This is a genomic window from Cellvibrionales bacterium, from assembly GCA_016713115.1.
Taxonomy (GTDB): Bacteria; Pseudomonadota; Gammaproteobacteria; order Pseudomonadales; family UBA7239; genus UBA7239.
In genome coordinates this window covers 1,150,229-1,611,601 of the sequence record JADJPU010000001.1, presented here as the reverse complement: position 1 = coordinate 1,611,601, position 461,373 = coordinate 1,150,229, and the positions used below count along the sequence as shown (strand labels likewise).

Here is a 461,373-nt window from a genome sequence, read left to right as displayed (position 1 = left end):
ATCCTCGGCGGGCGCATTGGCTATGTGTTTTTTTATCAGTTCAACACGCTGCTGCACGACCCATTATTCCTGTTCAAAATCACGCAAGGTGGCATGTCGTTTCACGGCGGCTTGGTCGGCGTGTTGATCGCGCTCGCGCTGTTTGCACGCAAAATTCAACAACCATTTTTTGCCGTGATGGATACCGTTGCCCCGCTCACACCTATCGGTTTGGGCTTGGGCAGATTGGGTAATTTCATCAACCAAGAATTGTGGGGGCGCGCCACCGATGTGCCGTGGGCAATGGTGTTTCCCGCTGACCCATCGCAATTAACTCGCCATCCCTCGCAGCTCTATCAATTCGCACTAGAAGGCGTGTTGTTGTTTATCGTGCTGTATTGGTTTTCCAGCAAGCCGAGGCCACAAGCGTTAATTTCAGGATTATTTTTGGTGTTATACGCCGTGTTCCGTTTTTTTGTAGAGTTTTTCCGCGAGCCGGATGCCTTTCTCGGTTTTGATGCACTGGGCTGGATGACGCGCGGCCAAGAGCTGTGTATTCCCATGTTTATCGCCGGTATCATCATTTGCGTGTGGAGTATTAAACGCAACAAAGTAGGTATGCACTGATGCAACAATATCTGGATTTAATGCGCCATGTGCGCGATCACGGCACGGTAAAAACTGACCGCACCGGCACCGGCACTGTCAGCGTTTTTGGCTACCAAATGCGTTTTGATCTCGCCGAAGGTTTTCCGTTGCTCACCACCAAAAAACTGCATGTCAAATCCATCATCCACGAACTGCTGTGGTTTCTCGCCGGCGACACCAACATTAAGTATCTCAATGACAACGGCGTAAAAATCTGGGATGAATGGGCCGATAAAGACGGCAATCTCGGCCCCGTGTACGGCCACCAATGGCGTTCTTGGCCCGATGGCAGCGGCGGCACCATTGATCAAATCACACAGCTGATTGAAATGATCAAAAAAAATCCCGATTCACGCCGCCTATTAGTCAGCGCGTGGAATGTGGCCGAAGTTAACAATATGGCACTGCCACCCTGCCACACGCTGTTTCAGTTTTATGTCGCCAATGAAAAATTATCGTGTCAGTTGTATCAACGCAGCGCCGATATTTTTCTTGGCGTGCCATTTAACATCGCTTCCTATGCCTTGCTCACCATGATGATTGCGCAAGTCTGCAATCTCAAACTCGGCGAGTTTGTGCACACCTTTGGCGATGCACATATTTACAGCAATCACTTGGAGCAAGTGGAATTGCAACTGCAGCGCACGCCAGAAAAATTACCGCGCATGCACATCAATCCCTCAGTAAAAAATATTTTTGATTTCACTTTCGATGATTTCGAACTGTTGGATTATCACGCACAGCCGCATATTGCCGCACCGGTAGCTGTGTGATGCCTATCGTTTCTCTCATTGTTGCGCGCGCCCGCAACGGCGTGATTGGACGCGATAACCAAATGCCTTGGCACCTGCCAGAAGACCTGCGTTACTTCAAACGCGTCACGATGGGAAAACCCGTCATCATGGGGCGCAACACATGGGAATCTCTCGGCAAGCCGCTGCCTGGACGCGACAACATCGTCGTCACACGCAATGCCAACTATCACGCCGCAGGTGCTCTTGTTGTAGACAGTGTAGAAACAGCCATACAGCGCGCCAAGCAGTTGGCCACTGAAAAAAATTGCGAAGAAATTATGATTATCGGTGGCGCGCAGATTTATCGTGAAGCACTGCCGCTGGTACAGCGCGCTTACATCACCGAAATTGATGCTGATATCGACGGCGATGCTTTTTTCCCCACACTGGAAGGCAACTGGCAAGAAACAGCCAGGGAGTCGCACGCGCCGTGTGAGAAAAATCCGTATGCCTACAGTTTCGCTGTATTAGAAAGAGCATCGGCATAACCCGCTCGAAAATCAGGGTATAAAAATTGGAAGCCTGTTTGCTGTAACAGTGCGCTGCTGCACTGCTTACCAGAGGCAGGCTGCTGGAGTGTATCTGCAGCCATAGGCAGGGCTACTCCCATCTGCTCCGCCAACCAGCACCACACTTCACCGGCTGGCACCGGCTGTGTATCGCTGGCGATATAGCAAGGTGCTGGCACACTGCCCGCCTGCCAACGGCGCAGAAGGTGTTCCAGCGCACGCGCTGCGTCGTCAGCGTGGATGCGGTTGGTCCACTGTGCCGCCTGTGCAACACCCACTCGACCTTCACGCACTTGGATCAACAGACGATTGCGGCCGGCACCATAAACGCCAGAGAGCCGCAGCACCGTGGCGGCAAATCCGCTTTCCGCTACCAAGCGCTCGGCCTCCAATAGGCAGCGGCCAGAGAAGCCTTTGCCCAGTGCAGGCGATTGCTCGTCGACACGCTCGCCCTTGTCCTGCGCGTAGACCGAAGTACTGGACACAAACAGCAGCCGTGGGCTGCCCTGCAGCGCAGCCAATACATTGCGTGTGCCATCGACATACACCTGCCGATAGCGATCTTCACTGCGTTCACCCGGCGTGAGCGTGATCACCACATAATCAAACACCGTGTGCTGCAGTGCTGCACGCACGGCATCGTCATCGCAGACATCAGCAGCGAGTGGCGCAATAAAACTGGGCAGGCTTTCTGGACGACGGCGCAAGCCCGTCAACTGAAAATCATTGCGCAATAAAGCCGCCAGCCGCTGCGCTATATCGCCGCAGCCGACCAACAAAACCGAGGGGAGTGCATGTGTGATCAACGGTGCGCCAATTGCGTGGGCGCTCGACCCGACTCCAACCAGTCTTTCAAGCGATTCGCATCACCCACGGGCGACAACTTGCCGTCGGAATCCAGCATGATCATCACCGCATTGCGATTGGCAACCGTTGCCATCATTACCAAGCAACGCCCAGCTTCCTGTGTGTAGCCTGTTTTGCTGACTTGGATATTCCAATCGCTAGATGGATCACGCAGCAGCGCATTGGTATTGCGGTATTGCAAGGCTGAACCACTGGCCAGTACCACTTCGCGTCCTGGCGTGGTGGAAAACTGGTGAATCAGATCGTAGCGACCGGCCGCGCGCACCATTTTTGCCAAATCTTCTGCTGTAGAAATATTGCTGGGCGTTAAACCGGTTGAGTCATAAAAGCGCGTGTGAGACATCCCCAAATTGGCGGCCTTGCTATTCATTGCGCGAATAAACGCCTGCCGCCCACCAGGGTAGTAACGCGCCAAGCTGGAGGCTGCGCGATTCTCCGATGACATCAACGCCAAACGCAGCATGTCGTAGCGCGACAAGCGTGTACCTATCCCCAAACGCGAACTGGTGTGCTTTAAGTAATCAATATCTTCATTACTGATAGCCAGCGTCTCACTCATCGGCTGACTGGCATCCAACACCACCATAGCTGTCATCAGTTTAGTGATGGAAGCAATCGAACGCGTCTGTTCCGCATTTTTGGCAAACAGTGTTTGCCCTGTCTCCGCATCAATCACCAAGGCGCTGCCGGAGGCCAATTGTGGATATCCTCCCGTAGTTTTTTCACGCACAGGCGCACGATCACTAACCGTTGATGATCTGGGTTGATTGCGTATCTTGGCAATGACTTTGGTATTGGTGACACCACTCTCGGATGCACTATTTTTGCGTGCAGGTTTTTGCGTCACTCGTGTATACAAATGCAGCGTCTGCCCTGGCTTGATCTGTGCATTGCGGCCCAACTTATTAACGGCGCGCAGCTGCTCAACCGTCATGTTGTTTGCGGTTGCAATGCGATACAGCGTTTCACCATTTTTGACGGTGTGCGTCACTGCGGTTCCAGCAACAACAGACACGGCGCAGCTCGCACCCGCCATGAGCAGTGCAACACGAACCATATTTTTTGCGATTGAACTGATTTTTTTGATCATCATGAGCCACCCCTTCGCCATGAGGTCATTCTGGAAAAATACAACGACATCAGATATTTAGCAAGATTTTATAATGTATTTTATTTGCTGTTGCACAATATTCAGCGCTATTCTCACGCTTATTGCTCAACCAAGCACAAAACGCGTGACTATCACCGCCACTCCCATCACTCAGGTTCACGGCATCGGCAGCAAATTGGCCGAAAAATTGCTGCGGCTGGATATCCAATATCAAGAGGATGTGCTGTGGCATTTGCCGCTGCGCTACCGCGATTTGACGCGCATTACCGCCATCGGCGCGTTGACCCTGCACGGCGAAGCTCTAGTGGAAGGCACCGTGCGCGCCAGCAGCGTGGTGTTTGGCAAACGCCGCAGCCTGTTGTGTTTGATACAAGACGGCACCGGCACGCTGGCACTGCGCTTCTACCATTTTTCTAAAGCTCAACAAGAGCAGCTAAAAACAGGCAGTAAAATTCGTGCGTGGGGAGAAGTGCGGCGCGGCACCAGCGGCTTGGAAATATATCACCCAGAGTACCGCTTGTTGGATGAACACAGCAGTCCAGAACTCGCTGATCGTTTAACACCGATTTATCCCACCACCGAAGGTTTGCAACAGACTAGCGTACGCAAGTTAGTTGAGCGCGTGTTGCACAACACAGCGGCAGATCAACTGCCGGACTGGTTGCCGCCCGCACTGCTGCCAGCGCGTCTGACCATGCCGCTGCACGCAGCACTGCACTATTTGCACCAACCGCCTACTGACGCGCCCGTTGCGCAATTGCTAGAAGGAAAACATCCTGCACAACAACGCTTAGCTTTTGAAGAAATGGTGGCGCACCACCTCAGCTTGCTGCGTTTGCGGCAGCAGCAAAAAAAAATGCCTGGGATATCTCTGCCAAAAAACAACGCGCTGCTCACACGCTTTCTCAACAACCTATCCTTCCAACTCACCACAGCACAACAACGCGTTGCAGAAGAAATTTGCTGTGATTTACAAAAAAGTGAACCGATGTTGCGCTTGGTGCAAGGCGATGTGGGCTCAGGAAAAACAGTAGTTGCTGCGCTCGCCTGTTTGCAAGCAGCGGCAAATCAAAAACAATCGGTATTGATGGCACCAACAGAACTACTAGCCACACAACATTACGCACAATTTACGCAGTGGCTGGAGCCACTCGGCATCCACTGTGTATTGCTCACAGGCAGCTTGAAAACCAAAGCGCGCCGTGAAGCCTTGGAACAATTAGCCGATGACCGCGCACATATCGCCATCGGCACACATGCGCTATTTCAAGATGCAGTGCAATTTGCGCAACTCGCGCTGGTGGTTACCGATGAGCAACACCGCTTCGGCGTGCGCCAGCGTTTAGCGCTGCAACAAAAAGGATTGCAACATGCGCTACCACATCAATTGATCATGACGGCCACGCCGATTCCACGCACACTAGCCATGAGCACTTACGCAGATTTGGATTGCTCGGTGATTGATGAACGACCACCGGGGCGCACACCAATACAAACCGTGGCGATAGACAACCAACGCCGCGATGTCGTTATCGAGCGCCTGCGCGCAGCTTGCTTAGAAAAAAAACAAGCGTACTGGGTGTGTACGCTGATCGAAGAATCCGATGTCCTGCAATGCCAAGCGGCAGAATCCACAGCCGCATCGCTACAACAAGCACTGCCAGAACTTCGCATCAGCTTAGTACACGGCAAACAAAAACCAGCCGAAAAAAATGCCGTAATGGCGGAATTTAAAGCAGGACAGGTCGATATTCTGGTTGCCACCACGGTGATTGAAGTCGGTGTCGATGTTCCCAATGCCAGCTTGATGATTATTGAAAACCCCGAACGCTTAGGGCTAGCGCAACTGCATCAACTGCGCGGTCGCGTAGGGCGCGGCAGCACGGCGAGTCACTGCGTATTGCTGTATAGCACGCCGTTATCGCAGCACGCCAAGCAGCGCATTGCCGTACTGCGCGACAGTGACGACGGCTTTGTGATCGCGGAAAAAGATTTGGAACTGCGCGGCCCCGGCGAATTGCTCGGCACCAAACAAACCGGCGACATTAACTTCCGCATCGCCAACTTAGCGCGCGATGCGCACTGGCTGCCACAAGTAAAAAACTGCGCCGAAATTCTGTTGCGCGATTACCCCACGCATGTTGCGCCGTTAATTCAACGCTGGCTGCGTCAAGGTGAACGCTATGCCAGAACCTAAGCAAAACTAATCTTTCTTACTTAGTTACACTTCTGGCAAATTTCTGCCGTAGAAAATTTCGTGCATTTCTCGATCTAAGCGGTCTGTGATACGGCGAATATCATTGCCAGTCAAATTGTCCGTCGTTGTACCGAACAAATAATGGTTCAGATCAAAATCATTCAGCATCATTTTGGTGTGGAAAATATTTTCCTGATACACATTCACATCGATCATTTTGTACAACTTTTCAGTGTCATCCGTGAAATAGTTCTGGATAGAACTGATTTCGTGATCAATATAATGTTTCTTGCCGCTGACATCGCGCGTGAAACCACGCACGCGATAATCCACAGTCACGATATCTGAATCCAACTGGTGGATGAGATAGTTGAGTGCTTTCAGCGGCGAAATAATGCCGCAAGTCGATACCTCAATATCCGCACGGAAAGTACAAATCCCATCATTGGGATGAGTTTCCGGATAGGTGTGCACACAGATATGGCTTTTATCGAGGTGCGCCGCAATGATTTCCACCGGCCCCGGTGACTCCGTGGTATCCACTTCGTCTTTCACCGGCTCCTCGGCCACCAACATGGTGACCGACGCGCCTTGCGGGTCGTAATCTTGGCGGGCGATATTCAGGATGTTCGCGCCGATGATCTGGCAGACCTCGGTGAGAATCTCGGTAAAACGCTCGGCGTTGTACTTTTCGTCGATGTACTGGATGTACTCGGCCTGCTGCTCCGGTGTCTCGGCATAACAGATATCGTAGATGCAGAAACTCAGCGATTTGGTCAGGTTGTTGAACCCTTGCAGCTTGATCTTCTGTGGCATGACGACCTCCGGCAGGATGAGGGTGTGGCGTTCTCTGAGGCGCGGCATAATGCGCTATTCTGGCTCACAGTCAAGACCAAAAGGCACCCCCTTGTCCATGTCCCTCAATACACGCATCCTGCTGGGTTCTGTCGCCGGCATTCTGCTCGGCTGGCTCTTCAGCGCTCCAGAGCCGAATGCGCTCAGCCACTACGGACTACTGACGCTGGGCGTCATCAGCACCGTGTTCGTCGGCCTGCTAAAAATGGTGATGGTTCCCTTGGTGTTCACCTCCATCGTTGTCGGCGTAGCGCAATTACAGGCTCACCACAGCATGCGACGGGTGTGGCTCACCGCCCTGCTATTTTTTACGCTAACAGCCACATTGGCGGTCATGCTGGGTATCAGCGCTATGCATTGGTTTGCTCCTGCGTCTGATCTAAAACTGGATATGTTTCAAGACGCCATGGCTGCCTACAAAAACAGTACCAGCCTCTCACCGTCCGAATTTATCAGTCACTTTGCCTCCAGCTTATTTGTAAATCCTGTGCGCGCAATGGCCGAAGGCAATTTAATGGGCGTATTGTTATTTGCACTGTTGATGGGAATCGCCTTAGTGGCTGGCGGTGAACGCTACGCTAATATCAAAAATCTGCTGACCGAATTGTTCGATTTAATGATGCGCCTGCTCGACTGGATTGTGCAGCTCGCTCCCTTCGGCATCTGCGCCCTGCTCGCCAAATTGGTGGCGACACAAAACGCCGAAGTGTTCGCCAGCTTGGGCAAGTTTATTGTGGTTATCACCGGCACCACGCTTTTTCATGGCCTCGTTGTATTGCCGTTGCTGCTGTGGCTGCTGACTCGCTATTCGCCACTCACTTTTTTGCGCAAAGCGCGCCCCGCCCTGCTCACCGCTTTTGCTACTAGCTCCAGTTCAGCCACCCTGCCCATCACACTCAACTGCTTAGAGCGCGATATGGGTGTGCGAAAAGATATTGCTAACTTTATTGCACCGCTCGGCGCGCAGATGAATATGGATGGCACCGCGCTGTACGAAGCGGGAGCAGCATTATTTGTCGCACAACTGTGCGGCATCGAGCTCAACTTGTTACAACAGGTGATTGTTTGCCTCACGGCCATGTTGGTGTCTGTCGGCGCGCCAGGTATCCCTAGTGCCGGCATGGTGACGCTGGTGATGGTGTTGCAATCTGTGGGTTTACCCGTAGAAGCGATCGCTATTCTGCTGCCAATAGATCGCATCCTTGATACAACACGCACTGCAATCAATGTGGAAGGGGATTTGGTCGGCAGCCTCGTAGTACAGCACTTTGCAAGCAATGAAATTATTGCGCAATAAAATCTCTACCAAGCTCTAGCATCTTACTGAGCGCACCCTCTGTATAAGCTTGCGCTGGCGCCTTACCCCACACCGGTGCCGGCCAAGCCGCATCCACCTCGAAGCGCGCAATCACATGCACATGTAACTGCGGCACCATATTGCCCAGCGCGCCGATATTCATTTTTTTTGCGTCGGTTTTTTGCTGCACAAATTTTGCTAACGCATTGGCTTCTTGCAGAAGTTGCCTCTGATCCACCTCTGATAGCTCATACCACTCCCGCACTTGCTCGCGACGCGGGACCAACACAAACCATGGATAGTTGGCATCGTTCATCAGCAGCAATGTACTCAACGGCAAATTACCAATCACGGTGCAATCTTTTTGAAGTTGGTCGTGCAGTGCAAACATGGGCATTCCTTCAGGCTTACGCTATGATCGCCAGCATTCTGGCACAACAAGGACAAAAAAATGGAACTGACCACTTATAACTTTTTGCTGCTGTGCGTATTTGGCGCTTCGCTACTGACTTTCGTCATCCTGATGTTTATTTCTGCACCTTACGGCAAACAAGAGCGCGATGGCTGGGGGCCTGGGGTCAATATGCGCTTCGGTTGGTTTATTTTGGAACTGCCCGCCTTTGCTGGCATGCTGTATTTCTACTGGAAGGGCAGTCAAACACTTTTGACCGCGCCCTTGGTGTTATTTGCACTATTCCAAATTCACTATTTTCACCGCACATTTATTTACCCTTTTACACTACGCATCAAACCCGATGCGCGCTACAAAATTATTCTGCTTTCCTTTGGCATGACCTTCAATGCTGTTAATGGCGCACTCAATGGTTGGTTTTTATCGACACTCGCTACTCACTTACACAGCAGCGACTGGCTACTGGATCCGCGTTTTATCGCAGGTTTGCTGTTATTTTGTGCAGGCTTTGCGCTGGCGAAACAATCCGACGCCATTTTGCGCAATCTGCGCAAACCTGGAGAAACTGGCTACAAGATCCCCCACGGCGGTGCGTATCGCTGGGTGTCCTGTCCTAACTATTTCGGTGAAATTCTGCAATGGACCGGCTTTGCACTAGCGGGATGGTCACTACCTGCCTTAGCTTTTGTTTGTTTCACAGCCGCCAATCTAGTGCCAAAAGCGCTGTCATCGCATCGCTGGTATCGGGAAAAATTTTCAGATTACCCTGCAGAGCGCAAAGCTATTTTTCCTTTTTGCTATGAAAAAAGCATGTCAGTCATCCATGCCGAGTTTTTTTAAACGGTAACGCAGCTGACGAAAAGAGATTCCCAACTTCTGCGCCGTTGCCGTCTTATTCCAACGGTTAGCTTCCAAAGCGCGGGTGATAATACCGCGCTCTATATTTTCCAAATAGGTATCGAGTTCCTCAATGCCTTCCGGCACCTCCATCTGACTCACTGCCGGCAGTGCCAAGCTCTCATTATTTTTTGCACCCAGATGCAAATCAGCGGCATAAATTACATCGTTATCACACAGGGTAAACGCTCGCTCAAGAATATTTTCCAACTCTCGCACATTGCCAGGAAATGCGTAGTGTCGTAACGCGGACACTGCATCATCAGACAAACGCGCTGCTGGCAATTGCATCTCTTTAGAAAACTGATCGAGAAACCGGCGAGCAAGCAGCAAAATGTCATCCCCACGATCACGCAAGGGCGGCACAGCCAACTCAATGACATTAATGCGATAAAACAAATCCTGCCTAAATCGACCCGACTTGGTTTCTTCCGCCAAGTCTTTGTGCGTGGCACTCAGCACACGCACATCCACCGGCACTTCTTTTTCTGCGCCGACTGGACGCACACATTTTTCCTGAATAGCACGCAACAATTTCACCTGCATATCCAAAGGCAGGTCGGCCACTTCATCCAAAAACAAAGTGCCACCGTGTGCTGCTTGAAATAAACCTTGTTTATCAGCCGTTGCGCCCGTAAAACTGCCCTTTTTATGACCAAAAAACTCACTTTCCATCAATTCAGAAGGGATGGCGCCGCAGTTAACCGCAATAAAAGGCGCAATCGATCTAGAACCCTTGGCGTGAATAGAGCGCGCAACCAACTCTTTACCACTGCCCGATTCACCATGAATATAAATAGGTGCCTGGCTGCGCGCGAGCTTGGCTATTTGCGTGCGCAAGCGTTGCATCACATCGCTGTCACCCAACAAATTGTCGCCGTCATTCTCGTTGCTGACTTCAGACTTTTGCAGCTTCAGTGCGGCATCCACCAAACCGCGTAACTGTTCCAAATTTACCGGCTTGGATACAAAATCAAACGCGCCAGCTTTTAACGCACTAATTGCCGTATCCATACTGCCAAAGGCAGTAATTACCGCTACTGGAATATTTGAGTATTTATTCTGAATATGCTGCACCAACTCAAGACCATTACCATCTGGCAATTGCATATCCGTCAAACACAATGATATTTTTTCATCATGCAACAATTGTTTTGCCGTGGTTACATCACCTGCACTCACAGTGCGCAAATTCATTCTGCCCAGAGTAATTTCCAACAACTCACGAATATCTGGCTCGTCATCCACAATCAACGCAGTAACATTTTTACTCATGATCTACACTATCATCCGATTCGAATGTGAAAAACCAATCTGAAAACAACTCAGGCCTTCTGGTGTTCGCCGATACTCCAAGGTGGCCTGATTAGCCAAGCACAGCTCTCTAGCAATATACAGCCCCAACCCCGTTCCTTTTGCTTCAGTGGTAAAAAATGGCTCAAAAACCTGCTGGCTTTGTTGCACAGTCAAGCCGTCACCGTAATCAATAACATCTAGACAGGGAATGTCCAGAACTTTGTGTACATACGCGCGCAAGGTAAGCTTCATCTCACCCATAAGCTTTTCGCTATAACGCAAACCGTTCGCACACAAGTTGGCCAAAACCTGTTCCAACTGACTCAGGTCAAAATAAATAGGCACTGCATTATCAGGAAGGTCCAAAATGATACTGACAGGTTTTCCGTAGGTCTGCTCATGTTGCTTAACAAAACTGCGCAACAATTCACATAAATCCGTCTTTTCAGGGCTGGAAGCATCGCGCCGCGAAAGTCGCAACACATTCTAGATGATGCAGTTCACGCGCACAGAGTGGTTCTGAATAATGTTGGACAAACGATGGTCAGCATCCGACAACGATGGCGATTCATTCAGCAATTGTGCCGCATGGCTAATCGCCCCTAAAGGGTTACGCACTTCATGAGCAATACTGGCTGTGAGATGCCCTAACGATGCCAACTTTAATTGCTGCGCCTGTTGCGACACTTTTCTGGTGTCTTCTACAAACACTAAAATCAAATCATTGTCGCTATTTTCCATGCGCGCAAAGTTGAGCTGCACCTCCAAGCCGCCGTCTTCAATCGGCAGCGTAGGAGGTCTTTTCAGTGGATTCTCCAACCAATGATCCAGTATTTTCTGCGCGGCAGTATTGCGACTGAAATGGATCTGATCGCGCATATCAAACTTCACGGGGAACGATAACAAACGCGCCGCTGATTCGTTGTACAGCAGTATCAAACCATCTCTGTCTAACACCACAATACCTGTATTCATGCGCTGCACAATCATTTCATTTAACTTCTGCATCGTTGCAGCTTGTTCTGCCTGCTCGATTGCGGAGCGCTGAGTAGTCTGAATACGGCGCGCTAAGTATTGGAACAACAGAGAAGTAACAAACAACAATAAACCGAGCAGCGCCACTGCCATCGAGTTAATTTTCACGCCACCAAAATATCCACTCGCCAAACTTTCCAGCAAAATAGCGATGCAAGACAACGCCGCCAGCAGAGTAGCTATTTGTCCTTGTAAAAAAATACTACTCGCAGCGACGGTAATAAAAATCAGCGAGCCTAAACCGGTAACCACGCCACCACTGCAGTACATAATGATGGTGAGAAAGATAATATCGACCAAACAGACCGCGAAAATATGCCCAGAAACCGGCTCTTTTTTCACCAGTAGCACACTGATCAACAGCACAGCGCTGATCAAGGCATAAATAGAAATGGTGTAGCCGTATAAATTTGGGTAGGAACGCCCCAAAACACTAGCCGTTGCATCTATAACAAACAGCGCCAATAACATACTGGCCAACACAGCTCTGTACCACGCATAGACACGCAATAAGCGGTAGTTATCCTGTGCCGGATGACGCAGAAAGAACTCTTCGTACTGCGTTGCCATAGACTCCCTTTTTCTCATCAGCTATTTATTAGCGCCTGATTGTAGCGACTGCACAGGTCAAAGCACCAGTAACCTGCTACATTGCCGAGATAAACACGCCACTCATCACCTACCAATAACCACATGACCAGTAATATAGACATCACCCAACGCGATGCAGGGCTGAGGGCGTTTTCCAGAAATGACTTTGAAAATGCCTTCGCGCTGCTATTACCCTGCGCTGAGGCGGGTGACGCACACGCGCAAATGCTGCTGGCAAGAATGTGCTACGCCGGCAATGGCACAGTACAAAATCATACGCAGTACTTGTATTGGTTAGAACAGGCGGCTGCCAATGGTGAAAAATCAGCTCGCGCGCGCTTGAAACGCACCAAGCAGGACAGCAAGAAATAACCGAAATCTCACCTACAAAAACAACTCTCTGCTGCGCAGTTTTTTTCCGCCCAAACAACTAGCCAGCGCGGCGCGCATGGTTATTTTTGCCAATCTTCTGGCCTCAGCAGTAGAAAAATCTTTATTGCCGATTGCAATAAAATCACTGCCTTTACCGACATTCACTGATCCTGTTGCAGTAACACAAAGCAAGCCCTGCTCTGGCACAAAGCGATAAAATCGCTCTGGATCCAGCACTACACCTGAAGCGTCCCGAAAAAAATCAATGCCGTAGCCCAACTTTTCTAGCAGCGTCACTTCAAATATACGCAGAATTGGCTCCAGAGGGTTTTGCTCAGATAACTGCCACAACGCCTCAGAATACGCACGCATCAACACAAGGTCGGCCTCTAAGGCTGGCAACAAGTGATACAGCAACTCATTAAGATAAAGCCCGCAGAATAGTTGCTGCCCCTGCAGCGCAATCGGAGCGGCAATGGTTTCATAACTCTGCAGATTCTTTAAATCACCGCCCCCCACCCAAGACATGTCATACAAACAAAACGGTAGTAGCGGTTTATTTTTCTTTCCCTGCTTGCCGCGTGCCGAGCGCACAATTAGATCAATTCTGCCGTCGGTATCTGTCATGAATGCAGCAATAACAGAGGATTCCCTGAAAGGACGGCTGTGCAAAAGAAAACCGTGCGGCATACCTATCTATTACTACCTTTATTCAATGCCCAAGCTGTTCAGCGCCCTTTCATTGTCAGCCCAGCCGCGCCGCACTTTTACCCACAGCTTTAACATCACCTTGGCATCAAACATCTTTTCCATATCCAAGCGCGCCTGCTGGCCAATTTTCTTCAGGCGCTCACCGCCATCGCCAATCACAATTTTTTTCTGCCCTTCCTTTTCAACAATAATTAGCGCAGAAATACGCAACAAGCCCGCATCGTCAACAAACTGCTCTATTTCTACTGCCGTTTGATAAGGCAATTCCTCTCCCAACTGACGAATAATTTTTTCACGCACAATTTCGGCCGCGAAAAAGCGTTCGCTTTTATCTGTCAACTGATCTTCAGGGTAAATAAAATCCGACACAGGTAATTGCTTGATGATAGCGTCTTCTAGCACATCCAAACCCGTTCCATGTAGCGCCGAAACAGGAATCACCGCTAAGAAGTTTCGCAGGTCCGAATAGCGCGCAATAACTGGCAGCAACGCAGCCTTTTCTTCCACTTTGTCGGTTTTATTGATAACGACAATCACAGGACTCTCTATAGATTCCAGTCGCTTTAACACCTGCTCATCTTCTTCCGTCCACACGGCGCGATCGACAACCCACAACACAAGGTCTACATCATGCAACACTGCACTAGCCGATTTGTTCATGCGCTGATTCATGGTGTGCTTGCCGTGCTTATGTATACCCGGCGTATCCACAAAAATCATCTGGCAAGTATCGGTTGATTTAATACCTAGAATGAGATGGCGCGTTGTCTGTGGCTTGCGTGATGTGATACATAACTTCTGTCCGACCAGATGGTTTAGCAGCGTAGACTTTCCCACATTGGGTCTTCCTACCACAGCCACCATGCCACAGCGTTTTTCCTGTATTTGCAAACCATCAGTGTCGTTCATTGCACTACCCCAGTTCACAAACTCAAACGAGCCAGAATTTTTTTTGCGGCTAACTGCTCTGCCTGTTTGCGGCTAGATGCTTCGCCTTCAGCGCGTTCCTGCAATGCGGCCACCACACAGGCCATAGTGAAACGAGCGTTATGATCGCTGCCGTGGCGTGCAACCAACTCATAAACGGGCAACGGCAAATGGCGCGATTGCAAATACTCTTGCAGCGTTGTCTTCGCATCTTTGCCGACAGTCGGCGTCAAACTGTCCAAAATCGGCGCAAACAGTTGGCCGACAACTTCTCGGCATTTTTCCAAACCACCATCTAAATACACTGCTGCAATTACAGCTTCTACTGCATTTGCAATCAGCGATGGACGCTGTCTACCACCCGCATTTTCTTCACCAACTCCTAGCAGCAATAGATCGCCGAGTTGCAGCACTTCACCGACTTTCGTTAGCTGCTCACCACGCACAACATGGGCTCGCATATTCGATAACTCGCCTTCACTGGCTGCAGGATTAGTGCGATAAATAATATCCGTTATCAGAAAATCGAGAATCGCATCACCAAGAAATTCCAAGCGCTCATTATGCTGAGCGCCATAACTGCGATGCGTTAGCGCCTGAATACAAAGATTGGGCTCTGTAAAAACATAGCCTAGATGTTTCTGTAGAAAGACAACAGCCTCTTTCACTAGCGAGCAGATGTTAGATCGACAGAATGCTTAAAGCGCAACACAACATCGACATTAGCCACAAAAGGTGCTCGCACTTCGTAATTCAATGTCACCACCGGCGTTGCACCAGTAGTATCAACTTCCAAATCACTCAAAAACTTTTCATCGATCATGCTCACCTGAAATGTTCTGGACAGCCGAGTCTTTATTGCTGCAGCAGTGACCTCGCCTTGAATACTTTCATTTAGAGCATTCAATGCCGATCCAATATTACGATCTTGGATATATAAAGGACCTAATTTCAGCGCCGTCGTCACTATTGTTAGAAAAACAAAAATATACAGGCACATCTCCCACATAGTGGCACCACGCTGTTTTTCTAGACTACGCATAGCAACTCCTTCTTCCTAATGTTCAACTGTTATTCGATTACACCATTGCGCGTGAATGAGGGCAAGCCTGGCAACCCCTCCCAACGCATCCATACATAAACCGCTTTGCCGACGATATTAGCCTCTGGCACCACACCCCAGAAACGGCTATCGCTACTGTTGTCGCGATTATCGCCCATCATAAAGTACGAACCAGCAGGAACCACCGTCTCATAATTACTCTGTGGCGTTACTAGGGAAACCTTCTGCATCAGATGTTCTTTCGGCTGTAAGTTCTCCTGCATGATCAGCATATAAGGGAACCCAGAATCGTCTATCCTCAGCTGCTGCTGCCGCATCTGCACACCATTAATAGAAAGCACATTGTCTTTTAGTTGGATGTGATCGCCAGGCAAGCCGATAACACGCTTAATGAAATAGCGTTTGTCATTGGGCGGATAAAACACCATCACATCGCCGCGCTGCGGCTCGCCGATCGGAAGAATTTTGGTGCCAATAACCGGTAAACGCACGCCATAGGCAAACTTATTCACGAGAATAAAGTCGTGCACCAATAAAGTCGGCACCATGGAAGCAGAAGGAATTTTAAACGGCTCAAACAGAAAAGAACGCAGCACCAAAACCACCAACAGCACGGGGAAAAAAGATTTTGCGTACTCTGCTACGACAAAATCTTTCTCCGCCCAATCCACCAGCTGCTGCTTATCCTCTGCACCTTTTACCTGTGAGAGAACGCGCTGCACATCCACTGCGCCCATCAAGCAAACGCGCCGCTGATTAAAAAACACTTTATCGGCCGCCACGACAACGCCTGCCGCCAACACCAACAACACTAAAATCAACGAGAAGTCACCAATGTCACCCATGCCTGATCGACTTACCGCCAAAAACAAAACTGCAGCCACGCCCAACCATGCCAGCACAACAATAAGCGATAACCCCTGAAACCATGCTGGCATAGCACTTTGTATAGCCGCCCCGAGACTGCCATGACTTTTAGCCACGGCCTGCACACGAATAGGCCGACCGGCGTTTTCCTGAATCAGCCAAATAACAACACTAACAGTTAGTGCGCCAAGTAATACTTCAACAAACATCGTCAATCTGCCTTTAACACAGCAAGAAATGCTTCTTGTGGAATTTCAACATGACCAATTTGCTTCATCCGCTTCTTGCCGGCCTTTTGTTTCTCCAGCAATTTTTTCTTACGCGATGCATCGCCACCATAACACTTCGCCAAAACATTTTTGCGCATGGCTTTAACCGTTGTACGCGCGATGATCTGTCCACCCAAAGCCGCTTGTATTGCCACATCGTACATTTGGCGTGGAATTAGCTCCTGCATCTTTTCACACAGCACACGACCGCGCGTCGCGGCATTATCTCTGTGTACAATGATAGCCAGTGCATCCACTTTATCGCCGTTGATCAATACATCCAATTTCGCCAGTTTTGCGGAATCAAATCGTAAGAACGAATAATCCAACGAAGCAAAACCTCGGCTCACAGACTTCAAACGATCAAAAAAATCCATCACCACTTCGCTCATCGGCAGCTCATAACGCAGAGACACTTGGTTGCCGATAAATAACATGTCTTTTTGTACGCCGCGCTTCTCTACACACAGGCCAATCACATTGCCCAAATAGGTCTGTGGCACCAAAATACTGGCCTCTACGATGGGCTCGCGCATTTCTTGAATTTTCCCTGCGTCTGGCAATTTCGAGGGGTTGTCCACCAACATCACCTCGCCGCCGTTCAGCACCACTTAATACACCACCGTAGGTGCAGTAGTAATTAGGTCAAGATCGTACTCACGCTCCAAACGCTCCTGCACAATTTCCATGTGCAACATACCGAGAAAACCGCAGCGAAAACCAAAACCGAGCGCATCCGAAGTTTCGGGCTCATAAAACAAAGCGGCATCATTGAGCGTCAGCTTCGCCAAAGCCTCACGAAAATCTTCGTAATCATCTGCGTTGACAGGGAATACGCCGGCATAAACTTGCGGCTTCACTTTTTGAAAGCCTGGCAGCGAAGATGTATCAGGAAAAGCTGCGTTGATTAATGTATCGCCAACGGGTGCGCCGTGAATATCTTTGATACCAGCAACCACAAAGCCAACTTCACCTGCTTTCAATTCATCCGTTTCTTTGCGTTTGGGCGTAAAAATACCCACCGCATCGACCAGATGCGCTTTGCCAATACTCTTAGCCAAAATTTTATCTTTTTTACGCAAGGTGCCGTGCTTAACGCGCACCAACGACACCACGCCGAGATAATTATCAAACCAAGAATCGATGATCAGCGCTTGCAACGGCGCTTCAAGATCACCTTCTGGCGGCGGTATCTTTATCACCAGTTGTTCGAGCACATCTTCAATGCCCAAGCCCGATTTCGCGCTGCAGCGACAGGCGTCACTGGCATCAATACCAATAATTTCTTCCACTTCCTTTTGCACACGCTCGGGCTCTGCTTGCGGCAAATCCATTTTATTTAATATCGGCACGACTTCTAAGCCCTGCTCAATCGCGGTGTAACAGTTGGCCACCGATTGCGCTTCCACGCCTTGCGCAGCATCTACCACCAACAGCGCGCCTTCGCAGGCAGCCAGTGAACGCGACACTTCGTAGCTGAAGTCCACATGCCCTGGCGTATCAATAAAATTGAGCTGGTAGGTTTTGCCATCGCGCGCTTGATAGCCGAGCGTCACGCTCTGCGCTTTGATGGTAATGCCGCGCTCGCGTTCGATATCCATGGAATCCAATACTTGCGCTTCCATTTCGCGCGCAGACAAACCGCCGCACACTTGGATAAAGCGATCCGCCAGCGTCGACTTGCCGTGATCAATGTGTGCAATGATGGAAAAGTTGCGGATATGACTCAGGTCGGACACGGGGATTTCCGGCGCAGAAAAAAGTGCTGCATTCTACCTGATTCAATCCATACTCGCGCCCGGTCACCTACCTATGGCATCACGATAGAACGAAAGATCGGCTGCCCCGCGCGAAAAAAACGAATAGGCTGGATACTGCCCGCCGCCAAGCTACTGATAATCTGCTGCAGCGCCGCTGGATTCTCTACATTGGCAAAACCCAACTGCACAATTACATCGCCCGGCTGCAGCCCCGCCTTTTCTGCCGCGCTCCCTCTACGAATGGCTCGCACAAGCACGCCACCAGTCGTTGTATTCAACTGCGCTGCCTGCTGTGCATCCAATGGGCTGACCTGTATGCCGAGCGCACCTTGAATGTCGTCGCGTCGCGCTTTGTGAACAGCACGACGACTGGTATCGGCATGCCGATCTGACAACTCTCCCACATCAACACGCATGGTTTGCTGCTGGCCGTGCCTCACCAGCACCAGCTCGGCTTTGCTATGGGGAGTCACTTGTCCCACCAAGTGTGATAAATCCTCCGCAAATAGAACAGGCTTGCCCTCAAAAGCCATGATGATATCTCCCTCAGTAACCCCTGCCTTATCTGCTGGGCCACCTGCAACCACCTGTGCCACCAAAGCCCCCTCAGGCTTACTTAAGCCAAATGAAGCTGCCAATGAGCGATCCACTTCTTGAATAGAAACCACCAACCAACCGCGCGTGACATAACCTTTGTCTTTCAGCTGTGCGACCACATTGCGTACTACGCTGGCAGGGATGGCAAATGACAGCCCCATAGAACCACCGGTACGCGAGAATATTTGTGAGTTGATGCCTACGACATCACCCACCAAATTGAACAACGGACCACCTGAATTGCCAGGGTTAATCGCAACATCCGTTTGAATAAACGGCACATAATTTTCGTTTTCACCGTTTGGCAAACTGCGTCCGATAGCACTCACGATGCCTTGCGATACAGAGTAATCCAATCCAAACGGTGAGCCTATCGCCAATACCCACTCTCCCACTTTGAGCTTGTCACTGGCATCCAACTTCAACACCGGCAAATCACTTGCATTCACTTTTAGCAATGCAATATCTGAACGCGAATCGCTACCGACCACTTCTGCATCAAATTCGCGCCGATCATTCATGCGCACAACAATTTTGTCTGCATCCTTGATAACGTGATAGTTCGTCAAGATGTAGCCATCTGATTCAATGATAAACCCAGACCCTAAACCCAGCACTTCTGCACGATTTTTACCCGCTGTCATTTCTCGCTGTGACAGGTGATACCCCGACAGGGTTTCGATTTGAATTTTAACGACTGCCGGTGAGCTTTTTTCTACCAAGGCCGTGAAATCTGGCAACTCTGCCGAAAAAGCTGCTGCGGAAAACAAATATGCCACTATGAAAAAAAAGAGTGATGCGATGAATTTGCATTGATGTGCAATAAAAAACTTTTCACTGGACATGCAGCTCCCCCATTGCAATATCTGTCCACACTTCTACATTAATAATCTGCAGACTACTTTCTGGGAAAACTCTGCTCCGCAGTGTTAATTAAAGGCACTTTGCTTCTGTCTGTTTTTAGCGCTGCATTTTCAAATCCTTGTGGATTATTCATTCGCATACCCTGTGCACCACCAGACTGTGCAAAAATATTTTCCACGCCCAGCGTCCCTACCAAAGTTTTTTGCGCAGGTACGGAAATGCTGTGCTTAATGCGCTGCCCAGTTGGAGTCATGCCTGCCACTTGCTGCACTGCTTCAGGACTAGTCTGCTGCCACTGCGCACCTATCACCACCACCATCGCCACAGAAGCCGCCACGGCGACCCTCGCTACCACCTTTCGGCTAGCATGCAATGCCGAAAGACCACGCACTGCATCATTGCCGCGAGCACTCTCTCCTTCTGCATCAATAGCGCGGCGCACAGAGTCTGCGAAAGTGAGCGAATCACTTAACGCAAGTGGCTGCTTGTGTAGCGCAGCCGACGCGAGCTGATACCGCGCCCAATGCTTGCGCAACGCCTCATCACCTGAACACTCTGTCAACAGTCGGTGCAGCTCCAACTCATGGCCAGCACCGTCCATGACGGCAGACAGAGACTCAAACTTATCAAAAGGAGACTGGGAGTTGGATGGCATGCAGCACCTCGAAATCTGGCTGGCAGATTCATGTGTCATTATTGGTATTCGCTGCCGTTGTGACTGAGAGGGTAGTAATTAGTTCCACGCAAAAGCGTGGTAATGCTAAGAACGCTATGTTTCCAGCAGAGGACGGATAGCCTCATCAATGGCCTCACGCGCACGAAAAATGCGCGAGCGCACCGTACCAATGGGGCAGGCCATCACCGCGGCAATCTCTTCGTAGGCTAGACCGTCGAACTCACGCAGTTCCAACGCTCGGCGCAACTCCTCTGGCAAGTTTGCCAACACTTCCTGCACCACACGATGCACATCTTGTGTCGCTAGCAAATTTTCAGGGTTTTCCTCAACGCGCAGAGCATCACTGAACGCATAGTCTTCCACTTCATCGATATCAACATCGGATGCAGGGCGGCGCTTACGCGCATCCAGCGCATTTTTTGCGGTGTTTACAGCAATACGATAAAGCCAAGTGTAGAAAGCACTATCACCACGAAAACTACCGATGGCACGATACGCTTTAACAAACGACTCCTGCGCCACATCCTCCGCTTCGGCGTGATCTTTTACATAGCGACGCACCAAGGCCAACACTTTGTGTTGATACTTGAGTACGAGCAAATCAAAGCTGCGCTTGTCGCCTTTTTGCACTCTAGCGACGAGTTGCTCGTCCGAATCGCGAACGGCAGGCTCTACCATGCGCTATTTGACCACCCGTAATGTTGGGCGCGCAGGTGTTGTTTTGTTGGCATCACCACCACCGCCACCTGAAGGATCAGGCTCTGGAATATCTTCAGGCGGAAACATCATCCCTTGTCCATTCTCTCGCGCGTAAATACCGAGCACGGAATAAATCGGCACACAGATATTTCTCGCCACACCACCAAAACGCGCATTAAAAGAAATCTCTTCCAACCCTAACGACAAACCAACAACGGCCGAAGGCGAAACATTCAACACAATCTGACCATCCTTGATGTGCTCCGTTGGCACCACAACGCCGTGCAACAATGCATCAACTACGATGTGTGGCGTGCAGTGATTATCAAGTATCCATTCGTGCAGTGCCCGCAACAGATACGGTTTACTGGATAACATAACCGGCGCTTTTATTTGTGCTCTACGCGATCTGGACGCATTTCTTTTTCTTGCTCAGAAAGACTGTCTCGAAATGCGCGGCGTTTGAACATGCGCTCCATGTAATCATGAAGCGGTTTAGTCTGCTTGTTGTTAGGCAAATCGATACCCAAAGCCGGCAAGCGCCACAAAATAGGCACCAAACAACAATCAACCAGCGTCAATTCATCATTCATGAAATACGGCTTTTCGTTGAAAATAGGTGCAATGGCAGTCAGAGTATCTTTCAGTTCTTTGGCCGCTTTATTCGCTGTTGCTTTATCACCCTGCTCAATAGCGGCAATCAAAGCACCCCAATCTTTATCCATGCGTTTGTGCAGCAGGCGTGTTTGCGCACGCGTAACGGGATACACAGGCAATAGTGGTGGATGCGGGAAGCGCTCATCAAGATATTCCATCATTACCCATGCGTCATACAACGCCAGCTCGCGATCCACCAAAGTAGGCAGACTGTTGTATGGATTGTGTTCAGAAACTTCTTCCGGAATATCTGATGGATGCGTATCGATAATTTCAACGGTAATGTCTTTTTCTGCCAGCACAATCCGCACGCAGTGGCTGAGGTGGCTAGCACCGTCCGAAAACAAAGCCATCGTAGAACGACGAGTAATTACTGACATAAAAAAACACTCCCAGATAAATAAACAGGGCGACTCACGGTCGCCCTTCGATCATGGTTCACTGCGTTACCAGAGGACAAAATCACTGCGTTGCTATTAACAACTCAATGGATATCCTTCCAGTATTCACGGTTTAACAACCAAGCAAAAATGAAAAACAACGACACAAAAAACAAGGCATAAACACCCATGCGCTGACGCTTTAAAGCCGAAGGCTCACCTGCGTAGGCGAGAAAGCTGGTGAGATCACCAACAGCTTGATCAAACTCGGCCAGCTTCATTTTGCCTGCTTTCTCCACTACTAATCGTCCGCATGGATTCAGCGCTTCGCCCGTTTTGGCATCGACCAAAATTTCTTCACGCGTCAAAGGATCACGCTTGATACCGCCGTTTTCTGCGTGCACAGGGCCTGGCGCGCATTTTGGCATGCCTTGCAACTCCAACATTACATGCGGCATACCGACATCTTTGAACACACGATTATTCACACCGTAAGGGCGTTTATCATCTTGGTAGAAATTGCGCAGATAGGTGTACAGCCATTCCACACCGCGCGCGCGCGCTACCAGCGTCAAGTCTGGCGGTGTCGCGCCGAACCATTTCTTTTGCTCTTTGGCCGGTGCTGCAATTTTCATCAAATCGCCAATATTCCCTTCGGAAAAATTGAGATTTTTCTGCGCCAATTCATGTGGAATATCTAAGTCATCTGCCATACGCTCGTAGCGCATGTATTCCATGGAATGACACCCCATGCAATAGTTGACGAAGTATTTTGCGCCGCGCTGCAGAGCTTCTTTATCATGCAAAGCCGGCTCAAATTTATCGCAATCAATTGTGCCACAAGCCTTCTCTCCTTCGCTGGCAACAGCAAAGAAAGGCAGCATCCCGAGCGTTAACAAAATAAGTAGTTTTTTCATCGCATCATTCCTTATTTCATCGTAACGCGGTCTGGCTCAGGTTTTGTCTTCTCAATTGATGTATAGATCGGCATCAATATAAAGAAAGCAAAGTAAACCACCGTCAGATATTGCGACATATCATTGTTTTCCAACCACGAAATTTTGTGGTGGATTAAATTTCCCATGAAATAACCGCCCGCAGGAATGGCTCCCAAGTAGCCCAACACCAAGAAAGAAATCGCTAAAGAATAGAGCGCAATAGCAGTCAAACGCCCCTTGTAACGCCACGATTTCACCTTGCTGCGATCCAGCCAAGGCAATACAAACATAATGGCAATTGCTGCGGCCATAATAACAAAGCCCCAGAATTTCGATGACAAGCCAAACCACTCCAGTGTTGTGGCACGCAACATGGCATAGAACGGGGTGTAGTACCACACAGGCGCGATATGTGCAGGTGTTTTCAGATTATTAGCCTGTTCAAAGTTGGCGTATTCAAGGAAGTAACCACCCATTTCTGGCATAAAGAAAAGGATGAAGCAGAACACAAACAGAAATACCGCAATACCTACCAAGTCGTGCACGGTGTAATACGGGTGGAAAGGAATACCATCCAACGGCTTGCCGTTAGCACCTTTCTTCTTCTTGATCTCAATACCGTCTGGATTGTTTGAGCCCACTTCGTGCAATGCCAACAGGTGTAGCACCACCAGCATTACCAAAATTAAGGGAATTGCCACAACATGCAAAGCAAAGAAACGGTTAAGTGTGATGCCGGAAATCAAGAAATCACCACGCACCCACTGCACGATACTCTCACCCACGACAGGAATAGCACCAAACAGAGAAACAATTACCTGCGCACCCCAGTAAGACATCTGCCCCCAAGGCAACACATAACCCATGAAGCCTTCCGCCATCAGGCAGAGGTAAATCAACATGCCAAACAACCACACCAACTCACGCGGTTTTTTATACGATCCGTACAATAGACCGCGGAACATGTGCAAATAAACGACGGCGAAAAATGCAGAGGCACCGGTGGAGTGCATATAGCGAATTATCCAACCGTAATCGACATCGCGCATAATGTATTCCACAGAAGCGAAAGCACCTTCTGCGGTCGGCGTGTAAGACATCGTCAACCAAATGCCCGTCAACAACTGATTGACCAAAACCAGCAACGACAGCACACCAAAAAAATACCAGAAATTAAAGTTCTTCGGCGCGTAGTACTGACCCATGTGGGTATTCCACGCACGCATAATGGGCAGACGCGCATCCACCCAATCTCGCAAACCTATCAGCCAAGATGTCATGCTGCCCCCTTCTGATCTTCACCAATCACAATCACGCTATCGCTATCAAAACGATAAGCTGGGACGGATAGATTTGTCGGCGCTGGAACATTCTGTAGAACGCGTCCAGCTAAATCGAATTTAGAACCATGACAAGGGCAAAAAAATCCGCCCACCCAATCTTTACCCAAATCTTCTGGGGCAACTTCCGGGCGAAACTTCGGCGCACAACCCAAGTGTGTGCAGAGCCCCACCACTACAAAAATATTGTCCTTGATGGAACGGTGCTCGTTTTTGCAATAAGCAGGCTGCTCAGACTTCAAAGATTCTGGATCTTTCAGCTGACTAACTAGCTTCGCTAAATCAGACACCATGGTTGATGTTCGGCGCACGACATAGACCGGCTTACCCTGCCACTCAAATGCGGCCATCTGCCCATCTTCTAATTTGCTGATATTTGCCTTTACTGGTGCGCCAGCCGATTTGGCCTTAGCACTGGGATTCCAAGATCCGACAAAAGGGGTAACGACAAAGCCAGCTCCAGCAACGCCGACACCTGTGGTGGCAACGGTAAGGAAGCGGCGTCGCGCGTGGTTTACACCGTCATTACTCATGACGCTTTTCTCCCATCACTACTAGACGCGTCTCTGCAAAGCACAGAGCTCTCACAATTCAAAATGACCTTAAAAAGTCGGGCGACATTATGCCAGACTGACCGTTCAAGGCAAGAAAACATCACTAGCTGAATAACCGCGAAATACTTTGCCCGGATACAAAAACGCCCGAACCGCTGACGAGATTCGGGCGCAATAACAACGCAAAAAATATTAACGCTTGGAGTACTGTGGACGCTTACGCGCTTTGCGTAGACCCACTTTCTTACGCTCCACTTCACGCGAATCACGAGTAACATACCCTGCTTCACGCAATGCGCCGCGCAAGCTCTCGTCGTATTCCATCAACGCGCGCGTAATGCCGTGGCGGATCGCGCCCGCCTGACCAAAGCTACCACCGCCAGTGACGGTGATTTTTAGATCTAACTTCTGATCCAAACCAGTCAACACCAGAGGCTGACGCACGATCATGCGCGCCACTTCGCGACCAAAGTAATTTTCCAAAGTGCGGTCGTTGATAACGATATTGCCGCTGCCCGCTTTAATAAAAACACGCGCTGTTGCGGTCTTACGACGACCTGTTCCGTAGTTTTGCTTTACTGCCTGCTGCACAGCCATAACCGCCTCTTACAGTGAAAGTGCTTGTGGCTGTTGCGCACCATGTGGGTGCTCAGTGCCAGCATAAACTTTGAGTTTTTTGAACATTGCGCGACCCAGCGGCCCGCGCGGCAACATACCCTTCACAGCCAACTCAATAGCACGCTCTGGCGCACGATCGATCAGCTTTTCAAAAGTAATTTCTTTCAAGCCACCCGGGAAGTTACTGTGGCTGTAGTAAACCTTGTCTTTGCTCTTGGCGCCGGTCACACGCACTTTTTCTGCGTTGACCACAACAATGTAGTCGCCCGTATCGCAATGTGGAGTGAACTCAGGCTTGTGCTTGCCACGCAAGCGGCGCGCCAGCTCTGCCGCCAAGCGACCGAGTACCAAATTGTTGGCATCTACTACATACCAGTCGTGTTGTGCTGTCTGCGCATTGGCGCTGATCGTCTTCATTTCTCTACCGCTCTTGGTCAGGGGCTGGAATTGGGTGGCGAATTGTAGTGAGCAGCTTCCCTGTTTTCAAGCACTAAATCAGTATTTTCTGCCACCCAATACCAACACTGGGTGTTGAATGCTTGCTGCTCAAAATCTCCTCCGCGTCGCGCTCGCCCCTCTTTATCTAACTTCAACAAATGCGCCCACAAGGATATTTCGGCCAACCAATGCAGACTGGCATCTACATTGTCATACACCGCCGGCGTGATCTCGCCTATCGTGCCCTTCCCCAGTGCACGCAATACGGCAATTACCTTCTGCTCACGCTGCAAACGGTGTGCAATCAACCCGTCAATCACTGCCCAAGGCTCGTGCATCACATCACCGTGCCCAGGCAACAAACTATGCACCGGATACTGCTTCAGCAATGCCAAAGAGTGCAGATAGTCCGCCATATCGCCACCGGGCGGCACGATAACCACAGTTGACCCCTCCATGATGTGATCGCCAGTGAACAGAGCGCCCTCTTCTTGCAGCAGATAACAGAAATGGTTGGCAACATGGCCAGGGGTGGCGATCGCCTCTAAGGTGAACCCTTCACCCAGCACGCGATCGCCGTGGCGAATATTGCGCTGCACCGTGAAACTGACATCTTGATGAGGATCTTGCTCCAACACCGCGCCAACCAATTCAGCACCCGTCTGCTGCGCCAGGTAAGCAGCTGCAGGAGAGTGATCGGGATGCGTGTGGGTGACGACGATCCAGCGCACTTTAGCCGCACCCACTGCCGCCAAAATCGCCTCGATATGCACGGGATCGGCAGGGCCCGGATCCAAAATCGCCAGTTCATCCGTGCCGATCAGATAGCAATTGGTACCGGCACCCGTCATGGCACTCGGGTTATTGGCCGTCAACCGCCGCACCAGCGGCGACAACTGCACCAGTTCGCCAGACCTGAGCTCGGCCATGTGTTAAACCAGCGGCAGCTCCACCACGGAGCTAACGTCCTCATCGTAATTTACCTCGGCAAAACCGAAGCCAAACAGCTTGAGGAACTCATCTTTGTAGCCTTGGAAATCTGTCAATTGATACAGGTTTTCAGTGGTCACCACTGGCCATAATGCTGCAACGGCATCCTGTACTTCCGGGCGCAATTCTTTGTCATCCACACGCAGACGCCCTTCGGCATCTAACTGGCGCGCAGAGCTAAACAATTCATCGTGAAACAAACGATAAATCTGTTCGATACAACCTTCATGGCCGCCTTTTTCTTTCATCACCTTGTAGAGCAGAGACAAATACAGCGGCATGATGGGAATCGCCGCACTCGCCTGCGTCACCAGCGCTTTGAGTACCGACACATACGATTTGCCGTGAACGACAGACAGCTTTTCATCAATCACCGTGCGCGTGCGATCCAAATCTTTTTTCGCCGCACCAATCGTGCCATTCCAATAAATATCCCAAGTCAATTTTTCACCCAGATAGGTGTAAGCCGTGGTCTGCGCGCCTTCCGCCAACACATCCGCAGCAAGCAGCGCTTCTATCCACATCTGCCAATCTTCGCCGCCCATTACCGCCACGGTGTTGGCAATTTCTTCTTCGCTGGCTGCGGGCAGGGTCACCTCTTCCACAATTTGCTTGTCGGTATTAACACCGCGCTGCGTCACAGACTGACCAATCGGCTTCAACACCGAGCCATGCACCACACCTGTTTTGGGGTGCTGACGACGCGGCGATGCCAAGCTGTAAATCACCAAATCGACCTTGCCCATATCGGCTTTGATGGTGTCGATAGTTTTTTGTTTGATTTCATCGGAAAACGCATCGCCATTGATGTGTTTGGCGTACAAACCCGCTTGCGTTGCAGCTTGATGAAAAGCTGCGGCGTTATACCAACCAGCTGTGCCGGTGCGCTTTTCATCCGGTTCTTTTTCAAAAAACACACCCAGCGTTTTTGCACCGCAAGCAAACGCGGCTGTAATGCGCGATGCCAAGCCATAACCGGTTGACGCACCGATCACCAAAACATTTTTGGGGCCAGTGGCAATGCTGCCTTGCTGACGCACATAGTCAATTTGTTGACGCACATTGGCAGCACAACCCTTCGGATGCGCATTGGTGCAGATAAAACCACGGACTTTAGGATGAATGATCATGCGCGTTTTCCTGTTGAGCCAGAGCGAAAGGTCGGCATTATACCGGCAAAAAAACTGCACCTACTGCTAGAATGACGACCTTGCTGTATCGCTTGCACCGGAGTTTGCCATGACTGCTATTCGCCAAGAAGATTTGATTGCCAGCGTCGCCGATGCTCTGCAGTTCATCTCCTACTACCACCCAGTCGATTTTGTGCAGGCGATGCACAAAGCCTATGAGCGCGAACAAAACCCTGCTGCCAAAGATGCTATCGCGCAAATTCTGATCAACTCGCGCATGTGCGCGACAGGACATCGCCCGATCTGCCAAGACACCGGCATCGTCACGGTATTTGTCAAAATTGGCATGAGCGTCCGCTGGGATGACGCCACCATGAGCGTAGACGACATGATCAACGAGGGCGTGCGCCGCGCCTATTTGCAACCGGACAACATCCTGCGCGCCTCTATCCTTGCCGACCCCGCCGGCAAGCGGCAAAACACCAAAGACAACACTCCCGCCGTCATTCACTACCAGTTTGTACCCGGCAACACCGTCGAAGTAGATATCGCAGCCAAAGGCGGTGGCTCGGAAAACAAATCCAAAATGGCAATGTTGAATCCCTCCGACTCCATCGTGGATTGGGTGCTGAAAACAGTGCCGACCATGGGCGCCGGCTGGTGCCCGCCGGGCATGCTGGGTATCGGCATCGGCGGCACCGCAGAAAAAGCGGCTGTACTGGCCAAAGAAGTGTTGATGGAAGACATCGACATTTACGACTTGATGGCGCGCGGCCCACAAAACCGCATCGAAGAATTGCGTTTGGAACTGTTTGAAAAAGTGAACCAACTGGGCATTGGCGCGCAGGGTCTAGGCGGCTTGACGACCGTGTTGGATGTAAAAATCAAAGACTACCCCACGCACGCCGCCTCTCTGCCGGTATGCATGATTCCCAACTGCGCCGCCACGCGCCACACCCATTTTGTGCTCGACGGCTCTGGCCCTGCACTGCAAACGCCACCCTCCATCGACGCGTGGCCAGAAATTTCTTGGAATACCGACAGCTCGCGCCGCGTCAACTTGGACGCACTCACCAAGGCCGACATCGCCGATTGGAAATCCGGTGAAACGCTGCTGCTCTCCGGCAAGATGCTCACCGGCCGCGATGCTGCGCACAAGAAAATGGTGGATATGATCGCCAAAGGTGAGGAGCTGCCAGTCGATCTCACCAACCGCTTCATCTACTATGTTGGTCCCGTGGATCCCGTGCGCGACGAAGTTGTAGGTCCCGCCGGCCCCACCACTGCCACGCGCATGGACAAATTCACACGCACCATGCTGGAAAAAACTGGCTTGATTGGCATGATCGGCAAATCCGAGCGCGGCCCCATCGCCATCGAAGCCATCAAAGACAACCAAGCCGTGTATTTAATGGCTGTCGGCGGTGCCGCTTATCTCGTTTCCAAAGCCATTACCGCCGCCAAAGTGTTGGCGTTTCCAGAACTGGGCATGGAGGCGATTTACGAATTTGAAGTGAAAGACATGCCAGTCACGGTAGCGGTGGATATGAACGGTGTTTCGATACACACCACCGGCCCGCAAATATGGGAACAAAAAATCCGCACGGAACACTTGCAAGTAGTCTGACGCTGCATGCTGTTTAACTCCTACCCATTTATTTGGTTATTCCTGCCAGTGGCACTGGCAGGTCTTTTCTTGGCGGCGCGCTTTCGCCACGAAGCCGCCGCCGCATGGCTAGCGCTGTGCTCGCTGTTTTTTTACGGCTACTGGGATGTGCACTATGTGCCGCTGCTATTGCTGTCGATCACAGTGAATTACCGAATCGGCAAACAAATCAGCAACCATGTCGAAAAACAATCCGCACAGCGCGCCAAGCTGTGGCTGATCATCGGCTTAGTGTTTGATCTCGGCTTGCTGGCGCACTACAAATACACCAACTTTTTTCTCGACAACTGGGTGACGCTCACCGGCTCTGCCATCGACCTCCCCAACATTATTTTGCCGCTGGGCATTTCTTTTTTTACTTTCACACAAATTGCTTATTTAGCAGATTGCCACAAAGGCATTGTGAAAGAGCGCAACCCTGTGCACTATTTACTGTTTATCACTTATTTTCCGCACTTAATCGCCGGCCCCATCCTGCACCACAAACAGATGATGCCGCAGTTCGCGCACGCAAAAACCTATCGCATCAGCCAAGAAAATATCGCTATTGGCCTCACCATTTTTGCCATCGGCATGTTCAAAAAAATGGCGATTGCCGATCCACTTTCCACATTTGTGGGGCCAGTCTTTGCCGTAAGCAAACACCCAGGGCTGTTATCAACCGAAGAAGCATGGTTAGGCGCTCTGGCTTACTGTCTGCAACTGTATTTTGATTTTTCCGGCTATTCCGATATGGCGATTGGCCTGTCGCGTTTATTTGGCATCAAGATGCCACTCAACTTTAATTCGCCATACAAATCCACCAGCATTATCGATTTCTGGCGGCGCTGGCATATGACGCTGTCACAATTTTTGCGCGACTATTTATACATTGCTCTCGGCGGCAACCGCAAAGGTAAAACGCGTCGCCACATCAACTTGCTGTTGACCATGTTGCTCGGCGGACTGTGGCATGGCGCCGGCTGGACCTTCATTATTTGGGGCGGATTGCACGGCATTTACCTCACCGCCAATCATGTATTCCGTGAATTTTTTCCACCCTCCAACGATAAAACAGTTGCCGCACGCGCGCGCGCAATCACGGGATGGCTACTCACCACACTCGGCGTTATTTTTGCTTTCGTGGTTTTTCGCGCCACCTCGGTGAACGATGCGATGATAGTTTTACAAGCCATGATCGGTGCACAGTCTGCAATCGAAGGCGATGCCGTCATCAAGATTCTTGAACACGCCGATGAAGGCTGGGATTATGTGCTACTCGCCGGTCTGATAGCTTTATTTGCGCCTAACACGCAGGAAATAATGTCGCGTTTTCAACCGGCTTCCGATGCTGTTGACAGCCAGACGCGTTGGCAATGGCAGCCCAGTATCCTGCTGGCCTTACTCACTGCTGTGGTACTGAGTTACAGCATTGTGAATATCGGCCAAGTCAGTGAATTTCTCTACTTCCAGTTTTGATCATGAAAACCTATAACCGCATCGTGATTATCGCCACCTGCCTCATGGTAGGTTTTTGTGCGGGTTTAATTATCTGGGCGCAACCACTAAATGGGGATCTCACACGCATTGGGGCGCACCCTGAACGCTGGTACGGCTGGAATGCGCCGCAACAAAAAATTCCCGATCTAGCCAATACACCGCGTACAACCGCCAAAAAACACCTGCTTGTACTCGGCGATTCTTTTTCTGAAATTGGCTATTGGCAAGCGTATCTCGACGACCGCTACAGCTTCACACTGGTGCCCACTCGCAACACCAGCTTCCACAAAATTATCGAAAAAATTCGCCATGAAAAACCCGATGGCGTGGTGATAGAAAGTGTTGAACGCTTCACCTACGCCATGTTCGGCAGCGAGTCGGAATTCATGGGCAACACAACCAAGCGCTGCGACCCTCTCGGCAGTGCTACCGCACCAATAACCTCTACAGCTTCCGCAAGCCTTGTGTCATACCCTCAGTACGCGAGAAAAACCTTTCCCACGAACGCCAAGGATATTTCGCAAGGTTTTTATCTGTTGAAACAACAATCTTTTTTCGCCATCAAGCCTAAAAAACGACAGGCCAAAATTTTGCAGCTCTCCACGCCGTTGCTGCAGAGCAGCCAACGCAGCGAGCAACTGCTCGTCATCAAGAGTGATTTATTGTTCTTGCCTGCATTTGATGATGCCGCCATTTCCACCATGCAGTGTTCCATGCGCACACTGGCACACACACTGACTGACTTGCAGCTGCCTTTCGTTTTTTTGATCGTGCCAGATAAAACAACGGCCTATCAGCCTTATCTCACACAAACGGATCTGCGCAGTAAACCGCCAGTGATCACCCGTTTGTTATCCGCACTGGGTATTCCTCACACTATTGATATGCTGCCCGCTGTGCGCGACGCATTGGCACACAATGCCGTAGATTTTTATTTACCGAACGACACCCATTGGGGCTACAAAGGCTTTCAGCTAGCGGCGCAACGCATTGACGCCACACTGCAGTCACAGTGGCCAAAGGACAAGGAACAGCAGTAATGCTTTTTAACTCCTATCCATTTATTTGGTTATTCCTGCCGGTAGCACTGGCAGGTTTTTTCTTGGCGGCGCGCTTTCGTCACGAAGCCGCCGCTGCATGGTTAGCACTCTGCTCGCTGTTTTTTTACGGCTACTGGGATGTGCACTATGTGCCGCTGCTATTGCTGTCGATCACGGTGAATTACCAGATCGGCAAACAAATCAGCAATCACATTGAAAAACAAGCCGCGCAGCGTGCAAAAATGTGGCTGATAATCGGCTTGGTATTCGATCTCGGTTTGCTCGCACACTACAAATACACCAACTTTTTTCTCGACAACTGGGTGACGCTCACCGGCTCCACCATCGACTTCCCCAACATTATTTTGCCGTTAGGTATTTCTTTTTTTACTTTCACACAAATTGCTTATTTGGCGGATTGCCACAAAGGTATCGTGAAAGAACGCAATCCCGTGCACTACCTGTTGTTCATCACCTATTTTCCGCACTTAATCGCCGGCCCCATCCTGCACCACAAACAGATGATGCCGCAATTTGCCCACGCAAAAACCTATCGCATCAGCCAAGAAAACATTGCCATCGGCCTCACTATTTTTGCCATCGGCATGTTCAAGAAAGTCATCATCGCCGACTCTTTTCCTGAATATGCCAACCCTGTATTTGCCGTGAGCAAACACACCGGCGCACTCTCGTTTCAGGATGCTTGGCTAGGCTGCTTGGCTTATACCTTACAGCTGTATTTTGATTTTTCCGCTTACTCGGACATGGCTATCGGCCTGTCGCGTTTATTTGGCATCAAGATGCCGCTCAACTTTAATTCACCGTACAAATCCACCAGCATCATTGATTTTTGGAATCGCTGGCACATCACCCTGTCACAGTTTTTACGCCAGTATTTGTATTTTGCACTCGGCGGCAATCGCAAAGGCAAAGCTCGGCGCTACATCAACATGATGCTCACGATGCTGCTCGGTGGCTTGTGGCACGGCGCAGGTTGGACTTTCGTCATCTGGGGCGGACTGCACGGCCTCTTTCTGGTAATCAACCATTTATTCCGCGAGATTTTTCCGCTGGCGCGCACAGAAGGCAAACGCATACCCATGGCTGTGCGCGCAACGCTCGGTTGGTTTTTTACCATGCTTGCAGTTGTCGTAACCATGGTAATTTTTCGCGCCGCTTCCATACACGATGCCATCGTGATTCTGCAAGCGATGGTGGGTATTGCCGCTAGTAGCCAGCAGCCCCTGACAGATATTGTGAGTCACGCGGACGACGGCTGGACTCTTGTGCTGTGGGTTTCGTTATTTGCTTTATTTGCACCCAACACGCAAGAAATTATGAATAAGTTTCAACCCACTTCCGACACCATTGATAGTCACACGCGCTGGCAGTGGCGCCCAAGCCCAATATTGGCCGTTATTGGCGGGCTTGCGCTCGCTGTGAGCATTGTCAATATTGGTCAAGTCAGCGAATTTCTCTACTTCCAGTTCTGACGATGAAAACTTACAACACTATTTTTCTTGCGCTCGTTTTATTCATCGTCTGCATGAGTGCTGCCATCATGTTGTGGTCACAGCCCATCAGCGGCGACCTGACAAGAATCAGCGCCTATCCAGAGCGCTGGTTTGGTTGGAATGAGCCACAGCAAGACATTCCATCGGTGATCAATACACCGCGCCAAGCCGGCAAAAAACACATTCTGGTTATCGGCGATTCTTTTTCCGAAGCTGGGCGCTGGCAATCTCTTTTGAGCGATAAATACACATTTTCTTTTATCCACAGTGGAAAAATCACACTGGCGGATGTGCTCGCTCGCCAAGGCGATAAAAAACCGGATGCCTTAGTGATTGAAACCGGCGAGCGAGCGCTGCCCGATATGTACGGTCAAGCCAGCACCTTTCTCAAACCTGTAACACAGTGTCAGCTGCCAGTAGAAACAAAAGAGAACACTGTTTCCATTGAGGCACTGCAAGAACAAATCGCCAAACTACCAACATTTCCACTCATCGAACGAAAAGTATTGCCCAACAATGGCAATAACATTTCTGAAGGCTTCCATATTTTCAAACTCTATACGAGTGCATTGATCAAACCGAAAAAACGCAAAGCCCGTGTATTGGCACTGACCTCCAATCAATTGTTTAGCAATACAAAGAGCGATCACATTCTGCTGTTAAGCAAAGATTTTTTACTCTACGACACCATAGACGCCAATAACCTAAAAACCGTGCACTGCACCATGCAAGCAGTCAACCAAGCCTTATCCAACGCAAAACTTCCGCATATTATTTTGACGCTGCCCGACAAAGCCTCTGCCTATCAGCCGTATTTGGCGGATCTCGAAATCAAACAGCGACCAGCATTAATCGACCAGCTTCGCATTGATGCGCTCATCGGATACGGCGTCAACATGCTGCAACCGATACGCACTATGATTGCCGCCGGCAACAAAGATGTTTACCTGCCTAACGACACCCACTGGGGTTATAAAGGCTTCCAACTGGCAGCAGCTCTCATCGATGAAAAACTATCGACACAGCTCTCAGAAAAAACTTCCACTGCGGTGACACAACCATGATTCCATGCGGCGTTTATCGTCATTACAAAGGCAAAGACTATCTGGTTACTGGTATTGCACATCATTCAGAAACACGCGAAGCCTTGGTGGTATATCGCTGTCTGTATGACGACTACAGTTTGTGGGTAAGACCGCTGGCGATGTTTTGTGAATCAATCACCGTTGATGGCATCACCCAACCGCGTTTTGCGTTCTTACACGAGGCCTGAGTGACCAGCGCGGAGCATATTTTCAGCGTTACCGAGATTAATCGGCGCGCGCGCCAACTGCTCGAAACGCACTTAGCCACTGTGTGGGTTAGCGGCGAAATTTCCAATCTTTCCACACCTTCATCCGGCCACTGGTACTTCACTCTCAAAGACGAAAAAGCGCAAATTCGCTGCGCGATGTTTCGCGGCCATAACGCTCTGCTGCGTTTCAAGCCTGAGCACGGCATGCAAGTGATTGCGCGCGGACGGGTGAGCTTGTATGAAGGTCGCGGCGACTATCAATTGATTGTAGAAAACTTGCAAGTCGCCGGCGCTGGCAATCTGCAAGTGGCTTTCGAGCAACTCAAAAACAAGTTAGCGGCGGAAGGTTTGTTTGATGAAGATTTCAAACAAGCACTGCCCGACATGCCGCGCCATGTCGGCATCATCACCTCTCCCACCGGCGCAGCCGTGCGCGATATTGTTTCTGTTTTTAAGCGCCGCTTCCCCGCCACAAAACTGAGTATTTTTCCTGTACCCGTGCAAGGTGCAGATGCAGCGCCTGCCATTATCCGCGCGCTACAACTGGCAAACACGCAACCAGATATTGAGGCACTTATCATCGCCAGAGGCGGCGGCTCGCTGGAAGATTTATGGGCGTTCAATGAAGAAAGTGTGGCGCGCGCGGTGTTTGCCAGTGAAATACCTATCGTCAGCGCTGTGGGACATGAAACCGATTTCACCATCTGCGATTTTGTTGCCGATGTGCGCGCACCCACACCTTCTGCCGCTGCTGAAATTTTATCACCCGAACTGAGCGACCTGATCGCATTATTTAATTACTACGCCGATCTGTTTCAAAAACAGTTACAACAAAAAATTGCGCTGCATCGCCAGCAACTGCTGCATTTGAGTAAACGCTTACGCCACCCTGGGCACACACTGCGCGAACAGCAGCAAAAACTCGATCACCTCGAATGGCGACTGCAACAAGCGGCGCTGTCTCGCCTGCGCCAGCCGCAACAAAAACTAGCGCAGCTTGCCGCCTCGCTCAACAATTTAAGCCCGCTCAACACCTTACAGCGCGGCTACGCGATTGCCACTACCGATGCTGGTACCGTGCTAACACACATAGAACAAGCGCACATCGGTATGACATTTGATGTACAACTATTTCGCGGCAAATTGCGCGGGCGCATCGAAACTATTTATCCTGATGTTATTGATCACAATCAATAAATCCGTCTCCTCTCCGGCGTAATGTGAAGCTCCTTTCTTACCGATTTTATAGGAGCCCGCCATGGTCGAACCTAATGGATACTGGCAAGCTGACGATAAATCTGCAGCGACAAGAGTCATCATGGTGATGGTCATCATTGCTGTTGTTATGACTGGCGTGGCTATCGGTATCGGCCTCGTCCTATAGGATTCTGTAATTATCTGAACCGCGCTAATATCGGAAGCATGACTCTCAGTGGAGTGCTTGCACCTTGATCACCGTTAGCAATGTTTCTCTCTCAACAGGCATAGTAATTGCGGTTTTGGCTGCCGTTGTTTGCCTGACATTTCGACGCACACAGCACAAAGAGCTATTTTCCGTCCCTGTGACTCAGGAGCTTAAGGGCTTGGGCATACTCACGATTGTGTTTGCTCATATCAGTTACATGCTAGTGACCGATAATGCTTTCCTCTCTCCACTCTCGTTAGCCGCCGGTGTCGGCGTAGATCTTTTTCTATTTATGTCCGGTTATGGACTCACGGTGGGCATGCTAAAAAAACCGCTGCCTGCAATGAATTTTTATCGCCGCCGACTGATAAAAGTTTTTATTCCTTTCTGGATCGCGCTCGCAATTTTATTTTTTTCTGATCGTGTATTTCTCAATATTCAGCATCCGGCCAGCTATATGCTGCAATCCTTTTTAGGGTGGTTTCCACGGGCCGATGCCTACAAAGATGTAAATTCACCTTTTTGGTACATCAGCTGGATGTTGATGTTCTACGCACTTTTTCCTTGGTTGTTTATGCGCAATCGCCCTTGGCTCACCGCCATATTGCTATCTATCCTTGCCAATGCCTTTGTTTTACTCGACCCGTTAAAACTGCAGGTTAATTGGCTACACCGCCTGCACACCAACGCGTTCTCACTCGGTATTTTGCTAGCGTGGTGGCTAAACGCTCATCCAGAAAAAACCCAAAAACTACAGCAATTCCGCAATCAACCAACAAATGCTTTTCGGATAACTCTCGTCCTTACATCACTATTACTTGCCGCCTACATGGCCAGCCATAACAACATGGAGCAATGGCCAGCTACCGCAGTCGCATTGGAATACTTGGGCTTCAATGCCAAATTTTTTATCGGTCAAGCGACCAGCCTGCTCGCCATGCTGGCACTGATTGTGTGCTTTTCACTGAAACAGTGGGATAACCGATTCCTGCATATTCAGGGAGTTTATTCCTATGAAACCTACCTGCTGCACTGGCCTTTGATGTACCGCTACGACATTTTCTTTCACTACCTGCCCGCTTGGGCCGCCACCATTGCATGGATAGCCGCCTTTATTGGCATAGGTTGGTGCCTACAAAAAATTACTGCGCCCATTGGCGCATGGGTTGATCGCTCGCGCTAGGCATTTACAATCGGGAACCTCTGTCAGCACGATCAGTCTTGTGCTTCTCCCTACCAGCGAACCCGAACCCACCATGTCCAGACGCGAAGACGATATTTTTGACAACGCCACCATCATCCCCGATACCGAGGATCGCCTAACGCGCGCTACCCCTCCGAAGCCAGCCACCCCAGCGCGACGCACTGAGAAAAAAAACACACCTGCCACCAGTCACGGAAAATCTGTGTTGGCATTACTGGCATTTGCCGTAATGCTGATAATCGCCGGCTTCCTGCACTACCGTATCACGCAACAAATCGACGCAAACAACAAACTACAAGCTCGCACAGAAGCACTGGAATCTCAGCTTGGAATTAGCATCAGCGACAGCAAAAAATCTGGCGACACCATGGAAGATAAAATTAAAAAACTGGATGCTCGCCTGAGTGCCGTAAGCGATGACATCGCCAAACTCAACTCCGCTATCAATGACAAAACCAAAAAAACACTGGACGCTCACGACAAATCTCTCGCCAGCCTACAAACCAATATCTCTGACATTAAAAAATTAGTAGCGCAAATTGAAAAGCTAGGAAGCGATGGCAAACAAAGTGCAGAGCGCGCAAACACGGCCGTCACTGAGGTAAATAATGCGCTGTCCGCACTGCAACAACGCGTTGCACAAGGCGACCCCGCTGCGCGCGATGCCGGCCGACAAGCGACCATGGCTTTAGAGCAAAACGATCAACTGCAAAAAAAGCTGGACGCACTCAACAAGCGCACGGCTGATCAAGAAGAAACTTTACGCAGTATCGACAGCTTTCGTCGCAGTGTGAACAGCGACCTCAATAAACTGAAACAAGATCGTGCGCAGAGCAATGCCATCCCGATGCAATAACTTTCCACTTATCGAAATCCGCACAACGGATAAACACCAACCACCAGAGGGCTACATCATGAAAATTCGTCAACTCGTTGCAGCATCAATCGTCATGCTTTTTTCATCTGCCGTTTTGGCTGATGAAGAATGCACAGCCACTTGTGAAACCGAATACCAAGAATGCAAAACCGTTGCTGAATCTCCCACTGCCAAACAAGCCTGTGAAGATGATGTGCAACAGTGCAAAACCGACTGCCAATAACAGCCCCGCTTACGCTGCCCCTCGGTTTACCCATCACGGGGGCAGCTCTATAATTCGCAGCCTCCCCTTCTGCCCAGCACTGGATTCCTATGTTGCGAATTGATCACGAAGCTTTGACATTTGACGATGTGCTGTTGCTACCGGATTACTCGGAAGTGGTCGCCAAGGATGTCTGCATCAAAACCGCGTTGACGCGCTCGATCACCCTCAACATGCCTCTGGTATCTGCCGCTATGGATACCGTCACCGGAGCGCGTGGGGCCATTGCCAGGGCGCAGAAAGGTGGTATAGGCATCATGCATAAAAATATGACTGTAGCGGAACAAGCCGCACAGGTGCTGCAGGTCAAGCGCTTTGAAAGCGGCGTTGTTAAAAACCCCATCACCATTGAGTCCACCGCCAGCGTGCGAGAACTCATCGCACTGACCAAAGAAAAGCGCATCTCTGGTGTACCCGTGATGCAAAACGGCAAGTTAGTCGGCATCGTCACTAGCCGCGATGTGCGCTTTGAACCGCAATTGGAAGCCCCTGTTTCTAGCATCATGACGCCGAAAGAGCGCTTGGTAACTGTCAAAGAAGGCGCATCCGCAGACACCGTGAAGGAATTACTGCACCGCCACCGCATCGAAAAAATTCTGGTCGTCAACGATAACTTTGATCTGCGCGGCATGATCACCGTAAAAGACTTCAACAAATCGGAAACCTTCCCCTACGCCTGCAAAGACGACCAAGGTCGCCTGCGCGTAGGCGCATCTGTCGGCGTAGGCGGCGATACCGATCAACGCGTTGATGCGCTAATTGCGGCAGGTGTAGATGTTTTAGTTGTCGACACTGCGCACGGCCACTCCAAAAATGTGCTGGGTCGCGTACAGTGGATCAAGCAGCACTACCCACAGGTGCAAGTGATCGGTGGCAACATCGCCACTGGCGAGGCGGCACTAGCGCTGGTGAAAGCAGGCGCAGACGGTGTGAAAGTTGGCATCGGCCCTGGCTCCATCTGTACCACGCGCATCGTCACCGGTATCGGCGTGCCACAAATTAGCGCTATCGCCAATGTCGCTGCCGCGCTGAAAGAGACTGACGTTCCTCTTATCGCTGACGGCGGTATTCGTTTTTCAGGCGATGTCGCCAAGGCTGTCGCTGCGGGCGCGCACTCCATCATGATGGGCAGCATGTTTGCTGGCACCGAAGAAGCACCCGGTGAAATTGAGTTGTACCAAGGGCGCTCCTACAAGTCTTATCGCGGCATGGGTTCACTCGGTGCGATGGCCCAGTCACAAGGCTCTTCTGATCGCTATTTCCAAGATGCCAGTCAAGGCGCGGAAAAACTCGTGCCAGAAGGCATTGAGGGACGCGTGCCATATAAGGGCACAGTTTCAGCCATCATCCATCAAATGATGGGCGGCTTGCGCTCTGCCATGGGTTACACCGGCAGCATCAACATCCCAGCCATGCGCACAAAAACGCGTTTTGTGCGCGTGACGAGTGCCGGTATGAATGAATCACATGTGCACGACGTATCCATCACCAAAGAAGCGCCCAACTATCCCGTTCGCTAATCAGATTTTTGCCACATGAAAAACATTCACGCCCATAAAATTCTAATTTTGGATTTTGGCTCGCAATACACACAATTAATTGCGCGACGCATTCGTGAAGCTGGCGTTTACTGCGAAATCTACGCATGGGATTGCCCTCCCGACGCTATCAAAGAATTTACACCGCGCGGCATTATTTTGTCTGGCGGCCCTGAATCGGTTACTGACAATCAAGGCCCGAGAGCTGCGTCGATTATTTTTGAATTAGGTGTTCCTGTACTCGGTATCTGTTACGGCATGCAAACCATGGCCGAGCAATTTGGCGGCAAAGTGGAAAGCTCTTCATTGCGCGAGTTCGGTTACGCGCAAGTTCAAGTACATGGCGATTCTTTGTTACTGCGCAATATTGCTGATATCGAAAATGAACAAGGCCGCTTTCTCGATGTTTGGATGAGTCACGGTGACAAAGTGACAGCAATACCAGACGGATTTCAACTCATGGCATCAACGCCGAGCTGCCCTGTCGCCGGTATATACTCCAACGAAAAGCGTTTTTACGCGCTGCAATTTCACCCAGAAGTCACGCACACCAAACAAGGTCAGCAGATTTTTTCTAGATTTGCTCTGGATATTTGTCAGTGTGAACCCCTATGGAATGCGAGCAACATCGTCAATGACGCAATAGAAACCGTGCGCAAGAAAGTGGGCAGCGACAAAGTGCTGTTAGGGCTTTCTGGCGGCGTAGATTCTTCAGTCGTAGCTGCTTTGTTACACCGCGCCATCGGCGAGCAACTCACCTGCGTTTTCGTGGACAACGGTTTGCTGCGCAAGAGCGAAGGCGATCAAGTGATGGCGATGTTTGCCCAACACATGGGTATCAAAGTTATTCGCGCCAATGCAGAAAAAATCTTTCTCGACAAACTCGCCGGCGTTCAAGACCCAGAACAAAAGCGCAAAATTATCGGCAATACTTTTATCGAGATTTTTGACGCAGAAGCAACCAAACTCGACGGCGTTAAATGGCTGGCGCAAGGCACCATTTACCCCGATGTGATTGAATCCGCCGCCAGCAAACACGGCAAAGCCCATGTTATTAAGTCGCACCACAATGTCGGCGGATTGCCAGAAGACATGGCCTTTTCTCTCATCGAACCTCTGCGAGAATTATTCAAAGACGAAGTGCGCAAAATTGGTTTAGAGCTCGACCTGCCTTACGACATGGTTTACCGCCATCCCTTCCCAGGCCCCGGCCTAGGCGTGCGAATCTTGGGTGAAGTTAAAAAGAGCTACGCAGATATTTTGCGCGAGGCAGATGCCATTTTTATCGAAGAATTACACAAAGCTAATTGGTACCACAAAGTCAGCCAAGCATTTGCTGTATTTTTGCCAGTGAAATCTGTGGGCGTTGTGGGTGATGGGCGACGCTATGAATATGTCGTGGCACTGCGCGCCGTGGAAACCATCGATTTCATGACGGCGCGTTGGGCGCATCTTCCCTACGAATTACTGGAAACTGTTTCGAGTCGCATCATCAACGAAATTAGCGGCATCTCGCGCGTTGTCTACGATGTTTCCTCCAAGCCTCCTGCCACTATTGAGTGGGAATAATCCTCCCTTTGATTTTCCCAATCACATTTTCTTCATCTTTTTTCTAAACAAAACGACAAAATCGATGCCCACAAAAAAAGGAGACCGAAGTCTCCTTTTTTAGCTATCCATTTCAAATTTAGAATGTGTACTTAACATTCAAAGAAATGTTATCGCGGTCTACCCACAAATTGTTAGGCCCGGTGAAATCACTGTAGTAACCAGAGAACTTCCAGTGCTCCAAGTAAGTAAACTCTGCGCCCACACTCCACCACAAGTTTTGCTCATTGTAATTGAATGTAGAGAAGCTACCTTCAATGCCGTAGTTCACAAAGAATGGAATAGTAAGATCCACGCCCTCAAACACATTTTTGTACTCCGGCATAAACTGCATGCTCATGCCATAACCATTCCTAGTAAATGCTCCCAAATGCGCAAACTGCAATTCATCGTCTTGATAGCTGCCCACAGCCCAGCCACCTAACTCACCCACCAAGGTAGCTGTATCCCACAAGGCATTTGGCTGGAGCATGTAAGTGCCGCCCACATTGAAACTATGGATTTCTGCACGATTAGGCCAGCTAAATGTAGTTGTATTGGCCATTGTTTGAGCGGTAGCGATATCAGTAGGCCAAACGCCAAAGCCATTAACTGCATAGTAGCTCGAATCTCGACATTTCTGCTTCATCAAATCCTTTGCCTCACACACCGGCACAATGGGAGCATTTGCGCGATACGCATACTCTGCACCCACCTGAACACCACCAATAACAGTGTTCATTGATAAGCCATACATGCGAATATTGTCAAAATAGTTAATGCCGTACGAGCCGTTAGGGTATACCGAGTTTTCAGGTAGGGCGCCTAACTCCGCAACAGATTTGAGATCTGCACTACCATTCGCCGCCCAAAACATTGGGTATTTATCTGTGTAGTTAACAATATAGGCTCCAAGCTCGGTACCATTATCCAAAGCATGTCTCACAGCCAAACCCCATTGATTGTCCTTACTGCCATTGTGTTCAACACGACCAAAACCTATACCACCCACTTGTGGCAACGCAATAAATCTATCGCCATCAATAAAATCTTGCATGGAAAAGAAAGACCCCGTTGGAAACAGCGTGGATTTGATCCACTCATACTGCCAATATGCTTCAACAGTTGTGGTATCAGTGATTGCTATAGAGCCGTAGACCGCGCCTGTCGGCAAAAATACCTCTTTCAGTTCAACACCAGGCAGAGTAGCTGCCGATGAATCAACTCGGTTTTGAGCAAACGCAATACCGCCCTGCAGCATCAACGCTTCACCCCAAGTAATTACCTGACGACCAACGCGCAGGTTTAATTCGCGACCACCGATATCGAAAGAGCCGTAAGCATATGCGTCTAAGAAGCGCGCTTTGTAACCCATCGTATGCTTGTATTCGTCATCCCACCAACTGTCAGGTGAACCAATCTCACCGGCAGCCAATTGGTTATTACTACCATTAGCTGCGACGAAAGGAGACAAATACTTGTTTGACCAACTAGGTGTGCTAAAAGGCACAGAATCGTAAAAAATTTGTGGTCGCAAAAAGAGACCTACATTTTTATAAGAGATATTGATGTCCGACAGAATGGCAACACGACTAGAGACAGTGTCCCATTTATCATAGTTGCGCGTACCGTCATCCGAGTTCATGCGCTGAACATAATCTTTGAAATCCTTGCCATTCGGATTTGCCATCGCTCCCTGTCTATCGATGTGCCCACCCAACAGATTTTTATCACGCCCCTCTACGCGCCACTGGCGACCGTAGGTGATCGTTGTATCAACATTGACTTTTAGATCATCAGAAACTTCGAACTCCAATGCCTGCACTTGCAGTGAAAGAGGCAATAGTCCTGTTATCACAGCAGCTTTAACAATCCCGCCCAATCGACTTTTTATTTTCATCATTGCTCCGCCCATATAGGTGTTTTTCATATTCCAATGCAAGCCGCGCCAACTTTCACGGCACATAGAAGGACTCACGGTGCGGGATTAGGCCAGAAAAAACTGTAAAATGCAAAACAAAATTTAATAAGTTTTGTAATGTAATCAACAACTAACTGTCGCCACCTAACGAAAACTCACACATGCCTAAAGATCAGCCTTAGAGTTGTTACCATCGGTAACGGTTTGCATTATTGCTTTCGTGACACAACACGAAACAAACACATCTACCACGCCGCCAGTGCGGTTTTTTGTTTATGATAGCGCCCTCAAAATTCTGCTGTGTATGCCATGAGCACGCGAATCATCATTGCTGACGATCACCCTTTGTTTCGAAATGCTCTTTGCCATGCCGTCAAGCAAGTGGTGACCGATGCAGATATTTTGGAATGCGACAGCATCAGCACGCTCGAGAGCCTACTGGCGGCACAAAGCGACATAGATCTCATTCTCCTCGACTTGCGTATGCCTGGCGCCAACGGCTTTTCCGGTCTCGTGCTGATTCGCGGGCAGTATCCAGATATCCCTGTGGTTGTTATTTCTGCTAGCGATGACCACAACATTATGCAGCGCGCCATGGAATACGGCGTTTCCGGCTTTATCCCCAAAGCATCGGATCTAAGTCAAATCGCCGCTGCCCTCCAGACTATTTTAAATGGGGCACTGTGGCTGCCAACATCACTATCACAAACACCGGACAACAACGAAAAAGAATTTGCTCAACGCCTAAAAACTCTAACACCGCAACAACTGCGTGTTTTTATGATGTTGACCAAGGGGTTGCTCAACAAGCAAATCGCCGGAGAAGTAAATGTTTCCGAAGCCACTGTACGCACACACATGACAGCGATTTTTCGCAAAATTGGGTGTACGAAACCGCACACAGGCAGTATTGGCCGCGGGTTATCTCAATATTGAAGAGCCCAGCTAACCGATACGCTACCGCTTTTGTAACGATGACATAAGCGCGCGCAGTTTGGCCGGTTTGACAGGCTTTGCCATAAACAAGTAACCACAATCTTCCACCAACCGCCGAATATCTTCTGTGTTGTTTGCTGTAATGATTAACACAGGTAGTGATTTTCCGGCTCTCTCTCGCAAACTAGCGGCGACATCTAAGCCTGTTATACCGTTATCCAATTGATAATCTGCAATCACCAAATCCGGCGTTGCTTGTTGCAGCGCATGTAAAGATTCCTTCTCATCCTTCGCTGTTGCAACATCACAACCCCAACCTTCCAGCAATGCTCGCATGCCCGCGAGAACATTGGGTTCGTTATCAACACATAGCACCGATAACTCAAGACTGCCGCTAACACTCGTCATCACAACCGGCGATGCCGGCAACACAACGGGCTGCACTTCCGCGACCGGAACATCCACCGAAAAAACAGAACCGCGCTGCGGCCAAGAGCGTAAGTTAATTGGATGATTGAGCAAGCGAGAAATACGATCGGCAATTGCCAAACCTAAGCCTAGACCGCGCTCGCCTTTGTCATGCTCAGGTGTTTGAAGACGATGAAACTCTAAAAAAATTTCACTGCATTTATCTGGTGGAATACCTGGGCCGGTATCCCACACTTCTATACGCAAAACTTTCCCTAAACGGCGACACCCCAATAACACGCGACCACTACAAGCATAACGCAGTGCGTTAGACAGAAAGTTTTGCAGAATACGACGCAATAAATGCGGATCACTCCACACCGCAAGACGCGTTGGCACCACATGAAAACCCAATCCACGCGTTTGTGCCAACGCAGTAAAATCTCGCCCCAGTGGATCCAACAAATCTTTCAAATAAAACACTTCGCGTTTTGGTTCTACTACGCCAGCATCTAAACGCGAAGCTTCCAACATACTGTTGATCAAGGCGTCTGCCGCCTGCAGTGACAGCACAACATTCTCAGACAAGGTTTGCAATTCACTGTCATGCGTTTTTTGCGCCAAAGCCGAGGCAAACAATGACGCGGCATTGAGCGGCTGCATCAAATCATGGCTCGCCGCCGCAAGAAACCGTGTCTTAGATAAGTTAGCTTGCTCAGCGTCCGACTTAGCCAGCTCCAACTCCTGTGTACGCTGCTGAACCCGCAACTCCAAAGTTTCATTGGATGCGCGCAGTTGGCGCTCTAACTCTTTGTGTGCCGTAATATCGGTGTAGCTGGTAACGAATCCACCGCCCGGCATGGGATTTCCACTCACCTCCAACACGCGCCCTTCTGGACGATAGCGTTCAAAGTTGTGCGGATTTCCTTCTTTTAAATAGCGGATGCGCTTTTGCACTTCCGCATCTAACTCATCGGGATGGCAGCCAATTTTTTCAAGACTAAAGCGGATGAGGTCAGCTACAGGCCTTCCTGTTCTCACATAATCATCAGGATATTCAAAAAACTCCAAATAACGCTTATTCCATGCCACCATGCGCATCTGTTGATCGACAACACTGATGCCTTGAGAAATATGCTCAATCGATGACTGAACCAACTCCTGCATGAATTCAAAAAAGAAACGCGCGCCACTGATAATGCTGAGCACATCAGCAATTTGAACAGCACCGCGCCCAACAAAGGCGCGCACCATATTGCCAATTGCTGTAGATTCTGTGTTCCCTACAGAATGGCAAATAATTTCTTCAGCAATTTCAATATCAAATACTGAAACTGTATTCTCTGGATCGAGGTTTTTTTTTGCCTCCGTATACGCAAGCCGAAACTTCAGCATCGCTTCGTCAGGCGGCATAAACCCCTGTGCAAAATCAATCAGTTCTTTTAACGCAACTGGTGATTTATTGTCAGAAGTTTCCACCGTGACGCAACCCTGCCCTTACACTTCAGCAGGCAACTTGCGACCGAGAATCAAATCCGCACACTTTTCACCAATCATGATGCTTGGCGCGTTGGTGTTACCGCCTATTAGTGTCGGCATAATCGATGCATCAGCCACACGCAACCCTTCAATGCCGTGAACGCGTAACTCACTATCAACGACAGCTAGTTCGTCATTACCCATTTTGCAGGTGCCAACGGGGTGATAAACAGTCTCACACACTTGGCGCAAAAACTCTCGAATGCGCCCTTCATCCGTCAAATGCTTATCCGGGCGCGAGGGCTCACCCATCAGGCCATCCCAAGCTTTTGCCTGTGCAATATTGCGCACAATTTCATAACTGCGCTGTATCACTTTCCAATCATGCTCGTTGTCTAGAAAATTAAAATCCACTAATGGCGAGGCAAACGGATCTGCACTACCTGGCAACACCGAACCTCGGCTTTGCGGACGCAGCTGACAAGCATGAATAGACATACCGTGTTGCTTTGGAATCGGATCAATCAAACCGTGCATTAAAATAGGAATAAAGTGTAGCTGGATATCAGGAATCGCCAAGTCATCAGATGATTTCACAAAACCACCCGCTTCAATCATGTTGCAGGTTGCAATTCCTTTATTTAACACAAAATATTCAAAAGCCGTTTTAATTTGCAAAGGAATTTGCGTCGCCGCTGCATTAAGCGTGACAGGTTTTGTGCAAGTAAAATTAACTAAAATATCCAAATGCTCTTGCAGGTTATGACCAACACCAGGCAGATCTTTCAATACTTTGATACCGACTCGCTCTAAGTCTTCTTTCCTTCCAATACCAGATGTTTGCAAAACATGCGGGGACTTAATTGCACCGGCAGACAACACCACTTCGCGTTTTGCTTCTACCAAGCACGATGTACGACCCTGCTTGTATTCCACACCCGTCGCACGATTTCCGTCCAACAAAATGCGCGTAACATGCGCACCCGTAACTATCGTCAAATTAGGACGCTTGCGAACTTCTGGCGTAAGAAACGCGGCGGCAGAACTGGAGCGTTTCCCGTTGCGCAATGTTGCTTGATAGCGTGCAAAACCTTCTTGCTGTGCGCCATTAAAATCATCCGTAGCAGAGTAGCCAAGCTCCAAACCCGCTGCGAGAAACTTGTCGTACAAAATATTGTCACAGGGTGCGTCAGAAACTTTTAAGCCGCCGCCAACACCGTGGTAGTGCGATTCACCGCGAACATTATCTTCCGAGCGTTTGAAATACGGCAACACTTCGTTGTATGACCAGCCTGCATTACCCAGCTCACTCCAGTGGTCGTAATCCCATTTGTGTCCACGGATATACACCATGCCGTTCAAACTGCTCGAACCGCCCAACAACTTTCCACGCGGCACATAAATTTTTCGATTGTTCAATGCTGGCTGCGGCACGGTATACATTTGCCAATTCATTTTGTTGCTTTTCAATATTTCAGCGGCACCGCCTGGCATATGCACCATAGGGTTATTGTCTTTAGGGCCAGCCTCCAGCAATAGCACTTTATGTTGCGCATTCTCAGATAAGCGCGCGGCCAGTACACAGCCGGCGGATCCTGCACCAACAACGATAAAATCAAACATAACGACTCCTTTTACTCTCTAACTGTTAAAAACCTTTACAAACAAAAAACCCGTGTTGACCACGGGCTTCTCTCATTTCCTACACGCACAACCTTTTATTTACCCGCTGTGCCGCCTTTAGGCAGGAGGAAATGCGCCAGCGCAGGAAGCAATGTCAATGCACCCACCATGTTCCAGAGGAACATAAACACCAACAGTATGCCCATATCTTTTTGGAACTGGATGGCAGACCAATACCAAGTTGCCACACCAATTGCCAAGGTCATACCAGTGAAACTCACTGCTTTACCTGTAGTTTTTAATGTCAACAGATACGAATCACGCAGCGACTTGCCTTCTTTAAAGTAGCTTTCCATACGGCTGTAAATATAGATCCCGTAATCCACACCTACGCCCACACCGAGAGTAATAACCGGCAGCGTTGCTACTTTTACACCGATACCCAATTTCGCCATTAAAGCCTCACACAAAATAGATGTCAGCGCCAAAGGCCCCAAAATACAGAGCATCGCCTTAATAGATGGGAAGGTGAAAAACACCAATGCAGCAACAACTGCGTAAACCAGAAACAGCATCGTATTCTGTGCTGAGTGAATTTCCTGATTCACCGCTGCTGCAATGCCTGCATTGCCTGTTGCCAATCGGAATTGAACATCTGCAGTATTGTTTTTATCAGCAAAATCTTTCACTACTTTTGCTACTCGATCTAGAGTTTCTGCCTTGTGATCTTTGAGGAAGGCCACAACCGGCGCAAAACTACATTTTTCATTAGCCAAACCCATTTCTGCAGTGATATTGAAAGAACCGTCAATAGCTTCCTGGTTACGCCCTAACGCCATCCACTTGATATGGCCTTCCGTTAAACCTGCCGTGAAATTTTTTGCAACAAATGCAGCAGAAGCTGTAGCCTGAACACCATCAGTATTGTTCAGCGTCCATTCCAAATCATCCATCGCCTCCATGTTTTTCTGCTTGAAACACTCACCTGGAGCGCTTGTCACCATTACAACGAACAAATCGGAACTAGTAGCGTAGTTAGAAGTAATGAACTTCACATCCTGATTGTAAGTTGAATCTGGACGCAACTCTGGCGAACCTTCGGCGATATCGCCAATCTTAAGAAACTGTCTTTCGTATACACTGTACACCGCTAGCGCCCCTGCAAACACCAACGCCACAACAGCCCAACGCGCTTCTGTAAATTTCGCCAAGAACAGCCAGATTGGCGCATCCTTCTCTTCACTGAGCTGCATGTGTTTAACGCCAGACGGCGCAATACCGGAATAAGACAGCAATATAGGTAACAACATCAGTTTGAGAACAATCAAAACAGCTGTGCCAATACATGCGGTATAAGCCAACTCTTTAATCGCTGAAATTGGAATCAAAATCATTGTCAAAAAGCTGAAAGCATTCGTCAGCAGCGCAGTTATACCTGGCAAATAGTTGGTTCTAAAAGCGCGTTTGCTGGCTTGTAGTTTGTTGTGGCCGTGCGCCATTTCTACAGCCATCGCATTTACATACTGCACACTGTGGCTCACACCAATTGCCACTAATAAGAAAGGCACCAGCATGGAAAACATGCCTATACCTGAAAAAATTTCAATGTTTTCAGAAATGCCGTTTACGGTGACGAGCACACTGCCATAAGGCACGCTGAATTCTGACATCACACTCAAAATACCCAGCATCCATACAACAGCAATAACCGATGTAAACAAAGGCATCAATGCTGCACGCCAGCAGCGCGCATACATGTATAACAAAACGATAGTAATCAACAGAGCGATACCACCAAAAAACACAATACCGCTGGAACCGATGATAAAGTCGCCGATCATTTTCGGCTCACCAATAATGTAAACTCGATACTTACCGCCGTACTGCTTATTTATCTCGGTGCGAGTTTCTTCCAAAATGTTGCCAAGATCTTGGAAATCAATTGCGCTGCCTGCCTCATGCCCTCTATCTAAATCTTCATTGGGATAGGTGGAGTACACATACGCTTCAACGATAGATGACTTAAAATTATCTGAAATCAAACGCCCAATTTCAGTTGAGCGGAACACATTCAACTTAACGCGCTCTAAACTTTCTGCACTGCCATCGTATTCACCAGGAATCAAACGATCGCCATCAAAACCTTGTGGCGTCACCGCCTGCCAGCGCACGGAAGGCGCCCACATGGAGCGCAAAGAAGTGCGATCTACGCCGTTAATATTGAATACCTTATCGTGCACATTTTGCACAACCTGCAGATATTCTTTATCGAAAATATCACCTTGTGTATTTTCGATAGCAATCTTAAAAGACAGACCTTTTTGCGTAAGATCATCCAACCTACTGAACATATTCTGTAAATATTCATGCTGCATTGGCAGCATTTTTTCGAAGCGGGCATCGATCTTAATTCGAGTCATTTCGAAGCCAAAGTAAAGCGTCAATACCGCAATAATCACCAGCCACATCGGACGGCGATTAAAGATCAACCGTTCCATGCGTTTTTCTTCATCACCGTAACGGTACGGCTCTCCGTATTGACGCGCTGCTCCAGCCATACTGCTCAACCTCTAGCTTTAAAAGTTATTGTTCTGATAAGTTAAAAATGCAATGCTTTACAGACTGGCAGGAGACACGATCTCCACACCACCCGCACCGACAAGGATATAGTCGCCGTTGGCCGCCGCCGCCGCAGATGCGATAGTCAGCCTGTTTTTGCGGATATTTTCTTAGAAAGTACGACCGCCATCGCGACTGCGGAGAAATGCACCGTCATTACCGACAGCAAGCACGGTGTCTTTGTCGACAAAATAAGCAGCATTGATATTTTTATGCAGTGTTTCCGCGATTTGTTTCCAGCTATCGCCGCGATCCACAGAGCGATACATCACACCGCGCAAACCCGCGATAAACACTTCGTTGCCTGAGATAATATTGATAGCAAAGAACGAACCATTTTCTGGATCGGGTGATTCCAGCTGCACCCAACTCTTACCACCGTCTGTGCTGCGGAAAACATGTCCCGCTTCACCAGCGATATACATCAGATCACCCTGCCCAACGATAGCATTGAGATGGTTGCGATCTGGGTTGTTCAAACGCTCGGCAACATTGGTCCAAGTGGCACCGCCATCTTGCGTAGTAATCATTTCACCAAAAGCACCAACCGCAAAGCCGGTTTGTGCATCGCGAAACCAAACATCCATTAATGGATTTGCTACCGTGTTAACCAATGCAGCTTTTGCATCTGACAATTCAGATTCGATATCGGCAATTTTGTCATCCAATTCTGACACCATCGCCTCTACTTGCTCGTGTGCGCTATCTGCCGCATCCACATCCGATTCCGCAATATCGCTCTCAGTTTCACCACTGTCTTCCGCTGCGCTGTTTGCATTGTCCGCACTGTTAGTAGCAGCTGCTTCTGACGCGTCCATCCCATCCAGTTGGTCTTCAGCGGCTTTTTTATTAACTTCCAACTCTTTCAGCTTCGCCTCTAACACGGGGATGCTGTCTGCTTTTAATTTTCGTGTGAATTTCAAACCATCCAATTGGATAGTCCATGCTTTACCACCATCAGTGGTGTGCAATACCAAACCATCGTGACCAACAGCCCAGCCTTCTGACTCTGAAACGAAGAAAACCGCATTCATCATGGCTCGCGTTGGCACTTCTGCCTGTTGCCAAGTTTTCCCATTATCTTCGGAGATTGCGATATGCCCGCGCTCACCCACCACCACCAATTTATCACCCACACGAGCAATATCCTGTAAAAGCGATTGCGCAATTTTCTCACTTTTAATTGCTGGCTTTTGGCTGCTCACCGCCGCGTCTTGTGCGTACGCTGTAACGGCTGTCGCCATCAACAAAACAACGGAGCTCGCGTGGCGGAGTTTGCTAGCGAATGCGAAGTAAGACGCGGGTTTCTTATTCATTCTGATGTGCCCTGAATCATCTTTGTAATACATGCACACGCCCACTCAATCACAAGAACTGAGAAACGCGACATACCATGAAGCCGTGCCAGCAGAGGCGGGTTCCGCAAAGTCAGTTAAACAGACTTTTTATTTGCGAGACTTTCTACTTGCGGGGAATTAAAAAATTCGCAGCTTACTACTAGGGTGATGCTACCTCGGTTTCGGCCTTCCTCCTGCGCCGAGGTATGGGCAATCTTACCCGCACACTTCCTGTAGGTAAACCGAGGTTGCGCTATCACAGACTAGCTAAACCTCTCATTGCCTCGAACGCTTACTTTGCCAATGCAATATCAACCAAGCGACCAACAACAACAATGCAACCAACACAAAAGGGGAGCGTGGATGCCACTCGTACAGCATGCCCGCGCCAAAAGGACCAATGACATAGCCCAGTGCTGGGCAGGCAGCAAGAAATCCCGCAACAGCTCCCTGTTCGTGGCTTTCAACGCTGAGCGAAACAGCAGCGGAAAAACCAGGGCCGGTGATACCCAGACCTAAACCCAATAACACAACACCAGCACACAGCGGAACCAAGCCCGCAGCGGTGGCGATCAATCCAAAACCGACAGCCATCGTTGGAATACCAGCTCGCAAAAGACGCGCAGGCGACCAACTCAAACGCTGCACCAATACCAGCTGACCAAATACCGTTGCTCCAGCCATCAATGCCTGCGCTGTACCCAAGGCTGTGGCGGAACCCAAGGCATCGCGCTGAATCACATACGGCAAATAAAAGCCCATCATTTGCGTCGATACCGCCATCCCCAAATACACGACCACTCCCACTAACAACAAATATCGGTAGCGCGGGTCGAAGTAGCTCAGTTTTTTTGCACCCATAGATGTGTTCTGTGCACTGTCTGCACGCTTGCTGGGTTCAACTAAAAATTTTGCCACTAGCACCGCAATCAGCAGCGCCAAACCTACTGCTGCATACAGCGGCAGCAACAGAGACCACGCGGCCAGCATGACCAAAGAGGGGCCGACGATGGCACCTACGCCGTGCGCCGCACCGGTTTGACTCAAACCCACCGCGCGTTCATCCGGTGCGGTAATGTCAATTACATAAGCCGTGATTGCTGGCAACATGGCCGCGATCAGAAACGCCTGCAATAAGCGGCTAGCAAACACACCGTAATACAGGGTTTCTACGCTGATGCGCTGCAACTGACTCAGCGTAAAAAACAACACCAGCAACAACGCGGAAAAACAGTAGCCACAAACACCAATCAAAATTGAAGTCCGCCGCCCCCACTGATCACTTTTTCTGCCCCACCAAGGGCTCACCAAAAACACCAGCAGTGCAGCACAACTGCCGATTAAAGTGATCTGACGCGTGGTGAGACCAAGGCTGGTGCCAATCAGCGGCAGTAAACTGAACACTACATTATTGACTACACCGTACGCAGTCACAGTGAGCAGCAGCACCCAATAAGAAAGCGGGTTAGGGCAGCGCGATGTAGGTGATTTTAGGGATAAAACCATGAAATTTACAATGACAAATACAGAAACAACAAAGGCCGCCAGCAGGCGACCTTTGTTGGGTTGGTGATACGATCTAGACGGCCGATGGGAAGCGTCTAACCGCCAATCTTAGGCAACTTGCACCATTTCGAAATCATATTTACTCACGCCGCACTCTGGGCATTCCCAGTCTTCTGGCACATCTTCCCATTTTGTGCCAGGCGCGATGCCCTCCTCAGGCAAACCCTTCTCTTCGTCGTAGATAAACCCACAAATTACGCACTCAAACTTTCTGTAAGCCATATAGCCTCCACACAAAAATACGAAACCGGCAACGCGGCGCATTATAAACAGATTGTCACCAGATAACCCATTGCGACAATCCCCTGCACTTCTGCACCCACGCCATTCTACGCAGCGCGACACGCCAAACCCTGACCTCTGTCAAAGCTTCGTTCACCTCCACGGCATTCGGCTTTACACTGCTCCTCTGTTATCCACCCATCAAGAATCGCCCACATGCGCAATACTCTCACCGCTCTCGCTATTTTTTTGATCAGCATCACCGCGCTCGCCAACGGGCCGCGCTACCAAGTGTTCCCGCAGTTGAAAGGACTGGTGGTGAACTACAATGTTTCTAGCAGCACTGTGGAAACCACGCTGTATGTCACCAACCACGAACGACGCTCCGTGATTTGCGATGCGAATATGATCACGAACCGCCAAGAGACTTCCAACGGTCGCGACACGGTGATTGCCCCTGGCAAAACCGCTTTGTTTTCTTTTCGTCACGGAAAATCCATCACCGATGTGCGTCTGTATTTGATGTGTGAAGCTGATAAAACTGCAGCCCCAGAAGACAGCACTACTACTGCAGCGGAAGTCGCAAAACCTGCAACAAAAAAAACCCTTCCCCCAGCACCGGCCATTCCCGTTGTAGAAGAAAACCTCGATCGCTATTGAACACAGGCCGTACGCAATGTATATCCAAGACACTTACTACCGCAGTATCTGGCATGACGAACGCACAGACTGCACCACAATTTTTGATCAAACATTACTGCCGCATCAGATCAAACAACTTTCACTGAACAGCTTGGGCGATGTCTGCCACGCCATCAGCAGTATGCAAGTGCGCGGCGCACCGTTGATCGGTGCCTGTGCTGCTTTTGGTTTGTATTTTGCGCTACGCGCCGATGATTCACCGGAACACGAAGAATCCTCTGCACTACAACTCATCGCCACACGACCAACTGCCATCAATTTACGCTGGGCGGTGGAGCGCGTGAGAGCAAGCATTGCATCAACAGCGCGGGGCGAAAAAGCAAACGCCGCATTAGCCGAAGCAAAAAAAATCTGTGATGAAGATGCCGAAGTCTGTTCTGCCATTGGCGATCATGGCTTGACGTTGATTGAAGCAATCTATCAAAAAAAAGAAAAACACACCGTCAATATCCTCACACATTGCAACGCCGGTTGGATTGCTACAGTTGACTGGGGAACGGCCTTAGCGCCTATTTATAAAGCGCATCTCGCCGGCATCCCTGTGCATGTATGGGTGGATGAAACGCGTCCGCGTTTGCAGGGAGCACTCACCGCTTGGGAATTACAACAAGCAGGCGTTCCGCACACCTACATCACCGACAACACCGGCGGCCACCTCATGCAACACGGCTTGGTAGATTTGTGCATTGTCGGCACGGATCGCACCACCTCACAAGGTGATGTTTGCAACAAAATTGGCACTTATCTCAAAGCGCTGGCTGCCAAAGACAACAATGTGCCGTTTTATGTAGCTCTCCCCACATCCACCATCGACTGGACGGTGCGCGATGGCTTACATGAAATCCCTATCGAAGAACGCGACAGTTTTGAGTTAACGCATGTATTGGGCGTACACCCCACCGATAACTTTGTGCAGCATGTGCGTGTGACACCCGAACAAGTACACGCTGCCAACTATGCATTTGATGTCACACCAGCGCGTTTAGTCAGCGGCCTGATCACCGAATACGGTGTTTTTCCCGCATCAAGCGAGGGTTTACAAAACCTGCGCGACAGCGGAGCTTATCGCCGCGGCAAATAAAGCAGTGGATCTACCGGCTTGCCCGATTTGCGAATCTCAAAGTGCAGTTTGTTTTTGTCGGTGCCACTCGAGCCAACTTCTGCAATCACTTGCCCTTTTTTCACCGCATCCCCTTCGGCAACTAACAATTTATTGTTGTGTGCATAAGCGCTGAGAAATTGCTCGTCGTGCTTGACGATAATCAACTGTCCGTAACCAGCAAGACCACTACCCGCGTAGACCACAGAACCCGCACCAGCCGCTTTCACAGGGTCACCTTGCTTTCCTTCCAAATCAATACCTTTACGCAGCGGATCATTGGCTGAGTACAGCGTAATCAAACGGCCATTTGTCGGCCACAACCAACGACTATTACTGCTCGCAGCAGCAGGCGCGGCAACAGTAGGTGTCTCAGCTTGCGCAACGGACTGCGAATTCGCCACTACAGTAGGTGCAGTTTTTGCAGCGCTACTTGTTGCGACAGATGGTGCGGTAGATGCCACTTCTACAACTGACTGATCATCGGCAATCGCCGTTACTTGCACGCCTCGCGGTGTAGCCACCGTACGCGATGCAGCTAAACGCGTAGCGGTATCACTATCTGCCAACATGATTTTTTGCCCTGCATGCAAGCGATACGGTGCTGCAATACGATTGCGCTGCGCCAATTCACGAAAATCAACACCGTAACGCCATGCAATCGTGTACAGCGAATCATCGCGCGAAGCGATGTGATAATTCAAACGAATACTCGGCGGCTGCGCCATTTGTTCAATAGGTGGCAAGCGTGCTGTGTTTTTACAGCCCGCTAAAACTACTGCCGCCAAGGTCAATATAAACATTACTGTGATTGCGCTAGATTTCACCGCTATTCACTCCATTTATTTATTCAATATTTTTACGCACAACGCCGCGCACAAAAGGCACAAAACGCGCAGGCTCTACAGGAATATGTTCGTACTCGCCCGTTTCCGCATCGCGATACACCATCACCAAATGTTGTTCGTCACCACCAACTGGCGACACCAACACGCCGCCCGGTGCCAACTGCTGTAGTAACCGCTCTGGAATTTCCAAGGGGGCGGCCGCTGATAAAATACCATCAAAAGGGCCAGCCTCTTCCCAGCCAATAGCACCATCGGCATGCCGCAAAAAAACATTGTCGTGCTTGAGCAAACGCATGCGCTGTTTGGCTTTTTCCAACAGTGGCTCAATGCGCTCCATGCTGTAAACCTTTTTTGCCAACTGCGCCAAAATCGCTGTTTGATAACCCGATCCCGAACCAATTTCCAACACGCGCGTGAGCGGCCCGCGCGACAGCAACAACTCCGACATACGCGCCACGGTATAGGGCTGCGACAGCGTTTGGTTGTAGCCAATCGGCAGCGCGTCATCTTCATAAGCGCGATGCTCTAAGGCGGGATCTACAAAAATATGGCGTGGCGTTTCTCGAATGGCGTTGATGACTTCAAAATTACTGATGCCTTGATCCATCAAACGCTCAATCAAACGATCGCGTGTGCGACGCGATGTCATCCCTCGGCCATCAAAATTCAAATCACTCACACAAAACCACCAAACAGTAACGACCTGAACTATAGCACAGGGACTTGGCTGTCAAATGCCTGCGCATTCTCCAGCTGTAAACACTCGCGTAATACTGCAGTTGCATATGTACCGACGGGCAATACAAAACGCAATATCACATCATTTTCATCGCGTTGAAATTGCGGATCGGCAACCGGCAGCAGCAACGCGCGCCGCTCTTGTTGCAAACCCACATGCTCCAACTTTTCACAATATTGCGCGTAAGGTTCCAGCAAATTTTGTTCGCGCTGCGCCAACACATCTTGGCTCTTGCTGCGGCCGCGCCCCCACAGAGGGCCGGTAGAAACTGCTTCCGGATCACCCGCCACACATTCACGCCAATCACCCTGAACAACACGATCTGCCAGCACACGATTAAATAACCATGCACGCAATGCTGAAACGGCAAATTGGTATTTACGCTCGCGCCACTGTTTCGCATGTATTGCCAACATTGCTTCTACTTGCTGTAGATTGCTACCGCCGCGCCCAAAGCGCTGCTCACCAAAATAATTTGGCACACCTTGTTTCACAATCGCTTGCCAGCGCTGTTCCAGTGCATCTATGGAACCTTGCACATTGCGCAGACGAATCACAAACGCATTGCCCGCGTGCATGCCGCGACGCAGCTTGCAGTCATGTTTGGATACCGCCAATACGGTGCAGCCTGCAATTTGCAAAGCAGAGATATCCAGTTCGCGTTTACCTAAATACAAACTGAACCACTGACGCGTTACTGCGTGGCGATCTTTCAAACCGCAATAACCAACATCCATCTGCTTGATGCCAGCCCATTCTGCTAATTGCTTGGCAACAAACACCGTATTCTGATTCGTTTTTTCGATATGCAAACACAAATGTTCTCCCTGACCGGAGAGTGGAAAACCCAACTGCTCGCCCACAAAAAAATCTTCAGGCCTTTGACGAAAAACCGCACTGGCAGCCAGTGATTGATATGCAAAAGGGAAATTCAGATCAAAAGACATCGTGCTTATACAGATAAAGATTCGAGCAGAACAACCGCCTGCGCCGCAATGCCTTCTTTGCGCCCTGCAAAGCCTAATTTTTCCGTGGTAGTAGCTTTTACACTAATTTTATCCGGTGCCACATTCATAACCTGCGCGATGCGTTGTTGCATCTGTTCACGATACGGCAATATTTTCGGCACTTGCGCAACAATCGTGATATCAGCATTGCACAATTGCCAACCTTTTGCAGTGATCAGTTGGTACACGCGCTGCAATAACACACAACTGTCTGCGCCTTTATAGGCCGCATCGGTATCGGGGAAATGCTGACCGATGTCACCCAAGGCCAACGCACCGAGCAGTGCATCACACAACGCATGCAAAGCCACATCGCCGTCAGAATGCGCAATCACACCTTGCTCATGCGGCACAGCGACACCGCACAACATCACGCGATCACCTTTGCCAAAACGATGCACATCGTAGCCCTGCCCAATGCGAAAACTCATGCTTGTTGCTCCTGCTGCAAATAAAACGCCGCCAAGGCTAAATCTCCTGGATAAGTAATTTTGATATTGCTGCGTGCGCCTTCTACCACTTTTACAGCATGACCAGCTGCTTCCATTGCTGAGGCTTCATCTGTGACTGCTAATTGTTTGTCGCGCGATGATTGCAAGGCTGCCAACAACAAACCAAAACGAAACATCTGCGGCGTTTGTGCTTGCCAAATTTCGCGACGATCCAATGTGTTTTTTACGGCACCACCTGTCACTTGTTTCAGCGTGTCTGTCGCCGGCACAGCCAAAATACCACCAACCGTATCTTGCGATAGCTCACTCAACAAACGCTGCAATTCTTTCTCTGCCAAACAAGGGCGCGCTGCATCGTGCACCAACACCCAATCATTTTCTGTTGCTACATCTTGCAATGCATGCAAAGCAGCTAACACAGAATCGGAGCGTTCATTACCACCCACAACAAAACGCACGCGTACATCTTGCAGCTGCGGCAACAAAGCAGCACGCGTATCTTCAGAGTGAATCGCAATCACTAACTGTTGTAAGTTTTTTAATTGCAACAAGGTGGCTGCGCCACACTCCAACACCGTGGATGACAACAGAGGCATGTATTGTTTGGCTTCTTGCGTGGAAAAACGACTACCCGTTCCCGCCGCAGGAATCACCGCAAAAAAACGCGACTCATCGCTGCTTGTCATTCCTAGCCTTTTCCTGCTCGTCAACAATCAACACAAAGGTTTCATCTTTGCGAATCATACCCATATCACGACGAGCGCGATCTTCCACACTACTTCCCTTTTTCAGCGCATCAATTTCTGCAGCCAATGCCTGATTGCGCGACAACAAATGCGCGTTCTCTAACTTTTGTTGTTGAATATCGCGTTTAAGCTCAGCGATTTGCGCCAAGCTTCCTTCGCCCACCCACAAACGGTATTGCAAAAAACCGAGTAGCAACACCAAAACAAAAACGACCCATTTCATCGTGGGTCACTCCGCTCTTAGGCGCGAAACTCAGCGCGACCGCGATACGGCGCTTTGCCGCCCAATTCCGCCTCAATGCGCAACAGACGATTGTATTTCGCGACGCGATCTGAACGGCACAATGAACCGGTTTTGATTTGCCCTGCGGCAGTGGCCACCGCGAGATCAGCAATGGTGCTGTCTTCGGTTTCGCCTGAGCGATGCGAAATTACGGCGGTGTAGCCCGCTTTTTTGGCCATCGCAATCGCGTCCAAGGTTTCACTCAACGAACCGATTTGGTTGAATTTAATCAAAATGGAATTGGCAATACCTTTTTCGATACCTTCTTTCAAAATCTTGGTGTTCGTCACGAACAAATCATCGCCCACCAACTGCACTTTCGCGCCCAGTTTTTCTGTTTGCAGTTTCCAGCCCGCCCAGTCGCTTTCGTCTTGACCGTCTTCGATGGAAATAATCGGATACTCACTACATAAACCAGCGAGATAATCCGCAAAGCCTGCGGAATCGAATGATTTATTTTCGCCAGCGAGTACATATTTACCGTCTTTGTAAAACTCGGACGATGCGCAATCCAGCGCCAAGGTCACATCTGTACCCAGCTTGTAACCGGCATTCGCTACCGCTTCTTTGATAACCGCTAAAGCCTCAGCATTGGAGGACAAATTCGGCGCAAAACCACCTTCATCGCCCACGGCTGTATTCAAACCTTTAGCCTGCAAAACTTTTTTTAGCGCATGAAAAATTTCTGCGCCCCAACGCAAAGCTTCGGCAAAATTTGGCGCACCGACAGGCTGCACCATGAACTCTTGAATATCCACATTGTTATCAGCGTGTTCACCGCCGTTGATAATATTCATCATCGGCACCGGCATGCTGTATTGGTTCGGCGTGCCATTAATTTCTGCAATGTGCTGATACAGCGGAATATTTTTTGCCGCTGCCGCCGCTTTCGCCGCCGCTAAAGACACCGCGAGAATGGCGTTGGCACCCAAATTGGCTTTGTTATCCGTGCCGTCTGCGTCGATCATAATTTTATCGATGGCGCGTTGTTCTGCCGCATTTTTTCCCAGCAATAAATCGCGAATTGTTGTATTCACATTGTTGACCGCCTTCAATACACCTTTGCCGAGATAGCGCGCTTTATCGCCATCACGCAATTCCAGTGCTTCACGCGAGCCGGTTGATGCACCCGACGGCGCGCATGCGCTGCCGACAAAACCACCTTCCACAACAACTTCTGCCATCACCGTGGGATTGCCGCGCGAATCCAATACTTCAAAGGCTTTGATATCGATAATCTTACTCATTGGGGGATCTCCTCAATTTTGGTTTTCAGTTTTTAACTTTGTTTAAAGAATGGTGAGCGCGGGTAGGCTTTTCACCACATCATCCACGGCTTTCATTTGACCGAGAAAAGCCTCCAATTTATTTAATGGCAGCGCGCATGGGCCGTCGCATTTGGCGTTATCGGGATCAGGATGCGCTTCCAGAAACAAACCAGCAATGCCTTGCGACACACCAGCACGACCCAACTCCACCACTTGCTGACGGCGACCGCCCGCAGAATCCGTGCGACCGCCCGGCATTTGTAGGCTGTGCGTGACATCAAAAATCACCGGATAGCCTATCTGCTTCATGATGCCAAAGCCAAGCATATCCACGACAAGATTGTTATAACCAAAACACGAACCGCGTTCGCACAACATCAAACGATCATTGCCCGCTTCATTACATTTTTTCAAAATATGCTGCATTTCATGCGGCGCGAGAAATTGCGCTTTTTTGATATTGATCGCCGCTTTGGTTTTCGCCATTGCCACCACCAAATCGGTTTGGCGCGACAAAAACGCAGGCAGCTGAATCACATCACACACTTCCGCTGCAGGCGCACACTGCTCAGGCGTGTGTACATCAGTAATCACCGGCACCTGAAAGGTTTTTTTGATCTCTTCAAAAATCTTTAAGCCTTCATCCAAACCAGGACCGCGAAAAGAAAACATCGACGAGCGATTGGCTTTATCAAAAGACGCTTTGAACACATAGGGAATTCCCAGCTTCTGCGTCACTGTCACATAGGCTTCTGCTACCTGCAGCGCCAGATCGCGCGACTCCAATACATTCATGCCGCCGAACAACACAAACGGTTTATCGTTGGCGACCTCTATACCCGACAAGCTGACCGCTTTCTGCTCTGTCATTACTGTTTTCCTTGGCGATGCACCAACGCTGCTTCAATGTAGTGCCGGAATAATGGATGGCCGTCGCGCGGTGTAGAAGTGAACTCAGGGTGGAACTGACAAGCGACAAACCATGGGTGATCGGGAATTTCGATCATCTCTACCAGCGTGCGATCTTCTGACAGACCACCAAAACGCAAACCGGCTTGCTTTAATTTTTCTACATAATTGTTGTTGACTTCATAGCGGTGACGGTGGCGTTCGCGAATTTGTCCTGCGCCGTAAATCGTGCGCGCTAGTGAGCCTTCGATCAAATGGCAAATTTGCGCACCAAGACGCATCGTGCCACCGAGATCGGATTCTTCGTTGCGCTGCTCTACCGCACCGGAAGCATCTTTCCATTCGGTGATTAAACCAATCACAGGGTCTGGCGAGTGACTATCAAATTCAGTGCTGTTGGCTTTGCTCAAACCTAAAACATTGCGTGCGTATTCAATCACCGCCACCTGCATGCCGAGACAAATACCGAGGTAGGGAATTTTGCGCGTGCGCGCAAAATTCACCGTCAAAATTTTGCCTTCTACGCCGCGAATACCAAATCCGCCTGGCACCAGAATGGCATCAACATCGCCTAATAATTTTTCCACTGTTTCAGGCGTAACTGTTTCGGAATCGATATAGCGCACCGTCACTTTAGTCGCCGTGTGAATACCGGCGTGCATCAGCGATTCGTTCAGTGATTTGTAAGCATCCAGCAATTCCATGTACTTGCCGACCATCGCCACGGTGACGGCATGTTGCGGATTCATCAAACCCTCGACCACGCGATCCCACTCACCAAGATCACAATCTTTAGCATTGAGATGCAGTTTTTCCACCACGATAGCGTCGAGACTACGCTCGTGCAGCAAACGCGGAATGGCGTAAATAGTGTTGGCATCTGGCAGCGCCACCACGGCGCGAAATTCCACATTGGTGAACAGTGCAATTTTGCGGCGCGAATCTTCGTCTACATCAATTTCCGAACGGCACAGCAGAATATCTGGCTGTAAACCGATAGAGCGCAATTCTTTCACCGAATGCTGCGTGGGCTTGGTTTTTACTTCGCCGGCGGTGGCGATGTAAGGCACCAAGGTAAGATGCATCAACAGCGAACGGTTGCTGCCCAATTCCACGCGTAATTGGCGCACAGCTTCTAAAAACGGTTGCGATTCGATATCGCCCACAGTGCCACCAATTTCTACCAGCGCGATGTCGGCATCACCTGCGCCTTCCAGCACGCGGCGTTTGATTTCGTCCGTCACATGCGGAATGACTTGCACCGTGCCGCCGAGGTAATCACCGCGGCGCTCTTTGCGCAAAATGGTTTCGTAAACACGACCCGTGGTGAAGTTGTTGCGCTGGCTCATACGCGTGCGCAGAAAGCGTTCGTAGTGACCTAAATCGAGATCGGTTTCGGCGCCATCTTCGGTGACATACACCTCGCCGTGCTGAAACGGGCTCATGGTGCCCGGATCCACATTCAAGTATGGATCCAACTTCATGATCGTCACCTTGAAGCCGCGCGCCTCAAGGATGGCACCCAGCGATGCGGAAGCGATCCCCTTGCCGAGAGAAGACACCACACCACCAGTGACAAAAATAAAACGCGTCATAAAAAACCCTTACACGCCAATCACTTACAGAAGGATTGGGCGCGCTATGTAATGTTCAATTGTTTTGGCTGGGTGCTGCGCGATAAGAGAAAAACAACGGCGCAAATCACCCTAAAAGACGGGGTGTCAGCCTACCAGAAAGGGGCTTTTCGGACAATGAAGCAGCAGCCTATGGCCGGTGTTCGCGCGCCAGATACTCGTGCGATTGCATCTCCAGCAAGCGGCTCTGCGTGCGCTGGAACTCGAATGTTAGGCGGCCGCCGCTGTAGAGCGACTCCAACGGTTTTTCCGCGGAAATAATCATTTTCACTTGGCGATCATAGAATTCGTCTACCAAATTGATGAAGCGTCGCACTTGGTCGTCGATGCCGGCGTGCAGGGCAGGAATATTGGATAGCAGCACCGTGTGGTATTCGCAGGCGAGTTCGATGTAATCGTTCTGCGAGCGCGGCCCATCGCACAGGGCAGCAAAATCAAACCACGCTACACCATCGGCCACTTTGCGCGCGGTGATCGTGCGCCCTTCTATATCCAACGCCACATTGTCGCTGGCGGGCATCGGTGTCAGTGCCGCAAAACTACTCGTCAGGATTTCATCAGCGGCGGCATCCAAGGGCCAGTGATACAACTCGGCTTGTTCCAAGGTGCGCAGACGGTAATCCGTACCGCTGTCCACATTCACCACATCCACATTGGCTTGCAACACGGCAATCGCCGGCAAAAAACGCTCGCGCTGCAAGCCGTTTTCATACAGACGATCCGGCACGATATTGGAAGTCGCCACCAAACTCACACCGCGAGCAAACAGTTTTTCCATCAAGCTGCCGAGAATCATGGCGTCGGCAATATCGGAGACAAAAAACTCGTCAAAGCACAACACGCGCGCTTCTTTTGCCAAGCGATCCGCCACAATTTCCAACGGGTTTTCCTGATCTTTCAAGCTGCGAATTTCTTGATGCACGCGCCGCATAAAACGATGGAAATGCAGGCGCATTTTTTTCTCAAACGGCAGTGACTCAAAGAAGGTGTCCATCAAATAGGTTTTGCCGCGCCCCACGCCACCCCAGAAATACAAACCTCGACAAGGTTTGTGATGACGGCGCAACAGCCGGCTGAACACGCGATTGTCTTTGCGGCTGGCCATCAACTCGTCGTGCAGGCGCTGCAAATGCTCGACCGCCTTTTTCTGGGCGGCATCGGCGACAAAATCCGGTCGCAATAAATCCTGTTGATAGCGCTGCAAAGGGGTCATAGACACACGGGCAAAAACCAAAGCGGCGCTACTCTAGCCAGCCGTTTTAGGTTTCGCAATCAAAAAACCATCAAATACCGAACTCGCGGCGCGGCTGATAAAACTTGCGCAAGCGATCAAATGCTAGCGCGCCATCCACCGGGAATTGCTCACGCAGCGCAGCATCGTCGGCAAAGATGTCATAGGGCTCGACAACGCCCGTCAACGCCACGGGGGCAACACGCTGCGGCTGCTGTAAAAAAGCACACAGCGCCTCATACACCATTTCTGTGCCGCGCAATTTTCCTTCCGCGCTGTAACCGGCGATATGCGGCGTGCCGATAGCCACTTGCGCCAGCAAATTGCCGTCAATAGCTGGCTCGTTTTCCCACACATCCAGCACCACCTGTAAATCTTGCTGCTGCTCCAAACGCTGCAATAACGCTGCGTTATCAATCACTGCGCCGCGCCCCGCATTCAGCAGCACCGCGCCTGCTTTTAATTGATTAATGCGCGATTGATCGAACAAATGAAATGTAGGATGCGTGCCAGTTTTCGTGAGTGGCGTGTGCAGGCAAATCACATCGCACTGCATGACGACATCCAAATCCACCAGAGGAAAATCGGCGGGCGATAAAAACGGATCATTGCCAACCGCGTTCACTTTTTTATTGTGCAAAGCACGCAACAAGCGACCACCGACATTGCCGCAGCCCACCACACCCACGCGCGCAGCAGTTACATCAACAGCCAAACCTTGCAGTGCTGCCCACACATATTCCACCACGGCCTGCGCATTGCAGCCGGGCGCAAACGCAAAATGAATGCCGGCTTCGGTTAAATAATTTTGGTCGACATGATCTGTGCCTATCGTGCAACTGCCGACAAACTTTACCGCGCTGCCTGCTAGCAAAGCGCGGTTAACTAGCGTTACCGAACGCACCAGCAACACATCGGCATCGCGCACATCTGCCGTTGTAATACTGCGCCCCGCCATCAATACCAATTCGCCCAACTCGGCAAAAAAATGTTTGGCGTAGGCAATGTTTTCATCCGCGACAATTTTCATCACACCATCCCAATAGGATTAATCCAAATCCGCGCGCGATAAAACCAAATCTTGCAGCGCACCTGCACCAGAAAAAGTTTCCGCCAATGCTTGATAAAAACACTGCATGCGCTCATGCACGCCGTTGCGTATGCAGTGACACGCCTGTTCGTAGACGCGATCTTTGAATGCGCTACCATCACCCGCACCGTCGCTCAAATTATCCAAACTCACACGAAAGCGTAGCCCGCACGCCGCGTGCAGCAGCCACTCCAAAGCCTGCGGTTTTACTTCCATTTGCTCAAACACTTGTTGCTGTGCCGCATCGCGGCCATCGGGCGCATACCAGTAGCCCCAGTCTGGCAATAATCGGCGCGCTTCACCGGCCACCATCCAATGCGCCACTTCATGCAAGCTGCTGGACACAAAATCTTCGCGATAAAAAATGCGGTGGCGCGCATCTTCATCATCAGCCGGACGATAAAAAGGCTCGGCTGCCCCGCCGATCAGCACCGTATTCAACCGCTCGGCAAACAGCGCATTGAAAACACGCTCAACAACTGCTGAGGTAGGGCTTGAAGTTTGCGCAAAAGACAACATGAAGTGGTTTGTACGACTCAGTAGCAGCAAGTATTGTGGTTTTCGGCAAGAACCAGTACTGTGAAACCAGTGGAACACAGTTTACAGGGCTGCATCTGGTTACGCAGTCACCCAAATGTTTATCCACCCGGAGGCAGTCATGAACGAACACGACCGACCTGATACCGGCACCGCCAGTAACGTCATCGACTTCCTCGCCCGCAAAGCGCGCCGCCAATCCGCGCAATCTACCTTTATCCGCCTCGCACCCGAATTGGACGGGTTGGAAATGCTCTACAGCAACAGCTCTCATCCGGGGAAATATTTTTCCTTGCGCATCCTGTGTTGGGCGCTGCGCGAAAACGGCGATGTGGTGGGCTTAGTGCCGTGGATGAAAGGCATCGTGCCCTGCCCCGAAATTGAAGATCCGCTGGAAGGGCATTTTGAGGGCTATTACGATCCGGGCATCGACGAAATTTTTTTTGATGCGCCGGAACACAAAATTATTGAACTGGAAACCAGCGCCAGCTATTACCAATTTCACTGCCAACACGAGCGCGAAGTGGTGCAAGAAATTCCCGACAACATCGGCACGCACGCTGTACTCGCCTCACAACAACCCAACACGTTGTTGCTCACCGAAGTCATCAGTTGGCAGTTGCAATGCAACGGCGAAATTCACGCCATGTTGGTGGATGGCAGCAAACCGTATCAAACACCGGTTTTACCCGGCGCAGACAACTTGTACAGCGCGCAAGAAAGTCCAGACTTTCGCTATTTTTTTCAGCACGCCATCGCCAGCAAACTGAAAGAGCAAGACCCAGAAGCGCTGGCCGCCATTGCGGCACTGGTGGACGAAAGCTGATTAGCGCAGCTTGCGTCCTTTCAGCGCCTGAATACGCATACGCAATGCATTCAGTTTGATAAAACCTTCGGCATCTTTTTGGTTGTACGCGCCGCCGTCATCTTCAAAGGTGGCGATAGTCGCATCGAAAATGGAATCATCCGATTGACGGCCAGCCACAATCACATTGCCTTTGTACAATTTGATGCGCACCACGCCGTTCACGAATTGTTGTGATTCGTCGATCATGGTTTGCAACATCAAACGCTCGGGGCTCCACCAATAACCGTTGTACACCAACGAGGCATAGCGCGGCATCAATTCATCTTTTAGATGCGCCACTTCGCGATCTAAGGTGATGGATTCAATTGCGCGGTGTGCGCGCAACATAATCGTGCCGCCCGGTGTTTCGTACGCGCCGCGCGATTTCATGCCCACATAGCGGTTTTCTACCAAATCCAAACGACCCACGCCGTGTTTGCCACCCAACGCGTTCAACTGCGCCAACACTTTGGCGGGCGATAATTTTTTGCCATTGATGGCGACGATGTCACCTTTTTTGTAAGTGAGATCAATATATTCCGGCTGATCGGGCGCTTTTTCTGGCGACACCGTCCAGCGCCACATGTCTTCTTCCGGCTCCCACCACGGGTCTTCCAAACCGCCGCCCTCGTAAGAAATGTGCAGCAAGTTTGCATCCATGGAGTACGGCGATTTTTTGCCCGCTTTGGCAAAATCGACAGGAATTTTGTGCTTCTTGGCATAAGCCATCAGCGTTTCGCGCGAGTTCAAACTCCACTCGCGCCACGGCGCAATCACTTTCACGCCCGGTTTCAAAGCATAAGCACCCAGCTCAAAGCGCACTTGATCATTGCCTTTGCCTGTGGCGCCGTGCGAGATGGCATCCGCACCCGTTTCGTTGGCGATTTCGATCAAGCGTTTAGCAATTAACGGGCGGGCAATCGACGTGCCGAGCAGGTATTCGCCTTCATAAATGGCGTTGGCGCGAAACATCGGAAACACGAAATCGCGCACAAATTCTTCGCGTAAATCGTCGATATAAATTTGCTTGATGCCCATGGCTTTGGCTTTGGCGCGCGCCGGCTCCAACTCCTCGCCTTGGCCGATGTCGGCGGTGAATGTCACCACTTCACAGCCGTATTCCTGCTGCAACCATTTGAGGATGATGGAGGTGTCCAAGCCGCCGGAATAGGCCAGCACCACCTTGTTGATGCCGGATTTACTGGCCTTTTTAGCCGGAGTTTTTACTGCTTTACTGCTCTTTGCCGCCGCCATGATGCCACCTGTGGATTGCGTGAAACGGCGCGCATTGTAAACCCGAACGCAGGAGCCTACAGCAGCTTTTCAATGTCCTTGGCGATGGCCGCAGGCGTGGTGGCCGGCGCGTAGCGAGCTACGGTGCGCCCTTCTCTATCCACCAAAAACTTGGTGAAGTTCCACTTGATGCCTTCACTGCCCAGTATCCCTGGGGCTGCCGCTTTCAAATGTGCAAACAGGGGATGTGCGTCTTTGCCATTGACTTCAATCTTGGCAAACATCGGAAAAGAGACGCCAAAGTTCAGCTCACAAAAACTGTTGATCTCCGCTTCCGCACCCGGCTCTTGATGCCCGAATTGATCGCAGGGGAAACCCAGCACCACCAAACCGCGCTCGGTGTACTGCTCAAATAATGTTTGCAGACCTTTGTACTGCGGCGTGAAACCACATTTACTCGCGGTGTTCACAATCAACAATACCTTGCCACGATAGATAGACAAATCCACAAGCGCACCATCAATTGCCGTAGCACAAAAATCAAATACATCGCTCATACACTTGTCCTGTTTTATTTTTTTAATTTATTTTATTTTTGTTGTTAGCGCATCTGCAATTGCAGTGACGCCGAGTTGATACAGTAACGCAAGCCTGTTGGCGCAGGGCCATCAGGAAACACATGCCCCAAATGCGCCGCGCAAGCACTGCATACCACTTCGGTACGCAGCATGCCATGCGTGGTATCGCGGTGTTAAGCGATAGCATTTTCTAATAACGGCTGCCAAAAACTCGGCCAACCACTGCCAGAATCGTATTTAGTATTGCTATCGAATAACGGTTGTTCGCAACATACACAGCAATAAATGCCATCGTCTTTGCAATCCCAATACTTGCCTGTGAAAGCACGCTCGGTACCTTTTTCACGACAAATGTGAAATTGCTCCTGCGTTAGATGTTCGTCGCCCATAGAAAAATCTCCTGCCTAGCAAAGCCCACAGCGATAACGCCACAAAGACAAATCCTGCCACAGTCGACGCAAAAATACCGTAACGCAACGCGGGTGGGTCGTAATAGAAACGCACTTGATGCTCGCCTACCGGCAACACAATACCGCGAAACGCTTCATTCACAAGCCCAATATATACCGGCTGATTGTTTATAGTAGCTCGCCAACCGGGGTGCCAAGTATCCGACAACACCAACACAGCAGGTTGCGACACCACAGCGCGCGCTACCACTTCCGCATTCTTTACCGAAACTGTATCTACCTTGCCCAACACACCACGCGTTACATTCAAAACATCTATAGAAACTCCTGCCGCTTTTGCGTCTGCTAACAGCGTTTGATCCTCTGTTATTACTGTACGGTGCGGATCTAAGTTTTTCGCGCCGAACAAAGAATTCATCAATGATAACGACGGCAAATAATCTGCGTTTTCAAAAACCAACGCATCGCTATCACTGTAAACCAGTGGATAATCCGCATCGTGCAACTGTTTCGAGTAACTCGCTTCCGCTGTTTTCGATATCACAATGTACTTGATACTGGCTGCATCCAATGCTGCTGCATCTAGCGTAAATTCTTTGCGTGAAGTTTTTTTACGCTTTTTACTAGATGAGCCATCCAAAGCCAGAAAGAAAAATGTCATTACCAAAATGCTTTTCGAAAAACCGCTCATACCACGGCAATAAACCTGCACTCATCGTCCCCGCCTGACGAATGCCAAACAATGCACCGTATTCCGGATACAACACGCCCTGTTGCCCAATATTCAGTATCCGGCCATCGCCGATATTTTTCTTCAGAAACTGCACTACAGGCGGCTCAGTATCGGCCATCCCATAACGCATTGGTCTTACGGTATTCATGTAACTAAACAGCTCCAGCAACATGAATACCGAAACCAACACAGCCAATAATTTCGTGCTGCACAAACGAAACTGTAACAGCAAAAGCCACAACGCAGTAAAACACCACAGACCAACAGCCACCCACACATGCGCCACCTGTTTAGCCGATGTAGGCATTCCTAGCTTGTTATACAGATACAAAAAACCTAACGCCTGCAACAGCAAAACAAAACAAACAGCTAACGCCGAAATTTTTCCTTCTGCAATGTTTTGAACACCCAATACAACCAACAACGGCAATACGACAGCAGCCGCGCAGCCCCAATATTGATTGCCAATGGAATGCAGCACCGGAATATAGTCAACAAAACCCGCCAAGCCAAAAACTCGTGCATATGAAAAAACAGCTATTGCAAGCCCTGCAAATGCCAGCCATTTTTTGGGAGGCTTACTTCCACTTACAGCACATACAGCAACCACAGAAGCCAGCATGCCGAGGTAAGAAAAGCGCAGTGTTTTTGTCTCTAGATTCATATTAGGGTACAAATCCGTTCTGTGTTGATGGCCAAAAAAATCCCAAAAATGCTGCGGCGTAAAAACGGAAAATAAATTCTCTACACCAACAGGTCTTGGCAATTTTCTTGCTTCAAAATCTGTCGCTATATCGCTAACAAAAAAAGAATGAACGACAGGGAACCACAAGAAGCCAAGCAATACAAAAGCGGATGCAACCGCCAATGTAATTAGAAAAAAATAGCTATATAGTTTTTTCACGCCATAGCCAAATCCACCGGCACTACCAAAATAAAACGCCAAGCCCAATGCGTGCACAGCCAGCAGTGTCAACATCATGGTTGTCATGATATTGGCCAACATAATGATCACATGTGCCAACACCACCAATAACCATGACGATAAATCACGATGCTGACCAAATCTAAGCAGCGAAAATAACACGATGGGAAATAAAAAATACGGCTGCCCAATGCCTGTATTTAGGTTTGGCACAGCGAATCCATTCAACAAATATACAGCAGCCCCCAGCAACCCAACCCATAGATTTGTCTGCAACACATCCAGACAAATCCGCAACATAAAATAAAAACCAAGGCAGTAAATAGCCAACAAGCCAAAATCAAAACTCATTGGCGAGGCGTCAAACAACCCCGCAGTGATTAAGGTATGAGGGGAAAACTTCACATCAACCAGTGTTTCTGGCCCCAAAGTTCCAGAAGCAGAATAGGGATTCCACCACGGCGACTGCTCACTGCGAAAATTACGCGCCATAAAGTAGTGCGCTGGCTCAAATTGATTCAATGCAGAGTTCAAATCACCGTAGCCATCGGAGGGCAGTACATTCTGATCCCAAACAGGCAGCAAGGCCGAGCTGGCACGCCAGTCTGCAGGCTTGCTGATAAAAGAGAGAATATTAGATGGCTGCAGCGTGCGATTAAAAAAAACAATATCGGGAAAGATAACGCCGCAAACAACCAGCACTGCGCAGACGGCCATCCATAGCTTTCTGCGCATAATTTTCACCAAGGATTACAGCGCCGCAGTGCCATTGATAACAGACACCGAACCTGCGCCTTTTAGCACTTTGGGTTTGCCTGCTGTGCCACCCACAGCACTGTGCATACGCGCACCGATGATGAAATCACCTTTGCCATCGCCATTGACATCGCCACTGGCCACTGCTGAACCAAAATTGTCTTTTGCTGCCGCGCCATCTTCAGACCACATTTCATCGCCTGAACCACCTGAGAACAATTGCGCACGACCGGATGCTTTACCTGACGCAGTGCTCACGCCAGGTGATCCCACTAAAATATCGTCGTAATTGTCGCTATTCACATCGCTCACTATCGCCAGAGAAGATCCCATCAGACCATTCGCCTCGATACCTGACACCTGAAATCCAGTACTCACTGAGGCTATGCTGCCAATACCTCTAAAAACCACGAACCCTCCCTTTTTCTTATCCGCAAATGGCACACCCACCACAAAATCGGCAATGCCGTCACCAGAAATATCGCCGCCGCCAGCTACGCTTGCACCGAAGCGCCCGCCTTTTTCTATGCCCGCAAGGAAAAAGCTGAACCAACCATCATTGATAGGCGTCATGAGGTAGACACTACCGGCATCTTTGAGATTGTCGTCGTCATACAACGGTGCGCCGGCTACCAAATCGCCTTTGCCATCTCCAGTGATATCACCAATACCGGCTATGGCTGCACCAAAACTATCCTTCGTACCACCGCCGTAATAATCAGCAATCTGCGCACCACTCCACGCTTGATACGCGTATACCGCGCCGGCACCTTTAAAGGTTTTGATGCCATCTGTTGTCGCAGTACCTGGTGCACCCACTGCGATTACACCGTAACCATTGCCATACAGATCGCCGACACCCGTCACTGAATACCCAAACTGCACGCCAGCGCTGCTGCCCTGCTCTTCAAAAATAGCCGTAGGCCAGCCATTAACATCCATATCAAATGCGTTGTAAGCAGCAACACGCCCGCCTTTTTTTACCAATCGATAGGCATTCCAATCAATCACCGTGCCCGGCGCACCCACAACCAAATCATCTATACCATCGCTATCCAGATCGCCTGCATTCGCTACAGACCAGCCATACAACTGTCCTTTAACCTCACCAATGTTGAACCAAATGGCTTTACCGGTTTGCCCAGAAACCACTACGACCAGCCCAATATCAGGATAGCGGCTCTTACCGTAACGATAGTCGTAGTACGGTGCGCCAATAATGGTGTCAGCAAAACCATCACCATCAAAATCACCCGCGGCCACAGAAAAACCAGCTTGTGCACCTTTGGCATCATCCTTCGCCATCATTGCGCTTTTCGAAATAAAATTGAGCCAATCGCCATCGGTCGGCAATGGGTCGTATAAATCGACCATGCCATCGCTGTCTGTATCAGCCGATTGCGGATTAGTGCCTGCCAAAAACTCCTGCAGGTTGGTCATGCTATCGCCATCGCTATCGCCCGCAGAATCATTCACACCGACACTCAAACCATGTGCCGTTTCCCACGCATCATCCATGTGATCACCATCGGTATCGACAACTGGCGCAGGGCAATTTACGCCAACCGTTTGAAATGCAGTATTCACTTCCGCAGTATTGAAAGATAAATCGTCCGCAGCACTAATCACACCACAGGCAGCATCAACATAATTCGACAACGGTGTCCAATAATTGACATTGGCGAAATAAAAAACTTTAAACGCTTTATCAACTGTCCAGCCTGGTGTATTGGCTAACAGAAAAAATGCCCGGTTAAATACACCACTGGAATAATGCACATTTAAACCATCGTAATAATCAGCCGCACTACGAATAGATTTCTTATCTTTTCTTGGATCTTCAAAATAGCGCAGCGCCTTGGTTTTTCCTTTCATGACATCCGCGCCGACCAACCAATCAACCTGTCCTTTTATAAAGTATTCAGCCGTTTCTCCAGCAATATCAGCATACGCTTCATTGATACCGCCACTCTGATCCACATATTCCAAGCCAGAGTTTTGCTCCACATTGCCGTGAGAAGCTTCATGCGCCACAACATTTAATGAAGTAGACATTGGGAGAAAAAAATCTTTGCCGTCACCAAAACTCGTGAAAGTTCCATCCCAAAAAGCATTTTCATAATCCACGCCGTAGTGCACGCGCACAATAAACATGCCGCTCAATGGAGAAGCGCCCACATAACTCTCATACATCGCATTGGTTTTTACCGCATAAAAATGGGCATCATTCAACGGCGCGTATCCGCCATTGATAGACTGAAAAGTATTGCGTGGGCATGCATAACTGTACGCCGTTTGATAGGAGTCACTTGTGCTTCCGCCAAGATTTACCGTTCTAACCTTGGGTGTTTGCATGGTGCAAGTACCGCCTGCTTGCGCCACATCCAAAAAGGGAACACCACTAGAGCCGTATTCAATCTGCCCCGTTTTTTCGTTGCCGCCAGGTCCTGTACCAACTTCGACATGCGCCATTCCATTCCATGTTTTTAAAATACGACCGTCATCAGCATCCAAAATAAAATACGGGCGCACCGGCGAAACACCGTCTGCTTCTGCCACATAGCTGATGTACCAAGCGTCGTGTGCTACATCTTTTGCGTCGAGATAAATCACTAATTTTATTTTCTCTCCACGAAATGACGGCACGACACCATCACGGACTTTCAAGTAACGATGCAAATTGTTTTTTGCTTTCAACATAGCCTCATGACTAGAGAACTGCTGTGCAGCGGCATCGTTGTCTGAAATATCATTTTCAATGCCGCCAATCGCCACACCAGTCAGCGACTGCACATTGCCCTGTGCATCACCATGCACAATCACCTGCTCGCCATACACGGGAATGCCGTGAAATTTCTGCTCATAGCGCGTATGGGTTTTGCCAGATGGGTCGCTATTTTTGCGCAACACCTGAAAATTATTGCGCGGATCCAGCGCCAACATCTGCTGCAATGAAGGCACGGATGCTCCCCCACCGTTCACTGCGCTTGATGCCGACCGCAGCGCCGCGTGATCAACACCTCGTACATTGACGCGCTCGGCAGCAACAACTTGCTGTGCCGTCATTGCCCCAACCGCAAGCAACAAAGATGTCCGCACAAAAGAACCGAGACACTGGAATGTTTTTTTACGCATAACTCTCCCCTTTTTGTAGGCTTGGAACACCGACTCAATGACAATCTACCAACCGGCGTATAATGACCGGCGAAGCTCATTAACTGTCTTACGATACTGCAATACACGCAGGATATCTTTATGAAACCCATCAGCAAATCAAAAAAATTAGAAGGCGTTTGCTACGACATTCGCGGCCCTGTGTTGGAAGAAGCCTACCGCATGGAGGAGGCCGGCCAGCGTATCTTGAAGCTGAACATCGGCAACCCGGCACCGTTTGGCCTCATGGCTCCCGACGAGATCCTGAGAGATGTGGTGTACAACTTGCCTCAGGCCGAAGGCTACAGCGAGTCCAAAGGCATGTTTGCTGCCCGCAAAGCCGTCATGCACGAAACCCAGCGACAGGGCATTCCCGGCGTACAGATCAACGATATTTATCTCGGCAATGGCGTCAGCGAATTGATCACCATGGCGTTACAAGGCCTGTGTGATAGCGGAGATGAAATTCTGATCCCTGCGCCGGACTATCCTTTGTGGACAGCATCCACCTCGTTGGCGGGCGGCACACCCGTGCATTATTTGTGCGACGAAAACAATGATTGGAATCCAGATATTGCCGATATCCGCAGCAAGATCACACCTAAAACACGCGCCATTGTAGTCATCAACCCGAACAACCCTACCGGTGCGGTTTACGACCCAAAAATTCTGCAACAAATTGTTGACCTTGCCAAAGAACACGGCTTAATTATTTTTGCCGATGAAATTTACGACAAAATTTTGTATGACGATGTCAAACATACGCCGATTGCAACACTCGCCACGGATGTATTGTGCGTTACATTTAACGGCCTATCGAAAACTTATCGTTTAGCAGGTTTTCGCTCCGGATGGATGATACTTAGCGGTAACAAAGCAATTGCTCGCGATTACATCGAAGGCTTAGACATGCTGTCGTCGATGCGCCTGTGCGCCAATGTGCCCGCACAATTTGCTATTCAAACGGCACTGGGTGGCTATCAAAGCATTAACGAATACACACAAGACGGTGGACGCTTACGCGAACAACGCGACACTGCTTGGAAAATGCTGAACGACATTCCGGGCGTGAGCTGCGTTAAACCTTTGGGGGCGTTATATATGTTCCCGCGCCTCGATCCTAATGTTTACCCCATAAAAACGACCAGCAACTCGCGCTAGATTTATTGCGCCAGAAAAAAATTCTGATTGTGCAGGGATCAGGCTTTAATTGGATTGATCAACAGCATTTCAGAATTGTAATACTGCCGCGCAAAGACGATTTGCAATATGCCATCGAACAATTTTCTGATTTTATTCAAAACTATAAGCAATAACGCACAGGAAACAGAAGCGTGAGCGATATTCATATCGACGATTTTTACAAAGACGCTGGCCGCATTCTGTCTGTGCTGTATCAATTCTTTCCACGCCCCTACACGGTGTATGTCGCCGACATTTCCGGCCCCGACGAACCCGACGAATACGGATTGCATAGCAACCGGCACAACGCCTGCTTCAGCACCATGATCTGGCTTGCGGATGCCGGCTGGTTGAAATTTGTAGACACCATCAATAAAGACGCTATTGACCAAGCTGTACTAACCAATAAAGCACTCAGCTTGCTCACCACACGCAGCGCAATCCGTTTTCACATAGAAGAAAATGACGCGCCGCCGTCTGTGGCGGACACTAGAGCCAGTCACATCCACCAACTGCGTTTAGCGTTGCGCAGCGAAGAATCTTTCTCCATTCGCCGCATCATGATGCACCTGTTAAATACCACAACGCACTAAGGAATTCTTAGCAGCACCTTCACCGAGTTATTTACCGCCGCCGCATCCACATAGCCAATGACATTCGGATTGGCACGCACTAAAGCCAACACAACCGCATCATCTGCAACTTTTTTTGGCGGCTGCCCTTCACCAGAAAATACTTTGCGCGACCAATACGCATTTAATTGCGCCGCACCTTTTTTGATCACTTTGGCATAAAACATCGAGCGCGTTTCTTGATCATCTTTTTGATCAACAGGAATCAATTGTGTGCCATCTTCCAATACATCCAACTGGCTGAGAAAAATAGCCGCCGCCTGCGCCTCAGTAATTGAAACAATCGAAACGCTTTTGTTCGCAATAATCGCTATCTCTGCCTGTGTATTAGCCGCACATACCGCCATTATCAGCAAAAGAAAAATTGACCTAATTATTTTCATCAATCTTTTATTTCCACATGTCATTAATATTGTCTTATATGTTTTGCAAAACTGCATGCGCCTGTTGATCTGCATGATATGACGAACGCACCATCGGACCACTGGCTACCTGCAAAAAACCCATACTGTGAGCCAGCGCTGCCAGTTCATCAAACTCCTCAGGCGTGACAAATCGCTGCACAGGCAAATGCGCTTTACTCGGTTGCAGATACTGACCGAGCGTCAACATCGACACATTGTGTGCGCGCAAATCCAGTAGTACCTGTTCAACTTCCTCTGTGGTTTCACCCAAACCCAACATTAAACCCGATTTAGTAGGAATCGCTGGCTGCTTTTCTCTAAATTGCTGTAACAACTGCAAGGAGTGTTGATAAATAGCGCCAGGGCGCACAGCCTTATACAGACGCGGAACAGTTTCTAAATTGTGATTCAGCACATCGGGAGGGTACTGCGCCAATACAGGCAACGCCAATGCCAGCTGATTGCGGAAATCTGGCACTAAAATTTCTATCGTAATTGACGGACTGCGCAGGCGCACTTCACGAATACACCCCGCAAAATGTGCAGCACCACCGTCTGGTAAGTCATCGCGATCCACTGAAGTGATCACCACATACCGCAAGCCCAACTCTGCTACAGCTTCTGCCAAGTGCAGAGGCTCTTGCGCATCCAAAGGCAGTGGGCGACCGTGCGCCACATCGCAAAACGGGCAACGACGCGTGCAGATTTCGCCCATGATCATGAAAGTTGCCGTGCCACTGTGAAAACACTCACCGAGATTGGGACACGCCGCTTCTTCACACACCGTCGCTAGCTTTCTGTCGCGCAAAATACTGCGTACGCGCTGCACAGCGGCACCGGAAGGAATACGCGCGCGAATCCACGGCGGCTTGCGCTGGAGGTTGTCGCTAGCAATTAGATTCACTTCCGCATGACGCACCTTCTCAGCATCGCGCAGCTTTTTTCCAACAGGTACATGACGAGGAGATTCCGTCATACGCCATTCGTTTCCCATGTAACGGATGAACTGTGCAACACATCGGCGAACTGTTTTACCAAACTTTGCTCAATAACCAGCCGAGTTGGCAATGGTGAGAGCCACTGATCCAAGCGCGTGACACGCTGTCCCGCCACGCCACAGGGGTTAATCGCAGAAAAAGGCGCAAGATCATTAGAAACATTGATTGCCATCCCGTGATAACAACCTTTTTTCGTGATACGCAGACCCAGTGCAGCAATTTTTGCTGCGGTATTGTCTTTACCGCACAGATAAACGCCAGGCGCATTGCGTTGCGCAAAAGCCGTCAAACCTTGTGCATACAACCAACCAATCAGCATATTTTCTAAAGCACTCACTAGCGTTCGTGCGCCCCATTGCAAGCGACGCACATCTAACAACGCATACACCATTAACTGACCTGGGCCGTGCCAGGTAACTTGTCCACCGCGATCCGTCTGCACTACGGGTACATCGCCCGCACACAATACATGTTCAGCTTTACCAGCTAAGCCTTGCGTATACACAGGATGATGTTCTAACAACCACAATTCATCCGCCGTCTTTTCATCGCGCGTTGCGGTGAACTGCTGCATACGATGCCAAATATCAGCGTAATGCTGTCGCTCAGCAAACTGTCGCACAATCAACTTTGCCACAGCATGCACATCCCTTCACAACACCATACGCACCAAAGGATGCTCTTTCAGATCCGCAAAAATAGCTTGCAGCTGTTCTACACCTTGCGCCGTAATGGTGATGGTCAATGCTTCGTAATTACCGCCATTGCTGGTGCGAATACTGATATCAGTTTCCGTAATTACACCAGCATGTTTTTCAAAAATACTCACTGTTGCGCCGCGAAACTCATCGCCCGCCACACCCATCACCTTGATGGGATAGCGGCAGGGAAACTCAATTTTTGGTGGCTCTTGTGTTGTCACGACTCACACCGGCTTGCCAAACAAACCACTAAAGAATCGCACCAACTGATCCCACAATGCGCCAAAGAAGCCTGCACGCTGCACTTCCTCTTTTGCCACAACATCCACAGTTTTCACAACTTCTTCGCCATTTTTTACGATGATCTGACCAATTTTTTTCCCAGCGGTCAGCGGAGCAATCAACGGACTATCCAGCTTGACTTCATGTGTCAAATTCGCCGCCACATTGCGCGGCAAAATCATCGCCACTTCCACGGCAGGAACGGCCGTCACTTGATCGCTCACGCCTTCCCACACGCGTGGCGTGCCGAGCACGGCATCTGCTGCATACAAACTAACCGATTGAAAAAAACGGAAACCATAGTTGAGAAGCGCGGCGGAATCCCCCTCACGCTCTTTGATACTTGGCGCACCGATGACAACAGAAATCAATCGTGTATCGTCGCGTTTTGCTGAAGCCACCAAACAAAAACCACAACCATCGGTGTGACCCGTTTTCAAGCCATCAACCGACGCATCTTTCCATAACAAACCGTTGCGATTTTGTTGCTTAATGCCGTTATAAGTGAATTCTTTTTCTTTGTGCAGTGGGTAATCTTTAGTTTGGACGATGTGACGGGAAAGCGTTGCCAAATCACGCGCAGAAGAGTAATGGTCTTGTGCGTCCAAACCGTGCGTATTGACATAGTGTGTGTTGCTCAGCCCCAATTTTTTTGCATATTGATTCATCAAATCAACAAACGCCGCTTCTGTGCCAGCCAAATATTCCGCCACGGCAACCGTGGCATCATTACCCGATGAAATAATAATGCCGCGATGCAATTCCAATAGCGTGACGGGTTTATTCGGTTCGATAAACATCAGCGAGGAACCATTTTTCTTGGCATCAAACTCCGGGCTTTGCGCCCATGCGCGCGGACTCACTGGCACAATATCTTCATTGCGCACACGACCAGAATCCACCTCGGCAGACAAAACATAGCTCGTCATCAACTTGGTGAGACTCGCCGGCGGAATGCGTTCATCAGCATTGCGCTCCAACAACACTTGACCACTGGCTGCATCCATCAACAACCACGCTTTTGCATTGAATTCCGGCGCCGCCGGTACAGGCTCTGCTGCCATTGCCGTATGCGCTGCTGCACAAACAACCGCGAGAGAAAAATACTGGAGCAATTGCCGAGAGTGTTTAATAAAATTCATAGTGCATCCGTCGTTAGCAAACAAAGTGCTATTGTAGCCACGCACCCCTACTCACACCATCACGCATGATCACAACGCACGAACAACAACTCTCCAATGGCTTTGCAATTGGCTGGCTGACACTCGCCCTACCTCGCACCCTGAATGCGCTGACGCTTGACATGGCGCGCACTGCACTGCTGCAACTGGAGCAGTGGGTAGAGCGGCGCGACATTGCCTGCGTGGTGTTGCGCGGCGAAGGGCGCGCTTTTGTGCGGGTGGCGATGTGCGACAGATGCGCCAAGGCATTCTGGACGGTGACGACTATTGCGAGCGTTTTTTCGAACAGGAATACCGTCTCGACTACGCCCTACACTGCTACCCTAAGCCCGTCTTAGTTTGGGGACACGGCATCGTGATGGGGGGCGGGTTGGGGCTATTCATGGGCGGCTCGCACCGCGTAGTCACCGCATCCACCCGTATGGCCATGCCAGAAATCAATATCGGCCTCTACCCCGATGTCGGTGCCAGCTATTTTCTCAACCAGTTACCTGCCGGATTGGGGCTGTTCTTGGGTATCACCGGCTGCGAGTGGAATGCCGCCGATGCCATGGCCTTAAGCATGGCGAACTTTCTCCTAGACGACTCTGCAGCAGAGCAACTACCGACACTGCTCAGCACAGCCGCTTGGTCAGAGGATGCTGCCAATAACCACACCCAACTCACCGCCACCCTGCGTGCCCTGCCTAGCACTCATATTGAACCCGTGCTGACACCGCACAGCGAGCGCATCCGCACTGTCTGCGGCAACCTACCCGCAGCCGTCGCCGCATTGCCCGCTCTCGATATTGCCGAGCCGTGGTTTCACACCGCGCTGCACAATCTCGCCCACGGCTGCCCAGTCACCGCTCGCCTAGTAGAGCAGCAACTGCAGCGCGGGCGCGAGCTCCCGCTGGTGGATATCTTCCGGATGGAGTGGTGTATGTCCGTGCAATGCAGCCGGCACGCCGACTTTCCCGAGGGCGTACGCGCGCATCTGGTGGATAAAGACAAACAACCGCGCTGGCAGTTTTCTGCTATTGCAGATGTGCCGAACGCCTACATTGAAGCGCATTTTCAGTTGCCCATCGCGAGCCACCCGCTCAACGATCTGGCTTGAACCAGCCAATTTCATGGGATATGTGCTCGACGCGATTCAAAAACTGCGGCGCTGGTGTACACTGGAACGCGCAACAGTTTCAGCAGCGGTAACGATACTTCCATCATGCAAATCAAACCCATCAACAGCCTACCGCGCGACAAAGTAGACAAACTGCTGGCCAGCATTCCGTTCTATCGCGATGTCTCCAAATCCGAACCTTGGCAGTACGACATCCTGTTGCGCCACTCGCGCATCGTGGAGTTGGAGCCGGGCGAAATCGTGATGAAAAAAGGCAGCATCGACACTTGGATGTATTTCGTACTGAAAGGAAAACTGGCTGTCTATGCCGATGATGCCAGCGAAAACGCACTGGCTATCAACTACATCACGCCTGGAGAATTGTTTGGTGATTTAGCCATTTTGGCTGATGGCAAACGCAATGCCACCGTGGCTGCCGACCGTGCCAGCAAAGAGATCTCACTGTTCGGCACAGACTTTTCCGTTTTTGGGAAATTGGATGAGATCAGCGGCATCAGCCTCAACACAAAACTGATTTTCTACCGCAGCATGGTGCATGGCGTGCGCTGGAAATTAGAAGTCTACAAAATGCAGCACCCTAACCATGCATTGGTGGCAAAAGGTCGCGCTATCAAAATGTACATGGGGGTCAAAGGCGGCAAAGAAGAGTTAGTCGCCTTGCACGAGCAGGCCGTTGCACTGGCCGAAGTGCTCAAGGATTGGAACGGCGAGTTTGGCGCCCTCTCACTCGGCAACACAGAGACAGAGTTCAACCCATCCTTGGCGAAAGAGCTCTAGCCTCCTCCGCCAGTTCCAAAGAACCCTTACTGGTTGCTCTCAGTCGGGCCATCGATGGGTAATACCGGCTCGCCTGACACCCGCCGCTCAATGTGCGCCACCAGCAAGCGCAGCTGCTTGAGATCCTCATTAAAGCTATCCAGCGTTTGGTAATTGAGCCACAGCAATACGGCGATAATCGTCAACAATACGCAGATAAAGAAAGTACCCACAACGGCCTCCTATGACCTGTAGTGTGATGCACATCACACACCATAACTTTACATTTCATCACTAGCGCAATATCGCAAGACCAGTGCGGCAATTGCAGATAGTGGCACGAAAACAAACAGCCAATAATAACCATGAATAACTACACGATTCCACCTGCGCAACATACCGCAAGACAGACGGAGCACTACTCTTGAAAAAAACTTACCTCATCGCCAGCTTGATCGTTGTGCTTGTGTCTCTATGGATGTTCACCGGTGTTTTCAAAACAAGCACCCCGCACGAAACAACCAATGAAACTGTCTCCGAAACAGACAGCAACCCGCAACACGAAGTAGCGCGCGTACGCGTATCTCATCTCACTGCAGAAAAGCAACGCGTGGAAATTGTGTTGCGTGGTCGCACCGAAGCTAAACGCATCGTTGAAATAAAAGCTGAAACAGGTGGCCGCGTTATCGCTGTTCCCGTTGAGAAGGGACAGCGTGTCAAAAAAGGCGATATCTTGTGTGAATTGGCAAACGATGGTCGCAATGAGCGCCTAACACAAGCACGCGCTGCGCAAGCAAAAGCCAATATCGACTACGAGGGCGCGCAGCGTTTGCAAAAAGACGGCCTACTCTCTGCCACATCACTCGCCGCTAGCAAATCCGCAATGGAAAGCGCACACGCTGCACTGCGCACAGCAGAGCTGGATGTGGAATATGTCCAAATGCGCGCACCTTTTGATGGCTTTGTGGAAGATCGCCCCGCAGAAATCGGCGCGTTACTAGAGCGTGGCTCTATTTGTGCGCGCCTGTTTGATGAAACATCACTGCTGGCAACTGGACAGGCATCCGAGCGCGAAGTCGCAACACTGACCCTGAATCAACCTGTCGTAGTACATACAACCGGTGGCGATACCGTCAACGGAAAAATCAACTTCATTGGTCGCACCGCAGACCCACAAACACGCACCTATCGCGTGGAAGCCACTTTAGAAGCCGGTACGCATTTGCGTGATGGCATCACAGCGCAAATTACTATTCCGCAACAAGAAGTGATGGCACACCGCATCACGCCTGCTGTTCTTGCGTTAGATGACGCAGGAAAAGTTGGCGTGCGAATTATCAACACTGAACAGCGTGTTGAATTTCACCATGTCAGCGTTGTGCGTGAAAGCAAAGACGGCATTTGGATTACCGGCTTGCCAAACGAAATTGAACTTATTACGGTCGGCCAAGAAATGGTTGCCGATGGCGACAAAGTAGAAACAACACCAGATAGCGAAACCAAGGCGAAATAATGAATACTTTTCTTAATTTCATTATTGATAGAAGCCGAACAACTCTCAGCTTGCTCGTACTGCTGATGATTGTGGGAATTTATTCCTACCGTCATTTACCGGTTGAAGTCACCCCCAATATTGCCACGCCGTATGTTTCAACTACCGTGGTATTAGAAGGTGTCTCACCGCAAGACGGCGTACGCCTATTAATAAAACCTATGGAAGTGGAATTGCGCAGCATAGACGGTGTAAAAGAAATCACCGCGCGCGCCATGGAAAACATGGTCAATGTAGTGATTGAATTTAATAACGACATCAACACAGACGCAGCCATAGCTGATGTGCGTGCCGCGGTTGATCGTGCGCGCGGTGAATTTCCTGATGATGCAAAGGAACCCATCATCAAAGAAATCACCTCCGATGAGTTTCCCGCCATCGTCTTGAGCTTGGTTGGAAAAAATGCACAAGAGCGTGTGCTCTACAACAATGCGCAATCACTAAAAAGAAAAATTCAAACTATTCCCAATGTATTGGAGGCAAAATTAGTTGGCCACCGGGAAGAAGTATTAGAGGCCGTAATCGATCGCAACAAATTAGAAACTTACGGCATCAGTGGCTCAGAGTTAATTAATGCAGTCAACGCCAACAACCTATTAGTGCCTGCCGGCGAAGTGGACACCGGACTCGGGCGCTTTTCTGTAAAACTACCGGGCCTAATTGAAAACTATCAAGATCTTTATAACCTGCCGCTACGCGCCACATCCGATGGCGTAATCAAATTGGGTGATGTGGCTGATGTACGCCGCACTTTTAAAGATGCCTCCACCATCACACGCGTAGATGGCAAACCAGCCATTTCGATTGAGGTTAACAAACGCGCTGGCGCCAACATGATAGAAGTCGCCAATGCAGTACGCGCACTAATTGCTGCCGAACAAAAACATTTACCCGCCGGCATTGAGTTAGTTACCACATTCGATCAAACGCCGTTCTCACTGCAAATGGTGTCTGAACTGCAGGGCAATATTCTTGCGGCATTAGTGTTGGTGTTAGTCGTCGTGGTAGCGGCTCTCGGCACACGCTCCGCCCTGCTGGTGAGCTTGGGTGTACCCGTTGCTTCGTTAGGCGGCATCGCCGTTATTTATTTTCTTGGTTATTCATTTAACTTCATGGTGCTGTTTGGACTATTGCTTGCCATCGGCATGATTGTCGATGGCGCCATCGTGATCGCGGAATACGCCGACTGCAAAATGGCTGACGGTCTATCACCACGCGAGGCTTATATCGCCGCTTCAGTACGCATGTTCGCGCCCGCTACAGCCTCGATGTTGACGACACTGTGCGCTTTTTTGCCACTGATGTTTTGGCCCGGTATCGACGGGGCCTTTATGCGTATTTTGCCCGTCACCGTATTTGCCGTATTGGCGTGGTCTATTACTTTCGCGTTGGTCTTTCTACCCGTTCTAGGCGCACTGTTTGGCAAAGCTGAGCTTGACGAAAAAAGCATTCAAGAACTGCGCACACTAGAACACGATGACCCGCGCAAACTCGGCGGAGTCACTGGCCTGTATGCCAGATTAATTGAGCAAGTATTGCGCCGCCCAATCCTTTCTATTGTGTTTTCCTTGTTTAGCTTGTTTGCAATCTTTGTGGCCTACGAACATTTGAGCGTAGGAACCGTTTACTTCACCGAATCAGAAACTGAGCACGGTGAAGTGAATGTTAGTGCACGTGGCAATTTATCCGCACAAGAATCAGCCGCATTAGTGACGGAAGTTGAAAATATCGTCAGAAATATTGGCGGCGTTGTTTCAGTTTATACCAGCGCATACCCACCGGGCACTGCACAAGGTCGACGCAATGCATCGGAAGATGAAATTGGTCATATGCTAGTGACGCTAGAATCCACACATACGCGCAAGCGTTCTGCCGATGAAATTTTCTGGGAGGTGCGCGAAAAAACAGCACATCTTTCTGGCATTCGTATTTTCGCTGACAAGCTCAAAGGCGGACCACCTGTCGCTAAAGACATCCAAATCGAAATGCGATCAGATAATCAAGAAATTTTGCAGGTAGAAGCAGCACGCATACGCGAGCATCTAGAGAAAAACATCAAAGATTTAGTTGATATTGACGACACCATGCCGCTACCCGGCATCGAATGGGAAATTCAGGTGGATCGCCAACAAGCTGCACTCTACGGCGCCAGTGTCGGCTTGGCCGGATTATCTGTACAGCTAATTACTAACGGCGTGTTAGTTGGAAAGTATCGCCCAGATGACGCAGAAAACGAGGTGGATATTCGTGTGCGCTACCCTGTTAAAGAACGCAATATTGAAGCATTGGATGCACTGACAGTGACTACACAGCAAGGCGCTGTGCCGCTTAGCAATTTTGTAGATCGCGTCGCCAAACCGCGTGTCAACAAACTGCAAAGGCTTAATGGTTCCGGTGTGGTATCCGTGTATGCCAATGCAGCACTCGGCGTTTTACCTAACGATAAAATTTCTGAAATTCGCCACTGGTTAGAAACCGATGCCAAGCTTAATCCACAAGTAACTTGGCGCTTCCGCGGTGCAAAAGAAAACGAAGAAAAATCCGTTCAATTTCTTGGCATCGCTTTTTTACTGGCCATGCTGCTGATGCTGGCCATGATGGTGGCGCAGTTCAACAGTTTCTATCAAACTTTCTTGGTGCTGTCGTCGGTTGTGATGTCTACGGCCGGTGTGCTGCTAGGGCATATGATCTTTCGGCAACCATTCAGCATTATTCTCGGCGGCGTTGGCATCGTGGCTTTAGCGGGCGTTATCGTGCACAACAACATTATTCTGCTCGACACTTACAACCATTTGCGCCGCAGTCAGCCAGAACTCTCTTTGATCGAACTCGCTGTGCGCACCGGTGCGCAGCGTCTGCGTCCTGTTTGTCTTACCGTCATCACTGCGGGTTTGGGGTTGGTGCCGTTGGCTTTGGGCATCAGTATCGACTTGGTCAGCCGCGACATCACCACACGCGGCATGGTTGCTAATTATTGGAAGCCATTGGCAGCATCCTTGGTGTACGGTCTCACTTTCGCCACCGTTTTGACGCTCGTCATCACGCCAATGTTGATGATTATTCCTGAGCGTTTGAAGCAGTGGTGGCAGGAGCGGAAATCGCCGTAGCAGCGTTTTGATTGCTGATGTTGTCTGCCGTAATAGCAAATGCAGCTAGCAACATCAGCGATACCGCAACCCATACACGCGACAAACTGGCTTCAGCAATACCTGACACAGCCAACATGGCTACTGCAGAAAAAATACCCGCGGACAAACCGCGCAATGCCGATGTGTGGTGTGATTGACTCCACGCACGCCATGCGTAAAACAAGGATGCACACAGCAAACTCAGCAAACTCAGCAATCCGCCGACACCACGCTCCGCCAACTGTTCCAAATACAAATTGTGCGCCCAGAGCATAGGTCTTCTATCCGGCATTGCATCTAATACATACCCCGCCTTAGCAAGAAATGCAAAATAAACATCGCCAAACAGCCCAGGGCCTTGCCCTACCCACGGCCGATCAAGAAACATAACCCAAGCGGCATGCCACACATACGACCGAGAAAATAAAAATATTTTTTTAGCCAACCACCAGCCAGACAAACCGTCCAGCACAATACCGACTATCAACAATAACAACGCAGCAGGCACAAACCAACGCCGACCTAACATCGCGACAACCAGTAATTGCCCTGCCAATAGCAATACAACAGCTTGCCGGCTCTGCAACTTTTCACTAACGATTAATGCCGCAAGAAAACAACATACAAACAACACGCGCAACCAACGCGCACCCATCCATGCCATGCCCAGCAGCAACGGCATTACCACTGACAACACCAAAATATCGTTGGGGACGATTAACAAAAAACTATCCATAGCCTTAACAGCTTTTAATGGCTCTCCATCCACCACCAATAACAAAGCGCGCCAAGATGCCGCCACCTGTGCAAACATGATCAGCACAAACACCAACACGACGACGCCTATTTTTTTCGAGGTATTAATCGTGTCGACCGACAAGACATACAGAAACAACCCACCCAACAGCGGCAACTGAATATTGACACTCTGCCGCATGTCTTTTGAGATAAGCGTCGTGATAGCTGCAATAAGCAGAAAAAAAAATAGCGCCCAATGGCGCAAAAATATAGTTTGCCAATAAGAATATTCCCGCTGGCTAACAAGACGGGGCATTAAGAAGCCCCTCCCCAACGCGGCAACAAATCATGTGCAATATCCAATTGATCAAGTATGCGCGCCACAACAAAATCGATGATGTCGTCCAACGAGCGGGGATTCTGATAAAAACCTGGGCTAGCTGGCATGATCGTCGCGCCCAAATGCGCCAACTTGAGCTGGTTTTCCAAATGGATAGCCGAAGCGGGCATTTCTCGTGGCACGATAATTAAGGGGCGTTTTTCTTTAATTGCGACATCCGCCGCGCGCTGCACCAAATTAGTACTGGCACCGGTGGCGATTGCTGAAATTACTCCACCAGACGCAGGGCAAATAATCATCGGTATTTTGCCACCCGTACCCGATGCCGGTGGTGCCAACCAATCCATATTGCCAAATACTTTGAGCTGGTTGGGTTGCGCTGAAAAGCGATTCAGTAAAAAATTTTCCAGCGTCGATATTTCGGCCGGCAATTCCAAACCCATTTCCATTTTAACAACTGTGCGTGCTGCATCAGAAATCATGAAATAAACACGGCGTTGCGCTTTCAATAAACATTCGAGCAAACGCAAGCCGTAAGCAGCACCCGATGCACCTGTCATAGCCAATGTAATCGGTGTCAGCGTATCTACCATGGTGCAGCTTCCGCGAAGAAAATCACTGTTAAGTGCTTACCGCTTTTTTTCAGAATACGCGGTGTATTACGAACCAGCAAGAACAGGCTTGATATACGAAATAGGCGCCGATGCATCATCGTCTTCAAAGGTCACCACTTCCCACGCATCGCGCTGCTCGATCAGTTTTCGCAGCAGCTGATTGTTCAGTGCGTGGCCCGATTTGTGCGCTTTGAACTCACCAATCAAACTGTTGCCCAATAAATACAAATCGCCGATGGCATCGAGCACTTTGTGCTTCACAAATTCATCGTCGTAGCGCAATCCGTCTTCGTTCAACACGCCGCTCTCATCAATGACGATAGCGTTATCCACACTACCGCCTTGCGCCAAACCTTGTCCGCGCAAGTATTCAATTTCATGCATAAAACCGAAGGTGCGCGCACGACTGACATCTTTTACAAAAGACGTACTAGAAAAATCAATTTCAGCCGTTAAATCGCGGCCATCAAAAGCAGGGTGGTTAAATTCAATGGAAAAAGAAACTTTGAAACCTTCAAATGGTTCAAAACTTGCCTGTTTATCTCCCGCACTGACTTCCACTTTTTTCTTAATGCGAATAAAGCGCTTCGGTGCATCCTGCTCATCAATGCCCGCAGACTGCAGCAAAAAAACAAAAGGGCCTGCGCTGCCATCCATGATAGGCACCTCAGGTGCGCTCAACTCCACATAGGCATTGTCGATACCCAAGCCCGCCATGGCTGACAACAAATGCTCGACTGTTGATACCCGCACATCACCTTTCATCAAAGTAGTAGACAGCGTGGTATCACCGACATTTTCTGCACGCGCGGCAATTTCAACGGGAGGATTCAAATCCACACGACGAAACACAATACCGGTATCAATTGGCGCTGGCTTGAGCGTCAGATAAATTTTGTCGCCAGTGTGTAAACCGACGCCGGTAGCTCGAATGGTATTCTTGAGAGTGCGTTGACGAATCATTGAAACGGGTACCACTGCAAACTGCTGGATTTCAAGGGTTAAAAATGCTGCCGCATGTTACCAGAGGGCTGGCGAGGGGCAAACCCCAAGCAGAACAGTAATATTGGCTATCTATTTGTATTTGTTAACTTATTCTCATTTTTTTATTTCAATAATCAGTAGAAATGGGCCTTTCCTTCTGGGCGGCGCTTGAAACGCTTGTACTCCCACTGGTACTGCTCGGGTATCTCACGCACAGCCTCTTCTATCACAGCATTCATGGCTGTTAGCGAGGCGCGAGCATCTTCTGTGTTAACTGCATTGGCATCGCGAAACACCACATCAAAACCTTCACCGTTGGGAAGGCGCTTGGCGTTCACCTCGAGCAACTGTGCGCCAGTTTTTATTGCTAAGCCATGCACCAAGGTCATGGTGAGTGTTTCAACGCCAAAAAATGGCGCAAAAGTGCCGCTTTCACGCTCAGGTTCTTGATCGGGCAAGACCACAATACAGCCGCCCGCCTTCAGTGTTTTCATTAACTCGCTCACGCCTTTGCGATTCGCCGGCACCATGGTGGCGCTGGCGCGGTTGCGCACCGCCTGCATCCAGCTATCCAATGGGCGAATTTTTGGCGGTTTGTACATGGCCGTGAAATGTGTGTGTGCAGTCAAAATGGGGTGCAGCATTTCCCAAGTACTTAAATGCGGCATCAATAAAATTAACCCACGCTCACTTTTACAGCGCTCCGCAAATAAAGTTTCTCCTTCGATACTGAGGATCACCGAACGACATTTCTCTAAGCTCCAGTTCCAACACGCGCCAGTTTCAACAATCGTCTTACCTGTTTCGATTAAACTTTTTTGCGCTAACGAATCAATCTCTGTTGCGGAAAGCTCAGGAAAACACAATCGTAAATTTGTCACAGTTGTTTTTGTCATGCGGGAACGACTAACCCACAACAACCTCCCCAGTACAGTGCCTATGCGCTGAATAGAGCGTAAAGACAGTAGTGACAATAGTTGATAGAACCATATTATCGCGCGCGCCTTGATATGCTCAGCAGCTGGAATCAGATCGGCAACTGTACTTTCTATTTTCATTTACCCAATCCTAATTCTTGTGTTTTTTCTCAAAAAAAAACCCTGCCACTTCTGACAGGGTTTTTTATCATCAGTAGAAAATCACTCAATGATTTTTGCAACAACACCCGCGCCGACGGTACGACCGCCCTCACGAATCGCGAAGCGCAAACCTTCTTCCATGGCGATCGGATGGATCAGCGTCACCGTCATGGAAATGTTATCGCCAGGCATAACCATTTCTACACCGTCAGCCAACTGGATTTCACCCGTTACATCGGTAGTACGGAAGTAGAACTGTGGGCGATAGCCTTTGAAAAATGGCGTGTGACGACCACCTTCATCTTTTGACAGCACATAAATTTCAGATTCAAATTTGGTGTGCGGCTTGATGCTGCCAGGCTTGGCCAATACTTGACCACGCTCAACATCTTCACGCTTGGTACCACGCAACAACGCACCAACGTTTTCACCCGCGCGACCTTCATCGAGCAGTTTACGGAACATCTCAACACCGGTAACGGTGGTTTTGGTGGTGGCACGCAGACCCACGATCTCAACTTCGTCGCCCGTCTTGACGATACCACGCTCTACACGACCGGTAACAACCGTACCGCGACCCGCGATAGAAAACACATCTTCAATCGGCATCAAGAATGGCTTGTCGATAGCGCGCTCTGGCATTGGGATATAGGTATCCAATGTCTCTACCAGTTTCTTCACCGCAGAAGTGCCGTAGCCGTTGTCGTCTTTACCTTCTACCGCCATCAATGCAGAGCCGATGATGATTGGGGTGTCGTCGCCCGGGAAGTTGTACTGACTCAACAGTTCACGCACTTCCATTTCTACCAATTCCAGCAGCTCAGCATCGTCAACCATGTCCGCTTTGTTCAGGAACACCACGATGTAAGGCACGCCTACCTGACGCGACAACAAGATGTGCTCGCGGGTTTGTGGCATTGGGCCGTCAGCAGCAGAACACACCAGAATCGCGCCGTCCATCTGGGCAGCACCGGTGATCATGTTTTTTACATAGTCAGCGTGTCCTGGGCAGTCCACATGCGCGTAGTGACGCTCAGCAGACTCGTATTCCACGTGCGCTGTGTTGATGGTGATGCCGCGTGCTTTTTCTTCAGGCGCCGCATCGATCTGGTCATACGCTTTTCTCTCGCCACCCCAAACTTCCGCACACAATTGTCAACGCTGCGGTCAACGTGGTTTTGCCGTGGTCAACGTGGCCAATCGTGCCAACGTTTACGTGCGGTTTCTTACGCTCAAATGCTGCCTTTGCCATGATGAAATACCTCTAGTAATTTTGAAAATGTGCTGAAAAAAATTAGCGTTTGTTTTTCTCAATAATACCCTGAGCAATATTGTTCGGCGCTTCAGAATATTTCAAGAATTCCATCGAGTAGCTAGCGCGACCTTGTGACATAGAACGCACATCTGTTGCGTAGCCAAACATTTCTGCCAATGGTACTTCAGCATTGATTACCTTGCCTGATGGATTTTCATCCATGCCAAGAATCATACCGCGGCGACGATTCAAGTCGCCAACCACATCACCCATGTAATCTTCTGGCGTTACCACTTCGACTTTCATAATCGGTTCTAGCAACGCGGCACCGCCCTTGAATGACAGTTCTTTGGTCGCCATTGATGCAGCAACTTTAAACGCCATCTCGTTAGAGTCGACATCGTGATAAGAACCGTCAAACACTGTCGCTTTTAAACCCAACAGAGGATAGCCGGCCAAAATACCGTTTTTCATCTGCTCAGCAATACCTTTCTGAATTGCTGGAATGTATTCCTTCGGAACAACACCGCCAACGACTTCATTGACAAATTCCAGCTGCTCTGCGTTTTGATCTTCAGCAGGCTCAAAACGAATCCAGCAGTGACCGTATTGACCGCGACCACCGGACTGGCGCACAAATTTACCTTCAATCTCTACTTTCTTGCTGATGCGTTCGCGATAAGCCACCTGCGGCTTACCAACGCTACACTCAACTTTAAACTCGCGGCGCATACGATCGACGATGATATCGAGGTGCAATTCGCCCATGCCCGCGATGATAGTTTGGCCTGTTTCTTCGTCGGTGCGCACACGGAAAGATGGATCTTCTTGTGCCAATTTTGACAAAGCCATACCCATTTTTTCTTGGTCGGGTTTTGCCTTTGGCTCTACCGCCACAGAAATTACAGGCTCAGGAAAATCCATGCGTTCCAGCACAATAGGCTGATCTTCGCTGCACAGTGTATCGCCAGTGGTTACATCTTTCATACCGATCAAGGCAGCGATGTCGCCAGCGCGCACTTCTTTAATTTCTTCGCGCTGGTTGGCATGCATTTGCACCATCCGACCCACGCGTTCTTTTTTGCCTTTTACCGAGTTGATCACGCTGTCGCCAGATGTCAAAACACCGGAATAAACACGCGCAAAAGTCAGCGTACCAACAAAAGGATCCGTTGCAATTTTGAACGCCAATGCCGCAAACGGCGCTTCATCCGACGCAGCGCGCTCGTCCAGCTTCTCTTCGTCATCTGGATGTGAGCCTTTGATGGCAGGAATATCTGTCGGTGCTGGCAAATAATCGATAACAGCGTCCAACACCAAAGGCACGCCCTTGTTCTTGAACGAAGAACCGCATACTGCCGGTATTATTTCGCAAGCGATAGTACGCAAGCGCAAACCTAACTTGATATCTTCAACACTCAAGTCACCTTCTTCGAGGTACTTGTTCATCAATTCTTCGTTGGCTTCCGCCGCGGCTTCCACCATGAAGTTGCGATATTCTTCCGCTTGCGCGCGCAAATCCGCTGGAATTTCTTCTTCGCGCGGTACAGTGCCTTTATCGTCATCATTCCAATAAATAGCTTTCATCGACATCAAGTCGATTTGACCTTGGAAATTTTCTTCCGCGCCGATAGCCAACTGTAAAGGCACAGGCGTGTGACCAAGGCGTTTTTTAATCTGCTCAACAACGCGCAAGAAATTCGCACCTTGACGATCCATTTTGTTCACATAAACAATGCGCGGCACGCCGTATTTATTAGCTTGACGCCAAACAGTTTCTGATTGCGGCTCAACACCAGAAGTGCCACAGAAAACCACCACCGCACCATCAAGCACACGCAGCGAACGCTCTACTTCAATAGTGAAGTCAACGTGCCCTGGGGTATCGATAACATTAACACGGTGATTTTGATATTGCTTTTTGGTACCAGACCAAAATGCAGTGACCGCAGCAGATGTAATGGTGATGCCACGCTCTTGCTCTTGCACCATCCAGTCTGTAGTTGCGGCACCGTCATGCACTTCACCAATCTTGTGTGACAAACCGGTGTAAAACAAAACGCGCTCAGTGGTCGTGGTTTTACCCGCATCAACATGCGCGCAAATACCGATATTGCGATAAAGATTGATAGGAGTGGTGCGTGCCACGTGTGTATCCTCGAAATAAATAAGAGGCTGTTAAAACAGCCTCTAGGAAATTAAAAGCGGTAGTGCGAGAACGCTTTGTTCGCTTCGGCCATACGATGAACATCTTCACGCTTCTTCACCGCGGCACCTTTGCCTTGCGCAGCATCCATCATCTCGCCAGCCAAACGTTGACGCATAGATTTTTCGCCGCGCTTACGTGAATACTCCACCATCCAACGCATTGCTAAAGCGTTGCGGCGAGAAGGGCGAACTTCAACAGGCACTTGATAAGTAGCACCACCGACGCGGCGGGCTTTTACTTCGACCATCGGTGCGATGTTTTCCATCGCCTGTTCAAAGATTTCAACCGGCTCTTTGCCGAGCTTTTCTTTGACGATATCCAATGCGCCGTAAACGATTCTTTCAGCGACGGATTTTTTGCCGCTTTCCATAACGTGGTTAACGAACTTGGCAAGCAAAGTGCTTCCGAATTTTGGATCTGGCAGCACTTCGCGTTTGGCCGCCACTCTTCTTCTTGGCATAACAATTTCCTCTGGTTTCAGGGTATCCGAGACGATGTTACCGCTCGGCCTTACTGGTGTTACTAAAAAACAGGCTCAGCTTACTTAGGACGCTTCGCACCGTATTTCGAACGGCGCTGCTTACGATCTTTCACGCCAGAAGTATCCAAGCTGCCGCGCACGGTGTGGTAACGCACACCCGGCAAGTCTTTTACACGACCGCCGCGAATCAGCACCACGCTGTGCTCCTGCAAGTTGTGGCCTTCACCACCAATGTAGGACGACACTTCGAAGCCGTTGGTCAAGCGAACACGGCACACTTTCCGCAAAGCCGAGTTAGGCTTTTTAGGCGTGGTGGTGTAAACGCGCGTGCAAACGCCACGACGCTGTGGGCACTGTTGCAAGGCTGGAACGTCACTTTTGGCAGCTTTACGCTGTCTGGGCTGACGCACCAACTGATTGATTGTTGCCATGTAAAACTCCGCAATGCGATCTATAAAGTATCTAGTTACAGCCCAAACCACCAAGCGCCACAAGGCGCTCCTACGGCAGAGCCGAAAAAGAGGCGGCATGATATAGAAGCGCCTCCGTAGCGTCAAGAATACTTGATCGCCTCAACGAAACTGCCCCGGTAGCTTCATGCCTCCGCCGAGGCCGGCGGGCATCTGACCTGCCACACCGCGCATCATATTGGCTAACCCTTTGCCACCTTTGAATTTCTTCATCATTTTAGCCATCTGCTTGTGCTGCTTGAGCAGACGGTTCAAGTCCTGCAAATCCGTGCCTGACCCCTGCGTAATACGACGCTTGCGCGAGCCGTTCAGAATGTCTGGGTTGCGGCGCTCTACGGGTGTCATGGAGTTGATTACCGCTTCCATGCGCTTGAATTGCTTGACGGTTTCATCCTGCTGCGCGATCTGTGCCATTTGACCCATGCCCGGCAACTTATCCAATAATCCAGCCATACCGCCCATGTTTTGCATTTGCTGCAACTGGTCGCGCAGATCTTCCAAATCAAAGCGCTGCCCTTTCTGCACTTTGAGCGCCAGCTTCTCTGCTTTCTTGTGATCAATTTTCTGCTGCGCTTCTTCGATAAGAGAAAGCACATCACCCATACCCAAAATACGCGAGGCAATACGATCTGGATGGAAAGGCTCCAAGGCATCGGTTTTTTCGCCGACACCAATAAACTTGACCGGCTTACCCGTCACCTGACGCACCGACAGCGCCGCACCACCGCGCGCATCACCGTCCATTTTGGTCAGCACCACGCCGGTCAGCGGCAGCGCTGCGTTAAATGCACTCGCCGTATTGACAGCATCCTGACCAATCATCGCATCGATAACGAACAGCGTTTCCACAGGATTTAGCGTCGCGTGCAACGCTTTGATTTCATCCATCAACGCATCGTCAACATGTAAACGACCCGCTGTATCGACTATCAACACATCAGCGAGCTGGCGTTTAGCCGCTTCCACAGCCTCTTTTGCGATTTCAACTGGCTTCTGCGACTCACCCATAAAAAATCGCACACCGACTTCACTGGCGAGTGTTTCTAACTGCTTGATGGCTGCGGGACGATACACATCCACACTCACAACCATCACATTTTTTTTCAAACGGCTTTTTAAGTGTTTTGCCAATTTGGCAACGCTGGTCGTTTTACCCGCCCCCTGCAAACCCGCCATCAAAATAATGGCCGGTGGTTTTACAGCAAGATTTAATTCTTCGTTTGCCGTTCCCATCACAGCAATCAATTCATCCTGCACAATTTTGACGAACTGCTGCCCCGGACTAAGACTGCGGCTCACTTCCTGTCCAATTGCACGTTTTCTTACAGCTTCGACAAAATCTTTCGCGACAGGCAGCGCAACATCTGCCTCCAGCAAGGCTTTGCGCACTTCTCGCAACGCATCTTGAATATTGTCATCCGTCAAACGCGCTTTACCGCTGATATTGCGCAAAGTACCGGATAAACGATCTGTTAAATTCTCAAACATAAACCATCACTCACTTCAAAATTTTTCTGGAAAATTCATTTAGCGCACAGAAATTCTGGGCAATCTTTTTTCTCATAACGCCAGCGATGATGCGACCACATCCAACACTCTGGCTGTCGACGGATATGCGCCTCCACTGCACTCATATACAGCTGCGACACCTCGCCATCACCACTGTACGGCGGCTGCGCCAAGGGCTCTATGCGACAGCGATATCGGCCGCATCCCAACTTTTCTGTTGCCACATAAAACAATGGGTAGCTCGTCATTTTTGCAATGCGCTCCGGACCGATCACCACTGGCGTATCCACACCCATAAATGTCGTCCAGTACTTACTATCGCGACGGCGCGGATTTTGATCACCCAAAATACCGAAAGCTCTCGTTTGCTTGCGCAACTTCAAAATAATCTTTGCCGCCCTTTCAGCGGGAATCATATGCGAACGAAAGCGCGTTCGGAGATCCATAAAAAAACGATCCGCCGCCTCATTATGCAGAGGCCTGTACAACGCATCGAGCGGGTGCGGCAGAGCAACAGCAACAGCAGCCAACATCCACTCCCAATTACCTTGATGGGCCGACAATAAAATTACCGACTGCCCCTCATGCATTACACTCTTTACTTCTTCTAGCCCCTGAATTTCAAATCGACGCAGCAACTCTTCGTGACGCATACGCGACAGCATGATGATTTCGACAACCACATCTGCCAGATACTGATAAAACTTATGCGCTATTACACCCCTTTCTTCAGCACTCTTTTCAGGAAATGCCATCGCCAAATTTTTTGCCACCACTTTGTGGCGGTAGCGTGCCACGCGCTCCAAAACAAATGCCAACACATTTGAAAAAAGAAACAACGCACTCGGCGGCAAAAAAGCAAGGCACCTTGCTAGAAAAACAAGCAACATAAACAATCAAGCATTCAAATTAAATTTTCAGGCGTTCAGTTGTTAGATTCGGGCAGTTTTTCAACAAACAACAGATGATCCATTTGTAATGACAGCACCTTCACACGCGTACCCACTGGAAGATCTTCTGCTGCCACCACTCCCCAAACACTATCGTCCACCCTAGCTCTACCGCGTCCATTCTCAACTGCTTCGGTCAATACCAAAATGCGCCCGATATACTGGGCTGTGCGTTTATTGAGCAGTGGTTCATCGGCTATTTTGGGGCAGCGTTGTTGGTATTGCCACCACCCGAGCGCACACAACACACTCGAAGTTGAAAACATCAGTAGCTGTGCTTGCCACGCTAAATTAGGAAGAAAAAAAACTAAGCTCCCCGTCAAGCCTGCCGCCATGCCCAACCACAACAAATAGCCGCCTGCACCGACCATTTCAACGATCAACAACACCAGTGCCAACGCAAACCAGAGCCAATGGTCGAGCAGTCCTGCAATCATCGCCTTACTAACCTTTAGGTAATTGTGGTGGAGCTACTGTTTTGGGCTGTTCGCCGGCCGCTTTAAACAACTCCGCAATCCCTCCCACAGAGCCAATGACTTGCGACGCTTCCAACGGCATCAAAATCACCTTGCTATTGTTCGCCGACGCCACGCTACTCAATGCCTCAATATATTTCTGCGCCACAAAGTAGTTGACCGCCTGAATATCACCCTTGGCGATGGCTTGTGACACCATGTGCGTCGCCTTGGCCTCTGCTTCAGCAGCACGCTCACGCGCCTCTGCTTGCAAAAAGGCCGCTTGACGATCACCTTCCGCCTTCAGAATTTGCGCCTGTTTCAAACCATCCGCCTCGAGGATTTCCGCCTGCTTGCGCCCTTCGGCTTCCAACACTGCAGCCCGCTTCTCCCTTTCAGCTTTCATCTGGTTTGCCATGGCATCCACCAGATCGCGCGGCGGAGTGATGTCCTTGATCTCTATACGGGTGACCTTGATCCCCCACGGGTGCGTGGCTTGATCCACAATGCGAAGTAAGCGCTCATTTATCTCATCGCGCTTAGATAGCATTTCATCCAACTCTAAAGCCCCTAGTACAGTGCGGATATTGGTCATGGTCAAATTGCGTACAGCATTCTGCAAATCGGCCACTTCATAAGACGCTTGCGCGGCATTGACGACTTGATAGAAGCAGATGGCATCAATTCTCACCATGGCGTTATCCGCGCTGATGACCTCTTGCGGTGGAATGTCCAACACCTGCTCCATCACGCTCACTTGCTGGCCGATGCGATCAATAAAAGGAATGATGAAGTTCAAGCCAGGACTCAAAGTATGCGTATAGCGGCCAAAGCGCTCTACCGTCCACTCAAAGCCCTGCGGCACAAAGCGCACGCCCAGCTTGACGATATATACGGCAAAACCGCCCAATAACCACGGTACCAGTTGAGCGAATGACATAACTTTCTCCTTGTAAGATTTACCAAACGAGTGATCAATACAGGGGCGAGATACTACCAGTTTTCCACAGGAGATTGCCCCAGCAAACGGTTGTCAGGGGTGTTCCATACGACGAGCATCTGACATACAATGCCCGCCCCTCGGCACCTTGGGCGTCCGATGGAGTTAACCGACACCCTAGAGCCAGACCCTATTTAGAGCAGGAAAAAGAACATGGTAACTATTCGTCTGTCACGCGGCGGCGCAAAAAAACGCCCCTTCTATCATCTGACAGTAACCGATTCACGCAACGCGCGTGACGGCAGCTTCATTGAGCATGTTGGCTTCTTCAACCCCGTTGCTAAAGGCCAAGAAGAGCGCGTGCGCGTCGATCAAGAACGCGTTGCTTATTGGGTGAGCAAAGGCGCGCAATTGTCTGAGCGCGTTGCCAGCTTACTGAAACAAAAAGCGGCCTAATTTTCTGCAAAAACGAACCATTGTAGGCAAAATTACTTCTGCCTACGGCGTGAAAGGTTGGGTGAAAATTCACTCCTATACCGATCCCGCTGAAAAAATTTTTCAGTTTGATCGCTGGTCGTTAGAGAGCAATGCAACATCGCGAGCCGCCACTGAAATTACTGTTGCTGAACATCGGCAACACGGCAAAGGGTTTGTTGCACGCATCAAAGGTATAGACGATCGCACGGCGGCTGAAGCTATTTGCCAGCGTGCGATTGCAGTCAGTGCAGACACTTTGCCGGAGTTACCGGAAGGCGAGTACTACTGGCAACAACTGATTGGTTTGCATGTTGTTAGCAACCAAGAAGGTGCTCAAAAAATTTTGCTGGGAGAAATTTCCAGCATGCTGGAAACAGGAGCAAACGATGTCATGGTTGTTTCTCCTTGTGATGGCAGCATAGATCAGCGCGAACGCTTGCTGCCCTATGTGGATGTTTACATTTTGCAAGTGGATCTTGAAAACAAGCAAATGCTGGTTGACTGGGATCCTGAATTTTAAAGAGGAATAACCCGTGAAGCTGGGTGTAGTGACACTGTTTCCAGACATGTTCACTGCGATAAGCGGATACGGCATCAGCGGTAGAGCATTTGATAATAATTTGCTCTCGCTAGAATGCTGGAACCCGCGCAGCTTCACGACAGATGTACACCAAACAGTGGACAGCCGACCTTACGGCGGCGGCCCCGGTATGGTGATGATGGCCGAGCCATTGCGAGATGCGTTGCACGCTGCACGCGCTGCACTGCCGAAGGCAAAAGTGATTTACCTGTCACCGCAAGGCAGGACGCTGGATCAGCGCGCTGTAGAAAGTTTTGCAGCACGAGAAGAACTGATTCTGCTCTGCGGTCGATATGAAGGTGTTGATGAGCGCCTGCTGGCGTTAGAAGTCGATGAGGAATGCTCCATCGGCGACTATATTTTATCCGGCGGCGAATTACCTGCGATGGTGCTCATCGACGCAATGATTCGGATTCTGCCCAACGCACTCGGCCATGCCGAGTCCGCCAAGCAGGATTCCTTCAGTTCGGGCTTGCTGGATTTTCCACAATATGCGCGACCTGAAGTGTACGATGGAGTACCGGTGCCGCGCGTTTTATTAAGCGGCCACCACGAACAGATACGCCGCTGGCGTTTGCAACAAGCGTTGCACCGCACGCGAGAAAGAAGGCCGGAATTGTTAGAAAGAAAGCCGTTGAATAAAGAAGAAAATACTTTGCTCAACACACCGATTAACAATGATTAGTTTTTACTACGGAAAGATTTTTGCACTAGGAGAAGAACATGAGCAACATCACTATCATCGCGCAAATCGAAGCTGAACAAGCAACCCGCGCACTGCCAGCTTTTGCACAAGGCGACACCGTGATCGTCAATGTAAAAGTAAAAGAAGGCAACCGTGAGCGCGTACAGGCGTTTGAAGGCGTAGTGATTGCTAAACGCAACCGCGGTCTGCACTCAGCTTTTACCGTGCGCAAAATTTCTCACGGTGTAGGCGTAGAAAGAACTTTCCAATCACACAGCCCACTGATTGCCAGCGTAGAGCTGAAACGCCGTGGCGCTGTACGCCAAGCCAAACTGTACTACTTGCGCGACCTGAGTGGCAAAGCAGCGCGCATCAAAGAAAAATTGAACTGAGTTATCACTCCGTTCTGTATAAAGGCGACTTCGGTCGCCTTTATCTTTTTAACGACGCGCATATAGGCGATGAACACACCACGCACAACGCCACCGATGATCCAAACCTATCTCGACAGCGTGTGGCTGGAGAAGGGCTTGAGCAAACACTCTTTGTCCGCATACCGCAGTGATCTCACACTGTTTGCCGCGCACTTAGATCAACAACACGCTGCGCTGACTACAGTTTCTACTGCCGATATCCAAGCGTATCTCGCACACTTGCTGGCCACGGGTACAACAGCGCGCACTGCAGCGCGTTTCCTCTCTTGTGTTCGCGGCTTCTATCGTTTTTTATTGCGTGAAAAGTTGATCGATAAAGATCCAACGCTCGATATCCAAAGCCCAAAGCTTGGTCGCCCACTGCCCAAATTTATTACCGAAACAGAAGTGGACGCGCTATTGAATGCGCCTGATATCAACGACGCCATTGGATTGCGCGACAAAGCCATGCTGGAAATTCTGTACGCCTGCGGGCTGCGGGTATCGGAGTTGACGGGTCTTACCGTGGGCTCCGTGAATCTGCGCCAAGGCGTGGTGCGCGTGACAGGCAAAGGCAACAAAGAGCGCTTGGTGCCGATTGGTGAAGAGGCTACACACTGGCTAGAACGCTATATGCGTGAAGCAAGGCCGATACTGCTCGACAATCAACCGCTAGAGATTCTGTTCCCTAGCAATCGTGCGCAGGCCATGACACGCCAGACTTTCTGGCACCGCATCAAGCAACACGCTATGCAAGCGGGTATTCGTACTGCACTGTCTCCTCACACCCTGCGTCACGCATTTGCCACACACCTACTCAATCACGGTGCCGATTTACGCGTAGTGCAACTTTTGCTCGGACACAGTGACTTGTCCACCACGCAAATCTATACTCACATCGCAAGAGCACGCATGCAGGACTTGCATGCCCAACATCATCCTCGCGGCTGAACAAACCCATTCAAGGTGACACATGAAAAAAGTACTGGCATTTCTCTTGGCTTCCACTGTTCTAACACCTTTTGCTTACGCTGGGGCACCGGTTTCTCCCGAACAAGCAAATGTTTTAAAAACAGCTGTGCAAAAAGCGCGCCCTGGAATGTCCATCGGCGAAATTCGCAGCTCTACTGTCTCTGGACTATTTGAAGTGGATCTTGGTGGCAAAGACACGGTATATATGTCGGCGGATGGAAAATATCTGATCACCGGCACCATGTACCGCGTAGAAAATAAAAAGTTTGTAAACATTGCTGATGAACGCATGCAACCGATGCGTGTGCAAAAACTCGCCGCTGTCAAAAGAGAAGATATGGTGATTTTTTCACCGCAGGGAAAACCAAAATCTTATGTCACTGTTTTCACCGATATTGATTGCGGCTTCTGCAGAAAACTACATCAAGAAGTTCCCAAATTAAATGCCATGGGTATTGAAGTGCGCTACCTCGCATATCCACGCAGCGGCGTCCCTCACCATCCTCCGAAAAACTTAGTACCGTTTGGTGTTCAAAAGACCCTCAAGCAGCGCTGACAAAAATGAAAAGTGGCTCTACATTGCCCACACAAACTTGCGCCAGCAATGCTGTTGCCGCCCAATACCAATTGGGTAACGAACTGGGTATCAGCGGAACACCTGCGTTGTTCACACCTAACGGTGAATTACTCCCAGGCTATATGCCTGCAGAAGAATTGGCGGCCACATTGGGCGTAGCTGCACAATAAAATTTACTTCAACACTATCCACCATGCCGAGCACCTTTCAATTCTCGGAAGCTGTGCTAGCTTGGTTTGATCGCGCAGGACGCAAGCACCTCCCTTGGCAGCAAGACATCACACCGTATCGCGTGTGGCTCTCCGAAATCATGCTGCAACAGACACAAGTCAGCACAGTTATCCCTTATTTTGAAAAGTTTGTCGCGCGCTTTCCTGATGTTGATGCGCTCGCCGCCGCCAAACAAGACGAGGTATTAGCGCTGTGGACAGGTTTGGGCTACTACTCACGCGCACGCAATCTACATCGCACGGCACAAATTATTTGCGCGCAGTACAACCGTGTTTTCCCAAACGCAGTTGAAGCACTCAGCCAATTACCCGGCATTGGTCGCTCCACTGCCGGTGCTATTGTCTCGATCGCTTACAAAAAACACGCAGCCATTCTCGACGGCAATGTCAAACGCGTCTTGGCGCGTTTTTACGCAATTAGCGGATGGAGCGGTGCTTCCTCCACACAAAAAACACTCTGGCACTACGCAGAAGAAAATACACCGAAACAGCGCACGGGTGATTACACACAGGCGATGATGGATCTCGGCGCAACAGTCTGCACGCGCAGCAAACCGCGTTGCACACAGTGCCCATTACAGACTCATTGTGTTGCCTACCGCGACAACAGCGTCACGAAATATCCAGAAAAAAACCCAAAAAAAGCCTTACCAACAAGAACAGTTAATATGCTGATAATTCGCAATTGCGCCGGCGAAGTTTTATTACAACAACGCGCGCCCACCGGTTTGTGGGGCAGCCTGTGGTGTCTGCCAGAAATATCACCAGAAAAAAATATCGGTGATAGCTGTAAAGATTTGTGTGAACAACAGCCAAAAAAAATAGAAATTTGGCCGAGCTGGAAACACAGCTTCAGTCATTTCCATCTCGACATCACACCTGTTTTGATCGATGTAAATACGCGCACCCAAAAAATCACTGAACCGAATCAGCAGTGGATCAAACCCAACCAAGCATCAACGCTCGGCATGCCTGCCCCCGCCGTCAAACTGCTCGCGCAACTGGCAGCGTGCTAAAATTTGGCACCTTTTCAAGGAATATCCGCCGTGTCACGCACTGTTTTCTGTCGCAAATATCAACAAGAAATGGAGGGTTTGGATAAACCTCCCTTCCCTGGCGCTAAAGGGCAAGAGCTTTTTGCATCCGTCTCCAAACAGGCCTGGCAGGAGTGGATTGCGCACCAAACTATGCTGATCAACGAAAAAAAATTGAACATGATGGACATGACAGCACGCACTTATCTCTCTGAGCAGCGCGATTTATTTCTCAGCGGCGATGCCTTCGACAAAGCTGACGGTTATGTGCCGCCCAACGCGTAAGTTTGCTTGACCTCCCTGCGCACAGCGGGTCTAATACGCGCCTCCGAAATGGCCAGATAGCTCAGTCGGTAGAGCAAGGGACTGAAAATCCCTGTGTCGACAGTTCGATTCTGTCTCTGGCCACCATCTTCCACGCCCAGCTTTCGCTGGGCGTTTTTATTTGCTCACACCAAGCCCAACGCGCGCAGGCCGCTGTACCCCATATATAAGCCAACGCCACAAATCAACGCGCCGGAAAAATACGGCGCTTTACGGGCAATTTCACCGAAGCCGCTCCAGCGCTTTGCAGCGTGTTTCGCACCCAGCGCAGCCATCACGCCCGATGCCGTCAACATCAAGGCCAACCCCACGCTAAAGCACAGCACCAGCGCGGCTCCCAGAGCGAACTGTTTTAACTGTAAACACAGTAACAGCACCGTGATGGAAGCAGGACAGGGGATCAAACCGCCCGTTAATCCAAACAACACAATCTGCCCTGTAGTGACTTCACGGTTAGTGAAGCGGCGGCGAATGTCTTCCGCGTGCATACGCTCGTGCGGATCTTGGTACTCCTGATCCACATCATCCACCGCTGCAGCTGCAGGCGGGCGCTCATGATCGTGATGACTATGACAATGCTCGTGTTGCTGCGCCAATTTTTGATACTTGCGCGTCCGCCACACCATCCATACCCCCATGCCGATCACCAACACCGAGGAAACCAGATGAATGTACGGCTCCGTAGTCTCTGCACTCCAATGGCTGCCAAAATACATCCCTGCTAACGCAATTACCCATACCACGGCTGTGTGTGACAGGGTTGCTGACAGCCCCAGCAGCACTGCCTGCCCCACCGTGCCGCGCACTGCCACGATGAATGCGGCCATCATGGTCTTGGAGTGCCCAGGCTCCAAACCATGTAGAGCACCTAGAAAAATAGCGCTGGGGATAAACAGCCATGCATTACCTTGCTGTAACAGTGTTAAAAATTCATTCATACATCATCTCCAGCCGAGGCTGCTTTACAAATACTTGGTAATTGCTTTGAACTCGCGGATGGTATCCGCTGCGCTCTGCGTACGATCGCGCACGACCTGCTCCAGACAGTGGTCGATGTGATCGTGCACCAGCACTTTTTTGGCATTGCCAATCGCGCTCTCCACCGCCTGCAACTGCTGCGCGATATCTAAGCAGTGACGGTCTTCCTCCAGCATCACGATGATGCTCTGCAAATGCCCCGCCGCGCGTTTCAGCCGCTTGATGACATCGGGATGCTCAGTGTGTGCGCTCATGGCTACGACCTCATTAACCTATCCTAGGGGATAGGATATAGCTGAATACACAAGAACGACAAGTGGCGTATCAGACGGTTTTACTTGATGCGTGTCGCCCGCACTCTATTTCTATCCATTTAGAATAGTTCGCTGTGACCATTAGGTGTTGTTATGCAAATAACTAATAAGCGCAAAGCTCTGGCCATTCCACCCATTTTTCGTTTGGGCTTTCGCCCATTTTTTCTACTCGGTGCGCTGCTGGCGTTAATCGCTGCGCCGCTGTGGGTAGGTGCGTTGCTCGGCGCTTGGTCGCTGCCCACGCCTCTCGGTGGCTGGTTGGCGTGGCATCGTCACGAAATGGTGTTTGGTTTTGCAGGCGCAGTAATTGCCGGTTTTTTATTAACCGCCGTGCAAACATGGACGGGGCAGCCGAGTTTATCGGGCAAACCGCTCGCGGTATTAGTCGTGCTGTGGCTGCTTGCGCGCGGCAGTTGGTGGCAACCTTTTCCAATTATTTTATTGTTGCTAAATGCCATTTTTTTATTAGCAGTCACCGCTGCAATGACACGCTTATTGTGGGCGGCTCGCCAAAATCGTAATTACCCAATTGCCGCGGTCTTGCTACTACTTACGGCAACCAACGCATTAACACTGTGCGGCGTTTTGCAAAACAACGATGCGTGGCAACGCCAAGGTAGCTTGGCAGCCGTGTGGTTGGTATTAGCGATGATTACGCTGATCGGCGGGCGTGTGATTCCCTTTTTTACTTTTCGCGGTTTGCTACGCACGGCACAAGTTACTGCATGGCCGTGGCTGGATTGGTCACTGCTTGCTGGAGCGGTTATTGTTGCTGTGCTTACAGCAAGTGGATTACTCACACAAAATCCCAATACATTTGGCGGCATTTTGCTCGTACTACTTGGTGCAGGGCATGCTGTTCGTTTAGTGCGCTGGTTTGATGCAGGCTTATTGCGTGTGCCACTACTGTGGTCACTGCATCTCGCCTATGCGTGGCTAGTCGTCGGCTGCATAGGCTTGGCGCTGTGGTCTTTTGATTTAGGTGTACTGGAAGGGCAAGCGCTGCATGCATTAACTGTCGGTGCCATTGGTGGTTTAATTTTGGCGATGATGGCGCGCGTTTCACTCGGTCACACCGGCAGACCACTAGAATTACCGAAAGGTTTTTTTATTGCGTTTGTGTTGATAAACATTGTCACGCTATTGCGTGTTGTCGGTCCATCCATCAGCTATACAACAGCGATGTATTTAGCCGCAGCAGGATGGAGTTTAGCGTTTCTGCAATTTGCCGTGGTGTATGGACCTATGCTGTGCAAGGCTCGCACAGATGGTCATTCGGGCTAGTCGCGTTTCAAGGGTAACATTCTCAACAAAGTGTTATCACGCATAAAGTGGTGATGGTAAATCGCTGCTGCTGCATGTAGTCCAATCAGAAAATATCCCAAGCGACCTATTGTTTCGTGAATTTCTTTGATATTTCTCGCCAACTCTGGGTTAGGCTCCAATATTGCCGGCAAAATCAATCCAAAAAATGGAATCGGTTTTCCTGCAGCACTAAGCGTCATCCATCCAATTAATGGCATAGCCAGTAAAAAACATATAACGCGGCTTGAACCAATTTGGCGATATTTAATTGCCAAACGGGTGGCGCGGGCGATATGGTCGGCGTATCGAAAAGCATTCGTGCCGCCAAGCGCATCACAGTAACAAGCAACACCGACAAACCCAGCATAAAGTGCCATGTCTTCATCAATTCGCGCGGCGCACTACCCTTTTCATAGATTCCTTTGAATTCCATCAGCGCATAGACAGCAACCAACAAAAACAAAGTCAGCCAATGCAGCGCGATGATTGTCATGTGATATCGACAGTTATGTCGTGCCTCGCTCATCATGTCTCTCCAATAGCAAGAAGTAAGTAAGAAAGCTGCTCGCCAGTCCAGCCTGCAAGACTGCCCGAGAATTATAGGCTGTCTACTCTATATCTACCGCCCATTTCCTAAGTTGTCAGACCCCTCCCTAGGCTATAGGATTGCACCCTGTTTGGTGGATCAGGCAGCGCGAGCTGCCTGTTTGCGTTTCTGGCTTCCCACTTTTTCACTACCTGAGAGGTACACAGTAAGATCATGTCCCACGCACTAATGAACACTTACGGCACACGCGCACTCACTTTTGTGCGCGGCGAAGGCAGTTGGTTGATTGCAGACGATGGCAAACGCTATCTCGATGCCATCAGCGGTATCGCTGTGTGTGGTTTGGGGCATGCGCATGCCGGCGTGGCAGCAGCGATAGCACAACAAGCAGCAACGCTGGTGCACACATCCAACTTGTACAACATTCCGCAGCAGCAAAAACTCGGCGCACAACTGTGCCAACTCGCCGGTATGGACAAAGTTTTTTTCGGCAACTCCGGCGCCGAAGCGAACGAATGTGCGATCAAACTCGCGCGTTTGTACGGCCACAAAAAAGGCATCGACAGCCCCGTGATTGTGGTGATGGAAAAATCTTTTCACGGTCGCACGCTCGCCACCTTAACGGCTACGGGCAATCGCAAAGTGCAAGCGGGTTTTGAACCGCTAGTGCAAGGTTTTGTGCGCGCGCCTTACGGTGATGTAGAAGCCGTAAAAACCATTGCTGCGAACAACCCCAATGTTGTCGCTGTGCTCGCAGAGCCCGTGCAGGGCGAAGGCGGCGTAAACATTCCTGCAGCAGATTATCTCAATCAATTGCGCAGCATTTGTGACGCGCATCAATGGTTGCTGATGCTGGACGAAGTGCAAACCGGCAATGGCCGCACTGGGAAATATTTTGCTTATCAGCACAACAATATTCTTCCCGATGTTGTTACCACCGCTAAAGGTTTGGGCAATGGCTTTCCTATCGGTGCCTGTCTTGCACAAGGCGCGGCGGCAGAATTGTTTCAAGCGGGCAACCACGGCTCAACCTTCGGCGGCAGTGCCTTGGCCTGCACCACCGCGCAGGCGGTAGTCGATACGCTGCTGAACGAAAAGTTGATTGAGCGCGCAGAAACGCTGGGCAAAAAATTGTTGGCTGATCTGCAAACCACACTAGCGGATTGCTCGCAAGTGGTAACAGTGCGCGGCTTGGGCTTGATGCTCGGCATCGAGCTGCAAAATGATGCGCCCGATTTAGTCGCGCGCGCCGCCGAAAAAGGCGTACTCATCAACGTCACTGCTGGCAAAGTAATTCGTTTGCTGCCGACTTTTGTGATGACAGACGAAGAAACTGCGCTGTTAGTGACAACACTGCACGATTTGCTGCGCGATCCTGCCTAAGAGATTTTTTACATGAGCACTCGCCACTTTCTGACGCTGCTGGATTTTTCACCCGCTGAATTGCGCGCAGTAATTGATCGCTCTATTGCCATGAAAGCGGAGCACGAAGCAGGCAATGACCCACAAATTTTTCGCAATAAAGTACTGGGGATGATTTTTGAAAAATCGTCCACCCGCACGCGCGTTTCTTTTGAAGCGGGCATGGCACAGCTCGGCGGACATGCTATGTTTTTGTCGCCGCGCGACACGCAATTAGGACGCGGTGAGCCGGTGGAAGATTCTGCACGCATTCTGTCGCGCATGGTGGACATCATCATGATTCGCACCTTTGCACACGACATCGTGGAAAAGTTTTCGCAGTATTCGTGTGTGCCAGTCATCAATGCTTTGACGGATGATTTTCACCCCTGCCAAGTGTTGGCCGACGTGCAAACATGGATAGAACATCGCGGCGAAATCGCCGGAAAAACGGTGGCGTGGATAGGCGACGGCAACAATATGTGTCAAACATGGATACAAGCCGCCGCGCAATTTGGTTTCAAACTGCGCATCGCCTGCCCACCCGGTTTTGAACCCAATAATATTTTGCTGCAACAACACGAAAACTGTGTTTCTCTCGGACACGACATTGAAGACGCCGTGCGCGACGCTGATTTAGTGACCACCGATGTGTGGGCATCCATGGGGCAAGAAGACGAACAGCGCGAACGCGTGCAGCGTTTTCGCGGCTACCAAGTCAATCCAAAATTGATGGATTTAGCCAAACCTGATGCGCTGTTTATGCACTGCCTACCAGCCCATCGCGGCGAGGAAGTCAGTGAAGACATGCTGGATGATCCGCGCTCCGTGGTGTGGGACGAAGCAGAAAACCGCCTGCATGTGCAAAAAGCGCTGATGGTATTTTTGATGGAGCAGAGCAAAAAATAATTCGCTCTATTAATCAAAATCACCCAAAAAACGATTTTTGTATTCCAATACCAATTCCGCAGTACGCGCTGTAGTTTCCTCGTACACACGACGATAGCCTATCGCGGCAATTTTCCAGCCCTCTACTGTTTTGACATAACGCTCATCGTAAAACGCTGTGCCTGCAATGCAGAAATGTTTGGTGGGATCGCGACTCACCGTGTTAATAACTGCATCGGTGAGATACCACACCCCTTGTGCCGCAGTGAAATCATCGTTGAGCGTGATTTCCGGATGATGCACTTGGTGTTTGGTCACAATGCGTTTGTGACTCAATAACTGCGACAAAAACGCCATCACCGCATCGCGCCCTTGATAACTGTGTTTGCCGTCTGAATAAGTGCTCACCACATCCGGCGTAAATAGCGCAGTTACTGCATCCCAATCTTTTAAATCCAAGTGGCGCAAATACGCATATTTCAGTTGTTTAATTGCCTCTATTTCTAGCAAAGATTGAATAGCACGATCATTCTTTGGCATGCACAGCTCCCGGCAGCATCACAAAGCCCATCCGCGTCACACCTGCTTCACGCACAAAAGCCATCACTTGTGCCACGCGCTCGTAACGCACATCTTTATCGGCCAGCAAATGCAATTCCGGCTGCGGCTGTTTGGCAGCAACTTGCACCAACTGTTGTTGCAACAGCGCATCATCAGCCAAAACCGTTTCGTTCCAACTTACCTTGCCCTGTGCATCAACAGACACTTTAACGGCTTCTGGTTTTTCTGCCGTGCTTGCACCAGCCGCCTTGGGTAAATTGACGGTGATGGACTGCGTCATCAAAGGCGCACAAATCATAAAAATAATCAGCAACACCAACATCACATCCACCAAAGGCGTGGTGTTGATTTCTGACATCGGCTGCGCTGAGCCGGACTCAAAGCCACCGAAAGCCATTACAGTTTTCCTTTGGGTTTATTGGGCGTACCCATGGTGAAATACATCAGCAGGTCATGCGCAAAACCGTCGAGATCCGCAATAATTAAACGCTGTACACGGTTGAATGCGTTGTAAGCCAGTACCGCAGGAATTGCAGCGAACAAACCGATGGCCGTCATAATCAGCGCCTCACCCACGGGGCCAGCCACTTTATCTAAGCTCGCCTGCCCTGTAGTGCCAATCACCGCCATGGCGTGATAAATCCCCCACACGGTGCCGAACAAACCCACAAACGGCGCCACTGAACCTATCGACGCTAAAAATACTTGGCCGCGCTCAAGATCAGCCGTTGCGCGATTGAGCGCCTGCCGCAGTGCGCGCGTTACCAATTCCGTGAGCGACAACTGTGCATCGAGATGACTGTGGCCACCTTGTTGATGGCTTTGATAATGCGCCGCCGCTCGGCTGCCACTTTCCACCAGAACGCGGAACGGCATCATGCGCGCCAAAGATTCCATGCCTACGGCAAGGTTTTCTGCCTGCCAGAAATTTTCCAATGCATGATGACTGGCATGCTGCCACCAAGCTAGCTGTACGCTTTTGCTGATAATAATGGCCCAACTGGTAATCGACATGCCCAGTAACAAAAACAACACCGCGTGCGATACCGAATCACCTTGCTGCCAAAAACTCACTAAATCCAAATTAAATGTCATTACCTATCCTCACTGCGTTTTTTCAATTTAAATAAAATAGGAACATCTACCCTGCTGGCAACTGCGCGGCCATTTTGCTGCGCCGGCTTAAATTGCCAACGCGTCACCGCCTTAATAGCCGCCTCATCCAGACGAACGAAGCCCGACGAGGTTTTCAAAGCAACCGTGAAAGGTCGACCGTCAGCTGACACCTCCACCCGCAGCAACACTCGCCCTTCTTCCCCCAAACGCTGCGACAACGATGGATAAGTAGCAGGAGCGCTGAGGTAATTTGCATCAAAGCGCGCTTCTGTCGTCGAACTCTGCTGCGCCTGCGCAGCGGCCGCTACCGGCGGTGCTGCTGCTTGCTGTTGCACCGGCTGTGGCGGTTGAGCCTGCGGTACAGGCGAAGACTCAACTTTAGGCTTGGGTTTTTTCTTCACAATCTTGCGCTGCACTGCCATCTCGTCGTCTTTCAACACCTCGGGCTCTGGTTGCTGAACTGGCGGCGGGGGCGGTGTTACCGGCTGCACCGGCGGAGCAATAGGCAAAGGGTTAGGCGTGACTAAATCTACTGTTACAGCCGCCGCGCCCACCGCAACAGGCACCACCACGGGCCGGTTAAACCACCAGATAACTGCAGCCAGATGCAAGAAAACAGACACCACCATGCCTGCTGTAAAAGCTACTGTATGCTCAATTTTCATGGTTTATGATAATAATTCTCATTAACATAAAAATCAATATGATCACCACCAAGCAGAAATCCCCGCAACACCCCAAGCACCCACCGCCGCCGCCTGTGACAAATGCTCATCGCTCACGCCGCCCAAGGCAAACACCGGCAGCGGGCATTCAGACAGCAACCGCCCCAGCTCAGCCCAGCCCAAAGCCATCTGCCCTGGGTGGCTGGCAGTAGGTAATACGGGGGACAGCGTAATGTAATCCGCACCCACAGCCACTGCCTGCTGAACCTCCTGCGCGGTATGACAGGACGCCCCCAAATACTTTTCATAAGGAATGAGGCGCTCGGCACAAGCCATCAAGCGCTGTGCAGACAAGTGCAGGCCATCGGCGGCACCCAATGCGCAATCGACCGCTGCATTCAGCAACAATTTTGCCTGGTATGCGTGACACAGCTGCGCCATTTCATCCGCCAACACTGAGAAATCCGCCGACGAAAGATGATGTGCACGCAACATTACCGCACGAATTTTTTTCTGCTCCAGCGCCCGCTGTGTGCGCTGTAAACAGTCATCAGGCGTTTGAAACGCACCTGTGATCAACAAACGCTGCGGCAAGTGCAGAGCCGTCAAAATGGCGCGATTGGCGGGTGGAAAAGTGAAATGTAACAAATGATTGTGCGATACCCATTGCACTACCTGCCCTTCACAACCGCAGGCCACACCGGAGAAATCTGTCACCCGCCAAACATCCAACAACACTTTTTTATCCGGGTAGCTGAAAGGGATTTTCAGCATGGGCTGTGCACTTTTTATTTCTAGTGCCACTTCTTCGCGAATTTCTCGCTGCAGCGCCGCAAAAACAGACTCACCAGCTTCAACTTTTCCGCCTGGAAACTCCCAACATCCTCCCATGTGTTGATGATTAGCACGCTGTGCAATCAAAAAATCACCAACACTATTTTCAATCACCGCAACGGCGACATGGACAGTTTTCATGCAAGGTTTTAGGTGCGATATTCCGCGTTGATGGTGACATAGTCGTGCGAAAAGTCGCAGGTCCATACCGTTTCACTGACTGCACCGCGCTGCAATTCCACGCGAATCACAATCTCTTCCGGCGCCATGGCTGCTACGCCCTGCGCTTCTGTGTACGCCGGTGCGCGCCCGCCGTTTTCAACAATCTGTACGCCATTCAGAAAAATATTGATGCGCGAGGTATCTAAATCAGCAATACCGCTGCGACCGATCGCCGCCAAAATGCGTCCCCAGTTTGGATCCGAGGCAAACAGCGCCGTTTTTACTAACGGTGATTCTGCAATCGCATACGCTGCACGCAAACACTCGTCACTATTGTTACCACCGTTGATCACGACGGAAATAAATTTGGTAGCGCCTTCGCCATCACGCACAATTGCTTGCGCCAATTCAACAAACACCGCTTCTATCGCGCTGGCAAATTCCACCCAAGCAATAGACTGCGGTATTAACACAACACCTGAACAGCCAGTTGCCGCCAACATACAAGCATCATTGGTAGATGTATCGCCATCAATGGTGATGCGATTAAATGATTTATCTGCAACGACTTGCAGCAGCGTTTGCAAATCTTTTTGCGCCACTTGTGCATCGGTTGCGACAAAGCCCAGCATGGTGGCCATATTGGGTTTGATCATACCCGCACCTTTACTGATGCCGGTGACAGTGACTTCTTTTCCATCCAAAACAATTTTGCGTGACACAATTTTTGGGCGCGTGTCAGTCGTCATGATCCCTTCTGCAGCACGCAACCAATGTTCACTAGACAAATTATTTAGCGCCGGCGCCAACCCCGCTGCCAATTTTTCCATCGGCAGCAGCTCGCCGATTACGCCAGTGGAAAAAGGCAGAATATTTTCTGCAGCCACACCAGTAATTTTTGCTAAAGCTGCGCAGCTGTTTCGCGCATCCAGCATACCCTGTTCGCCCGTACCGGCATTGGCGCAGCCGGTATTGATCAGCCAGTAACGACAAGCCTGTTCTGCAAGATGTTTTTTTGCTACATGCACAGGCGCAGCACAAAACGCATTTTTTGTGAACACGGCAGCCACGCTCGTGTTTTCTGCCAACTCAAATACCACGAGGTCTTTGCGGTTTTGCTTGCGAATACCTGCTTCTGCCACACCAATGCGCACGCCGGCCACAGGAAAAATTTCAGGGATGGTACCGCTGCCAACTGCCATTGCTTTTTCCTCTCAAACAATCATTACGCCAAGCTGCCGTGGCACTGCTTGTATTTTTTGCCAGAGCCACAAGGGCAAGGATCATTGCGCCCAACTTTTTCATTGCTGCGCACAAATGGCGTAGTCGCTGCTTTTTGTGGCGCATTATCGACAGCGCTTTCTTCACCTTGCAAAGCAGAAGACTGCGCGTGCTGCAGCTGCAGATTTTCTTGCTCACGACGACGCTGCTCTTCCATCTCTTCGATTTCTTCGCGCGAAGCAATACGCACATGGAACAACACACGCACCACTTCAGCTTTGATGTTATCCAATAACATACGAAACAACTCAAACGATTCGCGTTTGAATTCCTGCTTGGGATCTTTCTGAGCATAGGCGCGCAAATTAATACCTTGGCGCAAATGATCCATACTCGCCAGATGATCTTTCCACAAATTATCCAGCACTTGCAGCATGATTTGCTTTTCTACCTGCCGCATGATTTGCTCGGAGCCTTCGCATTTCTTGCCATAAAAATCGGCAGCAATTTGCTGGGCGCGCTCACGAATAGCATCGTCCATTAAATTAACATCTTGCTTCACCCACTCACTGATTGGCACTTGCAAACCAAAATCTGTTTCAAAGGCCTGCTCTAAGCCCGGCAAATCCCACTGCTCAGGAAAACTTTGTGCTGGAATATATTGCGTCACCACATCGCCGATTACATCATTGCGAATTGCGGTAATAATCTCGGAAACATCTTCTGCTTCCAAAATATCATTGCGCTGCTGATAAATCACTTTGCGTTGATCGCTTGCCACATTGTCGTATTCCAGCAGCTGTTTGCGAACATCAAAGTTGCGTCCTTCTACTTTGCGCTGCGCTTTTTCTATTGAGCCTGTCACCATTTTGTGCTCGATAGCTTCGCCACGCTGCATACCCAGCGCCTGCATGATGCTTTTCACACGATCAGACGCAAAAATGCGCATCAAATCGTCTTCCAGCGACAGATAAAAACGCGACAAACCCTGATCACCCTGGCGACCGGCGCGACCGCGCAACTGGTTGTCGATACGGCGCGATTCGTGACGCTCGGTGCCGAGAATATGCAGACCGCCAGACGCCAACACCTGCTCGTGGCGCTGCTGCCACGCTGCTTTTGCCGCCTCAATATCTGCAGGTGATGGATTTTCCAACGCCGCTAAATCAGCTTCCCACTTACCACCCAACACAATATCTGTACCGCGACCTGCCATATTGGTAGCAATTGTCACCGTCGATGGACGACCTGCTTGCGCAATAATTTCCGCTTCTTGTGCGTGAAACTTGGCGTTCAATACACGATGCGGAATATTTGCCTCCTGCAAACGCCTCGACATTTCTTCTGAAGTTTCCACCGAAGCCGTGCCCACCAACACCGGCGCACCTTGCTCAACAAAGCGTTTTACATCTTCGATGATGGCTTCGTACTTTTCTTCTTTGCTGATATACACCAGATCATTGAGATCTTTGCGCAACAGTGGGCGATTGGTGGGAATCACCACCACATCCAAACCGTAAATTTGCATAAATTCCGGCGCTTCCGTATCCGCCGTTCCTGTCATGCCGCCCAGTTTTTTATACATGCGGAAATAATTCTGGAAGGTGGTGGAAGCCATGGTCTGGCTTTCACTTTGTATCGCCACACCTTCTTTCGCTTCCAAGGCTTGATGCAGACCTTCCGACAAACGGCGACCGTGCATGGTGCGACCTGTGTGTTCGTCAATTAGCACCACTTGGTTTTCCTGCACGATGTACTGCACATCGCGGTGAAACAGGGTGTGTGCGCGCAGCGCAGCGTGAATGTGGTGCAACAAACTTAAATTGGTGACGGCGTACAAACTGTCATTGGCATCCAAAATACCATCGCGAATCAACAATTGTTCAACTAACTGGTGACCCTCTTCTGTCAAATCTGCCTGCCGCAATTTTTCATCCAACACATAGTGGCCGGGTGCGTCTTCTGTCTGTGCCTGCAAACGCGGCATCAACGCATTGATGCGTTTATACAATTCAGAACTGTTTTCAGCGGCACCGGAAATAATCAGCGGCGTGCGCGCCTCGTCGATCAAAATGGAATCCACTTCATCCACGATGGCGAAGGTCAAACCGCGCTGTACTTTGTCTTCCAAACTCAGCGCCATGTTGTCGCGCAAATAATCAAATCCGTATTCGTTATTGGTGCCGTAAGTAATATCAGCGGCATAGGCTGCGCGTTTTTCTTCTTGGCTTTGCCCAGAGAGAATAATGCCTACCGTCATGCCCAATTTTTCATACACGACGCGCATCCAGTTGCCGTCGCGATTGGCAAGATAATCGTTGACCGTCACCACATGCACGCCCTTGCCTGGCAACGCATTGAGGTACACCGGCAGCGTTGCCACCAATGTTTTTCCTTCACCGGTGCGCATCTCGGCGATCTTACCGCTGTGCAATACCATGCCGCCGATCATCTGCACATCAAAATGGCGCAGCCCTAATGTGCGGCGCGCCGCTTCGCGCACACAGGCGAAAGCTTCTGGCAATAATTGATCCAGCGTTTCGCCTTTTTGTAAACGCTCGCGAAACTCGGCGGTCTTGTTTTGCAATTCGCTATCGGAGAGTTTTTCCAGTGCGGGCTCGAATGCATTGACTTTGGCAACGACTTTGCGCAAACGCTTCAATGTGCGTTCGTTTTTGCTGCCAAAAACCTTCTTGAGAACTGTGCCAATCATGATGAAACCACACTGCGTAGGGGGCGCAAAATATCGCACAAATCAGCCACTTACGCCACCAAAACACTCAGCGCAACATCGCTACACACACGGGATTATCGCCTTTCATCACTAGCAGCTTTGCCGCCTCATTGCTGCGCGCAACACCATACGCATTGCCGCCGCTGTAGCGCGCACCATTGGCTCTTGGCAGCGCGCTGGCACGCACTGGATGCAACAAACCGCGCACCGTACCTGCGCTGTCAGCAAGCAGGCCGTATTCCCAAGCCGTTTCATCCAACTGGGCGAACCAAACTTGGCCGACCACTTGCTCGGGTGCAGCCGCAACTACCACATAGCGCTCTGCGCGGGGATACGCGGCCACATCCAGCAGATCGGAGGCGTGCAGCAAATCCGTGCGCAGCACTTGCCAATGGCAGGCGGGCGCATCCGCAACAGGCAGCTGTTTATCCAACCAAGCAGCTGCGCCATCAGAAAATATATTGCGCTGTGCAACACGCAAATTTTCCAACACGGGAAACAAATGCGGCAGCTTGCCCTGCCAATTCCAATGCAAGGCTTTTTCGGCATCTGCCGTCACCGGCAAATACACTTGATAGGCCAGCAGCGCGTTATCCACACGCACACGATACTCTGCCAAGCGCGCCCCCCAATCCAACTGCGATGGCAGCGCCAACACAGGAAACAGCAAGAAAAAAACCTGCCAATATTTCCGGTTGTCGCTGCTAACGCGGCGACACAACAACACACTCGCGCCCAACCACACCAACAGCGCCCAAATTTGAAAGCGATCAACGGTTGGATCCAACACACCTTCTACACGCGTCAACAGCAACAACGCTACCGTGCCAAATCCAATCAGTATGCAGGTGGCACACACAAGATCCAGCGCATCATTTTTTTCGCGTCGCCCCCAAACACGCACCAATGCCAACGCAGCCAAAAAACAAATCGCCAGCCCAACACCCATTGCAACGCCACGCAACACATCTTCTGGCAACACATGCCAAGCACGCAGTAAGTGATAGGCGGGGCCGCCCATCAGCGCAATAGGAAATGTTAAGGATTTCCAGCCGTTGAGATGCAGTGCACTGCCCACCGCATTCCCACCTGGCAACAAAAGATACAACGCAAAAAACAGCACTGCTGCCACAGAAAAAATATACAAATCCCTGCGTGGCGCACGACAACACCACAGCAGAAACCACGCGATAGGCCAAACCAAAATACCATTGCCAAAACTGAATGTTGCGAGACCCGCCAATAACAGTGCAGCCAACAACACACGATATTTTTTTTCCTGTTGTTGCAGAGCGTGATACAGCAACACAACTGCCAAAACCGTATTGAGTATCGACAAATAATTGTTGATGCCGTTAAACCCCCAACCTAACAAAGCAATATTGATTAGCCAGCACAGCAACAACACCGCCCAACCCAATAAATACTTGCGCAATACAACATCAGCAATGCATTTTTTGATTTGCCAACACAGCACAGCAATCAGACTGACATTCAATAGCCAATCAACAACAATCAAAAAATTGTTTCTGCCATCAAACACCTTGAGATCAATGTCATACAGCAAAAAGGCAAGAATATGGCGATGGCCAGAAACCGTAGCAATGGATGTCTGCCACAAGCCTTGCTGGAACAGTGCGTCATACATGTGCCACTGATCGCGTGACAGTGGTGCGACATGATGAAAAACGATGTAGTACGCCGTAATAGAAAGAAAAACGGCTAGCAGACCGAGCCAAAAAATTGATAGGAGGCGCTGCGCACTCATCACTCAGGGCTTCGCGCTTTACAACTGCAGCCGCAAATGGTGAGGGCGCATACCTGTCAGCAGCAGCATGACAAAATACACCGCGACACCAGTGCTACACATGATTACCAAATATAGCGAGCGGTATTGCCATGTGTAATTAGACCAATCCGGCCACACGCGCAACAGTGCACACAACAACAGCACCATTGCAGCATTTGCCAGCAACACTTGCACAACAAAACGCCCCCAACCACGGGCGTAGCGATAAATTCCTTGTTTACGCAAAGCGCGGAACAGCAACCCCGAATTAATGTACGCCGCCAAGGCTGTCGCTAACGCCAAACCTAAATGCCCCATGCTCCACACTTTATGAAACACCAACATAAAACTGACATTCATCACCTGCGCCGCCACCACAGAAATCACGGCTATGCGCACCGGCGTTTTCATGTCTTGGCGCGAATAAAACCCAGGCGCAAGAATTTTGATCATCATGAAACCGATCAAGCCCAGCGCGTAGGCACGCATTGCCCAAGCGGACATTGCAATATCGCGCGCAGTTGTTTCGCCGTGCTCAAATAAAGTGCTGAGGATGGGTGTTGCCAACACGATCAGCGCCAAGGCTGCAGGCAAACCAATCAATACATTCAAGCGGATCGCCCAATCTAATGTGGCTGAAAATTCTCGCGGTGATTGCGCGATATGGCTGCGCGACAAACTTGGCAATATCACCGTCGCAATGGCAACACCAAAAATTCCGAGTGGCAGTTCAGCAACGCGCTCAGAGTAATACAACCATGCCACGCTGCCTGTCGGTAAAAACGAAGCGAGGATAGAGTCCATCATCAAATTGATTTGACTGACTGAAACGCCGAATAACGCCGGCACCATCAGTTTCATAATGCGCTGCACACCTTCGTGATGCCAATTCCAACGCGGAATCGGCATCAAGTGCAAACGCTGCATGGATGGTAATTGAAAAACCAGTTGCACCACGCCGCAGATCAACACACCCCATGCCATGGCAAAAACCGGTTGCTCAAACCATGGCACCGCCACCACAGCGGCCAATATCAAAGTAACATTCATCAAAATCGGCGTTGCGGCTGCCACAGCAAAACGGTCGTACGCGTTGAGCACCGAACTGGCAAAACCTGTCATCGTGATTAAAAACAAATACGGAAAGGTGATGCGCAACAATTCGCTGGTCAAACCAAAGCGTTCAGGATCATGCAACCAAAATCCTGGCGCAAATAACACGGTAAACCACGGCGAAGCGATCACCACCAACATGCTGACCATCAAGGAAGTGCCGCCGAGCACACCGGCCACATGATTGATGAGATCGCGTACGGCGCGTTGATCACCGCGCGCGCGGTATTCTGCTAACACCGGCACAAACGCCTGTTGAAATGCACCTTCAGCAAACAAACGGCGCAAAAATTGGGGAATGCGAAACGCGAGGAAAAAAGCATCCGCGCCCGGCGTGTGACCAGCACCAATAGCATTTGCCAATACGATGTCGCGCGCCATGCCCAGCACGCGCGAGATCTGCGTCATAAAGCTGACCATAAAACTGGAGCGAAACAAGTGCCGTGTGGACACCGGTTTCTCCGGCTGTGAGCTGTTGTGTTGTTCTTGACTCACCGTGGCTTCCAAGCAGAAAAAAATTGGTCAATATCCAAAGCAGGTATTTGTTTGACAGTGCCTGATGGCGTGCCCAAATAGAGAAAGCCGAGCAAGCGTTCGTTTTCAGCCAAACCTAAACTTTTTGCCAGCAAAGGCTCGTAAGTCACCAAACCGCTGCGCCACATGGCACCCACGCCCAAGGCATGGGCTGCGCTCAACATATTTTGCACAGCGGCAGCGGTTGACATGATTTGTTCGATTTCCGGCACTTTGGCGTGCGCTGTGATACGCGCCACCACCAACAATACCAAGGGGGCGCGCATTAGGCGGTTCGCCGATTTTTGTCTTTGCGCTGCGCTCAACTCGCCGTAACACTGCGCCTCCACATCAGCGATGATATTGCCCACATACTGACGCGTTTCGCCTTCCACCCACAAAAAACGCCAAGGACGCAACTGCGCGTGGTCGGGTGCGCGCAGCGCGGCGCGAAAAATTTTCTCGCGTTGTATTGGTGATGGAGCCGGCTCTATCAGCTCACCCACAGATACCCGGCTGCACAAACTGGCAATGGCATCAGTCGCCTTGTTCTGTTCGCTCATACGAAACACGCCTTTATCGAATACGGCGCACTGTAGCCTATCGGACAGAGTCGAGAAATGAAAAACTGCAGTTACGCCAAACTAGCGTGTAGTAGCCACAAACAATTGTTGCCACTGCCGGATTTTTTCAAGTTCTCGGGCAATGCGCGGTTCACCAGACAACCGCTGCAACAAACCATCATGCTGCATGGAAACCAATATTTTTGACAAAGATTCCTTGCTAGCAGCCACTTGGTTGCTGTCTGTAGCTGCCACTGAAAACTGCACCACGAGCGCCCACTGTTCTGCGGTATAAATCAAGGATTGCAGGTAGGCGACTTCCGCCTCAAACACAGCCGATGGATTGCCCGCCCGTGCTACCTCCAAAGATTTCTGCAACAAGGGGATACGGTCAGCCAACATGCGGGCACGGGCATCTGCCATTTTTGCAGCACGGCGCCAAGCATCACGCGCCCGCTCTGGCTTTCCAGCCGCTTGCCAAGCAGCGGCTGTTTCATTGCGCAGGCCCTGCGCTTTCAAATCCGATTCAATCGCTTTATCGCCAAACAAGCGCGCATTAGAGAAATCGCCCTCTGCCTCTGCACGCAAGGCTTTGTTGACGGATTCATTGGTGTACCACTCCACGGCTTGCAACGCATTTTCTAAAGATTGCGCTTGCGCCGCAGCGTTCGAGTTGGCATCGCGCTGAATAAACCACCACACGCCGCCTACAACGACCACAGCCAAACACAGAAAGGACAGAAAGATACGCATCGACAGACAAACAGAGCAGAGATAACGAGCGCGCATCATTACAGAACGCACAAGCAAAACTACCCGCAAAAACCGTTAGCCCCTTGGGTAAAAACCGCTAGGCGATAGCACTCAGTTAACGCTGATCGTGCTTGCTGCCACCCAAGCACTGCGGTGAGGCAGGTGCCACACCCTGTGCCTGCCATTCCTCTGGTGTGTAGGTGTGCAGTGCCAAGGCGTGAATTTGCTGCATCACTTCGCCCAGCGCGGCGTAGATTTTTTGGTGTCGCGCCACCGAGCGCAACTCAGAAAACTGCGCAGAGACCAACACCAACTTGAAGTGTGATTCACTGCCCGGCGGCACGCTGTGCATATAGCTTTCATTGACGAGCTCTAAATATTCCGGCGATAACTTTTCACGCACAATGTTTTCAATCAGCTGCTGCTTTTTGCATATGCCACCCCATTAAAACGGTTTAACCGCCGCAAGAAAGCCCATCCCCATAAAGCACAATAAGGCCACCAACACGCCGCCAGCACGAGCAGTATTGTTTCTACTCCACTTCATGACATATAAACCGCTGGCGATATAAGCCACTAATAGCACCAACTTTGCCAACAGCCAGTGCTGTATCAGCGGATTGATTCCTGCAATTACCGCCAATGCGACACCGCAAACCAACAGCAAACTGTCATTGATATGTGGCAAGACTTTAACTGGCTTTTTGTTCAGCAACGACGAACCGGCAAATTTCAAACCGCTGCGCGCTAAAAAAGAAACCAATGAAACCGCCGCAAACAGCATATGTGCTTGTTTGATTATCAAGTACAACTCAGCCATGCAAATACTCCTCAATCACTTCAATCATTTTTAGGATTAGTGTGTTCAAACGCGCATTGTCAATTATGTACGGAGGCATGATATAGATCAGCTTGCCAAACGGGCGAATCCATACGCCTTTTTCTACAAACATCGGCTGTATTTTTTTCATGTCGACAGCCTCATCCAACTCTACTACACCAATAGCACCCAAGACGCGCACATCCGCCACACCATGCTTTCCACGCAAAACAGACAAACCACCCTGCAACTGCTTTTCAATGCGCGTAACTTCCGCATGCCAATCTTGCGCCAGTAACAAACCGATGCTGGCATTGGCAACGCTGCACGCCAATGGATTCGCCATAAAAGTGGGGCCGTGCATCAGCACACCACTTTCACTGGCACAAATCTGTTTTGCGACTGCATCCGTCGTGAGGGTTGCTGCGAGCGTCATGTAGCCGCCTGTCAGCGCTTTGCCAACACATAAAATATCCGGCGCAATGTCTGCATACTCACAAGCAAATAGCTTTCCGGTGCGACCAAACCCCGTGGCGATTTCATCAGCAATCAACAGCACGCCATGCTCATCACACAGCGCACGCACGCGCCGCAGATAATCTGCCGAGTAAAACCACATCCCACCTGCACCTTGCGCGATAGGTTCCAAAATCACCGCAGCAATATTCTTTCCTTCCTGCTGCAATAGTTTTTTTAGTAACACTGTATCGGCTTCAGCACATGGCTCACCAAACCGACAAGCAGGCCTTGGTACAAAATACTGCTGCCCTAGCACATTTGAAAACAAATGGTGCATGCCAGTAACAGGATCACACACACTCATGGCGGCAAAAGTGTCGCCGTGGTAACCGCCAGACAAGCTAACAAACTTAGTTCGCTTACCCTGCCAATATTGCAGCGCCATTTTCAGCGCCACTTCGACTGCAACCGAACCAGAATCAGAAAAAAATACACGCTGCAAAGGTGTTGGCGAAATATCTGCCAATGTTTTCGCCAGCGTCACCGCCGGTTCATGTGTTAATCCGCCAAACATCACATGCGCCATTATCTGTGTTTGTTCGACAAGCGCCGCATTCAATACGGGATGGTTGTAGCCGTGAATTGCACTCCACCAAGATGACATGCCGTCAAGCAATTCACGGCCATCTGTCAAACACAATACACAGCCTTGCGCAGATTGCACTGCGTATACTGGATGCTTGTTATCAATACCCGCATAAGGATGCCAGACATGTTTTTCATCCAGCTCCAATATTGTCGCAATATCTTTCACAACTACTCGCTCAATAGCGACAACAAAATAGGGCGCACTGTCGCCATAATATCTGGCTGCGCTTGCGCGGTTGGATGCAACTGATCCGGCTGAAAATGTGCAATATCACCGGAGATATCTTGCAGAAAAAATGGAATCACCTTAATTCTATTTTTCTGCGCCAAGCGCGGATATATCTCCGCAAACTCACGGCCATAGCGCACACCGTAATTGGGCGGCAACTGCACACCCAACAACAAAATACGGCAACCCGCTTGCTTACCCATATTGATCATCAACTGCAAATTACTCTGCAGTGCAGACAAAGGCATGCCGCGCAAGCCATCGTTGGCACCCAACTCCAAAACCAGCACATCGGGCTTATGTTTTTTCAAGGCATCCGGCAATCGTTTCAAACCGTTAGCACTGATTTCACCACTGATCGACTCATTCACAAAACGATGTTCGGATAAGTTGTTTTGTAGCAGAGCGACCCAGCCCTCTTCTTGCCGCATACCGTAAGCCGCGCTGAGACTATCGCCGAACACCAACACAGTTGCGGCGCGCGCCGGCATCGACAAAAAAATAAAACTTAAAAAATAAAACAATAGCAGCCCGCACAAGGGGAGTTTCTTCAACACGACAATTACCTAATGGACACGCAATCGAGCGCGCCTATAGTACCCTACTGTTTTCTATAAGCAGATATTGATTCTCATGTCGCAACCTATTTTGCAAGTTCGCCAGCTCGGCAAAACTGTCACCATGCCCGATGAAGATTTGGTGTTGCTGAGTGACATCAATCTCACCGTGCAAGCGGGCGAGAGCGTTGCAATCGTCGGCACTTCCGGCTCTGGCAAATCCACCTTACTGGGCTTGTTGGCAGGCTTGGATGCGCCGAGCAGCGGCGAGATTCGTTTGGCTGGTCGCCCGCTGCTCTCGCTCAATGAAGAAGAAAAAGCAGTATTGCGCGCAGAAAAAGTAGGCTTTGTGTTTCAGAACTTTCAATTGCTGCCATCACTGACCGCGCTGGAAAATGTGATGTTGCCCTTGGAGCTGCGCCAAATCGACACGCAGACCCGCTGTGAGCAACTGGCAAAGGACTTCCTCGCACGCGTTGGGCTGTCGCAGCGCCTGCATCATTACCCGCGCACGCTGTCGGGTGGTGAACAACAGCGAGTAGCGCTGGCGCGCGCCTTCGCCGGTCAACCTGCCATCTTGTTTGCCGATGAACCCACCGGCAACCTCGATAGCAAAACCGCTCATCAAATCGCTGATTTGCTGTTTAGCCTCAACCAAGACAGCGGTACCACGCTGATCCTTGTCACCCATGACGAGCGACTCGCCGCACGCTGCCAACAACAATGGCGCATGGAAGGCGGGCAGTTATCCACGGCCGTACAGCCATGAGAACGAACAGCTCGCTAGCGTGGCGCACAATACGGCGTGAATGGCGCGGCGGGGAACTGGGCTTGTTGTTTGCAGCGCTGGTACTCGGTGTAAGTATCGTAACGGGCATCGACTTGTTCGCCGACCGCCTGCAAAAAGCACTGGCAGGAGAAGCCAGCGCCTATTTAGGGGCTGATCGCGTCGTCCAACTCAGCGACCCTCTGCCTGCACAGGTGTTGGACAATGCACGCCCCCATGCGCTGCAAGTGGCTGAAACCATTATGTTTCCCACCATGGCATACGCCAGCACTGGCGATAGATCCGCCTTGGTTTCACTCAAAGCCGTATCGCCCAATTACCCCTTGCGCGGCTCCTTAGAAGTGCGCGATACGCAAGGCAATACAGCCACGCTGCGGCACGGCCCTGCCCTTGGCACCGCATGGGTGGATGCCAATATTCTCAACCAATTGGATGTGACCATTGGCTCCTCCATAGATATCGGCAACAGTCAGCTGGTGATCAGTGGTGTGCTCACGCGCGAAGGCGATGCGGGCAGCAGCTTCTACGGCATGGGGATGCGGGTAATGATTGCTGCCGCCGACCTACCCGCTACTGGCCTGCTCATTCCCGGCAGTCGCGCTGAATATCGCTACCTGTTTGCCGGCAGCTCGCAACAGCTAGATGCTTACTTCGCGCCACTCAAGCCGCAGCTTCCGCAAAACGCGCGCGTGGTAACCCTGCAAGACAACCAACCGGGCATCGCCAGCGCGCTCGATAAAGCCACCCTATTTTTGCGACTCGCGGGCAGTTTGGGCGTACTCTTGGCCGCACTAGCCACCGCGTTCTCAGCACAGCGCTACTGTCACCGCCACGCCGATGCCGTGGCCGTCCTCAAAACCCTTGGCGCTACGCGTGGACAAATATTGGCACTGCAGCGCTGGCAATTGGGTGCACTGTGGCTACTCGCCACGGCTATTGGCTTTGTTCCTGCGTGGCTACTACAACAAGCTTTTTTTATCGCGATGGGCGACTGGATACCCGTCGATTTACCACCGTCAGGCTGGCAGCCTTTTGCGATGGGCGCCGCGACCAGCTTCATCTGTCTACTGACCTTTACCTACCCATCATTCTTACGCCTAGTAAATACTCCGCCTTGGCGCGCCCTGCGCAGCGACTCAGACAGCAACACCCACTTTCACACCCTCTGGCCCGCCATCCCTGGTATTGCCCTGCTGCTTTTGCTTTACAGCCGTAGCGTTTCATTGGCCGCACTATTGGCGGGTGGCACGCTGATTCTGATGGTCATGGTCGGACTCATTAGCGGGTTGCTGCTCCACACCAGCCGCTACTTCAGCCACTATGCCGGCAGCATTTGGCGTTTGGGTATCGCCAATATCCTGCGCCAGCGCTGGCTATCGCTGCTACAAATCAGTGTGTTTAGCATCGGCTTTATGCTGCTGTCCGTCATGGTGTTGATACGCAGCTCCTTGCTCAACGAATGGAAAATGCAGGTGCCAGCGGATGCACCCAATGTTTTTTTGATCAACATCGCTCCCGATGAAGTCAAACCTTTGCGCACAGCCTTGGACAGTATTGCGCTAGCACCGTCTGAATTATTTCCCATGGTGCGCGGTCGGCTGACCACCATCAACGGTCAACGCGCCACAGACTTGTTTGATGAAAGCGTCAATGCGGTGTATCGCGATTTGAACCTCAGCTGGAGCAACACACTGCCCGCCAATAACGCCATCATTAGCGGCACTTGGCCCAGCACGATAAATCTCGATCAAGCCGCACCCGTTTCTGTTGAACAAGGACTCGCCAAAAAACTGCACCTGCAATTAGGCGACAAAGTGAACTTCACTATCGGCGATAAAACGCTGCCAGCCTTCGTCGCCAGTATTCGCTCTGTGGACTGGGATCGCATGACGCCCAATTTCTACTTTCTCTTTCCACCGCATATTTTGGACGACGCAACGCAGTACAACGCCACTTGGATGACCAGCCTTTACCGCAACGAAACTCAAGAAGCAGCACTCGCACGGGTGCTGCGCCAGTACCCTGCCATCACAGCTTATCCCGTTGACGATTTGCTGGCGCGCGTGCAAACCATCGTGCAACGAGTCAGCCTCGCCGTTGAAATCATCCTATTGCTCGTTTTGGGTGCTGGCTTTCTTGTGTTGATCGCCTGCTTGCGTGCTGGCATCGATCAAAAATTACACGAAAGCGCCCTATTACGCACACTGGGCGCAAAACAAAAACTGATTTTGGGCAGCCTAATCGTGGAGTTTACTGTGGTCGGCGCTATTGCCGGACTACTTGCCGCCGCTGGCGCAGAACTCACCGCATGGGCACTGCAAACCTACTTATTCAAAATGGAGTTTATTGCACACCCATGGCTGTGGCTCATCACTCCGATGATAGCGACACTACTTATCGGTTGCGTCGGCACGCTGTTCTGCTATCGCGCCGTCAACACACCACCAATACTGGTTTTGCGCGAGTCCATGCAACAATCTTGATTGCAGTGTTCGTCATGCGCTTTGCTCGCAGCGCATGATTCCATTATCCTCACGCGCACAGTCGCTATTTTTAATCACGCATTATTTTGGAGTTACTTCATGGATACTCAAATGACCGACACCGTTTTAATCGCACTGTGTAGCGGCGCTCTCGGCATTGCGATTGGCGTATTAGCGACGCGCTTGTTTCGCCCCAGCAGTCAGCGCAATATGGAAACCCAACTACAAGAAGCCGAGCAGAAGCTGCAACAAAAAAATACGCAAGTTGCAGAACACTTCACACACACCGCTGCACTTGTCAGTAACTTGACGCGCAACTATCGCGACTTGCACGACTATCTCGCTTCCAGCGCACAGCAGTTGGGCAATATTGATATCCAACCCGTTTTGCTCAACGACAACAAATCTGCACCTATTCTTGGGCAGGGCATTGTTATTAATCCGCCTTTAGATTATTCACCCAAAATAAATCACACCCTGAGTGAAGCTTACGGCCTTAAAGATGATTCCGCTGAAAACACATCCGCTCCCAATCCTTACGGTAACAATTGAAAGTTACCGGACACAAAAAAGGCACCTCTCGGTGCCTTTCATATTGCTGCCAGCAAACTTTCTTTACTGATTTTTTATATCTTAGGCGTACGCCGCCATAGCTGCGGCAACTGCTTTTCCTGAATTGATCGGCGCATTCATTGAGGATAAAACCGCATCCAACGCCCCTAAAACTGACAACACATTTTTTTGGTTACAGCCAAAGCCCATCAAACCAACACGCCAGACTTTACCAGCCAAATCACCTAAGCCAGCACCAATTTCCATACTGTATGCATCAAGCAGCGCCTTACGCACAGCTGCTTCATCTATACCTTCAGGCACAGTAATCACATTCAATTGCGGCAAGCGCTCGCCGATAGGGACGATCAACTGCAGACCCATTGCTTCAGCACCAGCCACCAAAGCCTTGTGATGCAACGAATGACGCTCCCACGCCTTCTCAAGACCTTCTTCCTTCAGAATAACCAAGGACTCGTGCAGTGCGTACAAAGCGTTGATTGGTGCCGTGTGATGGTAAGCGCGCTTGACGCCAGCACCCCAATAGCCCATTACCAAATTCATATCCAAGAACCAGCTCTGTACCTTGCTGTTGCGCTTGCCAATCACTTCAACAGCACGATCACTAAAGCTAGCTGGTGAAATGCCTGGCGTGCAAGACAAACACTTTTGTGAACCTGAATAAAGTGCATCAATACCCCAATCATCTACACGCAATTCACTACCACCCAGTGAAGTCACCGCATCAACGATTGTTAAGCAGCCATATTTTTGAGCAATCTCGCATAATGTTTTGGCATCTGACATTACGCCTGTAGATGTTTCGGCATGTACAAACGCTACAACTTTTGTATCTGGATTGGCTTTCAATGCATCTTCTAATTTCTGAGGATCGACAGCGCGTCCCCATGTATCCATGACCATTACAGCAATGCCGCCGCAACGCTCTACATTTTCTTTCATGCGACCGCCAAACACACCGTTTTGGCATACGATAACTTTATCGCCCGGCGGAACAAGATTCACAAACGCCGCTTCCATACCCGCAGAACCCGGAGCAGAAATTGGCAAAGTCAGACGATTTTTTGTCTGCATCGCGTATTGCATTAGCTGCTTGATTTCATCCATCAAATGAATGAAAGCAGGATCTAAATGGCCGATGGTAGGTCTAGCCAAAGCCTCGAGCACACGAGGATTAACATCAGAAGGTCCGGGGCCTAAGAGTGTTCTTACCGGTGGATGAAAAGATTTCATGGCAAGCACCTCCCAGGCGACTTCAAAAAAAACCGGAGTTTGAGGAAGATAAAACGCAAAAACTATTCAGCAGCGTTTTCAGTATTTATGATTTCGCTAGCCTTTACTTTCTCAGGGCGATTTACCAGCTCAACATATGCCATTGGCGCTTTGTCACCCGTACGAAAACCACATTTCACGATGCGCAAATAGCCACCTGGACGCGCGCTATAACGCGGGCCAATTTCAGTAAACAATTTGCCGACAACAACTTTGCTGCGCAGACGACTAAACGCCAAACGACGATTAGCAACGCTATCTTGTTTGCCCAGCGTGATCAAAGGCTCAGCCACACGGCGCAGCTCTTTTGCTTTTGGCAAAGTAGTTTTGATGATTTCGTGTTCCAACAACGACGCCGCCATATTACGAAACATCGCTGAACGATGAGAGCTCGTGCGATTAAGTTGTCTGCCGCTAAGTCTGTGACGCATGATGATTACCTTTTATTGCGCGGTACTTCTAATTCAAATAAATTTAGGCACTTGCTCTGTCTTCACCACGAAGACCTGCTGGCGGCCAATTTTCAAGACGCATGCCCAAAGACAAGCCACGAGAAGCCAAAATATCTTTAATTTCAGTCAGCGATTTTTTGCCTAGATTTGGTGTTTTGAGCAGCTCAACTTCGGTGCGTTGAATCAAGTCGCCAATGTAATAAATATTTTCTGCTTTTAGGCAGTTTGCCGAGCGAACAGTCAACTCCAAGTCATCAACAGGACGCAACAATACAGGATCAACATCATCTTGTTGCTTTGCTGGTCGCGCTTTTCTTTCACTTTCCAAATCAACAAAAACTACCAACTGCTGCTGCAGAATAGTGGCAGCACGGCGAATAGCTTCCTCTGGGTTAATTGTCCCATTGGTTTCCATGTCGATAATCAATTTATCAAGGTCGGTACGCTGCTCAACACGCGCACTCTCGACCGTGTAAGAAATTCTCACTACCGGACTGAATGAGGCGTCCAGTTGAAGACGACCAATAGTACGGTTTTCATCTTCACCTACAGCATGGCTATCTGCAGGCTGATAACCTATACCGCGCGCCACAATCAAGCGCATGCTCACCGCCGCAGAAGCATTATTTATATGACAAATAACATGCTCTGGGTTTTTGATCTCAACATCAGCATCTACTTGGATATCTGCTGCAGTTACTGCTCCTGCTCCTTTTTTGTTGATCGTGATAACTGCACGATCCTTGTTGCCGTGCATTACAACCGCAACGCCTTTCAGATTGAGCAAAATTTCAATGACATCTTCCTGAATGCCAGCAATAGTGCTGAACTCGTGAAGTACGCCATCCATCTCCACTTCAACAATAGCGCAACCCGGCATAGAGGAAAGCAAAATGCGACGCAGCGCATTACCCAGCGTATGACCAAAGCCACGCTCCAATGGCTCGAGCACCACTTTTGCACGGGTAGAAGAAATTTGTTGGACATCGATGTGTCTGGGCGTCAACAGTTCTGTAGTTGAGCTTTGCATGCAGTAATCCTGGAAATTATTTCGAATAAAGTTCGATGATCAAGCTTTCATTGATTTCTGAAGAAAGATCACTACGATCAGGCACGCGCTTAAATTGGCCTTCCATTTTTCCGGCATTCAATTCAATCCACTCCGATTGCCCGCGTTGCGCAGCAATATTCATAGAGGACTGAATGCGAAGCTGATTTTTACTCTTTTCACGCACAGCAACCACACTACCAGGCTGAACTTGAAAAGAAGGGATATTGACAGTGCCGCCATTAACAACGATTGCCTTGTGCGAAACCAGCTGACGCGCTTCTGCTCTTGTGGAACCGAAGCCCATACGGTAAACAACATTGTCCAACCTGCACTCTAAGAGGCGGAGCAAATTTTCACCTGTATTACCTTTACGGCGCGCTGCTTCTGCGTAATAACTACGGAATTGTTTCTCAAGCACACCATAAATGCGGCGTACTTTTTGTTTTTCACGCAACTGCACACCGTAATCAGAAAGGCGACCGCGGCGTTGGCCGTGTTGACCAGGCGCTGTCTCTACCTTGCACTTTGCATCAAGCGGCTTTACACCACTTTTCAGCATCAAATCCGTTCCCTCACGGCGGGAGAGTTTACACTTAGGTCCGATATATCTTGCCATTCAAACAGCCTCTCAAATTCTCTTACAAGCTCAACAGTTAAACGCGGCGTCTTTTTGGTGGACGGCAGCCGTTATGCGGAATTGGCGTGACATCAACGATGTTGCCGATTTTGTATCCGCAATTATTCAACGCCCGAACTGCTGACTCTCTACCGGGACCGGGACCCTTCACTTCGACATCTAGATTTTTCAAGCCATATTCTTGCGCAGCTATACCAGCACGCTCGGCTGCAACCTGCGCGGCAAATGGCGTGCTCTTACGCGAACCACGAAACCCAGAGCCACCAGAAGTTGCCCAACTCAAAGCATTGCCTTGACGGTCCGTGATTGTCACGATGGTGTTGTTGAACGACGCATAAATATGAGCAATACCATCTACGACGGTTTTCTTAATTTTTTTACGCGTTTTTGCTGCTGCTGATGGCTTTGCCATATCTCTCTCGTCTAACTTGGTTACGCTTTAATTTCAATTATTTTTTAATTGCCTTACGAGGGCCTTTCCTAGTGCGAGCATTTGTTTTAGTACGCTGACCACGAACAGGGAGCCCTTACGGTGACGCAAGCCACGATAGCAGCCTAAATCCATGAGGCGTTTGATACTCATATTCACTTCACGACGCAAATCACCTTCTACGGTAAGTTTGGCAACTTCAGCTCTCAGGCTATCTACCTGAGCCTCACTCAAACTACCCATTTTTGCCGACTCTGCAATGCCTGAAGCTGCGCAGATATCTTGTGCACGAGTACGCCCGACACCATAGATATAGGTCAGTGCAATTACTGTGTGTTTGTTATCGGGTATGTTGACACCAGCAATACGCGCCATTACTAGAAAACTCCAATAAATTCAATCAGTTAAAAGTTATTTTGCTCGAACAGACAACGACCCAGCCCGAAAGGGGCGCTAGGGTACTCTCGGTGAGCGACTAAATCAACCTTGTCTTTGCTTATGACGCGGTTCGACACTACAAATTACGCGAATAACGCCTTTCCGCCGCACTAATTTACAGCCGCGACAAACTTTTTTCACAGATGCTCTAACTTTCACAACTTATCTCCACTCAAAATCAGCTCTGGATATAACAAGAACTAACTATTACCGTAATTTTTTAGATTGGCTTTTTTCAACAAAGAATCGTACTGCGCCGACATCAGATGAGATTGTACCTGCGCCATAAAATCCATAACCACTACAACCACGATTAGCAGCGATGTTCCACCTAAATAAAAGGGGACATTGAATGCCATTACCAACCCTTGTGGAATAAGGCAAACAACCGTCATATAAACTGCGCCAACAATTGTCAATCGCGTGAGCACATTGTCTATATATTTAGCAGTGTATTCACCAGGTCTAATGCCTGGAACATAAGCACCGCCTTTTTCAGGTTGTCCGCTACTTCTCTTAGGGTTAAACATTAATGCCGTATAAAAAAAACAGAAAAACACAATCAAGGCAGTAAACAACAAAATATTTAATGGCTGACCAGGGCCAATCCATAGTGCAACATCCTGCAGCCACTCCATGCCAACACGCTGACCAAACATCTGAGCAATTGTTGCAGGAAACAACAATAAACTGCTGGCAAAAATAGCCGGTATTACACCAGACATATTCACTTTTAATGGCAGATGCGTACTCTGTCCTTGATAAACCTTACGCCCAACTTGACGACGCGCATAATTCACCGTCAATCTTCGCTGGCCTCTTTCAATAAATACAATGGCATATATCAGAGCTGGCACGCCGACCGCTATACCCAGCAGCAATACAACATTCAAATCACCCTGGCGCGCTTGTTCTAATGCTTGCCCAATGGCCGCGGGAAGGCCTGCGACAATACCTGCAAAAATCAACATGGATACGCCGTTACCAATTCCTCTTTCGGTAATTTGCTCACCCAGCCACATCATAAACATTGATCCAGTGATCAATGAAACGACGGCTAAAATATAAACACTAAGACCGGTTGCATATAAAGCATCCTGTCCCGACAAACTACTAACCATACCGAAGGCCTGAACCGTCGCAAGAATAACCGTGCCATAACGCGTATATTGGCTAATCTTTCTGCGGCCTTGCTCGCCTTCCTTTTTTAACTGCTCTAAATGCGGCACTACTGATGAAAGCAATTGAATAATGATAGAAGCCGAAATGTATGGCATGACACCCAATGCCAGCACACTCATACGCTCCAAAGCGCCACCAGAAAACATATTTGCCATGCCAAAAATTGTATTTTGGGTTTGGTTAAAAATACTTTCTAGTCTTGCAGGGTCAATCCCCGGAACAGGTATATGACTGCCAACCCGATAGACAATAATTGCCAACAAAAGAAACTTCAGGCGAGTCCATAACTCACCCAAGCCTTTTTGATTAGCCATTGCTGCTGGAGTCGTCGCCACTACGATTATTCCTCGACTTTTCCACCAGCCGCTTCGATTGCCTGACGCGCACCTTTAGTTACAGTCAAACCCTTAATTACAAAAGATTTTGTGATTTCACCTGACAGAAAAATTTTTGCTCGTTTAATGCTCTCATTAAGAACATTTGCAGCTTTTAATGTCTCCAGCGTTACCAAATCGCCGTCTACTTTGCTCAATTCAGCCGAACGAACTTGCGCAGTTGTCAGGCTGATACGCGAAACAAAACCGTATTTAGGTAGGCGTTTCTGCAATGGCATTTGACCACCCTCAAAACCCGGGCGAACATTGCCGCTCTTGCGCGCCTTCTGACCCTTATGGCCACGACCGCAAGTTTTACCTAAACCGGAACCGATTCCGCGACCTACACGTAGCTTCGGTGTTTTATGCCCAGGAGCTGGACTCAAACTGTTCAGATGCATCTCAGCACTCCACTTTCAGCATATAGCTAACTTTATTAATCATTCCGCGCACTGAAGGGGAATCCTGCACTTCTACAGTGTGTCCAATTCGACGCAAGCCCAAGCCTTTAACACAGCACTGATGCGACTTCAGTCTACCGGCCGTGCTGCGTACTTGCGTTACTTTGATCGTATTTGCCATAATTAAAAACCTTGGTTATCGATTGGCCAGCTAGTCGAATTAGCCACGAATCTCTTCTACAGTTTTACCGCGCTTTGCCGCAATTTCTTCGGGCGAACGCATTTCTTTCAAGCCGCGAATTGTTGCGCGAACCACATTCACAGGATTGGTCGAGCCATAGCACTTCGCCAATACGTTCTGCACACCAGCAAGTTCAAGCACAGAGCGCATTGCGCCCCCTGCAATAACGCCTGTACCTTCAGAAGCGGGCTGCATATAGATATTTGCCGCACCGTGACGCGCTTTCACTGGATAAAAAATCGTGTTGCCGTTCAGATCAACAGTAATCATATTGCGACGCGCAGCTTCCATTGCTTTTTGAATCGCAACAGGCACTTCACGCGCTTTTCCACGACCAAAACCCACTTTACCGTTACCATCACCAACGACAGTTAGTGCAGTAAATGAAAATGTACGACCGCCTTTTACTACCTTGGCAACACGGTTAACTTGAACCAGTTTTTCCAACAGGCCATCTGAATTTTTATCTTTTTCTTTCTGCTCTTGAAGCGCCATTTTTACACCTAATTAGAACTCGAGGCCAGCTGAACGCGCTGCATCTGCCAATGCTTTAACGCGACCATGGTATTTAAATCCGCTACGATCAAATGCAACTTTTACAACGCCTGCCGCTTTGGCCCTTTCAGCAACCAGTGCGCCAACACTCTCAGCAGCCTTAGCATTACCCGTTGCACCAGAGGAGAGAGCGGATTCCAGCGTAGAAGCCTGCGCCATAACTTTTGCACCATCTGGCGAGGTGACCTGAGCATAAATATGCTTAGGCGTACGATGCACGCTCAAACGGTAAGCGCCCTGCTCACGAATTTTCATTCGTGTTGATTTTGCTCTACGCAAACGTCCTGCTTTTTTAGAATTCATACACCTATACCTTACTTTTTCTTCGCTTCTTTACGGCGAACAACTTCATCTGAATAACGAACACCTTTACCCTTATAAGGCTCTGGCTCACGATAAGAACGAATTACAGCAGCCACCTGCCCTAGCAATTGCTTATCGATACTTTTCAAAATAATTTCTGTCTGACTAGGTGTTTCAGCAGTTATACCTGCCGGCAACTGATACTCAATCGGATGTGAGTAACCCAGTGTCAAATTCAACACATCACCGTTTGCTTTTGCGCGATAACCGACGCCAACCAACTCAAGCTTGCGCTCAAAACCCGCGCTTACCCCTTTTACCATATTGGCAACCAGCGCGCGCGTTGTACCCGCCATCATCCAAGCTTCACGGGCACCATTACGCGCGCCAAATGTAACTTGACCTGCATCCTGCGAAACTTCCACCGCAGAACTCAATGACATGGAAAGCTCACCTTTTCCACCTTTTACGCTAATTGCCGTAGGAGCGATGGTAATGGTCACACCTGCAGGCAATATAACGGGATTCTTGGCAACTCTGGACATTGTTTAAATTCCTAGAATACGGTACACAAGATCTCGCCGCCGATATTGGCTTTGCGAGCAGCACGATCTGTCATCACGCCCTGACTGGTAGAGACGATGGCAACACCCAAGTTATTGGCAACTGTTGGCAACTCGTCTTTACCGCGATAGTTACGCAGACCTGGGCGGCTTATACGCTTAATGCCATCAATAACTGGTTTGCCCTGATAGTACTTCAGCACCAGGGTGAGTTCCGGTTTACTTCCGGCACTTACCGACAAGCTCTCAATGTAACCTTCTGATTTTAATACTTCAGCAACGGCAACTTTGATTTTGGATGAAGGCATAGAGGTTGTTGCAAGTTGCGCTAACTGCGCATTCTTAATTCTTGCAATCATGTCTGCCAAAGGGTCTTGCATACTCATACTAATAACTCCAGAAACTTACCAGCTAGCCTTAACCAAGCCAGGCACATCACCTTTCATAGCATGCTCTCTAAGCTTGATACGAGAAAGGCCAAACTTACGGTACACCGCGTGTGGACGGCCAGTCAGCTGACATCTAGTTTGCATACGCACAGGATTAGCATTACGCGGCAACTTTTGTAGCTGCACCTGAGCCTCCCAGCGTTCTTCGTCCGAAACCTTAGGATTGGCTATCACAGCCTTTAGACGAGCACGCTTTTCCGCATATTTTGCGACTGTTTTTGCGCGCTTTTTTTCACGCTCAATCATCGAAAGTTTTGCCATGTGAAGGGCTATCCTCGTAGATAAATAATCAGGCTTTAAATGGGAAGTTAAAAGCCTTGAGCAATGCTCTGCCTTCTTCGTCCGTTTTTGCCGTTGTCGTTATTGCGATATCAAGACCGCGCAATGCATCAATTTTATCGTAATCAATCTCAGGAAAGATGATCTGTTCGGACACACCCATAGAGAAATTGCCGCGCCCATCAAATTGCTTAGGGCTAATGCCACGAAAATCACGAATACGCGGAATCGCCACTGTAATTAAACGATCTAGAAACTCATACATACGATCATTGCGCAGAGTTACCTTACAGCCAATAGGCCAGCCTTCACGCACTTTGAATGCAGCAATAGACTTTCTTGCCTTGGTAATAACTGCTTTTTGGCCTGTAATTTGTTCGAGATCACGCACAGCGTTTTCAAGAATTTTCTTATCGGCCAACGCCTCACCGACACCCATATTGACGGTAATTTTAGTGATCTTTGGCACTTCCATTACGCTCTTTACGCCCAACTCATCTTTCAACTTGGGCAATATTTCGCTTTTATAAACCTGTTGCAGTCTGGCCCTTACAATTTCACCTTTAACTTAAGCGCCAATCACTTCGCCGCTAGACTTATAGATCCGCACTTTTTTGCCATCCACATCCTTGAAACCAACACGGTCTTTCTTGTTAGTTTTAGGGTTGTAGATTGCGATGTTAGAAATATCAATAGAAGCTTCTCGCTCCACAATTCCGCCTTGAACACCGAGTTGAGGGTTAGGCTTAGTATGCTTTTTCAAAAGGTTTACACCGGCCACGACTACGCGACCGTTATCCAGCACTTTTTGGACGGAGCCACGCTTACCCTTATCTTTGCCCGTAGTTACAAGCACCTGATCATCTTTCTTAATCTTATTCATACCTAAACCTCACTCCAGCCTAGATCAAAGCACTTCTGGTGCCAGAGAAATAATTTTCATGAACTTTTCACCGCGCAGCTCGCGAGTAACCGGTCCAAATATACGCGTCCCGATAGGAGCCTGCTGGTTGTTCAACAAAACAGCCGCATTGTCATCAAATTTGATCAAAGAGCCATCTGGGCGACGCACACCTTTTTTAGTACGCACAACCACAGCTGTCATCACTTGGCCTTTTTTTTACCTTGCCGCGCGGAATAGCATCTTTAACGCTGACCTTGATAATATCGCCTACACCAGCGTAGCGGCGATGTGAACCGCCCAACACTTTGATACACATAACTCTGCGGGCGCCGCTATTATCTGCCACATCCAAAAAAGTTTGAGTTTGTATCATTTACTACACTCCAAAAACATACGCTATCAAAGTCAACTATCAAACGACAGTTGCTTTTTCCTCAACCTTAACCAATGTCCAAGTTTTAGCCTTGGAGAGAGGACGAGTCTCTTTTACCGTTACGATATCGCCGATTGCACATTCATTATTTTCATCATGCGCTTTTAATTTTGACGATTTTACCAAATATTTGCCGTACAGCTCATGCTTAACGCGACGCTCGATTAGCACCGTAATCGTTTTATCCATTTTATTACTGACAACGCGACCCGTTTTGGTGCGAGCTGTTTGCTCTTTGTTCGTCATGTCATTCACCAGCCTTTTCTTTCAACAGCGTTTTAATTTGCGCAACACGGCGTCTTACCGTCTTAAGCAAATGTGTCTGCGACAACTGTCCAGTACTTAGCTGCATTTTTTGCTTGAACTGATCCTTGAGTTGCTTATCCAACTCAACCTGCAATTCAGCAGTGGATTTACTGCGAAGATCTGCCGATTTCATTACATGATCTGCCGTTTAACAAATGTTGTAGTCAAAGGAAGTTTAGCTGCGGCAAGCGTCAAAGCCTCACGCGCCAATTCTTCCGATACGCCTTCTACTTCGTACAAAACCTTACCTGGTTGAATTTGGGCAACCCAGTATTCAACACTACCCTTACCTTTACCTTGACGCACCTCAAGCGGCTTTTGCGTAATCGGCTTATCAGGAAAAATTCTGATAAACACACGACCGCCACGCTTTAAACGACGCGTCAACGCCCTTCTTGCAGCTTCAATTTGCCTGGCTGTAATGCGACCACGCATGGTTGCTTTCAGGCCAAATTCACCAAAACTAACTTTACTACCACGCTGAGCAAGTCCGCGGTTTCGCCCTTTGAACTGCTTGCGAAATTTTGTGCGCTTAGGTTGTAACATGGCGCGTCTTACCCCTGATTAGATGACTTCTTTCTGCCGGTTACTGCTTCAGCTTGCTCTACAGCATCAAGAATCTCGCCTTTGAAGATCCAAACCTTCACGCCGATAATTCCGTAGGTTGTCAAAGCTTCTGCCGTCGCATAATCAATATCTGCACGCAGGGTATGCAAAGGAACACGACCTTCACGATACCACTCGGTACGAGCAATATCCGTACCACCCAAGCGACCAGACACCATAATCTTGATACCTAATGCACCTTGGCGCATTGCGTTTTGAACCGCACGCTTCATAGCGCGTCGAAACATTACGCGACGCTCTAACTGTTGAGCCACGCCTTGCGCCACTAAAACCGCATCGATGTCCGGTTTACGAATTTCTTCAATGTTGATATGCACAGGCACGCCCAAAATCTGAGCGACTTCACCGCGCAACTTCTCAACATCCTCACCCTTCTTGCCAATTACAATGCCAGGGCGTGCAGAATGAATCGTCACGCGCGCCGATTGAGATGGACGCTCTATATCAACACGACTTACTGACGCACTAGCCAATTTCTTTTGGATAAAAGTACGCGCTTTGATATCTGCCAACAATTTGTCCGCATAGGTAGCACTGCTAGCATACCAAACAGATGTATGCTTTTTGATGATACCTAGACGAATGCCTGTTGGATGTACTTTTTGACCCATTGCGATCTCCTAATTTACCGCTGTTATTTAGCGGCAACTTTGACAGTGATGTGACATGTGCGCTTCAGAATTCTATCCGCACGCCCTTTGGCGCGAGGCTTGATGCGCTTCATCACCATACCTTCATCAACAAATGCTGTAGACACATGCAGCTCATCTACATCAAGACCTTGATTGTGCTCTGCATTTGCAATTGCAGACTCAAGGACTTTTTTAACCAATACAGCCGCTTTTTTGTTGCTGAACGACAAAATATCCAATGCTTTTTCGACATGCTGACCGCGAATTTGATCAACCACCAGTCGCACTTTCTGCGCAGAACCACGAGCGCCACACAATGTTGCTGAAACTTCTTGCATCACCCTCACCTCTTACTTTTTACCGGGCTTGGCTTTTTTATCTGCCGCATGCCCTTTATAAGTACGCGTAACAGAAAACTCTCCGAGTTTGTGTCCAACCATTTCCTCAGTCACAAACACCGGAACATGTGCACGACCGTTGTGTACCGCAATGGTCAAACCAACCATTTCTGGCATAATCATGGAGCGACGCGACCATGTTTTGATTGGACGCTTGTCATTCTTTTCCAGCGCCGTCTCCACCTTTTTAACAAGATGCAAATCTATGAACGGGCCTTTTTTTAATGAACGCGGCACAAATCTATCCTCTTAAATTCTTACTTCTTGTTACGACGACGAACAATTAAGTCGTCAGTACGCTTATTTTTACGAGTCTTATAACCCTTAGTTGGTGTACCCCATGGAGAAACAGGGTGACGACCACCAGAAGTTCTACCTTCACCACCACCATGCGGGTGATCAACGGGGTTCATTACCACGCCGCGAACGGTTGGACGAACACCGCGCCAGCGGCTTGCACCAGCCTTACCCAATGACCGCAAGTTGTGCTCACTGTTTGAAACTTCTCCCAGCGTTGCTTTGCAATCCGCCAAGATTTTGCGCATTTCACCACTACGCAAGCGCAATGTAGCGTAAGCACCTTCGCGAGCAACCAGCTGTGCAGAGGCGCCAGCAGAACGCGCAACCTGCGCACCTTTGCCTGGCTTCATTTCGATGCAATGAACATTGGAACCAATAGGAATATTGCGCAACGGCAGAGAATTACCAACTGCAATTGGAGACGCAGATCCAGATTGAACTTTATCACCAACTTTTAAGCCTTTAGGCGCAACGATGTAGCGGCGCTCGCCATCCGCATAGCAAACCAACGCAATATTTGCACTGCGATTTGGATCGTATTCTAAACGCTCAACCGAAGCCACGATGCCATCTTTATTGCGCTTGAAATCAACGATGCGGTAATGCTGTTTGTGACCACCACCTTGATGGCGCACTGTGATGCGGCCATTATTGTTACGACCACCACGCTTGCTTTTCTTTTCTACCAAAGCTGCATGCGGCGCACCTTTGTGTAAATCAGGATTAACAACACTGACTACGAAACGACGACCAGGCGAGGTAGGCTTTCTTTTTACTATTGGCATAAAAATTTACTCCCCGCCGTTACATGCTGGCAAAGTCAATATCATGACCCTGCTCCAAGCGGATATAGGCTTTTTTCCAATCACTGCGACGAACATCACCAAAGCGATTGCGCTTAACTTTACCCTTCATGCGCAACACACGCACCGCTGCAACCTTCACATTAAACAGCTTCTCTATTGCATGCTTAATTTCCAGCTTGTTTGCATCGAGAGCAACTTTAAAAACCACCTGATTGCTGTCACCAGACACCATGGTGGATTTCTCAGAAATCTGCGGCCCAACAAGAACTTTATAAATACGCTCCTGATTCATGCCAACACCTCATCAAACTTCTTCACGGCGGGGACAGTGATCAACACCTTATCAAAACGCACCAAGCTCACAGGATCCGCCGCATTCACATCGCGCACATCCACATTAGGTAAATTGCGGGCTGACAAGTACAAGTTCTCACTAACATCATCAGAAACAATCAAAACATTGCTGAGTTTCAGCGCATCAAGTTTCTGTTGTAGCAATTTTGTTTTTGGTTGATCCAACTCAATCTTTTCAACCACCACCAAACGATCCTGACGCGCCAACTCAGACAAAATACTCTGCAACGCCGCACGATACATTTTGCGGTTCAGTTTTTGACTGTGATCTTGTGGTCGCGCAGCGAAAGTCACACCACCTGTGCGCCAAATTGGACTGCGAGTGCTACCAGCACGCGCACGACCAGAACCCTTTTGTTTCCAAGGTTTTTTTCCGCCGCCACTCACTTCTGAGCGATTTTTTTGCGCGCGCGAACCTTGACGACCACCAGACAAATACGCAGTAACTGCCTGATGAACCAAATCCTCGTTGTATGCGCGCCCAAAAGCAGTGTCAGAAACCTGAACCTTGCCGGCGCTACCACCTTCGAGTGTTGCTATATTCAATTCCACAACATTCCCCTCTTAGGAAGCCTTGACCGCAGGACGAACAATCAGATCACCACCCGGCGCACCAGGCACCGCACCGCGAACCAATAACAGATTGCGCTCCACATCCACGCGAACCACTTGCAAGTTCTGCACTGTGACCTGCTCGTCACCCATATGGCCTGCCATTTTTTTACCTTTAAATACACGACCTGGAGATTGGTTCTGACCAATCGAGCCTGGCGCGCGGTGAGACAAGGAGTTACCGTGGGTTGCATCTTGCGCACTAAAATTCCAACGCTTGATAACACCCTGAAAACCTTTACCGCGAGATTGGCCAGTCACATCAACCAGCTGACCATCAGAAAAAGTAGAAACCGTCAATTCAGATCCAACAGCAGGCACATCAGCACCATCGCTTGCCAATTCCCACAATCCACGACCAGCACCAACGCCGGCTTTCGCAAAATGGCCGGCAGCCGCTTTAGTCACACGCGATTGACGACGCGTGCCGACAGTTACCTGCACCGCAGCGTAACCATCACGATCAAGAGATTTGATTTGAGTAACGCGATTCGGCTCAATCTCGATGACCGTTACAGGAATCGAGATGCCGTCTTCTGTAAATACACGCGTCATGCCGCACTTGCGACCGACTAGACCACTAACCATTTTTCACCTCTCGTGTACGGGGCTTTACCCGCTATGGCCGCCTAAGTAGGCGTTACACCAAGGAGTTGCATATGTACTGCGTATGCGACTTCTTAACTTATTACTTACTGATTTTTATCAGCCGAGGCTGATTTGAACTTCTACACCTGCCGCCAAATCCAGCTTCATCAGCGCATCGACCGTTTTATCGGTTGGCTCAACAATATCGAGCATTCTTTTATGCGTGCGAATTTCGTACTGATCTCGCGCATCTTTGTTGGCATGCGGAGAAATCAACACCGTGAAGCGCTCTTTACGAGTTGGCAAAGGGATTGGCCCCCTCACTTGAGCACCAGTTCTTTTAGCCGTTTCTACAATTTCTTGCGTCGAAGTATCGATCAAACGATGATCAAATGCCTTCAAGCGAATTCGAATTCTTTGGTTCTGCATGAACAGAAAGCCTCAACAAATCAATTACTTACTTCTGGTTTTGCAGCCAGACCCCAGTGAAGATTTTGGAGCTAGGCGAAAAAGAGGCGCAATTCTATAGGCGAGAAAAAGGCAAGTCAACAAGGAACTGCATTTATTTTAATAACTGGCTCAATAACTACAGCATTCGCCTATCCCAATCCAAGCCAGATCTCACCACTACCGCTGGATTTCCTGCAATTGCAGACCCCGGCTGGTCAAATTGCCTAGTAACCACGGCATGCGCACCGACAATACTGCTCTCAGGAATATTGGCGCCCTTGAGAATACAGGCTGCTCGGCCAACCCAAACACGATCTCCAAGGGTGATGTCTCTGGCGCGATTGATGCGCTTACCCGTAGCTACATCTAGCACGGAATGCCCATCGCCAGCCCGCAAATGGACAAACTTGGAAAACATGCAATCACGACCAATGGTGATGCTAGCATCTTCATCTGTCAGCAAATAAGCATCTTCGATCGTCGTTTTATCACCAATTTTGATGCGCTGATTGCTGTTATAACGCAGATAGATTTTGCCGGCATGGTAGAGACAATCCTCACCAATTTCGACCCTCTGATTACTGCCATCAATGCGGATCTTGCATTTGGCCACCATGCTACCGCGGCCAATCGAGAGGCTGTTATTACTCCCTTTGATCAGAATATCGACCTTCTTCATGCGCAGTCTTTCTGCAAATGCAATGTCGATGCTGTTGCTCGACTTGACGCGTATGCGATTGCCGTAAATCCAGTCATGCACAAGCAACTGGCAGCGCTGTAGCAGGGTAAAAGTCACAGTGCTTTTGCGCCCAACTTACACTCGCCCGCTTGGAGCGTTTGCAGAATTAGGGTATTGATCGTCATAGGGCCCACGCCGCCCGGCACAGGCGTATAGGCACTGGCGCGATCAATTACTGAAGTCAACTCAACATCGCCCAGACCACCTTCGTGGTAACCAGCATCCACCACCACAGCACCATCTTTAATCCACTCTCCAGGAATAAAGGCAGGGCGACCCACAGCCGCCACCACAATATCTGCTTGCCCCACCAAAGCCTGCAAGCCTTGCGTGCGTGAATGACAGATCGTTACCGTGCAATCGGCATTGAGCAACATCGCCGCCATGGGTTTACCTAAAATTGGGCTGCGCCCGAGCACCACTGCATGTTTGCCTGCCAAAGGAATGTTATATGCCGCCAGCAAGCGCATCACACCCGCCGGCGTGGCAGAGCCATACGCAAGCTCACCCATCGCCATACGGCCGAAGCCTAGGCAAGTCACTCCATCGACATCTTTATCAAGGGCAATTGCGTCAAAACACGCTCTTTCGTCAATTTGTGCTGGCACAGGATGCTGTAGCAAAACCCCGTGCACGGCGGGATTGGCATTCAACTCGTGAATTTTAGCCAGCAGCTGTTCAGTCGTCGTGGACTGCGGCATTTCAATGGCCATGGAATCCATACCGACGCGGCGACAGGCATTGCCCTTCATGCGCACATAAGTGGCCGAGGATGGATCATCGCCGACGAGGATAGTTGCCAAAATGGGCGTGATACCAGACAGCGCTTTGAGCTTTTCTACGCGCTCACGGATATGCGCTTCCGTTTCCTGCGCTACTTTCGCGCCATCCAACACCACTGCCGATTTCGAGCCCACTGCCATACAGAACCTGTCACACGCCGCACATCAAAATGAAGGGCGACATTGTGCCTGATTTAACCACTACGCCAAAGCAATTCGTTTATCCCTTTGCGGTCGGCTGCTACAATGCCGCCCCTTTCCTTGCTGAACATCGCGGTCTACACATGCAGCCCATGCTGAATATTGCCTTGCGTGCTGCGCGCCAGGCTGGTGAACACATCGTACGCGCCTCAGATCGTCTTGACCTGATTCCTGTTTCTGAAAAAGGCACAAACGATTATGTAACGGAAGTGGATCGCGCTGCCGAAGACATCATCATTCGCCTGCTGCAAAAAACCTATCCCGATCACGGCTTTCTCGCTGAAGAAAGTGGTAGCACGAATCCCGATGCCGATTACATTTGGATCATTGACCCTCTGGATGGCACTACCAATTTTGTGCGCGGCATTCCGCACTACGCGGTTTCCATTGCCTGCCAATACCAAGGAAAAATTGAACACGCCGTGGTGTACAACCCCGTGACGCGCGAAGAATTCACTGCTAGTCGCGGGCGCGGCGCGCAATTGAATGGGCGCAGAATTCGCGTTACTTCACGCACCACGCTCGACGGCGCACTGCTCGGCACCGGCATCCCTTTTCGCAGCCATCAAAGCGAAAAACTGCCCGCCTATGTCAAAGTATTGGAAACACTAGCACCGCAAACCGCCGGCATACGCCGCGCCGGCTCTGCTGCACTGGACTTAGCCTATATCGCCGCCGGTCGTTTCGATGCGTTTTGGGAGATGGGTTTAAAACCGTGGGATATTGCAGCGGGCATTTTATTGATTCAAGAAGCAGGCGGTTTGATCAGCGATTTTCAGGGCGGCAATCAATATATGGAAAACGGCAATATCGTTTGCGGCAACCCTAAATGCTTCAAGCATGTGTTGCAAGTGATCAACCAGCATCTTGCTTAACGATTTATTTCACGCAATTCCAGCACATCGGTAGAAGCGGCAATCGCACCAAACTGCATATAGTTTTCACTGTTGCGGTCTATGGTGTCTGGGTTGTACAGATAATTCACCATCATACCGCAAGACTGACGAATCCCTTTGGGTGAAACATCCGCCATCCAATTGACTTGTTGCAGTGTTGCGCCGTTGCCCAAATGAAAGTGCGCCACGCCGTCGCGCGCACGCTGTTTGCCCTCCTGCAATCCGGTTAAGTATTCCGCACACAGACGCAACAACATCGGCTTCAGCACATCGCAAATCATTTGATTTTGATGCCACGCCAATACAGCCAAAATATCTTTCAGTTCAACACCAACACCCAGTTGCTCCGCCAAATTTTTCAACGCTGTTTTTTCCTGCAGACCGAGAAGTGCACTTCCCTTTTGCTCCATCTGCTCAGATAGCCATTTCATAAAACCAGGCACCGGTGACAGCGTGGCAAAACGCTTCAGCTGTGGAAATTCTTTCTTTAAATTGGTCACGACGCGTTTGATCAAAAAATTGCCAAAGCTAATCCCAGACAACCCTTTTTGCGCATTGGAAATGGAATAAAAAATGGCCGTATTCGCACCCTCAACATCATAGGTGCGTGTGTGTGTATCCAATAGCGCCTGCACATTCGCCGCTAAACCATTGCAGAGTGCAACCTGCACGAAAATCAATGGCTCGTCTTCCATATTGGGATGAATAAACGCAAACAGCCGCCTATCGGCAGCCATACGATTTTTCAAATCCACCCAACTGGTAATTTCATGTACTGCTTCATATTCAATCAACTTTTCTAACAATGCAGCCGGGGAATCCCAAGTCAGCTGTTGCAACTGCAGAAAACCAATATCAAACCAAGTAGTCAGCAAATGTTTTAAATCTTTTTCTACTTCGCGCAACTCTGCATCTTTGCTGGCTTCCATCTCCAGCAACTCACTGCGCATATCAACAAGAAATTTAATGCCGCTAGGCATTGCATTGAACAAGGTCAGCAACTGCACGCGTGGCGCAATCAAGGCCTTGCTCAATTTGTGGCGCAATTTAGGCTTTCATCTGCACATAGCGCTTGCACATAGGCATCAATGGCGCGCTGAACGCCCTGTTCATCGACATCAAAATCGCTGGCCAGCAAACGCAAAAAACGCAGGCGTCCCTGTTTATTGAGGGCCATATATGCATGGCCGATATATGCCGCTTGTGCGCGTTTTGCCCACTCACCACCGGGCGCGGCAAGACAGTTTTTAATTTGTTGCCGAAAGTAATCGACATCGCGATCACTTAACGCGGGATCAACGCGATATTGGTCTTCGCCGCGCAGCGTTGTATTGAGATCAGACCACACGCGCCGCACATGGCGCAGTGTTCGATTCAACAACGAGTTTTGCGACATAACGACCTACACCAAACAAAGCCGCTGCGCTTCAGCGAGATCCAGCGTGCCTTCGTATATAGCGCGCCCCGTAATTGCGCCCAACACGCCGCGTGCTGCCACGGCTTTCAAGGCACGAATATCATCCATATTGGTGACGCCGCCCGACGCAATCACGGGGATGCCGCAGGCCTCTGCCAACTGTGCCGTTGCTTCAACATTGACACCTTGCATCATGCCGTCGCGTGCAATATCGGTGTAGACGATAGAAGACACACCGTCATCGGCAAATTGTTTGGCCAAATCGACTGCTTTCACTGCGCTGATTTCCGCCCAGCCATCGGTGGCGACCATACCGTCTTGCGCGTCAATGCCGACAATAATTTTTCTTGCAAATTGTTTGCACATTTCTGTCACAAACTGCGGCTCTTTCACCGCTTTGGTGCCGATGATGACATAGCTCACGCCGGCCGACAGATACGCTTCAATAATATCGGCGTTGCGAATACCGCCACCAATTTGTATCGGCAGCGAGGGATTGGCGCGCGCAATGGCTTTCACCGCTTCGCCATTGACCGGCTCGCCAGCAAAGGCACCGTTCAAATCCACCAGATGTAAACGACGCGCACCGGCATCCACCCAGCGCTTTGCCATCGCCACTGGATCAGAACCGAACACGGTCGAATCATCCATGCGACCTTGTTTCAGGCGCACGCATTGCCCATCTTTCAAATCAATGGCAGGAATAATCAACATGACTAACAACACCCATCCCAAGACATAAAGTTTTTTAATAATTGCAAACCGGCGGTGTGACTTTTTTCTGGATGGAACTGCACCGCAAACAGATTTTTGGTGAGCAGCGCCGCATCAAACGACACACCATAATCACCACTGGCCGCTACCAGCGCGCGATTTTGCGCAGCCACATAGTAGCTGTGCACGAAATAAAACCGGCTATTTTGAGGAATCTCTGCCCACAGCGCATGAGACTTGGTTTGCGACACTTCGTTCCAACCCATATGCGGCACTTTCAAGCGTTGGTCATCGCTATCCCGTAAATCGTTGCCAAAAAAGCGCACTGCACCTTGCAAAATATTCAAGCAATCGACACCGCTGTTTTCTTCGCTGTGCGTCATCAGCGCCTGCATACCCACACAAATTGCCAACACCGGTTTTTGCGCTATCGCTTCTTTGACCAAAACATCCGCACCCACTTGACGAATACCTGCCATGCAGTCGCGCATGGCGCCAACACCAGGAAACACCACACGATCGGCGGCGCGAATCTCTGCGGGATTATTGGTGACTATCACGCGCGCATTGGGCGCAACATGCTCTAACGCTTTAGCGACGGAGTGCAAATTGCCCATGCCGTAATCAATTACGGCAACAGAAGATGACATGGTTACAGCGTGCCTTTGGTAGACGGCATTTGCCCAACCATGCGCGGGTCTGGCGTGAGTGCCATGCGCAACGCACGGCCAAAGGCTTTAAAAATGGTTTCGATTTGGTGATGCGTATTCGCACCGCGCAAATTGTCGATGTGCAGCGTCACACCCGCGTGATTGACGAAGCCTTGGAAAAATTCGTAAAACAAATCGACATCAAAATCGCCCACGCGACTGCGCGTAAAATTGACATGCATTTCCAAACCGGGGCGACCGGAAAAATCGATCACCACACGCGACAGCGCTTCATCGAGCGGCACATAGGCATGGCCGTAACGGCAAATACCTTTTTTATCGCCCACCGCCTGCGCAAACGCCTGCCCCAGTGTGATGCCAACATCTTCTACTGTGTGGTGATCATCGATATGCACATCGCCCTGCGCTCTCACATCGAGATCAATCAGGCCGTGGCGCGCAATTTGGTCCAGCATATGCTCCAGAAATGGCACTGGCGTTTCAAAGTGGGTTTTGCCGGTGCCATCGAGATTGATAGCAACTTGAATCTGCGTTTCCAGCGTGTCGCGTTGGACACTGGCTTTGCGTTCAGTCATGGGAACCTCGCACAGAATAAACCGCCATTATACCGGCCCGCCCCGCGTTTATCCCCCGTTCAGTGCAGCAATGTCTGCAAGAAGCGCCCCGTGTGCGACGCTTGATTGCGTGCCACATCTTCCGGCGTCCCTACAGCTATGATTTGCCCACCGCCAGAACCGCCTTCCGGCCCAAGATCGACAATCCAGTCCGCCGTTTTGATCACATCCAAATTGTGCTCGATCACCACCACGGTGTTGCCTTGATCGCGCAAGCGCATCAACACCGTCAACAACTGCGCAATATCGTGAAAGTGCAGACCGGTAGTTGGTTCATCCAAAATATAGATCGTCTGCCCTGTGCTGCGTTTAGACAATTCTTTCGCCAATTTCACACGCTGCGCTTCACCGCCAGAGAGCGTAGTCGCATTTTGCCCCAAGCGAATATAGGAGAGCCCCACATCCAATAATGTTTGCAATTTATTGGCGATTGCCGGCACGGCTTTGAAAAATTCAAAGGCGGCTTCCACGGTCATATCCAATACATCGTGGATATTTTTGCCTTTGTACAACACTTCCAGCGTTTCGCGGTTGTAGCGTTTGCCGTGGCAGACATCACAAGCCACATACACATCCGGCAAAAAATGCATTTCTACTTTGGTTACGCCATCGCCTTCACAGGCTTCGCAACGCCCACCTTTCACATTAAAACTAAAACGCCCAGGCTGATAACCGCGTGAGCGCGCTTCCTGTGTGCCGGCAAACAAATCACGAATTGCGGTAAACATGCCCGTGTATGTCGCTGGATTTGAACGCGGTGTGCGGCCGATAGGGCTTTGGTCGATGTCGATACATTTATCTACCAACGCCAAACCATGAATAGCCTCATACGGCGCCGGCTTTAAAGCGCTCGCGCCGTTTAACTGCTCCGCCAAAATGGGATACAGCGTGTGATTGATCAGGGTCGATTTCCCAGAACCAGAAACACCCGTCACACAGGTGAATAAACCGAGCGGAATTTGCAACGAAACATTTTGCAAGTTATTACCCGTTGCACCTTCTAACACCAACAGTTTTTCTGGATTAAGCATTAAGCGTTTTGATGGCACAGCAATACTTTTTCTGCCCGACAAATAATCGCCTGTCAGCGATTTTTTATTGCCGACAATATCTGGTAGCAAACCACTAGCGACAATTTCACCGCCGTGCACGCCAGCGCCAGGACCAATGTCCACAATAAAATCGGCAGCTTTGATAGCATCTTCATCGTGCTCCACCACGATCACAGTATTGCCGAGATCCCGCAGGCGGATCAAGGTAGACAACAATCTCTCGTTATCGCGCTGATGCAAGCCTATCGACGGCTCATCCAAAATATACATCACACCCACCAAGCCGGCGCCGATTTGCGAGGCCAAGCGAATGCGCTGCGCCTCACCACCAGATAGCGTTTCTGCACTGCGGTTGAGTGTCAAATAATTCAAGCCAACATCTACCAAAAAGCGCAGGCGCTCTTGAATTTCTTTCAGGATTTTTTCAGCAATCTTTCCTTGCCTACCTTTCAATTCTAATTGGGAAAAATAGCGAGAACCTTCGCCAACAGGAAACTCCGTCAGCTGCGACAACGTATGGTTATCCACGTACACATGGCGAGACTCTTTGCGCAGGCGCGTTCCGCCACAATCGGGGCATGATTGATTGCTGATATATTTCGCCAAATCTTCCCGCACACTGTTCGATTCTGTTTCGCGGTAACGGCGCTCCATATTGTTGACGATACCCTCAAACGGATGCTGGCGCTGATAGACATCGCCGCGATCATTGGAATAGGTGAAAACAATATCCTCATCATCTGAGCCGCACAGCAAGATATTTTTCTGTGCTTTTTTCAGCTTTTCCCACGGCGTGTCTACATCAAAGCCGTAGTGATCGGCCAACGAAGTCAACATTTGAAAGTAATAAAAGTTTCTTCTATCCCAACCACGAATTGCTCCTTCACTGATCGACGCTTCTGGAAACTGCACGATGCGATCAGGGTCAAAAAATTGTTTAACACCCAAACCGTCGCAGCCGGGACAAGCGCCGGCCGGATTATTAAAAGAGAACATACGCGGCTCCAGCTCATTGATGCTGTAGTCGCAGAGTGGGCAAGAAAACTTGGCAGAAAAAATCTGTTCTGGCTGCTTGCTGTTATCCATGTGCGCGATTTGCGCAATGCCTTCTGACAATTTCAGTGCGGTTTCAAAAGATTCCGCCAAACGCAGTTGTATATCGGCGCGCACACTAAAACGATCCACCACCACTTCTATGGTGTGTTTGATATTTTTTGCCAGCTTGGGTGTATCGTCCAAATCACACACCACGCCGTCGATGCGCGCACGCACAAAACCTTGGCTTTTTAATTTTTCAATCACATGCGCGTGTTCGCCTTTGCGATCGCGTATCACTGGCGCCAACAGCATCAACTTGGTGTTTTCTGGCATTGCCAGCACGGCATCGACCATTTGGCTTACGGTTTGCGCCGCTAACGGTTTATTGTGCTCTGGGCAGCGCGGCTCGCCGGCGCGTGCAAACAACAAGCGCAAATAATCGTAAATTTCCGTGATGGTGCCGACTGTGGAGCGCGGGTTATGCGAGGTGGATTTCTGTTCAATCGAAATGGCAGGTGATAAACCTTCGATGTGATCGACATCCGGTTTATCCATCATCGACAAAAATTGTCGCGCATAAGTGGACAGCGATTCCACATAGCGGCGCTGGCCTTCGGCATACAAAGTATCAAACGCCAACGAAGATTTGCCAGAACCGGAGAGTCCAGTCAGCACAACCAATTTGTCGCGCGGAATATCGAGATTAATATTTTTTAAGTTGTGGGTGCGTGCACCGCGAATTTGAATACTTTTCATTGCACTGCCAAGCGTTAGACGATCGGCCATTATAGCGTCTGTCGCTTATACTGCTCAGCATTCCACACACGAGATGCCGCACCCATGCTGCCGAATGCACCTCTATGGCGCCGCCTCGGCGCACTCATTTACGACAGTTTTTTATTATTTGGCCTGCTGATGTTGTTTGGCGGCATCGCAGTCGGCATTGAAAGCTGGTTATTTGGGAAAACCTATGTGGAAACATCCAGCACAGCTGGCGGCAATCCGCTGTTGTTTGTTGGCATGTTGCTTGTTGTTTGTGCGTTCTATTGTGTTTTTGGTTACTGAACAAGCAGACATTGGGCATGCAAGCGTGGCGCTTACAATTAGAAACCATCGACGGCACCCCGCTAACACTCAAACACTGCCTCAAACGCTGGTGCGCGGGCATCCTGTCTCTCGCCTGCGCCGGTCTGGGCTTTTTTTGGTGCCTATTACCTAAACATGAAACCTGGCACGACAAACTATCTGGCACGCGGGTGGTGGTTCATGAAAAAAGAAAATAACTTCTGATTTTTTTCTGTATTTTATTTAACCCGCGACAACAGAAAAAACCCCAAGCCCCAGCAAATCACAATGGGCAATGCAATTGCGACCCACGGCGCAAAGCCGTAGACAATACTGGTTGGCCCTAAGATGCTTTGACTAAACCGAAAGGCCATACCCAGCATCACACCAAAAAACAAGCGATAGCCCATGGTAGTTTCGCGCAGCGAGCCGAAAATAAAGGACACGGCGATCAACACCAAACCAATCATCGCCAAGGGCTGCAGTGCGCGCTTCCAGAATGACAACTTAGCAATGCGCGCATCCTGATGCTGTTCATCCAAATAACGGATATAGGAACGCAGCTCACGCAAACTCAATTCGTCGGAATCTATAGCCACAACCGATAACAAATTAGGCACAAGCTCACTTTGCCAAAAGTCTTCTTGCGCGCCGGCTACAACCTGATTATCACCAAACACAGTCGTCTTGGGTTTTTCTAATTGCCAACCGCGTTGAGCCGTATCGCTAACATGCACAGCATGCGGTGCATACTGGGCAAACTGCAGTTCACCTTTAGCATCAAAAGCAAAGCGCGCGAAACCAAAAATCTCACCTTTTCCGCTCACATAATTGAGATGAATAAATTGATTATTTTCGCGCAGCCACAAGCCTCGATCACTGCGTATCAAGTTAAAAGCAGGGTCTGCTTCAATTTTTTGCGCGCGAAAGGTGTTGGCGTAACGATCAGAAACCGGCACGATGTATTCACGGACCAGTCCAATCACGACCACAATGATCAATGCCGGCTTCACCACCATCCACACGATACGCAACACGGAAACACCGCTGGCGCGCATAACGGTCAATTCGCTCTGACTCGCTAAAACTCCCAAGCCCAGCAAGCTGCCAATCAACATCGCAAAGGTAGAGTTTTCTGCCACCATACTTGGCACGCTAAACAGCACATAAATCAACACATTGACCAAACTGTAATGCTTCGGAGCCTCTGACATCTCCTCCGCAAAAAGAGAAACCGAAAACAAGCCCACCAACATGACAATAACCAGCAAGATCGCTGCCACGACATGTTTTGCGATATAACGATTCAACTGCTTCATGCGCGTTTTCTCCACTGCAACAGTCGATCGCTGAATAACAACAGCAAGGCCAACACTAAAAACAAGATATGCGCGGTCAGCATTCCAGGCATTACCCCAACATCGCCTTCGCCTATTTTTAGCCGCAATGTATCCAATGCGGTCATGTACGCGAAGTACAACAGCATCGCCGGCAATAACTTAATGTAACGACCTTGCCGCGGTGTAGTGCGGCTCATTGCCACAGCCAGCACCGCCACCAACAACACCAAGACGATCAAAGAAAAACGCCACTGCACTGTGGCAATCAGCGTCCAGCGCCAAGCAGGTGCTTCTAGTGATGGGCTTTCAATCTCTTTCATCAAATACGATAGCGATAATGAATCCTCTTTCAACTTGCGCGCACCGTGCTCAACATCAGATGAACTCATATGCTGCTTTAAAGCAGAAAACCGCAGGCGCTCTCCGCCCACTTCGCCGGGACGCAAAGAATAGCGCACGCCATCATTTAATGTGGTGTAACGCGCATCCTGCGTTTCATCGTAATGTTGCGAGCCATAAGCCGCACGAAATATTGTCCACGCGCCGTCATTGTGCTGCTCAACAGCAAACACATCTTCCATCGTCTTACGACCATCGCTGATGTTGCCGGTGTACAACACGCCTCGCCTCGCGCGCAAGTCTAAAAACTTTCCTGGCTCGATCAAATCCAAATCACTGCGCTTTCTCTCGCCGTTTAATAGCTGCTCTGCGCGCTGAAAACCTTCTGGACTTACATAGATTGCCAGCCAACCTGTAAGCGCCGCCACCGGAACTACCGCCAAGCTGATCAACAACAACAATCGCGCCACACCGATGCCCGCAGAATGCAAGGCTGTAATTTCATTTTCGACATACATGCGTCCAAATACCAACAAGATGCCGAGAAACAAACCTAACGGAAGAATGCGCTGCAAAATGCTAGGTGCACGATACAGTAATAAGTAAGCAATAATTTCGGCGGAAATTTTTCCACTGGCAGCATCTGCCAAATACCCAGCAAATCGACCCGACAAAAAGATCAACAACAAAATCAGCGTGACAGCGAAGGTGGTTTGCAAAATCTCTCGTGCAAAATATCGCGCCAAAATAAAGCGGGGCAGCATCACGGCAAGGGTCCATTAACAAAGAAGTTGTATTTGGTGCGCTGGTGAAGGTTGAAGGCGCTACCACTGAAGGTAGACTATACCAGCACGGCTTTATTCGAGCCAAGAATCTAAACCCCACTGGAGCGTCCACACCATGCTGACCATCAGCAACCAAGCCACCAAGCCACTTACCTGCAAAACTGATTGTTTGGTCTTACCCGTCTTTAGTGGCAAAGCAAACTCGGCACACGCCAGTGGCGCATTGGATGCACTCATCGCACAGCTAAAAAAACGGGGCGACATCACCGGCAAAGCGGGTGAATCGCTTCTGCTACCTCACATTGACGCTATTGCGGCAGAGCGATTGTTGCTAGTAGGGGCTGGTGACGGCAAGCCGCTGACGCGTCCGCAATTTCTCACTCTACTCGGGCAGATCGCCGACACCCTGCATAAAGCAAACGCGAAAGACGCAACCCTGTTACTGGACGAGATCAGCGTTGAAGACCGAGATGCCGCTTGGTGTGCGGAATTGGCAGCCCAACGCTTAAGCAATAGCACCTACCATTTCAGCGCGATGAAAAAAGATAAGAAGCTCGCGGCATTGAAAAAAGCAGTCTGGCACAGCGCTCAGCAGCAAAAGATTATCAATCAAGCGCTGGCAACCGGCACCGCGATAGCAGAAGGCATGGCATTGGCACGCGAGTTGGGCAATCTGCCCGGTAATGTTTGTACGCCAACTTATTTAGCGGAGCAGGCACAAAAACTAGCGAAGCAACAGAAAAATTTTTCTGTCAGCGTGCTGGATGAAAAACAAATGCGCGCGTTAAAAATGGGTTCCTTATTGTCTGTCTCTGCCGGCAGCGATCAACCCGCTAAATTGGTAGTGATGGAATATCGCGGCAGCAAAAAAAATGAGCCGCCGGTTGTTCTGGTTGGCAAAGGCATCACTTTTGATACCGGCGGCATCAGTTTGAAACCTGGCGCCGGCATGGAAGAAATGAAATTTGACATGTGCGGCGCAGCGAGTGTACTCGGCACCATGCAGGCTATCAGCGCACTGCAACTGCCGATGAATGTAATTGGCGTTTTAGCCTGCGCAGAAAACATGCCTAGCGGTCACGCCACCAAGCCCGGCGACATCGTGACCAGTATGAGCGGAAAAACCATCGAAGTAATAAACACGGATGCCGAAGGCAGATTGGTACTGTGCGATGCGCTAACTTATGTTGAACGCTTTAAACCTGCAGCCGTGATCGATATCGCCACACTCACTGGCGCCTGCGTGGTTGCTCTTGGCAATCACGCCAGCGGCCTGTACAGCAACGATGAAAAACTGGGCGAACAATTATTCGCCGCCAGCATGCGCGCAGAAGACAAAGCATGGCGCATGCCTCTGTGGGAAGAATATCAGCAACAATTAAAAAGCCCATACGCCGATGTGGCGAATGTTGGCGGACGCAATGCTGGATCAGTCACGGCTGCCTGTTTTCTCGCACGCTTTACCGAAAACTATGCGTGGGCGCATCTGGATATTGCCGGCACAGCATGGAACAGTTCCGGCAGTAACAAAGGCGCGACGGGCAGACCCGTTCCGCTGCTGGTGCGTTTTTTGATCGATTACAACAAGAACCAAAAATCTTAAACATGACGCGTATTGATTTTTATTTATTGCCACAACGCGATGAACAATCTCGTCAGTTGTTCGCATGTCGTTTGGCAGAGAAAGCATGGCAGCTAGACAATCGCATCCTTATCCAAACTGACAACAATGAAGCTGGCAGCGCACTCAACGCGCTGTTATGGTCATTCAAGACGGAAAGCTTTCTGCCGCATGCCACCCTTCCTGCCAGTCAACAAACACCCGTGTATATCGGCTGGCAGGAAGAACCGTCATCACACCATGACTTACTGATCAACCTAAGCACTAATATCCCCCCATTTTTTAGTCGTTTTGCGCGGGTTGCTGAAATTGTTACGCAGGACGAGATACAGCTAGACATTAGCCGCAAACGGTTTCGTTTTTACCAGGAACGCGGCTATGACATCAAAATCAACGACATGAAAAAAAGCGCATGAATACGGATGACAACAAGACCATGGGAAATGCGGAAGCCAAGCATCAGCGGCGCGACGATCTCCTGAGTGAATTAGAATCAATACGCAATCTACTGACTGAAAATTCTGCAAAATCTGAAGAAAACCACAGCAATCATGTGGCATCGGGCCATATTCCCGTACTTCTCCCAGACGACAGCATTCCCACGCTGGGGATGGAGCACCGCCATCAAGACGGTCTAACGCGACGCAGCAAAAAACCCAAGCTAAATAATGACGAAAACAATTTCCCTGTCGCCACGCACACCTTGCTATCCACCACACGGAGCCGAGAAAAATTAGTAGACGATGTGGTGCGCAGCGCGCTACCGCGCCTCGAAGCCATACTGCGTGAATTGGTACAAGAAGCGCTGCTACAAGATAAATTGCGCGGCGGAAAACGCTAATTTTTTGCGCTGTTCATTCAGAAAACAACGCGGACTGCACAGCATCCGCCACCAGTGCATTACCTTTTGCTGTTGCATGCCCGTCATGGAACAATAAACTCTCACACAAATTTGATTCTTCTCCACAACGCGCAATAAATAATGGAGTAATATCAATCAGCGGATATTTCTGTTGTTGCGCCACTTCCCTAATGCGTTTGTTAGCGCCAGGATAAAACCCTCCATTTGATGGATAAGTCATCAAATAAATTTTTTTTTCGCGCTTGCTCACTATCTCAACCATTGTCTGAAGATTTTTTACTAATTCATAGCGATGGCGTGATGGATCTCCGGGCAAGGTACCAAGAAAAAACTCCGTGCCATCTTTAGTTTTCACTAGATGAGTATCGCGCTTACTTAAGTCCAACTGCGTAATATCGCGCGGCGAACCAAAAGTCATATCTTGCTGTGTAATAAAGCTGCGCGACCAAATGGCATACAAACGATACAAACGACTGTGATTTTTTAGCCAATGCCACGCCGCGATAATCTCAGATGTTTTTTCCATTGACGGCAATGTTTCTACTGGGGTCCAAAAATCGTTAAACCCCACCATAATGAGCACGATATCCGGCGACAACTTATCCATCAGTGTCGGCAAATTATCCAGCACGCGGAAAGAATTGGTTGCAGGAAAACCTAAATTCAACACTTCAATCGCCGATTGCGGATGCGTCCTATTCCAAGATTGCTCAAATTGTGCCGGCCACGACTCCTCTGCGTTTAAATACAAGCCATAAGTGTTGGAATCACCCAATGCCAAAATGCGTGTGCGGTTCATCTGCCGCCACTGCTCCGGCACCAGCCGTGATTGCTCGTGCACTAGCAGCGCCCCAAGTTGCAGCAATAATTCACAGACCAAAACCATAGCCAATAGCGTCAGCGGCACATACCACAAACATCGCAATCGACAACGCACCTCAATACCCCTTAAATAAGTCTTGGCTAAACCCTAGCCAATCTACGACATTTATCTGATAATTACGCGTTCACCCTCACGGATAGACAGGCACACCAATGAAGCAGTTAAGCGTACTCGATTCCGCCTTTATCAACCTTGAACACCCTAACACGCCGCAGCATATCGGCGGTCTTGGTATTTATGACCAGTCCACCGCACCGGATGGCCCTGTTCGCTTTAAAGAAGTCATCGCCAGCTTCGAGCGTAAGCTAAAAAAACTGCCGATTTTCCGCACGCGCCTTGTGCAGGTGCCTGGTGGTTACGATCGTCCGTACTGGATCAAAGACGACAACTTCGACATGGAGTTTCACCTGCGTCACATCGCCCTGCCTAAGCCTGGCGACTGGCGGCAGCTGTGCATCCAAATTGCACGCTTGCACGCACGCCCTATCGATATGTCGCGTCCACTGTGGGAGGCGTACATCATCGAAGGCTTGGACAATATTCCGCATCTTCCTAAAAACTGCTTTGCGGTCTACACCAAAATGCACCACTCGCTGGTGGACGGCGCGGGCGGCTCCTCTTTCATGGCCGCCTTACACGACCTAGAACCCAATCCTTCCGGCATGGAAGAAGACGAAGCACCCAACTATTTGGCCGAAGTGCCACCTACTGCAATCAATATGCTGTCACGCGGCGCATTCAACACCGCGCGCAACAGTATCGACCTCGTGAAAGGCTTATATAAAACCGGCTTTGCAATTGGCAAAAATTTGCTTGATGTGCGTCGCGGCAACATCCCTATGCCGGAGATTCGCGCACCCAAGACACGATTCAATAATCCCGTGGGGCCCTACCGCGTCTTTGAGGCGGCGTTGTTTGATTTAGAAGATTTCAAAGTGATAAAAAATGCCACCGATGTCAAAGTGAACGATGTGGCATTGGCTGTGGTTTCTGGCGGCATCCGCCGTTACCTGCAACACCACAATGAACTGCCTCAAGATGCGCTGTGCGTCACCATGCCAGTGGACATGCGCAGTCGCCGTGGCGACACCGACGAACACAATCAAATTGGCTCTATTTTTGCCAACATTCACTCCGATATCGAAGATCCGGTAGAACGCTTGCACGCTATTCACAAAAGCACCTGCGAAGCCAAAGAGTTTGGCGAACAAACACCGCTGGTGGATGCGTTGAAACTAGCCGGCGTTTTCTCACCGCGCCTCACCAAGAGCTTGGTGCATCTCTATATCGACAACCAATTGACCGGCAACTTACCGATCAACTTTTGCTCTGTGGTATCCAATGTTCCAGGCCCTCCATTTCCACTGTACTGCTGCGGTGCAAAATTGGTGCAGTACCACGGTGTAGGCTTACTGACACCCGGTGTTGGTCTTTTCCATTTGGTAATGAGTTATTGCGGCACGGTAACGATCAGTATTCTCGGAGATCGCGAGAGCATGCCTGACCCAGGCTTCTACCGTGAATGCCTAGAAAAATCGCTAGCAGATTTAAAAGCCGCGGCGCTTAAGAAAGGCAAACTGATCAAACACAAAACTAAAGCAGAAGTGACTGCTGCTCGCAAAAAGAAAGACGCGGCGGAACATGCTGACGCCGAAGTACGCACAAAAGAAAATACGGCATCAACTTGATGCCTCTCTCAGTATGGGGCTGCCAATTGGCAGCCTTTTTTATAAGTAATTGCCACTTCGCATAAACAATGGCTCCCCTTTAAAATACGCCGCCCCATAGGTAGCCATTTCTAAAGTTTGACGGCATAAAGCTGCGCATATTCCCTTCTTTCTACATAGCTTGAGGTAACCAGTTCGTGGATTACAAAGCCTTTCGTCAGGAAATCAGAACATGGCTGGATGCCAACTGTCCCGCTTCTCTACGCACACCAGCCAAGCAAGAAGAACAAGTGTGGGGCGCACGCAATATTCATTTTCCCACCCCCGACGCAAAACTCTGGTTCGATCGCTGTGTTGAGAAAGGCTACTGCGTCCCCGATTGGCCGACACAGTACGGCGGCGCTGGTTTTGATGCCGAACAAACGCGCATTTTCAAATCTGAAATGCGCAAACTGGGGTGCCGTGCGCCACAAGTGAATCTCGGTATTTGGATGGCGGGACCTGCTATTTTGGAATTCGGCACCGAAGAACAAAAGCTGGAGCACTTGCCAAAAATTGCACGCGGTGAAATTCGCTGGTGCCAAGGCTATTCCGAGCCTGGCGCGGGTTCCGATCTCGCCGGCTTGCAAACGCGTGCCGTTGCAGATGGCGATGACTTCATTATCAATGGATCCAAAATTTGGACCTCATACGCCGATGAATCCGATTGGATTTATTGCTTGGTGCGCACCGATCCCGATGCCCCTAAACGCGACGGCATCACTTTCTTGTTGTTTGATATGGCTTCTGCGGGCGTGGAAGCCAAGCCGATTGAATTAATTACAGGCGATCGCCATTTCTGCCAAACCTTTTTCGACAATGTACGCGTACCCAAGAAAAATGTGCTCGGCGAAATCAACAAGGGCTGGACCGTTGCCAAGCGCGTACTCGAATTTGAACGCAATATGATGTCTGATTTAGGTGGCGAAACCGGCAGCGGCATCGAACCGCGTGAAGCGGCGCTGGATTACATCGGCAAGAATGCGCGCAATGAAATTGACGACCCGATTGTGCGCGAAGCCATCGCTCGCCACGAAATACAGAAACGCGCTTTTGATGTCACGCAGCAACGCATGATTGATGAGTTCACTAACGGTGCTGGCAACATGAACACGGCGCTGATTTTCAAATACTGCGGCACGGAAGAAGAAAAACGCAAATTTGAATTACTGCTGAAGATCATGGGCGAGCAGGCTCTTGGCTGGCGCGACACTGCACATTTCAGTGAAAAAGAATTGAATACCACGCTGGAATGGATGGGAGCAAAAACTCACACCATCGCCGGTGGCACGACAGAAATCCAGCTCAACATCATTGCCAAACGCGCGCTGAGCTTGCCCGGCGTACTGAGCTGATCGCATTCGAGGAAACCACACCATGTCTCTCGCTTTTAATGAAGAACAGCGCGCACTGAAAGACAGCGTGCGCAATTTTGCTAAAGACCAATCACCGATTGAAGCATTTCGCGTACTGCGCAGCCAAACCGATGGCGCTGGTTTTGATAACGCTGTCTGGCAAGCCATGATCGAGCTCGGTTTGTCGGGAGCATTATTTCCCGAAGCCTACGGCGGTTTTGAATTTGGCAGCACCGGCTTAGCGGGCTGCATGGAAGAACTGGGGCGCAACTTGGTTGTTTCCCCGTTGCTGGCATCCGTACTCTCTGGCTCTGTCATTCTGCACGCCGGCAGTGAAGAACAAAAACAAACGCTATTACCGCAAATTATCGCTGGCGAAAAATTAGTAGCGCTCGCCTGTGATGAAGGTCATCACCATCAGCCTAAAAACATTACGGCTACCGCTGTGCGCGAAGGCAACACATTTATTCTCAACGGCAGTAAAACGCGCGTTATCAGTGGCATTGCTGCTGATTTATATGTGGTGGCAGCTCGCACCAGTGGCACTGCCGGTGCAACGCAAGGCATTAGTCTTTTTCTAGTTGACGCCAATACCAACGGCCTGCGGCGCGAAGCCGTCACACTCGTTGATTCACAACGCTATGCGCGGCTGATGCTCAATAATGTTTGCATTCCTGATTCCCATTTGATCGGTGAAATCGACAACGGCTTTCCAGCACTCGATAAAGCGCTGGACTACGGCCGCATTTATCTTGCCGCAGAAATGTTTGGCGGCATGCAAGAAATCTTTGAACGCACCGTACAGTATTTGAAAGAGCGCAAACAATTCGGCGTATTAATCGGCACTTTCCAAGCACTGCAACACCGCACTGCACATATGTTCACTGAAATTGAAATGTGCAAATCCATCTTGATGCTCGCACTCGACGCATTGGAAAAAAATGCAGACAACGCGGCGCAACTCATCAGTGGCGCTAAAGCCAAAATCAGCGACACCTACGAACTGATCAGCAACGAGGCCACGCAAATGCACGGTGGTATCGGCGTGACGGATGAATTGGATGTGGGCTTATTTCTCAAGCGTGCACGCGTTTCTGCCGAACTCTTGGGCAGTGCGCGTTTTCATTACGATCGTTATGCCACTTTAGAAAGCTTCTAACTGTATCTATCACGACTAACGGCATGATCAGCGACAATCATGCCAATTTCCTTACGCTAAAATTTTAGTCAACGCAGCAAGCAACGCCTGATTCTGCGTCTCCGAGCCCACAGTAATCCGCAAATAATCATTGGTGCGCTCACCTTTGAAATGACGCACTAACACCGCTCGCTCACGCAAGGCTTGCGCCAATTTTTCGCCAGCCCATTGGAGGTGACGCACAAAAATAAAATTGGCAGCCGAGGGCAACACTTCAAACCCTAAAACCAGCAACTGCGCCACGAGTTGCTCGCGACTGCTGATCACCTGCCGTGTGGTTTGCTCAAAGTACTCGCGGTCATCAAAAGCCGCTGCTGCGCCAGCAATCGCAATGCGACTCAGCGGGTAGGAATTAAAACTGTTTTTGATGCGTTCTAAACCGGCGATCAAATCTGCATGACCCAGCGCCAAGCCCACGCGCAAGCCAGCCAATGAGCGCGACTTGGACAGTGTTTGTGTCACCAACAAATTGGGGTGTTTTTTAATCAACGAAACTGCGCTATCGCCGCCAAAATCAATGTAGGCCTCATCTACTACGACTACCGATTCCGTATTGCGTTGCAGCAGCGACTCTATCGCTACCAAAGGCAATAACACGCCTGTCGGCGCATTGGGGTTGGGGAAAATAATACCGCCGTTTGGCTGTGCATAATCGTCCACATGGATGGAAAAATCTTCACGCAATGGAATTTGGCGAAACGCGATATTGTACAAACCGCAATACACCGGATAAAAACTGTAGGTGATATCCGGAAATAAAATTGGCGCATTTTGTTGAAGCAACCCGTGAAAAATATGCGCCAACACTTCATCGGAGCCGTTGCCGACAAACACATTGTCCACATTCACATCGTAGTAACGCGCGATTGCCTGTTTCAGTTTTGTCGAATCCGGATCGGGATATAAGCGCAGATCTTCGCCCACTTCTGCCTGCATCGCCGCGATAGCCTTAGGTGATGGGCCGTAAGGATTTTCATTGGTATTCAGCTTCACCAAATTGGCAATCTTTGGCTGTTCACCTGGCGTATACGGCACCAAAGTGTGGACAAAACGACTCCAATAGCGACTCATTTCAATCTCATTTTTCAATCTGGTTTTTTAGGCGATATTCTGCAGAGCGTGCGTGCGCGGTTAATCCCTCGCCGCGCGCCAGAACTGAAGCGATGCGCCCCAAGGTATCCGCGCCTTGCACTGAGACATTGATTATCGATGTGCGTTTTTGAAAATCATACACGCCAAGCGGCGACGAAAACCGTGCTGTGCCAGATGTTGGCAACACATGGTTTGGGCCTGCACAGTAATCACCCAGTGCTTCCGGTGTATGACGACCCAAAAATATGGCGCCGGCGTGGCGAATTTTTTCCGCCAATAACTCCGGCTCTGCTGCCGACAACTCCAAGTGCTCGGGCGCAATAAAATTGCACAGCTCTGCCGCCTCATCCAAATTAGCCACTTGAATAAACAAGCTGCGCTTTTCCATCGCCGTGCGAATAATTTCTTTGCGTTCCAAAGTGGGCAACAGCCTCTCACAGCTCGCTTGCACGGCATCTAAAAAATCTTTATCGGGCGAAATTAAAATCGACTGCGCATCTTCGTCGTGCTCGGCTTGCGAAAACAAATCCAGCGCAATCCAATCAGGATCTGTTTTGCCATCGCAAACCACCAAAATTTCGGAGGGCCCTGCAATCATGTCGATGCCCACTTGCCCGAATACTTCGCGCTTGGCAGTGGCCACATAAATATTGCCGGGGCCGACAATTTTATCCACGCTCGGCACGGTTTCTGTGCCGTATGCCAATGCCGCAATCGCCTGTGCGCCGCCGATCGTGAATACTTTGTCCACGCCAGCAATAGCAGCTGCCGCCAACACCATTTCGTTGAGTTCGCCGCGCGGCGCAGGCACCACCATCACCACTTCCGCCACACCCGCCACTTTTGCTGGAATGGCGTTCATCAACACCGACGATGGATAAGACGCTTTTCCGCCCGGCACATACAAACCCACGCGATCCAGCGGCGTGACGCGCTGCCCTAACACCGTGCCATCCGCTTCCGTGTAGCGCCAAGATTCTGCGCGCTGCCACTGGTGAAACGCGCGTATGCGCTGGGCCGCCGTTTCCAAGGCCGCGCGCTGCTCGGCGCTAATAGTTTGCAGTGCTTGCTGTAAGCGTTCTTGGCCAATACACAATTCAGAAATTGCTGCGACATTGCGTTGATCGAATTGATTGGTCAGCCTTAATAGCGCGGCATCTTGTTCATGCCGAACTGCAACAATAATGTCCAACACTGTGCTGCGTACATTCTTGTCGAGCTCCAACTCGCTGCCCGATACTTTTTTCCAATCAGCACGAAAGTTTTTTAGCTCGGTATAAACAATGCGCTGAATATTCACGCAGCACCTTTTGCAGCAACTGCAGCGGCCACCGCATCAATAATCGCTTGCACAACTGCATGTTTGGTTTTCATCGACGCTTTATTCACAATCAAACGCGAAGTGATGTGTGCGATGGTGGCGCGCGCTTCTAGGCCATTGGCGCGCAAAGTATTACCGGTATCTACAATATCAACAATTTCATCAGCCAAGCCCATCAATGGCGCCAATTCCATTGCACCGTACAATTTCACCACATCCACTTGTTGCCCTTGTTCGGCGTAATGGCGGCGCGCGATATTGACAAATTTTGTTGCCACACGAATACGCCCTCCTTTCAGCGGCGCACCGACAACACCGGCTGTCATTAAACGACAACGCGCAATACCCAAATCCAGCGGCTCATAAAAGCCTTCGCCACCGTGTTCAAGAATGACATCTTTGCCAGACACACCGATATCGGCAATGCCAAACTGCACATAAGTCGGCACATCGGAACCGCGCAATACCACCAACTGCACATCGTTATGCGTAGTATCAAAAATCAATTTGCGCGATGCCTGTAAATCTTCCAAAGGCTCAATGCCTGCCTGCGCCAACAACGGCAGTGTTTCTTTCAACAATCTTCCCTTCGTCAACGCGATAGTGATTTTTTGTGACATGCAATCAATCCGGCACACGGCGAATATTGGCGCCGAGCTGCATCATTTTTTCTTCAATACATTCGTAGCCGCGATCTATGTGATAAATGCGATCTATCACGGTTTGACCGTCCGCCACCAAACCCGCAATCACCAAACTGGCAGAAGCACGCAGATCCGTTGCCATCACCGGTGCACCTTTTAATCGCTCCACACCGGTCACCACAGCGTGGTTGCCATCAATGACAATTTTTGCGCCCATACGATTCATTTCATGCGCTTGAATTAAACGATTTTCAAATATGGTTTCTGTTACCGTACCCACGCCTTCTGCCACCGCATTCATCGCCGTAATTTGCGCCTGCATATCAGTAGGAAATGCCGGATACGGCGCGGTGCGCACGCTAACTGCCTTGGGGCGCTTGCCCTTCATATCCAGCGTGATGGTGTTGGCTTCCACTGTAATTTCTGCACCAGCTTCGCGCAGTTTGGCAAGCACAGCCTCCAGAGAGTCCGCTTGCGTATTTTTTAATTTGACGCGGCCAGCCGTCGCCGCTGCCGCCACTAAATAAGTGCCTGTTTCGATGCGATCCGCCATCACTTCGTAGGAACAACCGTGCAGTTTTTCTACGCCGTTAATCACAATCGTGTCTGTGCCATGACCCGTGATATCTGCGCCCATCGCAATCAAACAATTGGCGAGATCGACAATTTCCGGCTCCAACGCTGCATTCTGAATAACGGTTTGCCCTTCTGCCAACACAGCCGCCATCAAAATATTTTCCGTGCCGCCAACAGTGACGGTTTCCAAAAATATTTTTGCGCCTTTTAAACGCCCATCGCAGCTTGCGTTGATGTAACCGCCATCCACTTCAATCGTTGCGCCCAGTGCCTCCATACCGCGCAAATGCAAATCCACCGGACGCGAGCCAATGGCACAGCCACCAGGGAATGACACTTGTGCGCGACCAAAACGACCCAACATCGGCCCCAACACCAAAATGGATGCACGCATGGTTTTCACCAATTCGTACGGCGCAGTAAATGCCTGCACTTGGCCGGCATCCACCTCCACGCGCATTTTTTCGTCAACCACCACATTCACGCCCATGCAGCCGAGCAGTTCGATCATGGTGGTGATGTCGTGCAAGTGTGGCAAATTGCCGAGTACCACCGGCTCCTCGCACAGCAGCGTTGCTGCCAATATCGGCAGCGCTGAGTTTTTGGAACCGGAGATGTAGATTTCTCCAGACAGCGGCTTGCCGCCGGTGATAATCAGTTTATCCATTAGAAAACCTTAAACAGAGAATTATTGTTCAGTAAGTGGCTGCGTTTCTTGAGAAACTAGCGCGCCTGCCATTCAGCAGGTGTTAGGGTTTGCATCATCACAGCATGAATAGTGCCGTCGGCAATTTTTTCATTCAGCGCGGCATAAACCATCTGCTGTTTTTTCACTGGGCGCTGCCCTTCAAACTGCGCGCTAACCACGGTAATTTCATAATGCCGACCATCGCCACCCACCAACACCTGCTCGGCAGATAACGCTTCTTTCAACACTTGTTCTATCCACTGGTCGATCTGGCCATTCATGCGACAAAGCTCTCTTTTCACCATGACTTTTGAGTGCCGGCACTATACCATTTGCGCACGCAACGCGGCATGACAAGCCGCACCGGACGCATCCACGGATTCACTTTTTACACACGATGAACGCCAGTCACAGCTCACAGGATTTTCTTGCCTCCGGCCTGCGCACCGTGCGCGTAGAAGGCGCGGCAGTGCAAAGATTACAACAGGCCATCAACGCCGATTTCGTGCGCGCCTGTGAGCTGCTCTTGCATTGCGAAGGCCGCATCATTGTCACCGGCATGGGTAAATCTGGACACATCGGCCGCAAGATTGCCGCCACCCTCGCCAGCACCGGCAGCCCTGCTTTTTTTGTGCACCCCGGTGAAGCCAGCCACGGCGATATGGGCATGATTACCAAGCGCGACATCGTGATCGCGCTCTCCAACTCCGGCTCCACCGCCGAAGTCATCACTCTGCTGCCGCTGATCAAACGCATGGGCGTATCCCTGATCAGTATGACCGGCAACGCCGAGTCCACCTTGGCGCAAGCTGCTGATGTGCATTTAGACGCCAGCGTAGAGTCTGAAGCTTGCCCTCTCGACCTAGCCCCCACCGCCAGTACTACCGCAGCTCTCGTAATGGGCGACGCACTGGCTATCGCACTGCTAGAGGCGCGCGGTTTCACCGCCGAAGATTTTGCCTTCTCGCATCCAGGTGGCGCACTGGGACGCAAACTGCTGCTCAAGGTGGAAGACATCATGCACAGCGGCGAGCGTGTGCCGGTTGTGTCTCCTGACACAACGCTGACCGAAGCACTGCTAGTAATGAACGCCAAGGGGCTCGGATTAACCACCATCTGCGATACTGAACAGCGCTTGCTCGGCATATTTACCGATGGCGATTTGCGTCGCACGCTGCAAGGCAACATTACTGACCTTTTACACGCCCGCATCGAAGGTGTGATGACACGCAATGGGAAAACGGTAAGTAAGCACATGCTCGCTGCAGAAGCAGTCGCCATCATGGAACAAAAGAACATCACCGCACTGGTTGTGACCGACAGCGCACAACGGGTGGAAGGCATCGTGCACCTACACGACATCCTCAAAGCAGGTGTCGCATGAGCGCGACTAACACTCATGCACAACAGCGCGCACGCGCCATCCGTTTGTTGTTGCTGGATGTAGACGGCGTGCTGTCCGACGGCAGCATCGTCTACGACAGCGAAGGACGCGAACTGAAGCGCTTCCACATTCACGACGGCTTAGGTATCAAACTGTTACAGCAACACGGCATTCAAGTAGGCATCATCACTGGTCGCGTCAGTCCGATGGTAGAAAGACGCGCCCATGAGCTAGGCATTAAAATGCTGGTTCAAGGGCGTGAAGACAAGGCGACTGCAATGTACGAAGCCATTCAACAACTGTCTCTCTCCGTGGATGCTGTGGCCTACATGGGTGATGATCTGCCGGATCTTGCTGCAATTTCTCAAGCTGGCTTAGGAATCGCGCCCGCTAATGCCGTTACCATAGTGCGCCAACACGCTGACCTTGTAACTGCGGCAGGTGGTGGACACGGCGCTGTCAGAGAAGCAGCCGAATTTATCTTGGCAGCTCAAGGGCAACTGGATGCTATACACACGCGTTACACCCAACATTGATTCTCATGCCTAGTCTTTCGCAAATACAAGAAAAATTTCTCACTGGCACAATGCGTCAACTGCTTGCTGCAGCTGCGCTGATTTTGCTCGCTGTCCTTGGTTTAAGCTGGGATAGCAGCGATGACGCTCTAACAAAAAAATCTGCGGCAACGGTATCCGCAAGTTCAGCACAGCAACCATCCACCATCATCGACGACGCGCAATTGGATTCTTTTGATGAAACTGGCCGCAAAGTGCGACAACTGAATGGTAAGCGCATCACTTATTTTGATGCTGACAAACGCAGTTTGATTGAAACACCACACCTGTATGTTCTTCATCTGAATGACGATAAAAAAGGTGAAACACCGTGGGAAGTCACTGCCGATAAAGCTACCGCTTATCAAACCAGCAGCATTATTGATTTGTACGGCAATGTAACTTTATTTAGCAATGCAACACTCGGCGGCCCTACGCGCATTATGAGTGAGTATCTGCATGTCAACACTGAGCGCAAACTAGCCCACACAGACAAAGCTGTTACCATACATGCACGCAACAGTGTGTCGCAGGCCGTGGGCATGCAAGCTGATTTAGAACACGACTACTTGCAACTACCTTCACGCGTCAAGGAGATCCATGAAGCACCTCGCTAGACTTACCATCCTCGGAATAGCATTTATTGGCAACAGCGTTCTTGCACTGCCTGATGACCGCAGTAAGCCAATAGAAATTCAGGCCGACAGCGCAGAACGCGATGCCAAAACTGGCGTGACGACTTACACCGGCAATGTGGATGTACAGCAGGGCAGTATTCATATTGTCGCCAGCAAGGTAGTGCTCAACAGCGCGAACGATAAGCTGACCAAAATTCACGCCATCGGCAGCCCAGCGACTTATCACCAACAATTAACTGGACCTAGTGATGTTGTCGACGCACAGGCGCTCAATATTTATTTTGATGTCTCTAAAAATTTAATCACTCTACAAGACGGCGCCAGCCTCAAACAAAACAGCGGCAGTATCAAAGGCGATCGCATCGAATATGACACCAAATCCGAACGCGTCAAAGCACAAGCTTCACGCGCAGGTGGCAATGACAACAGCCGCCGAGTCACTGTTATCATTCCGCCATCAACCAGCGATGAAACTGCGCCATCTATCAACAAAACAAAAAAATAAATTCGAGTAATGTATTGTGGGAATTAACAGCACACTCCGAGCGGCCAATCTCGGAAAATCGTACAAAAAACGCGCCGTGGTGAATGATGTTTCACTGCAAGTATCTAGCGGTGAAATTGTCGGACTGCTCGGCCCCAATGGCGCGGGCAAAACCACTTGTTTCTATATGATGGTAGGCTTAATCCCAGCCGGCAAAGGTGAAATTTTTCTGGATGAAGAAAACATCACCCATCTGCCGATGCACAGCCGTGCACGGCGCGGTTTAGGTTATCTGCCGCAAGAAGCTTCTGTGTTTCGCAAATTGAGTGTACGCAACAACATTCTCGCCATTCTCGAAACACGCAAGGAATTGTCTTCCGAGCAACGCCATGCAAAAGCGGATGAACTGATGAGCGAACTGCACATCACGCACATCGCTGACTCTTTGGGGATGAGTTTATCTGGCGGTGAAAGACGCCGTGTGGAAATTGCACGCGCACTGGCTAGTGAACCGCGTTTTATTTTGTTGGATGAGCCGTTTGCTGGCGTAGATCCTATTTCCGTGGCCGACATCAAACACATCGTACACCACCTGCAATCCAAAAATATTGGCGTACTAATTACTGATCACAATGTGCGCGAAACCTTGTCCATTTGCCAGCGCGCCTACATCGTCGGCGAAGGGCAAATCATCGCCGAAGGCGCCACGCATGAAGTGCTAAACAACGCCCGTGTCAGAGATGTATACTTAGGGCAGGACTTCTCCCTTTAACACCACTTTTTTTTGCACGCCAAAGCTTTATTTTTTATTGCACCGCACACAAAAAAGCCCAGCAATTGCTGGGCTTTTTTGTGTGCTCATGGTGCCTCGTTATCAAGAAGCGCTGGTTTGCAGCGCTTCCGTCAATGCGGCTTCCACATCTTCTGCCGACACACCCACTTCTTCTTGCAGGCGTTTTCTGCGGCGCTCGCTGTGATAGGCCAAACCTTTGATTTCTTGGATACCACTAAACTCAGCCTGTTCGCCTTTGACATAAGAGGAATCACCCATTTCTTGGATTTCCACTTTACGCAACATTTGACGCACGATGACTTCGATGTGTTTGTCGTTAATTTTTACGCCTTGCAAGCGATACACTTCTTGCACTTCGTTAACAACATAACGCGCCAATTCCTCGATGCCTTTCAAACGCAAAATGTCGTGCGGATTTGGCGGGCCTTCTGCCACCACTTCGCCGCGCTCAACGCTTTCACCTTCGAACACCGACAATTGACGCTGCTTCGGAATCAACAACTCCCAGCTCGTGCTGCCGTCGGCCAACACTTGCCCATTTGTCGGCGTAATCACCAAGCGGCGCTTGCCTTTGGTTTCTTTGCCGAAGCTGACAATGCCGGATACTTCAGCAAGAATCGCCGGTTCTTTCGGTTTACGCGCCTCGAACAAATCCGCAACGCGTGGCAGACCGCCCGTGATATCGCGCGTTTTTTGCCCTTCCTGAGGAATACGCGCTACCACTTCACCTACCCCAGCCATGGCGCCATCAGTCAATGCAACAATGGCGTTAGAAGGCAGCATGTAGTGTGCAGGCGTGGTGGTATTGGGCAAGCAAACTTCTTTGCCTTTGGCATCCATCAGAGCCACCGCCGGCTTCAAATCTTTACCTGCGGCTGGGCGCTCGTTCGGGTCGAGAACCTGAATGTTCGACAAGCCCGTGAGTTCATCCGTCTGGCGGCGAATGCTGAGATTGTCTTCCATGTCCGAGAAGCGCACTTTACCCGCCACTTCGGTAATGATCGGATGCGTGTGTGGCTCCCACTTGGCAACCACTGTGCCCGCTTCAACGGTAGCGCCATCTTTCACAGAAATCACTGCACCGTAAGGCAGTTTGTAACGCTCACGCTCACGGCCATTTTCATCGGCAACCGCCAACTGACCAGAACGCGATACCGCAACCAATTCACCCGAAGCGCGCTCAACTACTTTGATGTTGTGCAAACGCACCACGCCACCTTTCTTCACTTGCACGCTATCGACAGCAGAAGCACGCGAAGCTGCACCACCGATGTGGAAGGTACGCATCGTCAACTGCGTACCCGGTTCACCGATAGACTGCGCCGCCATAACACCGGCTGCTTCGCCGACATTCACCAAATGTCCGCGTGCGAGATCGCGACCGTAGCAGGTTGAGCAAATGCCGAAGCGTGTTTTACAGGTAATTGGCGAGCGCACCAACACTTCGTCGATACCCATGCGCTCAATTTCGATAACCATTTTTTCGTCGATCATCGTGCCAGCGGCAATCGCTGTTTCTTTTTTGCCCGGCACCAACACATCAACCGCCGCCACACGACCCAAAATGCGATCGCCGAGAGATTCAATGATGTCGCCGCCTTCGATAACCGGCGTCATGGTCAGACCTTCGTCTGTGCCGCAATCCACTTCAGTGACCACCAAATCCTGCGCCACATCTACCAAACGGCGCGTGAGGTAACCGGAGTTGGCTGTTTTCAACGCGGTATCCGCCAAACCTTTGCGCGCACCGTGTGTAGAAATGAAGTACTGCAATACATTCAAACCTTCGCGGAAATTTGCCGTGATCGGCGTTTCGATGATCGAGCCATCAGGACGCGCCATCAAACCACGCATACCGGCAAGCTGACGAATCTGTGCGGCAGAACCCCGCGCACCGGAATCCGCCATGATGTAAACCGAGTTGAACGAATCTTGCTGAACCTGTTCACCTTTGCGGTTGACCACGGCTTCTTTCGATAAGTTCTCCATCATGCATTTCGCTACTTGATCGTTAGCGCGCGACCAAATATCGATGACTTTGTTGTACTTCTCGCCGTGTGTAACCAAACCGGAAGCGAACTGCTGTTCAATCTCGGTCACTTCGGCATCGGCTTTTTCAATGATGGCTGCTTTTTCTTGCGGAATCGCAAAATCATTCACACCGATAGACGCACCAGACTTGGTAGAGAAGTCATAACCGGTGTACATCAGTTTGTCGGCGAAAATAACGGTGGCCTTCAGACCCACGCTGCGATAGCACTGGTTAATCACGCGCGAAATAGCTTTTTTCACCATCGGACGGTTGATTAAATCAAATGCCAAACCTTCAGGCACCACATCCCACAACAGCGCACGACCGGCTGTCGTGTCGTACAGTTTTACCGTTTCTGTGCGCGCACCGGTGTCTTCATCAAACAACACTTCACGAATACGCACTTTGATTTTGGCTTGCAGATCCAACTGTTTGCCGTAGTAAGCACGGCTCACTTCTTTGATGTCGGCAAACGCACGGCCTTCACCTTTGGCATTCACACGCTCGCGCGTCATCCAATACAGACCCAACACCACGTCTTGCGATGGCACGATGATTGGCTCACCGTTTGCTGGCGACAAAATGTTATTAGTCGACATCATCAGTGCGCGTGCTTCCAACTGTGCTTCCAGCGTCAGCGGCACATGCACCGCCATTTGGTCGCCGTCAAAGTCAGCGTTAAAAGCAGAACACACCAACGGATGTAATTGAATGGCTTTACCTTCGATCAACACTGGCTCAAACGCTTGAATGCCTAAACGGTGCAATGTTGGCGCACGGTTCAATAACACAGGGTGTTCACGAATGACTTCCGCGAGAATATCCCACACTTCTGCAGTTTCGCGTTCTACCATTTTCTTGGCAGCTTTGATGGTTGTTGCCAAACCGCGCAACTCCAACTTGCCAAAAATAAACGGCTTGAACAATTCCAATGCCATTTTTTTCGGCAGACCGCACTGATGTAATTTCAATGTTGGGCCTACAACAATTACAGAACGACCAGAGTAATCAACGCGCTTACCAAGCAAGTTTTGACGGAAGCGACCTTGCTTACCTTTGATCATATCCGCCAAAGATTTCAATGGTCGTTTGTTGCTGCCAGTAATGGCACGACCGCGACGACCGTTATCCAATAACGCATCTACCGATTCTTGCAGCATGCGCTTTTCGTTGCGCACAATGATATCTGGCGCATTGAGGTCCAACAAACGCTTCAAACGGTTATTACGGTTGATGACGCGGCGATACAAATCGTTGAGATCGGAAGTAGCAAAACGACCACCATCCAAGGGCACCAATGGACGCAGATCCGGCGGCAGCACAGGCAGCGCCTCCAACACCATCCACTCAGGTTTATTTTTAGATGCTTGGAAACCTTCCAACAACTTCAAGCGCTTGGATTGTTTCTTGAGTTTGGTTTCTGCTGTCGTTTGGTGAATTTCTTCACGCAGGCGAATGACTTCACTATCGATATCAATATCGCGCAACAGAGCTTGAATCGCTTCCGCACCCATTTTAGCTTCGAAGTCGTCGCCAAACTCTTCCATGCACTGGTAGTACTCTTCGTCGCCCAGCAACTGACCTTTTTCCAGTGTGGTCATGCCCGGATCAATGACAACGAATGATTCAAAATACAACACGCGCTCAATGTCGCGCAGCGTCATATCCAACAGCATGCCGATACGGCTAGGCAGCGATTTCAAAAACCAGATGTGCGCAACGGGTGAGGCCAGCTCAATGTGGCCCATGCGCTCGCGACGCACTTTAGCCAACGCCACTTCTACGCCGCATTTTTCACAAATAACGCCGCGATGTTTCAGGCGTTTGTACTTGCCGCACAAGCATTCGTAATCTTTGATAGGACCAAAAATCTTGGCACAAAACAAACCATCTCGTTCCGGCTTGAAGGTACGGTAGTTGATAGTTTCTGGTTTTTTCACTTCACCAAATGACCATGAACGAATCATTTCGGGTGAAGCAAGACCGATGCGGATGCTATCAAATTCAACCGCATGTTCTTGTGAGGACTTCAACAAACTCATTAAGTCTTTCATGTTCCAATCCTCCGCTCTCAGTTATCTGACTCAAGCTCGATATCAATACCGAGTGAGCGAATTTCTTTAACCAATACATTGAATGATTCCGGCATGCCTGGCTCCATGCGATAGTCACCATCCACAATGTTTTTATACATTTTGGTACGGCCGGCAACATCATCCGATTTCACGGTCAACATTTCTTGCAAGGTGTAAGCAGCACCGTATGCTTCCAGCGCCCACACTTCCATCTCACCAAAACGCTGACCACCAAACTGCGCTTTACCACCCAATGGTTGTTGCGTAACCAACGAGTAGGAACCGGTAGAACGCGCATGCATTTTGTCGTCTACCAAGTGGTTGAGTTTAAGCATGTACATGTAGCCCACAGTGACTGGACGCTCAAACGCATCACCAGTACGACCGTCGTATAAAGTCATCTGTCCAGACTCTGGCATATCCGCCAATTTCAACAGCGCTTTGATTTCGGATTCATGTGCACCGTTGAAAACAGGCGTTGCCATCGGCACGCCGGCGCGCAAATTACCCGCCAATGTCAGCACTTCGGCATCGGTCAGTGACGCAATATTTTCCGTGCGACCTTCGCCCGATGAATAAATGCTGTCGAGGAATTTGCGCACTTCTGCGGTTTTGCGCTGTTCTTTCAACATAGCATCGATTTTTTCACCGAGGCCTTTTGCCGCAAGACCCAAATGTGTTTCCAAAATCTGACCGACATTCATACGCGATGGCACGCCCAATGGATTCAATACCACATCCACTGGTTCTCCGTTTTGATCGTACGGCATATCTTCAACCGGCATGATGACCGACACCACACCTTTGTTCCCGTGACGACCGGCCATTTTGTCACCGGGTTGCACGCGGCGTTTTACCGCCAAATATACTTTGACGACTTTCAATACGCCCGGTGCGAGGTTATCACCGCCTTGGATTTTTCTACGCTTGTCTTCGAACATGTCTTCGTGCAACTTCTTGCGTTCCGCAAGACCCTGTTCAGCTTTTTCGATTTGATCATTCAGCGCGCTGTCATCCATACGCAATTTGAACCAATCCGCACGCTCCAAACCAGCCAACAATTCCTGCGTCAACACCGTGCCTTTTTTCAGGCCGGCACCGCCGCTGACTTTGCTAGACAACAAGGCCGCATGCAGACGCTCGAGCACCGCGTCTTCCATGATGCGATATTCTTCGTTAAGATCTTTGCGGTATTGATCCAGCTGATTTTTTTCAATATCCAGCGCGCGTTGATCTTTTTTCAAGCCGTCGCGCGTGAACACCTGCACATCAATAACGGTACCTTTGGTGCTGGAAGGAACGCGCAGTGAAGTATCTTTCACATCAGACGCTTTCTCACCAAAAATAGCGCGTAACAATTTTTCTTCTGGCGTTAGCTGTGTTTCACCTTTTGGCGTCACTTTGCCAACCAGAATGTCGCCCGCTTTAACCTCTGCGCCAACATAGACAATACCGGAATCATCCAGTTTGCCTAATGCGCCTTCGCCAACATTAGGGATATCAGCCGTGATTTCTTCCGAGCCCAACTTGGTATCACGCGCAATACAAGTCAACTCTTGGATGTGGATAGAAGTAAAACGATCTTCTTTCACCACACGCTCAGAAATCAAGATGGAGTCTTCGAAATTGTAGCCATTCCACGGCATGAACGCGATGCGCATGTTTTGTCCCAAGGCCAAATCGCCGAGGTCAACAGAGACGCCATCGGCCAATACATCACCGCAAGCAACCACATCACCAGGACGCACGATAGGGCGTTGATTGATGCAAGTGTTTTGATTAGAACGCGTATATTTGATCAGGTTGTAAATATCTACGCCTGCATCACCTTTCGCCACTTCGTCTTCATTAACGCGCACCACAATTCTGCCCGCATCAATGCTATCAATCACACCGCCACGGCGCGCTACCACGCACACACCAGAATCAGTAGCCACCACGCGCTCCATGCCCGTACCTACCAGCGGCTTTTGCGCGCGTAAAGTCGGTACCGCTTGGCGCTGCATGTTGGAACCCATCAACGCACGGTTAGCGTCGTCGTGCTCCAAAAATGGGATCAGCGATGCAGCAACAGAAACTACCTGGCGCGGAGAGACATCCATGTACTGCACATCTTGCGGTGGCTTAACGGTAAATTCATTCAGGTGACGCACCGCCACCAACTCTTCAACCAATTTACCTTTTTCAATTTTTGCTGAAGCCTGCGCAATGACGCACTCTGCCTCATTGATCGCTGACAAGTATTCGATTTGATCGGTCACCTTGCCATCAATCACTTTGCGATACGGCGTTTCGATAAAACCGTAATCATTGGTGCGCGCATATGTTGCCAAAGAATTGATCAAACCGATGTTTGGACCTTCCGGCGTCTCAATTGGACACACACGACCGTAGTGCGTTGGATGCACATCGCGCACTTCAAAGCCCGCGCGCTCGCGCGTCAAACCACCGGGACCCAGGGCAGAAACACGGCGCTTATGCGTGATTTCAGACAGCGGGTTGTTTTGATCCATAAACTGAGACAACTGCGAAGAGCCAAAAAACTCTTTCACAGCCGCAGCAACAGGCTTGGCGTTAATCAAATCCTGTGGCATCAAGCCTTCGCTTTCCGCAACTGACAAACGCTCTTTTACCGCACGCTCAACACGCACCAAACCAATACGGAATTGGTTTTCTGCCATCTCACCCACAGAGCGCACACGGCGGTTGCCCAAGTGGTCAATATCATCCACCACGCCCTTGCCGTTACGGATGTCGATCAAGCAGCGCAATACATCAACGATATCTTCACGCGACAGAGTGCCTTCGCCTTTAATTTCTTCGCGCCCTAAACGGCGGTTGAACTTCATGCGACCTACCGCAGACAACTCATACCGCTCTTGCGAGAAGAACAAGTTTTGGAACAGGTTTTCTGCAGCTTCTTTGGTTGGCGGCTCGCCTGGGCGCATCATGCGGTAGATTTCTACCAGTGCTTCCAATTGCGTGCGACTAGGATCCACGCGCAGCGTTTCAGAAATAAACGCACCACAATCCAAATCGTTGGTATAAATTGTTTCAAATTCTTTGATGCCCGCATCTTTCAGTTTTTTCAGTACATCCGCTGCAATAACGGTGTTGCACTCAAACAACACTTCGCCCGTCTTTGGATTCACAATGTCTTTGGCCAGCGAATGACCGTGCAAGTAAGTGTCTGGCACTTGCAACTTATCCACATTGGCTTTTTCTAACTGCTTGATGTGTCTAGCAGTAATACGACGACCTTCTTCAACAATGACATTGCCTTTGTTATCGACAATATCAAATGCTGCGATATCGCCGCGCAATCGCGAAGGCACTAGACTCAACTGATAACCACCACCTTCCAACACATGGAATTGATCGTTCTCAAAGAACATGGCTAACATTTCTTCGGTGCTATATCCAATAGCACGCAATAAAATCGTCGCTGCCAATTTACGGCGGCGGTCGATACGCACGAACACCAAATCCTTAGGATCAAACTCAAAGTCCAACCACGAGCCGCGGTAAGGAATAATTCTGGCGTTATACAACAGCTTACCGGAGCTGTGTGTTTTGCCTTTGTCGTGATCAAAGAAAACGCCCGGCGAACGGTGCAATTGCGACACCACGACACGCTCAGTGCCGTTAACGATAAAAGTTCCGTATTCGGTCATGAGCGGAATTTCGCCCATGTAAACTTCTTGCTCTTTAATGTCTTTAATTGCTTTGTTGCTTGACTCGCGGTCGTAAATTACCAAACGCACTTTGACGCGCAACGGTGCCGCATAAGTCACACCGCGCAATTTGGATTCACTGACATCAAACAGCGGCTTGCCGAGCGAGTAATCCACATACTCCAGCGCAGCATTGCCGTTATAGCTCGTAATAGGGAATACGGAATTAAATGCGGCCTGCAAGCCGACATCCGTGCGAGCATTCACCGCATGCTCTTGCGTGAAACTCTGGTAAGACTCAAGCTGAATCGCTAACAACGATGGAATATCCATCACCTGCGGCAACTTGCCGAAATCCTTCCGAATACGCTTCTTCTCTGTGTATGAGTAAGCCATCTGTATTCCCCAATATGATCGTTTGTTTACCAATCGCAAACATCTTTATTTGCGATACTTTCCGTACCTTTTTCTTCTTACTTGAAACGCAAAACAACCAGAAGCGCAAAAAGGCCAGCGAGAACAATCTCGCCAGCCTCTTCGTGCTAGGCAGAATACCGTTTATTACGCAAGCATAACCCCAAGGTGTTATTACTTGAGTTCAACAGCAGCGCCAGCTTCCTCCAGTTTTTTCTTGGCATCTTCGGCTTCCGCCTTAGACGCTCCTTCTTTAACAGTAGATGGCGCGCCGTCCACCAAGTCTTTCGCTTCTTTCAAGCCCAAACCAGTCAGTTCGCGAACTACTTTGATAACGTTAACTTTCTTCTCACCAGCGCTGGTCAGCACGATATTGAATTCAGTTTGCTCTTCAGCAGCAGCAGCAGGACCCGCCGCAACAGCAACTGCAGCAACAGCAGCAGTAACACCAAATTTTTCTTCCATTGCAGAAATCAATTCAACCACATCTTTAACAGACATTTCTGAAATTGCATTGATGATGTCTTCTTTAGTCAGTGCCATTTTTATTTCCTCAGTAACTTTGAATTAAGCTCAATTAGGTAAACAACATTCGACAATTATGCCGCTTGCTGCTCTTTTTGATCGCGAACAGCTGCAATCGTACGAACCAGCTTGCCAGCTGACGCCTCTTTCAGAACGCTCATCAGCTTAGAAATTGCCTCGTCGTAAGTTGGCAAGGTTGCCAACATGCCGATATCTACCAAAGTACCCTCAAAGCATGCCGCTTTGAGTTCAAACTTATCGTTCTCTTTGGCGAAGTCGCGCAGGATGCGCGCGCCAGCACCTGGGTGCTCATTAGAGAAAGCGATAATACTTGGGCCAACCAAACTGTCAGCTAAACATTCGTAATCAGTGCCTTGGAAAGCGCGCTTAGCTAAAGTGTTGCGAACAACTCTCAGCCATACGCCATTTTCACGAGCCTGCTTACGCAGCGCATCCATTTTATCTACCGTAACGCCTCTGGAATCGGCGATCACGGCAGACAACGCGCCTTTAGCTGCATTCTGGACTTCGGCAACAATCGCCTTTTTGTCTTCGAGTGCTAATGCCACAGCATTTCTCCTGGACTTGATCGATACATCGATCGTTTATTTACCGCGTTCCTACTACACACTTGAAACGCGAACCTTTCGGCGCACAAATCCAGACTGCTTACGCAAAAAACCTGAATTGGGCTAACCGTCTACGCGGGCTTCACATCAAGACACCAAATATCCGTATCTTTTGCTCTTTTAAGTCGATATATCAAAAGAAAATATCAACACCTGCGATTTTTGACAATTCAAGTGAGGCGACAACTAACAGCCCCACCCAAACCCCAAATGCAAAACTTTAAATATTCAATGATGCCTGATCGATAACAAGACCCGGACCCATCGTTGTCGACAGCGTAATCTTCTTCAGGTAAATACCTTTTGCCGTGCTTGGTTTGGCTTTTTTCAAGTCGTTGATCACGGCTTCAAGGTTTTCTTTTAATGCCGTTACATCAAAACCAATCTTGCCAATGCCACCATGAATAATGCCGTTTTTGTCAGCGCGGAAGCGCACCTGACCGGCTTTGGCATTTTTAACCGCATTGACAACATCTGGCGTTACCGTGCCGGTCTTAGGATTTGGCATCAAACCGCGTGGACCCAACACCTGACCGAGAGCACCAACGACACGCATGGCATCGGGTGACGCAATCACGACATCAAAATCCATCAAACCACCTTTGATTTGCTCAGCCAAATCTTCCATACCTACCAATTCTGCACCAGCAGCTTTAGCCGCCTCAGCCGCAGCGCCTTGAGTGAATACCGCAACACGCACGGATTTTCCTGAACCATGCGGCAAAGTAGTTGCACCGCGCACAGACTGGTCTGATTTGCGCGCATCAATACCCAAGTTGACTGACACATCAACTGTTTCACTGAATTTTACTGTCGACAACTCTTTCAACAGCGCGACAGCATCTGCAATGGCGTATTGTTTTCCAGACTGAACTTTGGCGCTGATTGCTTGGGCGCGTTTACTTATCTTGGCCATCACACACCCTCCACTTCAATACCAGCACTACGAGCACTGCCCGCAATCGTACGCACAGCGGCTTCCATATTGGCAGCCGTTAAATCTGGCATTTTTGTTTTGCAATTTCTTCTACTTGCGCGCGAGTGACTTTTCCAACTTTGTTTTTGTTGGGAACGCCGCTGCCACCTTTCAGACCGGCAGCCTTCATCAGCAACACGGAAGCTGGAGGAGTTTTAGTAATGAAAGTAAAACTGCGGTCCGAGTAAACGGTGATTACAACCGGCGTAGGCAAGCCCGGTTCTAAGCCCTGAGTGGCCGCGTTAAACGCCTTACAGAATTCCATAATATTGACACCGTGCTGACCCAATGCTGGACCAACCGGTGGACTGGGATTTGCCTGACCAGCTTTCACTTGCAGCTTGATATAGGCTTGTACTTTCTTAGCCATAAATAAACCCTCTGTTGGGTATTAGCGCCTCCAAAATATCGAATGATATCGACATCTCTTCTTCGGCTCCCCGCAGCTACAACACCATGTTGCAACTGCACCTAATGCGGCTTGCGCCGCATATCTTGTTATATCAAGCCTTCTCGACTTGACTAAAATCCAACTCAACCGGCGTCGAACGGCCAAAAATCAACACGGCAACACGCAGACGGTTTTTATCGTAATTCACTTCTTCTACAACGCCATTGAAATCATTAAATGGCCCATCGACCACTCGCACCATTTCACCTGGCTCAAAAATTGTTTTCGGACGCGGCTTCTCACTGCCCGCCTCAACACGACGCAGAATCAAGGCAGCCTCGGCATCAGTAATCGGCGCAGGATTGTCCGCTTTACCACCAATAAAACCCATCACTCTCGGCGTTTCTTTCACCAAATGCCACGAGTCATCATTCAACTCCATATGCACCAATACATAGCCAGGAAAGAATTTTCTTTCGCTTTTACGCTTTTGGCCCGCGCGCATTTCAACCACTTCCTCAGTTGGCACAAGAATGTCACCAAACATCTCCTGCACACCTGCACGCTCAACACGCTCTTTCAAAGCAGCTGCTACTTTTTCTCAAATCCTGAATAGGCATGAACAACGTACCAGCGTTTGGCCACAATCCATTCCCTCTGTTAACCGATTACCACGGAAACAAGTTTTGCAAATCCAGCATCCAATCCCCAAAGAACCAATGCCATCAACACAACAAAACCCATAACCACCAAAGTCGTCTGCACCGCTTCTTGACGCGTAGGCCACACAACGCGACGCACCTCAACAGCCGCCTCACGCAACAAAGTAAAAAATGCTCGCCCTTGCGTAGTCAACACAGCGATGCACACCGCAACAGCAGCAACGGGCACCAAAGCCAATGCACGGAAAGCAACCGCATAACTACCCGCAAAGTGGTAGTAACCATAAACACCGCCTGCGACTATTAAGCCGACGGCGATCCACTTCACTACATCCAAGTGATTCGTCTGCTCTTTTGCACCGCGCTCTTCAGTTTTGTTACTCATTTCACGCCTTTGCTTCAACAAAAAACAGACCATCAATAATTTTGGCAGGCCAGGAGGGACTCGAACCCCCAACACCCGGTTTTGGAGACCGGTGCTCTACCAATTGAACTACTGGCCTATAAACCCGATCCAAACAACAAAAAATAGAACGCCGATAAAAGCGCTCTATTTTCAACAACTCAAACCAACCTTATTCAATGATTTTTGCAACAACACCCGCGCCGACGGTACGACCGCCCTCACGAATCGCGAAGCGCAAACCTTCTTCCATGGCGATCGGATGGATCAGCGTCACCGTCATGGAAATGTTATCGCCAGGCATAACCATTTCTACACCGTCAGCCAACTGGATTTCACCCGTTACATCGGTAGTACGGAAGTAGAACTGTGGGCGATAGCCTTTGAAAAATGGCGTGTGACGACCACCTTCATCTTTTGACAGCACATAAATTTCAGATTCAAATTTGGTGTGTGGCTTGATGCTGCCAGGCTTGGCCAATACTTGACCACGCTCAACATCTTCACGCTTGGTACCACGCAACAACGCACCAACGTTTTCACCCGCACGACCTTCATCGAGCAATTTACGGAACATCTCAACACCAGTAACGGTGGTTTTGGTGGTGGCACGCAGACCCACGATCTCAACTTCGTCGCCCGTCTTGACGATACCGCGCTCTACACGACCGGTAACAACCGTACCGCGACCCGCGATAGAAAACACATCTTCAATCGGCATCAAGAATGGCTTGTCGATGGCGCGCTCTGGCATTGGGATATAGGTATCCAATGTCTCTACCAGCTTTTTCACCGCAGAAGTGCCGTAGCCGTTGTCGTCTTTACCTTCTACCGCCATCAATGCAGAGCCGATGATGATTGGGGTGTCGTCGCCCGGGAAGTTGTACTGACTCAACAGTTCACGCACTTCCATTTCTACCAATTCCAGCAGCTCAGCATCGTCAACCATGTCCGCTTTGTTCAGGAACACCACGATGTAAGGCACGCCTACCTGACGCGACAACAAGATGTGCTCGCGGGTTTGTGGCATTGGGCCGTCAGCAGCAGAACACACCAGAATCGCGCCGTCCATCTGGGCAGCACCGGTGATCATGTTTTTGACATAGTCAGCGTGTCCGGGGCAGTCCACGTGCGCGTAGTGACGCTCAGCAGACTCGTATTCCACGTGCGCTGTGTTGATGGTGATGCCGCGCGCTTTTTCTTCTGGCGCCGCGTCGATCTGGTCATACGCTTTTCTCTCGCCACCCCAAACTTCCGCACACACAATTGTCAACGCTGCGGTCAACGTGGTTTTGCCGTGGTCAACGTGGCCAATCGTGCCAACGTTTACGTGCGGTTTCTTACGTTCAAATGCTGCCTTTGCCATTGCCGTTTTCCTCGTTTAAACACTTACCTTAAATACAAAAAACCAATCTAACCATTATGTAGAAATGGAGCTCATAACCGGATTTGAACCGGTGACCTCTTCCTTACCAAGGAAGTGCTCTACCAACTGAGCTATATGAGCCGCAACCCCTAAGCCCATTTAATTCAACTATCTGGAGCGGGCAGCGGGAATCGAACCCGCATCATCAGCTTGGAAGGCTGAGGTTCTACCACTGAACTATGCCCGCCAAACCATTTGCCCCTAAAAACCTTAAAGCGGCTTAATCTTGGTGGAGAGGGCTGGATTCGAACCAGCGAAGCTTTCGCGTCAGATTTACAGTCTGATCCCTTTGGCCGCTCGGGAACCTCTCCGAAAAAGGGTCGGGTATTTTCCTGACGCCCCTAATACTTGTCAACGAATACCTGCTTAATAAATTTGGAGCTGGCGAGAGGAGTCGAACCCCCGACCGGCTGATTACAAGTCAGCTGCTCTACCGACTGAGCTACGCCAGCATTTTCTGTAAACTTCTCGGCACCTAATTACAGAGCGCGGCATTCTATTGAATGTCGATGGTGGAAGCAACCTTGCGACACTCATCCTTACGCAAATCCAGCTTAGAATTTTCTGCGTGCAGCTGACTGTAGAGTTCTTGGCTGAACCCAGCCACTTGATCAGGGTAAATCGCAATCCAGCTCTCAAGGTAACTACGGGGATTGGTCTTGAGCTGTGCGTCGTAGCCCATTTGTACAACTGCCTCTTTGTGCTTCTCTGCATTTTCTTGGCTATCAAAAATCCCCAAAGAAATCCCATTGGCTAGCTCGCCTTGCGGAATCAAAAAACTATCAATTTTTTTGCCCTGCAACTCTCGCAATTTGGCGATTGCCAAATCTTTGGTCGGCTCTGGGCGCAGATAGACCCAGTAATCCGGATTGCCATCTACCTGCAACGCCACATATTTGGCTTGAATCTGTAGCGCACCTAGCCTTGCAAGCAGCGCTTTAGCATCCTCCGGCCTCATTACCGGTCCCAGCAGAGTACACAACTGCACCGTCGTATCGGGCTGCTGCACCACATCTACTGCCGACTGCACAGCTACCGCTGTTGACGCAGAATCGGCAGCGCCCACACTAGAAGCAACGAGCTGCTCACGCAGCAGGACCAGCCTCGTACCCGGCATACTTTCTGCGCTGGCTACTGACTCTCCTCCTCCCAACGACCCCACATTGCGCGTGTAGCTATAGCCCAGCCACCCCCAAACTGCAAATACAATATTCAGTAAAAACAAACCAATTACAGTCCAGCGCACAATGAATCCTCAACTCTATATTTCATTTTGTTTGGCACACTATCACAGGCTATGGCAGCGCAATAGCCAGTCCATCTAACACCAACTCAGGATAGTAGGCCTCCGTCATGCCAATGGCTTGCGCCAGCGCCATACCCGTACCTCCTGTAAAACAAATATGGCCAGCGGGCCACTGCTGCAAAAATATACGAACAGCGCGCTCAACAACAGCCAGCACTGCCAAACAGGCGCCACCTTGTACCGCCTCTTGTGTATTAGTGGGCAGCCTATCACCAGCATAAAATCTCGCATCAATATCGCAGTCAATCTTTCCCGTATTCCCCACCAAAGCTTTCTGCATCATTTCCAAGCCTGGAATGATAAAGCCACCAAGAAATTCTGATTGATCGTTAATTGTATCAATAGTGATCGCACTGCCGGCATCGATAATAAGAACCGCTTTTCTATTCGACACATTCCACGCAGAAAGACAGGCCAACCAGCGGTCAACACCTAAAAATTTCGGATTTTCATAATTATTATGCAGGCCGCTGCAGAAACTCTTAGAGATAGCAATCTCTGGCTTACACAAATATTTTTCCGCTAGAAAGCTTACAACTTGTTTTTGGATTTTTTCATTGGACACACAGGAAACTCTAATTCTATCCAACACACCAAAATCATTTTCAAAAAACTTACCCAACGCATCGTTTCTGCTTACACCGGATTGTCCTGTAGACAGCCTCCATTTAATCCTAGAATTACCCATATCCAAATCAAGAATTTTATTAGGCACGACGCAAACTCACTTCTCCAGAACGAACTATTCTCTGCACGCCATCCACTTCGACAATTAATCCGCCCCCCTTTGAAATGCCTTTCTGAATCCCCCCAAAAAAACCATTTTCACCGGCACTCACTATAACCTGCCTACCAACAAAAGCATCGTATTTTTGCCACTCCACATCGGACAGCTCGAATCCATTTCGCTCGTGCGCCTGTGATTTACCTATAACCCTTTCGATGAGCGCGGCGGCAAGTTTATTTCTCAATACAGCTTCCTCCGCATTTGAGGATAGATCCGTCCATGGCTGATCAACTCCACGCATTGACAATTCCATTCCACAGACATTTAAACCAATTCCGATAATAGCCCAACAAGGTCCGCCTGCTTCACCCATTACATCTATCAATATTCCACCTAATTTTTTTTCGTCTAGAAAAATATCATTAGGCCATTTGATTTTAAGATTATTTATGAAAAATTTTTGCTCTAAAACCTCAATCACCGCCATCGCCATTGATAGGCTCAAGCCCTCCAGTGACTCTGCGCCCCGCTCAAAACGATACGCAATTGAGAAATACAGCCCGCCCCCTAATGGACTCACCCAAGCCTTTCCACGCCTGCCGCGCCCAGAACGCTGGTGTTCTGCTAAGCATACGCACCCCGATTCTGTTATTCGTCCATCTTTAATATTCGCAATAAGATAATCGTTGGTTGAATCCAATGACCAAAAGACTTCAACTTTCGGCGTAACACAAAGACGGCTATCGAAAAAATAACTACTGATTACAGATACATTCAAACGCTCGAAAGGCATGCATAAGCGATAACCAGCGCCTTTTACGCTGTCTACTTGAAACCCCATTTCTTTGAGTTTTGTTATCTGTTTGCCAATAGCGGATCGGGTGACACCTAACGCCTTCCCCAGCGCAACGCCGGAGTGGCTTTGTCCATCAGCAAGAAGATCGATTAGTTTTTGCGGCATAACGGAGGGTATCAATTGCGAAAATATTTAAGCCAAAAAAAACCCTTACCAGTGTTTACTGGTAAGGGTTTGGTTTAGATGCCTGACGATGACCTACTCTCACATGGCGAAGCGCCACACTACCATTGGCGATGATCTGTTTCACTTCTGAGTTCGGCATGGGGTCAGGTGGTTCCAGATCTCTATTGTCATCAGGCAATTCGTTTGGGTATCGTGGGCTTATCTCCCTGGGGAGCGCCACGAGTGACCCGAATAAAGCGATAGATACTGTAGTGTTTGTATGCCGATCAAGCAACGCAATCCGCGTATTTCCAGTCATTTCTATTATATGGTTAAGCCTCACGGGTAATTAGTATGGGTTAGCTCAACGCCTCGCAGCGCTTACACACCCCACCTATCAACGTCGTAGTCTTCGACGACCCTTCAGGGGGATTGACTCCCCAGGGAGATCTCATCTTGAAGGAGGCTTCCCGCTTAGATGCTTTCAGCGGTTATCCCGTCCGCACATAGCTACCGGGCAATGCCACTGGCGTGACAACCCGAACACCAGAGGTTCGTTCACTCCGGTCCTCTCGTACTAGGAGCAACTCTTCTCAAATCTCCAACGCCCACGACAGATAGGGACCGAACTGTCTCACGACGTTCTGAACCCAGCTCGCGTACCACTTTAAATGGCGAACAGCCATACCCTTGGGACCGGCTTCAGCCCCAGGATGTGATGAGCCGACATCGAGGTGCCAAACTCCGCCGTCGATGTGAACTCTTGGGCGGAATCAGCCTGTTATCCCCGGAGTACCTTTTATCCGTTGAGCGATGGCCCTTCCATACAGAGCCACCGGATCACTATGACCTACTTTCGTACCTGCTCGACTTGTGGGTCTCGCAGTTAAGCACCCTTCTACCATTGCGCTCATTGCATGATTTCCGACCATGCTGAGGGTACCTTCGTGCTCCTCCGTTACTCTTTGGGAGGAGACCGCCCCAGTCAAACTACCCACCAGACACTGTCCGCAACCCGGATAACGGGTCAGCGTTAGAACCCCAACACCACCAGGGTGGTATTTCAAGGTCGACTCCACGCAGTCTAGCGACCACGCTTCAAAGTCTCCCACCTATCCTACACAGATAGTGTCAGAGTCCAGTGCCAAGCTATAGTAAAGGTTCACGGGGTCTTTCCGTCTTGCCGCGGGTACACTGCATCTTCACAGCGATTTCAATTTCACTGAGTCTCGGGTGGAGACAGTGCCGCCATCATTACGCCATTCGTGCAGGTCGGAACTTACCCGACAAGGAATTTCGCTACCTTAGGACCGTTATAGTTACGGCCGCCGTTTACCGGGGCTTCGATCAAGAGCTTCGCTTGCGCTAACCCCATCAATTAACCTTCCGGCACCGGGCAGGCGTCACACCCTATACGTCCACTTTCGTGTTTGCAGAGTGCTGTGTTTTTTGATAAACAGTTGCAGCGGCCTGGTCACTTCGACTCCCCAACGCTTACGGAGCAAGTCCTTCACGTCAAAGAGCGCACCTTCTCCCGAAGTTACGGTGTCAATTTGCCTAGTTCCTTCACCCGAGTTCTCTCAAGCGCCTTGGTATTCTCTACCTGACCACCTGTGTCGGTTTCGAGTACGGTTTCTTGATACCTGAAGCTTAGAGGCTTTTCCTGGAAGCATGGCATCAACCACTTCGCGCCACATGGGCACTCGTCATCAGTTCTCGGCCTTAAGATCCCGGATTTGCCTAAGATCTCAGCCTACCACCTTAAACGCGGACAACCAACGCCGCGCTGGCCTAGCCTTCTCCGTCCCCTCATCGCAGTACCAAAAAGTACAGGAATATTAACCTGTTTCCCATCGACTACGGCTTTCGCCCTCGCCTTAGGGGCCGACTAACCCTGTCCCGATTAGCGTTGGACAGGAACCCTTGGTCTTCCGGCGGGGGAGTTTTTCACTCCCCTTGTCGTTACTTATGTCAGCATTCGCACTTCTGATACCTCCACCCGACTTCTCAATCGAGCTTCACAGGCGTACAGAACGCTCCTCTACCACGCATCATAAGATGCATCCGCAGCTTCGGTTCATGGCTTGAGCCCCGTTGGATCTTCCGCGCAGGCCGACTCGACTAGTGAGCTATTACGCTTTCTTTAAAGGATGGCTGCTTCTAAGCCAACCTCCTAGCTGTCTATGCCTTCCCACATCGTTTCCCACTTAGCCATGATTGGGGACCTTAGCTGGCGGTCTGGGTTGTTTCCCTTTTCACGACGGACGTTAGCACCCGCCGTGTGCCTCCCGGATAGTACTCACTGGTATTCGGAGTTTGCAAAGGGTTGGTAAGTCGCGATGACCCCCTAGCCTTAACAGTGCTCTACCCCCAGTGGTATTCGTCCGAGGCGCTACCTAAATAGCTTTCGAGGAGAACCAGCTATCTCCGAGCTTGATTAGCCTTTCACTCCTAACCACAGGTCATCCGAATCTTTTTCAACAGATCCCGGTTCGGGCCTCCAGTCAGTGTTACCTAACCTTCACCCTGCCCATGGCTAGATCGCCCGGTTTCGGGTCTACTCCCAGCGACTAAAACGCCCTATTAAGACTCGCTTTCGCTACGCCTCCCCTATACGGTTAAGCTTGCCACTGACAGTAAGTCGCTGACCCATTATACAAAAGGTACGCAGTCACCCCGAAGGGCTCCTACTGCTTGTACGCATACGGTTTCAGGATCTATTTCACTCCGCTCACCGCGGTTCTTTTCGCCTTTCCCTCACGGTACTGGTTCACTATCGGTCAACGAGGAGTATTTAGCCTTGGAGGATGGTCCCCCCATATTCAGACAGGATAACACGTGTCCCGTCCTACTCGATTTCACACAATGAGCCCTTTCGTGTACAAGGCTATCACTTTCTACGGCTGCACTTTCCAGAGCATTCCACTAGAACTCACTGTGCTTAAGGGCTGGTCCCCGTTCGCTCGCCGCTACTAAGGGAATCTCGGTTGATTTCTTTTCCTCAGGGTACTTAGATGTTTCAGTTCCCCTGGTTCGCCTCCTGCACCTATGGATTCAGTGCAGGATACCTGCCTTATGACAGGTGGGTTTCCCCATTCAGAGATCTCCGGATCAAAGGTCGGTTGCCACCTCCCCGAAGCTTATCGCAGGCTCCAACGTCTTTCTTCGCCTCTCGTTGCCAAGGCATCCACCGTATGCGCTTAGTCGCTTGACCATATAAGACAAACGACTGGAACAGAAACAATCGACTGGCTGTCTCTGCTTTTTTCGCCGGATTGCAGCCGTTGCGTCTAGGCGACACAACAGCATGCGCTTGATTCAGCATACTTATTACTACAGTTTCTATCTTTTTAAAGAACATCTGGCGCAAAAACCAGAAAACAGTGATGACACTCATCACTCCGTTCTGATTTCTCTCAGATCACACAGCAACAATGGTGGAGCTAAGCGGGATCGAACCGCTGACCTCCTGCGTGCAAAGCAGGCGCTCTCCCAGCTGAGCTATAGCCCCTTGTCTCCTCACAAAGAGTGGTAGGCCAGGGCAGACTCGAACTGCCGACCTCACCCTTATCAGGGGTGCGCTCTAACCAACTGAGCTACAGGCCTGTATCCATTGCCTGCGCCCAAGCGGCGATAATCTGCCGACTCTTCACCCGCGGGCATGTTCGCTGTGTGCGTTCACTATCAGACAATGAGTGTGAGTACTCGTTTGGGCAGCGTTCGTTTAAGGAGGTGATCCAGCCGCAGGTTCCCCTACGGCTACCTTGTTACGACTTCACCCCAGTCATCGACCACACCGTGGACGGCGCCCTCCTTGCGGTTAGGCTACCGGCTTCTGGTGCAGTAAACTCCCATGGTGTGACGGGCGGTGTGTACAAGGCCCGGGAACGTATTCACCGCGACATGCTGATTCGCGATTACTAGCGATTCCGACTTCACGGAGTCGAGTTGCAGACTCCGATCCGGACTACGAAACGTTTTATGGGATTAGCTCCACCTCGCGGTATTGCAACCCTCTGTGCGTTCCATTGTAGTACGTGTGTAGCCCCCGGTCGTAAGGGGCATGATGACTTGACGTCATCCCCACCTTCCTCCGGTTTGTCACCGGCAGTCTCGCCAGAGTCCCCAACTAAATGATGGCAACTGGCAACGGGGGTTGCGCTCGTTGCGGGACTTAACCCAACATCTCACGACACGAGCTGACGACAGCCATGCAGCACCTGTCTCTGGGCTCCTTGCGGCACCCTCTATCTCTAAAGGGTTCCCAGGATGTCAAGACCGGGTAAGGTTTTCGCGTTGCGTCGAATTAAACCACATACTCCACCGCTTGTGCGGGCCCCGTCAATTCATTTGAGTTTTAACCTTGCGGCCGTACTCCCCAGGCGGTCTGCTTATCGCGTTAGCTCCGCCACTGAAGGGACAAGCCCCCAACGGCTAGCAGACATCGTTTACGGCGTGGACTACCAGGGTATCTAATCCTGTTCGCTACCCACGCTTTCGCGCCTCAGTGTGTGTTCCTTCCTATATCTACGCATTTCACCGCTACACAGGAAATTCCACTACCCTCTACCGTACTCTAGCCAAGCAGTTCGACCTGCAGTTCCCAGGTTAAGCCCAGGGCTTTCACAGATCGCTTACTTAACCACCTACGCGCGCTTTACGCCCAGTAATTCCGATTAACGCTTGCACCCTTCGTATTACCGCGGCTGCTGGCACGAAGTTAGCCGGTGCTTATTCTGTTGGTAACGTCAATCCCGATGGATATTAGCCATCAGGCCTTCCTCCCCGCTTAAAGTGCTTTACAACCCGAAGGCCTTCTTCACACACGCGGCATGGCTGGATCAGGGTTGCCCCCATTGTCCAATATTCCCCACTGCTGCCTCCCGTAGGAGTCTGGACCGTGTCTCAGTTCCAGTGTGACTGATCATCCTCTCAGACCAGTTACCGATCGTCGCCTTGGTAGGCCTTTACCCCACCAACTAGCTAATCGGACGCAAGCTCATCTCATAGCGCAAGGCCCGAAGGTCCCCTGCTTTCTTCCTCAGAACGTATGCGGTATTAGCGCCCCTTTCGAGACGTTATCCCCCACTACGAGGTAGATTCCTGCGCATTACTCACCCGTCCGCCGCTGAATCCAGGAGCAAGCCCCCTTCATCCGCTCGACTTGCATGTGTTAGGCCTGCCGCCAGCGTTCAATCTGAGCCATGATCAAACTCTTCAGTTCAATCTTTTAACTCTGTCAAAAGACAAGAGCGGATGATTTCGCAGTTACCCGCTAACCATCCAAAACTCGGCTCAATACTTCAACTTTCACAATATGAATTGTCAGGTCTTGTATTGATAATACTGCTTCCAATACAAGTACCCACACGCATTGTCTGATATCTTGTTAACCAACCCGCCTGAGGCTCGCTCAGTGCGGACGCGCATTATAGGCAACTAAAAAATCGTTGCAACAGAAATCTTCAGAAACTTTGCAATTACTGCCAAACCAACAAATGAAATTGTTTTTTACCGCGACGAAGCAAATGGTATTTGCCGTGAATCGCCGTTTCCATGCTTAGCAATGCAGATAAATCATTCTGCTTGATGCCGTTTACCTGCACCGCGCCCTCCTGCACAAATTTGCGCGCCTGTCCGAGTGTTACTTCTCCGCGCGGCGTCACCGCCAAGCCCGATTCCACTAATACATCAGCCAGAGCGCGCTCACCGCCGGAAACCACCAGTGTTGGCAGCCCGTCCTGTGCCAACTGCGCAAAATCATCGCCAGATAACTGACTGACATCGCCTGAAAACAGCGCGTGACTGATGCGTTCTGCCGCCGCCATCCCCTCATCACCGTGAACGAGGGTTGTGATCTCACGCGCCAAAATACCCTGTGCGGAGCGCCGACCCTGTGCTTGCGCGTCAGTCCGCTCAATTTCTTCGATAGCTGCCACCTCCAAAAAGGTGAAGTAGCGCAGAAATTGGTACACATCCGCGTCTGCAGTATTCATCCAGAATTGATAAAACGCGTAGGGCGATGTTCTGTTCGCATCCAACCACACCGTACCGCTTTCCGTTTTGCCAAACTTAGTGCCGTCGGCTTTGGTCACCAAAGGCAAAGTCAAGCCGTACACTTGCTGACGGTGGAGCCGCCGCGTTAAATCAATGCCGCCGGTGATGTTACCCCACTGGTCAGAGCCGCCAATCTGTACCGTGCATTCCATCCTCTTATATAGCTCAGCGAAATCCATGGACTGCAACAGCATGTAGCTGAATTCGGTAAACGAAATTCCCTCTCCTTCTCTTTCTATACGCTGACGCACAGACTCTTTATTAATCATCGCGTTGACAGAAAAATGCTTGCCGGTGTCACGCAGAAAATCGAGCACACTCAGGTTCGCCGTCCAATCGTAGTTGTTGACGACTTCAGCCGCACAAGCGCCCTCAAAATCCACGAAGCGCGACACCTGCGCCCGTATGCGATCCGCCCAGCCCGCAACAATATCTGGCGTATTGAGTTTGCGCTCCTCCGACTTAAAGCTGGGGTCGCCAATCATCCCTGTCGCGCCACCCACCAGAGCCACGGGCTTGTGTCCAGCCAGCTGAAAGCGGCGCAACGCCAGCAAAGGCACCAAACTGCCGATATGAAGACTGTCTGCCGTGGGATCGAAACCGCAGTAAACCGTGCGACTGCCCGTCATGAGGTGCTCAACCAACTCATCACCACCGGCCATTTGGCTGACCAAGCCTCTGTCCTGCAAATCCGAAATCAAATCTTTTACCGCCACCACGCCACCACCTTATAAATAAGCAACAGAAGAACCCAGCCTCATGAAGGCGCACACCTTACCGAAACAACCCCAAAACACCAAGACAATCACACCACCCACCTCTGTTAACGAAACCGCTTGGGTTGCCTCCGAGGGGAAAGCATGTCTAAAATCAGCCTCTTTACTCAGTAATAGCCCTATAGAAACTATGTTATTTAAAGAAAAGCACAACACCAGCAGCGTTTGGACACACCATTTTCCTCGCCATCATTTGATGGCTGCCTGCGGTATTTCTCTGCTCATTATTATCACGCTGGCAATTCTTCCTGACAGCGTTGTTGCTTATCGCGCGCAAGAAGAAGGCTTGTTGCCAGATGTTGTTAAACAAACCAACACCGCACCCGAAATTTCTGTCACACCCATTACAGAAGAAGTCAGTGCCGCGCCAATTATTGAAACCGATCCGTGGCTGCACTTGACTGTACGCAAAGGCGACACACTGTCCAGTTTGTTACAAAAAGCTGGCTTGTCTTCCGATGACATTCACGACATCACCAACAGCAGTAAAGATGCAAAAAAATTGGCGTCGTTGAATTTGGATGATCAGCTCGATGTATTGATGAAGGACGGCAAGGCGCAAGAACTGCGTCTACATCAGAGCAAGCTGGAAAGCGTAGCTATTAAACGCGTCGGCGACTCATATCAAAGCGAGCGCGTAACTTTAGTGCCAGAAGTGCGCCACAGCTACGCGCATGGCGTGATCGACAGCTCACTTTTTATGGCTGGGCAAAAAGCTGGCTTGAATGACAGAATGACGCTGAAACTGGCTGATATTTTTGCTTACGACATCGACTTTCTTCAAGAAATTCAGGAAGGCGACAGCTTTTCTGTGATGTATGAAGAATTGTTCTTGGATGGAAAATCTATCGGCCACGGCAACATCATCGCCGCCGAATTTACCAACCAAGGCAAAACCTATCGCGCCATGCAATACACCGATAAAAATGGTTCAACCAGCTACTACACGCCGGATGGCAACATCATGCGCAAACAGTTTTTGCGCACGCCGATTGATTTTGCACGCGTATCCTCTTACTTCAGCTCAGGCCGTTACCACCCGATTTTGCATAAAATTCGCGCACACAAAGGCATTGATTACTCTGCGCCCACCGGCACACCCATCAAGGCTGCAGGTAACGGCAAAGTCACTTTTGCCGGTGTTCGCAACGGTTTTGGCAAAGTAGTTATGATCCAACACGGCGGTGTTTACACCACGCTATATGGTCACATGAGCAAAATCGGCGTCAAAACTGGCGACAAAATCTCGCAGGGACAAGTTATTGGCGCGGTTGGTCAAACAGGCTTGGCAACAGGTCCACACTTGCATTATGAGTTCCATGTTAACGGCACTGCAGTCAATCCATTGGCCAATATGAATGTCGCCATGGCAGAGCCTTTGTCAAAAGCAGAAAAAGCAGATTTCAATAGCAAATTTTCTGCAACGATGGTGCAAATGAAGCAATTGGCTGCTGGCAACAACCAGCCTTCACAAAATCTCGCCATGAATAGCTCTGGCACTGCTCGTCAGTGAGCTCAAAAACGCCCGACATCTACATCGGTTTGATGTCGGGCACCAGCCTTGATGCTATTGATGTCGCGCTGGTCAGTTTCTCTGACTCGCAAGCCCCCCAACTCATACACGCGCGCAACTGGAATATTCCCAGTGCGTTGCGTGTACAAATTGAAAATCTTTGTCAGCCCGGCAGCGATGAAATCAATCGCATGGGCGAACTCGATGTGCAAATCGGCGAATTATTTACTGAAGCAGTTTTAAGTGCGCTGCAAGAAACTGGCATTTCTGCTACGCAAGTTCGTGCCATTGGCAGCCACGGCCAAACCGTTCGCCATCACCCTTTTCGCAACTCGCCATTCACGCTACAGATTGGCGATCCAAATACGATTGCTTTTCGCACAGGCATCACAACTGTTGCCGATTTTCGGCGCATGGATATTGCCGCTGGCGGCCAAGGTGCGCCCTTAGTGCCTGCATTTCACGATGCCGTGTTGCGCAGTGAAAAAGAAAATCGCGCAATCGTGAATATCGGCGGCATGGCCAATATCACTGTGTTGGCGCGAGATTTTCCCGTGAGCGGTTTTGATACCGGTCCAGGTAATGTGTTGATGGATGCGTGGATACAAAAATATCTCCAGCAAGCGCACGATGCCGGAGGGCGCTGGGCGCGCTCAGGACAAGGTCACGAAACACTGCTGAATAAATTACTCAGTCACCCCTACTTTTCTCTACCCGCTCCCAAAAGCACGGGGCGCGAAATGTTTCATCTCGCATGGCTGGAATCGCAGCTAACGGAGATCGGCGAAATCAAGGCGGAAGATGTGCAGCGCACGCTGCTGGAATTGACGGCTCGCAGTATTTGCGATGCCATTGTTCAGCTTCCCGCCGCAATTGATCGTGTGTTGCTCTGTGGCGGCGGCAGTCACAACACCCTGTTGTGTGAACGCATCGCCGAGCTAGTGCCGCAATCGACATTGGGCAGCACCAGCGATTTCGGCGTTTCCGCAGATTGGTTGGAGGCGATGGCCTTTGCCTGGCTGGCCAAGCAACGACTGGAATACAAAGCAGGCAACGCACCGACAGTCAGCGGTGCCAGCCGCCCCTGTGTGTTGGGCGGCGTGTATTTGCCGAGCTAACCCTTCCTCAACAAAAGTCTCAAATAGAAAACGACGAACCGCAACCGCAGGTGGTTTGTGCGTTCGGGTTATTGATCACAAATTTTGAACCCTGCAATCCTTCTTCATAATCCACTTGTGCGCCAGCGAGATATTGGTAGCTGAGTGGGTCAACCAACACCGTGATGCCATCTTTTTCGATGGCTGCATCATCTTCCGCCGCGATTTCATCGAAGGTGAAGCCGTACTGGAACCCAGAGCAGCCGCCGCCCGTCACGAACACGCGCAGTTTCAAATCGGGGTTGGCCTCTTCATCCACCAAACGGCGCACTTTGTTAGCCGCGCTGGCGGTGACGCTGATTTCTTCTGCTACTGCTTCTTCACTCATGGTTCAAACTCCTCGGCGCACCTTGTGTTTATGGGGGCAACCGTTATGGGATCAATGCCAAATTTTCCAAGCCGGTCTGCTCCGGAAGGCCGTGCATGATGTTCATGATTTGCACACCCTGACCGGACGCACCTTTGGTGAGATTGTCGATCACCGCCATCACCACCACACGCTTGCGCCCTTGCGGACGCGCCACCGCGATACGGCAAGTGTTGGCGCCTTTCACACTGCGCGTTTCTGGGTGTGAGCCTACAGGCAGCACATCGACAAAATACTCGTCGGCGTAGCGCTGTTCGTACAGTTGTTGTAGGTCTACCGAGTCATCCAACAAATCTGCATAAATAGTCGCGTGCATACCGCGCACCATGGGCACCAGATGCGGTACGAAGGTCAGCGCGTACGGCTGTTCACCGGCTTTTTGCAGGGCGTGGATGCCCTGCTCGATCTCCGGCAAATGCCGATGCCCCGTACTGGCGTAAGCCTTGAAGCTGCCGCTCAGTTCCGAAAACAGCATATCGACCTTCGCCTGCCGCCCCGCGCCGGAAACGCCCGACACGGCGTTGGCAATCAGGCTATCTGGCTGCACCAACTTCGCTTCCAACAGCGGTAGCAAACCCAACTGAATCGCCGTGGGGTAACAACCCGCGCAGGCGACTAAACGCGCCTTGCGGATCGCCTCACGGTTCACCTCGGCCAAGCCATACACCGCTTCCGCTACCAGCTCTGGGCAGGCGTGTTTTTGCCCGTACCACTTTTCCCACACTGCAATATCGCGGATACGAAAATCTGCTGACAGATCAATCACGCGCGTACCCGTGGCCAGCAGCTCCGCCATCATCGCCTGCGCCACACCATGCGGCGTGGCAAAAAACACCACATCGCAAGCGCCCAGTTGCGCAATATCCGGCGCAGAAAAAGCCAAATCAAAGCGACCGCGCAAATTGGGAAACAGCGCCGACACCGGCATGCCCGCTTCACCGCGCGAAGTAATCACTTGCACATCCGCCTGCGGGTGCTGCGCCAATAAACGCAACAGCTCCACACCGGTATACCCTGTGCCGCCGACTATGCCTACTTTGATCACACCAACACCTGCATTTCATTCGAATCCGTTATCATTTTAGCGGTTCCCACTTCAGGTTGCAGATTTATCATGCTGTTTTTATGGCTAAAAGCCTTTCACTTGATGGCCGTGGTGAGCTGGTTTGCCGGCTTGTTTTATCTGCCGCGCTTATTCGTGTATCACGCCATGAGCGAGGATCAAATCAGTCGCGAGCGTTTCAAAATCATGGAGCGCAAACTGTATCGCGGCATCATGACCCCCGCCGCCATTGCCACGCTGGTTTTTGGTCTGTGGATGCTGCATCTCAACAGCGCGCTACTGGCAATGGGCTGGATAAAAGCCAAACTGGTTTTGATCGCGCTGCTCATCGTTTATCACGGTTTTTGCGGGTATTTTGTGCGTCAATTTACCACCGACCGCAACACACGCAGCCATGTTTTTTTTAGAGTATTTAACGAGCTGCCCGTGCTGGCCTTGATCGCCATTATTTTGCTCGCGGTTTTGAAACCTTTTTGACGCCGAAGCCCTTCGGTTAGCCTGTGCTTGCGCCTATAATTGCGCGCTTTTTTCTTGAGGAACGCCCCGTGAATATCAACCAAGCCTCCCGCGAGCAATTGGAAAACTGGCGCAGTGAATTGCGCGCGCAGTACGCAGATTTTCAGCAGCGCAAACTGGCGTTGGATCTCACACGCGGCAAACCCTCTGCGGAACAATTGGCACTGTCAGACGCGCTGGACGGCAACTTGCACGGCAACTACACGCTGGACAACACCGATCTGCGCAACTACGGCGGCTTGGAAGGCCTGCCCTCCGCGCGCAAACTGGGCGCAGACTTGCTCGGCCTTGCGCCCAATGAAGTGATCGCCGGCGGCAACAGCAGCCTCACCATGATGTACCAAGCCATGCACTACGCATGGATGTTGGGGCCAGACGGCAAAAGCGCGTGGCGTAACGAATCCTCAGTAAAATTTTTATGCCCCTCCCCTGGCTACGACCGCCACTTTGCTATTTGCGAACAATTTGGCATTGAGATGATTCCGGTGCGCCTGACCGACAACGGCCCCGACATGGCGCAAGTGGAAGCCTTGATCAAAGCCGATGCCTCCATCAAAGGCATGTGGTGTGTGCCGAAATACAGCAACCCCACCGGTTGCGTTTACAGCGCAGAAACCGTGGATCGCATTGCCGCGCTCGGCAAAATTGCCGCGCCCAACTTCCGCGTGTTTTGGGATAACGCCTACGTCGTGCATGATTTAACAAACAGCGCGCCTGCACTCGCCAATATCATGGAACGCTGCCGCGCACATGGCACCGAACACAGCGTGCTGCAATTTACTTCCACCTCCAAAATTACGCACGCCGGCGCTGGCGTAGCTTTTATGGGTGCATCGAAAGAAAACCTCGCCGTGTTTTGCAAACAACTCGGCATTTGCACCATCGGCCCCGACAAAGTGAATCAAGCGCGCCATCTCGCTTTTTTACCGGATGCCGCTGCTGTGCAGCAACACATGCAAAAACACGCCGCAATTTTAAAGCCGCGTTTTGATTGCGTGTTGCAACATTTGCAAAACGCTTTTGCCGACAGCGATCTCGGTGAATGGACAGCGCCCGTCGGCGGTTATTTTGTGTCTTTCAACACTCGCCCTAACTTGGCGACAACTGTTGTCAAACTCGCTGCCGAAGCCGGCGTAAAACTCACCCCTGCTGGCGCCACATTCCCTTACGGCAAAGATCCAGACAACAAAAACATTCGCCTCGCACCCAGCTTCCCTAAATTGGAAGAAGTAGATTTGTGCATGGCAATTTTTACTACCTGTGTGAAACTGGCATCGGTGGAACAGGCGTTAGGCAGCTAACCACGCTACGGCAAATCTCGACAATAAAAAAACCACCAACTCTGGTGGTTTTTTTATTTCTGTAGCAGATAGTGGTGGGCCCAGTAGGACTTGAACCTACGACCAATCGATTATGAGTCGACTGCTCTGACCAACTGAGCTATAGGCCCGAAACTTTCCTGTTTTATTCGTCGAGGAAGCCGCGCAGGTGATCGGAGCGTGTGGGGTGGCGCAATTTGCGCAACGCCTTGGCTTCGATTTGACGAATGCGTTCACGCGTTACATCAAATTGTTTGCCCACTTCTTCCAGCGTGTGGTCGGTGTTCATGTCGATACCGAAACGCATACGCAACACTTTCGCTTCGCGCGCAGTGAGGCTAGACAACACTTCGCGCGTGGCTTCGCTCAAGCCTTCTGTTGTGGCCGCCTCCACAGGTGACTGAATAGTGGTGTCTTCAATGAAATCACCCAAATGTGAATCTTCATCGTCGCCCACAGGAGTTTCCATGGAGATCGGTTCTTTGGCGATTTTTAGTACTTTACGCACTTTGTCTTCTGGCATTTCCATGCGCACACCCAATTCTTCCGGCGTAGGTTCGCGCCCCATCTCCTGCAACATTTGACGCGAAATGCGATTCAATTTGTTGATGGTTTCGATCATGTGCACGGGGATACGAATGGTGCGCGCCTGATCAGCAATCGAACGCGTAATCGCCTGACGAATCCACCAAGTGGCATAAGTAGAAAATTTGTAACCGCGACGGTATTCAAATTTGTCTACCGCTTTCATCAAGCCGATATTGCCTTCTTGAATCAAATCGAGAAATTGCAAACCGCGATTGGTATATTTTTTGGCAATCGAAATAACCAGACGCAAGTTGGCTTCCACCATTTCGCGTTTGGCTCGACGCATACGCGCTTCACCAAGCGAAAGACGACGATTGATTTCTTTCAGCGTAGCCAACGGCATATCCATACGCACTTCAAGCTGCGCCAGTTTTCTTTGGCTGCGCTGTACATCAGGTTTGATGCCTTCCAAGCGCTCTGTAATGACCTGGTTTTTCTTCAAGCGCTGTTGTGCAGACAACCACTTTTCATTGATTTCATTGCCAGGGAAAGCTTCAATAAAATGTTTGCGATCCATGCCGCCGCGACGCACACACAGCGCCATAATCGCGCGCTCTTCTGCGCGAATTTGCGTCAACACATCGCGTGAGTTTTTCAAAATAGGGTCAAACTGACGCGGTGTGAGTTTGAAAAACTTAAACACTTCCGCCAGTGCATCCATTTCTTTGCCGGCCTGCTTGCTGTCACGGCCGTGTTTAGCTAAAGTTTTCTGTGTTTTATCAAATTGCTTTTTCAATTCACCAAAACGCAGCTTGGCTTCTTCTGGATCAGGGCCGGTATCGACTTCGGCATCGTCATCGCTGCTGTCGTCATCGTCATCGTCTTCTTTATCATTTTTGCCATTGGCTTTGGCGCCTTTGGCCGCTGGTTCTGGCAGCTCTTCATCGTTATTGCTATTTGCCGCATTGTTGTTTGCGGCGCCCGGCGCAACTGGCATGGTTTCCATTGGAACCAAATAGCCACTGATAATGTCACTGAGTTTGCGCTCTTCTGTGGCAACCAAAGCATATTCTTTCAGAATCGCTTCTACCGAACCTGGCACGAATGACAGCGCCGCCATCATTTCGCGAATGCCTTCTTCGATGCGTTTGGCGATCACAATTTCGCCTTCGCGCGTGAGCAATTCCACCGTGCCCATTTCGCGCATATACATACGCACAGGATCGGTCGTACGACCCACCTCACTTTCAACCGCAGCCAATGCCGCTGCCGCTTCTGCGGCTGCCGCTTCGTCGATTGCCGCATCACCATCTGCCATCAGCAGTGTTTCAGCATCAGGCACCGCTTCAAATACACGGATGCCCATGTCGTTGATCATGTGAATGATGTCTTCAATCTGATCCTGATCCGAAATATCTTCTGGCAGGTGATCGTTGACCTCGGCATAGGTCAAATACCCCTGCTCTTTACCGCGAGCAATCAGGTCTTTCAGGCGGGATTGTTGTTTGACGATCTCGGACATGTGGCGATCCAATCTGGGGTTTTCGAGGCGTTAAAGGGCGCGGATTATACCGGATGGTGGGGACATATCGCCAGATTGCAAGGCGATCTCACGCTCAAGTGACGGTGTGTTTTTCGCGCAGCAAACGCTGCAGCTCATGTTTTTCCAGCTCAGTTAATGCACCGTTGCGCGATTTGTCGATCAGGCGTTGCAGCGGATCGTCTTTCTCAATCAGCGCCAACAAACGCGCCAGTGCATCCTGCAACTGACCAACTGCCGACAACTCGCTCTCCACCAGTTTTTCGCGGTTTGCCAATTCATACAATTTGGCACTGCCATCGCTGCCGTATTGGCCGTGCCATAGCCCTAGCAGGCGACTACAACTGGCTTCGGGGTGATCACGCAACAGGGCGATCAAGCGCACCAAGTACAGCAATTCGCCAGTTTGTTGCCCCTGCAACAAGCGCGGCAGCAGCGGCAGTGCGTGCTGGTGTAAATGCGGGTAGTGCAAGAGCAGGTGCAAGATGGATTCCTGCAGGCTGAGTACGATACGCCGACCAACCACTCGCTCGACTGCCGGCGACCTTGCTGCCTCACCACTATCATTTTGATTCGTATGGCTTTTCTGCGCATCGCTGCGCGTCGACGCCACCTGCGGCTGCGCTACCACTGCACCGCCCATCTGCTGCAAATAGGCAACATCTAGCTGGGAGCGCAGCGAGAGATCAATAAACAGCTGTTGCTTGAATGGCCCTTCCGGCAGGCGCTGCAATTGTGGCACGGCGCGACTGGCAAGCGCCGCACGGCCTTCGGCCGTCTCCAATTGCAAACCCACACTGGTCTGTTCAAACAGATATTCCGACAGCGGTAGTGCCTTTTCCAGCAGCGCAGTGAACGCCTCCAACCCGCGCCGACGCACATAACTATCTGGATCTTCGCCATCGCCCAAAAACAAAAAACGCACTTGACGCTGTTCGCGCAGTGCGGGCAGTGAGACTTCCAGTGCACGCGCAGCGGCGCGACGGCCAGCTTCATCACCGTCAAAACAAAACACCACTTCGCTGGCGTAGCGAAATGCTTTTTCCAAATGCGCTGTTCCCGCCGCCGTACCTAGTGTCGCCACCGCGCCGACCAAGCCAAACTGCGCCAGCGCCACCACATCCATGTAGCCCTCTACCACCACGAGACGCGATGCAGGATTCTTGCTGCGGTTGGCTTCGTATAAACCGTATAACTCGCGCCCTTTGGAAAATACCGGTGTTTCCGGCGAGTTTAAGTATTTGGGTTTTTCGTCAGTCAGTACACGACCGCCGAAGGCAATGACGCGCCCACGCAGATCTCGAATGGGGAACATCACGCGGTCACGAAAGCGGTCGTAGCGTTTGCCCGTCTCCTCGCGATCCACCAGCATGCCGCTGTCCAGTAACTGTGCTTCCTGCCAACCCGCTTGCAGCAAGTGCTGCATGAGGTTGTCCCAACCCGGTGGCGCGTAGCCAATCTCAAATTGCTCGATGATGGCTTCCGACAGCCCGCGCTGCTGCAAGTACGCACGCGCTTTGGCGGCTTGCGGATGCTGTTGTAACTGGCGGCGATACCAAGCCGCCGCCTGCTCCAGCAGGGCGCACAGATCTTGCTGCGTGCGCTGGTTTTTTTGCTCTTGCTCTGACACCTGCTCGCGCGGCACTTCCACGCCCTGCAACTGCGCCAAGCTCTCCACAGCGCGCGGAAAATCGAGATTTTCAAATGCCATTAAAAAGCCGATGGCGTTGCCGCTCGCGCCACAGCCAAAGCAGTGGTAGAACTGTTTTTCTTGATTGACGCTGAACGAGGGGGTTTTTTCTTCGTGAAACGGGCAACAAGCCATGTAGTTGCGGCCGCTTTTTTTCAGGCGCACGCGGCGGTCGACCACTTCCACAATGTCTGCGCGATCGAGTAAATCATCAATGAAGGATTGGGGGATCAGTCCTGCCATGCGTTCCGTTTTTTACCCCGCAAAAAGTCGCTGCATGATACTGCAAACGCAAAAAACCACGCATGGCGGCATGCGTGGTTTCTCAATAACTGGTTACAAAATGCCCAGCGAACTGGGCGAGGCCATCAATACAGACGCTGTTGACGGCGATTTTCGCGCGACAGTTTCTTCAGGTGACGCTTCACAGCTGCAGCAGCTTTACGCTTACGCACAGAGGTAGGCTTCTCGTAGAACTCGCGGCGACGCACTTCAGCCAAAAGACCGGCTTTTTCGCAAGAGCGCTTGAAACGGCGCAGGGCAACATCAAATGGCTCGTTTTCTTTCAAACGTACAGATGGCATGTGTTCTTCCAAAATTAGATATTTCGATTAACAACCCCAGCCACAGGCGGGGGCGCGAATTCTAGCCCTTGTGACCCAGCGCTGTAAACCTGCCAAGAACAGGCATTCAGGCTTCTGCCGCAATTTCGTAGCTGTGGCTGACAGCAACGCCCGCCTTGCTGAACATAATGGAGGCCGAACAGTACTTCTCAGCAGACAGATCCACTGCCCGCTTGACCTGCGCCTCCTTTAAATCTTTACCGCTCACCACGAAGTGGATATGAATGCGGGTAAACACCGCTGGAATTTCATCGGCGCGTTCCGCCTCCAGCTGTGCCACGCAATCAGTGACCGCTTGGCGCGATTTTTTCAGGATGCTCACCACATCAAACGAGGCGCAGCCACCCATGCCCATCAACAACATCTCCATCGGGCGCGGGCCGAGGTTGCGACCGCCGTGATCGGGTGGCCCATCCATCAACACGCAATGCCCGCTGCCCGCTTCTGCAAGGAACATCGCCTCACCCACCCATTTCACTGTTGATTTCATCGTTTCCAATTACCCGCGCTTTTGTTTACAGTCGCATTATCACAAACCCACCGTTGCAACGCACGACATCAACAAGAAAAAGGAGATGTTGCCTTGGTTTCTGTTTCACTCACACCCAAAATTCACAATGTCGACGCGTTTCTCGCGCACTGCCATCGCCGTCGCTATCCCGCGAAAAGCACCATCATCTATGCCGGCGACACCAGCGACGCGCTCTACTACATCATCAGCGGCTCCGTCACCGTTTTAATTGAAGATGCCGACGGCAGAGAAATGATCGTTGCCTATCTCAACGCGGGCGATTTTTTTGGCGAGATGGGTTTATTTGAAGATGGCGACAGCCCGCGCAGCGCGTGGGTGCGCGCAAAAAATCCCTGCGAAGTTGGTGAAATCAGCTACACCAAATTTCACGAAATCAGCGACAAGCACCCAGATATTTTGCTGGCGATGGGCAAGCAACTCGCGCATCGTTTGCGCACCACTACACGCAAAGTGGGCGATTTGGCATTTATGGATGTAACCGGTCGCGTTGCGCGCACCCTGCTCGACTTGTGCAAAGAACCCGATGCGGTGACGCACCCCAAAGGCATGCAAATTCGCGTGACACGCCAAGAAATCGGTCGCATTGTCGGCTGCTCGCGCGAGATGGTCGGTCGCGTACTAAAAACACTGGAAGAACAAAATTTAATTTCTGCCAGTGGAAAAACCATAGTGATATTTGATGCGCGCTAAACAGCACGCAGTCACCATTTAGCTGCGATAACCCTGCGGATTGTTGGACTGCCAGCGCCAGCTATCGGCCAACATCGCATCCAGATTTTTTTCTGCCACCCAACTCAATTCTTGCTGCGCACGCTGTGCATTGGCCCAGCATGCTGCCACATCACCATCGCGGCGCGGCATGATGCGATACCGTACGGATTTGCCGCTGATGCGCTCAAACGCCTGCACCATTTCTAATACGCTATAGCCGTTACCAGTACCCAAATTGTACGGACGGCAAAACGCCTGCTGTTTATCTTTCGTCAATAACAAACGCAGTGCCGCTAAGTGTCCTGCGACTAAATCTTGTACATGAATAAAATCACGCACACCGGTGCCATCTGGCGTGTTGTAATCATTGCCGAACACCGGCAGCACTTCGCGCACCCCTGCGGCAACTTGCGCCACATACGGCAGCAAATTATTGGGAATGCCAGCGGGATCTTCGCCAATTAATCCACTTTCATGCGCACCGACGGGATTGAAGTAGCGCAGCAGTGCCACTTGCCATGGCGCAGAAGCACAACAATCCATCAGCATTTGCTCAATCATCTGCTTGGTTTGTCCGTAGGGATTTGTCGCACCTAGCGCTGCATTTTCATCCAATGGCATCACGGCGCTGGGACGATATACCGTGGCTGACGAACTAAAAATCAAGCGCTGCACCGCGTGCGCTTGCATCACTTGTAATAGGTGGATTGTGCCCACCACATTGTTGTCGTAATAAGCCAAGGGATTGCTACAAGACTCGCCCACCGCTTTCAGGCCAGCAAAGTGCATCACTGCGCTGATCCTATGCGCGTGGAAAAGTTGATCCAACATAGTGTGATCGCGCAAATCACCTTGCTGAAAAACAAGTGTTCTGCCGGTGATTTTTTGCACCCGTTCTAAAGCAAGCGGATGGCTGTTACTGAAGTTGTCCAATACCACAACTTCAAAACCTGCAATCAATAGCGCCACACACGCATGGCTGCCGATATAACCCGCCCCACCTGTAACCAAAATTGTCTCTGTCACCGCAATATCCACCCATTAAATTTCAGAGGCGAGTATAAAGAGCCCCGTCTGTTTTCGGCAGTAAAAACCGGTATTCTGTGAACACACCCCACCCAAATGGCGCTCCCCATGAAAATCTCATTGCTGCCTTTATTGGTTATTTGTCTCGGCCTTGCCGTTGGCGCTAACGAAGCATCTGCTGACACATATTCGCGCCAAGAAACAGGTTATGCCGCCACCATGCAGTACGGCACGGTAGACACCGTGCGCCTCGTCGCCATTGAAGGCGAAAAAAACATGATTGGCCAAGGCAGCGGCGCAGTGATTGGCGGTGTCGCCGCTCATGCGGTTACAGGTGAACACGGACGCGCAATTGCTACCTTTGTGGGGTCAGTGGTGGGCGCGGTGGTAGGTGGCATGGCGCAAGAAAAATTCACGCAGTCGCAGGGTATGGAAATTACAGTCGTGCTAGATGATGGATCGGGGATTTCCGTTGTGCAAGCCGTCAAAGATACTAACGAATTTGTTCCTGGACAGCGTGTACGCGTTACTTACGCCAATGGCAGAGCACGGGTAACGCCCATAGATTCCCGCAGCTACCGCAACTAAATTATTGTCAGTCACGCACAACGCGATGGAAACTTATTTGGTTGGCGGTGCGGTGCGCGATCAGCTGCTCGGCCTGTCCATACACGAGCGCGACTGGGTAGTCACGAACGCAACGCCCGAGCAAATGCTTACACAAGGCTACACACCAGTCGGCAAAGATTTTCCTGTGTTTTTGCACCCAGAAACGCATGAAGAATACGCACTGGCGCGCACGGAACGAAAAACTGCACCCGGCTATCACGGCTTTATTTTTCATGCAGATCCTTCAGTTACGCTCGAACAAGATTTGTATCGACGCGATTTGACGATCAATGCCATTGCGCAGGATAGCAATGGAAAACTGTTTGATCCTTACGGCGGCCAAAAGGATTTACAGCAAAAAATCCTGCGTCATGTCTCACCCGCATTCACAGAAGATCCGGTGCGTATCTTGCGGCTGGCGCGCTTCGCCGCTCGGTTTCATCATTTAGGTTTTAGCATCGCCGATGAAACACTGGCACTAATGCGAAATATGGTGACAAGCGGTGAAGTTTCCGCACTCACAGCAGAGCGCGTATGGCGTGAATGTGAACGGGCACTGGGCGAAAGAAATCCACAAGTTTTTTTTGCTGTATTACGGCAATGCGGAGCGCTAGCAGTTATTTTTCCAGAAGTAGATGCGCTGTTTGGCGTACCACAATCACCGCAACACCATCCAGAAATTGACACTGGCATACATACGCTGATGGCATTGGAGCAATGCGCAAAATTGACCGACAACACACAGGCGCGCTTCGCAACACTCTGTCACGACTTAGGCAAAGCGCTCACGCCAACCGATGTATTGCCGCGTCATATTGGCCATGAAGGCAAAAGCAAACCACTGGTTCTTGCCCTGTGTGAACGCTTAGGCGCACCGACAGAATATCGTGACCTCGCCGTATTAACGGCCGTGTATCACACGCATTGCCATCGCGCATTAACACTGCGTGCAACAACCCTACTTGAACTGTTTGAAAACTTGGATTTATTTCGTCGTCCACAACGACTAGAGCCATTCTTGATGGCTTGTGAAGCTGACGCACGCGGTCGCACAGGCTTTGAGCAATGCGATTACAAACCCACTGCTTTTTTGCGCAAAGCGTTTGCACTGTGCTGTGTCGTCACAGGGAAATCCGTTGATCCAGAAAAATTCACCGGAAAACAATTTGGCGCAGAGTTGCGGCGTTTGCGCATTGCGGCATTAAAAACCATTGCGCAACCAGAAACGGCATCCACATGAACACAGAAACCTCCAATCCTGTAGCTTTAATTACCGGCGCAGCACAACGCATCGGCGCTGTGATTGCCGAATTGCTACACAGTGCTGGCTACAATATCGTTATTCACTATCGACACTCCGCAGAAAAAGCTCACGCACTGACAAGCACACTTAACCAACAACGCACGGCATCTGCCGTGTGTTTTGCTGCGGATTTGCAAGATACACCCACACTGCAACACCTAGCACAACAAGCTGAAGCGCGCTGGGGACGCCTAGATGCACTGATCAACAACGCCTCTGCGTTTCATCCAACGCCTATCGGAAAAACCACAGAACAGGATTGGGATGCGCTGATCGACAGCAATATGAAAGCGCCCTTTTTTCTCGCACAGTCACTGGCACCCACACTCAAAAAACATGCTGGCTGCATTATCAATATCGCCGACATCTATGCAGAAAAGCCACTGAGCAGCCACACGGTTTACTGCATGGCAAAAGCGGGCAATGTGATGCTCACGCAATCGTTAGCAGTGGAATTGGCGCCGCAAGTGCGCGTCAACGGCATCGCCCCTGGCGCGATACTCTGGCCAGAAATCCACAGCGACTCTCACAAAGCCACACAAGAAAAAATACTCGCCAGCATTCCATTACAGCGCACCGGCAACGCAGACGATATTGCGCGCACTGTATTATTTTTATTGCGCGACGCACCTTATATCACCGGACAAATACTGCGCGTTGATGGTGGGCGCAGCTTGCAGTTTTAGGCGTGATGCTTACCACCACAAACAGCGCAGGCCTGATCTTTTTTCAAGGTGAGTGTGCGCCATTGCATTGTGCGCGCATCCAGTAATAACACGCGACCATCCAGCGGATCGCCGTAATGCGCAATGATTTTTATGGCTTCTGCTGCCTGCGTTGCACCGATAATACCCACCAAAGGCGACAACACGCCGCTATCACTGCACGATAAATTTTCCTGCATGTCCCGCTCGCCGTATAAACAGGCATAGCAAGGACTTGTTGCGCGACAATTAAATACGGAAATCTGGCCTTCGCTGCGAATCGCCGCACCAGAAACCAAAGGCTTCTTGTGTTGCACACAGGCATGATTGATTGCCAAGCGCGTGGTGAAATTATCCGAACAATCCAGCACCACATCGGCTTTGGCAATTTGCTGCAACAAAGCCTCACCCTGCAAGCGCAGAGGCAGCATCTCAATCACCACCGTAGGATTAATTTCTCGCAGTGTTTCTGCTAGCGAATCCACTTTTGCTTTTCCAATATCTGCATGACTGTGCGCAATTTGGCGCTGCAAATTACTCAACTCCACCGCATCATCATCTGCAATAACTAAGTGGCCCACACCACTGGCGGCGAGATACATGGCAGCAGGGCAACCCAAGCCGCCAGCACCAATCAGTAACACCCGCGCACGATTGACGCGCTCCTGCCCCTCCACATCAAAACCATCCAACATGATGTGGCGACTGTAGCGCAGCAATTGCTGATCATCCACGATACACCTCACCCCGCCACACAGCCCATGTCACGCGCTCATTGCCGCCGTAATCGTGTTCTGTTTGCACGCTGCCGTAACCGCACTGTTGCAAATAAGCGCGCAATTTTTCTCCCTGCGCAAAACCGTGTTCCAACAACAACACGCCTCGATCACACAAAAAATTTCTCGCTTCACGCGCAATCAAAAACAAACCAGCATAGCCATCATCTGCAGCAACCAAAGCACTGTACGGCTCAAACCGCACATCACCTTCCAGCAAATGCGGATCATCGTTTGCGATATACGGCGGATTGCTAATAATCAAATCAAAACGCCGATCAACCGGAACCGCAGAAAACCAGTCACTTTCATAAATCCGCACATTCTTTAGCTCGAGTGTTTCTGCATTTTTCTGTGCAAGTTGCACGGCATTTGATTGTCTATCCACAGCATCAATACGCCACGCTGGCTTTTCTTTTGCCAATGCCAAGGCGATAGCACCAGTGCCGGTTCCCAAATCAATGACACGCGCCTGCTCTTTTTGACAAAGCGCCAATGCTTTTTCAACTAACAGTTCGGTATCGGGGCGTGGAATCAGCGTACTGCTATTAACCAACAAAGGCAGTGACCAAAATTCACGGCTGCCAGTGATATGTGCCACAGGCTCGCCAGATTTCCTACGCGCTATTTGCTGAAAAAACGCAGCATCTATTGCTGCATCGAGCACTGAATCACCGTAAGCATACAAATAAGCTCTACTGCGTTTTAGCAAAGTGGATAGCAAAACTTCAGCATCTAAGCGCGGGCTATCACTGGTGTTTTGCAACACAATCGCAGCCCGTGCAAGGCAATGTTCGATAGTTTGCAACGCCGCCATTTTTACTCGTTACCCAATGCTGCCAACAAATCCGCTTGATGCTCGTTGACCAGCGGCTGAATCACGGCATCTAACTTTCCTTGCATGATTTCATCCAAGGCGTACAGCGTGAGATTAATGCGGTGATCGGTCATGCGACCTTGCGGAAAATTGTAGGTGCGAATGCGCTCCGAACGATCGCCGCTGCCCACCAAATTTCTGCGCTCATCTGCTTGCTGTTGTTGCCGCTGACTCACTGCACTGCTATGCAATTTCGCCACCAACAACGCCATCGCACGCGCGCGGTTTTTATGTTGACTGCGTTCGTCCTGACATTCCACCACTATGCCACTGGGAAGATGCGTGATACGAATGGCAGAATCGGTTTTATTGACATGTTGACCGCCAGCGCCAGACGAGCGAAAAGTATCAATACGCAATTCATTTTTATCGATGTTCACGGCTTCCACTTCATCCAGCTCAGGAAGAATGGCAACCGTACAAGCAGATGTATGAATACGCCCTTGCGCCTCCGTTGCCGGCACGCGCTGCACACGGTGTGCGCCCGATTCAAACTTCAAACGCGAATACACATCAGCACCCGACACACGGGTAATGATTTCTTTGTAACCGCCGTGCTCACCCGGGCGCTCGCTGATAATTTCCACACGCCAACCGCGCTCATCCGCATAACGGCTATACATGCGAAACAAATCGCCGGAAAAAATAGCAGCCTCATCGCCACCGGTGCCAGCGCGGATTTCTAAAAACACATTGCGCCCATCATCAGGATCTTTCGGCAACAACAGCGTCTGCAATTCTTCCTCAACTGTTTGTAGACGAGTGTCCGCATCGCGCAGCTCGTCTTCCGCCATCGCTTTGAGTTCCGCATCGCCGTCTTGCAGTAATTCTTTGGCTGTTTGGATATCGTCTATCACCGTTTGGTAACTGCGGTATGCGGCAACCACCGGCTCCAGCTCGGCAAACTCGCGCGAATACAGGCGAAATTTCTCTTGATTCGCAATCACCTCTGCATCACTCAGCAGAGCCGCTAACTCTTCGTGGCGCTCTAGCAATCGTTGCAATTTGGCGAGGATAGAAGGCTTCATCAGGCACGCTCATTAATAGTTTTGCATTGTATCGTTGTTTGTCGTCTGACAGGTATGATGGCGCCGATTGCACACCTCGACGGAACTCATCGTGTCCAAAATCACCTATATCGCCGCATGGATTTGCGCAGCGCTTGCCGCCAGCGCTGCGCTGACCTGTCTGTGGCTCGCTCGCTACCAACCCATAGAAATGGATTTGGCGATGCTGCACTACAGCGCCTATCTGATTAACGAAAAACATTTCCTGCTGTATCGCGATATTTTTGAAAACAATTTGCCAGGGCCATTCTTCTTTCACGCAATGATTGGAAAGCTGTTTGGCTATAGCGCCCTACCTGTTCGCCTGCTTGATGCATGCATTCTTGCCACAATTACTTTCTGCAGCTGGAAAATCCTCGCGCCCATTTCAAAAACCAGCGCGGTGTTTGCGCCGGCGCTGTTTGCACTCGTTTATTTCGCCGGCGGCACAACCGCTGCTTTCCAGCGCGACTATATCGCCACACTCCCGCTTGTCGCCGCCTTGGCACTGACATGCAACATCAAAACAAATCCTGTGCGTGATGCTGTATGGATAGGCGCACTGTGCGGCGCTGCTTGTGCACTCAAGCCCAACTTCGCTGTTGTAGCACCTGCCTTGTTTGGGGTTTTGCTATCAAAAATGCAGGGGAACTATTTTCAGCGCATCAAAACAACACTTCCCCCAATTGCACTCGCATTTCTTGCCGTCTTTGCTGCACCGCTGCTGTGGGGCATACAACACGCTGACTTCAAAGAGCTAATTGCGCTGTACAAAACTTATACGCCACTTTATGTCTCTACACGCCCCGATTTATATCACTACGACAACTCACAACAACAGCTGATTGAGCTGGCACGCATGCAAGGAGAACATTTGTTAAAAATGAGCTTGCTCTCGCTCCCAGGCTTGCTGTGGGCATGGCGACAACATCGTAGCAACCCAGAAATATTGACGCGCCTTTGTTACATCGCTGCCATAACTTTTGCCATCAGTTGGCATGAAATTATTGCGGGGAAATTTTGGGTGGCGCACCTGCTTCCACCCTATTTCTTTGCAATTCTATGTTTCTCCCTGCTGCTTACTCCAACCACCACCCATGCACACCCTGTAGAAAAATTTATCGCCACCCTTCCTGCTCTGCTATTTCTTGCCATCACTTATACAATTGGGAAATATGACATCACAAATTTATATGCCAAACATTACACAGTAGAAAATCGCGATATTCGCTCACAGAAAATTGCGCGCTATTTAAGCGCCAATTTAAAACCAAACGATAGGGTACAGAGCTTAGACGGCTCCGGTGACGGTCAAGGCGCACTGCTGTTAGCGCGCGCTACCAGCGCCACACGCTTTGTCGAAGACATTCCACTCTACCTACAGCCTAACTCACCCGTAACGCAGGCTTTTCGTCGTGAGTTTCTGGATACCATGACGAGAAATCCACCTGCATTTTTTGTTTATATTCACAATTTCTTTCACCCAGCCGGCGGCAATCGACTGAAAGAATTTCGCGAACTCTTTATTTTTCTTGAAACAAACTACGAGGTGGCGGAAGAAGTCGATGGCGAATACACCATTTACCGCCACAAAAAGCCTAGCGCTTTTCCGGCAGACGCTTCAGCATCTCCGTAGGGTGATGCAATAACTTATTGGTTAAGTTGCGCGCCAAGGCTTTTACCGCATCATCCAATGATTGCCCTTGCGCCACCGCTTTGAGCGCGCGCTCCACTTCAGCATCACGCCATGTTTCTGCCTTGCGGCGATATTCCACGATACTTGACGCCGCTTCCTGCTCAAACTTTCCTTGTCGATACGCAGCAACGCCTTCTTCAACAATGATGCGCGCATCTTCTGCCGCTTGCTCACGCGCGCGTAAATTTTCATCAATCACATCGCGCAAATCATCGACGGTATACAAATACACATCATCCAATTCAGCCACTTGCGCCTCGATATCACGCGGCACGGCGATATCCACCATCAACATTGGCCGGTGTCGCCGTTGTTTTAAGGCTTGCTCAACCGCACCCTTACCCAATACGGGCAACTGGCTGGCGGTGGATGAAATGACGATATCTGCCTCATGTAAACGCAGAGGAATATCACCCAATAAAATCGCTTCTGCTTGAATGGATTCCGCTAACTCTTGCGCGCGTTCCAGTGTGCGATTGGCAATAACAATGCGATCTATACCCTGCTCGCGCAAATGGCGCGCCACCAACTCAATGGTTTTTCCTGCGCCAATTAACAAAGCGGTGTTGTTGCGCAAATCAGAAAATATTTGCTGCGCCAAACGCACCGCTGCATACGCTACCGATACTGGATTGTGTCCAATTGCCGTCTCAGAACGCACGCGCTTGGAAACGGCAAATACTTGTTGGAAAGTTTGATGCAGCGAACCATTCAAAGTGCCCGCTTCTACGGCTTGTGCAACCGCCGATTTCATCTGACCAAAAATCTGTGGCTCGCCCAACACCAAGGAGTCCAAACCGCAGGACACCAACATCAAGTGCCGTACCGCTATTTCGCTATCGTGACTGTAATAACAGTGCCGCAATTCATCAGCAGATAATTGGTGAAATCCTGCCAACCAATCCAACACGGCATGCGCGTGCAGGCCTGCCTCGGCAGCTAAATACAGTTCCGTGCGATTGCAAGTGGACAGAATGACCGCATCCGCCCCTCCCATTGCCGCCGAGAGCGAGCCCAGCGCCTCGGTCATCTGCGCAGGCGCAATGCTGACGCGCTCGCGCAACGCCACCGAAGCAGAATTGTGATTAATGCCAACAACCAAGACAGACATGCAGTAACCCGCAAGAATCGGCGGCATTATAGCGTCCACCTCGTGTTGGGTAATCCGCAGTCTCTCTATATCATGACCGCCGCAATTTCGAACAAGGTGTCTCATACATGGTCACACAACAGGCTTTTGTGCGCGGGCTAGCAGTCAGCCTCATTTTGACGCTCGGCAGCTGTGGCTACCAATCACCTAGCGCACCAGACAGCAGCAAAACACCATCAGCAACTACCGACGACACCCGCCCCTTTCCTGACGGTTCTCTCTATTCACTGCTGGTGGCTGAAGTGGCGATTAATCGTGGGCAATTGGATGTCGCACTCGCCAATTACTATCAACAAGCCTACAAAACACGCGATGCGGGTGTTGCTCGACGCGCCACCATGCTCGCCGGCTATTTGCAGGCCGATCAAGCAGCTTTGGATCTTGCGCAGCTATGGTCAAGCATTGAGCCAGAAAATCCAGAGCCTATTTATATTGCAGGACAATATTTTCTTGATAGCAGCAGCCTGCAATCTGCGTTGCAACAATCCAAGCGCCTTCTATCGCTGCGCGCCAGTTCGCTGTTCCTCGCCATTGCAACCAACCCTCTGGCAACCGACGACAAACACCTGTCGCAACTCACGCATGAATATGGCGAGCTGTTAGAAGATCACCCTGAAAACACGGATCTTTTGCTCGGCAACGCCGCATTGTTATCTGCCGGCACACACTACGAAGAAAGTTTGTCACTGATTGAAAAAGTGTTGGCTGCTGACAAAAACAATCTGGCCGCACGCTTATTGGAGGTCGATGTACTTTACAAAAACGGGCGGCCGGACACAGCCATCAAACGCATGAGCGATGTCGTCAACGATCAACCAGATAACGACAAGTTACGCATGGAATACGCGCGCATGCTGAGCGAAAAGACCTCAAAAAAGCGCGCGAACAATTTGATTACCTAGCACAACGCAACTCGTTGGAATCCAGCTTGCTATTGTCGCGTGCCATGGTCAATTTCCAGTTAAAAGATTACGCACTAGCACGGGAGTTTTTTGAACAACTGTTATTCCTGAAAAAAAATACCGACACCGCGCATTTCTATCTCGGTGAAATCGCTCAAATTGACCAGAAGCCCAACAAAGCGCTAGAACACTATCGGCGCGTAGAAAGTGGCAGCGAGTATCTGCCTGCCGTCACTAAAGCTTTTAGCATGATGATCCAACAAAACCACCGACTAGAAGGACAGCAATGGCTGGCTGAACAACGCCAAGCGCATCCGGAGCAAGCGTATGCTTTGTACTTAATCGAAGCAGACACTTTATTTAGAAACGCTGATTTGCCACGCAGCCTTGCTGCGCTCAATGAAGCTATCAGCAAATACCCCCAACAGACCAGTCTAAACATGGCGCGTTCGCTGGTGTATCAAAAATCCGGCGACATCAAAACAGCAGAAGCCGATTTGCGCGTGGTGCTCGCCCGTGAGCCGGACAATGTCGACGCACTCAACGCGCTGGGATATCTACTCGCAGACGACAATCGCCAATTGGACGAAGCCAAAAAATTACTGGAACACGCGCTGGCCTTGCGCCCTGACGATCCCGCCATTCTCGACAGCATCGGCTGGCTGTTATTCCGTAGCGGAAATAATGAAGAAGCCGTGCTGCGGCTGAAAAGATCCTACACCCTACAACCCGACGATGAAGTTGCCGCCCACCTCGGTGAAGTGCTATGGCTCACCGGACAACAAGCCGAAGCCAAAAAAATCTGGGAGCAGGGATTAAAACTTGCGCCAGAGAGCGAGGCCATCAGTGCCACGCGTCAACGCCTGCACGCACAATAGCTCATGCAGAACGCCGCTAGTCTTGGAGCACTGTTGGGCTTGCGCTATGATTGCCGGCCCTACTAACCGCACTGGAGAACACCATGAGCGATGCCATTATCCATGTTACCGATGCCAGCTTTGATGCTGATGTTTTGAAATCTGGTACGCCCGTATTGGTAGATTTCTGGGCAGCGTGGTGCGGCCCCTGCAAAATGATTGCCCCCATCCTGGACGAACTGGCGAAAGAATTCGCCGGCAAAGTAAAGATTTGCAAGATGGATGTCGATGCCAATAAAGAAACACCAGCCAAATTCAGCATTCGCGGCATCCCCACGCTGATGATTTTTAAGAACGGCAACTTAGAAGGCACCAAAGTTGGCGCACTGTCCAAAGTACAGCTGATTGAGTTCATCAACAGCAATCTATAAAGACGGACACAAGAGAGGAGACAGTGAAGTTTCCTCTCTTTGCCCTCTGGACAAGGTCAAGCCAAGAGTCATATAGTTAGCCCATCCATAGCAGCCCCTATAAGTCGCCCCTAACAAACCGACAGCGCTGCACAAAAATCTTACCTAATCCTTCAAATACTCTCGGTAGCACCTCTGTCTGCCGCCTGTAAATCCTACCCCTCTCCTCCATCCATCGTGAAGCTCGCACAAAACCTATGAACCTGACGGATCTGAAAGCCAAACCCATTGAAGAATTACTGCAAATTGCCGAAAGCATCGGCTTGGAAAACATGGCGCGCAATCGCAAACAAGATGTGATTTTCACCATCCTCAAGCGCCACGCTAAAAGCGGTGAAGAAATTAGCGGCGAAGGTGTGTTGGAAATTCTGCAAGACGGCTTCGGTTTTCTGCGCTCCGCCAGCTCCTCTTATTTGGCAGGCCCCGATGACATCTATGTGTCTCCTAGCCAAATTCGTCGATTTAACCTGCGCACTGGCGATGAAGTTATCGGCAAAATTCGCCCACCCAAAGAAGGCGAGCGCTATTTCGCCTTGCTGAAAGTCGACACCATCAACGGCGATCGACCTGAAGGCACCAAGAATAAAGCACTGTTTGAAAACCTGACGCCACTGTTCCCCAACCAACGCTTGAAGCTGGAGTCCGGCAACGGCTCACGGGAAGATTTGACTGGCCGCATCATCGACTTGATCTCCCCCATCGGCAAAGGCCAACGCGGCTTGATCGTCGCGCCGCCCAAGGCGGGCAAAACCATCATGATGCAGAACATTGCACAGGCCATCTCGCGCAATAACCCTGAATGCCACCTGATCGTGCTGCTAATCGACGAGCGCCCCGAGGAAGTAACCGAAATGCAACGCTCGGTGCGCGGTGAAGTAATTGCCTCCACCTTTGACGAGCCGCCCACGCGCCATGTGCAAGTGGCCGAGATGGTGATCGAACGCGCCAAGCGCCTGGTGGAGCACAAACAAGATGTCATCATCCTGCTGGACTCCATTACCCGTCTCGCTCGCGCTTACAACACCGTGGTGCCCTCATCGGGCAAATTGTTGACCGGCGGTGTCGATGCCAATGCCTTGGAGCGCCCTAAGCGTTTCTTTGGTGCAGCGCGTAATATCGAGCACGGCGGCAGCCTTACCATCATCGCCACCTCTTTGATCGACACCGGCTCAAAAATGGACGAGGTGATCTACGAAGAATTCAAAGGCACCGGCAACATGGAATTGCATTTGGATCGCAAGATCGCGGAAAAACGCGTCTACCCTGCGATCAATATCCGCCGCTCCGGCACCCGTCGCGAAGAATTGCTGATGGCGGAAGATGAAATGCAGAAAGCATGGATTCTGCGCAAACTGCTGCACGACATGGAAGACACGCCAGCGACAGAGTTCTTGGTCGACCGATTGAAAGATTGCAAAACCAACGAAGAATTCTTTGCTTCAATGAAACGGAAATAATGTTTTTTAGGAAGGAAACCGTACGCGATGAAATACAAAGATTTGCGCGAATTCATTGCCTTCCTGGAAAAACACGGCGAGCTGAAGCGGATTTCTGTCGAAGTCGACCCTAATCTGGAAATGACAGAAATCTGCGACCGCGTGTTGCGCGCTGGCGGCCCTGCGCTGCTGTTCGAAAAAGTCAAAGGCCACACCATCCCCGTACTCGCCAATTTATTCGGCACTGAAAAACGCGTCGCACTCGGCATGGGGCGCGAATCGGTAGACGACTTGCGCGATGTCGGCAAATTGCTCGCCTACTTAAAAGAACCCGAGCCACCTAAAGGTTTTCGTGACTTAATCGGCCAATTGCCCACACTCAAACAAGTGCTGAACATGGCACCCAAAGTGTTGCGCAGCGCACCTTGCCAAGAAAACATTTTAGAAGGCGATGCTGTCAACCTGTATCAATTGCCCATACAAACTTGCTGGCCAGAAGATGCTGCGCCCTTAGTTACTTGGCCGCTGGTGATTACACGCGGACCCAATAAAGAGCGTCAAGATCTCGGCATCTATCGCATGCAATTGATCGGAAAATATCGTTTGATTATGCGCTGGCTGTCGCACCGCGGTGGCGCACTCGATTTTCGCGAGTGGCAACAAGAAAACCCAGGAAAACCCTATCCTGTTTCCGTGGCCTTAGGTGCTGATCCGGCGACCATTTTAGGCGCAGTGACACCTGTGCCAGACACACTATCCGAATACGCTTTTGCCGGCTTATTGCGCGGTGAAAAAACAGAAGTAGTCAAAAGCATCGGCAATGATTTGCAAGTACCGGCCTCTGCTGAAATTATTTTGGAAGGTGTAATTCACCCCGACGACATGGCCGATGAAGGGCCGTTTGGTGATCACACCGGCTACTACAACGAAGTGGATCGCTTTCCCGTATTTACAGTGGAGCGCATCACGCACCGCAACAAACCGATTTATCACAGCACTTACACCGGCAGACCGCCGGATGAGCCCGCTATTTTGGGTGTTGCCTTAAACGAAGTTTTTGTGCCGCTGCTGCAAAAACAATTCCCAGAAATTGCCGATTTTTATTTGCCGCCAGAAGGCTGCTCGTATCGCCTCGCTGTAGTGACAATAAAAAAACAATACCCGGGTCACGCCAAGCGCGTGATGATGGGCGTGTGGTCTTTCTTGCGTCAATTCATGTACACAAAGTTTGTCATTGTTACCGATAATGATGTGAATGCGCGCGATTGGAAAGATGTGGTGTGGGCGATCACCACGCGCATGGATCCCATACGCGACACCGTACTAATCGATAACACGCCCATCGATTATTTAGATTTTGCATCTCCTGTTTCTGGCCTCGGCTCCAAAATGGGACTAGATGCCACACACAAGTGGCCAGGCGAAACGCAGCGCGAATGGGGCAAACCGATCGCGATGGATGATCAGGTAAAACGACGCGTCGACGCACTGTGGTCATCACTAAAACTGGATTAGTTTTTTCAATTTCTCTCATTTAATTTTTAGAGCATTGCGCATGAACACAAACACCGAACACCTTGCAATCAAAGCCAATATGCAATCCGTTGCACTCGCCGCACAGGGCGACCGTGAAGGCTGGCTGGCACTTTATGCCGATGATGCGGTAGTACAAGATCCTGTTGGCATTTCACCGTTCGATACAACGGGAGAAGGGCATCGCGGCAAAGCGGCGATTGCCAAGTTTTGGGACATGGTCATTGGCCCGTCAAAATTAACGATTCATGTTCACAAACGCATTCCCAGCGGTGATCGCACCTGCGCTGTTTTGCAAACAGCAGTAAACGATCTAGGAAAGGGAAAAACAGAAGTTGAGATGGTTGCCGTCTACGAAGTAAACGACGAAGGAAAAATCACACGCATGAGCGCATTTTGGAGTTGGGCAGAAATGGAAGTCCAACTCAAAAAATTGGGCTTCATGTAACACACTTTATTCGCCAAAGTCTCTTTCATACTGCGCTCGCACCGAGTTAAAAGCCATGTGCAAATTCTGTGCATCAAAGGGCGGCTTGAAAAAGCCATGGTAGTGCCCGCGCGGATTGATCACAGCAATATTACCGCTGTGCTCCATTAAATAACCGCCACCATCTATCGGTGCTTTGGTAAAGCCTGCATTCAAATCCGTCGCGAAACGCACCAAACTCAAGTGCTCACCTGTCACCCCGTAAAATGCGGGATTAAAATAAGCCGCGTATGCCTTTAATTTTTGTGGCGTATCTCTGGCAGGATCAACAGAGAGCAACACCACTTGCACCCCATCTGCCTCATGTTTTTCTTGTAATGCGCGATAAAACTTATCCAGCACAGCCAGCGTGGTCGGACAAATATCTGGGCACGAGGTAAAACCAAAAAAAACGAGTGTCCACCGGCCTTGGAAAAATTTAGGATCAAACGCCTTTCCCTCTTGATCCACTAAAACAGGATCACGAAAGATACGCGGCTTATCAAAAAAATAGCCGCCGTAAGTTTCCATTTTTTCTTTACTGAAAATATTGGGTTGCATCATGCGATGCACAAACCCTGCCACCAAGCTGGCCATAAAAAGCACCAGGGCTAAAACCGTCAGGCGTATTTTTAATTTCTCACTCATGCAACACCTTAATTACAAATAATGATCCAACAGCATGACCACAAACAACGCCATCAAATAAATAATGGAATATTTGAATGTCTCCATGCCTGCCTTAGGTTTTTCACAGTACAGCTGAATAGACCAATATAAAAATCCCGCACCTAACACTACGGCACTCACCAAATACAGCCAACCAAACATACCCGTTGCAAACGGCAACAGCGTAATGATGATCAACATCACGGTATACAAAATCACATGCAAAGCCGTGAGCTTGATGCCGTGTGTCACGGGCATCATTGGAATACCGGCTTTCGCGTATTCATCGCGGCGATGAATAGCCAGAGCCCAAAAATGCGGCGGTGTCCACGCAAAAATCACCAGCACCAATAACAAGGCATCGTGATGAATATGGTTCGTGACAGCTGTCCAACCCAACAATGGCGGCACAGCACCCGCCAAACCACCGATAACAATATTTTGTGGCGTTGCGCGCTTCAGAAATCGTGTGTAAACAAAGGCATAACCAATCAAAGCTGCGAAAGTCAGCCACATGGTGAGGTTGTTAGTAAAAAATTTCAGCACCAACATACCGACAACACCCAATACCGCAGCGAACATCATCGCCTGACGGCTATTGATGCGCCCCTGTGCCACGGGACGATTAAGCGTGCGCGCCATTTTCAAATCAATATGCTGATCGACAATATGATTCACCGCCGCGGCCGCGGCCGCACACAGCGCAATACCGAGATTGCCAAAAATAAGCACCTGCCACGGCACAGCACCTGGCACTGACAACAACATGCCAATCACGGAAGTTAGAATCATCAAAGCCACAACATTGGGCTTACACAACTCCAAATAATCACGCCACAACGCGCGTTCTCGCACTACAGATTTGCTCATGTTATTTTTCTTCAGCCGATGTACGGCATTGCACAGTCAACAAACGATGATTCAAGGTCACCATCACCAATAACAACAATGCGCCTACCGCATTATGTGAAACAGCCACCATCAAAGGCAAACCAAACCACACATTGCCAATCCCCAGCGCCAACTGCATCAACAAAACCGACAAAACAACAGCAGCCATTCTGCGACTTTCTGCAACCCCCGTTCGCCACAACAACGCAACCACCGACAACAGCAATACAGTAACCAACATTGCACCCACACGATGCGCAAAATGAATTGCAGTACGCGCAGTGTTATCCAACTGGCCGCCCAAATAATTAGGACCAATATGCTGCAATACATTAAATCCCGCAGAAAAATCCATTTCTGGCAACCACTCACCATGACAAGTTGGCAGATCAGGGCATGCCAAAGCGGCGTAATTAGATGTTGTCCATCCGCCCAGTGCAATTTGCAGAATCACAACCAATAAACTCACTGCCGCCAAGCCGCGCAAACGCGCCACTTTTTGCCGCGCCGCCTTTGGTAATTTCCACACAAAGCCGCCTAAGCGCTGCACCAACAACCACAATAGCGATAGTGTGGTGAAACCGCCCAACAAATGCGCGGTCACCACTTGCGGCCACAGCAGCAGCGTGACCGTCCACATACCGAACAGCCCCTGCAGAATAATAAAGCCCAAAGTAAATGCCGTCAGTTTGAGTGGTTGATTGCCCGCTTTGCGATTCTTAAACACCACTACCAGCAAACTGATAATCAACAAACCCAAACTGGAAGCAAAAATGCGGTGGATTTGCTCCGGCCAAGTTTTATCTGCTTCCACAGGCGTATTTGAAAAGTTTTGGTTCGCTGTATGAATTTCTTCCGGCGTATTGGGCACCCAATAATGACCGTAGCATGTCGGCCAGTCGGGGCATCCTAAACCGGCGTGCACCAAGCGAGTGTACGCACCAAGTACAATCACAACCACAGCCACACAAAATGCAAAACTCGCTAGATAAAACCCCAAAGAACGACGCATCACTCAATCCACATCCTTAATTAGAAATTTCATATCGGCCATGATGTCTTTGTAAGTATTCTGCGTGCTGTAGTACATCATCACAAATCCATCTGGATCCACTAAGAAAAAGTTGGTTTGGCTTTCATCAGCCACACGATAATTGGACTGACTCAACAATTGCTGCCATTTAGCGTCATCACCCTGAAGCACAACAACATCAGCATGCTCCTTCTGCAGCCACTGCTCGGTTTCTCCATCCAGCTTTCCTTCTGTCACCAACCACACACGGCGCACTTTTTCTTGATATTGCCCCAAAGCGATGCGCGTTTGGCGCTTCATCCAAAAAAGCTGTTTACATTCATCATTGCATGTCGCGCTGTGTGCCGTTAAGAATGTCCATCTAGACTCTTCTTTCTTTCTCTCAAATACAAAAGGTTTACCATCCATATCAAGTGGAAGAATATCGTTGATTTGTTGAGGAGGAGTAATCAACACGCCTTTGTTGCGTGTATCTTTTGGCATTCCTATACCTGTATAAAAAACAAAGGAAGCAGCTAAAACAACCACAATTGGAATCAACACTAACACCAATAACATGTATGGTTTTTGGTTCGCACTTATATTTGCATGCTCAGTCATGAAACATTACTCACTATTTAATAGATTCTGTTCTGTAAGAATAAAAACCGTAACAAACCAACAATGCAAACGCCATAGCAAACCACTGCACTGCATACGCAGTATTTTTTTCAGGCTGGATATTCACGATGGGCCACTGTGCCGCCAATGCCGAAGGAGAGCCTTCTCTCAATCGCACCACTATAGGTAACAGCTTCGCTTGCAACTCTTTTTCCGCGCCAGGCACACTCATTCTGCCTATGCGTTTCGGCCAGCCCTGTTCAGCAAACAAGGGTTTATCTTCTGTCAGCAATGGAGATACATAGATTTCACCCATTTCTTCACCTCCAGCAACTGCCGGCACGCTAGGCAACTCGCTGCGTAAAGCAGGAGCTGGGATCCAACCACGATTTACCAACACCGAACCGGCATCGCCATCAAGTTGCATCACGCCAAATACATAATAGCCATTGCGCTCTTGATAAATCTGATTTTCCAATAAAAACACTTTCTGCAACCAACGACCTCGTAACATCACTGGCTGCAAATGCCATACGGCAATTTGTTTTTGATCCGCAACTCCAACCATCTTTTGCAATAATTCTGCGAAAGGAATCGGCAGTTCTAATCTTTTCTGCTCCGCTTGCGACAACAAAAACTTATTGTGCTCCGCGCGATACAGCTGCCAAAAGCCCAAACCAACCATCAGCGGCAGCAACAACAAAACCAGCGCAGTTATGCGCCAATCAAAGATAAACTTGCGAGCCATACTCACCACAAACACTGTCATTACGAGCGCTATAATAGGCGCGAAAGGCGTCATTCCTGCACGAGGCAAATATGTCCACACAACAACTACAGATACTCATACTGGTTCTTTTGTTACTCATGGTGCTCAGCCTCTCACAAAGCCTGTATGTACTGTTCAAAGATAACGGCAGCCCAAAATCAAAACGCACATTTCACAGCTTAATAGTGCGCGTCACACTGGCCACCGCACTGCTCTCGACGATGATTTACGGATTCTACAGCGGCAAGCTGCGCTCAAATGCGCCTTGGAACAACCCCGCCATTCTTCAGCAACCAACGCAAAAATAAATATCCAATATCTCATCCCGCATAAAAAAGGCCCGCTAAGCGGGCCTTTTCCTTGACCGGGCGTATTCCTCAGAATACATAAACCACAGCGACTAAGAACAACCAAACCACATCCACAAAGTGCCAATACCAACTGGCCGCCTCAAAACCAAAATGGTCGTCTTTATTAAAGTGGCCTTTCAACGCGCGCAAGAACATGACCAACAACATGAAAGCACCCAAGCACACATGGAAGCCGTGGAAGCCGGTCAACATGAAAAAGGTAGTGCCATAAATACCAGTCTTCAGTGTCAAACCGTATTCGGTATACGCTTCGTGATATTCAACCGCTTGTAAATACACAAAAGCAAAGGCCAATACCAAGGTGACAAACAGCCATAATTTAAACGCGCCGCGTTTTTCCGCTTTTAATGCGTGATGCGCCAACTCACAAGTAACCGAAGAAGTCACCAGAAAAAGCGTGTTCCACAGTGGCAACCAATGTGCCGCTTCGGCCACGCCCGGCCATGACATGCTTTTATGTGCACCAATGAAAGTGCCCGTATTTGCAACAACCTGGTTAGCAACACCACCAATTGCTTGTTGCGGCGTTTCCAACAGAGGCCAACTATAAGTAAACCCTTTCCACAACAACTCGTTGGTAAAAGCGCCTACACCTTCACCCGACAACCACGGGCCAACTAACGCGCGCACATAGAACAAGCCACCAAAAAATGTAGCGAAGAACATCACCTCAGAAAAAATAAACCACTGCATGCCGATGCGGTAAGAGCGTTTCAACTGGGGACTGTTCAACCCTTGAATGTTCTCTTTGATTGCTGCACCAAACCAACGAAACAGAACTGCGCAGAGAACCAATGCACCCAATATCAACAGTGTTGGGCTACCTTCTTTGGCCGCGCGAATATCGTTCAGCCAAGTTGAGACGCCCACCAGCATCATGCCGATGCCCACCGATGCAAACAGTGGGTATTTGCTCTGTTCTGGAACATAGTAGGTCTGCTGACCGTGTTCACTTGCCATAATGTTCTCCAGCTATGACTTCATTATTTTCACGGGTTTTGCCAAAAGCTCATCACCCACTTTTCTTCCAAAACTAATTTGCTTTTGCTGCTTCCGCTGTCTGCGCCATTGTCGCCGTGACATCAAATAGCGTGTAACTCAATGTTATCGTGTGTATCGCCGCTGGCAGTGCCTGATCAACAATAAATACGACAGGCATTTCTATATCTTTACCTGCTTCCAGCGCTTGTTGCGTAAAACAAAAACACTCAGTTTTATGAAAAAACTCAACCGCACGCTCAGGCACAATACTGGGCACTGCCTGCGCAGTCATTTTACGATCCGTGGTATTACGCGCATAAAATACCGCACGCGTCGCCTCCCCCGGATGCACATCTACCGATACCACCTTAGGCTGAAATTCCCAAGGCATGCCCGCGTTGTTGATCGTGACAAATTGCACTTTCACCAAACGAGACTTATCTACTTTTACTTCTTCTGCAATGTAGGGCTGCTTTGCATTCAAGCGTGGAGAATTAATATCCAACCAACTACACAGCAGGTTATAAAACGGCGGCAAGACAAACAGGGCGAACGCAAACATACCTACTGCGCCGACGAACAACTTGGCGACAATGTATTTGTCGCCTTTCTTGTCAATTTGCCCCATTTATCCTGTTCGCGTTCTACGGTTTATTTAAACTCAGGCGGCACACTAAAGGTGTGATACGGCGCCGGCGAAGGAACCGTCCACTCCAAACCTTGTGCACCATCCCATGTTTTTGCTTCTGTTGTTGGCTTGCCTGCAACAATTGTGCGTACAACATTGAACAAGAACAGCACTTGAGATGCGCCGTAAATCATCGCACCAATAGACGACACCATGTTCCAATCGGCAAAGATGAGGTTGTAGTCAGGAATACGGCGCGGCATACCAGCCAAGCCAACAAAATGTTGCGGGAAGAAGGTCAGGTTGAAACCGATAAACGAAATCCAGAAATGCGTTTTACCCATCGTTTCGGAATACATACGACCCGACCATTTAGGCAGCCAGTAGTAAACCGCAGCGGACATAGAAAACAGCGCACCCGCCACCATGACATAGTGGAAGTGAGCAACAACGAAATAACTGTCGTGGTATTGGAAATCAACCGGCGCCAATGACAACATCAATCCTGAGAAGCCGCCCACAGTAAACAGAATCAGAAACGCAATACAAAACAGCATCGGCGTTTCAAAACTGATAGAACCACGGAACATAGTGGCTACCCAGTTGAACACTTTTACGCCCGTTGGCACTGCAATCAGCATAGTAGCGATCATGAAGTACATTTCACCAGCCAATGGAATACCAACCACGAACATGTGGTGAGCCCAGACGATGAAAGACAAGAAAGCAATGGCGGCAGTGGCATACACCATGGAGCTGTAACCGAACAAAGGTTTGCGCGCAAAAGTAGGAATAATTTGCGATACCACGCCAAATGCCGGCAGGATGATGATGTAAACCTCAGGATGGCCGAAGAACCAGAACACATGCTGGAACAACACAGGATCACCACCACCAGCAGCACTAAAGAACGAAGTGCCAAAGTGAATATCCATCAACATCATGGTGACTGCGCCTGCCAATACAGGCATTACCGCGATCAACAAAAATGCAGTGATCAACCAAGTCCAACAGAACATCGGCATTTTCATCAGCGTCATGCCTGGTGCGCGCATGTTAAGCACTGTGGCAACGATATTGACTGAACCCATAATGGAAGACGCACCCATAATGTGCACAGCAAAGATAAAGAAAGTGACTGATGGCGGCGCATAGGTGGTCGACAACGGCGCATAGAAAGTCCAACCAAAGTTGGGCGCACCACCCTGCATAAACAAAGTAGATGCCAGCGTCAAAAACGCGAACGGCAACAACCAGAATGAAAAGTTATTCATTCTAGGCAACGCCATATCGGGCGCACCGATCATCATTGGGATCATCCAGTTCGCCAAGCCCACGAAGGAAGGCATAATGGCACCGAACACCATCACCAAACCGTGCATGGTGATCATCTGGTTGAAAAACTCAGGCTCCACCAACTGCAGGCCCGGCTTAAATAACTCAGCGCGGATCACCAACGCAAAGGCGCCACCCAATAAAAACATTGCAAAGCTGAACCACAGGTACATGGTACCGATATCTTTGTGGTTGGTGGTAAACAACCACCGGCTCAAACCTTTCGCTGGACCGTGTGCCATTGTTGTCTACTCCTCACTTCTTGCTCTTAAACTTATACACATCGACAGCCTGCAAACTGTCTCCCATGTTGTTGCCGAAAGCATTGCGCTGATATGTCACAACTGCGGCCATATCCAGATCGTTCAGGATGCCGCCAAAGCTTGCATCGCTGTGCCGGGCACGCCATTCACTGCAGCCTTCAAATGCTCATCCACGGGACCAGTTGCAATTTTGCTGCCCGCAATAGGCTTACCAACACCACCTTCACCTTTCATGCCATGGCAAGCCGCGCAATTGGTGTCGTACACTTTTTGACCGCGCTCGATTTGTTGTTCCAGCGTAAAGGTTTGCGCCATCAACTCACGCACTTTTTTGGCTTCAGCTTTTTTGCTCGCCAGCCACTTTTCATAGTCTTCTTTGGTATCTACCACAACCACTACCGGCATAAAACCGTGATCTTTACCGCACAACTCGGCGCACTGGCCGCGGAAGATGCCTACTTTTTCTGCCTTGGTCCACGCTTCATTCACAATGCCGGGGATTGCATCCTTTTTAACAGCCAATTCAGGCACCCACCACGAGTGAATAACATCATTACCCGTAATTAAAAAACGAATTTTTGTGTTAACTGGAATATGGATAGGCTCATCCACTTCCAACAGGTAGTACTCGCTTTTTTCTGCTTTGCCATGAATTTCATCTTTCGGTGTCGACAAGTTTGAAAAAAAGCTTACACCTTCTTCACCGCGGTAATCGTATTTCCATTTCCACTGATAACCGGTGACGACGATATTGATCTCTGGCTCATCAGTATCGTAGACCTTGAGGAGCGCGTGAATAGCAGGCCAAGCCAAAAAACCCAGGATAAAAAAGGGAATAATTGTCCACGCCAACTCAGCGCCCAAATGCTCATGCCAATGTTCAGCCTGATGTCCTTGCGATTTGCGGTGTGCAATGATGGAGTAGAACATCACCGCAAAAACACCAACACCAATCGCTGTACAGATCCAGATGGACAACATGTGCAGGTCATAGATGTCCTGACCCAATAAGGTGACGCCTGGCGGCATATTGATTCTGCTACGGTCAGCGAGATCAGCCCACGCGCCTGCGGCAGTGGCCAATAAAACAGGGCCTAGCAAGAGCGTCAGCAGCCTTTTGGTTCTGGAATGCATGCTCTCATTCTCCATTTATTATGAATATGGTCTGCTCAAATAATGAACAGTCAAGGGTGACAAAGCGCGCGAATTATAGACACCACGCTAGGCAGGGTAAATATCTACCACGGAAAAAATACCAGAGACGGTACACCATCTTCATTCCATCTAATTTACGCAGGATCAAACAAATTTGATTGGGCTGACATCACGCGTTTTGTCCTCATCGGTGCGATTAACCCTTGTCTCCAACTCACGGAAATTCTGCTCGAACGCCATTTCTGCGTGGTAGCCACAACTGACGCATTCCTGATGCTGAACCCCATCCCTGCGAAACATCACGATTTTGTCGAGCGCCTGACACTGCGGGCATTTGGCGCCTGCAACAAAGCGTTTGCGGGTGTCGGGCAATAGTTGGTCGTCGCTTGAAGTCATTGTGGGTGCCACCGCGTCAAATCCGGCTCTATTATAGCCAGTCGCATCACCCGTCCTAGGAATCCGCATGAGCCACAGCCTCCGCCCACATCAAGGTCAAACCCCGCAACTGGGCGCACGCGTCTACATCGACCCCATGGCTTGCGTGATCGGCGATGTACAGTTGGGCGACGATTGTTCCGTTTGGCCGCACACCGTGATTCGCGGCGACATGCACCGCATCCGCATCGGTGCGCGTTGCAGCATCCAAGATAACTCCGTGCTGCACATCACCCATGCAGGCCCCTATGAGGCAGATGGTTTTCCGCTGACCTTGGGTGACGATGTGACCGTCGGCCATCGCGTGGTGCTACACGGCTGCACCATCGGCAACCGTGTGTTGATTGGCATCGGCGCGATTGTGATGGATGGCGTAGTCATTAAAGATGAGGTTGTGCTGGGTGCAGGCAGCCTCGTGCCGCCTGGGAAAAAATTAGAGAGTGGGTTTCTCTATGTCGGCAGCCCTGCCAAACAAGTGCGCGCACTGACCGACAGAGAAAAATCATTTTTTACTTACAGCGCGAACAATTATCGGAAATTAAAAGATCAGTATTTGGATGAAGCTACATCCAAATAAAAATCATACGCGCTTAGGTAATTTTTGTACGTTATCGCGCAAATGCACAGGATTGATGGTGCCGACGATAGCAGAACTCGCGCCCGCGTGTGAAAAAATCATTGCTAGTGCTTCGGTCACTGCATCACCATCACAGCGATGCCCACTGGCAAACGCTTTTTTAATTAGCGCGCCTTTATTGTGCTCGCGGCAATAATCCAGCACAGCCACATCCGCTTGCTCATTCAAATTATAAGTGACCATCACCACATCGGATTGTTCAGCCGCCAATAAACCGCCTGCCACTGTTTTGGTAGACATACCAAACGCGCGTATCCAACCGCGCTGTTTTAACTCCGCCAGCGTTTGCAGTGCTTCACTGTTTTGGATGATGTCCAGATCGTTGCCGTCAGAATGCACCAATACCATGTCGATGTAATCGGTTTGCAAGCGCCGCAAACTGCGTTCCACACTCATGCGCGTATGTTCTGCTGAAAAATCGAACGAGGATTGCCCCTCAGAAAACTCTTCGCCCACTTTGCTACAGATCAACCACTGTTTGCGATCCGCTTTCAGCAATTTCCCCAAACGCTCCTCGCTATTGCCGTAAGCGGGCGCGGTGTCGATGAGATTGATACCGAGATCGCGCGATAAATCCAGCAGCGCGCGCGCTTCTTTATCATCCGGCACAGTAAATGCTTGCGGATATTTTACGCCTTCGGTGCGCCCAAGTTTTACGGTACCGAAACCGAGCGCACTCACCTGCATACCGGTACCGCCTAAAGCACGATAAAACATGTTACACCGGCTGCCATTGTGTAGATTGCCACGGTGCAGCGGCGATTTGCGTCATGCGCGGCCAACTCACCGGCATGACATCTTTTTGTTGCGGCACAATATTTTGCGCGCGCAAATAATTCATCATCTGCACGCCGAGATGCGGCACCAAGGTCAACTTAGTTGGCCATGCCGCTACGCAGCGCGTCAATTCATCGCAGGGCGACAGCCAAGCATTATCCGGCCGCAACAAACCCGGCTGCTGCGGCTCTGCGCGCTCGACAAAAAAAGTGCTCCACTGTGCTTCGTGCCAATTTATCCACGCAAACAAAGATTCCATTTCTTTTCGTGCTTTTTCAATCAACGCTTCACTAGACAAAGCAGCGCCGTCTTCTGCTAACTGTCCGCCGAGATACCACACCACACCCTGCTCAGTGGCGTGCGAAGAAATGGTTAGCCGCGGCTTGCTGTCTTTGCCGACGCAGTGCGCATACAAATGCGTCAACTGCGGATGGCGCACCATCACTTGTTGCAGTGGTCGTAATTGCATCACCGGATTTTTTATCGCAAGTTGCTGCAATAATTCACCATTGCCTTTACCAGCCGCCAACACACACAACTGACTGCTCACACACAGCTCTACATTGTTGTGCTGCAAAAAAATATCTGCACCCTTGTCTTTGCTCTGCACAGCGATCGCTTGATCACCCACCGAAAAAACAGTCTCTGCATTTTGTGCGCGCAGCGTTTCCAACAGCGAAGGTGCATCAATCACCATATCCAACAAGCGATACACGCTGCCATGAAATTTTTCATGGCGCAACGCAGCGGGATAATCTTTTGGCTTTACTGCATCCACGCGACCGCGCAAGGCTTTGCTGGCAAAAAATGCCGTCACTTTCGACAGCGCATTTTCTGGCGACCACATATAAAACGCTTCGCTCAGTACGCGCGTGCCGCGCAAATCCACATCGCCCTCGCCCTTGATACAGCGCCGCCAGTGCGCCGGCATATCGGCAATCGCTTCCGATGCGCCCGACAACGCGCCGCTCAAGGTGTACTTCACCCCGCCGTGGATCATGCCCTGCGAAGCCACGGTTTGGCCGCTGCCCAAAGCCGCGCGCTCAAACAACACCGCGTTGTAGCCCGCGCGGCGCGCGCAGGCGAGCAACCACAAGCCCGCGATGCCGCCGCCGATGATGGCAATATCCACTTGTAGGGTTTGCACCGATGTCTCCTGCACGGGAAGCCGCACATTATAATGCCGCGCATGACGCGACCGCTCTACACCCTGCTCTACGCCCTGCTGCTGCCCGTGATTTTGCTGCGCCTGCTGTGGCGTTCACGGCAGGCACCGGCCTACCGGCAGCGTTGGCGCGAGCGCTTTGGCTATTTTCCCGCGCCCGTTTTTGATTGCAGTAAGCCCGTGCTGTGGCTGCATGCAGTTTCGGTGGGCGAAACTTTAGCGGCCGTACCGCTGATTCAAACCCTGCAAAACCAACATCCCGATTGGCAGTGGGTTGTCACCACCACCACACCCACCGGCTCCGAGCGCGTGCGCGCCGTGTTGGGCAGCAGCGTTTTTCATGTCTACGCGCCTTATGATTTGCCCATTTTTCTCTCGCATTTTTTGCAGCGTATAAAACCGGCAATGTTGATCGTGATGGAAACCGAACTGTGGCCGAACATGGTGCACTGTTGCTATCAAAATCAAATTCCCGTGTTGATCGCCAATGCGCGGCTGTCTGCAAAATCCGCGCGCGGTTATGGGAAATTTTCCGCACTCACGCGCTCGATGTTGCGCGAAATCACGCGAGTCGCCGCACAACAACACGCCGACGGCGAGCGCTTTGTACAACTGGGCTTGCCGCGCGAAAACCTAACCGTAACCGGCTCTATCAAATTTGATTTAACGATTGATGCAGCCACACAACAAAAAGCTGCCGCCCTGCGCATGCAGTGGTCAAACAATAACCGCCGAAAAGTGTGGCTGGCTGCCAGTACGCATCAAGGCGAAGACGGCATTCTGCTCGCTGCGTTTGCACAACTGAAAAAAACTTTTCCTGATTTATTACTGGTGTTAGTGCCGCGCCACCCAGAGCGTTTTGCCAGCGTAACGCAACAATGCACCGCCGCAGGCTTTACTGTACTGCGCCACAGCGAACAAAAAATACCTGCGCCAGAAACCGATATTGTGGTCGGCGACACCATGGGCGAGCTGCTTGCGTTTTACGGCGCAGCGGATATCGCGTTTGTCGGCGGCAGCTTAGTGCCTGTCGGCGGCCATAACTTGATTGAACCCGCCGCGTGGGCCTGTCCCACTCTCAGCGGCCCGCAGTTATTTAATTTTTCCGAAGTGGAAACACTGTTGCGCGACAACAACGCACTGGCAATTGCCGACAGCGCTGAGCAAATTGCCACGCAAATTACACAATGGCTGCGCGATGACACATTGCGTTACGGGTTTGGCGAAAGAGCCAAAGCAGTGGCCGATAGCAATCGCGGCGCGTTAGAAAGCCTTTGCTCTTTGATTGATCCAACATAATCTCATCGCGACAGACTGATCGCGGCAAAGTGCCGCTCCTACAAAAATTGCACCTCTGTAGGAGCGCCTCCTAGGCGCGACTCTTAAGCTCTATCCAATAGCAGGTTACAACACCATCGCAGCGCGCAATTTTTTCATCGCGCTCTGTTCGAGCTGGCGAATGCGTTCTGCCGACACGCCGTACTCAGCAGCGAGATCGTGCAGGGTGGATTTGCTGTCTTCGTCCAACCAGCGTTTTTGCAAAATGTCGCGGCTGCGCGCATCCAGTGTGGTCATGGCTTGCGCTAATTGCTGCGTAGACACTTTGTCCCAATTGTCGTTTTCCAACTGCAACAACGGATCGCTGTCTTCCTTTTCCAGATAATTGGCAGGCACGGCGTAGGCTTTGTCTTCGTCATCATCCACGCCCACATCAAACGAGGCATCGTGACCAGACAAACGACTCTCCATTTCGCGCACATCGCTCACCGACACGCCCAAATCTTTGGCTACGGCATGCGCTTCGTCGTTAGATAACCATGCCAAAGTTTTTTTCGCGCCGCGCAGATTAAAAAACAATTTGCGCTGCGGTTTGGTGGTGGCAATTTTGACAATGCGCCAGTTGCGCAAAATGTATTCGTGAATTTCGGCTTTGATCCAATGCACAGCGAAAGAAATCAAACGCACGCCTTTTTCTGGATTAAAGCGCTTCACCGCTTTCATCAAACCGATATTGCCTTCTTGCACCAAATCCGCCTGCGGCAAGCCGTAGCCGTTGTAGCTGCGCGCAATGTGCATCACGAAACGCAGGTGCGACATAACCAACTGACGCGCTGCGTCTAAATCTTCGCGGTAGTACAAATCTTCAGCCAAACGGCGCTCTTCGTCTGCCGTCAAAATGGGGATGCCGCTAATTGCCTGCGCGTAGCTGGTCAGACCCATGTTAGGGCTCAGTACGGCGGCGGGAATTAATTCTCTACTCATGGCGCTTCCTCCAAGGGAAACAAAGTCTATCACCGCTGTTGGAGGGCGGCGCTACTGCGAAGTTCCACTATAACGCTGGCTTATTCGTCGTCTTGCTCGGCGGCGACTGCGGCGCAATAACCTGTAGCATCCAGCAGTTGCTCCCACTCGGCGGCAGCATTATTGGGCTGGATGCGGAACAACCAGCCTTTATCGTAAGGCGAGTCATTCACGGTTTCCGGCGCGTCTTCCAAGGCAGGATTGTGAGCGATCACTGCGCCGGATACCGGTGCAAATAAATCCGAGGCGGTTTTGACGGACTCGATCACGCCCGCTTCGCCCGCCTGCGCTAACTGCGCGCCAATGGCTGGCAAATCGACAAACACCACATCGCCCAACTGCTCTTGTGCGTAGTCGGTGATGCCGACCGTCACCGTGCCATCAGCCTCCAAACGCCCCCACTGGTGGGAGGCGAGGTAGCGAATATCGTCGGGCGTGTTCATAAGCGGGAATCTGGCAGCCAAAAAAGGCTGCACAGGATATTAGCCCTGCGGTGGCGGGGCAACTGGTGCAGGCTCAGACTGCGGCGTTGGAGTGACTGGAGGCTGTTCCGCGTTGGGACGCACACGACCAGGACGCGGCGGCATGTTCGGACGCATCGCGCCGCCCTGCTCCATGCGTCGCTCCATCATCTGTCTATCCATCATCGGGCGCATCGCAGGCCCACCCAAACCGGTGCGGCAGTTGGTGAATGTCACGGTTTTGTTTTCCACCGGCTTGCCATCGCGGTACTGACTAAACGAGCACGCGCGCGTGGCAGGGTCAAAGCTCTCCACCCACAACTGACCGCCCACCCACTGTGAGCCGAGGTGCAACTGTCCTTCCGGCAATTCAATAGTTTGTGATTTTCCGCCTTCTTTTTCGCAGCCAGCTATGACCAACGCGCCCAGCAAGACCGCAGACAGACAGATGATTCTCTTTTTCATGATGCAACTCCCTCGGTTGTGATGGCTACTGTGATTACAGCAAGCCGCAAAAGGTTCCCGCTCACGCCATCGGTACATTAAAACGCTCAATATAAAACGCGAAGCGATCGCGAATTTGTTGCTCCGTCAGCCCATACTCCTCTAAGCGGTAATCATGTTTGCCGTGCTTGCCCATCGGGTGTGCATCGGCATAGTTCTGAAAACACTGCTCCACCTCGCCGCTCATCGGCAAATGGAAGTGGCTGTAAATCTTCCGCGCCGTGCCTACGCCATCGGCGATGAAATCATTGAATTGCAAATCCAGTATGCGCGCTGGGTCAATTTGTTCGCGCTGACGCAAACTCGCTTCCACTTTGCGCGCGAGATATTCCATCACCACCGCGCCGAATTGTTGGCGATCAAAATCGCATCCTATCAGCATAGATTCCATCATGCTCGCGTAAGAGGTGACGCACTCCAGCGGATTGCGGTGCGTAATCACAATCGAACAATCGGGAAACAATTGCACCAAACAATCCAGCGCCCACAAATGCGCCGGCGTTTTTAACAACCAACGCTCACCCGGTCGCTGCCACTGCAACATGCGCAAAATATCCGCGTAGTAGCGATAACTCGGTAGATGATCTTGCTGCTGAAACCAAGCGCCGTAAGGCTCCATCATGGTTTCCACACCGAACTGCACGTCTTGAAAAGTGTGATTCAATAAATGAATGCACTCTTCTGGCGTATCGGCATTGGTGAAATGAATTTTGTCGAAATTTGGATTTTTCTTGTGCGCTTCTTCGTAAAACGCTTTTAATTGCACATAGCGCGGATCTTCTGCCTCTGGCGGATTACTGGGCAGCGGATCTGGGCTCATGCCCTCCCACAACTTCAGCGGGCGCGCCGCCATATCTTGCGACAGCAAGTTCAGCAACGCGGATGTTCCGGTGCGCGGCAAGCCGGTGAGAAACATCGGCGCTTTGATTTTCACATCGCGTATTTCTGGATGCTGTTGCCACGCCGCTTCGATTTTCAAACGCACTTGCAGCAATTTCAGCAGACGCTTGCGATTGCGTTTGATGCCGCGTTCGTCAAAGCCGTTGCTGGTGTAGGTCTCGATCAGTTTTTGCAAACCTTCCTTGAAATCCTCTGCGCCAAAATTGGATAAACCTGTCGCTGCCGAGGCCTCTGCCAATAGGGTTTGCACATCAAATGCTGCTTCGCTCATTCTGCAATCCTCACAAATCTTTTAATTTAACAACGCGCGCTTGCGGCTGCGGATGCTCGGCCGCACGCACCCAACGCAAACACAGGGTTCCTTCATTTCTACCGCAAGTATCCAGCCAATTTTCTGTTTCTGCTTTTTGCTTGCTGATGGGTTTTTCTTTACTGATGATGGCGCGCACCGAACCGTCTGTGCGGTACTGCGCCGTGCCTTTGTTGATATGCACAGGGAAGTAGCGGTAATCCAAACTCTCCAGCCAATAATTTGCCAACTGCAAATTCCAAAAATCACACGCCGGCGGCGTGAACTCCACCAGCAGAGCTTCATCGTCTTCCAATTGAAAATAGCCGTGATAGTAGGCGATGTTTGGATCACCGCCTGCCGCCAGCGCCACTTCAGGATTAAAACGCGGCAGCGTGTTCGGATGCGCGCGAAAATCTTCTGTCCACTTAGCAAACAAACCCGCTGTGCCAGACACAAAAAAAGCAGCGCCTTGCAGCGCTTTATCCACGCGCTCGGCAGACAAATGGCGCGGCTGGTTATCGCCGTCAATTCTTTCGATGCGCACTTGCGCAGGAATTTCTGTTTTGTGCTGCATGCGCGTTTGCCGCACTTGCAGCAAGCGCGTTTCTGGTGTCATGCGCAACCAGTTGCCTGTTTGGGGCGCACTCGACGCAATAATTTCAAATGAACCATCTGCATGGATGTGCATATCTTTCGCTTCAAGATAGCCAGAAGTATCCAAAGAAGCCGTTTTTCCGTAACCGCCCGCCTGCGCACCAAAACCTAAATAATGCACAGTGCCGCGCGTGCCGCTGATGCGATAGGTGTAATTGCCATTCACCGGCGCGGTGAGGTAAATATTGTCTGGATTATCCAAACCCATTTTGATGGTTTCATGCACGCCGCGCGTAAACGCTGGCGCTTGTGTATCCGCCGCTTCCAAAAAAGATTCCAGCGCACCGCGCGTCAAGCGCGCGAGATAACGCCAACCTTCGGCGCGATCCAGCGCGTTCTTTGGTGCCGTTTCCGCCAGCACAATATCGTGACCGGCTTTTTTCAGCGCATCGCAAAAATCATCCCAACTGCGCCCATCCATCACGCGCGCAATGGATGCCTCACGCGCTGCATTTTTTTCATCTGCCATGCTCAAACTCCCACCAAACAAATATCGTGCCAGCATAGCAAAGCCTCTGCGCCGAAAGACTGCGATGAGCCACAGTGGGCACGGAAATAAAACTTCTATACACCGTTCCAATCTACCGCACGAGGAGTATGCTGAAACTGTGCTAACACTCGTTGGAGGTTCGCCATGAAACGCCACTACTATGTCACCAATGACTGGGAAGATTTAGAAATCGCCAGTACAGAACTTTCGCGGCAAGGCATACACGCCTCTCATCAGCGCGTACTCACGGAAGATATTGCCGGCGCGAAAGCCCATCACCTGCAGCCTGTAAACGAGCTCAAGCGGCGCGATGTTTTTCACACCGCTGCGCTCGGCGCTTCCTGCGGCGTGTTGCTGGTCGCTGTTCTGCTCACGCTGGCTTCCACTTACGGCTGGGCGGCGCAAATGGGTTGGGCGCCTTTCATCTTGCTGAGCATCGCGCTGTTTGTGTTCAGCACTTGGGAGGGCGGGCTGATTGGCATTCAGATGCCCAGCCCGATGCTGCTGCGTTTTTTAGGTGTGATTAAAAAAGGTCGCCATGTGCTGCTGGTTGATGTCTCGCCACGGCAGGAAAAAACGCTGGCCGAGGTGGTGGCACTGCACCCGTCCATGCATGCCGCCCGCGATGGCGCGCCCAACCCTGAAGCGCTCGCGCAGTGGAAGCATAAATGGCATGAGGCTTAGTGTTTAGCAAGGGCTGAGGCGCCGGCGGAGTGCTACCATGCACCCCCGTTTTTCTACCGCCGGAACCTCACCATGACCCTCGCCAAACGCATCATCCCCTGCCTCGATGTCGACAACGGCCGCGTGGTGAAAGGCGTGCAGTTTGTGGACATTCGCGATGCGGGTGATCCGGTGGAAATTGCGCGCCGCTACAACGAGCAGGGCGCGGACGAGATCACTTTTCTCGACATCACCGCCAGCAGCGACAATCGCGCCACTACCTATGACACGGTGGAGCGCATGGCCAGCCAAGTGTTCATCCCGCTCACGGTGGGCGGCGGCGTACGCACGGTGGATGACATTCGCCGCCTGCTCAACGCCGGTGCCGATAAAGTCAGCATCAACACCGCTGCTATCACCAACCCCGAATTTGTACGCGAAGCGGCCGAGCGCTTTGGCTCGCAATGCATCGTAGTGGCGCTGGATGCCAAACGCGTGAGCACCGAGGGCGAACCCAACCACTGGGAAATTTTCACCCACGGTGGTCGCAAAGCCACCGGCATCAATGCCGTGGCGTGGGCGCAGAAAATGGCGGACTACGGCGCGGGAGAAATTCTGCTCACTAGCATGGATAGAGACGGCACCAAAAACGGTTTTGACTTGGGCGTGACGCGCGCGATTGCCGATGCGGTGAACATCCCCGTGATCGCCTCCGGCGGCGTGGGCAACTTGCAGCACTTGGTGGACGGCGTGAAACAGGGCGGCGCCGATGCCGTGCTCGCCGCCAGCATTTTTCACTTCGGCGAATACACTATTCCGCAAGCCAAGCAGTTCATGGCGGAACAAGGCGTGGTGGTCAGAATTTGAAAATTAAGGCAGTTTTTATTGTTATCTTATTGATAAACACTGCCACGATGCGCCACTTTCACAACACAAACAACGAGTTTATCTTCAAAGATTTCGTAAATGATGCGGTAAATTCCTTGGCGTACTCGATAACACTCTTGCCCTGAAAGTTTAATGCAGCCCTCCCCTCTGGGATTCATAGCCAGCGCATCAATTCTCGCGAAAATGCGTGCAACATCTTTATTTGGAATACTACGAAAATCTTTTGCCACAGATTTTTTGAAAGTGATTTTATAGCCTGCCATGCTTCTTCAAATCATTGAGCAAAACTTCATAACTTATTTCCGGTTCTTTGATTCTTTCCGAAAATGCACTGATGTCTTCTTGATCTTCACGCATCAGCAGACGCACTGCTTCATCGACCAATTCAGAGAGTGAAACCTGCGTAGAAGCCGCCTTTAGCCGGAGGGCTTGGTGAATAGATGGATCAAAGTAGACTGTTGACCGCTTGGATAATGCACTCATAGGAAAACACCTCTGTAACGCTTTAGCATTTTGATGTTATAGCGTTATAGTGTCAAAGCAATTACGAAACGACTCGTATTGAAACAGTCAAGCCGCTTGCCTATTGTTGGTCATCTCCACAATCTGCCATCACTTAAATAGAGGAAGCCCACATGAAATTCTCACTCACCCTGACCTTCAACCCCGCCGATGACCAAGTGCCGCTGGCGGTAGCCGCCGACGAGCTGGGCTTCCACTCGGTGAACTTGGGCGACGGCCTGTTCTTCTACGACGAAACCTCGGTCAACTACCCCTACTCCGATTCTGGCGCACGCTACTGGAATGCCAACACCGCCTTCCTCGACCCCTTCTGCGCCATCGCCCACATGGGCGCGCTGACCAAAAACATTCGCTTCTTAATCAGCGTGTTGAAATTGCCGGTGCGCCAGCCGATGTTGGTGGCAAAACAAGCTGGCACGGCTTCTTATTTTTGTCAGGATCGCATGACGCTGGGCGTGGGTCTGTCACCGTGGCCGGAAGATTTTTCCATCAACGGCACGAATTGGGAAGATCGCGGTGCGCGCTCGGAAGAAATGATCGAGATTTTGCGCAAAGCACTCAGCGGCGAAATGTTTGAACACAAAGGCAAGTTCTACAACTATCCGAATATGTCGATCAATCCCGTGCCGAAAACACCGATGCCGATCGTGATTGGCGGCACGGCCGATATCGTCTTAAAACGCGCCGCGCGCATCGCCGACGGTTTTGCTTCGCCCAACACCAAGGCCGATCACATCATTGAGATGGCGCAAAAAATTGCGCAGTACCGCAAAGAGTACGGCACCGATAACAAACCGTTTGAATTTATTTCGGTAGCGACTGATGTATTTGATCTCGCCGGCAACCAAAAACTGGCCGATAACGGCGTGACCGAAGCCTGCGTGATGCCGTGGTTTATGTACGGCGGTAAATTCAAATCCGATCTGCAATTCAAAATTGATTGCATGAAGCGCTTCAAAGAAGATGTGATGGATAAAATTAAATAATTGGAGATACCAAAATGAAAACACGCGCCGCTGTCGCTTGGGGCCCCAACCAACCGCTCACGATTGAAGAAGTGGATTTACAAGACGCGCAAGCGGGCGAGGTGATGGTAAAACTCACCGCCACCGGCGTGTGTCACACCGATGCTTACACCTTGAGCGGTGAAGATTCCGAAGGTGTGTTTCCCTGCATACTCGGTCACGAAGGTGCGGGCGTGGTGGTGCAAGTGGGCGCGGGTGTAACCAGTGTGGCGGTGGGCGATCATGTGATTCCGCTGTACACACCAGAATGCGGCAAATGTAAATTTTGTTTATCCGGCAAAACCAATTTATGCCAAGCCATACGCGCCACGCAGGGCAACTGGCTGATGCCAGACGGCACCACGCGCTTCAGCAAAGATGGCAAACCCATTTATCACTACATGGGCACTTCCACATTTTCTGAATACACGGTGTTGCCAGAAATTGCGGTGGCAAAAATTAATAAAACCGCACCGTTGGATAAAGTGTGCCTGCTCGGTTGCGGCATCACCACCGGCATCGGCGCGGTGCTCAATACTGCAAAAGCAGAAGCTGGCTCTACTGTTGCTGTGTTTGGTTTGGGCGGGATCGGGCTCTCGGTAATTCAAGGCGCGGTGATGGCAAAAGCCGCGCGCATCATTGCGGTCGACATCAATGAAAGCAAATTCGAAATGGCGAAAATGCTCGGCGCCACCGATTGCGTGAATCCCAAAAATTACGACAAACCGATACAAGAAGTGATCGTCGATTTAACCGATGGCGGCGTGGATTATTCCTTTGAATGCGTGGGCAATGTGAACTTGATGCGCTCCGCTTTGGAATGCTGTCACAAAGGCTGGGGGGAATCCGTCATCATCGGCGTGGCTGGCGCTGGGCAAGAAATTGCCACGCGCCCTTTTCAATTAGTGACAGGACGCGTGTGGCGCGGCAGCGCGTTTGGCGGCGTAAAAGGCCGCACGCAACTGCCCGATTATGTTGAACGCTACATGAAAGGCGAAATCAAAATTGATGAAATGGTGACTTACACCATGCCGCTGGATGAGATCAACAAAGCCTTTGATTTGATGCACGATGGCAAAGCCATTCGTTCGGTTGTGATTTATTGATATGGACATCATCGAAAAAAACATTTGTTTTGATGGTGAACAACTGCGCATCAAACACTACTCGTCTGTTTTGTCTTGCGAGATGATTTTTTCAATTTATCTGCCACCACAAGCCAATACGCAAAAAGTACCGCTGCTGTGGTGGTTGTCGGGCTTAACCTGCAACGATCAAAACTTTGTCACCAAAGCGGGTTCTCAGCGCATTGCGGCAGAATTGGGCATTGCCATCATCGCACCTGACACCAGCCCGCGCGGCGATGAAGTGCCAGACGATGGCGAAAATGCATGGGATTTTGGTTTAGGCGCAAGCTTTTATATCAACGCCACACAATGGCCGTGGGCTAAACACTATCGCATGTACGATTACATACAGAGCGAATTGCCGGCGCTGATTGCCAAATTCTTTGCTGAAAAAATTGATGTGGCGCGGCAGAGTATTTCCGGTCACTCCATGGGCGGTCACGGCGCCTTGACGCTCGCCATTCGCCACCCAGAGCAATATCTATCCGTTTCTGCGTTTGCACCGATAGTCGCGCCCACGCAATGTCCGTGGGGCGAAAAAGCGTTTTCGCATTATTTAGGTCACGATAAAGCGGCATGGGCAGAACACGACACCTGCTCACTGATCGCCACGCGCGGTTACAACAAACCGATACTGGTTGAGCAGGGCTTGGCCGATAATTTTCTCGCCACGCAACTCAAACCGGAATTATTGGAAGATGCCTGCCAGCAGGCCGATGTTGCGCTCACGCTGAATCGTCGCGATGGTTACGATCACAGCTATTATTTCATCAGCACATTTTTTGAAAATCATTTGCGCTACCACGCGCAGTATTTGCAGGAGAAATAATCACCATGACTGCACTCACACATTTGTTTCAACCGATCAAAATTGGCTCGCTGGAGTTGCCCAACCGCATCGTGATGGCGCCGATGACAGTGGATTACGCCAACGATGACGAAACACCGTCTGAGCGCCATATCGCTTACTACGCCGAGCGCGCCAAAGGCGGCGTGGGTTTGATTACCATGGAAGTGTGCACAGTGGATGCAGAACACCGCTACCAAGCACACTCGCTCGGTTTGTATGCGGATCATTTGATAGAGCCGCACAAAAAATTGGTGGATGCCGTACACGCGCACGGCGCAAAAATATTTCCGCAAATTTCACACACCGGACCAGAGTCGCTGTCGATTTTTTATCGCGGCATTCCCGCTGTTGGCCCTTCGGTAGTGCGCACACCCACCACCATGCAAGTGTGTCGTGAACTCGCTATTGAAGAAATTCCCCAATATGTCGCCATGTATGGCGATGCCTGTTTGCGTGCACAGAAAGCCGGCTACGACGGTGTGGAATTGCACGCTGCGCACAGCTACATGCTGCTCGGTTCATTTTTATCGCCGCTGCGCAATCACCGCACAGATGCTTACACTGGCCGCAAACTCGAAGGCCGCATGAAATTTTTATTGGAAGTGTTGGCGGATATTCGTGCGAAGTGCGGCGCTGATTTTCCTATCGTACTGCGCCTCTCTGGTTTTGAACGCGATGGCGGCGGTCGTGAAATTAATGACACACAACGCATGGCGCCGATCTTGGTTGCAGCAGGCGTGAATGCTTTTCATATCAGCGGCGGCGTGAGCGACAGCAACATCACGCAAATTATTGCTGGCAGTGAATACCGCCAAGGCTACAACGCAGCGATGGCGGCGGCATTAAAACAAGTGGTCGATGTGCCGGTGATGGTGGTGGGTCGCAGCGGCGATCCACAATTTGCCGAACAATTAGTGCGCGAAGAAAAAGCAGATATGGTGGCTATCGGTCGCGCACTATTTACGGATCCAGAATTGCCGAAAAAAGCGCAAGCAGGGCGTTTATCTGAAATTCGTCCGTGCAACAGTTGCGAAGATTGCGTGGACACGATCGGCAAAGGCACAGGCTCTTTCTGTGCAGTGAATCCACTGTCTGGTCGAGAAAATATTTTGCAGTTTTCAACACCCAAACAGAAAAAAAATATCTTGGTGATCGGCGGTGGCCCTGCGGGCATGGAAGCAGCGCGTACCGCCGCCGAACAAGGACACAAAGTCACGCTGTGTGAAAAATCGTCGCAACTCGGTGGGCGTTTATCGCTCGCCGCCAATATGCACCGCGAGCAGCGCGCGTTTCTGAATTATTTGCGCGCCGAAGTGCAGCGTTTGCCGATCAATATTCAACTCAACACCCATGTCACGCCGGATTTTGTGTGCGGGCAACAACCCGACACCGTGATTGTTGCTACCGGCGCTATCGCCGCACCTGTTGCCTTCGACATCCACAGCGATGCAAAAGTGATTCAAGGTAGCGACTTGGATCAGCACCTCGCAGACAACACACCGCAAAACATCGCCGGCAACACCGTGGCCGTAATCGGCTCTGGCTTGCTCTCCACCATCATTGCCGAATGGTTGGCGCTCGCCGGTAAAACCGTGAAATTGGTGGGCAGCGATCACCGTATTGCCAGCGAAGTGGGCAGAAAACGCCGCGCCGAAGAATGCAGGCGCTTGGATGCGGCGGGCGTAATTCTCACCACCGGCGCGCAGATCGACAGCATCGCCGCCGACGGCGTACACATCACTATCGACGGCGTGCAGCGCGTGGTGAAAGCGGACAGCGTAGTGATCGCCCCCAGTTTTGAGCCAGATACCGCCTTGGCAGACACACTGGACGGTTGCGGCCCCACTATCGTCACCATCGGCGATTGCACCGGTTTTGGTCTGCTGAAAAAAGCACTGGGCGATGCGGTAAAAGCGGTGCACGCTTTAGGCTGATTGCGCAGCGGAATTATTTGCCATGCGAGCGGTCTGACGCCTATAAGTTTTTTGCGAGAGGATCGCCATGCAACTGTCCGACGACGACCGCATCATCATGCAACCCCAACGCCGCTCATCCACCGTCACTTATGTGTTGCTGGCACTCGTGGCAGCCGGTATCGGTGCGGCGGGCTATTACTTCACGCAGGGTGCCGGCAAAGCGGAGCCGCTGGCTGCCATCAAGCAAGTGATCAACCCGCAGGCCGATCAACCCACACAGGCGGTCATTACTGGGCAAGTTGCTGAAGCGCCCGCGCCGGAAGCAGACCCCGCCGTTGCTGCCAGTGAACCGGCCACAGAGCAAGCGCCCGAAGCCGCGCCGCTGCCCATACTCGACAACTCAGATGAGGGTCTGCGCCAAGCACTCGGTCAACTGGGCGGCTGGCAGGCTCAGGCGCTCACCCTGCTCGCTAAAGATCAATTACTGCGCCGCTTCGTCACTTTCGTTAACAGCTTGGCGGGGGGCAAAGTCGATCACAAAACAGGTTTATTCACGCCGCTCAAAGGACGCTTTGCCGTCAGCAGCAGCATGCCGTTGACCGAAACGCCGGAGAGCCAAACACGCTACAACCTCTATGTGGAATTGATTACCGCGCTGGATCCACAACAGTGCGCCGAGCTGTATCGCCGCTACTATCCGCTGCTGAATAAGGCCTATGCCGAACTCGGCGAAAAAGGCAATTTTCACGCGCTGGTGATCAAAGCCCTGCAACAACTGGAAGCCACGCCAGAATTATCACAAGCCCCGGTTTTAGTGCCGAACGACAAAGGCCTGTTTGTGTACGCACAGCCGCAACTGGAAGCACTGCCTGCCGCGCAAAAACAATTGCTGCGCAGCGGTTGGGAAAATGTGTCGCGCTTGAAAGTGTGGTTGCGCCAGTTGCACGCCGCCCTGCTGCAAGCACCGGCTAATCCGGCATAAACGCCGTCAGCACATCGTTCAAAAATAAAAAACCTTTTTCTGTTGCGACCAAGCGGTTTTCATTTTTTTCTAACAAACCTTGGTCGCACAGTTTTTGCCACTGCGCGTCAATCGCCGCTAAAGGCAAGCCTGTGCGCTCAGCAAATAACGCAGCCGGCACACCTTCACGCAAACGCAACGCATTCAACATAAATTCAAACGGCAAATCTTTTTCCAACAGTGTTTGCTGTTCTGCCAATGCAGCGGCGTGATGTTGTAAATAATGTTTGGGGATGCGCGTTTTGTGATAGCGCACAATTTTATTTTCTTCCGGCAGGGTAATTTTTCCGTGCGCACCCGCGCCTATGCCCAAGTAATCGCCAAACTGCCAGTAATTGAGGTTATGACGACAGGCGTGTAATTCATCATTCACTTCGCGCGCAAAAGCCGACACTTCGTATTGCTGAAAGCCGTGATTTTGCAACAGCGCCAAGCCCGCCTGCTGAATGTCCCACAACACTTCATCCACTGGCAGCGGCGGCGGTTGGCGATAAAACACGGTGTTCGGCTCGATGGTGAGTTGATACCAAGAAATATGCGTAACACCCAAATCTATTGCGCATTGCAAATCCGCCAAAGCTTCATCCACCGTTTGCTTGGGCAGGCCGTGCATTAAATCAATATTGATGCGCGCAAACCCCGCTGCTTTTGCCATCGCCACTGCACGCGCCGCTTCAGCGCCGTTGTGGATGCGCCCCAAGGCCCGCAAATGATTTTCAGAAAAACTTTGCACGCCAATGGATAAGCGATTCACGCCTGCAGTACGAAAACCGACAAACTTTTCCGCCTCAGCGGTTCCGGGATTGGCTTCCAGCGTGATTTCAATATCTTCAGCAAAAGGAATGCGCTGTTGCACACCCTGCAAAATAGCGGCGATAGCCTGTGCGGAAAAAATAGACGGGGTGCCTCCGCCAAAAAAAATACTGCGCAGCGCTCTGCCTTGCACAAAAGGTAAGTCATGTTCCAAATCCGCCAACAACTGCTGCACATACGCCGCCTCTTGAAATCCGTCTTCTGTGTGCGAATTGAAATCACAGTACGGACATTTGCGCACACACCAAGGAATGTGGATATATAAAGACAGCGGCGGAAGCAGCAGCATTTTTAAATTGCAGAGCGCAGCGCGTGCAGCAACATTTGCATGGCCTGCCCGCGATGGCTGATGCGGTTTTTTTCTGCCGCCGACAATTCCGCCGAGCTGCGCTGGTGCGTTGGCACCCAAAACAGCGGGTCGTAGCCAAAACCGTTTTCGCCGCGCGGCGCAAACAAAATGCGCCCGTGCCACACACCGTGACACACCACCGGCACCGGATCTTGCGCGTGGCGCATCAACACCAGCACGCAGTGAAATTGCGCTGTGCGTTTTTCTTCTGGCACCTCTAGCAACACATCCAACAATTTTTGATTGTTGGCGGCATCATTGCCGTGTTCGCCGGCAAAACGCGCGGAATAAATACCGGGGTTTCCACTCAGTGCATCCACAGCCAAGCCTGAATCATCCGCCAGCGCAGGCAGACCAGAAATTTGTGCCGCGTGACGCGCCTTGATGATGGCGTTTTCAATAAAAGATGCGCCGTCTTCCACGGCATCGGGAATATTGAACGCGGATTGCGGCAGCACTTCCCAACTCAAATCATTCAGAAGACTTTGCAACTCTGCCAGCTTTTTTTTATTGCTGGATGCCAGCACCATGGTTTGCATTGTGCGATACCTGTGGCTCAACGCGCCAAGCGGTAAACCGCCGTTTCTGCCAACATATTGGGCCAGCGCACTGACAGCGCATTGTCATCGCGCCCGGCAGTGACATAGCGACGATTCAGAATGCGGATATTTCGCTCACGACAAAAATCTTCAAAGTCATCCACCGTGCAAAAATGGATGTTGGGCGTGTCGTACCAAGTGTAGGGCATGAACTCCGACACCGGCATGTGGCCGCGCAAAGCTAAATAAAAACGCGAACGCCAGTGCCCAAAATTGGGGAAGGACACAATGCACTCACGCCCTACGCGCAGCATTTCATCTAACACCACATGCGGGTAGCGCACGGCTTGCAGCGTTTGCGACATCACCACGGTATCAAAACTGCCGTCGGCAAAGTTTTTCAAACCGGCATCCAAATCTTGCTCAATGACATTCACGCGCTTTTCAATGCAGCGCGTAATTTTTTCTTGATCAATCTCTATGCCGTAACCAGTGATGTTTTTCTCCACCACCAATTTCGACAACAAAGAACCGCTACCGCAGCCGAGATCCAACACACGCGACGAGGGTGCAATCCAACTCTGCAAAATATCGAGGTCTATGCGCATCTCACACCTCAATGCTCTGCATGTAAGCAGCAAACACTTTTTTGTAGCGCTCAATCGGAATCAAGAACGCATCATGGCCGTACTCCGATTCAATCTCGACATAGCTCACCGCTTTATTGGCATTAATTAAGGCGTCCGCCAACTCGCGCGAGCGCTCCGGCGGGAAACGCCAATCCGTCGTAAAAGAAATCACTAAAAACTTGCACTGGGTATCAGCAAACGCTTGCGTAGGGTCTTCGCCAAACTCGCGCGCGAGATCAAAATAATCCAATGCCTGCGTCATCAACAAATAAGTGTTGGCATCAAAGCGATCGGAAAAATTTTCGCCTTGGTAGCGCAAATAACTGCCGACCTGAAACTCCACGCCGTCATCACTGCTGATATCAAAAGTGCCACTGCGCAAATCGCGGCCAAACTTTTGCCCCATCGCATCGCCAGACAAATAGGTGACATGCCCCACCATGCGCGCAATCGCCAAACCACGACGCGGCGCAGTGTTGTGCTCTAAATAGTGGCCATCGTGAAAATCAGGGTCCGAAGTAATCGCGTGGCGCGCAATTTCATTGAAGGCAATATTTTGTGCCGTGAGTTTCATCGCCGAAGCAATCACCACGCAGTGGCGCAGACGATCGGGGTATTTCGTGCACCAGCGCATCGCCTGCATGCCGCCAAGACTGCCGCCGACCACCGCCGCCCACACATCAATCCCCAACGCTTCCATCAACATTTTTTGCGTGACGACCCAATCGCGCACGCGCAGACGCGGAAAATCTGCACCCCACGCTTTGCCCGTCTCGGGGTTGATGGAGGTGGGACCCGTGCTGCCGTTGCAGCCGCCGATGTTGTTCAGGCTCACCACGAAAAAGCGGTTGGTATCGATGGGTTTACCGGGGCCGATGTAGTAATCCCACCAGCCCGGTTTGTCGTCTTCGGCACTGTGATAGCCCGCCGCGTGATGATGGCCAGACAGCGCGTGGCAGATCAACACCGCATTGCTGCGCGCCGCGTTCAGCGTGCCATAGGTTTCGTACATCAACCGAACGCTAGGCAGCGTGCGCCCCGACAGCAGAGCTATCGGGCCGGGAAAATCGATCTGTTGAGGGCTGACGAGACCAACCGAGTCAGCGGGTATGGATGCGGGCATGACACGACGAAACAGAAAAAAGAATGAAGACGCAGTCTACGGACAGCGTTCGCTGGGAGCAATACAGCAACGAAATCACACCAACTGCACAATAAAATCCCACTGTGCTTTTGTCACCGGCGTGATGGACAAACGACTGCCGCGCGCCAGCACGGCCATGCCATCTAGCTGTGGGTGCTGCTTGAGGGTAGCAAGAGAAACGGTATGCGCAAATTGTTTTTCAAACTTCACATCGACGCGATACCAGCGCGGATTTTCCGGCGTGGCTTTGGGGTCGTAGTAATCACTTTCAGGATCCAGCGCGGTGACATCGGGGTAACCGGCTTTCACAATTTCCACAATACCGACAATGCCAGGCTCCGCGCAATTGGAGTGATAAAAAAACGCTTTGTCGCCCACCTGCATGTCGTCGCGCATCATATTGCGCGCTTGATAGTTGCGCACGCCATCCCATGGCTCAATTTTTTTTGGGCGCTGCTTTAAATGTTCGATGCCGAAAGTTTCCGGCTCGGATTTCATCAACCAATAATTCATTTTTTTCTCGCAATTAAGGCGGCCAAGCCGCTGACGCTTCTTTACCTGAAATCACTTCAGCAATTCCGGCTTTCGATAATTTGTTGAAGAGGGCATACGGCGAGCCGATCAACACATCGTCATTGGCATCATTATTAAAATCTTCGCCACCTGCGACAGAAAAACCGGCTTGCCCGCCGGCAATTTTTCCATCCACCGCAAACACAGTACTGCCGACGGCCGCTGTGTTGCGCACTGACACTTGACCGGCATCTTTCAGTTTTTTACTCGCCAACATGACATCGGTTTTTGGAGCGCCGACCACAAAAGATTCATTGCCGGAGGCGTTGACATCGCCAGCCACCGCTACCGCTGCACCAAACAAAGCGCCGCTCTGCGGTGCGGCCGCTTGCGCGTTGTACAGCGCCGTTCCGCCATCCGATGCGAACAACTGCACACGACCCGCATCTTTTAATTTTTTTCCGCTCATGGTGATATCAGCACGCGGCGATCCAACCAACAAATCGCGGAAAGCATCTTGCCCTTCATTCACCGCCGCGAGTGCATAACCAAATTGATCGCCCGCTTTCTCGCCATCCAATTGTTTGATCAAGGTGTAAGGCGCTGCGCTACTGTAAACAAACACACTGCCTGCATCTTTTTTCGGTTTGTTAGTAATGCTGTCGAGCGGATCGTGGCGATACGCGCCGATGGCGATATCCGCTATGCCATCGTGATTGAGATCAGCACCCACGGCGAGGCTGCTGCCCACATAATTACTTTTTACCGTTGTTACAACATCCATAAATTTGTGTTGCTGCACGCCATTCGCACCGCTGTATAAATACGCGGCACCTGCATCCTTAATCGGCTTTAAGGTGACGGGATCTACGCCATCGGCTTTCGGTGCGCCGACAATAAAATCTGCGCGGCCATCGCCGCCCACCACATCACCTGCCGCCGCAATCACAGCACCAAAACTATCGCCCGCTGCTTCGCCATGTAACGAAGGAAATATTTCTGAGAAATCAGCGCCAGAATAAATTGTCACACTGCCGCGATCTTTCTTCACAATTTTCCCAGTCAACAAATCTACTTCATCCGTTTTGGGTGCACCGATAGCAAAATCCGGTACGGCGTCACCATTCACATCACCCAAGGCTGCAACAGCAGAACCAAACATATCGCCTTTGGCTGTGCCAGAAAATGTGTGTAGTGGAGTTAAAAAATCCTGCCCTGATAACAAAACCGCAGTGCCAACATCCAGCGATTTTTTTGTCAGCGGCGGCAATACCACATCCGCTTTGGGAGCGCCCACTAAAATATCGGCAAAGCCATCGCCGTTAACATCACCCACCATCGCCACGCTGTAACCGGCCATGTCACCTTTTGCACCGACAGCGCGCGCCAATAAAAACGGATCCAACGGAAACGGGTCATCCACATCGAGTACACCGTCATTGTCATCATCAGTATCGGCGTTGTTGCCGATACCATCGCCATCGGTATCAACCGATTCGGTTGGATCAAATGGAAAAGCATCGTTCACATCGAGCACGCCATCGTTATCATCGTCATCATCACAGACATCACCAAACTCATCGGTGTCGTGATTTTCTTGATCCGTATTAGCAATGAATTGACAGTTATCCGCCGAATCCAAAATGCCATCATTGTCATCATCATCAAACAAGTAGCGCACCGTCGCCATAATTTCACGACCCGCAGAAAAACTATGGCCAGCAACAACCACTTGTCCGTCACCCTGCAAAGCCATGCCATTGACAACCAAACCGCCAGACAAACTCGTGATTAAAATACCGCCCACACCAAAACTGGTATCCAGCGCACCATTGGTGTTGTAACGCACTAATACGCCATCACCATTGCTAGTGCCTGCGACCAATAATTTTCCATCCCATTGTTGGATAACGCCGGTTGCTACATCAACACCACCGTCGATATCGGTCAACACGCGGCCATCACCACCAAAACTGTTATCCAAGGAACCGTTCGCCAGAAAACGCGCGACGGCAAAATCGCGATTGCCACCGCCTGTCGATGGCGCACTGGAGCCAACAACCACTAACCTGCCATCTTTTTGCTGCATACCAGCGCGCGCCACCGCATCATCATTGGTGCGAAACTCAGTGCTGGCTTTGGCATCACCTGAAAAACTTTTATCCAGCGCGCCATTGCTTTGATAACGCACCACACCAAAATCGCGACTAGCGATTCCGTTGCGCAAAATATCCGCTTCACCCAACAGAACAATTCTTCCATCTTTCTGTTTGATAGTGCCGTACGCACAATCTGTGCCGCCGCCGATATCAGTAATCGTGCTGCCACCGTCGCCGAAATTGAGATCCAACACGCCAACGCTATTGACATTCGCCAGCAAAAAATCATCGCTGGTTGCGCCACCTAGATCGGTGCAGCCTGCTGCCAACACGGAGCCATCGGCACGCGCCGTCATGGCATAGCCCCGCACACTGGCATTGCCCGCCGTGATAACGGCTACACCATCACTACTAAAACTGGTATCTAAGGTGCCATTACTATTCGTGCGCACAATGGCCATCGCATCGCTGCTACCCATTTCTCGCACCCAACCAACAGTCACCAATTTGCCACTGCTCAGTTGATTCACTGCCGCTGCGAGTATGCCGTCGGCCATATTCACTTGCATCACACCGTCGCCACTGAACGAAGTATCCAGTGCGCCATTGGTGTTGTAACGCGCTAACACCAAAGTTGAATCAGGTGAGCCCACCGGAGCCGAATATCCAGCGCTGACAATTTTTCCATCCGTTTGCTGCAGTACCGCCAAAGCACTGGCATCCAAGGGATTAAAATCGGCTAACGCTACTCCGTTACCACTAAAGTTTGGATCCAATGTTCCTGGAGGTGCGGCCAGTGCGTTGTTAGTGGTTAGCAACACCGTCATGCACACGGCTACTGAAAGTTTTTTGTACAAATTCATGTGGGCGTCTCCACGAAGCAGTGCAAAGAAAGTAACAGAGAACCGATACGCTTACTATCGCGCTACCGTTTCTGCAGCAATAAAGCCAAACACCATCGCCGGCCCCAAAGTAGAACCTGCGCCAGCATAAGAGCGCCCCATCACGGCGGCGGAACAATTGCCGCAGGCAAATAAACCACCGATAACTGAACCGTCATTGCGCAGCACACGCGCATCAGCATCAGTCAGCAAACCGCCCTTGGTACCGATGTCGCCCGCCACCACGGGCACCGCATAAAAAGGCCCTTCCACCATCGCACCAAGGTTCGGGTTCATCTGGCAGGCAGGATCAGAATAGTAGCGATCCGAAGCGTTGCCGCCACGCAAAAAATCGTCATCGATACCGGTTTGGGCAAAACGATTAAAACGCAAAATAGTTTGCTGCAAACGCTGTGAATCCACACCGATAGCGCGCGCCAATTCCGGCAGGGTGTCGCCTTTATATAACAATTGATTCCAGTAGCGCTTTGGCACGCGGCTATCAGGCATCATGGTCGCTGGATATATCGTACCGGCCACTGCAGTTTTGCGACGGTAGTGTGCATCAAAAATCATCCAACACGGCACGCTGCTGTGTTCGTCATCTTTGTGGTGATCGTTATACATCTCGTTCACCACATCGATATACGGCGCAGATTCATTCGTAAAACGCTCACCGCGACTGTTGATAAACAGGCTGTGCGGCATACTTTTTTCAAACACCAAAGCATGCGCGGGTGCAGAACCGGGCACCACGGCAGCGGGCGACCACCATGCGTCGTCCATTAAATGCAAAGCGGGCTGCAGCGATGCTGTCATCGCCAGTGCATCGCCCGTGTTGTGTTTATTGGCTGCGGACCAATCCGTCGATGTGGGCTTGGGTAGATGCTGTTGCCGCAACAGCGGGTTGTGTTCAAAACCGCCACTCGCCAAAAGCACGCCTTTTGCCGCACGCACCGTGACGCGCTTGCCTTCGCGCTCGACGATAGCGCCAACCACGCGCCCGTCCTCCACCAACAAGTCTTTCGCCGGACTGTTCAACCACAGCGGCACACCGCGCCGTTTTACTCCTAGGCGCAGCGCACCAACTAACGCATTACCCAGCGTCACCCGCGTGCTGCGCGGCGCGATCAGACGCAAGGGCAAGCCAAGCAAGTACAAAGCCATGTTTTTAACAATTTGCAGGGTGGCGCTCCAATGGCCATACACCGCACGCTGTGCTTCTTTCGCTGACATGTGCAGCAAGCCGAAAGTGGTGCAGGCCGGATGCGGCGGGCGCAGTTGGCGCAAATCCAAGCCCAATTTCAGGGTGCTAAAGCGCTTGGCTTCTAGGGTGCGTGCACCGGGTTTAGCGCCCTGCACATTCGGGTAGTAATCACAGTAGGCAGGCAGCGCCTCGCAGTGCAGATCATCGCGCATCTCCAAATACGCCAGCATCTCCCGTCCTTTGCTGATATAGGCCTGCAGGCGAGACTCCTCCACCTCGCCTTCTGTCAGCGCTTTCAAGTAAGTGAGCGCTTCTTCATCGCTATCTGGCACGCCCACGGCAGGCATCAAATGGTTATTGGGAATCCAGATACTGCCGCCCGACATCGCCGAGGTGCCGCCGTAGTAACTGCTCTTTTCCACGATTAAGGTCTTCAAACCAAGATCGTGCGCACGGATAGCACTGGTCAGCGCGCCCGCCCCGCTGCCCACCACCAAGTAATCGACTTCTACCGCCTCAGACTGACTCACGGCTCTGCTCCCTAAAAAATGATGCGCGCATCATAGCCAGCGCCGCCGCCAGCTCACAGACGCAAATCAACCTAGGCGGAATGTGAGGTTACAAGCCCACTTTCTCCCGCAGGGCGCGCACAGCCGCTTGACGCTCTTCTGCCGTCATCGGGTGGTGTTCCGGCTCTGGCAGCTCCAACACTTCAGGCAAGTGCAGTGTTTCACCGGCGGCCACGCGCTCGCACAACGCGCGGTAGTGGCGCTCGTACACGGGGCGTGAAATTTTTTCAGTTTGTGTAGCGAGAAAATACCAACCCGTTTCTTGGCCGGCGAGATACACCGCCGCATGCGACCAACGCTGCTCCACCTTCGGCGACGGTGCGAGGCAGGCTTCGCGGTAGGCATCGTAGGCATCGGGCAAACCGCTGCTGCTCTCTAAATATTTCAACACGCCGCGCACGGTGGGCAGGTATTCCGATTCATGCGTGGCACGGCGCGCAGCAGCCAAAATTTGTTCCGGCGAATACGCCGCCAAATGTGACAACCACAAACGCTTCGCCAGCGACAATTTTTCTTTATCAGAAAACGCTTTTTGATATTGATTGTGATAAACCAGCGCAAACTCGGCGAACATTTGATTCACAGCGTCGATCACCGCCTCACGCGGCGCAGCGGACGGCGTAGCTGTATTTTGTGTGGTGAGATCAGAGGCCATCGGCCCAACTCCTATCGGTGTGCGTGGCGATGAAACCATCGTTTTCTCCTTGCCAATTTTGCTCGTGGCGACGCGCCCAACGGTATTTCACATGATGCAAAAATTTGCTGTTCCAACTGCTGTGTACTTGTTTGCTGTCCAGCCAATACAACACAAACTCACTCACTTGTTGCCGCGCAAAATCGGCATCTATCGCTGCCATCTGCAAAATATCATACACATCGGCTGATGGCTGCCAGTCGTGACTGATCGGGCGCGGCGTGGGATCGTTGACCAACTTCGCGGTAAAAATTGCCCACTGCCGGCGCACATGCTGCAAAAATTTGCTGTCCCATGTGGTTGATAATTCGCCGCGCTCGCGCCAATACAACACAAACTCCGGCACACTGTCGTGAATAAAATCTTGCTCTACACCGGCGCGCAATAAAATTTCCAGCACATCGCTGCCAGGCTGCCAACCATCCACCATGGCGGTGTTCTGGCGCAATTTCGCTGCGTGCAATTCGTGATCGCGCCACAAGCGCTGCACTTGCTTTTGAAAGCGACTGTTCCAAGCATGATGCGCTTCGCCGCGCTCGTGCCAATAGCGCACAAATTCCGGCACTTGTTGCAGAATAAAATCTTGCGCCACACCGAGCTGCATCAACTGGCGCTGCACTTCAGCGTCCGGCTGCCAGTTTGGCGCTATCAAGGCAGCGCGACCTGTTGTCGCCACGGTTTTTGGTTTGCTTTGCGGCAGAATTTTTACCGGTGCAGGCTCTTCGTCGCCGAGATGAAAATCCAACACGCCGCTGCTGAGATACGGCGCAGAGCGCAGATGCAGCACACCTTTATCACACAAACTTGCGGCTACGCGCTGCACGTCTTGCGGCTGCCAAAACGGCAAAAAATGCGACAACAGCGACTCTTCCGCTTTCAACCAGCCATTCTGCGCGCGATGCAAAAACAATTCGTGCAATACCGCCAACAACACCGCCTCCTCCAAACCGAGTGTGGCGGCGAGCGAAGGTGAAATCACCAGCGGTTTTTCGGGGAGCAGAGAGGCGGCCATGCAGCAATTCGTCAAAAACAATAGAGCGCATTGTAAGGGCTGACAGCCTCTATAATGACCAGCTCGATTCACGAATCCTATGAGGTTGCCGCATGCCTACTTATCACGCCCCTTTACGCGACATCCAGTTTGTCCTCAATGACTTGCTCGACATCAGCCACTACCAAAGCCTCGAAGGTTGCAGTGCGCTGGGCGAAGACGAAGTGGGCATGATTCTGGAAAACGCCGGCAAATTTGCCGAGGAAGTTCTGGCGCCGCTCAACAAAGTGGGCGACGAAGAAGGCTGCCATTTCGACAACGGCAAAGTGACCGTGCCGCGCGGCTTTGGCGAGGCCTACCACCAATACTGCGACGACGGCTGGCAGGGTTTTGGTCTGCCCACCGAGTTTGGCGGTCAGGGCTTGCCCAGCTCACTGGGCACGGCCATCGGCGAAATGATGGGCGCGGCCAACTGGGCGTGGACCATGTACCCAGGCCTCGCACACGCGCCTACCACTTGCCTGTTGCACGGCGGCACACCGGAGCAGCAACAGCTCTACATCCCGAAAATCATCGCTGGCGAATGGGCCGGCACCATGTGTTTGACCGAAGCCCACTGCGGCTCGGATGTCGGCCTGCTGCGCACCAAGGCAGTGAAACAAGCCGATGGCACTTACAAAATCTCCGGCACCAAAATTTTTATTTCTGCCGGTGAACACGACATGACATCCAACATCATTCACGCGGTGTTGGCACGCATTGAAGGCGCACCGAAAGGCACTAAAGGTATCTCGCTATTTATCGTGCCAAAAATTTTAGTGAACGCCGACGGCTCACTCGGTGCAGCCAATGCGGTGAGCTGCGGCTCTATCGAAAAGAAAATGGGCTTGAAAGGCTCCGCCACTTGCGTGATGAATTTTGACGGCGCGACCGGCTTTATTCTCGGCGAAGAAAACAAAGGCTTGGAAATCATGTTCAACATGATGAACACCGCGCGTCTCGGCACAGCACAGCAGGGCTTGGCGCTCAGCGAAGCCTCCTTCCAAGGCGCGTTGAAATACGCGCGCGAGCGTTTGCAAATGCGTTCACTCACCGGCAAGAAAAATCCGGATGGCGAAGCAGACCCGATCATCGTGCATCCCGATGTGCGCCGCATGTTGATGACACAAAAAGCGATTACCGAAGGTCAGCGCGCCTTCTTGTACTGGTGCGGACAGCTGGTGGATCGCACGCATTACGGCAGCGAAGAAAGTAAAAAAGAAGCCGACGATTTACTGGGCTTGCTCACACCGATTGCGAAAGCGTTTTGCACTGAAAGCGCAATTGAAGTGTGCAACCTCGGCGTGCAAGTGTTTGGCGGTCACGGCTACATCCACGAACACGGCATGGAACAAATTGTGCGCGATGTGCGCATCTCCACTATTTATGAAGGCACTACCGGCATTCAAGCGCTGGATTTAATCGGCAGAAAAGTGATGGGCTCTGGCGGCGCATTGCTGCGCAATGTCACCAAACTGATACACAAATTCTGCGAAGCCAACAAAGCCAATACTGATATGGAACCGCTGTGTATCGCATTGGCCGCGGTCAATACGCAGTGGGGCGACATCACCATGAAAATTGGTGAACGCGCCATGCAAAACGCGGAAGAAGTCGGCGCAGCTTCGGTCGATTTCACCATGTTCTCCGGCTACGCCGTGCTCGGTTTTATGTGGGCGCAAATGGCGAAAGTGGCGCTGGACAATATCGCCGCTGGCAAAGACAGCGACGGTTTTTACGCCAGCAAATTGGCCACCGCGCGCTTCTACTTTGATCGCCTGTTGCCGCGCACCGGCATGCACGCCACCGCAGCCCTTGCGGGCGCAGACAGCGTGATGGCGCTCGCTGAAGATAAGTTTGCGTTTTAACAACTAGCGCGTTTTTTCAAACGCGCAAAGAAAAACCCATCGTGCGCAGCGGCCGGCAGTAATTGTCGGCCGCTTTGCGTTGCAAGTCCCCAATCTACTTCTATGGTATCGATTTCAGCATCCGTGTGTTGTGCAAGAAAATCGGCAATCACTTGTTCATTTTCCTGCGGCAGTATCGAGCAAGTGGTGTAGAGCAACACGCCGCCCACTGCCAACAAATGCCACATCGCTTCCAACAATTCGCGCTGACGCACTGCAAGTGCGGCAATATCGCTTTCACGCCGCAAATGTTTGATGTCAGGATGGCGACGAATGACGCCGGTGCCGGAACAGGGCGCATCCAACAAAATGCGATCAAACAATTTTTCTCTGTGCCATTGCGCGGCATCGGCACACAGCACGGTTGCCATTAATTGCAAACGCGCTAAATTGTCGCGCACGCGCTGCAAGCGTTTTTCGTCGCTGTCGATTGCCACCAGTTCAGCCAACTGCGGCTCTATTTCTAAAATATGTCCTGTTTTTCCGCCAGGCGCGCAACAGGCATCCAACACGCGCTGCCCTGCCTGCAAGCGCAGCAAGGGCGCACACAACTGCGCGGCCACATCTTGTACCGAACAATCGCCATCAAAAAAACCAGGCAACGCATTCACATTTACTGCCTGCTCTAGCAGCACGGCATCGAGCGCCATTGCACTGCGCGCGCCAACAACACCTGCATCATTCAACGCAGCGCAATAATTATCGACATTATTTCTCTGCCGATTAACGCGCAGCGTCATACCACCGCGCGCACTATTCGCTGCGAAAACTACGGCCGATTGTTCAGGCCAAGCCTGCGTAATTTTTCGCGCCAACCAATCGGGATGGTTGTGATGCTGCGCCACAGAAATATCCAACGCCTCACGCTGACGCAAATAACTGCGCAGCACGCCGTTCAACAGTTTCCCCGCCCACTCTTTTTTTAATGCGCGACAGGCATCAACCGCCAAATTCACTGCCGCATGTTCAGCGATGCGCATACAACGCAACTGGTAAAAGCTGAGCAGCAAGAGTGCGTGAATATCAGCATCTTTATCGCGCGGCGGTTTTTGCAACAACTGCGTCGCTAGGGTATCCAATTCAAAGTAGCAGCGCAGCGTGCCGTAGCACAGTTCCGCCAATAGCGCCGCATCCTGCTCTGCAATATTTTTTTGTGCAGCAGGCAAGACCTCAGCCAATGAACGCCCATGTTTGGTGACATCCACCACCACTTGCGCCGCTGCCACGCGCACATTTTTTACGGTATTTTTTTTGCTCACGCGAGTTGATCACCCACTTGCAAGTGCAGCAAGTGGCCGTTGACGAGTTCGCGCACCGTCATGCGATTGCGATTGGGCAGTTGCAACTCCGTCAGCAGCAATACACCCGCACCGCAAGCCACGCGCAAGCCACTGGCATCTAAAGCGAACACCGTGCCAGCAGGTATTTTTTTATCGCTCTGCTCAACACCCGCCGCCCACACACGCAAACGCTCACCGTTGGGCAGTGCACACCAACTCACAGGAAAAGGATTAAACGCACGAATTTGGCAATCCAATTCGATTGCTGCGTGTGAAAAATCTAAATGCGCTTCTTCCTTGTTCAATTTGCTCGCATATGTTGCCAGTGCATTATTTTGTGTTTCTGGCGTTAATGTACCTGCCGCCAAATCGTCCAATGCTCGCACCAGTGTTTTTGCGCCCAATACCGCCAAACGATCATGCAGGCTGCCGCCGGTATCTTCTGCAACAATCGGGCACACAGCGCGCGCCAACACCGGCCCCGTGTCTAAGCCGGCTTCCATTTGCATGATGCAAATGCCGGTTTCGCTATCACCCGCTTCAATGGCGCGCTGTATTGGCGCGGCACCACGCCAGCGCGGCAACAAAGACGCGTGCACATTGATGCAACCCAAACGCGGAATGTCGAGCACCGTTTGCGGCAACAACAAACCGTAAGCGACCACGAGCATCACATCCGGTTTTAACGCAGCCAGCGCAGCGCGATCATGTTCATCGCGAAAATTGTCTGGCTGATACACAGCAATGCCGTGCTGTTCGGCCAATTGTTTGACGGGGGCTAGCTGCGAGTTTTTTTCCGCGACCGGATGGACGATCTGGCTGCGTGTACACCGCCACCACCTCGTGCGCGCCGCTTTGCAAAACAGCCGCCAAATGGGTGGCGGCAAAATCCGGCGTACCGGCAAATACAATCCGCAAGTTATTCACCCTCGCGGTGTTTTTTTTCTAATTTTTTGCGGATGCGATCGCGCTTTAAATTGGAAATGTGATCGACAAACAATTTGCCATTCAAATGATCAACTTCGTGTTGAATACACACAGCCAGCAAACCCGACGGCGTGATTTCAAACGGTTTACCTTCGCGATCCAAAGCTTGGACGCGAATGTGTTCAGGGCGCACCACCGTTTCATAAAAACCAGGCACGGACAAACAACCTTCATCGTAGCCACACTGCGCTTCATCCAAAACAGTAATTTCTGGATTGATAAACACCAGCGGCTGCGATTGATCTTCCGACACATCAATTACCACCACGCGCTGATGTACATTGACCTGCGTAGCGGCCAGACCCACACCAGGCGCGTGGTACATGGTTTCCAGCATGTCACCAATCAAACGGCGAACAGCATCGTCCACCACCGCGACTGGCTTGGCGCGCTGGCGGAGACGGGGATCTGGGAACTCAAGAATTTCCAATCGGGCCATAAGATTTGGGGGCTTAACGAGAATAATCAGCGGTTTTGTGATGAACTTCTAGTATTACAGCAGGTTACAGCTCTAACATGATGATAGTTAAGATAATATCCTGCTTGAGATATTGAGTTGCCACAATTCACGGCGTAGTATACACGAGGCTACATCACGGGCGCCGGACGCGGCACCTCTAATCATGGGATGACAACAATGCTAAAAACTAACACTCTGAAGTGGAATGTTATCGGCCTAATCGGCGCGCTCCTGCTGAGTTTCACCGCTACAGCAGAGGATGTGAAACTGGCTCCCAACCACCCCAATAGCTATGTGGTGCAGAAGGGCGACACCTTGTGGGATATCTCCGGCAAGTTCTTACAGCAGCCTTGGGAATGGCCAAAAATTTGGCATGTCAATCCTGAAATCTGCAACCCAAACCTGATTTACCCCGGCGATACCGTCAACCTCAACATGGTGGATGGCAAACCACAGCTGGATGTCACACGCGCTAACCCTTGCGGTGGCACGGTGAAAATGTCACCCAACAGCGACAACCGCTTGTCGCCGCATATCCGTGTAGAGGAGCTGGGATCGGCAATTCCCGCTATTCCGCTAGACATCATCAACCCCTTTCTCAGTGGCAGCCGCATTGTGGACGGTGGCGTCTTAGACGCAGCGCCGTATGTCTTGGCTGGAACAGAGCGGCATCTCGTCACGGGTGCAGGTGATGTCATCAACGCGCGCGGTGAATTTGATTCTAAAGTTCCTACCTACGGCATCTACCGCAAAGGCAAAATTTACACTGATGAAGCAACTGGCGAGATATTAGGCGTAGAAGCTGTTGATATTGGCACCGCCAAAATCACGCACACGGAAGGTGATATTGCAAAAATGAGCATTCTACGCAGCACGCGCGAAGTGCTGGGCAAGGATCGTTTATTACCCAGCGAAGAGCGTGCCATTGATGCTATTTTCTACCCCAGCTCACCCAAAAATGACATCCAAGGCAAAGTCATTGATGTGGCTGGCGGCGTGAGTGAATACGGTGCGATGAATGTTGTGTTAATTGACAAAGGTAAACGCGACAACCTAGAAGTAGGCAATGTGTTGGCTATTTTTGCACAGGGTGAAACCATGAAAGACCCAGTGACAGGCGAAAAAGTTAAATTGATCAACGAACGCGCCGGCTTAGCGATGGTGTTCAATGTCTTTGAGAAAACCAGCTATGCGTTGGTACTCGAATCTGATCGTCCGCTGACTCTGGGTGCTGAAGTAAAAAATCCATAATTCACCACCGCACACACAAAACCCGCTACGGCGGGTTTTTTTATTTCCGCAGTACCAGCACTTTGTACGAGCCGCTATTCACCAGCAACTCTACAACTGAAAAATATGCTGCCGCTTTTTTCTCTAAAGGGATAAACGCATTCACCACAAATACTGCAACCCCTTGCGCACTCAATAGACGCGCAGCCTGACGCAAGAAATGCTCGGTTAGATCACCAGCCACTGCCGTGCCGCGATGGAATGGCGGATTACACACTACGCAATCGAAAACACCCTGCACGGCATTGCCCGCATCACTCGCCATCACATCCACTGCCAATGCGTAATACTCTGCATTGGCACGCATAGCTAGCAATGCTGCCGCACAGTTATCGGTAGCCACACGGTGTTGCAGCGACAGGTGTCGTGTCATCAGGGTGAGATAGCCATAGCCACAACCCAAATCTAACAACGACTGTGGCTGGCATTTTTCTTGTTCTAAAAAATCATCCAACACTGAAATCAACAATGCGCTACCGTCGTCTACACACTCCCAACCAAACACACCGGGTTTGCTCAAAAAGCTCAACCCTTCTGCGTTGATTAACCGTAGCTCCGTATAATTTCTATCATCAAGCGCAGCAGCAAGCTCTTGCGATGTTTTCTGAAAAACACCCAAATATGCCACACCGCATTTCTGCGCACCGCCATTGCCAAATATTTTCTTGCATTTATCGAGATAAGTTTTTGCGCCATCTGTTTTAAAACCGGCGCACACCAACTCTCCTTGTTGCGCCAGTAACTCGACTGCACAATTAATCACATGATGCACAACCGCTTTTTCTTTCGACAAACGATAAACAATGCGCGCATAACTGTTCTGCTCAAAAGACAGAAAATCGAAATCAGAAAAAACAGCTTGATGGCCGACAGATTGCGCAGCCATAACCACATCATAGCGATTGCTGATAATAGTCAACTGCGACACAGGCTGAACGGCTGTAACCGCATCCAGCGCCGCCTCATCTGCTATCCACAATGTTTTACCCACACTGCGATGCAAATGCGGCAACAAAACATCCAAAGCCATATCGCTTGCCACGATTAAATACCTGCCACTTCTTCTGGCGTTAACGCGCGGTATTCGCCCACAGCCAGTGCCGCATCTAATACCACATTGCCAATACTTTCTCGATACAAGCCGACAACACGATTACCAACGGCAGCAAACATGCGCTTCACTTGATGGTATTTACCTTCGTTAATCACCAAACGCACTTGTAAGCGCTCGTTATCTAACAAAAATAATTGCGCAGGCTTGGTCAATTTTTTCTCGCCATCCAACTGCACGCCATCGCACAGCTGTTTTTCAGCACCCACTGGCAATGGCTCTGCCAATTGCACGCAATAACTTTTTTTACAGTGGCTAGTCGGCGCGGTGACGCGATGATTCCACTGCCCATCATCGGTCAGCAATACCAAGCCGGTAGTGTCGATATCCAAACGCCCAACCACCTGCAAACTGTCGCGGCGTGGCTCGCGCAGTAAATCCAAAACGACTGGATGATGGCCGTCACTGTTTGCGCACACATAACCCATAGGTTTGTGCAGCATAAAATAGCGCGGCTGCACGGCCTGCAAAACACTTCCATTTAATGTGACCACATCCGTATCGCACAGCAGTTGCGCCGCTTGTTTCGTAACAACATCATTTACACACACCATGCCGCCGCGCACCGCGCGCTGCGCTTGCTGGCGCGTCATCTCTGCCGTGTGCGTGAGAAATTTATCCAGTCGCATCAATGCGCCGCCAGATGGGAAACAATATTCTGAATATGTGCTGGCGGCGTGCGTCCAAAATCTTTTTGGTACAGTGCGACTGCTCTGTCAACGATATGGCGCAGCGTTTTCACATCGCTACGCAGCCAATTGCGTTGATATAGCGACAAAAAGCACAGCAGATCGCGACGCGTCAACGGCAAATCAAACGCGGAATAAAACAACCCTGCCAAATCTTTCACCAGCCAACGCGGCGGCGTGGCTGTTCTGATTTGTGCGCGGTGCAAATCGATCAAATACAGAGCATCCTGTTGCTGAAATAACTTGCCGTCATTCGTACGCAAAAAATGACACAGATAATAATCGCGGTGATTGATGCCATTTTCATGCATGGTTTTGCTGATCTGCGCCAACCTGCGTATCACGGCGCGTTTTTCACGCAAGGATGGCGGCTGCTGCGCCCAAGGCTTACAGTAATCTTCAAGACTGATTGTATTCGCCAATTCTTCCGTGATTAAAAAAGATAATTGCCGCGCAGGATTGTTTCCACGCTCGCCAAAAGCGACCGGCGTCATGGTAGCAACACCCAACTTCTTCAAGGCATTGCAGGCGTTGAACTCATTGGCAGCACCCAACACCGGCAAACGCCCCTGCAATAGATTTTTGATAATTTCTTGCCAACCTATACCTTCATGCAGCTTGAGAAAATAACCGCGGCAATCTCTTTCAAAGCGCAGCGTGCGTCTGCCCTCTTTACTACGATACACCTCGCCCTGCAAGGCACGCGCTTCCGCAAACGGATCTTTGCCCTGCCAATATTTTTTCCACTCTGGATTGAGAAACAATTTCACGCGTTTTTCTTCCCTGCTGCGGCAACAATAAAATCTGCCGCGCGATCAAAGAGTCAATAAATATCCGCTGTCTCTGCCATACGCAGAGCATTCTCACGCCACTGCGCGCGCTGCGCATCATCCTGTAACATATTTTCTAGCGCGCTATTCAATGCACCTTGTGAAAAAGGCTCGTCAACCACCACGCCGCAAGCGTAATCGCGCAGGTAGTGGCTGTAACCACACACCGCCGTGGTCAACACCGGCAAACCCGCTACCGCCGCCTCCAGCAACACCGTACCGGTATTTTCGCGATACGCAGGGTGCAGCAGCACATCAGCGCCCAACAAAAACTGCGGAATATCATCGCGCCCCGCTAAAAACTGAATGTTTTTTTCTACACCGAGTTGCGCCGCCAAGCGTAAAAACTTGTCGGGGCGATCCTGCCCTATCACCATCAAGCGCGTGCGCTGCAATATGGCGGGAGACAATGCAGCCAGCGCGCGGATCGTGCGATCCACACCCTTTGTGCGAAAGCCGGAGCCTATCGACAACAGCAAACGATCATTTTCTGATAACCGCCACTCTCGGCGAAAATCTTCTCGTTGTTGCAGTGCATGCACACCGGCACGGCGATCTGGATTGATACCTGGGGGCAATACCGTGCAACGCTGTGCAGCGCCGGCATAGTATTTTTCATATTCATCGACGCTGCGCTGCGCAATCGCCAAAATTTTCGTGTGGCTGTCTTTGCCAAAAACCGCTTTTTCATCGCGCAAATACTGGCGATAGCGCGGCAAAAACCGCAACTGCGGCAAACGCTCCTGCATCAGTTTTGCTTTAAAACAGGTATCCGCTGCGTAGTACACATCTAAGCCGGGCATTTTGTTAAACCCCACCACTAAATCCACCGCTTCGCGTTGCAAATATTTTTTGACAGCCTCTGCAAAGGAGCGGTTGCGCGCATGATTCGTAAAACCAGATACCGGCAAGCGCTCGACTGCAATTCCTGCAGGCAGTTCACCCTCCCACTCGGCGCAGAAAATTTTTACGCTGACGCCGCGCTCTACGCAGGCATGGGCGATACGCAACATATCGCGCTGCAAACCGCCAAAAGGAAAGTAGCGATACAGCGCAAACGCAATGTGTAAGCTGCGCTGTTGCGCGTGAATACTCATCGCGCATCCTGCTCTTGCTGATTTAATAACTCCGTCAAACGCCCAAAAACAATGGCTGGTGTCAGCGGCGCAAACACTGCTGGCTGCACATATTTCGTGTGACTGCGCGTGCATTCTTGTGCGCACAAATGAAATTGATTGGGGCCGTATGCACCCACCAAAGCGGGTGAAGTTGAACCGTACAAAGACAAGGTGGGCACCGCCAATGCCGCCGCCAAATGCCCCAAACCTGTGTCCACAGCAACGACGGCACGCGCGCGCGCAATCGTCGCTGCCATGCCGGCAATATTGGTGCGCGACAACACTTCCGCGCGCGGATGCATTTCCGCAATGCTGCGCGCACGACGATGTTCCGCATCCGACCCCCACGGCAATTTCACACGCATACCTGAATCACACACCAAACGACACAGCGCCTGCCAATATTCATCCGGCCAATGTTTGTCGTCGCGCGTAGTGCCGTGCAAAAACAACACATACGGCGACTCGTCTTGCACACCAAAACGACGGCGATCAATGCCGTAATTTGGCAGCGTGTTCGGCTTTTCATAAGCAAGCGCTTGCGCAAACAGCGCGCGTGTTCTTTCCACTGCATGCTGATCTTTTGCTACCGAAAAAGTTTTTTGATACGCCAAACTCGCCAGTGGCTCGCGCACGGTATTTCTGTCATACCCGTACACCGTTCCCTTCACTAATTTTGTCAGCAAGGCACTTTTAATTAGACCCTGCGCATCAATCACCGCATCGTATTTTTTGGCGGCGATAGCATGACGAAATACCGTCCACTCATCACTGCCGATAAAACGAAAAAGATTTTTGCGCCAACGGCGAATAGCGACAGGAATCACCGTTTCCACATTGGGATGCCACGCGGGAATTTCAGCAAACGCTTCTTCCACCACCCAGTCAAACTGAATATCAGGTATTGCAGCGCAAGCATCACTCACTGCAGGCAGCGTGTGTATAACATCGCCCATGGAAGATGTTTTGACAATCAACACGCGCTTCATGCTGCAATCACCACAGGTTTTGGCAATTTATCCAACGCATCCAACACGCGTTGCGGCGACAAATCACGCAAACATTTTAAATGCCCCAATGGGCATTCGCGCTGAAAACACGGGCTGCATTCAATACCTGAACGCACAATTTCCACATCACTGGATAGTGGCGGCGTAAATTGCGGCGACGAAGAACCGTACACTGCTACCAACGGTCTTTGCAACGCCGCAGCAATATGCATTAAACCGGAATCATTACTCACCACGGCATTCGCACATGACAACAAATCAATTGCTTCCGCCAATGCGGTTTTTCCAGCCAGATTCAAACAAAATTCTCGTTGATGACTTGGCAGCGCGGATCGAATAGCTTCCGCCACTTCGGCATCATTCTGTGATCCAAAAACCCACACCTGATCACCCGCTGCAATACGCTCACTGGCGACAGACGCATAATGTTGTTCGGGCCAACGCTTGGCCGGACCAAACTCCGCCCCCGGACACAGCGCCAACACAGGCTTCTGTAAATCCAGCGCGTATTTTTGCAACGCCTGTTGTTGCTCACTGTCATCAATCAGCAATTGTGGATACGGCAAGCTCGTGGGTAATTTTTCATTTTCTGCAAAAGCCAATGCAGCAAACCGTTCTATCATCAGCGGATATTTTTGTTTATCCAACACGCGCACATCGTTTAACACACCGTAGCGCATTTCACCGCGCCAACCTGTGCGCCGTGGAATATTGGCAAAAAATGGCACCAGTGCAGATTTCCACGAGTTGGGCAATAAAATCGCCTGCTGATATTTTCCACGCAACGCATGCCCAAGATTTCTGCGTACAGAAAAACTAAATTCACCGTGTTTCAGCGGCAAATCAAAACTCGCACGCACTTCCGGCATGCGCGCCAACAGCGGCGCGCTCCATGCGGGCGCCAAGACATCAATATCACACTGCGGATTCTGCTGTTTCAGCAAACGAAACAACACTTGTGCCATCACCATATCGCCGACCCAAGCAGGGCCGACAACAAGGATAGCACTGACATCTTTCTCTGTATCGTTGAGCATGAATTATCTTCGATCCACCTTGCTACCCCGCAGCCAAGGCATATGCAGCCGTGATGGCTTAGTGTACTGGAAAACTCCTCGCCAATTGGAATGGAGCCCTTCTTGCGGTGTGGCAACCCAGCGCCTACTTACGATAAATAATCACTTGCTTTTTTTGTTGGCTTATTGCTATAAAGAAAGGGATGGCTACTTCCATCACGAATTAGCTTGCAGCCCAATAAAAAATAAAAAAACCATAAGGAGCAGTCATGAAGACTGGCAACAGGATCATACGCCCCGCAATTTCCTCAGTTTTGACAGTCAGCGTATCGCTTTTCAGCTTAAGTGGCTGTGTAACCAATAATTTCCCTGGCTCACACACCCTTAAAGCCGACAAGTTTCGCCAAGCATTAAATACCGGCGACACAAAACCATCATTGGATTTTTTGGCCGCAAAAAAAGATTCCGAAGATAAAATGCTCTACATGATGGAGCGCGGAAGAATTCTAAACCTTCAAAATCAATACCCGCCCAGTCTGCAAGACCTAAATATTGTTATTAATCAGTTTGAGGCCAATGACAGGAAAGCACTGATTTCTGCCTGTGCCGCAACAGACTCCGTGCAAGCAACACTCTACAACGACACATCCATTGAATATCGCGGTTACGGCTACGAAAGAATTTTCACACATGTGTTGCAAGCCTTTAACTACTTAGGGCAGAACAAGCGCGATGATGCCATGGTCGAAGTGCGCAAGATTGCTCTCGAAGAAAAGGAATTGACCGACGCCCACGAAAAAGAAATTGCAAAAACAGCACAAACAGCAAAATCCAAGAACATCAAAACCAATCTGCTTGAACAAAAGTTCTCAGGCATCGATTTGATAGCAGGCAAAGCGAAATCGTCCTTTAGCAGTGCTTACGCCCACTACCTGTCTGGCGTTTTGATGGAATCAACTGGAAAACCTGCCGATAGAGATTTTGCGCTCACCTCCTACAAACTGGCTTATGAAATCCATCCGGAATCCACACTGATTGCCAGCGATATAGCTCGCTTATCCGAACCAACGGCAAGTGAAACAAACTCACGCAAAAAGACAAGAAAAACCCAAGACGAAGATGTTGTTGATACGGCTAACGCTGGCAACCTAGTGGTGCTGTACGAAGACAACTTTGTTGCGCAGCGCACGGGCATCACCATCCCAATTCCCACACCACAGGGCGGCGCAGTAGCCGTTGCCTTTCCTATGTACACCGCAGCATCAATACCTCGCGTTAATAATTTAAGAGTCACTGGCAGCGGTGTAGCCCTGCAAACCACCGAATTGACCAATGTTTCTGCATTGGCTGCAAAATCTTTGAAGGAAGAAGTTCCAGCAATGATCGTGCGCGCCGTCATCCGCGTTACCGCCAAATACGCTTTGCAATATCAGGCCGAAAAAGAATTGGGCGGCGCAGGTGCACTGGTAGCAGGTCTCTACAACGTTCTCTCTGAGCAAGCAGATTTACGCACCTGGCTGACGCTCCCCAATTCCTGCCAAGTAGCGCGCACTACAGTTGCAAGCGGCAAACAAACGCTGACCCTTCAGTCTGGCAGCCTCACCACCACCGCAACCGTTGACATCCAGCCTGGCAAAACCACTTTAGTGCGCGTTGCTAATGTAGGCCAACGCATGCTCATTAGCACCTTCCAACTCTAAACAGAGGAGTTCATTGCCATGAAAAAACTTTCTTATGCCGGCTTGCTGTCGCTAACGCTGTTAGCGCAAGGCTGTGCTGTGCAATCTGCCAGTGATATTCCACCCGCTGAGCGGCAATACCAGACTTATCTCGAATCCAGAAAACCTGCACTGCTGCGCCAAATTGGCATTGTGGAAGTGGGACACAGCAGCGCAGGCAACATCATGCGGTCGCAAGTAGCTTTACGAAACCGTGGTAGCAGCGCGGAACAATTTAATTATAAATTTCGTTGGTTCGACAAAGCTGGATTGGAGCTAGATCCAGAAGGCGCACCATGGGTTCCCATGTCTGTGTTGCCTGGCGATGTCGTGCGTATACAAGGCCTAGCACCGAGCCCTGCAGCAAAAAGTTTTCGCGTAATCATTGATGACTGATAGGAGAAATACCATGCGTTTATTCACTAAAGCAGTAACCGTTGCCTTTACTCTCACTCTGCTCGGCGGCTGCGCGAGCGGTGGCAGCAAAGTTGGCTATGTCGATGCAACATCCGTTGAAACGGTTGATGAATCATTTGGATCATCAGACTTGCAACAAATTGCCGGCAAAATGGTGCAAGACATGTTGATTTTCCCGCCGGTAGTACAAGCTACCTCGGGTAGAAGACCTGTTCTGTATATCGATCGCATTGAAAACAAAACAACTGAACATGTCGACACAGAATCCATCACCGATACCATCCAATCCAAAATGATCAACTCTGGAAAATTCCGTTTTGTGGATATGGGTCGTTTGAACGAAATCAGCCAGCAGATGGCGTACCAAAGAAAAAGCGGCATGGTTGATCAAAGCACTGCCGTTGCAACGGGGCGCGGCTTGGGTGCGGAATATGCACTGTATGGCAATCTCTCCAGCATCGTAAAACGCAATGGCGGCACGAAAAGTGTTTATTACAAATTCACACTGAAATTGCAGCACATCGAAACCCAATCTATCGAGTGGGTTGGTGAAAAAGAAATTCGCAAAGAAGCCAACCGCTCTTTGTTTGGCTCATAAAGGATAAAAGGATTGCGCATGAAAAAGACAACCGCAGGACTCGCTTTGCTGGCATCAGTAGTTTTGATGCCAGCAATCGCTATGGAACAATTGAAAAAACCTATTGAGCAACTCGCTCAAAGCGCCGAAGACAATTTTCCTAGCCTCGAAGACATTTCAGACAGCGCAATCGACAAAGCAAAAGATGAGTATCTCAGTAAGCGCGGCATGAAAACCGGCTACGGCGACAACGAATCTGGACGCTACTATGTAGGATGGCAAACAGCCACAATTGATGTCCCCGCTTCAGATGTTAAGTGGCCTGATGCTAAAAACATGGCCTTTGAGAAAGCACTCATCAAAGCCAAATCCGACTACATAAAACTGCTACAGAAAACCATTACCGTCGAGACGACGCGGAAATTTCTTCACGACGACAGGCCTTTCGATCCCAATGAAGTCGCACAAGACGATTCAACCCTCGCAGCTTTGAGCAGCAAAATCGTCGCACTGGCAGAGTCAGAATTGGACGGCGCCTTGAAAGAAAATGGCATTGACCCATCACAATATGACGCCGTGAAAAAAAGAAAATTACTGGAAGACTCTATTGAAAAGTCATCCAAAATCAAAGCTTATGGCTCTGTCAGCGGCATAACCACCTTGCGCACATTTGAAGACGGCAACAGCGTTGGCGTTTTATTTGTGGTGTCTGACAAATTAAAACAATCTGCCAACAATGTGCTACGAGGCAGTGGCAGTGCCGCCAATGGCACCGTAACGGGAAAAACCATTCTGGCGCAACTACAAGAAAAATGCGCAGACGATGCCTGCTACATCAGCCAAGACGGTATTCGTTTGATGAAAGATGAGTATGGCAACGAAACACTGGTTTCTTTTGCCAGCAGTGGCGTAACAGCGACCAAAGGCACTTCAAAATTATTATTGGACAAGGCTGTGGAAGCTGCAGAAATTAGCGCCGCACAACAAGCCTCTGCTCGCATGGCGGAATTTGCCAACGCATCTCTCAATTTCGAAGAAAAGCCAACGCGCTGTCGAACAGTAGCGTTACGCAAGAAACCAACAAAGAGGGCTTTACCACCGACAAAGAATCCGTTGACATCGGCAAAATGGTACAGCAGCTTGCCAAGCAACAAAGCAGCTTGACCATTAAAGGAGAAACCACGATCAAACGCTGGCGCGCCAAGCACCCACAAACAGGTCATTTAATTGTTGGCACCGTCACCACTTGGAGCGCGCTGACACGGGATAACACATTGCTAAAACCAAGTGCGAATACTCCAGCAAGCAATGGCTCAACTGAAAACAAAAAACTGAATGTTCAACAAAGTGCAGATTTTGAGGCCTCGTTCTAATATGAAAACACTTCGCCATTTCTTGGTTTTTTTAGCGCTCACATTCACAGCAATAGCGCACGCCGTTACAGAAGATGTCACCGTCAGCACAACCGGCTACGGTGACTCCTACCAAAAGGCGGTGGCAACGGCATTATTAGAGGCTGTTGCACAAGTGCGTGGCGTGAATATCGCCACTGACAAAACACTGAAGTCAGACTTTGAGGCTTATGCCACCGACAACGCCTCGTATGCCAAATCACAAACACAGGTTGTGCAAGACATCTCAGTGCAAACCAAAGGACAAGTGAAGTCCTATCAAATTCTTTCCACCAAAGAGCCCACCGCGGAAAGCTCTCAGTGGGAAGTGCAGGCGCAAGTTGTCGTTCCCTCTTACAAAGCGATGGGCAAAGAAGACAAACGCTTCTCTATTGCAATTATGCCATTTCATTCGAAATCGGGAAAGTCTGTTGTGGCCGGAAAATTGCGCGATGACATTCTTAATACACTGACACAATCACGAAAATTTAATGTAGTCAGTCGCGACTTTGAAAATGAATTTGCCGCTGAAAAAGATCTTCTGCAAAGTGACGATGTTTCCGCCAACGAAGCCAGTCGATTGGGTCAGGTCTCTGGTGCTGACTTGATGGTAGTCGGCACCATTTATGACGCATCAGTTTCTACCAAAACCACTGTAACTCCCACAGAAACAACCAACTTCTACGGCATGAGCGTAACGGAAGGCGGACAAGTACACACTTCGTCAAAATCTTCAGTAAAACTCAACTATCGTGTTATTGAAGTTGCCACACAAAAAGTAAAATGGGCCAACACATGGTCTGCCAATAGTGGCGGCGCAGTGGCAGATTCATTATTAGAGCAAGGCGCTAAGACGATTGTCTCCGATATGCTGGAAGTCATTTACCCCGTCAAAGTTTTGAAAGTTTCCGGTGATAAACGCATTATTTTGAATGAGGGTGATGCGCGCCTGCAGATGAATATGATGCTTGATGCCTACAGCGCGGGCGAATCCTTTATCGATCCTGATACGGGCGCTGAAATCGTGACAGACGGCACGGTCGTGGCGCAGTTGAAAGTTATCGAAAGCAAACCCAAATACTCGATTGCTGAATTGGCGTCTGGGGATATCTCTCAGATAAAAGAAGGTGGCATCGTCCGTATGCAAAAACCAAAAGCCGCAGAAAAACCCGCTGAAAAGCCCAAGAAAAAATCCAAGCCTGCCAGCGTGAAAAGCAATGCACCTGTTCGATCACCTACCGATGCGGGCGGCGAAGCGCCAGTTAACTGGCAGTAAGCATTATGTGGGCGCGATTTTTTATCTGTGTCTTACTGTGTAGCAGTCTTTCGCAAACATCATTCGCCAAAGACTGCGTTACACAAGGCGACGGCATAAACGACAAGTACGATACCGACTGCGACAACGACGGTACAAACGACAAATATGATACCGATCTCGATAACGACGGTACAAACGACAAATATGACACGGATATGGATAACGACGGTGTAAACGATAAATACGATACCGATATGGATAACGATGGCGTAAATGATAAATACGATAATGATATGGACAACGATGGCGTCAACGATAAATACGACACGGATCGCGGCTAACCCAATCTTCACCCACAAAAAAGGGCGCATGCAGCGCCCAATTTAATGCCAGCAATTCCGCTGTTTTATTTCACCGGCGACAGCCACTCACTGAACTGACTGCGGCGACCTTTCACTTGATCGAAATACAGGCTTTGCAGTTTTTCGGTGATCGCACCGCGTTTGCCGGTGCCAATACTGCGGCCATCCAACTCGCGGATAGGCGTGACTTCTGCGGCGGTGCCGGTAAAGAATGCTTCATCGGCGATATAAATTTCATCGCGCGTGATGCGTTTCTCCACCACTTCGCAGCCGATTTCTTTAGCGAGATGGAAAATGGTATTGCGCGTGATGCCGTTCAAGCAGGCCGTCAATTCTGGCGTGTAAATTACGCCGTTTTTGACGATGAAAATATTTTCGCCGGAACCTTCTGCCACATAACCTTCTGGATCCAGCAACAACGCCTCTTCTGCTCCGCCGGACAAAGCCTCATTCAGCGCCAACATGGAGTTGATGTAGTGGCCGTTGGCTTTCGCGCGCGTCATAGAAATATTGACATGGTGGCGCGTGTAGGAACTGGTGCGCACTTTGATACCGTTTTGCAGCGCCTCATCGCCCATGTATGCGCCCCAAGACCACGCCGCGACAATCACATGCACGGTCAAACCTTTGGCACGCAAACCCATCGCTTCCGATCCGTAAAACACCATCGGGCGAATGTAGGCAGACGGCAAATTATTTTCGCGCACGGCGGCACGCTGCGCTTCGTTGATTTCCTCTTTCGAAAAAGGAATCACCATGTTCATGATTTTGGCGGAATCAAATAAACGATCTGTGTGCTCCTGCAAGCGAAAGATGCAGGTACCGCGCGACTCGGTTTCGTACGCACGCACGCCTTCGAACACGCCCATGCCGTAGTGCAGGGTGTGGGTGAGGATGTGGACTTTTGCATCGCGCCAAGGAACCAGTTTGCCATCAAACCAGATCAGGCCGTCGCGGTCTGCCATGCTCATATCAGTGCTCCGAATACGCAGGATTTACGGGGGCGCCATTATAGGAGTTTTTCAGGTGCCCAGAATGCTGTGCCACGCCGCCTGCACCACTTGCCGCTCCGGCAACAGCTCATCCACACCGATCAAGGTCGGCTCGCCTAGCAAGGTGCGGCGGTGGCCGCGCCCACGCAGTTGACGATAGGCCTCCATCAAAGCCTCTGCCTGTTCCGGCTGCAGTAAGTTGCAGGCCGCCATCTGCTCGAGGATACGGATGTTGTCAGGCCAAGTCAGCAAGTTGGGCCGTGCATGCCCATGCGCCAACACACTGAACTGCACGAAAAACTCCAGATCAACAATGCCGCCCACGCCGTGTTTCAAATCGAAATGCTGCGCATCACTTTTATCCAACTGCGTGCGCATCTTGTTGCGCATCTCCACCACTTCACTACGCAATTTTTCCACATCGCGCTCACGCCCCAACACCTGCGCACGCACAGCAACAAACTGTTGCGCTAACGATGATGAACCCGCTACCACGCGCGCGCGTGTTAAAGCTTGATGCTCCCAAGTCCATGCATCATTTTCTTGATAACGCTGGAAACTTTTTAAGCTCGCCACCAACAAACCGGAGTTGCCGGAAGGACGCAAGCGCATATCCGTTTCATACAACATGCCATTCATCATGCGCGTGCTGAGAATATGAATAATGCGCTGGCCGAGTCGCGCAAAAAACACGCCGTTTTCGATAGGCGTTTGCCCGAGCGCCATATCGGCTGCGGTTTCGCCATTACCTGCAGCGTGAATAAAAACCAAGTCGAGATCGGAACCGTGCCCCAACTCCAAGCCACCTAATTTGCCATAGCCAACAATAATAAAACTCGGATCACACTGCTCGCCGTTTTCCTGCAACGGTGTACCATGTTTATCTACCAAAATTTTCCACGCCATCTGCAATACATAATCGAGTATCGCTTCTGCCATAAATGTTAAATAGTCACTGACCTTCATCAAAGGCAGACGCCCTGTCACTTCACAGGCAGCAGCGCGCAGACTATGCGCGCGTTTGAAATGGCGCAGCGCTTCCATTTGCGCTTCAAGGTCTTCTTCAGGTATGCGCAACATTTGCTGGCGCAGCATATTCGCTAATTCTTCTCGCGACGGTGCAACATCACGGTACAAATTACGCACATCAATCAGCTCATCCAATAACACAGGCCAAACGGCCAACTGCTCGGCAATCCATGTGCTCGACTGCACCAACAATACCAACTGCTTTAACCCCTGAGGGTTTTCTAGCAGCATCACCAAATAAGAAGAACGGCGCAGTACCGCTTTCAATAATGGCAACACACGCTCAAAAATGACGGCTGGATGCTCACCCTGTGCTAATTCTTTCAACAACTGCGGCATGAAACGATCTAAGCGTACGCGACTCTCTTTTGGCAGTCCCAACAACATCTTATCTTGTTGAAAAGCGCGCAACTGCTGTTGCAGCTTCTCATCGTGTACACCGACAGCATCCCAATGTGCGGCGCCGACCTCTTCATCGCCCAATGTATCCCACAATTGCTGCCATGGCTTATCACTGTTTTCGTTTTCTTCTGGTGGCGGCGAAATAACGGCTGCAAATATTTTTTGCACTTGGTCGCGGTGACTCTGTAATTGCTGACAAAAATCTTGGTAGCTGGCAAAACCAGACAACCATGCCAAGCGTGTTTGTTGCAGCGCATCTCTCGGCAGCATCTGCGTCTGCTCATCGCGCCACGCTTGCAAAAGATGCTCCACATTGCGAAGAAATAAATAAGCATTCTTCAAGGCGACAACATCACCCTCACTCAAGAAGTTTTTTTTCTCCAGTGTGGACAGCATATTCATCACCGGAGATGGCTGAAGATCGCGATCGCGCCCACCGTGAATCAACTGAAACATTTGCACGATAAATTCAATCTCTCGAATACCGCCCTTGCCGAGTTTTACATTGTCGGCCATGCCTTTGCGTTCTACTTCGCGCTCAATTTGCCGTTTCAAGTCGCGCAAGGCATCAATGGAGGAAAAATCCAAATAGCGACGAAAGGTGAAGCGCCGCAACATATCCAGCAGCGGCGCTGCTTGTTTTTGATCGCCGAAGATTAAGCGCGCCTTGATCATGGCATAGCGTTCCCAATCGCGCCCTTGCTGTTGGTAATACTGCTCCATGGCATCGTAATTCAGCGCCAGTGCGCCGCTATCGCCGTAGGGGCGCAAACGCATATCCACGCGAAAGACAAATCCATCCGTGGTTTTCTTATCCAAAACAAGAATTAACTTTTGCCCTAGCTTAGTAAAAAAATCGCGATTGGAAATGCTGCGCGCTTTCCCTTGCGTCTCTCCACTTTCATCATAAGAAAAAATCAAATCAATATCGGACGAAAGATTCAATTCAAACGCGCCTAACTTACCCATCCCCAACACAAGCAGAGATTGCGGTGTGCCGCTTTCTGCGCCAATCGGGGTGCCCCATTCGACACACAGACGCGGGTACAAAAAATCTACCGCCACGGTAATACACGCATCCGCCAGCGCAGTGAGTGCTGCCGTGGTCTCCAAAGTATCGGCGCGTCGTGTAATGTCTCTCCACACAATACGCAACATCTGCTGCTGACGAAATTCGCGCAACACCCGCATCAAGCCGTCTTCGTTACCTATATTTTCTAACAAGATGGTCAGTGTGTTTTTTAGATCTACCACATCTGGCTGACAATCCAGCAGAGATTTCTCTGTGCTGATTTTTTTAAACAATGCAAAAAACCATTCTGGCTTTCGGCAACACCAATCAAAGAAAAATTGACTGCCCAACCAAACCGCAGACAGCTCTGCAACAAACGCCGCATCACGCTGCTGCTCATAAAACTGTTCTGCCTGCCCTGCATCAAGACATGACGCAAATGTGGCGTGTACCTTTTCCAGTTCTTCTTGCAAAACAGCCGGTATATTTTTGCTACTTTTCATCATCCGTTAAAACGATCCAACGCTGGCGCAACACGCATTACTTCTTCGACAGTCGTCAAACCCGCTGCGACTTTTTGCGCACCGGAAAGCCGCAGCGTGCGCATGCCTTCACGCATGGCTTGTTGTCGCAACTGGCCAATATCCACTCTATCGCCCACCAGTGCTTTGGTTTCATCTGTGAACAACATAATTTCATAAATACCTTCGCGGCCCTTGTAACCCGTATTGCGACACTCCAAACAACCCACGGGTTTGAAACTGCGCGCAGGCATAGCCACTTTCCACGGCGCCGTGAGTGTTTTCCACGCTTCTTCTGGAATTTCCGTTTCTTCTTTGCAGTGAATGCACAAACGGCGCACCAAACGCTGCGCCATCACGCCGAGCAGTACCGAACGCAATAAATACGAAGGCACGCCGAGATCCAATAAGCGCGACACCGCACTCGGCGCATCGTTGGTATGCAAAGTCGACAGCACCAAATGCCCCGTCATCGCCGCCTGCACAGCCATGTCTGCTGTTTCCTGATCGCGAATCTCACCGATCATGATGATGTCTGGGTCTTGCCGCATCAGCGTGCGCACGCCGGTGGCAAAATCCAAATCCACCGCGCGATTAACCTGCATTTGATTGAATGCTTCTTCCACCATTTCTATTGGATCTTCAATCGTAGAAACATTCACATCCGGCGTGGCAATTTGTTTTAGCGAAGAATACAAAGTGGTGGTTTTACCAGAACCGGTGGGACCAGTGACTAACAAAATGCCGTTTGGCTGATTGATCAACTGCGTCCAGCGTTTTAAATCTTCATTGATTAAACCCAACTCTGGAAAGGTTTTGACCAAAATTTCAGGATCAAAAATCCGCATGACCAATTTTTCGCCAAACGCCGTGGGCAGCGTAGACATCCGCAACTCCACTTCACTGCCATCCGGTTTTTCTGTTTTGATACGCCCGTCTTGCGGTTTGCGTTTTTCAGCAATATTCATGCGGCCGAGAATTTTCAAGCGACTGGTAACAGCAATCATCACGCGCGCCGGCAATTCGTAAACCTGATGCAGCACGCCATCAATTCTAAAGCGCACTTTTCCCAACTCTCGACGCGGCTCGATGTGAATATCACTGGCGCGCTGCGCGTAAGCGTACTGCAACATCCAATCCACAATATTGATGATGTGTTGGTCATTGGCTTCCGGATCTTTTAATTCGGACAATTTCAGCAACTGCTCAAACTTGCCGATGCCCATTTTTCCGCCGTAATCAGTATCCGCCGCATCTGACACTGATTTTGCCAATGAGTAAAACTCTACCGTGTAGCGTGCGAGTTCACTGGGCTTCACCACCACGCGTCGAATTTCACGCCGCGCCGTGTGCTTGATGTCATCTTCCCACGCATAAACCCACGGCTGCGAACTCGCCACCACCATTTCATCTTTACTGATCTGCACACACAAAATTTGATGGCGTTTTGCAAAAGCAAAAGACATCAATTCGGTTACTTTGCTCGCATCAATTTTTAGTGGGTCAATATGAAAATACGGCTGATCCGATTTTTCTGCCAGCCATTGTGTCAGCCGCTCTTCATCCAACAGCTTCCCTGAGCGCTGATGGTCTTGCAAGTTCATTTTTGCAATATAAGTGATCGGATGCAGCAGAGCATTTTCGCGTGAACGCGGCGTGCCGGATAAAAAATTGGCATCGCGTTTATCCAACAAGCCATCAGCCACCAAGTCATCCAAGGTGTTGCGCAAATCCAGCAAACGCTCCGGCGCTCTGACTTTGGCAGGGCTGTTCATAGTTGATCTCCTCGACCATCATTCCATACAGATGGGTCTACTGTACCAGTGCTACACCAGCAAATACTGTGCGCGCACAAACAAAAACGCCCCGATAAACGGGGCGTTGGTTTCAGCTTTCTCGCGACGCTTACTTGCCTACTTTACCCAGCATGTAATCCACAGCGCCCTTCAATTCATCGTCGGAACAATCCATACACAGACCTTTAGGCGGCATCGCTTTCACACCACCAATGGCGTGTTTGTATAAAGTCTCTTTACCTGCCGCCAAACGCGGACTCCACGCAGCGGCATCACCCAATTTCGGCGCGCCCGCTACACCTGCTGTGTGGCAAGAGGTGCAAGACTTGTTGTACACCTGCTCGCCCGTTCTGGGCTCACCACCACTGCTGGCAGCGGCAGCGGCCGCACAGGGCTGGCCTTGCAAACAGGTTTGTCCAACCGGCGCTGTGTTGTTTGCCACTTTTTTGTCTTCGGCCTGCACGGAAACCACAGCAAATACGGTAGCTAATACAGCGGACAGCGAAAAAACTTTGATCAAGGATTTCATAGGAAGACCTCTGGAACGGAAAATTAAGCGCGCTGATTATAGCCCTATCGCTATTTGTGATCATCAAAGAATGATTTCATACCATCAAACCATGATGATTTTTTGGGTGAGTGCTGTGCGCCCTCCGTCGTGGCTTGAAATTGACGCAAGATGTCTTTCTGCTGCTTGCTCAATTTCACTGGCGTTTCCACCACCACCTTGCATAGCAAGTCGCCCGCGCCGCCGCCGCGCACTGGCACTACACCCTTACCACGCAGGCGGAACAGTTTGCCGGTTTGCGTTTCTTCCGGCACTTTCAGCATTACCTTGCCATCCAAGGTCGGGACTTCGATTTCGCCACCGAGTGCAGCATCCACAAAACTGATTGGCACTTCGCAGTACAAATTCTTGCCTTCGCGCTCAAAAATTTTGTGCGGGCGCACATTGATCTGCACATACAAGTCGCCGTTTGGCCCACCCAAAGTGCCGGCTTCGCCTTCGCCGCTTAAGCGAATGCGGTCGCCGTTGTCCACACCGGGCGGAATTTTGACCGACAGCGTTTTCTCTTCTTCGAGACGACCCTGACCGCGGCAAGTAGCACAAGGGTCGCTGATGATGGTGCCGCGACCGCCGCAAGCACGGCAAGTCTGCTGCACGGCAAAAAAGCCCTGCTGGATGCGCACTTGGCCAGCGCCGCCACAGGTTGTACAGGTCACGGGTTTGCTGCCCGGTTTAGCTCCCGAACCGTCGCAAGGTTTGCAGGCCACCAAGGTGGGAATGCGAATTTTGGTGGTGGTGCCGTGTACCGCTTCCTCTAAATTCACATCCAAGTTGTAGCGCAAATCCGAGCCGCGCTGCGGCCCACTGCGCGAACGGCCGCGTCCGCCGCCACCAAAAATATCGCCGAATACATCGCCAAAAATATCGCCAAAACCTGCGCCAGCACCGCCGCCACCCATGCCGCCCTGTTCAAACGCAGCGTGACCCATGCGATCGTAAGCGGCGCGCTTTTGCTCGTCGCTGAGTATCTCGTTTGCCTCGGCCGCTTCCTTAAATTTTTCTTCCGATTCCTTGTTATCAGGATTGCGATCGGGATGGTGTTTCATCGCAATACGGCGATACGCTTTTTTAATTTCATCGGCGCTGGCATCGCGTTTCACGCCCAACACTTCGTAATAATCCCGTTTAGCCATTTTCTTTCTCTCTACATCGCATTAACACAAAAGCGCGGACATGCCGCGCTCTGTGATTTTCTTTCCCGTCATCGACTTTACTTGTCTTTGACTTCTTCGAACTCGGCATCCACCACATCGTCACCGCCGCCCTGCTGACCGGAATCACCAGCCTGCTCTTGCGCAGCAGCATCGGCGTACATTTTTTGCGCGAGACCATTGGATGCTTCCGACAATTTTTGCGCCGCCGCATCAATGCGCTCTTTGTCATCGGTTTTCACCGCTTCATCCACTTCTTTCAAAGCCGATTCAATCGCTTCTTTTTCTTCTGCCGTGGCTTTGTCACCAGCTTCCGTCAGCGTTTTGCGCGTGGCGTGTGCCAAACCCTCTGCCATGTTGCGCGCAGAAACTAACTCTTCGAATTTTTTATCCGCTTCGGCATTCGCTTCGGCATCGCGCACCATTTGTTGAATTTCATCATCACTCAGACCGGAAGAGGCTTTGATGACGATAGATTGCTGCTTGCCGGTTGCTTTGTCTTTCGCGCTGACATTCAGAATGCCGTTGGCATCAATATCGAAAGTGACTTCGATTTGCGGCATACCGCGCTGCGCAGGTGGAATATCCGAGAGATCAAAGCGCCCCAGCGATTTGTTTTGCGAAGCCTGCTTGCGTTCGCCCTGCACTACATGAATCGTCACTGCTGTTTGGTTGTCTTCCGCCGTTGAAAACACTTGCGATTTTTTGGTGGGAATCGTGGTGTTCTTTTCAATCAACGGTGTTGCCACACCGCCCATGGTTTCGATACCCAAAGTCAGCGGCGTGACATCCAACAGCAACACATCTTTCACATCGCCAGACAATACCGCACCTTGAATAGCAGCACCCATTGCTACTGCTTCGTCTGGGTTTACATCTTTGCGCGGCTCTTTGCCGAAGAAATCGGCGACTTTTTTCTGCACCAGCGGCATACGCGTTTGGCCGCCGACCAAAATCACATCTTCGATGTCCGATGCTTTCAAGCCCGCATCGTTCAATGCTGTTTTAACCGGCGCCATCGAACGATCCACTAAACCTTCTACCAAGGCTTCCAACTTGGCGCGCGACAATTTCACCACCAAGTGTTTTGGCCCAGTGGCGTCAGCAGTGATATAAGGCAAGTTCACTTCGGTTTGCTGCGCAGAAGACAATTCAATTTTGGCCTTCTCCGCCGCTTCTTTCAGGCGCTGCATTGCCAGTGGATCGCCTTTCAGGTTGATGCTGTTCGATTTTTTGAATTCTTCCGCCAAATAATCAATCAGCGTCATATCAAAATCTTCACCGCCAAGGAAGGTGTCGCCGTTGGTAGCCAACACTTCAAATTGATGTTCGCCATCTACTTCAGCAATTTCAATAATCGAAATATCAAAAGTGCCGCCACCGAGATCGTACACAGCGATTTTGCGGTCGCCTTCTTTTTTATCCATACCAAACGCCAGCGCTGCCGCAGTTGGCTCGTTGATGATTCTTTTGACTTCCAAGCCCGCGATGCGGCCAGCATCTTTCGTCGCTTGTCGTTGCGAATCATTAAAGTAAGCAGGCACGGTAATAACCGCTTCGGTCACTTTTTCGCCGAGATAATCTTCAGCGGTTTTTTTCATTTTTTTCAGCACTTCCGCAGAAATTTGCGGCGGCGCTTTTTTGTCGTCTTTCACTTCTACCCAGGCATCGCCGTTGTCTGCCGCGACAATTTTGTACGGCACCATGCTGATGTCTTTTTGCACCACATCGTCTTTGAAACGACGACCGATCAAACGCTTGACCGCAAACAAAGTGTTGGTTGGATTGGTCACCGCTTGGCGTTTTGCACTCTGACCCACCAACACTTCGCTGTCATCAGTGAACGCGACAATCGACGGCGTGGTGCGATCGCCCTCGGCGTTTTCAATCACTTTTACTTTGTCGCCTTCCAACACCGCCACGCAAGAGTTGGTGGTGCCTAAATCAATACCAATAATTTTGCCCATGATGTTTCTCCACTATTACCGCTGCGCGGTTATCAATTCGATGATTCGTTAATTGGGTGTGCTCGTACACTTTTCAAGACATCAACTGGCGGCTTTTGCCACCACCACCATCGCCGGACGCAGCAGGCGACCGTTGATGCTGTAGCCTTTCTGCATCACCTCAACCACCGCATTGGGGGCAACGCCCGCCACTTCCAGCATGGTGATGGCTTGGTGATGTTCAGGGTTGAAGGTTTCACCCTGCGGATTAATCAGGTTCACGCCGTGCTTTTCCAAAGTGGCCAGCAGGGATTTCAGCGTCAGCTCCACGCCCTCGCGCTGGGTGGCATCTTCCTCGGCAATCGCGGTCAGCGCGCGCTCCAAGTTGTCCACCACCGCCAGCAGCTCACCGGCAAAACGCTCCAGCGCAAACTTGTGCGCCTTCTCCACATCCTGCTCGGCACGGCGGCGCACATTCTGCATCTCGGCGTTGGCGCGCAGCACTTGGTCGCGGGCGGCAGCGACTTCGGCTTGCAGCGCCTCAAACTCAGCTGGGCTCACAGCGGGTGCAGCCGCCGCTTCATCGATCGGCTCAGGGGTAATGGGATTCTCAGTCTCTGACATGGCTATTCCTCAAACGCATGATTCTGGCTCGCCCGCGCATGGGCGTAGGCCAGTGAATATGGGGATGCGTTCTAGGGATTCAAGCGGGTATTGCGCCCTCTCAGCGCCAGCGCCGCGCAATATCCAGCATGCGGTTGGCGTAGGCCCATTCGTTGTCGAACCACACCAGCACTTTCACCAACTGGCCGCTGACACGCGTTTGACTGGCATCGACGATGCCGGAGCGCGCATCGTGGTTGAAATCACAGGAGGCGAGCGGCTCTTCGGTGTAACCCAAAATATTTTGCAGCGCACCTTCCGAAGCCGCCTGCAACGCACGATTGACCGCCGCCACATCCACCGGCTTTTGCAGCAACACCGACAAATCCATCGCAGAAACATTTTGCGTCGGCACACGCAATGCCTGTGCGGCAAAACAATTTTTTAAGTGCGGCAAAATGCGTTCAATGCCGCGAGCCAGTTGTGTATCAATCGGAATTAAGGATTGCAGCGCCGCGCGTGTTTTGCGCAAATCGGTGTGGTGATAGCCGTCTAACACCGGCTGATCATTCATGGCGGAATGAATGGTGGTAATCACACCGTTCACCACACCAAAGGCATCATCCAACACTTTAATCACCGGCACGATGGCATTGGTGGTGCAAGAAGCCGCAGAAGCAATCGTGTGTTCGGTTTTTAATATTTCATCATTGATGCCGCACACCACCGCTGCATCAATATCCTGATCGGCTGGCTGCGAAAACAGCACTTTTTTAGCGCCGACTTTGAGATGCGCCTGCGCTTTTTTGCGCGAAGAAAATACGCCACTGCATTCCAACACAATATCAATATCGTGCTGCTGCCAATCCAGCGCCTCCAAAGATTTGTGCGCCGTGAGCGCAATGCGATCGCCGTTCACGATCAAAGTATTGCCATCCTGCGCTACCGTGCCGGGGAAATGCCCGTGCGTGGAATCGTAGCGCGTGAGGTAGGCGATGGTCGCCGGATCTGCCGGCTCGTTGATCGCCACAATTTTGCAAGTTTTGTGCGCGCCACTTTCATACAGCGCGCGCAATACACAGCGCCCGATGCGACCGTAACCATTAATGGCAAGTCGCAGTGACATCACTCAACCTTGCACAGCTTTTGCTACAGCGACCACATGCTCCACGGTAAAACCAAATTCCTTAAACAGAGCATTAGCAGGCGCGGATTCGCCAAAACGATGCACACCGATGACGCGACCATCCAAACCGACAAACTTGTGCCAGTAATCGGGATGCGCCGCTTCAATCGCCACGCGCGCACGCACAGCAGCAGGCAAAACGGATTCGCGGTATTCGGCATTTTGTGCGCAAAACACTTCCGCACAGGGCATGGACACCACACGCACGGAATCACCCAGTTGCGCAGCCGCTTGCATCGCCAAATCTACTTCTGAACCCGTGGCGATCAAAATGGTTTTTGGTGTGCCGACAGAGTCTTTCAAGATATAAGCACCGCGTGCAATATTCGCCACTTGCTGCGCGTTGCGCGCTTGATGCTGCAAATTTTGACGCGAAAAAATTAACGCTGTAGGGCCGTGCTGATACTCCAGCGCCGCTTTCCAACTGACGGCAGATTCCACCGTGTCACAAGGTCGCCAAGTGTGCAAATGCGGTGTGCTGCGCAGCGCAGTTAATTGTTCGACTGGTTGATGCGTGGGGCCGTCTTCACCCAAACCAATCGAATCATGTGTGTAGACAAACAGCACGCGCTGTTTCATCAACGCAGCCATACGCACCGCGTTGCGCGCATATTCCATAAACATTAAAAAGGTGGCGCCGTAAGGAATAAAACCGCCGTGCAGCGCGATGCCATTCATCATGGCACTCATGCCAAATTCGCGCACGCCGTAGTGCAAGTAATTGCCGCTGGCATCGTGTGCATCTATGCCTTTGCACACTGCGCCGTCTTTACCTTTCCAGATCGTGAGATTGGAACCCGCTAAATCGGCCGAGCCGCCGAGAAACTCTGGCAGCAACGAACCGTAAACACCTAAAGTGTTTTGGCTGGCTTTGCGGCTGGCAATGGTTTCGCCTTTTTCTTGGCACGCTGCAATGTAGGCATCCGCTTGTTTGGCAAAATCGGCTGGCAGCTCACCTTTGCTGCGGCGTTGAAATTCTTTTGCCAATTCTGGATACGCATTGGCGTAAGCAGAAAATTTTTCTTGCCAGTTTTTTTCAGCGACTGCGCCTTTATTGCGCGCATTCCACGCACTGCCAATGTCCGCTGGAATTTCAAACGGTGCGTGCGGCCAATTGAGTTGTTTTCTTGCCAGCGCAATTTCTTCCGCACCCAGCGGCGCGCCGTGACATTCTTCTTTACCCTGCTTGTTGGGTGAACCAAAACCGATAACCGTTTTGCAAATAATCAGCGAAGGTTTTTCAGTTTCCGCTTTGGCTTTTTCTATCGCTGCCTGAATCGCCGCGCTGTCATGGCCGTCAATCGGGCCTATCACTTGCCAGTGGTAGGACTCAAAACGCTGGGTTGTGTCATCGGTAAACCACGCTGGCACACCGTGACCACCGGCCACTTCGCCATCAATCGAAATGCCGTTGTCATCGTAAAACGCAATCAGTTTGCCCAAGCCCAGCGTGCCGGCCAGTGAACAGGCTTCGTGCGAAATGCCTTCCATCAAACAGCCGTCACCGAGAAAGGCGTAGGTGTGGTGATCGACGATATTGTGCTGGTCGCGATTGAACTGCGCCGCCAACACTTTTTCTGCCACCGCCATGCCCACGGCATTGGTAATGCCCTGCCCCAAGGGGCCCGTGGTGGTTTCAATGCCAGGGGCGTAGCCGTACTCAGGGTGGCCTGGCGTTTTGCTGTGCAGCTGGCGGAAGTTTTTCAACTCGTCGATCGACAAGTCGTAGCCCGCGAGGTGCAGCAGGCTGTAAATCAGCATCGAGCCGTGACCGTTGGACAGCACGAAGCGGTCGCGGTCTGGCCAATGCGGGTTGGCGGGGTTGTGCTTTAAGTGGTCATTCCACAGCACTTCCGCGATGTCGGCCATGCCCATGGGCGCGCCCGGATGACCTGAATTGGCTTTCTGCACCGCATCCATGGACAGCGCACGGATGGCATTGGCAAGATCACGGCGAGAAGGCATGGCAAAACCTCAGAAACGAAAAACGGGAGGGCGCTATTGTCGCCGACCCTCCCGCCAGTGTCACCCGCTGACGGCTGCCCGCCTCAGTGTTTCATGCCCAATTTTTTCTCAAGGTAATGAATATTCACGCCGCCGCGCGCAAACGCGTCATCGCGCAATAAATCTTGCTGCAAGGGAATATTGGAGCGAATGCCGTCCACCACGGTTTCATCCAGTGCGATGCGCATGCGCGCAAACGCGGTTGCGCGGTCATCGCCGTAACTGATAATTTTGGCAATCAAAGAATCGTAAAACGGCGGAATGGAATAGCCGCTGTACAAATGCGAATCGACGCGAATACCGGGGCCGCCCGGCGCGTGCCAATGATTCACTTTGCCTGGGCAAGGCGTGAATGTTTTTGGATCTTCTGCATTGATGCGGCACTCAAATGCATGGCCGCGTATCACCACATCTTTTTGTTTGATGGATAGCGGTATGCCACTGGCAATTTTTAATTGCTCTTTCACGATGTCGATACCCGTCACCATTTCCGTGACCGGATGCTCCACCTGCACGCGCGTATTCATTTCGATGAAATAAAAACGCTCGTTTTCGTACAAAAATTCAAAAGTACCCGCGCCGCTGTAACCAATATCAATACAGGCTTTCACGCAAGCATCCGCCACTTCTTTGCGCACTTTGTCAGGAATGCCAGGAGCTGGCGCTTCTTCCAACACTTTTTGATGGCGGCGTTGCAATGAACAATCGCGATCGCCCAAATGAATGGCATGACCTTGACCATCGGCCAAGATTTGAATTTCCACATGGCGCGGATTTTCTAAAAACTTTTCCATGTACACCGTGCTGTCGCCAAACGCTGCTTGCGCTTCGCTGCGCGTCACTTGCACCGCATTCACCAAGGCCGCTTCGGTGTGCACCACGCGCATACCGCGACCGCCGCCGCCAGCTGCGGCTTTGATGATGACGGGATAACCGACTTGACGACCGATTTTCAAAATTTCTTCTGCGTCATCCGGCAGTGCGCCGTCTGAGCCTGGCACCGTCGGCACGCCCGCTTTTTTCATCGCATCTTTGGCAGAAACTTTATCTCCCATCAAACGAATCACCTTCGCTGAAGGGCCAATAAAAACATAGCCGCTTTTCGCCACTTGCTCAGCAAAATTCGCGTTTTCGGCGAGAAAACCGTAGCCGGGGTGCACCGCTTGCGCATCGGTAATTTCCATCGCGCTGATGATCGCCTGCACGCTCAAATAACTGTCGGACGATTTGTTCGGTCCGATACACACCGCCTCATCGGCCAAGCGCACATGCATTAAATCACGATCAATTTTGGAATGCACCGCCACGGTTTTTATACCGAGTTCTTTGCAGGCGCGCAAAATACGCAGTGCAATTTCACCGCGATTAGCAATAACAACTTTATTTAGCATAAGGATCGCTTCAGGCAATGGTGAACATGGGTTGATCAAATTCAACTGGCGCACCGTCATCCACCAGTATCGCTTTAATCACACCTGCTTTATCCGCCTCGATTTGGTTCATCATTTTCATCGCTTCGACGATGCACAACACATCGCCCACTTTCACACTTTGCCCCACCTCAGCAAATGCGGGCGACTCCGGCGAGGGCGAGCGGTAGAACGTGCCCACCATCGGCGACTTCACCACATGCCCAGACAACACCGGCGCAGCAGCGGGTGCAGCCGCTTCTGCTACAGGCGCAGCAGCGGGAGCAGGTGCAGCCATCGGCGGTGCAGCGTAAGCCATCGGCGCTGCCATCATCGGCATCACACCGTTGCGCGAAATGCGCACGGTTTCTTCGCCTTCACGAATTTCCAATTCACCGATATTGGATTCTTCCAACAATTCGATCAGTTTTTTAATTTTTCGAATATCCATGCTCATTTCACACTCGTTGGTCTAGTCAAGGAAAGTTTATGGTTTGGCAGCCGCCGCTGAGCGCAATTTTTGTACTGCCGCTTGCAGAGCTAATTCGTAACCCTGCGCGCCCAAACCGCAGATCACACCCTCAGCAATATCTGAAAAAAACGATTGCTGACGAAACGCTTCGCGCTTGTACACATTGGACAAATGCACTTCGATGAAGGGAATGCCCACCGCTAACAAAGCATCGCGCAGCGCAACACTGGTGTGCGTAAATGCAGCGGGATTGAACAAAATAAAATCGACACCTTCGCGCCGCGCATCCTGAATACGATTGATCAACTCATACTCGGCATTGCTCTGCAGTGTTTGCAAGTGGTGTCCGGCAGCACGCGCTTGCGCTTCAAGACGCGCATGGATGCTGTCCAGCGTGTCCGCGCCGTACACACCCGGCTCGCGGGTGCCGAGTAAATTCAGATTGGGGCCGTGCAACACCAAGATAGTGGCCATGGTGGGATCCTTGGATCGGCAATGTGATGGGCGCAGTGTGGAGCAAGGCGGCGTGGCTGTCTATGGAATTAGCGCAATTTCGTAGACATTAGACGAAATTCGGTGGACTTTCTGCCGCGCAAGACAAGCGCCCGCCAGACCGCTATACTGCGCGCGCCGCGCCACGCACCCTCTCCTTTGTGCCAGCGCGTTTGCCCTTTGAAGGGCTCACTTACAGCTGGGACAACACGATGACTACCGAAACGACCACGCCCGTCGCCTTCCGCGACCTGGGGCTGCCTGACGGCATGCTCGCCATCCTGACCAATATCGGCTACGAAACGCCGTCGCCCATCCAAGCGCAGACCATTCCTCTATTGCTGGAAGGTCGCGATGTGCTGGGGCAGGCGCAGACCGGCACCGGCAAAACCGCCGCTTTTGCACTGCCGATACTGGCGCGCTTGGACATGAACAGCCGCGCCACGCAGGTATTGGTGTTGGCACCTACGCGTGAACTGGCCATCCAAGTGGCTGAAGCCTTTCAAACCTACGCCGCGTTTATTCCGCGCTTTCAAGTGCTGCCGATTTACGGCGGCGCCAGCTACAGCACGCAGTTGCGCCAATTGAAGCAGGGCGCACAAGTGGTAGTCGGCACGCCAGGGCGGGTGATGGATCACATGCGCCGCGGCACGCTCGACCTCTCCGAGCTGCAATGCCTGGTGTTGGATGAAGCCGACGAAATGTTGCGCATGGGTTTTATCGACGATGTGGAATGGATACTTGAGCAGACACCGGAAGAGCGCCAAATTGCGCTGTTTTCCGCCACCATGCCGCGCGAAGTGCGCCGCATTGCGCAGCAACATCTGAACGATCCCGCTGAAATTACCATCGCGGTTAAAACCGCCACCGCCTCCACCATTCGCCAACGCTACTGGCCCGTGAGCGGCATGCACAAATTGGATGCTTTAACGCGCATGCTCGAAGCGGAAGATTTCGACGGCATGATTATTTTTGTGCGCACCAAAACAGCAACCGTGGAATTGGCCGACAAATTGCGCGCACGCGGTTACAACACTGCCGCACTCAATGGCGATATCGTGCAATCGCAACGCGAACACACCATCGCACAAATTAAAAATGGCTCTATCGACATCATCGTCGCCACCGATGTGGCGGCGCGCGGTTTGGATGTAGAACGCATCAGCCATGTGATCAACTACGACATTCCCACCGACACCGAAGCCTATGTACACCGCATCGGCAGAACGGGACGCGCCGGCCGCAGCGGTGACGCGATTTTGTTTGTCGCACCGCGCGAAAAACGCCTGTTGTTTGCGATTGAAAAAGCCACGCGCCAACCGATCGAATTGATGGAGCTGCCATCGACAAAACTCATCAACGACAAACGCATCGCCAAATTCAAACAGGGCATCAGCGATGTTTTAGATGATGGCGCCGTTGAAAAAGGCAATCTCGATCTCTACCGCGAATTGATCGCGCAGTATCAACACGAAACCGGCGTGGAATTAGACATCATCGCCGCCGCACTCGCCGCCCTTGCGCAGGGCGGCACGCAATTACTGTTGAACGAAAAAGACACGCCGCGCACACAGGCATTGACGGACGAACGCCCACCGCGCAAACACCGCGAACGCGATGATTACGACGACGGCAAACGCGAGCGCATCAAACGCATGCGCAGTGAAAAACCCTCGCGCGAACTGGAAGACGGCATGCAGCGCTTCCGCATCGAAGTGGGTTACGAGCACAACATCAAACCCGGCAACATCGTGGGCGCGATTGCTAACGAAGCCGATTTGGACAGCAAACACATCGGCCACATCGCCATCCATGACGATCACAGCACCGTGGATTTGCCCGCGCACTTGGCGAGCAATTTACTGAAAGTGTTAAAAAATACCCGCGTGGCTGGCAAGCCCATGAACATTTCTCCTGTGGGCTTGGGCAAAGCGGGCGGCGAACAGAAATCACTGCGCAACGACGCCAAACCTTTCCGCGAGAAGAAAGCCTTTGGCGAAAAGAAAGAAGCAGGTGAGAAGAAATCTTTTGGCGACAAAAAACCTTTCGGTGATAAAAAGCCTTACGGAGAAAAGAAGTCTTACGGCGACAAAAAGACCTTCAGTGATAAAAAGCCGTTTGGCGATAAGCCAGCCAAAGAAAAGCTCAGCTTTCGCGATAAAAAATCAGACGCCCCAAAAAAACCAGACGGCACCAAACCCTTTCGCAAGAAAAAATAATTTTAGAAAGGGTTGACGGCTCGCGCGCGCTCAGCGGCGCTGGCAAGGATGGCGCGGCGCTCTGTATTATCGGCCACAGACCAGCGGGTGATCTCCTGCCCGCTGCGGTAACAGCCCACGCAGACATCGTCCGCATCCAGCGCGCAGATAGAAATACAGGGCGAAGCGATCAGCACTTCTTTTTCTAAGGTGTCATCAAGTTCTGCTGTCATTTTTTCTCTGCCCTCGCCTGCTTGTCTTCATCAGTCAACCACTCTTCCGGCATGATCATGCCGTTGGTTTTTTGCGCCAACAATTCCACGCCAGTGTGAATGTTTTGGCCGAGTACGCGATTCATAAAATTCACCAAAATGATCGCTGTCACGCCCCAAATTTCATACTGCTGCCACTGCCAACACGGCACGGCTACCGCATGACCGTCCACTGTGCCGCGATCGGTGCGCGTGCGTTCGTCGCGCAAGAAAAATGACAGCGGTACGCGAAAAATGCTGTCCAATTCATCAGGGTTTGGCGTCAACACCACATCGGGGGAAATCACGCCCACCACCGGCACCACTTTGACACCGAAGCGCGTCACCATCGGATCCAACTCACCCAACACTTCCACTGCCGAAGGCGGCAGCGCAATTTCCTCTTCGCTTTCACGCAGCGCTGTTGCAATAAAATCACTGTCTGTTTTATCAATTTTTCCGCCGGGGAGCGCCACTTCGCCGCGATGCGATTTCAGATGGTCCGCACGACGCGTGAGTATCAAGTGCGTTTCCGGCTCATCCGTGAAGGCCAACAGCACCGCCGCTTCACCGCGAAAAGTCGCCTCGCTCCAGTAGTTCACTGGTTGCAGCGTTTTCATACCTTGGCGCAGTGCATCTAACATCGTCAATCAAATAATTTTTTTAGACTGGCTATCGTATCACGCGCTTTTTGTTCGCGCTGCTCTGGCGACAAAGCATACCCCACGCCTTCGCTTTGCAAATCTTCAGCGGGTAACTCATCCAGAAAACGGCTGGGCGTTGGCTCGTTCACTTCACCGTACTGTTTGCGTTTGCGCGCTAAAGTCAGCGTCAGCGTGCGCTGTGCGCGCGTGATGCCCACATAAGCCAAGCGACGCTCTTCGGCGATTTGATCCGACTCAATGCTGTTGCGATGCGGCAGAATTTCTTCTTCCCATCCCATAATAAAAACATGCGGAAACTCCAAACCTTTTGCCGCGTGCAGCGTCAACAATTGCACGCGATCACTATCATCCTCTTCTTCCTGTCGCTCCAACAAATCGCGCAACACTAACTTGCTGATGGCATCGCGCAACAAATCCAAGTTATCGCGCGCGCTGTCGGTGTCATCCTCTTCACTCACCGCCAGTGAACGGCCGAGCGATTCCACCAAATAGCGCACATTGTCCATGCGCCGCTCGGCGACAACCGCACTGGAAGCGTTTTGATGCAGATGCGCTTCGTAAGCCATGTCGTCCAGCATTTCTGTAATCGCCGCCACAGGGCTGTTTTGCGCGCACTGCTGGCGCACATTTTCCAGCCACTGCGCAAACTGCCGCAAACGCCCCAAGGCTTCAGCACCGAGAATGGATTCAATACCCAATTCGTGTATCACATCGTGCAGGCTGCGTTCGCGCTGCTGCGCGTACAAACCTAACTTCTCCAAAGTGCTGGGGCCGATTTTTCGGCGCGGCACATTGATGATGCGCAAAAACGCATTGTCGTCATCAGGGTTTGCCAACAAGCGCAAATAGGCCATGGTGTCTTTGATTTCGGCGCGCGAAAAAAACGAAGTGCCGCCGGTGATGTTGTAAGGCACTTGCGCCTGCTGCAACTGCATTTCCAACAAACGCGCTTGATGATTGCTGCGATACAACACCGCAAAATCAGAAAACCGTCCGCCGCGTTGCAAACGCTGCGACACAATATCCAGCGCCACGCGCTCCGCTTCCGCCTCTTCATTGGCGCAGTGCACCACGCGAATCGGGTCACCGTAACCCAATTCACTCCACAATTGTTTTTCAAATTCATGCGGGTTGTTGGCGATCAGTTGGTTGGCCGCTTTTAAGATGCGTCCGAAAGAGCGGTAATTTTGTTCCAACTTGATTAATTTCAACGCGCGAAAATCGTGTTGCAACTGCGACAAATTTTCTGGCTTCGCACCGCGCCAAGCGTAAATGGATTGATCGTCGTCACCCACCACGGTTAAACCGCTGCGCACGCCCACCAACTGCTGCACCAAGCGATATTGGCAGGCATTGGTGTCTTGGTATTCGTCCACCAATAAATAGCGTATGCGTTGATGCCAACGCGCCAACACCGCTGGATTTTCTTCAAACAACTGCACGGGAATCGCGATCAGATCATCAAAATCCACTGCGTTGTAGGCTTTCAATGAACGCTGATAGCGCTCATACAACACTGCCAGATTCATCTCCCCTGGTGTGGCAGCGCGCTGCAATAACACGGGCGGGGAGAGCAGCTCATTTTTCCAATTGGAAATTACCTGCTGCGCCATCGCCACATAATCGTTATCGGCCTCGCCATTTTTTAGCAGCAATTCGCGCAGCAGGGCTTGTGCATCCTGTTGATCGAAAATCGAAAAACCGCTTTTGTAACCGAGCACGCCGATCTCGCGGCGAATAATGTCCAGCCCCAGCGAGTGAAAGGTGGACACCTGCAAGCCGCGCGCCTCGCTGCCCAACAATTTCCCCACGCGCTCTTTCATTTCGCGGGCGGCTTTATTGGTGAAAGTCACGGCGGCGATGTGGCTGGCTTTGTACTGACACTCGCGAATCAAGTAAGCAATTTTTTCGGTGATGACGCGCGTCTTGCCGCTGCCCGCGCCGGCCAGCACCAACAGCGGGCCGTCGATATAGCGCACCGCTTCGCGCTGACGCGGGTTGAGTTGAGGCAGGGAGCTCATGCGGGCAATAAACAGCGAGGGGGAACGGCTGCGCATTTTACCAGCATGGCACGGCGGCAGCCCTGCCTTTATCATGCGCGCCTCTGATTGACAGCCCTGAGCGGAGCCACTTATGCGTTTTGCCTTTCACGCCACCATGTGCCCTATCGACCAATATGTACCGCTGGCACAAGCGGCAGAAGCCGCGGGCTTTCAAGGCTTTACCTTTCCCGACAGCATTTGCTACCCGCAAGTAGCCGACACCAAATACCCCTACAACGAAGACGGCTCGCGCAATTTTCTCGACGGCACGCCGTTTCTGGAACCGTTCTGCGCTATTCCTTGGCTGGCGGGCGTGACCGAAAAACTGCGCTTCACCACCAGCGTGGTCAAGCTGCCGATACGCAACCCCGTGCTGCTCGCCAAGCAAATCGCCACCATCGCCTGCATCAGCAACAACCGCTTCGCGCTGGGCGCGGGTCTGTCACCGTGGATAGAAGATTTCCAAATCTGCGGCGAGCGCTGGGAGAGTCGCGGCCCGCGCATGGATGAAATGGTGGCGATTATTCGCGGCCTGCTCAGCGGCGAGTACTACAGCCACGACACGCCGCACTACCAGATTCCCGCGTCCAAAATGTGCCCCGTGCCGAGCCAGCCGGTGCCGATTTTGTTGGGCGGTCACGCCGATGTGGCGCTGAAACGCGCCGCGCGCATTGCCGATGGCTGGATCCACGCCGGCGGCTCTTATGACACCTTGAAACCGCTGGTGGAAAAACTAAACGCCTTCCGCAAAGAGTACGGCACCGACAACAAACCGTTTGAAATTCATGCCACCACCGCCGATGCCTTCAGCGTTGACGGCGTGAAAAAACTGCAAGATTTGGGCGTGACAGAGTGCATCGTCGGCTTTCGCGACACTTACAAGGGCGAGCAGGACACCAAAACTGTCGCGCAAAAAATCGGCATGTTGCAGTGGTTGGCCGACAACATTATTGCGAAAACGGCTAGCGTTTGAGATCGCGGTAAAAGTTCTCGTGCGGCCCTACAGCCTCCAAATACACCAAACGCACCGCCTCATCGACGGTGTAGCCCAGTAAATATTGCTGGTTCTGGCTGTGAAATTTGTAGACCAACAGTTCGGCTAAATCGCCTTTTTTGCGCTCACCGATTGTTGGATTGGCCGCTACCGTTTCAGCGGCAATATCGACATCAGCCGCCACATTGTCGTGTAATTTTTTGTAAGCGCGCGCAAAACGGCGCGTTTGCTGTAAGCCGTAACTCACGAACGGCGCGAGCGGGGCACGAAGGCGCTGGCCTCACTGCGCGGTTCCGCCAACGAGGCCAGTGACTCCGCGACAAAGCTCACCGGCAAGTCGGGATTGTCCAACGCAGCGCGCCCCACTTTTGCCCAATACTCAATCTGCCCGGCAATGGTGCGGTGTTCGCTGCTCGCTTCGCTACGCGCTTGGTCGTACAGCGCTTGATCAATACGAATAGATGTTGATGTACTCATGACAGCCCTCACAGCGGCAAAAACTTCTATGAGGTCAACTTACCACAAATGTAGAAAACTAGGGTGAGCCATCGTTAATAACGACATCTCTTTAACCACCCTGCAACGGTGAGTGATAGCAAAAAGTATTTCTTTTTTCTTTGGCGAGATACATCGCACCATCGGCCAAACGACACAGCGCCGTCATGTCGCGGCTGTCTTGCGGAAAAATGGCTACGCCCGCGCTGGCGTTGACAACCACATCTTGCCCGCCCACATCAATGGGAATTGCCAAGGTGTAAAGCATTTTATTCATCGCCAAATCAATGTCGCTGCGTTTTTGGATGCCGTGCAAAATCAACGCAAACTCATCGCCACCGATACGCGAAGCGAGATCGGTATTGCGCAACACTTCGCGCAAACGCTGCGCGGTGACTTTCAACACTTTGTCGCCGGCAAAATGCCCAAATTGATCGTTGATGGGTTTGAAGTTATCGAGGTCCACATACACCAGCGCAAACTGCGCTTTTTTCTGTGCCGCCTCGCGCAACGCCGTGTCCAAGCGCGTGTAAAACTCTTCGCGGTTGGGAAGATCGGTTAGTGAATCGTGGCTCGCTTTGAAGGCAAAACGGATGCGTTCTTCTTCCAACCACCGATACAGCGTTAAATTGACGCGCTCGTAAATCATTAAGGCAGACACCACCATAAAACACAGCACGATGGGCAGTGCATTCTCCAGCAAACTGAGCGTGGTGCTATCAGACAATTGCCACGCAGCAAATCCCCATTTTTTTGCGAGCATCAAAACATTAATGGTGAGAAAAACAATCGCGGTCCATACGATGCCTGAACGCGCACCGGCCATGGGAAATACAAACACCGGCACCACAATCCACAACGCCATAAAAGGTGAATGCCCATAACCGCCGGTAATCGCAATGCCGACCAGTACGGCAATATAAATGGCAAGCACGGCGATGTTGCCCGCCTCCACTAGTGAGTGCCTGCGATTAAACACACCCAATGCAATTAAGTAGATCGTTGCCGATACCACGACAACCCCAATGCCGGCACGCATGCCTAATGGCGACAAACTGGTCGATAACAGCATCAATGCCATCAACACGCAAACGCACAAATTAACCAAAACGATGCCCACTAAAATATATGCGCGCGTACGCTGGACTTTATCGGCGCGAATCACCAGCGGAATAAACCAATCCATCAGCCTCAACAACAGTGCGACAACCCCTGTGTGGCGCGAGGCGCTCATCAAAGCAATATCCCGTTGGCTTTGGCGTACCACAAACTCACGAGGCTCATGCCAACCACGATGACAACCAACACCATCAGCAAAACCATAGGACGAAAAGGCTGACGCTCACGCCGGTGCTGAGGCAGGTTGAGGTACTCAGCCACACGCGCCATGTCCTCCTCCGACAACTTTTTGCGAGGTGCTTCGTCATCGACGGGGTTATGCACAGGTTCACTCATGATGGGGCTGACTCAAATCACTTTCTCTCTGCCAAGCTACTGTGAGCCTTGCAGCAAGTCAATGCACTGCATCAAGGTTCTAGTCATTGCTCAATTCCCGTTACACTACAGCCAGTTATCGGCGGAAACAGGTAAAAGCAACAATGCGTTTAGTCATCATCAGCGGCAGGTCCGGCTCGGGCAAAAGCACGGCGCTGCATGTCTTGGAAGACGAGGGCTACTACTGCATCGATAACCTGCCCGCTAGCCTGCTCGGCGCGTTGGTGACGCAAATACAAGGCGGCGATTACCCCGTACTGAAAGGCTTGGCGGTGAGCATTGACGCGCGCAATACCAGTCGCGACTTGGCACTGTTTCCCGCCATGTTGACGCAAGCGCGGGCGCAGATGGACTGCGATGTGATCTATCTCGATGCCAGTAAGCCCACCCTGATCAAACGCTTCAGCGAGACACGACGCAAACACCACCTTTCCAATAACGACACCGATTTAGCCGAAGCGATTGAAGCCGAAAGAATCTTGCTGGAACCCATTGCTGATCTGGCCTCGCTTACTATCGACACCAGCAAACTCAATCTGTACCAATTGCGCGATGTCGTGCGCGACCGCGTTGCACCACGCGAACCGATCGGTCTCTCGCTGCAATTCATGTCATTTGGCTATAAACACGGCATCCCCGTTGATGCCGATTTGGTGTTTGATGTGCGCAACTTACCCAACCCGCACTGGAAACCAGAATTGCGCGCGCACACTGGCCGCGAGCAGCCGGTGATTAGCTTTCTGGATAACGAAACAGAAGTTCAAGCCATGTTTGCTGATATTCAAAATTTTCTACAAAAATGGTTACCCTCCTACCAACAAAACCGCCGCTATTTGACCGTGGCGATTGGTTGCACCGGCGGGCAGCATCGCTCCGTGTATTTATGTGAAAAACTTCACGCCACCTTTCGTAAACATTATGCGATGGCACAAGTTCGCCACCGCGAACTCGCCAGTCATCATTAACTTACCGCGCAGTCTTTATGCAAGAATCAACAGTAGACATCATCAACAAACTGGGGCTGCACGCTAGAGCTGCATCAAAATTAACGCGCCTGTGTGCCAGTTTCAAAAGCAAAATTATTTTTAGCAAAGTGGTCGATGGTGAGAAAAAAGCCACCGCCGACGGCAAAAACATCATGGCGCTGATGTTGCTCGCCGCCGGTAAAGGCACACAGCTGCATATTTGCTGCGAGGGTGATGACGCGGCGCAAGCACTGGCCGCGGTAACAAAACTGTTTGCTGACCGTTTTGATGAAAGCGAATAACTCCACACGCTAAATTCGCGTGTAAAAACCGTGTTGCTGCGCCACTACGCCTTCCATTTCCAAATCCAACAACGCCGCGGTCATTTCAGCTACCGGTAAAGCGCTGCGCACGGCGAGCGCATCCAAAGAAACCGGAGAATAATCCAAGAGTGCGTAGATTTTTTTCGCCGCCGCCGACAAGCCGCCTAGCGACGGCGTTACCGCGTGCATCACTGCAAATTCTTGTTGTTTGAATGCCAGCAAACCACCCAATTCATCCAATACATCTTGCGGCATTTCCACTAATTTTGCGCCTTGACGAATCAAGGCGTGGCAGCCGCGATGAAATACCGAGCGCACGGAACCTGGCATCGCAAACACTTCTCTGCCCTGCTCGTTGGCGTAACGCGCCGTGATCAACGAGCCGCTCTGCAAACCCGCTTCTACCACCAGTGTCCCCAAACTCAAACCACTGATAATGCGATTTCGACGCGGGAAATTTTGTGCTAACGGTGCTGATTGTGGCGGCAACTCGCTCACGATTGCACCGCCACTAGCCAATATTTCATCAAATAACTTTGTGTGGCGACGCGGATAGATTTCATCCACGCCCGTTGCAACCACGGCAATGGTTTTTCCACCACCTTGCAATGCGCCGCGATGCACCGCGCCATCGATTCCCAGCGCCAAGCCGCTGGTTATCGCCAAACCGTGCTGCGTCAATGCCGCAGAAAACTCTTGTGCAATTTCTAAACCAGTGGCCGAGGCATTGCGACTGCCAACCATTGCCAACTGCGGCACATGCAATACCGCTGCATCACCGCGCACATACAACACCGTGGGCGCAGCGGAAATTTGCGCCAATAACAGCGGATAGTTTTCGCTTGCTGCAACCACAATTGTGGCACCGGCTTCCAACGCCACAGACACATCGCGTTGTGCTTGCCGCCGCAAAACACTACTGGATTTTTCTTCACAAAAATCGCGCCATAACACGACGAGCTCTGCTGGCAAATGCTGTTGCAAAAACACATTACCAGCTTGCAGCAGTGCAGGCATACCTCCTGCCGCTTCCAATAATTTTCTTTGGGAGACAGGACCCAGCCCAGACAAGCGATTCAACGCCACCCACGGCAATACATCCAAATACTCTTCCATGATTTTCTCCATCCTTGAGAAGTTATTGTAAAAAAATAGCTAGCTTGATAAACCCATCGCGTGACGCATGATTTGCTTTTTCAACAAAGGCAGCGCATCAATGCCGCGCATACCGGTATTGCGCAGCCAACGCACTGGCAGTGCTTGCTGTGCAAATAATTGTTTAAACAATTCCATCGTCGCCGTCATGGTGAGATTGGCACCACGCCGCCGCCGTTGGTAGCGTTTCAACACGCTCGCATCTGCAGGCGACAACATTTTTTCTTGCGCACGCTGTAACTCTTCTGCCAACACGCGTACATCCATAAAACCGAGATTGACACCTTGCCCCGCCAAGGGATGGATAGTGTGTGCCGCGTCGCCAATCAACACCACACGACCGCGTTGGTACGCTTGCGCGTGACGCTGGCGCAACGGGAAGGCAAACCGTCCGCGCACTTCCAACACATCACCCAACACAAATTCAAATGCACGCGCCAACTGCGCGGCAAATTCCTGCTCCGATTGCGCCAACAATTCTTGCGCCGCTTCTGGCGCCATCGACCACACCACGGAGCACCAATGCGCATCGCCGTTATTTTCGCGCAGCGGCAAAAATGCCAGCGGCCCTGTGGTCATAAAGCGCTGCCTCGCTACGGCACCGTGCGGTTTTTCTGTGCGCACGGTAGCGACTACCGCACTGTGACCATAATCCCACTCCATGGTATCGATACCTGACAACTGTCGCAGTAACGATTGCGCTCCGTCTGCCGCCACAATGAGCTTGCCCTGCACTTCGACACCACTCTGCAAAATCAAACGCGCAGATTCAGCATTGTTTTGGTCGTACAAACTCACTACCGCATCAGGGCACAACCACTGCACATTGCGCTGTTGCTGCAACTTCTCGCGCAACGCCGACACCACCAAATTATTTTCGACGATGTAACCCAATGCTGACTGTTGCACATCAGCGGCATCAAAGCTGATCTGCGCAGTACCGTCACCGTCCCAGACCTGCATGTGTTCAAAAGCAGAAATGCGCTGCGCGGCAATTATTTCCCATACACCCAGCGCAGAAAGAAATTCACGCGACGCCATGCTGAGCGCCACTACACGCGGATCAAAAAAATTACCTATCGAAAATGGTTGTGGCGTTTGATTATCAATTATTGCAATTTTGTAATCGGCATCTGCTAGTGCGCAGGCGAGCGCACCGCCTGCCATACCACCACCAACGATCACAATATCAAACACTTCACTCATAAGCCGGTCGCCTCACGCGCAAACCATTCGCGCATGCCGGGTAAAAAATCCAAACCTAACAAGGCCGCACTGCGCAAAAATTTATGGGGCGTATGACGATTAGAAAACAAACGCGGGAGCCAATCACTCGCCTTAACTGTTTTTTGCTGATCCCACTGTTGTTGCGTTAAATAGTGTTGCAACACCGACAACGCGCCAATATCGCGCTGTTCGCTTATCGCTTTTGCCAAGGTTTCCACCAAGGCGAGGCAGTCACGCATGATCAAATTAAAACCTTGGCCAGCGACAGGATGTAAATGATGTGCCGCACTACCTGCCAACACGATGCGCGTACGCACTTGCTCTCGCGCCTGCACCAAGGACAGCGGATAACAAAAACGCGCGCCCACAGACAACACACGCCCACAGCGATTACCCAACTGCGCCTGCAGTCTTTGCAAAAACTCGGCTTCCGGCAACTGCATTACTTCGTCAATCTGTTTGTCTGGCAGCGTCCAAATCAAAGCCGCGCGATGTTGATTTTCACAATCCAACAACGGCAACAAAGCCACGGGACCATCTTCAGTAAACCGTTCGTAAGCCACCGATCCATGCGGCAACTCCGTCACCACATTCGCAATCAAGGCGTGTTGTTCGTAGGGCTGCTCATCAACAGCTATCCCTAAACGCTGACGCAAAGCTGACTGCGCACCGTCTGCAATCACCACCAACTTAGCACACAGTGTTTTTTCTTCGCCATTGGTATGACGCATCAACAACTGCGCCTCTTGCGCCGTCAATGCAATATTGTTTACTTGCGTGTTGTCATAAATCGCAATGCCAGTTTGTTGTCGAACCACTTGCAATAACACTTGCCCCAACGCACGATTTTCAACCACATAACCGAGCGCTGGCAGGCCAGTTTCTTCGGCGCGCATCAATACGCCCATCGCCTGCTGGCGCTCCGACACATGCACTTGCAAGATCGGTTGCGCGTAGCGTGACAGAGTTTCCCACACCGTCATGTCTTGCAAAATATTGCGCGTGCTAAACGATAGTGCCGTGGAGCGCGCATCAAAACTCGGTACCGATAATTGCTCTTGATTGCTGTGTGGCAGTGGGTGCTGTTCAATCAACGCAATGGATAATTCCGGTAAGCGGTGCGACAACAACAACGCCAAGGCCGCGCCTGCCATACCGCCGCCAACAATGGCGATATCTGTCGTTTCTTTCATGTTTTTTTACGAGCGCGTGCAGAAGCAGCTTTCGCCGCCACTTTCGCTGGCAATGCAGTTGTTGCTTTCTTTTTGGCAGTATTGGATTTTTTTGTTTTTGCCGCCTGCTCCATGACCGACGGCAAGTGTGGATGTTGCAAGGTCATCCACGCTTCAATTTCTGTAACCGTTTTTGGCGCATTGGCAGTAATGATTTCACAACCATTTTTGGTGACTACCACATCGTCTTCGATACGGATGCCAATGCCGCGCCATTTTTTATCCACTTTTTTATTGTGCGGCGACACATAAATACCCGGCTCTACTGTCAACACCATGCCTGCTTCCAACACGCGCCATTCGCCACCGCATTTGTAATCACCGACATCGTGCACATCCATGCCTAACCAATGGCCGGCACGGTGCATATAAAAATCACGATACGCCATCTCTTTAATAAGAGCACTCACCTTGCCTTTCAACAAATCCCGTTTTACCAAACCTTCTGTGATCACTTTCACGGTGGCATCGTGTGGTTCATTCCAATGACTACCCGGTTTAATCACATCTATCGCTGCTTGCTGTGCTTGCAACACCAATTCATACAGTGCTTTTTGTTCAGGCGAAAACTTGCCGTTGACAGGGAAAGTGCGCGTGATGTCTGAAGCATAGTGATCTAACTCGCAACCAGCATCGATTAAAACCAAATCACCGTCACGCAACATGTCGCGATTTTCAACATAGTGCAGAATGCAAGCGTTATCGCCACCACCCACAATGGAAGAATACGCCGGAAAGCGTGCGCCATTTTTAGCAAACACATGCAGCAACTCTGCTTCAAGCTGGTATTCCATCATGCCAGGCTTGCACAGCGCCATCGCGCGCCGATGCGCTTTGGCTGAAATTTCCGCTGCTTGTTTCATCAATTGAATTTCTGATGCGCTTTTGAATAAACGCAATTCATGCAAAAAATGATGCAGGTCGAGAAACTCGCCTGGAGGAATGGCGCCTGAGCGCACTTTGCTGCGTATGGCGTTAACCCATTCCATCACATGACGATCAAACTCGCTGTCGCGCCCCATGGCGTAATACACGCGCTCGCGCCCTTCCAATAAACCGGGCAAAATTTCGTCGAGATCATCAATCGGAAACGCATCATCTGCACCGTAATCGCTGCAAGCACCTTCGGGGCCTGCGCGATACCCGTCCCACAGCTCACGCTCGGGGTCGCGGTCGCGACAAAACAACACAAACGCGCCGTGTGCGCGACCGGGGATCAACACCGCCACGGCATCCGGCTCATTAAATCCCGTCAGATAATAAAAATCGCTGTCTTGGCGAAACGGAAAATGCGTGTCGTTGTTGCGCAGTATTTCATGCGCCGCAGGAATGATCGCAATGCTGTTTGGCTCCATCATTTGCATCAAACGCGTACGACGAGCGACAAACTCCTTGCGCGGCAGTAAGGATTTCATTCAGTTTGCTCTCCCTGCGACGCGGGTGTATTTACCGCTTGCCCGTGTTCACGAAACAAGTCCATCGCCGCCATGCGCACAAATTCGCACAACTCAAAAAAATCGCGCTCGTTACTCTCAGCATCTTCTGGATTATTCAGTGCCGACATGTTCTGTTCCACTTCTTCAGGCGCTTCACCGTCGTCCACTTGGCTGATGGCAGCGATGTCTTCCAAAATCTCTCGGTCTTCCTGCGTCAGCGTCACACCACTGGCAATAAACGCGTACAAAAAACTGTCGCTCCACCGCGCCAATGCGCGCGTGCGCACCGAGAGAAATTCCTCACTGTCTGGCAACAATAACTGGTAACCGAGATCACCATCGGTCAACTCACCATTCACCCAAGTTTGCAGTGCGGATAGCACCGCTTCGTGCTCGGTCAGTTCAATGTCTTCCAAACAATCACTGAGTTGCACCAGCCAAGTCGGCTGGTCTGCCGTCACGCCACTGCACGCCAAGCCCGTCAGCGCGCCGTGCAGCGCGTCTGTTGCCACTGGCAACTGCAGAGCTTGCAAGCGCGCACTGAGTTGTTCATAGGAAATAAGAGCAGCCACATTCGCCTCGGTGTGATCGCAGAAAACAGCGCCGCATGCTACCACTTGCCCTGTTTGCCTGCACTGCGTCCTGTCATTGACACACAGCAGACGCAATAAAAACAGCAGGAACATCAGAGGCTTGCAGCGCCAAGTTCACAATCAACTTGCGTTGCCATGCGACGGCGGCTCACTTATAGTACGGCGCGTAATCACCTTCAGGCCACGAGCAATGAGCAGAGAACAATTCGCGGCACTTGAACACCAAGTTGATCAATTGATCTACCGCTGCCACCAACTCGAACAAGAGAATCGCTCACTGCGCTCGCAAGAAAATGCTTGGCGCAAAGAACGCGGGCGCCTGATCGAAAAAAATGAGTTGGCGCGCACACGCGTGGAAGCCATGATCGAACGCTTGAAAGCGCTGGAGCAGGAATACGGCGCCAGTACACAACAGTAAACGGGGCGACAACCATGAGCACACCAACCACCGTACGCTTGCGCATACTCGACAACGATTACCAAGTCGCTTGCCCTCCAGAAGAACAAGAAGGCTTGTTGAAAGCAGGGCGCTATTTGGATGACAAAATGCGCGCCATTCGCTCCAGCGGCAATGTGATCGGCACCGAGCGCATCGCCGTGTTGGTCGGATTAAATATTGCGCACGAGCTGTTGCAACAAACCGGTGACAGCAGTGAATTGCAGCGTCTCACGGACAAAATTACCCGCGCGTTGGGCAGTCAATCACAATTGGAGCTGTAACAACCCCAACCAACGGATATAAAAAAAGCTGCCAGCGTATTCCACACTGGCAGCTTTTTTATTGCCTAACGAAGACTCAGTTGATGTACTCGAAAGCTTTCACAATGCGCGTGACACCGCGTGTGCGCTGCGCAGAAGAGGCTGCCAATTCGCCCTCACGCTGCGTCACCAAACCCATCAAATACACCACTTTATTTTCCGTGACGACTTTGACGCGTTGACCGTTTACATCGTTGTTAAATGCGTAGCCGGTTTTCACTTTCGTGGTCAGCCAGCTGTCGTTGCTGCGTGCACCAAACTTGATATTTGGACCAACGGTGAGCGCATTTTGTACCTGACGCACTTTTTTCACTTTGGACGCAGCATCAGCGGCACGCGTGCGCAGCGATTCGCTAGGCACCTGCCCCACCAACAACACCACACCGTTGAAGCTCACCACACTGATATGCCCTTTGCGCATCTCTGGTGATACTTTTTTGATATTTACTTCCACCACATCTTCGATATGGTCGTCATCTAACACTGTGCCAAAAGTGCGTGTGCCTTGATTTTGACGCAGTGGACCATCGCTGCTGGCATCCATCACCGCGGCACAACCCGTCAACAAAACCATCAGCAAAGACGCTGAAATTAAACGCAACATTACAAACCTCCAAACATCTGATTTTCGACCAATTCACAGAGCGCGAACGATAGCAGCAAATGATTTTCATGGATACGAAAACGCGTTGCTACCGGCACGCTCACTTCGACATCACGCTCGGCTAAAAGTGCCGGCAGATGTCCACCGCCGTGCGCGGTGATCGCGATGACAGTCATCTCGCGCTCGTGTGCCGCTGCCACCGCATTGAGCAAACTGGCGGCAGTACCTGTGCCAGTAAACAACACCAAGCGATCCCCAGGCTGGCCAATGGCGCGTATCTGCCGCGCAAAACCCTCACTGACACCGTAATCGCCTTCAATCGCACCCAACAATGCTGTGCTGTTATCTAACACTACGGCGGGCAAACCTGGGCGTTCGCGCTCGCCTTGATTCATCAATGTCACGGCAAACATTTGTGCGATCAGCGCCGAGCTGCCGTCCCCGCATACCAAGATCTTGCCATCCGCCAACAGACACTCCGTCAGGGATGCGGCAGCGCGCACCAAGGGCGCAATCACCACATCAGCACAATCCATCTTGGCGCTGATGCTTTGGTGAAAAAACTGTTCGACCTGTGCCTCGTATTCCATCGCCGATTTCCGCGCAACATGAAGCGTGTATTCTAGCGCAGCCCTCCATCCCTCCACCGCAAGATGCGCACCATGGTCTATCGTTCATTGCTCTTTCTCTTGTCTTTATTCCTGCTTATTGCCTGTACCAATACCTCTGCCCCGCTCACCTCAGAGCAGCGCCTACAACTGGGCAGGGTCTATCTCTATGGCAACAGCAACGCGCACGAGGCTTACTTTCATGGCGACATCCGTCAGGGCGGGGCAAGTGGCGCACTGAAAGGCGCAGGCACAGGTGCACTTGATGGCTTGGATGGTTGCCTCGACAGCGCGCTAGGGGCAGGCACGCTAGCGCCCTTGGTGCTCGTTGTCTGCACGCCGTTTGTGGTGCCCGCTGCCATCGTGAAAGGCGGTCGCGCAGGCAGTAAGCCGCTGATCCCAGATGAAACACTGGACGAGCTCAAAACCCAAATTAATCAAACGCTGCAAAGCGCTGACCTCAATGGTGCGCTGGTCGCCACCGTGGATGAGCAAAGCCAAAAACAAGCTGCGCTCGCTACCTACGACATCAGTCACGGCATCCTGCCTACACCAGAAAAAAATCAAACCATTGAGCAACTAGCTACACAATGGGGCTACCAAACCGTGTTGCATATTGAAGTGAAAACAGCTGGCTTTGAATCCGATACAGGACGCGTACCAATGATGCACTTCTCGATGACGGCCCATACAAAATTGGTGGATGCGCGCAACAATAAAACGCTATACAGCGGCGAATACTGCTACGACAGCGCCACGCAACCCGTCAATTACTGGCTAAAAAATGATTACGGTTTACTGGCCGATGAAATCATCAAAAGTAACCGCCAAATTGCCAGCGACATACTCAAAGATATTTTCTGGCAGTAGCTAAAAACCACTCTCCACAATTTAGGCGTTGTGCACGCCCGCTTCCGTCACGATCGCATCCATAGCAATATCGTAAGTCTGCGGAAAAATAGTCGGCAGTTGTGCCGCTTGCATAGCCAGCGCAAAGCAAGAGGGAGGGTTATGTAGTAGGCAGGTGCTGGGGTTGGAATGTTAATTTTAGCCCCAGTGCATTTGCCACTTTCATCACCGTAGCAAAGCTGGGATTGCCATTAGTAGAAAGAGCTTTGTATAACCCTTCACGCGATATACCTACATCGCGGGCTAGCTGGCTCATGTTTCTTGCTCTCGCTACTACCCCAAGGGCTTGTGCGATGAAAGCAGGATCATTGCCGGCATTTTCTAAACACGCCTCTAGGTATAGCGCGACTTCTTCTTCGGTGCGTAAATGCTCGGCGGTGTCATAACGGCTAAATACTTCTGTCATTTTGATTCCTCCCGCCACTGAGCGGCTAAACGTTTGGCTTTTTCAATGTCAGCAGCTTGTGAGCTTTTATCACCACCACAAAGCAACACTACCAGCACAACTCCATACCGCAGGAAGTACACGCGGTAACCTTGCCCATAGTCGATACGCAGCTCACTCACGCCATCACCAACAGATTTTGCATCTCCAAAGTTGCCAGTAGCCACCCTGTCTATTCGAGCCTGTACTTTGGCGCGAGCACGCAAATCCTTTAGGTTGTTCAGCCAATCATTGAAAGTACTGCTTTTTAGAACATCAATCATGGGTCAACTATAGGCAACAACCAAAGAAATGTAAACCACAGTTAACGCTTTATCCATCTCAACCACCCAATCTGCCGGTGATTTTTTAACTTTCACTTCAGTAATCAACTCCACTGTAAAAGTTGTAATGCGAAGTCTCACTCGTCAGGGAAACAAAGCCCCCGCTTCCGTCACGATCGCATCCATAGCAATATCGTAAATCTGCGGAAAAATAGTCGGCAGTTGCGCGGCTTGCATCGCCACGCCAATCACAAACGGTTTAGGCGCTAACGCTGCCAGCGTGCGATCAAAATAGCCACCGCCGTAACCCAAACGGAAACCGGCGGCATCCCATGCTACGCAGGGCGCCAACAAAATATCTGGCGTGAGTTGCGCATTTTCTGCGGGCGGAATGGGAATATGCCAGCAATCTTTTTTCATCACCGTATCAGGAGTCCACGCGCGAAAAATTAACGGCGCGTCCTGCTGCTCGGTGATCGGCAGAGCAATGCGCACGCCGCGTTTGTGCAGCGCATGAAACCAAAACACTAAATCTAATTCACCTTGAATCGGCCAATAGCCGCCCAACACTTTGCCGCGCAAATCGACATATTTTTTTTCCAGGATCGCGTCAATATTTTTAGCAATCGCCTGTGCGTAAGTTTGACGCTGCTCTGGCGTTAACGCGCGGCGTATTTCACGCTGGCGTTGGCGCTCGGCTTTGCGCCACCGCGCGAGGTCACGCTGCTGCTGCTCATCTACACCACTTTCTACATCAGCCGCATAACAGACCGGCGAGGCATAACGCGCTGTAGGTTTTTGTGTGTCACTGACTGACATGGCGTTTACGACTTCCTTTTTTTCTTAACATGATGCGCTAAATAATCTGCCAACACCACGGCGTTGTTGTGTTCGCGATCTTTCGCGCCGTAGAGCAGCGTCACCGCACCTTTATGTAGCCAAGCGGCACACTGCGCCACCGCTTCTGGATTGCTATCCAACTCGGCAGTGTAGCGTTGGCGAAAGGCTTGCCATTTATCTGGATCGTGTCCAAACCACTGGCGCAGCGCATTGCTCGGCGCAATATCGCGTATCCACTCACTCAAATGCAGATGCTCTTTTTGCACGCCGCGCGGCCAGAGTCTATCAACCAACAAACGCGCGCCGTGCACTTGCGATAAATCATCATAAGCGCGCGCCAGATGGATACTCGCCTTGCCCGTCATGCTTGCCTCCTGCGCGCGGCTATTCGCTCTCGCGCTCGTTTGATTGTCTGCCTCGCGCAAGCTACAGTCAAACCTTGCTGCAACAGCACCGAGACAGGAGAAAAACGATGTGGGATTTATTCAGACGACGCGGCTTTACGCCGTATGTGGCAATGCTGTTTCTCAACGCCTTTGTGGATCTCGGCCACAAAATTGTGATTCAAAATACCGTGTTCAAAATTTTTGATGGCACCACGCAAAGCGCCTTAATTGCCGTGGTCAACGCCATGATTTTGCTGCCGTTCATCCTGCTGTTTTCTCCTGCAGGACATGCAGCTAACCGCTACCCCAAACCACGCGTGATGCAAATTGCCGCATGGGCTGCTGTCGTCGTCACCTTGCTGATTACTTTTTGCTATGCACAGGGTTGGTTTCGTGCGGCCTTTGCCCTAACACTTATTCTCGCCGCGAAAAGTGCGTTTTATTCGCCAGCGAAATACGGCTACATCCGTGAAGTTGGCGGCACCGACAATATCGCCGCTGGCAATGGCGTGGTACAAGCCACAACAACGATCGCCATTCTCTCCGGCATGTTTGTGTTTTCTTTTTTATTTGAACGCACGCTGGCGGCACACCCAGATGCAAAAACAGCTGATGCCATGTTGCAGCTCATGGTGCCACTGGGCTGGTTGTTGGTGGGCAACAGTGTGATTGAGTTAGTGCTTGCCTATCGGCTGCCTAATTTTTCTACCGATAAAAGCCACGAAGCATTTTCTGTGTTGCAATATTTTCGCGGTGACTATTTGCGTCGCAATGTCAAAACGCTGCGCGAACAGCGCGTGATTTGGTTGTCCATTATCGGCCTGTCGACTTACTGGGGGTTGGCGCAATCCTTGATCGCGGTTTTCCCTACTTTTGCCGAAGAGCGCTTGCAAGAACACAACACCGTCGCCATCCAAGCGATGCTCGCTATCACCGGCATCGGTGTGATGATCGGCTCGCTGTTTGCCGGTCGCATTTCTCGCCATCACATTGAAACCGGTTTGATTCCTGTCGGCGCACTTGGCATCGCGTGCAGCTTGGCGATCTTGCCCGCTTTGCATACCACTTTTTCGCTGGCACTGTTGATGTTGGCGATAGGCATAGCGGGCGGTTTATTTATTATTCCTCTCAATGCGTTGATTCAATACCAAGCGAGTGCAGAAAAAATTGGCACCGTACTCGCCGGCAATAACTGGGTACAAAATGTCACCATGCTGAGTTTTCTCGCCGTCACGGCGAGCGCGTCTTGGATTGGCTTAACGAGCAGCGGTATGTTTGTTTTGCTCACCATTGTGGCAGTGATCGGCGCTGGTTACACCGTGTCACAACTGCCGCAATCATTTGTGCGTATTGTGTTTACCGCGCTGTTTCGCGGCGCGTATCGCATTGATGTCAGTGGCTTTGATCGTATTCCGCGCACCGGCGGCGTGTTGCTGCTCGGCAATCACATCAGTTGGATTGATTGGGCGATGGTGCAAATTGCCTGCCCGCGCCCAATACATTTTGTGATGCAGCGCGAAATTTATAACTTGTGGTTTTTGCGGCCATTTTTGAAAGCGGTCGGCGCTATTCCCATCGCCAGCGGCAATAGCAAAAACGCCTTACAAGAAATCAATCGTTTATTAAAAGATGGGCAGGTGGTGTGCTTATTTCCCGAAGGCGCGATCAGCCGCAATGGCCAACTCGGTGAGTTTCGCCACGGTTTTGAACGCACAGTAGATGGCGTAGACGGCAGCATCGTACCGTTTTATTTACACGGCTTGTGGGGCAGTCGTTTGTCGCGTGCCAGCGAAAAGCTGCACGAAAATCGCACACGCGGTATCAAGCGCAATATTTTGGTCGCTTTCGGCGAAACGCTGCCGATCACCACGCAAGCCACGCAGGTGAAGCAAAAAGTCGCTGAATTATCGATAGGTGCGTGGCAACAACAGACCGACTGGTTGGATCCGCTGCCGCTCGCGTGGTTGCGCACTGCGAAACGCAATCTGCGCCAAATTAGCGTGATGGATAGCAGCGGCACGCAATTGAGTAATTTTCGTTTGTTGATGGCCGTGCTGCTGTTTGCACAGCGCATCAAAACATTCAGCCGCGAACAGCGCGTCGGTTTACTACTGCCCACCTCAAGCGCCGGTTTGATCGGCAACATGGCCGCATTGCTCGCCGGCAAAACCGTGGTGAATTTAAATTACACCGCCAGCGCAGAAGCCATTGAAGCTGCATTGGATGCCGCTGATATTCAAACTGTATACAGCTCGCGTTTGTTTTTGAAAAAACTGGAGCAAAAAGGTGTGGCGGTAGAGACTATTTTTTCTGGCGTGCGCCTGCGTTATCTCGAAGATATGAAAGCCAGTATCCTGCCCTATCAAATGGTTTTTGCTGCCTTGATGCTATTACTGCCCGCACGCTGGCTGTATCGCTTGTTCAGCAAAAAATATCATCACTTAGATGATGCCGCTGCGATTTTATTTTCCAGTGGCAGCGAAGGAAAACCCAAAGGCGTTGTGTTGTCGCACCGCAACATCATCGCCAACTGCGTGCAAGTGTCCGATGTGTTGAACACACGACGCGACGATGTGATCGTCGGCAGTCTGCCCTTGTTTCATTCGTTTGGTTTAACCGTCACCAGTTTTATGCCACTGCTGGAAGGGATCCCAGTCGTGTGCCATCCAGACCCTACCGATGTGCTCGGCACCGCCAAAGCCATTGCGCGCCACAAAGCCACCGTGCTGTGCGGCACTTCCACTTTCTTGCGCCTGTATGTGCGCAACGCCAAAATTCATCCGCTGATGTTGCAATCATTGCGCGTGGTAGTGGCTGGTGCAGAAAAACTGGCGCCCGATGTGCGCGATGCATTCAAACTGAAATTCAATGTCGATTTGTTTGAAGGTTATGGCGCCACCGAAACCACGCCGGTGGCCAGCGTCAATATTCCCGATCAACTCGATGACCGCTACTGGTTCGTACAGCGCGGACAAAAAAATGGCACTGTTGGTTTGCCACTACCTGGCACTGCGTTTCGCATCGTCGATCCACACAGCTTAGAAAAACTGCCACCACAGGAAGACGGTTTGATTTTGATCGCCGGCACTCAAGTGATGCTCGGCTATCTCAACGATGCAGAAAAAACGGCACAAGCCATCGTCGAGATCGACGGCCAGCGCTGGTACAAAACGGGCGACAAAGGCCATCTCGATGAAGATGGTTTTTTAGTTATCGTCGATCGCTATTCGCGTTTTGCCAAAATTGGCGGTGAAATGATTTCACTCGCGGCGGTGGAAGAAGCTGTGCAGCGCGTGATTGCCACCACCAGCATCACGCCGGATTACGCGATTGATTTATTAGCCGTAAACATACCCGACGAGAAAAAAGGTGAGCGCATCGTGTTGCTCTACGCCGCCAATATTGACGAAGATGATTTACGCAAAATGATGCTCGCTTCCGATACACTCGCCCTGATGATGCCCGCCGAATATGTGCAAGTGCCTGCCATTCCAAAACTCGGTAGCGGCAAAACAGATGGGGTTGCAGCGAGAAGGTTGGCATTGGATGCACTGTGAATAATCCGTATGTATTTCACGCGGCAATAGATTGTCACCTCTAGTTTTTTGGCATACAGTCCATCGTACCGTCATATTAAACGAGGCACGATTATGCTAATGAAAGAAAAAGCACATGCCATTTTGGAAGGTGAAAACTATCTCACCCAAATCAGCAATCGCCATCATGTGTATTTCACCGACGAGCCGACAGAAGTTGGCGGGCAAGACAAATATACAACCCCGCAAGAATTGCTTTTGGGCTCTTTGGCTTCCTGCGTTGCTACCACCTTGCGCATGTATGCCGATCGAAAAGGGTGGAACTTGGGAGCCATTGGTGTCGATGTGAGCATGCGCTCAATCAACACAGATCACGGCGCTGAATTTGAATTCACACAAAATTTTACTTTCAGCAATAGTGCAAATTTGACCACCGAGCAAGTGGATCGTTTAGTACATATCGCAAAAAAATGTCCTGTCGCACAAATCATTCAGAAAACCACAAAAATTCATTACGCGATCGGCGAAGAAAATACTTAACGCAATCGTGTTCTGGCGGCAGGGTATTAGCCCGCTGCCAGACACTTTTATCAGTATTTGTACTCCACCCAAGCCCACAATTTATCTGTATCGCGTTTATTCGAGCGCAACACATCATCCGCATCATGCGATTCGTCATAGATCGCTATCTTTGTCCCAACGGACCAGTTCGGGGAAAATGTTTTTACCACCTGCAAACTGTACTCTTTACCGAGATCCAGATCGCCTTTACGCACAGCATTGGCATGATCCGTTTCATATTCGTGATACTGCGCCTGTATTTTGATGTTCTGCGGGTTCCAGTCAAAGCCGATGTTGACATACTTATCTACCAAACCTTCTTTTGGCGTAACCAGAAACTGATCGGCAAACCCGTTAAACGCATGCTTGGTGCCGTACGGCGTTTGCAGCCCGTACTTGCCGTTGTCCGAACTTAGCACTTCGTAACCTAAAACCGGCGTCAGTGCAAAATTGCCTCCACCAAATCCCCAATTGAAGCCGACTTCAGCCATGCCGTAATCCGTGCGGTATGTAGTTTCGCGACTGCGTGTTCCCACTACAGGCTCCATGACTTGCGCTTCTTGTTGCGCCAACTCGACGCGATAGATAGCACGCAAAGGAATGGTGGTTGGCAAGTTGTAGCCGCCATCTAAGCGCAGGCCGGTAGTTTTATTTGAGACATAACGCAAACCAGGATTCACATCGATTTCTTTTTCCGGTCCGCGAATACTGTCATTCTGGCTGTGCAGATCATAGTGATACACAGTGAGTTTTCCCCAACTGAATCCGTTGTACTGAATATTAAAAAAATGGTCATTCACTTTGTTGTCGAACTCAGGCGTAATGCCGTTTACCTCAACAACATAAGCATAGTTAAGCGTGAAATCTTTCAGCCCCGTGTACGACGCGCTAAACGCATCAAATGTTTGATCGTCTTGTCGAAATCCAACATTACCTATCCAGCGCTGGTTGTCGTACGAAATGTACTGTCTACCTAAAGTTAAATCGAGTTTGCGAATGCCGCGGTATTTGATTTGCGCGCGATTGAATTCATTCACTTCTGGATCTGCGATCACGGCGGCTCCTGCTGCCTTGGGTGCTGGCGGCGCGGGCTCTTGGTATTCATCAATCCCGTTTAAGGTCGATACATTTTCGTACTCTACCAAAGTAGTAAAATTATAAAATGGTGCCGTTTCGTAACCCAACCTCGTGCGCAATGTCAGCGCTTCGCCTTCTTCCTCGAACGCATCGTCATGCACCTCTTCAAATCGCAATCGCACATTCGCGCTGGCTTTGCCGCCCGTTAACGACTCCATGAAATCCGTGCCTGCCATTGCGCTGTCTGCCAACAATAGGCAGACAGCTGCCAAACCGGTTGCAACTGCTGTTTTATTGCAAATAGTCATCTCTATTCCCCTTGCATCAAGCAACAGATTTTTTTGAATTGGCGCCGCTAAACAACGCCGTTAGCTTTTTTTCACGACGAGTTATCTCCTCAACTTTTGCGTGTTTTTCATAAAGAAAGCGCAACACTTCATGTCGTAAATGGTTGTAATGCGGATCATCTGCTAGCGCTAAACGGTCGCGCGGGCGCGGCAAATCTACGGTGAGAATTTCTCCTATCGTTGCCGATGGACCATTGGTCATCATCACAATGCGATCCGAGAGCAATACAGCTTCATCCACATCGTGCGTGATCATGATTACCGTGTTGTTCAACACCGACTGAATTTCCATCAGCGAATCCTGCATGTGTGCTCGCGTCAGCGCATCCAGCGCGCCAAAGGGTTCGTCCATCAATAAAATTTCTGGCTGCATCGCCAACGCACGCGCAATGCCAACGCGCTGCTTCATCCCGCCGGATATTTCATGCGGCAATTTGTGCATGGCATGCTGCATATGCACCAGTTGCAGGTTGTGCTCTATCCATGACTGCATTTCTGCTTTGCTTTTCTGACCTTTAAATACTTGTTTGACGGCCAATTCCACATTTTCGTAAGCCGTTAACCACGGCAGCAAAGAATGATTCTGAAACACCACAGCCCGCTCTGGCCCTGGCGTATTGACTTCGCGCCCATTGAGAATCACGCCACCGCGCGACGCGCGTAGCAAACCGGCGACGATGTTAAGCACCGTGGATTTTCCACAACCGGAATGGCCAATCAGCGACACATACTCGCCCTTACTGATTTTTAAGTTCACATCTTGTAACGCGGTGAATGTGCCTTTGGCAGACTTGAAGTCGATGCCCACTTGCGTCAATTCGAGTAATGCTTTCATTTTGTGTTCTCCTTCTGATCGGCTTAACGCAGGACTGCTTGCTTGTCCCATGACACACGCTGTTGCAGTAACAACATGCCGCGATCCAGCACATAGCCGATCACACCGATAGTGAGTACGGCGACCATGATGCGGCCCAAAGAATTGTTGTTGCCGTTCTGAAATTCATCCCATACGAATTTGCCCAGACCCGGATTCTGCGACAGCATCTCAGCCGCAATCAGCACCATCCATGCCGTGCTCAATGACAAACGCAAGCCAGTAAAAATCATCGGCACGGCAGCCGGCAGCACGATGTGGCGCACATGCTGCATACGCCCTAGCTGCAGTACTTTGCTGACATTGACGAGATCTTGATTAACCGATGCCACGCCAACAGCCGTGTTGATCGCGGTAGGCCATAAGCAGCACAGCATCACGGTGACAGCCGATGTGACATAAGACTTCGGCACACTGTCATTCACATTGACATACACCGAACCGACCACAATCGTCACCAATGGCAACCAAGCCAGAGGGGACACCGGCTTGAACAGCTGAATGATCGGGTTGACCGCTTGGTACACAAACCCACTCAGCCCGATGGCAATACCCACGGGGATCGCAATCAACGCCGCCAACAGAAATCCCGTGAACACCGTTTTCAGGCTGGTGAAGATCTGCTCTGGATAGGTCGGCGCACCGCTGTACGGGCTCATGGACGGCTTGGCTTGCGGATCACGCAATATCAGTTCTGCATTGCGCTTTTCCTGCCGCTCGTAGAACGCCCGCTCACGCCCTTTTTCGTCACGAAATTCGCTTACCAACCCCTGTGCCTGCATTAATACCGCAGATGGCCCAGGAAACTTCCCCAGCGAGGTATCAATGCGGCTAGCCGCCACACTCCACATCACCAGAAAAATCGTCAGCCCCAACAAAGGCATGGCGATGAGTTCCAGCGCTTTGCTCAACCACTCCTCGCGTATCGTCGGCGCTTTGACAAGACGGCTCAACATTGATGTCACCATGACATACCTCTCTTGTAGCTTCGTTATCGAAAGTAGAGCCAATATTTGAGCTACGGCTTGCTGTTGCCTTTCAGACCGATGGCAAAACCATCAATGAACGCATTGGGTTTGCTGGCATCAAACACCGCGCCATCCAACGCGCTGGTTTGTGGCGGTTTGATAAAGGTTGCTGTTGTTAGATCGGGCAAATCCGCTGCTTTCAGCTTGCCCTCACGCACCAACTCTTGAGCGGCGGCAACATAGATATCTGGGCGATAGGCTTTTTTTGCCATATCCATGTACCAGCTGTCCGGCTGTTGGCTACTGATATGCCCCCAACGACGCATTTGGGTCAGCCACCACACGGCATCCGAGTAATAAGGAATGCCGTACACATCTTTGAAGAATGTGTTGAATTCTGGAATGGCGCGTTTATCACCTTTTTCAAACTCAAAGGTGCCTGTCATGCTGTTGGCAATCACTTTTTCATCTGCACCCACATACACCGGTCGCGCAATCATTCTTACGGCTTCTGGTCGATTCGCGTTGCTGTTGGCATCCAGCCATTGCGAAGCGCGAATCAGCGCCTTCACAACACGCAGCGTGGTGTTGGGGTTTTCTTTAGCAAACGCTTCGCGCACACCAAACACTTTGTCTGCACCGCCAGCCCACATCTGCTCACTGGTAATTACCGGCACACCCAAACCTTTAACAACCGCTTGTTGATTCCACGGCTCCCCCACGCAATACCCCACGGTAGTGCCAGCATCCATGGTGGGCACCATTTGCGGCGGTGGCACCACAGACAGCAACGCCTGCGCACCGATATTGCCGCTGTTATCGCCTTTTTCAGGCGCATAAAAGCCAGGATGTATGCCGCCGGCAGCCAACCAATAACGCTCCATGTAATTGTGCGTACCCACAGGGAAAGTCATGCCCAGCGTGAAGCTCTTGCCTTCTTTTTTGTACTGATCGAGCACCGGCACGAGACTCTTGGCGCTGATTGGGTGCTTCGGTTTACCGCCCTCCATTGCCACGGACGGTTTCATTTTTGACCACACATCGTTCGAAACAGTAATGCCGGCACCGTTGTAGGACAGCGTGAACGGTGCAATCAACATGTCCTTGCCAGTGATGCCGGTGGCAGAACCCAATGGCATGGCTGCCAACATGTGCGCGCCATCCAGTTCACCGGATACCACGCGGTCATACAACACCTTCCAGTTTGCCTGCGCTTCCAGCGTGACGGTCAGCCCTTCGTCTTCGAAATAGCCTTTTTCATACGCCACCGCCAACGGCACCATGTCAGTGAGTTTGATGAAACCAAATTTCAATTCCCACTTTTCCGGTTCGCTACTGGCATGCGCCAACGGTGTCGCCAGTACCACTGTTGCAGCCCACAATACAGCCATGCGCATGATGTGTTGGCAGCGTTTCCAGATTCCTGTGTTGAACGACATAGTTCACCTCGCATTGATCGCCACGGTGCAACTGTTGCTGCACACATACGAGGTTTTGCAACTGCCGTGCCAACTGCGTCAAAACACCTACCGCGCTACAGCATGGTGCGGATTTGATAAATATTCCTCTGGATTTTTAGAGTTTTGCACCAAGACCAAGCATTTCATCCCGCTCACAACAACAAGAACCTTGCATTCTTGCCTCATCATGAAGCTGCTGTTATTCATTGGCGAATCAAAATGGAGCGTATGGAAACTCTACGCAGCGTGCATGTTTTTTGAAGATTCAAACTAACCAGCGGCAATAAAATACGCCGCCCTCAACGCCCTTTCGATTTGTTTGCCATCTTCATACCGGAAGAAATGCTGAAAATTGCGTTCGCGCTGCCAGCGGTTGAGTGGCCTGCTCCACCAACGGAAACGGCAATCCAAAATATCAATCAAACCAAATGTTCCATCTGGCCGCAGCACCACATTGCCCGGATGCAGGGAGCGAAACAAAATACCCTTGCTGTGCAACAGCGCAATGAATGCCGCCAATTCTGTTATGTGTTTTTCTGTGAATTTTTTTTGCTGTAGCAGTGTGCGCACCGTTTCACCTTCCAAGGGCTGATAGCGCGCACCGAAGCGCGGCACATGCAGCAGACGATACAAAGACACAGGGGTTACGGTGGCGATACCACGCTGTTTTAATTGCTGTGCTTTGCGAAAAAATTCCTGCGCCGGATTCCACAAACGCGCGGTGGTGATGCGGCGTTTTACGCGAAACAATTTAATAAAATCGCCATTGGCGCAGCGCAGCACTTTTACGCCACGGTTGTCCTGCTCGATGATTTCGCCTTCCGCTTTCAACGCCAGCCACGCCGGTTTATCCAGTGGCTGCCAGTGCAATGTTTCTGTCATGTTTTATTTATCCGTGATGCTGATGCCGCTGCTCAGATAACTGACCATCTATCGCTGAGATCATGGCATTTGCCAATTCTTGCTCGCCAAAAAATACCCCGCCGACATTTTCTTTTTCTAGCAATTCGGCTTCATCATCGCTGTGCACGCGCGCAATAGAACCGATATGCGGATTCAACATGCGCGCAATTGCCAACATGCGGCCGGTGCGCGCGGCATCGGGCATCGCCACAATCAGCAGCGATGCACGGGCAATATGCGCTTGAATTAATACTTCTGGCTCCACAGCATCACCGGCCACTGCCGGCAAACCTTTTGCTCGCAAGCCTTCAACCAAATCACGATTTTCTTCCACCACCACATAGCGCAGACCGCGCTCGCGCAATGCGCGGCCAACGCGCCGCCCTACGCGACCATAACCCACCAACACGACATGATTCGTCAATTCTTCCGAAGCAAAAGTCATCGGCAAGATCGCCAGTGGGTCATCCGGCTGCTCCAGAAAACGCGCAAAGCGCGAGCGCGTGCGTATCCAGCGCTGCAGTGGCTCCACGGCATGAAACACCAAGGGGTTTAGTGCGATAGATAACAGCGAACCTGCCAGAATTAAATTTAAGCCTTCTTTGGGCAACAGATTCAGACTCACACCCAAGCCAGCCAAAATAAAAGAGAACTCGCCGATTTGCGCCAAGCCGACAGACACGGTCAGCGCTGTAGTCAGTGGATAGCCGCGCGCTTTTACCAAAGTAAACGCCAACATCGATTTGCCGCACATGATGATGGCCAGCACCGCCAACACACCCAACGGGTTGTCCAGCAGTACACGCGGATCAAACAACATACCGACCGAGACAAAAAACAGTACAGAAAACGCATCGCGCAACGGCTGCGATTCCTGTGCAGCACGGTAACTGAAATCAGATTCGCGCAACACGATGCCCGCAAAAAATGCCCCCAACGCAATCGACACACCAAACAGCGTGGCAGCGCCGTAAGCAATGCCTATCGCCGCGGCCACCACACACAAATTAAACAATTCCCGCGAGCCGGTGTGCGCTACCTGCCACAGCAACCACGGAAACACTTTGCGCCCCACCACCATCATCAGCGCAATAAAACCGGCGACTTTAATAAATGTCATCGCCAGCGTTTTTAGTAGGGTGTGCACATCACCCGCACCACTATTGCCGCTGAGTACGCCCGCCAGTGGCGGCAGCAACACCAGCACCAGCACCATCACCAGATCCTCCACCACCAACCAGCCGATGGCGATGTGGCCGTTCATGGTTTTGAGCTGGCCGTGCGTTTCCATGGCGCGCACCAAGACCACGGTACTCGCCACCGACAAACACAGCCCGAACACCAACGCGCCGCCCAGTGACCAGCCCCACCATGTCGCCAAGCCTGCGCCCAGCGCCGTGACCAAGGGAATCTCGATCAACGCCCCCGGCAGGGCAATGCGGCGCACAGAGAACAGATCTGCCAAGGAAAAGTGCAAGCCCACGCCGAACATCAGCAAAATCACGCCGATCTCCGCCAATTGCTGCGATAAACCTACATCCACCACTAAACCTGGGGAGAGCGGACCAACCAAGATACCAGCCACCATATAGCCCACCAACACCGGCAACTTGATGCGCGCCGCCAAAAAGCCCAGTACGAGGGCAAGGGCGAAGCTGGCTGCGATGGTAAATATCAGAGGGGTTTCGTGTGGCATGCGCAATGACTCTTTTACTCAGGCCATATTTTGGCAGTCACTCTCCCCTTGTGGCTATACGCAGTGGCGCTAACCAGCCGCTCTCATTACCATAACGCCCTCTTTTTTTGACGATTTTTTAACCACTCGTGACTGCCACTTCGCACCCATCGCCGCGCGCTTTGCGCATTGCCCTGCTCGGCTATCGCAGCCACCCCTACGGCGGCGGGCAGGGTATTTACCTCAAGTACTTGAGCAAGGCGCTGGTGAACATGGGGCATCAGGTAGATGTGATTTCTGGCCCGCCCTACCCACATCTCGATCCGCGCGTGACGCTGATTAAAGTACCCAGCCTCAATTTGTTTGAAAGCCCACGCCATCACGCCTTCGGTTTGCGTGCCAAACATTTGCTGTCGTGGGCCGATTTCATGGAGTGGTGGAGCATGCTCACCGGCGGCTTCGCCGAGCCTTACAGCTTTGGTCGCCGCGTCAACAAATTGCTGAAAAACAAACACAAGCACTACGACATCATTCACGACAACCAGAGCCTCTGCTACGGCTTGCTCGATTTGCAGAAGCGCGGCTTTCCTGTCGTCGCCACCTTTCATCACCCCATCACGCACGATCTGCGCATCGCGTTGAAATCGGAGCCGCGCTGGTATATGCGCGCCTTGATTTTGCGCTGGCATTCGTTTTTGAAGATGCAAAAAAATGTGGTGAAAAAACTCGATCATATTGTGACCGTTTCCGCGCACTCGCGCCGAGACATCGCGCGCGATTTTTCTATCCATGAAAGCGAGATTGATTTGATTCACTGCGGTATCGACACCGCCGAGTTTCACCCTATTCCCCATATTCAAAAAATTCCTTTTCGCTTGATGTGCACCGCTTCTGCTGACCAGCCGCTTAAAGGGTTGAAATTTTTATTGAAAGCGGTGGCACTGTTGCGCGAGCGTTACCCGCAACTGTCACTGCTCGTCGTCGGCAAACCTAAAGCCGGTGGCTACACCGAAAATTTAATTGCGCGTCTCGGCATTGGCGACATCGTGCAATTTGTTTCCGGCATTTCCACGGAACAATTGGTGCAGCACTACAACGAAGCAGAAATTGTGGTCTGCCCTTCGCTGTATGAAGGTTTTGGCCTGCCAGCCGGTGAAGCCATGTCTTGCGGCACAGCGGTGATTTCTTCCAACGGCGGCGCGCTGCCGGAAGTGGTGGGCGATGCGGGACTGGTGGTGCAAGCGGGCAGCGAACAGGCGATTGCTGATGCGATTGTGGATTTGTTCGAACACCCAGAGAAACGCGCACAACTGGCGCAAGCGGGGCGCGCGCGCATTGAAAGCACTTTCTGCTGGAATCTCGCCGCACAACAATTCACACAGTATTACCAGCGTATGCTGCAGCAGAGGAAATCCAAGGCATGAAAACAGTTGATTTCAAAACTCTGGGTTTTCGCAGTGGGGATACTGTATTGGATCTCGGCTGCGGCGAAGGTCGCCATGTTATCAACGCCTATGTGGAAGCAAATGTACACGCCATCGGTGTTGATCTCGGCTTTAATGATTTAAGCACCGCTACAGAACGCGCCGAGCCTTTTCTCGCTGCAGAAAATACCGAAAAATATTTTCATCTCGCCTGCGCCAACGCCCTGCAACTGCCTTTTGCCGATGCCAGTTTTAATCAGGTAATTTGTTCGGAAGTGTTGGAACACATTCCCGATTATCTCAGCGCTATCAATGAAATAGAGCGCGTACTCAAACCGGGCGGCGTTGCGGCTATCAGCGTGCCGCGCTATGTGCCGGAGTGGATTTGCTGGGCGCTGTCTGATGCTTACCACAGCAATGAAGGCGGCCACATTCGCATCTTCAAAGAACATTTATTAAAGCGCGAAGTTGAGCGCACCGGCTTGCGTTTTATTCGCCGCCACTGGGCGCACGCCCTGCACAGTATTTACTGGTGGTTACAGTGCGCGTTTTGGGCAAGCAAAGAAAAAAATCCGCTGGTACAGCAATGGCATAAGCTCTTGGTGTGGGACATGATGGAACAGCCCGCACTCACGCGCGTTTTAGAAAAAACTCTCGACCCGCTGATCGGCAAAAGTGTGGTGCTGTATTTTTACAAACCGAGCACAGTTGCCGAGAGGAATGCCAAATGAGCGGCCCTTTTTTGAGCAAAGGTTTTTTTCCGCACGATTTATTGCGTCCGGCTGTGGATTATATTTTGGCCACGCAATTGGAAGACGGCTGCATTCCGTGGTTTACCGGCAGCTATGCCGACCCGTGGGATCACACCGAAGCGGCAATGGGTTTGTCGATTGCCGGTGAATACGCCGCCGCTGAAAAAGCTTATCAATGGCTGAAAAGCGAACAATTAAAAGACGGCAGTTGGTGGATACACTACCAAGATCGCACGGTAAAAAATGACGAGCGCCGCGAAACCAATTTCGTCGCCTATGTTGCCACTGGTGTGTGGCATCACTATCTCATCACCGAAAATTATTCTTTTCTCTGTGAAATGGCCGACATGGTGGAACACGCCATCCGTTTTGTGATCGGCTTGCAAACGGAACACGGCGACATTCACTGGGCGGTGGATAAACAAGGCAAAACCATGCGCGATGCGCTGGTGACGGGCAACGCTTCCATTTATAAAAGTTTGGAGTGCGCGCTCAATATTTTTACCGTGCTGGGCGAGCCAAAACCGCACTGGGAAAAAGCGCGCGAAAAACTCGGCCACGCACTGCGCCACAAACCGGAGCGTTTTGATCGCACTTGGGAATCAAAAGCGCGCTATTCGATGGATTGGTTTTATCCTGTGCTCACCGGCGCCATCGACAACAAAAAAACGGCACTGCAACGTATCAATGCGCGCTGGGATGAGTTCGTGGTGCAGGGCATGGGCTGCCGTTGCGTGTCCGATCAACCCTGGGTGACGGTGGCGGAATCTTGCGAGTTGGTGATGGCGCTGCTCGCCGCCGGTGATCGCGCGCGCGCGGTGGAACTCTACAGTTGGTTGCACCAGTGGCGCGACGATGAAGGCGTGTACTGGACCGGCTATCAATTTGCAGAAGATTTATTGTGGCCGGATGAAAAACCGACCTGGACATCGGGCGCAATTTTGCTCGCCGCCGACGCACTCACGCAGCACACCGCCGCCAGCAAATTATTTACCGAAGTGAATGTGTTGGACAGCGCCGAGCAGTTGGAACAGCAACTCGCGGCGCGGCGCAAGCAAAAAGATTGATCGCTAATTATCACAACAGCGAATCAAGCGGCTAACTGACGAATCGTATTTAGCATCTCCATAAACCCTGCATCGTGTTCTGTGGTTGCGGGCGGTTGCACCGCTACGCGATCCGCCACATCGCCAAAACGCGCCAGCATTTTTTCTGGTAGTTCGCGGTAAGTGCCACTCAGCAAAAACACATCCAACATTTCATCCGTAAACGCCGCCGCCATTTTGTCCCAACGCTGTGTGCGCGCGAGTTGCTGCAATTCCAAACCCACATCCTGCCAACCGTACAATTCCAAGCTCGCCCAATACGCCGGTGTGGAAAATAAAAATGCCAGTGTTTGGCGAAATTGTTCTTGCGCTTTTTTGACTTCAGCGTCATCAAATCCGCTGGCCACTAAAGCATTGATGCAAATGCGCGGTTTGGATAATACGGCATCGCGTTGGCTGGCTCCTTGCGCCACATTCGGCAACACCACTTCTTGCAAATAGCGCCGCGCGCCGCTGGTGGGATGCGTGTGCAAACCATCGGCGCAACGACCTGACAGCGCCAGCATTTTCTCGCCCACTGCACCCATCATCAGCGATGGATTGGGCGCGTCGATAGCCCCCGGATTAAAAAACGGTTGCAAGCGCGTGAAACGAAAATGCTCGCCTTCAAAACGCAGCGCTTCACCGGTGCGAAAGCTGTGAAAAATCGCGCGCAGTGCGCCTAAGTATTCGCGCATACCCGACACCGGCGGCAACCAACGCACCGAAAAACGATCTTCGATATTCTGCCGAATTTGCGTGCCGAGACCCAACTCAAAACGCCCTTGCGACATACGCTGCAAATCCCACGCCGCCAGCGCCACATTCATCGGGCTGCGCGGAAACGCCACCAGCACGGAAGTTGCCACCGTAATGCGCGCAGTCGCTGCGAGTGCTTGGCAAGACAGCAACAAACCGTCGTGTATCGCATCCGCGACAAAAATGCCGTCATAGCCCAGTGCTTCTGCGCGCTGCGCAAACGCACCTATCGCATCGAGACCGAGATGTTCCGGTGTTGGCGCAAAAATCTCCACAGCTCTCTCCCAAAAATAATTTGAGAATTACATCGGGCCGATGTCTTCCACATGCAAAGAAAAATGACCGAGTTTTTTATCGGCGTAATAGTGATGCAGAGTGCGCCAAATGGTGCGAAAGGCCAGTTCGCGCCAGGGAATATCTTCTTCGCAAAACAGTTTTACTTCCAAAGATTCTTCCGTGTGTGCAGCGAATTGCGGCGCAGTTAATTGTGCGAGATACATCATGTACACCTGCCCGATATGCGGCAGGTTAAACATACAAAACAGCTCGCCCATTTGCACTTGCGCGCCCGCTTCTTCTTCGGTTTCGCGCGCGGCACCGGCGGCAACGCTTTCACCCAATTCCAAAAAACCGGCGGGCAGTGTCCAAAAACCTAAACGCGGTTCGATAGCGCGTTTGCACAACAAAACCTTATCTTCAAATACCGGCAAACTACCAGTGATGATGCGCGGGTTGTGATAGTGAATTGTTTCGCACTGCGTACACACATGGCGCTCGCGGTTATCGCCAGCGGGAATTTCCAGCCGCACCGCTGCGCCGCAACTGGAACAAAATTTCACCACTGGTACATTCATGGCAGCGCGTTCACTTACGGCAGCAGTGATTCGCCGCGCCACAAGTCCGCGAGCGTTTCGCGCTGGCGCACGGTAAATACTTGCTCGCCATCCACCATCACTTCGGCAGCGCGCGGGCGACTGTTGTAATTGGAACTCATCACAAAACCGTAAGCACCGCTGCCAAACACCGCCAGTAAATCACCGGCATCAATAATCAATTCGCGCGCTTTGCCGAGAAAATCACCCGTTTCACACACGGGCCCCACCACATCGTAAATATGCGAGCGACCTTCGTGTTCACGCACCGGCTCTATGCTCTGCCACGCTTGATACAACGCGGGGCGAATCAAATCATTCATCGCTGCGTCTACAACAGCAAAATGGTGTGAAGGTGTGGACTTCAACAAATCCACGCGCGTGAGCAACACGCCGGCATTCGCCACAATCGAACGACCGGGCTCCACCAAAATTTTTAATGGACGATCACCCAACTGTGCGCGTAGTGCCTTCATGTAATCGCTAGGTGTAGGCGCAGCTTCACCGGGGCGATACACCACGCCCAAGCCACCGCCAATATCGAGATGCTCTACCACAATTTTTTCTGCGGCGAGTTGATCGATCAAACCCAATACGCGATCCAGCGCATCCAAAAACGGCGTGAGTTCCAGCAGCTGCGAACCGATGTGGCAATCAATACCCTTGATGCGGATATGTGAAAGTTGCGCCGCTTCGCGGTACACATCCAACGCCTCCAGCATATCAATGCCGAATTTATTTTCGCGCAAGCCGGTGGAAATATACGGATGCGTGTTGGCATCCACATCCGGATTCACACGCAGTGACACCGGCGCAATTTTATTCATACTCGCCGCTACGGTTTGTATGCGTTGCAACTCGGCGCGCGATTCCACATTGAAACAATAAATACCGACTTCCAGCGCGCGTGCAATTTCATCTTCGCGTTTACCCACGCCGGAAAACACCACGCCGGATGGATCGCCGCCCGCTGCTAACACGCGCTCCAATTCACCCACCGAAACAATATCGAAACCCGCACCCAAACGCGCCAACACATTCAACACCGCGAGATTGCTATTCGCTTTTACCGCAAAACACACACGATGATCGCAGCCCTGCAACGCATCGGTGTAGGCGTGGTAATTCGCGGTGATAGCGGCGCGACTGTACACATAAGTTGGCGTGCCGTAGCGCGCTGCAATTTCCGTTAAGGTCACATCTTCAGCGCGCAATTCACCTTGATGGCGCGTGAAGGTTTGCAACTGCGTGCTCATATTATGGCGTCTCGTTTTCGGCGGGTGCTGCTTCGTCAGGCGCTACGGTTTCATCCGTTGTTGCCGTCTCATCGCTGGCTGCATCGCTTTGCGTTTCTGCTACGGGCGGCGGCGGTGTTGCTGCTTCTGTTGCGTTTGGATCATCTTTTGGCAAATACAAAGGACCGGTTTGACCGCAAGCAGCGAGCAACACAGTGAATAAAGCAGCGACAAGTAAACGGGGCATAAATAGCTCTCTTTCAGGCGGATCGGGAAGGCGGTCAGTATAAGGTAAACGGCATAAGGTACACTGCCGCCATGAAGATTCCAGAACGCCTCAAACCGCTGATTGAAGACGGCATCATTGATGCTGTGTTGCGCCAATTAAAAAGTGGCAAAGAAGCAGCCGTCTACCTCGTGCAGCGCGGTGAACATGTGCGCTGCGCCAAAGTGTACAAAGAAGCCGAGCGGCGCAGTTTTCGTCAAGCCGCTGAGTACACCGAAGGCCGCAAATCACGCAACAGCCGCCGCGCGCGCGCCATGGAAAAAGGTTCGCGCTACGGCAAGCAAGAACAGGAATCCGCTTGGCAAACCGCAGAAGCGGATGCGCTGTATCGGCTGTCGGCCGTTGGTATGCGTGTACCGCGCACTTACGGTTTTTTTGAAGGCGTGTTGTTGATGGATGTGATTGAGGATGCCGATGGCCAGCCCGCGCCGCGCCTCAACGATGTGTTGTTTTCTGCCGACGAAGCGCGCCAGCATCACGCCACCTTGATACAAGAAGTGGTGCGTATGTTGTGTGCCGGTTTAGTACACGGCGATTTATCCGAATTTAATATTTTGCTCGCCGCCGACGGCCCCATCATCATTGATTTTCCGCAAGCTGTGGATGCTGCGCAGAACAATCACGCCGCGAGTTTGTTAGAGCGCGACGTGCAAAACCTCGCCGATTTTTTTGGCCGCTTTGCACCGGAATTATCAGAAACACGCTACGGCAAAGAAATCTGGGCGCTGTACGCCAAAGGCGAATTAACACCAGAAACTGTGCTTACAGGGCGCTTTGTGGATTCCACTAAAAAAGCCGATGTGCGCGGTGTACTGCGCGAAATTGACGCCGCCATCAAAGAAGAAATGCAGCGCCGCGAGCGCATGCAAGAGCAGGAGTAGTCATGTCTACCGACAACACACGCCACCAGAAAAAAATGCAGCACCGCAAAGAAGTGATGGATGCCAAAATTGCCGCTGCGCAAGACGAACGCGGCGTGCTGTTGGTGCATACCGGCAACGGCAAAGGCAAATCCAGCTCCGCATTTGGCATGGTGGCGCGCGCACTCGGTCACGGCATGCGCGTGGGCGTGGTGCAATTTATTAAAGGCGCGCAGAGCACCGGCGAAGAAACCTTTTTCCGCCGCTTCCCCGAAGTGGACTACCATGTGATGGGCGAAGGTTTTACTTGGGAAACACAGGATAAATCGCGCGATATTGAAAAAGCGGAAACCGCTTGGGAGCAGGCAAAAAAGTTTCTGCGCGATGAAAACATCAACCTCGTTGTGTTGGATGAATTAAACATCGTGCTGCGCCTGAAATATCTCGATCTCCACACTGTACTAGCCGATCTCAAACAGCGCCCCGCCATGCAACATGTTGTCGTCACTGGGCGCGGCGCACTGCCAGAACTGATCGACATCGCCGACACCGTGAGCGAAATTAACGAAGTCAAACACGCTTTCAAAGCCGGTGTGCGCGCGCAGAAAGGCGTGGAGATGTAATCCCCGCCTTGCCTCCTCACGCCAACCTCGCTAGAGTGCTGCCCTGCTTCAGGTGCCCGACGAGCTTCTGCTCCGAGGGTGAAACGGGAAGCTGGTGCGTTCGCTCTCTGAGCAACAATTCCAGCGCTGCCCCCGCAACGGTAAATGAGTAGAGACCGGCAATAACCACTGTGTACTGCGCCACTGGCGCGACATGGGAAGGTGCCCGTCGGCGTACAGGATGCTACGCACTCATGAGCCCGGAGACCGGCCTGCCGCATACGGTTTTGGCATACGCCATTGCCTTTTACTTGACTCGCGGCGGGCGAGCAGTGAGCGGATTTCTCCTCTCTGGCTGTCTCTCCCCCGCATAACCAGCACCGCACGGGGAATTGTCATGACTGCTGCTACTTCTACTGTTTCCACCCAAATCGCTGTACGAACGGGCGTATTGCCTGCGCTGTCATCTATCGCAGCAGGCCTGTTGTTGATTTTTGCTGTCGGCTTCTCGCACATGAGTGCCGCGCACAACGCCGCGCACGATACGCGTCACGCCGCTGCCTTTCCCTGCCACTAAAACAGGGATCTCACATGAAAACATTATTAACGCCCGCACTGCAGGCGGGGTTTCTTGCCGCCTTGATTTTGACAGTAGTGCAAATGTTTACCGCTATTCCGCTGATTCTAGAAGCGGAAACTTACGAACAGGCCGCTGAACCTGCGTCCGTGGTGGAATCTGCACCCGCTGCACCCGCTGCACACAGCCACACTGCCGATGCAGTGCCCGATCACCACAGCGCCGAAGCAGCACAAGAAGAATGGGAGCCAGAAAACGGCTGGCAGCGCACCCTCGCCACGGCCAGCGCCAACACCGTGATGGGCGTCGGCTTTGCCCTAGTGCTGGTCGGCCTGTTCCGCTTCCGCGCGCCAAAAAATGCGCTCACTGGATTGGCTTGGGGTGCGGCGGGTTACCTCAGCGTGTTCGCCGCGCCATCTCTGGGGCTGCACCCTGAGCTGCCCGGTACAGCTGCGGCTGAACTGGTGGGCAGACAGGAGTGGTGGATAGGCACCGTGTTGGCCACAGCGATCGGCTTGAGTTTGTGTGTACTAACACGCTCATGGAGCCTGAGAGTGATTGGCTTTGTACTTATAGCCCTGCCGCATTTGATTGGCGCGCCGCTGCCAGCCGTGAAAGAGGCTCTGGCACCAGAAGCCTTGCAACATCAGTTCATTCTGACTTCAGCCCTGCTCAACGCGCTGTTTTGGGCGGTACTGGGCGTGGCCAGTGCGTGGTTTTATGTGCGTGCCAACCGCGGTGCAGAGAACCCGTCAGCGAGTGCTGCCAGCTGACATGAACACACCTCGCCACTGTCCGGCGCTGTTTATCACAGCGCCTGCATCGGGTCAGGGAAAGACTACCGTTACCGCCGCGCTGGCGCGTTTGCATACGCGCGCCGGTCGGCGCGTGCGTGTGTTCAAGTGCGGGCCCGATTTTCTCGACCCGATGATTCACGAGCGCGCTTGCGGGCAGCCGGTGTACCAACTGGATTTGTGGATGGGTGGCGAGCAGCACTGCCGCGACCTGCTCTACCGCGCCGCCGGTGAAGCAGATTTAATTCTGATCGAAGGCGTGATGGGTTTGTTTGACGGCGAGCCCTCCAGCGCCGACCTCGCGCAACGGTTTGGCATTCCCGTCTTGGCCGTGATCAATGCCACGGCGATGGCACAAACCTTCGGCGCACTCGCCCACGGTTTGGCCACTTATCGCAGCAATCTACCCTTTGCCGGCGTGCTGGCCAATCGCGTCGCCAGCGACAGCTACGCTGAGCTGTTGCGCAACAGCCTGCCAGAAAATATGGCGTGGTATGGCGCGGTGTTTCGTCAGGAAGAAGCCACCGCTCTGCCCTCGCGCCACCTCGGTTTGGTACAAGCGGAAGAAATTGCCGATCTCGATGCGCGCTTGAATGCAATGGCTGACGCATTGGAAAAAACAGCCACGGCATTACTGCCGCCGCCAGTTATTTTTCATTCCGCCGACGAGACGGTTGAGCAAGAAAAAATGTTGGCTGGAAAACGCATCGCCATTGCGCACGATGCCGCGTTTGCTTTTTTGTATCGCGCCAATACCGATTGCTTAAAAAATCTCGGCGCAACGCTGGTTTATTTTTCACCGCTGCAGGACAGCGCACTGCCCGATTGCGATGCCGTGTATTTGCCCGGCGGCTATCCCGAATTGCATTTGGATGCGCTCAGTAAAAACAGCGCACTCAAAGAGGCCTTGCAACAACATCACGCCGTAGGCAAGCCGCTGCTCGCAGAATGCGGCGGCCTGTTGTATTTGTTGGATTCGCTGTCCGATAAAAACGGCAAACGCGCAGCGATGGCTGGTTTGTTGCGCGGCGATGCCGTGATGCAAAACAAACTCGCCAATCTCGGCCTGCACAGTGTGTCGCTGCCAGAAGGAGAAGTGCGCGGCCACACTTTTCATCATTCGCAAACCACAACACCTTTGACAGCGCACACGATGACGCAGGGCAAGCGCGGCAAACCGGAACCGGTGTACCGCGATAAAAAATTGCTCGCTTCGTATTTGCACATGTACTTCCCCTCTAACCCCACCGCTATCGCAAGGTTATTGAACACATGACGGGCACAGTATTTTTTGTCGGCGCAGGCCCCGGCGATCCACAACTGCTGACGCTAAAAGGACGCGACTTGATTGCGCGCGCCGGTGCCATTTTGTTTGCCGGCTCCTTAGTGTCAGAAGCGGCCACGCAATGGGCGCCAGCCGATTGCGAAATTGCCGATTCCAAAGACATGACGCTGCAACAGATTGTGGAATGGCTCATCACACGCGCACAAAAAAATGAAACCGTCATTCGTTTACAAACAGGCGATCCCGGTTTATACGGCGCGTTAATCGAAATGGTACAGCCGTTGGACGCAGCTGACATTCCTGTTTCAGTTGTCCCTGGCGTCACTTCTGCCATGGCTTCCATGGCAGCCGCCTGTGAAAGTTTGACCCTGCCAGAAGTGACGCAAACGGTCATTTTTACGCGCGTCGAAGGCCGCACGCCGATGCCAGAAGGCGAATCGCTGGCAGAACTTGCTGCGCATCACAGCACCATCTGCATGTATCTATCCATCACGCTGTTAAAAACCATTCGCAAAGAATTGTTGATAGCAGGATGGAGCGATCAGTCGCCGATCTTGGTGGTGCAAAAAGCCAGCTGGCCCAACGAAGAAAAAATTGTGCGCGGCACACTCGCAGATATTCGCGAACGCTGCTTAGAAGAGGGCATTACTGCGCAGGCGATGATCGTCGCCAGCCCCACGCTCGGCGCGCGTCACTGGTCCGAATTAAAAAAATCCAAACTGTACGATGCCAGTTTTACGCACCGATTTCGCAAAGCATCCACCGAGGAAAAACAACCATGACACATACTATTTTGCTCGTCGGTCACGGCTCGCGCGATGTGAACGGCAATATCGAAATCGAAAAGTTTACGCAGCAATGGCGGGAAAAACTGCCGCAGCAGCGCATTGAATTGTGTTTTATAGAATTTGCCGATGTGATGTTGGATCAAGGCTTGGCGAACGCCGCCCACAATTCCAAACGCGTGGTAGTGATTCCGTTAATTCTCAACGCCGCTGGCCATGTCAAAATGGAAATTCCAGAACACATTGCACACGCGCGCAAAAAATTTCCGCAGTGCGAATTCATTTACGCGCCACACCTCGGTGCCTGCGATGAAATTCTTGCCATTCTGCGTCGCCGCCTCACTGCTTCCATGAATGCGATGGATGTGCCAGACCCCGCAACCACCGGCGTGATCTTGTTAGGGCGAGGCTCGTCTGATCGACAAGCCAACGGCGAAGTCGCCAAAATGGCGCGCTGGTTACAAGAAGATGCCTTTAGCAGAAATGTGCGTCATGAATTGGTGGACTTTGCATTTACTGGCATCACTTACCCGCGTTTAGAGCGCGTGGTGCAGCGCCAAGTGAAATTAGGCATGTTGCAAATCGCGATCCTGCCTTACTACTTATTCACCGGCACGCTGGTCGAACGCATCAAACGACAAGTGGCGCGTTTGCAGCAACAATTTCCGCAAGTCATTTTTCACTGTGGCGATTATTTCGGTTTTGAAAAAGAAATTTTTACGCTGTTGGAAAAACATATTCAAGATGCCGTGTATCACAAGCAAGCCATGCCTTGCGACGGCTGCCGCTTTCGTGAAATTGCACACGAACTCGGTCACGGACATTCGCATGATCACTCTCATGACCATGCGCATGACCATACACATGATCACAGCCATGACCATCACGCACACGATCGTGATCACCAACACGCGCCAGCGTGAGGAGCAGCTCCATGACTTACACCACCAACAACAGCGCCACCGAACAGATGACCCGCTTGGGTCAGCAGATCGAACACGAATCGTTTGCCACGGTAGATCGCGAAGCCGGTGAGCACCCTTACACAGCCGAGCAATGGCCTGTTGTGCGCCGCATGATTCACGCCACCGCCGATTTTGAGTTCAACGGTTTAACACAATTTCATCAGCGCGCGATTGAAGCGGGTGTGCAAGCAATTCTGAACGGTGGTGCTTTGATTGCCGATGTAGAAATGATTTGTGTCGGCGTATCCAAGCCGCGTTTGGCACACTTTGGCGTGAACCTGCATCAATTCATCAGTGATAACGATGTGATCCGCGATGCGAAGGCAGCTGATTCCACGCGCGCCGTATTCGCCATGCGTAAAGCGCACCAACAAGGTTTGTTGGATGGAGCCATTGTCGGCATCGGCAACGCGCCCACTGCGCTGCTAGAAATATTGCGCTTGGTGCGTGAGGAAAACGCAAAACCTGCGCTCATCATTGGTATGCCAGTGGGTTTTGTTTCGGCCGCTGAATCGAAAGATTTGTTGGCGGAGTGCAATACCGTGCCGTGGATTATTACGCGCGGACGCAAAGGCGGTTCTACACTCGTCGTCGCCGCCATTCACGCAGTCTTAGCCTTGGCAGAAAACACACAGCGCGCGCAACAATAATTTCGCCATGGAAAAAATCCCCGCCAAAAAACGCCTGCGCACCGGATTTTCTACTGGCGCTTGTTCAGCGGCAGCAGCGCGTGCCGCCGCACTGGGTTTAGTTCACGGGGAAGTGCCGACGCAAGTGGAATGTTTATTGGCAAATGGTCAGCGCGTTTTTTTTTCTATTCATGACAGCAGTTGTACCCAATCAGAAGCGCATGCGGTGGTGATCAAAGATGCGGGCGATGATCCCGATGCTACGCACGGCGCGCACATGACGGTGCATCTAAAAGTTCTGCCAGATTGTGAAAACATAATTGAGTTTCACAATGGCGCAGGCGTGGGCCTTGTCACCAAACCTGGTTTAGGTCTTGAAGTTGGCGGCCCCGCTATCAACCCCGTACCGCGCAAAAATATTGCAGAAAATCTGCGCGAAGTCGCCAGTGAATTATTGGAACAACACGGTCTCTCGGTCACGATATCGGTGCCGGGTGGCGAAGAGATGGCAAAAAAAACCACCAATGCGCGCCTCGGTATTTTGGGCGGCATTTCTATACTCGGCACCACCGGCATCGTCAAACCGTATTCCACCAGCGCGTTTCGCGCGAGTGTGGTGCAGGGCATACAAGTGGCAGCAAAAACCGGCAACGACACCGTGGTGTTGACCACGGGTGGCCGCACCGAAAAATTTACCATGCAAGAACTGCCACATTTGAATGACACCTGCTTTATTCAAATGGGCGATTTTTTGCGCTACGCCTTGGACGCCGCCGTGAAATGCAAAATGCGCGAAGTGGTGATCGGCGGCATGGTGGGCAAACTCACCAAAATTGCACAGGGTGAAACCATTACGCACGCGGGGCGCGCGGAAGTTGATACTGGATTACTGGCCGATATTGCCGCTACTCTCGGTGCGCCTGCTGTTATGTGCGAAGCGATTCGCGACAACGAAACCGCACGCTTTGCCGGCGAACAAATGGCCACCATCAACCTTTCCTACGAATTTCATAAAGCCCTAGCAGAAAAAGTGATTGCCACTTTGTTAGGGCGCTATCCCAACAAATTTCAGTTGCGCGTTTTGGTGTGTGACTTCGACGGTAAAAAAATTGCGGAGGCTGTTTCTTAATGAATGCTATGCATCGCTGCGCCGTGATCGGTGTTCTAGACAACGGCTGTGAAGGCTTGACCGCACAGGCAGAAAAAATCCTACGCACTGCTGATGTTGTTATCGGCGGCACGCGCACGCTCAAGCTGTTTGCTGCATCACTGAAAGACAACAGCATCACACACGATCTCACTGGAAACATGCGCAGCATTCCACTGTGGATACGCGAGGCACAGCAACAGGGTTTGCGCTGCGCCGTACTCGCCACCGGCGACCCGCTGTGCCACGGCATTGCCAATTATCTTGCCGCGCAATTGTGTTTTGATGCACTGGAAATATTGCCCAACACATCCACCATCCAACTTGCTTGCGCGCGTTTTGGCATCCCTTGGCAAGATCTGCACATTGTTTCTATTCACAGCAAAGATGCGGGCGAGTGGCAAGAAGGTGCCACGCCAGCGCACGGGCTGTATGCGCTGCGCCGCGCGCTAACACAGCACGACAAACTGGCTGTGCTGACCAGCCCAGAAAACACACCCGACCGCATTGCGCGTTTACTGCTCGCGGCGAACTTGCAGCACGATTTCCAGATAGCTGTGGCAGAAAATCTGTGTTGCGATGATGAGAATCTCGTCAGTGATCTCAGCATTGAAACCATCGCCGACAAAAAATTTGCCGAACTCAATGTGGTTTTGCTGTGGCGCATCGCACCCAAAGCAGCGCCAGTGTTGTTTGGTCATGCCGACAGCGCGTTTCAGCAGCGCTATCCCGAGAAAGGCTTAATCACCAAACGCGAAGTGCGCGCGGTGTCCTTGGCGCGCATGCAATTGCGCCAAGACAGTATCGTGTGGGATATCGGCGCCGGTTCCGGCTCGGTGGGTGTTGAAGCCGCGCGTCTGTGTCCGCAAGGCCATGTCTACGCCATCGAAAAAAATGCCGGCGACTGTGAAAATGCTCTCGCCAATCGCAACAATTTTGCTTTGCACAACTACACGCTTCTGCACGCCAAAGCGCCAGAGGGTTTGCAAGATTGGCCGGATCCAGACGCGGTATTTATCGGCGGCTCTGGCGGCGAACTCACCGCGCTGATTCAACTGATTTTGCAGCGCTTAAAACCCAATGGTTGGCTGGTGATGAATTTTGTCACTTTTGAAAATATCGCTGTTGCTATCGAAGCTTTAAAACATTCTGGCGCGGAATGGGATATCACCCAAATGCAAAGTGCGCGCAGTAAACCTGTTTTAGATATGCACCGACTCGCGGCAGAAAATCCAGTGTGGATTGTGTGCGCGAAAAAAGCGGAGGCGGCATGAAACAGGGCAAATTGATCGGCGCTTCACTCGGCCCCGGTGATCCGCAACTCATCACGCGCAAAGCTTGGGATGCACTGCACAGCGGCGCGCAGTGGGCGTATCCGATACGCAAAAAAGGCAGCGACAGTTACGCGCTAGGTATTGCACAACGCGCGCAACTCACCACGCCAGATGATGCGCTCGCACTTATTTTTCCCATGACGCATGACGCAGAAAAATTAGCGCGCTATTGGCTAGAAGCAGCAAACAGCGTTTTAGCCACACTGAACACAGGGCGCGATGTGGTGTTTTTGGTGGAAGGCGATGCCTCCACCTTTTCTACTTTCAGTCATTTGGCGCGCACGCTGCGCGGTCTTGCTGGCGAAGTTGTTATCGACACCATTCCCGGCGTGCCAGCCTACAACGCCGCTTGCGCCGCACTCGCACAACCACTGGCCGATGTGGATGACACCATAGCCATCGTGCCGGCCGCATACGGCGTGGCGTTTGTGGAAAATTTGCTGACAGATTTCGACACGCTGGTGCTGATGAAAGTAAAACCTATCCTAGACGACATCATCGATTTGTTAGAGCGCAAACACTTGCTGGCGCACAGCACCTTTATTGAAAAAGTGGGCGCGCATGAAGAGCGCATCGTGCATGACATCACCCAGTTGCGCGGCACAAAAGTCAATTATCTGTCGTTGATGTTGGTTAAAAATCCAGCGCGCACGCGCGGTGAAATCCAAAAAGGTTGCAGGAAAAAAACCGCATGAGTGATCCAACTTTACATACCGTGCGCGTGGCACTGGTCGCCATCACCAAACACGGCGCCAAACAAGTGGCAGCTCTGGCTCCCGCCTTGCCTTGCGCGGAGATTTTAGTTTCAGAAAAAGTGTCGGGCGAACTAGGTACGATCACGAATAAAACCACGATTTACAGTGGGGCGATGAAAGACGAAATTGCGCCACTGTTTGCCAATTACGATCAAATTGTTTTTTTTGTGTCCTTGGGTGTGGTGGTGCGCATGATTGCGCCATATCTGAAATCGAAAGAGGAAGATCCGGGCGTGATCGTGGTGGATGATGCGGGACAGTTTGTGATTCCGGTGTTGTCCGGTCACGTCGGCGGTGCGAATGCCTGCGCCGAACAACTGGCAGATTTGATCGGCGCCACGGCAGTTCTTACAACCGCATCCGATGTGGGAAAAACTATTCCGGTGGATATTTTAGGGCGCGGTCTCGGTTGGAAATTGGAAGCGCCAAAAATCAATGTCACGCGCGTGTCGGCTGATGTGGTGAACGGCGAATTGATTGCCTTTGTGCAGGAAGCCGGTTCACCGCATTGGTGGATACGCCCCACGCCACTACCGAGCAACATCCATCTGTTCGACAATTTTTCTGCCGTGGATTTGCAGCGCTACAAATCGGTGTTGTGGGTCACGCACGCCGCGGTTTCCGATGAATTATGGCAACAACTGCACGAGCGTTTGGTGGTGTATAGACCGCCACGGGAAGCCGTATGAACCTAGCAGTGGGTTTAGGCTGTGATCGCGGTGCGCTGTTGCAAACGCTGGAAACGGCCTTGGATGTCGCGCTGCAAAGTATCGCGGCTACGCGCGCGCAGATTCGCGTGTTTGCTACCATCGATAAAAAAAATAATGAGCACTGCATGCAACAGTTAGCGCAACAAGAAAACAAAATGCTGGTGTTTTTTACCGCAGAACAATTGGCACAAGTGGCTGTGCCCAACCCGTCGGAAACCGTGCGCAAATACATGGGCACACCGGCAGTTTCTGAAGCGGCCGCGCTGCTGGCGGCAGACACCACGCTGCAACATTTATTGGTAGAAAAACACAAACTCTTAGGCAGTGACGGCAAAAACGTCACTGTATCCATCGCGAGGATAGCAACATGAAAACCGGAAAAATTTTTCTCGTGGGTCTAGGCCCCGGCAATGAAGAAAATATGACGGCACGCGCGCGCGAAGCCATCGCCATCTCTGACACCATCATCGGCTACACCACCTACATTAAATTGGTGGCGGATTTAATCGACGGCAAAGAAGTCATCCGCAAAGGCATGACGGAAGAATTGGATCGCTGCCACGAAGCGCTGGCGCGCGCGCGCGAAGGCAAAAATGTGGCGTTGGTGTCATCCGGTGACAGCGGCGTGTACGGCATGGCCGGCCCCACTTATGAAGTGTTATTAGAAAGTGGTTGGAAACCCGGCGATGGCGTAGAAGTGGAAGTGGTGCCGGGCAGCTCAGCGATCAACAGTTGCGCCGCATTAGTTGGCGCGCCGCTGACACACGATGCCTGCACCATTTCTTTGTCGGATTTATTAACGCCGTGGCCCACGATCATGCGCCGCATCGAAGCGGCCGCGCGCGCGGATTTTGTCATCGCACTGTACAACCCGAAAAGTGGCAGACGCACGCAGCAAATTGTGGAAGCGCAGCGCATTTTATTGCAGTACCGCAAACCAGAAACGCCGGTGGCTTTGGTGAAATCGGCTTATCGCCGTCGCCAAAATATTGAATTCAGCACGCTGGAAAAAATGGCGGAAGCGGATATCGGCATGCTCACCACGGTGTTGATCGGCAACAGCAATACCTTTGTGCGCGAAGGTTTAATGGTGACGCCGCGCGGCTACGCCAACAAATACACAACGGCCATTGGCAGCGATGCAGTGCATGCAGGCGAACAATCCGGTCGCTCGCTAAAAATGGGTTTGGTAGGTTGGAAAGCCTGCGCGCGCCAATGGTTGCGCGATAACCCGCAAAAAAATCTGCGCGATGCCGCCCTGCATTTTGATATGCCGATGGGCGAATTGCTCTCGGCGGTTGCCACGCGCTATGACGATGAAGCTGAATGTTCGTGGCGCAGCCTGCGCATTGTGCGAACAGAAGATATGAAAGTTTTAGAACTCGTCGCTAGTTGGGGGAAATTGCGTGGCGTGGTGCGACAGGAAGGTGGCGCGATTGCGGAATTATTGTTTAGCCAACCCAGGTTTTCACAAAAAGGTGAATGGTTAAATTTAATTACCGACACTTTCCATTTGCATCTGCATTGGGGAAAAGTGACCGAACTGTGGCTGGCTGCCAAAGACAACAAAATTCACGGCTTGTATTGCATCGACAACAAAGGCCAATTGCTGTGTTCATTGCTCGCCTGCGACAGCGTTGATTTTTCGCCAGAGCAATTAGCAACACAACTGACATTGGACAGTCTTGTTGCGGAAGATGACGACACAGACAGCACAAACGACAGCGAATAAACCGAGCGGATTTTATGAGTGAATTGATAGCCAGCGAAAAACCATCGATGAGCGCCTACCACCGGCACATAGTGGTTTGCACTGGGCCGCGCTGTACGCAAGGCGAATCGCAAACACTGTTCGACAGCCTCGGCGAAAAATTCAAAGCCGCTGGCATCGACAAAGGTGCTTTGCGCGTTAAACGCACGCGCGCTTCCTGTTTCGCCACTTGCAAAGGCGGCCCGCTAATGGCCGTGCAGCCAGACGGCGTGTGGTACTACAATGTCACCGACGCCAATATGGATCGCATTATTCGCGAACATTTTGTTGGCGGCACACCTGTCGAAGAACTGATTTATCACCGCTCCGGTTGCGATACATGAACGAAATACACTCCTCTCTCGGCAAAGTTTGGTTAGTCGGCGCAGGCCCCGGCGACCCAGATTTGCTGACGGTTAAAGCGCTGCGCTTGCTGCAAACTTGCGATGTAGTGATTTACGATCGCCTCGTTTCGCCGGCGATCATGGCGCTGATGCCGGAATCTTTGCGCAAAATTTATGTCGGCAAAGCGCGCAGCGAACACGCGGTGCCACAAGACAATATCAATCAACTGTTGGTGGATGAAGCGCGCGCCGGTCACAAGGTGTTGCGCTTGAAAGGTGGCGACCCATTTATTTTCGGTCGCGGCGGTGAAGAAATTGAAGAACTCGCCGCAGCCAATATTCCATTTGAAGTGGTGCCAGGTATTACCGCTGCCAGCGGTTGTTCGGCTTACGCCGGCATTCCGCTCACGCACCGCGATTACGCGCAATCGGTGCGTTTTATCACCGGCCATTTAAAAAATGATGAAGTGAATTTGCGCTGGCCCGAATTGATGGATCCCACGCAAACGCTAGTTTTTTATATGGGCTTGGTCGGCTTGCAAGCGATTTGCGAGCAGTTGATACAACACGGGCGCGATCCACAAACACCGGTCGCGCTGATCGAAAAAGGCACCACGCCCCAGCAGCGCGTGGTGATTGCCACGCTCGCCACCATCAACGAGCGCGTGCACGCAGAGCAAGTCACTGCGCCTACGCTCACCATCATCGGTGATGTAGTCAAACTGCACGACAAACTGAAATGGCGTTAAGTTTTTTTGCGCCACTGCTGGCCTTACTGCTCGATAAAGTTTTAGGTGAACCTAAACGCTGGCATCCGCTGGCTGCATTTGGTCAGTGCGCCACACGCGCAGAACATTTTTTTTACGGCAACGGCGAATGTTCATTTGTTAAACGCCAGTGGCGCGGTTTTATAGCGGTGATGGTTTTGATGATTCCTGTAACACTGGCGGCATGGATGCTCAGCGCGCTGCCGGTGGTCGGCGGTATTTTTTCTGTCGTCATCCTGTACGGTTGCTTGGGTTTGCAAAGTCTGCACGAACACGCGCGCGCCGTGGCCACATCTTTATTTGCAGGTGATCTCACCGCAGCTCGGCAGGCGGTGGCGATGATCGTCAGCCGCGACACGCAAACCATGAACGAAACACAAATCACGCGCGCGACTATCGAATCCGTATTAGAAAACGGCAATGACGCGGTATTTGCCACCTTGTTTTGGTTTTTTATTTTCGGCGCACCCGGTGCGGTGTTGTTGCGTGCAGCCAATACGCTGGACGCGATGTGGGGCTACAAAACTGAACACTATTTGCACTTTGGACGCTTTGCCGCCAAGTTTGATGATGTATTGAATTGGTTGCCTGCGCGCCTCACCGCTGCCACTTTTTCTCTGCTCGGCAACACGCAGCGCGCATGGCATTGCTGGCGTGCGCAAGCACGGCACTGCGCAAGCCCTAACGGCGGCGTGGTGATGACAGCCGGTGCCGGCGCACTGCAAATCACCCTCGGCGGCGCGGCGGTTTATCACGGCATCGCCAAAGAAAAAATCCTCATGGGTGAAGGAAAAACTCCGACAGCTTTCGATATAGAACGCGCTTTGCGCCTGGTGCGACACAGCGCATGGCTGTGGGTTTTTCTCTACGCTATTTTTTATTCGCTTTATGCTTGAACACGGCGGCAAACTGCGCGCAGCAGTTCAGCAATACCATATTCCCTTGGAGGATTGGCTGGATTTGTCTGCCGCACTCAATCCAACGCCCTATCCCGTAGGAAAAATTCATTACTCCACTTGGCAACGCCTGCCGGAGGATGACGATGCCTTAATTACTATCGCTGCACGCTATTACGGCAACGAACAATTATTACCTGTTGCCGGCTCGCAAGCGGCGATTCAAACGCTGCCGTTTTTGTTTTCTGCACCGCTGCGCGTCGGCATTTTACAAACCACCTACAACGAACACGCGCATGCGTGGCGGCGCGCCGGTCACACACTGATCGCGCTGGATGAACAAGAAATTGATCAGCATATTTCGCAGCTGGATGTGTTGCTATTGGTGAATCCCAACAACCCAACCAGTGCCATTTTTTCGCGCGCACAATTGCGGCAATGGCACGCGCAACTTACAACGAATAAAGGCTGGCTGATTGTTGATGAAGCGTTTATCGACTGCGACCCGCAACACAGTCTCGTTCAAGAAGCCCAACAAACTGGCTTGATTATCCTGCGCTCTCTCGGCAAGTTTTTTGGTTTGGCGGGCGCACGCGTCGGTTTTGTATTTGCCGAAAAAAATCTACTCGCCAACTTGCGCGAAACCTTGGGACCGTGGCCCATCAGCCATCCTTCGCGCATCGCCGCGCAGCGCGCCCTGAGCGACAGCACATGGCAACAACAGCAGCGCGAAATGCTGCCGCAGCAATCCGCGCGCTTAGCGCAGTTGCTTACCGAAAACGGTCTTGCTCCGACGGGTGGCTGCGCCCTGTTTCAATGGATACAAACGCCCACTGCTGCCGCTATCCATCACCATCTGGCCACACAAGGCATCCTCACCCGTTTGTACGCTGCGCCCGCCAGTTTGCGTTTGGGCTTACCTGCTGAGGAAGCTGAGTGGGAGAGGTTGACCAGTGCTCTGAAGCGCGCCTTGATAAATCATCATATTTGATACATATTGACATCAGATATGATGCAGACACGAGGTAGCCAATGAGAACCACAGTGACAATAGACGACGCTTTGTACAAAAAAGCCATCGATGTAGCTGACCCTTCTATGGATAAAGCCGATCTCATCCGCGAGGCCATCAAAGTGTATGTGCGCGTGCAATCTGCCAAGCGTTTGGCAAGCCTCGGCGCTGCTGCGCCTGAGATGCAGGACATCCCGCGCGAACGCACGCCGCCACCATGAGCCGCGTATTGGTTGACACCTCGGTATGGGTGGATCACTTCCGCCAGAGCAACAAACCCTTGATCGATTTGCTAATACTCGACGGGGTGGCAATGCACCCGCTCATCATCGGGGAGCTTGCTTGCTGTACACCACCTAATCGCGCGCAAACACTGAGCGATCTGCACAATCTGCAATCCACGCAGCAGGCAACGCTGCCGGAAACACTGGGTTTCATCGAGCGTGAATGTCTGTTTGGTTTGGGCTGCGGCCTAATTGATTTATTACTGCTGACTTCAGCGCTAATCACACCCAACACACAGTTATGGACCTTGGACAAGCGCTTACACCAACTAGCGCAACGCTTTGGTGTGGCATACAGCCCTGCGAAACACTGAAACCTTCTTGCCCCTCCCCCCCATTCCCGCTACAGTGCGCGCGCTGTTACAGGTTCCGGCGATCTTTCTGATCTCTGGTGAAATGGGAAGTTGGTGCCATCGCTTGCGATCATCCCAACGCTGCCCCCGCAACGGTAAACAGGTAGAAGTCAGCAATACGCCACTGTGCTCTGCATGGGAAGGCGCTGATTCGATTGACCTTCAATCGCCTGTGAGCCCGGAGACCGGCCTGCAACACCAGGGAATCAAATTCCCGTTAGCTACGATGAGCGGAGGGCTTCATCCAGCTGGTGCGTACGGATGTCGCATCTGTTGCCGTGTCCCTCCTCAATCGCATTTCCCCATTCACAATGCATTGAGGTCTACATGAAACATCCCATCACACTAAAAAGCGCACTCCCTTTGGCTCTGCTTACCGCACTGGCGCCACACGCATTAGCGGATGAAGCGAACGCAAATAGCACACTGGAAACGGTACTAGTTACCGCCACGCGCACTGAAGAAACCGTAGCAAAAACACTCGCGCCCGCCACGGTGTATACCAAAGAAGACAGCGAACAACTTCAAGCTACTAGTGTCACGGAATTGTTGCAGCGCATCCCAGGCGCCAGCATCAATACCAACGGCGGCGCAGGTTCTGTCGCCAGTGTGTTCTTGCGCGGCACGAACAGCAGCCACACACTGTTTTTGATCGACGGCCAACGCATCAACAGCGCCACACTCGGCTCATCGCCACTGGAATCACTCGATGTCAATCAAATCGAGCGCATTGAAGTTGTGCGCGGTCCGCGCTCTAGCCTGTACGGTGCCGACGCCATCGGCGGCGTGATTCAAATTTTCACCAAACAGGGCGGTGAAGCCGGTCTGCATCCTAAAATTTCTTACGGTTTTGGCAATCACGGCACACAACAAACTACGATCAGTGTGAACGGCGCACAAGATGGTTTTCGCGGCAGTTTTTCTAGCTCGCACTACGATACCGATGGCATCGATGCACTGATTGACGACAACGGCACCAACTTTGATAACGACGCCTATCGCAACACGAGCACCAGTGCTTCTGTCGGTTATCGCTTTGATAACGGTGCCGATATTTCACTGTCACATTACAAATCCAACAGCGAAAACGAATACGACAACGGTTTTTTACCCAACACACGCCCCTACTCGCGCTCCGGTTTAGAAACCACCAGCTTCAAATGGGAACAACCCGTTATCAGCGATTTATGGAAAAGCACCGTGCAGCTGGGTGAAACACGAAACACCTCTGAAGATTTTGACGATCTCGATCGTCGCACTTTCAGTAAATTCAACACGCGCCGTGAATCGGCCAGTTGGCAAAATGATTTCACTTTTAAAACAGGTGCCGTTAGCCATGTGTTGACCGGTGGCGTGGACTACTACAACGACGAAGTGAATAGCACTTCACCCTTTACCGATGCCACCGGCAAGCCGGTAAAAGAGCGCGACAATCTCGGGACTTTTGTGCAAGAGCAAATGGATGTCGGCAAGCACCAATTGGTACTCGGCTTGCGCAATGACGACAACGAGCAGTACAACAACAACGCCACCGGCAATGTCAGCTACGGTTATGCTCTGCACGATGATTTACGCGTAATCGCCTCTTACGGCACCGCTTTCAAAGCGCCAACTTTCAACGATTTGTTCTGGCCGATCACGCCGTGGTCTGCCGGCAACCCCAATTTGAAACCGGAAAAATCCACCAACTATGAAATCGGCTTAAAAGGCACGCCGGCATTTGGCTCGTGGGAACTCAATGTGTTTGAAAACAATATCACCGACTTGATCGAATGGGCAGAAATGCCACCGGGTTCTTGGTTTTATACACCGAGCAATGTCGACAAAGCGGAAATTCAGGGCGTGGAATTTGCGCTGAATACATCCATTCAAGAATGGAATATTGCATTCAATACCAGCTACATCGACGCGCGTTACGATGGCAAGGGCGTAGATCACAACAACTTCTTGATCAACCGCCCGCGCCACACAATGAACCTCGACATCAGCCGCAACTTTGGTGCTTATGAATTCGGCACGGAGTTTGTTGCGCAATCGAAACGCTACACCGATCGCAGCAACACGAATGTTGAAGGTGGCAATAATCTGGTGAATGTACGCGCAGCCTATAACCTAACGAAAGAAGTAAAGCTGCAGCTCAAACTCACCAATTTGTTCGACAACCAATACCGCATCAATGATCGCTACAACACTGAAGGCTTTGGTTACATGGCCTCAATTGTTTACACACCGGAGCTGTAAGCAAGAAACTTCCTGCCGCGTCACTGCGGCAGCTTTTCTTCACAGAACTCGGTAATGGCGCTGCAGATTTTTTTCTCGAACATCCCCAGCATCATGCCGAGTTTAATTTCTATATCCACTTTGTGTGGATGCATCATTAACTTACCACTCGCGCCGCTGCGGTGAAACTCAATATGGCTGCCGTGCCACACGCTGGTAATTTGATATTCATCGTGCAGCTTTGCAATTAAAGTATCCAGCACGGCGCGCGTCTCACGCTCCGATAATTTGTGTGCATGGCTAATTTTGATCGATGCCATGTGCTCACTTTCCTATCTTAAAATCATGCTTTAACTTCTTAGCCACCATCACTTTTTTCAAGCGCGCGTATTGCGGCACGCCGTTTTTATACGGTGGATAATCTTCGCCTTGAATTAACGGCTCCAAATAATCGCGGCAGGCTTGTGTAATGCCAAAACCATCTTTACTGATGAAAGCACGCGGCATTTTTTTCTCCACATTGGCTACTTTCGCCAGTGGCGCTTCTGTAATCGTCCAACTGTATTTTTTGCCCGTGCCACGCGTGATGGCTGGCATCACGGCATTTTTTCCTTTCAACGCCATTTCTACTGCCGCTTTGCCCACGGCGTAGGCTTGCTCCACATCGGTTTTTGAAGCGATATGGCGCGCCGCACGCTGCAAATAATCGGCCAGCGCCCAGTGATATTTGTAACCCAATTCATCTTTCACCATTTGCGCCAGTGTTGGCGCAACACCGCCCAACTGTTTGTGACCGAAGGCATCCACCGAACCGGCATCCGCCAAAAAGGTGCCATCTTTGTATTGCGCGCCTTCGCTGGCCACCACTACGCAGTAGCCATTTTTTTGCACCGTGTCTTTCACGCGCTTGAGAAACTTGGCTTTATCAAAAGCGATTTCTGGAAACAAAATAATGTGCGGCGCATCGCCTTCTTGTTCGGCCGCCAAACCACCGGCAGCAGCAATCCAGCCAGCGTGTCTGCCCATCACTTCCAGAATGAAAACTTTAGTGGAAGTTTCACACATGGAAGCGACATCTAGCGCGGCTTCTTTGGTGGATACCGCCACATATTTTGCGACGGAACCAAAACCTGGGCTGTTGTCGGTAATCGGCAAATCGTTATCCACTGTTTTCGGCACATGGATCGCTTGTAGCGGATAGCCCATGGTTTCGGATAGCTGCGAAATTTTTAAGCAGGTATCGGCAGAATCGCCACCACCGTTATAGAAAAAATAGCCGATGTTGTGCGCTTGGAATACTTCGATCAAACGCTCATATTCTGCGCGGTGTTGATCGAAGCCTTTTAATTTGTAGCGACAAGAACCGAATGCACCCGATGGTGTGTGCTTCAAGGCGTGAATCGTTGCCGCACTCTCTTTACTGGTGTCGATCAATTCCTCGCGCAGCGCGCCAATGATACCGTTGGCACCGGCATACACTTTGCCAATTTTGTCGCTGTGCGCACGACAGGTTTCTATCACACCCGCCGCTGACGCATTGATCACCGCTGTCACACCACCCGATTGCGCGTAGAACGCATTTTTTTTAGTCGTCGATAGGGCGGCAGGTTTTTTGCTGGCGGGCATAGGGAAATCCTTAGAGTGATCTGAATCAAGAAGGGGATAGGTTGTGCCGCGCCATCTTACTGAAAGACCTCTGAGGAGAAAATGGCGCTTGGCAATCTGGGGCGGGTGTGGTCTACTGGAGCTGTCACCGAGATCGGTAGACGAACAATAAGACATCTCAATCTGACAAAAGGAAATCTCTCATGATAAAGAAAATTGCAACGATCGCAGCCCTGTCTTCTGTCGCCCTGCTGGGTGGCTGCGCTACGGGTTACAGCCCTGTCAGCACCGGCTTGATCACTAATGTCAAAGGCCCCATCGTGGCGACCTCTCACTCTGGCACCAGCAAAACCGGTACCGCCTGTGCCTCCACCATCATCGGCTTGATCAACTCTGGCGATGCTTCTATCGCTGCAGCGAAAGCCAACGGCGGCATCCGCGAAGTGTCCACCGCTGATTTCCACACTCAGGGCTTCTATCCCTTCTTCGGTAAAACTTGCACCATCGTCAAAGGCGACTGATTCTCTCGCTGCGCTACAAACAGGCTCCCTCGCGGAGCCTGTTTTCTTTCTGCTCCCCTCGTTTTAGTTCTCATCAGCACTGGCACCGCCTCTGTAATCAGGGGAAAATAGCGCCCCCGCAACAGTACCGCCCCAGGAGCCACCGTGGACTTCGAATTCAGCCCCGAACAGCAGCAATTCATCGGCAATATTCGCAGCTTCCTCGCTGACGAAGCGAAAAAGCCCTACGCCGCCGAGGTGATGAGCCCCGACCGCGAGGCCGATTCCATGCTGGCCGACAGCCCTGAGCGCCGCGCCTTCAACAAACAGCTCGCCGCCAAGCGCTTCCTCGGCATGAGCTGGCCGGTGGAATACGGCGGCCAAGCCAAAGAAGGGATTTTTGAGTACCTCGTCAACGAAGAACTGGCTTCAGTCGGCGCACCCTTGATCGGCAAAGGCGTGGGCTGTGTGGGCAAGACTCTGATTCGCCACGGCTCCGAAAAGCAGAAACAAGAATTTCTGCCGCAAATTTTGAATGCGGATATCGAGTTCTGCTTGGGTTACTCCGAACCGGGCGCCGGTTCCGATCTCGCCTCGCTGAAACTGAAAGCAGAAAAAGTGGACGGCGGCTGGAAAGTCAACGGGCAAAAAATCTTCAACACCTCGGCGCATTTTGCCGAGTGGTATTGGCTGGCCGCGCGCACCGATTTTGAAGCAGCGAAACACAAAGGCATTTCCCTGTTTTTGATTCCGATGAATTCCGCGGGCATCACCGTGCGTGAAATCAAAACCATGGGCGATCACCGCACCAATGAAGTGTTTTTTGATGATGTGTTTGTACCGGAAGACGCGCTAGTCGGTGAGTTAAACAAAGGCTGGATTTATATCTGCGAAGCGCTCGACTACGAACGCTTCACGCTGTACACCGTCGGTCCTTTGCAGAAAAAATTTGAAGTGTTTATCGACATGATTAAACAGGAAACGCGCGACGGTCAGCCGCTGAAAAATGATCCACAAGTGCGCAAACTGGTCGCGCAATTCAGCACCGATTTAGAAACAGCCGTGATGTTGCAGCGCCGTGTTATCGCCGCCGCCGTAAAAGGTGGCGTGCCCACCGTGGAAGCGGCGATGTGCAAGCTGTACAGCACGCAGCTCGGCCAACGCCTTGCCAATGCTGCACTCGACATTCTCGGCCCCTCCAGTATGTTGCATGAAGGTGTGGAGCACGCGCCCTGCCACGGCAAGTGGGAGCATTCGCTGCGCGCTACCGCGTTGGACACCATCGGCGGCGGCACTTCAGAAGTGCAAAAAAATATCATCGCGCGCCGCGGCCTTGAATTGCCCTTGGTGATGTAAGCGTGTCGGATCTGCCGCAGCAAATTCAGGAGTGGATCGGCAAAGTGGTGGTTGTCGATGAGGCGGAAGTTGCCGTCGAACAAGCGCTGATCGAAAACTTTTGTTCGGCCGTGGAAGATGGCAACCCGCGCTACTGGCAGGAAGGCATTTCGCCGCCAGGGATGTTGAGTGCTTACAACCGTCCGCATCCGTGGACACCGGCGCGCGGCGACAAACCGAACAATCGCCCACTGGAATTGCATTTTCGTGTGAAAGATTTATTGCAGTTGCCGCGTGGCGTGGTGGTGGAATTGTCGTTTGAATTTGGTGTGCCAGTGCGCGTGGGCGATCGCCTGCGCGCCGAGCAATCACTGCGCGAAGTGAGTGACATCAAAACCAATAAATTGGGCACGGGTCGCAATTGGGTGATTGATGTCACTTACAAAAATCAGCGCGGCGAAATAGCCGGCGTAGAAACACTGAACTTTTTTGGCTACAACAGGAGCTGATGATGGCTGCGCTCACGGCTGCCGCTGTACAAATTGGCGATACCCTTCCCGAATTGCACATCGCGCTGTCGGCACAAAAAATTATCAGCGCCGCCGCCGCCACGCGCGATTGGCAGCCCATCCATCACGACCATGAAGCGGCGACCAAGGCGGGCTTGCGCGGCATTATTCTCAACTCGCCTTCACAAGCCGGTTGGATTACAAAATACATCACGGATTGGGCGGGTGCGGCAGCAGATATCCGCAGCATGTCTTTTCGCATGAAAGATTCTTTCTGCCCAGGCGATGAAATGATTCTGCGCGGTGAAATCACCGCCAAAGATCAGCAGCGCATCACCGCCAACATCACGCTCAGCTCAGACGCTGCGGTAAAAACCAGTGCCACCGTACAGTTCGATTTGCCCCGTTAAACTTTGCCCCACTAAAAACGCTACAGCGACAAGCGTTTGAAAATCGCTTCGGGGATGTGGCGAATAATTAGCATGATGTACTGCCAAAACCACGGTGCATAAATCGTATTTTTCTTTTTCTGTATGCCGTTTTCGACACACGCGGCAATTTGTTCAGGCGCAGCCCACAGCGGACCCGATTTATCCATACCCGCTGTCATCGGCGTATCCACAAAGCCAGGTTTAACGGTGAGCACTTGTACAGCGTGTTTTGCCATGCGATTGCGCAAGCCTGCTGCAAACACCGTCACTGCCGCCTTGCTCGCGCCGTAAAAATAATTGCTCTGTCTGCCGCGATCACCTGCCGGTGAAGAAATCAGCACCACGCTGCCAGATTTGGTTTGTGCCATGCGCTCAGCCATCACACTGGCCGGCTGCAAATAACTCAGTGCATTCAAGGTAAACATGGCTGGCAGGGCGGCGACATTTTTTTCCAATTCACGCTGTTCCGGCATACTGCCCTGTGCAAACAGAGCAATATCTACCGCTGCACACTGCGTATAAATCTGCGCGATCAAGGCGTTGTAATCTTGTGGTTGCGCAAGATCTATTACATGACAATGTACCTGCTGCGCACCGCGCGCCAGTAAATCCTGTTTAACGACTTCTAGTTTTGCATTGTCGCGCGCCAGCAAATAAAAGCTATCTCTCTGTGCTGCACGCAAACGCGCCCAAGCCTGTGCAATGGCTGATGTCGCGCCAAAAATAACAATGTTCATAGCCATCCTCTTTTATTGTGATTGCGAATAAACGCGGCGCCAAAAACTGGAAGAAAATTGTGGGTCGATATAGGGAATAAATTTCTCGACTTGAGGAAAACTGGCGCGAAACATAGCGGGTGACATACGCGCGTCTTTTGCCGGATAAATCGCCCCTTCGGCTTCGCGCACTATGGCATCCAAATCATTCAGCAGGTTCAGCGTGCTGTCGCCCAAATTAGGGAAGTCCAACGCCAAGGTGTAACCGCTGCGCGGAAAAGACAGCAAGCCGGGTGAAGGCAAATCACCAAACTCTTTTAATACGCTGAGAAAAGAGGCCTGCCCAGATTGGGCGATACGATTTAACAGCGCCTGCAAAGTGTCGCGCACATCGCGTGTCACTACGCACTGGTATTGCAAAAAACCGCGCGGCCCGTAAATGCGATTCCAGTGGTGAATGTTGTCCAGCGGATAAAAAAAAGCGTCATAGCTTAAGCGGGCAGATTTTTTTCTGGCACGCAGCTTGCGGCAATACAGAGCATTGAATGCACTGACGCTATAGCGATTGAGCACATGCGGCGGAAATGTCAGCGGCACAGATAATTTTTTACCCTGCTGATGCACGATGGGTAAGGTATCGCTCTCGCAGTGATTGGCGCGCGAAAAAATGCTGCGCCCCAATGCGCTGCCAGTGGCTAAACAATCCAACCACGCCACGCGATAGCGGTGTGTCTCGCGCGACTGCTCAAAATGCTGCAAGCAGTGATCGAGGTTGTCACATTGAAAAGAATCGTCATTTACAAAAGCGTTTTTGACGGGGATCAGTTGCAGCTCGAGCCAGGTAATCAAGCCTGTCAGACCCAAACCGCCGATCGTTGCGCAAAATAAACCCGTATTTTCTGACGGCGTACACAGCAGGCGCTCGCCATCACTGCGCAACAATTCAAACGCAGTGATGTGTCGGCCAAATGTGCCGTCCACCACATGATTTTTTCCGTGCACATCATTGGCTACTGCGCCGCCGAGTGTCACAAATTTGGTGCCGGGTGTTGCAGGTAAAAACCAACCGTGAGGTACACAAATGGCCAAAATATCCGCCAGCGACACGCCGGCTTCACAGCGCAACAAGCCCGTTGTTTTATCGAAATCTATCCAGTGATTCAGTGCAGATGTGTGCAGCAGCGTGCCGCCGTCATTCAAGCAACTGTCGCCGTAACTGCGGCCCATGCCAAACGGTAAGATTTTATTTTCTGTTTTTGGCAACACATCGTTGCGCCAAAAAATCGTGCGCTCATCATGCGTGTAATGAAAATAGCGCCCCCACGAATGGCACGCATTTTTCATCACGCCATCGCTCCCACCACCATAAAAATACCAGCCAACGCAAACAACAGCCAACTCATCGGATCGCGCAAAGCAAACACCACCGGATCATCGTGCATTTCATTGCGCCCCGTGATCAGCCACACGCGCCCCAACCACAACGCCATCACTGGGCACAACGCCCACAAAAAACGCGGACTGCTATAAAGCTCTACGACATCTGGACTGTTGATATACAACGCCAATACCAGCACAGCCATCATGGCACTGGCCGTGCCGAGCCCGGTGAGTACGGGGATGTCGCTGGTCCAATAGCCGCGGCATTGCGCGGGCTCTTCTTTTGCAGAAATCTCAATGCCTTGCAGCTCTGACAAGCGTTTTACAATCGCCAAACTAAAGAAAATAAAACAGGAAAAAGCTAATAACCAAAATGATGTTTCTGCCTGTGCCGAAAATCCGCCAGCGACAACACGAGAGGTATACAAACCCGCCAAAACAGCGACATCTAAAATTGGGATGTGCTTGAGTCGCAAGGTATAAAAACTTGTCACAATAAAATAAGCCGCGATGCTATAAACAAACCCCAATGGCAACATCGCTGACAACAACACTGCAGTACAAGCCAATAACAACGCCAACACAAAGCCAGCCTGCACCGATAATTCGCCACTCGCCAACGGTCTTGTATATTTGCTGCGATGCTGACGGTCCGCTTCAAGATCACTGATATCGTTGATCAAGTAAGAAAGCGATGCGCAGCAACCAAACGCAACAAAACCCAGCAGCGTATTCTGCAAATATGACCATGCAAACATATGATGCGATGCAAACAACGGCACAAATACCAGCGCGTTTTTTGCCCATTGATGGATACGCAACGCGCGCAACAATAAAGCTATTGTCATATAGCTTCGCAAATCGAAAGTTTTTTCAAAAACAAACAGGGCACTCATTTTTTTGGTGGCGGCAGGGTTGGCGTTCACCAAATAACACTGTCTCGCCTGCTCCCAGCACGGGCGGTCAACTGCGCTATTACCGGCGTAATCAAAGCCCTTTTCGCCAAACTGCGCGACCATTGCTTCTGCTTTTGCGCAGCCGGTTAAATTCTTATCGCTTGTCGCCAATACACCAGAAAAAAAACCGTAATGGTCTGCTACCTGTTGTGCAACATCACGATAAGCACCTGTTGCCAAATACAATGCCCGACCGTTTGCTTTCTCCGCGTGTAAAAAAGCCAAGAAGTCTGTATTGGCTGGCAATAGCGCCACATTGAGAGAGCAGCGCGCAGAAAGCTCGCGCTTGAGAAATACCTTGCCGCGCAAACACCACAGGGGAAGCAACAACAACACCCACGGCTGCATCCTCAGCACGCCAAACAGCAACTCCAGTAGTGTGTCTGTTTTTAACAGCGTGCCATCCATATCGACACACAGTGGAATGGGTTTATTCACGGCTATCAATCGCGAAAATTATTAAATTGCAGCGGCATGGCAATCGTTTCCTTTTCGCTGCGCAAGAAGGCAATCACTTCCTGCAGGTCGTCGCGTTTTTTTCCGGTCACGCGCACTTGTTCACCTTGAATGGCAGCCTGCACTTTCAGCTTGCTGTCTTTAATCATTTTGATGATTTTTTTCGCCAGTTCTTGCTCGATACCTTCACGCAGCAACACCACTTGCTTCACGGTTTTGCCACTGTGCTCAATATCTTTTTCTTGCATGCAAGCCAGATCAATGCCGGCTTTCACGAGTGTTTGGCGCAAAATATCCAGCATTTGCTGAATTTGAATATCCGCTTCGGCGCGCATCGTCACCGCTTTATCGGCGTATTCAAAGCGCGCGTCCACGCCTTTGAAATCAAAACGGTTGGCGACCACGCGATTGGATTGGTCGATGGCATTGGTCACTTGGTGTTTATCTAACTCGGACACCACATCAAAAGACGGCATAAGTACCTCAATAAAAACAACAAAACGCACCGAAGTTTACAACAGCTAGCATTGGTTCAATAATGTTTTCCCGCTTTCTGGTAGCCCGCCATGCAATATCGCCGTCTAGGCAAGACTTCGTTACAGGTATCCGCTGTTGGCATTGGCACTTGGCAGCTCGGCAATCACTGGGGCAAAAGTTTCAACCAGCCGGAGGTCAACGATATTTTTGCCAAGGGTGCCGAACTGGGCATCAACCTCGTCGATACCGCCGAGTGCTACGGTCACCATGTGTCGGAAGCGTTTATTGGTGAGGCGCTAAAAAATACGCGTGGGCACTGGATCATCGCCACCAAATTTGGCCATCACCGCGCCAGCGATGCGCCGCCAGAAACACACTGGCAACCGGAATCGGTGTTGCAACAATTGGAAGCCTCGTTGCGCGCCCTGCAAACGGATTACATCGACATCTATCAATTTCACTCCGGCACCCGTGAACAACTCGACAACGATGCGCTGTGGACAATGCTGAATAAGCAAGTGCAAGCCGGAAAAATTCGACACCTCGGCATTTCAATCGGGCAGCCGAATCAGTTGTACCAAGTGGAACGCGCCACTGCGCTCGGCGTTTCTGTGATTCAAACCATTTACAACGCGATTAACAGCAAAGCTGCTGACGCCGTGCTGCCCTCTTGCCTGCGACAAGACCTCGGCGTGCTGGCGCGCGTGCCGCTAGCCAGCGGTTTTTTATCTGGAAAATATCAACCGGATGCAAAATTCCCTGACAACGATGTGCGAGCCGACCGCAAACCGGAAGTGAACGCGCAACAAATTGCACAAGCGCTGCAAGTCTTGCAGCAGGTGCCGACGGGTGTGGATCCAGCGAGTTGGGCTTGCTCTTGGTGTTTGCAACATCCCGCCATCAGTAGCGTGATTCCTGGCATCAAATCCATTGAACAATTAGTCATCAATGCCGCTGGCGCTGATTTATAAAAGACAAAAATTTTATGCGCGACAATATTTACGCTAACCATTTAGACAATATCGCTGGTTTTCGTTTTGACGAATCTGTGGCTGCCGTGTTTCCAGATATGCTGCAACGATCTATCCCTGGCTACAGCAATATCATCACCATGACGGGCTTGCTCGCCGCGCGCCACGCACAAGATCACACGCGCTGTTACGACCTCGGCTGCTCGCTAGGCGCATCCACACTGGCCATGATGAACAATCTGCAAGGTCGGCCGATAGAATTTATTGCCGTCGATAATTCCACAGCGATGCTGGATCGCTGCCAAGAAATATTTTCCGATCAAACTGCACGCTATCAATTGCTCAACAACAACCTGCAGGATATTGAAATTAGCAACGCCAGTATGGTTGTTTTAAATTTCACGCTGCAATTTGTGCCACAGCAGGATAGAGAGCGCGTGATAAAAAATATTTATGGTGGTCTATTACCAGGCGCCGCCTTAGTGTTGTCAGAAAAAATCTGTTTTGATAATCCCGCCATGCAACAGCTCACCACGGATTTGTACCACGATTTTAAAATGATCAATGGCTATTCAGCGCTGGAAGTGAGCCAAAAACGCACGGCGCTGGAAAATGTACTCATTCCTGAAACAACGACCGCGCATGAGGCGCGTTTGCGTGCGGCGGGCTTTCGCAATATCGGCGTGTGGTTTCAGTGCTTCAATTTTATTTCGCTGGTGGCGATCAAGTGACAACACGCATTACCACACCAAATTACACCCCGTTATTTTCTCGCCTGCAAAACACAGCGTTGGCACCGTGGCTGGAGACTCTGCCTGCCACGATTGAACGCCACTTCAACCGCGAGCGCTGGGGCGATTTGCCGCGCTGGTTAGATTGCATTGCGCAGCTGCCTGTTTTGGAGCCAGAAAGTATCTGTCTTGATGCCGATATCGTTTCTTTTCGCGCAAAAAATTCTCTGAGCGATACCGAAAAATTGCACATAGAAACCGCACTGCGCGGTCTGCATCCGTGGCGCAAAGGCCCATTCAATATCGCAGATATTTTTATCGACACTGAGTGGCGTTCGGATTGGAAGTGGCAACGCCTTGCGCCGCATATTGCGCCACTGCAAGGCAAAACGGTGTTGGATGTCGGTTGCGGCAGTGGCTATCACGCATGGCGCATGCGCGGTGCGGGTGCCGAATTGGTGATCGGTATTGAGCCTTCACCATTGTTTGTGGTGCAGTACTGGGCGCTGCAACATTTTTTGCAAAATGATGGCGTGTTTGTAGTGCCCGCAGCTTGCGAAGATTTACCGCCCAACCTGCAAGCTTTTGATACGGTGTTTTCTATGGGCGTGCTCTACCACCGCCGTTCACCCATGGATCACCTGTTGGAATTAAAACAGTTGATCAAACCGGGCGGGCAATTAGTGTTGGAAACACTGGTGATAGACGGCGATGAAAATGCCGTGCTGGTGCCGGAAGGACGCTACGGACGCATGGGCAATGTATGGTTTATTCCAAGCACAGCTGCATTGGAAAATTGGTTAAAAAAAATGCGCTTTAACGATGTGCGCGTGGTCGATGTTTGCCAAACCACCACCCAAGAACAGCGCAGTACGGATTGGATGCGTTTTCAATCACTGAGCGACTTTCTCGACCCCAATGACAGCAACAAAACTATCGAGGGCTATCCAGCACCGCGCCGCACCATTTTTACCGCAACGGTTTAGCGCGCAACACGCATCAAAGAAACAACTTGCCGATAAACCAGAAAATAGCGGCGATCAATGCACTGCAAGGAATGGTCAGAATCCACGCCCACACGATAGTGCCAGCAACACCCCAACGCACGGCAGAAACTTTTCGATTTGCGCCTACGCCAACAATTGCGCCAGTGATGGTGTGAGTTGTCGAAACGGGAATGCCCAGCGATGTGGCAACAAATAACATGCTGGCACCCGCTGTCTGCGCCGCGAAGCCACCGACAGGGCTGAGTTTGGTGATTTTTTGCCCCATCAAGCGAATGATGCGCCAACCACCAAACGCGGTTCCCAAACCAATAGCGGAATAACAAACCAACACAACCCAATACGGCACATGCTCATCGGCACTTGTTGCACCGGCCGCAATCAATAACATCCAAATGATACCAATCGTTTTCTGCGCATCATTACCGCCGTGGCCCAACGCATAAGCGGATGCAGAAATTAACTGCAAACGACGCGACCAATTTTCAACGCGGCGCGGTGTTTGGCTGCGAAACGCCCAACTGATTATCAGCATCAACAAACCGCCAAGCAGCATTCCAACCAGCGGCGAGATCACAATAAATGCGACCGTTTTCATAATCCCGCTCATGATTAGTGCGCCAGGACCCGCTTTAATCAACGCAGCGCCAATCAAGCCGCCAATAAGTGCATGCGAAGACGACGAAGGAATGCCGTAATACCAAGTGATAACATTCCACGCAATCGCACCAGCTAATGCGCCAAACACCACATAGTGATCCACAATGCCAGGGTCAATAGTGCCTTTACCCACCATGGCCGCTACTTTCAAATGGAACACAAAAATAGCAATAAAGTTAAAGAAAGTCGCCATCATCACCGCATGGTGTGGCTTTAATACACGCGTAGATACAACAGTGGCGATTGCATTAGCGGCATCATGAAAACCATTCATGAAATCGAAAACTAACGCCAACGCCACTAAAAAGGCTAAGACACCAAACGATATGGTTAACTGATCCATAATAAGCGGCTGCTTTTAGTAAATTTGTCGGATATATCAGGAATTTTCGAGAACAATTTCTTCAAGGACGGTAGCCACATTTTTGCAGCAATCTGTCACCGTCTCCAACAACTCGTAAATTGCTTTCAGCTTAATCAACTCGCGCACATCCGGCTCTTCACGAAACAGTTTCGACATGGCATCGCGCAACACCACATCGGCTTCCGATTCCAGTTTGTTAATTTCTTTGCACGCTTCCAAAATCGCAGGGCCGTTGTCCATGTTGTGCAACATACCGACAGCCGTCTCCAGTTTTTGACATGAAGCGCGAATAATTTCTGCAAAACGAATGGCGTGTGGCGTAGCGTGATTGATATCGTAAGTGGTGACCGTGCCCGCTGCGTCTTGCATGGTGTCGAGCACATCATCCAGATTTTTCATCAACACATGGATTTCATCACGATCCAGCGGCGTAATAAATGTGGTGTGCAGCATCGTCATTGCATCATCGACAATTTCATCAGCGCGCTCTTCGATGGCATCGAGATTATCCGCATGCGCAGCTGCTGCCGCCTGAGACTGATTCAATGCAGCCATCACAGCAACTAAGGCATCGGCTCCGCGCACGATCTCCTTGGTGTGTGCATTAAATAAATCAAAGAACTTCACTTCACGCGGAATAAAACGACCAAACATAGGACACCAGAGCCGATCTCAAGGGGGCGGCAAGGATACCTGTTCTGGCAATACCATGACAGTCTGTGCGACAATCGCGCGCGCCTTGATAATAGCGGGTTACGAATCCTATCCGCCTAGCTAGAGCACCCAATGACGGCAACCAACCTGCCTGCCACGAACACACCTCATCGATTCATGATTTCACTACGCAACTATCGCTCCCTGCTCCTTTTATTGTCTGTGTCACTCATTCCTATTACTGGGTGTGAATCCGTCTCCGGCTGGTATCGACATAAAAAGGCTTCTCCACAAAAGATCGTACGCCAGCTGCCACAGGCACCGTCAAAAAACATTGACCGTGCCGTTATTGAAAAAGGCAAGCGCACGCTGACGGTCTATGCCGGCAACCAAGTGGTGGCCTCCTACCGCATCGCACTGGGTCGAGAACCAGCAGGTGCAAAGAACTGCGAAGGGGATTACAAAACACCAGAAGGGCGTTACAAGATTGTGGCGCAAAACCCCAATTCACGCTTCTATCGCTCGCTGATGTTGGACTACCCCAATGCCCACGATATTGCCGTTGCCAAGCAACGAAAATGCAGTCCCGGCGGTCTTATTGCTATCCACGGTCTTGAAAATGGCTTTGAATGGGTAGGCCGCACACACAGCTCCGTGGACTGGACCAACGGCTGCGTCGCTGTCACCAATCAGGAAATGGATCGCCTGTGGAAAATCATGCCTATCGGCACTCCTGTTGAGATACATCCATGAAAATCTGTCACGCCCTCGCCACCCTAACACTCGGCCTCACTGCCACCAGTGCATTGCACGCCACCACTTTCTCCCTGCCACAAGGCAATGACGATCTCGTCGGCAAAGAAGAGCGCATCACTGCTGGACGCAAAGACACCTTGATTGATCTCGGTCGTTTACACGGCTTTGGCTATGACGAGATTTCCGCTGCCAACCCTGGCATCGACCCGTGGATGCCGCCCGACGGCTCTACCATTACCCTGCCACACGCGCACATCCTGCCGGATGCGCCGCGCACCGGTATCGTAATCAATACCGCAGAAATGCGTTTGTACTACTTCCCCAAAGCCACGAATACGGTAGAAACCTTTCCGGTAAGTGTCGGCCGCACCGACTGGAACACACCGCTGGTCACTACGCGCATTGCACGCAAGGCGGCCAACCCCACTTGGTATCCACCTGCTTCTATCCGCCAAGAGCATTTGCAAAAAGGTGATCCGCTGCCCGCTGTGGTGCCGCCTGGCCCTGACAACCCGCTGGGCAAATACGCTCTCTATCTAGGCGTGCCCGGCTATTTATTGCACGGCACAAACAATGAGTTTGGTGTCGGTATGCAGGTGACACACGGCTGCATGCGACTTTATGCGCCAGATGTTGAACGCCTGTTTCAAAATGTGCCGGTAGGCACGGCAGTGCGCATCGTTAATCAGCCTTATAAAGTCGGCTGGCGTGATGGCGTACTCTATGTTGAGGTGCATTCTTTGGAAGATGGCGCGCCGGCTCATCAAGCAGTCAGCCCCACCACTTTGAAGCAGCTGGTGCAGCAACAAACAGCGGATCTCTCGGAATACCCAGTGAACTGGGACACGGTAGAACAGGCACGCATTGAGGCGACAGGTCTGCCTGTGCCAGTCGGCCCCAAAGTGACCATCGTCGAACAATAACCCTGCCCCAATAAAAAACCCGCTAGCGTTTCACAACGCATAGCGGGCTTCTCGCCAAGCCACTAAGAGTTACCCCTTAGCAGCCTGTCTGTGCACAAAACTTATTTGTACATAGATTTTCTGAAGGCGCGGTCGATCTTGGTGTTTGCATCAGTAGCCAATTGCTTAGCTTCGTCAGCAGTAGCTTGCGCAGCAGCAGCAGCAGACTTCGCTTCGTCAGCAGTTTGCTGAGCAGCAGCAGCTTCTTCACGCACTTTTTCCAAGTCGCCGTTGCTTGCGCAGCCAGCAGCCAGAACGAGAGTTGCAGCAACAACAGATGCTTTCAACAGAGTAGTTTTCATTAGAGACTCCATGGGTTTATCAATTGATGTTTAAGGCAGGATCTTCATTAATCCTCCCTGCCAATGAGGACGACGCTAGCCTAGCACAATCTTTTTTCCGCTTGTACTACCCAGCACAACAATTTCCCTGCGTCGGCGCGTTCCACCACCCATTCCTCACGAAGACAGAAGTAGCCCTGTGCTACACTGCGTCGCAACTTGAGCCCTTACTCGACCCTCATCGCAATGCTCGATTGGATCAAAAATCGCATTTCTAGCGCACAAACTTCTAGCGCCAGAGGAAAGGCAAAGCCTAAGAAGCCAAAGAAATTTTGTGTCACCGTGGTTCCCCCACAACAACATGGCATCTCTGAACAAAAAATAAACAGTCACGCCCTGCAAGTTATTCACCGTCTACAAGAAGCGGGCTACGACGCGCACATCGTCGGTGGCAGTGTGCGTGATTTGTTACTCGGTATGCGCCCGAAAGATTTCGATGTCGCTACCAGCGCCACGCCAGAACAAGTGCGGCAAGTGTTTCGCCATTCGCGCATCATCGGCCGCCGCTTTCGCATCGTGCATGTGTTGTTTGGGCGTGAAGTGATTGAAGTCACCACCTTTCGTGGCCACCACAGCAATGCGTCCAGTGGCAAAGAAGCCATCGCACACGACAGCGGTTTGCTGCTGCGCGACAATGTTTACGGCAGCATCGAAGAAGATGCAATTCGCCGCGACTTTACCGTCAACGCGCTGTATTACGGCAACGACCACCAGATCCGCGATTTCTGCGACGGTCTGCGCGATATCGAAAAACGCCGCATCCATATCATCGGCGACCCCGACACGCGCTACCGTGAAGATCCTGTGCGCATGCTGCGCGCCGTTAGGTTAGCCGCCAAATTAGATTTCACGATCGAGAAAAATACTGCTGCACCGATTGCACAGTTAGCGCCATTGCTGCGCGATATCTCCAACGCTCGTCTATTCGATGAAATGAACAAACTGTTCATGAATGGATATGCGGTTAAAACCTTTGAACTGATGGTTCAGCACCGTTTATTCCATGTTTTGTTTCCAAGCGCCACGCGACATTTTGAGGCGGGCAATTACACGGATCGTTTGATACGCCAAGCACTTGCCAATACCGATACACGCATTCGCAATGACCAACGCGTCACGCCCGCGTTTCTTTATGCAGCACTGCTGTGGCCCGCACTGCAACAAGAGCAGCAGCGCGAGCAAAATAACGGGCTGCATCCTCATGCTGCGCTACAAAAAGTCATCCCCAAAGTGATCGGCGAACAAACACGATTGATTGGTATCCCGCGTCGCTTCACGCTGCCGATGCAAGAAATTTGGGAATTGCAATGGCAGTTGCCACGCCGACAAGGTGGCCGCGCCGACAAACTGTTGGAGCACCCGCGCTTCCGCGCGGCTTACGATTTTTTGCTGCTGCGCGAACAAGCCGGTGAGGAACTGCAAGAACTGGGGTCGTGGTGGACGCAATACCAAAACGCTTCTCTCGAAGAACGCGAACAACTGCGTCAAAACTTGCAAAAAAACGAAAGTGGCGTGACACGCAACAACCGCCGACGGCGCAACAACCGCTCGCGCAGCGCGAACAAACCCACCGCGCATTGATGGTATGACGCACGAGGCTGTAGCTTATGGGGCATTGGCAGCAATTTGGCCGAGCCTCTGCAGCAAGTGCAGCGCGCTGTGGCTGCGTTGGAGAAACTTCCCTCTGTTGATCTACTCGCTGTATCACCTTGGTACGGCAGCCATCCTGTCGGTGGCCCTGCTGATCAACCGGATTACATCAACGGCGTGGCCCACCTGAAAACCTCACTGCAGCCACACGCACTGTTGGATGCACTGCAAGCCATTGAACACCAGCAACAACGCGTACGCCGTGAACGCTGGGGCGCACGCACACTGGATCTGGATTTATTGCTGTATGACAACGAGTGCATGCAGGATGATCGTTTAACGCTACCGCATCCACGCCTGCACGAGCGCGCCTTTGTGCTCGTGCCGCTCGCCGATATTGCACCGCAACTCACGCTTCCCAACGGGTGTCGTGTTGCGTCATTATTGCCCGCACTATCCACCGAGGGATTGTGGCCGTTGTCACATTCTGATGTTAAAAAATGACCGACGATCCGTTTGACAACCTGCATTTTGATTTTGAAGGCCGCACACTGCCGCGCTTTGTCGCGGTAGAGGGCAATATCGGCGTGGGAAAAACCACGCTCGCCAAACGCCTCGCCAGCACTTTCAATTACCAAACATTGTTGGAAGCCGCGGAAGAAAATCCGTTTCTTGAACGCTTCTATCAAGATCGCCGCCACAACGCCCTGCCGACACAATTGCATTTTCTGTTTCAGCGCAGTCAGCAATTTAAAGAACTGCGACAAGACGATATGTTTTCACCGCTGCGCGTTGCTGATTTTCTGTTGGAAAAAGATCCGCTGTTTGCGCGCGTCACACTTGGCGATGACGAATACAGCCTCTACAGAAAAGTGTACGACCAACTAATCCACGAAGTGCCAAAACCGGATTTGGTGGTGTATCTGCAAGCGCCGATAGATGTATTGATGAAGCGCGTCAAACAGCGCGGCATCGCTGCCGAGCAGCGCATCGATCAAGATTATTTGCAACAATTGAACGAAGCCTACACGCAGTTCTTTCACTACTACAACGACGCACCGCTGTTGATTGTGAACGCCGCAGAAATTGATTTGGCAAACAATCCGCAGCATTACCGCACGCTGGTGGAATACATGCTGACCATTCGCAACGGCCGCCACTACTACAACCCATCCACGCTTTGAATTTGATTGAGCCGCATTGATGAGAACTGTCACCGTCAATACTTTGCAAACGATGAAACAAGATGGCGAAAAATTTGCCGTGCTTGCTGCTTACGATGCCACATTTGCGCATTTCATCAGCGAAGCCGAAGTGGAAGTGATTTTGGTAGGCGATTCACTGGGCATGGTGGTGCAAGGTCACGACACCACATTGCCCGTAACGATAGAACAAATCGCCTATCACACCGCCGCTGTTAAACGCGGCGCCAAGCGTTCGCTCATCATGTCGGATATGCCGTTCATGAGTTACAGCGACACCAACACCGCGCTACTCAATGCAACCACACTGATGCAAGCCGGCGCACAGATGGTAAAAATGGAAGGTGGCGAGTGGTTGGCTGATACATTTTTTCGCATGTCGCAGCACGGTATTCCCACCTGCGCGCATCTCGGTTTAACGCCGCAGTCTGTCAATAAATTTGGCGGCTATCGCGTGCAGGGGCGCGATACCGATCAAGCACAACAAATACTCAGCGACGCAAAAATATTGGAACAGGCCGGCGCAGATTTATTGGTGTTGGAATGCGTGCCCACACCGCTAGCCACAGAAATTACGCGCACATTACATATTCCTGTCATTGGCATTGGCGCAGGTCCACACACCGACGCGCAAGTTTTGGTGCTGTATGACATGCTCGGCCTCACGCCCAGTCGCGCACCGAAATTCACCAAAAACTTTTTACTCGATCATGAGGACATACCCGCTGCATTGCGCGCGTATGTTGAGGAAGTGAAAAGTGGTAGCTTCCCCGCCGATGAACATAGTTTTCGTTAGGAATCCTTATGCAGCGACGCGGCATTCTCTACACAGTTTTCGCGCCATCAGGCGCTGGCAAAACCAGTTTGGTCAAAGCACTGCTGGATCAAAGACCGGAACTCACGGTGTCGATTTCTCACACCACGCGCCCACAGCGCCCCGGCGAAGTGGATGGCGTGAACTACCACTTCACTGATCGCGCAACCTTTACGGCAATGATCGAGCGCGGTGAGTTTCTGGAACAGGCCGAAGTGTTCGGCAACTTGTACGGCACCTCACAACAATGGGTACAACAAACACTGCTCAGTGGGCGTGATGTGATTCTGGAAATTGACTGGCAGGGCGCGCAGCAAATTCGTCGCTTGATGCCGGACAACATCGGCATCTTTATTTTGCCGCCCTCTATCGAGGTGCTGCTGCACCGCCTCAACGCACGCGGGCAGGATTATGAGGTGGTGATTCAGCGTCGCATGGCACAAGCGCGTGATGAACTCAGCCACTACACCGAAGCCGATTTCTTGGTGGTGAATGACCAGTTCGACAAAGCTCTTGCTGATCTCGTTGCCATTGTCCGCTCGCAACCACTGCGTTTGGATGAACAGCTCAACACCCTAGAATCGATGTTGCAGCAGTTGTTGTCCTGAGCCAGCCCTGTCAGTTGCAACAAAACTTACTCACGAGTAAGCTACTTGCATGTCAGTAAGTTCTGTAACCCCGCTCCCCCGCCGCACCACCCTCAAGGCGGACGAAACACGCGAGTTGATACTCGGCGCGGCGGAGCTGCGTTTTGCTGCTACCGGCTTTTATCCCACGCGCTTAGAAGACATTGCAGAAGATGTGGGCATCACGCGCACAGCGGTGATCTATCACTTCCAAGATAAAGAAACGCTCTACAACGCGGTGTTGGAGAAGCTGTTTACCCAGCTCAATGACCGCATCAGCGCGGCCTTGGATTCCTCGCTCGACCTGCCCGCCCGCGTAGAAGCGGCCGTGGAAGCGTGGTTAGACTTTGCCGGTGCACGCCCCACCCTGATGCGCCTCTTTATGCGCGAGGTAGCTGGCTCCGAGGGCGGGCTGCGCCCTGAAGTACAGCAGTTTGTCGACCCCATGTTCGCCCGTTTGGTAGGCACACTGGATGAAGGCTGCCGCACTAACACCTTCCGTGCCATCGACCCCGTGCAGTTTTGGTCGATCCTCGCCGGCGCGTCGATGTTCTTCATTATGGACGCACCCCTGCTGGCCAACGCTGAAACCGTGGCACGGCTGGACACCTATAAACAGGAACTGAAGCGCGTGGCACGCTATATGCTCGGCACAGGAGAAACGGCATGAGCGCCGTCGAAAAATTTGATGTGCTGTTTCTGCCCTCCGGCCAGAAAGGGCAGTTTGCCGCGGGCACGCCCCTGCTCACCGCTGCGCGCGAATTGGGCGTGGGCATTGAATCCATCTGCGGCGGCACTGGCACCTGTGCCAAATGCAAATGCCAAGTGCTGGACGGCACTTTTGACGACGAAGGCCACGAGCTGTCGATGGGGCATATGGTCACTGCGGCCACACGCCACGGGCTGCGCTCGCGCGAATCGCATGTGACGCCTGCCAGCGGACACGAACAAAAACTGGCGAAAAAACATCATTACAAAACCGGCGAGCGCCTGAGCTGCCAAACGCGCGTGCTCGGCGATGCTGTGGTGTTTATTCCAGAAGAAGCGCGTGTGCGCGAAGCGATCGTGCGCAAAGCTGCGGGCAAGCCCGTGGCCGTGCGCGACCCCGTCACGCGCAAATATTTTGTCACTGTGCCCGCGCCTACGCTTGAAGATCATCGCGGCGATTGGGAGCGTCTACGCGACGCCTTAAAAGCGGAACACAGCATTGAGGCGCGCATTGATTTCACGGCGCTGAAACAATTAAGCGACATCGCCAAACCGCAACGCGCGAAAGTGATGGAACTCACCGCTACCGTGTGGCAGCAGGATCTCGCACAAGCTGGCGAAGTCGTGCGCATTGAAAATGGCAATACCACCGATAAATGGTTGGGTTTGGCTGTCGATCTCGGCACCACCACCATGGCTTCGTATTTGTGCGATATGCACACCGGCGAAACGCTGGCGACAGAATCATTAATGAATCCGCAAATTCGCATCGGCGGCGACGATGTGATGAACCGCATCGCCGCAAGTGACAATCCAGAAAAACTGGATCGTATGCAAAAAGCGGTCACTAATACGCTGAGTGAACTCGCCGACCGCGTGACACATTCCGTGGGTTGTACTGCTGAAGATATCAGTGAAATCGTGTTGGTGGCCAACACCTGTATGCACCATATTTTTCTCGGCTTGGATCCCGATTCGCTCGGCAAATCGCCCTTCAATCCGCGCATATCACACTCTGTGAATATCAAAGCGCGCGACTTGAAACTGGCACATGTATTGCCGTCGATCAATGTGCATTTGCTCGCCAACCAAGCGGGTTTTGTCGGCGCGGATAACACGGCCGTGGCGATAGCGTTGGAGCCTTACAACTCCGATGACTTGGTGGCGATTGTGGATATCGGCACCAACGGCGAAATTTTGGTGGGCAATCGCGACAAAATTTATTCCACTTCTTGTCCAACAGGGCCCGCATTGGAAGGCGCCAGCATCAAATACGGTGTGCGTGCAGCGCGCGGCGCGATTGAAAAAGTGCGCATCGAAAAAAATTACGATGTGCGCTTCAAAGTGATCGGTAAAGAAGCGTGGAATACGCGTTTAGAAGCCGCTGATATCGGTGCGATTGGTTTGTGCGGCTCTGGCATCATCGATGCTGTGGGTGAGTTATACAAAGCGGGCATCCTTGCCACCAATGGCAAATTCAATATGGAGATAGCCACGCCGCGCTTGCGCCGTGGTGAAGACGGCGATCCCGAATTTGTGATTGCGTGGGCCAATGAAACCGCGCTCGGCCGCGACATCACCATGACCATCGACGACGTGCGCAATGTGCAATTGGCAAAAGCCGCGGTGTATTCCGGCATTCAAGTGCTGCTCGATAAATTGGGGCGCGACAAACCAGAAAAAGTGATACTCGCTGGCGCTTTCGGTTCACACATTGACCTGCGTCGCTCGCTGATGATCGGCCTGTTCCAAGATGTCGGTTTCGAAAATATGCACTCGGTGGGCAATGCCGCCGGTGACGGTGCGCGCATGGCACTGATGAACCGCGCCAAGCGCGAAGAAGCCGAGCACATTGCGCGCCGCATTCACTATGTCGAGCTGACCAACGAAGCGAGCTTTGTGCCGCACTTCGTGGACTCCACGCTATTGCCGCACAAAAAACATGCATTTCCCTCACTAGCGCGCTATGGTATCCAGCCTGCTCCGCCAGCCACGGAAACCCGTCGTCGTCGTCGCGAACGCGCCGTTGCCGAACAATAGAACTATCTCCAAATTAACAATCGAGGAAACCACCATGGATCAAAACGATATTGCAGAAATTGCCGAGCTGATTGCCGATCTCGACGACGAAGCGGCAGAGTTGGTACAAGAATGTCTGGACGCAGGTCTTGATCCTGTATCGGTATTAAAAGACGGCGTTGTCAAAGGTTTGGAAAAAATTGGCCAGTTGTTTGAAGCCAAAGAATACTTTCTCGCTGAATTGATGGTGGGCGGTGAGTTGGCAGAAAACTGCATCAACATCATCAACCCGCATCTGCCCAAATCTGCGGAAGGTGAGCGCCAAGGTGTCGTGGTAATCGGTGCTGTATCCGGCGATTTGCACGATATCGGTTACGGCTTGGTCGCCAAGCAATTAGAACTCGCTGGTTTTGAAGTGCATCAGCTCGGCGTGAATGTGGATTCCATGGCCTTTATCAACGCTGCGAAAGAAAAGAAAGCCAACATCATCGGCTTGTCAGCGTTCTTGGTAACCACCATTCCTAACTGTCGCGATGTCGTGAACTATGTGCGCGACATGGGCCTGCAAGATCAATTCAAAATTGTGATGGGCGGCGCGGAAACTAATCAAGAAAAATCCGACATGATGGGTGCAGACGGTTGGGCGCCTAACGCGATGGAAGCGGTTACCCTTTGCAAAAATATTATGGCAGCACACTTTGGGAGAGCAGCATAATGGCCGGTAAATTGATGGATATCATGGAGTTTCAAAGCCGCGCCGAAACGGGCGAGGTCATTGAGAAATCCAGCAAGTTCGACATTAAATGGTCGCGCACACTGCGCAAAGCCGCCGAAGAATTTGGTGTGAAATACACGCCAGATAGTACCGTGATTTCTGACGAAATTGCTGATGGCGTTTTCAACGCCGCAGTGAAATTGTTGGCAGAGTGCGGCATTTACCACAACAACACTTTCCGTGTGATTGCCTTGACCGAACAAGAAATTCGCGACACGGCAGAGTTTTACAACTCCAATCCGCGCGTTTCAAAATTTGGTGAAGGCGCGGATCGCATCGAATACACCTACCGCAAAGCGTTCGAGAAAAAATTGCCGATTCTTGCCGGCGGTCCTTGCGGTGTTATCGGTGAAGACTGGCACGACCCGTACATCCGTTCTTTTGTAAAAGAAAAAACCAATAAAGCAATGGGGATTACTGGCGGTATTGAAGTGATTCACGGCCACTCCGCCAAAGCGGGTACGCTGTCGGAAATGTATGCCGCGCAGTGGGAGTGTGCAGAGATTCAGCGCATCTGCCGTGAAGAAGGCCGCCCCGGCATGCACCAAGGTTTGTTGTGCACCGCGTCTTCTGCCGCGGCTTCTTTTGCCTGTATTGACGATCACAACCCCGATCGCCGCAAAACTTGGAACACGCAAATCGGTATCCACATCATTCCCGAAATGAAAATCGACTGGAACGCGTTCATGATGGCGAAGTACTGCCAAGATCGCGGCATCGAGCCATGGACATCTTGCGTGTCGCTCACCGGCGCTATCTGCCGCGACGGCGCAGAAACGGCTATCGGTATTGTGTGTAACGCACTCGGTCAGTTGTCTTACGGTCACGGCGGCATGACGCAAATGTTCGCCAACCACTTGGACGGCACTTGGTCCGACCAAGAAACCCAGTGGGCAGTGGCCGCTGCGACGCGCGCGTTTGAACGCCATGTCAAACTGCCTATCGCTTCTGTATGTGCAGGCATGGAACCGTACTGGCGCACTTACGCCGGTATCTGGCAGGCGCAGGCGATGACGGTGTCTAACACCATCAACGGCATGGGTTATGTGTGGATCGGCGGTCACTCCGGTTTGGAAACCCGTTTAGTCGGCGAAGTGATGCAGGCGACTTTGGAAGTTCAAGATCCAAAAGAAGCGGATATCTTGATGAACAAAATCTTCGCCAAGCGCAACGAAGAAACGGCGAAGCACAAGGCGAGCGGTGCTGGCCCGCGCCACTTCAAAGATGCTTACGACTGCGAAAAATGCGAGCCAAAAGCTGAATTGCTGGAAGACTACAACCGTGTCAAACAAGAACTGTATGACATGGGTCTGAAAGCGCTGAAATAAGTTCACACCACAACGAGGCTTCTTTCTATTGAGAGAAGCCTTTTTTATTTTCATCAACACTTTTTATTGTTAAGAAAACGGAGAACCGTATGGCCGTTGTTGTTATCGGCGAATCTTTGAACGCCACTATCCCTGCTATTTGTGATGCCGTAAAAGCACACGACACTGCATACATTCAAAAAGTTGCACTGGAACAAGTTGAAGCCGATTCCGATTATTTGGATCTCAATGCGCAAGTAACAGGCCGCGATGAGTTGATCGACTTGCCGTGGATGATTGAAAGCGTGCGCGCTGTCACCAATATCCCCATGGTGCTGGACAGCTCTAACCCGCCCGCGCTCAAGCACGCCATGGAAACGATTGATTGGAAAGGCCAGTACCCCGTACTCAACTCCATCAACAACAAAAAAAACAGCACACAAACGCTGTTGCCACTGGCCGCCAAATACAACACCGGTATTGTGGCGCTGTTGCTGGATGACAATGGCATCAACCACACCGCCAAAGGGCGTTTTGAAATCTGCAAAGAGTTGGTCGCCAAATCGCGCGACGCCGGTGTTGCTGACCACAATTTATGGATCGACCCACTTATTTTGCCGCTAGGCACTGACGACAATGTCGGCCCCATCAGTTTTGATTTGTTGCAGATGATGAAGGCGGAGTTTCCGCAAGTGCGCACTTTCTGCGGCTTGTCGAATGTCAGCTTTGGTATGCCGCACCGCGCATTAATGAACCGCACTTATGTAGCCATGCTGGCCGCCAATGGCATGGAAGGTTTTATGATCAACCCGCGCGTGAAAGAAATGCGCGCCATGATCTACGCCATTCGTGCGCTGATGGGCGAAGACGAAAAATGCGGCAAGTACATTCAGGCGCACCGCGATGGTTTGTTGCTCACCCCAATGAGCGACGACCAAAAAGCGCGCCTCGCCGAACAAAAAGCGCAAGAAGAAGAAAAAGCGCGTAAAAAAGCGGAGCGTGAAGCGCGCCGTGCGGCAAAAGCTGAGGGCGGCGAAGGCTGATTTATTTTGTCGCTGCGTTAAAACAAAAAAGCCGACTTCGAAGTCGGCTTTTTTATGCTAGTTTTTTGCCCAGCAAATGAAAGGATATCCCCAGTGCTTCATGCACATCGGGGGCTTTGGCGATGCGATTACGCGTTATCCACTCACACATCGCCATGTGATCTTTCATCGCAAAGGCTTTGGCTTCAGTTTTCGTCAACCACGAATATGCTGTCAGCGCGCCACGAATTAACAGCGAATCCGAAATCATGGTGATGCGTTTTGCCGGTTCAAAGCCTTGGGCTGTGGTCCATTCCGTCGCCAATTTGCGCTGCCCCGCGTCAAATACATCGCCAAAGAAAATTGCCACATTGGCAGGCACGGAAACACCGTTACCCACCTTTGACACTTCGCCCAAGTACTGCAGTACCAGTGCATCATTCCATTTGGGAATATCGCTAATAATCATCGTGACATCATGTATCTGCGCAAAGCACGCTTTGCCTTTCAGTAAGGCGGTGGGCTTAACTATTATTTTGCTGTATTCAGCATCACTCAGCATTTCGCGGAGATCCCCAGTAATTTTTTAAAAACTATTGCCAACATTACGGCAATTTTTTTCCTAACAAATGAAACGAAGTTGATAAAGCATCATGCACTTGCGCAGCAGTAGCTATCTGACCTCGCGTAATCCAATCGCACATCGCTTTGTGATCTTTCATGGCAAATGCTTTCGCCTCTGTTTTCGTCAACCACGAATACGCTGTTAACGAGCCGCGAATTAACAATGAGTCAGAAATCATGGTGATACGCTTTGCCGGCTCAAACCCGTTCTCGGCAATCCACTCTGCGGACAATTTGCGCTGTCCTGCATCAAAGCTATCGCCTAAAAACACCGCGACGCTTGCAGGCACAGAAACACCGCCACCCACTTTTGTCATTCCATTGAGATATTCCAACACCAACTCATTTGTCCATTTTGGAATATCACTGACAATGATCGTGGCATCATGAATCTGCGCAAAACACGCTTTACCTTTCAGCAGCAGCGTAGGTTTAACTATTTTTTGAAAATCTGTCATTTCGGAATTACTCCTAAAATTTTGTAGCACCCTCTAACCGCTTGTACCACATCATCAGCTTTGGTATCTAAATCACGCACCAACCACTCACAGCCGGTTTGTAAATCTTTCGCAGCAAACGCTTTCATTTCAGTCTTGGTGAGCCACGAATACGCCGTTAATGCTGCGCGAATCAAAGCAGAATCCGTTAGCGTGATGGTGCGTGGCGAAGGCACAATATCGTTGCTTGCCATCCAATCCACCACTTGTTTGCGCTGCGATGCTGCAGCTCCCAAAGTTTCACCAAGAAAATGCGTGATGGCCGCTGGCGCGGTAACGCGCTGCCCTAAGCGCGCACTTTCTTCCAACAACTGGTTGATGTCTTTTTCTGTCCACTTTTCTATCGTCGTGATCATGATGGCGACATCATCGACATACGCTAATGCGCCTTTACCATTTAGCACTTTGGTCGGTGGAATTCTGCGTTTGGTTCCGTACTGCACTGGCATACTAAAAATTCCTCGCTGTTCTCGCACCGAAAACTACCACATCCACCCGCACTTGCCCATGCAATGCTAGTTGGTAACTCCACCCCAATCTTGCGCCGGCACAGTGTTCACCTCGCCGCCTGTGCGCCACAGCCACAGCGCCAACGCGAAATCGAGACCGCTAGTTTCTTGCAACAACAGTTGTCGGTAAGTGTCTAGGCAACCTTCGGCTCCCATCAAGCGTTGCAGCGCGTGCAAGTATTCGCCTTCGCCGCGCAAAATATCTTGCGCCAGCGAACCGTAATACCCATTGGCAAAGCGCAACAGCTGCCTGCGGTATTCAAACTCGGCGTGCTGCACCTTATCGGCGCGCAGAGTGGGCTGCTGCAATTGCTCGGCCATCGGCGCCAGTGAACAACTATCGGCGTACACGGCAGCCAACGGCCAGCCCGCGAATAGCAAACACACAACTCTCAATCTCAATTTACGCACGACACACCGAAACAATAATGGCGCAGATACAATAGCGCCCACGCCCTTTCTGTCAATTCTTTATGCCGAGCTGTTTTGTCATGCACTGCCAAGTATTGGTTTTTGCCACGCTACTTGCTGTGGGTGTTGGTGCGCACGCAAACGCAGTAAGTGGGGATGAAGCAGCAACAGCACCACAATGGCTCGCTCTGTTACACATGCAGAAAAACATTTTTACTGGCGGCTATCGCAGTGAAGTAGATGCTCAAGATTTTTTTCTCTCTGGGAAGAACAATGACAGCCTGGCAGAGTTACAAGCCACGCTGCATGCACTGCGTTCTCCTGCCAACAGTGACAACAGCGCTTGGTGCCGCTTTCCGGCACGCGCGCAATTCTTAGCGCAACGATTTTCCTTGCGCCCACCTAGAGACTTACGGTGTCCTTCTCTAAATTACTGGCGTGGACGCTTTAATGCCGATGAAATCACATTGGTCTACCCCGACCCCTACTTGAAGAAAATTGCTTCAGTTTTTGGGCACACTTTTTTGCGTATCGATGCCCATGACAAAACACAGCACCCCGTTTTATTGTCACAGACGATTAGCTATTACGCCGATGTTGGTGCAACGGATAACAGCGCCGTGCGCTATATCACCAAAGGTTTGACCGGTCACTTCCCTGGCATTATTGATTTATCGCCATATTTTGAAAAACTGCGCAACTACAGCGATGGCGAAGACCGTGACATCCGCGAATACACGTTGTCTCTCCCGCCAGAAAAAGTGCGTACTTTTATTGATCATGTTTGGGAAGTACGTGGAAGCAGCTTCAATTATTTTTTTTTGGATGAAAACTGTTCTTATCGCTTAATCTCCATGCTGGATGTAGTGACTCCTACACACAATCTGCGCGAGCAATTTACCTCACACACTATCCCCGTGGACACCGTTAAAATTTTACAAAAACACGGCTTAATCGCCAGCGTAAACTATATCCCCTCTGCTAAAAAGCGTTTTTATGCACAGCTGTCACAGCTTACGCCACAACAAAAAACAAAACTCAATATCTTGTTAAGCCGCACGAGCGCAGCAGAGAACATCACCGACCCTGCTGTGCTGGCCATGGCAGAAAAGTATCACAGCATACAAATTCAAGCAGACCCTGCACAAAAAGCCTTGCACACTTATCAAGTGAATCAAGTGGTACAGCGTCAACACCAAATTAATGCCGCCGTACCGGAACACTCCGCAAAAATTGCGACGCGCAATCCCGCCACCGAAAGTCACGACATGCTGCGCCTACAAACCGGCTGGCAGCGCGATGAAGGCAGCGATTACTTACTCGTTGGCGGCCGTTTCGCCTACCACGATTTTCACGACCCACTACCTGCTTTTCAAAAAGGCGTGCAATTGGATGTGCTGAATTTTCAATTGCGCATTGATCCCTACGACAACGATGACAGCGTTAGCATTGAGAGCATCCGCTGGTTTAATGTGCAGTCTTACAGCCCCGTCGATACTTTTTTTCAAGAAGCATCATGGGGCGTATCGGCGTCACGCCAACGCGAATTGATTGGCGAAAAAACCGCGCTCATCAATCTTGCCGAAGCTTATCGCGGAATCAGTAAAAATTGCGGCGCGATGTTGTGTCATGCGGAACTGATCGGTGGCGTGCTCACTGGCGGCGCCCTGGAGAGCAATTGGGATGTGCGCGCCGGTGTAAAAGCGGGATTACTGTATCAAGATACCGCGTGGAGCTGGTCTGCCGATATCAGTCAGCAGCATTACTTAATCAATAATAGCGACAGGCTAACCAGCTTCAACAGCGAAGCGGGCTATCGTCTTTCGCGCAACTTATCGGCGTATTTTTCCTACAGCCACCAAGACAACGATCACGCCGAGCGCGATCGCTTCTCTCTGTCACTGCGCAGCTTTTTCTAAATAATTTTAGGTTGCTGTCGCTTTCTTTTTCGCTGGTTTTAACGGCGCTTTGTCCTGTTTATCGGGAATTCCATCGTTATCATCGTCGTCATCACAGGCATCACCCATGCCGTCTTTGTCGGTATCTTTTTGATCTTTATTGGCAATCAATGGGCAATTGTCTTTGTCATTGGCTGCGCCATCGTTGTCATTATCGGCATCACAGGCATCGCCCATTTTGTCGCCATCGCTATCTTTTTGGTCAGTATTAGCGACATCGGGGCAGTTATCGCGCTGATTGCCGATACCATCTTTGTCGTTGTCCACCGATTCTGCGGGATCATTGGGAAACGCATCGCAGGCATCCCCCACTTTGTCGCCGTCGCTATCTTTTTGATCTGCGTTAGCTGCAGACAAACAGTTGTCTTGCTCATTGCCTATGCCATCGTTGTCTGCATCTGGATCACAAACATCGCCTTGACCATCGTTATCACTATCGCGCTGATCCGTATTCGCCTGCTGCGCGCAGTTGTCTTTTTCGTCAGTGATACCATCGCGATCCGTATCAAAAAACAAAGACGCTACTTCGGTTTGTTTATAAGTGTTGTCGCCCCAACATTTCACGCCGACAGCATCCAGCGCACAGGTGCTGTACCAACCAGCACTGATTGCTGCAACAGGCGGCTGCAGTAAATCTTTTGGTGGATCGGACTGCCCACGATCGCGCGCACCCCAACACACCACACCGGTGTCGTCGATGGCGCAGGTGTGATCAAACCCTGCGCTGACCTGTCTTGGGTTTTGCAGCAGCGGCACGGTGCGTGTTTTGTAATTTTTCAGCACATCGGCATTGCGTTCTTCTTCATCAAAATAAGTATCGCCCCAACACACCACACCGCGTTCATCCAAAGCGCAACTGTGATGATTGCCCGCTGTAATTTGACGCGGATTTAGCAACGCTGGCACATCTAACTGCTGCGCCCAATTATCACCCCAGCACGACACGCCTTTTTCATCCAGCGCGCAGGTGTGAAAACCACCGGCAGCAATTTGTTTTACATTTTTGATTTTTTTCGGCACATCCAATTGCCCGCGACTGTTGTCACCCCAACACTTCACGCCTTTGGCATCAATGGCACAGCTGTGATACCAACCCGTACTCACCGCTTCCGGTTTATTCAACACTGGCGCATTGATCGCGCCGTGCGCGTTGTCACCCCAACATTGCACGCCGTTATCACTGATTACGCAGGCATGTGTATTGCTAACGCTGAGCGCAACCGGATGTGCGAAACTCGGCGTAACACCCATGCGCGGCTCGTCGCCCCAACACTGCACACCGCTGTCATCCAGCGCACAACTGCGGCGATATCCCGCACTCACGATGTAATCCGGACGCTCAGGGTTGCGGCCAACCTTTTGCTCTAGTGCATCGCTGAGCCGATCGCCGTCCTTGTCGTCCGGCGCTGCCTGTACAACAGAAATCGCTCCACAAAGCGTGAGGCAGAAAACGAGAAATAAGCGACATGTGTTGCGCATCATTTTTCAGCACCATGAACAATTGGGTTACGCGCAGTATAGCGATATCCAGAAACAAGAACGCCCCGCAAGCGGGGCGTTATCGCACAACACGCGCAGTGTTTACGCTTGCGGACCCGCCTTGAGTACCGCTTCGCTGACATCAAATTTTTTGATGTTTTCTTGGAACAGACCAGCGAGTTTTTTCGCTTGTGCGTCGTACTCCGCAGCATCGGCCCACGCTTTGCGCGGGTTGAGATACTTGCTGTCCACATCTTTCACTGCTTTTGGAATCGTCAGATTCAAATGCTCCAACTGTTCGGTCTCACCTTTCAGCAATTCACCGCTCAAGCAGGCATTCACAATCGCACGCGTAACAGGAATCGGGAAACGATTGCCTTTGCCGCCAGGGCCGCCCGCACCGCCAGTCCAACCGGTGTTTACCAAATACACCTGTGAACCGAAATCTTCAACGCGTTTCATCAACAGTTTGGCGTATTCCATTGGACGGCGCGGCATAAATGGGGCACCGAAACAGGTAGAAAACGCCGGTTGAATGCCAGGCGCTGCACCCACTTCCGTAGAGCCAACGCGCGCGGTGTAGCCAGACAAAAAGTGATACGCCGCTGCTTCTTTCGACAAAATAGAAACCGGCGGCAACACACCAGAAACATCACAAGTTAAAAACACCACTACTTTGGGCTCACCAGCGGCGTTAGCCAATGTGCGTTTCGCAACATGCTCCAACGGATACGAACAGCGACCGTTTTCGACATTGCGCGTTTGACCGTCTTGTGTGTCGGTAACTTCTAGATTGCTGTAATCCGCTTGGCGATTGCTATCGACATGCACATTTTCCACGATACTGCCGAAACGAATCGCATCCCAAATCACAGGCTCGTTTTTTTGTGACAAATCGATCGTTTTTGCGTAGCAGCCGCCTTCGATATTAAACACCGAGCCTTTCGCCCAGCCGTGCTCATCGTCACCGATCAGATAACGATCTGGGTCAGCCGACAGTGTGGTTTTACCGGTGCCAGACAAACCAAAGAACAAAGCCACATCGCCTGCTTCGCCCACATTGGCCGAGCAGTGCATAGGCATCACATCTTTTTCTGGCAACAAAAAGTTTTGTACCGAGAACATCGCTTTTTTCATTTCACCGGCGTAACGCATGCCGGCGATCAACACACGGCGGCTGGCAAAATTCAGGCAGACGATACCGTCAGAGTTGGTGCCATCGCGCGCAGGATCACATTGAAAAGAAGCGACATTGAGAATCGTCCACTCTTCTTTGCCTTTCGGATTGTATTTTTCTGGACGGATAAACATGTTGCGCGCAAACAGCGATTGCCACGCGGTTTCGGTGTTCACTTTCACAGGGATGTAATGCTCGTCGTGCGCGCCGACATGCAGTTGTGAAGTGAAGCGATCTTTCTGTGCCAAGTAGGTTTCTACGCGATCCCACAGGGCGTTGAATTTATCTTGCGGGAATGGACGGTTCACATTACCCCAATCAATAGCATCCGCCGTGGATGGCTCCTGCACCACGAAACGGTCAGCAGGCGAGCGGCCTGAGCGCTTGCCAGTGGTGATCACCAGGGCGCCGGTATTGGTCAGGGTGCCTTCGCTACGCAGCAGGGATTGTTCAATCAGGGCTGCAGAAGTCAGTTCGTTGTAAACCTTGGTATTTTCGATTGCGCTCATTGTGTTCCTGTCGGCAGTGCCGATCTCCGATGTCAGAAAAGGAAGTAGAACAACGCCTGTGTAGGCGGGGCGCTTATCTTAACCGAAGTCCTATATCTAGGGGGAGACGGGGGTAGGTATGCCACCGTGCCATGCTCGCGCACTTGCGAGTACAATGCGCCGCCCGTTGCGAGCCTGCTTCGCCGCATAAATCCCTATTAAATCAATGGAGAACTGCATGAGCACTTCTAGCTCTGGTCAAAAACCTGCGCCGCTTGCTGGCTTGCGCGTAATCGATTTTTCTATCCTCGGTCCCGGCGCCACCGCTCACCATTTTGCGGAACTGGGTGCGGATGTGATCAAAGTCGAAGTCCCTGGCGGCGACTATGTGCGCGTGATGACTTGGCCCATCGTAGAAGGCATCTCGCTGTTGCATTGGCATATCGCGCGCGGCAAAAAATCCATTGAAATTGATTTGAAAACGCCGGAAGGCAAAGAAATTTTCAAAGAGCTGATTAAAGACGCTGACATCATCATCGAAGCGATGAAGCCCGGCACGCTGGATCGCTTGGGCCTGGGCTTTGAAGACCTGAAAAAAGTGAACCCCAAAATCGTGTTCTGCTGTGTATCCGGCTACGGCATGACCGGCCCTTACGAAAACATGCCTTCACACGGCGTTGCCTACGACACTTGGGCTGGCTGCGTAGAGCCAGCGCGTGATGAAGAAGGCATGGTCTATCTCCCCGCTCACCCATCTATCGGCATGCACGCCGGCCCTCTGTTGGGTGCATTCGCCGCGCTGGCGGCGGTAATGCGTGCACGCGACACCGGCGAAGGCGCTTTGGTGGAAATTGGTCAGTCCGACGGCGCGGCCTACATGGACTGGTACCGCATCGAGAGCTACAAAGCCTATCAGCGCCCACAATCAGAAGTGACTGGCAACGCGGCTGACGATTTCCGCCGCCGCCCTGTCGGCACCGCCGGTTTGAAAGAAGGCGTGCGCTATCAAGCCTACGAATGTAAAGACGGCTATGTGTTGTTCATGGCTTCCGAGCAATCATTCTGGAAAAACTTCTGCGAAGCACTCGGCCGCATGGATATGTTTGAAAAATGGCCGGGCAAAAAACTGGCCGACCACGCGCCGGGTAATAAAGAAATGCAGCGCGAGTTGACTGCGATTTTCAAAACCAAAACCATCAAAGAATGGATGGATTGGGGCGTGGAAGTGAAAACGCCGATTGCGCCGGTTTACAACTCCGAGAGTGTGATGGAAGACGAACATTTCAAAGCGCGCTTCAAGTGGTATCCGCACGAAACACACGGCGCTGACATGATGAGCTACCCCGTGCATTTTGTCGGCGAAGAATTGCCGGTGCCGACGAAAGCGCCAACACCCGGTCAACATCGCGATGAAATTCTCAAACGCGTATTGAATTACGACGATGCGAAAATCGCTGCGATGGATGCCAAAGGCGCGTTTGGCAAGAAGGCGTAACACCTGCAAAAACAGAAGTAAAAAAACCGGAGCAATCCGGTTTTTTTATGCCTATCACAATAGTGTTTTTTTATTTACTGCGCTTCCAGCTTGCGCATCAGCGCATCGCCATCGTAGGCGGTGATTTTGTCTGGCTTCACACACAGAATCACTTGCCCTTCTCTATCCAGCAAATCACACATGGTTGCCTGTGCTTTGATATTGTCTGGCAACAATTTTTGACAAAACAGTGGGAAAAACCAGCGCCGCGTCTGCGCATCATCCAACACCGTACACACGCCGCTGAGGCTAATACAGCGACTATCACCCAGTGTCGTGCCCGCCGATGAAATCACCACCGAAGCGCGGCCTGTTTTTCGCACAGCACTAACACGCGGGCGCTGATCGTTGGTGGTCAGCCACACGCAGCCCTCTGCCCACACAAAACTCATGATGGTGCCGAGTGCATCATTTTTCCCTTGCCAAATAAAAGTGCACTCATCTTGTTCTTGCAACAATTGCTCGCGCACAGCATCACTCATGGGCGCGGAGAATTGTTTGCCGTGGCTGTCTTTTTTCATAATGAACTACCTGCTAGACCGACAACAAAAATGTGACAGGACCGTCGTTGATTAAATGCACTTGCATGTCTGCCGCAAAAATTCCCGTGGCAACCTCGTTATGTTGCTGACGCAAATACTGTACACAATCGTCGTAGAGAGAGAGCGCCTGCTCGGGTGTTGCGCCAGAAGAAAATGACGGACGCAAACCACTGTTGGTATCGGCCGCCAAGGTAAATTGCGAAACCACTAACACGCCACCCGCAATATCGCGCACCGATAAATTCATTTTTCCTTCCGCATCTGGGAACATGCGGTAGCGTAAAATCTTGTCGCACAGTTTTTGTGCCAGCGCGCAATCGTCGTGGCGCTCCACGCCCAACAATACGAGCACGCCACGCGCGATCTTTCCTACGACTTCACCCTGTACAACAACATGCGCGCTGCTGACACGCTGGATCAACGCTTTCATAACAACTGGTTAAGCTCCGAGACTTCCGTTAGCATCACCGTTCATTCTAGCGATATTTCTGGACGCTCCTGCATGCCACTGCCTTTCCGGTATTTCTCCACCTGCGCGCTGGTGGTTTGTTTGAGCCTGTCCTACGCAGGAAACAGCGCCAATGCCACTCAAGAAAATATCGCTGCTGTCAGTGAGGATGGGCAGTTACCCTTGGAGGATCTGCGCACTTTTTCCTTGGTATTGGAACAAATTCGTGCTGCTTATGTGGAGCCTGTCAGCGACAAAACTCTGTTGGAAAATGCAATACGCGGCATGCTCAGCGAGCTGGATCCTCATTCTGCCTATCTTGATGAAAACGATTTTAATGACCTAAAAAACATGACTACCGGCGAGTTCGGCGGTTTAGGCATTGAAGTTGGCGCAGCAGATGGCTTCATCAAAATTATCGCACCCATCGACGACACACCGGCCAGCCGCGCGGGTATCCACGCCGGTGACATCATTATCAAAATCAATGCGCAATCCGTACAAGGCATGGCAATCAATGACGCAATCAATCTGATGCGCGGCGCAGCGGGCACGCCGATCACACTGACCATCATGCGCGAAAAACAAGAGCAGCCGCTGGAATTCAATCTCGTACGTGAAATCATTAAAACACGCAGCGTGAAAGAAAAAATCTTAGCGCCGGGCTATGCCTATATTCGCATTGCACAGTTCCAAGCTAGCACCACCGAAGAGCTTAAACGAGCATTAGCCACCCTAGAAAAACAAGAAAAAATTCGCGGCTTGGTCTTGGATTTACGCAACAACCCAGGCGGGCTGCTCGATGAGGCAGTCGGCGTTTCTGATGTATTTCTCAACAAAGGTTTAATTGTCTACACCAAAGGCCGCATTCCCAGCAGCAATGTACGCTTCAGTGCCACAGCAGGTGAAGCCTTGCCTAAAGTGCCAATCATTGTGCTGGTAAATCAGGGCACTGCATCAGCGGCAGAAATTGTTGCCGGCGCATTGCAAGACAACCAGCGCGCAAAAATTCTCGGCACCAACACCTTTGGGAAAGGCACCGTGCAAACAGTAGTGCCCATCAGCGATAAAAAAGGCATCAAACTCACCACTGCGTTGTATTACACGCCGAGCGGTCGTTCGATACAAGCGGAAGGCATTAAACCGGACATTATCGATCGTGATAACGCACTTAGCGTTGCGCAATCAACCGCTCTCACTTCGGAAGCCAGTCTTGAAAAGCACATCGCCAACGGCAATGGCGACGACACCAAGAAGAATATCGATAAACCAAACGATAAAACCAAAACAAAAGAAGTAGCGCCAGATAAAAAAGCCGCCGCCAACAACAGCCCTGCACCCGAAGACAATCAACTGCAAGATGCGCTGAAATTCCTGCAAAAAAAGTAACGAGGCGGCGCTAAATCACCATTACGCCGTCCATTTCCACTTGCGCAGCGCGCGGCAAACTCGCCACACCCACCGCTGCGCGCGCTGGGTAGGGCTGCACAAAATACTGCGCCATCACCTCGTTGACCAGAGCAAAGTGCGCAAGATCGGTAAGAAAAATATTCAGCTTCACGATGTCTTTTAAGCTTCCGCCCGCCGCTTCACACACCGCGGATAGATTCTCAAACACTTGGGTGATTTGTGCGCGCATATCACCATCCACCATCTGCATGCTGACTGGATCCAACGGAATCTGTCCCGATAAATACACCGTGTTGTTGACTTTGATAGCCTGTGAATAGGTGCCAATAGCAGCAGGCGCTTTTTCCGTCTGAATGACAGCTTTATTAGTCATATTTTTTCCGAGCAAAAGAAAGGGGTTAATTTTTTACACGCACCGTGCGCACAACCGACGGCAGGGTGCGAATCTTGCGCATAATATTGGCGAGATGCAATCGATTGCGCACAGCGATGGAAAGTGTAATTACACGAAATCCGGCATCTTTTTCGTCGAGCGCGATTTTATCAATATTGGCTTCCATGTCGGTAATGCGCGTCGCTAACTGCGCGATGATGCCGCGCTCGTTGTTGACTTCCACGCGCACATCCACAATAAATTCACCGCTGACATCCGGCGCCCAATTCACCATCAAACATTTTTCTGCGTTGTCGCGCATTTCGGCAATGTTTTTACAAGTGTCGGTATGCACAACCAAACCGCGTCCCGCACTGATGTGCGCGATAATTGGATCGCCAGGGATAGGGCGGCAACAACGCGCAAAGCTGATCACAGCACCGTCAGCGACATCAATCATCAATGGCGCCTGCGCGCGACGCATTTGCTTGCTATTTTCTGCTTGCTGTTCTTCCGCTACTAAGCGTTTAGCAACCACATACGCCACACGATTGCCCAAGCCGATGCTTTCCAAAATATCATCGAAACTTTCCACGCCGGCTTGCTGAATGAACTCTTGTATTTTTTCCGGCGCAAGCTGCTCTACGCCCTGCCCCATACCTAATAGGGCTTTTTCTAACAAGCGACGACCTAAATCAATCGACTCAGTATGGCGCTGTGTTTTCAAAAAATGACGAATGGCGCTGCGTGCTTTTCCTGTGGTCACAAAATTTAACCAAGCGGGATTTGGCTGCGCACCCGGCGCTGTCACAATCGCCACCACTTGCCCACTTTCTAGCGGCTGCGACAATGGCGCTAATTGGCGATTGATGCGGCACGCAACACAAGCGTTGCCAATATCCGTGTGCACAGCGTAAGCAAAATCAACTGCCGTGGCGCCGACGGGCAGCTCAATAATTTTTCCAGTGGGCGTGAACACATACACCTCATCTGGAAACAAATCGATTTTGACATGCTCGATAAATTCCAAAGAATTGCCGGTGCTTTTTTGGATTTCCAATAAATTGCGTATCCATTCACGCGCGCGCACCGCACCAGCCGGCGGCCTAACTTCATCTTCACTCTTGTACAGCCAATGCGAGGCAATGCCACTCTCTGCCACCACATCCATTTCGCGCGTGCGAATTTGTACTTCTATCGGCAAACCGTGCATGCCGATCAATACGGTGTGCAGCGATTGGTAGCCATTGGTTTTAGGAATCGCAATGTAATCGCGAAACTCACTGTGTATCGGCTTGTACAAACTGTGCATCACGCCCAACACACGGTAGCAAGTGTCTACACTATCCACCACGATGCGAAACGCGTAGACATCCATGATGTCAGCAAACGATTTGTGCTTGCTGCGCATCTTCATATAAATGCCGTACAGATTTTTCTCGCGCCCAGACACCTCTGCCACATGCCCTTCTTGTGCCAGACAGCGCTTAATATTTTCTTCAATTTTGTTGACGACTTCTTTGCGATGGCCGCGTGCCGCGCGCACGGCAGCTGCAATGCGCGCAGCACGCATTGGATACATCGCATGAAAGCCTAAATTTTGAAACTCCATGCGCAAACTGTTCATGCCTAAACGATTGGCAATCGGCGCATAGATTTCTAAAGTTTCTCGCGCAATACGGCGGCGTTTTTCTGGCTTCAGCACACCGAGTGTACGCATATTGTGCAGGCGGTCGGCCAGTTTGACGATAATGACGCGAATATCTTTCGTCATCGCCATGGCCATTTTCTGAAAGTTTTCTGCCTGCGCTTCCGCCTTGGAAGTGAATTCAATCTGCGTCAGCTTGCTGACGCCGTCCACCAAGTCCGCCACCGTATCGCCAAACTGCTCGGCCAAGGCGGTTTTGCTGATGCCGGTGTCTTCAATGACATCGTGCAGCAGCGCGGCAATGAGGCTGTGATGATCTAATTTTTGCTCAGCAAGGATGCCCGCCACAGCCAAAGGATGCGTGACATACGGCTCACCGCTGCGGCGCGTCTGGCCGTCATGTGCTTGCTCGGAATAGTAGTAGGCGCGGCGGACTTGCTGCACCTGAGCGTGCGGAAGGTAGGAGGCTAATCTGTGGCAAAACGCATCAATAGTTTGCAATCAAGCCCCCTCGAAAACCTCAGTCGGTGTCGTCGTCGGGTGCGTTGTTGTCGTAAGGGCGTTCAGCCAGATGCTTAAAGCGGTCTTCTAACGGCTCTTCCAGCACTTCTGCGGTGATCAGGCCAAGCTCAATTTCGCGCAATGCCACCACGGTTGGTTTGTCGTTTTCCCATGGCACTAAGGGCTCGCGACCTTTTACGGCTAGCTGGCGCGCGCGCTTAGCGCCCTTCATCACCAACTCAAAGCGGTTTTCAACATAGGGGAGACAGTCTTCTACAGTGATTCGAGCCATTGCTTAAAACCTTCGTACTAGAAAAATCTTGCGGTCTGCCAGTTTACGCAAAGCACCCTGCCGTCACAAGGCTGACCGACCATCTAGAGTATGAAACTCGGCGCGGAGTGGGCTGTGATCCGACAATCCGCGCCAATGCAGCCCTTCTGCGCAACCCGCTTCCACGAGACTCAAGTTGCGATAGTAAATTCTGTCCATATGCAGCATCGGAAACCGCGCAGGAAAAGTTTTTTGCAACGCGCCCGTGGCTTCTTGTACGGCTTCGCGCAGGCCTAACCGATGCAGTTCGTGATGCACTTGCCGGTTCCAGTCGTTGAAATCTCCCGCCAACACCAACGGCGCTTGCAAGGGGATTGTTTCTAGCAGCTGACGCAGACGCGATGCTTGATAGCGACGCTCCCATGACAGCAAACCGAAATGTGCACACAACACATGCACACCATCTTCCGTTACGGCATGCAACACGCCACGCTGTGAAAAAGGCAGGATGCTGATGTCGTGGTTGGCGTAATGCGCAAAAGGAACCTTACTCAAAATGGCATTGCCATGATGCCCGTGATCGTAAACTGCATTCTTGCCGTAAGTTTTGTAATCCCACACTTGATCGGCTAAAAACTCAAATTGCGCTTCGATCCATTGCTCCATGCGCGCGGCGTGGCGATGATTACTTCCCACCACCTCCTGCAAGCAAACAATATCCGCTTTTGTAGCACGAATGGCTTTACGAATTTCTTGCAACACCAGAGCTCGATTGCCTACTGTAAAACCTTTATGGATATTGTAAGAAAGGATACGCATCGCTCTCACTTACAACCAATAACGCAACAAACGCGGAATTTGACCAACAACCAATAACCACGCATAGAAACGATTAATATTTTTCAAGGTAATTTGACGCGCGCCTCCAACACTCCTCGCAAAATCATCAGAAATACTTTTGATAGCCTCATCAGAAAATATCTGTACATCAAGCTCAATATCGTGCAGTTGGCTTCTGTGATTCATATTGCTACTTCCAATCATCACACCACCATCTATGATCATCCATTTTGCGTGAAGAATTCCTGTTTCGTATTCATAAATTTTTACACCGGCGCGCAGCAAATCCGCATAGTAAGTGCTAGATAGCGCAGGAAAAAATGCAACATCTGAGTAGGCTGGCACCATGATGCACACATCCACACCGCGTCGACTGGCTTTTTTCAAAGCGCCGACTATTCGTCGCACAGGCGAAAAATAGGCGCTGACTATCCAGATTCTTTTCTTCGCGGCGTAAAGGCTCTGTAAAATGACGCGCAAACGGCGTTTGCGCAACATGGCGCTGAAGTTGGTAATAGGATGAAACAAAAAACGCGGCGATAACTTTTTCTCATCATCAAACCACACCGCCTCAAAGAACTCGCGCAACAATTCGCAGCGCGCACCCGTCACCCGAACGCCTCCATCTTTCCAATCCATGCCGCGCCCGTTATTTTCGATGTGATCGTCTGTGATGTTGAAACTACCTATCCACGCCTGCTGGTTATCAATCAAACATAATTTGCTGTGCTGGCGATTATTGACGCGCAGCAAGCGTCTAAAAAAACGAAAAGCTTTCTCGTTGCGCTCTAAATGGCTGGACACCCACGCCCAAGGTAATGGATTGTAAACATGCAGTTGCGCGTTGCTCGCAGCGAGTTTTTTCTGTAAGACGGTCAACGCGCCTGCCGAACCAACACCATCAACGATCAAGCAAACCTTAACGCCGCGCTCGGCGGCCGCGCACAAGCTCTGCAACAGAGGACCACCCACGGTATCCAGCGTAAAAATATAGGTTTGCAGATAGATCGTTTGTGTGGCACTGGCAACATCTGCCAACAAACCGGCGAACCACTGCGTGGCAGAGAAAAAAACGCGTTCAGAGTCCCACGGCGGCAACGGTTGTAGCTCTTGTTGCCGAATATACATATCAGATCAGCGCCAACACCTCAGCAACCAATTTACCTATCCCTGTGTTTGCTTCCGCGATGGAGTGCGCCAACATGTATGCAGGTGTTGTCACTAATTTTTTCTCGCGATCGATACAAGTGTCTTGCACTACACAGGGGCAGTGTTGCGCGCCAGTGGCATTCACGGCTGCCGCGGTATCTGCATCATTGCCTATTGTGGTTTTGGTGCCAGCGCCGCAAATGGCAGCAGCCATGGTGGGTGCAATACAAATCAAACCGATGGGTTTTTTTGCTGCGTGCATCGCCTGCGCGAAAGCAAGAAAATCTTTTTGCACGGTCATGGCTGCGCCGTTAATAGCAAAGTCGCTCAAGTTTTTTGCTGCACCGAAGCCACCCGGCACGATCAGCGCATCAAAATCCTCTACACGCGCTTCTGTCACGGGCTTGATCTGACCACGCACCACACGCGCCGCTTCCACCAATACATTGCGTGTTTCGCCTGCCGCCACTTCGCCCGTTAAATGATTGACCACATGCAGCTGTGGCATATCGGGTGCGAAACATTGCACTTGCGCACCCGCTTGTGAAAGATGTAGCAAAGTCAGCACGGCTTCATACACTTCTGCGCCGTCGTACACACCGCAGCCGGATAACACCACCGCCACACGCTTGCTCATGTTGCTCACCTCGCTGTTGCTGTATACGCTGTTGCGCTATCAGAATTTTGCGTCGCGCTTTTCCACAAAAGCATCGCGCGCTTCTTGTGAATCTTTGTCGCTGTACGCTTGTAAAGTAAAGCCCTGCTCCCAGCGATATTTATCTTCCAAATTGCCATCTTCAATGCCGGTCAGCGCTTCTTTGGCCAAGGCAATCATCACCGGACTTTTCTCGGCAATTTTCAGCGCGATTTCATGCGCAGTTTTACGCAGCTCATCTTTTGGCACCACTTTTTCTACTGCGCCCAAGCGATAGGCTTCCTGCGCGGTGATCGCTTCACCAGTGAAATACATGTAGCGCACTTTTTGTACGGGGAACATGCGCTGCAAATGCGCGCCACCGCCCATTGCGCCGCGATCCACTTCTGGCACCGCAAAGGTGGCGCACTCGGAGGCGACAATGATGTCGGCCGCACCGGAAATGCCAATGCCACCACCCAAAACAAAACCGTGCACTGCGACAATCACCGGCTTAGGATTGCGATGAATCGCCTTGAAAGTATCGTAATTGCCTTTGTTCACTTTGGTGATCAAATTGCCGTCTGATGCCAGCTCTTTGATATCCACACCGGCACAAAAGCCGCGACCTTCTGCGGCGATGATGATGACGCGCACGGCGTTGTTTTGTCCTAGGGCTTCAATTTCGGCGGCGATATCCGCCCAGCCCTGTGAGGTGAATGCGTTAACCGGCGGCTTGTTAAAAACCAACTCCGCGATGCCGTGGCTGTCGATGCTCGTAGTAAAGGGTTTGCTCATGGTGACCTCTCTCAGATTCGCCGACGATTTTACCAGCCCGCAGCCAAGGCAAACAAACACAAAGGCTTTGCGCTATCATCACTCAGCGCCGCCCCATAAAAACAAGGATGCCTCCTGTGTTACGCTCGCTGTCGTTTTTTTTCATCGCGTTGCTATCGCCAGCTCTGCTAGCGAATCCCGCTGCCGAGATTGCCAGTCGCGTTCAACCACCTTTGCGCTCTGTTTATGAAGCAAGGCAATTTGCACCGTTGTGGCTGGATGGCAACAAACCCACAACGCGCGCCACACAAGCGCTGGACATGATCGGCCAAGCCGCATTTGATGGCTTGCGTAGCGCCGACTATTCACTCACCACATTGCAACAGTCGTTAAGCGCCCTGCAACAACAAAACAGCAGCGATGCGGCACAGCTCGCAACATTTGATCTTGCTCTCAGCAAGGCGCTGGCGCAGTTTGCCAGTGACCTTTACCTCGGCCGCGTCGACCCGCGCAGTTTGAGTATCGCCATCGACACATCGGAAAAGCGCGCGGCATTCGCGCAGCATTTGCAAGCCGTTTTGACGACCAACGATCTCACTGGCGCCATTGCAACACTGCGCCCTACATTTCCACCCTATGCCGATTTGCGACGGTTACTAGTGCAATATCGCGCATTGGCTGAACAATACCCGATTGCACCCACGCTCCCTCCTCTCCCAGGAAAAAAATTAACACCCACCGAAAGCTGGGCAGGCACACCTGCTCTCGCTGCTTGGTTAAAAACATTAGGTTTTCTTCCTGAAAATGCCAATGTCACCACGCTGTATGACGGCGCAGTTGTTGAAGGCGTAAAACAATTTCAACAACAGCATGGTCAAATTCCCGACGGCGTGCTCGGCAAACAAACTTACGACAACTTACGCATCACGATTCCTGATCGAGTAAAACAAATTGAGTTTTCCATGGAGCGCTTGCGTTGGTTAGACGACAACACCCTGCGAAAACGCTTTTTGTTAATCAATGTGCCGCAGTTTACTTTGTGGGCTTACGAACCAGATACCAACGGACAAGCTAAATCCGTCCTACAAATGCCTGTCGTGGTTGGCAAGGCGCGTAAAAACCAAACACCACTAATGCAGAAAACGCTCAGCAGCATCGTGTTTACCCCGTATTGGAATGTGCCGCGCAGCATTATTGTCAAAGAAATTTTGCCAAAACTGGATGAAAATCCGTTCTATCTCGCGCACGAAAATATGGAACTGGTCGGCAGTAACGGCTCGCTTGGCAGCGCAGTGAACGACGCAGAGTTTGACGGTATTGCGCGCGGCGCGTACCGCATTCGCCAACGCCCCGGTGCTGGCAATGCCCTCGGCACTTTGAAATTTGTATTTCCCAATGACGACGCCATTTATATGCACGACACGCCGTCAAAATCTTTTTTTGCCAAAGAGCGGCGTGACTTAAGTCACGGCTGTGTGCGCCTCGGCAACCCCATGGCGCTGGCGTTGTTTGTCTTGGAACCACAAGGAGGCTGGGATGAGGCGCGCGTCAAACAAATGATCGCTAACAGCAGAGACCGCCACCACCCTCTATCAGAGCAAATGCCCGTGTTACTGATCTATTTAACGGCCAATGTTGATAGTGCAGGGAAAGCGATTTTCTTAAACGACATCTACGCGCAAGATGACAAACTCGCAGCCGCGCTGGCTAAACGCCCGACGGAAACAATTGCGCAAAATTATCCGGCACAGGTTTCAAGCAACTAGCCTGATAATCAAATGTAAGCATCGCCGTTTTGGCAATGGCGCACAGTTGACCCGTTTTCAAGTTGGTGACGCGATATACAAAGTCGCAACCGTATTTGGAAAAATCTTGCGCGGCCACTTCAATTTTTAAGCGATCGCCGTAGTGCGCTTCCGCCTTGTAGTTGACGGCTAAATCCGCGCCGATAAAGCCGCGCGGATCCACGCCATTTTCTTGCAGTGGCAAAGAAGCGACATAGCGCAAACGCGCTTCGTTGAGTAAACCCACCAAGCGCTCATTGCCCAAATGCTGACCGGCATTGATGTGCTCGATATACACATCCAATTCGGTCGCAAAGGGAAAAGTTTCCGGAATATCGATGTGGATTTTTGCCATTACCAAGCCCGAACTTTGCCGGTATCGACATGCACAAAATCCGAATCGGAGTAATAGCCCACACCGCCGCGCTTTAACTCTTTGGCGGCGTCGCGCACATCACTGAGCGACGAACCGGGCAGACGAATGTCAATTGCCTGACCGGTCAGGTGCATACTTTTCTCCGCTACACCACTATGTGCCGTGCGATTGCGCAGCATCATGTTGGTTTTTGGCGAGCGATACGCTGAAATGATTTCAAACGGATTGCTGTTTTTCAGGCTGTGCTGCATTTTCCACAACACATCGAGCAGTTGCGGATCAATTGGGTGCACATCGCCGCTGCGAAAATCGCGCATCAAGTGCGCAATACTGGCCATAGAGCGCGGCAGAAAACGCTCGCCCACTTTGTATACCAGCGACACCTCTTCGCCGGTGTGCGTGTGAACAAAAGATAACGCGCGCTGTTTGCTGGGCACCACGCGAGCGGCATTTGCCAGACCAGGAGCCGCCATAGCAACCACACCGCCAGCCATACCGCGCAATAAGCGACGGCGCTGCGTGCAGATATGTTCGTCTTCGGGTAAATCTAACAATGTTTTACGGGTAAAAAGCATAGAAGACCTCGGAATACTGTCCTGCTTTTTTATGGGACAGCGATGCTACCCCATCGTTCCCCCACCATCTACCTATAAAAATTATGGATTTGATCTAGCTCACCCTACCCGCCAACAGGGCAATGCACTCTTCGGCTTCCTTGGCAATGCGACCGATCAGCTCGGCGCAGCTGGGCAGATCGTCGATGGTGCCGGCCACTTGGCCGGAGGGCAGCACGCCTTCCGCAGGGCGACCTTCCACCATCGCCTTCTGAATAATCATCGGCGCGTTGGCGGAAAACATGGCTTGCGAGAGTGTCATGTCGTCGTCTTTTGCCATTGCCCATGCAGACTGCAGCAGGGAGAGATAGCTCGCGCCAGTCAGTGCGCGGTACTTTAAACCGTTTTGCAAAGCGAGCACTAACTTATGCAGTGCGCCAGCTTTTTCCACGCTTTTCAGAAACTCGTTGAGGATCATGCGCTGCGGCATGCCGTCCAGCGCAGTGGACACGATGATTTCAGCGGGGTTCTTGCAAGCGAGATAGCGCTGCTTGGTGGCCTCCGGCACGGGGCTCTCCTGCGTGAGCAAAAAGCGTGTGCCCATGGCGATGCCATCCGCGCCCCAAGCCATCGCCGCCACCAGTCCGCGACCGTCTTTGAAGCCGCCCGCCGCCAGCACCGGCACTTTGCCAGCCACCGCGTCGATCACCTGCGGCACCAGCAGGGTAGTCGGCACCGCGCCGGTGTGACCGCCGCCTTCGCCGCCTTGAATCGTCACCGCATCGGCACCCATTTCGATCGCCTTCGCCGCGTGCTTAGGCAGACCGATGGTCGGCATGCAGATCACGCCGGCATCCTTCAACTTCTTCACCATGTCTTTGCCAGGGGAGCGCGAATAGCTCACCGCGCGCACGCCGTGTTTCACCACCATGTCCACAATCTGCGGCGCATTGGGCTGATACATATGAAAATTCACGCCGAAAGGTTTATCGGTCAGTGATTTGGTTTTGATGATGGCCGCTTCCATGTGCTCTGGCGGAATCGTGGCACCGGCGAGAAAGCCGAAGCCACCCGCGTTGCAGGTGCCCGCCACCAAGCGCGGATCTGCCACCCAGCCCATCGCCGTTTGGATGATGGGGTACTGGCAGCCCAGTAATTCGGTGATGCGGGTGTTGAGGGATACGCTCATGGCAGTCTCGGGCTAATTTTGTGGAAGCGGCATTTTAGCAAACTGCGTTGGGCAAATTGTCTTAGGTGCAGCACGCAATTCGAGCGCGATTCTTCCGGTGTAACATGCGGCACTCCAAGGAAACAGTGGCGCCAAGATGAAACTCAGCTTCAAGCAAAAAATCGGTATCGGCCTGTACATGGGGCGCAGCTTGCTCACCAAGCCACAGTGCTTTGCTTACAACCCGCGCAAGCAATCGTTTATTGATGATCCCTACCCGGTGTATCGCCACATGCGCGATGAAAAACCGGCGTTTTGGTCGCCCCACACCATTGGCTGGCACATCTCTGGCTCGCACGAATTTTTATTGCAGTGTTTGAAAGATGAGCGTCTGAGCCACTGTTTTCGTCTGTGGAAATTTGCACCAGAATACGATGCGTCCAGCCCGCTCGATAATTTGTTGAGCAGTTTATTGATGGCCCTGCCCGCCAAAGATCACATGCGCGTGCGCAAATTGGTGTCGCCCGCGTTTTCGCCGCGTTTTGTTGCGGAAGCCAAGCCCGAAATTGAAGCCTTGGTGCAAGAAGAGCTGAAACATTTTGATCGCAATGGTGAATTGGATTTGGTCAAACTGTGCCGTGAAATTCCCATCAATGCGATGGCGATTTATTTCCGCATTCCCGACGCTATGCGCGGCGACTTCAACGCACTCGGCCACGCCATCATCGCCGCCTTCAGTTCAGAAATGGACAACATGGACACCGAAGCTGCCGAACGCGGCATCGCGCAACTGCGTGCCTTATTTGCGGAAAAGCGCCGCAACCCAGACGATTCGTTTATGTCCACGCTGATTAACCACATGGAAGACGGCGATCGCATGTCAGAAAACGAAGCACTGGGTTTGGTGGGTGCGCTGCTCGCAGCCGGTGTAGACACCACCTTTGATTACATGCTGAATATTTTTTACGGCTTGGTGAAAAATCCGCAGTGGGGGCCTTGGCTGTTAGAGCACGAAGATAAATTGCAAAACTTGCTGGATGAAACCTTCCGCTGGAACACGTTTGGTAATCGCGGATTTTTCCGTTTCGCTGCCGAGGATTTAGAACTGCACGGACAAAAAATTAAAAAAGGCGAAATCGTGCAGATTATGTTCTCCATTGCCAATCATGATCCATCCGTTTTCCCCGATCCGCACAGCTTCAACCCGCTGCGTGAAAATCTCGACAAAGCCTATACCTTCGGCTTGGGCGCGCATTACTGTTTAGGTCACGCCATCGCCAAATTGATCGCACAAGTGACAGTAATGGCCGTGGTAAAGCGCTATCCCGACATGAAAATCAAAGAAAATCCACAGCGCGTGTACAACATGCTGACAAGGCGGATTAGTAAGCTGACGCTGGTGCAGTAATTTTTATATCTGCTGCACCTACATGAAGCCTAGCCAAGCCAGAAAGAAGCGACTCACAATGAAGGGGTCATTGTGTGGATTTCTGTATGTTTTTCAAGAATTTGTGATAGGAAAAAGTACCAGAAACTCCTTGCCAAAATAAATATCCAAACATAAGAACCATGCCTAGTTCGGTGGGCTTGCCCTCTTCTACCATAATTAGAATTTTTGATGTAGCAAAATAAAGAAGCATTAGGACAGCACAAGTTCTGCTTTTCTTGTAGATGCCGAATGATAGACCAAGAATCAATACCACATCAAAAAGCCCCCAAGCGGAGAAGCTGGAATACTTCAATGTTCTCAGTATTGACGGGAACGTTAACACGAGGGTGATTACAGATAAAATAAGTCCTGCAATCCAGCCCTGTATGATTTTTTTCAGTATTTTGTCTGGAGTCGAAGTGGCAGATTTGCTGTCAGCTACTCCTAGCGTGTTGTGCAGATTTTCGGATTCCATGGTTTTCCCGATCATTGGAGGAATGGAGCATCATTGATCGAATGTCACAATATCAACAATTACTTCGCTGAGAGACTGCGCCAAACATAATCAACAGTCGGCTGATAGACAGCCTGACTTTGTTTTTCGTATGACACTGTAAGTTTAAGGAGTCGATTACTCAAAGGACAAACCCAAGTATCTGAAATCACAACACGCCCACCATAGTCAGCCTCAAAGGTTGAGCGCGCACAATAAAGCTTTCCGTTGTAATCCAGTTTTACTCCGATGACCTTGTATGAGTTGATTCCAGATACCTTTAGCATTGCATCAGCCGTTTCTTTTGCTGCAGGTAGCAGTGTTTCTTGAATAAACTGCGGCGGTTGTTTGGCAAAATCTTGAAACTCCTGTTGGCTGGGGCTTGAACCAGCTCGAACACTTAGACGAAGAGTTGCCTTTGACTTGCCTGTAGTATCGTACGCATTTGCTGCAACGAGGATCCTGTTGTCTCCCTGATTTATAGGAATGCCAACGATTCTACCTACTGCTTCTGAAGACGTATTGAGATGTGCAGCAACATTTTTATCTAGGTAAATCCAACTTCGTGGCAAAGCAAGCTGTACGACATCCTCAAACTGAATCGTAGGAACGCGCTATTAGCTGCTTGGCTTGGCATAGCGAGGACTACCAACGCGCTGAACAATATATAAAGTGGTCTCATGTCGCTCCCTATGATTTCTAGTATCTGAATTAAACCATGTCACGAAGCAGCGTCAACTTGAACACTGTAACAAGTTTTTCCACTGCTGCTGTAGGCAGCAAGAATTTTTAACCACAGAGGCAAACAGCATTGATTTACCTCAAATTACAAATACTGGATACATACCACCTAAATTATCCAATTTGCTTTGCACAGGCATACGAAATACCATAACGGTTCCATTATGGTTGTAACTAGAGGTCTACCATGAGCACAACCATCACCCTAAAAAATATCCCTGATGCTGTTTATGACGGTCTGAAGCAAGCGGCGAATGCTCATCACCGCAGCATTAACAGTGAAGCTATTGCCTGCTTGGAGCGTGTGTTGCTTCCCAGTAAAAATGAACACGAGGAACGTTTGGCACGCGCACGGCAGATAAGAACTTCTTTGAACTCCAAGCAATTCAAAGCCATAGATATTGCTAAAACCATCGAACAGGGACGTCCATGATTGTTGTTGACACCAACATATTGGCTTATTTGTACCTGCCAACAGCATTTAGCGAACAAGCTGAACGCCTGCTCTTGCAACAACCTCGATGGATAGCGCCTGTACTCTGGCGCAGCGAGTTTCGCAATGTTCTCGCGCTGTATCTGAGAAAAGGAATACTGTCGCTGGAGCAAGCCTACGGCATACAAACCGAAGCCGAAACACTGCTGGCAGGTGGTGAATACGATGTGCCATCTCTTGATGTGCTGCGGCTTATCGAAACCAGCAAATGCTCAGCCTACGACTGCGAATTTGTAGCATTGGCTAAAAAAAACAACGCCGTACTTGTTACAGAAGATAAAAAAATACGGAAACAATTTCCCGAAATCACGCTATCTCTAGCAGAAGCTATAACACAGCAATAACTATTTTTTCAAAATCACTGACGAGCCGTGACCAAATAAACCTTGGTTGGCAGTGATGCCCACTTTCGCATTCGGCACTTGGCGCTCACCTGCTTGACCGCGCAACTGCCAAGTCAACTCACACACTTGCGCCAAGGCTTGCGCGGGAACCGCTTCACCGAAACACGCCAAGCCGCCAGATGGATTCACCGGCAAACGGCCGCCGAGTTTGGTGACGCCGTCGCGCACCAATTTTGCTGCATCGCCGCGCGCGCACAATTGCAAATCTTCGTACCAATCCAATTCCAACGCGGTGGACAAGTCATACACTTCAGCCACGGAAATATCTTCTGGGCCGATGCCCGCTTCGGCGTAAGCTTTTTTCGGCAGCGCCGCGCGGAAGGAATGCGCTTCCATCGCCACCGCAGAGTCGGTGGCGAGATCCGGCATTTCAATCACCGCAGAAGCAAAGGTGGGCGTGACGGTAGAAATCGCGGCCACTTTTACTGCATCGCCGCGCCCGATTTTTTTCGCGTAAGCCGCCGAGCAGACGATCAATGCGGCTGCACCGTCCGAAGTGGCGCACACATCCATCAAGCGCAGTGGGTCGGCCACCATTGCGGAGGCGGCGACATCTTCTGCGGTAAATTTTTTCTTGTAGCGCGCATATGGGTTGGTGAAACCGTGTTCAGCGTTTTTTACTTTGACGCTGGCGAAATCCGCCAAGGTGTCGCCGTAAATTTCCATGCGGCGGCGCGCGTACAGCGCAAAATAACTTGGGTTGGTGATGCCTAAACGAAAGCGCACCCAATCTGGATCTTCTGGTCGTTCACCCGGTGCCGGTTTCAAAAAACCTTTCGGTGTGGTGTCAGAACCGATTACCAAGGCCACATCACACTGACCCGATAAAATTTTTGTGCGCGCCGCAGCGAGTGCTTGTGAGCCAGAAGCGCAAGCTGCGTAAGAGGTATTCACTTCTGCACCCTGCCAACCGAGTGCTTGTGCGAAGGTTGCGCCCGCGACATAACCGGGGTAACCGCAGCGCATGGTGGCGGCGCCGGAAACAAATTGCACATCGCGCCAATTTATACCTGCATCTTTTAATGCCGCACGCGCTGCAACAACGCCGTATTCAACAAAGTTCTTTCCCCATTTTCCCCACGGGTGCATGCCAACGCCGAGGATTGCAATTTCATTACTCATCATCAATTCCTCAAGCTACCGGTTTCCACTTCCAGGTCAATTTGGTGGACTGTTCATCTTCAAACAGTTTTTCCAACACCAACTCCACGCTCATGCCTGCTTTTAGCTGTGACACTTCCACACCCGCTACGGCTTGACCGAGCACGATCATTTTTTCTTTTTCCAATTCCACCGCGATAATGGTGTACGGCACATACGGGTCGGGCGACACATACGGCTCTGGCGGTTGATAACAGGCGTTGGTGAATGACCAAATTTTGCCGGTGCGCGACAGCTGCACTTCATCAAAACTTTCACTGTCGCAATCCGGATTTTTGCAAAATACGGTTTGCTTGGGGAAATAGTAAGTGCTGCAGCTTTTGCACTGCGTGCCAATCAAATGCGGTTTTTCTGTATCCAGCGTAAACCAGCCTTCGAGTACGGGAGCTGTCGGTTTAGTCATGGTGAATTAACCCAGCGCTGTTGCGCGAATATTGTGCGGATCCAATTTTTCCAGCAGAGCCAGCTGTTCCGCTGTGGGTTCAGCGGTGGTTGGAATATTGGCCGGAATATGCAGCGGAAAACTGGTGTTTTCCGCCACTTGCTCCACAGTCACGCCCGGATGCAACGAACGAATCGCCATCTGATGATCGGGGCCGCTGAAATCCATGATGCACAAATTGGTGATGATCCAGCGAATGTCCACCAACTCTTCCAAGCTCCAACCTTTCGGCAAACGCGCTTTGTTGTAGCCGATAGAACCGACCATATCGCACTCGCCTTCCACAAAAGTTTTTTTGTTGTGGTTGGGCACGAAAAAAGAATTCGCGTGGCTGATGGAATTGCCGGGGAATCCGCGCACACCGAGCATTTGCACTTTCGGTTTTTTGTAATCGGAACCGACCATAGAAATATTCGCCTGACCGTAGCGATCCACTTGCGTAGGGCCAACCATTGCGTGGCGCTTTCCGCTCCACACATTGTCAAAAATGCGCGAGAAACCCATCCACGATTCAAACTTTGGTTTGTAATCACCGCGCGGACCTACCGGAACAGGTTCAGACACCATCCATGCTTCGGAATCGGTCATCATCATGTCGGGGTTGCAAGTTTTCATCGCCAGTGAAGCCGCCAAACGCGGCACCACGCCGATACCGGTTGCCAACACTTCGCCATTGCCTTTCCACGCTTGTGATGCCGCGCAAATAATCAGGTCAACTAAATTGTAATTGCTCATTCGGTTTCTCCTGATTAAAACACGGGCAGCGGCAGTTTCTTGATTGCATCAAGTCCACCCACTTTTTCTAAATACTCACTTTCGCTGCAGGCGATGTACTGATCGAAGTACGCTTGCCAACCACCTTCTTCTTTCACCGAAGCGTTGTAGGCTTTGAAATGTTTGGTATCAAAACCGTACAGCGGTGCACAAGAAGTGGGATGCGCGCCGCCGGCGATGTGTACTACGCCAGTGGTTTCGCTGCGTTCCCAAAATACATAGCGCGCTTCGTCGCCTTGATGGAAAAACTCTGTTTCGACTAACTCATCGCAAGTGGCAAACGTTTTATCCGCTGCGCGCACAAACAAATCGTCCATGTAGTGATCGGGGCCTTTGATTTGACACACACCGCGCGCATCGGCGCGATCCACATGCACCAGTGCCACATCCAATTTAATAGCGGGCATCGCCACCCATTCTTTGTCGTCGTAAGGCGAGGCAATCATTTTGATGTCGGTGTGTTTCAACACATCGGTGCCGATGCCGATGCGCGTAGGAATAAACGGAATGTTGTAACCCGCCGCTTTCAAACCGAGCAGGAACATGCCTTCATCCACTTCCATGGTTTCAATCGCGCCGTTCTGACGCGCTTGGCGGAAGTAGGGTTCCAGCGGAATAAAGTCCAGCGACACGAAGGCGAAGATCACTTTTTTCACCTTGCCCGCCGCGCACAACATGCCGACATCCGCGCCGCCGTAGGCCACCACGGTGAGGTCTTTCAGATTGGAGCGGAGGATTTCGCGCACCAGCGCCATCGGTTTGCGGCGAGGACCCCAGCCGCCTATGCCGATGGTCATACCATCGCGCAGCTGGCTGACTACATCAGCCGCCGTCATGACTTTATTCATGTTCGCTACCTTTTGATCAGATGACAGGGGAGGGAGGCGGAAACGCCTTCCGAGAATGCGCCTGGATACTACTGTTCCACAGGGGGAAAGTCAACGAAAACACGCCTGCCTCTGAGCATAAAATCCTTATTAAACAATTAGTTACATGCGCAGCAGCAGCGATGCTGTGGGTACTGACAGGCGTTAGAGTGCGGGTAAGCGTAACGCGGTAATGCATGGTGCAGCATTCACCACCGGCTCACCCTGCACGGCGACGATCCACGGGTTCCACTGCGGGTAGGCAACAAAGAGGCTGTCTGGCATAGTTAATCCCTCTCAAGGTTTTTACCACAGAAGCTTCTGGAATGAATTCATGCAAGGAGCGCGATGCCGCTTGTCCGCATCAATGGAAGGGCTGCACATTTACAACAAACTTGCCGCCGAGCATTTTCGCTATCACGCCTATACGCAGTTAAATTTGCTTTAGCAGAATGTCGAAATTTATGGAGATATAAGTGGAAACAAGAGTTGAAAATATTTATGTGAAATTTAGTGCAAGGGGAATACCTTCTTATAGCATTGAGCTTTGGCATGACGGCTTAAAAAAGCATAGGCTTATTCGTGGAGATTCAGAATCAATTGTGAAAATTAAGGCCGCTTTGCAGGCGAAGGAATGGGATGGAAAGTGGGAAATCCAAGATGCTAAATCAAAAGAACAATTGAACAAGATAGAGGCCAAGAGAGTTCAAGATGAGAAAACAAATGAAGCAAAAAGAGAGCTAGAAAGACTTGATAATCTTCTAGAAGAAACGCTTATAGTTAATGACACTATCAACTGGGATAGCCTCAAGGATAAATCAGACTTTCCAGATAAAAAACCAATTAGTCCGATACGTCAAAACTATCCATTTGAACCACAGAAAAACAATAAGCGGTATGTTCCTGCGCTTAGCCTTCTTGACAAGATAATCCCATCCAGAAAAACAAAGAAAATTGAGGAGAAGAAATATGAATATGAGAAAGATATCCAATCATGGAAAAAACAAATAGAGCAAATAAATAAAAAGTATGAGCTAGAGATTTCATTGTATGAAAATCAATTGTCTCAATGGTCAAGCAAAAAAGAAGAATATATCAAAAAACAAAATGAGCAGCATGCTGCTATAGAGTCAAAGAAAAAATCCTATGAAGAGAAAAATGCAGAATCAGTAGTAGAGTACTGCGATATGGTTCTATCATTTTCCAAGTACCCAAGCTATTTCCCACAAGAGTTCGACATTGATTTTTCTGCGGGGACATTAATTATTGACTATAAACTTCCCTCTCCAGATGATCTTCCAAGACTAAAGTCTGTCAAGTATGTTGCAAGTCATGAAGAGTTTGAGGAGCAGTTTATAACTGACGCCCAAGCTTCAAAAATATACGACGATGTATTGTATCAAGTCGCACTGAGAACCATTCATGAGATACTTGAGGCCGATGCTGTGCTAGCAATAGAGACCGTTGTATTTAATGGCATAGTAACCGCAATAGACAAAGCAACAGGAAAGCCAGTAACTTCATGTGTGCTTTCTCTTCGTGCAAATAGAGAAGAGTTTCTGCAAATTAATTTGGAGCAAGTCGATCCAAAGGCATGCTTTAAAGCGCTGAAAGGGGTTGGCAGCTCAAAACTTCATGGGTTAGCCCCTGTTCCACCAATTATGCAGCTCCGCCGAGATGATGGGCGGTTTGTAACTGCATATGAAGTTGCAAACACGATTGACGAAAGTATAAATATTGCAGCAATTGGCTGGGAAGATTTTGAACATTTAATTAGAGAAATATTTGAAAAAGAGTTTTCATCAAGCGGCGGAGAAGTCAAGGTAACACAGGCAAGCCGAGATGGAGGCGTTGATGCTGTTGCCTTTGATCCTGACCCAATTAGAGGCGGAAAAATAGTAATTCAAGCAAAGCGCTACACAAATACAGTTGGCGTTGGGGCAGTGAGAGATTTATATGGAACAGTTTTAAATGAAGGCGCTACCAAAGGAGTTCTCGTTACCACTTCTGATTATGGTCCAGATTCATATGCCTTCGCTAATGGAAAACCTTTGGTTTTACTTAACGGTGCAAACCTGTTGCACATGTTAGAAAAGCATGGGCATAAAGCAAAAATTGATCTCCAAGAAGCAAAGAAACTATCTGCAGGTAAGGCATGAAAAACATAACAAGACAATCGCGTTACTTCAGCGCAGCACAATGACTTTGCTGTGAATATTTATACGCATAAAACCACTCACCAGCAGGCGACTACCTACTTGCATGAACCGATAGAATAAGTGGAGAAGAATAGGGCGGCGACAACACGGATCTCGCGCTGACTAAAGCGCTGTTCGGCAACGATACTCTCAAAAATTTTATTGGCTGGTAACGCAAGGAAACCTCTTCATGTACGCCAAGCAAAGCTATGTTTTTCGCGCGCTGCTTTTACTTTTGTTGGCTACAGTGTTTCCTGCCCACGCGGAACCTGTGCTCAATATCAACGCGCATGACAGCCACTACCAACTCGCCAATTTTTTGCAATTTCGTGTGGATGAGAGCGCGCAGCAATCATTGCCAGATATTGTGAGTGCGCCTAACGCTTGGGAAACCAGTGAAAACGGCACGATCAATCTTAGTTTCACACGCGCTGCGCTGTGGGCAAAACTGACGCTGCACAACAGTACCAATGACGCACAAGACTTACTGTTGGTGATTGCACAGCCACTGCTGCTCGATATTCAGATGTATGAGCAGAACCATGCGGGCGCGTGGGAAAAACGCGCGTCCGGCATTAACAACATCAATGCCGACAACAGCTTGCGCCACCGTCTGCCCAATTTCTCGTTGCAACTGCAGGCGCAGGAAACCAAAACAGTGATCTACCGCATCACGGCCTCGAATTTGGTTTTTCCTTTGTCGGTTTGGAAAAAAGAGGCGTTCCGCAACAACGATCATATCGATCAGTACATCAAGGGTTTTTACTACGGCATGTTAGCCGTGGTTGGTATCTACAACTTCTTGATGTTTTTTATCGTGCGCGAAAAATCGCATTTGTATTATGTGTTCTATCTGGCCAGCTTTATTAGCGCCATGGCCTGCATTGAAGGCGTCATTATGGAAAACCATGGCGAGTGGGTCACGCGCCATGCGCTGTTGCTTTTGTACGCCCTCAACCATTTGATGCTATTTTTTCTCTGTTTTTATGCGGCTATTTTTCTTGATATCCCCAAGTTTTATCCGCGCATTTTCAAGTGGATGAAAATAGCGGCTTTTACTGCGCTGCTTACTATTCCTATTCCCTTTGTGTTGGGTGTACACGGCTTCGATATTTTTCACACCGTGCTGGCCAGTGTGGTCTGCACGCTGGTGTTGGGTGTCGGCACTTATTTATTGTTCAAGGGTAATGTGCTGGCGCGCTATTTTATGGTGTCGTGGGTGATGCTGTTGGTGGGCGCATTGACCTACATGATGACGATACTGGGCTTTCTGCCGCACAATTTTTTAACAGGCAACGCCATTCAAATTGGCTCGGTGTTTGAGGCTATTCTGCAATCTTTAGGCTTGGCGGCAAAAATTGCACAGATGAAAAAAGACAGTTTGGCAGCGCAGGCGCACGCGCTGGAATTGCAAAAACAATCCAATATCCAATTGGAAGATAAAGTGCGTGAGCGCACGCACGCGCTGGAGGGTTTGACCGCCAAGCTCGCCAAATACTTATCACCGCAAGTCTACAGCTCAATATTCAGTGGCCAGAACGATGTGCGCGTAGAAACGCGGCGCAAAAAGCTGACGGTGTTTTTTTCTGACATCAAAGGCTTTACCGAGATGACGGATAATTTGGAATCAGAAGTGCTCAGCGGCTTGCTCAACAACTATCTAGATGAAATGGCGCAGATTGCGCTGCGCCACGGCGGCACGATAGACAAATTCATCGGCGATGCAGTAATGGTGTTTTTTGGTGATCCGGAAACGCGCGGCGAGAAAGAAGATGCGATTGCCTGTGTACACATGGCTTTGGAAATGCGCGACCGCATGGTGGCGCTGCGCGCCAAATGGAAAAATGAAGGCATCTACAAACCGCTGCATATCCGCTGCGGTATTAACACTGGCTACTGCACGGTGGGCAACTTCGGTTGCGAGAGTCGCATGGATTACACCATCGTCGGCGGGCAGGTAAATTTAGCCAGCCGTTTGGAATCCAACGCCGAACCGGATCAAATTTTAATCTCGCACGAAACCTTTGCGCTGATTAAAGATGTGATGGCTTGCGATGAAAAAGGTGAGATTACAGTGAAAGGGATTGCGCGCCCGATTCAGACATATCAAGTGATTGATCTGCAGGAAAATGTCGATCACAGCAAGCGTATTATTTCAGCGCAGCACGAGGGTTTTGCGGTGAATATTGATATGCACAAAACCAGCCGCAAGCAGGCTGCGGCTTATTTGCGAGAATTGATGGAGCAGGTGGAGCAGTAGGCCGCAGCGCGCTGCGGCGTATTTCAGGTGAGGCCAGCCAGCAACAAGCCTGCGCCCAACAGAGCCAGAGCGATTACTTCCCAGGCCTTGCCCAAGTTAAACAGGGCGTAGGTGTAAGACAGCGGCGGCAGAAACACGCTCATAAAGCCCCAAGCGTAGTCGGCTTTGAACGACAGGATGATCAGATAAGCCCAGCTGATTACTAGCGTAGCGGTGCCAAACATAACCAGTACGGAAGAAACGGAATCCATAAAACACTCTCAATAAACAGGGATGCAGGAAGCGGGCGCATTATAGGTGTTAGGTCGGCTGGGCGGAACCAAGGCGCTTTACGGTGTTCGCGCCAGCGCCCATACATGTACCTCAGCCACGCCAGCCGCCTGCAGCACACGGGTAATTTCGGTGGCGGTGCTGCCGGTGGTCAACACATCATCCACCAGAGCCACGCGGCGGTAGGGCAGAGGTTTACGCAGCACGAAGGCACCGCGCAGATTGCTGTGGCGCTGCACACGACTTAGCCCTTGCTGGCTGGTGGTATTGCGCTGGCGCTGCAAGGCTGTGGATAAGGGCAGGCACAACTGGCGCGCCAACACACACGCGATTTCCCGCCCCTGATCAAAACCGCGCTGTTGCAGCCGTCGCCAATGCAGAGGCACCGGCAGTACGCAATCCGGCAATGCCATGGTTTCTGTTTGATAGTGCAGGCGCACTTGCTGCGCAAAACTACGCGCCAGCCAGTACCCGTTCGCCAACTGGCCGCCGTGTTTGTAACGATTTAGCAAGTCGGCAACCGGCTCTTCGTAGCGAAACGCACAAAACGCACGCGCAAAACTGGGCGGCATTTGCAGGCAAGTGGCACATGCGCGCGCCGCAACCGGCAGCGGCATGGCGCAGCGCGTGCAAGCCATTACATTCCACGGCAAACTTTTTTCACAAACAGTGCACAACGGTTTGCGACCGCGTATGGCGCTGCGGCACAACACGCACAGCGAAGGAATCAGCGCATCAAAAAATTGAATAATCGACATGGAAATCCTTTTCCAGTGAGTATGGATTTATTGTTCAGGGTTCATCGTGCAAGGTAAAACTGTCACCTTCTTTTGCCGCTGCTGCTATTTTTTCTGGTGTAGAAAAAGCAACGCCGCCCGCCAACACCGCTTCCGCACCTTCAGTGCGAATTTTTATGCCAGAAAACAAACCCACATCCACAGCAATGCCGCTGGCATTCCAGAAGTGGCTGTTCACTTGCACCAGTTTTGCGTACTGCGGAAAAATATTGAGATAGATGTAAACCGTGTCACCATCTGGTGATACATCGCTGCCCAGCACGGTGCCCACGGGGACTTGGCGAAACAAAACCGGATCGCCGCTTTTCAAAGAACCCAAAGCTTTGGCTACTACGCGCAAGTTCAAACCGTCAGGCAGAGCTGTGGTGACAGGCTTGCGTGAGCTGACAGAAAATTCGCGCGCCGCACTGCCTTTGCCGGGAAACAACTCCAGATAGCTGCCCAACAGCGCATCCAAATTTTGTGTACGTGCCAAGCCAACGGCAGGTTCGACTTTCCAAAATTGCGTGCCGGTATTCAGCAGTGGCAGTGCGTCGGTTTTTAATGCGGCATCCGCATCGACACCTTTCATATCACGGCGCAATTGCAAGCGTGTGATTTCCCCCAGCGCGATCCCGCGATAGCGAATTTCACTGCCAGCTGTCAGCCCCTTTGCTTCTTGCAAATGCAAACGCACAAACGCGCCGGCATTAGCAGCGGCTTCTTTGCTACTGTACAAACGCAAACAATCATCCGTTGCTACTTTCTGTGCAACATGCTGTTCACCATCAAAATTATCAAATGCCACACCGCCGGCCAGCATTTGTGCAACAGAACCCACTCGCACTGTTGCGCCACGAGTACCCACTTTCATATCCAAAGCGCCGGCACGCCAAAAACGCACACCGGCCTGCAAAATTTTTGCATGTTCTGTGGCAATATAAACGCGAATTTGCACGCGCTTGCCATCAATACTGTGCCGTACATCTTGCACAGAGCCCACAGTTAAACCGCGATGCAGCACCGGCGCACCAACGCTAATGCCCGCCGCATCATCTGTTTCTAAATTGAGATGCACGCCAGGCAAGGCGCTGGGAGAAACAACCGTCGCCTGCTGCTCGTTATCAAACAATTTAAAGCTGCTGCCATCGTGTATGTCTTTGTTGGCGTTTTCATTAGGTGTGTCAAAGGCAATGCCGCCCGCCAACATCGACACCATGGACGAAGTTTGTATCTGAATGCCTTTTTGTAAACTAGCATTAGCGTGAATACCACTCACATTCCAAAACCGACTACTGCTGTTAACGAGGTGACGATATTCTGGTCTTACCAAAACATGAACCGCTACTTGTTCGTGTTCCAACTCACTGTTTTGAACTATGCCCACCACAAATTCGCGGTAATACACCGGCGCACCATTACTGACTGAACCTGCCGTTGGTGCAGTTAAACGCAAGTGCAAACCTGGCTCACTGTAATCCATGGCATCAGGACCAGATGCTGTAAGAAACTCATGATCTTGCGCAGGATTTCCCGTCGTGTCTGGCGTAAACGCGAGATACGCGCCACCAGATGTCAACGCATCCAAACCCGTAATGCCTGTAACAGAGAACTGGGGGCGCACCATCCAAAAACGCGTTTTATCCGTGATAAAAGATTCAAAGCGCGGATCGATACCAAAGCGACCGATCACAGCATCATCTTTGTTTCTGTACCACACATCGCGCAATTTTCCGACGGGAATACCTTTGTACATTACCCTGGTTACATTTTTTGCCAAACCTTCTGCGGAAGAAAAACGCACATTAACGAAGGTACTGGTTTCTGCCGCTTCGTAATCTTGATACAACAAAAAACTATCGCCATTGTTTGCCGGTGGTGTGCTGTCATTATCTTTTGGCAAACTCATACTTATGCCACCAGCCAACAAGCTAATCATGGAATCGGTTTTAATTTGGATTCCACTCAAATTCATATTGACTTGCACACCACTGGCATTCCAAAAACGCGTGTTTTTATGCACCATTTTTGCGAATTCCGGCAGGATATACGCGCTCACTTCTACGCCGCTGCCATCTGCTGCCATTGCAGCGGCTTGCACATAACCCACCTTGATTTGGCGCATCAATATTGGCGCACCTGCGCCGAGCGAACCCAAGCGGTCTGTGCGCAACTGTATGCGCAATCCAGGCGCATTGTCTGGCAACAGCGGCGCCATATTAGACGCCACAAAATGCGTGCTTGTTTCACTGCTGAGTTCCGTGGATGGCAACTGCACGCCAATATAGTTGCCAGAAAAAATCGTGTTAATGCCCGAAATGCCGCCCAGTGACACCTGAGGTTGTACCAACCAAAACTGCGCCTCTTTCGGCACACCACCAAGCTTGTGCTCCACAGCCTTATCAACTTCGACATCAACCAACACACCGCTCATGTCGTCTTTAACGCGCAATTTGCGCACCATACCCACTGTAATACCCTTGTGCTTCACCGGCGTTTGATTGGCGACGATGCCGTCGCCATTTTCAAATTCCACCGTGATAGTGGGCCCCATGTCCAATAGGCTGCGCCACACCAACCAAATACCCACCAGCAAAGCAATCAACGGCAGCAGCCAAATGTAAGCAACCTGACGCTTTTTTCTCACGGAAGGCATCGAAAGTGTATTGTCGTCCACGCACTATCTCTCTACAAAAATGGCATTTGATTTTTTGTTTTACTTAACATGCTCACGAATAAAAGTATCGGCGTCTTGCACCCAGCTGTTCAACACCGGCTTCATATGATCGACCAACACCTTGTCTTTGCCGGCCGCACTGCCTGTGCCGGCGCGTATAGATTTCACTAAAATTTTGTTGGTCTGGCTGTCGCGCAGACGCGCTTCCAAGTACACCACCAAACTCTGTTCTGGCTGGCTGGCAGCAGGCGACATGTCTGCAAAGATCATCGCCACAGGAATATTTTTAGCATCGTTGCGCGAATTTTTTTCTGCCGATGTTTTGACGCCAGTAATTGCTGCATCTAAACGCAACACACCAGGCCCTGGCTTGTCGACAATTTTCAAAGTGCTGCCAATCTGATTGGTAGCGCGGGTTTTAATATAGGTGAGTGCTTCCAACATGCGGCCCTTAGACACTTTTGCCAACAACGGTGGGCGCGGATACAAGCCGATAGGATCAATCATAATGGCGGTGTATTTGCCTTTTTTCAGATCTGGACTCACCCACAACAAACTGGTGCCGCCACTCGCGGTTTTGTTTTCTTTCATATCAGTGTAATCCACCAACCAACCAGAGAACTGGCTGTTAAATGCTTTTTTCTCCATATCTTTTTTACTGGGGGATTTTTTTTCCGCTGCTTGATGATGTGATGGCTTTTTCTCTTCTGGTTTTTTATCTTCTGGTTTTTTATCTTCTGGTTTTTTATCTTCTGGTTTTTTATCTTCTGGATTTTTGTTGTTAGCTACGGTTTGCTTGGATGTGGTTTTGTTTTCGACTTTATTCTCTCCTAGGCTGTCGAACCAACGATTTAAAGAGGTACACCCACTCACCAAAGTTAACAGTGAAACACCCAACAACAAACGACGAACAACTTTCATGCATCACACCTTTATAGAAATAACAAAAATAAAACAGAAAAAATCAATCTGTAGATACAGCAGTATCCCAAATCAAACGCGGATCAAAACTCATCGATGACAGCATGGTTAAGATGACTGCCGCACCAAAAGCCGTCGCTCCCATGCCCGGCAGCACAGCGGCGGTTTGACCCAATTGCACCAAACCCACCATGACCGCAACGACAAAAATATCCAGCATCGACCAGCGACCGAGAAATTCCACCACGCGGTATACCGTGACACGCCGCCGCATACTCATCGGCCAGCGAAACTGCACTGACAACAGCAACACAATGATACTGATCGCCTTGCCCAACGGCACCACAAAACTGGCAATAAAAACAACAGCCGCAATTGCATACATACCATGGTGAAACAACAACGCCACCCCGCCGATAATGGTAGACGGATCGCCGCGATTGAATAACAAGATATTCATAATTGGCAGCATATTGGCGGGGATAAGAAAAAGAAGGGCTAACAACAAAAAAAACCAGCTCAAACCGATGCTGTACGGTTTGCGCATAAACACGCGCTCGCCACAGCGCGCGCAGCGCACCGAACTCTTTGGCAAACAAGGCTGTAAATGATGGCAACTTTTACACAGCGCCAAACCGCGACTGGCTGCCGTTACTGGTGAACTGGCTTCCAACATGGTTAACGCGGCTTTGGTGGTGGTTCGTCATCCGGCAGGGTAAACACCGCTTTGCCCGTGGGGCGTTCCGGCGGTGTTTCTGTTGGCTCTAATGACAGCGATAAACTGGACGCGCTGAGAATCGCATCAATCGCCGCAGTGTCCGCCACTTTGCCTGCAGCTGGTTTTTTCTCATCCTCGTCAAAAGAGCCGCGCAACCACGCAGGCACATCGCTGTCACTATTGCCGTCTGCGTTTTCAATGGGGGCTAAAGCTAAATCCGATTCAAATTCCAACACAAAGGCTTTGGCTTTTTCCAAATAATTATTGCTGGGCGCATCGGTTTTGATTTCATCTTTTGGTAAGAAGGCGGAGAAAAATCCGCGAATTTCTGCCAGCTGATCTTCTAACAACATCGGTACCAAACTGGAATACATATCCAATAAAGTGATGGCATTTTTGGAGGAATCCGAATCGGTAGCGTACTGCAAACGACTGGCAATCGCCTTGTTAAGAATATGCAAGTCTTCGTAAATTTTTATTAGGCCATCAAACGCAAACTGACCTTTTTTACCGTTGTGCGTTAAAAAATATTGTGCCACTAAATACATGCCAGCGACACGAAACACGGTTTCTTCTTCTGAAGATAAGGGCAAATGAAAGCGCGCCATCGGGCGCATGTAGGCCGTCTTAGGGCATCCACAGGTGGGAGAAATCAAACCCAACATAGAACTCAACACGCGCTGCAAGGCAGTGGTTTGTACGACAGTGCGCTCCTCTGTCACCACTTCCAGCTTCACTTCATCAATCGAACGCGTAGCGTGAAAGCGTTCAATCACATCATGCAGCTGCAAAGCGAGCGGGCAATGTTTATGTTCTTCCACTTTCAGCGGGCAATGTGAGCACTGCTTGAATGCCAACTCCGTCCACGACGGCGGATTGGCAATCGGCTTGCTGATCAACTCAAACGATTCGCCATCGAGATCAAAATCAAACACTTCCGTGGTTTTGTCATTGAGGCCGATGCGGTAGGTAATACGGATGGGTTCCATGGCTACATTTCCTGTGCGCGATTCTTTTCATACGCCTGCCAGAGCTCATGCTGGTCGATCAGCGTCTCCATGAGCAATGTACACAGCATCAGGCAGACAAAACAATACAGCCCAACATCGGGTAGCAACTGCGCCATATCTTTTAGTTTGACTATCGACACCAACACCGCCAGCAAGAACACTTCCGGCATGGCCCACTCTCGTACATGATGATTCAGTCGCAATAATCTGGGCAGCCACGCGGGCGAACCTCCCAGCTGCAAAACCGTACTAACGGTAAATACCAACCAGAGATTCAAAAATGGCGCCGCCAGTGCGCACACGGCAACCAAAGCAGCCACCTCCCAGTAGCCGCTATTGCCTAACGCCAACACCGCTTCCGTCAGCGAGACATCATGCAGCAAGCCGGTGGACGACAGACTCAACAGCGGCATACCCATCGCTGGCACCAATAAAATCAAGCCAATAGTGGACAGAATAACCGCATGCAGCACGCTGTCGGGGCGACCTTCCTGCAAGCCGTGACCGCAGCGCGGACAGATGGATTCACTGCCCTCGGGCACAGCGACCTCCTCCAAGAGCAAATCGCATTCGGAACAAGCGGTGAACTGTTTGTCTGCTGGCGATGGTGCAGTTCTCAACTTAAAACCTTAATCACGCACAGGCGACGGCAGAAACAGCTCCACCACCAAACCTCCACGCTCTGATAAACGAGCCTTCAGTGTACCGCCATGCGCCTCAACAATGCGGCGCGAAAAATAATAGCCCAGCCCACTGCCCGCCTTGCCTTGCGCAGAAGTGGCGCGAAAGTAGGGCTTGCCCAAGCTGTCCAGCTCTGCCGCACTTAAACCTGTGCCGCAGTCTGTCACTGCCATAGACAAACCGGCAGTACGCTGTGTAGCCGTCACACTCACCGCGCTGTCAGGCGGCGAATAGCGCAAGGCATTGTTAATTAAGTTAATCAATGCCGCTTGTATTAACCTGGCATCCAGCAAAAATGTGGCATCCAATGGTGTCGTGGTAAAACGTAAACGCTGCTGCGCTTCTTGGTCGAGTTGCTGCACACTTTGTGCAAATAAGTTATCAATGGCACACCGTTGTCGCGCCGGTGAAATAGCGTTGTGATCCAAGGCTTCTGTCATCAAAAAATTACTGACAAAGCCGGATAATGTTGACGCGTTGTGGCGAATTTGTTGCAAGCGCTGCTGTTCTTGTGACGACAGATCGCCTGCTTTGATTTGTATCATTTGTGCCGCGCGATCAATCGCTGCCAGCGGATTGCCAAACTCGTGAGATAACATCGCTACAAAGCGGCGCTGCTCTTCAGCACGCTGCGCAGCAAGCACTACCTCCTGTTCAGCCGCTTGTTTGTCTACTTGCATCTGTCGCAGGCGCAAGGCAAGGCCGTAACTCATCACGAGCACATGCACCAGCGTGGCGACTTGGTAAAACTCTGCCGTAACAGCATTCCACGCCAGCCAGCCTTGATTCAAACTGGCGTTCACTGCTGTTGCTAATGCAGGAATAGCAAACGCAACAAAATACACCAACAGCTCAGCGCGCTTGTCGCGCCGCCAATATCTCCATAACAACACCATGCTGATGAAAAATATAAAAATGTTAAGCGCATTTTCTAATTTCACGAAGTACAGCAACCACTCGCCCACTAGAAATGGCATGAGTGCGAAAGGCAAAAATGACAGACTAAAACCGATATTCCATAAATAAAAAATATGCAGGCGAGGCAGTGTGTTTTTTAGCTCCAACAATTTGTCCCACATCAGTGCAATACAGGCTGCACCACCCAACCAGCCAATACGAGGCAAAGCATCGGTTGCCCATGCGCTATCCTCTCCTAATAAAACTGGCAAATAGCCATTGGTCCCCAAATGAAATAATAACTGCGCCGAGATATAGCCAGCATAAGCCAACAACACCGAATCTGCGGCACGCAAACCGAAGATAAGATACAACACCACCACGATTAATAAAATCCCGAAATAACCGCCGCGATAAAAATTGTCGCGCGTTTCATGCGTAGTAAACGCATTAACCTGCCATAGGTTTGCATGCACATTGAGCGCATTCGTGGTGCTAACGCGCAAATAAATCTGCGTGCCAACAAACACATCCATTGGGATAGAAAACAACCGCGTACCTAGCGGGCGACCCTCATACGAACGGTGATAACCCAACGCATAGTATTGAAAACCGCGCACATCATCGCCCAGCCACACATCGACATTCTCCAACTCGGCAGAACCTATAACCAGAACCCAACGCTTTGGCGCATCAGGTGCAGGGTTCAAAACAGCGCGAAACCAATGCGCATTGGTGTTGTAGCCTAAGCTGCGCGTACTGTGCAGTGGTAAAAAATGTGTTTTGATAAAATCAGGTTGCGCTATGGCCGAGAAAGAAAGTTCGCTTTTTTAATCGACAAAATGCTCGAAATGGCCGTCCAAGGAAATTTTAGAAGCGAAGGCGTTCAATGGTACGGATGCAAAAGATGTCGCGGAAAACAGCCCTGCAACACAAAAGACCAGTAGATGAAAATAGTGTTTTTTCATTGCGCAATCTCGCACTGCCCAACGAAGGTATACCCTCTGCCATAACCTGAGCGCACTGGCAGTTCTACGCCGCAAGCTGTTTGTACTTTGCGCCGCAAGCGACTGACGGTGTTGTCTAAATTACGCAAATTTGACAAGGTTTCTGGTTTGTTCAGACGCGATAATAAATCTTCACGCGAGATCGCTTGCCCAGCATTTTCAAAGAGCGTAGTTAGCAACGCCACTTCGGTTTGCGTGAGAGCGAGTGATGTGTCATTGGGCGTTTGTAATTGCCAGCGTGACGCAGACAAAACCCATAATGTGGAGTGTTCCGCTGCCTGCTGCACATGACCAAGCCTACGCAACACACTGTGGCAAGCCGCTTCAATTACATCTAATGAACTGCGTTTGGATAAATAAATATCCGCTCCGATGTTTAGGCCTTGTACTTGATCGTCATTAGCATCCAGCGCCGTCAGCATAATGATGCCTACCTTGCTGTTCTGCGCACGCACACGCTGTGCAATTTCCAAACCACTAGCACCAGGCAGTGCAACATCTAACAGCAACAGAGAGAAAGTCGTAGCAGGCCAAGTGAGGAAAAACATTTCTGCACTCTCAAAACCTTGCGCATTAAATCCACGCAGATGAAGAAACTCCACCAGATCAGCGCGCAATTCTGCGTTATCTTCTACTACAGCAATGGTGTGCATAAAAAAACAAAAGCAAGGTAATCCGTGAAGAATACCTTGCTTACGAGAAAAGCCGAAGCGGAAAGAGGATTCAATATATCACCCGCTCCCGCTCTTGCTGCCAATCAAATATCGGTTTTTCCGCTGGCTGAAACAGAGATGCTTACCTTGACTTTAGGTTGCAATTTACAGCTGGATTTATAAGTGTCGGTTGCGATGTTGCCGGTTGAATTGCCAGTTATGTCGCAGATGGGTTTGCTGATATACAGGTAGCCACTGATTTTTTGAGACAGCTTGTAATCAAAAGGGGTGGCACGGCCTTTTAGTGTAAGACTCGTTTGTTCCGTCAGTGATGTGTCCCGCATCAGCTTCAAGGCGCCACCGCTCTGGTCATTGACCAATTGGTGCAAGGTGCTGCCATTTTTACACTGGATACCACTATCTGCACCGGAATCATGAATCTTCTGTATATCCAATGCGGCGCGGAGAGCCGATGTATCTTTGAACTTAACATTTAGCACGCCTTTATTGACAGAAACATTGGTGGTACTGCCCACTGATTGCGTATAGAGAATGTCCTCCAGCAGCATGTTTGTCCAGTCAACGGTATAAACACGGATATACGAAAACTTGTTGTTCGCATGATCGTCGTATACACCCGCTTCTATTCTGGATACATCACTGGTAATTTTTCCTGAGCAATCACCAGAAAAAGTAAATGTGACGGCTCCCTTTTCTGGTGAGCCATCTGTAAACGCTCGTGCAAAAGGTGCAGCCTGCACTTGTGTAATACCGGCAGCCAGCAGGGTTGTGAGTAGCAGTGATTTCTTCATGGCCGTTTCTCCTAAAACATGATGAATTGAGGGGGCTTTCCATGTTCCTCTACCTCCGACCCACAAGACAAAACAAAAATTCTGTCATTTTCTGGCATTGTTTCAGTATCCGCACAAAAGTATGATGAACAGGAATACTTTTATGGGCCTGCACATGAGCCAGACCAAAATAGCCATCACCATTGAAGAAGGGATGCTGGCAAGAGTGGATTCCTTGGTAAAACGCCAAGTGTTCAGCAATCGCAGCCGCGCCATTCAAGCTGCCGTGCAAGAAAAACTGGAGCGCTTGGAGCGCAACCGCTTGGCGGAGGAGTGCGCCAAGCTTGAGCCGCATGCCGAACAGGCGCTGGCAGAGGAAGGGATGTCTGAGGAATTAAGCGCATGGCCAAAATACTGAGAGGCGATATTCGCTGGGCGAACCTCAATCCCACGGTGGGGCATGAGCAAGCCGGCGAGCGCCCCGTACTAATTCTGAGTCAAGATATTTTCAACGAACGCTCCGGCACTGTTATTGCGATGGCGCTCACCAGTCAGGAGCCGCGCGCCGGATTTCCCTTGACCCATGAGGTTCTGCTATCAAAATTGCCCAAGCAGTCATGGGTAAAAATAAGTCAGATCCGCACACTTTCCACCGAACGCATCGGCAAGAAAATTGGGGTGATGGATTCCAGCGAGCTGGCACACATCATTGATGGACTGAACGAAATTATCGGCAATTAAGTCGCAGTCAACCAAACCCACGCCTTTGAGGTTGACGACAAGGGCTGCGCGACTATGATGCCCCTGTCTCTCACAACTACCCCAAGCTGCCGCCATGACCACCAGCACCCTGCGCCACGACTGGAGCCGCGCCGAGATTCTTGCGCTGTTCGACCTGCCTTTTAACGACCTGCTGTTCCGCGCCCAACAAGTGCATCGCGCGCACTTCGACCCCAACCAAGTGCAGGTGAGCACGCTGCTCTCCATCAAAACCGGTGCCTGCCCCGAAGATTGCAAATACTGCCCGCAGAGCGGCCACTACGACACCGGCCTGGACAAAGAAAAACTGCTGGAAGTGGAGAAGGTCATTGAAGAGGCGCGCACCGCTCAAGCAAACGGTTCCTCGCGTTTTTGCATGGGCGCAGCGTGGCGTTCACCCGCTGAAAAAGACATGCCCTATGTGTTGCACATGGTGCGCGAAGTTAAAAAACTTGGCATGGAAACTTGCATGACTTTAGGCATGTTGGATGCCGATAAATCCCAACGCCTCGCGGAAGCGGGCTTGGATTACTACAACCACAACCTCGACACCTCGCCGGAATACTACGGCGAAATTATTACGACGCGCACTTATGCCGATCGTTTGGAAACGCTGGACAATGTGCGTAGCGCCGGCATGAAAGTGTGCAGTGGCGGCATCGTCGGCATGGGCGAAACGCAAAATGATCGCGCCGGTTTGCTGCAACAACTCGCCAACTTAAATCCACACCCCGATTCAGTGCCGATCAATAATTTAGTGAAAGTGGAAGGCACGCCGCTAGAACACGAAGGCGAACTCGAACCGTTTGAATTTTTGCGCACTATCGCGGTGGCGCGCATTTTAATGCCGCAATCTTTCGTGCGTTTATCGGCTGGTCGTGAAACCATGAACGAGCAGATGCAAGCGCTGGCGTTTCTCGCCGGTGCCAATTCTATTTTTTACGGCGAAAAACTATTGACTACGCCCAACCCCGCCGCGCACCAAGATCAACAATTGTTTGCCAAGCTGGGTATCAATCCACACTTGCGCGCTGTGCCGGAAACTCCATCTATGCCTGCGCCAGAACACGCGCTGTTTTACGATGCTTGCGCCTAACATCGCGCATGAATCTTTGGCAACTATCGTGGCAAGAACAGTGGCAGCAGCAGCTCGCTGAGCGCGCAGACAAACATCTGTTGCGCCGCGTGCGCGTGCAAACGGCAGCGCCAGAAAAATCGTTTATCAGCAATGATTATCTCGGCCTCGCGCAACATCCTGCATTAAAAAAAGCACTGTGCGCGGCGGCTGAACAATACGGCGCAGGCAGTGGTGCATCGCATTTGCTGGGCGGGCATTCTTATCCACATCAACAACTGGAAGAAGAACTCGCGGCATTCACCGGTCGCGCGCGCGCATTGCTGTTTTCTACTGGCTATATGGCGAATCTCGGCGTGCTGACCGCGCTGTTGCAAAAAGGCGATTGCGTACTGCAAGACAAACTCAATCACGCTTCACTATTGGATGGCGGTTTATTTTCCGGCGCAGATTTTCGCCGCTATTTACACAGCGATGTGGCAAGCCTGCAAAAACATTTGCTGCGCTGCGCGGATAAAAAATCTTTAGTCGCAACCGATGGTGTGTTCAGTATGGACGGCGATATCGCACCGCTGCCGAAGCTGGCTGCGCTGTGTCAGCAACACGCTGCACTGTTGTTGGTGGATGATGCGCACGGTTTTGGCGTGCTGGGAAAAAATGGTGCAGGCAGTTGCGAACATTTTTCTCTGACGCAGAACGAGGTGCCGATTCTGATGGGTACTTTCGGCAAAGCGCTGGGCAGTTTTGGCGCGTTTGTTGCCGGCTCACACGATTTGATCGAAATGTTGATTCAATTTGCACGGCCTTTCGTTTACACCACGGCGCTGCCGCCAGCACAAGCCGCTGTCACCTGTGCTGCTTTATCGTTATTACAGACAGAACCATGGCGGCGCGAAAAACTGCAACACAACATCACATTTTTTCGTCAGCAAGCCGCGTTGCGCACATTGCCCTTATTGGATTCACCCACCGCAATTCAACCGCTGGTGCTCGGCAGCAGTGCGCGTGTCATGCAAATGGATGCCGCATTGCGTGCGCAAGGTTTTTTGGTGGGGGCAGTGCGCCCGCCCACCGTGGCAGACAACGCCGCGCGCTTGCGCATCACGCTTTCTGCCACACACGAAGAAGAAAATATTGTGCAATTGTTGAACGCTATCGCCGATAGTTTTCGCGTGAATCCATGAAAGATTTACCACTCATTTTGATGCACGGCTGGGGCTTTAGCAGCCGCGTTTATCAACCCTTGCTGCGCGCGCTGCACGATGCCGGTGTTACGCAAGTTTTTACAATAGATTTGCCCGGCTTTGGCGCGGCTTTTCACGAACCCTGTGAAAATCTCAATCAAATAGTGGAGTACATCGTCGAGCAATTGCCGGAAAAGTGCGTGCTGGGCGGCTGGAGTTTGGGCGGCATGCTCGCCACGCACATCGCAGCAAAATATCCAGCGCGCATCGCCGGTTTGATTACATTGGGCAGCAATGTGCATTTCACCGCGTTGGATGATTGGGAGGGAATGCCTGCGGCAGATTACACACAGTTCTGCCAGCGTTTTACACAGCAGCCGGAAAAAACTTGGCAGCGTTTTCTCGGTTTGCAGACACGCGGCGACGCGCAACAGGAGCGCGCCAACGCGCTGCTCGCTGCACTAGCGAATCTTCAAGACTGCAATTCAGAAACCGCCCTGCGTTTATTGCAGTTGTTGGGTGAGATCGACAACCGCGCTTTGTTTTCTACGCTACCATTACGCGGCTTGCATGTATTGGGCGAGTGCGATGCCATCACGCCCATTGCTATCGCCGAACATTTGCGCCGCTTGAATGCACAGCAAGTTGTAGCGGTGTTGTCTGCATGTGGCCACGCCATGCCTGTGTCGCGCGCTGCAGAAGTTGCTAAATGCATACAGAAATTTCTGTCTGCGTCTAGCGATGCGACGCCAAAAAAATCACAAGTGGCAGATTCTTTTTCTCGCGCCGCTATTACCTACAACCAAGCGGCACAATTGCAAAAAACGGTGGGCGAGGCGTTGCTGTCTACGCTGCCAGCCGATATGCACGGCGTAGCGTTGGATCTCGGCTGCGGCACGGGTTTTATTGGCGGCGCATTGCAAGCCCAGCATGCAGCGCTGACGGTTTTTGGTGTGGATATGGCCAGCGGCATGCTGCGCATGGCGCAACAGGAAAAAGCTCTGCGCTGTGTACAGGCGGATATGGAGCACCTGCCTTTTGCTGCGCAATCAGCCGACTGGCTGCTGTCCAGCCTTGCGCTGCAATGGGCTAATCATCTTGAACATTGCTTTGCCGAATGGCGACGCGTTTTGCGCAACGATGGCGCACTGTTTTTTACTACATTTTTACCAAACACCTTGCAAGAACTGCAACAGAGTTGGCGCACCGTGGATGATGCAGTACATGTCAATGCATTTATTGCACAAGAAAAAATTGCGGCAAATTTACGGCAAGCTGGCTTTACGCAGGTTGAAACGGTCACCGCCACGCACACGCTGTATTACACGCAACTGCAAGATTTAGCGCGCGAGTTAAAGGCGATTGGCGCACACAATATGAATGCCGGTCGCCCGCAGGGTTTGATGGGAAAACAACGCTGGGCAAAACTCATGGCGGCTTATGAAGCGTATCGCACGCCGCGCGGTTTGCCTGCCACTTACGAGGTGTTGTATGTAACCGCTCGCTAACAAATTGTTCCGAATTCCTCTGCTGGCATGGCAAACCGTTTTTTGGTTACTGTGGTTGACGGCTACTGCGGTGATGTTGTTGCCGGCCAGCAATTTGCCCAGTGTTAATATTTGGGATAAAGCCGAACACGCCGCCACCTTTGCTGTATTGATGGTACTGGCTTGGTTTGCCTATCAATATCGGTTTTCTGTGCAAAAACTGGCAACATGGTTGGTGTGTTACGGCATTGTCATCGAATGCATACAACACTTTGTGCCTACGCGCAGTTTCAGTGTGCTGGATATGGTGGCCGATAGCATGGGTGTTGCTGTAATTTTTCTATTCTTACGGCGCATAAAAACATCATGAGCAAACAGATTTTTTTTATTGCCGGCACTGATACCGATGCAGGAAAAACACACGCTGCCTGCCAATTGCTGCACGCGGCACAACAACGCGGTTTGCGCACACTGGGCTTAAAACCTTTAGCAGCAGGCGCAGAGAATACGGCTGATGGGTTGCGCAATGCCGATGCACTGTTGTTACAACAAGCTTCGGCCGTACAGTTGCCTTACGAGGCCGTGAACCCTTTTTGTTTTTTTGATGCCATTGCGCCGCATATCGCTGCAAAAAAAAGTGGCGTGCGTTTGTCTGCCAAAGAGATTGCGCAGCACATTCGTCACACATTGGATAACACGGAGTTTGATTACGCGCTGATTGAAGGCGCGGGCGGTTGGCGCGTGCCAATCAACGAAACGGAAACACTGGCCGATGTGGTGAAGCTGCTAAACCTGCCGGTAATTTTGGTGGTGGGCATGAAACTCGGCTGCTTGAATCACGCGCTGCTTGCGGCAGAAGCGATTGTGCGTGATGGCATCGAGTTGTATGACTGGATTGCCAACGACTTCGGCAACCCTATGCCCTATTTAGAAGAAAACATTGCGGCGCTCGAACAGAAAATTTCTGCGCCGCGTATCGCGCTTTGACTGGGCTTACAGCGCCTCGGCACCCGTTTCGCCGGTGCGAATGCGGATCACTTGTTCAACAGCCGTGACAAAAATTTTGCCGTCGCCGATTTTGCCGGTATTGGCCGCGCTGATGATGGCTTCAACAGCCGCATCCACCAACTCATCTTTCACGGCCAGTTGCAATTTCACTTTCGGCAGAAAGTCGATCACATATTCCGCGCCGCGATACAACTCGGTGTGACCTTTCTGACGGCCAAAGCCTTTCACTTCTTCGATCGTCATGCCTTGAATGCCGATCTCACCGAGAGACTGGCGCACATCGTCCAATTTGAAAGGTTTGATAATCGCTGTGATCATTTTCATGGTGAGACTCCCGCAAGTAAAAAGACGGCGCGCCATACCGACGCATGGCGCACGCTCTTGGGGCAGTCTATGCAATGGCTGTGTAAAAAGCCATTGCAATCAAACCACAATCAGTTTTCTGGCTCGTAGCAGTCAATAATGTCGCGCACCAAACCGCTGCGCACAATATCGCCGCGCTCAAATTCATGCACATACACGCTGCTCAAACCGGCGAGCCTCTCCACGGCATCAGCCAAGCCGTTGGCGCCACGAATATCGCTCTGTTTGACATCGCCGTTCACCACCACTTTGCAGTTCTCACCGATGCGCGTTAAAAACATTTTCATCTGCGCGATAGAGGTGTTTTGCGCTTCATCGAGTATTACAAAGTTTTTATGGCTGAAGGTTTTGCCGCGCATAAACGCGAGCGGTGCGGCAACGATGCGGCCGTGACGAATGCAATAGTCCACCGTCCCTGCGCCGAGTCGCTCGTTGAGAATGTCGCGAAAGGCTTCGATGTACACGGCAAATTTTTCATCCACCGCGCCGGGTAAAAAACCCAGTTGCTCACCGGCTTCCACTGCTGGACGCGTGAGAATAATGCGCTCAATTTGCCCAGATTCCAGCGCCTCAGCCGCCAGCGATGCCGCGCAATAACTCTTGCCCGTGCCGGCGGGGCCGATGCCAAAGGTGAGGCAGTGATTGCGAATAGCAGAGATGTAGCGTTGTTGGGCGGGTGTGCGAGCGAGGAGTGGCTGTAATATGCGTTGCGTGGCGTAAGCGGTGTCGAGGTGATGTTGCGAAGGATTAATCTCTACGACATCGGCACTTCGTCGATGGCGGCGGGACGATCGTCGCGACTCTTTCGTGCCGCGCTCACTGGTATCTCTGTGAGAATTGCCTTGGTGCTTTGCGTGTGATTTTCTTGCCATGGTTAACGAACCCCCCGGTTCAGTTAAAAATGCGTCAAAAATCTTGCTGTCTTTTATTTGTAATTATTTTGCATCGCTAAGTGTCTTTCCCTACCGCGTACTTTGCGCTACTAGACTCCGATATGAGAGGGCTGTCAACAGAAAATTGCATCATGCGCCAGATTTTTTCGTGCGCTGCTACATGGAGGTAGAATAGCCGTCCCTCTCATCGGCAAAGCCCTGCGGCAACAATTATGAGTCAACGGTCCAGCTATACATCCATTCTGCGCGCTTTTTTGCTGCTGATTATTTTCCTACTCGCCGCTTATATTTGTGGTGATTTATTAACGGATTTCAAACAACAGGCAATTACGCAATCAGGAAAGGCGCTGTATTACAGCCTGCAATGCGCAATCTGGTTAGCGAGTGCGTACTTTGTTAATACACTGTTTAATTTGATTTTTTGGGACCGCATGTTCGCGGCACTCTTTGGCGATAACCAAGTGCCGCGTTTGTTAAAAAATGTCACCGGTATTTTGATTTTTGCTATCGCGGTAACAGGCATAGTCGGCGTGGTGTTTCAAAAACCGATCACCGGCATCTGGGCGACATCAGGTGTAGTGGGTATCGTACTCGGCTTGGCACTGCAAAGCATGATTCGCGATATTTTTGTCGGCCTTGCTGTCAATATCGACAAACCTTACGGTATTGGTGATTTTATTACAGTGCATCCTGCCTCTTTGCGAAAAGATGCAGGCGTACGCGGGTTGGTGCAGGAAATTAATTGGCGCACTACCAAATTGCTCACCCCCGAAGAAAACACGGTATATGTACCCAATAGTGTGATTGGCGCATCGGTGCTCACCAACCATTCCGCACCAAAAATCTCGCATGAAATAAAACTGAATATCACCTTGGGTTTTGATGTAGAGCCAGCGCGCGCCAAACGCATTTTATTGGCGGCTGCACTCGCTGCCGCTGATGACAACGGCCCTGTGCTAGCCACACCTCCACCAAAAGTACGCATCGTTAACACGCAGCCAGAAGGTGTAGATTACCGCATCAGTTTTATGGCAGCGCGCTCACCAGGTCCCGCCAAAGATTTGCTGCTCAGCAGCGTGCTGGATCATTTGCACCAAGCGGGTTTGAGTCTCTCTTATCCACAACAAGATATTTATTTGGCGAATATGCCGCAGCGCGATGTCGAGAGCACCTCACTGCCAGGGCGCATTAAATTGTTGCAGCGCGTAGAAATTTTCTCGCCACTGCACGAAGAAGAATTGCAATTTCTTGTCACTGCTGGTGTTGAACAATTTATCCAACAGGATAAAAGAATATTTTCCTACGGCGACAGCAGTGCAGCGCAAGATTATTCCATGTTCGTGTTAGTGGAAGGCCTGCTGTACGCCAGCGTGGAGCAAGAGGGCGACAGCGTACGCGTGGGGCAAATTGTGCCGGGCGAAGTGTTTGGCGAAATGTCCTTGCTCACCGGTGTTGCGCGTTCAGCCACCGTCACCGCGGCCACCGATGCCGTTATCTACGAAATCACCCAAAAAGCCATGGCGGAACTGCTGCAGCGCCGCCCTGCGCTGATGCACAGCCTCAGCGAAATCATGGCGGAGCGCCGCCTACGCAACGAACAAGTCAACGAGACACAGGCACAGGGCGCAGCTACCGAAACACGCTCCAGCTTAGCCATGCAGCTATTCGGCTCTATGAAAAGTTTGTTTGGGCGGATTTGAGTCACGCAGGTATCATGCAGCCCTGTCTGCACAAACGATCACAGCTTTTGCCCATGACTTTGTACGATCTTGCCACGGAATTCCTCGCCGCCGAAGGCCTACGCGCCGGTATGCGCCGCTTGGCTGCCAGCGTGTGTGTGATCACCGCCGTGGACAGCCGTGGTCAGCGCCAAGCCATGACTGCTACCTCGGTCACTTCGGTCTCGGACGCACCGGCCTCGCTGCTGGTGTGCGTCAACGGACAATCGTCGTTACACGATATTTTGCAAAGTGGCGGCAAGTTTGTGGTGAATGTACTGTCTGCCCATCATGCCGATCTTTCCATGCTGTGTGCCACCGGCCAAGCGGGTGAAAATCGCTTCTCGTTAGGAGAGTGGGACAGCGCGCACGGTCTGCCGTGGTTGCGCGATGCGCAGGCCGTTTTCTTTTGTGACAGCGCTGCACAAATGACCCACGGCACACATCTCATTCTCGTGGGCAATGTGCGCGAAGTGCGCGTGCAATCCACGCCCGTTAATCCATTGCTCTATGCCGACGGTCAATACCGTCAACTGAACTAACGCAGGAATCTGTTTTATGAATTTTGCTGAACTGACCATTCCCCAATTGGTGCAAAACGCCGCACAACAATTTTCTGCGCACAGTGCGATTGAAGACGGCGATATCCGTCTCACTTATGCGCAACTGGAAGCGGAGCGCGTGCGCGCCGCCAAAGCCTTTATTGCCGCCGGCATTCAACACGGTGATCGCATCGCGGTGTGGGCGCCAAATATTGCGGAATGGATTATTGCTGCAATTGGTTTGCAATCATTGGGCGCGATTTTGGTGCCGGTGAACACGCGCATGAAAGGTGCAGAAGCTGGCTATGTATTGCGCGCCAGCAACGCCAAATTATTGCTCACCGTTTCCGGTTTTCTCGGCTTCGATTATCCCGCGATGTTGGCAAAAGAATCACTGCCGGATCTGCAAAAAATGATTTGTTTACGCGGCGAATCTGAACAATCTATTTCTTGGCAAGCATTTCTTGCGACAGGTGGCGGTGTTAGTGATGCCGATGTGGCTGCACGCACTGCAACGGTAAAACCCAGCGATATTTCTGATTTGATTTTCACCTCCGGCACTACGGGTAATCCCAAAGGCGTCAAAACCAGTCACGGGCAAAACATCAAAGTGTTTGCCGTGTGGTCAGAACTGGCGCGCCTGACGGAAAAAGATCGCTATTTGATCGTCAACCCGTTTTTTCATTCGTTTGGCTACAAAGCGGGCTGGTTGGCGTGTTTGATTCGCGGCACCACGATGTTGCCGATGGCGGTATTCGATGCCAAAGAAATTTTAGTGCGCATCGGCAGCGATAAAATTTCGGTACTGCCAGGACCGCCAACGCTGTATCAAACTATTCTGGCTTTCCCTGATCTAAAAAATTACGACATCAGCAATTTGCGTTTAGCGGTTACCGGCGCAGCGGCGATTCCTGTGTCGCTGATCCACCAAATGCGTAATGAATTGGGTTTCAAAACCGTGCTCACCGCTTACGGTTTAACCGAGAGCTGCGGCATGGTGACTATGTGCCGCGACGGTGATGCGGCTGAAATTATTGCTACTACCTCCGGTCGCGCAATTCCTGATGTGGAAGTACGCTGCGTGAATGAACAAAACCAAGAAGTGCCGCGCGGTGAAGCCGGTGAAATCATCGTGCGTGGCTACAATGTGATGCAAGGTTATTTCAACAACGACGAAGAAACCGCCAAAACGATCGACAAAGATGGCTGGATGCACACGGGCGATATCGGCGTGATGGATGCCGACGGTTATTTGAAAATTACCGATCGCATGAAAGATATGTTTATCGTCGGCGGATTCAATTGCTATCCCGCTGAAATTGAAAACTTGCTCGCCACCTGTGAAGGCGTGGCGCAATCGGCTGTCATCGGCATTCCCGATGAACGCATGGGTGAAGTGGCGATGGCCTACATCGTGCCGAAAGCGGGCGCAAACCTCTCGCCAGAAAAAATCACCGCGTGGTGCAAAGAAAATATGGCGAATTACAAAGTGCCGCGCCGCGTAGAAATCATCGACGCGTTTCCACTCAATGCCACCGGAAAAGTGATGAAGTTTGTGTTGCGCGATCGTGCGCTCGGCAAAGCATGAGAGAAAATTACAATGGCTATTACACGCAACACGGTTGATGTTTATCGCATGTCGCCAGCAAAGTGGGCGGGCGTGGTTTTGCTAGCGCTGTTTTTTATCAGTGGTGGCGCAGCGCATTTTCTTTATACGGATGACTTTACCGCCATCGTACCGCCGTGGATGCCGTACCCGCGTGAAACGGTGTTAGCTACCGGCGTGTTGGAAATACTGTTCGCTGCACTGCTGTTTGTGAAAAGAGCGCGTCCAGTTGTGAGCCTGTGGATTGCTGCGTACTGCCTCGCTGTACTGCCTGCCAATATTCACATGCTGCAAAACAATATTCCGATGTTCGGTCACAACTTCCCTCCTGCGGTGTTGTATGCGCGCATCGCGTTGCAAGCGGGTGTGATCGCGCTGGCGCTGTGGGCGGCGAATGGCAAAGCGCACTTGGTGCGCTACGGCTTGTCGGGGTTGTTTAGGGCTTAATCCGCCAAACAGCGCGCCATTTTTTCAATCAAGTCTCGCAAAAAATCAGGGTAATTTTTTGCATGCGCGCCCATCGGATCCAACTCAACCATCTTCACATTTAGCGAGGCTTTGCCCAGCCAAGTATTGACGGCATCCGCGCCGTACTCTGGTTCATAAAACACACAGCGCACGCTGCCGCTGTTGAGCAACTGCAATAATTTGGCGCGATCGCGCGCGCCAGTCGCGATACTTTCATGCTGCCAAACCGCCGCGCGCTGGTTGAGGTGATAACGCTGCACCAATCGCTGATAACCATCGTGATACACCACAAACCCTTGTGTAGAAACTGGCGCAAATTTAGCTGCCAATTCCGCATCTAAAGCCGTCATTTCCTTTTCAAACTGCACCTGGCGCTGACGGATATTGTCTGCGTCTGCCGGAAACAATTTCACCAAACCTGCTGCGACAACGCCGGCTTGATCGCGCAACGCGAGTGGATCCAGCCAGATGTGTGGGTCGTGCTGCACAGCATGTGTTTCGTCTTCGTGGTGATGGTGCGCATCCGCATGCAACACATCCGGCAGCAGCGCCACACTCTTGTCCGTTGCCTGTTGCTTGGCCAGCTGCGCTAACCACGGCTCCAGCACTGGCCCCACCCACACCAGTAGCGCGCTACTGTTTACTCGCTGCACATCGGCGGGACGCAGTTGGTAGTCGTGCGGGGAAACGCCTTCAGGCAGCAACACCTGCACATCCACATTGGCAGGCACCAAGGCCTGCGCCACCCACGCCAACGGCTTCACCGTAACCAGCACCACCGGCTCAGCGGCCTGCGCTGAAACAACAAACCCTAGCCAACCACACAGCAACGCGCACACAACCTTCATGGGTTCCTCACTTTTAGAGCCAGTTTTTCAAGCGCTTGCGTTATCATTTCGCGCCCCAGTTACCGTATCGCCCGCATGCCTGCTCCTGCCGCATCATTCGTCGCCGCAACGGAAGCCAGCACTTCTGGCAGGCCGCTATTGTCAGCGCAAAACATCCGCGTACAAGTGGATGGGCGCGTGCTGCTGGACAACATCAACCTAGATTTGCGCCAAGGTGAAATCGTGACGGTGATCGGTCCGAACGGCGCGGGCAAGACCACACTGCTCAAAACACTGCTAGGTTTTATCGCACCCACGAGCGGCAACATTGTACGCAGCTCCGCGTTGCATATTGGCTACATGCCACAAAAATTGGCATTGAATCCGCTGCTGCCGATCACTGTGCAGCGTTTTTTGCAACAAACCGGCGCAAACACAGCAGCCATACAACAAGCCCTCACCGAAACCGGCGTTGCCTCACTATTGCAACAATCACTACACAAAGTGTCTGGCGGTGAATTGCAACGCATTTTGTTAGCACGCGCGCTACTGCGTAAACCCGAGTTGTTGGTATTGGACGAACCCGCACAAGGTGTGGATGTGTGTGGACAAGCAGATTTGTATCGTTTGATCACGGAATTGCGCGCGCGTTACCACTGCAGTGTGTTGTTGGTGTCACATGATTTGCATTTGGTGATGGCAGCGACAGACACTGTCATTTGTTTGAACCAACACATTTGTTGCCAAGGCAAACCGGAACATGTGAGTCAGCACCCGGAATATTTGCAATTATTTGGCCGACAAATTGCCGACGACATCGCCGTCTACACGCACCATCACGATCACGATCACGATGTGCACGGCAATGTGCATAAAGGTTGTTCGCATGATTGAGTTGTTGTGGTTGCCGCTGCTCGCCGGTATCGGAACCGCGTTAATCGCAGGACCACTCGGCTGCTTTGTGGTGTGGCAGCGCATGGCGTACTTTGGTGAAAGTTTGGCGCACAGCGCACTGCTCGGCGTGGCGATTGGTTTATGGCTGCATCTGCCAATCACTTTTACCGTGATTGGCGCTGGTATTGTGCTCGCACTATTGCTCGCCAGTTTGCAACAGCGGTCTTCTTTTTCTTCCGACACTTTGCTCGGCATTTTGTCACACACCTTACTCGCCGGCGGTTTGGTATTGCTCTCCACCCTGCCAAATTTGCGTGTGAATTTGGATGCGCTATTGTTTGGCGATTTACTTGCGGTTTCGCTGCACGATGTAGTGTGGTTGCTGGCACTGGTTGTTATTTTATTTGCCGCGCTGTGGCGTTTATGGCAGCCCTTGATTGCATTGACGATACATGAAGAACTCGCGCAAGCCGAAGGCATTCCTGTTGCACGCGTACGCACACTGTTAATGCTGATGATGGCCGTTGCTGTTGCCGTGGCGATGAAAGTTGTCGGTGTATTGCTGATGACTTCCCTGCTCGTCATTCCTGCGGCAATTGCACAACACCATGCACGCTCACCAGAGCAAATGGCATGCATCGCTGCATTGATTGGTGCGCTGGCGATTGTTGGCGGCTTGTTGCTTTCTTGGTTCAGCAACAGTCCTGTTGGCCCCTCCATCGTACTGGTAGCTGGCATTTTCTTTCTTAACACGCTGCTGGCACGCCGTTGTCGCCAGCATTTTTCATCCACCTAACACACGCACGATACTTATGAATAGCTACAGCACTTTACTGTTCTCACTGGAAAACAGCGTTGCCACCATCACCCTGAACCGCCCGACATCAGCCAACAGCATGGACATGGCGATGGGAAAAGAACTGCTCGCAGTGGCACAAATTTGTGAACAAGACTGCAATATCCGTGCGGTAATTTTGACAGGCGGTGGCAACTTTTTTTCTGCGGGCGGCGACTTAAAAGCGTTTTCTGGTTTTGGTGATGCGATTGGTGAAAAACTGCTGGAGCTCACCGATTATTTACATGCGGCGATCAGTATTTTCTTGCGCATGCGCGCGCCGCTGATTGTCGCCGTCAACGGTGCCGCTGTTGGCGCGGGTTTTAGTTTGGCGATGGCGGGCGATTTTGTGTTGGCCTCCGACAATGCAAAATTTGCGATGGCTTACACCAGTGCTGGCTTAAGCCCCGATGGTGGCGCCAGTTATTTTTTGCCGCGCATCATCGGTTTGCGTCGCGCACAACAATTAATGATTAATAATCGAAAACTGACGGCCGCCGAAGCATTGGAATGGGGTTTGCTGACGCGCGTTTGCGCAGCGGATCAATTACTGCCCGAAGCGCATGCGCTCGCGCAGTCATTAGCCAATAGCGCAACGCAAGCGATCGGCACCGTTAAGCAATTGTTGCTAACCAGCTTTAGCAACACGCCGGAAGCGCAGATGGCGCTGGAAGGTAAAAACATTGCGCAGCTTGCGTCTAATGGCGACGGGCAAGAAGGAATTAATGCTTTTCTAGAAAAACGCGCCCCAGCATTCAAGGGCAAATAACTTCTCTTTATTTAGGTAACAAATATGACCAATTTCAAAAACAAAGTAGTCATCATCACCGGTGGCGGCAAAGGCGTCGGCCTCGGCATCACACGCTGCTTTTTAACGCAGGGCGCTACAGTAATTATTTGCAGCCGCAGCGAATTGGAATCCCTGCCTGAAGTGGACGGCAATCGTGCGCTTTTTTTTGCGGCTGATGTGCGAGATGTTGAGCAAATTAATGGCGTAATTGATTACGCGAAAAATACTTTTGGTCGTGTGGATGTGTTGGTGAACAACGCTGGCGGCGCACCGCACACAGACGCTGCCACCGCCAGTCCGCGCTTTTCGGAAAAAATTATCGCACTGAATTTGTTAGCGCCTCTCAATTTTGCGCAAGCGGCCAACCGCGTGATGCAGCAGCAAGCGGAAGGCGGGGTGATCATCAACATCGCTAGTGTTTCTGGCGAGCGCCCCTCACCGGGCACGGCGGCTTACGGCGCAGCGAAAGCAGGCCTACTTAATCTCACCAAATCTCTAGCCGTAGAGTGGGCTCCCAAAGTTCGCGTGGTGGGTGTTACCTGTGGCATGATTCGTACCGAGCAGGCACACCTGCATTACGGCGACGAGCAAGGCATTGCTGCAGTGGAAGCAACCGTCCCCCTGAACCGATTGGCGAGCCCTGAAGATATCGGCAACGCCTGCCTCTTTTTAGCGTCCCCCTTGGCCAGCTATGTCAGTGGTAGCAGTTTGCTGGTGCACGGCGGGGGTGAAAAACCTGCTTTCTTAGAGGCGGGCAACGCACAACATTGACCGGTAATTCGTTGCAATTAATCACAAGAAACCAGATGGGGTATGAGTCACATGGACAAAATGGACAAACGCGTGAAACCGCTAATTTTTCTCGCTGCCTTAGCGACAAGTGCCGGCGTGTGGGCGGCGGACACAAACGAACTCTCAACACTCCGCCGTGAAATATCAAGCAATAACACCTCGGCCGCATGGACACAGGCGCAGCGCATGCGCGCCAAGTGGGAAGCCACCCCAGAATTCGACTACCTGTACGGCATACTCGCCTACGAGCGAGAACAGTACGATGAAGCACAATTTGCACTGGAGCGTGTGGTAATGGCTGAACCCGCCAACACCCGTGCGCGCTTGGCGCTGGGCAAGGCCTACTACCAATTGGGCGACGAACACAGCGCGCTGCGCCAACTCAATGCAGTGAAAGTCAGTGAGCCACCCGCCTACATCATGCGCGAAGTGAACCACTATCTCGCGCGTATGGGCAAGGATCAGACAGGCACTCTCAACGGCTTTGTCGAGTCTGGCATCGGCCATGACAGCAATGTCAATTCGGCTACAACCGCCAGCGCTATCAATAATCCAGCGTTTGATCCCACCAGTGTTGTCTCCGATCCTTTCATCGTGCTGAACCGACAGGCAGGCCAACAATCGGATATGTACGACTATCTGCAAGCCGGCCTCAACTACTACAAGCCACTAGACGCTAATACCGGCTTTGAAGCACGCGTTGGCTACAGTGCACGCAACAACTTTAGCTCCTCGCGTTTCGATAACAACATCTATCGAGGCAGTGTTGGCATCGTGAAGTTGTACGGCAAGGACCAAGTGCGTGCGACCTTTACTGCACAGGACTACCGCCTCAGCGATTCCGATTTCCAGAACTACTACAGCCTGTCTGTCGATTGGACGCACTACAACTATGGCGGGTGGAGTTTGTACAGCGGTCTGTTTCTCAATCGTTTGAAATACCCCGACGACAATACCCGCGACCTCAACCAGTACATCGGCAATTTTGCGCTTCAGCGTCAAGACGGGGCCATCGCCCAAAGCGTGGGAGTCATGTTAGGCAGTGAAGATGCCACTCACTCGCGCGGTAACAGCAACGCACGCTTATTTACTGGTCTCTACTACAATGTTGCTTACGATATTTCCACCAGTCACCAACTGTTCGCGCGCGCTTATACACAAAACTCACACCAACGCGGCGAAGATCCCTTCTTTCTACAGACGCGCGACGACAACTTTTATCAACTGTCTACAGGCTGGAACTGGCAATTGAGCAAACCGCTACGCGTACGCACAGAATTGATCTACGATAGCAACAACAGTGATGTGGATTACTATTCCTACGAGCGCACACGCCTGCAAACCGGCCTGCGCTACAGCTTCTGATGATCTAGGGAGAGCCTTATGAATATGACAATGAAACAACGCATCACCCGCTACGGCATACTCGCCGCTTTGATCATGGGCTTGGTCACCGCCGTTCTCAACACACAGGCCACCACACAGTCCGCCGGTGTCGTGTTACTGGCCAATGGCGAAGCCAAAGCGCAACAAAACACTGATGCCGCCCGCGCACTGAGCCGCCGCTCAGACATCTATGTTGGCGATCGCATCACCACCGGTAATGAAAGCCAACTGCAATTGCGCATGAAAGACGGCGCAATGGTGGCGCTGGGTGCCAATGCCGAATTTGTGGTGCAGGCTTACGGCGAAGCAGCCAAGGGCGATAAGAAAGACGAAGCCGTGCTGTCGCTGGTGAAGGGCGGTTTGCGCACGATCTCCGGTCAAATCGCTAAATCCTCTTATTCCATGTCCACACCCACCGCCACGCTGGGTATACGCGGCACAGTGTTTGACGTCTTCGTGCGCAATGGCGGCAGCACCGTTGTCATTCTGCGCAACGGCCAAGTGGTGGTGAACGGCTTGGCTGGCGGCACGGAAGTGCTGACGCAACCAGGCCTAGCCAGCGTCATCAATACTGGCAGTGCCCCTTCCAAGCCAACCACGCCTCCCGCCGATGTTTTAGATTATCTGCGTGGCATCCTGCCTAGCATCCCTGACAATGTCACTTGGGAAAGCACAGACAACGGCGCGCGCGCGGATGCGGGAACCGACATTATCAACATCATTAATGACCTGCCGCCTGAAATTCAGGGTGATGGTGCCGTGCCAGGTACGCCGGCTGGTGGTGAAAGCGCATGCGTGCCAGGCACCACTTGCTACTGCCAACAAAATCCCTACCAGTGCTAATCAGGTAGAGGTTTTACTTGCTGTCATGCTGCCAGACGCCACACCAGTCGTCTGGCAGTTGTTCGCTGCGGTAGCGCGCAATGCGCTGCAAATAAATCGTACACAATTTCTTAAAAACAGCTGATTGTTCTGCCAAGGCGGAATAAAGCCCCTGTGCTTCATCCCAGTGCCGCGCCAAATATGCTGCGCGCGCCGCCGCATACTGCTCGACTTGCTGCAATAACTCAGCGCTGGCTTCCGCGCGCAAGACCAGAGGTTCGTAGACGCGGATGGCTTCCTTCTTGCCCTTTACCTGCATGTAATCCACTTCGCGCCACACAAACGCCTCTTGCACGGCAGCATAAGTGGATTCGCTCACCAGTATGGCAGCCCCGTAAAACTTGGTGATACTTTCCAAACGCGAACCCAAATTCACCGCATCGCCCAACACCGTGTAAGCACGGCGATAGGTGGAGCCCATGTCGCCGACATTCATCGCTCCCGTGTTAATGCCGATGCCGGTGTGTATCGCCGGCAAGCCTATACGCTCGAACTCCTCGCGCAACGCCGCTTGTTTTTTCTGCATCAACATGGCCGCCATCACGGCGTGCAGCTCGTGTTGCGGGTCGTTGAGAGGCGCACCCCAGAAGGCCATGATCATATCGCCGACATACTTATCGATCGTGCCCTGCTGTTCGAAGATGATTGCTGTCATCGGCGTGAAATAGCGGTTGAGCAGATTTTTCAAATCGGTGGCCGACAGCGTTTCTGACATATCGGTGAAGCCACGGATATCGGAAAACAGCACGGTCATTTTCTTGCTTTCGCCAGCGAAGCTGAGGGCTGCGGGGTCGTCTAACAGGCGGTCGATATGCGCCGGCGCCACATACTGCCCAAACATCCCCTTGATCTGTTCCTTCTGTTGCGAAGAGGTAAAAAATCCGAAGGCGATGTTGAGCACATACAGCATCAAAACCACCAGCAGAGGGCCAGAAACCGGCAAATCCAAACCGTGCACCTGCCACAGCCATACGGTACTCGCTACCGCAGCGCTCAGAATTAGCGTCGTCAGCAGCGTCATCATGGTGGGGCCGAGAAAGGGCAGTAAAACAGCCAAAATAATGCCGAGCAGCAGGATCGTCACGGCATTTACACCGGCGGCGAAGTCGGGTTTGTACGGCGCGGCACCGCGCAATAGGGCATCCACCAGCGTGGCTTGGGTTTCAATCCCCGGATACATGGCGCCAACCGGCGTGGTACGCAAATCGACCAAGCCGATGGCCGAAGTGCCCACCATGGCAATGCTGCCCGACAACAACTTCGGATCCACCTTGCCCTGCAACACATCCACAGCAGGAATATAGGGGAAACTGCCCTGCCGTCCGCGGTAGGGCACCAACATCTGCCCCTTGGCATCGGTATGGATTTGTTTATCCCCCAGCATGAAACTTTGGATGCTGCCATCAATCACTTCGGGTTTGACGCTGTCGAGCAGTAGGTAGGTCATGGCGGTCTGCATTGCCAAGCTGGGGTACAGCTGATCGCCATAGCGCAACACCAGCGGCGCACGGCGCACCGTGCCATCGGGGTCGGGGTCACCGTTGATGAAGCCTTGCGCGCGCGCTGCCTGTTGCAGCGCCGGAATACTGGCCGTGTAACCACCCATGTGTTCCACCGAAGTGCGCCGCACATCCTCCACAGCTATCTCGATGCGGCTGTCCGGCATCACGCCGGTATGGAAGGCACCGCGATGCAGGATGTAACCCAGAATGACATCGGTCTTGCCGATACTGGCGGCCATCAGACTGTCGTAGTCAAACGCCGGCACCAAGGCCTGTAACGAACTGGCCAGTGCCGTACCCGCGGGCTGCTCGGCCGCAATCGCTTGCGCCATATTGGTTTCCGGCTCGGAAAACACCACATCGAAAGTGATGCTCACCACGCCAGCTGCTACCAATTTGTCCACCAGCTCGGCCACCGTTTTACGGCTCCACGGCCAGTGGCCTACCTCTTTCAAGCTGCGCTCATCGATGTCGATAATGACCACTGGCTGCGCCGAAGGCTGTGGGTGGCTGTAGGGCAGCAAGACATTGAAACGCAGGTCGTACAGCATCAAATCCAAGCGATCCATCAATTGGCGCGCGTAGCCGGTCGAAAACTGTGCGCCAACCATCAGCAGCGCCAGCACCATGCCCAAAGCGATTACCGCACGCACTTCGTGCAATTTTTTTCGTGAAAACAAACGCATATGTTGTCAGTGATTCCATCCTTCAGCGGGCAAGTATACGAGCAGCGTTGACGGCTGTCAGAGTAAGACTGCACACAGGACAGACGCTGCTAGAATAAAGTTCTCTTGGCAACCACCTCCCTCGGTAACCGCTATGACCAGCGCAAACCAGCACTCTGACATGTCTGTCGATTTATACCGGCGCCTGCTGCACACGGCACAAAAAATTGCGGCGGAAAAAAATGTCTACCGCTTGTGCGAAACCATACTCGCCGAAGCCATGGACATCACGCGCGCCGACGGCGGCACTTTTTATCTCGTGCGCCAAAATGAAAATGGTCTCGACGACCATCTCGATTTTGTCATCGTGCGCAATCAATCACTCAATATCGGCATGGATTCGCATCAAGGCAAAACATCCAACTTGCCATCTGTACCGCTATTTGTGGAAACAAATAACCAGCGCACGCGCAATGAGCACAACATCGCCGCCTGCGCTTACCACCAGCGCCAGTTGATCAATGTAACAGACGCGTACAGCGATGTGCGCTTTGATTTCTCCGGTACGCGCGCGTTTGACCAAAAAACCGGCTATCGCTCGCAATCGTTTCTCTCCGTGCCCTTGATTGGTGATAACGGCCGCATCATCGGCGTGATGCAACTCATCAATGCCATGGGTATTTCAAATAGCGGAGTAATCGCTTTTGCTCGTGAATTAGAGCCCGCTGTGCAGGCGCTTTCGGTGTTCGCGGCAATAGCCTTGGACAATCAAATTTCTGCCGAACAGCAAAAAGATTTATTGATAGAACTATCAACAGAACCGAATACGCGCGCACTGATCGAGCGCATTTTGCACGAAGCCAAACTGCTCACCTATGCCGACGGCGGCACACTGTATTTATTAAAAGACGATCTGCAAATGCCGCGTTTAGAATTTGCGCTGGTGTTGAACGACACACTAAATGTGAACATGGGTGGACACAGCGGCACGGCGGTCACGCTGCCACCCATTTCGCTGTACGACAGCAATGGCGACGAAAACCTGCACAATGTCGCTACTTGCGCGGCATTGCAGCGCAAAGTGATCAACATAGAAGACGCGTACAGCGATACCCGTTTTGATTTTTCCGGCACGCGCGAATTCGATAACAAAACCGGTTACCGCTCGCGCTCGTTCTTAGCCGTGCCGCTGTTGAACCACGAGAACGATGTGGTGGGCGTGTTGCAACTCATCAACGCGCGTGATGCGCACAGTGGCGAGATCAGTTGCTTTTCTGAGCGCACAGAATCGCTAGTGAGCGCGCTCGCTTCTTACGCAGCCATTGCATTGACCAATCAAATTTTGGTGCAAGAATTAAAAAATCTGTTGGATGCGTTTATTCGCTGCATCGCGCAGGCCATTGACGCCAAATCGCGCCACACTTCGGCGCATTGTCAAAAAGTACCGGTGTTGATGGAGATGATTGCACAAGCGGCGCACGACGACGACACCGTGTTTCGTGATTTTATTCTCAATGACGATGATTGGTATGAATTGCGCGTGGCAGCGTGGCTGCACGATTGCGGCAAACTCTCCACACCCGATTCTGTGCTGGATAAAGCAACAAAACTGCATTTGATGCACGATGGCATCGACACCGTGCATGTGCGTTTTGCCAGTTTGCGCCAACAAAAATTGGCGGCGTTTTATCAGGCCGTTGCTGAAAATCCTGCCGCACGCACAGAGCTACAAGCCACTCTGGACAACGCATTGGCGCAGCTGGAAGCGGATCGCCAATTTATTGCCACCGCCAACAAAGGTGGCGAGTTCATGGCGCCGGAAGCCAAAGCGCGCGTTAAACAAATTGCCGCACAACAATGGTTGGATGCAGATAACCAATTACAACCGCTGCTGACGGAAGTGGAAATTTACAACTTGTGCATCGAGCGCGGCACACTCACCAGTGAAGAGCGCGGCGTGATCAACAACCACATGGCAGTGACGATAGACATGCTGGAATCGCTGCCGTTTCCGAAAAAACTGCGCCGCGTGCCGGAATACGCCGGCGGCCACCACGAAAAAATGGACGGCACCGGCTTTCCGCGCGGCTTGAAGCGCGAGCAAATGTCATTGCCCGCACGCATGATGGCAATTGCCGATATTTTTGAAGCGCTGACCGCGCGCGATCGCCCCTACAAACCGCCGATGAAGATCAGCATGGCGCTGGGCATTTTGAAAAAAATGCGCCACGACAATCACATCGACCCCGATCTTTACGAATTGTTTGTGCGCAGCCGCGTATGGGAAAAATACGCCAATGATGCGCTGCTGCCGGAGCAGCTCGACATCAGCGATGCGACCGAATTCCTAGCGGCTTGACATCACAGCGCCAGCGCGTGTGCGGCGTGAAACTGCAAGCGCGCGCGGTATTCGGCAGACGGTTTGTGCGCGTGCACCACATCGGGCCGTGCCGGCAATTTTTCTGACAACAAGCGCGACAGCCAAAACCGCGCGGCGGCCAATTGCAATATGGCCTGCCAGTGCGTTTTTTCCTGCACCGTGAGCGCGCGCTGTTTTTGGTAAGCATCAATTATTGCGTGATAGCGCGTTGCTTCTATGCTGCCATCCGGCAAGGCGCACCAATCGTTAATCACAATCGCCAAATCCAGAGCTAATACATCCGTGCAGGCGTTGTAGAAATCAATCACGCCGCACAAGGTGTCGCCTTCGTACAGGGCGTTGTCGTGAAATAAATCGCCATGAATTAAACCCGTAGGCAAGTTCAAAGCGCGCACTTGTTCAGCGTTGCGAATTTGCGCGTCCAACAATTCCAAAACTTCAGCGTCCACACAACTGCTTAAGCGTTGACGCGCGGCCTGCATCCACGCGGTACCGCGCTGATTGTCGCGCTGTTCTGGATAATTCTGACTCACAGCATGCATGTGGCCGAGAAAATAACCAATCGCGCGACACTGCTCTATCGTCATATTGCGCGGGTGTTGGCCGGATAAACGCGGAAACAACAGCGCCGGTTTATTTGACAGCGTGTGCAATGTTTTTGCGTTGTTATCTGCGAGGGCGTGTGCCACAGGCAATTGACGCGCATACAACCAATCCATCAAGCGCACAAAAAAAGGCAACTCGTCTGCGCTGATTTCCTCAAACAGCGTCAAGATCCATTTCTGTGCATCGCTCTCTAAAAAGTAGGTGGTGTTTTCAATGCCGTCGCTGGCGCCCGTGCAAGCCGTCAGCGCATCGATGCCGTAGTCGCGCAACATAGCGAGCAATTCTTGTTGATCCAGTTCTGTGTAAAAAGCCATGTTCTTTGCCTATCGAAAACTTTTTGTTGCGCGTTACTGAAAATCGCCCCAGCGTGCTTGCAACACGCTGATCGCTGCCAAGGGCGCGGTTTCGGTGCGCAATACACGCGGCCCCAGCGTCAAAGCAGAACAGCCCGCCGCTTGCGCCGCTGCAATTTCTTTTTCTGACAATCCACCTTCAGGGCCAATTACCAACAACACGCTGCGCGGTTTTTCTTGCTGTGCCGATAAGCTGTTGTCACTGCGATGGTGCAACACAAAACGCTGCGCGCTGTTGTCGTTTGCCAAACAATGCGACAAATCTGTGGGTGAGTGCAAAATCGGCAGTGTAGTTCGCCCACTCTGCTCACAAGCACCGATCATAATCTTTTGCCACTGCGCCATTTTTTTTTGCCAGCGCTCATCTGCTAAACGCACTTCACTGCGCTCACACAACAAGGGCGTGATAGATGCTGCGCCCAGCTCAGTACTTTTTTGCAATACAAATTCCATGCGCTCACCGCGCGATACGCCGATAGCCAAATGAATTGCTAAAGGCGATTCGCGATTGACGGTTTCTGCACTGTTTATTTGCACACAAACCTGTTTGCGCGTGCATTCGGTGATGACGGCGTGTGCTTCTGTGCCACAACCATCAAATAACACCACAGGCTGACCCACTTGCGCACGCAACACCACACCAATGTGATGCGCAGCGTCCGCCGGCAGCGACAATTCACTGCCAGCTACTAACGGCTGCTGCACATACAAACGCGTGATGCGCATACGCAGTGTGCAATCAATATTTATAGCTGTCGGGTTTGAAGGGGCCTTCTACCGCAGCACCAATGTAGTTCGCCTGCTGCTTGGTCAATTTGGTGATCGTGCCGCCAAAACCGCGCACCATGTGTGCTGCCACTTCTTCATCAAGTTTTTTCGGCAACACCGTGACGCTGATCTGATCTGCTTTCAATGCAACTTCCAAATCGGCAAAGCGACGCTCGTACAAATACATCTGCGCCAACACTTGGTTGGAGAAAGAACCGTCCATCACGCGCGAAGGGTGACCGGTGCCATTGCCCAAGTTTACCAAGCGACCTTCCGACAACAAAATCAAAAAATCATCCGCTTTTTTGCTGCGATAAATTTTGTGCACTTGCGGCTTCACTTCTTCCCAACGCCAGTTTTTGCGCGTGAAAGCTGTGTCAATTTCGTTGTCGAAGTGGCCGATATTGCACACCACCGCACCGCTTTTCAGTGCTTTCAACATGTGTTTGTCGCACACATCCACATTGCCGGTGGCTGTCACCACCAAATCCAACGAGCCAAGCAACGCGGTATCTACACCATCCGCTTTGCCAGTGTTGTCGCCGTTTTTGTACGGTGAAACCACTTCGTAACCGTCCATGCAGGCTTGCATGGCGCAGATCGGATCAATCTCGCTCACTTTTACAATCATGCCTTCTTGACGCAGCGATTGCGCCGAACCTTTGCCCACATCGCCGTAGCCGAGCACCAGTGCTTTTTTGCCGGCGAGCAAGTGATCAGTGCCGCGCTTAATTGCATCATTCAAAGAATGGCGGCAGCCGTATTTGTTATCATTTTTTGATTTGGTGACGGAATCATTCACATTCACCGCCGGCACTTTCAATTCACCTTTCGCCAACATTTCTTGCAAACGGTGTACGCCGGTGGTGGTCTCTTCGGTGATCCCGTGAATTTTGTCGAGCATTTTTGGATATTTCTGGTGCAACATCAGCGTCAAATCGCCACCGTCATCCAACACCATGTTGGCATCCCACGGCTTGCCATCTTTCAAAATCGTCTGCTCGATACACCAATCGTATTCCTGTTCGGTTTCGCCTTTCCACGCAAACACCGGAATACCCACTGCGGCAATCGCTGCCGCCGCGTGATCTTGCGTAGAAAAAATATTGCACGATGACCAGCGCACTTCAGCGCCCAATTCCACCAGCGTTTCAATCAACACCGCAGTTTGAATGGTCATGTGAATGCAGCCGAGTATCTTTGCGTCTTTCAAGGGTTTTTTCTTGCCATATTTCGCGCGCAATGCCATCAGTGCCGGCATTTCGGTTTCAGCGATCTCCATCTCTTTGCGACCCCAAGCGGCGAGCGCAATGTCCGCCACTTTGTAATCGTGTTTTGTTTTTGCTGGTGCAGATTTTGCTGGGGATTTTTTTGTTGCTGACATGCGTCATTCTCCAATGGACTGAAAAATAACGCGGTAAAGAAAGCACAACTGAACAGTAGCACTCGCCAACCGCGGTACGGGTTTAGCGAGCGCAGTTTTGACGGCAGAGCCGTGAAAGCTGAGCCTGGCGCAAGTCGATGACGACCTTGCGTTGCAGCGCTCCTCAGAGGGGAGGAATTGTAGCCTGAGGCCGTGCTGGCTGGAACATGGCAGCAACCGGCAGCGCCATTACTCGTAGTGCGACCATAAACGCAAAACTTTTACTGTGCGCTCATCTTGCAAAATCTGGTACACAAGACGGTGTTGAATATTGATACGCCGCGAATACGCGCCTGCAAGATCTCCAACCAACTTTTCATAAGGAGGAGGATTCTGAAACGGATTTTCAGCAACCACGTCTAACAACGCCTTGGCCTTCTCCTTTAAGCCTGCCGCTGCCAGTTTTTCTGCGTCTTTCTGAGCTTGCTTGGTATAAACAAGCCGCCAACTCACCAGTGAAGTTCCTGCGTGCAATTTTCAACCGGTTCGTCCATCCCCTGCTTAATAGACTCGCGCATGCCGGGAACTGACAACAGGTGTAGCGTTTCTTGGATAGCTTCCCAGTCTTCCGCCGATACCAAGACAGCGTTCGTGCGCTTACCTGAAATAACAATAGGCTGGTGCGTCTCCGCCGCCTGATCCATCAGTCTGTACAGATTTGAGCGCACTTCACTGGCTGTAAGTGTATTCATGTAGGATACCCTCCAATTGACAGATATCGTACGACTATTCGTACGCCATGTGAAGCTTCCCACCGATTACCGCTATCACTCATTGACAGACAATGGTTTCTGAATCAACACGCGCAGGCACACACTTCAGCACCCTGCGGAATGTTTTTCTGCGGCCAAGCGCACCCAACCCTCTCTTATTGCAGGTGGTGCAAACACAAAACCGTAGTCGTGGTAGGCCGCCATCACTTCCTCCGCCTGCGCTTCTAAAATGCCCGACAACACCAAGCTGCCGCCATTTTTTACCAATGGCGCAATGCGCGGCGCCAATTCGCGCAACGGGCCGGCGAGAATATTGGCCAACACTACTTCGGCTTGTTGTGTGATGGTTTCGCCATTCGTGGCGACCAAAGAAACGGTTAATTTTCCTGCACAGCCGTTGTGGTCGGCGTTATCGCGGCTGGCGGTCAATGCCTGCGGATCGTTGTCGTAACCCGTAGCAGATTTTGCGCCGAGCAACAGCGCAGCGATGGCGAGGATACCGGAGCCGCAGCCGTAGTCGATCACGGTTTTGTTTTGCAAATTTTGCGCATCTAACCACTCCAAACACAGTGCGGTGGTGGGGTGCGTGCCGGTGCCAAACGCTAAGCCTGGATCTAAACGCAACACCACGCTGCCATCCTGCGGCGCTTCCACCCAGCTGGGATAAATCCACAGCCGCTCACCAAAGCGCATGGGTTGGAAATGTTCCATCCACGCGCGTTCCCACACTTGATCGACTAACACTTCAAAGCGCACAGACGGCAGCGCATCACCCAAAGCGGCAGACAATTGTTGGCGCAAATTTTGTTCTTGAAAATCTTCTGTGAATAAACCGACCAGTTCCACTTCTTCCCACAGTGCAATTTCACCTGGCCCCGGCTCAAACAGCGGTTGATCGGCGGCATCGCAATAGGTGACAGACACCGCACCCAGCGCGAGCAATACATCTTCAAACGCATCTAACTGTTGCCGCGAAACACGCATAAAACATTGCAGCCAACTCATACAGCTTCCTTAAATGAAATAATAATTGTGGTGCCGTGATCGTCACCCACCGAACTCTGCACATCGACGCGCCCGTCGTGATCTTCCACAATGCTATACACCAAAGATAAACCCAGACCGGTGCCCTGCCCCGCTGGCTTGGTGGTAAAAAATGGTTCAAAAATGCGCTGAATATGCGCAGCATCAATGCCGTGTCCGTAATCGCGCACGCGCACGATCCACTCTTTGTTATGTTGTTCGGCGCTAATGTCGATCGGGCTATCGGGTGAGCTGGCATCGCAAGCATTGCTCAATAAATTGATAAACATTTGCACCAGTGTTTGTTCGTTGCCTTTGATGAAAGTATCCGGTGACAACAAGTTGTTGTAGTACACGCGTTGGCGATTTTTTTGCAGCGACAATAAGTGAATGGCTTCTTCCACGCATTCAAACAAATCCACCCTGCTGTGTTCGTTGCCGCCCGCATGCCCCGCATGGGAAAAATGCACCAGCGATTGCACGATACGGGTGATGCGATTGGTCTGGCCAAGAATTTTGGCTGCGGTTTCTTTGACAGCAGGCTGCTCACTCTCGTAATCCAAATCCTGCGCCAAGCAGGCGATGCCCGTCACGGGGTTGCCGATTTCGTGCGCCACGCCGGCCGCCAAACGCCCGATGGAGGCCAAGCGTTCGCTGTGCAACAACTCCTGCTCCAGCTGCTGAGTTTCAGTGAGGTCATCGATCATGATGATTTGCTCGCTGTCGCTCGGCGCTTTGTGCAAACCCAACCAGCGCGTGCGGCCCGCCAACGCCAGTGTCTGTTTGTGCGCCGTAACCGCCTCATCCTCCGAGAAGCCCTTGAGCAGTGCGCCCCACGGGGCAGACAAATTGCCGACTGTCGAACCCTGCGCAGCCTCCACCGTGATACCGGTCAGCTCCACCATGCTGCGGTTCCACAACACGATCTCGCCATCCTGCCCCATTGAGCAAACTGCCATCGGCAAGCTCTCCAGCGTCTGTCGGTAGTGGCGGCGCAGCTTGTCCAACTCGCTCGCCAAGCCGGTGAGGTGGTGGCGGTATTGGTTGATGCGGTTCTCGATCAAGTACAGGTCTTCACGCATCGGCGCCGCGCCTGCGGTGTGGTAGGGCAGGGTGCGATCCATCAAAGCGTGTGCCACGGCCGCGCCCATCAAACCCGACAAATTGGCCTCCAGCCGATCGCGCAGGCGGCGCAGGGCGTAGGGGCGGGCATCCTCCGCCGTTTGCTCCAAGTCAGTCAGTGCTCGCTTCACTTCTTGCTTAGCAATAGCGGCACCCAAAGCAGACGCGAGTCGCTCTTCCATCCCCTGCACGCTGTCTACATCCAAGGCCAAACGCAGGGGGCGTGTGCCGTTCTCTGTCGCGCATTGTTCGGCTACGCGCTGCTCGTCTTCCGATTGTTGGGTCAGTCGCGACACGCCAACAAACAACAAAATATTAGCGCCAACCGACAGTGCCGCCAGCTGACTCCAGTTCTCTACGCCGAGGCGCAACACGATATCCAGCGGCAACACCAATAACCGCCAACCAAACAACATAGGCAGCAGCATGCAGCCGATCCAAAGCCCGATGCCCGCACACAAGCCGACAATCAGGCCTTGGCGATTGGCGCGCTGGCTGTACAACACCGCAAACGCACCAGGCAAAAACTGCAAGCTGCCAACCAAAGACAGAATGGCGAGGTCGGTCAGGGTCTGCCCAATGGCCAGCGCACGATAGAACAAGTAGCCGCCGATAATGATCAGGGCGATCAGTACGCGGCGCAGCCTGGCGATCAGGCTGTACAAATCCACCATGCCGCCCAACACATAACGCAGTGGCAGCAGCCAGTGGTTCAAACACATGGTGGACAGCGCCAGCGCCATCACCACCGTGGTGCCTACAGCTGCCGACAAGCCCGCGAGATACACCATGGCGGATAAGCCCATGTTTCCCGCCGCCAGCGGCACACCGAGCACGAAATATTCTGGCGTTACCGCTGTGCCCAACTCAAAACCCGCCCATAAAATCGGCAGCACAGGCAAACTCAAACACAGCAAGTACAGCGGCACACCCCAGCTGGCCAAACGCAATGTTTGCAAGCGCGTGTTCTCCGCCAGCCCGACATGAAACAGGTGCGGCAACACAATGGCGGTCGCAAAAAATAGCGTCACCAACATATTGGACGCTCTGTTCTCTGTAGGGTGATAGAGCGTTTGCAATTGTTCAGGATGCAGGGATAACCACTGCTCCAAACCCGTAAAACCGCCAAACACATAGTGCAGCGCAAAATAGCCCACGGCCAACAGCGCCACCCATTTGATCAGAGACTCCAGCACCAACACCATGATCAAGCCGCGGTGCCGCTCGCGTTTGGCACCGAACAAACAGGCGAACAGAATCGTGGCGATACAGAACAGCCACGCCAGTCTGTCATGCAACGCAAACATATTCTGGCGCGTGGTGAACGGTGACTCGGGGCGGTAGCTAATGATCAAAGCCGTATCGGCCACCGCCTGAATTTGCAGTGCCAATAAGGGCAGTGCACACAGCAGCAGGCAGCCCGTCGCCAGTGCGCCGACGAAAGGGCTGCGGTAGCGAAATACCAGCAAATCCGCCAGTGAATTCAGTTGATAGGCGCGTGTTAAGCGCAGCAGCGGCATCAAAATATGCGGCGCAAATAAAAATAAGCCGCCCGCACCCATGTAGTAAGACAGCGCGCCGTAACCGTATTGATTGAACAGATCGACCACACCATAAAAGCCCCAAGCGCTAACCAACACGCCCAAGGCCAACATATGCAGCAGCGGGCTGTCGGTGAAGCGGCGCGGCAGGATGGCGCTGTCGGTCAGCCACGCCACCAGAAACAGCACCCCGAAATAGGCGCAGCTGCCCAGTAGAAGAATTTGATCTTCGCTCAAGGCTTCCATGCGTTACCAATCTTCCTCGCCGTCCACACGGCGCGGCTGTAACAGAAACGCCGCCAGCACGATGCCTATCCAAATCAAATACGGCCGGTACCACACGCCAGCCGGGTCGATCATCCAACCCAGCAGCGCAGGCGAGAACACATAGGCCGCCATCAGCAACAACATGATAGGTCGTGAAAGATACACGCTGCTTTTCCATCCCAGAGCAATGCGAGGATGTTACCGAATGGCCGCGCCCGTGAACAGAAACGCGAGTGGAGCTGCTACCATGCGCGCACTCGCAAACCCGTAGGAAATACCATGTCCACAGTCACTACTCCTGTTCGTATCGCAGTCACCGGCGCGGCGGGTCGCATGGGAAAAACACTGATCGAAGCCGTGCAAGCAGCGACGCCGCACGCCGTGTTGAGCGCGGCGATTGAGCGCGCTGAAAGTTCACTGCTCGGCGCGGATGCTGGCGAGTTAGCGGGCATCGGTCGCAACGGTGTCGCTGTGGTCGGCAGTATCGACAGTGTGGTTCATCAGTTCGATGTGTTGATTGATTTCACCGCGCCGGCTGCCACGCTCGCCAACATCGAAGTGTGTGCGGTGCACGGTAAAAAAATCGTGGTTGGCACGACGGGTTTTAATGCGGAACAGAAAAAACAATTGTTGGCACTGGCAGAAAAAACCGGCGCGGTGATTGCGTCTAACTACAGCATCGGCGTGAACCTCTGCTTCAAATTGCTCGACACCGCCGCACGCGTGCTGGGCGATGAAGTGGATATTGAAGTGTACGAAGCGCATCACCGCCACAAAGTGGATGCACCGTCCGGCACGGCACTGCGCATGGGTGAAGTGGTGGCGCAGGCATTAGGGCGCGATCTGGATAAAGTCGCTGTGTACGGGCGCGAAGGACAAACCGGCGCACGCGATCGCGACACAATTGGTTTTGCCACCGTGCGCGCCGGCGATATCGTCGGTGATCACACCGTGATGTTTGCCGCCGACGGCGAGCGCGTAGAAATTACCCACAAAGCGAGTTCGCGCATGAGTTTTGCACGCGGTGCCGTGCGCGCAGCACAGTGGTTGCCCACGCAAAAAGCCGGCCTGTATGACATGCAGGATGTGCTCAACTTACGCTAAGTTTTTTATGCCCTACCGCGCAGATGGACGATGAAAATCTATTAACCCAGTTGCAACACTGGGCGCGCGAACTCGATTTTCAGCAGATCGGCGTTAGCGATATTGATGTCGGCCAACACGCGCAATATTTACAGCGCTGGCTGCAAAACGGCTATCACGCGGATATGCACTGGATGCAACAACACGCCGCGCTGCGCGAACATCCAGAACAATTGCATACAGGCGCACTGCGCGTGATTTCTGTGCGCATGGATTATTTATCCGACCAAGACAGCAATCTCATTGCCAAAGTGAATGCGGATGGCGGCGCGTACATTGCGCGCTACGCCTTGGGGCGCGATTACCACAAATGGATGCGCAAACGCCTCGCCCTGCTGGCGCAAAAAATTGAAACGCAGTTTCCGCACAAGCACCGCGCCGTGGTAGACAGCGCGCCGGTGCTAGAACGCGCGTTTGCACAAAAATCCGGTTTGGGTTGGATAGGCAAAAACACCATGCTGATCAATTCGCAAGCCGGTTCGTATTTTTTTCTCGGCGAAATTCTCACCGATTTACCGCTGCCCTTAACCGCGCCGCAAGAAACCACACACTGCGGCACCTGCACGGCGTGTTTGGATCTCTGCCCCACGCAGGCTTTTGTCGCGCCACAACAATTGAATGCCAGTCGCTGTATTTCCTATCTCACGATTGAATTGCGCGGCAGCATTCCACTCGAGCTGCGCAAAAAAATCGGCAATCGCATTTTTGGTTGCGACGACTGCCAAGCTGTGTGTCCGTGGAATAAGTTTGCGCAGCGCACCGAGCAGGAAGTGTTTCAACCAAAACACAACTTGGATGATGTACAACTCACGGCATTATTTGCGTGGAGCGAAGAAGAATATTTAGAAAAAACCGCAGGCTCTGCCCTGCGCCGCATCGGCTACGAGGGCTGGTTGCGCAACATCGCCGTGGCACTGGGCAATGCGCGCACGACATCAGAGATTATTTTTGCACTCAACAGCCGCCGTGAGCATGAATCTGTTTTGGTGCGCGAACATGTGGCGTGGGCGCTAGAACAACACGCTCACTAACTGCCATATTAACTACAGCATCTTACGCAGCGTGTCGTCTTTGTCGATGAAGTGGTGTTTCAGTGCGCCCCCCACATGCAGACCAATCACAAACGCCGCTATCCACGCCAGCGTTTCATGCACACCAAATAGCGTTTTGCGCAGGCCTTTGTTCAATTCCAACAACTGCGGTACCGCGGTATCGCCCAACACAAGCAATTTATCGCCGGACATCAAATAACCCGCCACGGGAATCGCAATCACCACATACAACAGAAAAAAATGCGCAAGTTTTGCCAGCGTTTTTTCCCACGGTTGTAGGTGTGCAGAAAAAGCAGGGCGCGGCAAATAGGCGTAAGCCCACAAATGCGCCAGACCGAGAGGAAACAGAGAAAGACCGATAGTGCGATGTAACTGCAGCAACATAGCTTTGTCAGGGTGTTCGTATTCCATTTCTGACAAATACCAACCCAGCGCGATCATAAAAATCATCAGCAGTGCAATGATGCGATGCAGCCAGCGTATGGTGGCTGGGTATCTCGTTACAGCATTATCGGCGCTCATGCACACTCTCCCGCATGTTTTTGTGCAATCTAGACTTTAACTTTTAGCTGGCTTGCCGCTGGTGCGCGCGCCTTCTACACCTAACTGCAATTCCACCACATAACTTTTTTCACCGAGCTCATACTTGTAGCCAAAGTCACGTGCGTCTATGGTCAGAGTACCTTCAAAACCCACGCGGTAACCACCCCACGGGTCTGTGCCTTCGCCAATTTTTTTGATAGGAATCGTGACTACTTTGCTGACATTGTTCAGCGTCAATTCACCTGTCACCGTACCGCTATTGGCATCGCCTTGGTAAGCCGAACTTTTGAAGCTGGCTTTGGGCGTTTTATCGGTGTGCAAATATTTTTCTTGCAGATGGTCATCGCGCAAATCGTGATTGGTGTCGATACTGTCTACATCCACCGTGATAGCAATACTGTTTTTTTCAGGTTGTGCGGCATCATAAGTAAAACTGCCGCCTATTACGCTGAAGCGTCCGTACAACCAGCTGAAACCAATATGTTGCGTACGAAATTGAACAAAGCTATGCGTTTCATCAATTTTGTAATCGTCGGCGTGCGCTGGCAGTGCGGCCGCCATAAAAGCAGAAACCAATACACTGCTAGCCCAAAAAGTTTTTTTGTTCATGTGTTTGTCCTCGTTGAAAAAAACAGCTAGGTCACCATAGCAAACTTTAACCATCAACGACCAATTTGCGTTCTGCTAAGTTCAACACGCCTTCGGCAAAACTGATGAACAAACCCTCGCAGCTGGCGGTGACATGACCCTCGGCACTGAGTGTGCCTTCCATCAAGATTTTGCGACCGTGCACTTCCTTGACCTTGGCAAACAGGGTGAGTTCCTTGTTCAGCGGCGTAGGGCGTTTGTAGCGCACGCTGAGATTGCCGGTGGCGCCGGCAGCACCAGACAACAATTGCGCACAGCCGAGAAACTCGTCGAACAGCGCGGCCACCCATCCACCGTGCACGCATTTGGGCGGGCCCTCAAATGCCCAACCCAGCGTGACTGTGGCGTGCGCTTCGCCTTTTTCGTAATCGAGCTGCATGTGCAGCGGCGGTGACAGCGTGTTGCTCTGACCAGCGATGGGCGTGGTTTCGCGCGAGAGCAAATCGTAGGAGCCATTTCTCCCCGTTGCGGCCCACTCCAAGCGCCCGTGTACCACGGGGCTGTCTGCGCCTATTTCACTCAGCGCACTCAGACTATCTTCCACACGCTGCAACTGCGCCAATGGCAAGTCGCGCGTTAGCATTAATTCATTCAAAGCGCGCATCTGTGCAGCAATGCGCCGACGCGCCGCCCACTCGGGGTTATGGGGCGACATCGGTGTCGGCGCAGTAAAAGGTTTAGGTGTGCTCATACTTACCTCCACAGGGTCCGTTATTATCACCTTGCGATCCCCACCGGCTTAATAGGTAATCGCCCACGCCCGCATCGCGGGAACTTGCGGTGGGCGTAGCGGTCTGTTGCCGTGCGGGGTATGATCCGCGACTCACTATCCAACTCTCAAAGGGAATCCTTCGATGAAAATTCGCACTTTGGCTATGGCGACTGTTGCCGCAACCAGTTTGATGACACTGAGCGCCTGCAAGGATGACAAAGCAGCCGCGCCCGCCGCCGATGCCGCTAAACCCGCTGCAGCAGCTAGCAACATGACGCAAGCGCAAAAAGTCAGCTACATCCTCGGTATGAATATCGGCAGCCAATTCAAAGCCAACCAAGTGCCCTTGGATGAAACCAGCTTTGTCTCTGGCATCAAAACCGCTATGGATGGCAGCGAGCCAAAATTAACCAAAGAAGAAATGCAGCAGGCAATGGTGGCCTTCCAAACAGAAATGCAGAAAAAAATGGAAGAAGCTCAAAAAGCTGAACAAGCCAAGCTGGAAGCTGACAGCGCAAAAAACAAAGAAGAAGGTGACAAATTCTTGGCAGAAAATGGCAAGAAAGCCGGCGTGATCACCACCAAAAGTGGCGTGCAGTACGAAGTGTTGACCGAAGGCAAAGGTGAAAAGCCCAAAGCTACCGATACCGTAACTGTTGACTATGTTGGCACGCTGATTGATGGCAAAGAGTTCGACAGCTCGATCAAACGCGGCGAGCCAGCATCATTCGCTGTGAACGCTGTTATTCCTGGCTGGACTGAGGCTCTACAATTGATGCCTGTTGGCTCAAAGTGGCGCGTAGTGATCCCGTCTGATCTGGCTTACGGCGCTGGCGGCACAGGCGGCGATATCGGCCCTAACGCCACGCTGATTTTTGAAATCACACTGCACAAAATCGGCGCAGCTGAAGGTGACAAAAAAGTAGAAGCTGTTGACAGCCAAACACTGGCTCCGATAGAAGAGCCCGCCAAACCGACAGAAGAAGTCAAGAAAGACTGATGCTTTTTGTTCAGGTATAAAAAAACCGGCAGCTGCCGGTTTTTTTATGCATCCGTTTTTGCAACGAGTCACAATACTTTGCGATGGCGTGCAACATACCTGCGCAGTACATCATCCATACGAGACTGCCAACCATCTCCAGTAGCTCGAAAATATTCGATAACCTCTTGGCTGTAACGCACCGACACTAACTGTTTTTTGTTCTCCAGCTTAGGTCGTCCTCGTAATGACTTCAGAGGAACCATCGCATTCAGCTGCTTGTCCGTCAGAGGTTGCGCATCGGGATCACGCTTAGCGGCTGCAACAATACGGCGATCTTCTGCTGCCGATGGTATTGCGATTTTAGATTTCTTAGATATTTTCGACATAGTGAATCACCTCTCGGCGAGTGGCGCGACGAAGGCTGATGATTCTACGAATCTCATCCTTCTCAACAAAAGCAACGTAGTAAACCGTGTTTGTTTCTGGTGCCAACGCAATCATGCGCAGCTCCATGTATGAAAACCTGTCATCGATCCAAACCAACGCAGCATCCCAATCTAATTGCTCGGCCATAGCCAGCGAAACCCCGTGTTTCTCGAGATTCGCCACATCCTTGATTGGGTCAAACTCCATTCGCATGTTTTTTATTGTAGCTACATAAAATATACAGTCAACCGCCGACCTTTATATTGGCAATATAAAAATCAGGGCGTTTTCTGAGTGTTCTGTTTTTCGATCACTGTTCTAACTCAATGCCACTCAATTAGCCTTTGCGCACCCACTGCAACACAGCGACTACTGCAAAACCCGTAAACGCTATCAGCGTCCACTCAGGAATGCTCAGCGTTAAAAATGTCCAGCCCACTTCGTGGCAATTGCCATCGCCGTTAAACAGTAAATGAATGGCTTTTTGCAGTGGGAAATTTTCAAACATATACGCGAGATCAGGGCCGCAAACCGGCACACGATCTTCCGGTAAGCGCTGTATCCATACATGGCGACCCGCGACGATACCGCCACCGATAGCTGCCAACATCACCAACGCACTCCACACGCGGCGGCCGAGTTGCGCGGGGTTGTGTACAGCAGCGAGTAGCGCCAACACGCCAATCACAATGACGAACATGCGCTGGGTGATGCACAACGGGCAGGGATGTTCACCCAAAAAATGTTGCAGATACAGCGCGAACAACATTAAAAACAAACTGGCTGCCGCCATCAAAAAGAACAAGCCGCGTGTTGAAAACAGCGCGCGACACAAGGGGTGGTTTAACAACGCACAACGCATGATGAATCTCTCAGGTGGTTGATGGCAGGGGTAGTGTGTCCGTGTGATGCGCAGCAATTTTTTGCAGCCATTGTTGCGCCTTTTCCCTCTCTCCTAAGGCCTGCAATAGCTGCACAAGTTCCTTGGCAGCAACTTCATCTTTTTGCAGCGCTAAATAACTCTCGTAGTAATCTCGCGCTTTTGCCCACAGCTGATTGCGCTGGCAGATATGCGCCAGCGCTAAATGCAGCGCTGCATCATGCTGATGCTCCTTCAGCCATTTTTCTGCGGTCTGCAATTGTTGTATGCCATTGCTGCCAGCGGCATTGCCATACAGTGTCACCCACTCCGACAACCACTGTTTGGTCAACTTCTTGCGCAGCAACTCCTCAGCTGCCGCGCCGTTGCCGTGCGAAATTTGCAAGCGGCACAGTTCACTGATCATCGCTACATCTTGCAGCGGTTTTTGGCGATGCTGATGGCTCAGTATTTGCAATACAGTTTCCGTGTCGCCGCGTTGGCGATGGCTATCCACCAATAATTTTTGAACATAGGCATGACGCGGATTTTCAGCCGCCAGCATTTCCAATACTTCATGTGCTTTTTCTGGCACGCCGATTTGTTGCAACAATTGCGCCTGATAAATACTAATCGGGATGCGCGCTTCCGGCAGAGCCTCTTCTGCCTTGCGCAGCAAGTTTTCTGCACTGGGAAGATCGCCGTTTTCAATACGCGCCTTGGCTGCCAACAAATAATTGAGTACGGCGGTATCCGATTTATCTGCCGCTTTTTGCAAATCGCGGCTCGCGCTACTCCAATTGCCTTCCAAGAGCGACAGATAACCACTCAAGGTGAGATTTTGCACTTTGCGTTGATTGCGGCGATTCATCCAGCGATTGATACGGCGCGGCGTAAAAAGTACCGCCAACAAAAACCGTGTGCCGTAATAGCCGACTACGGTCAACAAGAGCATCGCCGCCGCCACAAACCACAACGGCATTTCTACTGTGGTTTGACCAAACACCAACACGACAAAACTGTCATCCAAGGCAATAAGGCGCAGCAGCAGCGGCAGACCGATCAAACCGGAGACAAACAGCAGTATCCAACGGCGCATTAAGGCAGCTCCTGCGCGGCATCGTCCGCATCCACATCCGTATCATCGCCCAACATCAACGCTTTGCGAATTTCATCAGCGCGCTGCTCAATCAGTTTTTGCACTATCGCCAGTGAGTCAGAAATATTCGGCATCGGCGGCGCAATTTCTATGCGCATCAGGGCTTGCGCTTCATTGAGCCACTCTGCCACTACGGGGTCGCTGGTTTGGCAGTATTGGTTGACCCAAGCATGCGCGCGCGCCAAGTTGCTGGCATAGGTTTCCTGCTGCGACTGCAGTAAGCCCAGCTGTGATTGCAGCAGCGCTAGTTGTAAGTTCTGCGAAAAATACAATTGTTGTTCTGGCGGCAACAGCGGCTCTACCGGTTGATCGTAGTGACGAATGCGCACTATCGACAACAAACGCTCCCACAACACATCGACATACGATTTTTCTTCTGCTTCGGTATCAACACCTGTCTCGTCATCGGCGCGCAAAAAGCGGTTGTTACTGGTCAGCATACCCACTTGCGATGACAAGGCCTGCAAACGCAAATAGAGGCTGTCACGATCCACACGCGGTACATTTTTCAGCGCGACGCGATCTTTGGCAATAGCGCTGCGCACTGGCAGTAAGCCTGGGTCTTTTTGCTGCATGATGGCAGCCTCTGCCGAAGCCAACAGCAAATCCGCTGTGTCGGCATCGTGGGTGATAAACAAACGCTGGTGCGCTTGCTTCAACAAAAACTCCGCTTCCGCCAAGCGCCAATAGCTGGTATCAATGCGATCTAAGCTGCGCAATTTTTCGCTGTTGTCACGCAAAATATCCGTCACTTTTTGGCGAAAATTTTTGGCATCTTCTGCTTGTTTTTCTACAACACTCTTGAGTGCTGTAGATTTTTCTGTCTGCTCCGTCAACGCCTGCTGCGTGGCTTGTGCCGCATGATTGCTCACTGACAATTGTTTCCACAACCACACGCCGCCTGCAATCGTCGCCGCATTAAATAAAAACAACACGAACAACGCGGTGTACATGCCCCATGCCGTGCCGCGTTTTTTTTCGACACCAGCGGTCGGTGTGGCGTCATAAGTCATTGGCGTTTCCGTCATCTGTGATACCCACGCGTGATCGTTTGAAAAATTTGATTATCGGTTGCATCTATTGCGGTGAAAACGCGCGTAAAACCAGCGCGTTGCGCGCGTTCCGTTACGCGAGGCCCAGGCACCACCAAGCTGAGGTTAGCACGCGCCGCTGCTCTCGCATCCACTTGCAGTAAATTCTGCAGCGTTTCCACGCTGTTGACACATGCCCATTTGTGCGTGCCCGTGTCCTCAATCCACTGCGTCCACGCTGCAGCCGCATTAGGCGGCAATGCGCGCCGGTACAGCTCACAGTAATCCACGCTTGCGCCGCGTGCGCGCAATGTCTGCGCGGTGGTTTCGCGCCCGCCTAGGCCGCGAAAAATCACGCAGTGTTTTCCCTGTGCAGTTTGCAGAGCGGGCAGCGCCAACATGCCCTCACTGTCCATACGCGCAGGACTGATCGCCGCAATACCGTGCTCATTGAGAAACTGCGCCGTCGGACTGCCCACAGCGATAGCTGTAATCGTGCGCGGCCACGCCAATCGATATTCAGCCAGTGCGCGCAACAACTGCTCGGCGGCATTGCGGCTGACAAAAATGGCGATGTCGACACGATCCAAGGCCTGCAGTTGCGCTTTGACAGCCTCGATCTGCGCCGCCTCGGTCAAAGGCGCAATGGTGAGCAAGGGAATGCTGGTGGCGTCCGCGCCCTGTGCGCACAGACGCTCGACCAAGCTGTCGCCCTGATGCAGCGGTCGCGTGATGGCAACCGATAATCCTGCCAACACGCCGGCTTGTTCAGTCATCACTATCCGACTCGCCGTACACAGCCTGCAAAATGCGCTCGGCACCCTGCGCTAACAACAATTCCGCGACATGGATACCCAGAGCCTCCGCCTCCATCAGCGGAGCACGCCCCTCGGCAGTCAGCATTTCACTGCCGTCGACACTACCGACCAAGCCACGCAGCCAGAGCGTGCCGCCGTCTTCAATGGCGTAGCAGGCAATGGGCACTTGGCAGCCGCCGTGTAGGCGCCGGTTCAGCGCGCGCTCGGCAGTGACGCGGTAGGTGGTGCTGACACAGGCCAGCGGGTGCAGCAGGGCGGCGGTGGCGGCATCGTCGCAGCGCAGCTCTATGCCAACGGCACCCTGCCCACCGGCGGGCAGACTCAATTCTGGCGGCAGCAGTTCGCGGATGCGCTCGCCCAAACCCAAGCGCGTTAAACCGGCGGCGGCGAGGATGATGGCGTCGTACTCACCGGCATCCAGCTTAGCCAAACGGGTGCCGACATTGCCGCGCAGATCACGGATATCGAGATCGGGGCGCGCGCGGCGCAACTGGCACTGGCGGCGCAAGCTGGAGGTGCCCACTACAGCGCCCTGCGGCAGATCGGCAAAGCTGGCGCAACGGGTGCTGACCAGCGCATCAAACGGTGTTTCGCGCGGGCAGATCACGCCCAACGCCAAACCTTCAGGAAAGGCCATCGGCACATCTTTCATGGAATGCACGGCGATATCAGCATCGCCCGCCAACAAGGCCTGCTCCAGTTCTTTGACGAATAAACCTTTGCCACCAATTTTGGCCAGCGGGGTATCGAGGATGCGGTCGCCGCGTGTGGTGAATTTCAGCAACTCCACCACGATGCCGGGGTGGTGGTGTTCCAATTCGTGTTTGACATATTCCGCCTGCCACAGAGCCAGTGGGCTTTGGCGCGTGGCGATGCGTAAGCGTGGTGTCTTTGCGTTCACGAGCGTAAAAATCCGAGGCAAATGCGTAGCAGCCATGATAGCAGAGCGAGACGGGGCTCCTTACAATCACTCCACTCCTAGGGAATGAAAAAACACACCATGTTCGCGCGCCGCTACGCATTTGTTTTGTATTGCTCACTGCTGCTGCTGTCGGCGGTTTTGCTGGCGGAGTTCGTATTACTGCCGCGACTGTTTGGCATGCCGCGTGCGATGTTGCTACTCGGTTTTACGGCGACACCAGAAACAGTGATCGACGGTCAGCGCATCAACGCACTCGGTTTTACCGGCGATGCCGTTAGCGAAAACAAAGCACCCAACACCGTGCGCATATTGCTGCTCGGTTCATCCACTATGTTCAATCGCCACATGGCAGAAAAATTGAAAGCAGCGCTGCAAAAAACGCTGCCAGACAAAAATATTGAATTGTTGGATGTGGGAATTCGCTCGCACACCACGCAGGCTGATGTGGCGAAATTGCAATACTTTGCGCAGTACGACTGGGACTTTGTGTTGTTCTACAACGGCATCAACGATCTGTGGGCGAATCATGTGCTGCCGCAAGATTTTTACGCCGACTATCGTCATATCGACCCTTGGCATCGCAGAAATATGCTACTGGATAACAGCCTGCTGGCGCGCCACCTTTACAACACCGGCTACACTTGGCTGCGCACACTCAATCAACAATTTGATTACGCATTTTTCCCCAACTACCAATTTGTGTTTCCTAAAAAACCGTATCTCAACGCCGCGCAGTTTGCCTCACTGTCAGTATTTGAGCGCAATATTAATGCGATAGTTGATACCAGTTTGCGCAACGGCGCAAAACCTATCCTGCTGACATTCGCCTACCATTTGCCCGCCAACTATTCACGGCAAAGTTTTTTGCAGCAAACTCTGGATTACCGCAACCCCGATCACTACGACAGCCGCGATGTCTATAACTGGGGGCCGCCAGACTATGTGCGCGCCGGCTTGCAACAAGAAAACGCCGTGCTGCGCAACATTGCGGCGCAGCGCAATGTTTTTCTCATTGATATCGATGCGACCATGAGTGGGCGCGGCGAGTGGTCTGGTGATGTCTGCCACTTTAACAACGAAGACGTGGCAGTTTTTTCTGCGCAGGTTGCTAGCGCATTGGCTGCATCAACAGCGGAACAATCTGCGCCAGTGCTGTCACCGTAAAATCCGGCGGTGCAATCGTGTCTGGCCACGGCTTGTGTTCCAGATTCACCCACAGCGTTTTCATGCCCACCGCTTGCGCGCCTTGAATATCGTCTTGCGGATGGTCACCTATGTGCAGTGCTTCCTGTGCTGCAACACCCGCTTTTTGCAGGGCAGCCAGAAACATATCCGGCGCGGGTTTTCCCTGCGGAAAATGGTCAGCTGCCAAATGAAATTGAAAGAAATGCGCTAGGCCTATCACTTGCAAATTGGCGTTGCCATTGCTGATCGCGCCCAGTGCGTACTGCTGCGACAGGGTTTGCAGCAGCACCGTTGTCTCTTCAAAAATATCTACCTGTTGGCGCAGCGTCCAAAAAATATCAAAAGCGGCTTGCGCGTATGCGGCGGCGTTTTTTTCACTGATACCGAGTTGTTGCAGGGCGAGCTGCGTTGCTGTGCGACGCATCTCACTCACACGGTTGCGCAACAAGGGATTCTGCTCCCACACTTGTTTGCGTAGAGCAAGAAAATTGTCTGGCGAAAAAGTTTGTGCAAACACGGGCACTTGTTCTGCCAACCACTGATAACTCGCTGCCTCACCGCGTTGCAGTGCGTGATCGGGATTCCACAGCGTGTGATCCAAATCGAAAGTAATCAGTTTGGGCTTGTCGATGATTTTATTCGGCATGGTCATTGCGCGCGCGTTTGTGTGCGCGCGGATGCGCCGCATCGTACACACTCGCCAAATGTTGAAAATCCAAATGCGTATAAATCTGCGTGGTGGAAATGCTGGCGTGGCCGAGCAGTTCTTGCACGGCGCGCAAATCACCGCTGGATTCCAACATATGGCTGGCAAACGCATGGCGCAACATGTGCGGATGCACCGGCTCGTCCATGCCCTGTTTCAAGCTGTAATGTTTTAAGCGCAGCTGAATCGCGCGCACACCTAAACGCTGTCCTTTTTGATTGATAAACAGTGCCTGTTGCACGCTGCCTTCCGGCAAGTTTTCACTACGCACACGCAACCATTGTTGCAACACGGCGATAGCTGTTTTTCCCACCGGCAGTACACGCACTTTGCCGCTCTTGCCGGTGACGCGCACCAAACCTTCACGCAAATCGATGGCTGTCAAATCCAACTGCGCCAATTCGGATAAACGCAAACCCGAGGAATAAAATAATTCAAACATCGCGTGATCGCGCCGCGCCAACCAGCTGTCATCGTCGATGCTCAGCAGGCGGCTCATCTGATCGACATCCAAAGTTTTCGGCAATTTTCGCGCGCTTTTCGGTGCGCGCACGGCCGCCACCGGATTGCTATCGACCAGATGTTGCCGCCCCAGCCATGCAAAAAATTGTCGCCACGCCGACAGCAGACGCTGCAAGCTGCGCCCCGACATGCCTTTATTGTGCAGAGCCGCAACGAGCTGACGAATGTGAAACTCGCGCCACTGCTTCAGCTGCTCAATCGCCTGCTGCTGTGCGTGCGCACTGAGCAGGGCTAGATCGCGCTGATAGGCAGATAAGGTATGCGGCGACAGCCGGCGTTCACCGGCGAGATACTGCAGGTATTGCTCAATGTGTGCCTGCATCACAGCGCGCCAAAGTTCGCGACAACACCTCGGCGATGTAACTCAAAAACAGCGTGCCCATCCCCGCTTGGTAGTGATCGGCATCAAAGCTGCCAATAGCCAATACCGCTAGCGGCTGCTCGTCGGCTGGCGCATGGGGGCGCGTGATCACCACCACGGCCGCCGAGCGCACAGGCTGCGATGCTTGGGCAAACAAATACGCGGCTTCTTGCGGGCGCAAATGGCCGCACAGTGGCTGGCGATTGTTGAGCAGGGTGCCAATTTGTTGCTGCGCCGCTTGCTGCTCGGTATCACTCAGCAACAGCAAGCGGCAGACATCCACGCGGTAGTCATCGCGCAAGCTGGCTTCCACCGCCGTGACGATGTCGTCCGCCGTGCGCTGCTCCAATACAGCCAACACCAGTTTTTGAGTTTTTTGGAACAGGCGGTCATTATCGCGCGCCACTTCTAGCAACGGTTCAAGCGCGAACGCACATCGCGGTTACGCGCACGCAGCACACTCACTTGGCGCTCCACCAAGGATATGGCGTGTTCGCCGGTATGATGGGGCAAAGCGAGGTCAGGCAACAGGTTTTCGTAGTCGATGAAAAAATCGGGATGCTTGCGTAAATACTCTGCCACATGATCGGGATTCAGCACGATATCCTCCAGCAGCGGCACCTCGTGTGTGCGATCGTGAAAAACATCTTCGGCGTGAAATTCTTTCATGGCGTGTTAGATTGATAATAAGTGATGCGCGATATGTTAACCGTTTATGCAGAGCGCGTAGACTGGAACCTGCGAGGGCTTTCTGGTAGTTTCTGCGCCCGCTGTTGTATCCGATTATTTCAGTACTCATTGTGTTAACAGAATCGTTGCCGATAGAGAACCAAGGACAGTATGCTTAAGACCATAAAGCGTATCTTTAGACGAGAGGATGCCAACGCGCATCCCACCACAGGAGCGGACAAGATGCCTGCAAAAGCCAAGGCTGCAAAACCACAAAAAACTGCTAGCAAAACCACCAAGCCTGCAGCCACAAAACCTAAAGCGCCGGCAAAACCTGCGCCTAAAGCTGTTGCAAAAAAACCTGTAGCAAAACCCGCTGCTAAACCTACAAAAGCAGTCGCTAAAGCAAATCCTGCAGCCAAACCTGTCGCGAAAAAAGCAGCCGCGAAACCTGCGCCTAAAGCAAAACCGGCAGCGAAACCTGCGGCCAAAAAAGCAGCCGTAAAGCCCGTTGCTAAAGCAGTGGTTAAAAAACCTGCCGCCAAGCCGGCCGTAAAACCCGCAGCGAAACCTGTGGCGAAAAAAGCAGCCGTAAAACCCGCAGCGAAACCCGTTACTAAAGCAGCGGTTAAACAGCCTGTGGCCAAACCGGTCGCAAAACCCGTTGCCAAGCCTGTGGCCAAAGCAGCACCAATTAAACCCGTTCCATCACCCAAGGGGCCTAGCAGTAAACCCGTGAGCAGTAGTACACCAACACCCAGCAGTAAGAAACCCGCCCCTAGCAAAGCAGCGCCCGCTAGCCCTGCCAAAAAAGCTAAAGCCGCCAGCAAACAAGATTTCATTCCATACCAGGAAAAAATCGGCGAAGACTACATGAACGACGAGCAGAAGGAGCACTTCCGCGGCTTGCTGCTCTCGTGGAAAGCTGACTTGATGCAGGAAGTGGACAGAACAGTCACCAACATGAAAGACGGTGCCGCTAACTTCCCCGACCCAGTCGATCGCGCCACGCAGGAAGAAGAGTTCAGCCTAGAGTTGCGCACCCGCGACCGCGAACGCAAATTGATCAAGAAAATCGACAGCACCATTGAGCTGATCGAACAAGATCAATACGGCTACTGCGAGCAGTGCGGCATCGAGATCGGCGTGCGCCGCCTCGAAGCGCGCCCCACGGCGACCCTGTGTATCGACTGCAAAACGCTGTCTGAAATCAAGGAAAAACAGACTGGCGTGTGAGCACTCGCTCTCTGACGGGGCGTTTTGCCCCATCACCTTCTGGTCCACTCCACTTTGGCTCCCTGTTAGCGGCTGTCGCTAGCTTTGTCGACGCGCGCGCCGCCGGCGGGCGCTGGCTGCTGCGCATGGAAGACATCGACCCGCCGCGTGAAATGGCGGGGGCTGATAAGTTGATTCTCAGCACACTGGAGCAACACGGGCTGCATTGGGATGGCGCGGTGCTGTATCAATCCACGCGCCACGCCCGCTACCGCGAAGTGTTGGATGATTTGCTCGCCCGCGGACAGATTTACCGCTGTGCCTGCACGCGCGCACGGCTGATCTCACTCCACCGCGTCTACGATGGCTATTGCCGCCAGCACCCGCCGCCCGCCGACGCAGCCTGCGCTCTGCGCCTGCAGCTGCCAGAAAAATCGGTGGTGTTTGATGATCGTATTCAAGGCGTGCAAGTGCAGCACTTGGCCGAGGCGGGCGATTGCATCATCCATCGCAAAGACGGCTTGTTCGCCTACCAGCTCGCCGTGGTGGTGGACGATATCGACCAAGGCGTGACCGATATCGTGCGCGGTAGCGACATCCTGCCTTCCACCGGCGCGCAAATTCATCTCACGGAACTGTTGAACGGCACCACACCGCGCTACGCCCATGTGCCGGTGCTGCTGGGCGCCGACGGCCACAAACTCAGCAAACAGAGCTTCGCGCCGGCCGTGGATAACCGCCGCGCCTCTGCCAATCTGCACTATGTCTTGCAACAGCTAAAACAAAACCCGCCGCTGGATTTAGCGCATGAAGCGCCAGAAGTGGTTTTGCAGTGGGCGGTGGCACACTGGGATATCACCCAAATTGCTACAACCGCACCTGCCCGCGATACACAGTAAGCGCCGGCCCCGTCATCAACACCGGCTGCTCGTCGCCCGCCCATTCGATAGTGAGCTCGCCGCCGGGCAGTGCCACTTGCACAGGGCTTTGCAGCCAGCCGCGCTGGATGCCCGCCACGGCTGCGGCGCAGGCGCCGGTGCCGCAGGCGAGGGTTTCGCCACTGCCGCGCTCGAATACACGCAGGCGGATGCTGTGGTGATCACTCACTTGCATAAAGCCGACATTGACGCGGCGCGGGAAGCGCGGGTGGTTTTCGATGGCGGGACCAAGACGGGCGACCTCGGCGGTGGCGACATCATCCACACGCAGCACGGCGTGCGGGTTGCCCATGGACACAGCGCTGATGTCTACGGTTTGGCCGCCCACATCCAGTGAGTAGGCACTTGCTTGCGCTGGTGCATCAAACGGGATTTGCGCTGGCGCGAAGATCGGTGCGCCCATATTCACGCAGACGCGTTCGTCCGGCAGCACATGCAACTCAATAATGCCCGACAGAGTTTGCACGCGGATACGCTGTTTGTTGGTGAGTCTTTGCTCACGCACGAAGCGGGCAAAACAGCGCGCGCCATTGCCGCACTGCTCCACTTCACTGCCATCGGCGTTGAAGATGCGGTAGCGGAAATCGACATCCGGTTGCTCTGGCGCTTCCACAATCAACACCTGATCGCAGCCGATACCGAAACGGCGATCCGCAATAAAACGCACCTGCTCCGGCGTGAGGTAGCCGCGCTGGGAGATGAAATCGAACACGACAAAATCGTTGCCGAGCCCGTGCATTTTGCTGAATTTGAGCAACATGGCCGCTGTTGAAATCGTGCAAAAGAGCGGGGCAGTATACGGGGCAGTGCCCCTGCTGTCACAGCGCCAGCCAACGCCCCAGCGTGGCAGCAAGCGTATCCACACCCTGCTTGGACGGCGCAGAAAACAACTGCACGCTCACCGGCACCGTGCGCGCGCTCAACTGCTTGCGCACTTGCAGTAGGGCTTGCTGCGCAGGGCCGCGATTGAGTTTGTCAGCCTTGGTCAACACGCAGTGCACAGGCAGCTTAGTACTCTCCGCCCAATCGAGCATATTGATGTCAAAATCTTTTAGTGGGTGGCGAATATCCATCAGCAACACCAAGCCGCGCAGGGTTTCGCGCTCGCGCAGATAGTTTTCCAGATGCCGCTGCCACTCCTCCTTCATCTCCTGTGAGACTTTGGCATAGCCGTAGCCGGGGAGATCCACCAAACGCTGGCTGGCCGCTTCATTCAGGGCGAAGAAGTTAATCAACCGCGTACGCCCCGGCGTTTTACTGGCGCGCGCCAGATGACGGTTGTCGGTAAGCACATTGATGCAACTGGATTTTCCGGCATTCGAACGACCGGCAAACGCCACTTCGGTGCCGGTGTCTGGCGGGCACTGCGCGAGCTTGGCGGCACTGGTGAGAAATTGGGCGCGACGAAAATCGGTCGTGGTGAGGGAAGACATACAGCGTAAACTCTGAGGGGTGGGGCGCTTTTCCGTTCGGCGAGGGCGCAGTATATAATGCCGCCGTTTTTTGATCTGCCAACCCAATGCTCTGGATGTGACGGTATGAAATCCCTGATTGCTAAAAGTGTTCTCGTTCTCGGTTTGTTCGCTGCTGCGCCTGTGATGGCTGGCGATGCCGCTGCCGGTGAAGCTCTTACAACCGCTTGTGCAGCTTGCCACGGTGCCGATGGCAACAGCGTGATGGCCACCTTCCCAAAACTTGCAGGACAGGGTGAAAAATATTTACTCAAACAAATGCAAGACATTAAAAGTGGAGAGCGCAAAGTACCCGAGATGACAGGGCAGTTAGATGCGCTGAGCGATGCAGATTTCGCCAATATTGCTGCTTTCTACGCCAGCAAAACGCAAGCACTTTCCGGTTCCAAAGATGACAAAGAATTGCTCGCGCTCGGCGAAAAAATTTATCGCGCGGGCAACAAAGACATTGGCGTGCCGGCGTGTATCGGCTGCCACTCACCCACCGGCGTGGGCAATGCACCTGCAGGCTTTCCACAGGTGGGCGGTCAACACGCAGACTATATCGCCAAGCAGCTGCGCGATTTCCGTGCGGGCGCAGAGTACACCGATAAAGGTCGCCACAATGACGGCGACATCAAAATCATGCGCGCCGGTGTAGCGCGTATGAGCGACAAAGAAATTGATGCGGTAGCTAATTACATCGCCGGCTTGCATTAATCACTGCACTGCCGAGGGAACTCTGCCTCGTATTTAGCATCGAAGGGCGACTAGGTAGTCGCCTTTTTTATTTTTGACGGGAGCACAACACATGAAAAAAATACTCACAGCACTGTTATTAGCATCCTCCTCGCTATTTGCTTTCTCAGCCAGCGCTGACGCAAACCATGCGTCGCAACCACTGCCTGCTGACGGTCAATATATCGCGGGCAAGCACTACCAAGTCATCACCGTGCCAGTACACACCGCCAATCCAGACAAAATCGAAGTCAACGAAGTGTTTTGGTACGGCTGCCCACACTGCTACCACTTTGAATCCAAGTTGGAGCCATGGTTCAAACGCCTGCCAGCGGATGTCGATGTGCAGCGCACGCCCGCTATTTGGCGCCCTGCGATGGAAGTGCACTCACGCGCTTACTTTGTCGCCAAACAATTGGGTGTGTTGGACAAAATGCACATCGTGATTTTCAAAGCGATGCAGGAAGAGAAAAAAGCACTGGCCAACAAAGACGAAGTGGTCG

General features: G+C 51.3%; 467 protein-coding genes, 9 tRNA genes, 3 rRNA genes, 14 pseudogenes and 3 riboswitches (2 of these 496 only partly in view). Of the genes and pseudogenes, 181 read left to right on the top strand and 312 right to left on the bottom strand.

Annotated elements, in window-relative coordinates; all coding sequences use genetic code 11:
- The 3 genes in view from IPK30_08000 to IPK30_07990 are tightly spaced (each overlapping or abutting the next) and all read left to right on the top strand, a layout consistent with a single transcriptional unit that may run on beyond the window.
- Positions 1-606: the 3' portion of a prolipoprotein diacylglyceryl transferase gene (locus IPK30_08000; protein MBK8103210.1), read on the top strand. Its footprint begins 195 nt before the window's first position; 606 of the gene's 801 nt are visible here — the last part of the coding sequence; its start codon lies off the left edge, out of view; it ends in the stop codon at positions 604-606.
- The gene (locus tag IPK30_07995) at positions 606-1,400 is read left to right on the top strand and encodes a thymidylate synthase (protein ID MBK8103209.1); all 795 of its coding nucleotides are present in this window, start codon (positions 606-608) and stop codon (positions 1,398-1,400) included. Before IPK30_08000 ends, IPK30_07995 begins: the two co-directional genes overlap by 1 nt.
- Entirely contained in the window at positions 1,400-1,909 is a 510-nt protein-coding gene (locus IPK30_07990; protein ID MBK8103208.1) for a dihydrofolate reductase, read from the top strand. The genes IPK30_07995 and IPK30_07990 overlap by 1 nt, the downstream gene beginning before the upstream one ends.
- On the opposite strand, the gene IPK30_07985 is transcribed toward IPK30_07990, so the two are convergent.
- On the bottom strand, positions 1,873-2,736 hold the full coding sequence (locus tag IPK30_07985; protein ID MBK8103207.1) for an NAD(P)H-binding protein: 864 nt from the start codon (positions 2,734-2,736) through the stop codon (positions 1,873-1,875). The genes IPK30_07990 and IPK30_07985 overlap by 37 nt on opposite strands.
- On the bottom strand, positions 2,733-3,731 hold the full coding sequence (pbpG, locus tag IPK30_07980) for a D-alanyl-D-alanine endopeptidase (protein MBK8103206.1): 999 nt from the start codon (positions 3,729-3,731) through the stop codon (positions 2,733-2,735). Before pbpG ends, IPK30_07985 begins: the two co-directional genes overlap by 4 nt.
- A gap of 229 nt (positions 3,732-3,960) precedes the next feature.
- Here pbpG and recG point away from each other — a divergent pair, with 229 nt between their 5' ends.
- Positions 3,961-6,105 carry an ATP-dependent DNA helicase RecG gene (recG, locus tag IPK30_07975; GenBank protein ID MBK8103205.1) on the top strand — a complete coding sequence of 715 codons (2,145 nt, stop codon included), beginning with the start codon at positions 3,961-3,963 and terminating at the stop codon, positions 6,103-6,105.
- A 24-nt stretch (positions 6,106-6,129) separates the two neighbouring features.
- On the opposite strand, the gene speD is transcribed toward recG, so the two are convergent.
- Positions 6,130-6,921 carry an adenosylmethionine decarboxylase gene (speD, locus tag IPK30_07970; protein MBK8103204.1) on the bottom strand — a complete coding sequence of 264 codons (792 nt, stop codon included), beginning with the start codon at positions 6,919-6,921 and terminating at the stop codon, positions 6,130-6,132.
- 97 nt (positions 6,922-7,018) lie between these two features.
- On the opposite strand from speD, the gene IPK30_07965 reads away from it, so the two are divergent.
- Entirely contained in the window at positions 7,019-8,257 is a 1,239-nt protein-coding gene (locus IPK30_07965) for a dicarboxylate/amino acid:cation symporter (GenBank protein MBK8103203.1), read from the top strand.
- On the opposite strand, the gene IPK30_07960 is transcribed toward IPK30_07965, so the two are convergent.
- Positions 8,244-8,648, bottom strand: coding sequence for an HIT domain-containing protein (locus IPK30_07960; GenBank protein ID MBK8103202.1), 405 nt, complete (start codon positions 8,646-8,648; stop codon positions 8,244-8,246). The two genes, IPK30_07965 and IPK30_07960, sit on opposite strands and share 14 nt — an antisense overlap.
- Before the next feature lie 60 nt (positions 8,649-8,708).
- Here IPK30_07960 and IPK30_07955 point away from each other — a divergent pair, with 60 nt between their 5' ends.
- Positions 8,709-9,509, top strand: coding sequence for a DUF1295 domain-containing protein (locus tag IPK30_07955; GenBank protein MBK8103201.1), 801 nt, complete (start codon positions 8,709-8,711; stop codon positions 9,507-9,509).
- On the opposite strand, the gene IPK30_07950 is transcribed toward IPK30_07955, so the two are convergent.
- From IPK30_07950 to IPK30_07940, 3 genes are read right to left on the bottom strand one after another with little or no spacing between them, the layout of a single operon-like run.
- Positions 9,483-10,841 (bottom strand): sigma-54-dependent Fis family transcriptional regulator, encoded by a 1,359-nt coding sequence (locus IPK30_07950; GenBank protein ID MBK8103200.1) that lies wholly within the window; start codon positions 10,839-10,841, stop codon positions 9,483-9,485. The genes IPK30_07955 and IPK30_07950 overlap by 27 nt on opposite strands.
- A gap of 3 nt (positions 10,842-10,844) precedes the next feature.
- Positions 10,845-11,345, bottom strand: a complete 501-nt coding sequence (locus IPK30_07945) for a HAMP domain-containing histidine kinase (protein ID MBK8103199.1) — start codon at positions 11,343-11,345, stop codon at positions 10,845-10,847.
- Positions 11,346-11,348: 3 nt separating this feature from the next.
- Positions 11,349-12,467, bottom strand: coding sequence for a hypothetical protein (locus IPK30_07940; protein ID MBK8103198.1), 1,119 nt, complete (start codon positions 12,465-12,467; stop codon positions 11,349-11,351).
- Positions 12,468-12,590: 123 nt separating this feature from the next.
- On the opposite strand from IPK30_07940, the gene IPK30_07935 reads away from it, so the two are divergent.
- The gene (locus IPK30_07935) at positions 12,591-12,860 is read left to right on the top strand and encodes a sel1 repeat family protein (GenBank protein MBK8103197.1); all 270 of its coding nucleotides are present in this window, start codon (positions 12,591-12,593) and stop codon (positions 12,858-12,860) included.
- 12 nt (positions 12,861-12,872) lie between these two features.
- Here the strand turns inward: IPK30_07935 and recO are convergent, their stop codons facing one another.
- From recO to IPK30_07850, 17 genes and pseudogenes are all read right to left on the bottom strand, one after another.
- On the bottom strand, positions 12,873-13,550 hold the full coding sequence (gene recO / locus IPK30_07930; GenBank protein ID MBK8103196.1) for a DNA repair protein RecO: 678 nt from the start codon (positions 13,548-13,550) through the stop codon (positions 12,873-12,875).
- An 18-nt stretch (positions 13,551-13,568) separates the two neighbouring features.
- Positions 13,569-14,480, bottom strand: a complete 912-nt coding sequence (gene era / locus IPK30_07925; GenBank protein MBK8103195.1) for a GTPase Era — start codon at positions 14,478-14,480, stop codon at positions 13,569-13,571.
- Between the two features lie 14 nt (positions 14,481-14,494).
- Entirely contained in the window at positions 14,495-15,166 is a 672-nt protein-coding gene (rnc, locus tag IPK30_07920) for a ribonuclease III (GenBank protein MBK8103194.1), read from the bottom strand.
- Positions 15,166-15,540: a DUF4845 domain-containing protein gene (locus IPK30_07915; protein MBK8103193.1), complete on the bottom strand. Its 375-nt coding sequence runs from the start codon at positions 15,538-15,540 to the stop codon at positions 15,166-15,168. The genes rnc and IPK30_07915 overlap by 1 nt, the downstream gene beginning before the upstream one ends.
- 29 nt (positions 15,541-15,569) lie before the next feature.
- Entirely contained in the window at positions 15,570-16,406 is an 837-nt protein-coding gene (lepB, locus tag IPK30_07910) for a signal peptidase I (GenBank protein ID MBK8103192.1), read from the bottom strand.
- 233 nt (positions 16,407-16,639) lie between these two features.
- Positions 16,640-18,427: pseudogene (lepA, locus tag IPK30_07905) on the bottom strand (elongation factor 4).
- A gap of 80 nt (positions 18,428-18,507) precedes the next feature.
- Positions 18,508-19,899: a trypsin-like peptidase domain-containing protein gene (locus IPK30_07900; GenBank protein ID MBK8103191.1), complete on the bottom strand. Its 1,392-nt coding sequence runs from the start codon at positions 19,897-19,899 to the stop codon at positions 18,508-18,510.
- A gap of 53 nt (positions 19,900-19,952) precedes the next feature.
- The gene (locus IPK30_07895; GenBank protein ID MBK8103190.1) at positions 19,953-20,573 is read right to left on the bottom strand and encodes a sigma-E factor negative regulatory protein; all 621 of its coding nucleotides are present in this window, start codon (positions 20,571-20,573) and stop codon (positions 19,953-19,955) included.
- A 114-nt stretch (positions 20,574-20,687) separates the two neighbouring features.
- Positions 20,688-21,272, bottom strand: a complete 585-nt coding sequence (rpoE, locus tag IPK30_07890) for an RNA polymerase sigma factor RpoE (GenBank protein MBK8103189.1) — start codon at positions 21,270-21,272, stop codon at positions 20,688-20,690.
- 3 nt (positions 21,273-21,275) lie between these two features.
- Positions 21,276-21,671 (bottom strand): ClpXP protease specificity-enhancing factor, encoded by a 396-nt coding sequence (locus IPK30_07885; protein ID MBK8103188.1) that lies wholly within the window; start codon positions 21,669-21,671, stop codon positions 21,276-21,278.
- A gap of 11 nt (positions 21,672-21,682) precedes the next feature.
- Complete coding sequence (locus IPK30_07880) at positions 21,683-22,330, bottom strand: glutathione S-transferase N-terminal domain-containing protein (GenBank protein ID MBK8103187.1); 648 nt, start codon at positions 22,328-22,330, stop codon at positions 21,683-21,685.
- Between the two features lie 104 nt (positions 22,331-22,434).
- Positions 22,435-24,548 (bottom strand): annotated as a pseudogene (locus IPK30_07875) (ubiquinol-cytochrome c reductase).
- A complete protein-coding gene (gene petA, locus IPK30_07870; protein MBK8103186.1) occupies positions 24,545-25,141 on the bottom strand; it encodes a ubiquinol-cytochrome c reductase iron-sulfur subunit in 597 nt (198 codons plus the stop codon). The pseudogene IPK30_07875 and the gene petA overlap by 4 nt, the downstream one beginning before the upstream one ends.
- A gap of 213 nt (positions 25,142-25,354) precedes the next feature.
- Positions 25,355-25,759: a 30S ribosomal protein S9 gene (gene rpsI, locus IPK30_07865; GenBank protein ID MBK8103185.1), complete on the bottom strand. Its 405-nt coding sequence runs from the start codon at positions 25,757-25,759 to the stop codon at positions 25,355-25,357.
- Between the two features lie 9 nt (positions 25,760-25,768).
- Positions 25,769-26,197, bottom strand: coding sequence for a 50S ribosomal protein L13 (gene rplM, locus IPK30_07860; protein ID MBK8103184.1), 429 nt, complete (start codon positions 26,195-26,197; stop codon positions 25,769-25,771).
- Positions 26,198-26,214: 17 nt separating this feature from the next.
- Positions 26,215-27,147, bottom strand: a complete 933-nt coding sequence (locus tag IPK30_07855; GenBank protein MBK8103183.1) for an MBL fold metallo-hydrolase — start codon at positions 27,145-27,147, stop codon at positions 26,215-26,217.
- 3 nt (positions 27,148-27,150) lie between these two features.
- Positions 27,151-28,338 (bottom strand): trans-2-enoyl-CoA reductase family protein, encoded by a 1,188-nt coding sequence (locus IPK30_07850; protein ID MBK8103182.1) that lies wholly within the window; start codon positions 28,336-28,338, stop codon positions 27,151-27,153.
- Positions 28,339-28,447: 109 nt separating this feature from the next.
- Between IPK30_07850 and IPK30_07845 the strand changes: the two genes are divergently transcribed.
- The 12 genes from IPK30_07845 to guaA all read left to right on the top strand — a co-directional run bounded on the left by IPK30_07845 (position 28,448) and on the right by guaA (position 42,186).
- Positions 28,448-29,965 (top strand): fumarate hydratase, encoded by a 1,518-nt coding sequence (locus IPK30_07845; protein MBK8103181.1) that lies wholly within the window; start codon positions 28,448-28,450, stop codon positions 29,963-29,965.
- A 6-nt stretch (positions 29,966-29,971) separates the two neighbouring features.
- Positions 29,972-31,462, top strand: a complete 1,491-nt coding sequence (locus tag IPK30_07840) for an MBOAT family protein (GenBank protein MBK8103180.1) — start codon at positions 29,972-29,974, stop codon at positions 31,460-31,462.
- 2 nt (positions 31,463-31,464) lie between these two features.
- Positions 31,465-32,523 carry a hypothetical protein gene (locus IPK30_07835; protein MBK8103179.1) on the top strand — a complete coding sequence of 353 codons (1,059 nt, stop codon included), beginning with the start codon at positions 31,465-31,467 and terminating at the stop codon, positions 32,521-32,523.
- Entirely contained in the window at positions 32,523-34,016 is a 1,494-nt protein-coding gene (locus IPK30_07830; GenBank protein MBK8103178.1) for an MBOAT family protein, read from the top strand. Before IPK30_07835 ends, IPK30_07830 begins: the two co-directional genes overlap by 1 nt.
- A 2-nt stretch (positions 34,017-34,018) precedes the next feature.
- Positions 34,019-35,101 carry a hypothetical protein gene (locus IPK30_07825; GenBank protein ID MBK8103177.1) on the top strand — a complete coding sequence of 361 codons (1,083 nt, stop codon included), beginning with the start codon at positions 34,019-34,021 and terminating at the stop codon, positions 35,099-35,101.
- Positions 35,098-35,310 carry a DUF1653 domain-containing protein gene (locus IPK30_07820; GenBank protein MBK8103176.1) on the top strand — a complete coding sequence of 71 codons (213 nt, stop codon included), beginning with the start codon at positions 35,098-35,100 and terminating at the stop codon, positions 35,308-35,310. Before IPK30_07825 ends, IPK30_07820 begins: the two co-directional genes overlap by 4 nt.
- The gene (locus IPK30_07815) at positions 35,311-36,528 is read left to right on the top strand and encodes an exodeoxyribonuclease VII large subunit (GenBank protein MBK8103175.1); all 1,218 of its coding nucleotides are present in this window, start codon (positions 35,311-35,313) and stop codon (positions 36,526-36,528) included.
- Between the two features lie 251 nt (positions 36,529-36,779).
- Complete coding sequence (locus IPK30_07810; GenBank protein ID MBK8103174.1) at positions 36,780-37,919, top strand: acyltransferase; 1,140 nt, start codon at positions 36,780-36,782, stop codon at positions 37,917-37,919.
- 73 nt (positions 37,920-37,992) lie between these two features.
- Positions 37,993-38,796: a hypothetical protein gene (locus IPK30_07805; protein MBK8103173.1), complete on the top strand. Its 804-nt coding sequence runs from the start codon at positions 37,993-37,995 to the stop codon at positions 38,794-38,796.
- Complete coding sequence (locus tag IPK30_07800) at positions 38,777-39,040, top strand: hypothetical protein (protein MBK8103172.1); 264 nt, start codon at positions 38,777-38,779, stop codon at positions 39,038-39,040. The genes IPK30_07805 and IPK30_07800 overlap by 20 nt, the downstream gene beginning before the upstream one ends.
- Positions 39,041-39,129: 89 nt before the next feature.
- A complete protein-coding gene (guaB, locus tag IPK30_07795; GenBank protein ID MBK8103171.1) occupies positions 39,130-40,599 on the top strand; it encodes an IMP dehydrogenase in 1,470 nt (489 codons plus the stop codon).
- 15 nt (positions 40,600-40,614) lie between these two features.
- Positions 40,615-42,186 (top strand): glutamine-hydrolyzing GMP synthase, encoded by a 1,572-nt coding sequence (gene guaA / locus IPK30_07790; protein ID MBK8103170.1) that lies wholly within the window; start codon positions 40,615-40,617, stop codon positions 42,184-42,186.
- A 118-nt stretch (positions 42,187-42,304) separates the two neighbouring features.
- On the opposite strand, the gene IPK30_07785 is transcribed toward guaA, so the two are convergent.
- Positions 42,305-44,134 carry a DUF1302 family protein gene (locus IPK30_07785; GenBank protein ID MBK8103169.1) on the bottom strand — a complete coding sequence of 610 codons (1,830 nt, stop codon included), beginning with the start codon at positions 44,132-44,134 and terminating at the stop codon, positions 42,305-42,307.
- A 300-nt stretch (positions 44,135-44,434) separates the two neighbouring features.
- Here IPK30_07785 and IPK30_07780 point away from each other — a divergent pair.
- Positions 44,435-45,074 (top strand): annotated as a pseudogene (locus tag IPK30_07780) (response regulator transcription factor).
- An 8-nt stretch (positions 45,075-45,082) separates the two neighbouring features.
- Here the strand turns inward: IPK30_07780 and IPK30_07775 are convergent.
- The 6 genes from IPK30_07775 to IPK30_07750 all read right to left on the bottom strand — a co-directional run bounded on the left by IPK30_07775 (position 45,083) and on the right by IPK30_07750 (position 54,315).
- The gene (locus tag IPK30_07775; GenBank protein MBK8103168.1) at positions 45,083-46,948 is read right to left on the bottom strand and encodes a PAS-domain containing protein; all 1,866 of its coding nucleotides are present in this window, start codon (positions 46,946-46,948) and stop codon (positions 45,083-45,085) included.
- A gap of 18 nt (positions 46,949-46,966) precedes the next feature.
- On the bottom strand, positions 46,967-48,571 hold the full coding sequence (locus IPK30_07770) for a choline dehydrogenase (GenBank protein ID MBK8103167.1): 1,605 nt from the start codon (positions 48,569-48,571) through the stop codon (positions 46,967-46,969).
- 95 nt (positions 48,572-48,666) lie between these two features.
- A complete protein-coding gene (locus IPK30_07765; protein ID MBK8103166.1) occupies positions 48,667-51,129 on the bottom strand; it encodes an RND family transporter in 2,463 nt (820 codons plus the stop codon).
- A gap of 171 nt (positions 51,130-51,300) precedes the next feature.
- Positions 51,301-52,434: a hypothetical protein gene (locus IPK30_07760; GenBank protein MBK8103165.1), complete on the bottom strand. Its 1,134-nt coding sequence runs from the start codon at positions 52,432-52,434 to the stop codon at positions 51,301-51,303.
- Between the two features lie 369 nt (positions 52,435-52,803).
- Positions 52,804-54,033 carry an MFS transporter gene (locus IPK30_07755; GenBank protein ID MBK8103164.1) on the bottom strand — a complete coding sequence of 410 codons (1,230 nt, stop codon included), beginning with the start codon at positions 54,031-54,033 and terminating at the stop codon, positions 52,804-52,806.
- A gap of 108 nt (positions 54,034-54,141) precedes the next feature.
- On the bottom strand, positions 54,142-54,315 hold the full coding sequence (locus tag IPK30_07750; GenBank protein ID MBK8103163.1) for a rubredoxin: 174 nt from the start codon (positions 54,313-54,315) through the stop codon (positions 54,142-54,144).
- 216 nt (positions 54,316-54,531) lie between these two features.
- Between IPK30_07750 and IPK30_07745 the strand changes: the two genes are divergently transcribed.
- The gene (locus IPK30_07745; protein ID MBK8103162.1) at positions 54,532-54,975 is read left to right on the top strand and encodes a hypothetical protein; all 444 of its coding nucleotides are present in this window, start codon (positions 54,532-54,534) and stop codon (positions 54,973-54,975) included.
- A 16-nt stretch (positions 54,976-54,991) separates the two neighbouring features.
- Positions 54,992-56,098, top strand: a complete 1,107-nt coding sequence (gene mtnA / locus IPK30_07740) for an S-methyl-5-thioribose-1-phosphate isomerase (GenBank protein ID MBK8103161.1) — start codon at positions 54,992-54,994, stop codon at positions 56,096-56,098.
- Here mtnA and IPK30_07735 read toward each other — a convergent pair.
- The 12 genes from IPK30_07735 to IPK30_07680 form a co-directional block, all read right to left on the bottom strand.
- Positions 56,080-56,919, bottom strand: a complete 840-nt coding sequence (locus IPK30_07735) for a peptidoglycan DD-metalloendopeptidase family protein (GenBank protein ID MBK8103160.1) — start codon at positions 56,917-56,919, stop codon at positions 56,080-56,082. The genes mtnA and IPK30_07735 overlap by 19 nt on opposite strands.
- Positions 56,920-56,962: 43 nt before the next feature.
- On the bottom strand, positions 56,963-57,613 hold the full coding sequence (locus IPK30_07730; GenBank protein ID MBK8103159.1) for a protein-L-isoaspartate(D-aspartate) O-methyltransferase: 651 nt from the start codon (positions 57,611-57,613) through the stop codon (positions 56,963-56,965).
- Positions 57,614-57,672: 59 nt separating this feature from the next.
- Positions 57,673-58,650, bottom strand: coding sequence for a tRNA pseudouridine(13) synthase TruD (locus IPK30_07725; protein MBK8103158.1), 978 nt, complete (start codon positions 58,648-58,650; stop codon positions 57,673-57,675).
- 5 nt (positions 58,651-58,655) lie between these two features.
- A complete protein-coding gene (ispF, locus tag IPK30_07720; protein MBK8103157.1) occupies positions 58,656-59,141 on the bottom strand; it encodes a 2-C-methyl-D-erythritol 2,4-cyclodiphosphate synthase in 486 nt (161 codons plus the stop codon).
- Entirely contained in the window at positions 59,138-59,848 is a 711-nt protein-coding gene (gene ispD / locus IPK30_07715; protein MBK8103156.1) for a 2-C-methyl-D-erythritol 4-phosphate cytidylyltransferase, read from the bottom strand. Before ispD ends, ispF begins: the two co-directional genes overlap by 4 nt.
- Entirely contained in the window at positions 59,832-60,131 is a 300-nt protein-coding gene (gene ftsB, locus IPK30_07710) for a cell division protein FtsB (GenBank protein ID MBK8103155.1), read from the bottom strand. The genes ispD and ftsB overlap by 17 nt, the downstream gene beginning before the upstream one ends.
- A 17-nt stretch (positions 60,132-60,148) precedes the next feature.
- Positions 60,149-61,438 carry a phosphopyruvate hydratase gene (gene eno, locus IPK30_07705; GenBank protein MBK8103154.1) on the bottom strand — a complete coding sequence of 430 codons (1,290 nt, stop codon included), beginning with the start codon at positions 61,436-61,438 and terminating at the stop codon, positions 60,149-60,151.
- Positions 61,439-61,480: 42 nt separating this feature from the next.
- Positions 61,481-62,329, bottom strand: a complete 849-nt coding sequence (gene kdsA, locus IPK30_07700; protein ID MBK8103153.1) for a 3-deoxy-8-phosphooctulonate synthase — start codon at positions 62,327-62,329, stop codon at positions 61,481-61,483.
- Entirely contained in the window at positions 62,329-63,963 is a 1,635-nt protein-coding gene (locus tag IPK30_07695; GenBank protein ID MBK8103152.1) for a CTP synthase, read from the bottom strand. The genes kdsA and IPK30_07695 overlap by 1 nt, the downstream gene beginning before the upstream one ends.
- Before the next feature lie 169 nt (positions 63,964-64,132).
- Complete coding sequence (locus IPK30_07690) at positions 64,133-65,215, bottom strand: AFG1 family ATPase (protein MBK8103151.1); 1,083 nt, start codon at positions 65,213-65,215, stop codon at positions 64,133-64,135.
- A gap of 70 nt (positions 65,216-65,285) precedes the next feature.
- Positions 65,286-66,263 carry a 4-phosphoerythronate dehydrogenase gene (locus IPK30_07685; protein MBK8103150.1) on the bottom strand — a complete coding sequence of 326 codons (978 nt, stop codon included), beginning with the start codon at positions 66,261-66,263 and terminating at the stop codon, positions 65,286-65,288.
- Between the two features lie 18 nt (positions 66,264-66,281).
- Positions 66,282-66,842: an elongation factor P hydroxylase gene (locus IPK30_07680; GenBank protein ID MBK8103149.1), complete on the bottom strand. Its 561-nt coding sequence runs from the start codon at positions 66,840-66,842 to the stop codon at positions 66,282-66,284.
- A 139-nt stretch (positions 66,843-66,981) separates the two neighbouring features.
- Here IPK30_07680 and IPK30_07675 point away from each other — a divergent pair, with 139 nt between their 5' ends.
- A complete protein-coding gene (locus IPK30_07675; GenBank protein ID MBK8103148.1) occupies positions 66,982-67,686 on the top strand; it encodes a hypothetical protein in 705 nt (234 codons plus the stop codon).
- On the opposite strand, the gene IPK30_07670 is transcribed toward IPK30_07675, so the two are convergent.
- The 6 genes and pseudogenes from IPK30_07670 to IPK30_07645 form a co-directional block, all read right to left on the bottom strand.
- The gene (locus tag IPK30_07670) at positions 67,687-68,961 is read right to left on the bottom strand and encodes an argininosuccinate synthase (protein MBK8103147.1); all 1,275 of its coding nucleotides are present in this window, start codon (positions 68,959-68,961) and stop codon (positions 67,687-67,689) included.
- A gap of 56 nt (positions 68,962-69,017) precedes the next feature.
- Complete coding sequence (locus IPK30_07665; protein MBK8103146.1) at positions 69,018-69,497, bottom strand: glutathione peroxidase; 480 nt, start codon at positions 69,495-69,497, stop codon at positions 69,018-69,020.
- Positions 69,498-69,541: 44 nt separating this feature from the next.
- A pseudogene (msrB, locus tag IPK30_07660) lies at positions 69,542-69,907 on the bottom strand (peptide-methionine (R)-S-oxide reductase MsrB).
- Complete coding sequence (locus IPK30_07655) at positions 69,861-70,589, bottom strand: YfhO family protein (GenBank protein ID MBK8103145.1); 729 nt, start codon at positions 70,587-70,589, stop codon at positions 69,861-69,863. The pseudogene msrB and the gene IPK30_07655 overlap by 47 nt, the downstream one beginning before the upstream one ends.
- Complete coding sequence (locus IPK30_07650; GenBank protein ID MBK8103144.1) at positions 70,552-72,321, bottom strand: hypothetical protein; 1,770 nt, start codon at positions 72,319-72,321, stop codon at positions 70,552-70,554. Before IPK30_07650 ends, IPK30_07655 begins: the two co-directional genes overlap by 38 nt.
- A 15-nt stretch (positions 72,322-72,336) precedes the next feature.
- Entirely contained in the window at positions 72,337-75,408 is a 3,072-nt protein-coding gene (locus IPK30_07645; GenBank protein MBK8103143.1) for a M4 family metallopeptidase, read from the bottom strand.
- A 189-nt stretch (positions 75,409-75,597) separates the two neighbouring features.
- Between IPK30_07645 and IPK30_07640 the strand changes: the two are divergent.
- Together IPK30_07640 and IPK30_07635 are read left to right on the top strand one after the other, a co-directional pair.
- A pseudogene (locus IPK30_07640) lies at positions 75,598-76,811 on the top strand (pyridoxal phosphate-dependent aminotransferase).
- A gap of 18 nt (positions 76,812-76,829) precedes the next feature.
- Positions 76,830-77,270 (top strand): hypothetical protein, encoded by a 441-nt coding sequence (locus IPK30_07635; GenBank protein MBK8103142.1) that lies wholly within the window; start codon positions 76,830-76,832, stop codon positions 77,268-77,270.
- On the opposite strand, the gene IPK30_07630 is transcribed toward IPK30_07635, so the two are convergent.
- The 5 genes from IPK30_07630 to IPK30_07610 all read right to left on the bottom strand — a co-directional run bounded on the left by IPK30_07630 (position 77,267) and on the right by IPK30_07610 (position 80,836).
- Positions 77,267-77,656 (bottom strand): phosphate ABC transporter substrate-binding protein, encoded by a 390-nt coding sequence (locus tag IPK30_07630; protein MBK8103141.1) that lies wholly within the window; start codon positions 77,654-77,656, stop codon positions 77,267-77,269. The genes IPK30_07635 and IPK30_07630 overlap by 4 nt on opposite strands.
- A gap of 70 nt (positions 77,657-77,726) precedes the next feature.
- On the bottom strand, positions 77,727-78,689 hold the full coding sequence (lipA, locus tag IPK30_07625; protein MBK8103140.1) for a lipoyl synthase: 963 nt from the start codon (positions 78,687-78,689) through the stop codon (positions 77,727-77,729).
- Positions 78,686-79,348: a lipoyl(octanoyl) transferase LipB gene (lipB, locus tag IPK30_07620; GenBank protein MBK8103139.1), complete on the bottom strand. Its 663-nt coding sequence runs from the start codon at positions 79,346-79,348 to the stop codon at positions 78,686-78,688. The genes lipA and lipB overlap by 4 nt, the downstream gene beginning before the upstream one ends.
- Before the next feature lie 15 nt (positions 79,349-79,363).
- Positions 79,364-79,633, bottom strand: a complete 270-nt coding sequence (locus tag IPK30_07615) for a DUF493 domain-containing protein (protein ID MBK8103138.1) — start codon at positions 79,631-79,633, stop codon at positions 79,364-79,366.
- A gap of 3 nt (positions 79,634-79,636) precedes the next feature.
- Positions 79,637-80,836, bottom strand: a complete 1,200-nt coding sequence (locus tag IPK30_07610) for a D-alanyl-D-alanine carboxypeptidase (GenBank protein ID MBK8103137.1) — start codon at positions 80,834-80,836, stop codon at positions 79,637-79,639.
- Positions 80,837-80,901: 65 nt separating this feature from the next.
- On the opposite strand from IPK30_07610, the gene IPK30_07605 reads away from it, so the two are divergent.
- From IPK30_07605 to IPK30_07595, 3 genes are all read left to right on the top strand, one after another.
- On the top strand, positions 80,902-81,213 hold the full coding sequence (locus IPK30_07605) for an enoyl-CoA hydratase/isomerase family protein (protein ID MBK8103136.1): 312 nt from the start codon (positions 80,902-80,904) through the stop codon (positions 81,211-81,213).
- Complete coding sequence (locus IPK30_07600) at positions 81,111-81,974, top strand: enoyl-CoA hydratase/isomerase family protein (protein MBK8103135.1); 864 nt, start codon at positions 81,111-81,113, stop codon at positions 81,972-81,974. Before IPK30_07605 ends, IPK30_07600 begins: the two co-directional genes overlap by 103 nt.
- A gap of 105 nt (positions 81,975-82,079) precedes the next feature.
- Complete coding sequence (locus IPK30_07595) at positions 82,080-82,772, top strand: cyclic nucleotide-binding domain-containing protein (protein MBK8103134.1); 693 nt, start codon at positions 82,080-82,082, stop codon at positions 82,770-82,772.
- 26 nt (positions 82,773-82,798) lie between these two features.
- Here IPK30_07595 and IPK30_07590 read toward each other — a convergent pair whose 3' ends face one another.
- Positions 82,799-82,984: a hypothetical protein gene (locus IPK30_07590; GenBank protein ID MBK8103133.1), complete on the bottom strand. Its 186-nt coding sequence runs from the start codon at positions 82,982-82,984 to the stop codon at positions 82,799-82,801.
- Positions 82,985-83,175: 191 nt separating this feature from the next.
- Between IPK30_07590 and IPK30_07585 the strand changes: the two genes are divergently transcribed.
- Positions 83,176-84,264: an efflux RND transporter periplasmic adaptor subunit gene (locus IPK30_07585; protein MBK8103132.1), complete on the top strand. Its 1,089-nt coding sequence runs from the start codon at positions 83,176-83,178 to the stop codon at positions 84,262-84,264.
- Positions 84,264-87,410, top strand: a complete 3,147-nt coding sequence (locus tag IPK30_07580) for an efflux RND transporter permease subunit (GenBank protein ID MBK8103131.1) — start codon at positions 84,264-84,266, stop codon at positions 87,408-87,410. The genes IPK30_07585 and IPK30_07580 overlap by 1 nt, the downstream gene beginning before the upstream one ends.
- Here IPK30_07580 and IPK30_07575 read toward each other — a convergent pair.
- The 12 genes and pseudogenes from IPK30_07575 to IPK30_07520 form a co-directional block, all read right to left on the bottom strand.
- The gene (locus IPK30_07575; GenBank protein MBK8103130.1) at positions 87,361-88,368 is read right to left on the bottom strand and encodes a hypothetical protein; all 1,008 of its coding nucleotides are present in this window, start codon (positions 88,366-88,368) and stop codon (positions 87,361-87,363) included. The genes IPK30_07580 and IPK30_07575 overlap by 50 nt on opposite strands.
- A 116-nt stretch (positions 88,369-88,484) precedes the next feature.
- Positions 88,485-89,102: a UbiX family flavin prenyltransferase gene (locus tag IPK30_07570; protein ID MBK8103129.1), complete on the bottom strand. Its 618-nt coding sequence runs from the start codon at positions 89,100-89,102 to the stop codon at positions 88,485-88,487.
- Between the two features lie 66 nt (positions 89,103-89,168).
- Complete coding sequence (locus IPK30_07565) at positions 89,169-90,086, bottom strand: UDP-3-O-acyl-N-acetylglucosamine deacetylase (protein ID MBK8103128.1); 918 nt, start codon at positions 90,084-90,086, stop codon at positions 89,169-89,171.
- Positions 90,087-90,241: 155 nt separating this feature from the next.
- A complete protein-coding gene (locus tag IPK30_07560; protein MBK8103127.1) occupies positions 90,242-91,165 on the bottom strand; it encodes a lysophospholipid acyltransferase family protein in 924 nt (307 codons plus the stop codon).
- Between the two features lie 81 nt (positions 91,166-91,246).
- Positions 91,247-92,438 (bottom strand): annotated as a pseudogene (gene tuf, locus IPK30_07555) (elongation factor Tu).
- A gap of 42 nt (positions 92,439-92,480) precedes the next feature.
- Complete coding sequence (gene fusA / locus IPK30_07550) at positions 92,481-94,589, bottom strand: elongation factor G (GenBank protein ID MBK8103126.1); 2,109 nt, start codon at positions 94,587-94,589, stop codon at positions 92,481-92,483.
- Positions 94,590-94,639: 50 nt separating this feature from the next.
- Positions 94,640-95,110 carry a 30S ribosomal protein S7 gene (gene rpsG, locus IPK30_07545; GenBank protein MBK8103125.1) on the bottom strand — a complete coding sequence of 157 codons (471 nt, stop codon included), beginning with the start codon at positions 95,108-95,110 and terminating at the stop codon, positions 94,640-94,642.
- An 80-nt stretch (positions 95,111-95,190) separates the two neighbouring features.
- Entirely contained in the window at positions 95,191-95,562 is a 372-nt protein-coding gene (gene rpsL, locus IPK30_07540; GenBank protein MBK8103124.1) for a 30S ribosomal protein S12, read from the bottom strand.
- Between the two features lie 141 nt (positions 95,563-95,703).
- On the bottom strand, positions 95,704-97,089 hold the full coding sequence (ffh, locus tag IPK30_07535; GenBank protein ID MBK8103123.1) for a signal recognition particle protein: 1,386 nt from the start codon (positions 97,087-97,089) through the stop codon (positions 95,704-95,706).
- Positions 97,090-97,124: 35 nt separating this feature from the next.
- Positions 97,125-98,000, bottom strand: a complete 876-nt coding sequence (locus tag IPK30_07530; protein ID MBK8103122.1) for a lysophospholipid acyltransferase family protein — start codon at positions 97,998-98,000, stop codon at positions 97,125-97,127.
- 35 nt (positions 98,001-98,035) lie between these two features.
- On the bottom strand, positions 98,036-98,497 hold the full coding sequence (locus IPK30_07525; GenBank protein MBK8103121.1) for an NfeD family protein: 462 nt from the start codon (positions 98,495-98,497) through the stop codon (positions 98,036-98,038).
- 7 nt (positions 98,498-98,504) lie between these two features.
- Entirely contained in the window at positions 98,505-99,455 is a 951-nt protein-coding gene (locus tag IPK30_07520; GenBank protein MBK8103120.1) for an SPFH/Band 7/PHB domain protein, read from the bottom strand.
- 213 nt (positions 99,456-99,668) lie between these two features.
- On the opposite strand from IPK30_07520, the gene rpsP reads away from it, so the two are divergent.
- The 10 genes from rpsP (at position 99,669) to IPK30_07470 (ending at position 104,834) form a co-directional block, all read left to right on the top strand.
- Positions 99,669-99,911: a 30S ribosomal protein S16 gene (gene rpsP / locus IPK30_07515; protein MBK8103119.1), complete on the top strand. Its 243-nt coding sequence runs from the start codon at positions 99,669-99,671 to the stop codon at positions 99,909-99,911.
- 4 nt (positions 99,912-99,915) lie between these two features.
- Positions 99,916-100,452 (top strand): ribosome maturation factor RimM, encoded by a 537-nt coding sequence (gene rimM / locus IPK30_07510; protein MBK8103118.1) that lies wholly within the window; start codon positions 99,916-99,918, stop codon positions 100,450-100,452.
- Between the two features lie 13 nt (positions 100,453-100,465).
- Positions 100,466-101,197 (top strand): tRNA (guanosine(37)-N1)-methyltransferase TrmD, encoded by a 732-nt coding sequence (gene trmD / locus IPK30_07505; GenBank protein MBK8103117.1) that lies wholly within the window; start codon positions 100,466-100,468, stop codon positions 101,195-101,197.
- Between the two features lie 38 nt (positions 101,198-101,235).
- Positions 101,236-101,589, top strand: a complete 354-nt coding sequence (rplS, locus tag IPK30_07500) for a 50S ribosomal protein L19 (protein MBK8103116.1) — start codon at positions 101,236-101,238, stop codon at positions 101,587-101,589.
- Between the two features lie 69 nt (positions 101,590-101,658).
- Entirely contained in the window at positions 101,659-102,561 is a 903-nt protein-coding gene (gene xerD, locus IPK30_07495) for a site-specific tyrosine recombinase XerD (GenBank protein ID MBK8103115.1), read from the top strand.
- A gap of 22 nt (positions 102,562-102,583) precedes the next feature.
- Entirely contained in the window at positions 102,584-103,138 is a 555-nt protein-coding gene (locus IPK30_07490) for a thioredoxin fold domain-containing protein (protein MBK8103114.1), read from the top strand.
- Positions 103,057-103,329: a thioredoxin fold domain-containing protein gene (locus tag IPK30_07485; GenBank protein ID MBK8103113.1), complete on the top strand. Its 273-nt coding sequence runs from the start codon at positions 103,057-103,059 to the stop codon at positions 103,327-103,329. The genes IPK30_07490 and IPK30_07485 overlap by 82 nt, the downstream gene beginning before the upstream one ends.
- A 23-nt stretch (positions 103,330-103,352) precedes the next feature.
- A complete protein-coding gene (mutY, locus tag IPK30_07480; GenBank protein MBK8103112.1) occupies positions 103,353-104,405 on the top strand; it encodes an A/G-specific adenine glycosylase in 1,053 nt (350 codons plus the stop codon).
- A gap of 30 nt (positions 104,406-104,435) precedes the next feature.
- On the top strand, positions 104,436-104,708 hold the full coding sequence (locus IPK30_07475; protein MBK8103111.1) for an oxidative damage protection protein: 273 nt from the start codon (positions 104,436-104,438) through the stop codon (positions 104,706-104,708).
- 50 nt (positions 104,709-104,758) lie between these two features.
- Positions 104,759-104,834: transfer RNA gene (locus IPK30_07470), tRNA-Phe, on the top strand.
- A gap of 38 nt (positions 104,835-104,872) precedes the next feature.
- On the opposite strand, the gene rcnA is transcribed toward IPK30_07470, so the two are convergent.
- Together rcnA and IPK30_07460 are read right to left on the bottom strand one after the other, a co-directional pair.
- Positions 104,873-105,685 (bottom strand): nickel/cobalt efflux transporter RcnA, encoded by an 813-nt coding sequence (gene rcnA / locus IPK30_07465; protein ID MBK8103110.1) that lies wholly within the window; start codon positions 105,683-105,685, stop codon positions 104,873-104,875.
- Between the two features lie 24 nt (positions 105,686-105,709).
- Positions 105,710-105,979 carry a metal-sensing transcriptional repressor gene (locus IPK30_07460; protein ID MBK8103109.1) on the bottom strand — a complete coding sequence of 90 codons (270 nt, stop codon included), beginning with the start codon at positions 105,977-105,979 and terminating at the stop codon, positions 105,710-105,712.
- 153 nt (positions 105,980-106,132) lie between these two features.
- On the opposite strand from IPK30_07460, the gene IPK30_07455 reads away from it, so the two are divergent.
- Positions 106,133-107,323 carry an NnrS family protein gene (locus IPK30_07455; GenBank protein ID MBK8103108.1) on the top strand — a complete coding sequence of 397 codons (1,191 nt, stop codon included), beginning with the start codon at positions 106,133-106,135 and terminating at the stop codon, positions 107,321-107,323.
- Here the strand turns inward: IPK30_07455 and IPK30_07450 are convergent.
- Positions 107,320-107,870 (bottom strand): annotated as a pseudogene (locus IPK30_07450) (cytochrome b). The gene IPK30_07455 and the pseudogene IPK30_07450 sit on opposite strands and share 4 nt — an antisense overlap.
- Before the next feature lie 234 nt (positions 107,871-108,104).
- Between IPK30_07450 and IPK30_07445 the strand changes: the two are divergent.
- Together IPK30_07445 and argF are read left to right on the top strand one after the other, a co-directional pair.
- Positions 108,105-109,274 (top strand): aspartate aminotransferase family protein, encoded by a 1,170-nt coding sequence (locus IPK30_07445; GenBank protein MBK8103107.1) that lies wholly within the window; start codon positions 108,105-108,107, stop codon positions 109,272-109,274.
- Positions 109,275-109,286: 12 nt separating this feature from the next.
- Complete coding sequence (gene argF / locus IPK30_07440) at positions 109,287-110,201, top strand: ornithine carbamoyltransferase (protein ID MBK8103106.1); 915 nt, start codon at positions 109,287-109,289, stop codon at positions 110,199-110,201.
- A gap of 9 nt (positions 110,202-110,210) precedes the next feature.
- Here argF and IPK30_07435 read toward each other — a convergent pair whose 3' ends face one another.
- The 15 genes from IPK30_07435 to IPK30_07365 form a co-directional block, all read right to left on the bottom strand.
- Complete coding sequence (locus tag IPK30_07435; GenBank protein MBK8103105.1) at positions 110,211-110,720, bottom strand: nuclear transport factor 2 family protein; 510 nt, start codon at positions 110,718-110,720, stop codon at positions 110,211-110,213.
- Positions 110,707-111,138 carry a biopolymer transporter ExbD gene (locus IPK30_07430; protein MBK8103104.1) on the bottom strand — a complete coding sequence of 144 codons (432 nt, stop codon included), beginning with the start codon at positions 111,136-111,138 and terminating at the stop codon, positions 110,707-110,709. The genes IPK30_07435 and IPK30_07430 overlap by 14 nt, the downstream gene beginning before the upstream one ends.
- Positions 111,138-111,836 (bottom strand): MotA/TolQ/ExbB proton channel family protein, encoded by a 699-nt coding sequence (locus IPK30_07425; GenBank protein ID MBK8103103.1) that lies wholly within the window; start codon positions 111,834-111,836, stop codon positions 111,138-111,140. The genes IPK30_07430 and IPK30_07425 overlap by 1 nt, the downstream gene beginning before the upstream one ends.
- Entirely contained in the window at positions 111,836-112,522 is a 687-nt protein-coding gene (locus IPK30_07420; GenBank protein MBK8103102.1) for a TonB family protein, read from the bottom strand. The genes IPK30_07425 and IPK30_07420 overlap by 1 nt, the downstream gene beginning before the upstream one ends.
- A 42-nt stretch (positions 112,523-112,564) precedes the next feature.
- Positions 112,565-113,497: a Nudix family hydrolase gene (locus tag IPK30_07415; GenBank protein ID MBK8103101.1), complete on the bottom strand. Its 933-nt coding sequence runs from the start codon at positions 113,495-113,497 to the stop codon at positions 112,565-112,567.
- Between the two features lie 8 nt (positions 113,498-113,505).
- The gene (gene argJ, locus IPK30_07410) at positions 113,506-114,720 is read right to left on the bottom strand and encodes a bifunctional glutamate N-acetyltransferase/amino-acid acetyltransferase ArgJ (GenBank protein MBK8103100.1); all 1,215 of its coding nucleotides are present in this window, start codon (positions 114,718-114,720) and stop codon (positions 113,506-113,508) included.
- Between the two features lie 23 nt (positions 114,721-114,743).
- Positions 114,744-117,452: a preprotein translocase subunit SecA gene (secA, locus tag IPK30_07405; GenBank protein MBK8103099.1), complete on the bottom strand. Its 2,709-nt coding sequence runs from the start codon at positions 117,450-117,452 to the stop codon at positions 114,744-114,746.
- Positions 117,453-117,519: 67 nt separating this feature from the next.
- Entirely contained in the window at positions 117,520-119,241 is a 1,722-nt protein-coding gene (locus tag IPK30_07400) for a hypothetical protein (protein ID MBK8103098.1), read from the bottom strand.
- Between the two features lie 18 nt (positions 119,242-119,259).
- On the bottom strand, positions 119,260-120,795 hold the full coding sequence (gene murJ, locus IPK30_07395) for a murein biosynthesis integral membrane protein MurJ (protein MBK8103097.1): 1,536 nt from the start codon (positions 120,793-120,795) through the stop codon (positions 119,260-119,262).
- Between the two features lie 71 nt (positions 120,796-120,866).
- A complete protein-coding gene (locus IPK30_07390; GenBank protein MBK8103096.1) occupies positions 120,867-121,451 on the bottom strand; it encodes a nitroreductase in 585 nt (194 codons plus the stop codon).
- A gap of 81 nt (positions 121,452-121,532) precedes the next feature.
- Entirely contained in the window at positions 121,533-122,204 is a 672-nt protein-coding gene (locus IPK30_07385; protein MBK8103095.1) for a hypothetical protein, read from the bottom strand.
- 115 nt (positions 122,205-122,319) lie between these two features.
- Positions 122,320-122,640 carry a BolA family transcriptional regulator gene (locus tag IPK30_07380; protein ID MBK8103094.1) on the bottom strand — a complete coding sequence of 107 codons (321 nt, stop codon included), beginning with the start codon at positions 122,638-122,640 and terminating at the stop codon, positions 122,320-122,322.
- Positions 122,641-122,649: 9 nt separating this feature from the next.
- The gene (locus IPK30_07375; GenBank protein ID MBK8103093.1) at positions 122,650-123,024 is read right to left on the bottom strand and encodes a SirB2 family protein; all 375 of its coding nucleotides are present in this window, start codon (positions 123,022-123,024) and stop codon (positions 122,650-122,652) included.
- Positions 123,017-124,297, bottom strand: coding sequence for an adenosylmethionine--8-amino-7-oxononanoate transaminase (bioA, locus tag IPK30_07370; GenBank protein ID MBK8103092.1), 1,281 nt, complete (start codon positions 124,295-124,297; stop codon positions 123,017-123,019). Before bioA ends, IPK30_07375 begins: the two co-directional genes overlap by 8 nt.
- A 2-nt stretch (positions 124,298-124,299) precedes the next feature.
- Complete coding sequence (locus IPK30_07365; GenBank protein ID MBK8103091.1) at positions 124,300-124,851, bottom strand: arylesterase; 552 nt, start codon at positions 124,849-124,851, stop codon at positions 124,300-124,302.
- Between the two features lie 142 nt (positions 124,852-124,993).
- Between IPK30_07365 and IPK30_07360 the strand changes: the two genes are divergently transcribed.
- From IPK30_07360 to IPK30_07350, 3 genes are all read left to right on the top strand, one after another.
- The gene (locus tag IPK30_07360) at positions 124,994-125,686 is read left to right on the top strand and encodes an ATP-binding cassette domain-containing protein (GenBank protein MBK8103090.1); all 693 of its coding nucleotides are present in this window, start codon (positions 124,994-124,996) and stop codon (positions 125,684-125,686) included.
- Positions 125,683-128,187 carry an ABC transporter permease gene (locus IPK30_07355; protein ID MBK8103089.1) on the top strand — a complete coding sequence of 835 codons (2,505 nt, stop codon included), beginning with the start codon at positions 125,683-125,685 and terminating at the stop codon, positions 128,185-128,187. The genes IPK30_07360 and IPK30_07355 overlap by 4 nt, the downstream gene beginning before the upstream one ends.
- Before the next feature lie 99 nt (positions 128,188-128,286).
- Positions 128,287-128,739: a YhcB family protein gene (locus IPK30_07350; protein MBK8103088.1), complete on the top strand. Its 453-nt coding sequence runs from the start codon at positions 128,287-128,289 to the stop codon at positions 128,737-128,739.
- Positions 128,740-128,820: 81 nt separating this feature from the next.
- Here IPK30_07350 and IPK30_07345 read toward each other — a convergent pair whose 3' ends face one another.
- The 31 genes and pseudogenes from IPK30_07345 to folD all read right to left on the bottom strand — a co-directional run bounded on the left by IPK30_07345 (position 128,821) and on the right by folD (position 145,459).
- On the bottom strand, positions 128,821-129,993 hold the full coding sequence (locus tag IPK30_07345) for an alanine--glyoxylate aminotransferase family protein (GenBank protein MBK8103087.1): 1,173 nt from the start codon (positions 129,991-129,993) through the stop codon (positions 128,821-128,823).
- A gap of 62 nt (positions 129,994-130,055) precedes the next feature.
- Positions 130,056-130,463, bottom strand: coding sequence for a 50S ribosomal protein L17 (gene rplQ / locus IPK30_07340; protein MBK8103086.1), 408 nt, complete (start codon positions 130,461-130,463; stop codon positions 130,056-130,058).
- Between the two features lie 43 nt (positions 130,464-130,506).
- Positions 130,507-131,514 carry a DNA-directed RNA polymerase subunit alpha gene (gene rpoA / locus IPK30_07335; GenBank protein ID MBK8103085.1) on the bottom strand — a complete coding sequence of 336 codons (1,008 nt, stop codon included), beginning with the start codon at positions 131,512-131,514 and terminating at the stop codon, positions 130,507-130,509.
- 16 nt (positions 131,515-131,530) lie between these two features.
- Entirely contained in the window at positions 131,531-132,151 is a 621-nt protein-coding gene (gene rpsD / locus IPK30_07330) for a 30S ribosomal protein S4 (GenBank protein ID MBK8103084.1), read from the bottom strand.
- Positions 132,152-132,188: 37 nt separating this feature from the next.
- The gene (gene rpsK, locus IPK30_07325; GenBank protein MBK8103083.1) at positions 132,189-132,584 is read right to left on the bottom strand and encodes a 30S ribosomal protein S11; all 396 of its coding nucleotides are present in this window, start codon (positions 132,582-132,584) and stop codon (positions 132,189-132,191) included.
- A gap of 37 nt (positions 132,585-132,621) precedes the next feature.
- A pseudogene (gene rpsM, locus IPK30_07320) lies at positions 132,622-132,977 on the bottom strand (30S ribosomal protein S13).
- Between the two features lie 105 nt (positions 132,978-133,082).
- The gene (gene rpmJ, locus IPK30_07315) at positions 133,083-133,199 is read right to left on the bottom strand and encodes a 50S ribosomal protein L36 (protein MBK8103082.1); all 117 of its coding nucleotides are present in this window, start codon (positions 133,197-133,199) and stop codon (positions 133,083-133,085) included.
- A gap of 41 nt (positions 133,200-133,240) precedes the next feature.
- Positions 133,241-134,536: a preprotein translocase subunit SecY gene (gene secY / locus IPK30_07310; GenBank protein MBK8103081.1), complete on the bottom strand. Its 1,296-nt coding sequence runs from the start codon at positions 134,534-134,536 to the stop codon at positions 133,241-133,243.
- A gap of 26 nt (positions 134,537-134,562) precedes the next feature.
- Entirely contained in the window at positions 134,563-134,997 is a 435-nt protein-coding gene (gene rplO / locus IPK30_07305) for a 50S ribosomal protein L15 (GenBank protein MBK8103080.1), read from the bottom strand.
- 1 nt (position 134,998) lies between these two features.
- Entirely contained in the window at positions 134,999-135,181 is a 183-nt protein-coding gene (gene rpmD / locus IPK30_07300) for a 50S ribosomal protein L30 (protein ID MBK8103079.1), read from the bottom strand.
- A gap of 36 nt (positions 135,182-135,217) precedes the next feature.
- Entirely contained in the window at positions 135,218-135,733 is a 516-nt protein-coding gene (rpsE, locus tag IPK30_07295; GenBank protein ID MBK8103078.1) for a 30S ribosomal protein S5, read from the bottom strand.
- Positions 135,734-135,745: 12 nt separating this feature from the next.
- Positions 135,746-136,096 (bottom strand): 50S ribosomal protein L18, encoded by a 351-nt coding sequence (gene rplR, locus IPK30_07290; GenBank protein MBK8103077.1) that lies wholly within the window; start codon positions 136,094-136,096, stop codon positions 135,746-135,748.
- 11 nt (positions 136,097-136,107) lie between these two features.
- Complete coding sequence (gene rplF / locus IPK30_07285) at positions 136,108-136,641, bottom strand: 50S ribosomal protein L6 (protein ID MBK8103076.1); 534 nt, start codon at positions 136,639-136,641, stop codon at positions 136,108-136,110.
- Positions 136,642-136,652: 11 nt separating this feature from the next.
- Complete coding sequence (rpsH, locus tag IPK30_07280; protein ID MBK8103075.1) at positions 136,653-137,045, bottom strand: 30S ribosomal protein S8; 393 nt, start codon at positions 137,043-137,045, stop codon at positions 136,653-136,655.
- An 18-nt stretch (positions 137,046-137,063) separates the two neighbouring features.
- Positions 137,064-137,369 (bottom strand): 30S ribosomal protein S14, encoded by a 306-nt coding sequence (gene rpsN, locus IPK30_07275; protein ID MBK8103074.1) that lies wholly within the window; start codon positions 137,367-137,369, stop codon positions 137,064-137,066.
- A 28-nt stretch (positions 137,370-137,397) separates the two neighbouring features.
- A complete protein-coding gene (rplE, locus tag IPK30_07270) occupies positions 137,398-137,943 on the bottom strand; it encodes a 50S ribosomal protein L5 (GenBank protein ID MBK8103073.1) in 546 nt (181 codons plus the stop codon).
- Positions 137,944-137,955: 12 nt separating this feature from the next.
- Positions 137,956-138,270, bottom strand: coding sequence for a 50S ribosomal protein L24 (gene rplX, locus IPK30_07265; protein MBK8103072.1), 315 nt, complete (start codon positions 138,268-138,270; stop codon positions 137,956-137,958).
- A 24-nt stretch (positions 138,271-138,294) separates the two neighbouring features.
- A pseudogene (gene rplN, locus IPK30_07260) lies at positions 138,295-138,664 on the bottom strand (50S ribosomal protein L14).
- Between the two features lie 39 nt (positions 138,665-138,703).
- The gene (rpsQ, locus tag IPK30_07255; protein MBK8103071.1) at positions 138,704-138,970 is read right to left on the bottom strand and encodes a 30S ribosomal protein S17; all 267 of its coding nucleotides are present in this window, start codon (positions 138,968-138,970) and stop codon (positions 138,704-138,706) included.
- Position 138,971: 1 nt separating this feature from the next.
- Complete coding sequence (gene rpmC, locus IPK30_07250; GenBank protein ID MBK8103070.1) at positions 138,972-139,163, bottom strand: 50S ribosomal protein L29; 192 nt, start codon at positions 139,161-139,163, stop codon at positions 138,972-138,974.
- Positions 139,163-139,576, bottom strand: coding sequence for a 50S ribosomal protein L16 (gene rplP, locus IPK30_07245; protein MBK8103069.1), 414 nt, complete (start codon positions 139,574-139,576; stop codon positions 139,163-139,165). The genes rpmC and rplP overlap by 1 nt, the downstream gene beginning before the upstream one ends.
- 8 nt (positions 139,577-139,584) lie before the next feature.
- A complete protein-coding gene (gene rpsC / locus IPK30_07240) occupies positions 139,585-140,268 on the bottom strand; it encodes a 30S ribosomal protein S3 (GenBank protein MBK8103068.1) in 684 nt (227 codons plus the stop codon).
- A gap of 23 nt (positions 140,269-140,291) precedes the next feature.
- Complete coding sequence (rplV, locus tag IPK30_07235; protein ID MBK8103067.1) at positions 140,292-140,627, bottom strand: 50S ribosomal protein L22; 336 nt, start codon at positions 140,625-140,627, stop codon at positions 140,292-140,294.
- A gap of 12 nt (positions 140,628-140,639) precedes the next feature.
- Positions 140,640-140,924 (bottom strand): 30S ribosomal protein S19, encoded by a 285-nt coding sequence (rpsS, locus tag IPK30_07230; protein MBK8103066.1) that lies wholly within the window; start codon positions 140,922-140,924, stop codon positions 140,640-140,642.
- A gap of 20 nt (positions 140,925-140,944) precedes the next feature.
- Positions 140,945-141,772 (bottom strand): 50S ribosomal protein L2, encoded by an 828-nt coding sequence (gene rplB, locus IPK30_07225; protein MBK8103065.1) that lies wholly within the window; start codon positions 141,770-141,772, stop codon positions 140,945-140,947.
- 19 nt (positions 141,773-141,791) lie between these two features.
- Positions 141,792-142,085, bottom strand: coding sequence for a 50S ribosomal protein L23 (gene rplW, locus IPK30_07220; protein MBK8103064.1), 294 nt, complete (start codon positions 142,083-142,085; stop codon positions 141,792-141,794).
- Positions 142,082-142,699, bottom strand: a complete 618-nt coding sequence (gene rplD, locus IPK30_07215; GenBank protein ID MBK8103063.1) for a 50S ribosomal protein L4 — start codon at positions 142,697-142,699, stop codon at positions 142,082-142,084. Before rplD ends, rplW begins: the two co-directional genes overlap by 4 nt.
- A gap of 12 nt (positions 142,700-142,711) precedes the next feature.
- Positions 142,712-143,347, bottom strand: coding sequence for a 50S ribosomal protein L3 (gene rplC, locus IPK30_07210; GenBank protein MBK8103062.1), 636 nt, complete (start codon positions 143,345-143,347; stop codon positions 142,712-142,714).
- A gap of 117 nt (positions 143,348-143,464) precedes the next feature.
- Complete coding sequence (gene rpsJ, locus IPK30_07205) at positions 143,465-143,776, bottom strand: 30S ribosomal protein S10 (protein MBK8103061.1); 312 nt, start codon at positions 143,774-143,776, stop codon at positions 143,465-143,467.
- 157 nt (positions 143,777-143,933) lie between these two features.
- Positions 143,934-144,593 (bottom strand): acyltransferase, encoded by a 660-nt coding sequence (locus IPK30_07200; GenBank protein MBK8103060.1) that lies wholly within the window; start codon positions 144,591-144,593, stop codon positions 143,934-143,936.
- Positions 144,590-145,459 (bottom strand): bifunctional methylenetetrahydrofolate dehydrogenase/methenyltetrahydrofolate cyclohydrolase FolD, encoded by an 870-nt coding sequence (folD, locus tag IPK30_07195; protein MBK8103059.1) that lies wholly within the window; start codon positions 145,457-145,459, stop codon positions 144,590-144,592. Before folD ends, IPK30_07200 begins: the two co-directional genes overlap by 4 nt.
- Positions 145,460-145,602: 143 nt before the next feature.
- On the opposite strand from folD, the gene IPK30_07190 reads away from it, so the two are divergent.
- Positions 145,603-146,394, top strand: a complete 792-nt coding sequence (locus IPK30_07190) for an inositol monophosphatase (protein ID MBK8103058.1) — start codon at positions 145,603-145,605, stop codon at positions 146,392-146,394.
- Here IPK30_07190 and IPK30_07185 read toward each other — a convergent pair.
- From IPK30_07185 to uvrA, 6 genes are read right to left on the bottom strand one after another with little or no spacing between them, the layout of a single operon-like run.
- The gene (locus IPK30_07185; GenBank protein ID MBK8103057.1) at positions 146,391-147,461 is read right to left on the bottom strand and encodes a malonyl-CoA decarboxylase family protein; all 1,071 of its coding nucleotides are present in this window, start codon (positions 147,459-147,461) and stop codon (positions 146,391-146,393) included. The genes IPK30_07190 and IPK30_07185 overlap by 4 nt on opposite strands.
- Positions 147,446-147,811: a hypothetical protein gene (locus tag IPK30_07180; GenBank protein MBK8103056.1), complete on the bottom strand. Its 366-nt coding sequence runs from the start codon at positions 147,809-147,811 to the stop codon at positions 147,446-147,448. Before IPK30_07180 ends, IPK30_07185 begins: the two co-directional genes overlap by 16 nt.
- Positions 147,812-147,817: 6 nt before the next feature.
- The gene (hisA, locus tag IPK30_07175; protein MBK8103055.1) at positions 147,818-148,546 is read right to left on the bottom strand and encodes a 1-(5-phosphoribosyl)-5-[(5-phosphoribosylamino)methylideneamino]imidazole-4-carboxamide isomerase; all 729 of its coding nucleotides are present in this window, start codon (positions 148,544-148,546) and stop codon (positions 147,818-147,820) included.
- Between the two features lie 2 nt (positions 148,547-148,548).
- Positions 148,549-149,196 (bottom strand): imidazole glycerol phosphate synthase subunit HisH, encoded by a 648-nt coding sequence (hisH, locus tag IPK30_07170; GenBank protein ID MBK8103054.1) that lies wholly within the window; start codon positions 149,194-149,196, stop codon positions 148,549-148,551.
- 2 nt (positions 149,197-149,198) lie between these two features.
- Positions 149,199-149,792, bottom strand: a complete 594-nt coding sequence (gene hisB, locus IPK30_07165) for an imidazoleglycerol-phosphate dehydratase HisB (GenBank protein MBK8103053.1) — start codon at positions 149,790-149,792, stop codon at positions 149,199-149,201.
- 59 nt (positions 149,793-149,851) lie between these two features.
- Positions 149,852-152,677 carry an excinuclease ABC subunit UvrA gene (uvrA, locus tag IPK30_07160; GenBank protein MBK8103052.1) on the bottom strand — a complete coding sequence of 942 codons (2,826 nt, stop codon included), beginning with the start codon at positions 152,675-152,677 and terminating at the stop codon, positions 149,852-149,854.
- Positions 152,678-152,761: 84 nt separating this feature from the next.
- Between uvrA and IPK30_07155 the strand changes: the two genes are divergently transcribed.
- Together IPK30_07155 and IPK30_07150 are read left to right on the top strand one after the other, a co-directional pair.
- A complete protein-coding gene (locus tag IPK30_07155; protein MBK8103051.1) occupies positions 152,762-152,986 on the top strand; it encodes an RDD family protein in 225 nt (74 codons plus the stop codon).
- Positions 152,968-153,204 carry an RDD family protein gene (locus IPK30_07150; protein MBK8103050.1) on the top strand — a complete coding sequence of 79 codons (237 nt, stop codon included), beginning with the start codon at positions 152,968-152,970 and terminating at the stop codon, positions 153,202-153,204. The genes IPK30_07155 and IPK30_07150 overlap by 19 nt, the downstream gene beginning before the upstream one ends.
- A gap of 21 nt (positions 153,205-153,225) precedes the next feature.
- On the opposite strand, the gene lptG is transcribed toward IPK30_07150, so the two are convergent.
- Positions 153,226-154,305, bottom strand: a complete 1,080-nt coding sequence (gene lptG, locus IPK30_07145) for an LPS export ABC transporter permease LptG (protein ID MBK8103049.1) — start codon at positions 154,303-154,305, stop codon at positions 153,226-153,228.
- Positions 154,302-155,432, bottom strand: a complete 1,131-nt coding sequence (gene lptF / locus IPK30_07140) for an LPS export ABC transporter permease LptF (protein ID MBK8103048.1) — start codon at positions 155,430-155,432, stop codon at positions 154,302-154,304. Before lptF ends, lptG begins: the two co-directional genes overlap by 4 nt.
- 133 nt (positions 155,433-155,565) lie before the next feature.
- Between lptF and IPK30_07135 the strand changes: the two genes are divergently transcribed.
- The 3 genes from IPK30_07135 to IPK30_07125 are packed head-to-tail and all read left to right on the top strand — an operon-like array spanning position 155,566 to position 157,912.
- Complete coding sequence (locus tag IPK30_07135; GenBank protein ID MBK8103047.1) at positions 155,566-157,053, top strand: leucyl aminopeptidase; 1,488 nt, start codon at positions 155,566-155,568, stop codon at positions 157,051-157,053.
- A gap of 2 nt (positions 157,054-157,055) precedes the next feature.
- On the top strand, positions 157,056-157,487 hold the full coding sequence (locus IPK30_07130) for a DNA polymerase III subunit chi (GenBank protein ID MBK8103046.1): 432 nt from the start codon (positions 157,056-157,058) through the stop codon (positions 157,485-157,487).
- The gene (locus IPK30_07125) at positions 157,484-157,912 is read left to right on the top strand and encodes a hypothetical protein (GenBank protein ID MBK8103045.1); all 429 of its coding nucleotides are present in this window, start codon (positions 157,484-157,486) and stop codon (positions 157,910-157,912) included. Before IPK30_07130 ends, IPK30_07125 begins: the two co-directional genes overlap by 4 nt.
- A gap of 13 nt (positions 157,913-157,925) precedes the next feature.
- Here IPK30_07125 and IPK30_07120 read toward each other — a convergent pair whose 3' ends face one another.
- The gene (locus IPK30_07120; GenBank protein MBK8103044.1) at positions 157,926-158,870 is read right to left on the bottom strand and encodes a hypothetical protein; all 945 of its coding nucleotides are present in this window, start codon (positions 158,868-158,870) and stop codon (positions 157,926-157,928) included.
- Positions 158,871-158,968: 98 nt separating this feature from the next.
- Here IPK30_07120 and IPK30_07115 point away from each other — a divergent pair, with 98 nt between their 5' ends.
- The 3 genes from IPK30_07115 to IPK30_07105 all read left to right on the top strand — a co-directional run bounded on the left by IPK30_07115 (position 158,969) and on the right by IPK30_07105 (position 163,036).
- Positions 158,969-160,504 carry a wax ester/triacylglycerol synthase family O-acyltransferase gene (locus IPK30_07115; protein MBK8103043.1) on the top strand — a complete coding sequence of 512 codons (1,536 nt, stop codon included), beginning with the start codon at positions 158,969-158,971 and terminating at the stop codon, positions 160,502-160,504.
- 176 nt (positions 160,505-160,680) lie between these two features.
- Complete coding sequence (locus IPK30_07110) at positions 160,681-161,877, top strand: acyl-CoA dehydrogenase family protein (protein ID MBK8103042.1); 1,197 nt, start codon at positions 160,681-160,683, stop codon at positions 161,875-161,877.
- Positions 161,878-161,899: 22 nt separating this feature from the next.
- Positions 161,900-163,036, top strand: coding sequence for an acyl-CoA dehydrogenase family protein (locus IPK30_07105; GenBank protein ID MBK8103041.1), 1,137 nt, complete (start codon positions 161,900-161,902; stop codon positions 163,034-163,036).
- Between the two features lie 51 nt (positions 163,037-163,087).
- Here IPK30_07105 and IPK30_07100 read toward each other — a convergent pair whose 3' ends face one another.
- From IPK30_07100 to IPK30_07080, 5 genes are read right to left on the bottom strand one after another with little or no spacing between them, the layout of a single operon-like run.
- Positions 163,088-164,146, bottom strand: a complete 1,059-nt coding sequence (locus IPK30_07100) for a histidinol-phosphate transaminase (GenBank protein ID MBK8103040.1) — start codon at positions 164,144-164,146, stop codon at positions 163,088-163,090.
- Positions 164,147-164,153: 7 nt separating this feature from the next.
- Positions 164,154-165,467 carry a histidinol dehydrogenase gene (hisD, locus tag IPK30_07095; protein MBK8103039.1) on the bottom strand — a complete coding sequence of 438 codons (1,314 nt, stop codon included), beginning with the start codon at positions 165,465-165,467 and terminating at the stop codon, positions 164,154-164,156.
- Positions 165,464-166,108: an ATP phosphoribosyltransferase gene (locus IPK30_07090; protein ID MBK8103038.1), complete on the bottom strand. Its 645-nt coding sequence runs from the start codon at positions 166,106-166,108 to the stop codon at positions 165,464-165,466. The genes hisD and IPK30_07090 overlap by 4 nt, the downstream gene beginning before the upstream one ends.
- Before the next feature lie 4 nt (positions 166,109-166,112).
- Positions 166,113-167,375 carry a UDP-N-acetylglucosamine 1-carboxyvinyltransferase gene (gene murA / locus IPK30_07085; protein ID MBK8103037.1) on the bottom strand — a complete coding sequence of 421 codons (1,263 nt, stop codon included), beginning with the start codon at positions 167,373-167,375 and terminating at the stop codon, positions 166,113-166,115.
- Positions 167,376-167,431: 56 nt separating this feature from the next.
- Positions 167,432-167,677, bottom strand: coding sequence for a BolA/IbaG family iron-sulfur metabolism protein (locus tag IPK30_07080; GenBank protein MBK8103036.1), 246 nt, complete (start codon positions 167,675-167,677; stop codon positions 167,432-167,434).
- Positions 167,678-167,793: 116 nt separating this feature from the next.
- Here IPK30_07080 and IPK30_07075 point away from each other — a divergent pair, with 116 nt between their 5' ends.
- From IPK30_07075 to lptB, 5 genes are read left to right on the top strand one after another with little or no spacing between them, the layout of a single operon-like run.
- A complete protein-coding gene (locus tag IPK30_07075; protein ID MBK8103035.1) occupies positions 167,794-168,780 on the top strand; it encodes a KpsF/GutQ family sugar-phosphate isomerase in 987 nt (328 codons plus the stop codon).
- Positions 168,777-169,316, top strand: a complete 540-nt coding sequence (locus IPK30_07070) for an HAD-IIIA family hydrolase (GenBank protein ID MBK8103034.1) — start codon at positions 168,777-168,779, stop codon at positions 169,314-169,316. The genes IPK30_07075 and IPK30_07070 overlap by 4 nt, the downstream gene beginning before the upstream one ends.
- Before the next feature lie 5 nt (positions 169,317-169,321).
- Entirely contained in the window at positions 169,322-169,951 is a 630-nt protein-coding gene (gene lptC, locus IPK30_07065) for an LPS export ABC transporter periplasmic protein LptC (protein ID MBK8103033.1), read from the top strand.
- Positions 169,935-170,477 (top strand): lipopolysaccharide transport periplasmic protein LptA, encoded by a 543-nt coding sequence (lptA, locus tag IPK30_07060; protein ID MBK8103032.1) that lies wholly within the window; start codon positions 169,935-169,937, stop codon positions 170,475-170,477. The genes lptC and lptA overlap by 17 nt, the downstream gene beginning before the upstream one ends.
- A gap of 22 nt (positions 170,478-170,499) precedes the next feature.
- On the top strand, positions 170,500-171,228 hold the full coding sequence (gene lptB, locus IPK30_07055; GenBank protein ID MBK8103031.1) for an LPS export ABC transporter ATP-binding protein: 729 nt from the start codon (positions 170,500-170,502) through the stop codon (positions 171,226-171,228).
- A gap of 102 nt (positions 171,229-171,330) precedes the next feature.
- On the opposite strand, the gene rpoC is transcribed toward lptB, so the two are convergent.
- The 23 genes and pseudogenes from rpoC to tyrS all read right to left on the bottom strand — a co-directional run bounded on the left by rpoC (position 171,331) and on the right by tyrS (position 194,226).
- Entirely contained in the window at positions 171,331-175,335 is a 4,005-nt protein-coding gene (gene rpoC / locus IPK30_07050) for a DNA-directed RNA polymerase subunit beta' (GenBank protein ID MBK8103030.1), read from the bottom strand.
- 17 nt (positions 175,336-175,352) lie between these two features.
- Complete coding sequence (gene rpoB, locus IPK30_07045) at positions 175,353-179,426, bottom strand: DNA-directed RNA polymerase subunit beta (GenBank protein MBK8103029.1); 4,074 nt, start codon at positions 179,424-179,426, stop codon at positions 175,353-175,355.
- 192 nt (positions 179,427-179,618) lie between these two features.
- On the bottom strand, positions 179,619-179,987 hold the full coding sequence (gene rplL, locus IPK30_07040; GenBank protein MBK8103028.1) for a 50S ribosomal protein L7/L12: 369 nt from the start codon (positions 179,985-179,987) through the stop codon (positions 179,619-179,621).
- A gap of 56 nt (positions 179,988-180,043) precedes the next feature.
- Positions 180,044-180,538 carry a 50S ribosomal protein L10 gene (rplJ, locus tag IPK30_07035; GenBank protein MBK8103027.1) on the bottom strand — a complete coding sequence of 165 codons (495 nt, stop codon included), beginning with the start codon at positions 180,536-180,538 and terminating at the stop codon, positions 180,044-180,046.
- A 280-nt stretch (positions 180,539-180,818) separates the two neighbouring features.
- Positions 180,819-181,514, bottom strand: a complete 696-nt coding sequence (gene rplA / locus IPK30_07030; protein MBK8103026.1) for a 50S ribosomal protein L1 — start codon at positions 181,512-181,514, stop codon at positions 180,819-180,821.
- Positions 181,514-181,944, bottom strand: a pseudogene (rplK, locus tag IPK30_07025) (50S ribosomal protein L11). Before rplK ends, rplA begins: the two are co-directional and overlap by 1 nt.
- 133 nt (positions 181,945-182,077) lie before the next feature.
- Positions 182,078-182,610: pseudogene (gene nusG, locus IPK30_07020) on the bottom strand (transcription termination/antitermination protein NusG).
- A 15-nt stretch (positions 182,611-182,625) separates the two neighbouring features.
- Complete coding sequence (secE, locus tag IPK30_07015) at positions 182,626-183,012, bottom strand: preprotein translocase subunit SecE (GenBank protein ID MBK8103025.1); 387 nt, start codon at positions 183,010-183,012, stop codon at positions 182,626-182,628.
- Between the two features lie 42 nt (positions 183,013-183,054).
- A tRNA-Trp gene (locus IPK30_07010) sits at positions 183,055-183,130 on the bottom strand.
- A gap of 72 nt (positions 183,131-183,202) precedes the next feature.
- Positions 183,203-184,396 (bottom strand): elongation factor Tu, encoded by a 1,194-nt coding sequence (gene tuf, locus IPK30_07005; protein ID MBK8103024.1) that lies wholly within the window; start codon positions 184,394-184,396, stop codon positions 183,203-183,205.
- A 65-nt stretch (positions 184,397-184,461) separates the two neighbouring features.
- Positions 184,462-184,537: transfer RNA gene (locus IPK30_07000), tRNA-Thr, on the bottom strand.
- A 32-nt stretch (positions 184,538-184,569) separates the two neighbouring features.
- Positions 184,570-184,643, bottom strand: a tRNA-Gly gene (locus tag IPK30_06995).
- A 40-nt stretch (positions 184,644-184,683) separates the two neighbouring features.
- Positions 184,684-184,767: transfer RNA gene (locus tag IPK30_06990), tRNA-Tyr, on the bottom strand.
- Positions 184,768-184,832: 65 nt separating this feature from the next.
- Positions 184,833-184,908 (bottom strand) — tRNA-Thr (locus IPK30_06985).
- Between the two features lie 44 nt (positions 184,909-184,952).
- Positions 184,953-185,702 carry an SPOR domain-containing protein gene (locus IPK30_06980; protein ID MBK8103023.1) on the bottom strand — a complete coding sequence of 250 codons (750 nt, stop codon included), beginning with the start codon at positions 185,700-185,702 and terminating at the stop codon, positions 184,953-184,955.
- Between the two features lie 49 nt (positions 185,703-185,751).
- Entirely contained in the window at positions 185,752-186,477 is a 726-nt protein-coding gene (locus IPK30_06975; protein MBK8103022.1) for a type III pantothenate kinase, read from the bottom strand.
- The gene (locus tag IPK30_06970) at positions 186,470-187,450 is read right to left on the bottom strand and encodes a biotin--[acetyl-CoA-carboxylase] ligase (protein MBK8103021.1); all 981 of its coding nucleotides are present in this window, start codon (positions 187,448-187,450) and stop codon (positions 186,470-186,472) included. Before IPK30_06970 ends, IPK30_06975 begins: the two co-directional genes overlap by 8 nt.
- Positions 187,451-187,530: 80 nt before the next feature.
- A 5S ribosomal RNA gene (gene rrf, locus IPK30_06965) occupies positions 187,531-187,646 on the bottom strand.
- A gap of 132 nt (positions 187,647-187,778) precedes the next feature.
- Positions 187,779-190,664 (bottom strand): 23S ribosomal RNA (locus IPK30_06960).
- Between the two features lie 221 nt (positions 190,665-190,885).
- Positions 190,886-190,961 (bottom strand) — tRNA-Ala (locus IPK30_06955).
- An 18-nt stretch (positions 190,962-190,979) separates the two neighbouring features.
- Positions 190,980-191,056 (bottom strand) — tRNA-Ile (locus IPK30_06950).
- Between the two features lie 119 nt (positions 191,057-191,175).
- A 16S ribosomal RNA gene (locus IPK30_06945) occupies positions 191,176-192,674 on the bottom strand.
- Together the 16S, 23S and 5S rRNA genes with 2 tRNA genes alongside form the textbook arrangement of a ribosomal RNA operon.
- Before the next feature lie 256 nt (positions 192,675-192,930).
- Positions 192,931-194,226 carry a tyrosine--tRNA ligase gene (gene tyrS, locus IPK30_06940; protein ID MBK8103020.1) on the bottom strand — a complete coding sequence of 432 codons (1,296 nt, stop codon included), beginning with the start codon at positions 194,224-194,226 and terminating at the stop codon, positions 192,931-192,933.
- Positions 194,227-194,413: 187 nt separating this feature from the next.
- Here tyrS and IPK30_06935 point away from each other — a divergent pair, with 187 nt between their 5' ends.
- Together IPK30_06935 and IPK30_06930 are read left to right on the top strand one after the other, a co-directional pair.
- Positions 194,414-195,796 carry a peptidoglycan DD-metalloendopeptidase family protein gene (locus tag IPK30_06935; GenBank protein MBK8103019.1) on the top strand — a complete coding sequence of 461 codons (1,383 nt, stop codon included), beginning with the start codon at positions 194,414-194,416 and terminating at the stop codon, positions 195,794-195,796.
- 32 nt (positions 195,797-195,828) lie between these two features.
- The gene (locus tag IPK30_06930; protein MBK8103018.1) at positions 195,829-196,914 is read left to right on the top strand and encodes an anhydro-N-acetylmuramic acid kinase; all 1,086 of its coding nucleotides are present in this window, start codon (positions 195,829-195,831) and stop codon (positions 196,912-196,914) included.
- A gap of 19 nt (positions 196,915-196,933) precedes the next feature.
- Here IPK30_06930 and erpA read toward each other — a convergent pair whose 3' ends face one another.
- Together erpA and IPK30_06920 are read right to left on the bottom strand one after the other, a co-directional pair.
- Entirely contained in the window at positions 196,934-197,281 is a 348-nt protein-coding gene (erpA, locus tag IPK30_06925) for an iron-sulfur cluster insertion protein ErpA (protein MBK8103017.1), read from the bottom strand.
- 43 nt (positions 197,282-197,324) lie between these two features.
- Positions 197,325-198,365 (bottom strand): N-acetyl-gamma-glutamyl-phosphate reductase, encoded by a 1,041-nt coding sequence (locus IPK30_06920; protein MBK8103016.1) that lies wholly within the window; start codon positions 198,363-198,365, stop codon positions 197,325-197,327.
- 69 nt (positions 198,366-198,434) lie between these two features.
- Between IPK30_06920 and hemJ the strand changes: the two genes are divergently transcribed.
- Both hemJ and IPK30_06910 read left to right on the top strand, forming a co-directional pair.
- Entirely contained in the window at positions 198,435-198,860 is a 426-nt protein-coding gene (gene hemJ, locus IPK30_06915) for a protoporphyrinogen oxidase HemJ (protein MBK8103015.1), read from the top strand.
- Between the two features lie 68 nt (positions 198,861-198,928).
- A complete protein-coding gene (locus IPK30_06910) occupies positions 198,929-200,200 on the top strand; it encodes an aminotransferase class I/II-fold pyridoxal phosphate-dependent enzyme (GenBank protein MBK8103014.1) in 1,272 nt (423 codons plus the stop codon).
- Between the two features lie 72 nt (positions 200,201-200,272).
- Here IPK30_06910 and IPK30_06905 read toward each other — a convergent pair.
- The 5 genes from IPK30_06905 to IPK30_06885 form a co-directional block, all read right to left on the bottom strand.
- A tRNA-Ile gene (locus IPK30_06905) sits at positions 200,273-200,349 on the bottom strand.
- A 14-nt stretch (positions 200,350-200,363) separates the two neighbouring features.
- The gene (rpoD, locus tag IPK30_06900; protein ID MBK8103013.1) at positions 200,364-202,268 is read right to left on the bottom strand and encodes an RNA polymerase sigma factor RpoD; all 1,905 of its coding nucleotides are present in this window, start codon (positions 202,266-202,268) and stop codon (positions 200,364-200,366) included.
- A 94-nt stretch (positions 202,269-202,362) separates the two neighbouring features.
- Positions 202,363-204,219 (bottom strand): DNA primase, encoded by a 1,857-nt coding sequence (locus tag IPK30_06895; GenBank protein ID MBK8103012.1) that lies wholly within the window; start codon positions 204,217-204,219, stop codon positions 202,363-202,365.
- Between the two features lie 125 nt (positions 204,220-204,344).
- Positions 204,345-204,560 carry a 30S ribosomal protein S21 gene (rpsU, locus tag IPK30_06890; protein ID MBK8103011.1) on the bottom strand — a complete coding sequence of 72 codons (216 nt, stop codon included), beginning with the start codon at positions 204,558-204,560 and terminating at the stop codon, positions 204,345-204,347.
- Between the two features lie 106 nt (positions 204,561-204,666).
- Positions 204,667-205,089, bottom strand: a complete 423-nt coding sequence (locus tag IPK30_06885; protein ID MBK8103010.1) for an OsmC family protein — start codon at positions 205,087-205,089, stop codon at positions 204,667-204,669.
- 93 nt (positions 205,090-205,182) lie between these two features.
- Between IPK30_06885 and crp the strand changes: the two genes are divergently transcribed.
- On the top strand, positions 205,183-205,821 hold the full coding sequence (gene crp, locus IPK30_06880; GenBank protein MBK8103009.1) for a cAMP-activated global transcriptional regulator CRP: 639 nt from the start codon (positions 205,183-205,185) through the stop codon (positions 205,819-205,821).
- A gap of 18 nt (positions 205,822-205,839) precedes the next feature.
- Here crp and galE read toward each other — a convergent pair whose 3' ends face one another.
- Positions 205,840-206,874, bottom strand: coding sequence for a UDP-glucose 4-epimerase GalE (galE, locus tag IPK30_06875; protein MBK8103008.1), 1,035 nt, complete (start codon positions 206,872-206,874; stop codon positions 205,840-205,842).
- Positions 206,875-206,976: 102 nt separating this feature from the next.
- Here galE and IPK30_06870 point away from each other — a divergent pair, with 102 nt between their 5' ends.
- The 3 genes from IPK30_06870 to IPK30_06860 are packed head-to-tail and all read left to right on the top strand — an operon-like array spanning position 206,977 to position 209,466.
- Positions 206,977-207,456 (top strand): glycine zipper 2TM domain-containing protein, encoded by a 480-nt coding sequence (locus IPK30_06870; GenBank protein MBK8103007.1) that lies wholly within the window; start codon positions 206,977-206,979, stop codon positions 207,454-207,456.
- Between the two features lie 25 nt (positions 207,457-207,481).
- A complete protein-coding gene (locus IPK30_06865) occupies positions 207,482-208,717 on the top strand; it encodes a multifunctional CCA addition/repair protein (protein MBK8103006.1) in 1,236 nt (411 codons plus the stop codon).
- Complete coding sequence (locus tag IPK30_06860) at positions 208,714-209,466, top strand: pteridine reductase (protein MBK8103005.1); 753 nt, start codon at positions 208,714-208,716, stop codon at positions 209,464-209,466. Before IPK30_06865 ends, IPK30_06860 begins: the two co-directional genes overlap by 4 nt.
- Here IPK30_06860 and moeB read toward each other — a convergent pair.
- The 3 genes from moeB to prfA are packed head-to-tail and all read right to left on the bottom strand — an operon-like array spanning position 209,463 to position 212,165.
- Positions 209,463-210,218, bottom strand: a complete 756-nt coding sequence (gene moeB / locus IPK30_06855) for a molybdopterin-synthase adenylyltransferase MoeB (GenBank protein ID MBK8103004.1) — start codon at positions 210,216-210,218, stop codon at positions 209,463-209,465. The two genes, IPK30_06860 and moeB, sit on opposite strands and share 4 nt — an antisense overlap.
- A complete protein-coding gene (gene prmC, locus IPK30_06850) occupies positions 210,211-211,077 on the bottom strand; it encodes a peptide chain release factor N(5)-glutamine methyltransferase (protein ID MBK8103003.1) in 867 nt (288 codons plus the stop codon). Before prmC ends, moeB begins: the two co-directional genes overlap by 8 nt.
- Positions 211,078-211,079: 2 nt before the next feature.
- Positions 211,080-212,165: a peptide chain release factor 1 gene (gene prfA, locus IPK30_06845; GenBank protein MBK8103002.1), complete on the bottom strand. Its 1,086-nt coding sequence runs from the start codon at positions 212,163-212,165 to the stop codon at positions 211,080-211,082.
- Between the two features lie 91 nt (positions 212,166-212,256).
- On the opposite strand from prfA, the gene IPK30_06840 reads away from it, so the two are divergent.
- A complete protein-coding gene (locus IPK30_06840; protein ID MBK8103001.1) occupies positions 212,257-213,819 on the top strand; it encodes a glycosyltransferase family 39 protein in 1,563 nt (520 codons plus the stop codon).
- Here IPK30_06840 and IPK30_06835 read toward each other — a convergent pair.
- Positions 213,782-215,017, bottom strand: a complete 1,236-nt coding sequence (locus IPK30_06835; GenBank protein MBK8103000.1) for a glutamyl-tRNA reductase — start codon at positions 215,015-215,017, stop codon at positions 213,782-213,784. The two genes, IPK30_06840 and IPK30_06835, sit on opposite strands and share 38 nt — an antisense overlap.
- Before the next feature lie 80 nt (positions 215,018-215,097).
- Between IPK30_06835 and IPK30_06830 the strand changes: the two genes are divergently transcribed.
- The 6 genes from IPK30_06830 (at position 215,098) to IPK30_06805 (ending at position 220,675) form a co-directional block, all read left to right on the top strand.
- A complete protein-coding gene (locus IPK30_06830; GenBank protein ID MBK8102999.1) occupies positions 215,098-215,931 on the top strand; it encodes a tetratricopeptide repeat protein in 834 nt (277 codons plus the stop codon).
- Between the two features lie 26 nt (positions 215,932-215,957).
- Entirely contained in the window at positions 215,958-216,809 is an 852-nt protein-coding gene (locus IPK30_06825; GenBank protein ID MBK8102998.1) for a tetratricopeptide repeat protein, read from the top strand.
- Between the two features lie 83 nt (positions 216,810-216,892).
- The gene (gene trxA, locus IPK30_06820) at positions 216,893-217,219 is read left to right on the top strand and encodes a thioredoxin TrxA (protein MBK8102997.1); all 327 of its coding nucleotides are present in this window, start codon (positions 216,893-216,895) and stop codon (positions 217,217-217,219) included.
- A gap of 236 nt (positions 217,220-217,455) precedes the next feature.
- Positions 217,456-218,715, top strand: coding sequence for a transcription termination factor Rho (rho, locus tag IPK30_06815; protein MBK8102996.1), 1,260 nt, complete (start codon positions 217,456-217,458; stop codon positions 218,713-218,715).
- A 27-nt stretch (positions 218,716-218,742) separates the two neighbouring features.
- Positions 218,743-220,209 carry a 4-hydroxy-3-polyprenylbenzoate decarboxylase gene (gene ubiD, locus IPK30_06810; protein ID MBK8102995.1) on the top strand — a complete coding sequence of 489 codons (1,467 nt, stop codon included), beginning with the start codon at positions 218,743-218,745 and terminating at the stop codon, positions 220,207-220,209.
- A 40-nt stretch (positions 220,210-220,249) separates the two neighbouring features.
- A complete protein-coding gene (locus IPK30_06805; protein MBK8102994.1) occupies positions 220,250-220,675 on the top strand; it encodes a nuclear transport factor 2 family protein in 426 nt (141 codons plus the stop codon).
- 6 nt (positions 220,676-220,681) lie between these two features.
- Here IPK30_06805 and IPK30_06800 read toward each other — a convergent pair whose 3' ends face one another.
- Genes IPK30_06800 through IPK30_06780 form a run of 5 tightly spaced genes read right to left on the bottom strand, consistent with a single transcriptional unit; the run spans position 220,682 to position 224,634 of the window.
- The gene (locus IPK30_06800) at positions 220,682-221,341 is read right to left on the bottom strand and encodes an SCO family protein (protein ID MBK8102993.1); all 660 of its coding nucleotides are present in this window, start codon (positions 221,339-221,341) and stop codon (positions 220,682-220,684) included.
- A 12-nt stretch (positions 221,342-221,353) separates the two neighbouring features.
- Positions 221,354-222,232, bottom strand: a complete 879-nt coding sequence (locus IPK30_06795; protein ID MBK8102992.1) for a protoheme IX farnesyltransferase — start codon at positions 222,230-222,232, stop codon at positions 221,354-221,356.
- Between the two features lies 1 nt (position 222,233).
- Positions 222,234-223,265: a COX15/CtaA family protein gene (locus tag IPK30_06790; protein ID MBK8102991.1), complete on the bottom strand. Its 1,032-nt coding sequence runs from the start codon at positions 223,263-223,265 to the stop codon at positions 222,234-222,236.
- A 3-nt stretch (positions 223,266-223,268) separates the two neighbouring features.
- Positions 223,269-223,886, bottom strand: a complete 618-nt coding sequence (locus IPK30_06785) for a hypothetical protein (GenBank protein ID MBK8102990.1) — start codon at positions 223,884-223,886, stop codon at positions 223,269-223,271.
- Between the two features lie 13 nt (positions 223,887-223,899).
- Positions 223,900-224,634, bottom strand: a complete 735-nt coding sequence (locus IPK30_06780) for an SURF1 family protein (GenBank protein MBK8102989.1) — start codon at positions 224,632-224,634, stop codon at positions 223,900-223,902.
- A 71-nt stretch (positions 224,635-224,705) separates the two neighbouring features.
- Here IPK30_06780 and IPK30_06775 point away from each other — a divergent pair, with 71 nt between their 5' ends.
- Complete coding sequence (locus IPK30_06775; protein MBK8102988.1) at positions 224,706-224,963, top strand: DUF2909 domain-containing protein; 258 nt, start codon at positions 224,706-224,708, stop codon at positions 224,961-224,963.
- Positions 224,964-225,032: 69 nt separating this feature from the next.
- Here IPK30_06775 and IPK30_06770 read toward each other — a convergent pair whose 3' ends face one another.
- From IPK30_06770 to IPK30_06750, 5 genes and pseudogenes are all read right to left on the bottom strand, one after another.
- Positions 225,033-225,986 carry a cytochrome c oxidase subunit 3 gene (locus IPK30_06770; protein ID MBK8102987.1) on the bottom strand — a complete coding sequence of 318 codons (954 nt, stop codon included), beginning with the start codon at positions 225,984-225,986 and terminating at the stop codon, positions 225,033-225,035.
- A gap of 73 nt (positions 225,987-226,059) precedes the next feature.
- The gene (locus IPK30_06765; GenBank protein MBK8102986.1) at positions 226,060-226,635 is read right to left on the bottom strand and encodes a cytochrome c oxidase assembly protein; all 576 of its coding nucleotides are present in this window, start codon (positions 226,633-226,635) and stop codon (positions 226,060-226,062) included.
- A gap of 23 nt (positions 226,636-226,658) precedes the next feature.
- Positions 226,659-228,212: a cytochrome c oxidase subunit I gene (gene ctaD / locus IPK30_06760; protein MBK8102985.1), complete on the bottom strand. Its 1,554-nt coding sequence runs from the start codon at positions 228,210-228,212 to the stop codon at positions 226,659-226,661.
- 13 nt (positions 228,213-228,225) lie between these two features.
- Positions 228,226-229,367 (bottom strand): annotated as a pseudogene (gene coxB / locus IPK30_06755) (cytochrome c oxidase subunit II).
- 165 nt (positions 229,368-229,532) lie between these two features.
- Entirely contained in the window at positions 229,533-229,784 is a 252-nt protein-coding gene (locus IPK30_06750; protein MBK8102984.1) for a YheV family putative metal-binding protein, read from the bottom strand.
- Positions 229,785-229,851: 67 nt separating this feature from the next.
- Here IPK30_06750 and IPK30_06745 point away from each other — a divergent pair, with 67 nt between their 5' ends.
- Positions 229,852-230,400, top strand: a complete 549-nt coding sequence (locus IPK30_06745; protein MBK8102983.1) for a gamma carbonic anhydrase family protein — start codon at positions 229,852-229,854, stop codon at positions 230,398-230,400.
- A gap of 3 nt (positions 230,401-230,403) precedes the next feature.
- Here the strand turns inward: IPK30_06745 and IPK30_06740 are convergent, their stop codons facing one another.
- Together IPK30_06740 and IPK30_06735 are read right to left on the bottom strand one after the other, a co-directional pair.
- A complete protein-coding gene (locus IPK30_06740; GenBank protein MBK8102982.1) occupies positions 230,404-231,177 on the bottom strand; it encodes an aldo/keto reductase in 774 nt (257 codons plus the stop codon).
- Between the two features lies 1 nt (position 231,178).
- Positions 231,179-232,384: an FAD-dependent oxidoreductase gene (locus IPK30_06735; GenBank protein ID MBK8102981.1), complete on the bottom strand. Its 1,206-nt coding sequence runs from the start codon at positions 232,382-232,384 to the stop codon at positions 231,179-231,181.
- A gap of 42 nt (positions 232,385-232,426) precedes the next feature.
- Between IPK30_06735 and waaA the strand changes: the two genes are divergently transcribed.
- Positions 232,427-233,701: a lipid IV(A) 3-deoxy-D-manno-octulosonic acid transferase gene (waaA, locus tag IPK30_06730; protein ID MBK8102980.1), complete on the top strand. Its 1,275-nt coding sequence runs from the start codon at positions 232,427-232,429 to the stop codon at positions 233,699-233,701.
- A 105-nt stretch (positions 233,702-233,806) separates the two neighbouring features.
- Here waaA and rpoH read toward each other — a convergent pair whose 3' ends face one another.
- The 5 genes from rpoH to IPK30_06705 all read right to left on the bottom strand — a co-directional run bounded on the left by rpoH (position 233,807) and on the right by IPK30_06705 (position 237,983).
- Positions 233,807-234,664: an RNA polymerase sigma factor RpoH gene (gene rpoH / locus IPK30_06725; protein MBK8102979.1), complete on the bottom strand. Its 858-nt coding sequence runs from the start codon at positions 234,662-234,664 to the stop codon at positions 233,807-233,809.
- Between the two features lie 80 nt (positions 234,665-234,744).
- Positions 234,745-235,146 (bottom strand): glycine cleavage system protein GcvH, encoded by a 402-nt coding sequence (gene gcvH, locus IPK30_06720; GenBank protein MBK8102978.1) that lies wholly within the window; start codon positions 235,144-235,146, stop codon positions 234,745-234,747.
- Between the two features lie 39 nt (positions 235,147-235,185).
- A complete protein-coding gene (locus IPK30_06715; GenBank protein ID MBK8102977.1) occupies positions 235,186-235,629 on the bottom strand; it encodes a hypothetical protein in 444 nt (147 codons plus the stop codon).
- 61 nt (positions 235,630-235,690) lie between these two features.
- Complete coding sequence (locus IPK30_06710; protein MBK8102976.1) at positions 235,691-236,839, bottom strand: sulfotransferase; 1,149 nt, start codon at positions 236,837-236,839, stop codon at positions 235,691-235,693.
- A gap of 10 nt (positions 236,840-236,849) precedes the next feature.
- A complete protein-coding gene (locus tag IPK30_06705; GenBank protein ID MBK8102975.1) occupies positions 236,850-237,983 on the bottom strand; it encodes a DUF1214 domain-containing protein in 1,134 nt (377 codons plus the stop codon).
- A 165-nt stretch (positions 237,984-238,148) separates the two neighbouring features.
- On the opposite strand from IPK30_06705, the gene IPK30_06700 reads away from it, so the two are divergent.
- Both IPK30_06700 and hisF read left to right on the top strand, forming a co-directional pair.
- Positions 238,149-238,688 (top strand): hypothetical protein, encoded by a 540-nt coding sequence (locus IPK30_06700; protein ID MBK8102974.1) that lies wholly within the window; start codon positions 238,149-238,151, stop codon positions 238,686-238,688.
- A 72-nt stretch (positions 238,689-238,760) separates the two neighbouring features.
- A complete protein-coding gene (gene hisF, locus IPK30_06695) occupies positions 238,761-239,534 on the top strand; it encodes an imidazole glycerol phosphate synthase subunit HisF (GenBank protein ID MBK8102973.1) in 774 nt (257 codons plus the stop codon).
- A gap of 26 nt (positions 239,535-239,560) precedes the next feature.
- Here hisF and IPK30_06690 read toward each other — a convergent pair whose 3' ends face one another.
- Positions 239,561-239,818 (bottom strand): type II toxin-antitoxin system RelE/ParE family toxin, encoded by a 258-nt coding sequence (locus IPK30_06690; GenBank protein ID MBK8102972.1) that lies wholly within the window; start codon positions 239,816-239,818, stop codon positions 239,561-239,563.
- Positions 239,805-240,038: a ribbon-helix-helix domain-containing protein gene (locus IPK30_06685; GenBank protein ID MBK8102971.1), complete on the bottom strand. Its 234-nt coding sequence runs from the start codon at positions 240,036-240,038 to the stop codon at positions 239,805-239,807. The genes IPK30_06690 and IPK30_06685 overlap by 14 nt, the downstream gene beginning before the upstream one ends.
- A 152-nt stretch (positions 240,039-240,190) precedes the next feature.
- Between IPK30_06685 and IPK30_06680 the strand changes: the two genes are divergently transcribed.
- The 5 genes from IPK30_06680 (at position 240,191) to IPK30_06660 (ending at position 245,956) form a co-directional block, all read left to right on the top strand.
- Positions 240,191-241,063, top strand: a complete 873-nt coding sequence (locus IPK30_06680; protein MBK8102970.1) for an LLM class flavin-dependent oxidoreductase — start codon at positions 240,191-240,193, stop codon at positions 241,061-241,063.
- Between the two features lie 14 nt (positions 241,064-241,077).
- Positions 241,078-242,187: an S-(hydroxymethyl)glutathione dehydrogenase/class III alcohol dehydrogenase gene (locus tag IPK30_06675; protein ID MBK8102969.1), complete on the top strand. Its 1,110-nt coding sequence runs from the start codon at positions 241,078-241,080 to the stop codon at positions 242,185-242,187.
- Position 242,188: 1 nt separating this feature from the next.
- A complete protein-coding gene (fghA, locus tag IPK30_06670) occupies positions 242,189-243,037 on the top strand; it encodes an S-formylglutathione hydrolase (GenBank protein MBK8102968.1) in 849 nt (282 codons plus the stop codon).
- Between the two features lie 5 nt (positions 243,038-243,042).
- Positions 243,043-244,992: an FAD-dependent oxidoreductase gene (locus IPK30_06665; GenBank protein ID MBK8102967.1), complete on the top strand. Its 1,950-nt coding sequence runs from the start codon at positions 243,043-243,045 to the stop codon at positions 244,990-244,992.
- A 67-nt stretch (positions 244,993-245,059) separates the two neighbouring features.
- Positions 245,060-245,956 (top strand): DUF3014 domain-containing protein, encoded by an 897-nt coding sequence (locus IPK30_06660; GenBank protein ID MBK8102966.1) that lies wholly within the window; start codon positions 245,060-245,062, stop codon positions 245,954-245,956.
- Here IPK30_06660 and hemW read toward each other — a convergent pair.
- The 9 genes from hemW to IPK30_06615 all read right to left on the bottom strand — a co-directional run bounded on the left by hemW (position 245,943) and on the right by IPK30_06615 (position 256,444).
- A complete protein-coding gene (gene hemW, locus IPK30_06655; protein ID MBK8102965.1) occupies positions 245,943-247,097 on the bottom strand; it encodes a radical SAM family heme chaperone HemW in 1,155 nt (384 codons plus the stop codon). The two genes, IPK30_06660 and hemW, sit on opposite strands and share 14 nt — an antisense overlap.
- Positions 247,098-247,099: 2 nt before the next feature.
- A complete protein-coding gene (rdgB, locus tag IPK30_06650; GenBank protein ID MBK8102964.1) occupies positions 247,100-247,696 on the bottom strand; it encodes an RdgB/HAM1 family non-canonical purine NTP pyrophosphatase in 597 nt (198 codons plus the stop codon).
- A gap of 17 nt (positions 247,697-247,713) precedes the next feature.
- Positions 247,714-248,304 carry a methionine biosynthesis protein MetW gene (gene metW / locus IPK30_06645; protein MBK8102963.1) on the bottom strand — a complete coding sequence of 197 codons (591 nt, stop codon included), beginning with the start codon at positions 248,302-248,304 and terminating at the stop codon, positions 247,714-247,716.
- Position 248,305: 1 nt separating this feature from the next.
- Positions 248,306-249,448, bottom strand: coding sequence for a homoserine O-acetyltransferase (locus tag IPK30_06640; GenBank protein ID MBK8102962.1), 1,143 nt, complete (start codon positions 249,446-249,448; stop codon positions 248,306-248,308).
- Positions 249,449-249,523: 75 nt separating this feature from the next.
- Positions 249,524-249,982 (bottom strand): EVE domain-containing protein, encoded by a 459-nt coding sequence (locus IPK30_06635; protein ID MBK8102961.1) that lies wholly within the window; start codon positions 249,980-249,982, stop codon positions 249,524-249,526.
- Between the two features lie 13 nt (positions 249,983-249,995).
- Complete coding sequence (locus IPK30_06630) at positions 249,996-252,944, bottom strand: FG-GAP repeat protein (GenBank protein ID MBK8102960.1); 2,949 nt, start codon at positions 252,942-252,944, stop codon at positions 249,996-249,998.
- Positions 252,945-252,998: 54 nt separating this feature from the next.
- The gene (locus tag IPK30_06625) at positions 252,999-254,699 is read right to left on the bottom strand and encodes an FAD-binding protein (GenBank protein MBK8102959.1); all 1,701 of its coding nucleotides are present in this window, start codon (positions 254,697-254,699) and stop codon (positions 252,999-253,001) included.
- Between the two features lie 88 nt (positions 254,700-254,787).
- Positions 254,788-255,312 (bottom strand): hypothetical protein, encoded by a 525-nt coding sequence (locus tag IPK30_06620; protein ID MBK8102958.1) that lies wholly within the window; start codon positions 255,310-255,312, stop codon positions 254,788-254,790.
- A 70-nt stretch (positions 255,313-255,382) separates the two neighbouring features.
- Positions 255,383-256,444 carry a hypothetical protein gene (locus IPK30_06615; protein MBK8102957.1) on the bottom strand — a complete coding sequence of 354 codons (1,062 nt, stop codon included), beginning with the start codon at positions 256,442-256,444 and terminating at the stop codon, positions 255,383-255,385.
- Positions 256,445-256,536: 92 nt separating this feature from the next.
- On the opposite strand from IPK30_06615, the gene IPK30_06610 reads away from it, so the two are divergent.
- Positions 256,537-258,330 (top strand): acyl-CoA dehydrogenase C-terminal domain-containing protein, encoded by a 1,794-nt coding sequence (locus tag IPK30_06610; protein ID MBK8102956.1) that lies wholly within the window; start codon positions 256,537-256,539, stop codon positions 258,328-258,330.
- Here IPK30_06610 and rsmB read toward each other — a convergent pair.
- The 3 genes and pseudogenes from rsmB to IPK30_06595 all read right to left on the bottom strand — a co-directional run bounded on the left by rsmB (position 258,327) and on the right by IPK30_06595 (position 261,075).
- The gene (rsmB, locus tag IPK30_06605) at positions 258,327-259,628 is read right to left on the bottom strand and encodes a 16S rRNA (cytosine(967)-C(5))-methyltransferase RsmB (protein ID MBK8102955.1); all 1,302 of its coding nucleotides are present in this window, start codon (positions 259,626-259,628) and stop codon (positions 258,327-258,329) included. The two genes, IPK30_06610 and rsmB, sit on opposite strands and share 4 nt — an antisense overlap.
- Positions 259,625-260,567, bottom strand: a pseudogene (gene fmt / locus IPK30_06600) (methionyl-tRNA formyltransferase). The gene rsmB and the pseudogene fmt overlap by 4 nt, the downstream one beginning before the upstream one ends.
- Before the next feature lies 1 nt (position 260,568).
- On the bottom strand, positions 260,569-261,075 hold the full coding sequence (locus tag IPK30_06595) for a peptide deformylase (GenBank protein ID MBK8102954.1): 507 nt from the start codon (positions 261,073-261,075) through the stop codon (positions 260,569-260,571).
- A 216-nt stretch (positions 261,076-261,291) separates the two neighbouring features.
- On the opposite strand from IPK30_06595, the gene IPK30_06590 reads away from it, so the two are divergent.
- A complete protein-coding gene (locus IPK30_06590) occupies positions 261,292-262,347 on the top strand; it encodes a LysM peptidoglycan-binding domain-containing protein (protein ID MBK8102953.1) in 1,056 nt (351 codons plus the stop codon).
- A gap of 40 nt (positions 262,348-262,387) precedes the next feature.
- On the opposite strand, the gene IPK30_06585 is transcribed toward IPK30_06590, so the two are convergent.
- From IPK30_06585 to waaF, 6 genes are read right to left on the bottom strand one after another with little or no spacing between them, the layout of a single operon-like run.
- Positions 262,388-263,428 (bottom strand): methyltransferase, encoded by a 1,041-nt coding sequence (locus IPK30_06585; GenBank protein MBK8102952.1) that lies wholly within the window; start codon positions 263,426-263,428, stop codon positions 262,388-262,390.
- Positions 263,429-263,430: 2 nt separating this feature from the next.
- On the bottom strand, positions 263,431-264,126 hold the full coding sequence (gene rsuA, locus IPK30_06580; protein ID MBK8102951.1) for a 16S rRNA pseudouridine(516) synthase RsuA: 696 nt from the start codon (positions 264,124-264,126) through the stop codon (positions 263,431-263,433).
- Complete coding sequence (gene rfaP, locus IPK30_06575; GenBank protein ID MBK8102950.1) at positions 264,126-264,956, bottom strand: lipopolysaccharide core heptose(I) kinase RfaP; 831 nt, start codon at positions 264,954-264,956, stop codon at positions 264,126-264,128. Before rfaP ends, rsuA begins: the two co-directional genes overlap by 1 nt.
- 53 nt (positions 264,957-265,009) lie before the next feature.
- Positions 265,010-266,113, bottom strand: a complete 1,104-nt coding sequence (locus IPK30_06570; protein ID MBK8102949.1) for a glycosyltransferase family 4 protein — start codon at positions 266,111-266,113, stop codon at positions 265,010-265,012.
- Entirely contained in the window at positions 266,110-267,123 is a 1,014-nt protein-coding gene (waaC, locus tag IPK30_06565; protein ID MBK8102948.1) for a lipopolysaccharide heptosyltransferase I, read from the bottom strand. Before waaC ends, IPK30_06570 begins: the two co-directional genes overlap by 4 nt.
- A complete protein-coding gene (gene waaF / locus IPK30_06560) occupies positions 267,120-268,181 on the bottom strand; it encodes a lipopolysaccharide heptosyltransferase II (protein MBK8102947.1) in 1,062 nt (353 codons plus the stop codon). The genes waaC and waaF overlap by 4 nt, the downstream gene beginning before the upstream one ends.
- Before the next feature lie 293 nt (positions 268,182-268,474).
- Here waaF and IPK30_06555 point away from each other — a divergent pair, with 293 nt between their 5' ends.
- From IPK30_06555 to IPK30_06525, 7 genes are read left to right on the top strand one after another with little or no spacing between them, the layout of a single operon-like run.
- Positions 268,475-269,860 (top strand): hypothetical protein, encoded by a 1,386-nt coding sequence (locus IPK30_06555; GenBank protein MBK8102946.1) that lies wholly within the window; start codon positions 268,475-268,477, stop codon positions 269,858-269,860.
- Between the two features lie 18 nt (positions 269,861-269,878).
- Entirely contained in the window at positions 269,879-270,274 is a 396-nt protein-coding gene (locus tag IPK30_06550; protein MBK8102945.1) for a DUF1425 domain-containing protein, read from the top strand.
- 13 nt (positions 270,275-270,287) lie between these two features.
- Entirely contained in the window at positions 270,288-270,893 is a 606-nt protein-coding gene (gene lpoB / locus IPK30_06545; GenBank protein MBK8102944.1) for a penicillin-binding protein activator LpoB, read from the top strand.
- Positions 270,894-270,911: 18 nt separating this feature from the next.
- Positions 270,912-272,036: a hypothetical protein gene (locus tag IPK30_06540; protein MBK8102943.1), complete on the top strand. Its 1,125-nt coding sequence runs from the start codon at positions 270,912-270,914 to the stop codon at positions 272,034-272,036.
- On the top strand, positions 272,000-272,245 hold the full coding sequence (locus IPK30_06535; GenBank protein ID MBK8102942.1) for a hypothetical protein: 246 nt from the start codon (positions 272,000-272,002) through the stop codon (positions 272,243-272,245). Before IPK30_06540 ends, IPK30_06535 begins: the two co-directional genes overlap by 37 nt.
- A 1-nt stretch (position 272,246) precedes the next feature.
- Entirely contained in the window at positions 272,247-273,539 is a 1,293-nt protein-coding gene (locus IPK30_06530; protein ID MBK8102941.1) for a hypothetical protein, read from the top strand.
- 5 nt (positions 273,540-273,544) lie between these two features.
- Positions 273,545-273,862: a hypothetical protein gene (locus IPK30_06525; GenBank protein MBK8102940.1), complete on the top strand. Its 318-nt coding sequence runs from the start codon at positions 273,545-273,547 to the stop codon at positions 273,860-273,862.
- Between the two features lie 65 nt (positions 273,863-273,927).
- Here the strand turns inward: IPK30_06525 and IPK30_06520 are convergent, their stop codons facing one another.
- The 12 genes from IPK30_06520 to aroQ all read right to left on the bottom strand — a co-directional run bounded on the left by IPK30_06520 (position 273,928) and on the right by aroQ (position 289,448).
- Entirely contained in the window at positions 273,928-274,854 is a 927-nt protein-coding gene (locus tag IPK30_06520) for a branched-chain amino acid transaminase (GenBank protein MBK8102939.1), read from the bottom strand.
- 51 nt (positions 274,855-274,905) lie between these two features.
- Positions 274,906-277,824, bottom strand: coding sequence for a bifunctional [glutamate--ammonia ligase]-adenylyl-L-tyrosine phosphorylase/[glutamate--ammonia-ligase] adenylyltransferase (gene glnE, locus IPK30_06515; protein ID MBK8102938.1), 2,919 nt, complete (start codon positions 277,822-277,824; stop codon positions 274,906-274,908).
- Positions 277,821-279,614: a type II/IV secretion system protein gene (locus IPK30_06510; protein ID MBK8102937.1), complete on the bottom strand. Its 1,794-nt coding sequence runs from the start codon at positions 279,612-279,614 to the stop codon at positions 277,821-277,823. The genes glnE and IPK30_06510 overlap by 4 nt, the downstream gene beginning before the upstream one ends.
- A gap of 130 nt (positions 279,615-279,744) precedes the next feature.
- Positions 279,745-280,164 (bottom strand): cytochrome c5 family protein, encoded by a 420-nt coding sequence (locus IPK30_06505; protein MBK8102936.1) that lies wholly within the window; start codon positions 280,162-280,164, stop codon positions 279,745-279,747.
- 50 nt (positions 280,165-280,214) lie between these two features.
- Entirely contained in the window at positions 280,215-281,336 is a 1,122-nt protein-coding gene (dnaJ, locus tag IPK30_06500) for a molecular chaperone DnaJ (GenBank protein MBK8102935.1), read from the bottom strand.
- A 77-nt stretch (positions 281,337-281,413) separates the two neighbouring features.
- Positions 281,414-283,321, bottom strand: coding sequence for a molecular chaperone DnaK (gene dnaK, locus IPK30_06495; protein MBK8102934.1), 1,908 nt, complete (start codon positions 283,319-283,321; stop codon positions 281,414-281,416).
- 81 nt (positions 283,322-283,402) lie between these two features.
- Complete coding sequence (gene grpE / locus IPK30_06490; protein ID MBK8102933.1) at positions 283,403-283,924, bottom strand: nucleotide exchange factor GrpE; 522 nt, start codon at positions 283,922-283,924, stop codon at positions 283,403-283,405.
- Positions 283,925-284,024: 100 nt separating this feature from the next.
- Complete coding sequence (locus IPK30_06485; GenBank protein ID MBK8102932.1) at positions 284,025-285,029, bottom strand: erythrose-4-phosphate dehydrogenase; 1,005 nt, start codon at positions 285,027-285,029, stop codon at positions 284,025-284,027.
- A gap of 3 nt (positions 285,030-285,032) precedes the next feature.
- Positions 285,033-287,054, bottom strand: coding sequence for a transketolase (gene tkt / locus IPK30_06480; GenBank protein MBK8102931.1), 2,022 nt, complete (start codon positions 287,052-287,054; stop codon positions 285,033-285,035).
- An 83-nt stretch (positions 287,055-287,137) separates the two neighbouring features.
- Complete coding sequence (gene accC / locus IPK30_06475; protein MBK8102930.1) at positions 287,138-288,484, bottom strand: acetyl-CoA carboxylase biotin carboxylase subunit; 1,347 nt, start codon at positions 288,482-288,484, stop codon at positions 287,138-287,140.
- Between the two features lie 10 nt (positions 288,485-288,494).
- Positions 288,495-288,953, bottom strand: a complete 459-nt coding sequence (locus tag IPK30_06470; GenBank protein MBK8102929.1) for an acetyl-CoA carboxylase biotin carboxyl carrier protein — start codon at positions 288,951-288,953, stop codon at positions 288,495-288,497.
- Positions 288,954-288,989: 36 nt separating this feature from the next.
- Positions 288,990-289,448: a type II 3-dehydroquinate dehydratase gene (gene aroQ / locus IPK30_06465; protein ID MBK8102928.1), complete on the bottom strand. Its 459-nt coding sequence runs from the start codon at positions 289,446-289,448 to the stop codon at positions 288,990-288,992.
- 230 nt (positions 289,449-289,678) lie between these two features.
- On the opposite strand from aroQ, the gene IPK30_06460 reads away from it, so the two are divergent.
- Positions 289,679-291,685, top strand: a complete 2,007-nt coding sequence (locus IPK30_06460; protein ID MBK8102927.1) for a DEAD/DEAH box helicase — start codon at positions 289,679-289,681, stop codon at positions 291,683-291,685.
- 2 nt (positions 291,686-291,687) lie between these two features.
- Here IPK30_06460 and IPK30_06455 read toward each other — a convergent pair whose 3' ends face one another.
- From IPK30_06455 to rep, 3 genes are read right to left on the bottom strand one after another with little or no spacing between them, the layout of a single operon-like run.
- Entirely contained in the window at positions 291,688-291,897 is a 210-nt protein-coding gene (locus IPK30_06455; protein ID MBK8102926.1) for a DUF1289 domain-containing protein, read from the bottom strand.
- The gene (locus IPK30_06450) at positions 291,894-292,535 is read right to left on the bottom strand and encodes a CoA pyrophosphatase (GenBank protein MBK8102925.1); all 642 of its coding nucleotides are present in this window, start codon (positions 292,533-292,535) and stop codon (positions 291,894-291,896) included. Before IPK30_06450 ends, IPK30_06455 begins: the two co-directional genes overlap by 4 nt.
- Before the next feature lie 26 nt (positions 292,536-292,561).
- On the bottom strand, positions 292,562-294,592 hold the full coding sequence (rep, locus tag IPK30_06445) for a DNA helicase Rep (protein ID MBK8102924.1): 2,031 nt from the start codon (positions 294,590-294,592) through the stop codon (positions 292,562-292,564).
- Between the two features lie 121 nt (positions 294,593-294,713).
- On the opposite strand from rep, the gene IPK30_06440 reads away from it, so the two are divergent.
- The gene (locus tag IPK30_06440) at positions 294,714-295,595 is read left to right on the top strand and encodes a TIGR03619 family F420-dependent LLM class oxidoreductase (protein MBK8102923.1); all 882 of its coding nucleotides are present in this window, start codon (positions 294,714-294,716) and stop codon (positions 295,593-295,595) included.
- On the opposite strand, the gene IPK30_06435 is transcribed toward IPK30_06440, so the two are convergent.
- The 4 genes from IPK30_06435 to IPK30_06420 form a co-directional block, all read right to left on the bottom strand.
- A complete protein-coding gene (locus IPK30_06435) occupies positions 295,585-295,863 on the bottom strand; it encodes a type II toxin-antitoxin system RelE/ParE family toxin (GenBank protein ID MBK8102922.1) in 279 nt (92 codons plus the stop codon). The two genes, IPK30_06440 and IPK30_06435, sit on opposite strands and share 11 nt — an antisense overlap.
- Entirely contained in the window at positions 295,860-296,093 is a 234-nt protein-coding gene (locus tag IPK30_06430; GenBank protein ID MBK8102921.1) for a ParD-like family protein, read from the bottom strand. Before IPK30_06430 ends, IPK30_06435 begins: the two co-directional genes overlap by 4 nt.
- Positions 296,094-296,184: 91 nt before the next feature.
- A complete protein-coding gene (locus IPK30_06425; protein MBK8102920.1) occupies positions 296,185-297,345 on the bottom strand; it encodes a GGDEF domain-containing protein in 1,161 nt (386 codons plus the stop codon).
- Positions 297,345-297,566 (bottom strand): DUF3094 family protein, encoded by a 222-nt coding sequence (locus tag IPK30_06420; protein MBK8102919.1) that lies wholly within the window; start codon positions 297,564-297,566, stop codon positions 297,345-297,347. Before IPK30_06420 ends, IPK30_06425 begins: the two co-directional genes overlap by 1 nt.
- Before the next feature lie 143 nt (positions 297,567-297,709).
- On the opposite strand from IPK30_06420, the gene rapZ reads away from it, so the two are divergent.
- Positions 297,710-298,570 (top strand): RNase adapter RapZ, encoded by an 861-nt coding sequence (rapZ, locus tag IPK30_06415; protein MBK8102918.1) that lies wholly within the window; start codon positions 297,710-297,712, stop codon positions 298,568-298,570.
- Between the two features lie 17 nt (positions 298,571-298,587).
- Positions 298,588-298,872, top strand: a complete 285-nt coding sequence (locus IPK30_06410) for an HPr family phosphocarrier protein (GenBank protein MBK8102917.1) — start codon at positions 298,588-298,590, stop codon at positions 298,870-298,872.
- A gap of 9 nt (positions 298,873-298,881) precedes the next feature.
- Here IPK30_06410 and dprA read toward each other — a convergent pair whose 3' ends face one another.
- Genes dprA through IPK30_06385 form a run of 5 tightly spaced genes read right to left on the bottom strand, consistent with a single transcriptional unit; the run spans position 298,882 to position 304,629 of the window.
- Positions 298,882-300,009: a DNA-protecting protein DprA gene (gene dprA, locus IPK30_06405; GenBank protein ID MBK8102916.1), complete on the bottom strand. Its 1,128-nt coding sequence runs from the start codon at positions 300,007-300,009 to the stop codon at positions 298,882-298,884.
- A 39-nt stretch (positions 300,010-300,048) separates the two neighbouring features.
- The gene (locus tag IPK30_06400; protein ID MBK8102915.1) at positions 300,049-301,254 is read right to left on the bottom strand and encodes a UbiH/UbiF/VisC/COQ6 family ubiquinone biosynthesis hydroxylase; all 1,206 of its coding nucleotides are present in this window, start codon (positions 301,252-301,254) and stop codon (positions 300,049-300,051) included.
- Entirely contained in the window at positions 301,251-302,468 is a 1,218-nt protein-coding gene (gene ubiH, locus IPK30_06395) for a 2-octaprenyl-6-methoxyphenyl hydroxylase (protein MBK8102914.1), read from the bottom strand. Before ubiH ends, IPK30_06400 begins: the two co-directional genes overlap by 4 nt.
- Positions 302,465-303,922, bottom strand: a complete 1,458-nt coding sequence (gene pepP, locus IPK30_06390) for a Xaa-Pro aminopeptidase (protein ID MBK8102913.1) — start codon at positions 303,920-303,922, stop codon at positions 302,465-302,467. Before pepP ends, ubiH begins: the two co-directional genes overlap by 4 nt.
- Entirely contained in the window at positions 303,919-304,629 is a 711-nt protein-coding gene (locus tag IPK30_06385; protein MBK8102912.1) for a UPF0149 family protein, read from the bottom strand. The genes pepP and IPK30_06385 overlap by 4 nt, the downstream gene beginning before the upstream one ends.
- A 97-nt stretch (positions 304,630-304,726) precedes the next feature.
- Between IPK30_06385 and IPK30_06380 the strand changes: the two genes are divergently transcribed.
- Positions 304,727-304,954: a TIGR02449 family protein gene (locus IPK30_06380; protein MBK8102911.1), complete on the top strand. Its 228-nt coding sequence runs from the start codon at positions 304,727-304,729 to the stop codon at positions 304,952-304,954.
- Between the two features lie 14 nt (positions 304,955-304,968).
- Positions 304,969-305,256 (top strand): cell division protein ZapA, encoded by a 288-nt coding sequence (locus IPK30_06375; protein ID MBK8102910.1) that lies wholly within the window; start codon positions 304,969-304,971, stop codon positions 305,254-305,256.
- A gap of 76 nt (positions 305,257-305,332) precedes the next feature.
- On the opposite strand, the gene IPK30_06370 is transcribed toward IPK30_06375, so the two are convergent.
- Together IPK30_06370 and IPK30_06365 are read right to left on the bottom strand one after the other, a co-directional pair.
- Positions 305,333-305,899, bottom strand: coding sequence for a BON domain-containing protein (locus IPK30_06370; GenBank protein ID MBK8102909.1), 567 nt, complete (start codon positions 305,897-305,899; stop codon positions 305,333-305,335).
- Positions 305,899-306,489, bottom strand: coding sequence for an SIS domain-containing protein (locus tag IPK30_06365; GenBank protein MBK8102908.1), 591 nt, complete (start codon positions 306,487-306,489; stop codon positions 305,899-305,901). Before IPK30_06365 ends, IPK30_06370 begins: the two co-directional genes overlap by 1 nt.
- 72 nt (positions 306,490-306,561) lie before the next feature.
- Between IPK30_06365 and IPK30_06360 the strand changes: the two genes are divergently transcribed.
- The gene (locus IPK30_06360) at positions 306,562-307,377 is read left to right on the top strand and encodes a hypothetical protein (GenBank protein MBK8102907.1); all 816 of its coding nucleotides are present in this window, start codon (positions 306,562-306,564) and stop codon (positions 307,375-307,377) included.
- Positions 307,378-307,516: 139 nt separating this feature from the next.
- On the opposite strand, the gene IPK30_06355 is transcribed toward IPK30_06360, so the two are convergent.
- The 4 genes from IPK30_06355 to IPK30_06340 form a co-directional block, all read right to left on the bottom strand.
- A complete protein-coding gene (locus tag IPK30_06355; protein MBK8102906.1) occupies positions 307,517-307,822 on the bottom strand; it encodes a putative addiction module antidote protein in 306 nt (101 codons plus the stop codon).
- Positions 307,819-308,124 carry a type II toxin-antitoxin system RelE/ParE family toxin gene (locus IPK30_06350; protein ID MBK8102905.1) on the bottom strand — a complete coding sequence of 102 codons (306 nt, stop codon included), beginning with the start codon at positions 308,122-308,124 and terminating at the stop codon, positions 307,819-307,821. Before IPK30_06350 ends, IPK30_06355 begins: the two co-directional genes overlap by 4 nt.
- Before the next feature lie 144 nt (positions 308,125-308,268).
- A complete protein-coding gene (locus tag IPK30_06345) occupies positions 308,269-308,943 on the bottom strand; it encodes a 5-formyltetrahydrofolate cyclo-ligase (GenBank protein MBK8102904.1) in 675 nt (224 codons plus the stop codon).
- Between the two features lie 5 nt (positions 308,944-308,948).
- Complete coding sequence (locus IPK30_06340; GenBank protein ID MBK8102903.1) at positions 308,949-309,329, bottom strand: DUF488 family protein; 381 nt, start codon at positions 309,327-309,329, stop codon at positions 308,949-308,951.
- Between the two features lie 107 nt (positions 309,330-309,436).
- On the opposite strand from IPK30_06340, the gene IPK30_06335 reads away from it, so the two are divergent.
- Positions 309,437-312,907 carry an acyl-[ACP]--phospholipid O-acyltransferase gene (locus tag IPK30_06335; GenBank protein MBK8102902.1) on the top strand — a complete coding sequence of 1,157 codons (3,471 nt, stop codon included), beginning with the start codon at positions 309,437-309,439 and terminating at the stop codon, positions 312,905-312,907.
- A 99-nt stretch (positions 312,908-313,006) separates the two neighbouring features.
- On the top strand, positions 313,007-313,426 hold the full coding sequence (locus tag IPK30_06330; protein MBK8102901.1) for an OsmC family protein: 420 nt from the start codon (positions 313,007-313,009) through the stop codon (positions 313,424-313,426).
- Between the two features lie 50 nt (positions 313,427-313,476).
- Here the strand turns inward: IPK30_06330 and IPK30_06325 are convergent, their stop codons facing one another.
- From IPK30_06325 to IPK30_06300, 6 genes are all read right to left on the bottom strand, one after another.
- On the bottom strand, positions 313,477-314,832 hold the full coding sequence (locus IPK30_06325) for an alginate export family protein (GenBank protein MBK8102900.1): 1,356 nt from the start codon (positions 314,830-314,832) through the stop codon (positions 313,477-313,479).
- A gap of 16 nt (positions 314,833-314,848) precedes the next feature.
- Positions 314,849-315,706, bottom strand: coding sequence for an ABC transporter ATP-binding protein (locus IPK30_06320; GenBank protein ID MBK8102899.1), 858 nt, complete (start codon positions 315,704-315,706; stop codon positions 314,849-314,851).
- A gap of 23 nt (positions 315,707-315,729) precedes the next feature.
- Positions 315,730-316,701, bottom strand: coding sequence for an ABC transporter permease (locus IPK30_06315; protein MBK8102898.1), 972 nt, complete (start codon positions 316,699-316,701; stop codon positions 315,730-315,732).
- A gap of 62 nt (positions 316,702-316,763) precedes the next feature.
- Complete coding sequence (locus IPK30_06310) at positions 316,764-318,152, bottom strand: ABC transporter substrate-binding protein (GenBank protein MBK8102897.1); 1,389 nt, start codon at positions 318,150-318,152, stop codon at positions 316,764-316,766.
- Positions 318,153-318,443: 291 nt separating this feature from the next.
- The gene (locus IPK30_06305; GenBank protein MBK8102896.1) at positions 318,444-319,055 is read right to left on the bottom strand and encodes a toluene tolerance protein; all 612 of its coding nucleotides are present in this window, start codon (positions 319,053-319,055) and stop codon (positions 318,444-318,446) included.
- 7 nt (positions 319,056-319,062) lie between these two features.
- The gene (locus tag IPK30_06300; GenBank protein ID MBK8102895.1) at positions 319,063-320,772 is read right to left on the bottom strand and encodes a Kef family K(+) transporter; all 1,710 of its coding nucleotides are present in this window, start codon (positions 320,770-320,772) and stop codon (positions 319,063-319,065) included.
- A 128-nt stretch (positions 320,773-320,900) separates the two neighbouring features.
- Here IPK30_06300 and IPK30_06295 point away from each other — a divergent pair, with 128 nt between their 5' ends.
- The 3 genes from IPK30_06295 to IPK30_06285 are packed head-to-tail and all read left to right on the top strand — an operon-like array spanning position 320,901 to position 323,994.
- Positions 320,901-322,175 (top strand): glycosyltransferase family 4 protein, encoded by a 1,275-nt coding sequence (locus IPK30_06295; GenBank protein ID MBK8102894.1) that lies wholly within the window; start codon positions 320,901-320,903, stop codon positions 322,173-322,175.
- Positions 322,172-322,906: a class I SAM-dependent methyltransferase gene (locus IPK30_06290; GenBank protein ID MBK8102893.1), complete on the top strand. Its 735-nt coding sequence runs from the start codon at positions 322,172-322,174 to the stop codon at positions 322,904-322,906. Before IPK30_06295 ends, IPK30_06290 begins: the two co-directional genes overlap by 4 nt.
- Complete coding sequence (locus IPK30_06285) at positions 322,903-323,994, top strand: prenyltransferase (protein MBK8102892.1); 1,092 nt, start codon at positions 322,903-322,905, stop codon at positions 323,992-323,994. Before IPK30_06290 ends, IPK30_06285 begins: the two co-directional genes overlap by 4 nt.
- A 23-nt stretch (positions 323,995-324,017) precedes the next feature.
- Here the strand turns inward: IPK30_06285 and IPK30_06280 are convergent, their stop codons facing one another.
- From IPK30_06280 to IPK30_06265, 4 genes are read right to left on the bottom strand one after another with little or no spacing between them, the layout of a single operon-like run.
- Positions 324,018-325,046 (bottom strand): TIGR03617 family F420-dependent LLM class oxidoreductase, encoded by a 1,029-nt coding sequence (locus IPK30_06280; protein ID MBK8102891.1) that lies wholly within the window; start codon positions 325,044-325,046, stop codon positions 324,018-324,020.
- A 27-nt stretch (positions 325,047-325,073) separates the two neighbouring features.
- Positions 325,074-325,610: an NUDIX hydrolase gene (locus tag IPK30_06275; GenBank protein ID MBK8102890.1), complete on the bottom strand. Its 537-nt coding sequence runs from the start codon at positions 325,608-325,610 to the stop codon at positions 325,074-325,076.
- Between the two features lie 29 nt (positions 325,611-325,639).
- Positions 325,640-326,899, bottom strand: a complete 1,260-nt coding sequence (gene lysA / locus IPK30_06270; protein ID MBK8102889.1) for a diaminopimelate decarboxylase — start codon at positions 326,897-326,899, stop codon at positions 325,640-325,642.
- A gap of 1 nt (position 326,900) precedes the next feature.
- Positions 326,901-327,125, bottom strand: coding sequence for a lipoprotein (locus IPK30_06265; GenBank protein ID MBK8102888.1), 225 nt, complete (start codon positions 327,123-327,125; stop codon positions 326,901-326,903).
- Positions 327,126-327,196: 71 nt separating this feature from the next.
- On the opposite strand from IPK30_06265, the gene IPK30_06260 reads away from it, so the two are divergent.
- From IPK30_06260 to IPK30_06160, 21 genes are all read left to right on the top strand, one after another.
- Positions 327,197-328,045, top strand: a complete 849-nt coding sequence (locus tag IPK30_06260; protein ID MBK8102887.1) for a phosphotransferase — start codon at positions 327,197-327,199, stop codon at positions 328,043-328,045.
- A gap of 2 nt (positions 328,046-328,047) precedes the next feature.
- Entirely contained in the window at positions 328,048-328,647 is a 600-nt protein-coding gene (gene cobO / locus IPK30_06255; GenBank protein MBK8102886.1) for a cob(I)yrinic acid a,c-diamide adenosyltransferase, read from the top strand.
- Positions 328,648-328,680: 33 nt separating this feature from the next.
- Positions 328,681-328,917, top strand: a riboswitch (cobalamin riboswitch).
- 106 nt (positions 328,918-329,023) lie between these two features.
- Positions 329,024-329,203, top strand: coding sequence for a CbtB-domain containing protein (locus tag IPK30_06250; protein MBK8102885.1), 180 nt, complete (start codon positions 329,024-329,026; stop codon positions 329,201-329,203).
- Between the two features lie 14 nt (positions 329,204-329,217).
- Positions 329,218-329,976 carry a CbtA family protein gene (locus IPK30_06245; protein MBK8102884.1) on the top strand — a complete coding sequence of 253 codons (759 nt, stop codon included), beginning with the start codon at positions 329,218-329,220 and terminating at the stop codon, positions 329,974-329,976.
- Between the two features lies 1 nt (position 329,977).
- A complete protein-coding gene (locus IPK30_06240; GenBank protein MBK8102883.1) occupies positions 329,978-331,273 on the top strand; it encodes a cobyrinate a,c-diamide synthase in 1,296 nt (431 codons plus the stop codon).
- Positions 331,270-332,064: a precorrin-4 C(11)-methyltransferase gene (gene cobM / locus IPK30_06235; GenBank protein MBK8102882.1), complete on the top strand. Its 795-nt coding sequence runs from the start codon at positions 331,270-331,272 to the stop codon at positions 332,062-332,064. Before IPK30_06240 ends, cobM begins: the two co-directional genes overlap by 4 nt.
- On the top strand, positions 332,061-332,990 hold the full coding sequence (locus tag IPK30_06230) for a sirohydrochlorin chelatase (protein MBK8102881.1): 930 nt from the start codon (positions 332,061-332,063) through the stop codon (positions 332,988-332,990). The genes cobM and IPK30_06230 overlap by 4 nt, the downstream gene beginning before the upstream one ends.
- A gap of 11 nt (positions 332,991-333,001) precedes the next feature.
- Positions 333,002-333,682 carry a precorrin-8X methylmutase gene (locus tag IPK30_06225; GenBank protein ID MBK8102880.1) on the top strand — a complete coding sequence of 227 codons (681 nt, stop codon included), beginning with the start codon at positions 333,002-333,004 and terminating at the stop codon, positions 333,680-333,682.
- 7 nt (positions 333,683-333,689) lie between these two features.
- Entirely contained in the window at positions 333,690-334,790 is a 1,101-nt protein-coding gene (locus tag IPK30_06220; GenBank protein MBK8102879.1) for a cobalt-precorrin-5B (C(1))-methyltransferase, read from the top strand.
- Complete coding sequence (gene cbiE, locus IPK30_06215; protein MBK8102878.1) at positions 334,790-336,082, top strand: precorrin-6y C5,15-methyltransferase (decarboxylating) subunit CbiE; 1,293 nt, start codon at positions 334,790-334,792, stop codon at positions 336,080-336,082. The genes IPK30_06220 and cbiE overlap by 1 nt, the downstream gene beginning before the upstream one ends.
- Complete coding sequence (cobI, locus tag IPK30_06210) at positions 336,079-336,837, top strand: precorrin-2 C(20)-methyltransferase (GenBank protein MBK8102877.1); 759 nt, start codon at positions 336,079-336,081, stop codon at positions 336,835-336,837. The genes cbiE and cobI overlap by 4 nt, the downstream gene beginning before the upstream one ends.
- On the top strand, positions 336,834-337,586 hold the full coding sequence (locus tag IPK30_06205; GenBank protein MBK8102876.1) for a cobalamin biosynthesis protein CbiG: 753 nt from the start codon (positions 336,834-336,836) through the stop codon (positions 337,584-337,586). Before cobI ends, IPK30_06205 begins: the two co-directional genes overlap by 4 nt.
- The gene (locus IPK30_06200; protein MBK8102875.1) at positions 337,583-337,978 is read left to right on the top strand and encodes a cobalamin biosynthesis protein; all 396 of its coding nucleotides are present in this window, start codon (positions 337,583-337,585) and stop codon (positions 337,976-337,978) included. The genes IPK30_06205 and IPK30_06200 overlap by 4 nt, the downstream gene beginning before the upstream one ends.
- Complete coding sequence (gene cobJ, locus IPK30_06195) at positions 337,975-339,339, top strand: precorrin-3B C(17)-methyltransferase (protein MBK8102874.1); 1,365 nt, start codon at positions 337,975-337,977, stop codon at positions 339,337-339,339. The genes IPK30_06200 and cobJ overlap by 4 nt, the downstream gene beginning before the upstream one ends.
- Positions 339,340-339,353: 14 nt before the next feature.
- Positions 339,354-339,701 carry an NAD(P)H-dependent oxidoreductase subunit E gene (locus IPK30_06190; protein MBK8102873.1) on the top strand — a complete coding sequence of 116 codons (348 nt, stop codon included), beginning with the start codon at positions 339,354-339,356 and terminating at the stop codon, positions 339,699-339,701.
- On the top strand, positions 339,698-340,450 hold the full coding sequence (gene cobA, locus IPK30_06185; GenBank protein MBK8102872.1) for a uroporphyrinogen-III C-methyltransferase: 753 nt from the start codon (positions 339,698-339,700) through the stop codon (positions 340,448-340,450). Before IPK30_06190 ends, cobA begins: the two co-directional genes overlap by 4 nt.
- Positions 340,441-341,364, top strand: a complete 924-nt coding sequence (locus IPK30_06180; protein ID MBK8102871.1) for a cobalamin biosynthesis protein — start codon at positions 340,441-340,443, stop codon at positions 341,362-341,364. The genes cobA and IPK30_06180 overlap by 10 nt, the downstream gene beginning before the upstream one ends.
- The gene (locus IPK30_06175) at positions 341,357-342,355 is read left to right on the top strand and encodes a threonine-phosphate decarboxylase (protein MBK8102870.1); all 999 of its coding nucleotides are present in this window, start codon (positions 341,357-341,359) and stop codon (positions 342,353-342,355) included. Before IPK30_06180 ends, IPK30_06175 begins: the two co-directional genes overlap by 8 nt.
- A 41-nt stretch (positions 342,356-342,396) precedes the next feature.
- The gene (locus tag IPK30_06170; GenBank protein MBK8102869.1) at positions 342,397-342,597 is read left to right on the top strand and encodes a type II toxin-antitoxin system VapB family antitoxin; all 201 of its coding nucleotides are present in this window, start codon (positions 342,397-342,399) and stop codon (positions 342,595-342,597) included.
- A complete protein-coding gene (locus tag IPK30_06165; protein MBK8102868.1) occupies positions 342,594-342,974 on the top strand; it encodes a VapC toxin family PIN domain ribonuclease in 381 nt (126 codons plus the stop codon). Before IPK30_06170 ends, IPK30_06165 begins: the two co-directional genes overlap by 4 nt.
- A gap of 33 nt (positions 342,975-343,007) precedes the next feature.
- Positions 343,008-343,222, top strand: a riboswitch (cobalamin riboswitch).
- A gap of 118 nt (positions 343,223-343,340) precedes the next feature.
- The gene (locus IPK30_06160; GenBank protein ID MBK8102867.1) at positions 343,341-345,254 is read left to right on the top strand and encodes a TonB-dependent receptor; all 1,914 of its coding nucleotides are present in this window, start codon (positions 343,341-343,343) and stop codon (positions 345,252-345,254) included.
- Between the two features lie 20 nt (positions 345,255-345,274).
- Here the strand turns inward: IPK30_06160 and IPK30_06155 are convergent, their stop codons facing one another.
- Together IPK30_06155 and IPK30_06150 are read right to left on the bottom strand one after the other, a co-directional pair.
- Positions 345,275-345,553: a polyhydroxyalkanoic acid system family protein gene (locus IPK30_06155; GenBank protein ID MBK8102866.1), complete on the bottom strand. Its 279-nt coding sequence runs from the start codon at positions 345,551-345,553 to the stop codon at positions 345,275-345,277.
- A gap of 4 nt (positions 345,554-345,557) precedes the next feature.
- A complete protein-coding gene (locus IPK30_06150) occupies positions 345,558-346,859 on the bottom strand; it encodes a 6-phosphofructokinase (protein ID MBK8102865.1) in 1,302 nt (433 codons plus the stop codon).
- A 182-nt stretch (positions 346,860-347,041) separates the two neighbouring features.
- Here IPK30_06150 and IPK30_06145 point away from each other — a divergent pair, with 182 nt between their 5' ends.
- The 4 genes from IPK30_06145 (at position 347,042) to IPK30_06130 (ending at position 349,592) form a co-directional block, all read left to right on the top strand.
- On the top strand, positions 347,042-347,359 hold the full coding sequence (locus IPK30_06145) for a hypothetical protein (GenBank protein ID MBK8102864.1): 318 nt from the start codon (positions 347,042-347,044) through the stop codon (positions 347,357-347,359).
- A gap of 144 nt (positions 347,360-347,503) precedes the next feature.
- Positions 347,504-348,694: an acyl-CoA dehydrogenase family protein gene (locus tag IPK30_06140; GenBank protein ID MBK8102863.1), complete on the top strand. Its 1,191-nt coding sequence runs from the start codon at positions 347,504-347,506 to the stop codon at positions 348,692-348,694.
- 2 nt (positions 348,695-348,696) lie between these two features.
- Positions 348,697-349,182, top strand: a complete 486-nt coding sequence (locus tag IPK30_06135) for a MaoC family dehydratase N-terminal domain-containing protein (protein MBK8102862.1) — start codon at positions 348,697-348,699, stop codon at positions 349,180-349,182.
- Between the two features lie 2 nt (positions 349,183-349,184).
- Entirely contained in the window at positions 349,185-349,592 is a 408-nt protein-coding gene (locus tag IPK30_06130; protein MBK8102861.1) for a hypothetical protein, read from the top strand.
- 20 nt (positions 349,593-349,612) lie between these two features.
- Here IPK30_06130 and IPK30_06125 read toward each other — a convergent pair whose 3' ends face one another.
- Genes IPK30_06125 through IPK30_06110 form a run of 4 tightly spaced genes read right to left on the bottom strand, consistent with a single transcriptional unit; the run spans position 349,613 to position 353,597 of the window.
- The gene (locus tag IPK30_06125) at positions 349,613-350,350 is read right to left on the bottom strand and encodes an SDR family oxidoreductase (GenBank protein MBK8102860.1); all 738 of its coding nucleotides are present in this window, start codon (positions 350,348-350,350) and stop codon (positions 349,613-349,615) included.
- A 12-nt stretch (positions 350,351-350,362) separates the two neighbouring features.
- Positions 350,363-351,673 carry an FAD-binding oxidoreductase gene (locus tag IPK30_06120; GenBank protein ID MBK8102859.1) on the bottom strand — a complete coding sequence of 437 codons (1,311 nt, stop codon included), beginning with the start codon at positions 351,671-351,673 and terminating at the stop codon, positions 350,363-350,365.
- Positions 351,673-353,103 (bottom strand): UbiA family prenyltransferase, encoded by a 1,431-nt coding sequence (locus tag IPK30_06115; protein ID MBK8102858.1) that lies wholly within the window; start codon positions 353,101-353,103, stop codon positions 351,673-351,675. The genes IPK30_06120 and IPK30_06115 overlap by 1 nt, the downstream gene beginning before the upstream one ends.
- 5 nt (positions 353,104-353,108) lie before the next feature.
- The gene (locus IPK30_06110) at positions 353,109-353,597 is read right to left on the bottom strand and encodes a YajQ family cyclic di-GMP-binding protein (GenBank protein MBK8102857.1); all 489 of its coding nucleotides are present in this window, start codon (positions 353,595-353,597) and stop codon (positions 353,109-353,111) included.
- Between the two features lie 90 nt (positions 353,598-353,687).
- Here IPK30_06110 and IPK30_06105 point away from each other — a divergent pair, with 90 nt between their 5' ends.
- From IPK30_06105 to cmoB, 3 genes are read left to right on the top strand one after another with little or no spacing between them, the layout of a single operon-like run.
- Complete coding sequence (locus IPK30_06105) at positions 353,688-354,569, top strand: aldo/keto reductase (GenBank protein ID MBK8102856.1); 882 nt, start codon at positions 353,688-353,690, stop codon at positions 354,567-354,569.
- A 14-nt stretch (positions 354,570-354,583) separates the two neighbouring features.
- Positions 354,584-355,300 carry a carboxy-S-adenosyl-L-methionine synthase CmoA gene (gene cmoA / locus IPK30_06100; GenBank protein MBK8102855.1) on the top strand — a complete coding sequence of 239 codons (717 nt, stop codon included), beginning with the start codon at positions 354,584-354,586 and terminating at the stop codon, positions 355,298-355,300.
- 8 nt (positions 355,301-355,308) lie between these two features.
- Positions 355,309-356,286, top strand: coding sequence for a tRNA 5-methoxyuridine(34)/uridine 5-oxyacetic acid(34) synthase CmoB (gene cmoB, locus IPK30_06095; protein MBK8102854.1), 978 nt, complete (start codon positions 355,309-355,311; stop codon positions 356,284-356,286).
- Between the two features lie 13 nt (positions 356,287-356,299).
- On the opposite strand, the gene IPK30_06090 is transcribed toward cmoB, so the two are convergent.
- Positions 356,300-357,307: an inorganic phosphate transporter gene (locus IPK30_06090; protein ID MBK8102853.1), complete on the bottom strand. Its 1,008-nt coding sequence runs from the start codon at positions 357,305-357,307 to the stop codon at positions 356,300-356,302.
- Between the two features lie 36 nt (positions 357,308-357,343).
- Positions 357,344-357,982, bottom strand: coding sequence for a DUF47 family protein (locus IPK30_06085; protein MBK8102852.1), 639 nt, complete (start codon positions 357,980-357,982; stop codon positions 357,344-357,346).
- A gap of 132 nt (positions 357,983-358,114) precedes the next feature.
- Between IPK30_06085 and IPK30_06080 the strand changes: the two genes are divergently transcribed.
- Positions 358,115-358,735 (top strand): L,D-transpeptidase family protein, encoded by a 621-nt coding sequence (locus IPK30_06080; GenBank protein MBK8102851.1) that lies wholly within the window; start codon positions 358,115-358,117, stop codon positions 358,733-358,735.
- Positions 358,732-359,661: a L,D-transpeptidase family protein gene (locus IPK30_06075; protein ID MBK8102850.1), complete on the top strand. Its 930-nt coding sequence runs from the start codon at positions 358,732-358,734 to the stop codon at positions 359,659-359,661. The genes IPK30_06080 and IPK30_06075 overlap by 4 nt, the downstream gene beginning before the upstream one ends.
- Before the next feature lie 101 nt (positions 359,662-359,762).
- On the opposite strand, the gene IPK30_06070 is transcribed toward IPK30_06075, so the two are convergent.
- Positions 359,763-360,002 carry a hypothetical protein gene (locus IPK30_06070; GenBank protein MBK8102849.1) on the bottom strand — a complete coding sequence of 80 codons (240 nt, stop codon included), beginning with the start codon at positions 360,000-360,002 and terminating at the stop codon, positions 359,763-359,765.
- 225 nt (positions 360,003-360,227) lie between these two features.
- Here IPK30_06070 and pcnB point away from each other — a divergent pair, with 225 nt between their 5' ends.
- The 10 genes from pcnB to IPK30_06020 all read left to right on the top strand — a co-directional run bounded on the left by pcnB (position 360,228) and on the right by IPK30_06020 (position 370,125).
- Entirely contained in the window at positions 360,228-361,622 is a 1,395-nt protein-coding gene (gene pcnB, locus IPK30_06065) for a polynucleotide adenylyltransferase PcnB (protein ID MBK8102848.1), read from the top strand.
- 33 nt (positions 361,623-361,655) lie between these two features.
- Positions 361,656-362,135: a 2-amino-4-hydroxy-6-hydroxymethyldihydropteridine diphosphokinase gene (folK, locus tag IPK30_06060; protein ID MBK8102847.1), complete on the top strand. Its 480-nt coding sequence runs from the start codon at positions 361,656-361,658 to the stop codon at positions 362,133-362,135.
- Complete coding sequence (locus tag IPK30_06055) at positions 362,132-362,815, top strand: deoxynucleoside kinase (protein ID MBK8102846.1); 684 nt, start codon at positions 362,132-362,134, stop codon at positions 362,813-362,815. Before folK ends, IPK30_06055 begins: the two co-directional genes overlap by 4 nt.
- Positions 362,816-362,834: 19 nt before the next feature.
- Positions 362,835-363,629: a 3-methyl-2-oxobutanoate hydroxymethyltransferase gene (gene panB / locus IPK30_06050; GenBank protein MBK8102845.1), complete on the top strand. Its 795-nt coding sequence runs from the start codon at positions 362,835-362,837 to the stop codon at positions 363,627-363,629.
- 8 nt (positions 363,630-363,637) lie between these two features.
- Positions 363,638-364,255, top strand: a complete 618-nt coding sequence (gmk, locus tag IPK30_06045) for a guanylate kinase (protein MBK8102844.1) — start codon at positions 363,638-363,640, stop codon at positions 364,253-364,255.
- A gap of 49 nt (positions 364,256-364,304) precedes the next feature.
- Positions 364,305-364,943, top strand: a complete 639-nt coding sequence (locus IPK30_06040; protein MBK8102843.1) for a TetR/AcrR family transcriptional regulator — start codon at positions 364,305-364,307, stop codon at positions 364,941-364,943.
- Positions 364,940-367,021, top strand: a complete 2,082-nt coding sequence (locus IPK30_06035; GenBank protein ID MBK8102842.1) for a DUF4445 domain-containing protein — start codon at positions 364,940-364,942, stop codon at positions 367,019-367,021. The genes IPK30_06040 and IPK30_06035 overlap by 4 nt, the downstream gene beginning before the upstream one ends.
- A 34-nt stretch (positions 367,022-367,055) precedes the next feature.
- Complete coding sequence (locus IPK30_06030) at positions 367,056-367,715, top strand: cobalamin-dependent protein (GenBank protein ID MBK8102841.1); 660 nt, start codon at positions 367,056-367,058, stop codon at positions 367,713-367,715.
- Complete coding sequence (locus tag IPK30_06025) at positions 367,715-369,103, top strand: monomethylamine:corrinoid methyltransferase (GenBank protein MBK8102840.1); 1,389 nt, start codon at positions 367,715-367,717, stop codon at positions 369,101-369,103. The genes IPK30_06030 and IPK30_06025 overlap by 1 nt, the downstream gene beginning before the upstream one ends.
- A gap of 89 nt (positions 369,104-369,192) precedes the next feature.
- Positions 369,193-370,125, top strand: coding sequence for a dihydropteroate synthase (locus IPK30_06020; GenBank protein MBK8102839.1), 933 nt, complete (start codon positions 369,193-369,195; stop codon positions 370,123-370,125).
- Positions 370,126-370,177: 52 nt separating this feature from the next.
- Here the strand turns inward: IPK30_06020 and IPK30_06015 are convergent, their stop codons facing one another.
- From IPK30_06015 to IPK30_06000, 4 genes are all read right to left on the bottom strand, one after another.
- A complete protein-coding gene (locus tag IPK30_06015; protein ID MBK8102838.1) occupies positions 370,178-370,666 on the bottom strand; it encodes a hypothetical protein in 489 nt (162 codons plus the stop codon).
- A gap of 43 nt (positions 370,667-370,709) precedes the next feature.
- Positions 370,710-371,186, bottom strand: coding sequence for a hypothetical protein (locus IPK30_06010; GenBank protein MBK8102837.1), 477 nt, complete (start codon positions 371,184-371,186; stop codon positions 370,710-370,712).
- On the bottom strand, positions 371,183-371,674 hold the full coding sequence (locus tag IPK30_06005; GenBank protein MBK8102836.1) for a hypothetical protein: 492 nt from the start codon (positions 371,672-371,674) through the stop codon (positions 371,183-371,185). Before IPK30_06005 ends, IPK30_06010 begins: the two co-directional genes overlap by 4 nt.
- A 66-nt stretch (positions 371,675-371,740) precedes the next feature.
- Positions 371,741-372,121, bottom strand: a complete 381-nt coding sequence (locus tag IPK30_06000) for a hypothetical protein (protein ID MBK8102835.1) — start codon at positions 372,119-372,121, stop codon at positions 371,741-371,743.
- A 104-nt stretch (positions 372,122-372,225) separates the two neighbouring features.
- Here IPK30_06000 and IPK30_05995 point away from each other — a divergent pair, with 104 nt between their 5' ends.
- On the top strand, positions 372,226-374,064 hold the full coding sequence (locus IPK30_05995) for a DUF4105 domain-containing protein (GenBank protein ID MBK8102834.1): 1,839 nt from the start codon (positions 372,226-372,228) through the stop codon (positions 374,062-374,064).
- A gap of 6 nt (positions 374,065-374,070) precedes the next feature.
- Here IPK30_05995 and IPK30_05990 read toward each other — a convergent pair whose 3' ends face one another.
- Positions 374,071-375,585 (bottom strand): thrombospondin type 3 repeat-containing protein, encoded by a 1,515-nt coding sequence (locus IPK30_05990; GenBank protein ID MBK8102833.1) that lies wholly within the window; start codon positions 375,583-375,585, stop codon positions 374,071-374,073.
- 99 nt (positions 375,586-375,684) lie between these two features.
- Positions 375,685-377,268 (bottom strand): phosphoenolpyruvate carboxykinase, encoded by a 1,584-nt coding sequence (locus IPK30_05985; protein MBK8102832.1) that lies wholly within the window; start codon positions 377,266-377,268, stop codon positions 375,685-375,687.
- Positions 377,269-377,485: 217 nt separating this feature from the next.
- On the opposite strand from IPK30_05985, the gene IPK30_05980 reads away from it, so the two are divergent.
- On the top strand, positions 377,486-378,742 hold the full coding sequence (locus IPK30_05980; protein MBK8102831.1) for a CoA transferase: 1,257 nt from the start codon (positions 377,486-377,488) through the stop codon (positions 378,740-378,742).
- Between the two features lie 74 nt (positions 378,743-378,816).
- On the opposite strand, the gene IPK30_05975 is transcribed toward IPK30_05980, so the two are convergent.
- Both IPK30_05975 and IPK30_05970 read right to left on the bottom strand, forming a co-directional pair.
- Positions 378,817-379,302 (bottom strand): hypothetical protein, encoded by a 486-nt coding sequence (locus IPK30_05975; GenBank protein ID MBK8102830.1) that lies wholly within the window; start codon positions 379,300-379,302, stop codon positions 378,817-378,819.
- A 13-nt stretch (positions 379,303-379,315) separates the two neighbouring features.
- Positions 379,316-379,753, bottom strand: a complete 438-nt coding sequence (locus tag IPK30_05970) for a D-tyrosyl-tRNA(Tyr) deacylase (protein MBK8102829.1) — start codon at positions 379,751-379,753, stop codon at positions 379,316-379,318.
- Between the two features lie 72 nt (positions 379,754-379,825).
- Here IPK30_05970 and IPK30_05965 point away from each other — a divergent pair, with 72 nt between their 5' ends.
- Positions 379,826-381,160, top strand: a complete 1,335-nt coding sequence (locus IPK30_05965; protein MBK8102828.1) for a S41 family peptidase — start codon at positions 379,826-379,828, stop codon at positions 381,158-381,160.
- 10 nt (positions 381,161-381,170) lie between these two features.
- Here IPK30_05965 and IPK30_05960 read toward each other — a convergent pair whose 3' ends face one another.
- The 7 genes from IPK30_05960 to IPK30_05930 form a co-directional block, all read right to left on the bottom strand.
- The gene (locus IPK30_05960) at positions 381,171-381,554 is read right to left on the bottom strand and encodes a RidA family protein (protein ID MBK8102827.1); all 384 of its coding nucleotides are present in this window, start codon (positions 381,552-381,554) and stop codon (positions 381,171-381,173) included.
- Positions 381,555-381,579: 25 nt separating this feature from the next.
- Positions 381,580-383,703 (bottom strand): bifunctional GTP diphosphokinase/guanosine-3',5'-bis pyrophosphate 3'-pyrophosphohydrolase, encoded by a 2,124-nt coding sequence (gene spoT, locus IPK30_05955; GenBank protein MBK8102826.1) that lies wholly within the window; start codon positions 383,701-383,703, stop codon positions 381,580-381,582.
- A gap of 19 nt (positions 383,704-383,722) precedes the next feature.
- A complete protein-coding gene (gene rpoZ, locus IPK30_05950) occupies positions 383,723-383,995 on the bottom strand; it encodes a DNA-directed RNA polymerase subunit omega (GenBank protein ID MBK8102825.1) in 273 nt (90 codons plus the stop codon).
- 63 nt (positions 383,996-384,058) lie between these two features.
- Entirely contained in the window at positions 384,059-384,793 is a 735-nt protein-coding gene (locus tag IPK30_05945; protein MBK8102824.1) for an endonuclease/exonuclease/phosphatase family protein, read from the bottom strand.
- 9 nt (positions 384,794-384,802) lie between these two features.
- Positions 384,803-385,942, bottom strand: coding sequence for a phosphatidylserine/phosphatidylglycerophosphate/cardiolipin synthase family protein (locus IPK30_05940; GenBank protein ID MBK8102823.1), 1,140 nt, complete (start codon positions 385,940-385,942; stop codon positions 384,803-384,805).
- A 1-nt stretch (position 385,943) separates the two neighbouring features.
- Complete coding sequence (gene elbB, locus IPK30_05935) at positions 385,944-386,600, bottom strand: isoprenoid biosynthesis glyoxalase ElbB (protein MBK8102822.1); 657 nt, start codon at positions 386,598-386,600, stop codon at positions 385,944-385,946.
- Positions 386,601-386,639: 39 nt separating this feature from the next.
- Positions 386,640-387,395 (bottom strand): enoyl-CoA hydratase family protein, encoded by a 756-nt coding sequence (locus tag IPK30_05930; GenBank protein MBK8102821.1) that lies wholly within the window; start codon positions 387,393-387,395, stop codon positions 386,640-386,642.
- Between the two features lie 116 nt (positions 387,396-387,511).
- On the opposite strand from IPK30_05930, the gene IPK30_05925 reads away from it, so the two are divergent.
- Positions 387,512-389,140 carry a L,D-transpeptidase family protein gene (locus IPK30_05925; GenBank protein MBK8102820.1) on the top strand — a complete coding sequence of 543 codons (1,629 nt, stop codon included), beginning with the start codon at positions 387,512-387,514 and terminating at the stop codon, positions 389,138-389,140.
- On the opposite strand, the gene IPK30_05920 is transcribed toward IPK30_05925, so the two are convergent.
- From IPK30_05920 to IPK30_05910, 3 genes are all read right to left on the bottom strand, one after another.
- Positions 389,082-389,513 (bottom strand): thioesterase family protein, encoded by a 432-nt coding sequence (locus IPK30_05920; GenBank protein MBK8102819.1) that lies wholly within the window; start codon positions 389,511-389,513, stop codon positions 389,082-389,084. The genes IPK30_05925 and IPK30_05920 overlap by 59 nt on opposite strands.
- Positions 389,513-390,109 carry a DUF882 domain-containing protein gene (locus IPK30_05915; GenBank protein MBK8102818.1) on the bottom strand — a complete coding sequence of 199 codons (597 nt, stop codon included), beginning with the start codon at positions 390,107-390,109 and terminating at the stop codon, positions 389,513-389,515. The genes IPK30_05920 and IPK30_05915 overlap by 1 nt, the downstream gene beginning before the upstream one ends.
- Before the next feature lie 94 nt (positions 390,110-390,203).
- Complete coding sequence (locus tag IPK30_05910) at positions 390,204-391,277, bottom strand: nitronate monooxygenase (GenBank protein MBK8102817.1); 1,074 nt, start codon at positions 391,275-391,277, stop codon at positions 390,204-390,206.
- A 136-nt stretch (positions 391,278-391,413) separates the two neighbouring features.
- Here IPK30_05910 and IPK30_05905 point away from each other — a divergent pair, with 136 nt between their 5' ends.
- Positions 391,414-392,664, top strand: a complete 1,251-nt coding sequence (locus IPK30_05905) for a cytochrome P450 (protein MBK8102816.1) — start codon at positions 391,414-391,416, stop codon at positions 392,662-392,664.
- Positions 392,665-392,731: 67 nt separating this feature from the next.
- Here the strand turns inward: IPK30_05905 and IPK30_05900 are convergent, their stop codons facing one another.
- Together IPK30_05900 and IPK30_05895 are read right to left on the bottom strand one after the other, a co-directional pair.
- Positions 392,732-393,160: a hypothetical protein gene (locus IPK30_05900; protein ID MBK8102815.1), complete on the bottom strand. Its 429-nt coding sequence runs from the start codon at positions 393,158-393,160 to the stop codon at positions 392,732-392,734.
- 59 nt (positions 393,161-393,219) lie between these two features.
- The gene (locus tag IPK30_05895) at positions 393,220-393,750 is read right to left on the bottom strand and encodes a hypothetical protein (GenBank protein ID MBK8102814.1); all 531 of its coding nucleotides are present in this window, start codon (positions 393,748-393,750) and stop codon (positions 393,220-393,222) included.
- 356 nt (positions 393,751-394,106) lie between these two features.
- On the opposite strand from IPK30_05895, the gene IPK30_05890 reads away from it, so the two are divergent.
- Positions 394,107-394,352, top strand: coding sequence for an Arc family DNA-binding protein (locus tag IPK30_05890; protein MBK8102813.1), 246 nt, complete (start codon positions 394,107-394,109; stop codon positions 394,350-394,352).
- Positions 394,349-394,756, top strand: coding sequence for a type II toxin-antitoxin system VapC family toxin (locus IPK30_05885; GenBank protein MBK8102812.1), 408 nt, complete (start codon positions 394,349-394,351; stop codon positions 394,754-394,756). The genes IPK30_05890 and IPK30_05885 overlap by 4 nt, the downstream gene beginning before the upstream one ends.
- On the opposite strand, the gene IPK30_05880 is transcribed toward IPK30_05885, so the two are convergent.
- From IPK30_05880 to IPK30_05865, 4 genes are read right to left on the bottom strand one after another with little or no spacing between them, the layout of a single operon-like run.
- Entirely contained in the window at positions 394,757-395,938 is a 1,182-nt protein-coding gene (locus IPK30_05880; GenBank protein MBK8102811.1) for a lipid-transfer protein, read from the bottom strand. It abuts the gene before it with no gap.
- A gap of 10 nt (positions 395,939-395,948) precedes the next feature.
- Positions 395,949-396,380, bottom strand: a complete 432-nt coding sequence (locus tag IPK30_05875) for an OB-fold domain-containing protein (protein ID MBK8102810.1) — start codon at positions 396,378-396,380, stop codon at positions 395,949-395,951.
- A 6-nt stretch (positions 396,381-396,386) separates the two neighbouring features.
- Positions 396,387-397,154, bottom strand: coding sequence for a ketoacid CoA transferase (locus IPK30_05870; protein ID MBK8102809.1), 768 nt, complete (start codon positions 397,152-397,154; stop codon positions 396,387-396,389).
- Positions 397,155-397,168: 14 nt separating this feature from the next.
- Positions 397,169-398,041: a CoA transferase subunit A gene (locus tag IPK30_05865; protein ID MBK8102808.1), complete on the bottom strand. Its 873-nt coding sequence runs from the start codon at positions 398,039-398,041 to the stop codon at positions 397,169-397,171.
- A gap of 494 nt (positions 398,042-398,535) precedes the next feature.
- Between IPK30_05865 and IPK30_05860 the strand changes: the two genes are divergently transcribed.
- Positions 398,536-400,218 (top strand): restriction endonuclease, encoded by a 1,683-nt coding sequence (locus IPK30_05860; protein ID MBK8102807.1) that lies wholly within the window; start codon positions 398,536-398,538, stop codon positions 400,216-400,218.
- 229 nt (positions 400,219-400,447) lie between these two features.
- Complete coding sequence (locus IPK30_05855; GenBank protein MBK8102806.1) at positions 400,448-402,517, top strand: hypothetical protein; 2,070 nt, start codon at positions 400,448-400,450, stop codon at positions 402,515-402,517.
- Positions 402,518-402,540: 23 nt separating this feature from the next.
- Here the strand turns inward: IPK30_05855 and IPK30_05850 are convergent, their stop codons facing one another.
- From IPK30_05850 to IPK30_05805, 10 genes are all read right to left on the bottom strand, one after another.
- Entirely contained in the window at positions 402,541-402,768 is a 228-nt protein-coding gene (locus IPK30_05850) for a hypothetical protein (protein MBK8102805.1), read from the bottom strand.
- 78 nt (positions 402,769-402,846) lie between these two features.
- Positions 402,847-403,545: a ComF family protein gene (locus tag IPK30_05845; protein MBK8102804.1), complete on the bottom strand. Its 699-nt coding sequence runs from the start codon at positions 403,543-403,545 to the stop codon at positions 402,847-402,849.
- A gap of 34 nt (positions 403,546-403,579) precedes the next feature.
- A complete protein-coding gene (locus tag IPK30_05840) occupies positions 403,580-406,240 on the bottom strand; it encodes an MCE family protein (protein ID MBK8102803.1) in 2,661 nt (886 codons plus the stop codon).
- Positions 406,241-406,279: 39 nt separating this feature from the next.
- Entirely contained in the window at positions 406,280-407,161 is an 882-nt protein-coding gene (locus IPK30_05835) for a DUF3313 family protein (protein ID MBK8102802.1), read from the bottom strand.
- 43 nt (positions 407,162-407,204) lie between these two features.
- On the bottom strand, positions 407,205-407,837 hold the full coding sequence (locus IPK30_05830; protein MBK8102801.1) for a paraquat-inducible protein A: 633 nt from the start codon (positions 407,835-407,837) through the stop codon (positions 407,205-407,207).
- Between the two features lie 2 nt (positions 407,838-407,839).
- A complete protein-coding gene (locus IPK30_05825) occupies positions 407,840-408,868 on the bottom strand; it encodes a hypothetical protein (GenBank protein ID MBK8102800.1) in 1,029 nt (342 codons plus the stop codon).
- Between the two features lie 2 nt (positions 408,869-408,870).
- Positions 408,871-409,431: a paraquat-inducible protein A gene (locus IPK30_05820; GenBank protein MBK8102799.1), complete on the bottom strand. Its 561-nt coding sequence runs from the start codon at positions 409,429-409,431 to the stop codon at positions 408,871-408,873.
- 87 nt (positions 409,432-409,518) lie between these two features.
- Positions 409,519-411,177: a hypothetical protein gene (locus tag IPK30_05815; protein ID MBK8102798.1), complete on the bottom strand. Its 1,659-nt coding sequence runs from the start codon at positions 411,175-411,177 to the stop codon at positions 409,519-409,521.
- A gap of 254 nt (positions 411,178-411,431) precedes the next feature.
- Positions 411,432-412,127: a response regulator transcription factor gene (locus IPK30_05810; protein ID MBK8102797.1), complete on the bottom strand. Its 696-nt coding sequence runs from the start codon at positions 412,125-412,127 to the stop codon at positions 411,432-411,434.
- A 104-nt stretch (positions 412,128-412,231) separates the two neighbouring features.
- The gene (locus IPK30_05805; protein ID MBK8102796.1) at positions 412,232-412,939 is read right to left on the bottom strand and encodes a hypothetical protein; all 708 of its coding nucleotides are present in this window, start codon (positions 412,937-412,939) and stop codon (positions 412,232-412,234) included.
- 154 nt (positions 412,940-413,093) lie between these two features.
- Here IPK30_05805 and IPK30_05800 point away from each other — a divergent pair, with 154 nt between their 5' ends.
- The 7 genes from IPK30_05800 to bioD all read left to right on the top strand — a co-directional run bounded on the left by IPK30_05800 (position 413,094) and on the right by bioD (position 418,410).
- Positions 413,094-413,336, top strand: coding sequence for a CopG family transcriptional regulator (locus IPK30_05800; protein MBK8102795.1), 243 nt, complete (start codon positions 413,094-413,096; stop codon positions 413,334-413,336).
- Positions 413,321-413,659: a type II toxin-antitoxin system PemK/MazF family toxin gene (locus IPK30_05795; protein ID MBK8102794.1), complete on the top strand. Its 339-nt coding sequence runs from the start codon at positions 413,321-413,323 to the stop codon at positions 413,657-413,659. Before IPK30_05800 ends, IPK30_05795 begins: the two co-directional genes overlap by 16 nt.
- Positions 413,660-413,753: 94 nt before the next feature.
- The gene (bioB, locus tag IPK30_05790; GenBank protein MBK8102793.1) at positions 413,754-414,773 is read left to right on the top strand and encodes a biotin synthase BioB; all 1,020 of its coding nucleotides are present in this window, start codon (positions 413,754-413,756) and stop codon (positions 414,771-414,773) included.
- Between the two features lie 8 nt (positions 414,774-414,781).
- Positions 414,782-415,936: an 8-amino-7-oxononanoate synthase gene (gene bioF, locus IPK30_05785; protein ID MBK8102792.1), complete on the top strand. Its 1,155-nt coding sequence runs from the start codon at positions 414,782-414,784 to the stop codon at positions 415,934-415,936.
- The gene (gene bioC / locus IPK30_05780; protein ID MBK8102791.1) at positions 415,933-417,444 is read left to right on the top strand and encodes a malonyl-ACP O-methyltransferase BioC; all 1,512 of its coding nucleotides are present in this window, start codon (positions 415,933-415,935) and stop codon (positions 417,442-417,444) included. The genes bioF and bioC overlap by 4 nt, the downstream gene beginning before the upstream one ends.
- Positions 417,445-417,448: 4 nt before the next feature.
- A complete protein-coding gene (locus IPK30_05775; GenBank protein MBK8102790.1) occupies positions 417,449-417,793 on the top strand; it encodes a VanZ family protein in 345 nt (114 codons plus the stop codon).
- Positions 417,790-418,410 (top strand): dethiobiotin synthase, encoded by a 621-nt coding sequence (gene bioD, locus IPK30_05770; GenBank protein MBK8102789.1) that lies wholly within the window; start codon positions 417,790-417,792, stop codon positions 418,408-418,410. The genes IPK30_05775 and bioD overlap by 4 nt, the downstream gene beginning before the upstream one ends.
- 6 nt (positions 418,411-418,416) lie before the next feature.
- Here bioD and IPK30_05765 read toward each other — a convergent pair whose 3' ends face one another.
- Together IPK30_05765 and IPK30_05760 are read right to left on the bottom strand one after the other, a co-directional pair.
- Entirely contained in the window at positions 418,417-418,755 is a 339-nt protein-coding gene (locus IPK30_05765; GenBank protein ID MBK8102788.1) for a P-II family nitrogen regulator, read from the bottom strand.
- 110 nt (positions 418,756-418,865) lie between these two features.
- Positions 418,866-419,666, bottom strand: a complete 801-nt coding sequence (locus IPK30_05760; protein MBK8102787.1) for a PhoH family protein — start codon at positions 419,664-419,666, stop codon at positions 418,866-418,868.
- A 233-nt stretch (positions 419,667-419,899) separates the two neighbouring features.
- Here IPK30_05760 and IPK30_05755 point away from each other — a divergent pair, with 233 nt between their 5' ends.
- From IPK30_05755 to IPK30_05740, 4 genes are read left to right on the top strand one after another with little or no spacing between them, the layout of a single operon-like run.
- Positions 419,900-421,387, top strand: coding sequence for a mechanosensitive ion channel family protein (locus IPK30_05755; protein ID MBK8102786.1), 1,488 nt, complete (start codon positions 419,900-419,902; stop codon positions 421,385-421,387).
- A 53-nt stretch (positions 421,388-421,440) separates the two neighbouring features.
- Positions 421,441-421,947 carry a flavin reductase family protein gene (locus IPK30_05750; protein ID MBK8102785.1) on the top strand — a complete coding sequence of 169 codons (507 nt, stop codon included), beginning with the start codon at positions 421,441-421,443 and terminating at the stop codon, positions 421,945-421,947.
- 16 nt (positions 421,948-421,963) lie between these two features.
- The gene (locus tag IPK30_05745; protein MBK8102784.1) at positions 421,964-423,535 is read left to right on the top strand and encodes a fatty acid--CoA ligase family protein; all 1,572 of its coding nucleotides are present in this window, start codon (positions 421,964-421,966) and stop codon (positions 423,533-423,535) included.
- 12 nt (positions 423,536-423,547) lie between these two features.
- Positions 423,548-424,000 carry a DoxX family protein gene (locus IPK30_05740; protein MBK8102783.1) on the top strand — a complete coding sequence of 151 codons (453 nt, stop codon included), beginning with the start codon at positions 423,548-423,550 and terminating at the stop codon, positions 423,998-424,000.
- Here the strand turns inward: IPK30_05740 and IPK30_05735 are convergent.
- Positions 423,997-424,869, bottom strand: a complete 873-nt coding sequence (locus tag IPK30_05735; protein MBK8102782.1) for a zinc ABC transporter substrate-binding protein — start codon at positions 424,867-424,869, stop codon at positions 423,997-423,999. The two genes, IPK30_05740 and IPK30_05735, sit on opposite strands and share 4 nt — an antisense overlap.
- A gap of 75 nt (positions 424,870-424,944) precedes the next feature.
- On the opposite strand from IPK30_05735, the gene znuC reads away from it, so the two are divergent.
- Genes znuC through IPK30_05705 form a run of 6 tightly spaced genes read left to right on the top strand, consistent with a single transcriptional unit; the run spans position 424,945 to position 430,388 of the window.
- Positions 424,945-425,742 (top strand): zinc ABC transporter ATP-binding protein ZnuC, encoded by a 798-nt coding sequence (gene znuC, locus IPK30_05730; protein ID MBK8102781.1) that lies wholly within the window; start codon positions 424,945-424,947, stop codon positions 425,740-425,742.
- A complete protein-coding gene (locus IPK30_05725) occupies positions 425,735-426,538 on the top strand; it encodes a metal ABC transporter permease (GenBank protein ID MBK8102780.1) in 804 nt (267 codons plus the stop codon). Before znuC ends, IPK30_05725 begins: the two co-directional genes overlap by 8 nt.
- Before the next feature lie 16 nt (positions 426,539-426,554).
- Complete coding sequence (locus IPK30_05720; protein ID MBK8102779.1) at positions 426,555-427,346, top strand: enoyl-CoA hydratase/isomerase family protein; 792 nt, start codon at positions 426,555-426,557, stop codon at positions 427,344-427,346.
- A gap of 24 nt (positions 427,347-427,370) precedes the next feature.
- Positions 427,371-428,138 (top strand): SDR family oxidoreductase, encoded by a 768-nt coding sequence (locus IPK30_05715; GenBank protein MBK8102778.1) that lies wholly within the window; start codon positions 427,371-427,373, stop codon positions 428,136-428,138.
- Positions 428,139-428,180: 42 nt separating this feature from the next.
- Entirely contained in the window at positions 428,181-429,524 is a 1,344-nt protein-coding gene (locus IPK30_05710; protein ID MBK8102777.1) for a tetratricopeptide repeat protein, read from the top strand.
- An 18-nt stretch (positions 429,525-429,542) separates the two neighbouring features.
- Positions 429,543-430,388, top strand: coding sequence for a FecR domain-containing protein (locus IPK30_05705; protein MBK8102776.1), 846 nt, complete (start codon positions 429,543-429,545; stop codon positions 430,386-430,388).
- A gap of 13 nt (positions 430,389-430,401) precedes the next feature.
- Here IPK30_05705 and IPK30_05700 read toward each other — a convergent pair whose 3' ends face one another.
- Entirely contained in the window at positions 430,402-432,615 is a 2,214-nt protein-coding gene (locus tag IPK30_05700) for an adenylate/guanylate cyclase domain-containing protein (protein ID MBK8102775.1), read from the bottom strand.
- Positions 432,616-432,775: 160 nt separating this feature from the next.
- Between IPK30_05700 and IPK30_05695 the strand changes: the two genes are divergently transcribed.
- Entirely contained in the window at positions 432,776-434,953 is a 2,178-nt protein-coding gene (locus tag IPK30_05695) for a GAF domain-containing protein (protein ID MBK8102774.1), read from the top strand.
- Between the two features lie 2 nt (positions 434,954-434,955).
- On the opposite strand, the gene IPK30_05690 is transcribed toward IPK30_05695, so the two are convergent.
- The 8 genes from IPK30_05690 to IPK30_05655 form a co-directional block, all read right to left on the bottom strand.
- A complete protein-coding gene (locus IPK30_05690; protein ID MBK8102773.1) occupies positions 434,956-435,894 on the bottom strand; it encodes a homoserine kinase in 939 nt (312 codons plus the stop codon).
- 33 nt (positions 435,895-435,927) lie between these two features.
- On the bottom strand, positions 435,928-436,659 hold the full coding sequence (locus tag IPK30_05685; GenBank protein MBK8102772.1) for a 16S rRNA (uracil(1498)-N(3))-methyltransferase: 732 nt from the start codon (positions 436,657-436,659) through the stop codon (positions 435,928-435,930).
- Positions 436,660-436,672: 13 nt separating this feature from the next.
- On the bottom strand, positions 436,673-438,085 hold the full coding sequence (locus IPK30_05680) for an adenosylhomocysteinase (protein ID MBK8102771.1): 1,413 nt from the start codon (positions 438,083-438,085) through the stop codon (positions 436,673-436,675).
- Between the two features lie 80 nt (positions 438,086-438,165).
- Positions 438,166-438,256: riboswitch (S-adenosyl-L-homocysteine riboswitch) on the bottom strand.
- Between the two features lie 57 nt (positions 438,257-438,313).
- Positions 438,314-438,577 (bottom strand): Txe/YoeB family addiction module toxin, encoded by a 264-nt coding sequence (locus IPK30_05675; GenBank protein ID MBK8102770.1) that lies wholly within the window; start codon positions 438,575-438,577, stop codon positions 438,314-438,316.
- Positions 438,574-438,816, bottom strand: coding sequence for a type II toxin-antitoxin system Phd/YefM family antitoxin (locus tag IPK30_05670; GenBank protein MBK8102769.1), 243 nt, complete (start codon positions 438,814-438,816; stop codon positions 438,574-438,576). Before IPK30_05670 ends, IPK30_05675 begins: the two co-directional genes overlap by 4 nt.
- Before the next feature lie 126 nt (positions 438,817-438,942).
- Entirely contained in the window at positions 438,943-439,842 is a 900-nt protein-coding gene (gene prmA / locus IPK30_05665) for a 50S ribosomal protein L11 methyltransferase (GenBank protein MBK8102768.1), read from the bottom strand.
- Positions 439,839-442,769, bottom strand: a complete 2,931-nt coding sequence (locus tag IPK30_05660) for a PAS domain S-box protein (protein MBK8102767.1) — start codon at positions 442,767-442,769, stop codon at positions 439,839-439,841. The genes prmA and IPK30_05660 overlap by 4 nt, the downstream gene beginning before the upstream one ends.
- Before the next feature lie 3 nt (positions 442,770-442,772).
- Positions 442,773-442,955 (bottom strand): hypothetical protein, encoded by a 183-nt coding sequence (locus IPK30_05655; GenBank protein ID MBK8102766.1) that lies wholly within the window; start codon positions 442,953-442,955, stop codon positions 442,773-442,775.
- A gap of 114 nt (positions 442,956-443,069) precedes the next feature.
- Here IPK30_05655 and dapB point away from each other — a divergent pair, with 114 nt between their 5' ends.
- Both dapB and queG read left to right on the top strand, forming a co-directional pair.
- Positions 443,070-443,894: a 4-hydroxy-tetrahydrodipicolinate reductase gene (gene dapB / locus IPK30_05650; GenBank protein ID MBK8102765.1), complete on the top strand. Its 825-nt coding sequence runs from the start codon at positions 443,070-443,072 to the stop codon at positions 443,892-443,894.
- A gap of 23 nt (positions 443,895-443,917) precedes the next feature.
- Complete coding sequence (gene queG / locus IPK30_05645; protein MBK8102764.1) at positions 443,918-444,964, top strand: tRNA epoxyqueuosine(34) reductase QueG; 1,047 nt, start codon at positions 443,918-443,920, stop codon at positions 444,962-444,964.
- Positions 444,965-444,976: 12 nt separating this feature from the next.
- Here queG and IPK30_05640 read toward each other — a convergent pair whose 3' ends face one another.
- From IPK30_05640 to IPK30_05630, 3 genes are read right to left on the bottom strand one after another with little or no spacing between them, the layout of a single operon-like run.
- Positions 444,977-445,507 carry a cytochrome b gene (locus IPK30_05640; GenBank protein ID MBK8102763.1) on the bottom strand — a complete coding sequence of 177 codons (531 nt, stop codon included), beginning with the start codon at positions 445,505-445,507 and terminating at the stop codon, positions 444,977-444,979.
- A gap of 36 nt (positions 445,508-445,543) precedes the next feature.
- Positions 445,544-446,137, bottom strand: a complete 594-nt coding sequence (locus IPK30_05635) for a YceI family protein (GenBank protein ID MBK8102762.1) — start codon at positions 446,135-446,137, stop codon at positions 445,544-445,546.
- 46 nt (positions 446,138-446,183) lie between these two features.
- Positions 446,184-446,867, bottom strand: a complete 684-nt coding sequence (locus IPK30_05630; GenBank protein ID MBK8102761.1) for a PaaI family thioesterase — start codon at positions 446,865-446,867, stop codon at positions 446,184-446,186.
- 163 nt (positions 446,868-447,030) lie between these two features.
- Here IPK30_05630 and IPK30_05625 point away from each other — a divergent pair, with 163 nt between their 5' ends.
- Positions 447,031-447,888 carry an FKBP-type peptidyl-prolyl cis-trans isomerase gene (locus tag IPK30_05625; GenBank protein MBK8102760.1) on the top strand — a complete coding sequence of 286 codons (858 nt, stop codon included), beginning with the start codon at positions 447,031-447,033 and terminating at the stop codon, positions 447,886-447,888.
- 68 nt (positions 447,889-447,956) lie between these two features.
- On the opposite strand, the gene IPK30_05620 is transcribed toward IPK30_05625, so the two are convergent.
- From IPK30_05620 to hemC, 7 genes are all read right to left on the bottom strand, one after another.
- Positions 447,957-448,256: a BrnA antitoxin family protein gene (locus IPK30_05620; GenBank protein MBK8102759.1), complete on the bottom strand. Its 300-nt coding sequence runs from the start codon at positions 448,254-448,256 to the stop codon at positions 447,957-447,959.
- Entirely contained in the window at positions 448,240-448,509 is a 270-nt protein-coding gene (locus IPK30_05615; protein MBK8102758.1) for a BrnT family toxin, read from the bottom strand. The genes IPK30_05620 and IPK30_05615 overlap by 17 nt, the downstream gene beginning before the upstream one ends.
- Positions 448,510-448,633: 124 nt before the next feature.
- On the bottom strand, positions 448,634-449,158 hold the full coding sequence (locus IPK30_05610; GenBank protein ID MBK8102757.1) for a disulfide bond formation protein B: 525 nt from the start codon (positions 449,156-449,158) through the stop codon (positions 448,634-448,636).
- A 10-nt stretch (positions 449,159-449,168) separates the two neighbouring features.
- Positions 449,169-450,254, bottom strand: a complete 1,086-nt coding sequence (locus IPK30_05605) for a hypothetical protein (GenBank protein ID MBK8102756.1) — start codon at positions 450,252-450,254, stop codon at positions 449,169-449,171.
- Positions 450,254-451,327: a uroporphyrinogen-III C-methyltransferase gene (locus tag IPK30_05600; GenBank protein MBK8102755.1), complete on the bottom strand. Its 1,074-nt coding sequence runs from the start codon at positions 451,325-451,327 to the stop codon at positions 450,254-450,256. The genes IPK30_05605 and IPK30_05600 overlap by 1 nt, the downstream gene beginning before the upstream one ends.
- An 11-nt stretch (positions 451,328-451,338) precedes the next feature.
- Positions 451,339-452,121, bottom strand: a complete 783-nt coding sequence (locus IPK30_05595; protein ID MBK8102754.1) for a uroporphyrinogen-III synthase — start codon at positions 452,119-452,121, stop codon at positions 451,339-451,341.
- Complete coding sequence (gene hemC, locus IPK30_05590; protein ID MBK8102753.1) at positions 452,114-453,100, bottom strand: hydroxymethylbilane synthase; 987 nt, start codon at positions 453,098-453,100, stop codon at positions 452,114-452,116. The genes IPK30_05595 and hemC overlap by 8 nt, the downstream gene beginning before the upstream one ends.
- Before the next feature lie 48 nt (positions 453,101-453,148).
- On the opposite strand from hemC, the gene IPK30_05585 reads away from it, so the two are divergent.
- Positions 453,149-454,249: an SGNH/GDSL hydrolase family protein gene (locus IPK30_05585; GenBank protein ID MBK8102752.1), complete on the top strand. Its 1,101-nt coding sequence runs from the start codon at positions 453,149-453,151 to the stop codon at positions 454,247-454,249.
- Here IPK30_05585 and IPK30_05580 read toward each other — a convergent pair.
- The 3 genes and pseudogenes from IPK30_05580 to IPK30_05570 form a co-directional block, all read right to left on the bottom strand.
- Positions 454,194-454,916 carry an HAD family hydrolase gene (locus IPK30_05580; GenBank protein ID MBK8102751.1) on the bottom strand — a complete coding sequence of 241 codons (723 nt, stop codon included), beginning with the start codon at positions 454,914-454,916 and terminating at the stop codon, positions 454,194-454,196. The genes IPK30_05585 and IPK30_05580 overlap by 56 nt on opposite strands.
- Complete coding sequence (gene xerC / locus IPK30_05575) at positions 454,906-455,820, bottom strand: tyrosine recombinase XerC (protein ID MBK8102750.1); 915 nt, start codon at positions 455,818-455,820, stop codon at positions 454,906-454,908. The genes IPK30_05580 and xerC overlap by 11 nt, the downstream gene beginning before the upstream one ends.
- Positions 455,804-456,528, bottom strand: a pseudogene (locus tag IPK30_05570) (DUF484 family protein). Before IPK30_05570 ends, xerC begins: the two are co-directional and overlap by 17 nt.
- A gap of 243 nt (positions 456,529-456,771) precedes the next feature.
- Between IPK30_05570 and dksA the strand changes: the two are divergent.
- Both dksA and gluQRS read left to right on the top strand, forming a co-directional pair.
- Entirely contained in the window at positions 456,772-457,764 is a 993-nt protein-coding gene (gene dksA / locus IPK30_05565) for an RNA polymerase-binding protein DksA (GenBank protein MBK8102749.1), read from the top strand.
- Positions 457,761-458,642: a tRNA glutamyl-Q(34) synthetase GluQRS gene (gluQRS, locus tag IPK30_05560; GenBank protein MBK8102748.1), complete on the top strand. Its 882-nt coding sequence runs from the start codon at positions 457,761-457,763 to the stop codon at positions 458,640-458,642. The genes dksA and gluQRS overlap by 4 nt, the downstream gene beginning before the upstream one ends.
- Here the strand turns inward: gluQRS and dapF are convergent.
- Positions 458,611-459,441 (bottom strand): diaminopimelate epimerase, encoded by an 831-nt coding sequence (dapF, locus tag IPK30_05555; protein MBK8102747.1) that lies wholly within the window; start codon positions 459,439-459,441, stop codon positions 458,611-458,613. The genes gluQRS and dapF overlap by 32 nt on opposite strands.
- Positions 459,442-459,499: 58 nt before the next feature.
- Positions 459,500-460,114, bottom strand: a complete 615-nt coding sequence (locus tag IPK30_05550; protein MBK8102746.1) for a YihA family ribosome biogenesis GTP-binding protein — start codon at positions 460,112-460,114, stop codon at positions 459,500-459,502.
- Between the two features lie 105 nt (positions 460,115-460,219).
- Here IPK30_05550 and IPK30_05545 point away from each other — a divergent pair, with 105 nt between their 5' ends.
- Together IPK30_05545 and IPK30_05540 are read left to right on the top strand one after the other, a co-directional pair.
- Positions 460,220-460,852 carry a cytochrome c4 gene (locus IPK30_05545; protein ID MBK8102745.1) on the top strand — a complete coding sequence of 211 codons (633 nt, stop codon included), beginning with the start codon at positions 460,220-460,222 and terminating at the stop codon, positions 460,850-460,852.
- A 91-nt stretch (positions 460,853-460,943) separates the two neighbouring features.
- Positions 460,944-461,373, top strand: the 5' portion of a protein-coding gene (locus IPK30_05540; protein ID MBK8102744.1) for a thiol:disulfide interchange protein DsbA/DsbL. It continues 239 nt past the right edge of the window; only the first 430 of its 669 coding nucleotides appear in the window; its start codon is at positions 460,944-460,946; its stop codon lies off the right edge, out of view.

What these genes read in the sequence shown, in the direction of transcription:
- IPK30_07995 (MBK8103209.1), top strand. Translation starts at nt 606, where the DNA reads ATGCAACAATATCTGGATTTAATGCGCCATGTGCGCGATCACGGCACG.
- IPK30_07990 (MBK8103208.1), top strand. Translation starts at nt 1,400, where the DNA reads ATGCCTATCGTTTCTCTCATTGTTGCGCGCGCCCGCAACGGCGTGATT.
- pbpG (MBK8103206.1), bottom strand. Translation starts at nt 3,731, where the DNA reads ATGACGGTTGAGCAGCTGCGCGCCGTTAATAAGTTGGGCCGCAATGCA.
- recG (MBK8103205.1), top strand. Translation starts at nt 3,961, where the DNA reads ATGTATTTTATTTGCTGTTGCACAATATTCAGCGCTATTCTCACGCTT.
- speD (MBK8103204.1), bottom strand. Translation starts at nt 6,921, where the DNA reads ATGCCACAGAAGATCAAGCTGCAAGGGTTCAACAACCTGACCAAATCG.
- IPK30_07965 (MBK8103203.1), top strand. Translation starts at nt 7,019, where the DNA reads ATGTCCCTCAATACACGCATCCTGCTGGGTTCTGTCGCCGGCATTCTG.
- IPK30_07960 (MBK8103202.1), bottom strand. Translation starts at nt 8,648, where the DNA reads ATGTTTGCACTGCACGACCAACTTCAAAAAGATTGCACCGTGATTGGT.
- IPK30_07955 (MBK8103201.1), top strand. Translation starts at nt 8,709, where the DNA reads ATGGAACTGACCACTTATAACTTTTTGCTGCTGTGCGTATTTGGCGCT.
- IPK30_07950 (MBK8103200.1), bottom strand. Translation starts at nt 10,841, where the DNA reads ATGAGTAAAAATGTTACTGCGTTGATTGTGGATGACGAGCCAGATATT.
- IPK30_07940 (MBK8103198.1), bottom strand. Translation starts at nt 12,467, where the DNA reads ATGGCAACGCAGTACGAAGAGTTCTTTCTGCGTCATCCGGCACAGGAT.
- IPK30_07935 (MBK8103197.1), top strand. Translation starts at nt 12,591, where the DNA reads ATGACCAGTAATATAGACATCACCCAACGCGATGCAGGGCTGAGGGCG.
- recO (MBK8103196.1), bottom strand. Translation starts at nt 13,550, where the DNA reads ATGCCGCACGGTTTTCTTTTGCACAGCCGTCCTTTCAGGGAATCCTCT.
- era (MBK8103195.1), bottom strand. Translation starts at nt 14,480, where the DNA reads ATGAACGACACTGATGGTTTGCAAATACAGGAAAAACGCTGTGGCATG.
- IPK30_07915 (MBK8103193.1), bottom strand. Translation starts at nt 15,540, where the DNA reads ATGCGTAGTCTAGAAAAACAGCGTGGTGCCACTATGTGGGAGATGTGC.
- lepB (MBK8103192.1), bottom strand. Translation starts at nt 16,406, where the DNA reads ATGGGTGACATTGGTGACTTCTCGTTGATTTTAGTGTTGTTGGTGTTG.
- IPK30_07900 (MBK8103191.1), bottom strand. Translation starts at nt 19,899, where the DNA reads ATGTCCAGTGAAAAGTTTTTTATTGCACATCAATGCAAATTCATCGCA.
- IPK30_07895 (MBK8103190.1), bottom strand. Translation starts at nt 20,573, where the DNA reads ATGCCATCCAACTCCCAGTCTCCTTTTGATAAGTTTGAGTCTCTGTCT.
- rpoE (MBK8103189.1), bottom strand. Translation starts at nt 21,272, where the DNA reads ATGGTAGAGCCTGCCGTTCGCGATTCGGACGAGCAACTCGTCGCTAGA.
- IPK30_07885 (MBK8103188.1), bottom strand. Translation starts at nt 21,671, where the DNA reads ATGTTATCCAGTAAACCGTATCTGTTGCGGGCACTGCACGAATGGATA.
- IPK30_07880 (MBK8103187.1), bottom strand. Translation starts at nt 22,330, where the DNA reads ATGTCAGTAATTACTCGTCGTTCTACGATGGCTTTGTTTTCGGACGGT.
- petA (MBK8103186.1), bottom strand. Translation starts at nt 25,141, where the DNA reads ATGAGTAATGACGGTGTAAACCACGCGCGACGCCGCTTCCTTACCGTT.
- rpsI (MBK8103185.1), bottom strand. Translation starts at nt 25,759, where the DNA reads ATGGCTGTGCAGCAGGCAGTAAAGCAAAACTACGGAACAGGTCGTCGT.
- rplM (MBK8103184.1), bottom strand. Translation starts at nt 26,197, where the DNA reads ATGAAGACGATCAGCGCCAATGCGCAGACAGCACAACACGACTGGTAT.
- IPK30_07855 (MBK8103183.1), bottom strand. Translation starts at nt 27,147, where the DNA reads ATGGCCGAGCTCAGGTCTGGCGAACTGGTGCAGTTGTCGCCGCTGGTG.
- IPK30_07850 (MBK8103182.1), bottom strand. Translation starts at nt 28,338, where the DNA reads ATGATCATTCATCCTAAAGTCCGTGGTTTTATCTGCACCAATGCGCAT.
- IPK30_07845 (MBK8103181.1), top strand. Translation starts at nt 28,448, where the DNA reads ATGACTGCTATTCGCCAAGAAGATTTGATTGCCAGCGTCGCCGATGCT.
- IPK30_07840 (MBK8103180.1), top strand. Translation starts at nt 29,972, where the DNA reads ATGCTGTTTAACTCCTACCCATTTATTTGGTTATTCCTGCCAGTGGCA.
- IPK30_07835 (MBK8103179.1), top strand. Translation starts at nt 31,465, where the DNA reads ATGAAAACCTATAACCGCATCGTGATTATCGCCACCTGCCTCATGGTA.
- IPK30_07830 (MBK8103178.1), top strand. Translation starts at nt 32,523, where the DNA reads ATGCTTTTTAACTCCTATCCATTTATTTGGTTATTCCTGCCGGTAGCA.
- IPK30_07825 (MBK8103177.1), top strand. Translation starts at nt 34,019, where the DNA reads ATGAAAACTTACAACACTATTTTTCTTGCGCTCGTTTTATTCATCGTC.
- IPK30_07820 (MBK8103176.1), top strand. Translation starts at nt 35,098, where the DNA reads ATGATTCCATGCGGCGTTTATCGTCATTACAAAGGCAAAGACTATCTG.
- IPK30_07805 (MBK8103173.1), top strand. Translation starts at nt 37,993, where the DNA reads ATGTCCAGACGCGAAGACGATATTTTTGACAACGCCACCATCATCCCC.
- IPK30_07800 (MBK8103172.1), top strand. Translation starts at nt 38,777, where the DNA reads ATGCCATCCCGATGCAATAACTTTCCACTTATCGAAATCCGCACAACG.
- guaB (MBK8103171.1), top strand. Translation starts at nt 39,130, where the DNA reads ATGTTGCGAATTGATCACGAAGCTTTGACATTTGACGATGTGCTGTTG.
- guaA (MBK8103170.1), top strand. Translation starts at nt 40,615, where the DNA reads ATGAAAAACATTCACGCCCATAAAATTCTAATTTTGGATTTTGGCTCG.
- IPK30_07785 (MBK8103169.1), bottom strand. Translation starts at nt 44,134, where the DNA reads ATGAAAAACACCTATATGGGCGGAGCAATGATGAAAATAAAAAGTCGA.
- IPK30_07770 (MBK8103167.1), bottom strand. Translation starts at nt 48,571, where the DNA reads ATGTTTGATTTTATCGTTGTTGGTGCAGGATCCGCCGGCTGTGTACTG.
- IPK30_07765 (MBK8103166.1), bottom strand. Translation starts at nt 51,129, where the DNA reads ATGGCTGGAGCAGCGCGTCAATACGGAGAGCCGTACCGTTACGGTGAT.
- IPK30_07760 (MBK8103165.1), bottom strand. Translation starts at nt 52,434, where the DNA reads ATGGCGACAGCCGTTACAGCGTACGCACAAGACGCGGCGGTGAGCAGC.
- IPK30_07755 (MBK8103164.1), bottom strand. Translation starts at nt 54,033, where the DNA reads ATGGTTTTATCCCTAAAATCACCTACATCGCGCTGCCCTAACCCGCTT.
- IPK30_07750 (MBK8103163.1), bottom strand. Translation starts at nt 54,315, where the DNA reads ATGGCTTACAGAAAGTTTGAGTGCGTAATTTGTGGGTTTATCTACGAC.
- IPK30_07745 (MBK8103162.1), top strand. Translation starts at nt 54,532, where the DNA reads ATGCGCAATACTCTCACCGCTCTCGCTATTTTTTTGATCAGCATCACC.
- mtnA (MBK8103161.1), top strand. Translation starts at nt 54,992, where the DNA reads ATGTATATCCAAGACACTTACTACCGCAGTATCTGGCATGACGAACGC.
- IPK30_07735 (MBK8103160.1), bottom strand. Translation starts at nt 56,919, where the DNA reads ATGTTTATATTGACCTTGGCGGCAGTAGTTTTAGCGGGCTGTAAAAAC.
- IPK30_07730 (MBK8103159.1), bottom strand. Translation starts at nt 57,613, where the DNA reads ATGACATCGCGTCGCACACGCGATCGTTTGATTGAGCGTTTGATGGAT.
- IPK30_07725 (MBK8103158.1), bottom strand. Translation starts at nt 58,650, where the DNA reads ATGTCTTTTGATCTGAATTTCCCTTTTGCATATCAATCACTGGCTGCC.
- ispF (MBK8103157.1), bottom strand. Translation starts at nt 59,141, where the DNA reads ATGAGTTTTCGCATTGGGCAGGGCTACGATGTGCATCGTTTTGGCAAA.
- ispD (MBK8103156.1), bottom strand. Translation starts at nt 59,848, where the DNA reads ATGACAAGCAGCGATGAGTCGCGTTTTTTTGCGGTGATTCCTGCGGCG.
- ftsB (MBK8103155.1), bottom strand. Translation starts at nt 60,131, where the DNA reads ATGAAATGGGTCGTTTTTGTTTTGGTGTTGCTACTCGGTTTTTTGCAA.
- eno (MBK8103154.1), bottom strand. Translation starts at nt 61,438, where the DNA reads ATGAGTAAGATTATCGATATCAAAGCCTTTGAAGTATTGGATTCGCGC.
- kdsA (MBK8103153.1), bottom strand. Translation starts at nt 62,329, where the DNA reads ATGACAGAGCAGAAAGCGGTCAGCTTGTCGGGTATAGAGGTCGCCAAC.
- IPK30_07695 (MBK8103152.1), bottom strand. Translation starts at nt 63,963, where the DNA reads ATGACGCGTTTTATTTTTGTCACTGGTGGTGTGGTGTCTTCTCTCGGC.
- IPK30_07690 (MBK8103151.1), bottom strand. Translation starts at nt 65,215, where the DNA reads ATGACCCCTTTGCAGCGCTATCAACAGGATTTATTGCGACCGGATTTT.
- IPK30_07685 (MBK8103150.1), bottom strand. Translation starts at nt 66,263, where the DNA reads ATGAAAATTGTCGCGGATGAAAACATTGCCTACGCCAAACATTTTTTT.
- IPK30_07680 (MBK8103149.1), bottom strand. Translation starts at nt 66,842, where the DNA reads ATGTTGTCTTTTGCGCAAACTTCAAGCCCTACCTCAGCAGTTGTTGAG.
- IPK30_07675 (MBK8103148.1), top strand. Translation starts at nt 66,982, where the DNA reads ATGAACGAACACGACCGACCTGATACCGGCACCGCCAGTAACGTCATC.
- IPK30_07670 (MBK8103147.1), bottom strand. Translation starts at nt 68,961, where the DNA reads ATGGCGGCGGCAAAGAGCAGTAAAGCAGTAAAAACTCCGGCTAAAAAG.
- IPK30_07665 (MBK8103146.1), bottom strand. Translation starts at nt 69,497, where the DNA reads ATGAGCGATGTATTTGATTTTTGTGCTACGGCAATTGATGGTGCGCTT.
- IPK30_07655 (MBK8103145.1), bottom strand. Translation starts at nt 70,589, where the DNA reads ATGACATTTTTCTTTCTGGCTTTGGATGGCTCATCTAGTAAAAAGCGT.
- IPK30_07650 (MBK8103144.1), bottom strand. Translation starts at nt 72,321, where the DNA reads ATGCGCAGAAAGCTATGGATGGCCGTCTGCGCAGTGCTGGTTGTTTGC.
- IPK30_07645 (MBK8103143.1), bottom strand. Translation starts at nt 75,408, where the DNA reads ATGACGGCACAGCAAGTTGTTGCTGCCGAGCGCGTCAATGTACGAGGT.
- IPK30_07630 (MBK8103141.1), bottom strand. Translation starts at nt 77,656, where the DNA reads ATGGCGGTATGTGCGGCTAATACACAGGCAGAGATAGCGATTATTGCG.
- lipA (MBK8103140.1), bottom strand. Translation starts at nt 78,689, where the DNA reads ATGACGGAATCTCCTCGTCATGTACCTGTTGGAAAAAAGCTGCGCGAT.
- IPK30_07610 (MBK8103137.1), bottom strand. Translation starts at nt 80,836, where the DNA reads ATGAATTTTATTAAACACTCTCGGCAATTGCTCCAGTATTTTTCTCTC.
- IPK30_07605 (MBK8103136.1), top strand. Translation starts at nt 80,902, where the DNA reads ATGATCACAACGCACGAACAACAACTCTCCAATGGCTTTGCAATTGGC.
- IPK30_07600 (MBK8103135.1), top strand. Translation starts at nt 81,111, where the DNA reads ATGCGCCAAGGCATTCTGGACGGTGACGACTATTGCGAGCGTTTTTTC.
- IPK30_07595 (MBK8103134.1), top strand. Translation starts at nt 82,080, where the DNA reads ATGCAAATCAAACCCATCAACAGCCTACCGCGCGACAAAGTAGACAAA.
- IPK30_07580 (MBK8103131.1), top strand. Translation starts at nt 84,264, where the DNA reads ATGAATACTTTTCTTAATTTCATTATTGATAGAAGCCGAACAACTCTC.
- IPK30_07575 (MBK8103130.1), bottom strand. Translation starts at nt 88,368, where the DNA reads ATGCGGCAGAGTGTCAATATTCAGTTGCCGCTGTTGGGTGGGTTGTTT.
- IPK30_07570 (MBK8103129.1), bottom strand. Translation starts at nt 89,102, where the DNA reads ATGGTAGATACGCTGACACCGATTACATTGGCTATGACAGGTGCATCG.
- IPK30_07565 (MBK8103128.1), bottom strand. Translation starts at nt 90,086, where the DNA reads ATGATTCGTCAACGCACTCTCAAGAATACCATTCGAGCTACCGGCGTC.
- IPK30_07560 (MBK8103127.1), bottom strand. Translation starts at nt 91,165, where the DNA reads ATGAAAATAGAAAGTACAGTTGCCGATCTGATTCCAGCTGCTGAGCAT.
- rpsG (MBK8103125.1), bottom strand. Translation starts at nt 95,110, where the DNA reads ATGCCAAGAAGAAGAGTGGCGGCCAAACGCGAAGTGCTGCCAGATCCA.
- rpsL (MBK8103124.1), bottom strand. Translation starts at nt 95,562, where the DNA reads ATGGCAACAATCAATCAGTTGGTGCGTCAGCCCAGACAGCGTAAAGCT.
- ffh (MBK8103123.1), bottom strand. Translation starts at nt 97,089, where the DNA reads ATGTTTGAGAATTTAACAGATCGTTTATCCGGTACTTTGCGCAATATC.
- IPK30_07530 (MBK8103122.1), bottom strand. Translation starts at nt 98,000, where the DNA reads ATGTTGCTTGTTTTTCTAGCAAGGTGCCTTGCTTTTTTGCCGCCGAGT.
- IPK30_07525 (MBK8103121.1), bottom strand. Translation starts at nt 98,497, where the DNA reads ATGATTGCAGGACTGCTCGACCATTGGCTCTGGTTTGCGTTGGCACTG.
- IPK30_07520 (MBK8103120.1), bottom strand. Translation starts at nt 99,455, where the DNA reads ATGTCATTCGCTCAACTGGTACCGTGGTTATTGGGCGGTTTTGCCGTA.
- rpsP (MBK8103119.1), top strand. Translation starts at nt 99,669, where the DNA reads ATGGTAACTATTCGTCTGTCACGCGGCGGCGCAAAAAAACGCCCCTTC.
- rplS (MBK8103116.1), top strand. Translation starts at nt 101,236, where the DNA reads ATGAGCAACATCACTATCATCGCGCAAATCGAAGCTGAACAAGCAACC.
- xerD (MBK8103115.1), top strand. Translation starts at nt 101,659, where the DNA reads ATGAACACACCACGCACAACGCCACCGATGATCCAAACCTATCTCGAC.
- IPK30_07490 (MBK8103114.1), top strand. Translation starts at nt 102,584, where the DNA reads ATGAAAAAAGTACTGGCATTTCTCTTGGCTTCCACTGTTCTAACACCT.
- mutY (MBK8103112.1), top strand. Translation starts at nt 103,353, where the DNA reads ATGCCGAGCACCTTTCAATTCTCGGAAGCTGTGCTAGCTTGGTTTGAT.
- rcnA (MBK8103110.1), bottom strand. Translation starts at nt 105,685, where the DNA reads ATGAATGAATTTTTAACACTGTTACAGCAAGGTAATGCATGGCTGTTT.
- IPK30_07460 (MBK8103109.1), bottom strand. Translation starts at nt 105,979, where the DNA reads ATGAGCGCACACACTGAGCATCCCGATGTCATCAAGCGGCTGAAACGC.
- IPK30_07455 (MBK8103108.1), top strand. Translation starts at nt 106,133, where the DNA reads ATGCAAATAACTAATAAGCGCAAAGCTCTGGCCATTCCACCCATTTTT.
- IPK30_07445 (MBK8103107.1), top strand. Translation starts at nt 108,105, where the DNA reads ATGTCCCACGCACTAATGAACACTTACGGCACACGCGCACTCACTTTT.
- argF (MBK8103106.1), top strand. Translation starts at nt 109,287, where the DNA reads ATGAGCACTCGCCACTTTCTGACGCTGCTGGATTTTTCACCCGCTGAA.
- IPK30_07435 (MBK8103105.1), bottom strand. Translation starts at nt 110,720, where the DNA reads ATGCCAAAGAATGATCGTGCTATTCAATCTTTGCTAGAAATAGAGGCA.
- IPK30_07430 (MBK8103104.1), bottom strand. Translation starts at nt 111,138, where the DNA reads ATGGCTTTCGGTGGCTTTGAGTCCGGCTCAGCGCAGCCGATGTCAGAA.
- IPK30_07425 (MBK8103103.1), bottom strand. Translation starts at nt 111,836, where the DNA reads ATGACATTTAATTTGGATTTAGTGAGTTTTTGGCAGCAAGGTGATTCG.
- IPK30_07420 (MBK8103102.1), bottom strand. Translation starts at nt 112,522, where the DNA reads ATGAAAATTGAGCATACAGTAGCTTTTACAGCAGGCATGGTGGTGTCT.
- IPK30_07415 (MBK8103101.1), bottom strand. Translation starts at nt 113,497, where the DNA reads ATGAAAACTGTCCATGTCGCCGTTGCGGTGATTGAAAATAGTGTTGGT.
- argJ (MBK8103100.1), bottom strand. Translation starts at nt 114,720, where the DNA reads ATGGCAGTTGGCAGCGGTACCATCCCTGAAATTTTTCCTGTGGCCGGC.
- secA (MBK8103099.1), bottom strand. Translation starts at nt 117,452, where the DNA reads ATGATTGGCACAGTTCTCAAGAAGGTTTTTGGCAGCAAAAACGAACGC.
- IPK30_07400 (MBK8103098.1), bottom strand. Translation starts at nt 119,241, where the DNA reads ATGAGTGCGCAGCGCCTCCTATCAATTTTTTGGCTCGGTCTGCTAGCC.
- murJ (MBK8103097.1), bottom strand. Translation starts at nt 120,795, where the DNA reads ATGGTCAGCTTTATGACGCAGATCTCGCGCGTGCTGGGCATGGCGCGC.
- IPK30_07390 (MBK8103096.1), bottom strand. Translation starts at nt 121,451, where the DNA reads ATGAGCGAACAGAACAAGGCGACTGATGCCATTGCCAGTTTGTGCAGC.
- IPK30_07385 (MBK8103095.1), bottom strand. Translation starts at nt 122,204, where the DNA reads ATGCGTATCTTTCTGTCCTTTCTGTGTTTGGCTGTGGTCGTTGTAGGC.
- IPK30_07375 (MBK8103093.1), bottom strand. Translation starts at nt 123,024, where the DNA reads ATGGCTGAGTTGTACTTGATAATCAAACAAGCACATATGCTGTTTGCG.
- IPK30_07365 (MBK8103091.1), bottom strand. Translation starts at nt 124,851, where the DNA reads ATGCCGGCGCGCGCCGCAACTGTGTTGGTGTTCGGCGATAGTCTCAGC.
- IPK30_07360 (MBK8103090.1), top strand. Translation starts at nt 124,994, where the DNA reads ATGTCGCAACCTATTTTGCAAGTTCGCCAGCTCGGCAAAACTGTCACC.
- IPK30_07355 (MBK8103089.1), top strand. Translation starts at nt 125,683, where the DNA reads ATGAGAACGAACAGCTCGCTAGCGTGGCGCACAATACGGCGTGAATGG.
- IPK30_07350 (MBK8103088.1), top strand. Translation starts at nt 128,287, where the DNA reads ATGGATACTCAAATGACCGACACCGTTTTAATCGCACTGTGTAGCGGC.
- IPK30_07345 (MBK8103087.1), bottom strand. Translation starts at nt 129,993, where the DNA reads ATGAAATCTTTTCATCCACCGGTAAGAACACTCTTAGGCCCCGGACCT.
- rplQ (MBK8103086.1), bottom strand. Translation starts at nt 130,463, where the DNA reads ATGCGTCACAGACTTAGCGGCAGACAACTTAATCGCACGAGCTCTCAT.
- rpoA (MBK8103085.1), bottom strand. Translation starts at nt 131,514, where the DNA reads ATGCAAAGCTCAACTACAGAACTGTTGACGCCCAGACACATCGATGTC.
- rpsD (MBK8103084.1), bottom strand. Translation starts at nt 132,151, where the DNA reads ATGGCAAGATATATCGGACCTAAGTGTAAACTCTCCCGCCGTGAGGGA.
- rpsK (MBK8103083.1), bottom strand. Translation starts at nt 132,584, where the DNA reads ATGGCAAAGCCATCAGCAGCAGCAAAAACGCGTAAAAAAATTAAGAAA.
- secY (MBK8103081.1), bottom strand. Translation starts at nt 134,536, where the DNA reads ATGGCTAATCAAAAAGGCTTGGGTGAGTTATGGACTCGCCTGAAGTTT.
- rplO (MBK8103080.1), bottom strand. Translation starts at nt 134,997, where the DNA reads ATGCATCTGAACAGTTTGAGTCCAGCTCCTGGGCATAAAACACCGAAG.
- rpsE (MBK8103078.1), bottom strand. Translation starts at nt 135,733, where the DNA reads ATGGCGCTTCAAGAGCAGAAAGAAAAAGATAAAAATTCAGATGGCCTG.
- rplR (MBK8103077.1), bottom strand. Translation starts at nt 136,096, where the DNA reads ATGAATTCTAAAAAAGCAGGACGTTTGCGTAGAGCAAAATCAACACGA.
- rplF (MBK8103076.1), bottom strand. Translation starts at nt 136,641, where the DNA reads ATGTCCAGAGTTGCCAAGAATCCCGTTATATTGCCTGCAGGTGTGACC.
- rpsH (MBK8103075.1), bottom strand. Translation starts at nt 137,045, where the DNA reads ATGAGTATGCAAGACCCTTTGGCAGACATGATTGCAAGAATTAAGAAT.
- rpsN (MBK8103074.1), bottom strand. Translation starts at nt 137,369, where the DNA reads ATGGCAAAACTTTCGATGATTGAGCGTGAAAAAAAGCGCGCAAAAACA.
- rplX (MBK8103072.1), bottom strand. Translation starts at nt 138,270, where the DNA reads ATGAATAAGATTAAGAAAGATGATCAGGTGCTTGTAACTACGGGCAAA.
- rpsQ (MBK8103071.1), bottom strand. Translation starts at nt 138,970, where the DNA reads ATGACGAACAAAGAGCAAACAGCTCGCACCAAAACGGGTCGCGTTGTC.
- rpmC (MBK8103070.1), bottom strand. Translation starts at nt 139,163, where the DNA reads ATGAAATCGGCAGATCTTCGCAGTAAATCCACTGCTGAATTGCAGGTT.
- rplP (MBK8103069.1), bottom strand. Translation starts at nt 139,576, where the DNA reads ATGTTACAACCTAAGCGCACAAAATTTCGCAAGCAGTTCAAAGGGCGA.
- rpsC (MBK8103068.1), bottom strand. Translation starts at nt 140,268, where the DNA reads ATGGGTCAAAAAGTACATCCAACAGGCATTCGTCTAGGTATCATCAAA.
- rplV (MBK8103067.1), bottom strand. Translation starts at nt 140,627, where the DNA reads ATGCAAGAAGTTTCAGCAACATTGTGTGGCGCTCGTGGTTCTGCGCAG.
- rplB (MBK8103065.1), bottom strand. Translation starts at nt 141,772, where the DNA reads ATGCCAATAGTAAAAAGAAAGCCTACCTCGCCTGGTCGTCGTTTCGTA.
- rplW (MBK8103064.1), bottom strand. Translation starts at nt 142,085, where the DNA reads ATGAATCAGGAGCGTATTTATAAAGTTCTTGTTGGGCCGCAGATTTCT.
- rplC (MBK8103062.1), bottom strand. Translation starts at nt 143,347, where the DNA reads ATGGTTAGTGGTCTAGTCGGTCGCAAGTGCGGCATGACGCGTGTATTT.
- rpsJ (MBK8103061.1), bottom strand. Translation starts at nt 143,776, where the DNA reads ATGCAGAACCAAAGAATTCGAATTCGCTTGAAGGCATTTGATCATCGT.
- folD (MBK8103059.1), bottom strand. Translation starts at nt 145,459, where the DNA reads ATGGCAGTGGGCTCGAAATCGGCAGTGGTGTTGGATGGCGCGAAAGTA.
- IPK30_07190 (MBK8103058.1), top strand. Translation starts at nt 145,603, where the DNA reads ATGCAGCCCATGCTGAATATTGCCTTGCGTGCTGCGCGCCAGGCTGGT.
- IPK30_07180 (MBK8103056.1), bottom strand. Translation starts at nt 147,811, where the DNA reads ATGTCGCAAAACTCGTTGTTGAATCGAACACTGCGCCATGTGCGGCGC.
- hisA (MBK8103055.1), bottom strand. Translation starts at nt 148,546, where the DNA reads ATGTTGATTATTCCTGCCATTGATTTGAAAGATGGGCAATGCGTGCGC.
- hisH (MBK8103054.1), bottom strand. Translation starts at nt 149,196, where the DNA reads ATGTCATCTTCTGTTGCCGTAATTGATTACGGCATGGGCAATTTGCAC.
- hisB (MBK8103053.1), bottom strand. Translation starts at nt 149,792, where the DNA reads ATGACTGAACGCAAAGCCAGTGTCCAACGCGACACGCTGGAAACGCAG.
- uvrA (MBK8103052.1), bottom strand. Translation starts at nt 152,677, where the DNA reads ATGAAAAGTATTCAAATTCGCGGTGCACGCACCCACAACTTAAAAAAT.
- IPK30_07155 (MBK8103051.1), top strand. Translation starts at nt 152,762, where the DNA reads ATGCTGCCGAATGCACCTCTATGGCGCCGCCTCGGCGCACTCATTTAC.
- lptG (MBK8103049.1), bottom strand. Translation starts at nt 154,305, where the DNA reads ATGAAGCAGTTGAATCGTTATATCGCAAAACATGTCGTGGCAGCGATC.
- IPK30_07135 (MBK8103047.1), top strand. Translation starts at nt 155,566, where the DNA reads ATGCTGACCATCAGCAACCAAGCCACCAAGCCACTTACCTGCAAAACT.
- IPK30_07130 (MBK8103046.1), top strand. Translation starts at nt 157,056, where the DNA reads ATGACGCGTATTGATTTTTATTTATTGCCACAACGCGATGAACAATCT.
- IPK30_07125 (MBK8103045.1), top strand. Translation starts at nt 157,484, where the DNA reads ATGAATACGGATGACAACAAGACCATGGGAAATGCGGAAGCCAAGCAT.
- IPK30_07115 (MBK8103043.1), top strand. Translation starts at nt 158,969, where the DNA reads ATGAAGCAGTTAAGCGTACTCGATTCCGCCTTTATCAACCTTGAACAC.
- IPK30_07105 (MBK8103041.1), top strand. Translation starts at nt 161,900, where the DNA reads ATGTCTCTCGCTTTTAATGAAGAACAGCGCGCACTGAAAGACAGCGTG.
- IPK30_07100 (MBK8103040.1), bottom strand. Translation starts at nt 164,146, where the DNA reads ATGAGTCGCTATTGGAGTCGTTTTGTCCACACTTTGGTGCCGTATACG.
- IPK30_07090 (MBK8103038.1), bottom strand. Translation starts at nt 166,108, where the DNA reads ATGTCACAAAAAATCACTATCGCGTTGACGAAGGGAAGATTGTTGAAA.
- murA (MBK8103037.1), bottom strand. Translation starts at nt 167,375, where the DNA reads ATGGATAAACTGATTATCACCGGCGGCAAGCCGCTGTCTGGAGAAATC.
- IPK30_07080 (MBK8103036.1), bottom strand. Translation starts at nt 167,677, where the DNA reads ATGAATGGCCAGATCGACCAGTGGATAGAACAAGTGTTGAAAGAAGCG.
- IPK30_07075 (MBK8103035.1), top strand. Translation starts at nt 167,794, where the DNA reads ATGAACGCCAGTCACAGCTCACAGGATTTTCTTGCCTCCGGCCTGCGC.
- IPK30_07070 (MBK8103034.1), top strand. Translation starts at nt 168,777, where the DNA reads ATGAGCGCGACTAACACTCATGCACAACAGCGCGCACGCGCCATCCGT.
- lptC (MBK8103033.1), top strand. Translation starts at nt 169,322, where the DNA reads ATGCCTAGTCTTTCGCAAATACAAGAAAAATTTCTCACTGGCACAATG.
- lptA (MBK8103032.1), top strand. Translation starts at nt 169,935, where the DNA reads ATGAAGCACCTCGCTAGACTTACCATCCTCGGAATAGCATTTATTGGC.
- rpoC (MBK8103030.1), bottom strand. Translation starts at nt 175,335, where the DNA reads ATGAAAGACTTAATGAGTTTGTTGAAGTCCTCACAAGAACATGCGGTT.
- rpoB (MBK8103029.1), bottom strand. Translation starts at nt 179,426, where the DNA reads ATGGCTTACTCATACACAGAGAAGAAGCGTATTCGGAAGGATTTCGGC.
- rplL (MBK8103028.1), bottom strand. Translation starts at nt 179,987, where the DNA reads ATGGCACTGACTAAAGAAGACATCATCAATGCAATTTCAGAAATGTCT.
- rplA (MBK8103026.1), bottom strand. Translation starts at nt 181,514, where the DNA reads ATGGCCAAGATAAGTAAACGCGCCCAAGCAATCAGCGCCAAAGTTCAG.
- secE (MBK8103025.1), bottom strand. Translation starts at nt 183,012, where the DNA reads ATGAGTAACAAAACTGAAGAGCGCGGTGCAAAAGAGCAGACGAATCAC.
- tuf (MBK8103024.1), bottom strand. Translation starts at nt 184,396, where the DNA reads ATGGCAAAGGCAGCATTTGAACGTAAGAAACCGCACGTAAACGTTGGC.
- IPK30_06970 (MBK8103021.1), bottom strand. Translation starts at nt 187,450, where the DNA reads ATGCCGCAAAAACTAATCGATCTTCTTGCTGATGGACAAAGCCACTCC.
- IPK30_06935 (MBK8103019.1), top strand. Translation starts at nt 194,414, where the DNA reads ATGTTATTTAAAGAAAAGCACAACACCAGCAGCGTTTGGACACACCAT.
- IPK30_06930 (MBK8103018.1), top strand. Translation starts at nt 195,829, where the DNA reads ATGTCGGGCACCAGCCTTGATGCTATTGATGTCGCGCTGGTCAGTTTC.
- erpA (MBK8103017.1), bottom strand. Translation starts at nt 197,281, where the DNA reads ATGAGTGAAGAAGCAGTAGCAGAAGAAATCAGCGTCACCGCCAGCGCG.
- hemJ (MBK8103015.1), top strand. Translation starts at nt 198,435, where the DNA reads ATGCTGTTTTTATGGCTAAAAGCCTTTCACTTGATGGCCGTGGTGAGC.
- rpoD (MBK8103013.1), bottom strand. Translation starts at nt 202,268, where the DNA reads ATGTCCGAGATCGTCAAACAACAATCCCGCCTGAAAGACCTGATTGCT.
- IPK30_06895 (MBK8103012.1), bottom strand. Translation starts at nt 204,219, where the DNA reads ATGGCAGGACTGATCCCCCAATCCTTCATTGATGATTTACTCGATCGC.
- rpsU (MBK8103011.1), bottom strand. Translation starts at nt 204,560, where the DNA reads ATGCCATCTGTACGTTTGAAAGAAAACGAGCCATTTGATGTTGCCCTG.
- IPK30_06885 (MBK8103010.1), bottom strand. Translation starts at nt 205,089, where the DNA reads ATGAAATCAACAGTGAAATGGGTGGGTGAGGCGATGTTCCTTGCAGAA.
- IPK30_06870 (MBK8103007.1), top strand. Translation starts at nt 206,977, where the DNA reads ATGAAAATCTCATTGCTGCCTTTATTGGTTATTTGTCTCGGCCTTGCC.
- IPK30_06865 (MBK8103006.1), top strand. Translation starts at nt 207,482, where the DNA reads ATGGAAACTTATTTGGTTGGCGGTGCGGTGCGCGATCAGCTGCTCGGC.
- IPK30_06860 (MBK8103005.1), top strand. Translation starts at nt 208,714, where the DNA reads ATGAACACAGAAACCTCCAATCCTGTAGCTTTAATTACCGGCGCAGCA.
- prmC (MBK8103003.1), bottom strand. Translation starts at nt 211,077, where the DNA reads ATGGCGGCGTTGCAAACTATCGAACATTGCCTTGCACGGGCTGCGATT.
- prfA (MBK8103002.1), bottom strand. Translation starts at nt 212,165, where the DNA reads ATGAAGCCTTCTATCCTCGCCAAATTGCAACGATTGCTAGAGCGCCAC.
- IPK30_06835 (MBK8103000.1), bottom strand. Translation starts at nt 215,017, where the DNA reads ATGCCGCCGATTCTTGCGGGTTACTGCATGTCTGTCTTGGTTGTTGGC.
- IPK30_06830 (MBK8102999.1), top strand. Translation starts at nt 215,098, where the DNA reads ATGGTCACACAACAGGCTTTTGTGCGCGGGCTAGCAGTCAGCCTCATT.
- trxA (MBK8102997.1), top strand. Translation starts at nt 216,893, where the DNA reads ATGAGCGATGCCATTATCCATGTTACCGATGCCAGCTTTGATGCTGAT.
- rho (MBK8102996.1), top strand. Translation starts at nt 217,456, where the DNA reads ATGAACCTGACGGATCTGAAAGCCAAACCCATTGAAGAATTACTGCAA.
- ubiD (MBK8102995.1), top strand. Translation starts at nt 218,743, where the DNA reads ATGAAATACAAAGATTTGCGCGAATTCATTGCCTTCCTGGAAAAACAC.
- IPK30_06805 (MBK8102994.1), top strand. Translation starts at nt 220,250, where the DNA reads ATGAACACAAACACCGAACACCTTGCAATCAAAGCCAATATGCAATCC.
- IPK30_06800 (MBK8102993.1), bottom strand. Translation starts at nt 221,341, where the DNA reads ATGAGTGAGAAATTAAAAATACGCCTGACGGTTTTAGCCCTGGTGCTT.
- IPK30_06795 (MBK8102992.1), bottom strand. Translation starts at nt 222,232, where the DNA reads ATGAGCAAATCTGTAGTGCGAGAACGCGCGTTGTGGCGTGATTATTTG.
- IPK30_06790 (MBK8102991.1), bottom strand. Translation starts at nt 223,265, where the DNA reads ATGCGTCGTTCTTTGGGGTTTTATCTAGCGAGTTTTGCATTTTGTGTG.
- IPK30_06785 (MBK8102990.1), bottom strand. Translation starts at nt 223,886, where the DNA reads ATGACTGAGCATGCAAATATAAGTGCGAACCAAAAACCATACATGTTA.
- IPK30_06780 (MBK8102989.1), bottom strand. Translation starts at nt 224,634, where the DNA reads ATGGCTCGCAAGTTTATCTTTGATTGGCGCATAACTGCGCTGGTTTTG.
- IPK30_06775 (MBK8102988.1), top strand. Translation starts at nt 224,706, where the DNA reads ATGTCCACACAACAACTACAGATACTCATACTGGTTCTTTTGTTACTC.
- IPK30_06770 (MBK8102987.1), bottom strand. Translation starts at nt 225,986, where the DNA reads ATGGCAAGTGAACACGGTCAGCAGACCTACTATGTTCCAGAACAGAGC.
- IPK30_06765 (MBK8102986.1), bottom strand. Translation starts at nt 226,635, where the DNA reads ATGGGGCAAATTGACAAGAAAGGCGACAAATACATTGTCGCCAAGTTG.
- ctaD (MBK8102985.1), bottom strand. Translation starts at nt 228,212, where the DNA reads ATGGCACACGGTCCAGCGAAAGGTTTGAGCCGGTGGTTGTTTACCACC.
- IPK30_06750 (MBK8102984.1), bottom strand. Translation starts at nt 229,784, where the DNA reads ATGACTTCAAGCGACGACCAACTATTGCCCGACACCCGCAAACGCTTT.
- IPK30_06745 (MBK8102983.1), top strand. Translation starts at nt 229,852, where the DNA reads ATGAGCCACAGCCTCCGCCCACATCAAGGTCAAACCCCGCAACTGGGC.
- IPK30_06740 (MBK8102982.1), bottom strand. Translation starts at nt 231,177, where the DNA reads ATGTTTTATCGTGCTTTAGGCGGTACCGGTATGCAGGTGAGTGCGCTC.
- waaA (MBK8102980.1), top strand. Translation starts at nt 232,427, where the DNA reads ATGACGCGACCGCTCTACACCCTGCTCTACGCCCTGCTGCTGCCCGTG.
- rpoH (MBK8102979.1), bottom strand. Translation starts at nt 234,664, where the DNA reads ATGAGTAGAGAATTAATTCCCGCCGCCGTACTGAGCCCTAACATGGGT.
- gcvH (MBK8102978.1), bottom strand. Translation starts at nt 235,146, where the DNA reads ATGAACACGCCCGACGATATTCGCTACCTCGCCTCCCACCAGTGGGGG.
- IPK30_06715 (MBK8102977.1), bottom strand. Translation starts at nt 235,629, where the DNA reads ATGAAAAAGAGAATCATCTGTCTGTCTGCGGTCTTGCTGGGCGCGTTG.
- IPK30_06710 (MBK8102976.1), bottom strand. Translation starts at nt 236,839, where the DNA reads ATGAGCGAAGCAGCATTTGATGTGCAAACCCTATTGGCAGAGGCCTCG.
- IPK30_06705 (MBK8102975.1), bottom strand. Translation starts at nt 237,983, where the DNA reads ATGGCAGATGAAAAAAATGCAGCGCGTGAGGCATCCATTGCGCGCGTG.
- IPK30_06700 (MBK8102974.1), top strand. Translation starts at nt 238,149, where the DNA reads ATGAAACGCCACTACTATGTCACCAATGACTGGGAAGATTTAGAAATC.
- hisF (MBK8102973.1), top strand. Translation starts at nt 238,761, where the DNA reads ATGACCCTCGCCAAACGCATCATCCCCTGCCTCGATGTCGACAACGGC.
- IPK30_06690 (MBK8102972.1), bottom strand. Translation starts at nt 239,818, where the DNA reads ATGGCAGGCTATAAAATCACTTTCAAAAAATCTGTGGCAAAAGATTTT.
- IPK30_06685 (MBK8102971.1), bottom strand. Translation starts at nt 240,038, where the DNA reads ATGAGTGCATTATCCAAGCGGTCAACAGTCTACTTTGATCCATCTATT.
- IPK30_06680 (MBK8102970.1), top strand. Translation starts at nt 240,191, where the DNA reads ATGAAATTCTCACTCACCCTGACCTTCAACCCCGCCGATGACCAAGTG.
- IPK30_06675 (MBK8102969.1), top strand. Translation starts at nt 241,078, where the DNA reads ATGAAAACACGCGCCGCTGTCGCTTGGGGCCCCAACCAACCGCTCACG.
- fghA (MBK8102968.1), top strand. Translation starts at nt 242,189, where the DNA reads ATGGACATCATCGAAAAAAACATTTGTTTTGATGGTGAACAACTGCGC.
- IPK30_06665 (MBK8102967.1), top strand. Translation starts at nt 243,043, where the DNA reads ATGACTGCACTCACACATTTGTTTCAACCGATCAAAATTGGCTCGCTG.
- IPK30_06660 (MBK8102966.1), top strand. Translation starts at nt 245,060, where the DNA reads ATGCAACTGTCCGACGACGACCGCATCATCATGCAACCCCAACGCCGC.
- hemW (MBK8102965.1), bottom strand. Translation starts at nt 247,097, where the DNA reads ATGCTGCTGCTTCCGCCGCTGTCTTTATATATCCACATTCCTTGGTGT.
- rdgB (MBK8102964.1), bottom strand. Translation starts at nt 247,696, where the DNA reads ATGCAAACCATGGTGCTGGCATCCAGCAATAAAAAAAAGCTGGCAGAG.
- metW (MBK8102963.1), bottom strand. Translation starts at nt 248,304, where the DNA reads ATGCGCATAGACCTCGATATTTTGCAGAGTTGGATTGCACCCTCGTCG.
- IPK30_06640 (MBK8102962.1), bottom strand. Translation starts at nt 249,448, where the DNA reads ATGCCCGCATCCATACCCGCTGACTCGGTTGGTCTCGTCAGCCCTCAA.
- IPK30_06635 (MBK8102961.1), bottom strand. Translation starts at nt 249,982, where the DNA reads ATGAATTATTGGTTGATGAAATCCGAGCCGGAAACTTTCGGCATCGAA.
- IPK30_06630 (MBK8102960.1), bottom strand. Translation starts at nt 252,944, where the DNA reads ATGAATTTGTACAAAAAACTTTCAGTAGCCGTGTGCATGACGGTGTTG.
- IPK30_06620 (MBK8102958.1), bottom strand. Translation starts at nt 255,312, where the DNA reads ATGTTCGCCGAGTTTGCGCTGGTTTATCACAATCAATATCAAAAAGCG.
- IPK30_06615 (MBK8102957.1), bottom strand. Translation starts at nt 256,444, where the DNA reads ATGGCCGCCTCTCTGCTCCCCGAAAAACCGCTGGTGATTTCACCTTCG.
- IPK30_06610 (MBK8102956.1), top strand. Translation starts at nt 256,537, where the DNA reads ATGCCTACTTATCACGCCCCTTTACGCGACATCCAGTTTGTCCTCAAT.
- IPK30_06595 (MBK8102954.1), bottom strand. Translation starts at nt 261,075, where the DNA reads ATGGCCCGATTGGAAATTCTTGAGTTCCCAGATCCCCGTCTCCGCCAG.
- rsuA (MBK8102951.1), bottom strand. Translation starts at nt 264,126, where the DNA reads ATGCGACTGGATAAATTTCTCACGCACACGGCAGAGATGACGCGCCAG.
- IPK30_06570 (MBK8102949.1), bottom strand. Translation starts at nt 266,113, where the DNA reads ATGAGTATTCACGCGCAACAGCGCAGCTTACACATTGCGTTTGCGCTG.
- waaC (MBK8102948.1), bottom strand. Translation starts at nt 267,123, where the DNA reads ATGAAGCGCGTGTTGATTGTCAAAACATCTTCCATGGGCGATGTTATA.
- waaF (MBK8102947.1), bottom strand. Translation starts at nt 268,181, where the DNA reads ATGCTCAACGATACAGAGAAAGATGTCAGTGCTATCCTTGTTGTCGGC.
- IPK30_06550 (MBK8102945.1), top strand. Translation starts at nt 269,879, where the DNA reads ATGAAAAAACTTTCTTATGCCGGCTTGCTGTCGCTAACGCTGTTAGCG.
- lpoB (MBK8102944.1), top strand. Translation starts at nt 270,288, where the DNA reads ATGCGTTTATTCACTAAAGCAGTAACCGTTGCCTTTACTCTCACTCTG.
- IPK30_06540 (MBK8102943.1), top strand. Translation starts at nt 270,912, where the DNA reads ATGAAAAAGACAACCGCAGGACTCGCTTTGCTGGCATCAGTAGTTTTG.
- IPK30_06535 (MBK8102942.1), top strand. Translation starts at nt 272,000, where the DNA reads ATGGTACAGCAGCTTGCCAAGCAACAAAGCAGCTTGACCATTAAAGGA.
- IPK30_06530 (MBK8102941.1), top strand. Translation starts at nt 272,247, where the DNA reads ATGAAAACACTTCGCCATTTCTTGGTTTTTTTAGCGCTCACATTCACA.
- IPK30_06525 (MBK8102940.1), top strand. Translation starts at nt 273,545, where the DNA reads ATGTGGGCGCGATTTTTTATCTGTGTCTTACTGTGTAGCAGTCTTTCG.
- IPK30_06520 (MBK8102939.1), bottom strand. Translation starts at nt 274,854, where the DNA reads ATGAGCATGGCAGACCGCGACGGCCTGATCTGGTTTGATGGCAAACTG.
- glnE (MBK8102938.1), bottom strand. Translation starts at nt 277,824, where the DNA reads ATGATGAAAAGTAGCAAAAATATACCGGCTGTTTTGCAAGAAGAACTG.
- IPK30_06510 (MBK8102937.1), bottom strand. Translation starts at nt 279,614, where the DNA reads ATGAACAGCCCTGCCAAAGTCAGAGCGCCGGAGCGTTTGCTGGATTTG.
- IPK30_06505 (MBK8102936.1), bottom strand. Translation starts at nt 280,164, where the DNA reads ATGAAATCCTTGATCAAAGTTTTTTCGCTGTCCGCTGTATTAGCTACC.
- dnaJ (MBK8102935.1), bottom strand. Translation starts at nt 281,336, where the DNA reads ATGGCTAAACGGGATTATTACGAAGTGTTGGGCGTGAAACGCGATGCC.
- dnaK (MBK8102934.1), bottom strand. Translation starts at nt 283,321, where the DNA reads ATGGGCAAAATTATTGGTATTGATTTAGGCACCACCAACTCTTGCGTG.
- grpE (MBK8102933.1), bottom strand. Translation starts at nt 283,924, where the DNA reads ATGTCAGAGACTGAGAATCCCATTACCCCTGAGCCGATCGATGAAGCG.
- IPK30_06485 (MBK8102932.1), bottom strand. Translation starts at nt 285,029, where the DNA reads ATGTCACTGCGACTTGCCATTAATGGTTACGGTCGCATCGGGCGCTGT.
- tkt (MBK8102931.1), bottom strand. Translation starts at nt 287,054, where the DNA reads ATGCCTTCTCGCCGTGATCTTGCCAATGCCATCCGTGCGCTGTCCATG.
- accC (MBK8102930.1), bottom strand. Translation starts at nt 288,484, where the DNA reads ATGCTAAATAAAGTTGTTATTGCTAATCGCGGTGAAATTGCACTGCGT.
- IPK30_06470 (MBK8102929.1), bottom strand. Translation starts at nt 288,953, where the DNA reads ATGGATATTCGAAAAATTAAAAAACTGATCGAATTGTTGGAAGAATCC.
- aroQ (MBK8102928.1), bottom strand. Translation starts at nt 289,448, where the DNA reads ATGGCCACTATCTTGGTGTTGCACGGCCCCAATCTGAATTTACTCGGC.
- IPK30_06460 (MBK8102927.1), top strand. Translation starts at nt 289,679, where the DNA reads ATGACTACCGAAACGACCACGCCCGTCGCCTTCCGCGACCTGGGGCTG.
- IPK30_06455 (MBK8102926.1), bottom strand. Translation starts at nt 291,897, where the DNA reads ATGACAGCAGAACTTGATGACACCTTAGAAAAAGAAGTGCTGATCGCT.
- IPK30_06450 (MBK8102925.1), bottom strand. Translation starts at nt 292,535, where the DNA reads ATGAAAACGCTGCAACCAGTGAACTACTGGAGCGAGGCGACTTTTCGC.
- IPK30_06440 (MBK8102923.1), top strand. Translation starts at nt 294,714, where the DNA reads ATGCGTTTTGCCTTTCACGCCACCATGTGCCCTATCGACCAATATGTA.
- IPK30_06430 (MBK8102921.1), bottom strand. Translation starts at nt 296,093, where the DNA reads ATGAGTACATCAACATCTATTCGTATTGATCAAGCGCTGTACGACCAA.
- IPK30_06425 (MBK8102920.1), bottom strand. Translation starts at nt 297,345, where the DNA reads ATGAGCGCCTCGCGCCACACAGGGGTTGTCGCACTGTTGTTGAGGCTG.
- IPK30_06420 (MBK8102919.1), bottom strand. Translation starts at nt 297,566, where the DNA reads ATGAGTGAACCTGTGCATAACCCCGTCGATGACGAAGCACCTCGCAAA.
- rapZ (MBK8102918.1), top strand. Translation starts at nt 297,710, where the DNA reads ATGCGTTTAGTCATCATCAGCGGCAGGTCCGGCTCGGGCAAAAGCACG.
- IPK30_06410 (MBK8102917.1), top strand. Translation starts at nt 298,588, where the DNA reads ATGCAAGAATCAACAGTAGACATCATCAACAAACTGGGGCTGCACGCT.
- dprA (MBK8102916.1), bottom strand. Translation starts at nt 300,009, where the DNA reads ATGGAAGAGTATTTGGATGTATTGCCGTGGGTGGCGTTGAATCGCTTG.
- IPK30_06400 (MBK8102915.1), bottom strand. Translation starts at nt 301,254, where the DNA reads ATGAGTGAAGTGTTTGATATTGTGATCGTTGGTGGTGGTATGGCAGGC.
- ubiH (MBK8102914.1), bottom strand. Translation starts at nt 302,468, where the DNA reads ATGAAAGAAACGACAGATATCGCCATTGTTGGCGGCGGTATGGCAGGC.
- pepP (MBK8102913.1), bottom strand. Translation starts at nt 303,922, where the DNA reads ATGAAATCCTTACTGCCGCGCAAGGAGTTTGTCGCTCGTCGTACGCGT.
- IPK30_06385 (MBK8102912.1), bottom strand. Translation starts at nt 304,629, where the DNA reads ATGTTCCTGCTGTTTTTATTGCGTCTGCTGTGTGTCAATGACAGGACG.
- IPK30_06380 (MBK8102911.1), top strand. Translation starts at nt 304,727, where the DNA reads ATGAGCAGAGAACAATTCGCGGCACTTGAACACCAAGTTGATCAATTG.
- IPK30_06375 (MBK8102910.1), top strand. Translation starts at nt 304,969, where the DNA reads ATGAGCACACCAACCACCGTACGCTTGCGCATACTCGACAACGATTAC.
- IPK30_06370 (MBK8102909.1), bottom strand. Translation starts at nt 305,899, where the DNA reads ATGTTGCGTTTAATTTCAGCGTCTTTGCTGATGGTTTTGTTGACGGGT.
- IPK30_06365 (MBK8102908.1), bottom strand. Translation starts at nt 306,489, where the DNA reads ATGGAATACGAGGCACAGGTCGAACAGTTTTTTCACCAAAGCATCAGC.
- IPK30_06360 (MBK8102907.1), top strand. Translation starts at nt 306,562, where the DNA reads ATGGTCTATCGTTCATTGCTCTTTCTCTTGTCTTTATTCCTGCTTATT.
- IPK30_06355 (MBK8102906.1), bottom strand. Translation starts at nt 307,822, where the DNA reads ATGACAGAAGTATTTAGCCGTTATGACACCGCCGAGCATTTACGCACC.
- IPK30_06350 (MBK8102905.1), bottom strand. Translation starts at nt 308,124, where the DNA reads ATGATTGATGTTCTAAAAAGCAGTACTTTCAATGATTGGCTGAACAAC.
- IPK30_06345 (MBK8102904.1), bottom strand. Translation starts at nt 308,943, where the DNA reads ATGTCAGTCAGTGACACACAAAAACCTACAGCGCGTTATGCCTCGCCG.
- IPK30_06340 (MBK8102903.1), bottom strand. Translation starts at nt 309,329, where the DNA reads ATGACGGGCAAGGCGAGTATCCATCTGGCGCGCGCTTATGATGATTTA.
- IPK30_06335 (MBK8102902.1), top strand. Translation starts at nt 309,437, where the DNA reads ATGTGGGATTTATTCAGACGACGCGGCTTTACGCCGTATGTGGCAATG.
- IPK30_06330 (MBK8102901.1), top strand. Translation starts at nt 313,007, where the DNA reads ATGAAAGAAAAAGCACATGCCATTTTGGAAGGTGAAAACTATCTCACC.
- IPK30_06325 (MBK8102900.1), bottom strand. Translation starts at nt 314,832, where the DNA reads ATGACTATTTGCAATAAAACAGCAGTTGCAACCGGTTTGGCAGCTGTC.
- IPK30_06320 (MBK8102899.1), bottom strand. Translation starts at nt 315,706, where the DNA reads ATGAAAGCATTACTCGAATTGACGCAAGTGGGCATCGACTTCAAGTCT.
- IPK30_06315 (MBK8102898.1), bottom strand. Translation starts at nt 316,701, where the DNA reads ATGTTGAGCCGTCTTGTCAAAGCGCCGACGATACGCGAGGAGTGGTTG.
- IPK30_06310 (MBK8102897.1), bottom strand. Translation starts at nt 318,152, where the DNA reads ATGTCGTTCAACACAGGAATCTGGAAACGCTGCCAACACATCATGCGC.
- IPK30_06305 (MBK8102896.1), bottom strand. Translation starts at nt 319,055, where the DNA reads ATGACAGAAACATTGCACTGGCAGCCACTGGATAAACCGGCGTGGCTG.
- IPK30_06300 (MBK8102895.1), bottom strand. Translation starts at nt 320,772, where the DNA reads ATGCCACACGAAACCCCTCTGATATTTACCATCGCAGCCAGCTTCGCC.
- IPK30_06290 (MBK8102893.1), top strand. Translation starts at nt 322,172, where the DNA reads ATGAAAACAGTTGATTTCAAAACTCTGGGTTTTCGCAGTGGGGATACT.
- IPK30_06285 (MBK8102892.1), top strand. Translation starts at nt 322,903, where the DNA reads ATGAGCGGCCCTTTTTTGAGCAAAGGTTTTTTTCCGCACGATTTATTG.
- lysA (MBK8102889.1), bottom strand. Translation starts at nt 326,899, where the DNA reads ATGAGCACGCAGTTGCAAACCTTCACGCGCCATCAAGGTGAATTGCGC.
- IPK30_06265 (MBK8102888.1), bottom strand. Translation starts at nt 327,125, where the DNA reads ATGCCCCGTTTACTTGTCGCTGCTTTATTCACTGTGTTGCTCGCTGCT.
- IPK30_06260 (MBK8102887.1), top strand. Translation starts at nt 327,197, where the DNA reads ATGAAGATTCCAGAACGCCTCAAACCGCTGATTGAAGACGGCATCATT.
- cobO (MBK8102886.1), top strand. Translation starts at nt 328,048, where the DNA reads ATGTCTACCGACAACACACGCCACCAGAAAAAAATGCAGCACCGCAAA.
- IPK30_06250 (MBK8102885.1), top strand. Translation starts at nt 329,024, where the DNA reads ATGACTGCTGCTACTTCTACTGTTTCCACCCAAATCGCTGTACGAACG.
- IPK30_06245 (MBK8102884.1), top strand. Translation starts at nt 329,218, where the DNA reads ATGAAAACATTATTAACGCCCGCACTGCAGGCGGGGTTTCTTGCCGCC.
- IPK30_06240 (MBK8102883.1), top strand. Translation starts at nt 329,978, where the DNA reads ATGAACACACCTCGCCACTGTCCGGCGCTGTTTATCACAGCGCCTGCA.
- cobM (MBK8102882.1), top strand. Translation starts at nt 331,270, where the DNA reads ATGACGGGCACAGTATTTTTTGTCGGCGCAGGCCCCGGCGATCCACAA.
- IPK30_06230 (MBK8102881.1), top strand. Translation starts at nt 332,061, where the DNA reads ATGACACATACTATTTTGCTCGTCGGTCACGGCTCGCGCGATGTGAAC.
- IPK30_06225 (MBK8102880.1), top strand. Translation starts at nt 333,002, where the DNA reads ATGACTTACACCACCAACAACAGCGCCACCGAACAGATGACCCGCTTG.
- IPK30_06220 (MBK8102879.1), top strand. Translation starts at nt 333,690, where the DNA reads ATGGAAAAAATCCCCGCCAAAAAACGCCTGCGCACCGGATTTTCTACT.
- cbiE (MBK8102878.1), top strand. Translation starts at nt 334,790, where the DNA reads ATGAATGCTATGCATCGCTGCGCCGTGATCGGTGTTCTAGACAACGGC.
- cobI (MBK8102877.1), top strand. Translation starts at nt 336,079, where the DNA reads ATGAAACAGGGCAAATTGATCGGCGCTTCACTCGGCCCCGGTGATCCG.
- IPK30_06205 (MBK8102876.1), top strand. Translation starts at nt 336,834, where the DNA reads ATGAGTGATCCAACTTTACATACCGTGCGCGTGGCACTGGTCGCCATC.
- IPK30_06200 (MBK8102875.1), top strand. Translation starts at nt 337,583, where the DNA reads ATGAACCTAGCAGTGGGTTTAGGCTGTGATCGCGGTGCGCTGTTGCAA.
- cobJ (MBK8102874.1), top strand. Translation starts at nt 337,975, where the DNA reads ATGAAAACCGGAAAAATTTTTCTCGTGGGTCTAGGCCCCGGCAATGAA.
- IPK30_06190 (MBK8102873.1), top strand. Translation starts at nt 339,354, where the DNA reads ATGAGTGAATTGATAGCCAGCGAAAAACCATCGATGAGCGCCTACCAC.
- cobA (MBK8102872.1), top strand. Translation starts at nt 339,698, where the DNA reads ATGAACGAAATACACTCCTCTCTCGGCAAAGTTTGGTTAGTCGGCGCA.
- IPK30_06180 (MBK8102871.1), top strand. Translation starts at nt 340,441, where the DNA reads ATGGCGTTAAGTTTTTTTGCGCCACTGCTGGCCTTACTGCTCGATAAA.
- IPK30_06175 (MBK8102870.1), top strand. Translation starts at nt 341,357, where the DNA reads ATGCTTGAACACGGCGGCAAACTGCGCGCAGCAGTTCAGCAATACCAT.
- IPK30_06170 (MBK8102869.1), top strand. Translation starts at nt 342,397, where the DNA reads ATGAGAACCACAGTGACAATAGACGACGCTTTGTACAAAAAAGCCATC.
- IPK30_06165 (MBK8102868.1), top strand. Translation starts at nt 342,594, where the DNA reads ATGAGCCGCGTATTGGTTGACACCTCGGTATGGGTGGATCACTTCCGC.
- IPK30_06160 (MBK8102867.1), top strand. Translation starts at nt 343,341, where the DNA reads ATGAAACATCCCATCACACTAAAAAGCGCACTCCCTTTGGCTCTGCTT.
- IPK30_06155 (MBK8102866.1), bottom strand. Translation starts at nt 345,553, where the DNA reads ATGGCATCGATCAAAATTAGCCATGCACACAAATTATCGGAGCGTGAG.
- IPK30_06150 (MBK8102865.1), bottom strand. Translation starts at nt 346,859, where the DNA reads ATGCCCGCCAGCAAAAAACCTGCCGCCCTATCGACGACTAAAAAAAAT.
- IPK30_06145 (MBK8102864.1), top strand. Translation starts at nt 347,042, where the DNA reads ATGATAAAGAAAATTGCAACGATCGCAGCCCTGTCTTCTGTCGCCCTG.
- IPK30_06130 (MBK8102861.1), top strand. Translation starts at nt 349,185, where the DNA reads ATGGCTGCGCTCACGGCTGCCGCTGTACAAATTGGCGATACCCTTCCC.
- IPK30_06125 (MBK8102860.1), bottom strand. Translation starts at nt 350,350, where the DNA reads ATGAACATTGTTATTTTTGGCGCGACATCAGCCATTGCACAGGCTTGG.
- IPK30_06120 (MBK8102859.1), bottom strand. Translation starts at nt 351,673, where the DNA reads ATGAAAAATGCGTGCCATTCGTGGGGGCGCTATTTTCATTACACGCAT.
- IPK30_06110 (MBK8102857.1), bottom strand. Translation starts at nt 353,597, where the DNA reads ATGCCGTCTTTTGATGTGGTGTCCGAGTTAGATAAACACCAAGTGACC.
- IPK30_06105 (MBK8102856.1), top strand. Translation starts at nt 353,688, where the DNA reads ATGCAATATCGCCGTCTAGGCAAGACTTCGTTACAGGTATCCGCTGTT.
- cmoA (MBK8102855.1), top strand. Translation starts at nt 354,584, where the DNA reads ATGCGCGACAATATTTACGCTAACCATTTAGACAATATCGCTGGTTTT.
- IPK30_06090 (MBK8102853.1), bottom strand. Translation starts at nt 357,307, where the DNA reads ATGGATCAGTTAACCATATCGTTTGGTGTCTTAGCCTTTTTAGTGGCG.
- IPK30_06085 (MBK8102852.1), bottom strand. Translation starts at nt 357,982, where the DNA reads ATGTTTGGTCGTTTTATTCCGCGTGAAGTGAAGTTCTTTGATTTATTT.
- IPK30_06080 (MBK8102851.1), top strand. Translation starts at nt 358,115, where the DNA reads ATGACGGCAACCAACCTGCCTGCCACGAACACACCTCATCGATTCATG.
- IPK30_06075 (MBK8102850.1), top strand. Translation starts at nt 358,732, where the DNA reads ATGAAAATCTGTCACGCCCTCGCCACCCTAACACTCGGCCTCACTGCC.
- IPK30_06070 (MBK8102849.1), bottom strand. Translation starts at nt 360,002, where the DNA reads ATGAAAACTACTCTGTTGAAAGCATCTGTTGTTGCTGCAACTCTCGTT.
- pcnB (MBK8102848.1), top strand. Translation starts at nt 360,228, where the DNA reads ATGCTCGATTGGATCAAAAATCGCATTTCTAGCGCACAAACTTCTAGC.
- IPK30_06055 (MBK8102846.1), top strand. Translation starts at nt 362,132, where the DNA reads ATGACCGACGATCCGTTTGACAACCTGCATTTTGATTTTGAAGGCCGC.
- panB (MBK8102845.1), top strand. Translation starts at nt 362,835, where the DNA reads ATGAGAACTGTCACCGTCAATACTTTGCAAACGATGAAACAAGATGGC.
- gmk (MBK8102844.1), top strand. Translation starts at nt 363,638, where the DNA reads ATGCAGCGACGCGGCATTCTCTACACAGTTTTCGCGCCATCAGGCGCT.
- IPK30_06040 (MBK8102843.1), top strand. Translation starts at nt 364,305, where the DNA reads ATGTCAGTAAGTTCTGTAACCCCGCTCCCCCGCCGCACCACCCTCAAG.
- IPK30_06035 (MBK8102842.1), top strand. Translation starts at nt 364,940, where the DNA reads ATGAGCGCCGTCGAAAAATTTGATGTGCTGTTTCTGCCCTCCGGCCAG.
- IPK30_06030 (MBK8102841.1), top strand. Translation starts at nt 367,056, where the DNA reads ATGGATCAAAACGATATTGCAGAAATTGCCGAGCTGATTGCCGATCTC.
- IPK30_06025 (MBK8102840.1), top strand. Translation starts at nt 367,715, where the DNA reads ATGGCCGGTAAATTGATGGATATCATGGAGTTTCAAAGCCGCGCCGAA.
- IPK30_06020 (MBK8102839.1), top strand. Translation starts at nt 369,193, where the DNA reads ATGGCCGTTGTTGTTATCGGCGAATCTTTGAACGCCACTATCCCTGCT.
- IPK30_06015 (MBK8102838.1), bottom strand. Translation starts at nt 370,666, where the DNA reads ATGCTGAGTGATGCTGAATACAGCAAAATAATAGTTAAGCCCACCGCC.
- IPK30_06010 (MBK8102837.1), bottom strand. Translation starts at nt 371,186, where the DNA reads ATGACAGATTTTCAAAAAATAGTTAAACCTACGCTGCTGCTGAAAGGT.
- IPK30_06005 (MBK8102836.1), bottom strand. Translation starts at nt 371,674, where the DNA reads ATGCCAGTGCAGTACGGAACCAAACGCAGAATTCCACCGACCAAAGTG.
- IPK30_05995 (MBK8102834.1), top strand. Translation starts at nt 372,226, where the DNA reads ATGCACTGCCAAGTATTGGTTTTTGCCACGCTACTTGCTGTGGGTGTT.
- IPK30_05990 (MBK8102833.1), bottom strand. Translation starts at nt 375,585, where the DNA reads ATGATGCGCAACACATGTCGCTTATTTCTCGTTTTCTGCCTCACGCTT.
- IPK30_05985 (MBK8102832.1), bottom strand. Translation starts at nt 377,268, where the DNA reads ATGAGCGCAATCGAAAATACCAAGGTTTACAACGAACTGACTTCTGCA.
- IPK30_05980 (MBK8102831.1), top strand. Translation starts at nt 377,486, where the DNA reads ATGAGCACTTCTAGCTCTGGTCAAAAACCTGCGCCGCTTGCTGGCTTG.
- IPK30_05975 (MBK8102830.1), bottom strand. Translation starts at nt 379,302, where the DNA reads ATGAAAAAAGACAGCCACGGCAAACAATTCTCCGCGCCCATGAGTGAT.
- IPK30_05970 (MBK8102829.1), bottom strand. Translation starts at nt 379,753, where the DNA reads ATGAAAGCGTTGATCCAGCGTGTCAGCAGCGCGCATGTTGTTGTACAG.
- IPK30_05965 (MBK8102828.1), top strand. Translation starts at nt 379,826, where the DNA reads ATGCCACTGCCTTTCCGGTATTTCTCCACCTGCGCGCTGGTGGTTTGT.
- IPK30_05960 (MBK8102827.1), bottom strand. Translation starts at nt 381,554, where the DNA reads ATGACTAATAAAGCTGTCATTCAGACGGAAAAAGCGCCTGCTGCTATT.
- rpoZ (MBK8102825.1), bottom strand. Translation starts at nt 383,995, where the DNA reads ATGGCTCGAATCACTGTAGAAGACTGTCTCCCCTATGTTGAAAACCGC.
- IPK30_05945 (MBK8102824.1), bottom strand. Translation starts at nt 384,793, where the DNA reads ATGCGTATCCTTTCTTACAATATCCATAAAGGTTTTACAGTAGGCAAT.
- IPK30_05940 (MBK8102823.1), bottom strand. Translation starts at nt 385,942, where the DNA reads ATGTATATTCGGCAACAAGAGCTACAACCGTTGCCGCCGTGGGACTCT.
- elbB (MBK8102822.1), bottom strand. Translation starts at nt 386,600, where the DNA reads ATGAGCAAGCGTGTGGCGGTGGTGTTATCCGGCTGCGGTGTGTACGAC.
- IPK30_05930 (MBK8102821.1), bottom strand. Translation starts at nt 387,395, where the DNA reads ATGAGCAAACCCTTTACTACGAGCATCGACAGCCACGGCATCGCGGAG.
- IPK30_05920 (MBK8102819.1), bottom strand. Translation starts at nt 389,513, where the DNA reads ATGGCAAAAATCCACATCGATATTCCGGAAACTTTTCCCTTTGCGACC.
- IPK30_05915 (MBK8102818.1), bottom strand. Translation starts at nt 390,109, where the DNA reads ATGCTTTTTACCCGTAAAACATTGTTAGATTTACCCGAAGACGAACAT.
- IPK30_05910 (MBK8102817.1), bottom strand. Translation starts at nt 391,277, where the DNA reads ATGAGCGTATCCCTCAACACCCGCATCACCGAATTACTGGGCTGCCAG.
- IPK30_05905 (MBK8102816.1), top strand. Translation starts at nt 391,414, where the DNA reads ATGAAACTCAGCTTCAAGCAAAAAATCGGTATCGGCCTGTACATGGGG.
- IPK30_05900 (MBK8102815.1), bottom strand. Translation starts at nt 393,160, where the DNA reads ATGGAATCCGAAAATCTGCACAACACGCTAGGAGTAGCTGACAGCAAA.
- IPK30_05890 (MBK8102813.1), top strand. Translation starts at nt 394,107, where the DNA reads ATGAGCACAACCATCACCCTAAAAAATATCCCTGATGCTGTTTATGAC.
- IPK30_05885 (MBK8102812.1), top strand. Translation starts at nt 394,349, where the DNA reads ATGATTGTTGTTGACACCAACATATTGGCTTATTTGTACCTGCCAACA.
- IPK30_05880 (MBK8102811.1), bottom strand. Translation starts at nt 395,938, where the DNA reads ATGAGTAATGAAATTGCAATCCTCGGCGTTGGCATGCACCCGTGGGGA.
- IPK30_05875 (MBK8102810.1), bottom strand. Translation starts at nt 396,380, where the DNA reads ATGACTAAACCGACAGCTCCCGTACTCGAAGGCTGGTTTACGCTGGAT.
- IPK30_05870 (MBK8102809.1), bottom strand. Translation starts at nt 397,154, where the DNA reads ATGAGCAATTACAATTTAGTTGACCTGATTATTTGCGCGGCATCACAA.
- IPK30_05865 (MBK8102808.1), bottom strand. Translation starts at nt 398,041, where the DNA reads ATGAATAAAGTCATGACGGCGGCTGATGTAGTCAGCCAGCTGCGCGAT.
- IPK30_05855 (MBK8102806.1), top strand. Translation starts at nt 400,448, where the DNA reads ATGTACGCCAAGCAAAGCTATGTTTTTCGCGCGCTGCTTTTACTTTTG.
- IPK30_05850 (MBK8102805.1), bottom strand. Translation starts at nt 402,768, where the DNA reads ATGGATTCCGTTTCTTCCGTACTGGTTATGTTTGGCACCGCTACGCTA.
- IPK30_05845 (MBK8102804.1), bottom strand. Translation starts at nt 403,545, where the DNA reads ATGTCGATTATTCAATTTTTTGATGCGCTGATTCCTTCGCTGTGCGTG.
- IPK30_05835 (MBK8102802.1), bottom strand. Translation starts at nt 407,161, where the DNA reads ATGAAAGTTGTTCGTCGTTTGTTGTTGGGTGTTTCACTGTTAACTTTG.
- IPK30_05830 (MBK8102801.1), bottom strand. Translation starts at nt 407,837, where the DNA reads ATGTTGGAAGCCAGTTCACCAGTAACGGCAGCCAGTCGCGGTTTGGCG.
- IPK30_05825 (MBK8102800.1), bottom strand. Translation starts at nt 408,868, where the DNA reads ATGGAACCCATCCGTATTACCTACCGCATCGGCCTCAATGACAAAACC.
- IPK30_05810 (MBK8102797.1), bottom strand. Translation starts at nt 412,127, where the DNA reads ATGCACACCATTGCTGTAGTAGAAGATAACGCAGAATTGCGCGCTGAT.
- IPK30_05805 (MBK8102796.1), bottom strand. Translation starts at nt 412,939, where the DNA reads ATGAAGAAATCACTGCTACTCACAACCCTGCTGGCTGCCGGTATTACA.
- IPK30_05800 (MBK8102795.1), top strand. Translation starts at nt 413,094, where the DNA reads ATGAGCCAGACCAAAATAGCCATCACCATTGAAGAAGGGATGCTGGCA.
- IPK30_05795 (MBK8102794.1), top strand. Translation starts at nt 413,321, where the DNA reads ATGGCCAAAATACTGAGAGGCGATATTCGCTGGGCGAACCTCAATCCC.
- bioB (MBK8102793.1), top strand. Translation starts at nt 413,754, where the DNA reads ATGACCACCAGCACCCTGCGCCACGACTGGAGCCGCGCCGAGATTCTT.
- bioF (MBK8102792.1), top strand. Translation starts at nt 414,782, where the DNA reads ATGAATCTTTGGCAACTATCGTGGCAAGAACAGTGGCAGCAGCAGCTC.
- bioC (MBK8102791.1), top strand. Translation starts at nt 415,933, where the DNA reads ATGAAAGATTTACCACTCATTTTGATGCACGGCTGGGGCTTTAGCAGC.
- bioD (MBK8102789.1), top strand. Translation starts at nt 417,790, where the DNA reads ATGAGCAAACAGATTTTTTTTATTGCCGGCACTGATACCGATGCAGGA.
- IPK30_05765 (MBK8102788.1), bottom strand. Translation starts at nt 418,755, where the DNA reads ATGAAAATGATCACAGCGATTATCAAACCTTTCAAATTGGACGATGTG.
- IPK30_05760 (MBK8102787.1), bottom strand. Translation starts at nt 419,666, where the DNA reads ATGGCAAGAAAATCACACGCAAAGCACCAAGGCAATTCTCACAGAGAT.
- IPK30_05755 (MBK8102786.1), top strand. Translation starts at nt 419,900, where the DNA reads ATGAGTCAACGGTCCAGCTATACATCCATTCTGCGCGCTTTTTTGCTG.
- IPK30_05750 (MBK8102785.1), top strand. Translation starts at nt 421,441, where the DNA reads ATGACTTTGTACGATCTTGCCACGGAATTCCTCGCCGCCGAAGGCCTA.
- IPK30_05745 (MBK8102784.1), top strand. Translation starts at nt 421,964, where the DNA reads ATGAATTTTGCTGAACTGACCATTCCCCAATTGGTGCAAAACGCCGCA.
- IPK30_05740 (MBK8102783.1), top strand. Translation starts at nt 423,548, where the DNA reads ATGGCTATTACACGCAACACGGTTGATGTTTATCGCATGTCGCCAGCA.
- IPK30_05735 (MBK8102782.1), bottom strand. Translation starts at nt 424,869, where the DNA reads ATGAAGGTTGTGTGCGCGTTGCTGTGTGGTTGGCTAGGGTTTGTTGTT.
- znuC (MBK8102781.1), top strand. Translation starts at nt 424,945, where the DNA reads ATGCCTGCTCCTGCCGCATCATTCGTCGCCGCAACGGAAGCCAGCACT.
- IPK30_05725 (MBK8102780.1), top strand. Translation starts at nt 425,735, where the DNA reads ATGATTGAGTTGTTGTGGTTGCCGCTGCTCGCCGGTATCGGAACCGCG.
- IPK30_05720 (MBK8102779.1), top strand. Translation starts at nt 426,555, where the DNA reads ATGAATAGCTACAGCACTTTACTGTTCTCACTGGAAAACAGCGTTGCC.
- IPK30_05715 (MBK8102778.1), top strand. Translation starts at nt 427,371, where the DNA reads ATGACCAATTTCAAAAACAAAGTAGTCATCATCACCGGTGGCGGCAAA.
- IPK30_05710 (MBK8102777.1), top strand. Translation starts at nt 428,181, where the DNA reads ATGAGTCACATGGACAAAATGGACAAACGCGTGAAACCGCTAATTTTT.
- IPK30_05705 (MBK8102776.1), top strand. Translation starts at nt 429,543, where the DNA reads ATGAATATGACAATGAAACAACGCATCACCCGCTACGGCATACTCGCC.
- IPK30_05700 (MBK8102775.1), bottom strand. Translation starts at nt 432,615, where the DNA reads ATGCGTTTGTTTTCACGAAAAAAATTGCACGAAGTGCGTGCGGTAATC.
- IPK30_05695 (MBK8102774.1), top strand. Translation starts at nt 432,776, where the DNA reads ATGTCTGTCGATTTATACCGGCGCCTGCTGCACACGGCACAAAAAATT.
- IPK30_05690 (MBK8102773.1), bottom strand. Translation starts at nt 435,894, where the DNA reads ATGGCTTTTTACACAGAACTGGATCAACAAGAATTGCTCGCTATGTTG.
- IPK30_05685 (MBK8102772.1), bottom strand. Translation starts at nt 436,659, where the DNA reads ATGCGCATCACGCGTTTGTATGTGCAGCAGCCGTTAGTAGCTGGCAGT.
- IPK30_05680 (MBK8102771.1), bottom strand. Translation starts at nt 438,085, where the DNA reads ATGTCAGCAACAAAAAAATCCCCAGCAAAATCTGCACCAGCAAAAACA.
- IPK30_05670 (MBK8102769.1), bottom strand. Translation starts at nt 438,816, where the DNA reads ATGAATACACTTACAGCCAGTGAAGTGCGCTCAAATCTGTACAGACTG.
- prmA (MBK8102768.1), bottom strand. Translation starts at nt 439,842, where the DNA reads ATGAGTTGGCTGCAATGTTTTATGCGTGTTTCGCGGCAACAGTTAGAT.
- IPK30_05660 (MBK8102767.1), bottom strand. Translation starts at nt 442,769, where the DNA reads ATGGAAGCCTTGAGCGAAGATCAAATTCTTCTACTGGGCAGCTGCGCC.
- dapB (MBK8102765.1), top strand. Translation starts at nt 443,070, where the DNA reads ATGTCCACAGTCACTACTCCTGTTCGTATCGCAGTCACCGGCGCGGCG.
- queG (MBK8102764.1), top strand. Translation starts at nt 443,918, where the DNA reads ATGGACGATGAAAATCTATTAACCCAGTTGCAACACTGGGCGCGCGAA.
- IPK30_05640 (MBK8102763.1), bottom strand. Translation starts at nt 445,507, where the DNA reads ATGAGCGCCGATAATGCTGTAACGAGATACCCAGCCACCATACGCTGG.
- IPK30_05635 (MBK8102762.1), bottom strand. Translation starts at nt 446,137, where the DNA reads ATGAACAAAAAAACTTTTTGGGCTAGCAGTGTATTGGTTTCTGCTTTT.
- IPK30_05630 (MBK8102761.1), bottom strand. Translation starts at nt 446,867, where the DNA reads ATGAGCACACCTAAACCTTTTACTGCGCCGACACCGATGTCGCCCCAT.
- IPK30_05625 (MBK8102760.1), top strand. Translation starts at nt 447,031, where the DNA reads ATGAAAATTCGCACTTTGGCTATGGCGACTGTTGCCGCAACCAGTTTG.
- IPK30_05620 (MBK8102759.1), bottom strand. Translation starts at nt 448,256, where the DNA reads ATGTCGAAAATATCTAAGAAATCTAAAATCGCAATACCATCGGCAGCA.
- IPK30_05615 (MBK8102758.1), bottom strand. Translation starts at nt 448,509, where the DNA reads ATGCGAATGGAGTTTGACCCAATCAAGGATGTGGCGAATCTCGAGAAA.
- IPK30_05610 (MBK8102757.1), bottom strand. Translation starts at nt 449,158, where the DNA reads ATGCGTTGTGCGTTGTTAAACCACCCCTTGTGTCGCGCGCTGTTTTCA.
- IPK30_05605 (MBK8102756.1), bottom strand. Translation starts at nt 450,254, where the DNA reads ATGCGCCGTTGGATACTGCTGTTTGTCTCCGGTTTGATCGGTCTGCCG.
- IPK30_05600 (MBK8102755.1), bottom strand. Translation starts at nt 451,327, where the DNA reads ATGACTTATGACGCCACACCGACCGCTGGTGTCGAAAAAAAACGCGGC.
- IPK30_05595 (MBK8102754.1), bottom strand. Translation starts at nt 452,121, where the DNA reads ATGACTGAACAAGCCGGCGTGTTGGCAGGATTATCGGTTGCCATCACG.
- hemC (MBK8102753.1), bottom strand. Translation starts at nt 453,100, where the DNA reads ATGGCTGCTACGCATTTGCCTCGGATTTTTACGCTCGTGAACGCAAAG.
- IPK30_05585 (MBK8102752.1), top strand. Translation starts at nt 453,149, where the DNA reads ATGAAAAAACACACCATGTTCGCGCGCCGCTACGCATTTGTTTTGTAT.
- IPK30_05580 (MBK8102751.1), bottom strand. Translation starts at nt 454,916, where the DNA reads ATGCCGAATAAAATCATCGACAAGCCCAAACTGATTACTTTCGATTTG.
- xerC (MBK8102750.1), bottom strand. Translation starts at nt 455,820, where the DNA reads ATGCAGGCACACATTGAGCAATACCTGCAGTATCTCGCCGGTGAACGC.
- dksA (MBK8102749.1), top strand. Translation starts at nt 456,772, where the DNA reads ATGCCTGCAAAAGCCAAGGCTGCAAAACCACAAAAAACTGCTAGCAAA.
- dapF (MBK8102747.1), bottom strand. Translation starts at nt 459,441, where the DNA reads ATGTTGCTCAAATTCAGCAAAATGCACGGGCTCGGCAACGATTTTGTC.
- IPK30_05550 (MBK8102746.1), bottom strand. Translation starts at nt 460,114, where the DNA reads ATGTCTTCCCTCACCACGACCGATTTTCGTCGCGCCCAATTTCTCACC.
- IPK30_05545 (MBK8102745.1), top strand. Translation starts at nt 460,220, where the DNA reads ATGAAATCCCTGATTGCTAAAAGTGTTCTCGTTCTCGGTTTGTTCGCT.